Source organism: Cardiobacteriaceae bacterium TAE3-ERU3, from assembly GCA_019218315.1.
In the GTDB taxonomy this organism is placed as follows: domain Bacteria; phylum Pseudomonadota; class Gammaproteobacteria; order Cardiobacteriales; family Cardiobacteriaceae; genus JAHUUI01.
In genome coordinates this window covers 115,343-564,431 of record JAHUUI010000002.1, presented here as the reverse complement: position 1 = coordinate 564,431, position 449,089 = coordinate 115,343, and the positions used below count along the sequence as shown (strand labels likewise).

451 protein-coding genes, 3 tRNA genes, 1 rRNA gene and 1 other RNA gene (1 of these 456 only partly in view) are annotated in these 449,089 nt (G+C 48.0%); 291 read left to right on the top strand and 165 right to left on the bottom strand.

Annotated features, from left to right (window positions below; translation table 11 throughout):
• From rrf to deoD, 3 genes are all read left to right on the top strand, one after another.
• A 5S ribosomal RNA gene (gene rrf / locus KRX19_06210) occupies positions 1 to 106 on the top strand; the annotation flags it as partial.
• Between the two features lie 466 nt (positions 107 to 572).
• Positions 573 to 2,795 carry an NADP-dependent isocitrate dehydrogenase gene (locus KRX19_06205; GenBank protein ID MBV7434619.1) on the top strand — a complete coding sequence of 741 codons (2,223 nt, stop codon included), beginning with the start codon at positions 573 to 575 and terminating at the stop codon, positions 2,793 to 2,795.
• A gap of 72 nt (positions 2,796 to 2,867) precedes the next feature.
• A complete protein-coding gene (gene deoD / locus KRX19_06200; protein MBV7434618.1) occupies positions 2,868 to 3,581 on the top strand; it encodes a purine-nucleoside phosphorylase in 714 nt (237 codons plus the stop codon).
• Between the two features lie 56 nt (positions 3,582 to 3,637).
• On the opposite strand, the gene hisA is transcribed toward deoD, so the two are convergent.
• Complete coding sequence (hisA, locus tag KRX19_06195; protein MBV7434617.1) at positions 3,638 to 4,363, bottom strand: 1-(5-phosphoribosyl)-5-[(5-phosphoribosylamino)methylideneamino]imidazole-4-carboxamide isomerase; 726 nt, start codon at positions 4,361 to 4,363, stop codon at positions 3,638 to 3,640.
• Positions 4,364 to 4,513: 150 nt separating this feature from the next.
• Between hisA and KRX19_06190 the strand changes: the two genes are divergently transcribed.
• Entirely contained in the window at positions 4,514 to 5,767 is a 1,254-nt protein-coding gene (locus KRX19_06190; GenBank protein ID MBV7434616.1) for a DUF819 family protein, read from the top strand.
• On the opposite strand, the gene KRX19_06185 is transcribed toward KRX19_06190, so the two are convergent.
• The 5 genes from KRX19_06185 to hisB are packed head-to-tail and all read right to left on the bottom strand — an operon-like array spanning position 5,764 to position 8,322.
• A complete protein-coding gene (locus KRX19_06185) occupies positions 5,764 to 6,180 on the bottom strand; it encodes a DoxX-like family protein (protein ID MBV7434615.1) in 417 nt (138 codons plus the stop codon). The two genes, KRX19_06190 and KRX19_06185, sit on opposite strands and share 4 nt — an antisense overlap.
• Positions 6,173 to 6,601, bottom strand: a complete 429-nt coding sequence (locus KRX19_06180; GenBank protein MBV7434614.1) for a thiol-disulfide oxidoreductase DCC family protein — start codon at positions 6,599 to 6,601, stop codon at positions 6,173 to 6,175. The genes KRX19_06185 and KRX19_06180 overlap by 8 nt, the downstream gene beginning before the upstream one ends.
• On the bottom strand, positions 6,594 to 7,109 hold the full coding sequence (locus tag KRX19_06175; GenBank protein MBV7434613.1) for a GNAT family N-acetyltransferase: 516 nt from the start codon (positions 7,107 to 7,109) through the stop codon (positions 6,594 to 6,596). Before KRX19_06175 ends, KRX19_06180 begins: the two co-directional genes overlap by 8 nt.
• Positions 7,106 to 7,735: an imidazole glycerol phosphate synthase subunit HisH gene (gene hisH / locus KRX19_06170; GenBank protein ID MBV7434612.1), complete on the bottom strand. Its 630-nt coding sequence runs from the start codon at positions 7,733 to 7,735 to the stop codon at positions 7,106 to 7,108. Before hisH ends, KRX19_06175 begins: the two co-directional genes overlap by 4 nt.
• Entirely contained in the window at positions 7,732 to 8,322 is a 591-nt protein-coding gene (gene hisB, locus KRX19_06165; protein MBV7434611.1) for an imidazoleglycerol-phosphate dehydratase HisB, read from the bottom strand. Before hisB ends, hisH begins: the two co-directional genes overlap by 4 nt.
• Positions 8,323 to 8,459: 137 nt before the next feature.
• Here hisB and bioA point away from each other — a divergent pair, with 137 nt between their 5' ends.
• The 10 genes from bioA (at position 8,460) to rimI (ending at position 18,008) form a co-directional block, all read left to right on the top strand.
• Positions 8,460 to 9,746, top strand: a complete 1,287-nt coding sequence (gene bioA / locus KRX19_06160; GenBank protein ID MBV7434610.1) for an adenosylmethionine--8-amino-7-oxononanoate transaminase — start codon at positions 8,460 to 8,462, stop codon at positions 9,744 to 9,746.
• Positions 9,739 to 10,869, top strand: a complete 1,131-nt coding sequence (locus KRX19_06155; GenBank protein MBV7434609.1) for an aminotransferase class I/II-fold pyridoxal phosphate-dependent enzyme — start codon at positions 9,739 to 9,741, stop codon at positions 10,867 to 10,869. Before bioA ends, KRX19_06155 begins: the two co-directional genes overlap by 8 nt.
• Positions 10,869 to 11,495 carry a DUF452 family protein gene (locus KRX19_06150; GenBank protein ID MBV7434608.1) on the top strand — a complete coding sequence of 209 codons (627 nt, stop codon included), beginning with the start codon at positions 10,869 to 10,871 and terminating at the stop codon, positions 11,493 to 11,495. Before KRX19_06155 ends, KRX19_06150 begins: the two co-directional genes overlap by 1 nt.
• Positions 11,492 to 12,232: a methyltransferase domain-containing protein gene (locus tag KRX19_06145; protein MBV7434607.1), complete on the top strand. Its 741-nt coding sequence runs from the start codon at positions 11,492 to 11,494 to the stop codon at positions 12,230 to 12,232. Before KRX19_06150 ends, KRX19_06145 begins: the two co-directional genes overlap by 4 nt.
• 160 nt (positions 12,233 to 12,392) lie before the next feature.
• Complete coding sequence (locus tag KRX19_06140; protein ID MBV7434606.1) at positions 12,393 to 13,292, top strand: DMT family transporter; 900 nt, start codon at positions 12,393 to 12,395, stop codon at positions 13,290 to 13,292.
• Positions 13,293 to 13,336: 44 nt separating this feature from the next.
• Positions 13,337 to 14,020, top strand: a complete 684-nt coding sequence (gene bioD / locus KRX19_06135) for a dethiobiotin synthase (GenBank protein MBV7434605.1) — start codon at positions 13,337 to 13,339, stop codon at positions 14,018 to 14,020.
• A gap of 19 nt (positions 14,021 to 14,039) precedes the next feature.
• Positions 14,040 to 16,103 (top strand): methionine--tRNA ligase, encoded by a 2,064-nt coding sequence (gene metG, locus KRX19_06130; GenBank protein ID MBV7434604.1) that lies wholly within the window; start codon positions 14,040 to 14,042, stop codon positions 16,101 to 16,103.
• The gene (locus tag KRX19_06125) at positions 16,103 to 16,672 is read left to right on the top strand and encodes a hypothetical protein (protein MBV7434603.1); all 570 of its coding nucleotides are present in this window, start codon (positions 16,103 to 16,105) and stop codon (positions 16,670 to 16,672) included. Before metG ends, KRX19_06125 begins: the two co-directional genes overlap by 1 nt.
• Positions 16,673 to 16,772: 100 nt before the next feature.
• Positions 16,773 to 17,576 (top strand): esterase family protein, encoded by an 804-nt coding sequence (locus tag KRX19_06120; GenBank protein MBV7434602.1) that lies wholly within the window; start codon positions 16,773 to 16,775, stop codon positions 17,574 to 17,576.
• A gap of 6 nt (positions 17,577 to 17,582) precedes the next feature.
• Positions 17,583 to 18,008, top strand: coding sequence for a ribosomal protein S18-alanine N-acetyltransferase (gene rimI / locus KRX19_06115; GenBank protein ID MBV7434601.1), 426 nt, complete (start codon positions 17,583 to 17,585; stop codon positions 18,006 to 18,008).
• A 199-nt stretch (positions 18,009 to 18,207) separates the two neighbouring features.
• On the opposite strand, the gene KRX19_06110 is transcribed toward rimI, so the two are convergent.
• Complete coding sequence (locus KRX19_06110) at positions 18,208 to 19,011, bottom strand: hypothetical protein (protein MBV7434600.1); 804 nt, start codon at positions 19,009 to 19,011, stop codon at positions 18,208 to 18,210.
• Positions 19,012 to 19,463: 452 nt separating this feature from the next.
• Between KRX19_06110 and KRX19_06105 the strand changes: the two genes are divergently transcribed.
• From KRX19_06105 to KRX19_06080, 6 genes are read left to right on the top strand one after another with little or no spacing between them, the layout of a single operon-like run.
• Positions 19,464 to 19,943 (top strand): peroxiredoxin, encoded by a 480-nt coding sequence (locus KRX19_06105; GenBank protein ID MBV7434599.1) that lies wholly within the window; start codon positions 19,464 to 19,466, stop codon positions 19,941 to 19,943.
• Positions 19,940 to 20,761, top strand: coding sequence for a hypothetical protein (locus KRX19_06100; GenBank protein ID MBV7434598.1), 822 nt, complete (start codon positions 19,940 to 19,942; stop codon positions 20,759 to 20,761). Before KRX19_06105 ends, KRX19_06100 begins: the two co-directional genes overlap by 4 nt.
• Before the next feature lie 27 nt (positions 20,762 to 20,788).
• On the top strand, positions 20,789 to 21,847 hold the full coding sequence (locus KRX19_06095) for a homoserine O-succinyltransferase (GenBank protein ID MBV7434597.1): 1,059 nt from the start codon (positions 20,789 to 20,791) through the stop codon (positions 21,845 to 21,847).
• A complete protein-coding gene (gene rarD, locus KRX19_06090; GenBank protein ID MBV7434596.1) occupies positions 21,844 to 22,734 on the top strand; it encodes an EamA family transporter RarD in 891 nt (296 codons plus the stop codon). The genes KRX19_06095 and rarD overlap by 4 nt, the downstream gene beginning before the upstream one ends.
• Complete coding sequence (locus KRX19_06085; GenBank protein MBV7434595.1) at positions 22,721 to 22,936, top strand: hypothetical protein; 216 nt, start codon at positions 22,721 to 22,723, stop codon at positions 22,934 to 22,936. The genes rarD and KRX19_06085 overlap by 14 nt, the downstream gene beginning before the upstream one ends.
• The gene (locus KRX19_06080) at positions 22,896 to 23,357 is read left to right on the top strand and encodes a hypothetical protein (protein ID MBV7434594.1); all 462 of its coding nucleotides are present in this window, start codon (positions 22,896 to 22,898) and stop codon (positions 23,355 to 23,357) included. Before KRX19_06085 ends, KRX19_06080 begins: the two co-directional genes overlap by 41 nt.
• 140 nt (positions 23,358 to 23,497) lie before the next feature.
• On the opposite strand, the gene KRX19_06075 is transcribed toward KRX19_06080, so the two are convergent.
• Positions 23,498 to 24,928, bottom strand: coding sequence for an NAD(P)/FAD-dependent oxidoreductase (locus KRX19_06075; GenBank protein ID MBV7434593.1), 1,431 nt, complete (start codon positions 24,926 to 24,928; stop codon positions 23,498 to 23,500).
• A gap of 264 nt (positions 24,929 to 25,192) precedes the next feature.
• On the opposite strand from KRX19_06075, the gene speA reads away from it, so the two are divergent.
• The 9 genes from speA to KRX19_06030 all read left to right on the top strand — a co-directional run bounded on the left by speA (position 25,193) and on the right by KRX19_06030 (position 34,980).
• Positions 25,193 to 27,097: a biosynthetic arginine decarboxylase gene (gene speA, locus KRX19_06070; protein ID MBV7434592.1), complete on the top strand. Its 1,905-nt coding sequence runs from the start codon at positions 25,193 to 25,195 to the stop codon at positions 27,095 to 27,097.
• A 2-nt stretch (positions 27,098 to 27,099) separates the two neighbouring features.
• On the top strand, positions 27,100 to 27,615 hold the full coding sequence (locus KRX19_06065; protein MBV7434591.1) for an isoprenylcysteine carboxylmethyltransferase family protein: 516 nt from the start codon (positions 27,100 to 27,102) through the stop codon (positions 27,613 to 27,615).
• A 22-nt stretch (positions 27,616 to 27,637) separates the two neighbouring features.
• Entirely contained in the window at positions 27,638 to 28,828 is a 1,191-nt protein-coding gene (locus KRX19_06060; GenBank protein MBV7434590.1) for a saccharopine dehydrogenase family protein, read from the top strand.
• Between the two features lie 172 nt (positions 28,829 to 29,000).
• A complete protein-coding gene (locus KRX19_06055; GenBank protein ID MBV7434589.1) occupies positions 29,001 to 30,095 on the top strand; it encodes an acyltransferase family protein in 1,095 nt (364 codons plus the stop codon).
• Positions 30,096 to 30,210: 115 nt separating this feature from the next.
• Complete coding sequence (gene nspC, locus KRX19_06050) at positions 30,211 to 31,407, top strand: carboxynorspermidine decarboxylase (protein MBV7434588.1); 1,197 nt, start codon at positions 30,211 to 30,213, stop codon at positions 31,405 to 31,407.
• On the top strand, positions 31,404 to 32,177 hold the full coding sequence (locus KRX19_06045) for a metallophosphoesterase family protein (protein ID MBV7434587.1): 774 nt from the start codon (positions 31,404 to 31,406) through the stop codon (positions 32,175 to 32,177). Before nspC ends, KRX19_06045 begins: the two co-directional genes overlap by 4 nt.
• Positions 32,178 to 32,179: 2 nt before the next feature.
• Entirely contained in the window at positions 32,180 to 33,067 is an 888-nt protein-coding gene (gene speB / locus KRX19_06040; protein MBV7434586.1) for an agmatinase, read from the top strand.
• Positions 33,064 to 33,420 (top strand): hypothetical protein, encoded by a 357-nt coding sequence (locus tag KRX19_06035; GenBank protein ID MBV7434585.1) that lies wholly within the window; start codon positions 33,064 to 33,066, stop codon positions 33,418 to 33,420. The genes speB and KRX19_06035 overlap by 4 nt, the downstream gene beginning before the upstream one ends.
• A 192-nt stretch (positions 33,421 to 33,612) precedes the next feature.
• Positions 33,613 to 34,980, top strand: a complete 1,368-nt coding sequence (locus tag KRX19_06030; protein ID MBV7434584.1) for an APC family permease — start codon at positions 33,613 to 33,615, stop codon at positions 34,978 to 34,980.
• A 55-nt stretch (positions 34,981 to 35,035) separates the two neighbouring features.
• On the opposite strand, the gene KRX19_06025 is transcribed toward KRX19_06030, so the two are convergent.
• The 15 genes from KRX19_06025 to KRX19_05955 form a co-directional block, all read right to left on the bottom strand.
• The gene (locus KRX19_06025) at positions 35,036 to 35,290 is read right to left on the bottom strand and encodes a hypothetical protein (protein MBV7434583.1); all 255 of its coding nucleotides are present in this window, start codon (positions 35,288 to 35,290) and stop codon (positions 35,036 to 35,038) included.
• 23 nt (positions 35,291 to 35,313) lie between these two features.
• Positions 35,314 to 35,502 carry a 2-hydroxymuconate tautomerase family protein gene (locus tag KRX19_06020; GenBank protein MBV7434582.1) on the bottom strand — a complete coding sequence of 63 codons (189 nt, stop codon included), beginning with the start codon at positions 35,500 to 35,502 and terminating at the stop codon, positions 35,314 to 35,316.
• Positions 35,503 to 35,544: 42 nt separating this feature from the next.
• Positions 35,545 to 36,555: a RelA/SpoT domain-containing protein gene (locus KRX19_06015; protein MBV7434581.1), complete on the bottom strand. Its 1,011-nt coding sequence runs from the start codon at positions 36,553 to 36,555 to the stop codon at positions 35,545 to 35,547.
• Positions 36,555 to 36,797 (bottom strand): hypothetical protein, encoded by a 243-nt coding sequence (locus KRX19_06010; protein MBV7434580.1) that lies wholly within the window; start codon positions 36,795 to 36,797, stop codon positions 36,555 to 36,557. The genes KRX19_06015 and KRX19_06010 overlap by 1 nt, the downstream gene beginning before the upstream one ends.
• 113 nt (positions 36,798 to 36,910) lie before the next feature.
• Positions 36,911 to 37,621 (bottom strand): nucleoid-associated protein, encoded by a 711-nt coding sequence (locus KRX19_06005; GenBank protein ID MBV7434579.1) that lies wholly within the window; start codon positions 37,619 to 37,621, stop codon positions 36,911 to 36,913.
• Positions 37,622 to 37,741: 120 nt separating this feature from the next.
• On the bottom strand, positions 37,742 to 38,452 hold the full coding sequence (locus tag KRX19_06000; GenBank protein ID MBV7434578.1) for an electron transport complex subunit E: 711 nt from the start codon (positions 38,450 to 38,452) through the stop codon (positions 37,742 to 37,744).
• Positions 38,445 to 39,035, bottom strand: coding sequence for an RnfABCDGE type electron transport complex subunit G (locus KRX19_05995; protein ID MBV7434577.1), 591 nt, complete (start codon positions 39,033 to 39,035; stop codon positions 38,445 to 38,447). Before KRX19_05995 ends, KRX19_06000 begins: the two co-directional genes overlap by 8 nt.
• A complete protein-coding gene (locus KRX19_05990; protein MBV7434576.1) occupies positions 39,032 to 39,970 on the bottom strand; it encodes an RnfABCDGE type electron transport complex subunit D in 939 nt (312 codons plus the stop codon). Before KRX19_05990 ends, KRX19_05995 begins: the two co-directional genes overlap by 4 nt.
• The gene (gene rsxC / locus KRX19_05985) at positions 39,967 to 42,231 is read right to left on the bottom strand and encodes an electron transport complex subunit RsxC (GenBank protein MBV7434575.1); all 2,265 of its coding nucleotides are present in this window, start codon (positions 42,229 to 42,231) and stop codon (positions 39,967 to 39,969) included. The genes KRX19_05990 and rsxC overlap by 4 nt, the downstream gene beginning before the upstream one ends.
• Positions 42,228 to 42,779, bottom strand: a complete 552-nt coding sequence (gene rsxB, locus KRX19_05980; protein ID MBV7434574.1) for an electron transport complex subunit RsxB — start codon at positions 42,777 to 42,779, stop codon at positions 42,228 to 42,230. Before rsxB ends, rsxC begins: the two co-directional genes overlap by 4 nt.
• 5 nt (positions 42,780 to 42,784) lie before the next feature.
• Positions 42,785 to 43,360, bottom strand: coding sequence for an electron transport complex subunit RsxA (rsxA, locus tag KRX19_05975; GenBank protein ID MBV7434573.1), 576 nt, complete (start codon positions 43,358 to 43,360; stop codon positions 42,785 to 42,787).
• 103 nt (positions 43,361 to 43,463) lie between these two features.
• Entirely contained in the window at positions 43,464 to 43,892 is a 429-nt protein-coding gene (locus KRX19_05970) for a GNAT family N-acetyltransferase (protein ID MBV7434572.1), read from the bottom strand.
• 2 nt (positions 43,893 to 43,894) lie between these two features.
• The gene (locus KRX19_05965) at positions 43,895 to 46,213 is read right to left on the bottom strand and encodes a DUF87 domain-containing protein (GenBank protein MBV7434571.1); all 2,319 of its coding nucleotides are present in this window, start codon (positions 46,211 to 46,213) and stop codon (positions 43,895 to 43,897) included.
• Entirely contained in the window at positions 46,210 to 46,875 is a 666-nt protein-coding gene (locus KRX19_05960) for an HAD-IB family phosphatase (protein MBV7434570.1), read from the bottom strand. The genes KRX19_05965 and KRX19_05960 overlap by 4 nt, the downstream gene beginning before the upstream one ends.
• A 3-nt stretch (positions 46,876 to 46,878) precedes the next feature.
• Complete coding sequence (locus KRX19_05955) at positions 46,879 to 47,646, bottom strand: FadR family transcriptional regulator (GenBank protein ID MBV7434569.1); 768 nt, start codon at positions 47,644 to 47,646, stop codon at positions 46,879 to 46,881.
• A 154-nt stretch (positions 47,647 to 47,800) separates the two neighbouring features.
• Between KRX19_05955 and KRX19_05950 the strand changes: the two genes are divergently transcribed.
• The 9 genes from KRX19_05950 (at position 47,801) to KRX19_05910 (ending at position 56,420) form a co-directional block, all read left to right on the top strand.
• A complete protein-coding gene (locus KRX19_05950; GenBank protein ID MBV7434568.1) occupies positions 47,801 to 48,553 on the top strand; it encodes an SDR family oxidoreductase in 753 nt (250 codons plus the stop codon).
• A 27-nt stretch (positions 48,554 to 48,580) separates the two neighbouring features.
• Positions 48,581 to 49,423: a fumarylacetoacetate hydrolase family protein gene (locus KRX19_05945; protein ID MBV7434567.1), complete on the top strand. Its 843-nt coding sequence runs from the start codon at positions 48,581 to 48,583 to the stop codon at positions 49,421 to 49,423.
• Between the two features lies 1 nt (position 49,424).
• Entirely contained in the window at positions 49,425 to 50,711 is a 1,287-nt protein-coding gene (locus KRX19_05940) for an L-fuconate dehydratase (protein ID MBV7434566.1), read from the top strand.
• Entirely contained in the window at positions 50,704 to 51,537 is an 834-nt protein-coding gene (locus KRX19_05935) for an amidohydrolase family protein (GenBank protein ID MBV7434565.1), read from the top strand. Before KRX19_05940 ends, KRX19_05935 begins: the two co-directional genes overlap by 8 nt.
• Positions 51,534 to 52,307, top strand: a complete 774-nt coding sequence (locus tag KRX19_05930; GenBank protein MBV7434564.1) for an SDR family oxidoreductase — start codon at positions 51,534 to 51,536, stop codon at positions 52,305 to 52,307. The genes KRX19_05935 and KRX19_05930 overlap by 4 nt, the downstream gene beginning before the upstream one ends.
• Positions 52,308 to 52,336: 29 nt before the next feature.
• The gene (locus tag KRX19_05925; GenBank protein ID MBV7434563.1) at positions 52,337 to 53,359 is read left to right on the top strand and encodes a sugar ABC transporter substrate-binding protein; all 1,023 of its coding nucleotides are present in this window, start codon (positions 52,337 to 52,339) and stop codon (positions 53,357 to 53,359) included.
• 184 nt (positions 53,360 to 53,543) lie between these two features.
• Positions 53,544 to 55,097 (top strand): sugar ABC transporter ATP-binding protein, encoded by a 1,554-nt coding sequence (locus KRX19_05920; GenBank protein MBV7434562.1) that lies wholly within the window; start codon positions 53,544 to 53,546, stop codon positions 55,095 to 55,097.
• Positions 55,094 to 56,071, top strand: a complete 978-nt coding sequence (locus tag KRX19_05915) for an ABC transporter permease (GenBank protein ID MBV7434561.1) — start codon at positions 55,094 to 55,096, stop codon at positions 56,069 to 56,071. The genes KRX19_05920 and KRX19_05915 overlap by 4 nt, the downstream gene beginning before the upstream one ends.
• Before the next feature lie 13 nt (positions 56,072 to 56,084).
• Entirely contained in the window at positions 56,085 to 56,420 is a 336-nt protein-coding gene (locus tag KRX19_05910; GenBank protein MBV7434560.1) for an L-rhamnose mutarotase, read from the top strand.
• Positions 56,421 to 56,490: 70 nt separating this feature from the next.
• Here KRX19_05910 and KRX19_05905 read toward each other — a convergent pair whose 3' ends face one another.
• The 5 genes from KRX19_05905 to KRX19_05885 form a co-directional block, all read right to left on the bottom strand.
• Positions 56,491 to 56,961 carry an invasion associated locus B family protein gene (locus tag KRX19_05905; protein MBV7434559.1) on the bottom strand — a complete coding sequence of 157 codons (471 nt, stop codon included), beginning with the start codon at positions 56,959 to 56,961 and terminating at the stop codon, positions 56,491 to 56,493.
• A 105-nt stretch (positions 56,962 to 57,066) separates the two neighbouring features.
• A complete protein-coding gene (gene ubiM / locus KRX19_05900; protein ID MBV7434558.1) occupies positions 57,067 to 58,251 on the bottom strand; it encodes a 5-demethoxyubiquinol-8 5-hydroxylase UbiM in 1,185 nt (394 codons plus the stop codon).
• A gap of 101 nt (positions 58,252 to 58,352) precedes the next feature.
• Complete coding sequence (locus KRX19_05895; GenBank protein ID MBV7434557.1) at positions 58,353 to 59,780, bottom strand: GNAT family N-acetyltransferase; 1,428 nt, start codon at positions 59,778 to 59,780, stop codon at positions 58,353 to 58,355.
• Positions 59,755 to 60,825, bottom strand: coding sequence for a chorismate synthase (gene aroC / locus KRX19_05890; GenBank protein ID MBV7434556.1), 1,071 nt, complete (start codon positions 60,823 to 60,825; stop codon positions 59,755 to 59,757). Before aroC ends, KRX19_05895 begins: the two co-directional genes overlap by 26 nt.
• Positions 60,826 to 60,827: 2 nt before the next feature.
• On the bottom strand, positions 60,828 to 61,367 hold the full coding sequence (locus tag KRX19_05885; protein MBV7434555.1) for an adenylate kinase: 540 nt from the start codon (positions 61,365 to 61,367) through the stop codon (positions 60,828 to 60,830).
• Positions 61,368 to 61,553: 186 nt separating this feature from the next.
• Here KRX19_05885 and gcvH point away from each other — a divergent pair, with 186 nt between their 5' ends.
• The 3 genes from gcvH (at position 61,554) to tadA (ending at position 65,476) form a co-directional block, all read left to right on the top strand.
• A complete protein-coding gene (gcvH, locus tag KRX19_05880; GenBank protein ID MBV7434554.1) occupies positions 61,554 to 61,916 on the top strand; it encodes a glycine cleavage system protein GcvH in 363 nt (120 codons plus the stop codon).
• Positions 61,917 to 61,968: 52 nt separating this feature from the next.
• The gene (gene gcvP, locus KRX19_05875) at positions 61,969 to 64,830 is read left to right on the top strand and encodes an aminomethyl-transferring glycine dehydrogenase (GenBank protein ID MBV7434553.1); all 2,862 of its coding nucleotides are present in this window, start codon (positions 61,969 to 61,971) and stop codon (positions 64,828 to 64,830) included.
• Between the two features lie 154 nt (positions 64,831 to 64,984).
• Complete coding sequence (gene tadA / locus KRX19_05870; GenBank protein ID MBV7434552.1) at positions 64,985 to 65,476, top strand: tRNA adenosine(34) deaminase TadA; 492 nt, start codon at positions 64,985 to 64,987, stop codon at positions 65,474 to 65,476.
• 90 nt (positions 65,477 to 65,566) lie between these two features.
• Here the strand turns inward: tadA and xth are convergent, their stop codons facing one another.
• The gene (gene xth / locus KRX19_05865; GenBank protein ID MBV7434551.1) at positions 65,567 to 66,337 is read right to left on the bottom strand and encodes an exodeoxyribonuclease III; all 771 of its coding nucleotides are present in this window, start codon (positions 66,335 to 66,337) and stop codon (positions 65,567 to 65,569) included.
• A gap of 73 nt (positions 66,338 to 66,410) precedes the next feature.
• Here xth and KRX19_05860 point away from each other — a divergent pair, with 73 nt between their 5' ends.
• From KRX19_05860 to KRX19_05795, 14 genes are all read left to right on the top strand, one after another.
• Positions 66,411 to 67,136: a 16S rRNA (uracil(1498)-N(3))-methyltransferase gene (locus tag KRX19_05860; GenBank protein MBV7434550.1), complete on the top strand. Its 726-nt coding sequence runs from the start codon at positions 66,411 to 66,413 to the stop codon at positions 67,134 to 67,136.
• A complete protein-coding gene (locus KRX19_05855) occupies positions 67,133 to 68,896 on the top strand; it encodes a hypothetical protein (protein MBV7434549.1) in 1,764 nt (587 codons plus the stop codon). The genes KRX19_05860 and KRX19_05855 overlap by 4 nt, the downstream gene beginning before the upstream one ends.
• A gap of 148 nt (positions 68,897 to 69,044) precedes the next feature.
• Positions 69,045 to 70,472, top strand: coding sequence for a sigma-54 dependent transcriptional regulator (locus KRX19_05850; GenBank protein MBV7434548.1), 1,428 nt, complete (start codon positions 69,045 to 69,047; stop codon positions 70,470 to 70,472).
• A 101-nt stretch (positions 70,473 to 70,573) separates the two neighbouring features.
• On the top strand, positions 70,574 to 71,569 hold the full coding sequence (gene murB, locus KRX19_05845) for a UDP-N-acetylmuramate dehydrogenase (protein MBV7434547.1): 996 nt from the start codon (positions 70,574 to 70,576) through the stop codon (positions 71,567 to 71,569).
• Positions 71,562 to 72,212 (top strand): HAD family phosphatase, encoded by a 651-nt coding sequence (locus KRX19_05840; GenBank protein MBV7434546.1) that lies wholly within the window; start codon positions 71,562 to 71,564, stop codon positions 72,210 to 72,212. Before murB ends, KRX19_05840 begins: the two co-directional genes overlap by 8 nt.
• Positions 72,209 to 72,580 (top strand): DUF971 domain-containing protein, encoded by a 372-nt coding sequence (locus tag KRX19_05835; protein ID MBV7434545.1) that lies wholly within the window; start codon positions 72,209 to 72,211, stop codon positions 72,578 to 72,580. Before KRX19_05840 ends, KRX19_05835 begins: the two co-directional genes overlap by 4 nt.
• Complete coding sequence (gene ubiE / locus KRX19_05830; GenBank protein MBV7434544.1) at positions 72,581 to 73,345, top strand: bifunctional demethylmenaquinone methyltransferase/2-methoxy-6-polyprenyl-1,4-benzoquinol methylase UbiE; 765 nt, start codon at positions 72,581 to 72,583, stop codon at positions 73,343 to 73,345.
• Between the two features lie 3 nt (positions 73,346 to 73,348).
• Positions 73,349 to 73,951, top strand: a complete 603-nt coding sequence (locus KRX19_05825) for an SCP2 sterol-binding domain-containing protein (protein MBV7434543.1) — start codon at positions 73,349 to 73,351, stop codon at positions 73,949 to 73,951.
• Between the two features lie 3 nt (positions 73,952 to 73,954).
• Complete coding sequence (gene ubiB, locus KRX19_05820) at positions 73,955 to 75,565, top strand: ubiquinone biosynthesis regulatory protein kinase UbiB (GenBank protein ID MBV7434542.1); 1,611 nt, start codon at positions 73,955 to 73,957, stop codon at positions 75,563 to 75,565.
• Positions 75,562 to 76,692 carry a PatB family C-S lyase gene (locus tag KRX19_05815; GenBank protein MBV7434541.1) on the top strand — a complete coding sequence of 377 codons (1,131 nt, stop codon included), beginning with the start codon at positions 75,562 to 75,564 and terminating at the stop codon, positions 76,690 to 76,692. The genes ubiB and KRX19_05815 overlap by 4 nt, the downstream gene beginning before the upstream one ends.
• Positions 76,685 to 77,596 carry an ABC transporter ATP-binding protein gene (locus tag KRX19_05810; GenBank protein MBV7434540.1) on the top strand — a complete coding sequence of 304 codons (912 nt, stop codon included), beginning with the start codon at positions 76,685 to 76,687 and terminating at the stop codon, positions 77,594 to 77,596. The genes KRX19_05815 and KRX19_05810 overlap by 8 nt, the downstream gene beginning before the upstream one ends.
• A 103-nt stretch (positions 77,597 to 77,699) precedes the next feature.
• Complete coding sequence (locus KRX19_05805) at positions 77,700 to 77,990, top strand: RNA-binding protein (protein ID MBV7434539.1); 291 nt, start codon at positions 77,700 to 77,702, stop codon at positions 77,988 to 77,990.
• 797 nt (positions 77,991 to 78,787) lie between these two features.
• Positions 78,788 to 80,989, top strand: coding sequence for a hypothetical protein (locus KRX19_05800; protein MBV7434538.1), 2,202 nt, complete (start codon positions 78,788 to 78,790; stop codon positions 80,987 to 80,989).
• Between the two features lie 32 nt (positions 80,990 to 81,021).
• Positions 81,022 to 81,273: an ABC transporter permease subunit gene (locus KRX19_05795; protein ID MBV7434537.1), complete on the top strand. Its 252-nt coding sequence runs from the start codon at positions 81,022 to 81,024 to the stop codon at positions 81,271 to 81,273.
• 182 nt (positions 81,274 to 81,455) lie between these two features.
• On the opposite strand, the gene KRX19_05790 is transcribed toward KRX19_05795, so the two are convergent.
• A complete protein-coding gene (locus KRX19_05790) occupies positions 81,456 to 81,650 on the bottom strand; it encodes a hypothetical protein (protein MBV7434536.1) in 195 nt (64 codons plus the stop codon).
• A 308-nt stretch (positions 81,651 to 81,958) separates the two neighbouring features.
• Here KRX19_05790 and KRX19_05785 point away from each other — a divergent pair, with 308 nt between their 5' ends.
• Positions 81,959 to 82,969 carry a site-specific integrase gene (locus tag KRX19_05785; protein MBV7434535.1) on the top strand — a complete coding sequence of 337 codons (1,011 nt, stop codon included), beginning with the start codon at positions 81,959 to 81,961 and terminating at the stop codon, positions 82,967 to 82,969.
• Positions 82,970 to 82,974: 5 nt separating this feature from the next.
• Here KRX19_05785 and KRX19_05780 read toward each other — a convergent pair whose 3' ends face one another.
• From KRX19_05780 to KRX19_05715, 14 genes are all read right to left on the bottom strand, one after another.
• A complete protein-coding gene (locus tag KRX19_05780; protein MBV7434534.1) occupies positions 82,975 to 83,253 on the bottom strand; it encodes a hypothetical protein in 279 nt (92 codons plus the stop codon).
• A 207-nt stretch (positions 83,254 to 83,460) separates the two neighbouring features.
• Complete coding sequence (gene ssb, locus KRX19_05775; protein MBV7434533.1) at positions 83,461 to 83,940, bottom strand: single-stranded DNA-binding protein; 480 nt, start codon at positions 83,938 to 83,940, stop codon at positions 83,461 to 83,463.
• Positions 83,937 to 84,197 (bottom strand): hypothetical protein, encoded by a 261-nt coding sequence (locus KRX19_05770; GenBank protein MBV7434532.1) that lies wholly within the window; start codon positions 84,195 to 84,197, stop codon positions 83,937 to 83,939. Before KRX19_05770 ends, ssb (KRX19_05775) begins: the two co-directional genes overlap by 4 nt.
• Before the next feature lie 170 nt (positions 84,198 to 84,367).
• Entirely contained in the window at positions 84,368 to 84,622 is a 255-nt protein-coding gene (locus tag KRX19_05765; GenBank protein ID MBV7434531.1) for a hypothetical protein, read from the bottom strand.
• A complete protein-coding gene (locus KRX19_05760) occupies positions 84,619 to 85,245 on the bottom strand; it encodes a YqaJ viral recombinase family protein (GenBank protein ID MBV7434530.1) in 627 nt (208 codons plus the stop codon). The genes KRX19_05765 and KRX19_05760 overlap by 4 nt, the downstream gene beginning before the upstream one ends.
• Complete coding sequence (locus KRX19_05755) at positions 85,242 to 86,225, bottom strand: recombinase RecT (protein MBV7434529.1); 984 nt, start codon at positions 86,223 to 86,225, stop codon at positions 85,242 to 85,244. Before KRX19_05755 ends, KRX19_05760 begins: the two co-directional genes overlap by 4 nt.
• Positions 86,226 to 86,227: 2 nt before the next feature.
• Complete coding sequence (locus tag KRX19_05750; protein MBV7434528.1) at positions 86,228 to 87,193, bottom strand: hypothetical protein; 966 nt, start codon at positions 87,191 to 87,193, stop codon at positions 86,228 to 86,230.
• The gene (locus tag KRX19_05745; GenBank protein MBV7434527.1) at positions 87,190 to 87,381 is read right to left on the bottom strand and encodes a hypothetical protein; all 192 of its coding nucleotides are present in this window, start codon (positions 87,379 to 87,381) and stop codon (positions 87,190 to 87,192) included. Before KRX19_05745 ends, KRX19_05750 begins: the two co-directional genes overlap by 4 nt.
• Positions 87,378 to 87,692 carry a hypothetical protein gene (locus tag KRX19_05740; protein ID MBV7434526.1) on the bottom strand — a complete coding sequence of 105 codons (315 nt, stop codon included), beginning with the start codon at positions 87,690 to 87,692 and terminating at the stop codon, positions 87,378 to 87,380. Before KRX19_05740 ends, KRX19_05745 begins: the two co-directional genes overlap by 4 nt.
• Positions 87,689 to 87,895 (bottom strand): hypothetical protein, encoded by a 207-nt coding sequence (locus KRX19_05735; protein MBV7434525.1) that lies wholly within the window; start codon positions 87,893 to 87,895, stop codon positions 87,689 to 87,691. Before KRX19_05735 ends, KRX19_05740 begins: the two co-directional genes overlap by 4 nt.
• A complete protein-coding gene (locus tag KRX19_05730) occupies positions 87,892 to 88,281 on the bottom strand; it encodes a hypothetical protein (GenBank protein MBV7434524.1) in 390 nt (129 codons plus the stop codon). The genes KRX19_05735 and KRX19_05730 overlap by 4 nt, the downstream gene beginning before the upstream one ends.
• A gap of 265 nt (positions 88,282 to 88,546) precedes the next feature.
• Entirely contained in the window at positions 88,547 to 89,110 is a 564-nt protein-coding gene (locus tag KRX19_05725) for a hypothetical protein (protein ID MBV7434523.1), read from the bottom strand.
• The gene (locus tag KRX19_05720; protein ID MBV7434522.1) at positions 89,100 to 89,570 is read right to left on the bottom strand and encodes a DUF4065 domain-containing protein; all 471 of its coding nucleotides are present in this window, start codon (positions 89,568 to 89,570) and stop codon (positions 89,100 to 89,102) included. The genes KRX19_05725 and KRX19_05720 overlap by 11 nt, the downstream gene beginning before the upstream one ends.
• 161 nt (positions 89,571 to 89,731) lie before the next feature.
• On the bottom strand, positions 89,732 to 90,337 hold the full coding sequence (locus KRX19_05715) for a helix-turn-helix domain-containing protein (protein ID MBV7434521.1): 606 nt from the start codon (positions 90,335 to 90,337) through the stop codon (positions 89,732 to 89,734).
• Between the two features lie 121 nt (positions 90,338 to 90,458).
• Between KRX19_05715 and KRX19_05710 the strand changes: the two genes are divergently transcribed.
• Genes KRX19_05710 through KRX19_05665 form a run of 10 tightly spaced genes read left to right on the top strand, consistent with a single transcriptional unit; the run spans position 90,459 to position 95,034 of the window.
• The gene (locus tag KRX19_05710; GenBank protein ID MBV7434520.1) at positions 90,459 to 90,671 is read left to right on the top strand and encodes a Cro/Cl family transcriptional regulator; all 213 of its coding nucleotides are present in this window, start codon (positions 90,459 to 90,461) and stop codon (positions 90,669 to 90,671) included.
• Positions 90,664 to 91,236, top strand: coding sequence for a hypothetical protein (locus KRX19_05705; protein MBV7434519.1), 573 nt, complete (start codon positions 90,664 to 90,666; stop codon positions 91,234 to 91,236). Before KRX19_05710 ends, KRX19_05705 begins: the two co-directional genes overlap by 8 nt.
• A 13-nt stretch (positions 91,237 to 91,249) precedes the next feature.
• Positions 91,250 to 91,528 (top strand): hypothetical protein, encoded by a 279-nt coding sequence (locus KRX19_05700; protein ID MBV7434518.1) that lies wholly within the window; start codon positions 91,250 to 91,252, stop codon positions 91,526 to 91,528.
• Entirely contained in the window at positions 91,525 to 91,815 is a 291-nt protein-coding gene (locus KRX19_05695; GenBank protein ID MBV7434517.1) for a hypothetical protein, read from the top strand. Before KRX19_05700 ends, KRX19_05695 begins: the two co-directional genes overlap by 4 nt.
• On the top strand, positions 91,812 to 92,237 hold the full coding sequence (locus KRX19_05690; protein ID MBV7434516.1) for an HNH endonuclease: 426 nt from the start codon (positions 91,812 to 91,814) through the stop codon (positions 92,235 to 92,237). Before KRX19_05695 ends, KRX19_05690 begins: the two co-directional genes overlap by 4 nt.
• Complete coding sequence (locus KRX19_05685; protein MBV7434515.1) at positions 92,234 to 93,163, top strand: hypothetical protein; 930 nt, start codon at positions 92,234 to 92,236, stop codon at positions 93,161 to 93,163. Before KRX19_05690 ends, KRX19_05685 begins: the two co-directional genes overlap by 4 nt.
• Positions 93,129 to 93,701, top strand: coding sequence for a hypothetical protein (locus KRX19_05680; protein ID MBV7434514.1), 573 nt, complete (start codon positions 93,129 to 93,131; stop codon positions 93,699 to 93,701). Before KRX19_05685 ends, KRX19_05680 begins: the two co-directional genes overlap by 35 nt.
• Positions 93,698 to 94,165, top strand: a complete 468-nt coding sequence (locus KRX19_05675; GenBank protein MBV7434513.1) for a hypothetical protein — start codon at positions 93,698 to 93,700, stop codon at positions 94,163 to 94,165. The genes KRX19_05680 and KRX19_05675 overlap by 4 nt, the downstream gene beginning before the upstream one ends.
• Complete coding sequence (locus tag KRX19_05670) at positions 94,162 to 94,617, top strand: hypothetical protein (protein MBV7434512.1); 456 nt, start codon at positions 94,162 to 94,164, stop codon at positions 94,615 to 94,617. Before KRX19_05675 ends, KRX19_05670 begins: the two co-directional genes overlap by 4 nt.
• Before the next feature lie 3 nt (positions 94,618 to 94,620).
• The gene (locus KRX19_05665) at positions 94,621 to 95,034 is read left to right on the top strand and encodes a recombination protein NinG (GenBank protein ID MBV7434511.1); all 414 of its coding nucleotides are present in this window, start codon (positions 94,621 to 94,623) and stop codon (positions 95,032 to 95,034) included.
• Positions 95,035 to 95,036: 2 nt separating this feature from the next.
• Here the strand turns inward: KRX19_05665 and KRX19_05660 are convergent, their stop codons facing one another.
• Entirely contained in the window at positions 95,037 to 95,330 is a 294-nt protein-coding gene (locus tag KRX19_05660) for a putative addiction module antidote protein (GenBank protein ID MBV7434510.1), read from the bottom strand.
• Positions 95,331 to 95,333: 3 nt separating this feature from the next.
• On the bottom strand, positions 95,334 to 95,651 hold the full coding sequence (locus KRX19_05655; protein MBV7434509.1) for a type II toxin-antitoxin system RelE/ParE family toxin: 318 nt from the start codon (positions 95,649 to 95,651) through the stop codon (positions 95,334 to 95,336).
• A gap of 52 nt (positions 95,652 to 95,703) precedes the next feature.
• Here KRX19_05655 and KRX19_05650 point away from each other — a divergent pair, with 52 nt between their 5' ends.
• The 23 genes from KRX19_05650 to KRX19_05540 all read left to right on the top strand — a co-directional run bounded on the left by KRX19_05650 (position 95,704) and on the right by KRX19_05540 (position 109,748).
• Complete coding sequence (locus KRX19_05650; protein MBV7434508.1) at positions 95,704 to 96,060, top strand: hypothetical protein; 357 nt, start codon at positions 95,704 to 95,706, stop codon at positions 96,058 to 96,060.
• 110 nt (positions 96,061 to 96,170) lie between these two features.
• A tRNA-Met gene (locus tag KRX19_05645) sits at positions 96,171 to 96,247 on the top strand.
• A 117-nt stretch (positions 96,248 to 96,364) separates the two neighbouring features.
• On the top strand, positions 96,365 to 96,820 hold the full coding sequence (locus tag KRX19_05640; GenBank protein ID MBV7434507.1) for a DUF4065 domain-containing protein: 456 nt from the start codon (positions 96,365 to 96,367) through the stop codon (positions 96,818 to 96,820).
• Positions 96,813 to 97,196, top strand: coding sequence for a hypothetical protein (locus tag KRX19_05635; GenBank protein MBV7434506.1), 384 nt, complete (start codon positions 96,813 to 96,815; stop codon positions 97,194 to 97,196). The genes KRX19_05640 and KRX19_05635 overlap by 8 nt, the downstream gene beginning before the upstream one ends.
• 303 nt (positions 97,197 to 97,499) lie before the next feature.
• The gene (locus KRX19_05630; protein ID MBV7434505.1) at positions 97,500 to 98,231 is read left to right on the top strand and encodes a KilA-N domain-containing protein; all 732 of its coding nucleotides are present in this window, start codon (positions 97,500 to 97,502) and stop codon (positions 98,229 to 98,231) included.
• Positions 98,232 to 98,338: 107 nt separating this feature from the next.
• Positions 98,339 to 99,106, top strand: a complete 768-nt coding sequence (locus KRX19_05625) for a glycoside hydrolase family 108 protein (GenBank protein MBV7434504.1) — start codon at positions 98,339 to 98,341, stop codon at positions 99,104 to 99,106.
• The gene (locus KRX19_05620) at positions 99,099 to 99,362 is read left to right on the top strand and encodes a hypothetical protein (GenBank protein MBV7434503.1); all 264 of its coding nucleotides are present in this window, start codon (positions 99,099 to 99,101) and stop codon (positions 99,360 to 99,362) included. The genes KRX19_05625 and KRX19_05620 overlap by 8 nt, the downstream gene beginning before the upstream one ends.
• 212 nt (positions 99,363 to 99,574) lie before the next feature.
• Positions 99,575 to 99,892, top strand: coding sequence for a hypothetical protein (locus KRX19_05615; GenBank protein ID MBV7434502.1), 318 nt, complete (start codon positions 99,575 to 99,577; stop codon positions 99,890 to 99,892).
• Between the two features lie 27 nt (positions 99,893 to 99,919).
• Positions 99,920 to 100,444, top strand: a complete 525-nt coding sequence (locus KRX19_05610) for a terminase small subunit (GenBank protein ID MBV7434501.1) — start codon at positions 99,920 to 99,922, stop codon at positions 100,442 to 100,444.
• Between the two features lie 16 nt (positions 100,445 to 100,460).
• Positions 100,461 to 101,699: a terminase large subunit gene (locus tag KRX19_05605; protein MBV7434500.1), complete on the top strand. Its 1,239-nt coding sequence runs from the start codon at positions 100,461 to 100,463 to the stop codon at positions 101,697 to 101,699.
• Complete coding sequence (locus KRX19_05600; GenBank protein ID MBV7434499.1) at positions 101,696 to 103,033, top strand: DUF4055 domain-containing protein; 1,338 nt, start codon at positions 101,696 to 101,698, stop codon at positions 103,031 to 103,033. The genes KRX19_05605 and KRX19_05600 overlap by 4 nt, the downstream gene beginning before the upstream one ends.
• Complete coding sequence (locus KRX19_05595; GenBank protein MBV7434498.1) at positions 103,014 to 103,997, top strand: phage head morphogenesis protein; 984 nt, start codon at positions 103,014 to 103,016, stop codon at positions 103,995 to 103,997. Before KRX19_05600 ends, KRX19_05595 begins: the two co-directional genes overlap by 20 nt.
• Positions 103,998 to 104,092: 95 nt before the next feature.
• Complete coding sequence (locus KRX19_05590) at positions 104,093 to 104,872, top strand: hypothetical protein (GenBank protein MBV7434497.1); 780 nt, start codon at positions 104,093 to 104,095, stop codon at positions 104,870 to 104,872.
• A gap of 9 nt (positions 104,873 to 104,881) precedes the next feature.
• Positions 104,882 to 105,850, top strand: coding sequence for a hypothetical protein (locus KRX19_05585; GenBank protein ID MBV7434496.1), 969 nt, complete (start codon positions 104,882 to 104,884; stop codon positions 105,848 to 105,850).
• Between the two features lie 8 nt (positions 105,851 to 105,858).
• Positions 105,859 to 106,113: a hypothetical protein gene (locus tag KRX19_05580; protein ID MBV7434495.1), complete on the top strand. Its 255-nt coding sequence runs from the start codon at positions 105,859 to 105,861 to the stop codon at positions 106,111 to 106,113.
• The gene (locus KRX19_05575) at positions 106,110 to 106,517 is read left to right on the top strand and encodes a hypothetical protein (GenBank protein ID MBV7434494.1); all 408 of its coding nucleotides are present in this window, start codon (positions 106,110 to 106,112) and stop codon (positions 106,515 to 106,517) included. The genes KRX19_05580 and KRX19_05575 overlap by 4 nt, the downstream gene beginning before the upstream one ends.
• Positions 106,514 to 106,894 carry a hypothetical protein gene (locus KRX19_05570; protein ID MBV7434493.1) on the top strand — a complete coding sequence of 127 codons (381 nt, stop codon included), beginning with the start codon at positions 106,514 to 106,516 and terminating at the stop codon, positions 106,892 to 106,894. The genes KRX19_05575 and KRX19_05570 overlap by 4 nt, the downstream gene beginning before the upstream one ends.
• Positions 106,891 to 107,259 (top strand): HK97 gp10 family phage protein, encoded by a 369-nt coding sequence (locus KRX19_05565; GenBank protein MBV7434492.1) that lies wholly within the window; start codon positions 106,891 to 106,893, stop codon positions 107,257 to 107,259. Before KRX19_05570 ends, KRX19_05565 begins: the two co-directional genes overlap by 4 nt.
• The gene (locus KRX19_05560; protein ID MBV7434491.1) at positions 107,238 to 107,618 is read left to right on the top strand and encodes a DUF4128 domain-containing protein; all 381 of its coding nucleotides are present in this window, start codon (positions 107,238 to 107,240) and stop codon (positions 107,616 to 107,618) included. Before KRX19_05565 ends, KRX19_05560 begins: the two co-directional genes overlap by 22 nt.
• Before the next feature lie 2 nt (positions 107,619 to 107,620).
• Positions 107,621 to 108,073, top strand: a complete 453-nt coding sequence (locus tag KRX19_05555; GenBank protein MBV7434490.1) for a hypothetical protein — start codon at positions 107,621 to 107,623, stop codon at positions 108,071 to 108,073.
• 9 nt (positions 108,074 to 108,082) lie between these two features.
• Complete coding sequence (locus KRX19_05550) at positions 108,083 to 108,490, top strand: hypothetical protein (GenBank protein ID MBV7434489.1); 408 nt, start codon at positions 108,083 to 108,085, stop codon at positions 108,488 to 108,490.
• Positions 108,491 to 108,639: 149 nt separating this feature from the next.
• Positions 108,640 to 108,852, top strand: a complete 213-nt coding sequence (locus KRX19_05545; GenBank protein MBV7434488.1) for a hypothetical protein — start codon at positions 108,640 to 108,642, stop codon at positions 108,850 to 108,852.
• Between the two features lie 62 nt (positions 108,853 to 108,914).
• A complete protein-coding gene (locus KRX19_05540) occupies positions 108,915 to 109,748 on the top strand; it encodes a KilA-N domain-containing protein (GenBank protein ID MBV7434487.1) in 834 nt (277 codons plus the stop codon).
• A gap of 4 nt (positions 109,749 to 109,752) precedes the next feature.
• Here the strand turns inward: KRX19_05540 and KRX19_05535 are convergent, their stop codons facing one another.
• From KRX19_05535 to KRX19_05525, 3 genes are all read right to left on the bottom strand, one after another.
• Positions 109,753 to 109,941 (bottom strand): hypothetical protein, encoded by a 189-nt coding sequence (locus tag KRX19_05535; GenBank protein ID MBV7434486.1) that lies wholly within the window; start codon positions 109,939 to 109,941, stop codon positions 109,753 to 109,755.
• 100 nt (positions 109,942 to 110,041) lie between these two features.
• Positions 110,042 to 110,470 (bottom strand): type II toxin-antitoxin system HicB family antitoxin, encoded by a 429-nt coding sequence (locus KRX19_05530; GenBank protein MBV7434485.1) that lies wholly within the window; start codon positions 110,468 to 110,470, stop codon positions 110,042 to 110,044.
• Between the two features lie 35 nt (positions 110,471 to 110,505).
• Positions 110,506 to 110,688 (bottom strand): type II toxin-antitoxin system HicA family toxin, encoded by a 183-nt coding sequence (locus tag KRX19_05525; GenBank protein MBV7434484.1) that lies wholly within the window; start codon positions 110,686 to 110,688, stop codon positions 110,506 to 110,508.
• 113 nt (positions 110,689 to 110,801) lie between these two features.
• Here KRX19_05525 and KRX19_05520 point away from each other — a divergent pair, with 113 nt between their 5' ends.
• From KRX19_05520 to KRX19_05500, 5 genes are all read left to right on the top strand, one after another.
• Positions 110,802 to 110,939, top strand: a complete 138-nt coding sequence (locus tag KRX19_05520) for a hypothetical protein (GenBank protein ID MBV7434483.1) — start codon at positions 110,802 to 110,804, stop codon at positions 110,937 to 110,939.
• Between the two features lie 23 nt (positions 110,940 to 110,962).
• The gene (locus KRX19_05515) at positions 110,963 to 111,433 is read left to right on the top strand and encodes a thermonuclease family protein (protein MBV7434482.1); all 471 of its coding nucleotides are present in this window, start codon (positions 110,963 to 110,965) and stop codon (positions 111,431 to 111,433) included.
• Between the two features lie 95 nt (positions 111,434 to 111,528).
• Complete coding sequence (locus tag KRX19_05510) at positions 111,529 to 111,789, top strand: hypothetical protein (protein ID MBV7434481.1); 261 nt, start codon at positions 111,529 to 111,531, stop codon at positions 111,787 to 111,789.
• A gap of 18 nt (positions 111,790 to 111,807) precedes the next feature.
• Entirely contained in the window at positions 111,808 to 112,674 is an 867-nt protein-coding gene (locus KRX19_05505; protein ID MBV7434480.1) for a hypothetical protein, read from the top strand.
• Between the two features lie 102 nt (positions 112,675 to 112,776).
• Positions 112,777 to 113,355: a hypothetical protein gene (locus tag KRX19_05500; GenBank protein MBV7434479.1), complete on the top strand. Its 579-nt coding sequence runs from the start codon at positions 112,777 to 112,779 to the stop codon at positions 113,353 to 113,355.
• A 66-nt stretch (positions 113,356 to 113,421) separates the two neighbouring features.
• Here the strand turns inward: KRX19_05500 and KRX19_05495 are convergent, their stop codons facing one another.
• On the bottom strand, positions 113,422 to 114,060 hold the full coding sequence (locus tag KRX19_05495; GenBank protein ID MBV7434478.1) for a LexA family transcriptional regulator: 639 nt from the start codon (positions 114,058 to 114,060) through the stop codon (positions 113,422 to 113,424).
• A 120-nt stretch (positions 114,061 to 114,180) separates the two neighbouring features.
• Between KRX19_05495 and KRX19_05490 the strand changes: the two genes are divergently transcribed.
• The gene (locus tag KRX19_05490; protein ID MBV7434477.1) at positions 114,181 to 114,351 is read left to right on the top strand and encodes a ribbon-helix-helix domain-containing protein; all 171 of its coding nucleotides are present in this window, start codon (positions 114,181 to 114,183) and stop codon (positions 114,349 to 114,351) included.
• Positions 114,352 to 114,421: 70 nt separating this feature from the next.
• Positions 114,422 to 115,339, top strand: coding sequence for a phage antirepressor N-terminal domain-containing protein (locus tag KRX19_05485; GenBank protein ID MBV7434476.1), 918 nt, complete (start codon positions 114,422 to 114,424; stop codon positions 115,337 to 115,339).
• Positions 115,340 to 115,402: 63 nt separating this feature from the next.
• Here the strand turns inward: KRX19_05485 and KRX19_05480 are convergent, their stop codons facing one another.
• Positions 115,403 to 116,038: a helix-turn-helix domain-containing protein gene (locus KRX19_05480; GenBank protein ID MBV7434475.1), complete on the bottom strand. Its 636-nt coding sequence runs from the start codon at positions 116,036 to 116,038 to the stop codon at positions 115,403 to 115,405.
• A 112-nt stretch (positions 116,039 to 116,150) separates the two neighbouring features.
• Between KRX19_05480 and KRX19_05475 the strand changes: the two genes are divergently transcribed.
• From KRX19_05475 to KRX19_05405, 15 genes are all read left to right on the top strand, one after another.
• Positions 116,151 to 116,321, top strand: a complete 171-nt coding sequence (locus tag KRX19_05475; GenBank protein ID MBV7434474.1) for a hypothetical protein — start codon at positions 116,151 to 116,153, stop codon at positions 116,319 to 116,321.
• Positions 116,302 to 117,141 carry a phage regulatory protein/antirepressor Ant gene (locus KRX19_05470; protein MBV7434473.1) on the top strand — a complete coding sequence of 280 codons (840 nt, stop codon included), beginning with the start codon at positions 116,302 to 116,304 and terminating at the stop codon, positions 117,139 to 117,141. Before KRX19_05475 ends, KRX19_05470 begins: the two co-directional genes overlap by 20 nt.
• Complete coding sequence (locus KRX19_05465) at positions 117,138 to 117,392, top strand: hypothetical protein (protein MBV7434472.1); 255 nt, start codon at positions 117,138 to 117,140, stop codon at positions 117,390 to 117,392. The genes KRX19_05470 and KRX19_05465 overlap by 4 nt, the downstream gene beginning before the upstream one ends.
• A 115-nt stretch (positions 117,393 to 117,507) precedes the next feature.
• A complete protein-coding gene (locus KRX19_05460) occupies positions 117,508 to 118,506 on the top strand; it encodes a transferrin-binding protein-like solute binding protein (GenBank protein ID MBV7434471.1) in 999 nt (332 codons plus the stop codon).
• A 98-nt stretch (positions 118,507 to 118,604) separates the two neighbouring features.
• Positions 118,605 to 121,502: a tape measure protein gene (locus tag KRX19_05455; protein ID MBV7434470.1), complete on the top strand. Its 2,898-nt coding sequence runs from the start codon at positions 118,605 to 118,607 to the stop codon at positions 121,500 to 121,502.
• 156 nt (positions 121,503 to 121,658) lie between these two features.
• Positions 121,659 to 121,844, top strand: a complete 186-nt coding sequence (locus KRX19_05450) for a hypothetical protein (GenBank protein ID MBV7434469.1) — start codon at positions 121,659 to 121,661, stop codon at positions 121,842 to 121,844.
• The gene (locus tag KRX19_05445) at positions 121,841 to 122,287 is read left to right on the top strand and encodes a hypothetical protein (protein MBV7434468.1); all 447 of its coding nucleotides are present in this window, start codon (positions 121,841 to 121,843) and stop codon (positions 122,285 to 122,287) included. The genes KRX19_05450 and KRX19_05445 overlap by 4 nt, the downstream gene beginning before the upstream one ends.
• 70 nt (positions 122,288 to 122,357) lie before the next feature.
• Positions 122,358 to 122,690, top strand: a complete 333-nt coding sequence (locus tag KRX19_05440) for a phage tail protein (GenBank protein ID MBV7434467.1) — start codon at positions 122,358 to 122,360, stop codon at positions 122,688 to 122,690.
• Positions 122,687 to 123,292 (top strand): phage minor tail protein L, encoded by a 606-nt coding sequence (locus KRX19_05435; protein MBV7434466.1) that lies wholly within the window; start codon positions 122,687 to 122,689, stop codon positions 123,290 to 123,292. Before KRX19_05440 ends, KRX19_05435 begins: the two co-directional genes overlap by 4 nt.
• The gene (locus KRX19_05430) at positions 123,292 to 123,978 is read left to right on the top strand and encodes a C40 family peptidase (protein MBV7434465.1); all 687 of its coding nucleotides are present in this window, start codon (positions 123,292 to 123,294) and stop codon (positions 123,976 to 123,978) included. The genes KRX19_05435 and KRX19_05430 overlap by 1 nt, the downstream gene beginning before the upstream one ends.
• The gene (locus KRX19_05425) at positions 123,978 to 124,700 is read left to right on the top strand and encodes a tail assembly protein (GenBank protein MBV7434464.1); all 723 of its coding nucleotides are present in this window, start codon (positions 123,978 to 123,980) and stop codon (positions 124,698 to 124,700) included. Before KRX19_05430 ends, KRX19_05425 begins: the two co-directional genes overlap by 1 nt.
• 2 nt (positions 124,701 to 124,702) lie before the next feature.
• Positions 124,703 to 128,047, top strand: coding sequence for a DUF1983 domain-containing protein (locus KRX19_05420; protein ID MBV7434463.1), 3,345 nt, complete (start codon positions 124,703 to 124,705; stop codon positions 128,045 to 128,047).
• 34 nt (positions 128,048 to 128,081) lie between these two features.
• Complete coding sequence (locus KRX19_05415; protein ID MBV7434462.1) at positions 128,082 to 128,408, top strand: hypothetical protein; 327 nt, start codon at positions 128,082 to 128,084, stop codon at positions 128,406 to 128,408.
• A 2-nt stretch (positions 128,409 to 128,410) separates the two neighbouring features.
• Positions 128,411 to 129,634 carry a tail fiber protein gene (locus KRX19_05410; GenBank protein ID MBV7434461.1) on the top strand — a complete coding sequence of 408 codons (1,224 nt, stop codon included), beginning with the start codon at positions 128,411 to 128,413 and terminating at the stop codon, positions 129,632 to 129,634.
• A gap of 9 nt (positions 129,635 to 129,643) precedes the next feature.
• Positions 129,644 to 130,354 carry a tail fiber assembly protein gene (locus KRX19_05405; GenBank protein MBV7434460.1) on the top strand — a complete coding sequence of 237 codons (711 nt, stop codon included), beginning with the start codon at positions 129,644 to 129,646 and terminating at the stop codon, positions 130,352 to 130,354.
• Between the two features lie 590 nt (positions 130,355 to 130,944).
• Here KRX19_05405 and KRX19_05400 read toward each other — a convergent pair.
• Positions 130,945 to 131,021, bottom strand: a tRNA-Arg gene (locus KRX19_05400).
• A gap of 57 nt (positions 131,022 to 131,078) precedes the next feature.
• Positions 131,079 to 131,774: a tellurite resistance TerB family protein gene (locus KRX19_05395; GenBank protein MBV7434459.1), complete on the bottom strand. Its 696-nt coding sequence runs from the start codon at positions 131,772 to 131,774 to the stop codon at positions 131,079 to 131,081.
• 82 nt (positions 131,775 to 131,856) lie between these two features.
• Here KRX19_05395 and KRX19_05390 point away from each other — a divergent pair, with 82 nt between their 5' ends.
• On the top strand, positions 131,857 to 132,363 hold the full coding sequence (locus KRX19_05390; protein ID MBV7434458.1) for a TIGR02281 family clan AA aspartic protease: 507 nt from the start codon (positions 131,857 to 131,859) through the stop codon (positions 132,361 to 132,363).
• A 58-nt stretch (positions 132,364 to 132,421) separates the two neighbouring features.
• On the opposite strand, the gene KRX19_05385 is transcribed toward KRX19_05390, so the two are convergent.
• On the bottom strand, positions 132,422 to 133,942 hold the full coding sequence (locus tag KRX19_05385) for an alanine:cation symporter family protein (protein ID MBV7434457.1): 1,521 nt from the start codon (positions 133,940 to 133,942) through the stop codon (positions 132,422 to 132,424).
• Between the two features lie 183 nt (positions 133,943 to 134,125).
• Between KRX19_05385 and KRX19_05380 the strand changes: the two genes are divergently transcribed.
• The 4 genes from KRX19_05380 to KRX19_05365 all read left to right on the top strand — a co-directional run bounded on the left by KRX19_05380 (position 134,126) and on the right by KRX19_05365 (position 137,448).
• Positions 134,126 to 135,094 (top strand): ABC transporter substrate-binding protein, encoded by a 969-nt coding sequence (locus tag KRX19_05380; GenBank protein MBV7434456.1) that lies wholly within the window; start codon positions 134,126 to 134,128, stop codon positions 135,092 to 135,094.
• Positions 135,095 to 135,184: 90 nt separating this feature from the next.
• A complete protein-coding gene (locus tag KRX19_05375) occupies positions 135,185 to 136,075 on the top strand; it encodes an ABC transporter permease (GenBank protein MBV7434455.1) in 891 nt (296 codons plus the stop codon).
• Between the two features lie 7 nt (positions 136,076 to 136,082).
• The gene (locus KRX19_05370) at positions 136,083 to 136,877 is read left to right on the top strand and encodes an ABC transporter ATP-binding protein (GenBank protein ID MBV7434454.1); all 795 of its coding nucleotides are present in this window, start codon (positions 136,083 to 136,085) and stop codon (positions 136,875 to 136,877) included.
• A gap of 19 nt (positions 136,878 to 136,896) precedes the next feature.
• Positions 136,897 to 137,448 (top strand): hypothetical protein, encoded by a 552-nt coding sequence (locus tag KRX19_05365; protein ID MBV7434453.1) that lies wholly within the window; start codon positions 136,897 to 136,899, stop codon positions 137,446 to 137,448.
• A 31-nt stretch (positions 137,449 to 137,479) separates the two neighbouring features.
• Here KRX19_05365 and KRX19_05360 read toward each other — a convergent pair whose 3' ends face one another.
• Complete coding sequence (locus KRX19_05360; protein MBV7434452.1) at positions 137,480 to 138,538, bottom strand: nitronate monooxygenase; 1,059 nt, start codon at positions 138,536 to 138,538, stop codon at positions 137,480 to 137,482.
• 72 nt (positions 138,539 to 138,610) lie between these two features.
• Here KRX19_05360 and ribF point away from each other — a divergent pair, with 72 nt between their 5' ends.
• The 5 genes from ribF to KRX19_05335 all read left to right on the top strand — a co-directional run bounded on the left by ribF (position 138,611) and on the right by KRX19_05335 (position 144,379).
• Positions 138,611 to 139,552, top strand: coding sequence for a riboflavin biosynthesis protein RibF (gene ribF, locus KRX19_05355; GenBank protein ID MBV7434451.1), 942 nt, complete (start codon positions 138,611 to 138,613; stop codon positions 139,550 to 139,552).
• Between the two features lie 15 nt (positions 139,553 to 139,567).
• Positions 139,568 to 142,342, top strand: a complete 2,775-nt coding sequence (gene ileS, locus KRX19_05350; protein MBV7434450.1) for an isoleucine--tRNA ligase — start codon at positions 139,568 to 139,570, stop codon at positions 142,340 to 142,342.
• A 166-nt stretch (positions 142,343 to 142,508) separates the two neighbouring features.
• On the top strand, positions 142,509 to 142,958 hold the full coding sequence (locus tag KRX19_05345; GenBank protein ID MBV7434449.1) for a GyrI-like domain-containing protein: 450 nt from the start codon (positions 142,509 to 142,511) through the stop codon (positions 142,956 to 142,958).
• A gap of 15 nt (positions 142,959 to 142,973) precedes the next feature.
• Positions 142,974 to 143,441: a signal peptidase II gene (gene lspA, locus KRX19_05340; GenBank protein MBV7434448.1), complete on the top strand. Its 468-nt coding sequence runs from the start codon at positions 142,974 to 142,976 to the stop codon at positions 143,439 to 143,441.
• A 2-nt stretch (positions 143,442 to 143,443) separates the two neighbouring features.
• Positions 143,444 to 144,379, top strand: coding sequence for an asparaginase (locus tag KRX19_05335; protein MBV7434447.1), 936 nt, complete (start codon positions 143,444 to 143,446; stop codon positions 144,377 to 144,379).
• Here the strand turns inward: KRX19_05335 and KRX19_05330 are convergent.
• The 4 genes from KRX19_05330 to KRX19_05315 all read right to left on the bottom strand — a co-directional run bounded on the left by KRX19_05330 (position 144,366) and on the right by KRX19_05315 (position 150,186).
• Positions 144,366 to 146,213, bottom strand: coding sequence for a M48 family metalloprotease (locus KRX19_05330; GenBank protein MBV7434446.1), 1,848 nt, complete (start codon positions 146,211 to 146,213; stop codon positions 144,366 to 144,368). The two genes, KRX19_05335 and KRX19_05330, sit on opposite strands and share 14 nt — an antisense overlap.
• Positions 146,214 to 146,225: 12 nt before the next feature.
• Positions 146,226 to 146,816 (bottom strand): LemA family protein, encoded by a 591-nt coding sequence (locus tag KRX19_05325; protein ID MBV7434445.1) that lies wholly within the window; start codon positions 146,814 to 146,816, stop codon positions 146,226 to 146,228.
• Positions 146,817 to 146,975: 159 nt separating this feature from the next.
• Complete coding sequence (locus tag KRX19_05320; GenBank protein MBV7434444.1) at positions 146,976 to 148,379, bottom strand: S41 family peptidase; 1,404 nt, start codon at positions 148,377 to 148,379, stop codon at positions 146,976 to 146,978.
• 298 nt (positions 148,380 to 148,677) lie between these two features.
• Entirely contained in the window at positions 148,678 to 150,186 is a 1,509-nt protein-coding gene (locus tag KRX19_05315) for an OmpP1/FadL family transporter (protein ID MBV7434443.1), read from the bottom strand.
• A gap of 462 nt (positions 150,187 to 150,648) precedes the next feature.
• Here KRX19_05315 and aceE point away from each other — a divergent pair, with 462 nt between their 5' ends.
• Positions 150,649 to 153,309: a pyruvate dehydrogenase (acetyl-transferring), homodimeric type gene (gene aceE, locus KRX19_05310; GenBank protein ID MBV7434442.1), complete on the top strand. Its 2,661-nt coding sequence runs from the start codon at positions 150,649 to 150,651 to the stop codon at positions 153,307 to 153,309.
• Positions 153,310 to 153,333: 24 nt separating this feature from the next.
• On the top strand, positions 153,334 to 154,953 hold the full coding sequence (gene aceF, locus KRX19_05305) for a dihydrolipoyllysine-residue acetyltransferase (GenBank protein MBV7434441.1): 1,620 nt from the start codon (positions 153,334 to 153,336) through the stop codon (positions 154,951 to 154,953).
• Positions 154,954 to 155,102: 149 nt separating this feature from the next.
• Here the strand turns inward: aceF and ppsA are convergent, their stop codons facing one another.
• On the bottom strand, positions 155,103 to 157,475 hold the full coding sequence (ppsA, locus tag KRX19_05300) for a phosphoenolpyruvate synthase (GenBank protein ID MBV7434440.1): 2,373 nt from the start codon (positions 157,473 to 157,475) through the stop codon (positions 155,103 to 155,105).
• 667 nt (positions 157,476 to 158,142) lie between these two features.
• Between ppsA and surE the strand changes: the two genes are divergently transcribed.
• From surE to KRX19_05280, 4 genes are read left to right on the top strand one after another with little or no spacing between them, the layout of a single operon-like run.
• Positions 158,143 to 158,892 carry a 5'/3'-nucleotidase SurE gene (gene surE, locus KRX19_05295; GenBank protein ID MBV7434439.1) on the top strand — a complete coding sequence of 250 codons (750 nt, stop codon included), beginning with the start codon at positions 158,143 to 158,145 and terminating at the stop codon, positions 158,890 to 158,892.
• 5 nt (positions 158,893 to 158,897) lie between these two features.
• Positions 158,898 to 159,617 carry a peptidoglycan DD-metalloendopeptidase family protein gene (locus KRX19_05290; GenBank protein ID MBV7434438.1) on the top strand — a complete coding sequence of 240 codons (720 nt, stop codon included), beginning with the start codon at positions 158,898 to 158,900 and terminating at the stop codon, positions 159,615 to 159,617.
• A gap of 9 nt (positions 159,618 to 159,626) precedes the next feature.
• On the top strand, positions 159,627 to 160,238 hold the full coding sequence (locus KRX19_05285) for an NUDIX domain-containing protein (protein ID MBV7434437.1): 612 nt from the start codon (positions 159,627 to 159,629) through the stop codon (positions 160,236 to 160,238).
• 12 nt (positions 160,239 to 160,250) lie between these two features.
• Positions 160,251 to 161,798: a hypothetical protein gene (locus KRX19_05280; protein MBV7434436.1), complete on the top strand. Its 1,548-nt coding sequence runs from the start codon at positions 160,251 to 160,253 to the stop codon at positions 161,796 to 161,798.
• Positions 161,799 to 161,874: 76 nt separating this feature from the next.
• Here KRX19_05280 and KRX19_05275 read toward each other — a convergent pair whose 3' ends face one another.
• A complete protein-coding gene (locus KRX19_05275; protein ID MBV7434435.1) occupies positions 161,875 to 162,033 on the bottom strand; it encodes a YqaE/Pmp3 family membrane protein in 159 nt (52 codons plus the stop codon).
• Between the two features lie 303 nt (positions 162,034 to 162,336).
• Between KRX19_05275 and ffs the strand changes: the two genes are divergently transcribed.
• From ffs to KRX19_05250, 5 genes are all read left to right on the top strand, one after another.
• An RNA gene (ffs, locus tag KRX19_05270) (signal recognition particle sRNA small type) lies at positions 162,337 to 162,433 on the top strand.
• 140 nt (positions 162,434 to 162,573) lie between these two features.
• Complete coding sequence (gene dnaX / locus KRX19_05265) at positions 162,574 to 164,748, top strand: DNA polymerase III subunit gamma/tau (GenBank protein MBV7434434.1); 2,175 nt, start codon at positions 162,574 to 162,576, stop codon at positions 164,746 to 164,748.
• 2 nt (positions 164,749 to 164,750) lie between these two features.
• On the top strand, positions 164,751 to 165,077 hold the full coding sequence (locus tag KRX19_05260; GenBank protein MBV7434433.1) for a YbaB/EbfC family nucleoid-associated protein: 327 nt from the start codon (positions 164,751 to 164,753) through the stop codon (positions 165,075 to 165,077).
• Positions 165,078 to 165,088: 11 nt separating this feature from the next.
• Positions 165,089 to 165,694, top strand: coding sequence for a recombination mediator RecR (gene recR, locus KRX19_05255; GenBank protein ID MBV7434432.1), 606 nt, complete (start codon positions 165,089 to 165,091; stop codon positions 165,692 to 165,694).
• Positions 165,695 to 165,697: 3 nt separating this feature from the next.
• Positions 165,698 to 166,699 carry a bifunctional nicotinamide-nucleotide adenylyltransferase/Nudix hydroxylase gene (locus tag KRX19_05250; GenBank protein ID MBV7434431.1) on the top strand — a complete coding sequence of 334 codons (1,002 nt, stop codon included), beginning with the start codon at positions 165,698 to 165,700 and terminating at the stop codon, positions 166,697 to 166,699.
• A 111-nt stretch (positions 166,700 to 166,810) separates the two neighbouring features.
• Here KRX19_05250 and KRX19_05245 read toward each other — a convergent pair whose 3' ends face one another.
• The 16 genes from KRX19_05245 to KRX19_05170 form a co-directional block, all read right to left on the bottom strand.
• Positions 166,811 to 168,262 (bottom strand): peptide MFS transporter, encoded by a 1,452-nt coding sequence (locus KRX19_05245; protein MBV7434430.1) that lies wholly within the window; start codon positions 168,260 to 168,262, stop codon positions 166,811 to 166,813.
• Between the two features lie 58 nt (positions 168,263 to 168,320).
• Positions 168,321 to 169,340, bottom strand: coding sequence for a potassium channel family protein (locus KRX19_05240; GenBank protein ID MBV7434429.1), 1,020 nt, complete (start codon positions 169,338 to 169,340; stop codon positions 168,321 to 168,323).
• Positions 169,341 to 169,674: 334 nt separating this feature from the next.
• On the bottom strand, positions 169,675 to 170,196 hold the full coding sequence (locus KRX19_05235; protein ID MBV7434428.1) for a GNAT family N-acetyltransferase: 522 nt from the start codon (positions 170,194 to 170,196) through the stop codon (positions 169,675 to 169,677).
• A gap of 171 nt (positions 170,197 to 170,367) precedes the next feature.
• Positions 170,368 to 173,700, bottom strand: coding sequence for a transcription-repair coupling factor (gene mfd / locus KRX19_05230; GenBank protein MBV7434427.1), 3,333 nt, complete (start codon positions 173,698 to 173,700; stop codon positions 170,368 to 170,370).
• A 71-nt stretch (positions 173,701 to 173,771) separates the two neighbouring features.
• Positions 173,772 to 175,151, bottom strand: a complete 1,380-nt coding sequence (gene rpoN, locus KRX19_05225) for an RNA polymerase factor sigma-54 (GenBank protein ID MBV7434426.1) — start codon at positions 175,149 to 175,151, stop codon at positions 173,772 to 173,774.
• Between the two features lie 15 nt (positions 175,152 to 175,166).
• Positions 175,167 to 175,895: an LPS export ABC transporter ATP-binding protein gene (gene lptB, locus KRX19_05220; protein MBV7434425.1), complete on the bottom strand. Its 729-nt coding sequence runs from the start codon at positions 175,893 to 175,895 to the stop codon at positions 175,167 to 175,169.
• Positions 175,892 to 176,362 carry a lipopolysaccharide transport periplasmic protein LptA gene (gene lptA / locus KRX19_05215; protein ID MBV7434424.1) on the bottom strand — a complete coding sequence of 157 codons (471 nt, stop codon included), beginning with the start codon at positions 176,360 to 176,362 and terminating at the stop codon, positions 175,892 to 175,894. Before lptA ends, lptB begins: the two co-directional genes overlap by 4 nt.
• Positions 176,337 to 176,897, bottom strand: a complete 561-nt coding sequence (lptC, locus tag KRX19_05210; protein MBV7434423.1) for an LPS export ABC transporter periplasmic protein LptC — start codon at positions 176,895 to 176,897, stop codon at positions 176,337 to 176,339. The genes lptA and lptC overlap by 26 nt, the downstream gene beginning before the upstream one ends.
• Positions 176,897 to 177,868, bottom strand: a complete 972-nt coding sequence (locus tag KRX19_05205) for a KpsF/GutQ family sugar-phosphate isomerase (protein ID MBV7434422.1) — start codon at positions 177,866 to 177,868, stop codon at positions 176,897 to 176,899. Before KRX19_05205 ends, lptC begins: the two co-directional genes overlap by 1 nt.
• Entirely contained in the window at positions 177,865 to 178,560 is a 696-nt protein-coding gene (locus KRX19_05200) for an SDR family NAD(P)-dependent oxidoreductase (protein MBV7434421.1), read from the bottom strand. Before KRX19_05200 ends, KRX19_05205 begins: the two co-directional genes overlap by 4 nt.
• A 2-nt stretch (positions 178,561 to 178,562) precedes the next feature.
• The gene (locus KRX19_05195) at positions 178,563 to 179,228 is read right to left on the bottom strand and encodes an HAD-IA family hydrolase (protein ID MBV7434420.1); all 666 of its coding nucleotides are present in this window, start codon (positions 179,226 to 179,228) and stop codon (positions 178,563 to 178,565) included.
• 26 nt (positions 179,229 to 179,254) lie between these two features.
• The gene (gene ubiG, locus KRX19_05190; GenBank protein MBV7434419.1) at positions 179,255 to 179,944 is read right to left on the bottom strand and encodes a bifunctional 2-polyprenyl-6-hydroxyphenol methylase/3-demethylubiquinol 3-O-methyltransferase UbiG; all 690 of its coding nucleotides are present in this window, start codon (positions 179,942 to 179,944) and stop codon (positions 179,255 to 179,257) included.
• Positions 179,945 to 179,994: 50 nt separating this feature from the next.
• Positions 179,995 to 180,432, bottom strand: coding sequence for a protoporphyrinogen oxidase HemJ (gene hemJ / locus KRX19_05185; GenBank protein ID MBV7434418.1), 438 nt, complete (start codon positions 180,430 to 180,432; stop codon positions 179,995 to 179,997).
• Between the two features lie 349 nt (positions 180,433 to 180,781).
• Positions 180,782 to 182,143: a UDP-glucose/GDP-mannose dehydrogenase family protein gene (locus tag KRX19_05180; GenBank protein MBV7434417.1), complete on the bottom strand. Its 1,362-nt coding sequence runs from the start codon at positions 182,141 to 182,143 to the stop codon at positions 180,782 to 180,784.
• A 61-nt stretch (positions 182,144 to 182,204) separates the two neighbouring features.
• Positions 182,205 to 183,230, bottom strand: a complete 1,026-nt coding sequence (locus KRX19_05175) for a glycosyltransferase family 1 protein (GenBank protein MBV7434416.1) — start codon at positions 183,228 to 183,230, stop codon at positions 182,205 to 182,207.
• Positions 183,227 to 184,003, bottom strand: a complete 777-nt coding sequence (locus KRX19_05170; protein MBV7434415.1) for a UDP-2,3-diacylglucosamine diphosphatase — start codon at positions 184,001 to 184,003, stop codon at positions 183,227 to 183,229. Before KRX19_05170 ends, KRX19_05175 begins: the two co-directional genes overlap by 4 nt.
• Positions 184,004 to 184,097: 94 nt before the next feature.
• Between KRX19_05170 and KRX19_05165 the strand changes: the two genes are divergently transcribed.
• The 12 genes from KRX19_05165 to ssb (KRX19_05110) all read left to right on the top strand — a co-directional run bounded on the left by KRX19_05165 (position 184,098) and on the right by ssb (KRX19_05110) (position 194,951).
• A complete protein-coding gene (locus KRX19_05165; GenBank protein MBV7434414.1) occupies positions 184,098 to 184,583 on the top strand; it encodes a transcriptional repressor in 486 nt (161 codons plus the stop codon).
• Complete coding sequence (locus tag KRX19_05160) at positions 184,564 to 185,262, top strand: YggS family pyridoxal phosphate-dependent enzyme (protein ID MBV7434413.1); 699 nt, start codon at positions 184,564 to 184,566, stop codon at positions 185,260 to 185,262. The genes KRX19_05165 and KRX19_05160 overlap by 20 nt, the downstream gene beginning before the upstream one ends.
• Positions 185,263 to 185,364: 102 nt before the next feature.
• A protein-coding gene (gene prfB, locus KRX19_05155; GenBank protein MBV7434412.1) for a peptide chain release factor 2 occupies positions 185,365 to 186,466 on the top strand; the annotation gives its coding sequence in 2 pieces (ribosomal slippage) (positions 185,365 to 185,436 and positions 185,438 to 186,466; 1,101 coding nt in all).
• Positions 186,467 to 186,587: 121 nt separating this feature from the next.
• Positions 186,588 to 188,093, top strand: coding sequence for a lysine--tRNA ligase (gene lysS, locus KRX19_05150; GenBank protein MBV7434411.1), 1,506 nt, complete (start codon positions 186,588 to 186,590; stop codon positions 188,091 to 188,093).
• A gap of 303 nt (positions 188,094 to 188,396) precedes the next feature.
• On the top strand, positions 188,397 to 189,314 hold the full coding sequence (locus tag KRX19_05145) for a L,D-transpeptidase family protein (GenBank protein MBV7434410.1): 918 nt from the start codon (positions 188,397 to 188,399) through the stop codon (positions 189,312 to 189,314).
• Positions 189,315 to 189,613: 299 nt separating this feature from the next.
• Positions 189,614 to 189,922, top strand: coding sequence for an H-NS histone family protein (locus tag KRX19_05140; protein ID MBV7434409.1), 309 nt, complete (start codon positions 189,614 to 189,616; stop codon positions 189,920 to 189,922).
• A gap of 39 nt (positions 189,923 to 189,961) precedes the next feature.
• Positions 189,962 to 190,375: an HIT family protein gene (locus tag KRX19_05135; GenBank protein ID MBV7434408.1), complete on the top strand. Its 414-nt coding sequence runs from the start codon at positions 189,962 to 189,964 to the stop codon at positions 190,373 to 190,375.
• Positions 190,368 to 191,408: an N-acetyl-gamma-glutamyl-phosphate reductase gene (argC, locus tag KRX19_05130; GenBank protein MBV7434407.1), complete on the top strand. Its 1,041-nt coding sequence runs from the start codon at positions 190,368 to 190,370 to the stop codon at positions 191,406 to 191,408. Before KRX19_05135 ends, argC begins: the two co-directional genes overlap by 8 nt.
• Before the next feature lie 219 nt (positions 191,409 to 191,627).
• A complete protein-coding gene (gene folD / locus KRX19_05125) occupies positions 191,628 to 192,497 on the top strand; it encodes a bifunctional methylenetetrahydrofolate dehydrogenase/methenyltetrahydrofolate cyclohydrolase FolD (GenBank protein MBV7434406.1) in 870 nt (289 codons plus the stop codon).
• Between the two features lie 95 nt (positions 192,498 to 192,592).
• Positions 192,593 to 193,120: a flavodoxin gene (locus KRX19_05120; GenBank protein ID MBV7434405.1), complete on the top strand. Its 528-nt coding sequence runs from the start codon at positions 192,593 to 192,595 to the stop codon at positions 193,118 to 193,120.
• A gap of 103 nt (positions 193,121 to 193,223) precedes the next feature.
• Positions 193,224 to 194,363, top strand: coding sequence for an MFS transporter (locus KRX19_05115; protein MBV7434404.1), 1,140 nt, complete (start codon positions 193,224 to 193,226; stop codon positions 194,361 to 194,363).
• A gap of 21 nt (positions 194,364 to 194,384) precedes the next feature.
• Entirely contained in the window at positions 194,385 to 194,951 is a 567-nt protein-coding gene (gene ssb, locus KRX19_05110; protein MBV7434403.1) for a single-stranded DNA-binding protein, read from the top strand.
• A 218-nt stretch (positions 194,952 to 195,169) separates the two neighbouring features.
• Here ssb (KRX19_05110) and KRX19_05105 read toward each other — a convergent pair whose 3' ends face one another.
• The gene (locus KRX19_05105; GenBank protein ID MBV7434402.1) at positions 195,170 to 196,021 is read right to left on the bottom strand and encodes a LysR family transcriptional regulator; all 852 of its coding nucleotides are present in this window, start codon (positions 196,019 to 196,021) and stop codon (positions 195,170 to 195,172) included.
• Between the two features lie 76 nt (positions 196,022 to 196,097).
• Between KRX19_05105 and KRX19_05100 the strand changes: the two genes are divergently transcribed.
• The 6 genes from KRX19_05100 to KRX19_05075 all read left to right on the top strand — a co-directional run bounded on the left by KRX19_05100 (position 196,098) and on the right by KRX19_05075 (position 200,656).
• Positions 196,098 to 196,703: a LysE family transporter gene (locus KRX19_05100; GenBank protein ID MBV7434401.1), complete on the top strand. Its 606-nt coding sequence runs from the start codon at positions 196,098 to 196,100 to the stop codon at positions 196,701 to 196,703.
• Positions 196,704 to 196,785: 82 nt separating this feature from the next.
• The gene (locus KRX19_05095; protein MBV7434400.1) at positions 196,786 to 197,346 is read left to right on the top strand and encodes a TetR/AcrR family transcriptional regulator; all 561 of its coding nucleotides are present in this window, start codon (positions 196,786 to 196,788) and stop codon (positions 197,344 to 197,346) included.
• Between the two features lie 20 nt (positions 197,347 to 197,366).
• Positions 197,367 to 197,990 carry a LysE/ArgO family amino acid transporter gene (locus KRX19_05090; protein MBV7434399.1) on the top strand — a complete coding sequence of 208 codons (624 nt, stop codon included), beginning with the start codon at positions 197,367 to 197,369 and terminating at the stop codon, positions 197,988 to 197,990.
• A gap of 33 nt (positions 197,991 to 198,023) precedes the next feature.
• Positions 198,024 to 198,893 (top strand): DMT family transporter, encoded by an 870-nt coding sequence (locus KRX19_05085; protein ID MBV7434398.1) that lies wholly within the window; start codon positions 198,024 to 198,026, stop codon positions 198,891 to 198,893.
• Between the two features lie 10 nt (positions 198,894 to 198,903).
• Entirely contained in the window at positions 198,904 to 199,821 is a 918-nt protein-coding gene (locus KRX19_05080) for a D-2-hydroxyacid dehydrogenase (GenBank protein MBV7434397.1), read from the top strand.
• A 34-nt stretch (positions 199,822 to 199,855) separates the two neighbouring features.
• On the top strand, positions 199,856 to 200,656 hold the full coding sequence (locus KRX19_05075) for an MOSC domain-containing protein (GenBank protein ID MBV7434396.1): 801 nt from the start codon (positions 199,856 to 199,858) through the stop codon (positions 200,654 to 200,656).
• 132 nt (positions 200,657 to 200,788) lie between these two features.
• Here the strand turns inward: KRX19_05075 and KRX19_05070 are convergent, their stop codons facing one another.
• Both KRX19_05070 and KRX19_05065 read right to left on the bottom strand, forming a co-directional pair.
• On the bottom strand, positions 200,789 to 205,525 hold the full coding sequence (locus tag KRX19_05070; protein ID MBV7434395.1) for a hypothetical protein: 4,737 nt from the start codon (positions 205,523 to 205,525) through the stop codon (positions 200,789 to 200,791).
• 238 nt (positions 205,526 to 205,763) lie between these two features.
• Positions 205,764 to 206,888, bottom strand: coding sequence for a Fic family protein (locus KRX19_05065; GenBank protein MBV7434394.1), 1,125 nt, complete (start codon positions 206,886 to 206,888; stop codon positions 205,764 to 205,766).
• 727 nt (positions 206,889 to 207,615) lie between these two features.
• Between KRX19_05065 and KRX19_05060 the strand changes: the two genes are divergently transcribed.
• The 4 genes from KRX19_05060 to KRX19_05045 all read left to right on the top strand — a co-directional run bounded on the left by KRX19_05060 (position 207,616) and on the right by KRX19_05045 (position 211,705).
• Positions 207,616 to 207,888: a DUF1778 domain-containing protein gene (locus KRX19_05060; GenBank protein ID MBV7434393.1), complete on the top strand. Its 273-nt coding sequence runs from the start codon at positions 207,616 to 207,618 to the stop codon at positions 207,886 to 207,888.
• Positions 207,885 to 208,361, top strand: coding sequence for a GNAT family N-acetyltransferase (locus KRX19_05055; protein ID MBV7434392.1), 477 nt, complete (start codon positions 207,885 to 207,887; stop codon positions 208,359 to 208,361). Before KRX19_05060 ends, KRX19_05055 begins: the two co-directional genes overlap by 4 nt.
• Before the next feature lie 143 nt (positions 208,362 to 208,504).
• The gene (locus tag KRX19_05050; GenBank protein MBV7434391.1) at positions 208,505 to 210,622 is read left to right on the top strand and encodes an ATP-binding protein; all 2,118 of its coding nucleotides are present in this window, start codon (positions 208,505 to 208,507) and stop codon (positions 210,620 to 210,622) included.
• Between the two features lie 3 nt (positions 210,623 to 210,625).
• Complete coding sequence (locus tag KRX19_05045) at positions 210,626 to 211,705, top strand: DNA cytosine methyltransferase (protein ID MBV7434390.1); 1,080 nt, start codon at positions 210,626 to 210,628, stop codon at positions 211,703 to 211,705.
• A gap of 407 nt (positions 211,706 to 212,112) precedes the next feature.
• Here KRX19_05045 and KRX19_05040 read toward each other — a convergent pair whose 3' ends face one another.
• Both KRX19_05040 and KRX19_05035 read right to left on the bottom strand, forming a co-directional pair.
• Positions 212,113 to 212,883, bottom strand: a complete 771-nt coding sequence (locus KRX19_05040; GenBank protein MBV7434389.1) for a sulfite exporter TauE/SafE family protein — start codon at positions 212,881 to 212,883, stop codon at positions 212,113 to 212,115.
• A gap of 117 nt (positions 212,884 to 213,000) precedes the next feature.
• Positions 213,001 to 213,372, bottom strand: coding sequence for a YraN family protein (locus KRX19_05035; GenBank protein ID MBV7434388.1), 372 nt, complete (start codon positions 213,370 to 213,372; stop codon positions 213,001 to 213,003).
• Between KRX19_05035 and rsmI the strand changes: the two genes are divergently transcribed.
• From rsmI to KRX19_05020, 3 genes are all read left to right on the top strand, one after another.
• Positions 213,349 to 214,221, top strand: a complete 873-nt coding sequence (gene rsmI, locus KRX19_05030; protein MBV7434387.1) for a 16S rRNA (cytidine(1402)-2'-O)-methyltransferase — start codon at positions 213,349 to 213,351, stop codon at positions 214,219 to 214,221. The two genes, KRX19_05035 and rsmI, sit on opposite strands and share 24 nt — an antisense overlap.
• A 142-nt stretch (positions 214,222 to 214,363) precedes the next feature.
• Entirely contained in the window at positions 214,364 to 214,975 is a 612-nt protein-coding gene (gene gmk / locus KRX19_05025) for a guanylate kinase (GenBank protein ID MBV7434386.1), read from the top strand.
• 71 nt (positions 214,976 to 215,046) lie between these two features.
• Positions 215,047 to 216,534 carry an inorganic phosphate transporter gene (locus tag KRX19_05020; protein MBV7434385.1) on the top strand — a complete coding sequence of 496 codons (1,488 nt, stop codon included), beginning with the start codon at positions 215,047 to 215,049 and terminating at the stop codon, positions 216,532 to 216,534.
• A 60-nt stretch (positions 216,535 to 216,594) separates the two neighbouring features.
• Here KRX19_05020 and ppk1 read toward each other — a convergent pair whose 3' ends face one another.
• The 5 genes from ppk1 to folB form a co-directional block, all read right to left on the bottom strand.
• Positions 216,595 to 218,757 carry a polyphosphate kinase 1 gene (ppk1, locus tag KRX19_05015; protein MBV7434384.1) on the bottom strand — a complete coding sequence of 721 codons (2,163 nt, stop codon included), beginning with the start codon at positions 218,755 to 218,757 and terminating at the stop codon, positions 216,595 to 216,597.
• 76 nt (positions 218,758 to 218,833) lie between these two features.
• Entirely contained in the window at positions 218,834 to 219,556 is a 723-nt protein-coding gene (gene dnaQ / locus KRX19_05010; GenBank protein ID MBV7434383.1) for a DNA polymerase III subunit epsilon, read from the bottom strand.
• 64 nt (positions 219,557 to 219,620) lie between these two features.
• Positions 219,621 to 221,405, bottom strand: a complete 1,785-nt coding sequence (gene aspS / locus KRX19_05005) for an aspartate--tRNA ligase (protein ID MBV7434382.1) — start codon at positions 221,403 to 221,405, stop codon at positions 219,621 to 219,623.
• A 2-nt stretch (positions 221,406 to 221,407) separates the two neighbouring features.
• Entirely contained in the window at positions 221,408 to 221,680 is a 273-nt protein-coding gene (locus KRX19_05000; GenBank protein ID MBV7434381.1) for a hypothetical protein, read from the bottom strand.
• A gap of 63 nt (positions 221,681 to 221,743) precedes the next feature.
• Positions 221,744 to 222,112, bottom strand: coding sequence for a dihydroneopterin aldolase (gene folB / locus KRX19_04995; GenBank protein MBV7434380.1), 369 nt, complete (start codon positions 222,110 to 222,112; stop codon positions 221,744 to 221,746).
• Between the two features lie 198 nt (positions 222,113 to 222,310).
• Here folB and plsY point away from each other — a divergent pair, with 198 nt between their 5' ends.
• Genes plsY through KRX19_04975 form a run of 4 tightly spaced genes read left to right on the top strand, consistent with a single transcriptional unit; the run spans position 222,311 to position 225,607 of the window.
• Positions 222,311 to 222,913 (top strand): glycerol-3-phosphate 1-O-acyltransferase PlsY, encoded by a 603-nt coding sequence (gene plsY / locus KRX19_04990; GenBank protein ID MBV7434379.1) that lies wholly within the window; start codon positions 222,311 to 222,313, stop codon positions 222,911 to 222,913.
• A complete protein-coding gene (gene lpxK / locus KRX19_04985) occupies positions 222,913 to 223,953 on the top strand; it encodes a tetraacyldisaccharide 4'-kinase (protein ID MBV7434378.1) in 1,041 nt (346 codons plus the stop codon). Before plsY ends, lpxK begins: the two co-directional genes overlap by 1 nt.
• Positions 223,950 to 224,657, top strand: a complete 708-nt coding sequence (locus tag KRX19_04980; protein ID MBV7434377.1) for a hypothetical protein — start codon at positions 223,950 to 223,952, stop codon at positions 224,655 to 224,657. The genes lpxK and KRX19_04980 overlap by 4 nt, the downstream gene beginning before the upstream one ends.
• A 2-nt stretch (positions 224,658 to 224,659) precedes the next feature.
• Entirely contained in the window at positions 224,660 to 225,607 is a 948-nt protein-coding gene (locus KRX19_04975; GenBank protein ID MBV7434376.1) for a MoxR family ATPase, read from the top strand.
• Between the two features lie 67 nt (positions 225,608 to 225,674).
• On the opposite strand, the gene KRX19_04970 is transcribed toward KRX19_04975, so the two are convergent.
• The 4 genes from KRX19_04970 to argA all read right to left on the bottom strand — a co-directional run bounded on the left by KRX19_04970 (position 225,675) and on the right by argA (position 229,068).
• A complete protein-coding gene (locus KRX19_04970) occupies positions 225,675 to 226,514 on the bottom strand; it encodes a neutral zinc metallopeptidase (GenBank protein ID MBV7434375.1) in 840 nt (279 codons plus the stop codon).
• A 175-nt stretch (positions 226,515 to 226,689) separates the two neighbouring features.
• Positions 226,690 to 227,313 carry a glutathione S-transferase gene (locus KRX19_04965; GenBank protein MBV7434374.1) on the bottom strand — a complete coding sequence of 208 codons (624 nt, stop codon included), beginning with the start codon at positions 227,311 to 227,313 and terminating at the stop codon, positions 226,690 to 226,692.
• Between the two features lie 79 nt (positions 227,314 to 227,392).
• Positions 227,393 to 227,773, bottom strand: a complete 381-nt coding sequence (locus tag KRX19_04960; protein ID MBV7434373.1) for a hypothetical protein — start codon at positions 227,771 to 227,773, stop codon at positions 227,393 to 227,395.
• Positions 227,773 to 229,068, bottom strand: a complete 1,296-nt coding sequence (argA, locus tag KRX19_04955) for an amino-acid N-acetyltransferase (GenBank protein ID MBV7434372.1) — start codon at positions 229,066 to 229,068, stop codon at positions 227,773 to 227,775. Before argA ends, KRX19_04960 begins: the two co-directional genes overlap by 1 nt.
• A gap of 224 nt (positions 229,069 to 229,292) precedes the next feature.
• Here argA and KRX19_04950 point away from each other — a divergent pair, with 224 nt between their 5' ends.
• From KRX19_04950 to KRX19_04940, 3 genes are read left to right on the top strand one after another with little or no spacing between them, the layout of a single operon-like run.
• On the top strand, positions 229,293 to 229,880 hold the full coding sequence (locus KRX19_04950) for a Maf family protein (protein ID MBV7434371.1): 588 nt from the start codon (positions 229,293 to 229,295) through the stop codon (positions 229,878 to 229,880).
• A 3-nt stretch (positions 229,881 to 229,883) separates the two neighbouring features.
• Positions 229,884 to 231,338: an Rne/Rng family ribonuclease gene (locus KRX19_04945; GenBank protein ID MBV7434370.1), complete on the top strand. Its 1,455-nt coding sequence runs from the start codon at positions 229,884 to 229,886 to the stop codon at positions 231,336 to 231,338.
• Positions 231,339 to 231,384: 46 nt separating this feature from the next.
• Positions 231,385 to 232,461 carry a hypothetical protein gene (locus KRX19_04940; GenBank protein MBV7434369.1) on the top strand — a complete coding sequence of 359 codons (1,077 nt, stop codon included), beginning with the start codon at positions 231,385 to 231,387 and terminating at the stop codon, positions 232,459 to 232,461.
• Between the two features lie 262 nt (positions 232,462 to 232,723).
• Here KRX19_04940 and era read toward each other — a convergent pair whose 3' ends face one another.
• The 4 genes from era to lepA are packed head-to-tail and all read right to left on the bottom strand — an operon-like array spanning position 232,724 to position 237,103.
• Positions 232,724 to 233,632, bottom strand: a complete 909-nt coding sequence (gene era, locus KRX19_04935; protein ID MBV7434368.1) for a GTPase Era — start codon at positions 233,630 to 233,632, stop codon at positions 232,724 to 232,726.
• Positions 233,629 to 234,306: a ribonuclease III gene (rnc, locus tag KRX19_04930; protein MBV7434367.1), complete on the bottom strand. Its 678-nt coding sequence runs from the start codon at positions 234,304 to 234,306 to the stop codon at positions 233,629 to 233,631. The genes era and rnc overlap by 4 nt, the downstream gene beginning before the upstream one ends.
• A 4-nt stretch (positions 234,307 to 234,310) precedes the next feature.
• Entirely contained in the window at positions 234,311 to 235,291 is a 981-nt protein-coding gene (lepB, locus tag KRX19_04925) for a signal peptidase I (protein MBV7434366.1), read from the bottom strand.
• Between the two features lie 12 nt (positions 235,292 to 235,303).
• Positions 235,304 to 237,103 carry a translation elongation factor 4 gene (lepA, locus tag KRX19_04920; GenBank protein ID MBV7434365.1) on the bottom strand — a complete coding sequence of 600 codons (1,800 nt, stop codon included), beginning with the start codon at positions 237,101 to 237,103 and terminating at the stop codon, positions 235,304 to 235,306.
• Positions 237,104 to 237,280: 177 nt separating this feature from the next.
• Here lepA and KRX19_04915 point away from each other — a divergent pair, with 177 nt between their 5' ends.
• Complete coding sequence (locus KRX19_04915) at positions 237,281 to 238,048, top strand: YrhK family protein (protein MBV7434364.1); 768 nt, start codon at positions 237,281 to 237,283, stop codon at positions 238,046 to 238,048.
• Here the strand turns inward: KRX19_04915 and KRX19_04910 are convergent.
• The 4 genes from KRX19_04910 to KRX19_04895 are packed head-to-tail and all read right to left on the bottom strand — an operon-like array spanning position 238,016 to position 242,860.
• Positions 238,016 to 239,146: an ABC transporter permease gene (locus KRX19_04910; GenBank protein MBV7434363.1), complete on the bottom strand. Its 1,131-nt coding sequence runs from the start codon at positions 239,144 to 239,146 to the stop codon at positions 238,016 to 238,018. The two genes, KRX19_04915 and KRX19_04910, sit on opposite strands and share 33 nt — an antisense overlap.
• Positions 239,146 to 240,354 carry an ABC transporter permease gene (locus KRX19_04905; GenBank protein ID MBV7434362.1) on the bottom strand — a complete coding sequence of 403 codons (1,209 nt, stop codon included), beginning with the start codon at positions 240,352 to 240,354 and terminating at the stop codon, positions 239,146 to 239,148. Before KRX19_04905 ends, KRX19_04910 begins: the two co-directional genes overlap by 1 nt.
• The gene (locus tag KRX19_04900) at positions 240,351 to 241,334 is read right to left on the bottom strand and encodes an efflux RND transporter periplasmic adaptor subunit (GenBank protein ID MBV7434361.1); all 984 of its coding nucleotides are present in this window, start codon (positions 241,332 to 241,334) and stop codon (positions 240,351 to 240,353) included. Before KRX19_04900 ends, KRX19_04905 begins: the two co-directional genes overlap by 4 nt.
• A complete protein-coding gene (locus KRX19_04895) occupies positions 241,331 to 242,860 on the bottom strand; it encodes a TolC family protein (GenBank protein ID MBV7434360.1) in 1,530 nt (509 codons plus the stop codon). The genes KRX19_04900 and KRX19_04895 overlap by 4 nt, the downstream gene beginning before the upstream one ends.
• 290 nt (positions 242,861 to 243,150) lie before the next feature.
• On the opposite strand from KRX19_04895, the gene KRX19_04890 reads away from it, so the two are divergent.
• Positions 243,151 to 243,822, top strand: a complete 672-nt coding sequence (locus tag KRX19_04890) for an AzlC family ABC transporter permease (protein ID MBV7434359.1) — start codon at positions 243,151 to 243,153, stop codon at positions 243,820 to 243,822.
• Entirely contained in the window at positions 243,815 to 244,156 is a 342-nt protein-coding gene (locus KRX19_04885) for an AzlD domain-containing protein (GenBank protein ID MBV7434358.1), read from the top strand. Before KRX19_04890 ends, KRX19_04885 begins: the two co-directional genes overlap by 8 nt.
• 12 nt (positions 244,157 to 244,168) lie before the next feature.
• Here the strand turns inward: KRX19_04885 and KRX19_04880 are convergent, their stop codons facing one another.
• From KRX19_04880 to carA, 10 genes are all read right to left on the bottom strand, one after another.
• Positions 244,169 to 244,939, bottom strand: a complete 771-nt coding sequence (locus tag KRX19_04880; GenBank protein MBV7434357.1) for a hypothetical protein — start codon at positions 244,937 to 244,939, stop codon at positions 244,169 to 244,171.
• 62 nt (positions 244,940 to 245,001) lie between these two features.
• The gene (locus KRX19_04875) at positions 245,002 to 245,256 is read right to left on the bottom strand and encodes a GlsB/YeaQ/YmgE family stress response membrane protein (protein MBV7434356.1); all 255 of its coding nucleotides are present in this window, start codon (positions 245,254 to 245,256) and stop codon (positions 245,002 to 245,004) included.
• Positions 245,257 to 245,331: 75 nt separating this feature from the next.
• On the bottom strand, positions 245,332 to 246,306 hold the full coding sequence (gene miaA / locus KRX19_04870) for a tRNA (adenosine(37)-N6)-dimethylallyltransferase MiaA (protein ID MBV7434355.1): 975 nt from the start codon (positions 246,304 to 246,306) through the stop codon (positions 245,332 to 245,334).
• A complete protein-coding gene (mutL, locus tag KRX19_04865) occupies positions 246,303 to 248,174 on the bottom strand; it encodes a DNA mismatch repair endonuclease MutL (protein MBV7434354.1) in 1,872 nt (623 codons plus the stop codon). The genes miaA and mutL overlap by 4 nt, the downstream gene beginning before the upstream one ends.
• Positions 248,175 to 248,321: 147 nt before the next feature.
• Entirely contained in the window at positions 248,322 to 249,458 is a 1,137-nt protein-coding gene (gene bamC, locus KRX19_04860) for an outer membrane protein assembly factor BamC (GenBank protein MBV7434353.1), read from the bottom strand.
• 51 nt (positions 249,459 to 249,509) lie between these two features.
• The gene (gene dapA, locus KRX19_04855; GenBank protein MBV7434352.1) at positions 249,510 to 250,400 is read right to left on the bottom strand and encodes a 4-hydroxy-tetrahydrodipicolinate synthase; all 891 of its coding nucleotides are present in this window, start codon (positions 250,398 to 250,400) and stop codon (positions 249,510 to 249,512) included.
• A gap of 141 nt (positions 250,401 to 250,541) precedes the next feature.
• A complete protein-coding gene (gene greA / locus KRX19_04850) occupies positions 250,542 to 251,024 on the bottom strand; it encodes a transcription elongation factor GreA (GenBank protein ID MBV7434351.1) in 483 nt (160 codons plus the stop codon).
• A 140-nt stretch (positions 251,025 to 251,164) separates the two neighbouring features.
• The gene (carB, locus tag KRX19_04845) at positions 251,165 to 254,368 is read right to left on the bottom strand and encodes a carbamoyl-phosphate synthase large subunit (protein MBV7434350.1); all 3,204 of its coding nucleotides are present in this window, start codon (positions 254,366 to 254,368) and stop codon (positions 251,165 to 251,167) included.
• A gap of 50 nt (positions 254,369 to 254,418) precedes the next feature.
• On the bottom strand, positions 254,419 to 255,060 hold the full coding sequence (gene leuE / locus KRX19_04840) for a leucine efflux protein LeuE (GenBank protein ID MBV7434349.1): 642 nt from the start codon (positions 255,058 to 255,060) through the stop codon (positions 254,419 to 254,421).
• Positions 255,061 to 255,067: 7 nt separating this feature from the next.
• Complete coding sequence (carA, locus tag KRX19_04835) at positions 255,068 to 256,201, bottom strand: glutamine-hydrolyzing carbamoyl-phosphate synthase small subunit (protein MBV7434348.1); 1,134 nt, start codon at positions 256,199 to 256,201, stop codon at positions 255,068 to 255,070.
• A 235-nt stretch (positions 256,202 to 256,436) separates the two neighbouring features.
• Between carA and nhaC the strand changes: the two genes are divergently transcribed.
• Entirely contained in the window at positions 256,437 to 257,957 is a 1,521-nt protein-coding gene (gene nhaC / locus KRX19_04830) for a Na+/H+ antiporter NhaC (GenBank protein ID MBV7434347.1), read from the top strand.
• Positions 257,950 to 258,408: a universal stress protein gene (locus tag KRX19_04825; GenBank protein ID MBV7434346.1), complete on the top strand. Its 459-nt coding sequence runs from the start codon at positions 257,950 to 257,952 to the stop codon at positions 258,406 to 258,408. The genes nhaC and KRX19_04825 overlap by 8 nt, the downstream gene beginning before the upstream one ends.
• 44 nt (positions 258,409 to 258,452) lie before the next feature.
• On the opposite strand, the gene KRX19_04820 is transcribed toward KRX19_04825, so the two are convergent.
• The 8 genes from KRX19_04820 to KRX19_04785 form a co-directional block, all read right to left on the bottom strand.
• Complete coding sequence (locus KRX19_04820) at positions 258,453 to 258,788, bottom strand: GlpM family protein (protein MBV7434345.1); 336 nt, start codon at positions 258,786 to 258,788, stop codon at positions 258,453 to 258,455.
• 163 nt (positions 258,789 to 258,951) lie between these two features.
• Positions 258,952 to 259,623: an energy-coupling factor ABC transporter permease gene (locus tag KRX19_04815; protein MBV7434344.1), complete on the bottom strand. Its 672-nt coding sequence runs from the start codon at positions 259,621 to 259,623 to the stop codon at positions 258,952 to 258,954.
• A 19-nt stretch (positions 259,624 to 259,642) separates the two neighbouring features.
• Positions 259,643 to 259,798, bottom strand: a complete 156-nt coding sequence (locus tag KRX19_04810; GenBank protein MBV7434343.1) for a hypothetical protein — start codon at positions 259,796 to 259,798, stop codon at positions 259,643 to 259,645.
• A gap of 94 nt (positions 259,799 to 259,892) precedes the next feature.
• On the bottom strand, positions 259,893 to 260,387 hold the full coding sequence (locus tag KRX19_04805; protein MBV7434342.1) for a YbhB/YbcL family Raf kinase inhibitor-like protein: 495 nt from the start codon (positions 260,385 to 260,387) through the stop codon (positions 259,893 to 259,895).
• Between the two features lie 12 nt (positions 260,388 to 260,399).
• Positions 260,400 to 261,143 carry an amino acid ABC transporter ATP-binding protein gene (locus tag KRX19_04800; GenBank protein ID MBV7434341.1) on the bottom strand — a complete coding sequence of 248 codons (744 nt, stop codon included), beginning with the start codon at positions 261,141 to 261,143 and terminating at the stop codon, positions 260,400 to 260,402.
• A complete protein-coding gene (locus tag KRX19_04795) occupies positions 261,140 to 262,243 on the bottom strand; it encodes an amino acid ABC transporter permease (protein ID MBV7434340.1) in 1,104 nt (367 codons plus the stop codon). Before KRX19_04795 ends, KRX19_04800 begins: the two co-directional genes overlap by 4 nt.
• The gene (locus tag KRX19_04790) at positions 262,240 to 263,409 is read right to left on the bottom strand and encodes an ABC transporter permease subunit (GenBank protein ID MBV7434339.1); all 1,170 of its coding nucleotides are present in this window, start codon (positions 263,407 to 263,409) and stop codon (positions 262,240 to 262,242) included. The genes KRX19_04795 and KRX19_04790 overlap by 4 nt, the downstream gene beginning before the upstream one ends.
• A gap of 105 nt (positions 263,410 to 263,514) precedes the next feature.
• On the bottom strand, positions 263,515 to 264,438 hold the full coding sequence (locus KRX19_04785; GenBank protein MBV7434338.1) for a DegV family protein: 924 nt from the start codon (positions 264,436 to 264,438) through the stop codon (positions 263,515 to 263,517).
• Between the two features lie 524 nt (positions 264,439 to 264,962).
• Here KRX19_04785 and KRX19_04780 point away from each other — a divergent pair.
• The 16 genes from KRX19_04780 to KRX19_04705 all read left to right on the top strand — a co-directional run bounded on the left by KRX19_04780 (position 264,963) and on the right by KRX19_04705 (position 284,029).
• Positions 264,963 to 266,504, top strand: a complete 1,542-nt coding sequence (locus KRX19_04780; protein MBV7434337.1) for a class I SAM-dependent methyltransferase — start codon at positions 264,963 to 264,965, stop codon at positions 266,502 to 266,504.
• Between the two features lie 224 nt (positions 266,505 to 266,728).
• Complete coding sequence (locus KRX19_04775; protein ID MBV7434336.1) at positions 266,729 to 268,669, top strand: ATP-binding cassette domain-containing protein; 1,941 nt, start codon at positions 266,729 to 266,731, stop codon at positions 268,667 to 268,669.
• 122 nt (positions 268,670 to 268,791) lie between these two features.
• On the top strand, positions 268,792 to 270,495 hold the full coding sequence (locus KRX19_04770) for an L-lactate permease (GenBank protein ID MBV7434335.1): 1,704 nt from the start codon (positions 268,792 to 268,794) through the stop codon (positions 270,493 to 270,495).
• Between the two features lie 34 nt (positions 270,496 to 270,529).
• The gene (locus KRX19_04765) at positions 270,530 to 271,105 is read left to right on the top strand and encodes a pseudouridine synthase (GenBank protein ID MBV7434334.1); all 576 of its coding nucleotides are present in this window, start codon (positions 270,530 to 270,532) and stop codon (positions 271,103 to 271,105) included.
• Position 271,106: 1 nt separating this feature from the next.
• Positions 271,107 to 272,144 carry an anthranilate phosphoribosyltransferase gene (trpD, locus tag KRX19_04760; protein ID MBV7434333.1) on the top strand — a complete coding sequence of 346 codons (1,038 nt, stop codon included), beginning with the start codon at positions 271,107 to 271,109 and terminating at the stop codon, positions 272,142 to 272,144.
• Positions 272,141 to 272,938, top strand: a complete 798-nt coding sequence (gene trpC, locus KRX19_04755) for an indole-3-glycerol phosphate synthase TrpC (GenBank protein ID MBV7434332.1) — start codon at positions 272,141 to 272,143, stop codon at positions 272,936 to 272,938. The genes trpD and trpC overlap by 4 nt, the downstream gene beginning before the upstream one ends.
• 2 nt (positions 272,939 to 272,940) lie before the next feature.
• A complete protein-coding gene (upp, locus tag KRX19_04750) occupies positions 272,941 to 273,570 on the top strand; it encodes a uracil phosphoribosyltransferase (protein ID MBV7434331.1) in 630 nt (209 codons plus the stop codon).
• Positions 273,557 to 274,264, top strand: coding sequence for a DUF3108 domain-containing protein (locus KRX19_04745; GenBank protein MBV7434330.1), 708 nt, complete (start codon positions 273,557 to 273,559; stop codon positions 274,262 to 274,264). Before upp ends, KRX19_04745 begins: the two co-directional genes overlap by 14 nt.
• Entirely contained in the window at positions 274,264 to 275,181 is a 918-nt protein-coding gene (locus KRX19_04740; GenBank protein ID MBV7434329.1) for a hypothetical protein, read from the top strand. The genes KRX19_04745 and KRX19_04740 overlap by 1 nt, the downstream gene beginning before the upstream one ends.
• A gap of 374 nt (positions 275,182 to 275,555) precedes the next feature.
• The gene (locus KRX19_04735) at positions 275,556 to 276,605 is read left to right on the top strand and encodes a hypothetical protein (protein ID MBV7434328.1); all 1,050 of its coding nucleotides are present in this window, start codon (positions 275,556 to 275,558) and stop codon (positions 276,603 to 276,605) included.
• Entirely contained in the window at positions 276,605 to 277,579 is a 975-nt protein-coding gene (locus tag KRX19_04730) for a KamA family radical SAM protein (protein MBV7434327.1), read from the top strand. Before KRX19_04735 ends, KRX19_04730 begins: the two co-directional genes overlap by 1 nt.
• 85 nt (positions 277,580 to 277,664) lie before the next feature.
• Positions 277,665 to 278,993, top strand: a complete 1,329-nt coding sequence (locus tag KRX19_04725; GenBank protein ID MBV7434326.1) for a homoserine dehydrogenase — start codon at positions 277,665 to 277,667, stop codon at positions 278,991 to 278,993.
• Between the two features lie 20 nt (positions 278,994 to 279,013).
• Complete coding sequence (gene recJ / locus KRX19_04720) at positions 279,014 to 280,699, top strand: single-stranded-DNA-specific exonuclease RecJ (GenBank protein MBV7434325.1); 1,686 nt, start codon at positions 279,014 to 279,016, stop codon at positions 280,697 to 280,699.
• 94 nt (positions 280,700 to 280,793) lie between these two features.
• On the top strand, positions 280,794 to 282,581 hold the full coding sequence (locus KRX19_04715) for an SLC13 family permease (protein ID MBV7434324.1): 1,788 nt from the start codon (positions 280,794 to 280,796) through the stop codon (positions 282,579 to 282,581).
• 14 nt (positions 282,582 to 282,595) lie between these two features.
• The gene (locus KRX19_04710; GenBank protein MBV7434323.1) at positions 282,596 to 282,982 is read left to right on the top strand and encodes an MAPEG family protein; all 387 of its coding nucleotides are present in this window, start codon (positions 282,596 to 282,598) and stop codon (positions 282,980 to 282,982) included.
• 75 nt (positions 282,983 to 283,057) lie between these two features.
• The gene (locus KRX19_04705) at positions 283,058 to 284,029 is read left to right on the top strand and encodes a polyprenyl synthetase family protein (protein ID MBV7434322.1); all 972 of its coding nucleotides are present in this window, start codon (positions 283,058 to 283,060) and stop codon (positions 284,027 to 284,029) included.
• A gap of 76 nt (positions 284,030 to 284,105) precedes the next feature.
• On the opposite strand, the gene KRX19_04700 is transcribed toward KRX19_04705, so the two are convergent.
• Positions 284,106 to 284,182, bottom strand: a tRNA-Pro gene (locus KRX19_04700).
• 63 nt (positions 284,183 to 284,245) lie between these two features.
• Here KRX19_04700 and pgeF point away from each other — a divergent pair.
• The 3 genes from pgeF to KRX19_04685 are packed head-to-tail and all read left to right on the top strand — an operon-like array spanning position 284,246 to position 286,686.
• Positions 284,246 to 284,995: a peptidoglycan editing factor PgeF gene (gene pgeF, locus KRX19_04695; GenBank protein MBV7434321.1), complete on the top strand. Its 750-nt coding sequence runs from the start codon at positions 284,246 to 284,248 to the stop codon at positions 284,993 to 284,995.
• Between the two features lie 11 nt (positions 284,996 to 285,006).
• On the top strand, positions 285,007 to 286,230 hold the full coding sequence (gene serA / locus KRX19_04690) for a phosphoglycerate dehydrogenase (GenBank protein ID MBV7434320.1): 1,224 nt from the start codon (positions 285,007 to 285,009) through the stop codon (positions 286,228 to 286,230).
• Between the two features lie 33 nt (positions 286,231 to 286,263).
• Complete coding sequence (locus KRX19_04685; GenBank protein ID MBV7434319.1) at positions 286,264 to 286,686, top strand: histidine phosphatase family protein; 423 nt, start codon at positions 286,264 to 286,266, stop codon at positions 286,684 to 286,686.
• A gap of 67 nt (positions 286,687 to 286,753) precedes the next feature.
• On the opposite strand, the gene ilvA is transcribed toward KRX19_04685, so the two are convergent.
• Positions 286,754 to 288,277, bottom strand: a complete 1,524-nt coding sequence (ilvA, locus tag KRX19_04680) for a threonine ammonia-lyase, biosynthetic (protein ID MBV7434318.1) — start codon at positions 288,275 to 288,277, stop codon at positions 286,754 to 286,756.
• 23 nt (positions 288,278 to 288,300) lie between these two features.
• Between ilvA and rpiA the strand changes: the two genes are divergently transcribed.
• From rpiA to KRX19_04610, 14 genes are all read left to right on the top strand, one after another.
• On the top strand, positions 288,301 to 288,957 hold the full coding sequence (gene rpiA / locus KRX19_04675; protein MBV7434317.1) for a ribose-5-phosphate isomerase RpiA: 657 nt from the start codon (positions 288,301 to 288,303) through the stop codon (positions 288,955 to 288,957).
• 24 nt (positions 288,958 to 288,981) lie between these two features.
• A complete protein-coding gene (gene argF / locus KRX19_04670; protein MBV7434316.1) occupies positions 288,982 to 290,013 on the top strand; it encodes an ornithine carbamoyltransferase in 1,032 nt (343 codons plus the stop codon).
• Between the two features lie 31 nt (positions 290,014 to 290,044).
• Positions 290,045 to 290,962: an L-lactate dehydrogenase gene (locus KRX19_04665; GenBank protein MBV7434315.1), complete on the top strand. Its 918-nt coding sequence runs from the start codon at positions 290,045 to 290,047 to the stop codon at positions 290,960 to 290,962.
• Between the two features lie 247 nt (positions 290,963 to 291,209).
• Entirely contained in the window at positions 291,210 to 293,501 is a 2,292-nt protein-coding gene (bamA, locus tag KRX19_04660; protein ID MBV7434314.1) for an outer membrane protein assembly factor BamA, read from the top strand.
• Complete coding sequence (locus tag KRX19_04655; protein ID MBV7434313.1) at positions 293,501 to 294,193, top strand: OmpH family outer membrane protein; 693 nt, start codon at positions 293,501 to 293,503, stop codon at positions 294,191 to 294,193. The genes bamA and KRX19_04655 overlap by 1 nt, the downstream gene beginning before the upstream one ends.
• Positions 294,183 to 295,154: a UDP-3-O-(3-hydroxymyristoyl)glucosamine N-acyltransferase gene (gene lpxD, locus KRX19_04650; GenBank protein ID MBV7434312.1), complete on the top strand. Its 972-nt coding sequence runs from the start codon at positions 294,183 to 294,185 to the stop codon at positions 295,152 to 295,154. Before KRX19_04655 ends, lpxD begins: the two co-directional genes overlap by 11 nt.
• 17 nt (positions 295,155 to 295,171) lie before the next feature.
• Positions 295,172 to 295,636: a 3-hydroxyacyl-ACP dehydratase FabZ gene (fabZ, locus tag KRX19_04645; protein ID MBV7434311.1), complete on the top strand. Its 465-nt coding sequence runs from the start codon at positions 295,172 to 295,174 to the stop codon at positions 295,634 to 295,636.
• Complete coding sequence (gene lpxA / locus KRX19_04640; GenBank protein ID MBV7434310.1) at positions 295,636 to 296,409, top strand: acyl-ACP--UDP-N-acetylglucosamine O-acyltransferase; 774 nt, start codon at positions 295,636 to 295,638, stop codon at positions 296,407 to 296,409. The genes fabZ and lpxA overlap by 1 nt, the downstream gene beginning before the upstream one ends.
• 11 nt (positions 296,410 to 296,420) lie before the next feature.
• Positions 296,421 to 297,560 carry a lipid-A-disaccharide synthase gene (gene lpxB / locus KRX19_04635; protein ID MBV7434309.1) on the top strand — a complete coding sequence of 380 codons (1,140 nt, stop codon included), beginning with the start codon at positions 296,421 to 296,423 and terminating at the stop codon, positions 297,558 to 297,560.
• Positions 297,557 to 298,132 (top strand): ribonuclease HII, encoded by a 576-nt coding sequence (gene rnhB, locus KRX19_04630; GenBank protein MBV7434308.1) that lies wholly within the window; start codon positions 297,557 to 297,559, stop codon positions 298,130 to 298,132. Before lpxB ends, rnhB begins: the two co-directional genes overlap by 4 nt.
• Positions 298,129 to 301,674, top strand: a complete 3,546-nt coding sequence (gene dnaE, locus KRX19_04625; protein ID MBV7434307.1) for a DNA polymerase III subunit alpha — start codon at positions 298,129 to 298,131, stop codon at positions 301,672 to 301,674. Before rnhB ends, dnaE begins: the two co-directional genes overlap by 4 nt.
• 54 nt (positions 301,675 to 301,728) lie before the next feature.
• Entirely contained in the window at positions 301,729 to 303,321 is a 1,593-nt protein-coding gene (msrAB, locus tag KRX19_04620; GenBank protein ID MBV7434306.1) for a bifunctional peptide-methionine (S)-S-oxide reductase MsrA/peptide-methionine (R)-S-oxide reductase MsrB, read from the top strand.
• A 228-nt stretch (positions 303,322 to 303,549) separates the two neighbouring features.
• Positions 303,550 to 304,482, top strand: a complete 933-nt coding sequence (locus KRX19_04615; GenBank protein ID MBV7434305.1) for a hypothetical protein — start codon at positions 303,550 to 303,552, stop codon at positions 304,480 to 304,482.
• A 150-nt stretch (positions 304,483 to 304,632) separates the two neighbouring features.
• Positions 304,633 to 305,274, top strand: a complete 642-nt coding sequence (locus tag KRX19_04610; protein MBV7434304.1) for a DUF1851 domain-containing protein — start codon at positions 304,633 to 304,635, stop codon at positions 305,272 to 305,274.
• 258 nt (positions 305,275 to 305,532) lie between these two features.
• Here KRX19_04610 and dcd read toward each other — a convergent pair whose 3' ends face one another.
• From dcd to hemB, 4 genes are all read right to left on the bottom strand, one after another.
• Entirely contained in the window at positions 305,533 to 306,102 is a 570-nt protein-coding gene (dcd, locus tag KRX19_04605; protein MBV7434303.1) for a dCTP deaminase, read from the bottom strand.
• A gap of 179 nt (positions 306,103 to 306,281) precedes the next feature.
• Positions 306,282 to 307,340: an iron-sulfur cluster carrier protein ApbC gene (gene apbC / locus KRX19_04600; GenBank protein MBV7434302.1), complete on the bottom strand. Its 1,059-nt coding sequence runs from the start codon at positions 307,338 to 307,340 to the stop codon at positions 306,282 to 306,284.
• On the bottom strand, positions 307,330 to 308,178 hold the full coding sequence (gene aroE / locus KRX19_04595; protein ID MBV7434301.1) for a shikimate dehydrogenase: 849 nt from the start codon (positions 308,176 to 308,178) through the stop codon (positions 307,330 to 307,332). Before aroE ends, apbC begins: the two co-directional genes overlap by 11 nt.
• The gene (hemB, locus tag KRX19_04590; GenBank protein MBV7434300.1) at positions 308,175 to 309,182 is read right to left on the bottom strand and encodes a porphobilinogen synthase; all 1,008 of its coding nucleotides are present in this window, start codon (positions 309,180 to 309,182) and stop codon (positions 308,175 to 308,177) included. The genes aroE and hemB overlap by 4 nt, the downstream gene beginning before the upstream one ends.
• Before the next feature lie 158 nt (positions 309,183 to 309,340).
• Between hemB and KRX19_04585 the strand changes: the two genes are divergently transcribed.
• The 10 genes from KRX19_04585 to KRX19_04540 all read left to right on the top strand — a co-directional run bounded on the left by KRX19_04585 (position 309,341) and on the right by KRX19_04540 (position 318,173).
• Positions 309,341 to 309,949: a thiol:disulfide interchange protein DsbA/DsbL gene (locus KRX19_04585; protein ID MBV7434299.1), complete on the top strand. Its 609-nt coding sequence runs from the start codon at positions 309,341 to 309,343 to the stop codon at positions 309,947 to 309,949.
• A gap of 133 nt (positions 309,950 to 310,082) precedes the next feature.
• Positions 310,083 to 310,511: a nucleoside-diphosphate kinase gene (gene ndk, locus KRX19_04580; GenBank protein MBV7434298.1), complete on the top strand. Its 429-nt coding sequence runs from the start codon at positions 310,083 to 310,085 to the stop codon at positions 310,509 to 310,511.
• Entirely contained in the window at positions 310,511 to 311,620 is a 1,110-nt protein-coding gene (gene rlmN / locus KRX19_04575) for a 23S rRNA (adenine(2503)-C(2))-methyltransferase RlmN (GenBank protein MBV7434297.1), read from the top strand. The genes ndk and rlmN overlap by 1 nt, the downstream gene beginning before the upstream one ends.
• Positions 311,617 to 312,345 (top strand): tetratricopeptide repeat protein, encoded by a 729-nt coding sequence (locus KRX19_04570; GenBank protein ID MBV7434296.1) that lies wholly within the window; start codon positions 311,617 to 311,619, stop codon positions 312,343 to 312,345. The genes rlmN and KRX19_04570 overlap by 4 nt, the downstream gene beginning before the upstream one ends.
• 3 nt (positions 312,346 to 312,348) lie before the next feature.
• Entirely contained in the window at positions 312,349 to 313,326 is a 978-nt protein-coding gene (locus tag KRX19_04565; GenBank protein ID MBV7434295.1) for a DUF4115 domain-containing protein, read from the top strand.
• Positions 313,319 to 314,590: a histidine--tRNA ligase gene (hisS, locus tag KRX19_04560; GenBank protein MBV7434294.1), complete on the top strand. Its 1,272-nt coding sequence runs from the start codon at positions 313,319 to 313,321 to the stop codon at positions 314,588 to 314,590. Before KRX19_04565 ends, hisS begins: the two co-directional genes overlap by 8 nt.
• A complete protein-coding gene (locus KRX19_04555; GenBank protein ID MBV7434293.1) occupies positions 314,583 to 315,215 on the top strand; it encodes a tetratricopeptide repeat protein in 633 nt (210 codons plus the stop codon). The genes hisS and KRX19_04555 overlap by 8 nt, the downstream gene beginning before the upstream one ends.
• A 1-nt stretch (position 315,216) precedes the next feature.
• Positions 315,217 to 316,374, top strand: coding sequence for an outer membrane protein assembly factor BamB (gene bamB / locus KRX19_04550; GenBank protein ID MBV7434292.1), 1,158 nt, complete (start codon positions 315,217 to 315,219; stop codon positions 316,372 to 316,374).
• 74 nt (positions 316,375 to 316,448) lie between these two features.
• Positions 316,449 to 317,813, top strand: coding sequence for a ribosome biogenesis GTPase Der (der, locus tag KRX19_04545; protein ID MBV7434291.1), 1,365 nt, complete (start codon positions 316,449 to 316,451; stop codon positions 317,811 to 317,813).
• Positions 317,814 to 317,819: 6 nt separating this feature from the next.
• Positions 317,820 to 318,173: a BolA family transcriptional regulator gene (locus KRX19_04540; protein ID MBV7434290.1), complete on the top strand. Its 354-nt coding sequence runs from the start codon at positions 317,820 to 317,822 to the stop codon at positions 318,171 to 318,173.
• 96 nt (positions 318,174 to 318,269) lie between these two features.
• Here the strand turns inward: KRX19_04540 and KRX19_04535 are convergent, their stop codons facing one another.
• From KRX19_04535 to KRX19_04510, 6 genes are all read right to left on the bottom strand, one after another.
• Positions 318,270 to 318,863, bottom strand: coding sequence for a PqiC family protein (locus KRX19_04535; protein ID MBV7434289.1), 594 nt, complete (start codon positions 318,861 to 318,863; stop codon positions 318,270 to 318,272).
• Positions 318,864 to 318,865: 2 nt separating this feature from the next.
• Positions 318,866 to 320,515, bottom strand: a complete 1,650-nt coding sequence (locus KRX19_04530) for an MCE family protein (GenBank protein ID MBV7434288.1) — start codon at positions 320,513 to 320,515, stop codon at positions 318,866 to 318,868.
• Positions 320,497 to 321,132, bottom strand: a complete 636-nt coding sequence (locus KRX19_04525) for a paraquat-inducible protein A (protein ID MBV7434287.1) — start codon at positions 321,130 to 321,132, stop codon at positions 320,497 to 320,499. Before KRX19_04525 ends, KRX19_04530 begins: the two co-directional genes overlap by 19 nt.
• Complete coding sequence (locus KRX19_04520; protein MBV7434286.1) at positions 321,107 to 321,718, bottom strand: paraquat-inducible protein A; 612 nt, start codon at positions 321,716 to 321,718, stop codon at positions 321,107 to 321,109. The genes KRX19_04525 and KRX19_04520 overlap by 26 nt, the downstream gene beginning before the upstream one ends.
• Positions 321,719 to 321,769: 51 nt before the next feature.
• Positions 321,770 to 322,432, bottom strand: a complete 663-nt coding sequence (locus tag KRX19_04515) for a Bax inhibitor-1/YccA family protein (GenBank protein MBV7434285.1) — start codon at positions 322,430 to 322,432, stop codon at positions 321,770 to 321,772.
• A gap of 128 nt (positions 322,433 to 322,560) precedes the next feature.
• Positions 322,561 to 323,079 (bottom strand): adenine phosphoribosyltransferase, encoded by a 519-nt coding sequence (locus tag KRX19_04510; protein ID MBV7434284.1) that lies wholly within the window; start codon positions 323,077 to 323,079, stop codon positions 322,561 to 322,563.
• Positions 323,080 to 323,270: 191 nt separating this feature from the next.
• Here KRX19_04510 and KRX19_04505 point away from each other — a divergent pair, with 191 nt between their 5' ends.
• Together KRX19_04505 and KRX19_04500 are read left to right on the top strand one after the other, a co-directional pair.
• Positions 323,271 to 323,723 (top strand): DUF1249 domain-containing protein, encoded by a 453-nt coding sequence (locus tag KRX19_04505; protein ID MBV7434283.1) that lies wholly within the window; start codon positions 323,271 to 323,273, stop codon positions 323,721 to 323,723.
• Entirely contained in the window at positions 323,720 to 324,205 is a 486-nt protein-coding gene (locus KRX19_04500; GenBank protein ID MBV7434282.1) for a paraquat-inducible protein A, read from the top strand. Before KRX19_04505 ends, KRX19_04500 begins: the two co-directional genes overlap by 4 nt.
• On the opposite strand, the gene KRX19_04495 is transcribed toward KRX19_04500, so the two are convergent.
• The gene (locus tag KRX19_04495; protein MBV7434281.1) at positions 324,206 to 325,006 is read right to left on the bottom strand and encodes a ferritin-like domain-containing protein; all 801 of its coding nucleotides are present in this window, start codon (positions 325,004 to 325,006) and stop codon (positions 324,206 to 324,208) included. It lies immediately after the preceding gene.
• Positions 325,007 to 325,213: 207 nt separating this feature from the next.
• Between KRX19_04495 and KRX19_04490 the strand changes: the two genes are divergently transcribed.
• From KRX19_04490 to KRX19_04470, 5 genes are all read left to right on the top strand, one after another.
• Positions 325,214 to 325,990, top strand: coding sequence for a methyltransferase domain-containing protein (locus KRX19_04490; protein ID MBV7434280.1), 777 nt, complete (start codon positions 325,214 to 325,216; stop codon positions 325,988 to 325,990).
• Between the two features lie 108 nt (positions 325,991 to 326,098).
• A complete protein-coding gene (gene ilvB / locus KRX19_04485; protein ID MBV7434279.1) occupies positions 326,099 to 327,853 on the top strand; it encodes a biosynthetic-type acetolactate synthase large subunit in 1,755 nt (584 codons plus the stop codon).
• Entirely contained in the window at positions 327,850 to 328,356 is a 507-nt protein-coding gene (ilvN, locus tag KRX19_04480; protein ID MBV7434278.1) for an acetolactate synthase small subunit, read from the top strand. The genes ilvB and ilvN overlap by 4 nt, the downstream gene beginning before the upstream one ends.
• A 49-nt stretch (positions 328,357 to 328,405) precedes the next feature.
• Positions 328,406 to 329,419, top strand: a complete 1,014-nt coding sequence (gene ilvC / locus KRX19_04475; protein ID MBV7434277.1) for a ketol-acid reductoisomerase — start codon at positions 328,406 to 328,408, stop codon at positions 329,417 to 329,419.
• A complete protein-coding gene (locus tag KRX19_04470) occupies positions 329,419 to 329,982 on the top strand; it encodes a DUF2799 domain-containing protein (GenBank protein ID MBV7434276.1) in 564 nt (187 codons plus the stop codon). The genes ilvC and KRX19_04470 overlap by 1 nt, the downstream gene beginning before the upstream one ends.
• Positions 329,983 to 330,175: 193 nt before the next feature.
• Here KRX19_04470 and KRX19_04465 read toward each other — a convergent pair whose 3' ends face one another.
• A complete protein-coding gene (locus KRX19_04465; protein ID MBV7434275.1) occupies positions 330,176 to 331,534 on the bottom strand; it encodes a DEAD/DEAH box helicase in 1,359 nt (452 codons plus the stop codon).
• A gap of 168 nt (positions 331,535 to 331,702) precedes the next feature.
• On the opposite strand from KRX19_04465, the gene KRX19_04460 reads away from it, so the two are divergent.
• From KRX19_04460 to KRX19_04380, 17 genes are all read left to right on the top strand, one after another.
• Positions 331,703 to 331,933, top strand: a complete 231-nt coding sequence (locus tag KRX19_04460) for a YgdI/YgdR family lipoprotein (GenBank protein MBV7434274.1) — start codon at positions 331,703 to 331,705, stop codon at positions 331,931 to 331,933.
• Between the two features lie 31 nt (positions 331,934 to 331,964).
• On the top strand, positions 331,965 to 332,813 hold the full coding sequence (gene metF / locus KRX19_04455; GenBank protein MBV7434273.1) for a methylenetetrahydrofolate reductase [NAD(P)H]: 849 nt from the start codon (positions 331,965 to 331,967) through the stop codon (positions 332,811 to 332,813).
• A gap of 41 nt (positions 332,814 to 332,854) precedes the next feature.
• Positions 332,855 to 334,390 (top strand): murein biosynthesis integral membrane protein MurJ, encoded by a 1,536-nt coding sequence (murJ, locus tag KRX19_04450; GenBank protein ID MBV7434272.1) that lies wholly within the window; start codon positions 332,855 to 332,857, stop codon positions 334,388 to 334,390.
• Positions 334,391 to 334,441: 51 nt separating this feature from the next.
• A complete protein-coding gene (locus KRX19_04445) occupies positions 334,442 to 336,382 on the top strand; it encodes an autotransporter assembly complex protein TamA (protein ID MBV7434271.1) in 1,941 nt (646 codons plus the stop codon).
• A gap of 3 nt (positions 336,383 to 336,385) precedes the next feature.
• Positions 336,386 to 342,517 carry a translocation/assembly module TamB domain-containing protein gene (locus KRX19_04440; GenBank protein ID MBV7434270.1) on the top strand — a complete coding sequence of 2,044 codons (6,132 nt, stop codon included), beginning with the start codon at positions 336,386 to 336,388 and terminating at the stop codon, positions 342,515 to 342,517.
• A 79-nt stretch (positions 342,518 to 342,596) separates the two neighbouring features.
• Positions 342,597 to 343,049 carry an EVE domain-containing protein gene (locus KRX19_04435; protein ID MBV7434269.1) on the top strand — a complete coding sequence of 151 codons (453 nt, stop codon included), beginning with the start codon at positions 342,597 to 342,599 and terminating at the stop codon, positions 343,047 to 343,049.
• Positions 343,042 to 343,842, top strand: a complete 801-nt coding sequence (locus KRX19_04430) for an ATP-binding cassette domain-containing protein (protein MBV7434268.1) — start codon at positions 343,042 to 343,044, stop codon at positions 343,840 to 343,842. The genes KRX19_04435 and KRX19_04430 overlap by 8 nt, the downstream gene beginning before the upstream one ends.
• Positions 343,839 to 344,624, top strand: coding sequence for a lipid asymmetry maintenance ABC transporter permease subunit MlaE (gene mlaE, locus KRX19_04425; GenBank protein ID MBV7434267.1), 786 nt, complete (start codon positions 343,839 to 343,841; stop codon positions 344,622 to 344,624). Before KRX19_04430 ends, mlaE begins: the two co-directional genes overlap by 4 nt.
• Position 344,625: 1 nt before the next feature.
• Positions 344,626 to 345,087: an outer membrane lipid asymmetry maintenance protein MlaD gene (gene mlaD, locus KRX19_04420; GenBank protein ID MBV7434266.1), complete on the top strand. Its 462-nt coding sequence runs from the start codon at positions 344,626 to 344,628 to the stop codon at positions 345,085 to 345,087.
• 60 nt (positions 345,088 to 345,147) lie between these two features.
• On the top strand, positions 345,148 to 345,756 hold the full coding sequence (locus KRX19_04415; protein ID MBV7434265.1) for an ABC transporter substrate-binding protein: 609 nt from the start codon (positions 345,148 to 345,150) through the stop codon (positions 345,754 to 345,756).
• Entirely contained in the window at positions 345,749 to 346,051 is a 303-nt protein-coding gene (locus tag KRX19_04410) for an STAS domain-containing protein (protein ID MBV7434264.1), read from the top strand. Before KRX19_04415 ends, KRX19_04410 begins: the two co-directional genes overlap by 8 nt.
• Positions 346,036 to 346,257, top strand: coding sequence for a BolA/IbaG family iron-sulfur metabolism protein (locus KRX19_04405; GenBank protein ID MBV7434263.1), 222 nt, complete (start codon positions 346,036 to 346,038; stop codon positions 346,255 to 346,257). The genes KRX19_04410 and KRX19_04405 overlap by 16 nt, the downstream gene beginning before the upstream one ends.
• A gap of 2 nt (positions 346,258 to 346,259) precedes the next feature.
• Positions 346,260 to 347,519: a UDP-N-acetylglucosamine 1-carboxyvinyltransferase gene (gene murA / locus KRX19_04400; GenBank protein MBV7434262.1), complete on the top strand. Its 1,260-nt coding sequence runs from the start codon at positions 346,260 to 346,262 to the stop codon at positions 347,517 to 347,519.
• Positions 347,497 to 348,165 (top strand): ATP phosphoribosyltransferase, encoded by a 669-nt coding sequence (hisG, locus tag KRX19_04395; protein MBV7434261.1) that lies wholly within the window; start codon positions 347,497 to 347,499, stop codon positions 348,163 to 348,165. Before murA ends, hisG begins: the two co-directional genes overlap by 23 nt.
• Before the next feature lie 25 nt (positions 348,166 to 348,190).
• Positions 348,191 to 349,486, top strand: a complete 1,296-nt coding sequence (gene hisD, locus KRX19_04390; GenBank protein ID MBV7434260.1) for a histidinol dehydrogenase — start codon at positions 348,191 to 348,193, stop codon at positions 349,484 to 349,486.
• A gap of 2 nt (positions 349,487 to 349,488) precedes the next feature.
• The gene (hisC, locus tag KRX19_04385) at positions 349,489 to 350,562 is read left to right on the top strand and encodes a histidinol-phosphate transaminase (GenBank protein MBV7434259.1); all 1,074 of its coding nucleotides are present in this window, start codon (positions 349,489 to 349,491) and stop codon (positions 350,560 to 350,562) included.
• Between the two features lie 2 nt (positions 350,563 to 350,564).
• Positions 350,565 to 351,314 (top strand): Nif3-like dinuclear metal center hexameric protein, encoded by a 750-nt coding sequence (locus tag KRX19_04380; protein MBV7434258.1) that lies wholly within the window; start codon positions 350,565 to 350,567, stop codon positions 351,312 to 351,314.
• Positions 351,315 to 351,459: 145 nt separating this feature from the next.
• Here the strand turns inward: KRX19_04380 and fur are convergent, their stop codons facing one another.
• The 4 genes from fur to KRX19_04360 all read right to left on the bottom strand — a co-directional run bounded on the left by fur (position 351,460) and on the right by KRX19_04360 (position 354,728).
• On the bottom strand, positions 351,460 to 351,888 hold the full coding sequence (gene fur, locus KRX19_04375) for a ferric iron uptake transcriptional regulator (protein MBV7434257.1): 429 nt from the start codon (positions 351,886 to 351,888) through the stop codon (positions 351,460 to 351,462).
• Positions 351,889 to 351,949: 61 nt separating this feature from the next.
• Positions 351,950 to 352,828 carry an RNA polymerase sigma factor RpoH gene (gene rpoH, locus KRX19_04370; GenBank protein ID MBV7434256.1) on the bottom strand — a complete coding sequence of 293 codons (879 nt, stop codon included), beginning with the start codon at positions 352,826 to 352,828 and terminating at the stop codon, positions 351,950 to 351,952.
• A 16-nt stretch (positions 352,829 to 352,844) separates the two neighbouring features.
• Positions 352,845 to 353,873, bottom strand: a complete 1,029-nt coding sequence (gene ftsY, locus KRX19_04365; protein MBV7434255.1) for a signal recognition particle-docking protein FtsY — start codon at positions 353,871 to 353,873, stop codon at positions 352,845 to 352,847.
• 78 nt (positions 353,874 to 353,951) lie between these two features.
• The gene (locus KRX19_04360; GenBank protein ID MBV7434254.1) at positions 353,952 to 354,728 is read right to left on the bottom strand and encodes a hypothetical protein; all 777 of its coding nucleotides are present in this window, start codon (positions 354,726 to 354,728) and stop codon (positions 353,952 to 353,954) included.
• Positions 354,729 to 354,809: 81 nt separating this feature from the next.
• Between KRX19_04360 and KRX19_04355 the strand changes: the two genes are divergently transcribed.
• From KRX19_04355 to KRX19_04330, 6 genes are all read left to right on the top strand, one after another.
• Positions 354,810 to 355,187 (top strand): DUF423 domain-containing protein, encoded by a 378-nt coding sequence (locus KRX19_04355; GenBank protein ID MBV7434253.1) that lies wholly within the window; start codon positions 354,810 to 354,812, stop codon positions 355,185 to 355,187.
• Positions 355,171 to 355,878: an NAD-dependent protein deacylase gene (gene cobB / locus KRX19_04350; protein ID MBV7434252.1), complete on the top strand. Its 708-nt coding sequence runs from the start codon at positions 355,171 to 355,173 to the stop codon at positions 355,876 to 355,878. Before KRX19_04355 ends, cobB begins: the two co-directional genes overlap by 17 nt.
• Before the next feature lie 66 nt (positions 355,879 to 355,944).
• Positions 355,945 to 358,044 carry a carboxy terminal-processing peptidase gene (locus KRX19_04345; protein ID MBV7434251.1) on the top strand — a complete coding sequence of 700 codons (2,100 nt, stop codon included), beginning with the start codon at positions 355,945 to 355,947 and terminating at the stop codon, positions 358,042 to 358,044.
• Between the two features lie 17 nt (positions 358,045 to 358,061).
• Entirely contained in the window at positions 358,062 to 360,047 is a 1,986-nt protein-coding gene (tkt, locus tag KRX19_04340) for a transketolase (protein ID MBV7434250.1), read from the top strand.
• A gap of 34 nt (positions 360,048 to 360,081) precedes the next feature.
• On the top strand, positions 360,082 to 361,101 hold the full coding sequence (gene gap, locus KRX19_04335) for a type I glyceraldehyde-3-phosphate dehydrogenase (GenBank protein ID MBV7434249.1): 1,020 nt from the start codon (positions 360,082 to 360,084) through the stop codon (positions 361,099 to 361,101).
• A gap of 154 nt (positions 361,102 to 361,255) precedes the next feature.
• Entirely contained in the window at positions 361,256 to 362,416 is a 1,161-nt protein-coding gene (locus KRX19_04330; protein MBV7434248.1) for a phosphoglycerate kinase, read from the top strand.
• Positions 362,417 to 362,424: 8 nt separating this feature from the next.
• Here the strand turns inward: KRX19_04330 and KRX19_04325 are convergent, their stop codons facing one another.
• Positions 362,425 to 362,925, bottom strand: a complete 501-nt coding sequence (locus KRX19_04325; GenBank protein ID MBV7434247.1) for a Smr/MutS family protein — start codon at positions 362,923 to 362,925, stop codon at positions 362,425 to 362,427.
• Positions 362,926 to 363,075: 150 nt separating this feature from the next.
• Between KRX19_04325 and dapB the strand changes: the two genes are divergently transcribed.
• The 20 genes from dapB (at position 363,076) to KRX19_04225 (ending at position 385,380) form a co-directional block, all read left to right on the top strand.
• Positions 363,076 to 363,873 (top strand): 4-hydroxy-tetrahydrodipicolinate reductase, encoded by a 798-nt coding sequence (gene dapB, locus KRX19_04320; GenBank protein MBV7434246.1) that lies wholly within the window; start codon positions 363,076 to 363,078, stop codon positions 363,871 to 363,873.
• A 205-nt stretch (positions 363,874 to 364,078) separates the two neighbouring features.
• Positions 364,079 to 364,381 (top strand): LapA family protein, encoded by a 303-nt coding sequence (locus tag KRX19_04315; protein ID MBV7434245.1) that lies wholly within the window; start codon positions 364,079 to 364,081, stop codon positions 364,379 to 364,381.
• A complete protein-coding gene (locus tag KRX19_04310) occupies positions 364,381 to 365,520 on the top strand; it encodes a tetratricopeptide repeat protein (GenBank protein MBV7434244.1) in 1,140 nt (379 codons plus the stop codon). Before KRX19_04315 ends, KRX19_04310 begins: the two co-directional genes overlap by 1 nt.
• 18 nt (positions 365,521 to 365,538) lie before the next feature.
• Positions 365,539 to 366,249, top strand: a complete 711-nt coding sequence (gene pyrF / locus KRX19_04305) for an orotidine-5'-phosphate decarboxylase (GenBank protein MBV7434243.1) — start codon at positions 365,539 to 365,541, stop codon at positions 366,247 to 366,249.
• Positions 366,249 to 366,992, top strand: a complete 744-nt coding sequence (gene pssA, locus KRX19_04300) for a CDP-diacylglycerol--serine O-phosphatidyltransferase (GenBank protein MBV7434242.1) — start codon at positions 366,249 to 366,251, stop codon at positions 366,990 to 366,992. The genes pyrF and pssA overlap by 1 nt, the downstream gene beginning before the upstream one ends.
• Positions 366,993 to 367,004: 12 nt before the next feature.
• A complete protein-coding gene (locus tag KRX19_04295) occupies positions 367,005 to 367,745 on the top strand; it encodes a hypothetical protein (protein MBV7434241.1) in 741 nt (246 codons plus the stop codon).
• Positions 367,735 to 368,409, top strand: a complete 675-nt coding sequence (locus tag KRX19_04290) for a TIGR04211 family SH3 domain-containing protein (GenBank protein MBV7434240.1) — start codon at positions 367,735 to 367,737, stop codon at positions 368,407 to 368,409. The genes KRX19_04295 and KRX19_04290 overlap by 11 nt, the downstream gene beginning before the upstream one ends.
• A gap of 10 nt (positions 368,410 to 368,419) precedes the next feature.
• A complete protein-coding gene (locus KRX19_04285) occupies positions 368,420 to 369,475 on the top strand; it encodes a class I fructose-bisphosphate aldolase (protein ID MBV7434239.1) in 1,056 nt (351 codons plus the stop codon).
• Positions 369,476 to 369,627: 152 nt separating this feature from the next.
• A complete protein-coding gene (gene lgt, locus KRX19_04280; GenBank protein ID MBV7434238.1) occupies positions 369,628 to 370,422 on the top strand; it encodes a prolipoprotein diacylglyceryl transferase in 795 nt (264 codons plus the stop codon).
• A complete protein-coding gene (locus KRX19_04275; GenBank protein ID MBV7434237.1) occupies positions 370,406 to 371,182 on the top strand; it encodes a thymidylate synthase in 777 nt (258 codons plus the stop codon). The genes lgt and KRX19_04275 overlap by 17 nt, the downstream gene beginning before the upstream one ends.
• An 11-nt stretch (positions 371,183 to 371,193) precedes the next feature.
• Entirely contained in the window at positions 371,194 to 373,626 is a 2,433-nt protein-coding gene (gene mrcB / locus KRX19_04270) for a penicillin-binding protein 1B (GenBank protein MBV7434236.1), read from the top strand.
• Positions 373,627 to 373,683: 57 nt separating this feature from the next.
• Complete coding sequence (locus KRX19_04265) at positions 373,684 to 374,598, top strand: tetratricopeptide repeat protein (protein MBV7434235.1); 915 nt, start codon at positions 373,684 to 373,686, stop codon at positions 374,596 to 374,598.
• On the top strand, positions 374,599 to 376,584 hold the full coding sequence (locus tag KRX19_04260) for an ATP-dependent DNA helicase (protein MBV7434234.1): 1,986 nt from the start codon (positions 374,599 to 374,601) through the stop codon (positions 376,582 to 376,584).
• Entirely contained in the window at positions 376,562 to 377,236 is a 675-nt protein-coding gene (tsaB, locus tag KRX19_04255) for a tRNA (adenosine(37)-N6)-threonylcarbamoyltransferase complex dimerization subunit type 1 TsaB (GenBank protein MBV7434233.1), read from the top strand. Before KRX19_04260 ends, tsaB begins: the two co-directional genes overlap by 23 nt.
• Positions 377,233 to 377,637 (top strand): acyl-CoA thioesterase, encoded by a 405-nt coding sequence (locus KRX19_04250; protein ID MBV7434232.1) that lies wholly within the window; start codon positions 377,233 to 377,235, stop codon positions 377,635 to 377,637. The genes tsaB and KRX19_04250 overlap by 4 nt, the downstream gene beginning before the upstream one ends.
• Positions 377,627 to 379,141: a GTPase domain-containing protein gene (locus KRX19_04245; protein MBV7434231.1), complete on the top strand. Its 1,515-nt coding sequence runs from the start codon at positions 377,627 to 377,629 to the stop codon at positions 379,139 to 379,141. Before KRX19_04250 ends, KRX19_04245 begins: the two co-directional genes overlap by 11 nt.
• Positions 379,068 to 380,399 (top strand): DUF697 domain-containing protein, encoded by a 1,332-nt coding sequence (locus KRX19_04240; GenBank protein ID MBV7434230.1) that lies wholly within the window; start codon positions 379,068 to 379,070, stop codon positions 380,397 to 380,399. The genes KRX19_04245 and KRX19_04240 overlap by 74 nt, the downstream gene beginning before the upstream one ends.
• A 471-nt stretch (positions 380,400 to 380,870) precedes the next feature.
• Entirely contained in the window at positions 380,871 to 382,295 is a 1,425-nt protein-coding gene (gene tldD, locus KRX19_04235; protein ID MBV7434229.1) for a metalloprotease TldD, read from the top strand.
• A complete protein-coding gene (locus KRX19_04230; protein MBV7434228.1) occupies positions 382,292 to 383,641 on the top strand; it encodes a hypothetical protein in 1,350 nt (449 codons plus the stop codon). The genes tldD and KRX19_04230 overlap by 4 nt, the downstream gene beginning before the upstream one ends.
• A 542-nt stretch (positions 383,642 to 384,183) precedes the next feature.
• Positions 384,184 to 385,380, top strand: a complete 1,197-nt coding sequence (locus tag KRX19_04225) for an MFS transporter (GenBank protein MBV7434227.1) — start codon at positions 384,184 to 384,186, stop codon at positions 385,378 to 385,380.
• On the opposite strand, the gene KRX19_04220 is transcribed toward KRX19_04225, so the two are convergent.
• From KRX19_04220 to KRX19_04200, 5 genes are all read right to left on the bottom strand, one after another.
• Positions 385,334 to 385,798, bottom strand: coding sequence for a DUF2269 domain-containing protein (locus KRX19_04220; GenBank protein ID MBV7434226.1), 465 nt, complete (start codon positions 385,796 to 385,798; stop codon positions 385,334 to 385,336). The genes KRX19_04225 and KRX19_04220 overlap by 47 nt on opposite strands.
• Positions 385,795 to 386,151 carry a DoxX-like family protein gene (locus KRX19_04215; protein ID MBV7434225.1) on the bottom strand — a complete coding sequence of 119 codons (357 nt, stop codon included), beginning with the start codon at positions 386,149 to 386,151 and terminating at the stop codon, positions 385,795 to 385,797. The genes KRX19_04220 and KRX19_04215 overlap by 4 nt, the downstream gene beginning before the upstream one ends.
• Positions 386,148 to 386,987 (bottom strand): NAD-dependent epimerase/dehydratase family protein, encoded by an 840-nt coding sequence (locus KRX19_04210; GenBank protein MBV7434224.1) that lies wholly within the window; start codon positions 386,985 to 386,987, stop codon positions 386,148 to 386,150. Before KRX19_04210 ends, KRX19_04215 begins: the two co-directional genes overlap by 4 nt.
• Complete coding sequence (locus tag KRX19_04205) at positions 386,984 to 387,379, bottom strand: hypothetical protein (GenBank protein MBV7434223.1); 396 nt, start codon at positions 387,377 to 387,379, stop codon at positions 386,984 to 386,986. Before KRX19_04205 ends, KRX19_04210 begins: the two co-directional genes overlap by 4 nt.
• 219 nt (positions 387,380 to 387,598) lie before the next feature.
• Positions 387,599 to 388,117 (bottom strand): MarR family transcriptional regulator, encoded by a 519-nt coding sequence (locus KRX19_04200; protein ID MBV7434222.1) that lies wholly within the window; start codon positions 388,115 to 388,117, stop codon positions 387,599 to 387,601.
• 126 nt (positions 388,118 to 388,243) lie between these two features.
• On the opposite strand from KRX19_04200, the gene ggt reads away from it, so the two are divergent.
• Both ggt and uvrB read left to right on the top strand, forming a co-directional pair.
• A complete protein-coding gene (gene ggt, locus KRX19_04195) occupies positions 388,244 to 390,001 on the top strand; it encodes a gamma-glutamyltransferase (protein MBV7434221.1) in 1,758 nt (585 codons plus the stop codon).
• A gap of 128 nt (positions 390,002 to 390,129) precedes the next feature.
• Positions 390,130 to 392,130 carry an excinuclease ABC subunit UvrB gene (gene uvrB / locus KRX19_04190; protein MBV7434220.1) on the top strand — a complete coding sequence of 667 codons (2,001 nt, stop codon included), beginning with the start codon at positions 390,130 to 390,132 and terminating at the stop codon, positions 392,128 to 392,130.
• 20 nt (positions 392,131 to 392,150) lie between these two features.
• On the opposite strand, the gene soxR is transcribed toward uvrB, so the two are convergent.
• Positions 392,151 to 392,585 (bottom strand): redox-sensitive transcriptional activator SoxR, encoded by a 435-nt coding sequence (gene soxR / locus KRX19_04185; protein ID MBV7434219.1) that lies wholly within the window; start codon positions 392,583 to 392,585, stop codon positions 392,151 to 392,153.
• A gap of 88 nt (positions 392,586 to 392,673) precedes the next feature.
• Between soxR and KRX19_04180 the strand changes: the two genes are divergently transcribed.
• The 7 genes from KRX19_04180 to KRX19_04150 all read left to right on the top strand — a co-directional run bounded on the left by KRX19_04180 (position 392,674) and on the right by KRX19_04150 (position 399,390).
• Positions 392,674 to 393,819 (top strand): MFS transporter, encoded by a 1,146-nt coding sequence (locus tag KRX19_04180; protein ID MBV7434218.1) that lies wholly within the window; start codon positions 392,674 to 392,676, stop codon positions 393,817 to 393,819.
• Positions 393,820 to 393,888: 69 nt separating this feature from the next.
• Positions 393,889 to 394,479 carry a CDP-alcohol phosphatidyltransferase family protein gene (locus tag KRX19_04175; GenBank protein MBV7434217.1) on the top strand — a complete coding sequence of 197 codons (591 nt, stop codon included), beginning with the start codon at positions 393,889 to 393,891 and terminating at the stop codon, positions 394,477 to 394,479.
• 149 nt (positions 394,480 to 394,628) lie between these two features.
• Positions 394,629 to 395,240 (top strand): 1-acyl-sn-glycerol-3-phosphate acyltransferase, encoded by a 612-nt coding sequence (locus KRX19_04170; GenBank protein MBV7434216.1) that lies wholly within the window; start codon positions 394,629 to 394,631, stop codon positions 395,238 to 395,240.
• Positions 395,237 to 396,163, top strand: a complete 927-nt coding sequence (locus tag KRX19_04165; GenBank protein MBV7434215.1) for a phosphatidate cytidylyltransferase — start codon at positions 395,237 to 395,239, stop codon at positions 396,161 to 396,163. Before KRX19_04170 ends, KRX19_04165 begins: the two co-directional genes overlap by 4 nt.
• Positions 396,164 to 396,180: 17 nt before the next feature.
• Positions 396,181 to 396,726 carry a DJ-1/PfpI family protein gene (locus tag KRX19_04160; GenBank protein ID MBV7434214.1) on the top strand — a complete coding sequence of 182 codons (546 nt, stop codon included), beginning with the start codon at positions 396,181 to 396,183 and terminating at the stop codon, positions 396,724 to 396,726.
• Between the two features lie 184 nt (positions 396,727 to 396,910).
• Positions 396,911 to 397,573, top strand: a complete 663-nt coding sequence (locus KRX19_04155; GenBank protein MBV7434213.1) for a hypothetical protein — start codon at positions 396,911 to 396,913, stop codon at positions 397,571 to 397,573.
• Positions 397,570 to 399,390, top strand: coding sequence for an SLC13 family permease (locus tag KRX19_04150; protein MBV7434212.1), 1,821 nt, complete (start codon positions 397,570 to 397,572; stop codon positions 399,388 to 399,390). Before KRX19_04155 ends, KRX19_04150 begins: the two co-directional genes overlap by 4 nt.
• Before the next feature lie 37 nt (positions 399,391 to 399,427).
• Here KRX19_04150 and KRX19_04145 read toward each other — a convergent pair whose 3' ends face one another.
• Positions 399,428 to 400,090, bottom strand: a complete 663-nt coding sequence (locus KRX19_04145) for a methyltransferase domain-containing protein (GenBank protein ID MBV7434211.1) — start codon at positions 400,088 to 400,090, stop codon at positions 399,428 to 399,430.
• A gap of 81 nt (positions 400,091 to 400,171) precedes the next feature.
• On the opposite strand from KRX19_04145, the gene KRX19_04140 reads away from it, so the two are divergent.
• From KRX19_04140 to rlmB, 11 genes are all read left to right on the top strand, one after another.
• On the top strand, positions 400,172 to 401,557 hold the full coding sequence (locus KRX19_04140) for an MmgE/PrpD family protein (protein MBV7434210.1): 1,386 nt from the start codon (positions 400,172 to 400,174) through the stop codon (positions 401,555 to 401,557).
• Positions 401,558 to 401,567: 10 nt separating this feature from the next.
• Complete coding sequence (locus tag KRX19_04135) at positions 401,568 to 402,416, top strand: phosphosulfolactate synthase (protein MBV7434209.1); 849 nt, start codon at positions 401,568 to 401,570, stop codon at positions 402,414 to 402,416.
• Positions 402,417 to 402,930: 514 nt separating this feature from the next.
• The gene (hfq, locus tag KRX19_04130) at positions 402,931 to 403,227 is read left to right on the top strand and encodes an RNA chaperone Hfq (protein MBV7434208.1); all 297 of its coding nucleotides are present in this window, start codon (positions 402,931 to 402,933) and stop codon (positions 403,225 to 403,227) included.
• Positions 403,228 to 403,287: 60 nt separating this feature from the next.
• Positions 403,288 to 404,595: a GTPase HflX gene (gene hflX / locus KRX19_04125; protein MBV7434207.1), complete on the top strand. Its 1,308-nt coding sequence runs from the start codon at positions 403,288 to 403,290 to the stop codon at positions 404,593 to 404,595.
• Positions 404,596 to 404,604: 9 nt separating this feature from the next.
• Entirely contained in the window at positions 404,605 to 405,945 is a 1,341-nt protein-coding gene (gene hflK / locus KRX19_04120; protein MBV7434206.1) for an FtsH protease activity modulator HflK, read from the top strand.
• A gap of 15 nt (positions 405,946 to 405,960) precedes the next feature.
• A complete protein-coding gene (locus KRX19_04115) occupies positions 405,961 to 407,148 on the top strand; it encodes a protease modulator HflC (protein MBV7434205.1) in 1,188 nt (395 codons plus the stop codon).
• Positions 407,148 to 407,351: a DUF2065 domain-containing protein gene (locus KRX19_04110; protein ID MBV7434204.1), complete on the top strand. Its 204-nt coding sequence runs from the start codon at positions 407,148 to 407,150 to the stop codon at positions 407,349 to 407,351. The genes KRX19_04115 and KRX19_04110 overlap by 1 nt, the downstream gene beginning before the upstream one ends.
• Positions 407,351 to 408,457, top strand: coding sequence for an ATP phosphoribosyltransferase regulatory subunit (locus KRX19_04105; protein ID MBV7434203.1), 1,107 nt, complete (start codon positions 407,351 to 407,353; stop codon positions 408,455 to 408,457). Before KRX19_04110 ends, KRX19_04105 begins: the two co-directional genes overlap by 1 nt.
• Positions 408,454 to 409,746 (top strand): adenylosuccinate synthase, encoded by a 1,293-nt coding sequence (locus KRX19_04100; GenBank protein ID MBV7434202.1) that lies wholly within the window; start codon positions 408,454 to 408,456, stop codon positions 409,744 to 409,746. Before KRX19_04105 ends, KRX19_04100 begins: the two co-directional genes overlap by 4 nt.
• A gap of 48 nt (positions 409,747 to 409,794) precedes the next feature.
• The gene (gene rnr, locus KRX19_04095; protein ID MBV7434201.1) at positions 409,795 to 412,224 is read left to right on the top strand and encodes a ribonuclease R; all 2,430 of its coding nucleotides are present in this window, start codon (positions 409,795 to 409,797) and stop codon (positions 412,222 to 412,224) included.
• The gene (rlmB, locus tag KRX19_04090; GenBank protein MBV7434200.1) at positions 412,221 to 412,949 is read left to right on the top strand and encodes a 23S rRNA (guanosine(2251)-2'-O)-methyltransferase RlmB; all 729 of its coding nucleotides are present in this window, start codon (positions 412,221 to 412,223) and stop codon (positions 412,947 to 412,949) included. The genes rnr and rlmB overlap by 4 nt, the downstream gene beginning before the upstream one ends.
• A 128-nt stretch (positions 412,950 to 413,077) precedes the next feature.
• Here rlmB and KRX19_04085 read toward each other — a convergent pair whose 3' ends face one another.
• The 4 genes from KRX19_04085 to KRX19_04070 all read right to left on the bottom strand — a co-directional run bounded on the left by KRX19_04085 (position 413,078) and on the right by KRX19_04070 (position 416,015).
• Complete coding sequence (locus tag KRX19_04085; protein ID MBV7434199.1) at positions 413,078 to 413,317, bottom strand: GNAT family N-acetyltransferase; 240 nt, start codon at positions 413,315 to 413,317, stop codon at positions 413,078 to 413,080.
• Complete coding sequence (locus KRX19_04080) at positions 413,229 to 413,534, bottom strand: hypothetical protein (GenBank protein MBV7434198.1); 306 nt, start codon at positions 413,532 to 413,534, stop codon at positions 413,229 to 413,231. The genes KRX19_04085 and KRX19_04080 overlap by 89 nt, the downstream gene beginning before the upstream one ends.
• Before the next feature lie 23 nt (positions 413,535 to 413,557).
• Positions 413,558 to 414,046 carry a copper resistance protein NlpE N-terminal domain-containing protein gene (locus KRX19_04075; GenBank protein MBV7434197.1) on the bottom strand — a complete coding sequence of 163 codons (489 nt, stop codon included), beginning with the start codon at positions 414,044 to 414,046 and terminating at the stop codon, positions 413,558 to 413,560.
• A gap of 199 nt (positions 414,047 to 414,245) precedes the next feature.
• Complete coding sequence (locus KRX19_04070) at positions 414,246 to 416,015, bottom strand: SulP family inorganic anion transporter (protein MBV7434196.1); 1,770 nt, start codon at positions 416,013 to 416,015, stop codon at positions 414,246 to 414,248.
• A 194-nt stretch (positions 416,016 to 416,209) separates the two neighbouring features.
• On the opposite strand from KRX19_04070, the gene hrpA reads away from it, so the two are divergent.
• The 4 genes from hrpA (at position 416,210) to KRX19_04050 (ending at position 423,087) form a co-directional block, all read left to right on the top strand.
• Positions 416,210 to 420,082, top strand: coding sequence for an ATP-dependent RNA helicase HrpA (hrpA, locus tag KRX19_04065; protein MBV7434195.1), 3,873 nt, complete (start codon positions 416,210 to 416,212; stop codon positions 420,080 to 420,082).
• Positions 420,083 to 420,086: 4 nt separating this feature from the next.
• On the top strand, positions 420,087 to 421,616 hold the full coding sequence (locus KRX19_04060; protein MBV7434194.1) for an AAA family ATPase: 1,530 nt from the start codon (positions 420,087 to 420,089) through the stop codon (positions 421,614 to 421,616).
• Between the two features lie 25 nt (positions 421,617 to 421,641).
• Entirely contained in the window at positions 421,642 to 422,532 is an 891-nt protein-coding gene (locus KRX19_04055; protein MBV7434193.1) for a zinc finger-like domain-containing protein, read from the top strand.
• Between the two features lie 240 nt (positions 422,533 to 422,772).
• Entirely contained in the window at positions 422,773 to 423,087 is a 315-nt protein-coding gene (locus KRX19_04050) for a hypothetical protein (protein MBV7434192.1), read from the top strand.
• A 154-nt stretch (positions 423,088 to 423,241) separates the two neighbouring features.
• Here the strand turns inward: KRX19_04050 and KRX19_04045 are convergent, their stop codons facing one another.
• The 17 genes from KRX19_04045 to KRX19_03965 form a co-directional block, all read right to left on the bottom strand.
• The gene (locus KRX19_04045) at positions 423,242 to 423,838 is read right to left on the bottom strand and encodes a YigZ family protein (protein MBV7434191.1); all 597 of its coding nucleotides are present in this window, start codon (positions 423,836 to 423,838) and stop codon (positions 423,242 to 423,244) included.
• Between the two features lie 30 nt (positions 423,839 to 423,868).
• The gene (locus KRX19_04040; GenBank protein ID MBV7434190.1) at positions 423,869 to 424,537 is read right to left on the bottom strand and encodes a carbonic anhydrase; all 669 of its coding nucleotides are present in this window, start codon (positions 424,535 to 424,537) and stop codon (positions 423,869 to 423,871) included.
• Positions 424,538 to 424,539: 2 nt separating this feature from the next.
• A complete protein-coding gene (locus tag KRX19_04035; GenBank protein ID MBV7434189.1) occupies positions 424,540 to 426,066 on the bottom strand; it encodes a tripartite tricarboxylate transporter permease in 1,527 nt (508 codons plus the stop codon).
• On the bottom strand, positions 426,063 to 426,530 hold the full coding sequence (locus tag KRX19_04030; GenBank protein ID MBV7434188.1) for a tripartite tricarboxylate transporter TctB family protein: 468 nt from the start codon (positions 426,528 to 426,530) through the stop codon (positions 426,063 to 426,065). Before KRX19_04030 ends, KRX19_04035 begins: the two co-directional genes overlap by 4 nt.
• Before the next feature lie 90 nt (positions 426,531 to 426,620).
• Complete coding sequence (locus KRX19_04025; protein ID MBV7434187.1) at positions 426,621 to 427,598, bottom strand: hypothetical protein; 978 nt, start codon at positions 427,596 to 427,598, stop codon at positions 426,621 to 426,623.
• A gap of 72 nt (positions 427,599 to 427,670) precedes the next feature.
• Positions 427,671 to 428,924: a phosphoribosylamine--glycine ligase gene (gene purD / locus KRX19_04020; GenBank protein ID MBV7434186.1), complete on the bottom strand. Its 1,254-nt coding sequence runs from the start codon at positions 428,922 to 428,924 to the stop codon at positions 427,671 to 427,673.
• Complete coding sequence (gene purN, locus KRX19_04015; GenBank protein MBV7434185.1) at positions 428,921 to 429,529, bottom strand: phosphoribosylglycinamide formyltransferase; 609 nt, start codon at positions 429,527 to 429,529, stop codon at positions 428,921 to 428,923. Before purN ends, purD begins: the two co-directional genes overlap by 4 nt.
• A 383-nt stretch (positions 429,530 to 429,912) precedes the next feature.
• The gene (gene dauA, locus KRX19_04010; GenBank protein MBV7434184.1) at positions 429,913 to 431,643 is read right to left on the bottom strand and encodes a C4-dicarboxylic acid transporter DauA; all 1,731 of its coding nucleotides are present in this window, start codon (positions 431,641 to 431,643) and stop codon (positions 429,913 to 429,915) included.
• 97 nt (positions 431,644 to 431,740) lie between these two features.
• Positions 431,741 to 432,292 carry a GNAT family N-acetyltransferase gene (locus KRX19_04005; protein MBV7434183.1) on the bottom strand — a complete coding sequence of 184 codons (552 nt, stop codon included), beginning with the start codon at positions 432,290 to 432,292 and terminating at the stop codon, positions 431,741 to 431,743.
• A gap of 214 nt (positions 432,293 to 432,506) precedes the next feature.
• Positions 432,507 to 434,054, bottom strand: coding sequence for an AbgT family transporter (locus KRX19_04000; GenBank protein ID MBV7434182.1), 1,548 nt, complete (start codon positions 434,052 to 434,054; stop codon positions 432,507 to 432,509).
• A gap of 429 nt (positions 434,055 to 434,483) precedes the next feature.
• Complete coding sequence (gene purM / locus KRX19_03995) at positions 434,484 to 435,482, bottom strand: phosphoribosylformylglycinamidine cyclo-ligase (GenBank protein MBV7434181.1); 999 nt, start codon at positions 435,480 to 435,482, stop codon at positions 434,484 to 434,486.
• Entirely contained in the window at positions 435,479 to 436,204 is a 726-nt protein-coding gene (locus KRX19_03990; protein ID MBV7434180.1) for a phosphoribosylaminoimidazolesuccinocarboxamide synthase, read from the bottom strand. The genes purM and KRX19_03990 overlap by 4 nt, the downstream gene beginning before the upstream one ends.
• Positions 436,205 to 436,225: 21 nt before the next feature.
• Positions 436,226 to 437,194, bottom strand: coding sequence for a calcium/sodium antiporter (locus KRX19_03985; GenBank protein ID MBV7434179.1), 969 nt, complete (start codon positions 437,192 to 437,194; stop codon positions 436,226 to 436,228).
• Positions 437,195 to 437,197: 3 nt separating this feature from the next.
• Entirely contained in the window at positions 437,198 to 437,446 is a 249-nt protein-coding gene (locus KRX19_03980) for a hypothetical protein (GenBank protein MBV7434178.1), read from the bottom strand.
• 29 nt (positions 437,447 to 437,475) lie between these two features.
• A complete protein-coding gene (locus KRX19_03975; protein MBV7434177.1) occupies positions 437,476 to 441,189 on the bottom strand; it encodes a phosphoribosylformylglycinamidine synthase in 3,714 nt (1,237 codons plus the stop codon).
• 331 nt (positions 441,190 to 441,520) lie between these two features.
• A complete protein-coding gene (locus tag KRX19_03970; protein MBV7434176.1) occupies positions 441,521 to 441,994 on the bottom strand; it encodes a SoxR reducing system RseC family protein in 474 nt (157 codons plus the stop codon).
• A complete protein-coding gene (locus KRX19_03965) occupies positions 441,978 to 442,304 on the bottom strand; it encodes a hypothetical protein (protein ID MBV7434175.1) in 327 nt (108 codons plus the stop codon). Before KRX19_03965 ends, KRX19_03970 begins: the two co-directional genes overlap by 17 nt.
• A 192-nt stretch (positions 442,305 to 442,496) precedes the next feature.
• Here KRX19_03965 and wrbA point away from each other — a divergent pair, with 192 nt between their 5' ends.
• The 4 genes from wrbA (at position 442,497) to KRX19_03945 (ending at position 447,628) form a co-directional block, all read left to right on the top strand.
• Entirely contained in the window at positions 442,497 to 443,084 is a 588-nt protein-coding gene (gene wrbA, locus KRX19_03960) for an NAD(P)H:quinone oxidoreductase (protein ID MBV7434174.1), read from the top strand.
• Positions 443,085 to 443,165: 81 nt separating this feature from the next.
• Positions 443,166 to 444,149, top strand: coding sequence for an efflux RND transporter periplasmic adaptor subunit (locus KRX19_03955; GenBank protein MBV7434173.1), 984 nt, complete (start codon positions 443,166 to 443,168; stop codon positions 444,147 to 444,149).
• 3 nt (positions 444,150 to 444,152) lie between these two features.
• Complete coding sequence (locus KRX19_03950; GenBank protein MBV7434172.1) at positions 444,153 to 447,236, top strand: efflux RND transporter permease subunit; 3,084 nt, start codon at positions 444,153 to 444,155, stop codon at positions 447,234 to 447,236.
• Positions 447,237 to 447,253: 17 nt separating this feature from the next.
• Complete coding sequence (locus KRX19_03945; protein ID MBV7434171.1) at positions 447,254 to 447,628, top strand: ABC transporter; 375 nt, start codon at positions 447,254 to 447,256, stop codon at positions 447,626 to 447,628.
• Here the strand turns inward: KRX19_03945 and KRX19_03940 are convergent.
• Positions 447,608 to 448,129, bottom strand: a complete 522-nt coding sequence (locus KRX19_03940) for a protein disulfide oxidoreductase (protein MBV7434170.1) — start codon at positions 448,127 to 448,129, stop codon at positions 447,608 to 447,610. The two genes, KRX19_03945 and KRX19_03940, sit on opposite strands and share 21 nt — an antisense overlap.
• A gap of 232 nt (positions 448,130 to 448,361) precedes the next feature.
• Between KRX19_03940 and smc the strand changes: the two genes are divergently transcribed.
• Positions 448,362 to 449,089: the 5' portion of a chromosome segregation protein SMC gene (gene smc, locus KRX19_03935; protein MBV7434169.1), read on the top strand. It continues 2,659 nt past the right edge of the window; 728 of the gene's 3,387 nt are visible here — the first part of the coding sequence; it begins with the start codon at positions 448,362 to 448,364; its stop codon lies beyond the right edge, outside the window.

The window sequence follows — 449,089 nt, the reverse complement described above, 5'->3', positions numbered from 1 at the left end:
ATAGAACTGTGGTCCCACCTGATCCCATGCCGAACTCAGAAGTGAAACGCAGTATCGCCGATGGTAGTGTGGGGTCTCCCCATGTGAGAGTAGGTCACCGTCAGGGCTTTACACAGCCCCTTAGCTAGCGCTAAGGGGCTTTTTTAGAATGACCGAAAAGCTCAAAAATAACGCCTCTCCCTTAATCTTCTTAAACGACTTGCTAGATACCTTAAACCGTGATCGAAGCAAGCTTGGTTTCCCTCTACGTTTACGTGTAGCAGGTTCAAGCCAGACATACATACCCAAACACTTTTGGGATTCCCTGTATGACATCGTTTGCTCTACCAGACTATGCAGGCTTCGCTAATACCCTAGATGAAAGTTAAAATGCCTTGCTATAGATTGTGAGTTTTATATATGGCAAGTGAATCAGATTCTTGTATCCAGTGTAATAGTGAATATTGGCCTCACCTCTAGGCTTGTACTTTACAAGCTAGTATCGCGCTTAGAGATACGCTAAGCATGATGTATTGTTTGGTTATGGTATCATTAGCGCTGTAAAGCTTTTTGTATCTATATAAAGGAATCTTATGAGTCAACCAACCATTATCTATACCCATACTGATGAAGCACCAGCACTTGCTACAGGTTCTTTGCTACCTGTGGTGAAGGCATTTGTGTCAACAGCAGGCATTAATGTAGAGACCAGTGATATTTCATTAGCTGGGCGTATTTTGGCCAGCTTCCCAGATTACTTGCAGGAAGATCAGCGTCAAGAGGATGCGTTAGCGGCACTGGGGAAATTGGTTAAAGAGCCTCAAGCGAATATTATTAAACTGCCTAATATCAGCGCGTCTATGCCGCAATTAAAAGCTGCGATCAAAGAACTTCAAGATAAAGGTTATGCACTGCCAGACTATCCAGATAGTCCAAAGAGTGATGAAGAGAAAGATATTCGTACGCGCTACGATAAAATCAAGGGTAGTGCGGTTAATCCGGTTTTGCGTGAAGGTAACTCTGACCGTCGTGCGCCAAAAGCGGTTAAAAACTTTGCTAAAAAATATCCGCATAGTATGGGGGGTTGGTCTAAAGACTCAAAATCTCACGTTGCTACGATGAGCAGCGGTGATTTCTTTCATAATGAACAATCACTGACTCTTGATCATGCCACTGATATCAAAATTGAATTTGTGGGTAATGATGGATCAGTTACTGTGCTGAAAGACTCTTTCCCTATCCTTGAGGGAGAAGTGATCGATGGTACAGTGATGAGTAAAAAAGCACTGGTGGCTTTTTTAGCTGAGCAGATCGCCGATGCTAAAGCGCAGGATGTTTTGTTTTCGTTGCACATGAAGGCGACGATGATGAAAGTATCTGACCCAATTATCTTTGGCCATGCTGTCAAAGTTTTCTTCAAGGATGTGTTTGACAAACACGCTGATGCAATCAAAGAAGCTGGTATTGACGTCAATAACGGTTTTGGCAATCTTGTAAATAATCTTGATAAGCTTCCTGCAGATGTACGAAGTGATGTGGAAGCAGCTATTAAGGAAGCATTTGCTAATAACCCAGAGCTGGCTATGGTCGATTCAGACAATGGTATTACTAATCTACATGTACCAAGCGACGTCATTATCGATGCCTCTATGCCGGCAATGATTCGGGCATCAGGTCAAATGTGGGGACCTGATGGCAAGCAGAAAGACACTAAAGCTGTTATTCCTGACAGCAGCTATGCAGGTGTTTATGCTGAAACTATCGCATTCTGTAAGGAGCACGGTGCATTTGATCCGACCACAATGGGCACCGTGCCTAACGTTGGCCTGATGGCACAAAAAGCTGAAGAATACGGCTCGCACGACAAAACCTTTGAAATCCCTGCTGATGGCCAAGTACGTGTTGTCGATGCAGACGGCAACGTATTGATGAAGCACAGCGTTGAAGCAGGTGATATCTGGCGTATGTGCCAGGCAAAAGACGCACCAATCAAGGACTGGGTCGAGCTGGCTGTAACTCGCGCACGCCTGAGTGATACACCGGCTGTATTCTGGCTCGACAAAAACCGTGCTCATGATGCAGAGCTGATCAAAAAAGTAGAGCGCTACCTCAAAGATCTCGATACTGATGGTCTTGAATTACACATTATGGCGCCTGAGGAGGCGACACGCTTCACACTCAAGCGTGTCAAAGAGGGTAAGGATACCATTTCTGTGACTGGTAACGTTCTGCGTGATTACCTGACGGATTTGTTCCCAATTCTTGAGCTGGGTACAAGTGCGAAAATGCTTTCTATTGTGCCATTGATGAATGGTGGCGGTTTATTTGAGACTGGAGCAGGTGGTTCTGCACCAAAGCATGTGCAGCAATTCCTTAAGGAAAACCACTTACGTTGGGATTCACTTGGTGAATTCCTCGCATTAGCTGTGTCACTTGAGCACACTGCACAAAAGACCGGTAATGAAAAAGCGCAAGTACTTGCTGATGCACTTGATAAGGCAACTGAAAAATTATTGCTCAATGGCAAATCACCATCGCGTAAAGTCAATGAGCTTGATAACCGTGGAAGCCATTTCTACCTTACGTTGTACTGGGCTGAAGAACTTGCAGCGCAAGATAAAGATGCTGAATTGAAAGAGAAGTTTGCTTCTTTAGCGCAAACGTTGTCTGAAAATGAAGATCAGATTGTTTCTGAGCTGAACGGCGTACAAGGTAAGCCAGTTGATATTGACGGTTACTACGCTGCAGATGCTGAGAAAGCTGCTCAAGCAATGCGACCAAGCAAGACGTTTAACGAGGCATTAGCAAGCTTGTAATTTTTGTGGTTATATCCGCTCGATCTATCGGGCGGATGTACAAATCTCGATTGAAAGGACTGGAGAAAATACATGACCCCACATATTAATGCTCCCGATGGTGCATTTGCAGAAACGGTATTGATGCCTGGTGATCCGTTGCGTGCGAAATACATTGCCGAAACTTACCTTGAAAACGTTGAGCAAGTCACTGATGTGCGCAATATGTTCGGCTTTACCGGCACATATAAAGGCAAAAAAATCTCGGTGATGGGGCACGGCATGGGGATCCCATCATGCTCGATTTACGCCAAGGAACTGATCACAGAATACGGTGTGAAAAATATCATTCGCGTTGGTTCTTGCGGTGCTGTGCTGGATGATGTCAATGTGCGTGATATTGTTATCGGTATGGGGGCTTCAACAGATTCGGGCGTTAACCGTATCCGCTTCCGCGGACATGATTTTGCGGCAATTGCTGATTTTGAGCTGACCCGTGCACTGGTTGATGCAGCTGAAGCTCACGGTAAAAAAGCACGCGTTGGTAACCTGTTCTCTGCAGATTTGTTCTACACGCCAGACTTTGACATGTTCGAAGTGATGAAGAAGTACAATATTCTTGGTGTAGAGATGGAAGCGGCGGGGATTTATGGTGTTGCAGCTGAATTTGGTGTAAGAGCAGCGGCAATTTGTACTGTTTCTGACCATATTCTCAAAGGTGAAGCCACAACGGCTGAAGAGCGCCAAACCACATTCAACGATATGATGATTATTGCTCTGGAAGCTGCTCACGCTTTTAGTAATTAATCAGTTGATAGAAAGATAGATATGAAGCCGGATGCCATCATCCGGCTTTTTCTTATTTAGATGCCAGCAGATTCGTATGCTTCGCGTAAGGTAAATGCACCGTCGTAAATAGCACGGCCGACGATGGTGCCATAAATAGCCGGCTGTGCATCACGTAGGGCGATGATGTCATCAAGTGAGGCGACACCACCGGAAGCGATGACCGGAATATCAGTCGCTGCGGCAAGCTCGGCTGTTTGTGCGACGTTAACGCCGCCCATCATGCCGTCCTTGCTGATGTCGGTGTAGATAATTGCGGCAATGGTGTCGGCGCTGAAACGGCGGGCAAGATCAGTAGCCTTGACACTTGAAACTTCTGCCCAGCCATCAGTAGCGACCATGCCATCTTTCGCATCAATACCAAGAATGATTTTTTTCGGGTATTTTGCGGCAAGTTCAGCAACGTACTCCGGATCAGACACCGCTTTTGAGCCAATGATGCAATAATCCACACCTAAATCCCAGTAGTGTTTGGCTGTTGCTTCATCGCGAATTCCACCGCCAATTTGTAGTGGAATATCGGGGAAGCGTTTGGCAATGGCGCTGACGACATCTGCATTTTGCGGGCTACCGGCAAATGCGCCATTGAGATCGACGAGATGCAGGCGAGTTGCTCCTTGCTCAATCCAGTGTGCCGCCATATCTACAGGGTTATCCGAAAATACAGTGGCATCTTCCATACGACCTTGCTTGAGGCGGACGCATTGACCGTCTTTGAGGTCTATAGCGGGGATGGGCAGCATAATCAATCCTAAAAAGGATCATCATAACCAACAATGTGTCATATACAAAAGGGATTGCATTTATCTTATGTTTGCAACATGATTGTCAGAATATTGGTTGTGGGTATTGCTTCATATGAATGAAGCAATTTTTCCTTTGTTTATAGTCTAATGGAGGGAACGATGGAATCAGGTCAAGCATTGATTACCAATGATGGGCTGGTATTTGGCGTGATCATGGCGCTGCTCGGCTTTATTTTTTATACGTCAGCAAAAAAAGAGGGCTTCTGGGCAAAGTTCTATCATCATGTGCCGGCGTTATTGCTGTGCTATTTTTTACCCGGTTTGTTATCTACGACAGGTATTTTAAGTACGGATAGTGGTGATCATATCTACTACATTGCTTCGCGCTACCTTCTACCAGCCAGCCTTGTGCTGCTCACGCTGAGTATTGATTTACAAAAAATTCTCGGGCTGGGCTGGAAAGCATTGGCGATGTTTTTTACCGCAACCATCGGTATTATGCTGGGTGGGCCATTTGCGATCTGGTTATTTCATGTTATTGCGCCAGAGTGGGTTGCCGGTGAAGTGTGGAAAGGACTGGCGACATTGGCGGGTAGCTGGATTGGTGGAGGCGCAAATATGGCCTCAATGAAAGAGTTGCATCAGGTTAATGACACGCTGTTTGGTACGATGGCTGTGGTTGATGTGATTGTCGCTGAGTTTTGGTTGATTACACTATTATTTCTTGCCAAAAAATCCGATGCAATCGACCGCTGGCTTAAGGCTGATACACGCAGTATTGATGAATTAAAGCAGACAGTCGAGCGCTATCAGCGTGAAAATGAGCGAATCCCATCACTTAATGACATTATGATTATTCTTGGTATTGCCTTTGCTGTGGTTGGTTTGGGTCATCTGGCCGGGGATCATATTGGTGGCTACTTTGCGCAATTCCCATGGGCGCAAGAATACAGTTTATCTAGCGGATTCCTATGGTTGGTACTGACGGCAACAGTTGGCGGGATTGCCTTGTCGTTTACGCCTCTGCGGGATTACGAGCATGGTGGCGCATCAAAAATTGGTTCAGCATTCATTTACATCCTCGTGGCAGCTATTGGTATGCACATGGATCTGACCAAAATATTCTCACATTGGCAGTTGGTCTTGGTCGGCTTTGTATGGATCTTATTCCACATCACGCTGCTATTTATTGTTGCCAAGCTGATTCGCGCGCCGCTGTTCTTCCTTGCAGTTGGTTCAAAAGCCAATATAGGTGGTGCTGCATCCGCACCAGTCGTTGCTGCAGCATTCCATCCTTCACTTGCTTCGGTTGGTGTATTACTGGCCATTCTCGGCTATGCGGTAGGTACAATTGGTGCTTATCTGACTGGCGAAATGATGCGGCTGGTAGTGGGCGGCTAATATTTGTTTGGTTCTTGATCAGCCCCGAGTTTATCGGGGCTTTTTTGTGTCAGACAGACGATATAACACAATGCTAATGCGGCAAGATTGGTGCTGAGGGGATTGAATGCTGCGCCGAGTAATGCGGGGGTAAATAATGCGCAGTAGGTGAGTAATACGACGAGAGTTGCTGCGGAAAAATAGACCGGCCATAACCAACGACGATAAAGCAGCAACGCGCCAATGGTTAGCTCGGCAATACCGGCAATCAGCATAACAGTGCGGGCATCAAACGGTAGTGGGAACGGGCTGGCGGCGATCATTTGATGTTCGAGTGCGTCAGTGAGTAGGATTTTGGGTACCAATCCGTGCCAGATGAATACAAAGGCAAGGGTGAGGCGTGCTGTCCAGTGGATGCGGTTTTGCTTATTCATGATCGAGGAAGCGCTTTTGGTGATCGGGAGTGGGCAGCATACAGCTGTCGTACTTGCCGAATAAATGGTAGCGGTTCAGTGCGATGCGGTCGTAAAGCCAATCGCGAATAGGGCGCGGTACGATGTAGGCGGCACACAGGATGTGGTATGGCCAGCCGAGGCCGTGCATGACTTGCAGGAAAGCGTCGCTTTTGTCGTAGCAACGGTCGCTTTGAGCAAGAAGCATGGTGGTGACGTCTTCACTGTCGTAACCAAAGTGCTTGAGAATGGCTTTGCCTTGGGGTGATTGAATACTGCACAGGCGAAAGCGATGCTGCTTATCGTGTTTGATGATGAAGCGGCTCCATGCATTGCATAATTTGCACACGCCATCAAAAATGATGATTTGCTCGCCGTTGGCTATGTGCGGTGCGTTATTCATCGTGTGTGGGCTTTAGGATGTAGTAAACGAGGCTGGGCTCGAGTGGTGGAACGTCGTCAAGCGTATTGCAGCAAGTCATACCATTTTTCTCAAGAACGCGAATGGATGCTTTGTGTTGCGGACGAACCAATGCGTATACTGCGGTGGCTTGTTGCTCTTGAAATGCAAATGTAATCGCGCGGTTGGCTAATTCGCTAGCGTAACCATTGCCCCAGTAGTCAGGGTCAAAGCGATAGCCGAGGTTGAGGTGGCGAGTGCTTCCGTAGTTGCGATACGAGATGCCACCGAAACCAATGGCGTGATGTAGCTGGTCGGGCAGGGTTACTGTCCAGATACCAAATTGTTCTTGTTGCCAGTGGGCGAGAATGTCGGCAAAAATAATTCGCGCGTCGTCATAGGACATTGCGCCGTGCGGATTAAAGGTATTGGTTGCCGGATCACTATTGATAGCGTAATAACGTGCAAAATCGTCTTCCATTGGGCGGCGAAGTTGCAGGCGATTACTCATGGTTGCCATTGCACAAAATTGGCGAGAAAGCGCAGTCCGTTATCGGCGGATTTTTCAGGGTGTGCTTGTAATCCGGCAATGTTGTCACGGGCGATGGCGGCCGGGAAGGTGACGCCGTAGTCGGTAGTGCCGATGGTGTCGGGGTTGTCGCTCAAGTGGTAACTGTGTACGTAGTAGAAGTGGCTGTTATCGGCGATGCAATCCCAAAGCGGATGCGCACGGGTTTGCTTGATGGTATTCCAGCCCATATGCGGGATTTTGATGGTTTCGCCTTGGTCGATTAGGTCGGGCGTGAAGCGTACGACATTGCCATCGAATAACCCAAGTCCATCGACACCGCCATTTTCTTCGCTGTGGCGCATCATGAGCTGTGGGCCGATGCAGATGCCGAGAAAGGGTTTTTCGCGTGCGGCTTGCAACAGTGGCTCAATGAGGTCGAGTTTGCGTAGTTCCGCCATGCAGGCTGCGATGGCGCCTTGCCCGGGCAATAATATGCGGTCTGCGGCTGCAATGGTTTGGCGATCGGTAGCAAGGGTGATGGTTGCGTCTGGGGCAACGTGAGCAAGCGCTTTACACACGCTGTGTAAGTTGCCCATGCCATAGTCAATCACGGCAATACGGTTCATAGGCAGCCCTTGGTTGAAGGCATTTGTCCGGCAGCACGTTCGTCGATGGCACATGCCATACGCAGGGCACGGCCAAAAGCCTTGAATATGGTTTCGATGATGTGATGATTATTGATGCCGCGGATGTTGTCGATGTGGATGGTAGCTTGCGCGTGGTTGGCGAAGCCCTGAAAAAATTCAAAGAAGGTTTCGGTATCAACGTCGCCGATTTTGTCGCGGGTGAATTTGGCGTAAAAATGCAGACCGGGGCGGCCGGAAAAGTCGATAACAACGCGTGATAAGGCTTCGTCGAGTGGCACGTAGCTGTGCCCGTAACGAGTCAGTCCGCGTTTATCACCAAGTGCTTCTTTCAGTGCCTGACCAAGTGCGATACCGACATCTTCGACAGTGTGGTGGCAGTCAACGTGCAGGTCGCCATCGCATTTGATGTCGAGGTCGAACAGCCCGTGGCGAGCAATCTGGTCGAGCATGTGGTCGAAAAAACCGACGCCACTCTCTAGGTTGGCTTTGCCGGTGCCGTCGAGATTGATGCTGACGTCAATTTTGGTTTCGTTGGTGTGGCGCGATACGCTGGCTTGTCGGGTCATGATGATTTTTGTCTGCAAAAGAAATGATTATAACCGCGTGCCTTGATGATATTCAAAATGATGGTTCATGATTGTTCATTAAGGGGCTGAGCAAGGGCTGTTTTTGGCGTTAGAATAGGCGATTTTTTGAGGTAGGCATGGCTTCGGCAATCCAGCAATTTGACAGCGAACACATTTGGCATCCCTATGCGTCTGCACATGGCGGCGTGACGCCGTATGTGGTCAGCGATGCCGAAGGGGTGTATTTGACCCTTGAAGACGGACGTAAGCTGATTGACGGTATGTCGAGCTGGTGGTGCGTGATTCACGGCTACAAGCATCCCGTGCTTAATGCCGCGATTCAAGAACAATGCGAATGCTTCGCGCATGTGATGTTCGGCGGCTTGACCCACGAACCTGCGGTGCAATTGGCGCGTGATTTACTCGACGTTGTGCCGCAAGGATTGGCGCGGGTGTTTTTCTGCGATTCGGGATCGGTGTCGGTCGAAGTGGCGATGAAGATGGCGCTGCAATACCAGCAGGCGCGTGGCGAAACGCAGCGCGTACAGTTTGCCACGGTACTTGGCGGCTATCACGGTGATACTTGGCATCCGATGTCGGTGTGCGACCCTCATACCGGTATGCACAGCCTGTATCAAGGGCGCTTGGCGGCGCAGCACTTTTTGCCGCGTCCGCAATCGCGCTTCGATGGTGAATTGTGCGCGGATGATGTTAAGGCTTTGGACGGTTTTTTTGCCGCACATGGCGATGAAGTGGCGGCGTTTATCATCGAGCCGATTGTGCAGGGCGCGGGCGGGATGTGGTTTTACCATCCCGATTATTTGCGCCATCTCGCCGAACGTTGTCGTAAGCATGGCATATTGCTGATTGCCGACGAGATTGCCACCGGTTTTGGCCGTACCGGTGAGTGGTTTGCGATCAATCACGCGGTAATCACGCCCGATATTATGTGCATTGGCAAGGCATTGACTGGCGGTTACGTCAGCTTTGCCGCGACTTTATGCACCGATGCCGTTGCTGATACGATCAGTGCCGCCGAGCCGGGCGTGATGATGCACGGTCCGACTTTTATGGGTAATCCGCTTGCCTGTGCGGTGGCAAGTGCGTCGCTTGGTTTATTGCGCAATGAAGCGTGGCGCGAGCAGGTGGCGGCGATTGCGGCGCATTTGCAGGCGGCATTGTCGCCACTCAAGGATTGGGACGCGGTGGCAGACGTGCGGGTGCTGGGTGCGATTGGCGTGGTCGAATTGCACGAGGCGGTGGACATGGCGGTGATAACACCGATGTTTGTCGAGGCAGGCGTGTGGGTGCGACCATTTGGCAAGCTAGTGTATCTGATGCCGCCATTTGTGATTTCGGCTGCTGAATTGCAGCAATTGAGCGATGCACTGGTTGCGGTACTCAAGGCGTATTGCGATGTATAAGATGATGCAAAATACGCTGGACGCTTTGCAGCAGTCCGGTCAATTACGCACTTTGCCCGAGGCGGTACAGGGGCTGGACTTGTGCAGCAATGATTATCTCGGTATCGCGCGGGATACGGCGCGTTATAGTGCTTTTGTGCAGCGTTGGCTGGACGAGGAGAGTGCGGCATCGTCGGCGAGTGCGTCGCGCCTGCTCGGTGGGGCAGCGCAGGCGGCAGCGCTGGTTGAAGAGACTGCGGCGCGGGTATTTTCCCGTCCTGCGCTGTATTTGAACAGCGGCTATCACGCCAATATCGGTTTGTTGCCCATCCTCGCGGGCAAGGGAGATTTGATTGTCGCGGATAAGGACATTCACGCCAGCTTGATTGATGGCGCACGTTTGTCGGCGGCGCGACTGCTGCGCTATCCGCATCAGGATTTGCAGGCGTTGCACAAGCTGTTGGCGCGCCATCGCGGTGAATACCGCCATGTGTGGCTGGTCAGTGAAAGCGTGTTTAGTATGGACGGCAGCGTGAGCGATTTGCCAGCCTTGCTTGCGTTGAAAGAAGAATTCGCTGCACACCTATATATAGATGAAGCGCATGCGGTGGGTATTTTTGGCGATGGCTTGGGCATCGCGCACGAGCAGGGCGTGGCGCAAGACGTGGACGTGCTGGTGATGCCGTGTGCCAAGGCGCTGGCATCTTATGGTGCGCTGGTGTTGCTCGACGAGGTTACCCGCCGTTATGTGGTTAACCACTGTCGCAGCCTGATTTTTGCCAGTGCGTTGCCGCCGATGGTCGCCGCGTGGACGGCGCAGATATTGGCATTGTTGCCGGAGTTCGCCGCAGCGCGGCAGCGCCTGTTTGCCAATACGCTTGCCATGCAGGGTGCGTTGGGAATAAGCACGACAACAGCGCGTCCGGCGCCGATTGTGCCGCTGGTGATTGGCGACAACGCGCGCACCATGCAGCTTGCTGCTGCACTGCGTGATGACGGCATTGCAGTGGGTGCGGTGCGCTATCCGACTGTACCCAAAGGCATGGCGCAGCTGCGCTTGTGCGTCAATGCTGATTTGACTGCTGACAACATTGCCCGCGTCGGCGAGCGCATTGCCGTGCAGCGACGGGCATTGGGGGCGTGATGACGGCGGTTTTACTGTTTAACGGCTGGGGCATGGACGAGCATGCCGTGGCTCACCTCGACGATGGGCGCGAAGTGGTGGTAATTGCGCCGCAAGCCGTGCCGTCGGATTTGGCAGCGCAGTGGCAGGGGCGTGACGTGGCGGTGGTTGCGTGGTCGATGGGCGTGTGGGCGGCAAATCGCTGGCTGTGTGCGCATGACGTTCAGGTATCGCAAAGCATTGCCATCAACGGCACACCGTTTGGTATTGACGACCAGCGCGGTATCCCTTGCGCACTGTTTGCGAAAACAGCCGCCAATCTGAATGAGGTAACGCGACGCAAGTTTTACCAGCGCGTGTTTACACAGCTCGGCGCAGTGCAGGATGATTACGACCATTTTCTGCCGCATAGTGAAGTCGTCGTGCAACAGCAGGCATTAGAGGACTTACTCGCGCAAAGTGGTGCGGTCGATGCGGTTTATCCGTGGCAACACGCATGGATTGCGCGTGGCGACCGCATTTTTTCGCCTGACAATCAGCGGGCAGGCTGGGCAGGCAGCGATACCACACTGCATGTTGTCGATGGTGCGCATCATTTATTGCGCCAGTGGTCGAGTTGGCAGGCACTTTTTGACGATTGCCGATGAATAGTGAAGCTATCGGTGCAGGCTTTGCTCGTTCGCGTGCTGCCTATCACGCCCATGCTCACCATCAGCGCGAACTCGCTGTGCAGTTGGCGGCAAACGCAGTACAGTGGGTCTCTGCGCCGGTGTCGTCTGCGCTGGAAATTGGCTGTGGCACAGGCTTTCTCACCGAAGCACTGCGCCGCCACTGGCGGCAAGCACCGATTGCTGATTACTGGCTCAATGATTTGGTGCTTGCCGATAACCTGCAACCACCGGCGCAGCGCGTCCATTACTTACAGGGCGACATCAGCAGCGTGACATTGCCCGATGACGTGCAACTGTTATTGAGCAGCTCTGCATTGCAGTGGGTCGCCGATTTGCCTGCTTTGCTGCACCGTCTGCGTGTGCATTTGGCAACGGATGCGCTGGTCGTGGTCAGCCTTTATTGCGGCGAACATTACCGCGAACTGCGCGATACCCTCGGTATCGGGCTGCCATATTGGCAAGTGGATGATTTACGCGCTTTGTTCAGCGAGCATTTCACCTACTTGTGGCAGCGCGAAGTGCGCGAGCTATATCATTTCACCACCCCGCATGCGGTACTCAAGCACATTCGCTTGAGTGGAGTCGGGCATTTGCGTGAGCAGGTCACTTTCAACGCCTTGCGCCAATTTACCAACCGCTATCAGGCACTACACGACGGTCGCGGTTATCCGCTCACTTATCACGCATACCAATTTATTGGCAGGCTGCGCTGATATCTGCTGAATGATTTCAGTTTCCTACAGTAAATTCGCTTTCAATAGTGAGATGCGTTTTTATCTTGAATTTCTACTTGTGGTCATTGAAAATTGCCAAGTCACTTTCACGATAGCGATGACGGTATTTTTTGTGGTTTATATTGGCTGGTTGATTTAGATGAATCAAGAAGATCATTTGGGGATGATTCTGCGCGTCGGCGCGACATTGCTGTTTACCTTAATGGTGGTCTGTATTAAGTACACGACCGTAGAATTTCCTGTTTCTCAGGTGGTGTTTTTCCGCAGTTTCTTTGCTTTGATTCCACTGCTTGTATTTGTCTTTCTTTGTAAAGAGTTTAAGACGGTATTGAAGCCTCAAAAGCCTTTTTCTGTGGCGATGATGTGTGCCATGGCGTGTATGGCAACTTTTACTTCTTTTTTGTCTTTGCGCTATATCAACATTGCAGAATCGACCATCATTGGCTATCTGACGCCCATCATGACTGCTGTGTTGGCAATCTTTATTCTCAAAGAAGCAGTCAATAGGGTTCGCTGGATATCTATCATATTGGGATTTGTCGGTATATTGATTTTGATTATTCCGGGCATAGATAGAGTTAATCTGGATGGCTTGTATCTCTACGGTATTGGCTTGGCCGTCGTTACAGCAATTTTGACAGCCGGCTCAAAAATTCAGGCGAAATTTCTGAGCAGTAACGAGAGTGCAGCAACCATGGCGCTCTATTTTGCGCTGACGTGTAGTGCGTTTGCTGCTTTCATTGGGTTTATGGAGGGGTGGTTGATCGCAAGCATACAGCAGATATGTTTGTTGGTTGGTGCAGGTATTTTGGGTGGTACGGCGCATATCATGATGTATTCGGCTTTTAAGTATAGTGATGCCTCCAAGCTGGCTGGATTGGAGTTTCTCGGCTTGCCATTTTCGATCATTGCGGATTTTGTCTTCTTTAACATTATTCCTGATGGTGTATTTTATTTTTCAGCGGCACTGATTCTTTCTTCATCCATTTATTTGGCTGTTTTTGATCGCCATCCGCAAAAGAAGCATGTGCAATCATAATGACTATTTGCGCCTAGCGTGGATTTGAGACAGGTAACAAGATAATGCAACGATATTTTATTAGCGGTATTGGTACGGATATTGGCAAAACCTACGTAACCACGCAGCTATTGCGCCGTTTGTGCGCGCAAGGGATTCGTGCGACGTCGTTTAAGCTGGTACAGACGGGCATGAATGGCGGTATCGCACCAGATATTATCGCGCACCGCGAGGGCAGTGGGCAGGCAATAACAGCGCTTGATGAAGAAGGCATGAGTTGCGGTGCAGCATTTCCCTATCCCGCTTCGCCGCATTTGGCGGCGGCATTGGTCGGGCAGGCCGTGGACGGCGAGGTATTGCGCCAGCGCTTTGATGATTTTTGCCAGCGCAGTGGTGCGGATGTGGTTTTGTGCGAGGGTGCGGGCGGTATTTTTGTGCCGCTGGCTGAAACCATGCTCACCGCTGATTGGGTCGCGGCGCAGGGTTTGCCGCTGGTGCTGGTGTGCAATGCGATGCTTGGCAGTATTCACCACACGATTGCCACGCTGGAAGCATTGGCTGCGCGCTCAATGTTGCCCGAATTGTTAATTTATAATCCTTATCCACAAGGTGAGCCGTTGATTATGCGTGATAGTGAGCGTTTTTTACGCGATTACGTGGTGCGGGTTTATCCGCAAGTGGCGTTTTGGGCGCTGGACGACAGCGCGGCGTTACCGCCCGCATTTTGCTACAATAGCTCGTTTCTTTAAGCAGCCGGATTTAGAACAGATGACAACAACAAAACAGCGCCGCATTTTGGTGACCAGTGCGCTGCCGTACGCTAATGGTCCGATTCACTTGGGGCACATGGTCGAGTATATCCAGACCGATATTTGGGTGCGCTTCCAGCAGTTGCGTGGCAATGAATGTCACTACGTTTGCGCCGATGATGCGCATGGCACGCCGATTATGTTACGTGCGGAAAAAGAGGGCATTACGCCACAGCAATTGATCGACAAAAGCAAGGAAGAGCATAAAGCCGATTTTGAGGGCTTTCTCGTCAATCATCACCAGTATCACAGCACGCACAGCGACGAGAACCGCTACTACACCAGCGAGTTCTATAAGACGCTATCAGAAAAAGGGCACATCATCTCCAAGACCATCAGCCAGTCATATGATGAAGAAAAGCAGATGTTCTTGCCTGACCGCTTCATCAAAGGCACTTGCCCGAAGTGTAGTGCTAAAGATCAATATGGCGATAACTGCGAGAAATGCGGTGCGACTTATGACCCGACTGACCTGCTTGAGCCGTATTCGGTGCTCTCTGGCAATACGCCGGTCGAGCGCGATACCGAGCATTATTTCTTTGATTTGCCCAAGTTCGAGGGCTATTTACAAGAGTGGCTGAACAATCCTGAAGTCAAGCTGCAAACCTCGATGCGCAACAAAATCGGCGAATGGTTCGAGAGTGGGCTCAAGCCGTGGGACATCAGCCGCGATGCGCCGTATTGGGGCTTTGAAATTCCCGATAAACCGGGTAAGTTCTTCTACGTATGGCTTGATGCACCGGTGGGTTACATCGGTAGCTTCAAGGCACTGAGCGAGCGCGAAGGGTTAAAGGTCGAAGATTTTTGGGCAGCGGATAGCGATGCCGAACTCTATCATTTCATCGGCAAGGACATCGCCTATTTCCACATGCTGTTCTGGCCGGCAATGCTCGAAGCAGCAGGCTATCGCAGCCCAACCGGTGTGTTCTGCCACGGTTTCTTGACTGTCAACGGCGAGAAAATGAGTAAATCACGCGGCACGTTCATCCAAGCGCGTACTTACTTGCGTCATTTGCGCCCTGAATACCTGCGCTACTACTTTGCAGCAAAATTAAGTGCGCGCGTTGAAGACATCGACTTGAGCATGGAAGACTTCCGCAACCGTGTGAACAGTGATTTGGTTGGTAAATTGGTCAACCTCGCCAGCCGTTGTGCGCCGTTTATCGTCAAGCACTTTGACGGCAAACTCGCGGATAGCTTGCCTGATGATACATTGTTCAAGCAGTTTGCCGCTAAGGCTGACACCATTGCTGATTACTACGAGCAGCGCGAATACGCGCATGCAATGCGTGAAATTATGCAGCTGGCCGATGCCGCCAATGAGTACATCGACGCGGAAAAGCCGTGGGTGAAAGTCAAGGAAGAGGCAAGCAAAGCAGAAGTGCAGGGTATTGCCACGGTTGGCTTGAATGCATTCCGTCAGTTGATTGCTTATCTCAAGCCAGTATTGCCACAAGTAGCCGCTGATGCGGAAGCGTTCCTGCAAATCGAGCCACTGACTTGGGGTGATATCCAGCAGCCATTGCTCGCCCAGCAAATTGGCAAATTCAAACCGCTGATGCAGCGTATTGAAGAAAAGCATACTGATGCGATCATTGAAGACAGTAAAGAAGACTTGGAAGCAGAGAAAAAAATGAATCAGAAAACAGAAAACAAAGCAGAAGAAGCAAAGAAAGAAGAAAGCAAAGACGACACACAATGGATCACCATTGACGACTTCGCCAAGCTCGACTTGCGTATTGCCAAGGTGCTGTCGTGCGAGCACGTCGAAGGTGCGGACAAGCTGCTTAAATTCAAGCTCGACGTTGGCGAACTCGGTGAGCGCCAAGTCTTCTCGGGTATCAAAAAATTCCATAGCCCTGAAGAGCTTGATGGTCAGCTGGTCGTTTATATCGCCAACCTCACGCCGCGTAAAATGCGCTTTGGTATGAGTGAAGGCATGATCTTGTCTGCCAGTGATAACGACACCCTGCAAATCCTGCTGCAAGGCGGCCGTGCCAAAGCGGGTATGAAAATCAGCTAATGCAGAAAACAGTAGAGGCAGTTGCCCAACCGGTGCTCAATGAGCGTTGGTGGTGGCGTTGGCGCTGGGTACTGCTTCTACTGTTATTGGTGCTTTTTTGGCTGTCGTCAGAGCTGTTTCCGGATTTGCCTTTGCGGGAAGGCACTGTCGCGCTGTACAGAGTATTGGCTGGCGGTGTGGCTGTCTTCTTGATTGGGATATGGGCTGTACGCAGCGCTTATCGGAAAACCAAGCACAGCAGCAATAAAATAGGCTGTATTTTTTCCTTGCTGGGCTGGGTGTTGGCAATCAAGATATTTTCTATTGGTGGATTTGTTCTGTTTGCAATGGCCTCAAATCTATCCGCTGGCAAAGCTTCTGTGCGTACTATCGAATACAGTATCGAAGGGCATGAAATTGTTATTGGCTGTTCGGGTAAGGGCTTTGATGTCAATCAAAGTACACTGGAAAAACTCGAAGCAGAGCAGCCCTCGGCTCTTGAAGTCACTTATTGGCAGCCGAATATTGTTGAATCAGTACAGTTTCTGAGCCAAGCAGAAGCTGGGCAAATCATTATGCCGTGTCATTAGATGCATCGTAATCGTTGACCACGTGCAACCGTGGCAATATTTTGATCAAAAGTACTCGTTGAGGTGCATTTCGCGCCTCATAAATCAGGAGGTAATTTTTATGACGCACCATATTGAACTACTCGATAAACACGTCAGCTTTGAAGGCGAGCAGCGCTTTTACCGCGACTACGCTGAGCCGCTTGAGCGCGATGTGGAATTGGCGATATATGTGCCGACTGCGGCGCTTGAAGAGCAGTATTGCCCGGTGGTTTATTTCTTGCCGGATTTGCACGACAGTGCCCGCTCGACGTCTAATCAAAGCGATTATCAGCGCTATGCTAACCGCTATGAAACCATCCTCGTTATTCCTGATCTATTTGGCGACTACGAAGGTGATACACATACAAAACTGCAGCGTTACCACGCTGAGCGTGCGCAGATCCATGAATACATTCTTAAAAACTTGCCTGCGGTGATAGAACACCATTTCCGAGCTTATGAAATCCGCAGCATCATGGGCTTTGGCTTTGGTGGTACGTTAGCGATGAACCTGGCGCTTGCCCATCCGGAAGCGTTTCGTGGTGTGTCGGCGATGGCGCCTTGGCTCGGCTTTTATCACTCACCTTGGTATCGCGATAATCTCGCTGATCTCAATTTCGAGCCTGATATTGATCCGCTCAATTGGTTTGAAGAAAACAACGACAAAGACATTTTGCCACTGTGGATTGATCAGGGCATGGATGATGATTTGCTCGGTCGTCTAATTCATATTGATACCTTCGAGCAATCCGTCACTGAGCACAAAGACAATGAAAAAGTATGGATCAATCAGCGGCCTCGCTATGACCACACGTTCTACTTTGTGCACTCGCACATTCGTGAGCACTTTGTGTTCCATAACGAGCACCACGACGACGAATAGCCCTCTGTGTCTGCTTTGAGCATCCGCCCGGCCATGCCAAATGAGCTGGGCGATATTGTAGCCATTGCGCAAGCTGCTGACGTCTATCAGCCGAGTGAAATGGATCTCGAGCAAACTGATGTTGTATGCCTTGCGGGTAAGGTCGTGGCATTTGCCACTTGGCAGGCCGTGTGTGATGAAGCGACTTTACTCAGTATTGCCGTTGATGAAGATCATCGTGGGCAAAGTATTGGCAAATCGTTGCTTGAATACGCTGAGCAGCGGCTGGTAAAGCAGGGGATTAAAAAGATATTTCTTGAAGTTCGCGCCAGTAATCATGCAGCGCAGCAGCTTTATCAGGGCTTTCACTATCAGGTGATTGCTGAGCGCAAAGATTATTACCCAACGGCTGAAGGGCGTGAAGCAGCGGTCATTATGAGTAAGCAGCTGTAGCCCTATACTGAAGCGCTACAAGACTTTGTTTTTTCTTGTAGCGCTTGGGTTATGGCATTTTTCTTGTTTATTTTTACCTTACATTGACGGCGATGCTAACTTAACAGAAGATTTTTCTGTCTTGTCATCATCAAGAATATCGCTATTCTTTGTGTTTGTAAAAATGCTATTAACTACATTTTTTGCAAACAAACCTTCGTCATTTACTATCTGGAGTGTTGAACTTTATTTCTGGAGGGAAACCTACCGCTGGAAAAAGTTCATCTATTTCTTCCATAGACATTCCTGGTGGAGAATTGCTTTCAATTTCTTGTCTCAGTTGTTGCTGAAAGTTGTCAGCTCTATCACGAAGGATTCTATTTTGTTTTTCAAGCTCTTCCAGCTGTCTTTTGAGAGCAGAAATTTGAGCATCCTTCGCCGCCATTTCAGCCGAATTGTCAGCAACTGGGCTTGAAGTTTCCATGGATGCTTTCTCAGCAACATCCATGATTTCTCCAAGACGACCTGTCAACAAAAGTTCCTTTTCTGCTTGACCTTTCCTTGTGCCGAGTCTTTCAGCGAAAGGAGCAAAAACACTGTTATTCATTTCATGCCAGTATTGTTCTGCGCAACTGGAATAAAATATTTCTTTAGACGATAAATCATCACCTTTATCAATGGATTTTTTAACTAAATCCGCAAAAATAGGATTGCCTTTATTTTCATTCTGGATATCTGCAAAAGACACAGGTTGCTTTCCATTTAATGCACGTTCTGCATTAATGAAGCTCATTAACATGTGGATATTTTCAAATCGTAAATTAGATATATGCACTTCATTGTTGTAAGCGTGATAATACTCGTCTCGTTCTGCAACAAGCGCATCTCTTTGAGACTTCATGTTCTTATATTTAGCGACAAGACCATTCCACTCTTGAACGGTCACTTTAGGTCTTGAAGCAGGCCATCTAGGATTTAACGTACTATATGTAAATGCCGCCATCATGCCATCAGTTGCGCTCATCAGTCACCTCTCCGTATTCATTTCCATATACCATGCTAAGTCTATCATATGATCATGTTAAATATATGTTTATTTGCCCAAATTTAGATGATGTAGACTAAGATTAATAGAAGGGGTTGGATTAGCCTTAAATCTCTGACTCTGGCTGATGGTTCGCCTTTGAAGAGGTGAACTGGTTGTAGTCGCCTCCATCAGTAATGATGCCTTACTTTCAAACTCCCTTTCTTTTTCATAACATTGGTTCTAATGAACAGTTTTCATCATTAGTAGCAATAGCTTTTTGATGGCGAATGGAAAATGAGAACAGAACTTTCTAAGTAATGGCATCTATACGTTACCTACCGTGATTATTCAGTGATAGGCCATTTGGGGCGTGATAGGGCGCGTGTATTATCTTGCTTGGCAGTTGGTGAGCCTTTGATGCAAAATATCCTTTTTGACTAGGAAAGACTATGGCTGAAGCGGTTGATTGGTCTGCATTGGCAGGTAAGCAGTGGCAGAGTACGGGTGGTGACGTCGGTGCTGAGGATTTGCAGTCGCAATGGACGGTGCTTTATTTTTATCCCAAGGATGCAACGCCGGGCTGCACTACTGAAGGCTGCGATTTTACTGCGTCATTCCCGGATTTTGACGCTCTCGGTGCGCAAATTTTCGGCGTGTCACGCGATAGCCTAACCTCTCATGAGCGCTTTAAGGAAAAGCAGGGCTTTTCGTTTGAATTGATCAGCGACCCTGATGAGACGTTGTGCCGCGCATTTGATGTGATCAAAGAAAAAAATATGTTTGGTAAAAAAGGCTTTGGCATTGAGCGCAGTACGTTTTTGATCAGCCCACAGGGCGAAGTAGTCAAAGCGTGGCGTAAGGTTAAGGTTGATGGCCACGTCGAGGAAGTCAAAGCCGCATTGGCACAAGCGGTAGAGCAAAACAGATGAAACGACGTGCAATTACTTTGCTTGGTACGTCCGGCGTAGGCAAGACTACTTTGGGTGAACGTTTGATTGCTGGTGGCTGGTATCACTATTCTGGCGATTATCGTATTGCGACCCATTATATGGATGAGGCTTTAGAGGACTGGCTGGAACAGATTGCTGCGCAGCAACCTCAGTTGAAAAGCTTGCTCAGTGATGATGCAGTCCGCATTGCGCCACATGTGAGCATTGATAATTTACGCGCGCTATCAGCGTATATCGGTAAGCTGGGTAAAGATGGCTATGATTATGAGACGTTTTGCCAGCGCCAGCGCCAGTTTGCCGTGGCTGAAAAAGCAGCGATGTATGATTTTATTGCGTTTCGTGCACGCGCTGAGCGGCGCTATGGTGCGACTGCTTTTATCAATGATGCAGGCGGTAGCTTATGCGAATATCTCGACGATGCTCCGCTGATGGATTACTTGCTTGAGCACACTTTGCCGGTTTATATCCGTGCAGATGCCGAGCTTGAAGCTGAATTACTTGACCGCGCGATGCGCTACCCCAAGCCTATTTGCTATGACCCACAGTTTTTGGACGATATGATTGCCAGCTTCGCCCAAGAAAGCGGCATTGCTCATGCAGATGATTTTCCTGCGGATGAATTTATCCGCTATGTGATGCCGCGTATGATGGTACATCGCGACGAACGTGCGATGGAAATCGTTGCACGTGGAGGCGTGGTGCTTGCGGCTAAAGATGTCTGGCAGGTTCGAGACAGTAAAGATTTTGATGTATTGCTGGCCGCTGCGTACCGTGAGCAGCACAGCGCACGAACATAATATAGAGATTCTTCAAGAGGTTTAATCATGCCATTAGTAGCCCATCGCAAGCTGGATTCCTTGGCGCGGATTCGCGCAGAGGGTCAAGAAGTGCTCGATGTTGAGCGTGCACTCAAGCAGGATATTCGTGAATTGCACATCGGGCTGCTCAACATCATGCCGGATGGTGCATTACACGCCACTGAGCGACAATTTTTGCGCTTAATTGGCAACTGTAACCGCATCGCGCAGTTCTATGTGCATATATTCACTGTCCCCGGTGTGCCGCGCAGTGAAGAAACTCAGGCTTATATTGATGCTCATTATGAGCGCTTTGAAGACGTTGCGGCGGAAGGGCTTGATGCACTGATCGTGACGGGGACCAACCCTGTGCACGATGATTTTGGTGATGAGCCATTTTGGCCGTATGCGCGCGAAGTCTTTGAATGGGCTGAGGAGAATGTCTGTTCGGTGATGTGTTCGTGCCTTGCTTCACATGCGGCATTTCAGTATTTTTACGGGCTCAGGCGCGAAAAATTACCGGAAAAGCTGTTTGGGGTTTATCAGCATCGCGTGCTGGATCGTAAGCATCCGCTGCTTGCCAACATCAACACCCGCTTTGATATGCCGCATTCACGGCGCAATAACGTCTCGCAAGCAGCGCTTGAGTCTTGCGATGTGCCGGTTTTGGTCGCAAGTGAAGAGGCAGGCGCAGCGCTGTCGACTTCGGTGGACGGATTTAAGCGCATTTATTTGCAAGGTCATCCCGAGTACGACGAATTGAGTTTGCTCAAGGAGTATTGCCGCGATTTGACTACGTATTTTGAAGGCCAGCGAGAGGATTTGCCTAAGCCACCGGCGAATTATTTTTCACCGCGAGGCTTGGAAATTCTCGACGAGTTTTTAAATGATGCCAATAATGACATGCGCGATTTTCCACATGATGAATTGGCTAAAGAGATAGACATCACTTGGCGTGATACAGCCAAAGCAATTTTTGCCAACTGGCTGGGGTTGGTCTATCAGCTTACCCACCGAGACCGCGATAAGCAGTTTATGGAAGGGGTTGATCCACTTGATCCGCTTGGCTTGAGGAAAAGCACTTGAATCAGATGCGCGCCTATTTGGCGCTATGGGGCTGCTTTCTGATCTGGGGATTATTCCCGATCTACTTCAGCTATATGCGCCCATTGCGTGCAGATGAATTTTTGTTTGCCCGCGGTGTGACGTCTGTATTGTGCCTGATGGTCTACTTTACCTGGAAAGGGCGCTGGCATGTTGTCCTGCGCGATGTGCTGAACCGGGGCATGATGATACGCTGCATGTGTACAGCGGTATTTCTCGCCATCAATTGGTTTACCTATATCTGGGCTGTGCAAAATGACCAGACGTTGCAAGCGAGCTTTGGCTACTTCATCACGCCAATTATTAATGTACTGTTTGGTTTGTTGCTGTTTGAGGAGCGCTTGGGGCGGCTGCAATGGGCGGCGATTATTTGCGCATTTGCTGGGGTTGCGTGGCAGCTGATTGCTATTGGTGTCGTGCCATGGGCATCGCTTGGTATTGCTTTTGCGTGGGGAATTTACGGAGGGTTGCGTAAGAAATTCCGTATTGCGCCGGTTGCCGGGTTATTTAACGAATTATTGGTGATTTTGCCATTCGTACTGATTGGTTGGGGCTGGTTGTACCTGACAGGCGAGGGCTTTGATTACCGTGGTCATGAGGGGCTGTTGATTGGTATGTTGATGTCCGGTGTGGCTACTGTTGTGCCGTTACTATTATTTCTTTACGCCGTCAGCGATTTGCCGATGACCACAGTAGGCATTACCCAATACATTACGCCAAGTATCCAGTTTTGCATTGCCGTCTTTCTCTTTCAAGAGCCATTTGATAACCAGCGCCTGATCAGTTTTATTTTGATCTGGATAGGCCTTGGCTTATATAGTATGCATCTGATTTATGCCGATAAGGACAAAAAACATGTACAAAATTAGCTTTGTTGCCATTTTGGCCGCAGTCATTGCAGGATGTAGTGCCGGTACGCACAATACATCGAAGGGTATTTGCCGCGATATACAGGTTTGCCAAGGAGAACAGTGCAAGACGAAAACTGACCATATGACGCAGAATAACTGCGATATGGTTGGAGGCAGCTTTGAGCCCGTTAACCATAAAAGTGGCTGGTTTAACTTTTAATATGACTGCGCGTCCGATTAAGAAATACGCCAATCGCCGCCTCTATGATAGCCGCGACAGCCGTTATGTCTGTACCAGCGATATTTATGACATGCTCACTGCAGGTGAAGTCGTCACCATTACCGACGCGCGTAGCGGTAATGATATTACTCGGCCTGTATTGCTCAATATCCTCGCTGAAGCGGAGCTCGATGGGAAAAAACCCATTTTGAGCCAGCAAATGCTCAGTCAGTTACTCAGCTATAACGATGATGTGCTCGCCGGGTTTCTTGGAAACTATCTAGAGCAGTGTTTGGATGTATTTATCCGCAATGAAGATGTACTCCATGCGAGTATGCAGAACTTCGATCGCCCCAGCCCATATGAATTAATTGAGCAGATGGTCAATGCTCAGCAAGATGTATTCAATCAGTTTGCATGATTGGTATGTATTGAGTGATTTTGCAAATATACGCTGAAGCATGTTCAGCTCTCTTTTTCTTGCTATGTGGTGTGGCAAATATTGAGAAACCAAAAAAGCGGTTATAAAGTAACCGCTTTTTTGGTTGAGTGTGGCGTATTTTATGAGGTTGGAGGTTGGTTTTGCCCCTCTTTTTCATCGGTAGAGGAAAGGTTTTCTACTGATGGGGTGGCTGTATTGTTATCCGGCTTCGTTTGCGTAACGCCCGAGGATGATGAAGCAGCTGCTTCGCTCTCCCCATCGCTATTTGCTTTTGGTGCTTGAGGTGGTAGCGCTGATGGCGTGAAACTCATGCGGAAGGACTGGTTGCCGGTTAGAAATGAAATCATCCAATCCCAAGTGGTTGCAATGCGGTTTTTTGCGGTGTTGAGTTTCCAGACGTGTACCACAGCCCAAGCAGCCCATGCGATAAAGCCTTCCATGTGTTTACTGGTATCAGCGACGGCTTTGCCTCGGCCGATCATTGCCATGTTACCGTGGTTTTTAAACACAAATGGTGCAGCGTTATTTTTATCGCTTTTCTTGAGCAGGTCGGCAAGGTAGGCACCTTGTTCGTTGGCAACCTGCCCAAGCTGAGGGTGTCCTTTGGGGTAGTTGCTGTCGCTGGTGCACATAGCGTAGTCACCGATGACGTAGATATCTTCGTAGTCAGGCAGGCGCAGCTGTGAATTGACGTTAAGGCGGTTGCCATGCGCGTAGTCTTCATCTTTAAAGCCGTCGAGTTTGTGGCAAGTGACGCCTGCCGTCCAGATCAAGGTTTTGGCGGCGATGGTTTCGCCGCTGGCGAGGGTGACTGTCTCACCATCATAGTCTTTAACGATTTTATTGAACATGAGTTCAATACCGTAGTTTTCCATTTCCTTTTGCGCGTACGCTTGCGATTGTTCAGAGAATGGCTTGAGCAGTACCGGATCACCGGTAATCATGAGGATTTTGGCACCACTTTTGCTCAGCTCAGGGTATTCCTTGTTAAAGGCGTTACGTGCAACGTCGCCAAGGACGCCCGCAAGCTCAACGCCACTCGGACCACCACCGGCAATCACGATAGTAAGGTAAGGCGCACGTTCTTCAGCAGGTAGGCGTGCGGCGATGTCCATTTGTTTTAGCAGGCAGTTACGGATTGCCAGGGCATCGGTGAGTTTTTTCATCGGCAGGCTGTGTTTTTCGATGTTGGCATTGCCGAAGTAGTTCACTTCTGCTCCAGTGGCAATGACCAGTTCATCGTAGCTCAGTTCGCCATTGTCGAGTGTGATGGTTTTAGCGGCTGGGTTGACGCCGGTAAGCGTTCCTTGGCGGTAGCGGACGTGATCATTACCGGCAATGAATTTTCGCAGTGGATAACTGATGTCAGATGGCGGTAAAAAACCACCTGCCACTTGGTAAATCAATGGTGGGAAAAAGTTGTAGTCGTTGCGGTCAATGAGGGTAATTTGGCGCGATGTATCGTGCATTAAATCCTTGAGGCAGCGGATGCCGCCAAATCCTGCACCAACAATAACCGTATGACGCTTTCCATTCGTCTTGCTATCCATAAATCACTCCTGTAAGTGGTTTGCAAAGCAGCTATCGGCGCTAAGATACAGATGGTGAGCTTTATAGTGCTGGCCTCTCTATGTGAGGTCAAAGATCAAATTGTTTACCCATCTTGCCGATACTTCTATGATAACGCGAAATTAACCTACTGTTTAGTGGTGTTTTCACTTGTCAATCAGTCATAAGCCGCTTACACTTTGCGCTGAAATTGTACAGCCTGAGCTGTACAAGCAAACCGGTTTTATCATGAGGTATGCAATACATTGAATCACGCTGACTGGTCCATCAAGGACGCCGATGAACTTTACCGCGTTAGCGGTTGGGGCGCGGGCTATTTCCATATCGACCACAATGGCAATCTTGCGGTGAAAGTACCGCAGCGCGACAATTTGTCCGTGCCGTTGACCGATTTGATCGAAGGTATGGAAACGCGCGGCAAGACCATGCCCGTGCTGCTGCGCGTGCAGAATTTGCTCGAAAACCAGATTCGCCTGATTAACGAAGGCTTTGCCAAAGCGATTGAGGAAACAAATTACCGCGGTGTGTATCGCGGTGTATTCCCGATCAAGGTTAACCAGCAGGCGCAAGTGGTCGAAGACATCGTCCGCTTTGGTGCGCCGTATCAGCACGGCCTTGAAGCCGGTTCGAAAGCGGAGCTGATGATCGCACTGTCGATGCTTAAAGAGCCGGGTCCGCTGATCGTCTGCAATGGCTATAAAGACCGCGAATTTGTCGATCTTGGGCTGGGCATGCTCAAGCTGGGCTTTAAGGTCGTATTCGTAATTGAAACGCCATCCGAGTTGCCGATAATCGTCGAAAGCTCGCAAGCGATGGGCATTCGCCCGTTGATTGGCGTGCGTACCAAGCTGTTTTCACACGTTTCCGGGCATTGGAACTCAACCAGCGGCGACCGCTCGATGTTTGGCTTGAATGCCAGCCAGTTGGTCGGTGTGATTGACGGGCTGAAAGAAGCAGGCATGCTCGATTGCCTGCAATTTTTGCATTATCACCTCGGCTCGCAAATTCCCAATATCCGCGACATCCGTACCGGGGTGCGTGAAGCGTGCCGCTATTACGTCGAGCTGGTCGAAGAAGGCGCGCCGATGCAATACCTCGACCTTGGCGGTGGCTTGGCAGTTGATTACGACGGCAGCCGTTCCAGCGCGATCCACAGCCGCAACTACGGCCTCGAAGAGTATTGCGTTGACGTGGTCGAAACTATCCAGTCGGTGCTCGATGAAAAGGGCATTGAACACCCGACCATCGTCACCGAATCAGGGCGCTCGACCGTTGCCTATTCCAGCACATTGCTGTTCAACATCCTCGATGTCACCGGCTTCAATGATGCAACCCTGCCGCCGGTGCGCGAAGACGAACCGAACAAAATGCTGCGCAATTTGCACTACAGCTACAACATGCTCAGCGAGAAAACTGCGCAAGAATGCTTTAACGATGCGGTGTATTTCCGAGATGAAGCGCGCGATGCATTTATGCGCGGCATGCTGGATTTGCGTACGCGCTCGGAAGTTGAGCAGCTGTTTATGGTGATCATGGCTGAAGTCAATAAAATTGCGATCAAGAACCCTGATGCGTTGTCCGAGCCGGAAGTGCTGAAAACCATGTTGTCCGATATTTACTACGGTAATTTCAGCGTCTTCCAATCGTTGCCGGATGCGTGGGCAATTGATCAGGTCTTCCCGGTTGTGCCACTGCACCGACTCAATGAAAAGCCGACCCGCAATACCATCATTGCTGATATGACTTGCGATAGCGACGGCAAAATTGACCGCTTCCCTGAGCAAGGTGAAATGTCGCGCGTGCTGCCGCTGCATCCGCTCAAAGACGACGAAGAATACTACCTCGGTGCGTTTCTCGTCGGCGCGTATCAGGAAACGCTTGGTGATTTGCACAACTTGCTCGGCGATACCCACGTCGTCTCGGTGTATATCAACGAAGATGGCAGCTTTGATTACGTCAATGAAGTAGAAGGTGATTCCGTGGCAGATGTACTCAGCTACGTCGAGTATCAGCCGCAAAATCTGCTCGCCCAGTTCCGCCAAACCGCTGAACGTGCAGTACGTAATGGCACGATCAATGCCGCTGAGCGCCAGCGCTTGGTTGCTGCTTTTGAAGCAGGCTTGCGCGGCTATACTTATTACGAACAATAGGTATGAGCAAGGTGCGGCAGTGGGGTGCTTATGCTTTAGGTATCAGTATTTTTTTGATTCTGATACCTTTGTTGATGTTTTATATATCGACAATATTCCCTGCCGCATTAAGCGCAAAACCAATCTGGCCAGAGATATTTTCGCTGCTCTTTTTTGTCCCGGGTATATGGCTAATGCTGCTGGCTAATCTGCACATGCACCGTATCGGCAAAGGCAATCCAGTTGATGGATTTAATATTGCCGTCGGGCAGCGAACTCAGCGATTGATGACTAGCGGCGTATATAATATCTGCCGTAATCCCATGTTACTTGGCACATTTTTATTTTATATGGGTATTGCGCTGGTCTTGAATAAATGGTCAGCATTTTCCATTCCTATATTGTTTATTTTATATATGCGTTGGCATGTACAAAAATTTGAAGAACCGCGTTTACTGCGTGATTTTGGTCAAGCATATCGTGAGTATCAGGAGCAAGTGCCCATGTTGTTTCCTGATCTAAAAAATTTAGTAAAGTAATCCAAACCAAGAGGAAAAACCTATGGCACATGTATTAATTATTGGCGCAGGCGGCGTATCGAACGTTGTTGTGCACAAATGTGCAGAAGCATCTGACACATTCGATAAAATCACCCTTGCCAGCCGTACCTTGAAAAAGTGCAACGACATCGCAACAGCGGTCAAGCAAAAATACGGCGTAGAAGTAAAAACCCATGAAATTGACGCGGATAACGTCGGTGCGATGATCCAGTTGATCGAAAAGATCAAGCCGGATTTGGTCATGAATATTGCCTTGCCGTATCAGGACTTGCATATCATGGATGCGTGCTTGGCAACCGGCGTTGATTACCTCGATACAGCTAACTATGAGCCACCGGAAGAAGCCAAGTTTGAATACAAGTGGCAGTGGGCGTACCAAGACCGCTTCAAGGAAAAGGGCATTATGGCGCTGCTTGGTAGCGGCTTTGACCCGGGCGTGACCAACGTCTTCACCGCCTACATCAAAAAGCACCTGCTCGATGAAATCCACGAGCTCGACATCATCGATGCCAATGCCGGTGACCACGGCTTGCCATTTGCGACCAACTTCAACCCTGAAATCAACATCCGCGAAGTGACTGCGGATGCCAAGCATTGGGAAAATGGCGAGTGGGTGACGACACCAGCACTGACCAACAAGCAGAGCTTTGACTTCCCCGCCGGTATTGGTGAGAAGAACATCTACATGATGTACCACGAAGAGCTGGAATCATTGGTCAAGCACTTCCCGGAAATCAAAAAAGCCCGCTTCTGGATGACGTTTTCTGATAATTACCTCAATCACCTCAAGGTATTGGAAAACGTTGGCATGACAGGTATCGAGCCGGTGATGTACGAAGGCAAGGAAATTATTCCAATCCAGTTCCTCAAGGCCGTATTGCCTGATCCAGCATCGCTTGGCCCACGCACCAAAGGCAAGACTTGCATTGGATGCGTCGCCAAAGGTATCAAGGACGGCAAGGAAAAGACGGTCTACGTCTATAACACTTGTGACCACGAGGCTTGCTACAAGGAAGTTGGTTCACAAGCGATTTCCTATACCACCGGTGTACCGGCTATGGTCGGCGCAAAAATGATGCTTGAGGGCATCTGGAAAGGCGAGGGCGTATTTAACATGGAACAGTTTGACCCTGATCCATTCCTCGAAGTGCTGGGTAAATACGGCTTGCCGTGGCACAGCACTGAGCTGTAAGCAACTGCTCAACGTTCGATCAAAGGCGGCATTTATGCCGCCTTTTTTGTGATGATAATCGTTTCTAGATGAACGTCTTGTGAGGTTGCAATGGCGTATACAGGCTGCTTATTTAGCTTATAATACGCCGCTTTTGGATGGGGAATGGACGTGTTGATTTACAGCGGTGCATATGAATAATCCGCCTTACCGCTATTACCATGGCTTGGATATGCTGCGTGCCGGACTGATGCTGATTGGCGTGTTTTGGCACGCGGTATCCGTGCTTTCACCAGCCGGCAATTTTGTTTATGCAAGCGAAATTCACCAGAGCAAAGTGCTTTATGGCTTAGTCTATCCCGAGCATATCTTCCGCATGGAAGCGTTTTTCCTCGTCTCCGGCTTTTTGTCGCAGATGGTGCTGGTGCGTAAAGGCAAAGCCGCCTTTTGGCAAGCACGCTGGAAGCGCGTTGCATTGCCACTGCTGCTCGGTTGCCTCGGCGTTAATTTCCTCTTGCAGCTATTTGGCAGCCAGTTTATGGGCTACAAATGGGCAAATTACGATCTGTGGCGCTGGGTGATGCATGGCTGGTTTTTGATCACGCTGTTTATGTGTGCCTTGGTCGACTTGGCTTTGCCAAAGCACACGGCCGCGCGCACCGGCAAGCTCGGTTTGGCTTTTGTCGCGATCATTGGTTGGTTGGGCTATATTGCTCTGATCACATGGAATGCGCGCAGCTGGCATCTCGGCGGCAATATCGCCACACTGTATAACTTTACTGTTCTCGCCACTGTGCAATATTTCCCATTTTATTTTGCTGGTGCGTGGCTATATCACCATCAATCGTTGCTCGATCGTATTCGCCCCCGTACTTTGTGGATCATTGCAGCAGTGATGCTTGTGACCGCGACGATCAACTACCTCGGGGCGATGAAAATATACAAGCTGTTTGCCACGGGCACACAATGGGATTTTGTGCTTTATCGTGCCAATGCGATGCTCGCAGCCGGATCGATTGCCTTTTTGCTGTTCTGGTTTTTCTACCGTATCCAGCAGGGTGGCTCAGCAGTGGTACGCTATTTGATGACTTCGGCGATTGTCATTTATCTCGTGCATCATCCGCTGGTGATTATTTTCGGCTGGGCGTTTGACCATCCTGCGTTGAGTAACCTCAGTTATTACCTGCTGTTGGTCGGGGTGACGATCGCCGCGTCTTATGTGTTGTACGAGATTATTCGCCGGGTTAATTGGTTGCGCATTGCCTTCGGGCTCAAGCCACAGCGCTGATGGCTTCTATCGTTGGCGGGTTAGAGCAGCCACGCGCGCGCCACTATGCAAAGTACGATAAAAGTACGGCAAGGCAATGTAACAGGCATGAATTCTCACACTGATTAACTATATAATGCAGCCACTTTTCCAATCAAAACCAACCACCATGTACGATACATTTTCTACTTTCGATACCATGCGCGTACCGACGCCGTGCTACGTCATCAATACTGCATTGCTCGAGCGCAATTTGCAGCTGCTCAACCGTGTGCAAGAAGAAAGCGGCGCAAAAGTATTACTCGCACTCAAGGGCTTTGCCATGTACCACTACGCGCCTCTGATCAGCCGTTATTTATCCGGTGTCTGCGCCAGTGGTTTGCACGAAGCCTTGCTTGGCCGCCAGTATTTTGACGGCGAAGTGCATACCTTTTCAGCGGCGTTTCCGCCGTCTGATATTGAGGAAGTGTTGTCGCTCTCCGATCACGTTATCTTCAATTCATTCAATCAATGGCAGCGTTACCAGCCACAAATAGAAGCGGCAAAAGCACTCAAGCCGCATCTGGAGTTTGGCCTGCGCATCAACCCGCAGCAATCCGAAGGCACAGTCGAGATTTACGACCCCAGCGCACCGGGCTCGCGCCTCGGTATTATCCGTGACGACTTTGACGGGCAATCACTTGAAGGTATCAGTGGCCTGCATTTCCACAATCTCTGCGAGCAGGATATTGAGCCGCTTAAGCGGACCCTTGACCGCGTTGAGCGCGACTTTGGTGAGTTCTTGCCGCAAATGAAATGGGTTAACTTTGGCGGTGGTCACCACGTCACCCGCGAAGATTATCAGGTTGATGAACTGATTGAGTTGATCAAGGCATTCCGTGAGCGCTGGGACGTGGACGTCATCATCGAGCCGGGTGAGGCAATTGCCATCGGCACCGGCGTCTACATTACCGAAGTACTTGATACCAAATACAACGCGATGGATATTGCCATTATCGATGGCTCTTGCACCGCGCACTTGCCCGACGTACTGGAAATGCCGTACCGCCCTGAGTTGCTTGACGCAGGCTTGCCCGAAGTTAAAGCCTACACTTATCGCATTGGCGGGCTGACTTGCCTTGCCGGAGACGTGATTGGCGATTTTAGCTTCGATGCACCGCTGGAAATCGGGCAGCGCTTGATGTTTATGGACATGGCGCACTACACCATGGTCAAAACCAATACCTTCAACGGGGTTAAATTACCTGCGATCGTTGCATGGGATAGTCGCGACGACAGCCTTAGCGTGGTGCGTGAATTTGGCTATGAAGACTTCAAAACGCGCCTGTCGTGAAGATAGCAATCCACAGCGACCTGCATACCGAAGTCAGCCTCTGTACGCTCGATGGCCTCGATGAGGCCGATTTGCTGGTGCTCGCTGGCGATATTGGCGATAAATACACCTTGCCGATTTTCCTTGAGCGTATGCGCCGTGACGCACCGGACTTACCGACCCTGTATGTGATGGGTAACCATGAGTTTTACCATCACGAATACTTTGAGGCTAAAGAGACGTATCGTGACATTTGCGCGGCGTACGACGTGCGCATGCTCGATAATGAAGCTGTGTTGTTTAATGACGTGCTGATTGCCGGCACAGTTTTATGGTCGGATTTTTGCTTGGCAGGTGATCAGGCAGCCTCGATGGCATGGGCGCAGCGCGTCTTGCCCGATTTCAAATACATCGCCTATCGTGATGCCATCTTTACCGCGGATGATATGCTCGCCGAGCATCAGGTCGCGGTGCAATTTTTGCAGGAAACTCTGCAACGCGAAGCCGCACATAAATTGGTTATCAGTCATTTTTTGCCCAGCCGCAAAGTGGTCGCACCCAAACATGCCAAAATAGCCGATGATCTCATCCGTTCGGCGTATTGGACGAGCGATTTACCTGATCTTTATCACCTTGCCGATACGTGGATTTATGGGCACAGCCATGAAAACGTCCTCACCTCAGACAAAGGTTGCCGCTTTATTAGCAATCAGCGCGGCTACAGCCGCAAAATGAATGGCCATGAAAAAAATGGCTACCAACGCAATTTTATTTTTAATTTAGAGAGTTAAGCATGAGCAATATTTTTCTCGGTTCTGAAATCGAACAACCCAAAGAAGACGAAGCACTGTTTCACATCGTGCCTGTGCCATACGAGCATTCAGTAAGCTACGGCGGCGGCACTGCCCAAGGGCCTGAGGCGATTATCGTCGCTTCTGATCAGCTGGAAACCACTGATGGCATCAGCGAACCGTGTAATGAAGGCATTTATACCCATCCGGCGATTGATTGCAGCGGTGATGCGGAAACCGTCATGCAGCGCATCCGTGAAGTGAATGCACGCATTGCCAAGCGCGGGCAAATTCCGGTTGTACTCGGCGGCGAGCATACCGTCAGCTACGGCGCAGTAATGGGCGTTGCCGATGCCTATCCTGATGAGCCACTTGGGGTAATTCAGTTCGACGCACACGCTGACTTGCGCGACAGCTACGAAGGCAGCAAATGGAGCCACGCCAGCGTCATGAAGCGCTTGGTCGATGAAGGCATGCACCTGTTCCAGCTGGGCGTGCGTGCGATGAGCGTTGCCGAGCAGGGCGTGCGCGATGAACACAAAGACCGCATCCACTGGCTCGATGCGCGCGAGATTTGTCGCCAAAACCCACAGCACAGCTTTACTTTGCCGGAAAACTTCCCCAAGAAAATCTACATCACTGTCGATATTGATGGTCTCGACGGTGCAATCATGCCCGCAACCGGTACACCAGTCCCCGGCGGTCTGACCTTTTGGCAAATGGTTGATCTAATCGAATCCGCAGCGGGTCAGCGTGAAGTGGTCGGCATCGATGTAGTTGAATTTGCGCCGATTGACGGACTGCACGTCTATGACTACACCAGCGCTGAAGTGACCTACAAAATGATGGGCAGCGTTGCGCGTAATCGTAAAAATAAGGAATCATCATGAAATTCATCTTGGCTTTAGGTGTTGCACTCGGTCTTTCGGCTTGCGTTGCCGGCGGGCAAAGCAGCAACAGCATCAATATCGGCGGCAATCTCGATTTGATTGACGAGAATCATGCCGAAATCAACAGGGACGGCGTGAGCTACGTGCTCGATAGCTATATCGTTCCGTTCCAAAGACCGTACTACATCACGGTTAAGCGTACTGATGGCGCGGTACTGACGCTGCAAGAAGCGGAAAGCATTGCAGTAGAATACATCGCTCCGCGTGGCTGTACTTCTCCACTGGAAAGAAGAGCAGACCTGGATCAGCACAATCAAGATCAGACTGAATGGATGATTGGCATCTCTTGCTGATGTTCATGCGGGTAGCGGTCGGTACTGTTAGTCAGGCGAACTAACGAAATGGCAAGCAGTGCCGACACCATGTTGCGGCGCTGACGTATAGTGGTCAGTGGCGTAATATGTCGTGCGCTATGTCAATCATACGTTAGAGTTATATGATCCAGTAGGCTATTATTGCTGAAATAAACCAAAAAACGGAACATCATGAGTAAGGGAAATATCACTTTTAATCAGGCAATCGCGATCAGTATCGGCTCGATCATCGGCTGGGGCGCGTATGTATTGCCCGGCAACCTGTTTTTGACCAAAGGCGGGTTTTACAGCTCGGTGGCCGGCTTGGCAGTGGGGTCATTTTGTGTGTACGTCATTGCGATGGCCTATATTTTCTTGCTCAAAAGAACACCAGAAAATCAATCTGGCGGTGTGTTTTGGGTGCAGAAATATCTCAACAGCCGACACGCTTTTGTTTACGGCTGGGGTGTGGCGCTGGCGTATCTTTCAATTATTTCCCTGAATTTGTCCGCGGTCGTATTGCTGCTGCGTTTCTTATTGCCAGATGGTGTGCAAGCTTTTGTTTACCTCTATTCAATCGCCGGTTGGGATGTTTATTTAAGCGATATTTTATCTTGCGTCTTGATCCTCGGCGTGTTCGGCATTGCCAACTATCGTGGCATTGAAATTGGCGCAAAAATTCAGCTACTTATTTCAACGGTGATGATCGCATCGGTTCTACTTATTTTTGCTGGATCAGTCACAGATGCAGTTGGTTCAGATCAGCCGTTATTCCCTGATTTGGCAGAAGTAGATACGGTCTGGACGTGGGCATGGGTGCCGATTCTGGCGGTGATGCCGTGGGCGTATGTCGGCTTTGAAACGACGCCGCAACTCTCACGCGATATTGCCAACTCCCGCACGCGCACGCAATACATCATCACCATTTCGATGTTTTTTGGCTTTGTTTTTTACCTATTGGTCGATTACGTCACCGCGCTGAATATGCAGTTTGATTACGGCGCTGTGATGGCCAGCGACTGGGCAACCGGCGAAGGCATCGAGCAGGCAATGGGGAACTTCGGCATGGTCGTCCTCGCGGTTGCCATGCTGATGTCGATTCTCAGCGGTATCAATGGCTTCATGCTTGCAACTTATAAACTGCTCGAATCAATGATTCGCGAAGATTTACTCGCATTTGGCGACAGCGTCGGCAGGCAGGCACGCCATAAAAGAATTATTTTGCTGATTTGCGCGGTGTGTATCACCACACCGTGGTTAGGGCGCAATTATCTGCTTGAGATCGTCAATATGGCGTCGCTGTGGATTTCGTTCGGTTATCTGTATGTGGTGTGGATTGCATTCAGCGAGCAGCGCAAAGAGGGCAAAGTGTCGCTGATGATGCTGCTCGCGCTGGTTATTGCCGTATTGTTCCTATTGTTGCTCCTGTTGCCATTCTCACCAGCAGCACTCTCCGGCGATGCCTACATCATGCTGGTGGTCTTTATCGCACTTGGTGCCGTCTTTTTCTACCGTAAATTCATCAGCAAAAATGCCAAGCACTTTGTTGATGATGAATAGAGAGTATTGGCGTCAGCTCAGCTATATTGGCTGAGCTGCTTTTTGTTTGGCGGCGCTATGAATGCAGCAGCATTGAGCCGCCAAATCCTGCGCCTAGTAGCAGTAACCCGATTGATAGCATCCACAGGGCATGCGTTTGTTTGCGATACCATGCGATGAATGGTGCGGGGAGAAAGAGTAAGCAAAGTATGGCGTCCAGCCATTGCTTGCGAAACAGGCGGCTGAACGTCACGATTAGCCAGCCAGCAGTGACGGCTGCGACACCAATTAGCGCCATCATGACGCACAGTGCATTAAGTGTCTCATTCATGGTTTGTATCGCAGCCAGCGGGCTTATTTCTTATCGAGGCGCAATTCTCCGCCTTGGGCAAAGTTTTCCGGCTTCATTTCGTCAATTGAAATCCATATCGCACTTTCAGGTACGCCGATGCTCTCAGCAATCGCTTTGGTCACGGCTTTGGTCATGGCGCGCTTTTGCTCGACTGTGCGGCCTTCGATGATTTTGATGTTGACGACTGGCATGGGATGCTCCTGTTTTCTATGAGAATAAATATGTGTTTGATTTTAGGTGGAAGGCCATGTTGGTGTAATTCCCAAGTCACTGTATATCTTTTGAAGAATTTCAATGTCTAGTGGCCAATGCTTAGGTAGTAAATTACGAAATTTTTTTGCTAAAAAATATATTAATATAATAAAAGAATGTCTAAATTCTATTAAGTCATTTTGCCTGTTTTTAATTTTATTAATTACATAAATATAATTGGGATCTTCAAGAAAGATCGAAAACTCACCTATTGATGATTTTTTCAATAGTTTATTGAGTTCGTTAAGTAAGTAAACTGAACTTTTTGTATCATCAATGAGATTTATATCGCCAAAATATTTTTTTGATTCAGTATTAATAGCGTCTTCCCAAGCATTTATATCAGCTGTTGCACTATCTAATAATTCCTTTGCATTACATAATAAATCATCTGTTGTTTCCATTAGAGCCATGCTTTTTGCAAATGCTCTATGAACCTCAGGTGAAGCCGCTATATTGCCCTTATAAATAGTATCATGGGCAAGCTCAGCGTAAGCATGTTGTAATAGGGTTCTTAATTGAACCTCACAAGGCGTCCCCTTTTTTATTATGGTATCTTGATATTCGATATCACTGGATGCATAAACAATATAGTGTATAGACTGGTAATCAAATAATCTTGGATCATTTTCTTTCCATTCATCAAATTCTTTATCTTTTGACCATGTCCAGTGATCTGATTTCTCAACTATTTCACTTAGTAATTTGAGTTGATATGTGAGTGCTACTACAAATCGAATTCCTGCTTTGTCTGTGATTTCTTTATATGGATCCTTATATTTATTTCGTTTTCTAATAAATGCTTTTGTTACTAAAGAGTCTACTTGTTTAATTCTTTTTGATGGTGATATCTTGACGCATTCATGATATAACTCTCTTTTTTTTAATGTATGCAGTATTTCATTATCAATTTTATGTAATACAAAGTCTGCCCATGCTGTATACATAGGTAACTCTCGTTCATAAAGTTTGATAAAATCTGCGCGTTTCACTATTCTTGCTCAGTCAATTTGCCTTTGATTTTTAAGGTAGTAAATTCGCTATTTACATCAATAATTTGAACGACTTCTTTAAATGTGTCTGCTGGTGCCGTTAGCTTAACACTAGAAGAAAAGTTCATTTTTCTTTGTCTTAATTTTCCTTTTATTAAAGAGTTATTCTTAGCTATTGCATTAGTTGGAAAGTTCTTACTTTCCATATAAGAAGCGTAGCTGTCTCTTAACTCTTCATTCATGAATTGTTGGGCAAAACTACCAAACTGGATAGTGTTGCTTTGGTCAGTTTTTAGATATGTATGTAATGCCTGTTGTAGATCTACCTTACTTTCAGTTGATATATCAGAATCATTTATAAATTTTTTAGTATATTCAAAAAGTCTCGTGTTCGTTGTTCAGCATTTTCGGGAATTGTGAGTCCTAAGAAGCTGGAATAGAAATACCTTGCCGCTTTTCTATCATCATTTGCTTGGATATTACTGTCAAAAACATAAGCTTCAAAGTCCTCACTGCTTCTAGGACTGCTGTTGCTACTCTCTTTATTAATCTCAACAAAGACACCTACCTTGTAAAGCTTAGCTTGAGGTGTAAGTATTAGATTTTCCAAATAATCCATGATTACTTTGTCTTCGACTTCTCTCCCTATAAAGCCAGCCTGCTGTTCAGCTTTTATAATAAACAAACATCGATTATTAGCAGCACTAGCAGTTCCATCAATAATAACTAAAGTTCCACCAGGCCAGCGTTTACTTGTGTGGGCTGTAGTATGTAGTTCTGCTATTTCTACTGAGTTCTTTATAAAATTTGAGTCATTGTCCGATAAGAGTCTAGTAGCACAATGGAAACAGCTTGTTTCACCACTTTGCGCTATATCCATTTGTAAACTATGTGAGCCATTACCAAGAACACTACTGATACGTTGTTGTAGCTTATCAAGCCCGTCCTTGGATAGCTGTGTTAAAGCGTTACTGGCAAATGGATCAACACGACCCTCATCGTTAGGCTTGTAAACATTATGCAGAATTATTCTATGGAAATTAAGATTGTCAAAAGTAAAGTTCATCTAAATGCTACTCCTATACTTAATTGATTTTCATAAGTTAAAAATCATATTAGAACTATAACTAAAAATTGATGCAGTAGTATCTTTATACAAAAACAGTCATCTAGTTTGGTCAGTGTACTACAGCGATGTGACTTGTTCTTGCTCAATGGCAGCAGGGGTTTTGGTATAGGGATTAGCGTGGCGAAGTTTGCGTTGCCCAAGGTGGTGATCGATGGCGTTCTTTGCCGCAATCAGCAGGCCATAGCCGATAAAAGCACCGGCGGGCAATGCGGTGAGGATAATGCCGTTTTGGGTATGCAGGACGGTGATAGTCAGATCAATGCCCTCACCAAATAAACGGTCGGCACCGGCAAATAACGTACCTTGCGCCAGTACTTCACGCATCATGCCGAGCAGTAGCAATACCCACAAAAAGCCAAACCCCATAAATAATCCATCAATTGCCGCGAGTGGTACGGGATTTTTCACCGCGTAGGCTTCGGCGCGGGCGATGATGGCGCAGTTGGTGACAATCAGAGCGAGGTAAATACCAAGTGATTGGTAAAGCGGGTAGGCAAAAGCCTGAATGACGGTTTCAGCGACGGTTACCGCTGAGGCAATCAGCAGAACAAAGACGGGAATACGGATTTCAGGGCGCACCCATTGCCGCGTTGCGGCAACCAATACGTTGGACAGCAGCAAGACGAATAGCGTTGCCACGCCCAGCCCGAGGGCATTAATGGCATTATTCGACACTGCGAGCAGCGGACACAAGCCGAGAATCTGCACCAAAGCAGGGTTGTTGGTCCATAAGCCATTATTAATGAGCTTGCGTGTTTCACTACTCATGTTGCGTTGCCTCATCTGCGTGCTTGGCCCATGCCTGTAATACTGCGCCAACCAGCTCGGTCACTGCGCGCGGGGTGATGGTGGCGCCGGTAAATGCGTCAAAATCGCCGCCGTCTTTTTTGACTGCAAAGCGCGTATCTCCGAGTTTTTTGCCGGCAAAGCCGAGTATCCACGGTGAAATGCGTGCTTCGATTTTATCACCAAGGCCGGGGGTTTCCTTGTGGCTCAATATGCGCACGCCGAGTAGCGTGTGGTTGTCAGGCGCAATACCGATCAGTGCTATGATGTCGCCACTGTAGCCTTTGCCGGTGGTCGCTTCGATAAAGTGCTCGCCATTTTGCCCTTGGTAGTAAGTCATCGCTTGCCCATCGAGCGTAATCGGCGTGGCGGTGTCAAGCAAAGCAGTTGTGATGTCAGCCGGGGTAATGGCGCGGAAGTTGGCGAGCAGCGCTGCGTGCTGCTGGGCGAGGATGTTCGGGCGCACCAGCCAGTACACGGCACTGACGCTGATCAAACAGGCGCAGGCAAATGCACCGAGAATCAGCGCAGGTTTACGAATGTTGGAAGGTATGAACAATTTCATTTATAACGCGGTTGGGTGAGCGGGTCGATGAGCGGGACGCAGGCGTTGGCGAGTAGGGTAGCAAAGGCAAAGCCGTCCGGGAAGTTGCCGAGGCTGGCAATACACACGCTTAATGCGCCAATCAATGCACCATACATCCAGCGGCCACGGTTTGTCGTCGCGGCAGTTACCGGATCAGTGGCGATAAAGCACGCGCCAAAAATTACGGCGCTGTTGAATAGATACGCTTGTGGCGCGAGATAGGCGCTGCTGTCGTTGAGCCAAAAGATGGTCGATGTGATGGCGGCTGCAATGATGACAGAAATGGTTAGCCGCCAGTCGAGATAGCGGTTAAGCGCCAGCCACGCTGCGCCAATCAGCCATGCCGCATTAACGAGCATCGTTGGCGTATGCCACGCTGCGAGTGAGCCGACGTCGCCGCTATCGATACGCTGCATGCGCGCGGCATCGAGAATGGTTGCTCCGGTTGTGGCGTCATATTCTTGCCACAGGGTTTGCAGCCCTAGCCACTCGCTGCTTTGCTGGCTCATCAGAGCGGGAAAACTGATCAGCAGAAAAGCATAGCCGACCATCGCCGGATTAAAGATATTCATGCCAAGCCCGCCGTAAAGCTGCTTGGCAAATACAATCGCAAAAAAGACACCGGCTGCGACCAGCCACAGCGGCGCATTGACTGGCATGCTGATTGCCAGCAACAAGCCGGTCAGGATCGCGCTGCCATCGCTGATTCGGGTTAGCCAATCACGGCGACGGCGCAACAGCAAAATGGCTGCCTCACTGATCACTGCAGTCAGTGCCGCAATAGAGAGTTGCCCGATCCAGCGCGTACCGTCAAACAAACACAATAAAATCACCCCAGGCAATAAGGCGAGAATAACTTGCCACATGATGCGCTGGGTGGACGGGGCAACGTGGATGTACGGGGCACTGTTCATGAATCATTTTTCCGTTGTTGGCGAGCGGCACGGCGCTCAGCCGCTTTGGCTTTAGCAGCGGCGAGTTTCTGCTCACGCTCGCTATTGTCGTCAGTTGTAGGCTGTTCTGCAATTGGCTTTTGAGCTGAGTCTTGGGCTTGCTCAGGCTCGGCTTTCTGTTGACGAGCGGCACGGCGTTCGGCCGCTCTGGCTTTAGCGGCGGCGAGTTTTTGCTCGCGTTCGCTATTGTCGTCTGTTGTGGGCTGCTCCTGAATAACATCTTGGGAAGAATCAGGTTCATCCTGTTTTTGTTGTTTGTGGGCGGCACGGCGTGCTGCTGCACGTGCTTTGGCAGCTTCAATCGCTTGTTTGCGTGGGTCGCTATCAGGATTGGCGTGCGCGGTGGGGTTAAATCCACTTGGCTTGCCAATTTGTGCCGCTGGTGTGCTGTTTTCTTTTCCATTACTGTGTGCAGCGCGGCGCTCAGCGGCTTTGGCTTTTGCGGCAGCAAGTTTGTCCTCGCGGCTTTGTTCGCTTGGTGTAGCGCTGTCTTGCTCATTATTTTGGGCTTTGCCTGCTTTACGTACAGCCGCACGTGCTTTGGCGGCTTCTATCGCTTGTTTGCGTGGGTCGCTAGCACTGTTGTCGTGTGCAGTGGGATTAAAGCTGCTTGGTTGTCCGGTTTGTGCCGCCGGGCTGGTATTCGCTTCCTGTGCACGCGCAGCGCGGCGTTCGGCGGCGCGGGCTTTTGCTGCTTCGATAGCACTTTGCTTGTCATCTTTGCTGTCAGCTGGTGCAGGTTTGGCGGCTTGTGCTGCTTGCAGGCGGGCGCGCTTTGCCGCCATACGTGCTTCGCGTTCCGCTTTTTCGCGCTCAAGGCGGGCTTGACGCGCTTCATGGCGCTCGCGGGCTCGTTCGGCAAGCGCTTGTTGCTGGCGGGTATGGCGGATGTCGGCTTTGCTGTGGCGGTAGTATTGCACCAATGGAATGTTGGACGGGCAAACGCTGGCGCAGATGCCACATTCGATGCAGTCAAACAAGCGGTATTGCTCGAGGCGCTTGTGTTCGCTGTTGCGGCTATACCAGTAGAGTTGCTGTGGCAAGAGCTCCATTGGGCAGGCATCCGAGCAGCGTGCGCAGCGAATGCAGTTTTGCTCGACTTCCCGTGGTGTGGCGGGTAAAAGCAGGACGCAGTTGGTGGTTTTTTTCAGCCCCGCGCTGCGCTCGCTGAGTTCGTGCCCCATCATTGGCCCGCCAATAATCAGGCGTGCGTCATCTTGTGCACCGCCGGCGTGGGTGATGAGTTCGCTAATTGGTGTGCCGATGCGCACACGCAGCACTTGCGGCTTGGCAACCGCTTCGCCGGTAACGCTGACGTAGCGCTCGATCAATGGCTGACCGAGCACAACCGCATCGTGGATAGCTTTCATGGTTGCGCTGTTGTGGCAGATGAGGCCGTAATCGGCGGCATGCTGGTCGGGCGGAACGCGGATACCGAGTAGCAGTTCAAACAGTTGCCGCGAGTTGCCGGAAGGGTAGCGCACCGGCACGACTTCGACGCGAATGCGCTCGTCACCACTGGCTTCAGCGGCGGCTTTGAGTGCGGCGATGGCTTCGGGTTTGTCGTCTTCGATGCCGAACAGGATGTGCTCGGCTTCAAGTATGTGGGCGCTGATTTGTGCGCCTTTGATGACCTCGGCGGCGCATTCGCGGATTTGTAGGTCGTCGCAGGTGATATACGGCTCGCATTCGGCGGCGTTGACCACAAGCGTATTGGTGGCGTGGCCAAGCTTGCGTGCGGTGGGAAAGCCCGCGCCGCCCATACCGGCGATGCCGCATTGATAGATGCGTTCGAGCAATACATCGCGCTGTTCGTCTTGCCAGTTGCTCAGGTCGGGCAGCTCAGGGGCGGGCGCGTCATGACCGTCGCAGTCAATAACGATACATTGTGCGGGCAGGTTGGATGGATGCACGTCGGCGTGTTCCATAATCGCGCTGACCGTGCCAGAAGTCGGCGCATGTCGCGGGACGGATGCGTGGCTACTCGGGATACTGATGATTTGTCCGCGCTGCACTTTATCACCGACTTTTACTTGCGGAATCTGCATTTCACCATCGCGCTGACGCAGCGAGACATAAAGCTGCGCCGGAATCGGCATGGCGCTGCTGGGCTGCTGCGTGGATTGGCTTTTGTGCGCCGGAACGTGCAGCCCGCCGTGGAAACCACGTTGGCCGATCGGGTTGGCAGTGCCAAGATTTTTGATCCAGTCGAGCAGCTTCATGGCGCACTGTCCGGTTCGGGTTTGGGCGGTATCCAGTCGCGACTGATCAGCGGGCGTGGCTGCATGATGATGCAGTCAACCGGGCACGGCTCGACGCATAATTCGCAGCCGGTGCATTCGTCGCTGATGACGGTGTGCATTTTCTGATTGGTACCGAGAATGGCGTCGACCGGGCAGGCTTTGATGCACTTGGTGCAGCCGATGCACCAGTCCTCGACGATGTAGGCAACTTGCGGCGGCTTTTCCTCGCCGTGTTCGGCGTCGAGTGGCTTGGGTTCGACACCAAGCAGATCGGCGAGCTTTTCCACACCTTCCTGTCCGCCGGGCGGGCATTGGTTGATGTCGGCTTCACCGTCGGCGATTGCTTTGGCGTAGGGTTTGCAACCGGGAAAGCCGCATTGGCCGCACTGGGTTTGCGGTAGTACTGCGTCGATTTTCTCGACCAGCGGATCTTCATCGGTTTTGAATTTTTTGGCGAAATAGCCAAGTAGCGCACCGCACAGCACCATGAGCACAATCAGGGCAATGAGCCCTGCGATGACCCACATTGCGGTCATACCCAACCGCCAAAGCCCATAAACGCGATCGCCATGATGCCGGCGGTAATCAGTGCGATCGGGCTGCCTTTAAACGGGCGTGGAATGTCGGCGGCTTCGAGGCGCTCGCGCATTGCGGCAAAAAGCACTAGAACGAGTGTAAAACCAAGTGCGGCGCCGAGGCCGTAAACGGCTGATTCAAGCAGGTTGTGGCGGGTGCTGCTGTTGAGCAAGGCAACGCCGAGTACGGCGCAGTTGGTGGTAATCAGCGGCAGATAGACGCCGAGCACCCGGTGCAAAAGCGGGCTGGTTTTGGCAATGAATAATTCGGTCAGCCCGACCAGTACGGCAATCGCAACGATAAAGCTGATTGTGCGCAGGTATTCGATGCCGTAAGGGATGAGCAGGTAGGTATCAATTAAATAGGCGCTGACCGAGGCGAGCGTCAGCACAAAGGCAGTGGCAAAGCCCATGCCAAGCGCGGTATCCATTTTGCGCGACACGCCCATAAACGGGCACAGCCCGAGAAACTGGCTGAGCACGAAATTATTGACCAATACGGTCGCGAAAATGATGGTGAAATAGTGTTGCATGGTGCTTTTCGGGCAGTGCGCCCTGCCTCTGGACTGCCTGCCCGTTTGGTTTTGTAAAAATTGAGGGGTATTTTACCGCAAGCGAGGTTGTTTTTCAGCGCTGTTATTCGATGAGATCTTTACCGTAGTAGTCGATATAGTCATGCTGTTGCCAGCCATGCGCTGCCCAAAACGCTTTGCCGCTATGGTTATCATTGAAAATCATCAGGCGCATTCTTGTTATACCACGCTCTTTCAAGGCATTTTCACAGGCATTGAGCATGCGGGTGGCGATGCCACGGCGTTGATGACTGGCGGCAATCGCTGCGTGGTAAATGGTGCCGCGGCGGCCGTCGCAACCGCACAGCACGATACCAACCAACTCATCGCCATCCATAGCAACAAAGTTGATGCCGGGATTGAAGGCGAGAAAGTTGGTCAGTGCTTCGGGTGTATCGTCAACGGGGTGCATACCCATATTGGGCGTGCTTGCCCATAGCTCAAGTGCGGCAGGGATGTCATTGGGGCGGCATTCGCGGATGGTTATCGTCATCTTTACTCCGGTCGATACAGTACGGCGAGTTCATCAATCTGGATGTCGCGGCTGGTGGCGCTGATGCTGCGTGTGGTGAGCGCGATGCTCTGCGTGTCGTAAGTGGTGCGCAGGTCGTCGAGTTCTTTTTCCAATGCGGCTTCGAGGTCGGCGACTTGTTGCTCGATGAGTGCGAGCTTGGCTTCAGCGGCGGCGACGTCCTGACGCTCTTTACCGATACGTGATGCACGGCGTAGAGCAGTACTGGTGTTACGGCGGTTACTGCGACCAGTGAATGCACCGAGCAGTGCACCGCCAATGCTGATGCCTGCGTCTATCCAGCTTTGTGTGCTTTGGCTTTTTTGCGTGGCGAGCTGATTTTCGGCGGTGAGTAATTGCTTTTCAAGCGTGGCTTGCTTGCGTGCGTAGCGCTCGCGGATGGCGTCCATGTCCGCATCGCGTGCTTCACGGGCGATGGGCATGAGGCGATTGCGGAAGCTGGCTTCGTCTTCGCCGGGTTCGCTGTAGGTTTTGAGGTCTGCAGCGTAGTAGAGTTCGAGGGTGTGTTGCTGGCGCAGATAGGTTTTAAGGGCTTTTTCTGTCTCTTGCCAGGTTTTTTTATAGCTTAGCTGGACGGCTGCAGGGTCATGTATGGCTGGGCGATTAGGCGCTTGGTTGAGTTGGCCAAGATTAAGGTTGAGTGGTAGTGATTGGCTCCAGTCGGGTTCGTGGCTGTGTGCGTCGGTGGCGAGCAGCAAGCTTTGTTCGTGCTGTGTATTGCTGGTGCGATCCTTGAAATACAGGGTAGCGCGAGCCAAAAGCCACGGGCGGTAGTGGACGGCTGCAAGTGGCATGCTGGTTAGCGGTGCATAGTAGTGGCCGATACCATCGGGCAGGATGGGAAGGCTGTCGTTGCTGTTTGGTGTTTCGGCAGTGCTAGCAGCCGGGTTGTTTTCGCTGTCTTCAGGTTTGAGCAGTGCGAGGCGGGCTTTGTCGAGCGGGCCAGCGAGGTAGCTCATTGCCCAGCGGGTATGGAACAGGCAGGGGACGTTTTCGTGTACGTTGTGCAGCAGGAAGGTGCGCTTGCCGAGTTGGTTGAGTGCGGCGTCGAGGTCTTCACTGCTAAATGCCCCGGGGCTGGCGGCGAGCAGGCCGTCACGCAGGCGGGCGCGGTCTTGCGCGGTTTGCAGGCGGCCGACGAACCATGTTCCGGCGTTGGATAGCGCTTTGTAGTCAAGGTCGATGGGGTTTTGCGTCGATAAGACGAGACCTAAGCCGTACGCACGGGCCTGCTTAAGCAGGGTGAGCAAGAGTTGCTTACTCGGTGGGTTGGCAGTTGGCGGCAGGTAGCCAAAGATTTCATCCATATAGAGAATGGCACGCAGGGTGCCGGTGCCGCTTTGCTGGCGCATCCACGAGATGAGGTTGGATAGCAGCAGGGTGACGAAAAACATGCGTTCGTCTTCGCTAAGGTGTGCGATGTTAAGTACCGCGGTTTGCGGGCGCTGCTGTGCGTCGAAGAGCAGGTTTTGGCTGTCTAGCGGTGCGCCTTGCGTCCAAGCGCTGAATGAGGGCGAAGCGAGCAGGCTGTTGAAGCTGGTTGCGAGGCTTTTGCGGGTTTTGTCGCTGATCACGTCGTCGAGTGGCATAACGCCAAGCTCTTTGAACGGCGGGCGCAGGATGGCTTTAATCAGGTCAGCGAGGCTTAGGGTTTGCCCTTTGTCCCAGTGGTGACGCAGGATTTGGGTGAGGAAAATGTGGATGGGGTCGAGCGAATCGCTTTTATCTCCGGTGAGTGCGAGTAGTGCCGAAGCACAAGCATCAAGGGTTTCTCCGTAGGCTTCGCTGTCGCCGCGCAGTGTGGCATCGGGCGGCGCGAGGTCAGCGAGTAATGAGAGCGGCACACCGTTGTTGCTGCCGGGGGTATAGATGGTGACGGGGCTGGCGTCTTTGAGCGCTTGCATGCGTGCGGGGCTTTGTCCGCTTTCGGTGATGCCTTTACGCCATGTTTGTGCAATTTGTGTAGCCCATTCATCGGTGCTTAGTCCTTGTTGAGCGAGGGTTGCGGGGTCAGCCCACGGTTTGAAGTCTTCGGGGCGTAATTCGGGGAAGTTGAGCGCGAGGTTGCCCATATCACCTTTGGGGTCGATGGCAATCACCGGAATGCCATCGAGCGCAGCTTCTTCGAGCAGACAGATGCCAAGGCCGGTTTTGCCCGAGCCGGTCATCCCGACGATTACGGCGTGGGTGGTGAGGTCTTTGGCGTCGTAGTTGATGGCGAGTTCGGGTAGGTCGATGTCGCTGCCGAGGTAAAATTGGCCGATTTTTTCCTGTATGTTCATGATGCTACTCCGAGGATGGGCAGGAGGCCGCGTAAGTCTTGTTCACGATAAAAGAGGGTGGCGGTTTGTTCGACGTTGGCGCGGCTGATGACGCCGCCGTAGCCAATCACGGCATCGACGCCACCGAGTGCTGCGACGTCACTGGCGCCGTCGCCAATCAGTACTGTGTGGCTTAGATTGTGGCGTGCTTTCCATGCAGCGGCAATCTCATGTTTGCCGTCAGCAGTGGTCAAAGGTGATGGCTTGACGGCGCGGTAGTTGCCGTCGTCGTCAAAGTCGAGTTCGACGGCGTGGACGTCGTCTGCGGCAATGCCGAGCCGTGAAGCGAGTGGCAGGATGGCATCGCGCAGTCCACCGCTGATGATCCCAGCTTTAATACCACGCGATTGCAGTGCGGCGATGGTTTCCGCGGCACCTGTGGTGATGGTGTCGAGGTATTGCTGCGCGATGGCGGTGATGTCGTCGCGGTGCGGGTGGATGATGTCGAGGCGTTTGCTATACACGGCTTCAAGTGGCACTTCGCCATTCATGGCGCGATCAGTGAAGGCGGCAATTTCAGCGCGGCAATTGGCGTGAGCGGCAAGCTCGTCGATTCCTTCAATGGTCGAGAGGGTTGAGTCGCAGTCAAAAAGGACGCCGTCTGGCTGGAAATCAAGTTTCATTATTTAGGTTCCTTGTATCGCTTTATCTTGAGCCTTATTCGGGGCTTTATCTGTATTTTTGTTCTGCGCATTCATGAACATGGTCATGACGTTGTGCAGGTGTTCGTGCATGGCGTGGCGTGCGGCGTCGCTGTCGCGTGCTTCGAGGGCAATGAGAACGGCAAGATGCTCTTGCTGTGAGCGCATCGGCATGTCTTCAGGCGTGTAGAGCCGCTGTAGGGTGGTAAACAGTTTGCCATATTTGTGCCCAAGCAATTCACGCATGAAATAGGCGTAGGCATCGTTGCCGCTGGCTTCGGCGATGCGGATGTGAAACAGGCGGTCGCCGATATGAGTGGTTGAGCCTTGGAGGTTGTCCTGCACGTTCATCAAATAGGCTTCTTTGATTGCGCGTAGCTGGGCTTTATCCATCGACTTGGCCGCGAGTGCCGCTGATTCCGGCTCAATCAGTAGCCGTGCTTGCAAGAGCGAAAAAGGCGAAATTTCTTCTTGCGAATTGTCGAGGTAAGGGCTGATTTCGGGGTCAAGTGGCCAGTCAAGGCTAAGCGATGCGTTACTGTCGTCGGCAATGACGTAGACACCGCTACCAAGCTTGACCTGCACCCAGCCTGACACTTCAAGCGCAATGATTGCCTCACGCACAGATGTTCTGCTGACGCCAAGCTGCTTGGCGAGGTCTCGCTCGCTGGGGAGTGGTGCGCCGATGGGGTAGTCACCTTGCCTGATGCGCTGCTGAATGGTGTGAACGATGGTTTTATAGATGCGCTGCATATTTATATTTATAGGAAATGTTTACAGGTATTTTAACGGAAATAAGGGCATGGTGGATATGTGAATTGGTTTGAATGAAAGCTATTGTACTGACCAATTATTTTGGGTATGATTTTAACCATGGGATAGTTATTAAACAGACAGGTTAATTATTATGAACATCGATTTGCACGGAAAGATATGTGTGGTGACTGCAGCAGGTCAGGGGATTGGACGTTCGTCAGCACTGGCGTTTGCCGAAGCAGGTGCGGAAGTCATTGCGACTGATATTAACCAGCAGGCATTGAATGAATTGCAGCACGAGCGTATTCGCACTGCGGTGCTAGACGTTACTGACAGCGCTGCGATCCGTGATTTCTTTGCCGGCCTCGATGGCGTGGATGTGTTGTTCAACTGCGCAGGCTGGGTTCCGGCCGGTACGATTGAAGATTGCAGCCGTGAAGACCTCGATAAGGCATGGCTGATTAACGTGTCGTCGATGTTTGAAACCATTCAGGCGGTGTTGCCGTCAATGCTGTCGCGCGGTAGCGGCTCAATTATCAATATGTCCTCAGCCGCTTCGAGTATCAAGGGCGTACCGAACCGCTTCGCTTATAGCGTGACCAAGGCAGCGGTAATTGGTCTGACCAAATCTATAGCTGCTGATTACGTGACCAAGGGCATCCGCTGCAATGCGATCTGCCCGGGTACGGTTGAAACCCCGTCGCTTGGCCAGCGCATCGAGACCCAGGCTGCCGAAAGTGGCCGTAGCGTTGAAGATGTGTACGCTGATTTTGTCGCACGCCAGCCAATGGGGCGCGTTGGTAAGGCTGAAGAAATTGCTGCACTGGCAACCTATCTTGCCAGTGACGCTTCCGGCTTTACCACCGGTACTTGTCAGGTGATTGATGGCGGCTGGTCTAACTAAATACAACATCATTAAGGAGTACAAGCAATGAAATTACTGCGTTATGGCAATAAAGGACAGGAAAAGCCGGGTTTACTTGATGATGACGGCAAAATTCGCGATTTATCAGCGGTAGTTGAAGATATTGACGGCGCAACGCTGGCGAACAAACTCGGTGAGTTACAAAAGCTGGATGTAAGTTCATTGCCGGTCGTTGATGGTGAGCCGCGCCTTGGTGCGTGCGTTGGTAAGGTTGGCAAGTTTATTTGTATCGGCCTCAACTATTCAGACCACGCCGCAGAAACCGGCGCAGATATTCCTGAAGAACCGGTGATTTTTAACAAGTGGACCAGTGCAATCAGCGGCCCGAATGACGACATCATCATTCCGCGCGATTCAAAAAAGACTGATTGGGAAGTCGAGCTCGGCGTGGTGATCGGCAAAGGCGGTAGCTACATTGACGAAGCTGATGCACTTGATCACGTTGCAGGCTATTGCGTGATTAACGATGTATCCGAACGCGAATTCCAAATTGAGCGCGGCGGCACTTGGGATAAAGGCAAGGGCTGCGACAGCTTTGGTCCGATTGGCCCGTGGCTGGTGACCAAAGATGAAGTTACTGATCCACAGAAATTGAGCATGTGGCTGGAAGTCGATGGCAAGCGCTATCAGGACGGCAGCACCGAAACGATGATTTTCAGCGTCGCGCATGTTGTTAGCTACTTGAGCCGCTTCATGAGCTTGCAACCCGGGGATGTAATTTCTACCGGTACACCGCCAGGCGTTGGTTTAGGGCAAAAGCCGCCTGTTTATCTGCGTGCCGGTCAGGTCGTCCGCCTTGGCATCGAAGGCTTGGGCGAGCAGCAGCAAAACGTCACCGAGGCGAAATAACATGAGTATTACGATTACTGATTTGGAAGTCTTGGACGTCCGCTTCCCGACCTCGCAAAGCCTCGACGGTTCGGATGCGATGAACCCCGATCCGGATTATTCCGCCGCTTACGTCATCCTGAAAACCGATGGTGAACACGAAGGCCACGGCCTGACCTTCACCATCGGGCGCGGCAACGACATTTGCTGCGTGGCGATTGAAGCGATGCGCCATTTGGTCGTCGGGCTGAATCTCGATGAAGTGCGCAGCAATCCTGCGCTGTTCTGGCGCAAGCTCACCGATGACAGCCAACTGCGCTGGATTGGCCCGGACAAAGGTGCGATGCACTTGGCAACCGGTGCCGTGGTCAACGCGGTATGGGATTTGTGGGCGAAGGTTGAGGGCAAGCCGGTATGGCGTCTGGTCGCAGATATGTCGCCGGATCAGTTACTCGATTGCATTGATTTCCGCTACCTCACCGACTGCGTGACCCGTGAAGAAGCACACGAGTTATTGCACAAGTGGAGCGAGGGCAAGGCTGAGCGTATCGAGCGCCTGCTTGCCGAAGGCTACCCGTGCTATACGACTTCGGCCGGCTGGCTCGGCTACAGCGATGAAAAGCTGGCGCGCCTGTGTCAGGAAGCAGTTGATGCCGGTTTCTCGCACATCAAGCTCAAAGTTGGCCGCGATCTGGAAGACGATATCCGCCGCCTGCGCATTGCGCGTGAAGTGATTGGCCCGGATCGTCAGTTGATGATCGATGCCAACCAGATTTGGGAACGCGAGCAGGCGATTGAATGGGTCAAGCAGCTTGCCTTTGCCAAGCCGTGGTTTATCGAAGAACCGACCTCGCCTGATGACGTTGAAGCTCACCGCGCTATTCGTCAGGCAGTTGCGCCGGTGCAAGTTGCAACCGGTGAAATGTGCCAAAACCGCATTATGTTCAAGCAGTTTATCATGCGCGAAGCGATTGATGTGGTGCAGATTGACGCTTGCCGTATCGGCGGCGTGAATGAAGTGCTGGCGGTATTGCTGATGGCAGCGAAATACGGCCTCAAAGTATGCCCGCATGCGGGCGGCGTGGGCTTGTGCGAATACGTACAGCATTTGTCGATGATTGATTACCTGTGCTTCTCGGGCGAGAAGGAAGGGCGCGTGACCGAATACGTTGATCACCTGCACGAGCATTTCTTTGATCCGTGCGTGATTGAAAATGCCGCGTACATGCCGCCAAAGGCAGCCGGTTTTTCAATCGAGATGAAGCCGGAGTCATTGCAACAGTACCGCTTCAGGGGGCTGAATGATTGATAGCCACGTTCATTTCTGGCACTACGACGCATCGGCGTATCCGTGGATAGCGCCGGAAATGGATGCGTTGCGCCGCGACCGTTTGCCTGCCGATATGGACATGCAGCGTCACGGTATCAGCGGCTGCATTGCGGTGCAGGCACGTTGCGATGAAGCAGAAAATGCCTTTCTGCTTGATTTGGCAACGCAGCACGATGCGGTGTTGGCAGTGGTCGGTTGGCTCGATTTCTGTGCCGCAGATATTGACGACCGTTTGGAAAGCCACGCGCATTTGCAAGCACTGTGCGGCTATCGCCATATCGTGCAGGACGAACCCGATCCGAGCCTGTTTTTGGCACGACCGGACTTCAATCGCGGTATTAAGCGCTTGCAGCAGCGCGGTATCACATACGACGTATTGGTGCAGCAAAAAGACCTCGATGCGGCGCTGCAATTTTGTGCCAGGCACGATAAGGCGCAGTTGGTGGTTGACCATCTCGCCAAGCCGGTCTTCGGTGATCGCGAGCAGCGCAAGCATTGGCAGCGGGCAATGAAGGAACTGGCGGCGATGGAACACGTCGCAGTCAAGCTGTCGGGTATCTTACTCGAAGCAGGTAAAGGCGCCGGTTTGGACGAGGTATCGCCGTATTGGTCGGATGCGCTGGAATGGTTTGGCACGGGGCGTTGCCTGTGGGGTTCGGATTGGCCGGTGAGTTTGCTCGGCCATGAATACAGCGAGCTGCTTGATGTGTGGCAGCAATTTGCGGCACAGTTGAGTGCGGCAGAGCGCATGGATGCCGAAGAAGGCACAGCGCGGCGCGTTTATCGCTTGGAGGAAAACGTATGAATCTGGATTTGAAAGATAAGGTATTTGTTGTCACCGGCGGCGGCTCGGGCATTGGCGCAGCGATTACCGCATTATTGCTCGAAGAGGGCGCAAAGGTTGCGATTACTGCACGTTCACCGCTGAGCGATGAAAACCGCGCGTTGTTCGATAGCAAAGGTGATTACGCGGTATTCACGACCGAACTGACCGACGAAGCGGCGTGCAAACAAAGTATTGATGAGATCAAGGCCAAATACGGTCGCATTGACGGGTTGGTTAATAACGCCGGGGTCAATGACAACGTTGGCTTGGATGCGGGCGTGGACGCATTCCGCGCATCGCTGGAAAAGAACCTCGTGCATTACTACACCATGATGCATTACTGCTTGCCCGAGATTGAGCAGCACGGCGGTAGCGTGGTTAATATCGGCTCGAAAACCGCGTGGACGGGGCAAGGTGAAACCAGTGGTTACGCCGCAGCCAATGGCGGGCGTATGGGGCTGACCCGTGAATGGGCGGCTGCGCTGCACGATCGCGGTGTGCGCGTCAATGCCGTGATTCCCGCCGAAGTCATGACGCCGCTCTACGAAAAATGGATTTCCAGCTTTGACGACAGTGAAGCAAAGCTCAAAACCATCACCCAGAAAATTCCGCTCGGACACCGCATGACCACTAGCGAGGAAATCGCTGCGACGGTGGTGTTCTTGCTCTCACCGCGCGCTGCGCATACCACGGGGCAATGTTTGTTTGTCGATGGTGGTTACACCCATCTCGACCGTGCATTGACCTGATTTTTGATTTTTCAACCGAGGAGAGACACATGAAACACACCAAGCAATTACTCGCACTGGCTGTTGGCTTTGCCGCAATGGGTTCTGCTGTGGCAGAAGAGATCACGGTCGGCTTCGATCAGCCACGCAACGACAGCGACTTCTGGACGGCATTCAGCCAGTACGCACCGGGCAAAGCAGAAGCAGCTGGCGTCAAGCTGTTCAATACGTCATCAAATAACGATGCACAAAAAATGATCGCCAACACCCAGCAAATGCTGCAATCAAACGTACAGGCGATCGTGCTTGCACCACAAGATACCGCAGCAGCAAAGAGCGCACTCGATCAGGCTGAAAAAGCGGGCGTACCAGTCGTTGCGGTTGATACCCGTCCTGATGCCGGTAACGTCTATATGGTCGTCCGTGCGGACAACAAGGCTTACGGCCGTAACGCTTGCATCGTGATTGGTGAAAAGCTCGGCGGCAAAGGTCGCGCGGTTGAGTTTCAGGGCGCACTGAACTCGATTAACGGTCGTGACCGCTCTGAAGCATTTGCCGAGTGCATGTCTTCAAATTATCCAGACATCGAAGTGATCGAAGTCCCAACCAACTGGAAAGCTGAGCCTGCAATCGCTGGCCTGCAAACAGCGTTGGCTGGTGGAGATGTGAACGGTATTTATATGCAGGCCGGTGGCGTTTACCTTGAGCCAACTTTGGCATTCCTGCGCCAGAAAGACCTGCTCAAGCCAGCCGGTGAAGAAGGCCACATCGTGATCGTGTCTAACGACGGCATCAACAGTGAGCTGAAAGCGATCCAGCGCGGCGATATTGACGCGACTGTCTCTCAGCCGGCTGATGGCTATGCAGAGTGGGCGCTGTACTATGCGAAAGCCGCCGCAAATGGTGAAACTTTTGCTGAAGGCGAAACTGACCACGGCTCAACCATCGTGTCACCACGCGAAGGCTTGCTTGAAGACCAAATTCTCGCACCAGTCGTCACCGCTGATGGCGCCACAATCGGCGAGTTGGAAACCGTTGCTGCTGACAGCGATACGCTGTGGGGCAATAACTAAGATAGTTAAACCTGTTTGGTGTGCAGACTGGCATTGCCTGCACATCAACCGGATTAACTGTTCTGATCGGGGCGGTTTCGCTGCCCCTTGATTAAATTAAACCGAGGGTTTCGCGCAAAAAGCATCTTGATCAATGTGTTTTTTGCGCGGAATCAACAAGGATAATCAAGACCGTGGAGGGCGAGTGAACGAAATCAAAACAGCCGAAACGCCACTGGTAGAAGTGCGCAACGTGACCAAGCGCTATGGTCGTACCGTGGCACTCAATGATGTGGGCATTAAAATCACTGCAGGCCGTACCCATGCACTGGTCGGACGTAATGGTGCCGGCAAATCGACGCTGGTATCGATCATGACCGGTTTGCAGCCGCCTGACAGTGGCGAAGTATTCTTTAACGGGCAACCGGCGCCAGCACCAGGCGATCTGGCCGCGTGGCGACAGCACGTCGCCTGCGTGTATCAGTATTCGACGATCATGCGCAATATGAGTGTGGCGGAAAACCTGCTCATGAACCGTCAGGATCTCGGTAAGAAATTCATCGACTGGGGCGCACTGCACCGCAAAGCACAAGATATTCTCGACGAATGGAATATTCCGGTAGACGTGCGTATGGAAGCCGGATTGCTCGACGTGGAAAATCGCCAGCTGGTTGAAATTGCGCGCTCGCTCAGCTTTGGCGCACGTTTCATCATTCTCGATGAGCCAACTGCGATGCTCGATGGCAAAGCTATTCTGCGCCTGTTTGACCGCATGCAGGCGCTGCAAAAGCAGGGCGTGACATTTATGTTCATCTCGCATCACCTTTCGGAAGTCTATGACGTGTGTCAGGACGTCACCGTGTACCGCGATGCCAAGCACATCCTTACCGCACCGGTCGAAGAACTCGATCAGCGCGCGATGATTGAAGCGATGACCGGCGAGCGCTACGTCGACAAGCAATACGAAACGCGCCAGCTTTCTGACGAAACCACACTCGACATCCGCAACCTCTCGCACCAGTACCGCTTCAAGGATATTTCCTTGCGTATCCGCAAGGGTGAAATGGTCGGGCTGGCTGGCTCTGGTGGGTGCGGTAAAGTTGGGCTGGCAGAAACGATTGTTGGTTTGCAGCCATCTACGGGCGGTGAAATTCGCCTCAATGGTGAGACTTATGCCGGTCATAACGTCCGTGCCGCACTCGATGCCGGCATTGGCTTCGTGCCGCAAGACCGTCACCACGAAGGCTTTGTGCCGGATATGAGCATTGCCGAAAACGCGAGTATGGCGATGTGGCCAAAGCTCGGCAAAGGCGGCTTGCTCAATCGCAGCCGGATCAGCGGCCTCGCCAAGGATTGGATTGCCAAGCTCGACGTCAAGACTTACGGCCCTGATCAACCAGTAATCGGCTTGTCCGGCGGCAATCAGCAGAAAGTGGTGCAGGCGCGTGCGATGGCAAATCACCCCGATTTATTGGTGATGATTTCGCCGACCGCCGGTGTGGACATCAAAAGTAAAGAAACGCTGCTCGACTGCGTGCAGCAAACCAGTGAAACAGAGCAAACCTCTGTTCTGATTGTATCCGATGAACTTGACGACCTGCGCGGCTGTGACCGCGTGCTGGTCATGTATCACGGTGCAATCACCCATGAATTCCCCTTGGGATGGCAGGACGAAGACCTGATTGCAGCGATGGAAGGGCTGTATGAAGGGGACGGATATCGCTATCAATATCAGGTTAAACAGGAGGCATCAATATGAGTCAAAAACAGGTAATTCACTGGGCAAGTCTGCGCGATTTCGTCCTGATTCCCCCCATCTTGCTGATCATGTTGATCGGTTACCTCACAACCGACAATTTCATGACTTGGGGTATCCTCAAGATTCCAATCGAGCAATCGACACAAATTGGTATTCTGGTACTAGCGGAAGCGATGGTGCTGATTATCGGGCGCATGGATTTGTCGCTTGAATCAACATTTGGCCTCGCACCGGCAGCAGCAGTGTGGATGACAGTCGGCGCAACCATGACTTCCACTGGCGGCTTCTTGCCCGATGCACTGGCATTACCAGCGGGTATTCTCGTTGGTGCGACAGTTGGCTTGCTCAATGCACTGCTCATCGTCAAATTCCGCTTGAACGGTTTTATCGTCACCCTCGGTATGCTCACCGCATTGCGTGGTCTGCAAACCTTTATCACCGGCGGTTCGAGCCTCTACCAATTGCCCGAGCAATTTCAGACATTGGCAGGCTTCGGCTTCCTCGGTATGTCGCTGAGCTTCTGGGTATTCGTATTTACCGGCATCATTTTGATTCTGTTCATGCGCTATATGCGTGCCGGTCGCTCACTGTATGCGATTGGCGGCAATGCTGATGCGGCGCGTGCAGCGGGTATCCGCGTTAATCTGCTGGTGACCGGTGTCCTGGTCTTTGCCAGTGTACTCGCGGCGATTGCCGGTATTCTCTACACCACGCAATACGCTTCGGTTGGTCAGGCGCAAGGTTCGGGCTATATCTTCACCGTCTTCGCTGCATGTGTTATTGGCGGGGTATCACTGAACGGTGGCCGTGGCTCGATCTTCGGCGCACTGACCGGTATCTTGCTGCTCAAGTTTATTGACCAGCTGCTGCGTTCACTGCAAGTACCCGGCACAGTGATTGAGCTGATCACCGGTACATTTATCCTCGTAGCGCTGATCATCTCGCGTATCGCCTCGGGTAAACCACAAGACTAAGTAGGAGTAAGCCATGCAATACATACTCTTTCTTGACCTGAAAGATGACCCAAAGCTGATTGAGGCTTACGAAGCGCATCATCGCAACGTGTGGCCGGAAGTGATTGCCCACATTCGCGACTGCGGCATTGAAGAGATGAAAATCTACCGCCGCGGTAATCGCCTCGTGATGCTGATGGAGGTGAACGACCAGTTCACCTTCGCGGCAATGGATGAAAAGCTCGCCGAGCGCCCGAAAATACAGGAATGGGAAGAGCTGATGAGTACATTCCAGCAGCCATTGCCGGAAGCACTCGACGGCGAAAAATGGCTACCGGCCGAGCTGATTTTTGACTTGGCTGATGCATAGGTATTTAAGAAGTATATGACCATAAAAAACCCGGCTTAAAGCCGGGTTTTTTGCATCTTAATTAAAGCGATTACAGTGCATTGATTGCAGCAGTAACGCCTTTAAGTGAAAAGCCCATGGTTTGTTGCTTATCACCAACAAAAGCTGCTACCTGTAGTGCGCCACCAGCCTTGATTTTTGCGACTGAATCCGGGTCGAGTGGTACTGCTGCATTACAGCCACCATCAGTACAGAAATCATAAGGAACGACGCCAAGTTCTTTGCCGTCGATGGCAAATGCCATACCAGCGCGCAAGTTAACGCCAAGTGGTACAGTCACGAACAGGGTTGGAGCGTTGTCTGCTTCAGGTACTTTACGGATGAGGATTTGCCCGACTGGCTGGCCTTTGTCGTTATCTACAGTTTGTACGACGCCGCATTCATTTCCTTGGCATGTGCCTTCCCAATCGCCAAATTTTTGGCCGTCAGAAACTTTGGCTGAGGCTGAGAGGCTGATTGCAGCCAAGCTGGCAATTGTAAGCGCCTTTAATGTTGTTTTCATGGTTTCTCCTGATTGAAAACGTAAAAATGATAGTGGCTCTTATTCTAGCAATTTTAATGGTGATGCTAAAGAAAAGTAGATGAACGCTTTGCCACGATCATGTGCCTAGCCGGTAAGTTGGCGGGTAATGAGCGTTTTGAGTGGAGGTAGGCGGTTTGAGACGCGCAAGATACCGTCGCGGAGAAATCTTGCGGGGCGCGTCTCACGGGTAAACAGTTTTACGATGGCGTTGGTGCCGTGGTAGAGCAAGCGGGTGTTTTTCATGTGCTCGAGGTTATAGCGGCGTAGCATTTCAGCGCTGCCGATGTCTTTGCCTTGGCCGGCTTGGCGCAGGATAAGGCGTGAAAGAATCGCTTGGCTTTGTAGGCCGAGGTTGAAGCCGTGCGCGGTTACTGGGTGCATACCACAGGCTGCGTCTCCAATCAGTGCGCAGCGTGGTGAGAAAAAGCGGCGTGCGTGTACGCCCATCAGCGGGTAGTCATGAATGGTACTGGCGAGCTTCATATTGCCAAAGCGGTGGCTGACTTGCTCAGTGACGAAATTGGCGAGTTGCTCATCATTCATGGCTTTGAGTTCGCCAACGCGGCTGCTGTCGATGGTGATGACGCAGTTGGTCATGTGGTCGGTGAGTGGTAGCAGGGCGAGAGTCGAGCCGTAGAAGAAGCACTCAAAAGCGGTGTGGTCATTGCTGATGGTGTGTTCAAGGCGGAACACCATGACGGTACGGCCGAAGTCGTGCATGTCAGTTGGAATACCCATGGCGCGGCGTATGAATGAAAAGCGGCTGTCTGCAGCGACGATCAATTCGGCACTGAGTTCCGTGCCATCATCAAGCGTAATTGTGGCTTGCTCAGCGCCACCATTGGCATCAGTGACGCGGCGATTGAGATACCAAGTCAGGTTGTCTTGCTGTTGGCAAGCTTCGTAGGCACCTTTGCGAATTAAGTGATTCGATACCAAATAGCCAAGCGTTTCGATTGGCTCTTTGCTGGTATTGGTTGCTGGGAGCGGGAAGTGCAGCTGATACGGGGAATCACCGTTAACGACAGATGCTTCGCGTAGATTATAGATTTCATCTTCAGGAAAGTGCTGCCAAATATCGAGTGCTTGCAAGGTGTCTTTTGAGGGATGGGTGAGTGCGATTTCGCGGCCATCAAAAGGTGGGTTGGCGAGTGTCTCCGCATCGTGATTGTCAATCACCGCGATATTGAGGCCACTTTTTGCCATTGAGCGGCAAAAGCTCAAGCCAGCCGGGCCAGCGCCGACAACGATGAGGTCGTATTGCGTCATGATGTATCTCCTGAGATATATACGCAAAATTTTAGCATGTTTCGGCGGGTGACGCGGTTTCCGATCATGCATTAGCGCCAAGCATTTGTTTGCTCTGTTGTTCAGCAGCGAATATTGAGGCTGGTTGGGCCTTGTTGATGGCTGCGGTGCTTATTGGCACGGTATATTTCGCTAAAGCCTTGTGACGACCAGAAAGCGGCGAGCTCATTATTGTGTGCGTAACTGACGCCGAGTGTGTGAGGGAGTGATTGGCTAGCAGTTTGAATCAGTGCGGCGGCGATACCTTGGCGACGTATGGCTGGGTGGGTGGCGATACGCTGGATACGCGCCAGAGTGTGCTCGGCATAATCAGGGTGCTGTGTGTGGCGCAGTAGTTGCTGCATCAGCAGGCGGCCCTGTGGTCGGCGCTCACCACTGATGATTGGTTGGATCAGCTCACTTGGTAGTGGTGTTTCCAAAACAATATGCAAAACACCGATGACCAATTGGCTGGACTTGGCGATCCACAGATACTGATCGGGCAAGTCAAGCAATCGCTTGAGGTCAGCAGGTGTATTGCGGTAGTGCGCTCGCCATAACAGGGCGATGATTTGCCGCAGTAGTGGTTCGCTGTGCATTAACTGGCTGCGTTTGACCGCTTCAATGGTGATTTCCTCGGCGGTGATGTGTTCAGCAATAGGCTGATGTAATAAAAATGCTGCCTCGGTAAACTGTTCGAGAGGGTCAAAGGCGCTGTAGCGGTGTGCTTCGCTTAGCTCATGGATTGTAATATGGCGCTGCGGCAGACATTGCAGGCGCAGGCGTTGGCCGTGGCCTTCATAGCCGTCGGTAGTGGCTGCGAGGCTGTGCTGTGGATATAAATCAAGCAATGCGTTTAATTGTGCAATGGGAATGGCGCTGGCTTCATCAATAATTAGGTAGTCCGCGTCAGGATGGCGGTAAAGTGCGTCATCGGGCGGCAAAAAAGTGAATGGTGTGTGTTGTGCGGCTGCTGTCAATGCACGGATGTTGTCGCGGTATGGCGCAATGACCAATATGTTTGTTATGCCTTGGCTATGTAGCCAGTGAATTTTTTGCCCCAGCCATGTTGATTTACCGCGTCCTCGACGGCCAATGATGGCTTGTGGTGCGAGGGTAAATTTAGGTGGTGGGCTATGGTCGGTATATTCCCAGCCTGAAGTTTTGGCGCTAATCAGATGGCGTAAACGCTGATTGAAATTTTGTTTGCAAGTCAGTGGGTCGCGGCCATAATCAAGCGCGCGGATGTGGTCGGGATCGCCGTTGGGGTAGTCTTCTGGTAAATGCAGTAGAACGTCGCCACCTGCTTCGATGGTGCCGAGCATGGCGGCAAAAGCGTTGGGGTGTAGCCCGTCGCTGGCGTCCCAGTAGAGCTGCTGGTGGCTGCGCCCGAGATGGCGGCGGTAGTCCTTGATAAGGAGGTCACGACCAAAGACGCTGCTGATGGGGAGATCAGCAGCAGTGATCAGGTGGATGTGTCGTGAATTAGCCGATGCGTCCGTTTTGTCCACGTTGGCGCAGGTAGTGGTCGGCAAGGGTCAGCGCAGCCATGGCTTCGACGATTGGGCAAGCACGCAGGGCGACGCAAGGATCGTGGCGACCTTTGGTGACGAGCTCGACATCCTGACCGTGAATATCGGTGGTTTGACCTGGAACGAGAATGCTGGAAGTGGGCTTGAAGGCAATTTTTGCCGTGATTGGTTGTCCACTACTGATGCCGCCGAGAATACCGCCGGCATGGTTGCTCAAAAAGCCGGCATCGGTGCGGCGTTCGTCGCGGTGCTCACTGCCTCTTTGAGTGATGACGTCAAAGCCGTCGCCAATCGCCACGCCTTTGACCGCGTTGATGCTCATCAGTGCCTTGGCAAGCTCAGCATCAAGGCGGTCAAATACGGGTTCACCAAGGCCGACGGGTACGTTTTCCGCAACGAGTGTTATCTCAGCGCCGATCGAGTCACCGGATTTACGGATGTCGTACAGATAGCGCTCAAGTGTGGGTACTTGTTCTGCGTTGGGGCATTGGAATGGGTTTTCTTGCACCTGCGCCCAATCTTCAAAGTGCAGCTTGTGTTCGCCAATTTGTGAGACGTAGCTGCGAATACGCACGCCCGTAAGTTGGTCGAGAACAGCTTTGGCAATTGCACCACCGGCAACGCGGATTGCGGTTTCACGCGCAGATGAACGTCCACCGCCGCGATAGTCGCGAATGCCGTATTTGTGTTGGTAGGTGAAGTCGGCATGGCCGGGGCGAAATTGATCTTTGATTTTGCCGTAGTCCTGCGAGCGTTGATCGTTGTTGCGGATCAGCAGGCCAATTGGCGTACCGGTGGTTTGGCCTTCAAAGACGCCGGAAAGAATTTCCACGCAATCACTTTCCTGACGCGGTGTGACGTGGCGCGAGGTGCCGGGCTTGCGCCGATCAAGCTCGCGCTGCACCATTTCAGTATCCAGCCTGATACCCGATGGGCATCCGTCCAGCGTACCGCCGATTGCTACGCCGTGGCTTTCGCCAAAGGTGGAAAGGATCAGGTTTTGCCCAAAGCTGTTGCCGCTCATATTTAGCCGTCGATGGCTTGCTTGATGCGTGCGGTGATGTCGGCGAGTTCGCCAGTGCCATCAACCGAATGCAGCTTGCCTTGCTTTTGGTAGTACTCGATTAGTGGCTTGGTTTGCTTGCTGAATACTTCAAGGCGGTTGCGGATGGTTTCTTCGTTGTCGTCGCTGCGGCCGCGCTCAAGCATGCGTGAGACGATTTCTTCGTCTGCTACTTGCAGCTCAATGACGTGGTCAATTTGTTCGCCGCGTTCTTCGAGCAGCTTATCAAGTGCTTCAGCTTGAGCGATGGTGCGTGGGAAGCCGTCAAACAGCCCACCTTGCTCACCGAGGCGCTTTTCGATCATACCGATGACGATGTCGTCGCTGACCAGCTGACCTGCATCCATGATTTGCTTTGCCGCTTTGCCGAGTTCGCTTTGCTGGGCAATTTCGCTGCGCAACATGTCGCCAGTGGCGAGGTGTTGGAGGTTGTAGCCTTCGATCAAACGAGCTGATTGTGTGCCTTTGCCGGAGCCGGGTGCCCCAAGTATGATGATATTCATGGTATTCCTTGTTTAACGACAAAATAACGGAGAAGGGTATCATGCCAGCGACAGGTGAACAATATGAGCAACGATATACATGCCTGCGTGAGTATTATTTATGTATGAAAATAACACTGGCGTAAAGAGCTTTGTTAAAATGGGTCACTGGATAATATTAATCAATGGCTATCTTCAGGAGTCGCAATGAAAAAGTTTACGCAAGACCACGAATGGATTGAAGTGATTGATGGCGTGGGTACAGTGGGCATCACTGACCATGCGCAATCAGAGCTTGGTGATATTGTTTTTGTCGAATTGCCGGAAGTTGGTGCTGAAGTCAGTACTGGCGATGAAGCAGCAGTGATTGAGTCAGTTAAAGCGGCCGGTGAAGTGAAAAGCCCGGTCAGTGGTGAAGTGGTCGAAGTTAATGAAGCGTTGGTCGATGCGCCAGCCGGTGTTAATGATGATCCAGAAGGCAACGGTTGGGTATATAAGATCCGCCTGAGCGATGAAGCTGAGCTCGATGAGCTGATGGACGAAGACGCTTATCAGGATTTCATTAGCTGATTGTCTGTTTAGTATGTTTTGAGCCGCACTAGTCCCAATTCCAGCATCCGGAATGGGCAGTGCGGCTTTTTATTTGGAGAGGTATTTCATGAGTACGAATTTTGCGCGCCGCCATATCGGCCCTTCATCAGAGTCACGCCAGAAAATGCTGGATAGCTTGGGCTTTACTTCATTAGACGAGTTTGTCGATGCGGTGATACCGAGTGATATTCGCCGCGACCAAGGCATGTCGATCGGTGAAGGCTTGAGCGAGACCGAGGCACTGGCGCGCTTGCGTGCGATGGCGGAAAAGAACAAGGTTTACCGTTCGCTGATCGGTCGTGGTTATTACGATTGCCATGTGCCGAATGTGATCGCGCGCAACGTACTTGAAAACCCTGCGTGGTACACCGCTTATACGCCATATCAGCCGGAAATCTCTCAAGGGCGCCTGGAAGCATTGCTCAATTTCCAGACCATGGTCAGTGACCTCACCGGCATGGAAATTGCCAACGCATCCTTGCTCGATGAGGCAACTGCGGCAGCTGAAGCGATGCTGCTTGCCCAGCGCGTGAGCAAGGCTAAAAACAATACCTTTATCGTCGATTGCCGCGTGCACCCACAGACGTTGGCGGTAATCAAGACGCGCGCTAAATTGCTCGATATTGAAGTGGTCGTGCGCGATTGTCGTGAAGCATTGGATGGTGAATATTTTGGTGTACTGGTGCAATATCCGGATACCGAAGGCGCCCTTGATGACTGGAAAGCATTGAGCGAAACTGTACACGCGCAAAAAGCCGCGCTGTGTGTGGCGAGTGACTTGCTTGCCCTGACGTTGCTCACGCCGCCAGGCGAGTGGGGCGCGGATATCGTCATCGGCAACTCGCAGCGCTTTGGTGTGCCACTTGGCTTTGGCGGTCCACATGCGGCATTCATGGCAACGCGTGAAGCATTCAAGCGCAGTATGCCTGGGCGTTTGGTCGGTGTATCGGTCGATAGTCATGGTAAGCCAGCTTATCGCTTGGCCTTGCAAACCCGCGAGCAACACATTCGCCGTGAAAAAGCGACCAGTAACGTCTGTACCGCGCAAGCATTACTGGCAGTGATGGCTGGCTGTTATGCGGTGTACCACGGACCAGAAGGGTTGCGCAGCATTGCGCGCCGTGTGCATGACTTGACCGCATCCCTTGCGGCAAGCCTTGCTTCGGCTGGTATTGAGCCATTGCATCAGCAATTCTTTGATACGCTGACCTTGCGCTTTGCTGACAAGACAGCAGCAGATCAGGTCGTTGCCCGTGCTGTGGCGCAGGGCTATAACCTGTGCCGTGTCGATGAACAGACAATTTCCCTGTCATTGGATGAGCGCAGTAATCAAGCGGAAGTTGCCGAATTACTGGCGATCATCACCGGTAAGGATGGTCTGCAAACAGAAGAAGGTGATTGCACGTGGCCGGAAGCACTGAAACGCAGCAGCGATTTTCTCACTCACCCGGTATTCCACGCGCACCGCAGCGAAACCGAAATGATGCGCTATCTGCGCCGACTTGCCGATTTTGACCTTGCGCTTGATCGCACCATGATTCCGCTGGGTTCTTGCACCATGAAGCTCAATGCTGCCAGTGAAATGGTGCCATTGTCATGGCCGGAATTCAGCAATATTCATCCGTTCGCGCCAGCTGATCAGACTACTGGTTACCGCGAGATGTTCGCCGACCTTGAGGCGATGCTCGCCGACGCAACCGGTTATGCCGCAGTATCACTACAGCCCAATTCGGGCGCGAGTGGCGAGTATGCCGGTTTGCTGGCGATTCTCGCCTATCACAAAAGTCGTGGCGACGAGCAGCGCAATGTGTGCCTGATTCCGTCGTCTGCGCATGGTACCAATCCGGCTTCGGCAGCGATGGCGGGCATGAAAGTGGTGATTGTCGCTTGCGATCAGCACGGCAACGTCGATATGGATGATCTGGTCAAGAAAGTCGATCAGCACCGCGATGCGCTGGCAGCGATCATGATTACTTATCCGTCAACGCACGGTGTATTCGAACATCACGTACGCAAAGTGTGCGAAGTGGTGCACGAAGCAGGCGGGCAGGTCTATCTTGACGGCGCCAACCTCAATGCCATGGTTGGCTTGTGTGCGCCGGGGCAGTTTGGTTCGGACGTATCGCACCTCAACTTGCACAAGACCTTCGCCATTCCGCATGGCGGCGGCGGCCCAGGTGTCGGCCCGATCGGTGTTGGTGCACATTTGGCAGAATTTTTGCCATCGCATGAGCTGGTCGATATGGGCGATATGAATGGGGCGCAAGTCAGTGCTGCACCGTGGGGCAGTGCACTGGTCACAACCATTTCATGGATGTATATGCGCATGATGGGTGCTGATGGTTTGCGTGACGCGTCATCGATGGCGCTGCTCAATGCCAATTACATTGCCAAGCGCCTCAGTGAAGCGTACCAAGTGCTGTATACCGACAAAGATGGCCACGTTGCACACGAATGTATTCTCGATGTGCGTCCGTTTAAGGATGACGTTGGTATTTCGGTCGACGACATCGCCAAGCGCCTGATGGATTTTGGTTTCCACGCGCCGACCATGTCGTTCCCGGTACCCGGTACGCTGATGATCGAGCCGACCGAAAGTGAATCGCTGAGTGAGCTTGAGCGCTTCTGCACGGCGATGCTGACCATCCGCGAGGAAATTCGCAAGGTCGCTGATGGCGAGTGGACGCTTGAAGACAATCCGCTGGTTAATGCACCGCATACGCTCGCTGATCTCACCAGTGACTGGCAGCGCGGTTACGATCGCCAGACCGCTATTTTCCCGGTTGAAGGCATGAATCCGGCAAAATACTTCACGCCGGTTAACCGCATCGATAATGCCTATGGCGACCGTAATCTGATATGCAGTTGCCCGCCAATCGAAAATTATCAATAACCGAAAGTCTGAATGGACTACCATTTCATGGCTCTGTTATGCGATGGTAGCCGCTTCTGTCAAGTGGATTTTTTACTGCGCAACTTTTGCGCAGTTTGTTTTTTCCTGTCAGAACAAATAGCAAGCTGTCTTTCCCCAAAGTTTTCCACACCAAATGAGGATAACCTTTACCTTGAAACAACTGTACGATGATGAATACTGGATGCGTCAGGCTTTGGCACAGGCTGAGGCCGCTGCGGCAATGGGTGAGGTGCCGATTGGCGCGGTAGCGGTACACGATGGCGTATTGGTTGCTGCGGCGCATAATCGCACAATTACCGACCATGATCCGTCTGCACACGCGGAAGTAATGACCTTGCGCCGCCTAGGGCAAGCGTTAGGTAATCACCGCATGAATGGCGTGCGTGTTTATGTAACCTTGGAGCCGTGTGTGATGTGCATTGGGGCGCTGGTTCAGGCACGCGTGGCGAGTATCGTCTTTGGTGCTTATGATCAGCGTGCGGGTGCTTGCGGTAGCGCCTTTGATCTCGCACGTGCACCACAGCACAATCATCATTTTGACGAAATAAAAGGCGGCGTACTCGAAGAGCCGTGCCGCCAATTGTTACAAGACTTCTTCCGTGCGCGCAGGCGCAAGGCCAAGTAATATAGTGGGACTCCAGAAAAACGGTTACAGCACATATTTTTTATTTTTTGGTTACCCTGTGACCGTTTTTCTGGAATTGGACTGTAAGGCTTAAGCGCTGACCGTCACCCACGCTGGTGCGTGATCAGATGGGCGTTCTTGCTTACGTGGTTCGATGTGGATTCCGGCATCCTTGACGCTGAGTGCGTTACTGGTCAGAGTCAGATCAATGCGCAGGCCGAGGTTGCGGCGCAATCCGCCCATGCGGTAATCCCACCAGCTGAAGGTTTGTTGCTCGGGATATTGGCCGCGGAAGGCGTCCGTGAAGCCGAGCGCGAGTAGCTTTTCCAGTGCGCTGCGCTCTGGTTCGGAGCAGAGAATTTTGCCCGCCCATGCTTCGGGGTCGTGAACGTCGAGATCAGCAGGGGCGATGTTGAAGTCGCCGATGATGACCAGTTTATCGTGGTCTTTGAGGATCTGTTCTGCATAGTCGTGCAGCTGTTCGAGCCAGCCGAGTTTATAAAGGTACTTTTCGTCACCAACTTTTTTGCCGTTGGGCACATAGAGATTGAGGATGCGTACGCCGTCAATTGTGCCGGCAATGGCGCGTGCTTGTGGGTCTTCGATACCTGGAAAGCCACAGACGACATTTTCGAGTGGTTGTTTGCTGATTAGTGCAACACCGTTATAAGTCTTTTGGCCGTAGGCGACGATGTGCCATCCTGCGTCGATGAAATCCTGTGTGCGTACTGCGTCAGTGGTTTGCTTGAGTTCTTGCAAGCCGAGGACATCGGGCTGGTATTCTTCAAGATAGGCGAGGACTTGTTCTTGGCGAACGTTGAGTGAATTGACGTTCCAGCTGGTGATGGTGAGGTCTTTCATGGCGTTTATTCTGGTTCGGGTTAAAATGCCGCTATTCTAATCGCCGTCAGGGTGTAATACAAAAGGAGTGGCTGTGCGTACAATCAGAATTTATACCTCACAGGATTTATCACCCGGGCAATCGGTTTTGCTCGATGAAGACGCACATCGCCATGTGGTGAAGGTGTTGCGTATGCGTGAGGGTGACGGGTTGGCGCTGTTTAATGGTGACGGCAGTGAATACGATGCGCAGATTATTCGTGCGGATAAAAAAAACCTTGAAGTAGAGATTCTTAAAGCGCAGGCGGTCGAGCGCGAGTCTGAGCTCAATGTGACCCTGTGCGTCGCTTTGCTCAAGGGTGAGGCGATGGATTTTGCGGTGCAGAAGTCGGTCGAGCTGGGCGTGAAGCGTATTGTGCCGTTTGATTGCGCACGTGCCGAGCGGCGCTTGAGTGGCGAACGGGCAGCAAAAAGAATGCAGCACTGGCAAAAGATTATTATCTCGGCAGCACAACAATGCGGCCGTACACACTTGCCGGAGCTGGTTGAGCCGCAAGATTTTATCGATGTACTCAATGAGCAAGCTGACCTGAGGTTGCTGCTTAGCCCGCATCACGATCAATTACGCACGCTGCCACCGCGCCCTGATTCGGTGGCGTTGCTGATTGGCCCGGAAGGGGGCTTTGAAGGGCAGGAAGTGGATGCGGCAATTGCTGCCGGCTGGCAAGCTTTGCAACTCGGGCCGCGAATATTGCGTGCTGATACAGCAGTGGTGACGGCGCTTGCCGTGATGCAGGCACAATATGGAGATTTACTGTGACGCATACGCTAGAACAACGTCTACGCCGCTTGTCAGTTTATCAGCCTGACGATATCGACGATATTGTTCATGCGGAAAGTAACTTCTATCGCAATCGTGTTGCAGTATTAATCAACTTCGTGCGCTTAATGGGGTTGGCGATATTTCTGTTTGTTGTATTCCCTCTTAATAAAGATGGGAATATTACAGTTGTACAGCAGGTTGCGACTAGTAATGGTCGATACATCTTTTTGGTTGCAGTCTATCTTATTGCGATGATTGTGATGTTGTACTTGTTGGCTTACCACAGGCGCCATTCATGGCTACTGATCGTCAATGCATTTGTCGATGCCGTTTTACTTTTTACGATTATCATTTCAGTACAGATACAGCAAGGTATGGATCCTTTGCCAGTTTTGTTTATGGTATCAGTGATGGCATCTGTATTAACGCTTAATGCTGTTCAAAGTATGTTATTTGGTGTGTTTTGCGCCGTACCAGTGATTATTTTTATTAGCTTTTATAATATGGAGCTGCAGACTAATCTTTTGTCTTTGCTAAAAAATGAGGGTGTGTACGATGGAATGTGGAGTTTGTTTCATGGGTTCTCCTCAGATGACATTAGCCATACCTTGACCATTGCCACTCTATTTAGTAGCGCGATTGTTTTGCTTGGCTATTTTTCTGCTAAAGCACAAGAAAATACAATTCGTGCGCGTATCAATCAGTATTTCGTTAATAATCTATACAAACTCAATGAATCGATTATTGAGGAGATGGGTAGTGGTTTAATGGTGGTTAATTCTAATGGGCTGGTTGTAAGCTTGAATCGAAAAGCGCGTGAAATGCTTGCATTGGATGATTTGACAGGCTCTTCTCTGTTACTTTCTGCGTTATCTCCAGCAATTAGCCGCCGTTTTCAAAAATGGTTGCATTTACAGGTCGATGAATATGAAATAGTGGAGTTAATATCAGGAAATTACAGCTTGAGTTTCATCTCGCTTGATCAGTCTCCTGATTCAGAATTAACACTGCTAATGATGGAAAACGTTGAGGTACATTATGAGCGTGTGCGTGAGACTCGCCTTGCTTCACTTGGCCGCCTGAGTGCAGGTATCGCTCATGAAATTCGCAATCCGCTCAGTGCAATTCAGCAAGCAGGACAATTGCTCGCTGAACATGCTAGCGGTGATACGTTGGCCAGTCGTCTGACAGAAAAAATTGAGCGTAATGGGCGAAGAATTAACGGCATTATCAGTGAGGTGATGCGCTTGTTTGACAATCAACCGCGTACGCCAGAGTTGTTTCCGCTCAATCCTTTTATAGAGCGGGTTCGTATGGAGGCTGAAGATTACAGTGAATTGGCGAATGTGGGTATCAGCCTTGATCTCGCCGCAACCAAAAACAGTGCGGTGATGTTTTCACCGGATGCGATGCGCGAAATCATCAGTAATCTTTTACTCAACGCACGCAAGCATAATCCTAATATTTTGTTGGCATTGCATCTCTCGACAAAAATCAGTGAGGATAAGCAAAGCATCTATCTCGATATCAGTGATAATGGCTGTGGTATTAGCGAAGAAGAGCGTGATAAAGTTTTTGAGCCTTTTTATTCCTTGCGTAATAGCACTGGGTTGGGCCTCTATTTGGTGCGTGAAATGTGTAATGCCAATCATGCGAGAATCATTTTGGTTAATCGTGGGCTGGGAGCATGCTTTCGCATCATTATGCGCAACTATCCGCTGACGACTGTACCTCTAATGAATAGGCTAGATACTTAATCTGGATGGTTAAATCTCCAGTAAGAGAAGTGATTTGCTGCTAAATATTCTGTCACTTGTTACACTGTAGTATGTATTTGGACATACAGCATGATTGTCGTCTAATTGTGATGATGGTCTCTCAAATTGTGCAAGGAAAGGCATATTTATGAGTGAAAGTATAAAAGCACTGATTATTGATGATGAACGTGATATTTGTGACTTGATTGAGATGAGTCTGCTCAACCAGCGGATTTTCTGCGATAGTGCATACAGCGTTCGTCAGGCATTGTCTAAGCTTAAGACCTGTGCTTACAGTTTTGTAATTTGTGATTTGAAATTGCCAGACGGCGATGGAATGGATGTCCTGCGCCATATACAAAAGCATTATCCAGAGTTGCCCGTGTGCATGATTACAGCACATGGCAGCATGGAGACGGCTATCGAAGCACTGCGCCTTGGTGCTTTTGATTTCATCAATAAGCCTTTGGAATTACAGCCGCTGCGCAATATGTGCACTGCTGCATTGAAGCTGGTCAATCAGGATGCGGATTTGCCTCCAGTAGTAGGTAAGGTACGAACCAAACAAGCTGAGACCAGTCAAATTCAGCTGATTGGGCAATCTGCAGCTATAGAAAATATTCGGAAGATGGCGGAGAAGGTATCTCGCTCCCAAGCACCGGTATATATCTATGGTGAGTCTGGAACAGGTAAAGAAGTTGTTGCTCGTCTTATTCACGATTTAAGCCCTCGTCACGACGGGAAATTTATCGCTGTAAACTGCGGCGCATTACCGGAAAATTTGGTAGAAAGTGAGTTTTTTGGCTATAAAAAAGGTGCATTTACCGGAGCTGATCGTGATCAGGATGGTTTATTCGTTGCGGCAAATGGCGGAACGCTGTTTCTCGATGAAATCGCTGATTTGCCTTTGGCGATGCAAGTAAAATTATTGCGAGTCATTCAGGAGCGTGCAGTACGCCCAGTCGGTGCATCGGAAGAGCAGAAAGTCGATGTGCGGATTGTTTCTGCATCACATAAAGACCTAAAACAAGCAGTAGCAGATGGGCTTTTTCGTGAAGATTTATTTTATCGCCTCAATGTCATTCAGCTGAGTATCCCACCTCTGCGTAAACGTAGTGAGGATATTCCACTATTGGTTGATTATTTGCTCGATCGATTATGCAGCAGGCATGGTTATGAAAAAATGACTATTGAAGACGGGGTGTATGCGAAGTTGAGTCAGCATCCGTTTAAAGGCAATGTCCGTGAGTTGGAAAATATGCTCGAGCGCGGTATCGCTTTTGCTGAAAATAACAAGATTGGCTGTGAAGACTTGTTTTTGGGCATACATGAGCCACATGATCAGCCAGAGACGCATTCTGATGAGCAGATAGTTAATGCACAAGAAAGTGGAGAACAAGAGGTGGAACAAAGTATTTTGCCAGCCGACCTTGAAACCCATTTGGCGCAAGTTGAACGCAAATTATTGCTTGATGCACTGAAAAGCTGTGATGGCAATAAAACTCAAGCAGCAGAACGCTTGGGCATTACCTTCCGCGCGATGCGCTATAAATTACAAAAGCTGGGTATTGACTGAATTTTATTGTGCGCTAAGGTAGCGGGCTATTGGCCTCAGTTGTAGGATTGGATATCCCAGTCTTTGCTATTGAGCAGTAATGAATTATAAGAGTTGTGCCAATGCAAATATTGAATAATGTGGATCTGGCTGCGTGGCATACATTGCGTGCGCAAGCACAAGCCAAACAACTGACTATCATAGAGACACCGGATGAACTGGCCGATACTGCACCTGAAAGCTTTGTGCTTGGTGGCGGCAGTAACGTTATTTTCGTTGGAGAAGTCGCGCGACCTATTGTGCATTTACGCCTGTTTGGGCGCGAAGTGATTGCCGAAGATGCGCAGCATGTTTATTTTTACGCAGCTGGCGGTGAAACTTGGCACGATGTAGTACGTGAATGTGCTGTATCTGGATGGTATGGGCTGGAAAACCTTGCTTTGATTCCCGGTACCGTTGGTGCCGCGCCGGTGCAAAATATCGGCGCGTATGGCGTTGAGGTGGCGCAGGTGATTGAGCGCGTCCATGTTTATGATCGCAAGCAGCACGAAGAGCGTACATTCACAGCTGATGATTGTGCTTTTGCTTATCGCCAAAGTCACTTTAAAGGCGCGTGGCGTGATCGCTATATCATTACCGGTGTGACGTTCCGCCTGGCAAAGAAAAGTAAGGCTATACTTGGTTACCCTGATCTGGCCGCTGTTTTGAATGATGATGCCGATCCAGAAGCCGTTTATAAAGCAGTCTGTGGTATCCGCCGTCGTAAGCTACCTGATCCGGCGCAGCTGCCCAACGCCGGCAGCTTTTTCCACAATCCTATTGTAAGTAGTGCCCAAGCTGAAGAACTTAAAGCGCGTTATCCTGTTTTGCCGGTTTATGCGCATGGCAGTGATGCGGCCAAAATTTCAGCGGGTTGGTGTATTGAGCAGTGCGGCTTTAAGGGGCTTTATCATGGCGCTGTTGGTATGTACGAAGGCCATGCTTTGGTGCTGGTCAATAAGGGCGGTACGGGTAAAGAAATTCTCACCTATGCAGCTGAAGTGCAGGCTGCAGTCAAAGCGAAGTTTGGCGTTGCGCTGCATATAGAACCGATTATTATTGGAGAAAATCATGACTGATATACAGGCTGTAGCTTTTGATAAGGATGGCACCTTATTCGATTCTGAGCGTCTTTATGCTGAGTCGTTGGTGATTACTTGCGACAAACTTGGTTATACCGTCACCGAAAAACAGCGCGAACAGTTTTTTGGCCTTGCCGCTGCTGATACCTTTGCATTGCTGGCCGAAGTGATTGGCCCTGCATTTGACCGTGACAAGATGATCACTATGTGGTTAAACCAGCGCGATAAGCTTATTGAAGAGCAAGGTGTGGCGATGATGCCTGGTGCAGAAAAAATGCTGCGTTATTGCCATGAGCAGGGCTATCCGATCGCATTGGTTACCTCTGACGACCACGATGGTGTATTACACGATTTTGGCCATGCAGATGAGGATTTATTTGGGCTGTTTTCAGTGGTGATTACGGTTGATAACGTCTCAAAGCCCAAACCTGATCCTGAGCCGTATTTACGTGCTGCGGCGTATCTTGGCGTAGCGCCGCAGAATATGCTGGTGGTTGAAGACTCAATCCATGGTGCTGAAGCGGCTTTGGCGGCTGGATGCCCATTGGCGATTTATCCATCAACACCGTTGCCAGACCATATTAGTAAAAAAGCGATTAAAATTTTGCAGCGTATCGATGATATCGAGGAATTTTTATGAGTACACAAGTACCTGACGAGTTGCGCTTGAGCAAAAACGGTGAAACTTTGGTTGCCGTCTTTGCTGGTGAGCTATTCCCGATGTCGGCCGAGTACCTGCGCGTGTGTTCGCCATCAGCGGAAGTACGCGGTCATGGCGGCGACTGGCAGACGATTGGCGGCAAGAAACAGGTAGTGATCCGTGATATTATGCCGGTCGGTCAATATGCGGTACGTTTGGTGTTCAGCGATGGGCACGATAGTGGCATTTACACTTGGGAAGTGTTGCATGATCTGGCGCATAACCAACAAACGTATTGGCATCAGTATTTACAGGCATTGCAAGCAAAAGGCAGTGCCCGGGACAATTCACCCTCAGAGGGGCATTAAATGAACGATAAAACCCATTTTGGCTACCAAACCATCGACGAAAAAGAAAAAAATGCACGCGTTGGGGCGGTTTTTGATTCTGTTGCCGGCAAGTACGATGTAATGAACGATGTGATGTCGTTTGGTGTGCATCGTTTATGGAAAGATTGGTATGTGTGGCAAACCGATGTCAAACCCGGTGAAACGGTGCTTGATCTTGCTGCTGGGACAGGCGACATCAGTATGCGGCTTGGTAAGAAAATGCGTGGCCGGGGGCATGGTGCGGATATTGAAGGCCAGTTGATTGTATCGGACATCAATGCGGAGATGCTCAGCCGTGGCCGTGAGCGCCTGATCAATAAAGGCTTTCATCACAACGTATCTTTCGTCCTCGCCAATGCCGAAGAATTACCCTTTGCCGATGACAGTATTGATTTGATTACCATGGCATTTGGTTTGCGCAATGTAACCCACCAAGATAAAGCATTAGCTGAAATGCATCGCGTACTCAAGCCGGGCGGCCGTGTGCTGGTGCTTGAGTTTTCACGCCCTCGTTCGCAGGCTGTTGGAAAGGCGTATGACTGGTATTCGTTTACTTTCTTGCCCAAAATGGGTGAGTGGATTGCCAAGGATAGCGACAGCTATCAGTATCTTGCCGAGTCCATCCGTATGCATCCTGATCAGGAAACTCTTGAAGGTATGTTCTACGACGCAGGCTTTATGCGCGCGACGTTCCAGAATATGAGCAACGGTATTGTCGCTATTCATAAGGCGGTAAAGGCCTGAGTTATGATCGATAAAATATTTGATGGCAGCTTGCTTGAAGCTTTGCTCAATCATGCTTTACAGTTTGATCCTGCCGCGCAGGAAAAACTTGCACCACTGGAAGGAAAAACCATTTCTGTAGCGCTTGATATGCGCGAGCAGCCTTGGGTATTACGCGTCAGTGGTGGCCGCTTTGTCTTTGAAGACGAGGCTTTGAGCAGCAATTGTGACGTGCGTTTACGTGGGACGATTGGTGGTTTTATGCGTCTATTTGATCAAAGTGGGCGCAGCCACGGAGTCAATGAAAAGCTTTATATTGAAGGCGATTTGCACAGCGCGCAACAGTTTCAGCGGGTCATGGCATCGCTCTCACCGGATTTTGATACGGTGCTGAAAAATCGCTTTGGCGAGCGCTTGGGCGGGATGCTTTCGGGTGCAATACAGCAACTTCGTAGTCAAGGTGAAAGTGCCAAGGCGGGAATTGAGTCACGCTTGCAAGCGTATTTTCAGGGTGAAGATGGCCAGTGTGCGACGCGTGAGCAATCCAATGCCCTACAGCAGCGCCTGAGTACGTTGCGTATGACGTTGGATCGATTGGATGCGCGAGTAAAGCGCTTGGAGTCTTGATTCATGTGGCGTTCTATCAGGCGTGTTTACGCAATTGTCACCGTATTGATCCGTTATCGCTTGGATGATTATTTGCCACGGCAGGGTATTTTCCGCTTTGTGCGTTGGGGTGTTTATTTGCATCCAGCCTATTATCGACGCGACGACATTGAGCGTTCTCTGGGGGAAAGACTGCGCTTGACGCTGGAAAGTCTTGGGCCAATTTTCGTTAAGCTTGGGCAGACACTTTCAACTCGTCCGGATTTGTTGCCGCCCGATGTTGTGATTGAACTGAGTCGTTTGCAAGACCGGGTTCCTCCATTCCCCGGTGATCAAGCACGAGTGATTGTAGAAGCGGCTCTGAATGAACCAATTGACACTATATTCAGCTCATTTGACGATCAAGCACTTGCCTCTGCTTCAGTGGCACAAGTTCATGCTGCTACATTACACAGTGGTGAGGATGTTGTGGTTAAAGTACTGCGTCCTGGTATTGAGCGTTTGGTTGCCAAGGATATTGGCTTGATGTACACCATTGCGCGACTTGCAGCCCGGACTCGGGATGGCAAGCGCCTACGCCCGGTAGAAGTGGTTCAAGAATTTGAAAATACCATTGCTAATGAGCTTGACCTAACTTATGAAGCAGCCAATGCCAGCCAGTTACGGGTAAATTTCAAGGATTCACCGTTGCTTTATGTGCCGGAAATTTACTGGCCGTATACACGCAGTCAAGTGATGGTGATGGAGCGTATCTATGCGGTCAATATTGCCGATGAAGCTACAATTAAAGCTGCAGATACCAACATGAAAGAGCTTGCTGAGCGTGGCGTGGAAATCTTTTTCACCCAAGTATTTCGCGACAGTTTTTTCCATGCAGATATGCACCCGGGTAATATTTTTGTTGACTTAAATGATCCCGATAAGCCGCAATATTGCGCCATTGATTTTGGCATTATGGGCTCATTAACTCCAGAAGATCAGCACTATCTTGCAGAAAACTTTTTAGCCTTTTTTAACCGTGATTATCGTCGTGTTGCAGAGCTGCACGTTGAATCCGGCTGGGTTCCGTCTACAACTAGAGTGACGGATTTTGAAGCAGCTATTCGTAAAGTATCCGAGCCAATCTTTGGTAAGCCGATTAAAGACATTTCGTTTGGAGTCTTTTTGCTTAGCCTGTTTCAAACGGCACGCCGCTTTGACATGGAAATACAGCCACAGCTGGTTTTACTACAAAAAACATTTTTCAACGTCGAGGGGTTGGGGCGGCGCCTCTATCCTGAACTCGATTTATGGACTACGGCTAAACCAGTACTTGAAGATTGGATGAAAGATCAAGTCGGGCCAAAAGCGATGCTCAAGCGTATGCGCTACAACGCCCACGATTACGCTAAGACACTGCCACAATTACCGCTGCTCACCGCTGATGCCATGCGTGCAGTGATTGACAGCAACCGCAACCATATTGCTCAGCGTAATTATCCACGTCAGCAATGGGGTATGCTCAGTGGTTCCGTATTATTGGCCAGTAGCACAGCGTTGGCGCTGTGGCGTGATCATTACCATTGGTGGCAATGGCTATTACTGATTGCACTTACCGTGCTGGGTATGCGATTGATATTCAAGAGGGAAAAATGATTAGATCGGTAGAACGAAAAGGCTCGGATTCAGTTAAATGGCAAAAATATGACGGTCAGGATGTTATTCCGCTGTGGATTGCCGACACAGATTTTGCCACTGATGATGGCATTCTCGATGCAATTCGTGCGCGTCTTGATCATGGCGTGCTTGGTTATGGGCACTTAACTGCTGATTTTAAGCAAGCAGTTATCGGGCATTTGCAGCAGCAATACGGCTGGGCTGTTGAGCCTGAATGGATTTGCCCAATTCCCGGTGTCGTACCAGGGCTGAATATTGCTCGAGCTGTTACCCTTGCACATGGTAAATCGGCCGCGGTGACTCTTTCTCCAACGTATCCTCATTTGCGCAAAAATCCACCGGTACTCAATTTTAAGCAACAATTTGCTGAAGCAATTGATGCTGATGGCGAGTGGAAGATAGATTTTTCGGCACTAGAGAATGCAGCTGATGACGAGACAGGATTATTGCTGTTTTGTCACCCTCATAACCCATTGGGCAAAGCGTACAGTCAAGAAGAGTTGCGCAAATTTGCTCAATTGGCCAAAGATAACGACTGGATTGTCTGTAGTGATGAAATTCATTGTGATCTCATTCTTGATGGCAGTCGTCATCAGCCATTTGCGATGCTTGATGATGATACATTGGCGCGCACAATTACCCTGATGGCACCGAGTAAAACCTACAATATTGCTGGCTTATCCTGTGCTTTTGCGATCATTGCCAATGATCAACTGCGCCAAGAATTTTGTACGCAATGTGCCGGATTGAATGGTGATGTGAATATTTTGGGCATGGTGGCTGCAACTGCGGCATTTAATCAAGGTGAAGCATGGCGTCAGGAAATGATTGCCACTTTAGCCAATAATGCAGAGCTGGTCTATCAGCGCATCAATGCGATGCCGTATTTGCGGATGAAGCCTATGCAGGCAACTTTCCTTGCATGGATTGATGCACGCGATTTGCCGGTTGAACACCCGCAGCGATTCTTTGAGCAAGCCGGCGTAGGTCTTGCTGATGGTGCTGATTACGGCTGGCCAGGTTATGTTCGCCTCAATTTTGGCTGTGACGCCAAGCTACTTGATCAGGCGCTTGAAAGAATGGAGCAGGCATTGGCTGATGTCTGAAGTAGCGCTGGAAATCCGCGGACTACGTAAAACCTACCGTGGAGGATTTGAAGCCGTTAAAAATATTGATTTGACCGTCAAGCAGGGCGATTTCTATGCCTTGCTTGGCCCTAATGGTGCCGGAAAATCTACTACGATTAGTATGATTACCTCATTGACGCGCAAAACCAGCGGTACAATCCGTATCTTTGAGCACGACATTGATGAGGATTTTTCTGCCGCAAAAAGCTGTATTGGCTTAGTGCCACAAGAATTCAACCTGAATGTATTTGAGCGTTGTATCGATGTGGTGCGAAATCAAGCAGGATTTTATAATTTGCCCAGTCATGAGGCGAAAGAGCGCGCGGAATTGTATTTAGAGCAGCTTGGCCTTGCCGATAAGCGAGAAGAACAGACGCGCAATCTTTCTGGCGGCATGAAAAGACGGCTGATGATTGCGCGGGCCATGGCTCATGAACCCAAGTTATTGATTCTTGACGAACCAACGGCGGGAGTCGATATTGAAATTCGTAGATCAATGTGGCACTTTTTGGAAAAGATCAACGACGAAGGCACAAGTATCATATTGACCACGCATTATTTAGAAGAGGCTGAGCAGCTTTGCCGCAGAATTGGCGTCATCAATCATGGCGAGATTGTATATGAAGGCGAAATGCGTAGTTTACTTGCTGGATTGGAGCAAGAAACATTCATTTTCGATATTAATATAATAAGTAATGCAATTGAACCAATAGCAGGGTATACTGTGAAGCAAGTTGATGCTGCTACTTTGGAAGTGAGCATAGCAAAAGGGCAAAGCCTGAACAGTTTGTTTAGTGAGTTAGACAAGCAGGGCATTGAAGTTCTTTCTATGCGTAATAAAGTAAATCGTTTGGAAGAACTTTTTATGCAACTTGTTGAGTAGAGTTATTTAGAATTTGCCAATAGGCAAGTTGCTGTCGTGGATCATGCGTTTTGGTTACGAGAGTATAGTTTAGTATGTAAACGCATGTTTTTGGAGAATGACCATGGTCAATATTTACGTCGGCAACCTCGCCTACAGTACCACTGAAGCGCAGTTGCGCGACATCTTTGCCGAGCATGGCGAAGTAGCCCGTGCCAGCATCGTCACTGATCGTGATACTGGCCGCTCAAAGGGTTTTGGATTTGTTGAAATGCCAGAAAAAGACGCAGCCAATAAAGCAATCGAAGCTTGCAATGGCCTCGAGCTTGGTGGCCGTTCACTACGTGTTAATGAAGCTCGTCCTCGTGAAGAGCGTCCTGCGCGTAGCCAAGGCGGCTACAACAATCGCTACTAAGTTTTAGCGACTGTAAAAAAGCCCGACGTGCTCAGCACGACGGGCTTTTTTTATGCTTGATACCAATAAAGTGCTAGTGTAAAAACTATTTTATTTGGTTTTGTGGATAAATAGGGCGTTGCTATCCGTATGAACAAATGACGTGTTAGATAATTTTGCCAAATAGAGCCAATGACCTTCAGGTAAATGATCTGTGTATATCTGATTCATCCATAGCGTGTATTTACCTTAAAAGTTTTTGAGCAAATGTTAAGTTCAATACATTCCACAGGTGCAATATCAGGTCTTTTTTCTTACAATGGCTCCTTTGTTTTTATCCAGGCGAATCTATGCCCGTTTCAGATCATCAAAATTGGCTCCACCATCTGCGTCGTGGTATCACGGACTTATGGTTTATATTGTCGGTTGTTATTGCCATTGCACTGCTTGTCATTTTATTAGACTACCATTCAAGCGATCCTGGTTGGAGCGCGTCCGGTGCGGGTGAAACTCAGCATATGCTGGGTACGGCTGGTGCTTATGTGGCTGATACGTTGTTGTCCTTATTTGGCTATACTGCTTATCTGATTCCTGTCGGGTTATTTATGATGGGTTGGCAAAGTGTCCGCCGTGCGCATCTAGATGCTGAGCTCATGGCGTGGAAATGCTTTAGCCTGTTGGTGTCTTTGACCGCATTGTGTGGTATTTTCTCTTTGCATTGGCCGGTAGTGATTAATTCTTTAGCATTGACTGGTGGTGGCATGTTGGGGCAAAAGCTGAGTGTTGAATTGCTCAACTTATGGCCATTACGTGTTGTCATGGCTATTTATGGTTTATTTTTGCTCTTAGGCTTAACGATTTTGCTTGAGATTCGCTGGCTGACGATTTTTGAGCGGATTGGGAAATTTGTTTTACGTCTGTTTACTGGCATTGGCGGGCTCTTTGATCGAGCTGATAAGCACTCTGTACCTGATACTGCAACAGCTGCTGCGCGCAGAGAGGAAATTAAAGACCGCGTTGATGTTGATATGAGCGAGGCAGCAGCGATCCCGCTTAACTGGCATGATTATAAAGAGCGTGACGATGATTTGCATGGTCCTTTCTCTGATATAGCAGATTCAGAGCGTGAGGAAATTCCAGCGTCAGAGCCGGATTGGTTTTTACAATCAGCCTCAGAAGATGATGGGCCCAAATTCCATTTTGATGGGCTTGATGAAGGCGAGGGCGATAATGACAGCCGTGATGAGAAATTGACGGCAATGCCATGGGCGCATAGTGATGATCAAGGCAGTGAAGATGAGAGCGTTGAAACGACGTTGCCTTGGGTATCTGATCACCAAGAGTTAGATGATGAGCGTGAGTATCTTGGTAATGAGCTGAGTGCTGAAGAGCCGTCGTTGACTCAATCTTTGCCTGAAAATGCTGAGCAAGTAGAAAAGCCACAATTGAAAGTGAATATGGCCGCAGCATCATCAGTAGAGCGCAAGAACGATAATCAAACCTTCAATGAAGATTATACTTTACCAGGGTTTGACTTACTTACACCTGCGCCTGTGCGGCATCAGGAATACAGTGAAGATGAACTGGAAGCAATGAAGCAGAATGTTGAGGAAGCATTGCGTAATTATCGCCTCGATGTTCATGTAGTTAATGTTGCAGTCGGCCCGGTCGTCACCAGATTGGAGTTGGATTTGGCACCTGGGATAAAAGTCAGCCAAGTATCTAATCTCGATAAAGATATAGCGCGTTCATTGGCGGTACCTAGTGTTAGAGTCGTGGAAGTGATTCCTGGCAAACCATATATTGGTTTGGAAATTCCCAATAAGAAGCGCGATATAGTGCATTTGCGCGGTATCTTGGAGTCAACGGCTTATCGTGCTCAAACCTCCCCTTTGACGCTAGTTCTGGGGGGCGATATTGCAGGGCAGCCTGTCGTTGCTAATCTCGGTAAAATGCCTCATCTACTGGTTGCAGGTACGACGGGCTCGGGTAAGTCTGTTGGGATTAATGTGATGCTGACCAGCATGCTTTATAAAGCACGACCTGATGAGCTGAAATTGATCTTGATTGACCCAAAGATGCTGGAAATGTCGATGTATGAAGATATTCCGCATTTATTGACACCCGTCGTCACAGACATGAACGATGCGGAGAATGCATTGCGTTGGGCAGTGGCGGAAATGGAGCGCAGGTATCAACTGATGGCTGCCATGAAAGTGCGTAGTATTGATGGGTTTAACCGCTTGATTAAAGAGAAACTCAGCGCTGGTGAGCGTGTTGATGATCCTTTATGGCGTGCAGAAGACCACCTTGGTATTGCACACCAGCCACCTCAGCTTGAGCCACTACCTTATATCGTTATCGTGATTGACGAGCTTGCGGATATGATGATGGCTGTGGGTAAGAAGGTCGAAGAACTGATTGCGCGTATTGCACAGAAAGCCCGTGCAGCAGGTATCCATTTGATTTTGGCAACTCAACGTCCATCCGTTGATGTTATAACGGGGTTGATTAAAGCTAACGTACCAACGCGGATATCTTTCCAGGTTTCCTCCAAGATTGATTCACGCACGATTATCGATCAGCAGGGCGCTGAGGCACTTTTGGGGCATGGTGATATGTTGTTTGTACCGCCAGGTAGTGCTGCGCCACAACGTGTTCATGGTGCTTATATTGATGATCAGGAAGTAGATCGTGTGACCAGCTTTGTGAAGTCACAGGGTGAACCTAATTATGAAAGTGCAATTGTGAGCCCTGTTGCACCACAAGACATGGGCGCCTTCGGTGCTAATGAGAAAAGCGATGATCCTGAACAGGACCCGCTTTACGATGAAGCCGTTGCTATGGTTATTGAGCATGGAAAAGCATCCATTTCATGGTTGCAGCGCCGTTTAAGTATTGGGTACAACCGCTCAGCACGACTCATTGAAGCTATGGAGCAGGCGGGTATTGTATCTCCTCCTGATCGTGGTGCTAGAAAAGTATTAGTAGCAAAGCCAGAAAACCATAATGACTTTTAATACAAGCTGGGCAGCAATTGTGGCGAGTAGAAATGCCGCTGGCGTTTCCGGTCATGCTTGCCGGAATCCGCACCTCGGTGCTGATCAACATCGGCACGGCAACGATTGGCTCAACCGTCGGTGCGCAAACCCTCGGCACGCCAATCATCGCCGGACTGGTCAACAGTAATCCCGCCTACGTCATTCAGGGCGCAGCAATCGTCGCATTGCTGGCAATGTTTACCGACAGCTTGTTTGATCTTGCCGAGCGTAAAGTCAGTGCCTATAAATATGCTGATCGGTAAAGAGCTACGTAGGTAAATTGCTTACTGTGCTGGTAAGCAATTTATAGTAGATTTTCAGCAAAACGGGTATAGAAGTCCAGAATAGAGTATCAATCTATTTTGAATTTCTATACCCATTTTTATAGGCGCTATATCTCTAAACCCGCGCTAAATATTATGTGTATTTTGTGCGGGGTAATAAATTAATTACCGTATTCTTTTCTTAAAAATGCCCAGAATTTTTCATTCAGCGTGCCGCTGTCTTTTGCTTTTTGCAGCAGCTTGCCTTCTTCTGAATCAGGGCTTTTCTTGGCGTAGAAACGCACGGCTTTTTTCTGATAGCGGGCGCTCGCTGCGCGCTGTGCTTTGGTTGTTTGTTTAGTTTTGTTGTCAGTCATTTTGTGTGCCTGTTTGGGTGCGGATTCGCGTGTGAATAGTAGCTTGTATGAAATTGGTATATTTCAGGATGTGATTGCTTGACCCAAACGGTTATGAATTGAGCAAGAAAATAAACGCATATTTGAATTTGGCGTGGAGAAAAAAATGCCTTGCCAGTAAGCAAGGCATTGGTATTTTGGCCCGCCCGAAGTGTGTCTAGTGTACAGCAGTAGTGCAGATGACGTATTAAAAAACCGTTTTCAGTGGGCATTCAGTGGGTATTGGTTTAGTATTGCGTCTAACCACACTGCACCAAATTTGCACCACAATGGCATCATATACAAAGGTCGGAAAACGTTGGCGTTGCCAAGTTCGGCGTAAGGGGCATAAATCCCGATCAAAGTACTTTAACACAAAACGCGAAGCAGAAATCTGGGCGCGGTCTATTGAAGCGCAGATTGAAGATGGCGATGAGGCCTTAATGCGCGAGTTGGATAAGCTCCCTTTTTATGCTCTCATCCGTCGTTACATGCGAGAAGTCAGCCCGACAAAGAAGAGTGGAGGACGAGAAAAGAAGTTCTTTGAGCGCACAATGCGTGATTACCCTGAGTTCGTGAGTAAAACTGTTACCGAGGTTTCTCGATACGATGTTGCCCGATGGAGGGACGACAGGTTAAAAACTGTCACAGGCTCGACAGTAAACCGAGAGTGGGCATATTTGTCCGCCGTTATGACTTATGCAATGAGATATTGGGCATTGCCGATTAAAGTTAATCCGTTTACCCAACTAGCTAGGCCGCCGAAGGGCAAGGCTCGTAACCAAAGAATCACAGATGACGATATCGATCGGATCATTACAGCTATGGGATATGCGAGAGGGCAATCGCCAGTTCTGGTAAAACATTATGTTGCATGGGCGGTTTTGTTCGCAGTCGAAACAGCGATGCGAGCAAGTGAAATCTGCAAGCTTGAGTGGGACGATATTAGAACTACGAGTAACGGGCGACAGATGGCTACGTTGCGTGACACAAAAAATGGTGATGATCGGCAAGTACCGTTTTCAAAAGCTGCGCGAGAATTGTGGGCGTTGTTGCCGGATGGCGATAGACCAGTGCCGATAACAGGAAGTGAGATTGATGCAAACTATCGCAAATACCGACCTGATGATTTGTCGCATATTCGTTTCCACGACACACGGCACGAGGCATTGAGTAGACTGGCTAAAATCATTCCTAACCCGATGGACTTGGCTAAAATCAGTGGACATCGTGACGTTAATATTCTGCACAATGTCTACTATGCACCGGATGATGAGCACCTTGCATCATTGGTAGATTGACGCCGCTAGTTAAGCGGCGCAAGGTCAGCTTCGGCAAAATCTTTGAGTACACTTTGTGGGTCAGGCTGTACATATTCGCCTTGGGTCATAAACCATTGGTGAACGAGTGGGCGGTAAAATAACCACGCCTTGCAGTTCTTTACTCGCGGCGGGTAATCTTCTGGTGACCGTCTGATTTTATCTAGCAGGGTAGATTCTGACAGATTCAGCATATTCGCTAATTCCTCCGCTGTCATCACGCCCATTTCGATGGGAATGGTGTAGATTGGTGGTGTTACTTTCATTGCTTCACTCTCCTAAAATTCTGTAGTGCCGCGTATCGTGCGGCAAACGGCTGTTTCAGGTTATTGGAGGAACTACCAAACCCAACAGCTGCGAGTAGTTGTATGTAACTTTTTGGACTTAACTAATCCATTAGCGGGGGCGCAATATGTAACTTGTGTGCCGATGTCGTGGTCATTGTTAAATTGTTCGATGTTCATAGTGGCATCCTAGAATGGGATGCTGTCATCATCGAAGCTTTCTTCCTGCTTCTGTGGCGGCTGTCGCTGATGCCCGCCTTTCTCTTGTGCGTAGCTGTTATTACTTGCACGAGGAGGTGGGGCGCTTTGCTGCTGGCTTCCGTCACTGTCTCCACGGCTGTCTAGCATCTGCATATCGTTGGCTATGATCTCGGTGCTGTACTTCTCAATGCCCTGATTGTCAGTCCATTTACGTGTTTGCAAGCGTCCTTCAATGTAAAGCTTGCTTCCTTTACGGCAATACTGACCGATGATTTCAGCCAATTTGCCGAACGCTACTACCCGGTGCCACTCCGTCTTTTCGCGCTTTTCGCCAGTTTGCTTATCATCCCAACGCTCGGACGTCGCCAGCGACAGATTAGCTACCTGATCGCCACTCGGCATTGATCGCATGTCAGGATCAGCGCCCAAATTGCCGATCAAAATAACTTTGTTTATGCCTTTACTCATTTCATTTCCTCTTTGTAGATGTATCTATTTAATTCAACATCGGCGAATCCCTGATATTTAGTATTAGTCAGAGCACTCTCACGAGGAGGTACGAATTTAACCAGCGCTTTAACTATCTGTTCGAATTGATCGCCGCCAATGCCAAACGTCTCACATAGCAATTCCTCGACGTCCTCGCCTAATTTGGCTTTTGCTTCAAACTCTGCGTCGGATAAACCGCAAGCACGCCATGCCAACTCTTCAATTTCAAAATTCATCATTTACTCCTTGTTTTCGGTTTCGACCATTTTCGCGGCGTCACGAAAATGGGTTGTGTGTAGTGGGCAGTCACCATTTACCCAGTAATTACCGTCCGGCTTTTGACCCCGGCAGTTATCTAACACAGGACAAGTGCAACCATTTTTGACTGCTGCGTCACTGCCTGGCTTCATGCCGCCTCCAGCTTCTCAAATTCGCGTGATAGTACAGGCCATGCTGTATCCAATATCTTTAACTGGTTACACTTTGACGCGATCATTCTCAGATTTTTAAAATGCGGCCCGTGTTTAATCCGGTCAGCACCAGCCAGCGCAATGTCACGGATCGCTTTTTTAGTCTCAGCCGGACTCAGCGAAAAATATCGGCACAGCTCAGCGATTAAAAAACAGTCGAGATATGCTTCTGCGATAGTTGTACGGTTCATGCTGCCTCCAATGCTGCCTTATGCGCTTCGAGCGTCTTACTAAACGCGCGGATACTCTGATCCATGATCTTTATCAGCTTTTCATCACGCTGCACTGTCACGATCAATATCGGCTGTGGCGTGTACTCTGGGCAAAATGAAACAAAATCCCATGTTTTATAGCCGGATACCCACATGTTGCCTTGCACCTGCAAAACGTAAGCCGTAGGCAGGGTGCCAGCCCAGCAATATTGAATATGCGTCTTCATCAGCGGGCATTTGATCTCTAACCCACGCTTCAGCGCAGGGATTAAACCGTCTGGCGATGCCATCACTGTTCTGTGTTCGTCAAGGTAAACGCCGCCAACTTCCACAACATCATTACCTGTTGTCAGCTCGTATCGTGCGCGGGCTTGATCTTCCAGTTCGTTGCCGCGTTCCATATCTGCTGATTTGTAGCTGTCTTGTGCGATATGTGTCGCGTGTTCAGCCAGCAACTCAGCGAGGTATCCTTGCGATTGTCCGCTTGGCTTGCCTGTTGATGTCACGATGCGGTTAAACTGGCTGGCGGTTGGAATCCCAAGGCGAGCATTACGCCACTCCTCTGAACCCTGTTCGCAGTTGAGTAAAATTAGGTCTTTCATAGCTCTATCTCACCGTTTTGCTCGGCTTCTTTCTTAGCCAGCGCAGCGTTCAAATGTTTGATGGCATCATCTGCATCTCTGGCGCTGATACTCTCAATTTCTGCAGCTCCATAGGATTGGCACACAACGTCAACACTGCGGCCTAGCTGGTGTGACAATTGCTTGATCTCAGCCACCTGATCGGCTGTAGCAACTTCGACTGTCTGCGCATCAATCACATCATTGTCTGAGTAATCAAACTTGTTACCGTCTATGTCACGGACTACTGCTTGGTCTAATTCGACAGCCTTCTGCATTTCAATAGACAGAGGTGCGTACTTAGACAGTAATAATTTAAGGACAGTTTTAAGCGCCATCGCTTCAAAATTAGTAGTCCATACGCCAAAATCAGAGTTGTATGTTTTGCTATATTTCTCAGCATGCGCCCGGACTTCCTTATCGCTCATGTATGAAGTGGCTTCAAAACCGTTGAGCAGCTTAAAATACGCAACGTAGCCGATAGGTGCGTCCTCAACTCCACTCTTATTTGACCAGTCAAATTCATAACCTGTTAATGGGTTCTCGGTGACTAATTGACCTTCATAAACGGGCGCAGACGCGATTGTTTTAAACTGACCACTGCGTTGAGCAAGCTGGATGAACCCCTTATAGCCAAGCTGGAATTGCGCCTCAGTTACCCATTGTTCTTGCTGTCGTCCATGTTCATCTTTCCATTTCTTCTTATTGTTGTAGGGAACGATGTAGGCAAAGCCTAGATTGTTATTCAGTGGAAGATTAAGAGTGGCCGCCATCACGGCTGCACTTATCACGGTTTTAGCATCAGCCGCTTTGAGTTGCTTGTTGTTATTTACTATTTGTAGCACACTTGCAACAAAGCTTGCTTCATTCTTGCCGACGACTCTTGAAATTCGTGCTTTAATCTTGTCGTCAGTTTCAAACATTTTATTTAGCTGTTTGATGGTATCTACTTGTGTACCCATAATTATTCCCCTTTCTTCCAAGTGACACGGACATCGCTATGATGTTGCTTGACGATTTCAGCGATCTTTTTCGCTGTTTCAATGTCGCAAATCGCAGTAATCTTTAACGTTCCCATCTCTCCGACATCAATGTCGGGAACATCCTGTGCATCCGCTTGTGGTGTAGGTTCTTCACGTTTCACCGGTTCTTCTTTCGGTTGTTCCGGTGCGGTCTTTTGTTGCGCTTTTTTGGCTTCCTGACGTGCTGCCAGTTCAGCCTCTGCTTTTGCTTTAGCCTCAGCTTCAATACGTGCTTTCTCATCAGCAATACGCTGCTCTTCGTCAGCTATGCGTTGAGCGACTACAGCAGCAATGTCTTCATTGCCAGCGACTAAAGTATCTAGGTCGCGGAATAAATACGCTTTGTCTTCTGGTATCTGCTTGTAACGGTCTTTCAAGCGACCGATTTCTTGCGATAACTCAGCAGCGATATTGGTCGCTTCGGTATTAACGCCTTTTTCAATACCGTCGATGCTGCGCTTGTTTTTTGCAGCTTCTTCGATGCGCTTAACTAAATCAGCCATCGGCGTAGTAATGGCGAGCATTGGGCGAATCTCTTTAACCAGTCCGTACGCTGCTTGTACTTTCTTTACAGCTTCGTTGATGATGTCTTGCTTGCGGCGTTCTTTCTCACTCTTGACCAGCTTTTCTAATGCCAGTCGTGTAGTACGGAATTGCTCAGCAATCGCTTTAGCTGATGCGATAATTTTTTCAACATCGGCATTACCGTTAACAACTTCTTCAATCGTAGTGCGTGTTTTGCTTTCAAGCTCTTTCAGGTCTTTGCAGTCCTGCTCGGCTTGGGCAAAGTCTTCATCCGTCTGCAATTCTGTGTTGATATCTGCGAGATACTTTTCAGCTTGTGCGCGGAACGGCTCAATATTTGTGTCCGCGATTTCAGTGTGAACTCTGATAATTAGGTCTTTCATGCTGCGTTCCCCATTCGTTCCAATGCTTTTCTGAGCGCTATCCCTGATCGGCGCCGTGTAAATTCCTGCAGCTCTTTCAGCTGCTTCAATTCAGCCTCTTTGTCAGCTACTTCTTGATCTGTGTGAGCGCGAATGTCATCCCACCATGTGCTTGAAAAAAGAGGCGCCCAACCTTGGAATTGCTTCATTGCTGATCCTCCGGTGTATAAACCTTTGTCACAGTGATAGTGCCGCAGATATAACCGTCATCAGCGGGGATTGTGATCTTGTATCCGTTATGGATTAGCACATCGCGATCTATAGCTCTTTTAAGACCTTCTGATTGCGAGATTTCTTCGTTTAGCATCATTATTAAAAGAGGGTCGTGAGTGTTACCTTTACCCGATATCTTTTTCTCTAGCTTAGAGATAGTCTGAGATACACGATCCCTTTCATCTCTAAGTCGGGCTATGGTGCTGCCGATTTCAACAATCTCGTTTAATGCTTCTGTGATGTTCATTGCTGCTCTCCTGCGTTAACTCTGTCGAAATACGCCTCACAGGCGTCTTGGTCGCCTTGCCCGCACCAGTTATCTAGTTCTGCAAGGGTAGGGCGAGGTGCTGTGTCTGCTTCGTGTACTGCTGCGTTTAAGCTCATGTTTGCCAATCCAAGGGCGGCAGCGGCTAGTAATGCCGCTGTGAGTGTTGCTTTTAGTGCTTTCATGCTGCGACCTCCTCAACTGCTTCAACGCTGGCAGGCTGATCGTCAATCTCGGCTTCAAGCCACTGGTCAACTAGAGTGAGAAAGTCGATAAGCTCGTCGCTCTCATGATCTGTAGGTATGCTGATACTGAAATCTTTAGCGTCTGTACTACTAAATTCAGCGTCAGATATGAAATGAGCAGTAGTGCCTTCAAACACTACGCCGCGCCATTCGTCTGGCGAATCAAAACATTCGCGTCCGCTTTGATTGCCTAATGACCAGTCGAAGCTGTCCTCGTGCCATGTGATCGTTCTATATACAGAGACCGAATCGCAGCTTTCCTCAATTTCGAGGTTTTCTGCGCATAAATCGCGCTCTAGCAGTTCTTTTGTGATTTTGTGTCCCATCGCTGTGTCCTGTGTTAGCGTATGGGGTAAGTTTAGCTATCTAAACACTATAGGTCAATAGTTCTAAACCATATTTGTTTAATTATCTAAACTTATTTTTGTATGGTATTGAATTTCAGACACAAAAAAACCGCCATCTGGCGGTGTTGTGCTGATATTTGTGGCTATTACATAGCGTCAAATTGTGTTGTGGCTCTTATTTGAGTGAATATGAGACGCAAAAAAAACCGCCTCAGTGGGCGGTTATGGCTATATTGAGTGGGGGTTATTTCTTTTCTTCTTTTGTGTTCTTTGAGTTGGGAAATAACCAGCGAGCAGCTATAGCAAATAGACCTAGAACAGTTGCTGTAGTAGTGGTTAGTAACACAATTAAAACATTATCACTGAGTTTGAACCAAGTAAGCCAACCAAAATCTAATGCATGAAAAATAATGAGAATAGCATTAAAAAATAGCCAGGTTTCAATCAACCGACTTAGTTTGTGAATATATTTTTTTCTTAATTTATGATTGTCTTTGCGTTCTTTCAAAGCTTGTAGCTCTTTAGCTAGCTTTCGCGCAGTTTTCCCTGTATGAAATAATTCTCTGCGGTTCTTATCTAGTTCTTTTTGGAATTCATCGTAAGCATCGTTCTTACCAAAAACGTCCGCTTCTTTGATGTTATTGTGAGTAAATAATCCTTTTTGTGTTTTGCTATTATGTGAGCTAGCACTATTTATCTTTTTTAATGCTTCCCTATCGTGCTCTAAAACAGTACGAAGCCTTTGAAGCGTATTATCAAATGAAGCTTCATCAGCCTTTTTATTAGAGTTACTTGATTCACTCGACATCAATTAAATCTTTTAATTCATTTTTATAGTAGGACTTTATTAAGCTCGTTGGTATCGTGCTAAATTTTTCCCTATTCCAAACAATGTCCCAAGGGGTATCGGGAAGATGAGTTAGGTTTGAAAGTTCGCCTCCGCTACAATCGCCATAACCAGAATAAATAACGTCTATCAATGAAGTAGTATAACTTTGATTTTCCTCTTTGAGTGGGAATGTAGGTAGCGCTTCTTTATCTCTAATTGGCTCACCCCCAAATCTTTTCAATCTAGTATATAGGTATGGGATGACGGGGCCGTATGGCCATGCTTTTATTTCCTGTCTAAAAATAGGTTCACCTGATATAGCTAGACTATATCCTTGAGCCAAAAAGCAAAGTTTTTGCACCTGTAAATGCGTTAATGGTTTGTTGTTCTCAATGCCGAGGCGAATGAACGCGTCGGCAATCTGTAATACTGAATGCATTTTTCGCCTCCTGTGTTGTGTAAATGTTTATACAATCTTAGAACAAATATCACTCTAAGTCATTAAAGAAAAGATAACGCATGAACGCTCGTGATAACGCATGAGGCAGTCTAAGCACGTTTATTTTACGGCAGGTTGCGCCATCACCTGCGACGTAAACACTACAGCCTCTTCGTCATTTCTTCTGCTGTTGCTAGCACGCGGAAGGGTTTAGTGATGATCGGGTATCGTGGGTTTAGCGGTTCTAAAAAGACTTGCTCCCCATCTCTGACGAATTTTTTAAATGTAGTCTCATCCGCGCCATTTACTTTAGCCAACACAAGTTGACCAGTTTCAGGCTCTTTTTTTGATGCGTTGAAAATCACAATGCTGCCGTCGGGGATGTGCTTTGGGTCGGCAGGGTTTTCCATACTCGTGCCGTTTATCCGTAGTGCAAAGCGGTATCCATTTTGGACGAATGTACTGTCTATATATTCTTCAACTTCATATGATTCTAGTTCACGTACATGTTGGAATTCCCCAGCTGTGGCAAATCCAATGACAGGGATACGGCTTTTAAGTTCCGGCCCATCTTCCACGTTACTCAATGATGGGTCTGCGCCTTCACCGTTAATAAGCCAGTTGTAGTCACACTGCAATATTTCAGCGAGTTTCCCAGCGTATTGTGCGCTTGGCGCAACTTCCCCTGAGCGCCATTGGCTAATTGCGCCTTTAGATGCGCCTGTAGCCCGCATGACGTCCACGGATTTTAGATTTAGAGCAGCCATGCGCTCTTTGATTCGGGTTGATATGTTCATAGTTAAGTAATCTAAACTATTTTTGGTTTAGTGTTATTGACTTTATCTCGTTTAGAAGTCTAAACTAGCGTTACCTAAATTGAGGTGACACATGTACAAGCAAGACGTTATTTCTTATTTCGGCAGCCAAGTAGCTGTCGCCGATGCTTTAGGTATCGGGAAAGCAGGGGTTTCACTCTGGGGGGAGGTCGTTCCCGAATTGCGTGCAATGCAATTAGAACGCCTGACCGACGGCAAACTTCGTTATGACGCATCCATCTACACCTCTCAAAAAAACAATACGGAGAGTGTAGCCAATGCCTAACGCCAATGTAATGCGGCACAGTCCGCAGCTATCACGCCCAAAGCTGATAGAGCAGCATATCAGCGCATATCTGCGCGAGACCGGAACATCACAACAAAGCTTTGCTGCAAACGTAGTCGAGCAATATCACGCGACAGTACCAGAAGCACAGCGCTGTATCGAATTTAGCACTCGCGATGACGTTTTTGAGCGCACCAAGCGTGATGCCGAGAAAGTCATGCGGTATTTGGACGGTGGTTCATGCCGTTTGCCAGTCGAGATTGAAGACGCTCTGATTTTGGCATTACCGGATGACCGTAGATGCGCGCTGTTGTACGCGCTGAATCAGCGGCTTGGCTGCATTACGGTCGGTATAGGGCAAGCCAGTAATGACGCAATCACGCCGGAAACAGTGATGAAGGAAATCGGCGAGGGATTAATTGCCATGTCTGGCAGTGACGTTAACGCACAGATTAAAGAGCTTCGAGAAGCGGCCGCCGCAGCAAATGCGATGGCTGACGACTTGGAAAATAAAAAAGCCGCTGTAGGGCAGCGGCTTCAACACGCGCATGGAAACGCGCGATAGGACAGGAGTGATTATGACACAAGAAACGAAATTCGGTCAATGGCTGAGCACAAGCGAACAGATACCTGAATGCGACATGTATTTGAATTTTGTGGTCGGGAGCAAAGTTTATTGCGGATTCTATGACAGCGAAAGCGAGCGATTTATTGCAGCAAATGGTTGGAATGGCTACGGCGAATTAACAGGCGATGTTTATGAGATTGATGTTGTTGTGTGCTGGATGCCAGCGCCTAACCCACCTTGGATTGCTGAGGGATGGATTGACCCTGAATCGTACGGAGGCACGGCATGATGACAGAACAGCAGCACAGCGCCGTTGTGCGGCGTATCAACGCACATCGTGAGTGCCACGGCGTTTACCCATCCCACGAAACAATATTGCGCTGGATGCTCGAAACAGGCGCAGAGATCACATATCGCGATGCGCTGGAATATGGGCTTGGCTCGACATTCCGCAGCCGTTTAAGTGACCTGCGGCATCAGCTAGATATTGAGAGCAGAGAAGTAATTGTGCCAACGCGCTACGGGCGTCCTGCGACTGTCCATGCCCACAGGTTGGCGCGAGGAGGTGTGCAGTGAATGACCTTGATCGCTATGCCGACGCTATAGAGAAAGAGCGTCAGGCTCAAGAGGACTTTGACCGGTTAGCTCTAGAAGCTATCCGATCTGCCAAGGCTATTCAACATTGGGGTGATGGTCATGGCGGCCATTTAATGGTTCGATTTGGGAATATTTTAGCCGCTGAAATGGGGCTTAGTTATACCCCACCTGAGCCAGAGAAAAGATACAAAAAGCGAGCGATTGGGCAAAGCAAACGAATGAAGGTTTTTGAGCGTGATGAATTTGCTTGTAAGCATTGTGGCATCAGAAAAGACCTAACTATTGACCACATCATTCCTGAAAGCAAAGGCGGTTCAAATGACATAGACAACCTCCAGACCTTGTGCCGTAGCTGTAACAGCATTAAAGGCACGAAGATGCCAGAGGGGGTAGGGGAATGAGCTTCTTTCAAATGCTCAAAACTGTAGGGCGTCCGATTGGCTATTATCCGAAGTTGGCAAAGCCTTTGGGTGGCGCTAATGCAGTCATTCTATTCAGCCATTTCATGTACTGGGAAGGCAAGGTTGACCGTGAGCTGGGTATCTATAAATCAGCCGCTGAAATCGAGAAAGAAACAGGACTGACAGTTCAAGAACAGCGTACAGCACGCAAGAAATTGCGTGAAAGAGGCTTGTTAGTCGAAACAGAGCGCCGGATTGAACACCGTATCTACTTCAAGCTAAACGAACAGGCGGCAGAAGACCTGCTGTCTGAGTTCGTTTTCGGTGCAACAGCCGCGAAATGCAATCCCAACAGCCCCGAACTGCAAAATCAACATTCGGGGAGTTCAGATTCAACAGCCGACGAACTGCAAAATCAACATTCGTATAAGGAACAGAAATCTACCAGTAATTCACTTCAGGAAGTTACTTCAGGAAGTGAGAGCGCCCCCCCGCCCGCGCCAAAATCCACTGCGCAGAAACAAAAGCGCAAGCAATCACCGGAAGACCAGTTTGTCGCATTCCTGATCAGCGAAGGCGTTGACGAGCAAGTAGCCCGTGATTGGTGGCAATGCCGAGCTGGCAAGCCAATGACCAAAACAGCTTGGCAGAGACATTGCCGAGAGGCGGGTAATGCCGGAATAACACCAGCGGCAGCAGCGCAGTTTGCTGCCGAGATGCAACACCGAGGCTTCCATGCCGAAGCATACCAGCGAGAACATCAGAATTTTGGAGTAAGCAATGCAGTCAGCAGCAACAATCGCGGCACAGGTCGCAAACTCTCAGCACCAGAACAAGTCGATCAAGCCAATGCAGAAACATGGGCAAAGCTCGATGCAGCAGGGTTCTGGGATGAAGCTGAAGGACAATCGCAAGCGTCTGGCTGAGTTGCTGGCGCATGTTTGGAAAACACTGGCACAGCGCCACGGGCATCTGTTCACAGCCAATTTTGGCACACAGTGGGAGAGCAACACCGAGTGGCAACGCGCTATTGGTGAACTGACCGAAGCGCAGTTATTTGCTGGCATGAAAGCGGTACAGCGTGGCGAATTGCAGCCATTGACGCTCGATAAGCTGCTGGAGTTGTGTGGCGAGGCTACAGGCAACGGCGTAGCGAGCAAAGACGACATCCGTCAAAACATATTCCGCTGGCGCAGTATCGAGCGTGAGCAGAAATTACCTGAGGCACTGTGGATGATCCGCTACAGCAAGGCGCAGTGGGAATGGATGCTACACGACAACCAGCGCGGCCAACGCGAATTTAATCGCTGCTATCGAGCATTGCAGGCGCATTTGGATGCTGGTGGTGAGTTGCCAGAACTGCCAAAAGAGACGCTGAAAATCGAATCAAAGCCGTTGCCGAAAGACGAGTTACTGGACGGCTTAGACGCAATCCTCGCAAGCATGAAAGGAGGCGCAGCATGACACCCGCAGAGTTTGCAGAGCGTTTGATTAAAAAGTACGGCAGTAAAAAAGCTGTGTACAAGGAAATAGGCATCAGCCCGACGACAACAGCTCGCTGGTTACACGGTGGATCACTGCACAAATCTGGCGGCAGCAATGTCAGCGACGAAAAGATGCAGGCTGCATTTGATGCGCTCAAATTGTCAGATGCCGATATTAAATCACTCAATGAGTACGTAGCACCTGCGCGGCCAGTATCTAAGCAGGATAAGCCGCGAGCAATGCCACGGAAAATCAAACCTCGCATATTTATCCCAAAAGGCACTACTCATACGCTTGATGAAGAGCCGATTAAGCTGGTGCGCCGCGATAACGCATGGTTCGGTTTTGAATGGATTGGCGGAGATTGGCGGCGAAGTTATCACGTAGAAAACAACATGCGCAACGCTGTATCTGTCATGACAGGTCGGAGGTTTGCGGTATGAGTGATTACTACATCCGCAATAACGACGTATTGCAAAACATGCTGGGCAATATCCGCGAGATACAGAGCAAAGGCGGTATACCAAAAGTAACAGTCAAAAATGAGCGCGAGAGCCGAAGCGATCAGCAGAACAACACAATGCAAATGTGGTTTGGAGATATTGCTAGAAGCACTGGAAATGATCGGGTGTATGAGGCTGGGCGGTGCAAATTGCGTTATTTCCTGCCAGTGATGAAAGGGTGTACCAACGCCAAAAATGCCGTGGAAATTATCGAGATGTTACTTGATAGCCGTGGGTATGAATACACCTGCACAGTGCTTGGTACCAGTGGTGTGAAAAGTACACGGTTGCTCAGTATTCGCGAGTTCACAGAGGCACTCGAAGCCATGCGCATGGGTGAGGCTGAACATTACCTGCGTGATCCAGCGCAGTGCGGCATTGAGTGGAGGTAGTGTATGAAAACATCACCAGCTGATGCTGCATTCTCAAAGTGCATACGCGAGAGAGCTAATTGGACATGCGAACGATGCGGCAAACAGTACCCAGAAAACAGCGCAGGTTTGCATTGCTCGCACAATTTCAGCCGCAGACACAGAATAACACGCTGGCACGCTGATAATGCGCTGGCTCTGTGTTTCTCATGCCATCAGTGGTTCGGTGGCAATCCGTACGAAGCAGGGCGATGGCTTGAATCGGTAATTGGTGAGGCGCGGCTTGAGATGCTTGTCGATATGAAGAACGCCAAGCACAAAGTGCCGAAAGCCGAGGAAAAGGAAATAGCAGCTCACTATCGCGCACAGCTCAAGGAAATGCAGGCTAAACGGCGGCAGGGCGAGACAGGATATTTAGAGTTTGAGAGTTGGCAATGACTTTAGATGATAGCTTTATCAGCCGGTGCAACAGTCAACTTCAAGCCCAAGGCACTAATTACTTTGGCTATGGTTTCATAGCGGGGACTTGCGTCTGCACGCAGGGCACGATACAGCGCTTCACGGGTAACGCCGGAGGCTTTGGCAATCTCTGTCATACCGCGTGCTTTGGCAATATCACCCAGTGCAGCGGTGAGCAGGGCGGGGTTGTTTTCTTCAAGGATGGCTTGCAAATATCCTGCAATGTCTTCCTCTGTTTCAAGGTAATCACTAACGTCAAATGGTGTTGTTTTCATATTTCACTCCTCGTTATTCAATTCTTTCATCAACTCGCGGGCTTTCTTGATATCCCGATCCTGTGTGTCTTTGTTACCCCCTACCAGCAACAGAATGACTTGTTCATTTTGTACTGTGTAGTAAACGCGGTAACCCTTTCCGTGGCGAATTCGCAGTTCACTTACACCGTCACTGATCGGTTTGTGGTCGCCAAAATGTCCGAGTACCTCAATCATACGCAGGCGTTTCAGCACAATGCTGTGCGCCTGTCTGTCGCGCAATTTTCGCAGCCATTTGGCGAAAATTTCTGTCTGGGTGATTTCGTATTTCATGCTAAATATTGTAATCAATCGGTTACACATAAGCAAGCTATATTTTTACAGGGGCGAGGCAATGAGTAACTACGCAATAGAACATCATTTACTGCGCTGGCGGCGCTGGAATCAGGTTGATACTGGCAAACCTGATGAGCCTGTGTGCTTGATCGGGAAAATGATCAAAGTGCCTGCTGATCCGGACAGCTACGACCCTTTGAGTGACGATGAAGCCGAGGAAGTGAATACTGCACTGCAAGCGCTAAAGATAAGGTATCCAAAAGCACACGAGGCTATTTTAGTACGCTATCAGAAGGGTATTTTTGATGATAAATACGCGGCTAGAGAGTGTGGTTGTAGTAAGGCTGCTTTACAGAATAGACGGATGCAGGGACATTCGTTTTTGGATGGTGCAATTTTTGCAGTAACAAATTGATTAATTTCGGTAAAGGTGAAAATTTTCCTTGCCAGCCTAGGCGGAAACTGCTACTATTTAGTCAAGCTGGAAGAAGTGACAGAAAACACGCTTCCGGCATTTTTATTTGATGCGGGATAGAGCAGCCCGGTAGCTCGTCAGGCTCATAACCTGAAGGTCGTTGGTTCAAATCCGGCTCCCGCTTCCACGATATATATTTTCTTCACCTTTTGCCGATTCCCGTAATTCTAATGGTAGAATATCAGCCAATTAGTAGGCTTTGTTGACTATGTTTTTGATATTTAAAGGCTAAGGAGGATTGAATATGTATGACGTATTATACGTTGCCGATGCGATCCTCAAGATCGCAAAAGCACAAGAAAAATCACTCACCCCTATGCAATTGGTGAAGTTAACCTATATTGCAGATGGGTGGAGTATGGCTTTGCGTGGTAAGCCGCTATTCAATAATCGAATAGAAGCATGGAAATATGGTCCAGTAATCCCTGATATATATCACGCCACTAAAGTATTTGGGCGTAATCCTATACCATTAGATGTTATAGGTGACGCAAATGATATTGATGTTACTCCTGATGATAGGGAATTCTTAGAAGCTGTTTATAACCAATACAAAGGGTTAGATGGTGTAGCATTGTCGTATAGAACTCATAAAGCAGGTACACCTTGGACTAAGGTTTATGTTCCAGGGGTAAGCCATATAGAAATACCAAAAGAGTTGATTGCACAGCATTATCGGGAGCTTGCGGGTAATGACTGATAAGGGGAAGTCTTCGAAGCAGCACTATGAAGAAGTCATTAGCCAAAGTAATGACAACAAAAAAGCTGCATTTCGATGGTTGATGTCAAAACCTAGGAAAGAAGATAAAAATTGGCTAAGCTTAGATGAGATTAGAGAAAATAATGATAAACGATGGCTAAAAACATATGGGTGTATGCTTGTCATTATAACTGTGGTTTTTACCTTTTTATTTTTAGCTGCCCTTTTTGTTTGGTCTTGGCACTACATTGCGCCCAAGTCACTGACATGGCTATGCCCCTCGCAGCTCAGCAAAATTCAGTCAGTCTTATTTAGTGGTGGTATGGGGGCAATCATTTCTGGGATTATTCGAGAGCAACTAGGTAAGACAAAATAGACCAGCGCAAATTAACGAATTCAATACGACCACCGCCTCTTTCAAAGCCGTTGCAATCGCAGCGGCTTTTTTGTATGCTGACTTTACTACTAAAACATAAGCGGTCGTCCGCACCCGTCAGCAATGCGGTTTTTTTGTGTCTGTGTGTCCTATCGTTGTGTGACGCAAAAAACAGTTTCTATGGCGGGTTGATAGGCGGAAATAAAACACCTTCGGGAAATACCGCCAGCCGTCTTATGTCGGTAGTTGAGGCCCGCCACCCTATTATGTGGCGATACTAAACTAAAACATAAGGAGTCAGTCATGGCTAAACTATCCATTCTCGATACCAACATTCGTTGCATCGACGGTCTTTACTCTCTCAACGACCTGCACAAAGCAGCAGGCGGTGAAGTAAAGCACAAGCCAGCGTTCTTTCTGAGAAATGAACAAACCCAAGCATTAATCGCCGAAATTGATAATGAAATCAATAAAGGTGCAAATCTGCAACTTTCCGAATCTATCAAAATAGTACGCGGAGTAAACGGTGGCACATACGCCTGTAAAGAGATCGTAGTAGCCTATGGTGCTTGGATTGATGCGATTGTGCATCTTGCCGTCATTCGAGCATTTCTTGCCACGGTCGCACCGTCACCATACATCAACGATGAACAGCTGGTTCACATCAAGCAGGGCGTTCGCGAAATGGTGTATCGGACAGGTAAACACTGGCAAGCGGTCTATCATGAGCTGTTCGCCTATGTTCAAGCGGCATCGGTGCGAGAGATTAGAAAAGAGCGCTATTCGGATGCTTGCCGCTTTCTGAATATCAGCGAGCAAACACGCGGTTTGCAAGAGCGCCATTTACAGCCTGTAGACGAATTGCCACCGCCACATGTTGTGATGGTGCCGATTGATACTCGCAAGGATGGCGAGCATGTCATCATCGTTAAAGATGGACTGGTCGGGAAATATAAGCAGCAGCTGATTTCAGAAGCAGATGATTTTAATAAACCGTGGGGAACGTTAATGAGAGCACGCTTCGCTGCACGGTAGAGAACATATTTAGTCAAGCCTCGACAGTAGTCGGGGCTTTTTCGTTTCCGGCGGTCATGGCGTTTGTGAAAGTTTCACTGTGGCCGCCGCACTAATTGGAGTATCACATGGCAAAACACACATATGAGCAGGTGATGCGGTGGGTTGCCGTGTCCGAAGGCGGGTTCAGCAATCACAAGGCAGATCCGGGCGGTGCAACAAACTACGGCATCACACAGGCAACGTATGACGCATGGCGCAAGGCCGAAGGGCAATCAACCCGGAGTGTGAGAGAAATCACGCAAACCGAGGTCGCTCGCATCTACAAAACAAACTACGCAGACATGATCAGGTATGACGCATTGCCAGCAGGTGTGGACTATGCCGTGTTGGATTTTGCTATTAACTCAGGCGTAAGCCGTGCGGTTAAGTTTGTGCAGCGGATTGTCGGGGTGCAGGATGACGGCATCATGGGTAGCAAGACACTGGCGGCTATCGGGCAATTCTCACCACGACTGCTGATCGATGCGCTATGCGATAGTCGACTGGAATATATGCAGTCGCTAAAAACGTGGGGTACGTTCGGGAAAGGCTGGGAGCGGCGTGTCGCAAGTGTAAAAAAGCATGCTCGTATGCTTGATGATCCTGCGCTACCAAATTCGTTTATACCGGAGCCAAACAAAGAACAGCCAGCCAAAGCACATGGCGATGAAAAGCTATCTCACACGATTAACGACACACTGAAAAACCCTACAGCAATGGGCGCAGTAGTTGCGCAGGCTGGCGGATTGCTCACGGCGTTATCAGGGAACAGCCCAATCCACTGGGCGCTTGCTAGTCTGATACTGATCGGCGGGCTAGCGCTAATCGTCAAGCTGGTACGCCGCCATGATTGATAGATTAAAAACAATTGGCGCGTATCTGGTCACGTTACTGCTGACAATCGCCACATTAGGCGGCTATGCGTATCACCAGCGGCAACGTGCAGAGCGGGTCGAACGCGAGAACGAAAAGTTGATGATCGAGAATCAGGGAAACATTGAACACATACAGCGCACGAATGACGCGCAAACTGAGAACGCTAAACGACAGGAACGAATAGAGCAGGATTTGAGAGATGGTAAGAGAGATCGTTTTGAAAGCGGTTGGTAGATGGCTTGTTGTGTTATTTGCGTTAGCACTACTGACTGGCTGCACTACTACACGGTATGAGCACGTGCAGTATCCGTGTCCGCCACGTCCTGTATTACCGACTATCAGTGCGTCAGAACTAGAGACATTGAGTGACGAAGCATACGCATCATTAGTGCGCAGAGATGCTGCATTGATCAGCTATGCGCGACTGCTGGAGGTGAACTGTGAACATGCCGAAAACTGAGAACAGGATGAGCATTGGCAACTGGATCACAATAGCTGTTGCGGTATTCGGGTTTATCGTTAGCGGTGTCGCTAATTACTACGCTGGGGAGAATGACCGCGCGTTGATCAGACAGCAAATGGACATTATGCAGGCTGAATACAGAGCGATGATACTGCGCGAAGAAAACGAGCGGAAAGCAGCAGATGCGCGCATTGAGCAGTACAACAATGCACAAATGCAAATGTTTCGCTCAGACATGCGAGATATGAGTGCCAAAGTTGACAAAATTTACGACATCGTCGCTGGTGTTAAAGGGCGATAATTAAATATAGGAAAAGAGGTACAAGAAGTGTCACGATTGACCGAAAAACAACGGCGCTTCGTGGCAGAGTATCTGATTGATTTAAATGCCACGCAGGCAGCATTAAGAGCTGGTTATAGTAAAAAAAGTGCCTACTCAATAGGGCAAGAGAACCTGAAGAAACCTGAAATCCAAAATGCGATTTCAGAGGCACAAGAAAAGAGAAATAGCCGCATAAATATCGATGCGGACTATGTGTTAAACCGCCTTATAGAAGTAGATCAGCTGGATATTGCCGACTTGCTGGACGATAACAATAACCTACTACCAATCAAGCAGTGGCCAAAGGCATGGCGAACCAGTATTTCAGGCTTTGATGTGCATGAGATTGGCAATAGCGAAGAGTTGGCAACCATCGTTAAGAAGATCAAGTTCCCGGACAAGGTGAAAAACCTTGAGTTACTTGGTAAGCACGTTGGCGTACAGGCTTGGGGTGACAAGGCCATCAACCAAGATGAAACCTTAGAGCCAATCCGCTTTGTGATTGAGGACGCACGTGCCGACCCTGAATAGACCGCAAGGCGAATTCATGCAGATGCCGCATAAATTCAAGGCTTTTATTAGCGGGTTTGGAGGTGGTAAAACATGGGTAGGTTGCACAGGAATAATTGCTCACGCCGAGGTATATCCGAGCATCAATGCGGGGTATTTTGCCCCGACTTATGCACATATTCGAGACATCTTTTATCCGACAATGGAAGAGGTGGCTGAGAGCTGCGGTTATATCGCTGAAACCATGTACGCCAACAGGGAAGTAAAACTATGGCGTGGCGGAAAAGTTCGGTGTTTGGTGAAGTGCCGATCAATGGATAAGCCTGGCAGTATTATCGGCTTCAAGATTGGTCATGCGTTGATTGATGAAATCGACGTGATGGATAAGAAGAAGGCCACGATTGCTTGGCGAAAGATCATTGCTCGTATGCGTTACAAGCGTGAAGGGCTGCGTAACGGCATTGACGTAACGACCACACCCGAAGGTTTTAACTTCGTTTACGAACAGTTTGTCAAAGCGCCACGGAATAACCCAAGGCTGGCGAGTATGTATGGATTGCTACAAGCATCCACATATGACAATGCCAAGAACCTGCCCGAAGACTACATATCAACACTTAAGGAGAGCTACCCGCCGCAACTAATTGAGGCTTACCTCAACGGGCAATTCGTCAACTTGGAAAGCGGGTCAGTTTGGAACTGCTTTGATCGCAAGCTGAATGACACGGACGCTGAAATGAGAAAAGGTGAGCCGTTGCATGTCGGGATGGACTTTAACGTCCTGAAAATGGCGGCGGTGATTTACGTGATCCGTGATGGTTTGCCTTATGCAGTAGATGAATTAACGGGCGTGAGAGACACGCCAACTATGGCGCAGATGCTCAAGGAACGATACGGCGAAGACCACGCAATCACAATTTACCCTGATGCCAGTGGCCAGAACACAAGCTCAAAAGAAGCGAGTAAGTCGGATTTAAGCATCCTGCGAGAGCATAGATTCAGATTACGGGTAGATTTGACGAACCCAAGCATCAAAGACCGGGTGAACGCAACTAATGCCATGCTTTGCAATGGACTAGGTGAACGCCGCTTGTTTGTGAACACCAAGCGTTGCCCTGAGTTTACAGCAGGGCTTGAACAACAGATTTATGACAAGAACGGGATGCCGGACAAGTCTGTGGGTGTTGACCACGTAACCGATGCCGGCACTTATCCAATTGTGAAGCTTTACCCAATAGTGAAACCAACAGCGACCCAAACAGGATTCAGATTATGACAGACGTCAGCAGCAAAAGTAGCGTAGTGAGTGAAATGCACACACGTAATGCGGTAATTGAAACATTGCTTGGCGGTACCGAAGCCATGCGCGAAGCGGGGCAGACGTATCTGCCTAAGTGGCCACTTGAGAACGACGATGCCTATAAAGCTAGGGTAAACGTATCGACACTTTACCCAGCGCTGAAAGAAACTGTTGCCAGTATGGTTGGCCGTGTTTTTTACAGCGATATGAGCCCTAAAGGTATTCCAGATGGTATTGATTTACAGGACATTGATGCTGTCGGCAATAAGCTAGAGATATTTTGCGCTGATTGGTTTCGTGATGCGCTTGCATATGGCGTTAGCTACTGCGTTGTTGATTACCAGCGCGGTGATGGCGTCGAGACAATGGCCGATGCTAAAGCACTTGGTTTACGTCCGCATGCGATCCATGTGCCTGTGTCGAGTGTGCTTGGGTGGCGAAGTCAACGCATCAACGGCAACGAGGTTTGTACCCAATTCCGCTACATTGAGAGCGTAGTTGAGGACGAAGGGGAATTTGGCGAAAAAACCACACAGCAGGTTATCGTGTTAGAGCCTGGCATTCGTAAGATTTACCGAAAGGGTGACCAAGGCTATGCGCTGCACGACGAGGTTACAACTTCGATTGATGTCGTACCTGTTGTTGCGCTTTACACCGAGCGATCAGGGTTCTTTACAGGCCGTCCGCCATTGTTAGAGCTGGCTCATCTGAACGTCAAACATTGGCAGAGTCAAAGCGATCAAGACAACATCCTGCACTGTGCGCGTGTGCCTATGTTGGCGCGTTTTGGTGTGGAAGACAGCGAAAAACTACAAATCGGCGGCTCAACAATCGATATGCCGAGTGGTACAGATATTCGTTACATTGAGCACACTGGCGCAAGTATCGGCGCAGGTGCGGAATCACTTAAAAAGCTGGAAGAAGACATGCGCACAGCTGGTGCTAAGCTGCTGGTCAAATCGAGCAATAGCTTTACCGATAGCCAAGCCAAAGACGAACAGACACGCGAAGTATCAACGCTGAAAAGCTACGCGAACCGTTTGGAAGATGCCGTTGGCCAAATGCTGTACCTGTTCGCGCTGTGGCTGGGCAAAAAAGAAGGCGGCACCGTCGAAATATCCGGCAATATGGATATTGACTACAACCCATCAGTAACCATGCAAATGCTGCGAGACATGTACACCGATGGCATTATTAGTGCCGAGACAGTATTCAACGAAGCCAAGAAACGAGAAATCATTGGCAGTGATGTCGAATGGGAAGCCGAACAAGCCAAAATGGATGGCATGAATGCAGAATTTGATTCATAAACTGCTCGACCATCGCATCGAATTAATGCGCCATGACGCGCATTTAAGGCGTGAGGTTGACCGTAGGCTATCCAAAGGGCTAAAACACGCGCTAGGGCTTATTCTGGCCGGATATGTCGAGAATATGAGCCGCCGAGCTATGCGGAAGCTGGTCAATGAGATAGACAGAGCGATCACCGCTGCTTATATCGAGGCCCACACGACAACAGAGACAGCAATGACCGCACTGTTGGCGGCTGAAATACCGATGCTACACAGCATCTACCTGAAAAATGGTATTGAGTTGGGCATGCCAAAGCTGGCTGACCTCGCGCATGAATTGCCGCTGATTAATGGTGCTGGTCTTGATGACTGGTGGACGAAGCAAAGCCGCGACACCGTATTCAAATTCCAGCGCACAGTCAGACAGGGTATGGCTGATGGTTTGTTGCACCGACAGATCAGTAAAATATTGGCTGATGAGATCAAACTCGCCCGACGCCATGCGGATACGCTTGTAATTACGGCGACCGCTGGCGTATCAAGCAGAGCGAGTGAGATTTTACGCGACAACAATCGCGACATATTGCAAGGTGAGCAGCATTTATCGACGCTAGACAGCCGCACAAGCGACATTTGCCGCGCCCGTGACAATCTGCTTTGGGATATGGATAAAAAGCCCGTAGGCCACGATATACCCTATCAGCGGCCGCCATTACATCCGCGCTGCCGCAGCGTGATGCTACTTGTGACAAGACACCGTAAGGCAATGATGGAACACGGAACACGAGCAAGTGCCGATGGCTTAGTACCAGCCAAGACAACCTATGAAGATTGGCTGAAAAGCAAGAGTGTTGCCGAACAGGACGACATCCTTGGCAAAGGCAAAGCCGCCCTATGGCGTGATGGCAAGATCACCATGCGTGACATGCTCGACCAGACAGGGCGCCCATTGACGTTGGAAGAGTTGAAAGCGAGATACTAGACAAACCGAATACACCAGCTTAACCGCTGGTTTTTTATTGCCCGCTATATGCGGGTTTTTTAATGCCCAAAGGGCGTGATACTCAAGGAGTAAACATGAATATGAAATATCGCAACATGATCCGCAAATACTACGCACCAGTTGGCGGTGAGGGTGATAGCGGTGGAGAAGGCGGCGGCTCAGGTGAAGCCGAAAAGGGTGATAGTGATAAGACCTATACCCAAGCCGAGCTGGACGAAATCGTTTCAGGCTTGAAGAGCAAAAATGGCGAGCTTATCAACAAGCAAAAAGAAGCCAAGAAAGCGGCACAAGAAGCACAGGAACACTTGAAACAGTTTGAGGGTATCGACCCTGACACTGTGAAATCAATTATCAAGCGTTTCTCCGACGATGAGGAAGCAGAGTTAATCAAGGCTGGCAAAGTTGATGAAGTGCTGAACAAGCGCACAGAGCGCATGCAGCAGGCGCACGAAAAGGAAGTAGCCAAGTACAAGGCTGAGCTTGAGAAAGCAAATAAGCGAGCCGAGAAATTTACCGACCGCGTACTGGCTGACGAAATCCGGGCAGCAGGTAGCGAGACAGGAATTCACAAATCTGCGTATGACGACGCAATTTATCGCGCCAAGGGTGCATTTGAAGTGAACGAAGACGGTGAAATCGTCGCAAAAGAAGGGGTGCTTGATTCAAGCGGCAAACCATTAACGCCAAAGGCTTGGTTTGAGGACATGAAAGAGAAAGCACCACATTGGTTCCCTGCACCGCAAGGCGGCGGCTTGGGTAATAACGCCGGAGGGCGTGTATCTAAAGGTAATCCTGGCGGCACAAAAGAAGAGCGCGAGGCTTACTACAAAGCGAAATTCAATTTACAAGATTAAGGAGGCCACATGGCACTTTCAGAAATGCAGGTATTTAACCAATACATCATGCCTGCGACTATCGAAACTTTGGGTCAGATGATCCAAAAGTTTAACGCATCGTCTAATGGTGCAATCCGTCTGACCACAGAGGGATTTACAGGGGATTTCTTGCAGGAATCATTTTTTGCATCACTTGCAAGCGCACAGCGCCGCGTTGATCGTTACGAATCAAATGATGCAGCAACAACCACCAACCTTAAAGAACTGAAGCGGACCAGCGTCAAAGTTGCTGGTGGTATCGGGCCAGTCGTGTATGAGCCATCACAGATGACTTGGCTACGTCGCCCAACGGCACAGGGGATTGAGGTTGCATCACGCACCTTCGCCAGCTTGATGTTAAAAGATCAACTCAATACGTCTATTGCGGCACTTGTTGCGGCTATCTCTAATCAGGCGGACGCCACTAATGACGTATCCGGCACTGCTGGGCTGTCTTATGGCGCGATGAACGGCGCACATGCCAAATTTGGCGATATGAGTTCTGTGTTGGTTGCGGATGTTATGAGTGGCGCGACCTATCACAAGCTTATTGCCCACAACCTTGCCAACGCTAATCAGTTGTTCTTGGCTGGCAATGTTCGTGTCGTGGATATTCTCGGCAAAGTGGCCATCGTCACTGATGCGCCTGCGCTGTATGAAGCTGGATCACCAAACAAGGGCAAAGTCCTGTCATTGGCTGATTCTGCAGCTATCGTCTCAGATGGTGGTGATGTTGTATCGAACATCGAAACCGTGAACGGCAAGAAGCGTATTGAAACCTCATTACAGGTTGATTACAGCTACGGTCTGGGGTTGAAAGGCTACACATGGGATGAAGCGAGCGGCGGCAAATCACCAAGCGATGCCGAACTGGCTACTGGCGCGAACTGGGATAAAGTCGCAACGTCTATAAAAGACACTGCTGGCGTTATCACTATTGCCGATGCGGATAAGTAGGGGGCGATATGAAAAAGGAAGATGTGATTTACGAGCCGCATCCAGTCACACCTGAACGGAAAGCAGAGCTGCGCAAGCAAGGGTATCGGATCATCGATGCCCGCTTTAAACCTGACGATTGGGAAGAGCCAAAATCAGAAGATCAAGGCCAAAAAGACGTTGCAAAGATGACGGTTGACGAGCTTAAAACCCTGCTTGATGAGCGCGGTATTGAGTATCCGTCAGACGCCAAGAAGGCTTATTTGCAGGAGTTGGCGCAGTGATTAACGCCTATGTCGAAACAGCAGAAGCTGATGCTTATCATGAAGCGCGCCCAAGCCATGAACAATGGCAAGCGCTGGATGAAAAGGCTAAAAAGCGAGCGCTGGTGGCGGCATCTGATTATCTCGATGTCAATTATCCGCTTAAAGACGGGTTGAATGACCGCATGAGGAATGGCGAGGCTGTCCCCAGTGCGGTTGTCCGCGCTGTATGTGAGTTGGCGCTACATGCTGGCGAGCTGACAGCCGATAAGACAGCGGATAAGGCAAGTGTCAGCGTTGGCGAAATCAGCGTCTCATACCGCGAATTAAGCGGCATAGACGCAAAGCGGTTTAGTTACGTTGCCAAGATGCTTGATGGCTTGATTGAAAAGCAACGCGGATCAGCAAGGCTGGTGCGCGGATGAGTTTTTATCAGGAAATGCAGGACGCCGGCGCCGAGCTGATTGCAGAGTTTGGGCAGCCCGTGACGATTAAGCGCAAGGCTATTAGTGGCTACAACCCACATTTGGGCGCGGTGACGACAAGCACAACCGAAACACAGCAAGGCATCGCTGTTTTGTCTGACATGAAACTTGTCGGTTCTGGACAAGCTTATGCCGATGGATCGTTGGTAGAGATAGGCGACAAAAGCATCACGCTATCAGCAAAGGGGCTGACTTTTGTGCCAACTACAGGCGACACCATCAGTGATGTTAATGGCGCAGTGTGGAAAATCATCAACGTCAAAGAAACCAATCCAGCAGGTACGCCAGTTGTTTACAACCTTGCGGGGCGGCGATGAGCTTTGCGAGCGATGTTGAAAAATGGGTGAGCAAGGTTAATAAGGCTTTGGACGCAACCATGCGCGAGACGGTCATTGAAGCGCATAACGGGGTCAAAGCGCATACGCCAGTAGACACGGGCGAACTGCGACAGTCGTGGGGAATTTCTGACAACGATCCGAGATGGGGTAAAGCCGTCTCAATTTGGACGGACAAGGAATATGCGCCTGTTGTCGAATATGGGCTTTATCCCGGTGTCGGGGCTAAAACGACCAAGGTAGGAAGCGGCATATTTTCGGTGCAAGCACCACAAGGCATGGTTCGCATCACAGCCAAAGAGATGAAATCAGTCGCGGAGAAAATATGGTCACAGCACGCACCATAAGGGCTGCACTAGAGGGGATTATTTACGATTTTGGGCTATCCAAGGGGTTGCCTGTCGTATTTGAAAACCTTGATACACCAGTGCAGGAATCAACCTATCTAACAACACACTTGATACCAGCTAAAACCACGTTTGACACGTTCACGGGGGATAAACAGCACGGTATTTTCCAAATCAATCTATACACACCACAAAGGCAAAGCGTTGTCGAAGCCGATGAATTGGCTGACGAGATCATTGCTTTGTATCCGGTGGGCAAACTTAAGCATATCACCATCGAACAGCCGACTTGTCGGAATCAAGGGCTATACGTCAACGGATGGTATGCGATCACGATTACAGTTAATTACAGGAGCTAAACATGGCTGGAAGTGAATATTTGCTGTCCAAAGGGACAAGCATTGAAATGAGCAAAGCCGAAGTGACAGACATGTCCTCAGGCGAAAGCGGTGCAGATTTCCAAAGTCTGGACACGCTGACCAAATCAATCTCATGGTCAGGTATTGAATCAGACGAAATCGACGTTACGACGCTCGCATCAGCTGATTTTAAAGAGTTCGCCGTGGGGATGAAAGACCCCGGCAACCTCACTATTGCAGGTCATTATGTGCCGAAGAGCGAGGCATACAAAGAGATCATCAAGGCGAACAAAGATGGGCTGCGCCGTATGTTCCGCATTACCTTCCCCGATGGGGCGAAATTCAAAGTCTTGGGAACTGTGCGGTCACGATCATTTGAAGTCAGCGTTGCCGATGTTATGAGCGGCAGCCTAACTATTCGCCTGTCAGGTACACCAACAGAAAGCGATTCATAAGGAGTAACAATGGATATTTCAAAACTTAACGAACTCAATGCAGCAGAAAACGGCATTACCCATGAGTTTGAACTCACTCACCCAGTAAACGGCAAGGGCATTGGCATCAAGTTGAAGCTGATCAGTCGTGAAGCAGATGCACCACGCAATCTCGGCATCCGGCTTGCGGACAAAATGCGAGTAGCTGAGGCAAAAGCTCAACGTACAGGCAAAGCGGGTGTTAGCTTTGCTGAAATCGAACAGCAGGGCATCGACCTATTAGCAGCCTGTGTTGTTGGCTGGGAAGGTGTCGAAGAAAAGGGCAAGCCCGTTGAATTTAGTACGGCAGCGGTCAAAGAGCATTTGCTTGGCATTAACTGGGTGCGCGAACAGATCAACGCTCAGCTGGACGAACAGGCAAATTTTATTGCAGCGTAATCGAAGAAGCCCTTGAGCAATCAAGGGCGCTTCTCAAATTACGCAAAGTTGGAAAAGACGGACAATCTCGCTGGCAATTAATCACCGAGATTTACGAGCAGACAGGTGTTGAAGCCCCTGAATTACTCAATCCGCCTGAAATCCCGCCAATGCTTGAAAAAGAGTGGCAATGGTTCGAGGAAATCAGCCGAGGACGTGATTGTTCAATGGGGCTTACCTCGCTTAAATGGTCAGAAATGAATGCTTACTTCCGATTACGCGGGATAACCCCTCAACAATGGCAGATTGATTTGATCATGGCGTTCGACAGCATTTGGGTCGATGTCATGGGCGACGATACGCAAGAGATCAGTATCTTCTAACTAAACAAACAAAATCACACTAAACCGCCGTAACAGGCGGTTTTTTATTGTCTGGAGTAAACATGGCAAAGATAATCAAGTTTGAATACCAAAATCAGCCACAGAGTTTTAATCTTGATGGCTGGTTTAATGCGACCGAGGCGGCTGCGCGATTTGGCAAACGTCCTGTTGAGTGGATGAATCAGCGAGATACAGTTGAGTATCTTGCTGCCTTATACGAGCAGATGGGCGGTAAAAGTGACTTTCTGCAACAGTTTAAGGAAATCAGTATATTAGATGGGTCTTCGGCTAGTTCGAGAGCCAAGCTACTCCGTTTGGCTAAGAAAACAGGTTTGGTTTATGCAAAGTCAGGACCGTCAGAAGTAGGCGGTGGGACTTGGTTCCATCCAAAGCTGGCAGTTGCGTTTGCACGTTGGCTGGATATTAAATTTGCCGTTTGGTGCGATATGCAAATAGACGCCATCATCCGCAACGGCTTGCAGATGAACAGCTTCTCGCACCTCATCCCGTTGCTATTGCGTCCTGATGTTGCTGAGTGGGAATTACGCTTCCACGACGAGTATTACCACGCATTGGCGCGTATTACTGGTACGAAGTACACCGGACACAGCGGCGGCACTCCTGCAATCTACGGTAATCTGACAGACAAGTGGGTTTATGGCTGCATCCTGCCGAAAGAAGTATATGCTGAACTAAAAGCCCGCAAACACCAATCAGAGAAAATGCACCAATGGCTTACCGATGGCGGCAAGGCTGAACTGGATAAGCAAATCCAGCGCGTCACTGACATTGCCGCATCATCATCAAGCCTGCAAGATTTTGAATCACGCATGAATACGGTCATGCGAAAGAGTGGACAGCTGAGCATCGTTTATACGAGTGGATTAGCTGTATGATCCTTTACTTCTTGTCTAATGCTTCAGCGTAGAAATGCAGTGCGTCAGCTACTATGGTCGCCTGGGGCTTCCCAAGTTGCTCAGCAAGGCGCTCAAGAAGGGCTATATCATCGAGAGACATTTTTAACCCTTTGACCTTAACGCCTCGCTTTTCGTCGCTTTTTTGTTGAATTTCAGTACGTGTTTTCGCCATATTGCATTTTCTTAGTCTGATCCCCTGACCTATGGGGTTAATCTGGGTGGGCAGCTGAGCATCGTACTAAGTAGTGTTAGCTGACCGCAATTTAGTTATGTTATACGGATAATTCGCGTTGTGCTGCAACGGTCAAGAAGTGGCTGCGGCTCTTGTATTCACCTGTACTACCTACCTTTTGGTCAATCCGCTTTAACAGGTAGTCTGGGACGGTGATATTTACGCGCTGATGTTTGCCAAGATAATCGCTTATATCCACGTCGATTAACAACCAAGTATCACAATACTGGTAATCGTCTTGCTTCTGATAGACGGCAAAACCTTCATCCACAATGGATACAGTATCAACGCCGCTTTCAGACATATCCGCAAGCACCATTGAAATCACATCCTTCACCATAGCAGGGATATCATTAAGCGTATCAGCAGCACTAATGCAACCGTAGTTGTCACGGCAAAGCGCTGGCACGACTAAACCGTAGGCTTCATTTTCATTTTTAGGCATTTCAACGCCAACACTGAATAACATAATGCACTCCATTGATTGTTATAGGTGGGCGGGGATTAGATCCCCGCCGCTTTTCGGATCGACCTCAAAGTGCCGATTGGTAGGTCTTTTTTAGGGTGCGGTACTGTGAACCGCTTTTTGGTAATTGGTGAGAACCATATTTGGTGATCGCCTTTACCGTGCCTAACAAAGCTACAACCAGCCGCTTTGAGTTCCGAGATTAGGTCAGATGAGCTCATGTAGCCTCCTTTGTCCTAACCTAGGGTGATTATACACACCATACACACTTTAGGCAAGTAAAAGATGCGCATCGTGTGTATTATTCATGCCGAAACATACATAGGGCTTGACCATGAATGAGCAACCAGCAGAACAATTTAATTATGACCTTGAGCGCATAAAAGAGCGTGTCGAAGGTGAGTTTGTTGAAATGCCAGATTGTACCCTCACTGATAGAGAATCATTTATAAAATGGCTTGAGGAACAGTAAATATTTTCTGCTATCCTGACAGCATGAAGTATCTACTCATCTTATCCGTTCTACTGGCGACCACAGCGTCAGCCTATGAGCTAGCTGGCAAAGTCGTTTACGTCACAGACGGCGACACGATAACGCTGCTGGTTGACCGTGAACAGCACAAAATCAGATTACTGGGCATTGATGCGCCGGAACGAAAGCAGCCGTACGGAAGTAAGTCTACTGCGATGCTGTCAGCGATGATCAAAGGCAAACAAATTACCGCTGATTGCACCAAGAAAGACAGGTACAAGCGTGATCTTTGCACACTGTATCTTGATGGGTTGGATATTAACAGCAAAATGGTTAGGCTTGGCGGTGCTTGGGTATATCGCAAATACTACAAAAGCGGGCCATACTATGCACTAGAAGCCGAGGCTCAAGCAGCAAAGCGAGGACTTTGGCACACATCAGAGTATCAGGATATAGCGCCGTGGGGATGGCGGAAGCAGAGGCGAAATAAGTAAAAATAACTTGGAAAAGTGTTTTCAGGTAGATAAGATACCTTATATTGTTGGGCTTTCGAAAGTAGGGAAACCTACAAAAATGTGAGGATCTAAAAATGGGGAATAGCGCTGCTTTTTTGATATTGCCAATAGTTTTTGCGGTATTTTCGCTTGCACCAATGGCAATGGCATATGGGAAAAGTATGATTCATAAATCTAAAAAATCGGATGCTTCCGTGGCTGAGAACAAGAGTGCTAGCAACAATAATAATCCAATCATTATTGAAGATGATGGTTCGACTATTAAATTAAACCTAAAAAACAAAGATGTTCAGCAGAGCATCCTTGAACAACTATCATCTTTAAGAGATAAGTAAGGTAAGCCACTAGCCCCTATGTCTGCATTTTTTTCTGGTCTTTTATTACTTTATATTTTAGCGATTGGTTATCACTACGTTAGTTCATCGCCAATCCAAAAAATGACCCTTAAGAAAGGGACTAACCAAGAAATTTATGCATTGATAGTCATGCATGGCATGAGACTCACGTATAAAGGTTTTCGTAAGTCACTACAGGTCTTCTTTTTTATATTAACGGTTTCTCTTTTCCTCCTGTGGGCTTACAAAACTGTTGAGCTTTTTTTAATATCTAGAGAGTACGAGATATTAGTTGCACCCAACGTATCAAATGTAAATTACATTTCAAGTAAGATTCAGGTTTTTTTGAGTGCTCTAGGCGTTAAAAATGCCCCATCATTTATGCTAAAAATTATATTTGTGCAATTTTGCATTGATGTATGCTTTCGTACGGCTTCGATTTGCAGGGAGCAGATAGACGAAGAGAAGGTTATTAGCAATGACTATAAATTATTATTCAAAGAAGTAAGTGAGAGAGCAGATAGTCTGCTGCTTTTTCTTTTGGAAAGTATAGATAAAAAGAAACTGGTTAAAGTTTCTTTGGTGTCAGGAAGATTCTATATAGGGATGGTTGGAATTAAAAAATTATCTCGTCTTGATCTGGCATATATTTCAATAATCCCGTTTAAGAGTGGTTATCGGCGCGAAGACCAAACCCTATCATTCAATGGCAACTTCATAAGTTTATATGAAAAAAATGGTATTTTGGAATGGGACGAAGGGGAACCCCAAATTAAAGATGACGAGAAATTAGAAGAATTTCAGTATGTTCTACCAATCAAAGATATTCAAAGTCTTTCATATTTTGATAACGACATTCACAACCACATTATCAAGACATCTTAAAGTTGAATAAATAATTTAAACGAAAACCCTGCTCCGGCAGGGTTTTTTATTGCTCATCAATAATGCTATGCTGGTCATTACTCATAATTTTGGCCTATGATCATGAAGAAAATATTGTTAGTTGTTGGATTCCTTGTGATGGCTGGTTGTAACAGCGTGCCGCCTTTGAATTTCAACCCCAATGAAGAAGACATACAAGTTGAAAAGACGCAAAGGCTGGATGCTTCGTTGAAGACAATTACAGTATCAACTGCAAAACGCGATGAGCAGCTGGGTAAGATTGATGTTGGAATTGCTGGGAATGTAAATGATGGGTCGTTGAAAGGTGAATTTAAATCGGCTTTAGAAGAAGCCTCGATTAGATCACGGTTATTTAGCGATATGAGTGATAGAGGAGTAAGCATTTTCGCAAAGATAATGAAGCTCCAAACCCCTCAATTTGGCTCTAACAACTTCCCAACTGATGTTATTGTTCGATACGAAATCATGGACAGAACTACTGATGAAATTATCTATGACCAACAAATAAAATCTCACGGTGAAGTCCCGTTTGGATATTCCATGATAGGTGGGCGCAGGTACATTGAGGCGCGGAATATTGCGATGCGCAGGAATATTGTTAACTTCATTAACGATTTAAAGAGCAGAGGCCTGAAGCCATCTGCAAAACAGGCTCAGTAATAGCCTTTATTGTATATTTTGTTTATTCGAAGCCGCTTGCTTGTCAGGCGGCTTTTTTGTGTGCGGTCAAAATGTTTTGATGCTAAATCGGCCTAGAGCTTTGCCAATAACCTTCATTTCTTTAGCTTCTTCTTTAGTGATGATCATGTCTGTGAAGATATCGCCTGCATCGCTCTTAATGACATATCCACCTTGCGGTCTTATATGAATTCGTTTCAAAAAAACTATATCGCCAGCGAAGTTTTGGAATAAATAAATAGCAAGATCGTCTTTAATTGTGGTTTCAGAAAGGTCAATGATGACATCATCACCATGATCAATAGTAGGCGACATGGAGCCACTTTGCTGATGGAAAAGTGCAAGGTTATTTGGCCGACCAAAATATTTCCTGATTAGGGTTTCTGGGAAAGGTGTGTGTTCGTTGCTGATCTGACCCGAATCAGATATATGAGGGAGAGCAATATATTGGTTCTTTAAGTCATTTACATCTGTGAAGTCAAAGTCAGTTAGCAATTCCTCGGAGTGTATATGTAATACTTTAGCAATCCGATCAAGATCATCTTTATCAATCGTGTTAGTTTTGCCAGACTCAAGTTTACTTACCCATTGTGGCGTTCGCCCAACAGCTTTTGCTAAGTCAGTTTGTGTTAGGCCAGCCTCAAGTCGTTTAGATTGAAGGCGATACCAAATAATATTTTTCCGCATATTGTTTATATTCAATAAGTTGTATTATACAACGATGTTAAACGTTGTAATACGTTGTAAGAACTGTTTTAATAAACCTGCTCATAAAGAGCAAGTCGGAATAACCAAAGGAGTAACATTATGCGACACCTTAATGATCGAATCCTAGTGACAATGCCATCGGAAGTAAAGAATTGGTTAGTCGAGTACAGCGAAAAGCACGACCGACCGCTTACTTACGTCGTCCGTAAGGCCATTGAAGCATTTATTAATCAGGAGGAAGCGAGTGACAAGAATCCAATCACCCAGTAACAAAAAAGGCCACAGCAGTTTGGCGACCCTGTGACCTTTAACAATCCCAACTCTAAAATAAGGAATCGTTATGACTAATTATAGCATCCAAACCGTAGATTTCCACGGTCAACCACTTTTAACCATTGAACAAGATGGCACTCATTACACCGCTATGAAGCCAATTTGTGACAATATAGGGCTACAGTGGGACGCTCAATTTCGCCGTATCAAGCGTGATGAGGTATTGAGCGAAGGTATTGCCATCATGGCAATACCTTCTGGCGGAGGTGAGCAAAAAATGCTTTGCTTACCAATCGAATACTTGAATGGCTGGTTATTTGGCATTGACGTAAAACGTGTTAAAGCTGAAATTCGCGAAACCCTGATTATGTATAAGCGCGAATGTTACCAAGCACTGTATAACTACTGGCACAAAGGACAAGCAACAAACCCTCGGTTTGAGTACAGCGTGAATCCAAGTGACACCCTGACACTTGAACAAGGTGATGCACTACGTGACATGCTTCGAGAAACTGCTGAAAAGTTGCCAAAGGCGTCACAGGGTAAATTTATGGTACAGGGCTGGTCGAAGCTTAAAGCACATTTTGGAGTTAAGTATCGAGATATTCCACAGTCAGAATATGCTGAGGCACTTTCAATCATCAGCCGCCATTCTGTAGAGGCATTACATGGTGAACTTTTACCACGCCAAGAGAACCAATACACTGCTGAGAAAGCGAGAGAGTTGCGAGTTAACGGCATTTACCTGCTAGACAGTGGATTTGCGCAGTACAAGGAACAAAGCGGACAAATACGCAAGGCTTGGGATATGGCCGCTGATATGTCCATCATGGCTGAGCGGATTATGAGGCTACTCGGAACAGCAACGCACAATGGCGCTCGCGTTTACACCGCACTATCAGAAGCGCAGTTCAAACTGTGCCATAACGACGAAGAGCGTAGAGAAGGGCGAGAGAAAGCAGCTGAATGGTTTGCCTCTCGGTAAAGACAACAGATTTTAACCAAGCCTCGACGAAAGTCGGGGCTTTTTTGTAAGTAACAAAGCCCCCTATAGCATGCCAATAAGCGATACAGCAGTGGCTATTATCGTAAAGTCATCTGTGATTATCGGATAGCGTGGGTTGAGCGGCTCTAGGTATCTGTTTGTACCTTCGATAACAAGTTTCTTGAAAGTTGCCTCATCGAGCTTATCGAGCTTAGCTAAAACCAGTTGGCCTGAATCAGGGTTTTTGTTAGCGGCGTTAAATATTACGTAGCTACCACTCGGTATATGGTGGGGGTCGGCAGGATTTTCCATGCTTGTTCCTTCAGAAACCAGCGCAAAACATTGGTCTTTGTAGTCATAGACTGTAGGGAACCAGCGTGTATTTTCATCTAGGTCTAGGTCATTAATGCTTGTAAACGATGCTGCTTGTTCCATCGTGATTAGTGGGGCGAAAGAAAAAAATTGTTTCTCTTTCATCCCGCTGCCAGTAAGAAGCCATTGCTGTGTAACGCCAAGGGCATCTGCTATTTCGATTATGTAGCGAGAGTTTTCAACTTTGTCTTTTTCAATAGTATTTAGTGCGGTGTGCGACATGCCGACCTTTTCAGAAAGATCACGAAGCGACATATTTAATTCAAGTCGGCGCTGTTTTATACGTTGACCTAGGCTCTCATGGGGGCGTGTATCGTTGAGGCTCATAAAAATTCCTGTAAAGACTATTTACATATAAAATAATATTTGTAATACTTGTAGTACAAAATCTAGTAGTTAATAGACTTTGTTTTAAAAATTCTACCACACGGAGCCTACTATGGAACAAAAACAGGTTAACTCATCATTCTTGATCGACAAAGATTTGAAAGTTTTTTTGAAAATTCATTCAGCAAAGAACGGGAAGTCCATGTCTTACTATATAAATAAGATGCTTAGAGAGTTTGCCGAAGCCGAAAAGGAGGCTGATAATGGGAAAGCAATCGCATAGAAACGAAAAAGGCCGCGGAGTCGCCAAACTTGCCGCAGCCTCATTAGAACCATATAGCAAAGGAACTAACATGAAAGATGATAGCAAACTTACGGTGAATATTCCATTAATCAGCATTGTTAATGATGAGCCTACTACAACCTCGTTGGCAATTGCTGAAGGTACAGAGGTTCAACATAAAAATGTGATGGAACTCACACGGAAATATTTAGAGGATTTACAGCTTTTTGGAACTTTGGCGTTTGAAACGCGGAAGTCCGGAGGGCGTCCAACAGAATACGCGATTCTGAATGAGCCGCAATCAACTTTACTTATTACCTATCTGAAGAATACCGAGATAGTTCGTAAATTCAAAATGTCATTGGTTAAGGCATTTTTTGAAGCACGTGAACAACTTCGTCATCGTTTCGATCCAGCACAGATGTCTCGTAGTGAGATTCTTAGGATAGCGCTTGATGCCGAGGAAGAAAAACAGAAGTTGGCGGCTCAAATAGAGCTTGATAAACCAAAAGTTCAGTTCGCCGAGCGCCATGCTCGCGCTGATGGTTGGTTCTGCCTTCGTGATGCGGCTAAGCAGGCTGGATTGCCCCCTAAAAGGTTTAATTTGCTGCTTCATGAACACGGATATATTTATCGCTCACCTAGTGCTGGTGTTTGGTTGCCGTATTCGTCTGCTACCCAAAAAGGTTTACTGGATGTCAAATCGACAACAATTGCGAGACCCGACGGAACAGAAAAAGTAACTCAGCAGTGCATGGTTACAGCCAAAGGATTGCAATACTTCCAGAACAAGTTTGCAACCGAGGAGGCGCCAGTATGAATATCATCGACACCCTCCCATATCTAGCCGTGGTTTTCCTTCCAGTGCCACCAACACCGGAGGCGCTGGAAGCTGGTGCTAGCTGCTTTGTGAAGCGCTTGGTCGGTGAGTACTACGATGCAAGTACAGCTGATGAAAAAGCGTATAAAGCCGCTGTCGAACATGGTGCAGACGGCTATAGCGTGGTTTTCCCATCACTTGATGATGACTATAAAGCACTGAGAGAGAAACTTAAGCCACTCGTAGCGTGAAGTAACAACAGGATTTTAACCAAGCCTCGACGAAAGTCGGGGCTTTTTTGTGGACTTTACTGAGGAACTGGACTAGCATTAACCGAATTTAATAGCGAACTCAACGGAGTATATAATGCAGATTAAACAAGCGATTCTTTCAGCGTTCATAATTATGGGCGTAAGCGCATGTGGCGGTAGTAGTGGTGGCAATCAGGTAACAGCGGGTCAAACCAAGCCCGCTACTGTCAAGCCAGCTGATCCAGTCAAGCCAGCTGATCCAGTCAAGCCCGCCGGACCTACGGAGCATGAATTTGGACTGACACCAAAAGATATTGAACTAGCAAAAAGTACATCAAAGGATATTCAAGTATCATCACAAAATCAGATGAAAGGAATTTTGGCAGGAATACCTTTGGCAAGTCTGCAAAGCGGCAAAGTAGAAGATTTACGCTACGAGAAAATTAATGATATAGGCAAAATGCATGTCGGGACCTCATTAGGCCCAATTATTGTTCCAATTGGAAATGGTAATTCAGGCATCAATATCGTCGAGAATTATAATGCCGCTGATGCATCATATCGCTACTTCATGGTAAGCGATGATAGCTATAAATCAGTTCAATTTGCGCATGCACTAAATACAAGCCCGAACCAGATTGTAGGAAGCTTCTTCCGAGGCAGTACTACTCCAGAAAATATGATGCCTACTGCTGGTAAAGCATCTTATGTTGGACAGACAATTGTTGCCATGGGTTCGGATTATTCTAAAGCGCCTATGATAGGTGCTGTAAAAGCGGATGCAGATTTTGGGGATAAAACACTAGGGTTCAATATAGATATTCCCGGTAAATTTAATGCTTCCCTCGATGCTAAAATCATTGGTAGTGTATTCGCTGGTGTAGATGGAAATAAAGAAATTCAAGGCATATTCGCGGGTGATAATGCTAGTGAGCTAACAGGCCAATATTTGGATTCTGATAAGAAAGTCCATGCTGTGTATGGGGCAAAGAAAATTATCCAACCAACAGATGATCTTAATGTTCAGGACCCGAAGAAATTAGTTGATGATATGAATAAAGAGTTATTGGAAAGCGATTTAGGTAAAAAGCTAATTGACCAACTTTTAAACTAATTGTGTTGGTTTTCAAAGTTGTAATTAAGCCGCCTTCGGGCGGTTTTTTATTGCCCGCTATATGCGGGTTTTTTTATGCCTTAAATTAAGGAGAGAAAATGGAAACGGCTACGCTGAGAATGTTGGTTGATAGCACCGGTAGCGAAGTGGCCGCTCGCAACCTTAACCGAATGAGTGAGGCGAGTAACAGAGCTGAACACAATGTTAATCGGCTAGGGCGCGAATCGGTACAGGTCAGTGAGCAGTTGCGAAGGCTGGCAAATATAATGAAATTGGTTGCTGGTAGCTATATTGCAAATGAAATCTTGCGCATGGCCGATACGATGAAGCAGGCAGAAGCGCAGATAAAGCTTGTCACGAAAGCTACGGATGACTACCGCAAAATCATGAATGACGTAATGCAGGTAGCTAACCGTACATATTCAAGCTTTGACAGTATGACCAGCTTATATACCCGTACCAGTCGTGCTATGAGCCATTATGGGAAGTCGGCCGAAGAAGTCCTCAAATTTACTGAATCAGTAGCAAATGCGATGCGTATTGGTCGTGCATCTACATCTGAGCAGGCCGCGGCAATGATGCAGTTATCACAGGCACTGGCATCAGGGCGTTTACAAGGGGATGAATTCCGTTCACTCATGGAAACTGCGCCAATACTGATGGAACAATTAGCCAAAAGCTTAGGGCTAACTACTCATCAGTTAAGGGTTCTGGCCAGTGAAGGCAAACTTACTACTCAGACCATTTACAAAGCTATTCACGGTAGTGCTGCTGAACTTGCAGAAATGGCCAGTAAAATACCACCTTCGTTCGGTGAAGCCATGCAGGTGCTATTTAATAATCTCACGGTGCTTGTTGGCGAGCTGGATAAAGCGACTGGGTTCACTGATTCATTATCAATTTCCATTGTATGGTTAGGCAATCACCTCAAGGATATTGCCTTTGTTTCAGGCGCTGCAGCCATTGGCTGGCTCACTGGCATGATAGGGACAATAGGAGGGGCAACAGGTGCAGTTGGCCTGTTATCAGGTGCATTCGCCACACTCACCAATGTCATGCGCACTAATCCATTTGGTCTTGTGCTGGTTTCTGTAGCTACGCTGATTGCCTATCTTGGTGAAACAGGTGATGCGCTCTACCTACTTGGAAGCATTGCATCGAGTGTAGCTGCTGGCTTTGCTGCTGTTTGGTACGACGCAGCGATGGTGTTCAATGAACTGTGGAGTACGGCCAAAACAGTATTCTCCAACATTGAAAAGAATGCTCAAAGCAGTGCTTCTAATTCAGGAAGTAGCTTTAGTGATTTCTTCGAGAGTACAGGGGGAGGCTTTTGGGGTGTTATAGAAACAGCTGCAACTGTATTTGATATGCTGGCCGCAGTTACAAGAACAACCTACAGCTACATGTTTAGCCTTATCGAGGGTTTTGGCAAGTCTGTTGGGAATGTATGGAACAACATCAAAGTATCCATTCTTGAAAGCGTCAAAGGGTTTTTAGATGGAATCATAAATGGACTTAATCAGCTACCTGATTGGATGCTGCCGGATGGGGGGATAGGTCCGGTCAATATTTCAACGGGTACACGTGTTGAAGACGCTTTTAAACCCTTTAATGATGTGTCATTCGATAAAGTCATGGAGGATGCCTTCCTGCTACAGTCAAGCGAAGGTATGGCTGCTGCTGTACGCCGTTTGAAAGAAGAGCAAGAGCAGCTGAAAAAAGCCAAAAAAGAAGCTACTGGAGGACGTAGTAATAATCATGGTGATCTAATTGAGGATATTGGTGGGAGAAGCAAAACTGGCAAGAGTGCAGCAGAAAGAGCACTGCAAGACTTTCACCGTCAACTATCTTCAATGGTTCAGGAGGCAATGCAGCTAAGTGATACTATCGAGCAAATGCAGATGAACAACGGTCTTGTATCTGCTTTCCATCAAGTCACTGACTTGCAGATTGAGATGGCTGCTAATGCTGAGAAGTACAAGAACTACACCCAAGAGCAGACTAATGCCTTGCTTGAGCAAGCCGGGGTGCTCGATAGATTGGCTGAAAAGAAAGCGGTTATGGAATTCGCTACAGAGCATAAGCAGCGCTTGGATGACATGCGCTTTGAGATTGAGCTAATCGGCAAAACAGCAGAAGAGATTGACCGCCTGCGCTTCATCCGCGAGTTAAACCTCGATGCACAACGCAGAATGGCTGGTGCATCAGAAGAGGGGAAAGCAGCGATTGAAGCGGAGATTGATGCGCTGGCTGGTTTGCGAGATGAACTTGAGCGACAACGGGCTGCGCGTGAAGCCGCTATTAATGCAGATTGGTTGGGTGGCGTTGAATCAGGTGTCAGGCAGGCTTATGAGCAGTTTGGGTCGCTGAATAAACTGATGGAAAGCGGCACTGTACGCGCACTAAATACCGTGGGTGATGCTTTCGGTGATTTTGCAACGAAAGGCAAAATGGATGTTCGCAGCATGACAATATCCATTCTTGAGGACTTTGCCCGCATGTTTGCCAAGATAGCTGTAATGAAAGCTGCTGCTGGTCTTTTAGGCAGCTTTGGGGGCAGTGCTGCAGGTAGCTTTGCCGGTATTAGTGCTGGTGCTTCCGGTTATGCTGGTATGAGCACAATGCCAACGTTTGCCAACGGTGGCGCATTTAGTAACGGCGTAGAGTTTTTTGCAAATGGCGGCATAGTTGACCAGCCAACATTGTTCGGCATGTCCGGCGGTCGCAAAGGCGTCATGGGTGAAGCAGGCGCAGAAGCGATCATGCCACTGTCACGAGGTCGAGATGGCAAGCTGGGCGTTAAATTCGACGGCAACGGGGGTCAGCAGGTCATCATCAATCAAACCACTATCATCAATGCCGACGGTAGCAGTGAATCAGACGCAGACGGCGCGCAGCAGGTAGCAACGGCGGTCAAAATGATTGTCTCGGATGAATTACAGCGAGAAATGCGCCCGGGCGGCAAGCTGAACGAAGCAATTAAGAGGATTAAATGAAGATGTCATATCTGAAACATCGGTTTCAAAATTTACGCTTTTCGCAAATCGTCATGTAAAATACGTTGAACAACTGAGCACATCCGCTTATCGTTTGTATACATAAGAGAGCGCTATAGCTTGTATTACAACAGTAAAAGGCCTAAGGAGTTAACCATGGAATTTGTTTATCTACCTAAGAAAAAAGAAAAGGTCTCTGCTAGAAGACTGTTAAGTGAAGACCTCCAAAACAACAAAAACGTCAAATCTGTAAGGTTTAACCCACCAGTTGTTGGTAAAAAAGGGTTTGGAAGTTTCGAGGTTGAATATAAGAACCCAGTGCTGAGGAAAGTACTTGCATGAGCAATGACAATGATCTGAATCCAAACGACCCAGAACAGAGGGAGATATTCCAACAGTTTCTAGAATCGCAAATGCGAGAAATGGAAGTAAAGCAAGCAGAGCTAGAGAATGAAAAGCAGCTTGCTGTCCTTCAGGAAGAGACAGCGCGCGAGAAAATTAAAAGCGATACGCATATAGCAGAGACATCTATTGCGGCTCAGCTAGAGTATGAAAAAGAAAAGATGAAGACTGTAAGAGAGATGCAGTCCACAGAAAAAGGGGTTTGGGTTTTACTTATAGCAGCTAGCGTAATAATTATTTGCGTTGCATTGTTTACGGATAATGCCAAAGAAGCTTTTCAGTTTCTTACCTATGGAGTTAGTGCAATTGCAGGATATTTTGCAGGTGTCGCAAAAACAAAGTCTGGACAAACCATTAAAGAATCAGAGAAGACGGACGAATAGACTAAAAAACAAATTTTATTAAAAAAGCCGCTAAAAAGCGGCTTTTTTAATGCCTGAAATAAGGAGAATCATGGACACATTTAACTGGAAAGTAGACCTCGCAGGCGCAGGGCGAAAATCTGCGAAAGCAGCACGCGTGGTCAAATTTGGCGACGGCTACGAACAGCGCCAAGCGGATGGCATAGCACCACCGCTGAAAACGTGGTCAGTAACAAAGACGGCAAAGAAAGCCGAAGCTGACGAAATAGAAGCTTTTTTGCTGCGCCATACTGTCACACCATTTTACTGGCAACCGGACGATGTGGACGGTAAATATGTACTCGATGAAGGCGGCGTTCAGCGCTCATTCCTCGGCGCTGGGTGGTGCAGGCTGTCATGGACGGCTCGCGAGGTAAGAGCATGAGAAACGTACAACATCCCGAGACGCTGGCCGATCTATCGCAAGATGCGCTCATTACCCTGTTTGACATCGACCTGACAAAAGTCAACGGCGGCATCACGTATTTTTGCGACAAATTGAACGAGCGCAACGAGCCGATGATTTGGAAAGAGCAGGTTTATACGCCTTACCCGATCATTGCGCGAGGGTTTGAGGTTAGAGGTGATGGGCCATCAGGACGGCCAACACTCACAGTATCAAACCTGCTGGGTTGGGTTACTGGCGCAGTAGCGGCGTATGACGGCATTGTCGGCTGTAAAGTCACTCGCCGTCAGGTGCAAGCACGTTACCTCGACCCGATGAACTTTATCACCGAATCTAATCCTGATCATGATCCGCTAGCTGAGTTTGTAGACCGCTGGACGATCAACCGATTAACGTCACTGAACAAAAACAGCGCCACATTTGAACTAGCATCACCGAGTGAGACAGATAACGCGGTATTACCAGCGCGGCCAGTGCTTGCCAATGTGCGCCCATCGTTGCAAGAGTTGAAGCAGAAGTACGGCAAGACGGCGGTTTTACCGTATCGCGGCTTCCCCTCTGTCAATAAACGAGGTAGCTAATGACACCAGTTGAACACGCGAAAGCATGCCAGCCCGCCGAAAGTGCGGGCTTTTTTGTGGGTGATGAATACGTGCCTTGCACCAATGTTGCTGATGACCCTGTAAACAACTTCAGGATTGCGCCGAGCGAGTGGCGGCCTGATGCGGATGCGATTGTCCACAGCCATCCTGACGGCTACCCGTGGCTATCGACAGCAGACAGAGTACAACAGCACCGCACAGGGCTTGATTGGTACCTAGTCGTCGGTGATGAGTTAAAGCATTTTCGCTATGCGCCTTTGTTACGCGGACGTCAGTTTGATTATGGTCGTTTCGACTGCTACACGATTGTCCGCGATGCGTACATGCTGTGCGGCATTGAGCTGATCGACTACCAGCGCAAAGGGATGCGTGAGGAAATTGCCGACAATGCTTTTGTTGTCAGTATGCCGAAAACAGGATTTTATGAGGTCGAGGACGGCATCCAGCCCGGCGATGTTGTGCTGAGCAATGTTGCAGGGGTAGCAAACCACGCCGGAGTTTATTTGGGCGACGAGCGAATTTTGCACCATCCGGCGCGTCAGCTGTCACGAGTCGAGCAGTTGGGCGGCTTTTGGCACAAATCAATCCACAGTATTTGGCGACACGAGCAATGGGATAAAAGCATGATCGAGGCGATCGAGAACGACGTGAAGGAGATTATTTAATGGCAACCGTGGTTTTTTACGGAGATTTACGCGAGCGTTACGGCTCGCGTTTTGATTTGTGTGTTGAGACAGCGGGCGAGGCAATCCGCGCACTGTATATGCAGATCGACGGGCTAAAGCAGCACTTAATCAAAGGCGCGTATTTTGTGCGCGTGGCCAAGAACAACGTCACAGAGAGTAATGCAGAGGATCGATTGCACGGCAAACTCAATGATGATGACGTTATACATGTTGTGCCTGAGGCCGCTGGTGGGGGGAGATTTGGGCAGATTATCGCAGGTGCCGTATTAATAGTCGCCGGCTATCTCGTGACTGGCTTATCGTACGGCTGGGCTGCCCCCGTTGGTGGTGCAATGATTAATCTAGGTATAGGTTTAATCGCTGGCGGTGTCGCGCAATTGCTGATAAAACCGCCATCGTACGACACCAAACAGGGTAGCGACAGCAGCAAATCATCCTCGTTTACCAACCTCGACAACATTAGCCCGCAGGGCGCACATGTACCCGTGGCATACGGTTATTTGGAGGTCGGAAGTGTCGTCGTGTCTCAATCAATCGAATCATACGATCTCAAAGAGCAAGCGGAAAAGCCGACGGGTGGATACAGTTATACGCGGCAATATTTCGCGCCGACACCAGTTGATGGCTCGCATGTGCCGGACTACAGCGATGATGATGTACGTGCGCATAATTATAAATTAGTAGTGGCAGAGGAAGAATAATTATGGGTAGCAAGGGTAAAAGTGGCGGTCAGCGTACACCGAGCGTAGCGCCGATCAGTTTAGAATCTGCGCAGCGGCTCAAAATTGTTGATTTGATCTGTGAAGGCGTCAAAGATTTAGAACATCCGATCAGCGCTAAAGATGTCTTTTTAGACGGCACACCCCTGCAAAATCAAGATGGCACGTACAACTTCGAGGGCGTGGAAATATACGGATTACCCGGCACACCTGATCAAGATTATCTGCCTGATTTTGAGACGTCAGATACAGTAATACGTGTCGGCACTGAGGTCAAACAATCACAGCCCGTCACGCGTACGATCACAGACCCCAACATCGACCGCATACGCATCACGTTAGGGTTGGGAGGTCTAGAAAGTGTCACTGATGACGGGGACACGGTAGGACGCACAGTAGATCTTGCTGTTACAGCGACAAAAGGCGCGCAAAAAATCACTAAAGAGGTGCAGATCAGTGGGCGCACAAATGGCGCGTATCATCGTGATGTTGTTTTAACAGAGTTACCCACTGCGCCATTTAATCTCACGGTTAGCCGTGCAACGCCGGACAGCGACGACAACCGGATCAGAGACAAAACCCACTGGGTGAGCTATGTTGAAAGCATCGATGCAAAATTAAACTACCCTGACAGCGTTGTTGTCGGGCTAAAAATTGATAGTAAGTTATTTGGTGGCCGCGTACCACGGCGCACTTATCGCAGCCACTGGACAACCGTCGAAGTGCCAAGCAACTACAACCCTGATACGCGCGATTATGACGGCGTGTGGGACGGTAAATTTAAGCGCGCGTGGAGTAATAACCCGGCGTGGATTTATCGTGATCTTGTGCTTAATGATCGCTACGGACTGGCGCGTTTTAGAGATGACGTCACCGTTGATAAGTGGTCGCTGTACGCTATTGCTAAATACTGCGATCAGTTAGTAGACGATGGCAACGGCGGGCACGAGCCGCGCTTTGTGTGCAATGCGTATCTGACACAGCCGCGCGATGCGTATGACGTGTTGTCAGACCTCGCATCTTGCTTTAGAGGGATAACCTTTTTTGACGGATTGCAGCAAGTCGCAGTGCAAGACACGCCACGTGATCCGGTAGCAATCTACACTAACGCGAATGTGGTTGAAGGATTGTTTGAGTACTCGGGCGTCGGCTACAAAGACATCGTGACTGCGTGTATCGTCAAATTTGCCGATGAAAAAAACAGCTATTTAACTGACAGCGTACAATATCAGGATGATGCGGCAATAGAGCGTTTTGGCTACAACGTCAAAACCATGACCGGATTTGGCGTCACGTCACGCGGGCAAGCGCAGCGAGTGGCGAAGTGGTACGTTGAAACGTCACTGCGCGAGCGCGAATCTGTGCAGTTTTCGGTAGGTCGCGAGGGCATCAAACACCTGCCTTACGACATTATCCGTATCGCGGATAACGACTATGCAGGTACGCAGCTCGGTGCGCGTGTTGTGTCCGTGTCTGGCACTCGCGTCACACTCGATAGAGAGATAGACACTACAGCCGAGCGTATGCACTATCTCGACAACAACGGTAAAGAGCGTTATCGCAGCATCAATAGTGTGGATGGCGCTAAATTGACGTTGAGTAGTGCGCCGACTGATCTTAACGAGCTTGGTGTGGTCAGTATCTCATTAGCCGAAACCGCGCCACGGTTGTTTAGAGCGATCGGCATCACAGAAAACGACGACGGCACGTACACGATCAGCGCAGTCACGCATGACGCGCAGAAAGAAGCTGTTGTTGATGCGGGAGCACACAGACAAGAGGACATCGCGGCGACGCGCCACGGTAAACCGCAGGTATACAGCGGAAGGATTGAGCGGGACGGGCAGACGCTGACGCTACGCTGGGAGGCCATTGGCTCAGGTGGTGTAGTCGATTACGTCGTCAAAATCTATCGCGACGGTGAACTGTACAAAACGATTGTCACGGATGAGACGAGCATAGAACTGACGGGGTTGCCACTTGGCGACTACCGCGCAGAAATACGCGCTCGCGACGTCAACGGAGGCATGAGTGACGCTATCGAGCAGGCATGGTCGCTCAACTACAACATCACAGCATTGCGTGCTGTAGGCAAGGTATTCTCTATTGAGCTGCGCTGGCAGCCGCCTGCAAATATCGTTACTGACGCGTGGATCGAGCTGTGGTACAGCGAGACTAACGAGATCACAGACGCACAACGGCTCGCGCGTTTGCCGTATCCATCATCGCAATACACGATGTCTAACGTCAGTATTGAGGAGGAGTGGTATATCTGGGCGAGGATGGTCGATGCAGCGGGCAATGTGGGAGAGTGGACGCAATCAGTACACGCACAGCCGAGCCAAGATCCTGCACCAATACTGGCGCAGATCAACGGGTCAATAACATCAAGCGTGCTCTCTCAAGAGCTAATACAGCAACTCAATGACAGCACCACAGATGATCGGCTAGACAGTACGTACACAGTCAAAGTTGCTGATGTTCAGGGCGACCGCAAAGCGATAGCGGGCATCGCGCTTGGCGCATCGGCGGCCAACAACACAGTTGAGAGCACCGTGCTGGTCATGGCGGACAAATTTGGCGTTGTTAAAAACGAGAACGACGGCGGCGTAACGCCAATGTTTGCGGTCGTTGATAACAAAGTGGCTGTCAATGGCGATCTGATCGCTGATGGCTCAATACTCGGGCAGCACATAGCGGCCAATCAAACGATTAAAGCGCCGTACATAAAGGGTGGCACACTTACCACGGGTGATAATTTTAGCGTTAACAGCGCCGGACAGTTGACGGCTAAAAATGCCAATATCACAGGCCACATCACGGCAAACTCGGGGTTGTTCAAGGGTCGTATTGAAGCGACTGACGGCTATTTCGGCGGCAGAGTGTGGGTTAATAAACTAGAGGGCAACATCACGGACTTGCGCCAGTTTACGAAGATGTGGCCGCGACAACAGATACACGAATGGGTAGATGCGTCGAATAATGTCAATTGGCACAGAGTGCGTGTCTATCGACTAGAGATAGAGCCGCAAAACTATAGCCGCATCATTATATTTTTAGGCAAATATGGCGTACATGAGCGCAGCAGATCGTTCCGCGCCAATTATCTCGACCGAGGTCGGTCAAGCCCGTACATCTCATTGCTAGGGACGGGGGGCTACGGTCAGTTCGATGAGTTTCCACGGCCCGTTGTAGAAACGCTGCCAGCAAATACGGGGCGTACGTATTTCCTCACGATGGATACGCCGCAAAATGACTCGGCGAGTTATGACGCACTGCGAGATGAAACACCGGACATCGATGTGTTAGCGCTGATATTCAACAAGTAACGCCCGCATTAGCGGGCTTTTTTATGGAGCAAGTATGGATCATAAGAGCATTAATTTATACCGCGGAGACGACACGCAGATACAGTTTGTCATACACGGTGACATCGTACTAACGGGCGCTCAGCTCGACATGCACATCAAAGCAAACGACAGCGACGATGTCATAGAGCTATCAACGACAAGTGGCACGATCACGATTGACGATGCAACGACATGCACTGCGACAATCGCACACGCAGTAACTAAAGATAAACAGTGGCGCAACGGTCTGTATGACCTGCAAATGACCAAAGACGGCAAAATCACAACGCTGGTGCGCGGCTCGGTTAGTTTGCAACACGACATCACAATCACGGAGTAATTATGCAAACCATACACGTTAATTTAGACGGCACGTCACTAACGCCGCTGCGCATTGACACATGCGCAACTGATCAGCATATCGAGTTTGCGATTAAAAGCGTGACTGATGATGATCTAAACACGTTGCCACTTGGGTTTTACGCGCAACACAACTCAGGTGATGCGACTAAAGCACGGCATTATCCTGTCAAACGTGCGGGCGGCTTGATCTCATTTGGCGACAGCAAATCACAAATATATCTCGATCACGACCACAGGCTGTGGGTACGCGCAAAGGGCGGCATCGGCTGGCAAGATTGGACGAGAGTAAACGGTGCGGGAGCTGACGGATATGTATTTACGCCGCACGTTAGCCCGGATGGAGAGCTGACGTGGACTAACACGGGAGACGCCGAAAACCCTGATCCGGTTAACATACGTGGACCCGTTGGCCCACAAGGACCGCAAGGACTACAGGGGCAACGCGGACCACAAGGCCAAAAAGGAGATACAGGCGACGTTGGACCACAGGGGCAAAAAGGCGATCGCGGGCTGAGAGGTGAAAAAGGTGAAAAGGGAGAGCAGGGCGAACGAGGCGAAAAGGGTGAACAAGGTGAGCCGGGACCACGGGGGCAAAAGGGCGATACGGGTGACGTAGGTCCTCCCGGACCTCCGGGCGACGCAGCATCAATACCGTTGTCGTCATCGGTCAGTAGTAACAGTACATCGACGGCCGCTAACTCTCGTGCTGTAAAAATTGCGTACGACAAAGCAGCATCAGCAGCCCCGCCCGGAACTATCATGTTTTTTGCAGCAAGCAGCGCACCACAGGGGTGGCTTAAAGCAAATGGCGCAGAGGTGTCTATGGCGGCATATGCAGATTTATATAATGCAATCGGTACTAAATTTGGGTACGCAACTGGTGCTCGGTTTAGATTGCCAGATCTGCGCGGTGAGTTTATACGAGGGTGGTCCGACGGGAAAAACGTTGACGTTGGTCGTGAGTTAGGGTCTGCTCAGGACGACGCGATGCGTAATATCAAATGGTCTGTCGGTGGTGTGGGAGTAATTGGCAATTGGGTGTCCGGAGATATAAAAACAACATATTTTACAGATTCTGGGATGTCAAACGTGCAGCCGGGAACGCGATCAGATATTAATTTTGATCTCTCTAAAACAGGCATGCCAACCGCATTTGAAATACGACCGCGCAACGTGGCACTTTTAGCCTGCATCAAATATTAGGAGTGATCTATGCAAACTAAAACAGTCTGTCAGCTAGACAGCAACAAATATTTTGTGAGTACAACAATCGCAGACAAAGACCCGCTTGATGCGGGTTTTTTAATACCTGCTGGCTGTATCGATACAGCACCGCCAGAACAGCGAGAAAACAAAGTTGCACAATGGGACAGTGAGAAGTGGCACTACGTGTCAGACTATCGCGGGCAGACAGTCTATAGCACTGATGATGGCCGAGAGATTGCTATTACAGAGATCGGCGAATTACCGGATAACACGACAACTGAGCCACGTCCCACGCAATATCATAGCTGGCAGGGTGGTGCATGGACGCTCACTGATGATGCTATAGAGCAGCAGCTATCAGATGCCAAGACGGCAAAACTAATCGCAGTGGCACAATCGGCACAGCGGTTTATCGCAACTGTTACGCGATCAGAAACGGTGCCGGAATTTGAGCGTTTGACGTGGCCAGCGCAGGCGCGAGAGGCCGAGCTGTGGGCGGCTGATAATAGCGTTGAAACACCGACACTGGCGGCTATTGCAAACCAGCGGGGCGTTGATCTCGATGTGCTGCGTGAAAAAGCGCTGCAAAAAGCGCGAGCTTATCAGACTCTAGTAGCGACAATCGCGGGGCAACGCCAGAGGATCGAAGATCAGATCAACGCTGCACAGACAGTCGCAGACGTGGACGCAATAGATATCAATTTTACGGTGTCATGATCTACGTTGCGCTTTATCACTACAGAGAGCCGCTTTCACGAGCGGCTTTTTTACGCCGCGCGATACATGAGATCACATGTTTTCTAACTCGATCTCGTTACTCGCATGCTGAGTTAGCTATTAGAGACGGCGCCGAGTTTATTTGTTACTCAGCATCAGGACGTGATGGCGGTGTCAGACGTAAACGTATGCCATTGCCGCCTGAGCGCTGGTATTTAGTACGCGTTAATGCAGATGTGGCACAGATACGGCGGTTTTATGACATGCACCGAGGTGCTAAATATGATTGGCTCGGATCACTCAGAGCAGTAGTACCGTGGATGCGGCAATCGCATGACCGCTGGTACTGTAGCGAGTACGTAGCGGTAGCACTGGGGTTATCTGATGATGTTGGACGCAGTCCGCAGTCATTGTATGAGTGGTTAGAGTAGGGTTACTTTGTCTTTCATGGCGTGTTACTCCGCATGATTTCATAGACATTATAGATAGGGTTGGCACAGGTGCGTTCGAACCGATTGCACCAAATTTGCACCAAATTTATTCTATGCAATAAAAAAGCCCTGAATATACAGGGCTTTAATATTTTGTGCTGGCCCGCCCGAAGGGATTCGAACCCCTGACCTTTGCCTCCGGAGGGCAACGCTCTATCCAGCTGAGCTACGGGCGGAAGGCGCGCATCTTAGCACATTGAGTGTATGCGCGGAAAGATTATTGTGAAGGATGGTTAGAAACCGGCTTGCTCTTCGAGCTTGCTAACTAACTGATCATCGAGGCCAAGCGCATTGGAGAGTTCGTGCAGGAAGACGATTTCTTTACGATCCAGGTCCCCACAGACGATACGCGCAGCAAGGTAGCTTTCAGCGGCGAGTGCATGATCATCGCCAATTTTGCTGGCGAGTTGGGCTGGCGTTTGTGGGTTGCGCAGTTGCTCTTCGAGCCACACTTTGGCTTCGTGATCGCTGTGGTCAACTTCATTCAAGATGGCTTGTTGTTCTTGCTGTTCAACGCGGCCATCAGCACAGGCAGCGGCGATCATGGTTTGCAGGATGACTTGCGAATCCTGCTCTTGCTGTATGGCCGGGCGTTCGTGGGTGGGTTGGAGGCTGGCAGCGTTAGTTGGCTGATTGCTGCTATTTTGCTTTTGCCATGATTGATAGGCTTTATAGGCCAGTGTGCCAATGGCAGCCATTGAGCCGAGTTTAACGACATTTTTTGATATGCCGCGGCCGCTTTTAGTACCGAGCAATAAGCTAAGCAGGCCAGCCGTAGCTGCGCCGCCACCGAAGCTGTTTAGAAAGTCAAAGTTATTACTGCTTTTACTGGCGTTCTGGTTGTGGGTATTTGGGTTATTTCCGACTTTGTCCTGAAGCATTTTTTGTCCAGTGGACAAAACATTGTTGAGTAGACTGTTGAGGTTCATGATTTCTCCTTTGGATACAAAATATCTTTTTCTATAAATGAATCGCTAGAATAGTACCATAACCGCTTTTTGGGTGATTAAGATGAGCAACGGTACATCCCGGTTTGGAACAGGCTTTGCACTTTTGACGCTCTTGCTCATGGGAATATTGTTTTATTTTTATGTGAGCGGTTATTTCGAAAAGGGGCGCAATCCTAACCAGCGTGTAGAAGTACTTAATGATGGTGACCGCTCATTGGTGCTCAAGCAATCTTATGACGGACATTATCGAGTGAGTGGCTTGATTAATGGTCACCCGGTGGTGTTTTTCATTGATACGGGTTCAAGCGACATTGCTTTAAATGAGGAGCTAGCTAATGAAATTGGCTTGCGTAAAGGCCATCAAGGAAAAGCTTATACAGCTAATGGCGTTACAGAGCAGTGGTCAACTGTAATTGATGAAATCAATATTGGCGGGTTGGTAATGGATGATGTTCGGGCTTCAATTTTGCCTAATATGGATGATGAAGTTCTTTTGGGAATGGACTATTTACGCCATTTTCATTGGCGGCAAGAACAAGGCGAGTTGGTTTTAACACCAATTCAATAGATATAAATAAGCCCCGGTTCATGTGCTGAACCGGGGCCTTGCTGTTATGGCCTAACCGTTATGAGCGGTTGTTGCGATTCCAGCGATCTTCCCAGAAGTCGGCATTTTTAATACCAAGCTTTTGTGGGTTGAAAGTGAAGTGCTTCACGCCAGCCTTTTTCTGTGCTTCGTAGTCTTTCAGCGCAGTCATGGTTGGCTTGGCGAGGAAGAATATACCGATAATACCGATGATGTTCAGCCATGCCATGGCGCCTACGCCAATATCACCAATTGCCCATATATAGCCAGAATTGTTTACTGCTCCGTATGCAACGGCAAACATAATAACCAGTTTGACGATCAGTAACGCCGGGCCTTCCATGCCAACTTTTTGGCTGAGGTAGGCAACGTTTACTTCTGCAATGTAGTAGTAAGCAAGAATGGTGGTAAATGCGAAGAAGAATATTGCGATCGCAACAAAGATTTCGCCCATGCCACCATAAACATTGGTCAGTGCCATTTGTGTAAATGCAGGAGAGTTGATGACAGCATTTGGATCAACGTTTTGGACCAAGAATTGACCATCAGCCAACGAACCTTGAATGTTGTACTGACCAGTCATGAGGATCATCAGCGCTGTAGCTGTACAGACAAATAGGGTATCGACATAGACAGAGAATGCCTGAACCAGCCCTTGCTGGGTTGGGTGCTCTACTTCTGCTGCACCTGCTGCGTGTGGTCCGGTACCTTGACCTGCTTCGTTAGAATAAACGCCGCGCTTGACGCCCCAGCCAATCGCAGCACCAAAGCCTGCTTGTGCTGTAAAGGCATCGCTGAAGATCATGCTGAATATGCCCGGTACACGGTCAATATTGAGGAATACGATAATCAAAGCGAGGATGATGTAGCCCAAAGCCATAAATGGCACAACGATTTGTGCAAAATGCGCAATGCGCTTGATGCCACCAAAGATGATGAAGCCTAAAACGAGGAGGATTACGGCAACGGCAATTAGGGTATTGACGCCAACTTCACCAGCGATTGAAGTTTGAACCATTTCACCTGTACCAAATACATTGGTCACAGCAGTGGCAACGCCGTTTGCTTGAACACCTGGTAAGAAGAGGCCACAAGCGACGATGGCTGAAATAGCAAATATTACGCCGTAGAACGTCCAGAATGGACCACGCAAGCAGCGCTCAAAATAATACGCTGGCCCACCGCGATATTGGCCGGTTTCAGAGTCAACGATCTTATACATTTGGGCGAGTGTAGATTCGACATAGGCTGTACTTGCGCCAAGGAAGGCAACGACCCACATCCAGAAGATCGCACCTGGGCCGCCAAAGCCGATAGCTGCTGCGACACCAGCGATATTCCCCATACCGACACGACCGGAAAGAGATACGGCTAGCGCCTGAAAAGATGAAATACCTTCTTGTGATCCGTGATCTTTGAACAACAAACGCCACATTTCACCAAAATGACGGATTTGGCAAAAGCGGGTCAGAATTGAAAAGAATAACCCCGCACCGAGGCAGAGATATACTAGAGCAGGGCTCCAGATAATCCCATTTAAGCTGTCGATAAAGCTTTCCATAACATCCTCAAAATTTTATAGTTGAAAGAAGCGAGTTTTGTCTGCTGAACTAATAAGCAGATACAACAATATAGCATAAAATATTTAACAAACCGCAACTTTTGTGTCATCTTTATTGTCTGCTTCACTGCGCTGAAAACTGTGCTAGTATTTTATCTTCACTATATTAACGGAGAGCAAATAATGACATCGTTGGGTAAAAAAATGGTTCTCGCAGCTGCTGTGGCATTAGGCCTCGGTACTGCTGTTGCGGCTGATCAACCGGTTGTGGCTATCACGCAAATTGTCGCGCACCCTGCATTGGACGCAGTACACAAGGGCGTTGTCGATGAATTAACCGATCAGGGTTATGTCGATGGTAAAAATATTGCCTATATGCATGAGAGTGCCCAAGGTGATACCGGTATTGCGGCACAGATTGCGAAGAAATTTGCTGGTGATAATCCAGATGTCATCGTAGCGATTGCTACGCCATCAGCGCAGTCAGTTGCGGCAGCTGTCCGTGGCATTCCGGTGGTATTTTCAGCCGTCACTGATCCGGTTGAAGCCAAGCTGGTTAAAGACCTCGACAAGCCGGGTAAGAACATCACTGGCGTTACGGATGCGATTGCACTCGACAAGCAGGTTGAGATGATTCAGCAAATCGTACCGGATGCGAAAAAAATCGGTACGGTTTATAACCCCGGTGAAGCCAATTCAGTGGCGACAAACGAAAAGATCAAAGCCTTCTTTGAAGGCAAAGATCTGGAGCTGATCGAAGCCCCTGCGACTAAGTCGTCCGAGGTATTGGCAGCGGCTCGCTCACTAGTCGGTAAGGCAGACGTCATTTATATTACGCTTGATAACACTGTGGTTAGTGCGCTCGAAGGCGTAGTACAAGTTGGTGAGCAAAATGATATTCCTGTTTTTGCAGCTGATACCGGTTCGGTTGAACGTGGTGTGGTCGCAGCTTTGGGCTTCGACTACTACGATGTTGGCCGCGAAACAGGCAAGCAAGTTGTAGAGATTCTTAAAGGTAAGAATCCGGGTGATATCCCAGTTGGCCAACTTGAACAGTTGAATTTATTTATCAATCCGGGCGCGGCTGAGAAAATGGGTATTACTATCCCTCAGGAAGTGATTGATAGTGCGGCAGAAGTTATCGGCCAATAAAAATTTGTTAATAAGTTTGTTAACATAGTCGGTCAGGGCGCTTTGGCGTCCTGGCCTTTTCTTATTTTTAAATGGATAAACCTCATGTTGTTGAGTGAAATTGCGTTCTATGGCGCAGTAGAGACTGGTTTTATTTATGGATTAGTCGCTTTTGGTATTTATCTGTCTTTTCGCGTACTGGATTTTCCGGATTTGACCGTTGATGGGAGTTTCCCGTTGGGTGCAGCCGTTGCAGCGGTATGTATTATGAATGGCTGGAATCCGTGGCTGGCGACCTTTATGGCGATTTTTGCTGGTATGGCTGCGGGCGCGGTGACAGCGTTTTTGAATGTTAAGCTCGGCATTCTTAATCTGCTTGCTTCTATCTTGGTTATGACGGCGCTCTATTCTGTGAACTTGCGTATCATGGGGCGGCCTAACGTGGCGCTACTCGGTGAAGATACTATTTTGACTGCATGGGAAAATAATCTTTCGCTGCCGTATTTCGTAGTTCCTGTGTTGTTGTTTGCCATGGTTGCGTTGGTGGCATTTCTTGCTATGTGGTGGTTCATGAAATCGGAAACCGGCTTAGCTATGCGTGCGACTGGAGCAAATCCAAGTATGGCACGAGCGCAAGGTATCGCAACAGGGTTTATGATCATCCTCGGTATTGCGATTGCCAATGGCCTCGTTGCATTAGCTGGTGCATTGTTTGCTCAAAGTCAGGGATCTGCGGATGTGACGATGGGGGTTGGTGTGATCGTTATTGGCTTGGCATCACTGATTGGTGGTGAAGCAATGGTGATGCCAAAGACGGTTGTTCGTGCGTTAATTGGCTGTATTGTTGGTGCGATTATTTACCGCTTAGCCATTGCTTTGGCGCTCAATGCTGATTTTATTGGATTGGAAGCGCAAGACCTGAATCTGATTACAGCTGCATTGGTAACGCTGGCAATTGTTCTGCCCAATATGCGCAATAAGCTGCGCTTGAAAATTCGCTGAGGTTGCTATGATTGATGCAAAAAATTTAGTTAAAACCTTTAATCGCGGTACGCCGCTGGAAAACCCTGTCTTACGCGGTTTGTCATTGCATTTGGATCAGGGTGAGTTCGTCAGCGTGATTGGATCAAATGGCGCTGGTAAATCAACTTTGCTCAATAGCCTGGCTGGTGAAATCATCGTCGATGAAGGTACGATCGAAATTGACGGTGAAGACCTAACCAAATTACCGACTCATAAGCGCGCCAGTAAGGTTTCGCGGGTATTTCAAGATCCTCTAGCCGGCACTTGTGCGAACCTTACGATTGAAGAAAATCTTGCTTTGGCTTTTAAGCGTGGTGAAAAACGCTTCTTGTCGCCAGCAGTTAAACGCAGCTATCTGAGCCGCTTTAAAGAGAGTCTTTCACAATTGGACTTGGGGTTGGAAAATCGCCTGCATGACCGTATGGGGCTTTTATCCGGCGGTCAGCGTCAAGCAGTGAGCCTGCTGATGTCGAGCTTGCGTCCTTCAAGTATTTTACTGCTTGATGAGCATACTGCAGCCCTCGACCCCAAAACTGCCGCATTTGTGCTTAAGTTGACCCAAGAGATTATTGCTGAGCGCAATATGACGACGCTGATGGTTACGCATAGCATGCGCCAGGCACTTGATATTGGTACGCGGACAATCATGCTACATCAGGGGCAGGTAGTATTTGATATTGGTGGCGAGCAGCGCAAAGGTTTGGAAGTTGCAGATTTGCTGCGCTTATTTGAGCGCCAGCGTGGTGAGGAAGTGACGGATGATGCGTTGCTTCTTGGCTAAGTTTGAATAAGGGGGCAATATGCCGGCACTTTTGGTTAAGCTATTCTTGCTTTTGAGCCTTGCTGGTTGCGCCAAGGATTCGTTGGATACTGCGCGAGCCCTCAAAAAGCTAATACCAAGTAAGCCCGCGGTGCAGGTTGTCAAAGAAACAGCATCTCCTGATTTAGCCAGTGCGATTGCCAGTGCGGAGCCATCAGGGAAGAAAGTCCTACATACTATTGGCAATATGATGGCAGCTGAAGAGGTAATTGTTGGTGCTTGCTGGGATTACCTCAATGAGGCCTTTAACCGCGCAGGCTATCCAAGTCACCGTCGGGATATTATTTTTAAAGGCACTTATGAACATGGACCATATGCCGATAATAATCTGATTAAGCCCGGTGACTGGTTATATTACGTCAATCACAGCTACCACGACATTCAGCACAGCGGTCTGTTTATCGGCTGGACAAACAGAGCAAAAAATAAAGCGCTAATTTTTAGCTATGCAGGAGAAGGGCGCAAGAATCCAGCGCGAATGCGGGTTTACCATATTGATCAGGTGTACCAGATCATGCGCGCCAAGAACTAATTGGCTTTGAGTTTTTTATCCAGCCCTTGATTCATGCAGAATTAAGGGCTTTTTTGTATTCATTAACCAGCGTGATGAGCAGTTCGCCTGCAGGCATCTCGCGGCAACGCGCTGCACCTTGTCCCGCCCAGTTTGGTGAATAGTCGTGGTTATTGTGCGCACTGGCAATGCCGTGTAGTTGTTTGGCTGCGTCGTAGGTGATCGGGTAATCAGGAATGGTTGGTGTGTTGTCGTCAATGTGTTGTTGGAAGGTACCGCGGATGCCGCGTGCAGCACGGCCGGAAATGCTGCGCGTCAAGGCGGTGTGCTGTGCAGCAGGGCTGTTTAATGCCGCACGATGCGCAGCACTGGTCGCCGCTTCGGGGCAAAGTAAAAAAGCAGTGCCGAGTTGTGCGCCAGCAGCGCCGAGATTTATCACGGCAGCGATATCACGACCGTCCATTAAGCCGCCTGCGGCAATAACTGGTAAATCAAGATTTGTGGTGAGGTCGCACAGCAGTGGATGCAGGGCGATTTCTTCATCATGTGCGGCATCAAAATGACCGCGATGACCGCCCGCTTCCACGCCTTGCGCGATAAGCACATCGATACCTGCTTGTGCTGCATGTTTGCCTTCGTCGAGACTGGTGACGCTGACCATCACGATACCGCCGTAATTGTGCACCAGTTCGATGAGGTCTGAAGGTGGCAAGCCGAAATGGGTGCTGACTACTGGTGGGCGGTGGGTGGCAATCAGTTCTAGCATGGCTGGATTATTTGCCAATGGTAGGTAAAGTTCTTCTAGGGCAGCGGGTGGTTGTTGCCCAAATTGTGCAAAGTGCGGCGCAAGATGCGCAAGCCATGCTTGTTCGCATTGCGGATCACGCTTCGGTGTTTGATGGCAAAAGAAGTTGAGGTTATAGGGTTTGTCAGTCAGTGCCTTGAGCTCGCGGATAGCATGGTCAGCCGTAGTGGCAGTGCTTGCGCCAAGTCCAAGTGAACCGAGGCCGCCAGTGTTGCATATTGCGGCGGCGAGTTGTGGTGTGGCCACACCTGCCATTGGTGCTTGTATAATCGGGTATTGCAGTGCTGGGATGATATTGCTCAGCATAGTGACCTCATCTGTTTATGGTACTGGTGCACGGGTCAGTATATAATGTCGCGTTTTGATTTTTCAGGGTTCATGATGCAGATTCACCGACGCAGTCCGCGTGTGCCTTTGCCGTCGCCGCCTGCGGTAGCGATTGGCAATTTCGACGGCGTACACCGCGGCCATCAGGCGGTGATTGCTGAATTGCGCGCGTTTGCCGCCAATGAAGGGCTGACGCCGATGCTAATGAGCTTCTTTCCCCATCCACGCGCAGTGGTGACAGGTACGCCGCCGCCGTTAATTTCTACTATGCGTGACCGTGCGCATTGGTTAGCGTATTACGGTATTGAACATTGGGCGCTACTGTCGTTTACTAAACAACTGCGCCAATGCGATCCACGTGATTTTGTGCGTGATTATTTGGTGCGTGGTTTGGGCGTCAAGCGCTTGCTGGTCGGCGATGATTTTCGCTTCGGCTATCGCGGTGCCGGCGATTTCGCTTTACTTGAGGCAATGGCAGGTGAATGCGGCTATACGGTCAGTGCGATGGACAGCGTGCGCGACGCGGACGGTACGCGCATTTCCAGCTCAGCGATTCGCGCAGCTGTGGATACTCATGATTTGCAGCGTGCACGCGATTTGCTTGGGCATGGCTTGACCTTGACCGGCCGCGTACAGCACGGCGATAAGCGTGGCCGTGAGATGACCACGCCGACCGCCAATATCCATGTTCCCGAGCAATGGTGTTTACCCAACGGGGTGTATGTGGTAAAAATATGCGTTTTGCCTGATACGACAAGCGTTTGGGGGGTGGCAAACCTCGGCGTTGCGCCGACTTTCGACGGCAGGCAGCGCAAGCTGGAAGTGCATGCTTTTGAGGCATTAGGTGATGTGTATGGGCAGATGTTGCGCGTGGACGTACAGTCGTTTATCCGCAGCGAGCGCCGCTTTGCTGACCGCAGCGCATTGCAACAACAGATTCAACAAGATATTCACGACGCGCGTGCATTTATCGCCGCCGCCGAATCGTATTAACCAAATGGAATAATTATGGCCGACTACAAAGACACGCTAAACCTACCGCAAACCGAATTTCCGATGCGAGGCAATCTGCCACAGCGCGAGCCTGAGATGCTTAAATTCTGGCAGGACAAGGATATTTACCGTAAGCAGCGTGCGCAATTTGCCGACAAACCACGCTTTATGCTGCACGACGGCCCTCCATACGCCAACGGCGTGATTCATGTTGGCCACGCGATGAACAAAATCCTCAAAGACATCATCACCAAGTCACGTCATCAGCTTGGCTACGATAGTCCTTATGTGCCGGGTTGGGATTGCCACGGTCTGCCTATTGAGCAGAAAGTCGAGCAGAAAATTGGCAAGCCGGGGCCGAAAGTTACTGCAGCCGAATTTCGTAAAGCGTGTCGTGAATTTGCTGAAAGTCAGGTTGAGCTGCAAAAGGCTGAGTTTATCCGCCTTGGCGTGTTTGGCTATTGGGACAAACCTTACATCACAGCTGCTCCTGAAACCGAAGCCGGTATCGTGCGCGGCTTGGCCGAAATCGTCAAGCGCAACCATGTGGTCAATGGCTTTAAGCCGATTAACTGGTGTCTGGATTGCGGCTCGTCGCTGGCCGAAGCTGAAGTTGAGTATCAGGATAAAACCTCTATCTCGATTGATGTACGCTTTCCAGTGCGTGACGTTGCTGATCTCAAGCAGCGTTTTAATTACGATGGCGAGCTTGATGCAGCTGATGTCGTCATTTGGACGACTACCCCGTGGACCTTGCCAGCGAACGTCGCGGTCAGCGTACATCCTGAATTTACCTACGTCCTTGCGCAAACATCAGCTGGTGTGCTGATTGTCGCTGAGGATATGCTCGAAGGGCTGGCGAAGCACTGGGAACTCGATGGTGAACCAACAATCCTGGCCAAAGCCGATGGTAAGGCACTTGAGCTGCTCAAGCTTGCACATCCATTTGTCGATGAGCGCGTTGTGCCCGTGCTTAACGGTGAGCACGTCACTCTTGAACAGGGTACTGGCTGTGTTCATACCGCACCTGCACACGGCGTGGAAGACTATGATGTCTGTCGCCAATACGGACTGGATTTAATTAATATTGTGCTTGGTAATGGTTGCTACAGCGACGATACGCCGTATTTTGCCGGTCAGCACGTGTTCAAGGCCAATGACGCTGTGGTTGACTTGCTACGCGAGCGCGGTCGTTTGCTGCAAGGCAGCAAGTTTACCCACAGCTATCCACACTGCTGGCGCCACAAATCACCGACTATTTTCCGCGCCACTACCCAGTGGTTTGTGAGTATGGATAAAGAAGGCTTACGCGATGCTGCCTTGAAAGGGCTGGAAAACGTCGAGTTCACGCCTGCATGGGGACGCGCACGCTTGACCAACATGATTGCCGGTCGCCCTGATTGGTGTATCTCGCGTCAGCGTTATTGGGGCGTACCGCTGTGCTTTGTCGTACACAAAGAAACCGGCGAACTGCACCCTGATATTGTCGCAATTATGGAAAAAGCAGCTGATGCGATTGAAAAAGATGGCATCGAAGCTTGGTTTACTTTGCCACTCGAAGAGCTGATTCCAGCTGCTGACGTCGAGCATTACGACAAACTCAACGATGTACTCGATGTGTGGTTTGACTCGGGCATCACCCATTACTCGGTGCTGCGCCAGCGCGAGGAACTTTCTTACCCGGCTGATTTGTACCTCGAAGGCTCGGATCAACACCGCGGTTGGTTCCACTCATCACTGCTGACTGGCAGCGCAATTGACGGCCAACCGCCATACAAAGGATTGCTCACACACGGCTTCACCGTTGATGAAAACGGGCGCAAGATGAGTAAATCCCTTGGCAACGTGGTTGACCCTCAATCGGTTATCAAGCAAATGGGTGCAGACGTATTGCGCCTATGGGTTGCTTCGGCGGATTACAGTGCGGAAGTGAACCTGTCCAACAACATTCTCAAGCAGCGCGCCGATGCCTACCGCCGTATCCGCAATACTTGCCGCTTCCTGCTTGCCAACCTGCACGACTTTGACCCAAGCAAGCACATGGTCGCCAAGGCCGACATGGTTGCGCTGGACCGCTACGCTGTCGCGCGCGCACAGCAAGTACAGGCGAAGCTGGTTGAAGACTACGAGCGTTATGAGTTCCACCACATTTACCAGCTGTTGTTCAACTTCTGCTCGGTTGACATGGGTGGTTTCTATCTCGACGTCATCAAGGACCGCCAATACACCATCGCCACTGACAACGTCGCACGACGCTCGGCACAAACCGCGATTTACCATATCCTTGAAGCAATGGTGCGTTGGCTCGCACCAATTCTCAGCTTCACGGCTGAAGAAATCTGGCAGCACATGCCGGGTGATCGCGCTGAATCTGTCTTCCTCAGTGAGTTCTACACTGGTCTGTTTGACTTGCAGGATGATGACTTCGACGGTGAATTCTGGCAGCTGCTGATGGCTTGGCGTGAAAAGGTCAACCACGAGTTGGAGAAAGCGCGTAAAGACGGCATCATTGGCGGTTCGCTAGAAGCCGACATTACTGTCACTTTGCCGGAAAATGAATTGGCACAATTGTCGCGCCTCGGCGACGAACTGCGCTTTGCCTTTATCGTATCGAGTGTCAAACTTGAAGCCGGCGAGCCGGGCGTACAAGTGGCGAAAAGTAGCGCGGAAAAATGCGAACGCTGCTGGCATCTCGTCCCATCCGTTGGTCAGAACAGCGAACACCCAACCTTGTGCGCGCGTTGTATTGACAATGTGAGTGGGGCTGGAGAAGTCCGTCATTACGTTTAAGTAGCGAAATCCTTTCGATCTCATACCGCGTTACGCTGTCTCACCGTACTGACTGTACTGCTTTCGACAGTAAGGGTACCCACAGCAAAATGCACTAGCATTTTTTGTGGGAACCCAAGTATTGTATGAAACCGAAAGGATACCTGTTCATTGAGGAAGTGAAAAAATGTTTAACATCGTCGAGCAACCTGCAATCAATGTCAGTGGTATCGCGGTGCGCACCAACAACCGCAGTGAAATGCAGTCAGAAGGTGGGAAACTCGGCGGTTTATGGCAGCAGTTTTACCAGCATTTTGCTGCGCAACTGCCAGCAGCTAGCGGGGTTTATGGTGTGTACAGCGATTACGCATCAGATGAACACGGAGACTTTACCGTCATCGCTGCACTTGCCGGTGTTGCGCTGAATGATGACGACGCAGTTGATCTGACACTACCCGCAGGTAAATATCTCAAATTCTCGCAGCAGGGCGACATGCCGCAAGCTGTCGTCGTTTGTTGGCAAGCAGTTTGGGCATATTTTTCTGCTGAAGATTGCCCACATACCCGCAGCTTCACTACCGATTACGAACACTATATTTCTGCTAACCAAGTTGATATTTATATCGCTGTAGCATAAACAACGGAGAATCTTATGCGCATAGCCGCTTTTATCGTCGCCGCCCTTTGGCTGATTGCTGATTACTTTAGCAAACAGTGGGCGCTTGATGCCTTGTCCACACAAAGCATCTACGTCAATGAATACATGAATTTTGCGCTGGCGTTTAATCGCGGCGCGGCATTCAGCTTCCTCGCAGATCATGACGGCTGGCAGCGTTGGCTGTTTACCGGCCTGGCGGTTGTGGTTAGCCTGTGGCTTGCTTATGCCATTCTCACTGAACCGCGTCGCTGGTTGCCGCTGCTCGGCTACGGTTCAATCATGGGCGGCGCAATTGGCAATGCTTATGACCGCCTTGCTTACGGGCATGTTGTCGATTTCATCCAGTGGCACTACAAAGGCTGGTACTGGCCGACCTTTAATGTCGCTGATGTCGGCATCACCATCGGCGTGATATTACTGATTGCTGGCTGGTTATTCAGTAAGCCGTCACGCGAGCCATAGACGTGACGCAGATACTTGTTATATACACTGGCGGCACCATTGGTATGGTGCCGTCTTCACGTGGGCTGATTCCTGATGCGAATTTTCCGCAATGTCTGCGCAGTGCGTTACAGCAACCCGATTTGGCAATTACCGCTATTTCACCGCTAATTGATAGCTCATCCGCTACGCCGGACAACTGGCAGACCATCGCTGATGCGATTACCGCTGCGCAACGCGATTACGATGGCTTCGTCGTCCTGCATGGTACAGACACTCTGGCTTATACCGCTGCTGCGATTACTTTGATGCTACAGGGCTTGGGAAAGCCGGTCATCATCACAGGCAGCCAATACCCGCTTGGCGAAGAAGGTAGCGATGCAAGCAATAATGTACGCGGCGCATTAACCGCTGCGCAGATGCAAGAAGGCGGGGTGAGTGTCTTTTTCCACAATGTATTATTGCGTGGTGATGCAGTGCGCAAAGTCCATGCTCAAGCCTTTGCCGCATTCACCAGTGGTGACGCAGCACCTTTGGCGCATTGGCTGAATGGCGAGCTGCAATGGCACAGCCAACCCACCATTAGCAATAAAACCAGTGCGTATTTGCAAGGCAATTGGCGTGGCTTTCAGCGTGGCGCAGTGGCAATGCTTTACGTCTATCCTGATATGCCGGAAAGTGCCTTTCTGCCTGTCCTCACTGATCCGGAGATTAAGGGCGTGGTGTTGTGCAGCTTCGGCAGTGGTAACTTGCCTGAACGTGATGACTTGCACAGCGCGATCCGCAATGCCGTTGCGCGTGGCGTACGCATCATCAACACTACGCAATGCCTCGGCGGTGAAGTCCGGCAAGATACTTACGCCGCCGGAGCTGGTGCACTTGGCGTCGAAAATGGCGCAGCGCTTACACCAGAAATGGTATTTGTAACATTGCATTACGCATTGGCTATGAGTGTTTAAGTGCGTGCTTTAGGGTAAATAGCAGATAGAACTCAGCCATAGATAATAGCCTTTGTGCATTTTTCCATTGCGTTAGGGTCGCACAGATCTGTTGGCAATAGACGGGTTTGCTGTTGCGCAAGAGGGCGAGATTTTTTAATCCTGCGCGCATTTCATCAGCTGAAAATGTCGGAGAGGTATAAGGCTCAGGTTCACTGGGCAATGCTGTGGTAAACAAATGATGATAAGTCGTAGCGGCATCAATGGTATCAATGTCACTATCTTGATTGGCCTCGTGTAATGCCGCGAGCCATGTGGTGAAGTACTGTAGTGCGGTGGCTGTTTCCTCATTGCTGCTGGTGCTTTTCTGTGGACTGAGTGTGGTGGCAAACAGGGCATATAAGCACCATTCGTAGAGGTTGAATGCACCGTCAAGTTTGATCAGTTGCTTAATGGTGGTATGTAGCTCTATCAGTTCTGAGCGTGAAGCTTCAATTGCCTGATGCAAATAGTGGAGAAATAGGGCCAGGTGGCTGAGTGGTTGAGCCTCGCTGAGTTGCTGTAAGTAGCGTTCGCAAAGCATAGCCTCACTGTCTTCGATGAGATTATTAAGCTTGAGTTCAAATAGTGTGTTGTCGCTGTGATAGACGAAAAAAGACAGAATGGCATAGCGCAGATGCTCTGAGTCTGGAGCTGGTAGAGGTTTGTCACTGAGTGTACTTTCTCGTTCTATAGTTAGGACCGGGAATATTACAGCAGCGGTAAATAGTTGTTTGTTTTGTTCTGTGGGGTTATCCAAAGGACCTTGCTTGATATTCTGTTGCATTTGGTAGCGTAGGTCATCGAGTTCCTGCTGGCTTGCAGCGCAGCCGTAGCGGCGGATGCGATCTTTTAGCGGTGGATGGGTCGCAAAGTTAAATTGCGCAGTATGGTAGTTGATGAATAGAAAATGCTGCTGGGATGGCGGGGGATTGGTGTGTTTACTGAATTTATCTTCAAGCGCGAGAACTTTTTTCAAAGCAGAGACCAGTGCGCTGCTGTGGCGTGTGAATTGTACAGCGCTAGCATCAGCCATCCATTCACGTTCACGCGAAAATTGTGCTTGCATCCAGCGTCCGTAGAGCAGCATGGCGAAGCCAAACCAGCCGATGATTTCCCCAAGTACATTGAGAATTAGATTGTAATCACCTGCTTCACCAATACGCCAAAAAGCTTCTGGTGCACTGTGAACGCGGTCATCCCTGTTGCTACGCCATTCGGTCAATAGAAAATAGCCATGCAGCATAGCGCTCAGGCGACTGTAGAGCATGACATCTTCATTGGCTATGTGCCCGGTTTCATGTGCGATGAGTGCCTGTAGTTCGTCGCGGTCAAGCCATTGCAGAGCACCTTGTGATACAGCTATGGCTGTTTTGCCTTGTGCGTCTGCCATTGCTAAAGCATTGATGCTCATGTCCTTGCGCAAGATATAGGCATCAGGTGGGTGAATGCCCGCAGCAATGGCCATTTCTTCGATGACGTTGAGGTATTGCCTATCCCGCTCACGGTTAATTTTGCCGACGGGTTTAGCGCCGAGTGTGTTCATTTTTTCCTGTAAGCTTTTTTGCCTGAAATGGCTACGGGCTTCGAGATAACCGTAAAGTACGGTTAGAGGTGCAAGCGAGGCGAGCAGAAGCGCTGTTATTAAAGGCTTGTAGCCGATTGTATCGAACCAAAAAAAGCGGCTGAGGAAATAGATTAAAGCGACGTAAATGGCAAAGCTGATCGCGACGCCACCCCAAAAAAACAGGCTCATTCGTCGGCTTGCTTTGCGTGCCTTGCGGTGATGAACCTGAAACAGGGTAGAACTTGCCATAATGGGATGTTTTTAGCTGAAATCGATTTTGATCGCCTCACGTTTGTTCTTCATGTTTTCTATTTCCAGCCATTCATGGCTCTTGAAGCCGAACAACCCTGCAATGACGTTACTGGGAAAGGATTGTGTGCTGTTGTTGTACTGTTTGACATTGTCGTTGTAATGCTGGCGAGCAAATGCGATGCGGTTTTCTGTGCTGGAGATTTCTTCCTGCAATTCTCGCATTTGCTGGTCTGCTTTGAGTTCAGGATAGCTTTCAAAGGTTGCGTAAAGCGTACCAAGGCTCTTGCCTAGCGCTCCTTCAGCAGCTGAAAGTTTGCCAATATCAGGCAGCCCACCAGAGCCCGCTGTATTTTTTAATGCCGAGACAGCTTGATTGCGTGCCTGTGTAACTTGAGTGAGCGTATCTTGCTCGTGAGCCATGTAGCGTTTGGCAACCTCAACAAGATTGGGGATAAGATCGTGCCGCCGTGTGAGCTGGATGTCTATTTGTGCAAAAGCATTTTTAATGTCGTTACGTTCGCGTATCAGTGTGTTATAGATACCGACTGCAACAAGTATGAGCAGAATGATTAGTAACAAAACAATAAGAAAAGCCCACATTTTTGCCATCCAATTGGTAGTTTATACAGGTAAATCATAGCATTTTTAAGTAACAAGAATGTATCATTATTCCAACTTTCAATAAGTTAAATGGTTTGGTCGGTAGGCTTATTGTTTACACCCATCAGCAGTTTGAATTAGCTACTGATGGGAGGTCTTTTAGCGGGAAATAATCATGGTATTAAGTATATTAAGGGCTTCGTAGAGCATGAAGTCTGATGTAGCTAAAGAGGCAATATTTTTATCTACAGTATTCTTACGATTGATTTGCTGTTCATTTTTTAGATGGTTGGGTAGGTTTGCTTCACTGGTCACATTGCTTTCTTTGACAATATTGGCTTCGATACTTGTCAGCTGGATATCAGGAGTGATACCTCGAGCCTGAATAAGATTATTCTTGGGTGTGTAATATTTCGCCGTAGTGAGCTTGATTGCTCCACCATCGTATAAAGGTATCAAGGTCTGTACACTGCCTTTACCGAATGTCTTTTGCCCAACGACTAACCCTCGGCGGTTCTCTTGTAGTGCTGCAGCGAGAATTTCAGCACTTGATGCGCTGCCACGGTTGACCATGACGACGATTGGCGCATTGTCAAGAATATCGCCTTCTTCGGCGCTGTAGCGTTGTTGCTCCATTTTCTCACGGTCACGTACCGAGAGGATGTCACCATCATTTAAGAAAAGATCAGCGCTACTGACGGCGCTAAGTAGATAGCCTCCCGGGTTGTTACGCAGGTCGAGGATGATACCTTTTAAGGTTTCTTTCTCTTGCAATTGGGTTATTGTGTCGCGTAGAGAATCGGTAGTGTCTTCTTGAAATTGGCTGATACGCAGTTGAACCACGCCAGGTGCCAGCCAATTTGCTGTGACACTGTTGGTTTGAATAATTTCACGGGTGAGGTTCATATTAATGACTTCATCACCACGCAATACACCCAATGCTATTTCAGTTTCAGGTTGCCCTTCGAGCATGGTAATTGCTTCTTGTAAGGTGATGTCCTGAACGGATTGCTGGTTGATGCTCGAAATGATGTCGCCACTTAACAATCCAGCCCGCTCAGCTGGGCTGCCAGGAATAGCTGAGATGACTTCAATGGCACCATTTTGAAAATCGAGTACGACGCCTATGCCTGCATATTCACCGTCTGTCTGCTCTTTAAAAGCCTGATATTCTTCTTCATTAAAATAAACAGAGTGTGGGTCCAGCCGACCAATCATGCCGCGAATAGCATTTTCTATCAAGACTTCGTTGCTGGCCTCTTCAATATAGTTTCTCTTGATGCTGTCAAATACATCGACGAAACGGCGTAAAGCATCGTAAGGAACTGCATCATTTTCCGGTGTGCTATCTTCCAAAGAAGTCAGGATTAATCGCTCATCTTCTTCACTGTCTAGTTCAGCCACTCCTTGTGGGAGTTCAGGTGGCGTCACTTCTTCTGCACTGGAGCTGTCGCTAGCTATCGCTGGTTCACTAAAGACGACGTTATCGGGCGCAAGTGGCCCCGAAGTTTGGGCAAAAACCAGTGTAGAAAAACAGGCTATAAATATGACAATTCGGTTCAAGATGATACCCATATTAATGGTAAAGGCGAAGGATAACATAAATACTAGAGGCTGATTGCGAGCATACTTTGTCGTAATTTATGCCTGTGGTGATTGATTGGGAGATAGGGTTTGTGTAGTGGTTAGAAGTGAAGTGTAAAGGCTGAGCTGGTGTACTTTTGGCTGTGTATTAGGCAGCTTTCTATATACAAGCATCGCTGATGCTATGCGGTAGATGGAAGCTTTGTTGTGACTAAAAAAGCACTTCCATGAAGTATGGAGAACCGTACGCCACGAGGGCGTACGGTAGTTTAGTTGTTTAGAAACGATAAGTGTATTGCAGGCCGAGGAAATGAGCATTGCTCTTGTAGTCTGCAGAAGCATTTGTACGGTCAGATACGCAGTTGATCGCACCCGGGCCGGCTTTAACTTTACCGCCACAGTAGCCAGTACTATCAACCTTGGCATCTTTGATGTGGATATAAGTGTAGGCAAAGTCGAGTGTTTGATTGTCATCGATGTCGTATTTAGCACCGAGAGAGAGCAGTAGTCGGTCATTGTCAGGCATGGTTGAAAGGCGATCTTCCGCACTGCGTACCGGAGATTGGTCATAGCCAATACCACCGCGTAATTGCCATTGATCATTCAACTGATAAGCACCACCGACGCTGACTTTATAGGTATCACGCCAGTTCGGCTTGAGCATGGTCGCGTTAGCCATGGTTCTGCCGCCGATTTGTGCATTAGGTACAGTCTTGGTATTTTCGTAATTGATATTGAGGTTATTGAATCGAGAATGACGTGTCCAGGTGACATCACCAAATAAGTCAACTTGTGGGCTGACTTTGAACATGCCATGTAGCGAGAGAGACTCTGGGGTAACAATCTTGACGGAAGCATTTTCCTCAGGTTTGTAGCCAGCATCATTCTGTACCATTTGAGTAATTGTAGCACCTGCTGGCAATGCACCATGTGGTGTTGGGATAAGTGTAGGATTACTAAATGTAGTACCTACTGGTGTCCATTTAGCCGTTCCTTTCAAAGTATGCTCGACTTTTGAACGATAGCTAAGGCCAATACGGGCATTGTCGTTAATATCCCACATCCAGCCTAGGCTATAACCAAAGCCCCAATCATTTCCTTCTATATCGACATTGATATCGCTGGCTCCACTAGGAGCAAGGGCTTGAGCCATAGCTGGGGGAACATGATGAGCTTGAAGTGCCCCTTGGATGGAAGGACCAAAATCAACTGTTTTACCAAGGCTTGCATTCATGTATTGGGCAAACACACCACCACCGATGCTATGGCCATTTTGGAAATCGTAAGCAATAGTTGGGTGAATATTGAAGGTTTTCATCTCGGTTTTCTTGACGCTGTAGCGCATGATGGATTTATCATCATATTCAGTGCCAGCACCAAAAGGTACGTAGACGCCAAGGCCTGCTGTCAGCTGAGGTGAGAACTGGTAGCTGGCGTAGAGGTGAGGTACAAAAATTGCAGATTTTGTGATTGAGCCTGAGCTCTCTCCTTTAATAGGTAGGCCTTGGCCTTTAGGGTTAAAGTATCCACCTTGTGCATTGCTATATTTGACACTAGGAAATGCAGTAATCAGGTTGCCTGTGATTTGTGTACCGCTCAATTTGCTAAGACCGGCTGGATTGTAAAAAATGGTTGCCGGGCTTGCTGCTTCGGCTGATGAGGCATTAGATGTCGCCTGAACGCTGACGCTTTGTGTGCCAAAATGATAGCCTGATGCCCAGGCAGATTGTGCAGCGATTGCTGTAATAATAATGGCTGAAAGAGTGCTAATGCGAAGGTGGTTCATATTCGTTCCTTATGTAGCTGCTATGATAAATTGTGGTGAGATTTTAGCTGGTATCTATAATTACTAGCAAGTATTTTTTGTAAAAATGAGACAAATTGTGCTCATTTTGTTTCAATTTTTATACACTCTACAATGTGCTAACGCTAATCCGTCGCTTAGTAGGGATGTTTGTTTTAGCATTAGTTATTTCGCTTTATAAGTTGATTATTTAAATCAATATGCTGTTATAGATTAAATTCAGTGCAGTGTTTTTTATCTTGCTGAATTTTCATTGGTTCTATAAAACGATGGATTTCATATGTCGTTGAATATGATTCATTCAGTTGTTTTTAGTCGTTAGTAGACCCCTTAATACCCTTTGGCATTGGCGTGTGGGTACGTTTTCTATGGGGCGTTTCGTGGTACAATTGGCCGGAGAAATGTAAATGGCTTCATGCCACACCCTGAATGGAGAGGACCGTTATGGCCACTGAAAAAAACCAAGATATTGATCCGCAAGAAACCAAAGAATGGTTAGCAGCGCTTGAGAGCGTTTTGCAAGCGGACGGAAATGAACGCGCACACTATATTCTCGAATCCCTGATTGAGCGTGCAAGTTTGGCTGGAATGGATTTACCATATAGTGCAAATACACCATATGTAAATACGATTCCACTTTCAAATCAGCCACCTTATCCGGGTGATACAGCCCTAGAACACAAAATTCGTGCTTACATTCGCTGGAATGCTTTGGCAATGGTGGTTAAAGCAGGCAAAACAACCAACGTTGGCGGGCATATTGCAAGTTTTGCTTCTGCAGCGACTTTGTATGAAGTCGGGCAGAACCACTTTTGGCGTGGTCATGAAGGCGACAATGGTGGAGACTTGATCTTCTTCCAAGGCCACTCAGCGCCGGGCTTTTATGCACGTGCCTATCTTGAAGGCCGCTTGACCGAAGAACAGCTAGATAATTTCCGTCAAGAAGCTGGTGGTAAAGGTTTATCATCTTATCCACATCCATGGTTGATGCCTGATTTCTGGCAGTTCCCAACCGTATCTATGGGTCTTGGCCCACTGATGGCAATTTATCAGGCACGTTTCATGCGTTATTTGCAAAGCCGTGGTCTGATCGAAAAGAATGACCGTAAAGTCTGGGCATTCTGTGGTGATGGCGAGATGGATGAACCAGAATCTCGCGGTGCAATTGGCCTGGCCGGTCGCGAAAACCTCAATAACCTTGTATTTGTTATCAACTGTAATTTGCAACGTCTTGATGGCCCAGTTCGTGGTAACGGTAAAATCGTTCAAGAATTGGAGTCTGAGTTCCGTGGTGCTGGCTGGAATGTGATCAAAGTCCTGTGGGGCAACCGTTGGGATGCTCTATTGGCGCGTGACACTGAAGGTCTACTGCGTAAGCGCATGATGGAAGTGCTTGACGGTGACTATCAGACCTTTAAATCCAAAGATGGCGCATATGTACGCGAATTTTTCTTCAATACACCTGAATTGAAGAAGATGGTTGCCGATATGTCCGATCAGGATATTTGGGAACTCAACCGCGGTGGTCACGATCCAGCGAAGATTTATGCTGCATACAAAGCTGCAATGGAAAGCAATAAACCGACTTTGATTCTTGCCAAGACCATCAAGGGCTACGGCATGGGTGGTACTGCCGAAGCACAAAACATTGCCCACCAAGCGAAGAAGATGGACATGGATCAGCTCAAGCGCTTCCGTGACCGTTTCCAGTTGCCGCTGAGTGACGAGCAAGTTGAAAAAGCCGAGTACCTCAAGCTGGAAAAAGACTCAAAAGCTTACGAGTACATGATGGAGCGCCGTAAAGAGTTGGAAGGATTTGTTCCATCTCGCCGTAGTAAATCTGCTTCGTTACCAGTGCCCAATCTTGAAGCATTCAGCGCTGTAACTGGTGCGACTAAAGAAGGTCGTGAAATTTCAACGACTATGGCATTTGTACGTATTCTGACTACTTTGCTGAAAGACAAGACGCTTGGTAAGCACATTGTGCCAATCGTACCTGATGAATCACGTACCTTCGGTATGGAAGGCATGTTCCGCCAGTACGGTATTTGGAATCCGCATGGTCAGCAATATACCCCTGCTGATGCTGAGCAGCTGATGTTCTATAAAGAAATGGAAGATGGTCAGATTCTGCAAGAAGGCATCAACGAAGCAGGTGGTATGAGTGATTGGATTGCAGCCGGTACTTCTTATTCAGTACACGGCGTACCAATGGTGCCATTCTTCATTTACTACTCAATGTTTGGCTTTCAGCGCTTCGGCGATTTGGCGTGGGCTGCTGGCGACCAGCGTGCACGCGGCTTCTTGCTTGGTGGTACAGCAGGTCGTACGACATTGAATGGAGAAGGTTTGCAGCACGAAGATGGCCACAGCCATATTTATGCGGCGACTGTACCAAATTGTGTACCCTATGACCCAACCTTTGCTTATGAAGTTGCGGTTATTATTCGTGATGGTTTGCGCCGTATGTATCAGGAGCAGGAAGATGTGTATTACTACATTACATTGCTCAATGAAAACTATGCGATGCCTGCAATGCCGGAAGGCTGTGAAGAAGGTATTCTCAAAGGTCTTTACCGCTTGCATAGCCATGAAGGCAAGAAGGGCCATGTCCAGCTGATGGGTTCTGGTTCTATCCTGATGGAAGTCATTGAAGGCGCGAAATTGCTTGAGCAGGATTGGGGTGTTGGTTCAGACGTCTGGAGTGCACCGTCATTCACATTACTGGCTCGCGATGGCCTGGAAACTGAACGCCACAACCGCCTGCATCCTGAAGGTGAGCAGAAGAAATCTTTCCTTGCAGAGCAGCTGGAAGGTACAGAAGGTCCAGTTATTGCTTCTACTGACTATGTACGCAACTTCGTTGAGCAAGTACGTGCATACTTGCCAGAAGAGCGCGATATGATTGTACTCGGTACTGATGGTTATGGTCGCTCTGATACTCGTGAAGCATTGCGCTCATTCTTCGAAGTTGATCGTTATCATGTTGTGGTCGCAGCTCTTGATGCATTGGCGAAAGAAGGCAAAATCAAGCCGAGTACTGTTGCCGAAGCCATTGCCAAATACGGCATTGATGCGGATGCAGTTTCTCCAACCAAACGCTAATCGGCCAAGAGAGGACAAGAAATTATGAGTATTCAAATTCGTGTACCCGATATTGGCGACTTTGATGCGGTAGACGTTATCGAAGTACTGATCAATGAAGGGGATGAAATCCAGGCCGAGCAATCGGTCCTGGTATTGGAATCCGATAAAGCTTCAATGGAAGTGCCTGCTGAGCAGGGTGGTAAAGTGACCAAGGTGTTGGTCAAAGTCGGTGATCAGGTCAAAGAAGGTGATGTGATTGCTGAGTTGGAAGCTGCAGAAGGCGCTGCTGATTCAGCCGATAATAGTAATGAGGCTGCTGTTGAGCAGCAGCCAGAAGCATCTTCACAGGAAGAAAGCACTGGTGGTGAAACCCAGCCGCTGACTGTTCCAGATATTGGTGATTTTGACGCAGTTGACGTGATCGAAGTCAACGTCGAAGTCGGTGACCAAGTGGAAGCTGAGCAGGGTATTATTACGCTTGAGTCTGATAAGGCTTCTATGGAAGTTCCTTCACCATCTAAAGGTGAAATCGTCTCACTCAGCGTAAAAGTTGGTGACAAGGTTGCAACCGGTGATGTGATTGGTGAAATCCGCGTTGGTGGCGGAGCTAAGCAGGCTCAGCCAGCAGCCAAAGCTGAAAAAGTTGCGGAAAAACCAGCTGAAAAGCAGGAAGCGAAAGCAGAAAGCAAACCAGCCGAGTCTAAGCAACAGCAAGCACCTGCAAGCCAAAAGATCGACGAAGAGTCATTTAGTAAAGCACATGCCAGCCCGTCAGTGCGTCGTTTCGCGCGTGAGCTTGGTGCAGATCTTGGTAAGGTAAAAGGTAGTGGTCGTAAAGGCCGTATCCTTGAAGATGACGTTAAAGCGTTCATCAAGCAAGCCTTGGCAAGCGGTGGTGCTAGTGCCAACGCTGCCACCCAAGGTAGCGGTATTCCACCAATTCCTGCTGTCGATTTCAGTAAGTTTGGTGAAGTTGAAGAGCAGAAGTTGTCGCGTATCAATATTCTGACTGGTGAAGCGATGACGCGTTGCTGGTTGAATATTCCGCACGTTACCCAGCATGATCTTGCTGACATCACAGAACTGGAAGCATTCCGCAAGTCGCTTAAAGCCGAAGCTGAAAAGCGCGGAGTTCGTGTCACTATGTTGGCATTCTTGATGAAAGCATTGGCTAAAGCATTACAAGAGCTGCCGCGCTTTAATTCTTCATTGTCACCGGACAAAAAATCTCTGATCCTGAAGAAATATATCCATATCGGTATTGCAGTTGATACGCCAAATGGCTTGGTTGTACCAGTTATCCGTGATGTGGATAAGAAAGGCATTTACGAGTTGTCAGAAGATTTGATGGCAATGAGTAAAAAGGCGCGTGATGGTAAGCTTAGTCCATCTGACATGCAGGGCGCGTCTATGACTATTTCCAGCCTTGGCGGTATCGGTGGAACTTACTTCACACCAATCGTCAATGCGCCGGAAGTTGCTATTCTTGGTGTATCTCGTTCAAGCATGCAGCCAGTCTGGAATGGTAAAGAATTTGAGCCACGCCTGATGTTGCCGATGTCTTTGTCTTACGACCACCGCGTCATTGACGGGGCTCTTGCAGCACGCATGACGGTACTGCTGGGTCAATTGCTCAGTGATATGAAGCGTAGCTTGTTGTAAATAAGCTATAGCGTCAAAAACCCGGCTTCGGCCGGGTTTTTTGTGCGTTTTAGATCCTGCAAAACAGTAATCAAAGTGGTCTAAATAAGCTAATGCTTTATTTGGACTGCCATATCTGCTTTGCAGTACTCACTACAATTAAGCTAGGTCTATTTTGTTTGGCTGGCAAGGTATAGCCATGTTGGTACAACAGAATCTGGGTTGAGTGATACTGTGCTGATGCCTTGCTCTTTAAGCCAATGTGCTAGCTCAGGATGGTCGGAAGGACCTTGTCCACAAATACCGATGTACTTATTGTGCTTGCGGCATGCGGTAATTGCCATCGACATCATGGCTTTGACGGCGGGGTTTCGCTCATCGAATAAATGTGAGATAAGGCCGCTATCACGATCAAGCCCAAGTGAAAGTTGGGTCATGTCGTTGGAACCGATTGAAAAGCCGTCAAAGTGTTCGAGGAAATCTTCAGCGAGTACAGCATTGGATGGCAGCTCACACATCATAATCAGCTTGAGTCCATTTTTACCACGCTCGAGTCCGTTGTCACGCAAGATCTCGATGACTTGTGCCGCTTCATCAGGAGTGCGGACAAAAGGAATCATTAGCTGCACATTGGTGAAGCCCATTTCTTCACGTACTTTTCGCATTGCTTGACACTCAAGATCAAAGCAGGCGCGGAAATCAGCCGATGTATAGCGTGATGCGCCGCGCCAGCCAAGCATTGGATTTTCTTCGTCTGGTTCGTAGGCTTCGCCACCAATGAGGTTGGCGTATTCATTGGACTTAAAGTCAGACATACGCACGATGATGGGCTTATCGGCAAAGGCGCAAGCGATGGTAGCAACTCCCTCAGCAATACGGTCGACGTAGAAGCTGACGGGATCTGGGTAGGCTGCAGTCAGTTCACTGATTTCACTTTTGAGGTCGTTATCAAGGCTGTCAAAGTCGAGTAGGGCGCGCGGGTGAATACCGATCATGCGGTTAATGATGAACTCAAGGCGAGCAAGGCCAACACCTGCATTGGGTAGTTGTGCAAAGTCGAAGGCACGATCAGGGTTGCCGACATTCATCATGATTTTGAAGCCGATATCGGGCAAGCTGTCGAGCTCGCGCTGCTCATGACTGTAGTCTAGCGTGCCTTCGTAGATGTAGCCAGTGTCACCTTCAGCACAAGATACAGTGACTTGCGCACCATCTTGTAGCGTTTTAGTAGCATCACCGCAGCCAACTACTGCAGCCACACCGAGTTCACGGGCAATGATTGCAGCGTGACAAGTACGCCCACCACGATTGGTAACGATAGCAGCCGCACGCTTCATCACTGGTTCCCAGTCGGGGTCAGTCATGTCTGATACGAGAATATCACCGGGTTTAACACTGTCCATGTCATCCAAGCCTTTGACAATACGCACAGTACCAGTGGCAATGCGGCTGCCAATTGCGCGACCACTGCAAAGTGCATTGCCACTTTCGTTAAGCAGGTAGCGCTCGACAACATTGCTGTTCTCGCGGCTTTTGACAGTTTCAGGGCGTGCTTGCAAAATATAAAGTTTACCGTCTAGGCCATCTTTGCCCCACTCAATATCCATGGGGCAACCATAATGTTTTTCGATGATAATAGCTTGACGGGCGAGAAATTCGAGATCTTCATCATTGAGTGCGTAGCGCAAAGTGTCCTGATAGGGAACTGGCTCGATGGCAACTGTTTTATCACTTTCGCCAGTAGCGTAAACCATGCGTTCAGCTTTACTGCCGAGTGAACGACGTACGACGGCTGGGCGGTTTGCTTCGAGGGTGGCTTTATGTACATAGTATTCATCAGGATTCACTGCACCTTGAACGACCATTTCACCCAAGCCATATGAGGCTGTGATGAGGATGACATCGCGGAAGCCTGATTCGGTATCTAAGGTGAACATGACGCCGCTAGATGCTTTATCTGAACGCACCATGCGCTGTATGCCAGCGGATAATGCAACGTCATCGTGGGCAAAGCCTTGGTGAACGCGGTAAGAAATGGCACGGTCATTGTACAGCGAGGCGAAGACTTCTTTTACTGCTTGCAGGATGTTATCGATGCCGCTGACATTGAGCATAGTTTCTTGCTGTCCGGCAAAGGACGCATCAGGCAAATCTTCAGCTGTTGCTGAAGAGCGAACGGCAAATGAAACGCCATTGCCTGAGTTTGCGACAAAGTCAGCGTGATGCTGGCGAATTTCCTTCTCAAGCTGCTCGGGGAAAGGCGCGTCGATAATCCATTTACGAATGGTTTTGCCTGCATCTGTCAAAGCGCTAATGTTATCTACGTCAAGTGCACTCAGGCGCTCATTAATTTTTTCACGTAAGTTGCTGGTATCCAAAAAAGCCCAAAATGCTTCCGCTGTCGTGGCGAATCCATCAGGAACCTGTACACCAAGTTCAGTGAGATGACTGATCATTTCACCAAGAGAAGCATTTTTGCCACCAACAGAATCTACATCATGTCGGCTGAGTTGTGAAAAAGGAAGTACCAGCGCCATCGTCATACCTCGTTTGAATTTTAAAACGTTAAATTAATCCTACTGTAAATAGCATCTAATGAAAACCATTACTTTTATATGGGAAGTTTGCGTGTAAAAAACTGCTTGGAAAATATTGATTGGTTATTTAATTTCTGTAGATTAACTCAATTAAGGCTGATCAGTGCTAACGTTGGATGACAGCAAACACTGAGCCTGTATTACTTAATATAACTAGGGATTAAGCTTTTATTGAGTGCCTTGATATGCAAATTGGCTGATCATTTGCATCTACATCGCAGCTAAATAAAAAGTGCCAAGCCCGTAAACTGTTTGGATCGACTAATTCTATAGCGGTTGCAATAAAGTGAGATCAAGGGCAGTAGAGAATATTATGGCTGTGTAGTGGTCGATAGTTATTTACTGATTTATTGGTTCTGAACTTTTTGCTATGAAGATTGCCTATTAGGTGGCTTTGAGTTGCCGTTTGGTAAAGCAAGATAGGCACATCTACTTTATACGGATATATGTGGCTATGCATAAGTGTTATGATATAACACTTTATAATATGCGCTCGATGAAATAGCCGAAAAAGTGAGCTTAGAATAAAGCCCTTGAAGCTAATGTGATATTCATTGTGTATTGGTGTGGGCTTGCGCTAAACTGGCTAACGTTTTTCTTTGCGAGAAAGGGTATGTTTTTATTATTGTCCAACGATGATGGTTATCTTTCCGAAGGCCTACGCCTGATGGCCAAGGCGCTGGAAAAAGAGGTTGAGCGTTTGGTGGTAATGGCTCCAGATCGCGATTGTAGTGGTGCGAGCCATTCCCTGACACTACGTCGTCCACTGACCGTAACTCGCCATGATGAGGTTATTCACAGTGTTGATGGGACGCCATCAGATTGTGTGAACCTTGCCCTAAGTGGTTATTTTGATGAACAACCACAGATGGTGATTTCTGGCATCAATCGTGGCGCTAATCTTGGTGATGATGTGATGTACTCTGGTACGGTGGCTGCTGCATTTGAAGGGCGGCATCTCGGTTTACCCGCAATTGCTGTTTCTTGCGATTCCCATCATCCAGAGCACTTTGCTGATGCTGTTATGGTTGTCGTTGATTTGTTCCGCCATTTGCGTGCCCACCCGCTTCCAGCAAATACACTGCTCAATGTTAATATCCCTGACTTGCCATACTCCGAAATCAAAGGTTTTCGCACTACAACTTTAGGTTCTCGTAGTAAAGCTGGTGCGTTAATTGAAACGAAAGATCCTCGCGGACGTAAAATGTATTGGATTGGCCCACCTGGCGAAGTAAATGATGAAGGTGAAGAAACAGATTTTCATGCAGTTACAAACGGTTACGTATCGATTACACCGTTACAATTTGATTTAACCCGCCATCGTCAGTTAGATGATGTTCGTGGATGGTTGGAGGATATATGAGCCATATGGCAATAAAAAAGCATACCCGCAAGCAAAGCACAACTCTGTATCATGCTGCTATAGCCACATTGGCGCTGTTTAGTTTTGCCTGCTCTTCAGGGGGATCAAAAGCCTACCAATTGCATGGTGAGCGAGGTGCTCTGGCAGCAAAAGGAAGCTATACCATCAAGCGTGGTGATACTTTGTTTGGTATAGCTTGGCGGCACGGTCTTGATTTGCAGGAATTGGCGCGCTGGAATGGGATTGATAATCCGAACCGGATTTTGGCGGGAAGTAAGCTGCGCTTGGAGCCGCCAACTGGCGTTGCACGTAAGCGCGTAGTAGCGCCAAAAGTCACTAAAGCTGGTTTGTCAGATTGGCAGTGGCCTGTTCGTGGTCAAGTATCTCGTGAATTTGATGCAAATAAGCCAGGCCATCAGGGCATGAAAATTAGCGGCAGTATGGGGCAGCCTATTTATGCTGCGAGTAGTGGTACAGTTGCTTATAGTGGTACAGGGCTTTCCGGCTTTGGTCGCATGGTTATTATTAATCATGGTAATAACACACTTTCAGCTTATGGCTATTTACAGCAAGCGATGGTTAATGAGCACCAGAAAGTACAAAAAGGCCAACAGATTGCCACAATGGGGATTAGCCCACAAAATACGCCGTCACTGCATTTTGAAACGAGAAAACAGGGTAAACCGGTTAATCCATATGGTTTTATCGGTACAGTGCCACGCTGAGGAATGACGATGCAATATCAGTTCAAGGTGCTTAAAGAAGAGGATGTCTACCGCGGCTTTTTCAAACTGCGCCGCTATGAGGTGGATTTTGAACTGTTTCGTGGTGGGTGCAGTGGTCCGGTTATGCGTGAGTGCTCGGCGACCAGTGGGTTTGTTGTGGTGGCGCTACCCTATGATCCGGTAAAAGAAGAATTCTTGTTGATAGAGCAGTTTCGCATTGGTGCGATGGTTGCAGGGCATCATCCATGGCAGCTTGAGGCTGTAGCCGGCTTTATGGATAAGCCAGGGGAAACACCGGATGAATGTATTCAGCGTGAATTAGAAGAAGAAGTTGGCTTGCGTGCTGAGGCATTGGAGTATGTGGAAACCTATTTTGGTAGCCCCGGAGGTAGTGCGGGCCAGACTCACTTTTATTTTGCCCGAGTTGATACTGATGCCGCGGCACGTTATACAGGTCTGCTAGAGGAAGGCGAGGATATTCTTGTTCATCGTGTTCCCTATGACACAGCTTTGAGTTGGCTGCTGAATGGTGAGATTAAAAATGCCACCTTGATTTTAGCCTTGCAGGCATTTTTATTGCGTAAAACACTGTCTACGCATCTTGAAAAATGGATTAAATAAAGAGGAAACCACATGTCATTTAAATTCTCGCCACTAAGTCTTTCAACACTTTTTGTACTACATATATGTACTGGTGCAGCTGTCGCACAAAATAGCCAACAAAAGTGTGATGAGCAGGCGATGAGCGAATTACTGCGTGTGGATGAAGCGAGTAACCTTGATCGCTTTAGCCAAGCTTGTGGAGATAGCGTTGCTGATCCACGGGGCTTTACTTTATATGATCGTGCAAGGCTTGCCGGCAGCACGAATATAGCCAATGCGCTCAGTAAGGAAAATCGTTACAACGAAGGCAGCTACAGCCCGGCGATGGGTAAGCTAATCCAGACTGGATTGCGTTTTTTAAATTTTGATGCAGGTATTATTGATGGTGATTTGGGTGATCGCAGCCTGGCCGCCATACAGCGCTATCAAAAAAAATATGGTTTTAGTGAAGATGGAAAATTGCATAACGATTGGTTGGCCGATTTCTATCGCCGTGTGATCAAGAAAACGCAGCAGGAATTGACGGATCTTGGATTTGATGCAGGTGGGGCAGATGGCATTATCGGGCCAAATACCATCACTGCTTTGCAGGCATTCCGTCAAGAGCGGCAGTTACCTGTTGCCGATTATCGCCAAATTGATGGTCAGCTGCTTTATCAGTTGATGATGATGGAGCATGAAAAGAACAAAAAAGAATTAGCCAAACGCGATGCGGAGCGTGCTGCACGCCGCGCTGCACAAGAAGCTGCGCGACGTAAGGAAATTGCGCGAGCACGCGAAGAGGCGCAGCGTAGAGCGGAAGCTGAGCGTCGTGCAGCAGAAGCTGCTGCGATTGCAGCGGAGCAACAGCGTGAAGCTGAAGAAAGAAGATTGAAACTGCTCGACATTGCTGCAGAAAAGAATCAGGCAGAAGAACGCCTGGCTGCAGAACAACGCGCTCAGGCACTGGCCTTGAAGCAGCAACAAGTGCAGGCTCAGCAAGCAGCAGAAGCACAGGCACGTGCGCAGCAAGAAAGTGCACAGCGTGCGGCTGAGGAAGCGCGTCAGCAACAACAAGCTCAAGCTGCACGTCAGCAAGCATTAGTTGAGGCACAGGCCAAAGCCGAAGCCGAACGAGCTAAAGCAGCAGCGGAGCAAGCGAGGATTGCACAAGAAAAAGCAGCTGCTGAGCGTGCCGCAGCTGAGCAAAAGGCCAGAGAGGAACAAGCACGCCAAGCAGCCTTGGCTGCTAAAGCTGCGGAAGAGCAAGCTGCACGTGAAGCTGCAGCATCTGCAAAAGCTGCAGAGCAGGCGCGTAGGGAAGCACAGAAGGCACTTCGCGCAGCGAAGAATGACCAGCCTGTTGAGCTTAGCCAGGATATGGTTCGTGCTACATCAGTGCAAGGCGCAGTACCTACAGGAAAAGGATTCAGCGAATTAAAAGGGATATTGCAATTTAGCAGCCCAACGACGTGTACTGTAGCTGGGCAGCCGATTGAGTCAAGCTGGTGTGAGTCTTATCATCCTAGTGGAAATGGTAAGCAGTGTACCGTGGTTATGAGTAAGTCAGGGTTAGTACTCAGTTTCTTATGTGACTAATTACGTGGTTTATTTGTTATCCCAAATGAAAAAGACCGGCAATGAGCCGGTCTTTTTACTGCTTCGCGCAAACTTATTAGCGTTTGGCGATGATGTAAACTGCATGGACGATCCCAGGAATATAGCCGAGCAGCGTCAGTAGGAGGTTAATCCAAAAGTCCTTGCCAAGGCCGACTTGCAAGAAAACGCCCAATGGTGGAATAAAAATAGCGATAATAATACGTAAAAGATCCATGTTTTCTCCTAAATATCAATGTAATGTATGGTTTGTACTGTATTTGTTGACTGTTTTTTGTCAAAGTTTGTACAACCAATTTATGCTACTGGAAAAGTATATTCAGCCAGCAAATTGGGGGCAAAAGCATACAGGAAACAAAGAGATCCTAAAAGTTACAGACTCCCCATATACTTCGGCGTTATTCTTAACTGAAAGGTAATGCAAAGGGTTAATTGGCAATAGAAAGTTATCTTGTGGCTACGGCAAAGGCACAACCCATTTGACACTATCGTGAATTGCTCTATAATTCGCCTCTGGTCTGCATTGGCGCTTCGCGACGGTGCGCCGCGAACCCCGCCAGGTCCGGAAGGAAGCAACGGTAGCGGTTTAACTGGGCGCCGAAGAATGCTGGTGCAGGCCTCTCTTTTCAGGATAGAATTTGTCCCAATAGTGGATAGTCATCTACCAGCCATGCAGCGCGTGTTTGTTCAAGTTCGTTGAGCGAAACCAAGTTAGCTGCTGCGAATCAGCAAAGGCTGCCAAACCCAAGTTGAGAGTATGTATCAAGTATTAGCACGCAAGTGGCGGCCGAAAAATTTTCATGAACTGGTTGGTCAGCAGCATGTTACGCAGGCATTGACCTATGCACTTGATCACGACCGTATCCACCACGCATATCTGTTTACCGGTACCCGAGGTGTCGGCAAAACAACTATTGCACGCATTTTTGCTAAATCCCTAAATTGCTTGACTAATGGCGTCAGTGCTGAGCCTTGCGGTGAGTGCGAACATTGTCGTGAGATTGATCAAGGCCGCTTTCCCGATTTAATTGAGGTGGATGCAGCGTCGAGAACCGGCGTTGATGATACTCGTGAGCTGCTTGATAACGTCCCTTATGCACCGGTTAAAGGGCGCTATAAAGTTTATCTGATTGATGAAGTGCACATGTTTTCACGCAGCAGCTTTAATGCACTGCTTAAAACGCTGGAAGAGCCACCTAAACACGTCAAATTTATTCTCGCGACGACAGATCCGCAAAAAATGCCTGCTACGGTGCTGTCTCGTTGCTTACAATTTCATTTAAAAAACATGACCAGTGCGCAGATCGTTGCGCATTTGCAGGCAATTCTTGACCACGACAATATTGAGTATGAGCAAGACGGATTAAAACTGCTTGCAGAGGCTGGCTCAGGCAGTATGCGTGATAGTTTGAGCTTGCTCGACCAAGCCATTGCATATGGGCGAGGAGCTATCAGCAGTAAAGACGTCGCACAATTGCTTGGTGCAGTACCTGCACAGCAACTTCGAGCCATCATGGGTACTTTGGCTGATGCAGACGCACCAGCTTTACGTGGCGTACTGCATACGCTTGATGAGTTTGCTCCTGACTATCAAGATTTACTCAAGCGCTTGCTTTATCAGCTGCAGGAAGTGACGATCGCGCAGCTCGATGCGGAACGTTTTAGTGGAGAAATTGATGATGAGATCAAACTACTAGCAGAGCGGCTGCCCGTGGAGCTGGTGCAGCTGTGGTATCAGATTGCAACTGATGGCTGGCAAAGCCTTGCTTACCAGCCTGATGTACGCTTGGCTGTGGAAATGATCTTACTGCGCATGATTGCTTTGCGCCCACTTTTACCGACAGCTGATCCGGCAACGTTGCGTGAGATTCCTCCTGTTGCACCTGCTTCACCGGGCAAGCAGGTAGAGACGCTTGATGATCTTGAGGCGATGCTTAAAGAAAAAGATAGCGACGAAGCAAGCTCGGCAGAAAAAAAAACAGATGAATTACAACCGGTAGTGCACAACGCTGTGCAGAGTGGCAATGAGGTTAATCAAGTACAAGCCGCAGCACCGCCAATTTCAGATGATGAATTGCCACCTCCGTGGGTTAGTGCGCCAAATTATGGCGATACTGAGGTGTCCCATGAGCCTGAGCCATCTACAAGCTTTGATCATGGCGAAGAAAATGAGGCTGATAGCGAGCCTGTCAAAGCAATAGATAGTGACAACGCGATGGAAACCAAGTCGCCAGTGGTCACAACGAATCTTACCAAGCAGCAAGATGCTGATCGTTCTGCGGTGAGTAATTTTGTGCCCAATGACGAGAACGTAGCGCCAGAAGAAATGGCTTCAGCAAAAGTAGAAAATGCTTCGCCTGATGAGAATATTGAGCCAGTACCTGAGCAGGTGCAAGCTCAAGAAGAACCAACAGAATATTCGTCAGTAAAGAGTGAGAGAGATCACGCTGTACTCAGTGACGCAGAACCTGAAGCGAATAGCAATAATCAGCGCATTGAGGAAGTAAGTATCGGGCTGGATGACTGTGCGAAAGATCCTTATGCTTGGGCACAGCTGACGACAATATTGGATTTGCCAGGTGCAGCCGGCGTCATTGCAGAGCATAGCGTGGTGCTTGGTTGGCATCCACCGCAGTTAACCCTTGGTTTGGCTGATGGTGCGATGATGCTTGCCGGTGAAGATGAGACTATTGCGTTGCTGTCAGAGTCATTAACAGCTTATACACAGGCTAAATGTGAGGTGGTTTGTGTGGCGGATGCAGCGCACGAAACGCCGGCCATATTACAAGAGCAAGCGATTATAGATGAGCGCAACCGCGCAGAAGCAGCTATGCACGCTCATCCCGTCGTTAAAGATTTACAGAGGCGCCTGGGGGCTGTGATTGTTCCGGGCAGTATCGTTTCCCTTAAACCAAAATATAACAGGAGCTAAATATGCTGAAAGGTGGATTGGGCAGTATGATGAAAAAAGCCCAGGAAATGCAGGAAAACATGCAGCGTATGCAGGAAGAGCTGGGTAACAAGACCGTTGAGGGGCAGTCTGGTGCTGGTGCGGTTGTGGTGACCATGAATGGTCATTTCGGCTGTGAACGCGTGGCGCTTAGTGATGAGTTGATGACTGAAGATAAAGATATGGTTGAAGCACTGATCGCAGCTGCAATCAGTGATGCTGCGAAAAAAGCTCAAGAAATGACTCAGCGTGAAATGGCTGGTTTGACCGAAGGCCTGAATTTACCACCTGGCTTTAAAATGCCATTTTAAGCAGGATTAGCATGAGTTTTTCCGCTTCCTTTGATCATTTGGTTGAGGCGCTGACCTGCTTGCCGGGTGTAGGTGCTAAAACCGCACAGCGTATGGCCTTACAGCTATTGCTTAAGAAACAAGATAAAGCACAGACATTGGCAAAAGCGATCAGTCATGCACTGGAGACAGCAACGCGCTGTAAGCACTGCCGTAATCTGAGTGATGCAGAAGTGTGTCTGATTTGCGCTAACCCACGTCGTGATCAGGGTGTGTTATGTGTCGTAGAAGCGCCAGATGATGTATTAGCGATAGAGCAATCAACAGATTATCGTGGTTTGTATTTTGTGTTGATGGGGCACATTGCACCACTAGATGGTATTGGCCCTGAAGCGCTGGGTATGGATATTCTTGATCGCCGCTTGGGCGAAGGTGAGATCACTGAATTGGTGCTTGCGACCAACAGCACCATGGAAGGTGAGACAACTGCTTACTTCTTGGCCGAACTTGCGGCTAAGCACAATGTTCCCGCTACCCGGCTCGCCAGTGGTGTTCCGATGGGTGGTGAGCTTTCCTACATCGACAAAGGTACATTGTCGTTGGCATTCAATACTCGCCAGCGCTATGTGAATGATTGATCCATGAGCGATAAACCCTACGACTACTTGGTCTTTATTGGCCGCTTTCAGCCATTTCACCGTGCACATCAAGGTGTGGTCGAGCAGGCATTGGCACGTGCTGATCGTGTCATTTTGCTGCTCGGTTCAGCCAATAGCCCGCGTACAGTATCGAATCCGTGGACGGTTGCTGAGCGTGAAGCGATGATCCGCAGCATCTATGATGCACAAACCAATGCGCGCATTATCGTGCGCGGTATTGAAGATTATCCTTATGACGACGACGCGTGGCAGCGCAATGCTGTCGAGACGGTTGCCGAAATCACGGGCAGTGATGCCAAAGTGGGGTTGATTGGGCACATGAAAGATAGCTCGTCTTATTATCTTGAGCTGTTTCCGAACTGGGGCATGGTGCCGGTTGATAATATTGATCACATCAGTGCCACTGACGTACGTAACGCCTATTTTAGCTTGCCGGAAGGTGAGCGCTTTGATTACCCGGATTTGCATGAGAATGTAGCAGCTGCACTACGTGATTTTCGTTTTTCAGATGAATATTGTCGTTTGCGGCAGGAATATGAGCATTTGCAGGCTTGGAAAGCACAGTGGTCAGTCGCTCCGTATCCTCCGGTCTTCGTTACGGTTGATGCTTGTGTTTTGTGCGCTGGGCACGTTTTGTTGGTGCAGCGTAAAGGTCCGTTAGGTGCCGGGCTGTGGGCATTGCCCGGTGGCTTTATTGAACAAGATGAGACGCTTGCTGTAGCTGCATTGCGAGAGTTGCGTGAGGAGACGGGGTTGTCTTGTGCAGAAGGAGAGATCGACTTGGTTGAAGTCTTCGCTAAGCCTGATCGCAGTGCGCGAGGGCGCACCATTACCCATGTCCACCGTATTGTGCTTGGGCGTGAAACGCTGCCCGATGTTCATGCGGCTGATGATGCTGCAGATGCTAAATGGATCGCATTAGGTGAACTTGATCCGCAATTTTGCTTTGAAGATCATTACAGTATTATTCGCCAGCTCTCATAAGTTGAGCGTGAAATAAAAACCCCACAAATAGCAATATTTGTGGGGGTTTTGCTGGGTGATATAGCCGGAAAATGGTTATGCTGTGGCCATTTTTCGGCATAGAGCAAGGTTTTATTGCACGCCTTGCATCATGCGCTTGATCCATGGTGTGCAAAGCAGCAAGATAATACCGAGTACGATACAGCTTGCACCGAGGCTGACAAAGTAGCGCACTTCATTGCCGGGCTGATAGTAGCCGGCGAATATCCCGGCAAAAATCGTACCGAGAGAGAGTGATAGGAAGAAAAGCGCCAGCATTTGTGTACGAAATGCTTTTGGTGCGAGCTTGGTGGTTACGGATAACCCGATTGGGCTGATCAGTAGCTCAGCCCAGGTAAACAGCAAAATAATCCCGATAAAAGCCAATAACGGGGTTTTCTCTAGCGTATTAAGCGGAATAAATGCGAGAAAAGCGAGGCCAATTAGCATCAAAGCCAAGGAAAATTTGACTGGTGTTGATGGCTGCTTTTTGCCCATTTTCGTCCACATTGCGGCAAAAAGACCGGCAAATAGGATGATGAAAACCGGGTTGATGGATTGTGCCCATGAAGCAGGCATTTCCCAGCCAAGCAAGCTGCGATTGAGTTTTTCATCCGCATAAACCGCGATGAAGGTAAACTGCTGCTGGAACAGCGCCCAGAATGCAACGGATGCGATAAACAGTGGTATAAATGCATAGACTCGGCTGCGCTCTGTGCTACTGACTTCTTTTGAGCGCAAAATAACAATGAAATAGATAATAATGGCCGCTATTACGGCATAGGAAATACTGTCTGCAAGGTTTGCCGGGGTGATGATGCCACCAATGAATAATGCTGCAACTATGGCAATGCAGGCCAAGAAACCAATTGCGTAATGGATTAGAACTTTGCCATGCAGTGGATCGGCAACTTCGTTCGCTTCGGCTGGGATGTTTTTGCGGCCAATGAAATAGATACCGAGGCCTAATGCCATACCAACTGCAGCCGCGCCAAAGCCGTAGTGAAAGCCCATTCGGGTTTGTAGTAAGCCAGTGAGCAGTGGACCAGCCAATGCACCGATATTGATCGACATATAGAAAATGGAAAATCCTGCATCGCGTTTTGGATCTCCCTCAGCGTAGAGCGTACCGACGATTGAAGAGGCGTTGGCTTTCAGCCCGCCTGAGCCGACTGCGACTAGTATCAGACCTATAGTCAAGCCAAGCCCACCATTGAGGATGGCTAATGCAATATGGCCGGCCATGATCATGGTTGCTGAATAAAACAGCACACGTTCGCTACCGAGAACCCGGTCAGCAAGCCATGCGCCAAGAATGGTGCATAAATAGACGCTACCACCATAAGCACCAACAAGGCTGACTGCAACGCTGCGATCCATACCCAGGCCGCCTTGGGTTGCGCTGTAGTACATGTAATAAGCAAGAATGGCCTGCATGCCGTAGTAGGAAAAGCGCTCCCACATTTCGAGGCTAAATAGTGTGCCAAGCGCACGTGGGTGCCCCATAAATGTTTTTTGCTGTTGAACAGGTTGAGGATGGCTCATTAAGTCTCCTAATTATGTATGGGTAAAAATATATGGATCATGCAAATACGGTATTCAATTAATACTGATCAGTTGGGGGCTCTTTTTCTTCAATGCTGATTTCTAGTTGCTGCCCGCAATTTGGGCAATAATTATAAGATACGGGTGTACGCTGCGCCGTTTCCTCGCGTGCTTCCTCTTCTTTTTCGAGTTGCAGTTCGCGCAAAACCTCTTCTTTGATTTCGGCTGCGTGTTCGCTGGAAATACCCAATTCTTTGCGTAGGCGGCGAAACTGTGAGTTCTCATTGAGGTCTATTTCACCATCGAGCAGCATTTTACGGAAAGTTTGCTCGATTTTTTGGCGTCGACTACGCAGCTCATCAGCAAGACCGGAAGCGAGGATGCCGGCGGGTAGTGCGGCCATGCCGATGCCCAGAATCGTAATAATTGCACCGATGACTTTCCCCGCAGCCGTGACGGGCACTACATCCCCATACCCGACTGTGGTGAGAGAGACCACCGCCCACCACATCGACTCATAGATCGTGCCGAATACGTCAGGCTGTGCACGGTGTTCGGCAACGTACATGCTGCTTGCCGAGATAATAATGACGACGATCAAAATCAACAATACGGCTTTGAAAGCATTTTTTTCACGACGCAGAACGCCGAGCAAAATACGCAGTGCTGCAAAATAGCGCGCCAATTTGAGCAGACGCAAAAGCCGTAGCAAGCGCAGGAAGCGCAAGTCAAACGGGAAGAAGAAATACAGCATTGCGGGCAAAATGGCGAGTAAGTCGATAATCGAGTCTAGCGAGATAAACCACTTACTACGCGCTTTCCATGGTTTGTAATATGGATATTTTTCTGGGATCGACCAAATACGCGCAAGGTATTCAATGCTGAATACGATTAATGAAAAAGTCTCGAAGCCGTCGAAGTAATAGCGATAAGCGAGGTAAATATTACGATTTGACTCAATGATCACCGCAATTACGTTGAGCACAATCAGCGTGATTAGAAACCAATCCAGTGGGGTTGGTTTTGTATGGTTTTCACTTTCAAGCTGTTGGTAAACTTTGTTGCGTAAAGTAGCCATTAGGTTATCCGGTGCACTGCTTTGATCGGGATGCGCAATATAACGGAAATGTATGATTATGCCTATGCTTTGATGGCTTTTATTGCGAAATTGCTTTGCCGTATCATGTAGTAATCAAAGGAAATGCTGAATGTTGTTAATGAAGGTAAGGCTTGGACAATATTGATTGAAGCGGTGCAAATGCCCGAATGTTTATGCCTGATGGCGGGGTAGAGATGATCAATATGGCCGTCAGAAGGAGTGATCGCTTAAGCGATAAAATAGCCGTCTCTTCGAACTATTTCGATATAGAAGGCTGGTCGGTTAGTTATCCAGGTAGTTACTCAGGAACTTTTCAAGAACCAATGAGTTTGTAGTAAATGCTTGTTCCTGCGAGGTCGCCTGATGCGCTTAAGGCAAACTTTGGAATGACGCCTGCTTTTATGAAGCCATGCTTTTGATATAGCTGCTCGGAAACATCACCTTCTCTGGTATCCAGTACCAAGAGTTTCAAGTTGAGGGTCAGGGCAAAAGACTCGACTGTTTCCAGTAAGTTCAAAGCAATGCCGCATCGCCGTGCAGCGGGCGATACCATTAGTTTTTCTATTTCCGCGCGGTGCAACCCGTTTGACTTCCCGCAGCAGCGCAACAATACACAGCCCGCCAAATTGCCATCGATAAAAGCAAGATGTAAAAATGTATTCCCTTCTTTGATGCTTTCTTTTGTCATTTGCCAGTATTGCGCCGCTTCACTTTCTTTGAGTGGAGGTAAAAAACCAAGCGATGCACCGCGATCAACGCAATCAATAAGCAATGTACTTAGATCACCGATATAAGCATCCATGTCGGATGCAGTAATATTTTTTATATCCACCATGCCTCTCCCCACTTATGGCTAACTTCCCAAAATGTACAGGAATAACAAAAATATAAAAGACAATACCTTATTTTTTATCGGCCGCGATATTTTTCGGATGCCCTGCCATATATGTATTTATCTTGCCAAGCAATATGGTCGGTATATTGGCTGCAAAAGTCGGTAATGGGTTCATTGAGCTGGCTCGATGTGGTCGAGGAACTGCTCAAGTTGTGTAAATTGCTCGCTGATGTGTCCGTCACGAATTTCGCCATTGTTGCCTGTGCGGATGGTGAGTGCAGTGGGGCCGTTCATGCGGTAAGTGGCAGGGTCTTGCTGCATCAGGCTGAATAATGACTCGCTGTTGATGTTCGGGGTCGGGGTGAAGGTGAGCTTGATACTTTCTTCACCGATGTCGATGGCGCTGATGCCGAGTTTGTCCGCGCGCAGTTTGAGGTGGGCGCGGGTGATGAGGTTTTTCGCTGCTTGTGGCAGTTTGCCGAAGCGGTCGACCAGTTCGACGGTGAGTTCATCGATGGCGTCGTGGTTCTGGCATTGGCTGAGGCGCTGATAAAAGACGAGACGGATTTGCGGGTCATAAACGTAGTTATCGGGCAGCAGCGCGCTTTCGTGCAGTTCGATGTCGATGCGGTTGTGCGCTTCGTTGTCGGGATCGAAGGTTTCACCGGCTTTGAGTGCGCTAACGCTGCGTTCGAGCAGGTCGAGGTAGTAACTCATGCCGATTTGCTGGATTTGTCCGCTTTGTTCGTCGCCGAGCAGCTCACCAGCACCGCGAATTTCGAGGTCCTGACTAGCGAGCAGGAAGCCGGCACCGAGGCTGTCCAGCGTGGTGAAGGCTTCGAGGCGGCGCTGTGCGTCTTTGGTCAGCGTACTCCAGCTCGGCGTGAACAGATACGCATAGGCTTGGTGGTGACTGCGCCCGACACGACCGCGCAATTGGTGCAGTTGCGCGAGGCCGAGTTTGTCGGCACGGTTGATGATGATGGTGTTGGCGTTGGGGATGTCGATGCCGGATTCGATGATGGTGGTAGCGATGAGGATGTCGTAGTGGCGATTGTAGAAATCCTGCATGATGTGCTCGAGTTCGCTTTCGCGCATTTGTCCGTGCGCCATGCCGATGCGCGCTTCGGGCAAGAGTTCTTGCAGGTTGCGCGCGAGGCGTTCGATGCTGGCGATGTCGTTGTGCAGGAAGAATATTTGTCCGCCACGGCGCATTTCGCGTTCGCAGGCTTCTTCGATCACCGCTGCGTCGTAGTCGCTGACGATGGTTTGCACCGATTGGCGTCCGGCGGGCGGGGTGGCGATGATCGAGAGGTCGCGCAGGCCGGATAGGGCAAGGTTGAGTGTGCGCGGGATAGGCGTAGCGGTGAGGGTAAGCAGGTTGACGTTGGCGCGCAGGCTTTTGAGCTTTTCCTTGTGGCGTACGCCAAAGCGCTGCTCTTCGTCGATGATGACGAGGCCGAGGTTGTTAAATGCGACGTCTTTTTGCAGCAGGCGATGGGTGCCGATGATGATGTCGGTTTTGCCTGCTGCGAGGCGTTCGAGGCTGGCTTTTTGTTCGGCGGCGCTGTTGAAGCGCGAGACAGCGTCGATGATGACCGGATAGTCGGCGCAGCGGTCGAGGAAGTTTAGATAATGCTGGTTGGCGAGCAGGGTGGTCGGTGCGATCAGCGCGACTTGCTGGCCGCCAAGTACAGTGGCGTAGGCGGCGCGCAGGGCGACTTCGGTTTTGCCAAAGCCAACGTCACCGCAGACGATGCGATCCATTGGCCGTGCGCGTTCGAGGTCGGCAAGGACAGCGTCGATGGCGTGTTGCTGGTCAGGGGTTTCATCAAAGCGGAAGTCGTCGGCAAAGGTTTGCATCGCGTTGTGGTCGATGGTCAACGGTGTGCCTTGGGTTGCTTCGCGCTGCGCGTAGATGGCGAGCAGTTCGCTGGCGGTATCGCGTACTTTTTGGCTGATTTTCTTTTTGCTGCTTTGCCACTGTTTGCCGCCGATGTCGTGCAGTGGGGCGTTGTCGGGGTCTGTGCCGCTGTAGCGGGTAATGAGATCGAGGTCGGTGACGGGCACAAACAGCTTGCTGCCTTTGGCGTACTCGATAGTCATCAATTCTTCTCCGCCCGGCTCAAGGCTTTCGAGGCCGCGATAGCGCCCGACACCGTAGTTGGTATGCACGACTGGTGCGCCGATGGTGAGGTCTTGCAGCGATTGGATGATACTCGCCGGGTCTTGTTGCGCTTTTTGCCGGTAGTTGGGTGCGACGGGGATGGCGTGCAGGTCGGCTTCACTGAGGTGCAGGGTGTCGCCGTCGCGGAAGCTGTAATGCACCGGTGAGATGAACAGATTCAAGCCTTTATTTGCTTGCCAGTGTTCGGGCAGTTGTAGATCGGAATGGGCTTTGAATAGCTTTTCGTACCAGTATTCACGGCTACCGTTGCTGGGCAAGTGTAGATTGCTGTCGGGATGTTGCGCGATGTGCGCTTGCCATTGCTGCTCGCGCTGCTGGCGGTTGCCGCTGAAGTCGATACTGACCGCATTTTTCGGATAGGTGTGCGCTTCGAGTTTGGCGAGTTGCCTTTGTACGGTTTCAGGATCAAGCCACAGTTTTTCCGGTGGCAACAGACTGCGTTCACGGAGCGGATTGGTACGCTCGAAGCGCTTGTGGCAATAAGCAGCGTGTTTGCTCAGGGCTTCACTGACACCATCACCGAGAATCAGGCGGGTGTGTTTGGGCAGGTAGTCAAACAGGGTGGCGGTGTCGTCAAAAAACAGTGGCAGATAGTATTCGAGGCCTTGCGGGGTGCGGCCGTCGCTGATTTGCTTATAGATACCGTGATTGACGATGTGTTCACCGATAACTTGCCGTGCATTTTGGCGGAAGCAGACGCGACCTGTGTCAGAGAGGTCGAGTTCACGGCTGGGTAATATACTGATGTGATTTAGTTTGCTCAGCGTGGTCTGGGTTTCGAGGTCAAAGGTACGGATGGTGTCGATTTCGTTGTCGAACCATTCGAGGCGGATCGGCGCTTTCGCACCCATTGGGAATAAATCGACTAGGCTGCCACGCGCAGCATATTCGCCTTTGTCGGCAATCAGGGTGGTTTTTTGGTAGCCCGCTTGTACGAGGCGCATGATGAATGCATCGCGGTCGAGCTGGTCACCGACTTTGAGGTGAATACCGAAGGTGTCGAGGTGGGTTTGCGGGCAGAGGCGCTGGCGCAGGGTACTGGCTGCGGTGACGACGACCGCGTGCTTGCGCGTCGGCAGTTCGGCTAGGACGCGCAGGCGCTCGGAGATTAAGTCGGGGTGCGGGGTGTATTGGTCGTAGGGCAGGGTTTCCCAGTCAGAGAACCAGTAGAGGTCATCGGGTTGGTCGAGCCAGAACTGCAAATTGCGGTAGTAATATTCTGCCCAACGCGTGTCGGGCGCGACAATCAGGTGGACGTGTTTGCCGGAAAGGTGTTGATGAAGATTGTAGGGTAGGTGTTTGCGATTATCTGACATGAATAGCAGCTGATATGTTTAAGTGTGTTTGTTTAATATGGCGATGTAGTGAAAACAAAACAAGTGGCCTCTTACCGCTCGCGGCGGCCTGGTGCGGCTGGAATACCTAGTGATTCGCGGTACTTTGCGACGGTTCGGCGTGCGAGCTGATGGCCTTCTTCGGCGAGCATGTCGCAGATTTTCTGGTCGCTGAGTGGTTTCTTTTTATTTTCACTTTCGATGAGGCCACTGATGATGGCTTTGATGGCTTTGACAGAAGCTTCTTCACCGTCTTCGCTGCTGCTGACGGCGTGCGAGAAAAATTCGCGCAGCTCGTATACGCCGCGCTTGCATTGCAGGTATTTACCATTGACGGCGCGGGCGACGGTAGATTCGTGGACATCGAGCATTTCTGCGACTTGCGCACGTGTCAGTGGGCGCATGGCGATATCGCCTTGCTGGAAAAAATCTTGCTGGGTGGCGACGATAATACTGGCGACACGGCGGATAGTATCTTCGCGTTTCTCCAGCGCACCAATGAACCATTTTGCTTCGCTGAGTTGCGCGCGAAGAAGGGTTTTTTCCTGTTCGTTATTGGGTTGGACGGCTGCATAGGCGCTGTTGATTGAAAGTGCAGGCAGGTGGGTGTCGAACCGGGCGATATAGCTGATGCCTCCACGTTCGTGCACGATGACTTCCGGCTCGATGTATTCACGGATGGGCGCTTCGTAGTTATCAGCCGGATATGGGTGTAATGAGCGCAGTAATGCGAGTGCACCTTGGAATTCTTCATCGCACAGGTCAAGCTGCTTTTGCACGCGTTCACTGTCTTTGCTGAGAAACGCAAAATGGCGACGCATGATGCGCTTCAGGGTCGAGAGATAGTTGGTATCGGCTGGAAGGGCTGCGATTTGCAGATTGAGTGCTTCTTCGAGGTCGCGGGCGCCAATGCCGCTTGGCTGGCACTGTTGTAGTGCTGTAACGGCTGCTTGATAAGTATTTTTATCTATATTGTAGTCACTTTTAGCACTGGCTTCGTCAAGCGTGAGGTAGCCGCGCTCATCGAGTAAGTAGGCAAGCGCGAGCGCAGCACTCATGGTGGTTTCATCAAGTGGCATGAGCAGGATTTGCTCGGCGATAAAGGTGTGTAGCTCGACGCTATTGGCTGTGTAGGTTTCGGGTGCTGTATATTCGCTGTTGTTATTGCTGCTTGTTGGCCAGTCGTGGTTGCAATCCGCCCACAGTTCGCTGTCGTCGTAGTCGAGCTCGTATTCTTCACTGTCGTTATGCTCTGTAGTGGTTTCACTATCAAACTCACTTTCACTACTAAGCATAAAGTTTTGGCTGAGCATTTGGCGTACTTCCAGTGCCAAATCCAGCTGATTCATATTGAGCAAAGTAATTGCTTGCTGCAGCTGCGGGGTGAGCGTCAGCTGCTGGCTTTGTTTGAGCTGTAAAATTTGCCTCGGCATACGCCTGGATTTCCGCTAGTGAATGGTGAAGTCTTCACCGAGATAGACACGCCGTGCTTCGTCATTATTGACGATATCGGTCGGACTACCGGCGGCGATGACGCGGCCTTCACTGAGAATATAGGCATGGTCGCAACTTTTCAGGGTTTCACGGACGTTGTGGTCGGTGATCAGTACGCCTATATTGCGGTCGGTGAGGTGGGTGATGATGTTACGGATATCTGCGACGGCAATCGGATCGACACCAGCAAAGGGTTCGTCGAGCAAAATAAAGCGGGGGTCACAGGCAAGTGCACGTGCTATTTCTGTGCGGCGTCGTTCGCCACCCGATAGGCTGATGCCAAGGGTATCGGCAAGATGTGTGATGCTCAGTTCGCTGAGTAGCTGGTCAGTGCGTTCGAGGCGTTCTTTTTTGCTGCGCTTGCCTGTCAGTTCAAGAATGGCAAGGATATTGTCGCGCACGCTGAGTTTGCGAAATACGGAAGCTTCTTGTGGTAGGTAAGATAGGCCAAGGCGTGCACGTTGGTGAATAGGTAGTGTGGTGATTTCCTTGTTGTCGAGGGTGATTTGCCCCGCATCAGGTTTAATCAGGCCGATCATCATGTAGAAGGTTGTCGTTTTGCCGGCACCATTTGGTCCGAGTAGGCCGACGACTTGCGCAGCATCGACGCTTAGCGATGCTTCGTTGACAACAGTGCGCGATTTATAGCGCTTGATCAGCCCTTCGGCGGTTAGTGTGGTCATGAGCTTGCAGGTAAAAATGACATTTTGACGCGTTTGCCGGTGACCGTTTCGTTATTGAGGTTATAAGAAAGTGTGTCGCCATGGGTGTCATTTTGAGCTTGCTTGACGTAGGCATCACCTTCAATGTCAACGACGCCGGCTGGTACGTTGTATTTCATGTATTTACCGCGACCGTCCACAGCTGGTTCATTGGCAGGGACGTAGTGGAAAGTAGCTAGGCTTCCCCATGATTCAACGCTGGTAATTTTACCTTCCTTGGTATGGATGACGACCTTATCCCCAGTGAGCTTCATGTCGCCTTGAGTAATGACGACGTTACCGGTATAAGTGGCAACGCCAGTTGCGCCATCATACTCGCCTTGGTCGGCAATCAAGTCGACAGGCAGATCACTCGCCTGTGCGTTGGCCAGTTGTGCGCTCAAGCAGAGAATGATTGGCCGGCTAAGGCTGAGAAGAGGTCGTTTCATAATGCGTCCTTATATTTTGTTTCAGTATAAGCGAATTTTTATTGAGCTGCCACAGCGCGCCCGTCGCGGTTGTACGGCTATCCTGACTGGTAAATATAAGCGGGTCGTGGGTAATCATGTTGCTTGTTTGTGGGTGATAGATCAGGCTGTTTGTGGTGAGCTGATCAACCAAGCGATCATGCATATATCTTTTGACGACGACATCATCACTAAGCTCGACACTATCTTTCATATCATTGATAAAGCCCTGCTCGGCTGTTGCCGTGTAGTGGGTATCCGCACTTTCCTGATGGGTGAGCTCAGGGCGGGTAAAATGGGTGCCACTGCCGTTATCGTGGTGCTCGGCGTACTCAGCATGCAGACTACTGGCCCGCTGGCCATTTTCAGCATAGATATAGGTGGTGTTGTCGGTCAAGGTGAGCAAAGGCACATAATCATTTTGCACGGAGACCGGTGGTGGGCTGTTTTGTGCCCACCACCAATACATGCAGAGAATTGCAAGCATACTCCAGCCAATGATATGGCGTACTTTCATTACGCCACTCCAGCGCGTAAAAGGTCGTGAATATGTAAGATGCCGCAGATCTGGTTGTGTGCATCTGTGACCGGTAGCGTGGTTATTTTGCGTTGTTCCATCAGCTGCAATGCCTCTGCGGCGAGTGTATCCGCGGTCGTAGTTTTGGGGGCACGGGTCATGACTTCGGCAATATCGTGGCTCAGAGCATTGGGCTGCTGCTCAAGGCTGCGGCGCAGATCACCATCGGTATAAATACCGAGCAAAGTGTTGTTATCAGCAATTAAAGTCGCGCCCAGCCCTTTGCTGGTGATGGCGAATAATGCTTCGTTGACGCTCGCCTGAGCATTGACCACGGGAATATCATCGCCACTGCGCATGACGTCACTCACTCGCGTGATCAGGCGGCGACCCAGTCGGCCAAACGGGTGAGAGCGGGCAAAATCCTGTGAGGAAAAGTCTCGTGCGGTGATGAGTGCGACAGCGAGCGCGTCGCCAAGTGCAAGGGTGGCCGTTGAGCTCGACGTGGGGGCAAGGCCAAGTGGGCAGGCTTCGCGCTCAATACGCAAGTGCAAATGAATATCTGCTTGCTTCGCCATTGATGAATTAGGGTTGCCTGTGATGGTGATGACTTTGACGCCCATTTGCTGGACGATGGGCATCATGGTCATGATTTCATCACTTTCACCGGAATACGACAGCGCGAGCAAAGTATCGCGTGCTGTAATCATGCCAAGATCGCCGTGTCCGGCCTCCGCAGGATGGACGAAAAATGCCGGTGTACCGGTACTGGCAAATGTAGCGGCTATTTTGCTGCCAATATGGCCGGATTTACCCATGCCGGCGACGATCAAATGCCCTTTGGTATTAAGGATGATGTCGCAGGCCGCAGCGAATGATTCATCAATGCTGTTGAGCTGGGCAAGGATGCTATCGGCTTCGGTTTTAAGCACATTTTTGGCAGCGTCAAGCCATGTCTGATGGTGGTTCATGGGCTGATGATCTCCTGTTGCTCAGGAGTATTGGTGAGTGCCTGATCATAAAGACTGACGATTTCATCAGGCTGTCGCCAATGTGGTTCTCCATTGGGGAAAATGGCGCGGCTCATGTTGGTATCAACCCAGTGTGGGTCAACGCGGCTGATGGTGATTTCAGGGTAAGCGCTGCGTTCATGAATAAGGGTTTCAATCATCGCTTCCAGTCCTGCCTGAGCAACGCCATAGCTGTGCCAATAGGCTTCTTGCTCACGGTGGCGCTGATGTAGAGTGAAAATCAGGTGTGGGTTATGTCCTTGGCGCAGCAAGCCAATACACGCTTGAGTCAGCCAGAATGGCGCAGTGAGGTTGACTTGTAATCCTTTGAGCCAGCGCTCAGGGTCGCAGTGCATCAGTGGCCGCAGGTTGCCGCAATGAGCAGCGAGATGGACGAGTGCATCAAGCCGCCCGTAGTCGGTTTCAATCATATTCGCCAAGGTATCGTACTGGCGTTGATCTGCAGCCCAAAGATCAAACGGAATGAGGGTGTGGTCACCACGTAGTTCGTCGTCGAGTGCTTGCAGCCCCATGCTGTCAGAATCGAGCAGTAAAAGGTGCTTGCTGTGGTCTTGATCCCAATGGTGAGCAAGGGTTTTACCGATACCGCCACAGGCGCCGCTGATGAGGATAATTTGTTCTTGTTTGCTCATGTTTATGGCCACAGTATGTTGTTCAGTTCGCTAGGGCTTTCAACCACAGCATCTGCGCCCCAATCGTAAGCAGATTCACCAGCAGGTACAAAACCGTAAGCCGCAGCGACGGTTGCCATGCCTGCATTGCGTCCGGCAATGATGTCGGTTGAGTTGTCGCCGATAAAAACGCATTTTTTCGGATCGTGGCCAGTTTGCTCGCAAGCATGTAACAGTGGTTTAGCTGAAGGTTTACTTTCTTCGACGGTATCACCACAGATGAGTAGCGCGATGCGCTGGTCAATGCCGAGTTGCTTGACCAACGGGATGGTGAAATATTCAATTTTGTTGGTGACAACACCCCACGGTGTACCTTCCTGCTCGAGGCGCTCAACGATAGCTTCAATACCGTCGAACCACACACTTTTGCTGCTCAGGTCATTGATGTAATGCTCGCTGTAGACTTCGTGTAATTCTTCTATCTTGGGATCGTCTTTGTCGCATCCGATGGCGCGGGCAAGCACACCGCGTGAGCCAAAGTTGATATTACGGCGCAGGAATTCATCTTCAGGTACGGAATAGTCGAAGCTGGTCAGCGCTGCTTTTATCGCAGGGATGATGTTGTCCGAGGTGTTGAACAGGGTACCGTCGAGGTCAAACCAGACAGCCTCATAATGACATTTGGACATGTTTTTCTCCAGTTTCAAACAAGAATTTAGGCGACTTTCTGCGCAACGAGGAAATAGTTGACGTCGAGATTACGGCTGAGGTGGGCACTTTTGATCAGCGGGTGATAGTCCATGCCGTAAAGTCCGCTAACTTTTAATCCGGCGTGTTCAATCATATTGCTTAGCTCAGCTGGGGTGATGAACCAGTTGTGGTCGTGGGTACCGCGCGGGACGAGGCGGGTGAGATACTCGGCTGCGACAATCGCGGCGAGATAAGATTTTTTGGTGCGGTTCAGGGTTGAGAAAAAGGCATAGCCGTTGGGCTTGAGTAAGGCGGCAATGTCTTTAATGACCGCTGCGGGATCGACGACATGCTCGAGCATTTCCATGCAGGTGATGTGTTGCCAAGTTTGCCCTTCTTTGGCGAGTTGCGTGCTGTCACATTGACGATAGGTGACGTTGACTTGCTCCTCGGCTGCGTGTTCGCGTGCAGCGTCAAGTACGCTGGGGCTGAGATCAATGCCGGTCACTTGTGCACCGCGCTTGGCCATTGCCTCACTGAGTACGCCGCCGCCACAGCCAATGTCGAGGATTTGCGCACCTTGCAGGTTAACGTAGCGCTCGATCAGCTTGAGACGAGTCGGGTTGATTTCGTGCAGGGTACGGTAAGGGCCTTTTTTATCCCAAAAAGCATGACCGTGCTGATTAAAAGATGAAATCGCGGCTTGTTGCGACATGGATGGCTCCGCTGACGTAAAACCGCGATTTTAACATGTTCGGCCGGTCTTCAGAATGGTTTGAAAATGGCGAGTAAGGTAATCACAATTAAGAATACAGCTGGCACTTCGTTAAACCAGCGATAAAACTTATGGCTGTGTTTGTTCTCACCACGGGCAAACGCCTTGTTGAGGCGGCCACAATAAATGTAGTAGCCGATGAGGATGGCAACCAGTGTCAGCTTGGTGTGTAGCCAGCCGGATTTGCTGAATGCAGCCCAGGCGCCGGACCACAGTAATAGTCCACCACTGATCAACATTAGCCCCATGGCAATATGGCCGAGGATGTAGAGCTTGCGCTCCATGACCACAAAGCGAGCAGTAGCTTGCGTTTCGCCGTTGGCTTGCGCCATGGCGTGGTAGACATAAATGCGCGGGAGGTAAAAGAGCGCGGCAAACCAGCAGACCATAAAAATAAGGTGTAGTGCTTTCCAGAGTAGGTACGTCATGATGATCACTTTGTTGATTAGTTCTATTTTATAGCCAAACACCTTCAAACTTCATACAGCGTTGTATTGTCTTGCCGAGCCCCTTGGAAAAATTGCAAACAACTTTCCAAGGGAATTCGCCGTACTAGTTGTACTGTTTGCGCCAATGCGGGCATCCACAAAAAAATACGTCAGTATTTTGTCGTGGGATCCCGTGCCTTGTATGAAATTTAAAACCGTTCAGCTGTAGGGATTGCGTCAGTTATTTAAAAAGTATCGGCAAAGGTTAGACTTTTGCCGATATGGTTCTGCGCAACGGCGATCATTATATCAATAATATAAAAAATCAGTGTAGATTGCCGTGTGACACTTAAGTATGGTGCTGTATGGTAGAAAGTGAGCTTCCTCGCCCGATACCGAAATATTGCAAGTCGTATCTGCTCAGAAGAGCTGGATCGTAAAGGTTACGCCCATCAAAAATGACGCGGTCGCGCAGCTGTTCGGCGAGGAGAATAAAGTCGGGGCTTTGGAATGCACGCCAGTCAGTGACGATACACAGTGCATCGCAGTGCTCAAGTGCGGCATTTTGCGTGAGGGCGAATTGCAGTAGATATGCCGCAGGATGCTCAGCGTAATGGCGCTTGAGCGCAGCAATGGCTTGTGGGTCGTAGAGGCTGATTTTTGTACCGCATTTGAGTAAATGGTCAATCAGGTCCAGTGCGGGGGATTCGCGGATGTCATCCGTATTGGCTTTGAATGCACCACCCCAAATGGCGATGTGCTTATTACTGAGTTCGTCGCCGTAATACTGGTCGAGCATGTCGGTCAGGCGTTGCTTTTGCCGCTCGTTGACAGTAGTAATGGCTTGCAATAATGGCGTGTCGAGTTGCGCGCTTTTTGCCGTGTGTTGCAGGGCGCGTAAGTCCTTGGGAAAACACGAGCCGCCAAAGCCACAACCAGCATAGAGAAAGTCGTAGCCAATGCGAGGATCAGCGCCAATACCTTGGCGGACGCGTTCAATATCTGCACCGAGAATATCGGCAATACGCGCGATTTCGTTAATGAAGCTGATGCGGGCAGCGAGCATGGCATTAGCAGCATACTTGGTCAGCTCGGCTGAGGTGGTATCCATCACCATGATGCGGTCGCGGTTGCGATTAAATGGGGCATAGAGTGTGCGCATAATTGCAGTGGCGTGTTCGTCGTCGCTACCAATGATGATACGGTCTGGGCGCATAAAGTCGGCTATGGCTGCGCCTTCTTTGAGAAACTCCGGGTTGCTGATGACGGTGAAATCAGCGTGCTGGTTGTGTGCTTGCTGGGCGTCACTGATGATGCGCCAGATTCTGGCAACAGTGCCAACCGGTGCGGTGGATTTGTTAACGATGACAGCTGGGTGGTGCAAATATTCACCAATGGTCGCAGCGACGGCATCAATAGCGCGCATGTCAGTGTCGCCGCTGGCCGCAGTTGGTGTACCGACGGCGATAAATTGCACTTCCCCATGTTTGACGGTTTCATGAAGATTACTGCTGAAACGCAGGCGACCTTGCTCGATATTGCGTGCGACGATTTCTTGTAAGCCCGGCTCGTAAATGGGCATGATGGCGCGGTTGAGTTGTGCTACTCGCTCTGCGTTGATATCCGCTGCGAGGACGTTATTGCCGCTGTCGGCAAATAAGGCAGCGCTAACCAGACCGACATAACCGCATCCATATACACTGATTCGCATGGCTTAACCTCTTGTTGCTGTTGATGGTCGAAGTTTAGTTAGCGAATATTGCGACAATAATTCACAGCGCTTGAAAAGGCTCTAGCAACTCAAAAAAGCGCTGCGTGGTGTGTTGCCAAGTGTATGCGGCTGCATAATCTGCGCACGCGTTACGGTCGCAATCGAGTGCGGCAATGCAAGCTTGGCGTAGGTCAGCGTCAAGAATGCCAGTACGTGGATCGGTAACAACGTCGAGTGGCCCTGCAACAGGAAATGCTGCGACGGGTGTGCCGCAAGCCATTGCTTCCAGCAATACCAGTCCGAAGGTATCGGTCTTGCTCGGAAAGACAAATACATCTGCTGCGCGGTAATACGGCGGTAATTCTTTCTGTGCGCGTGCGCCGAGAAAATGCACATCAGGGTAAGCAGCTTGCAATGTGGGTAGGGCAGGGCCGTCGCCAATCACCCATTTACTGCCCGGCAAATCAAGGCGTAGAAATGCCTCGAGGTTTTTTTCCGGTGCGACACGGCCAATACACATAAATACCGGGCGCATTTCTTCACAGCCAGTCATGTGCGGACGCAAGATGTCGCGAAATCCGGGCTGAAAGCGATTACCATCGACGCCTCGCCCCCAAACAGCTGTATGGCGAATGCCCTGTTCTGCCAAAGCGTCAGCAATGCTGCGCGTCGGCACCATGACTCGCTGTGCAGGGCGATGAAAACGGCGCATCATGGCGTAAGACCATTGCAATGGAATACGCCAGCGTAGATGAACGTACTCTGGAAAACGGGTGTGATAAGCCGTTGTAAAAGGCAGTTTGTGCTTGAGGCAATAGCGCCGTGCCGCCCAGCCAAGTGTGCCTTCGGTGGCAATATGAATGGCACTTGGCTTAAACGTATCGAGCAAAGATGCTATTTTTTTGCCGGGGTTGATGGCAAGGCGAATTTCCGGATAGCTTGGGCAGGGTATGGTGCGGAATTGCTCCGGCGTAACCATGAGTACCTTATGCCCGCCGTCGATGAGTGCTTTACGGGTTTCGGTCAGAGTCCGGACGACGCCGTTGATTTGTGGATGCCAAGCGTCACTGATGATGACAATATTCATGCTTTGGCTTTGCGCTGAATTGGGTTTTCCATGTAGCTGGCGACGACGTCAGCCCAGTAGATGATTTCCATACGACCATCTTGATGCTCGACCAATGCAGTGATACTTTCAACCCAGTCACCACAGTTATAGTATTCGACCCCGTCAATAGTGCGCATTTCAGCGTGGTGAATATGGCCACACACAACCCCATCAAAGCCACGTTTTTTTGCCTCTCCGGCAATCAACCGCTCAAACTCGGTGATGAAGTTGACGGCATTTTTGACTTTGTATTTGAGGTATTGCGACAGCGACCAATACGGCTTGCCAAAGCGGCGACGGATTTTGTTGAGCAAGGCGTTGAGCCCCAGTGCGCATTGATAGAGGGTATCGCCAAGATGTGCGAGCCATTTTGCGTATTGCATCACGCCGTCAAATTCATCGCCGTGCATGATCAGCAGGCGACGGCCGTCAGCTGTGGTATGTTCGCTTTGCTGATGAATTTCAACGCCGCCAAAGTTGAGGTTGACGTATTGCCGTGCGGCTTCGTCGTGGTTGCCGGGCACGTAAATAACGCGCGTACCTTTGCGCGCTTTACGCAACAGTTTCTGGATCACATCATTGTGCTCCTGGTGCCAGTACCAGTGCTTTTTAAGTTGCCAGCCGTCGACGATATCTCCAACCAAAAATAATGTGTCGCTTTCGGTATTGCGCAAAAAATCCAGCAGCAGATGCGATTGTGCGCTGCGCGTGCCGAGATGACAGTCGGAAATCCAAATCGTACGGTAATGCATAGTGACCTCCTGAGTTGACCCGTGTAGCCACCATAAGCATTTGATGTTACCGTTTTATGACGCATTTTAATTTGGTCGTGGTAGAATTTCCCCTATGAATAAAACTCAAAAAACACAACGAGACAATGCTGCGATTTTGGCCGCTGCCGAGCGCCATTGCATGCGTTCGGGTGCACGCCTGACGCCAACTCGCCGTCAAGTGCTGGAGCTGATTCTGGGCTATCCGGATGTGGTCAAAGCATATGACTTGCTCAATGATCTGCAGCGTCTGCGCGGTAATGCGGCGCCGCCTACTGTGTATCGTGCACTTGATTTTTTGGTCGAGGTTGGCATTTTGCACCGTGCCGAGTCGCTCAACGGCTTCGTATTTTGTGATCATTTTGCTAACGAGCACACCAGCGTGATTCTCAACTGTACCGAGTGCGGCCACACTGAAGAGTTGCCTGCAGATGAGCCAGTTGGGATGCTGTTGCAGTACTGCCATCAGCGCGGTTTTGACGTCAGCCCCGAGCCGTTTGTGCTCAGTGGGCGTTGCCAAAAATGTCGGGGAGCTTGTGAATATGAATGCCATTGCCCGTAATGTCGCGCAAGTATTGAGCGAGATTGAGGCTGCTTGTACACAAGCAGGGCGTGACCCCAGTGAAGTGCGCTTGATGCTGGTGACCAAAACCAAGCCTGCTGAGATGATCCGCGAAGCACTTGCCACCGGGCAAACCTTGATTGGCGAAAATAAAGTGCAAGAAATTAACGCCAAATACGATGCACTGGCTGATATCACGCATGAAACTCATATGATCGGACATCTACAAACCAACAAGGTCAAAGATGTGATTGGGCTGGCGAGCTGTATTCAATCGTTAGACCGAATCAAGCTTGCGCACAAACTCCAAGATCGTTTGGAATTCGAAGACCGCACTATTAACGCTTTAATTCAGGTCAATACTTCTGGTGAAGCATCCAAATTTGGTGTGGCACCGGAGGATGCTTTGAGCTTGATTGAAGAAACGCTTTCCTGCGATCGTATCCACATTCGCGGATTAATGACGATCGGTGCAAATACTGATGATGAAGCGCAGATTCGTGCTTGTTTTCGTTTACTGCGCCAAATTCAGCAGCAAGCCCGGCAGCACTTTGGTGATAAAAGCGACTTCGCTGAACTGTCGATGGGTATGAGTGGTGATATGGCATTGGCAATCGCTGAAGGCTCAACGATGGTGCGGGTAGGAAGCGCCATATTTGGCGCACGCGATTACAGCTAACCAAATTTGCGATTAACGTTGGTATTGCCAAAGTATTAGCCAGCCGCTACATTTTCTACGCGAAATTTCTTATAATAGCGGGCTTTTGCCCGGACGGGATTTATGGAATTAAACAGCACTTACGAGCGTATTGATGACCTGCTTAAGCGCGAAGCGGCGCTTAGGGGGTATCTTTGACTACGACTTAAAATCCGAGCGCCTCGATGAGGTTAATCGTGAACTCGAACAGCCATCTGTATGGGATGATCCTGATTTTGCAGCCAAGCTTAACCAAGAACGCCTGAGCCTTGAGGGTGTTGTTAACGGGCTTGATACCCTCAAGCAAGGATTGGGCGACAGCCGCGAGTTGATCGAGCTGGCTGAGATGGAAGATGACGAAGAAACCGTCGAAGCTGCATTAAAAGACGTGGCACGCTTTGAAAAGCAGATCGAAGATTATGAATTCCGCCGTATGTTTTCCGGTGAGCTCGATATCAATAATGCCTTCCTTGATATTCAGGCTGGATCAGGTGGTACGGAAGCGCAAGATTGGGCTTCAATGCTGCTGCGTATGTATCTGCGCTGGGGTGAGGCTAAAGGCTTTAAGACTGAGCTGATCGAAGAGTCGCCGGGAGAAGTCGCGGGTATCAAGTCTGCAACTATTCAATTCACCGGTGAATATGCATTCGGTTGGTTGCGTACTGAAATTGGTGTGCACCGTCTGGTGCGCAAGTCACCATTTGATAGTGGTAACCGTCGTCATACCTCTTTTGCTGCTGTGTTCGTGTCACCAGAAATTGATGACAATGTTGATATTGAAATCAATCCGGCTGATCTGCGGATCGACGTTTATCGTGCATCCGGCGCAGGTGGTCAGCACGTTAACCGTACTGAGTCTGCGGTACGTATTACGCATAACCCGACGGGTATCGTTGTGCAATCGCAAAACAGCCGATCACAGCACCAAAACAAAGATACCTGTATGAAGCAGCTGCGCGCCAAGCTTTATGAGCTTGAGATGCAAAAGCGCAGTGCCGAGAGTCAGGCTCTTGAGGATACCAAGTCCGACATTGGCTGGGGTAGTCAAATCCGTTCGTATGTTCTTGATTCGCAGCGGATTAAAGATTTGCGTACGGGTTATGAAACCAGCAATACTCAGGCTGTACTTGATGGCGACCTTGATCCGTTTATTCAGGAAAGTCTCAAGCAGGGCGTTGAGGTATAAGATTTGCTTTATTAAGTTGCTTAATTGATACAAAGCAATGATAGACAGACATAACTTTCGCCGGCAAAAATTTATATTGGTAGAAAACTAACCGACATACCGGCAAATTAAAGGAACAATGATGAGTGAACAAAATTCTCCACAACTTGATGAAAATAAGCTGATCGCTGAGCGCCGTCAGAAGCTCAACACCATTCGTGAAACTCAGGCCGTGGCATTTCCGAATCATACCCGCCCAACACATAATGCTGCCGATGTTCATCAGCAATATGGTGAGGTTGAAGACGCTGAAGCACTTGAGGCGGCCGGTGAATTTTTACTTGCCGGACGCATGATGGGTAAGCGCGTCATGGGTAAGGCAAGTTTCGCGCAAATTCAGGATGGTAGCGGTGAGCGTATGCAAGCATATATTGCCCGTGATGATCTGCCTGAAGGCGTGTATGCGCAGTTTAAAAAGTGGGACGTTGGCGACATTATCAGCATTAAAGGCAAGCTGTTTCGCACCCGTACTGGTGAATTGACCGTTCATGCCAGCGAGATTGAATTGCTGACTAAATCACTGCGTCCGTTACCAGAAAAATTCCACGGCTTATCTGATCAGGAAACGCGCTATCGTCAGAGATATGTTGATCTGATCATGAATAAAGAAAGCCGCGACGTGTTTAAAACCCGCGTGCAGGTATTGCGTCATATCCGTCATTTCTTTGAAGACCACAACTTCATGGAAGTAGAGACACCAATGATGCACCCAATCCCGGGTGGCGCAACTGCGAAGCCATTTGCTACGCACCACAACGCGTTGGATATGCCGCTATTCCTGCGTATTGCCCCAGAGTTATATTTGAAGCGACTGGTGGTTGGTGGTTTTGAACGCGTGTTTGAAATCAACCGTAGCTTCCGCAATGAAGGCGTATCAACCCGTCACAACCCTGAATTCACCATGCTTGAGTTTTACCAGGCATACGCGGATTACAATGACTTGATGGATTTGACGGAAGTTCTGTTGCGTGGTTTGAGCGAAAGCGTACTGGGTAGCAGTAAACTGACTTATCAAGGTCAAGATATTGATTTTTCGCAGCCATTTGATCGCTTGACCATGACTGATGCCATTGCAAAATATGCGCCACAGCATGCTGATGTTGTCAATGATGCAGCGGCACTGTCGGCTTTGCTCAATAGCGAGTACAAGCAAAAGACCAGCGCAGATGATGCCCTCGGTAATTTGCAAACCATGCTCTTTGAAGAAGCAGTTGAGCACTTACTGATTCAGCCAACCTTTATCACGGCGTATCCATGGGAAGTCTCGCCACTGTCTCGCCGTAATGATGAAAACCCGGCGCTAACTGACCGCTTTGAGCTATTTATTGGTGGCCGTGAAATGGCCAATGGCTTCTCGGAGTTAAATGATGCCGAAGATCAAGCTGAGCGTTTCCGCGCGCAAGTTGCTGCGAAAGATGCAGGGGATGATGAAGCAATGCACTACGATGCTGACTACATTCGTGCACTGGAATACGGTATGCCTCCGACAGCTGGTGAAGGTATCGGGATTGACCGTCTGGTCATGCTGTTGACGGATAGCCCGTCAATTCGCGACGTTCTGCTGTTCCCGCATATGCGACCTGAATAATAAATACTACCGTTAAGTATAAACTTGAGCCTCCGGTAATTACCGGAGGCTTTTTGCTGCATATTGTCCGTAATCATTGAATACCTGAATATTTAGACGCTTGATATAATTTCTTCGCTATTTTCGGAGTAAAGATCTTTTACTTGGCTTCGTAATAAGTGATGGCTTTGAACGAGCGTAATGTAAAAGCGATTTGGCAACTATTGCTTAGTATGATTTCTGACTTTTCATTATGACAAAAGAAGATGCTGGTGCTATATAATGCTCCGTTTCTATTTCCGTCTAAGATTACAGGAAAAATTTATGCATTTTTGGCACAAGATTTTGACAATTGCAGGTCTGGCAGCAGTAAGTGGTGCTGCGTTGGCCGAGAAAGTGACGTTACCACCACCCGGGGTCAATGTTGTCGGTAAAGTGCGTGTTGTCGAAGCACGAGATGCCGATACGCTACCGGATATTGGTCGGGAATTCGGTATTGGGTTTGAAGCAATGGAGCGTGCTAATCCTGGTGTTGATGTTTGGTATCCTGGTGCCGGTACGCAAGTATTGATTCCGTCGCGCTATATTTTGCCTGATGCCCCGCGAAAAGGTATTGTGCTTAATCTGCCGGAAATGCGCCTGTATTACTACCCGGAAAATGAACCGGTAGTCTATGTTTATGCCGTCGGGATCGGGCGTGAAGATTGGGATACACCTTTGGGTATTCAGCACGTTATTGAGAAACGTGCCAACCCTACATGGACGCCGCCAGCTTCTATTCGTGCTGAGCACGCCGCACAAGGCGACCCTCTACCAGCCGTAGTTGAAGCTGGGCCGAATAATCCACTAGGTCTGTTTGCCATGCGTTTGTCTAACCCAAGCTATCTGTTGCATGGTACGAATAAGCCATGGGGGGTCGGCATGCGCGTATCGCATGGTTGTGTACGGCTTTATCCTGAGGGCATTGAAGAACTGTTTAAGTTGGTGCCAAAAGGTGTTCAGGTCAATATCATTAATCAACCGATGAAAGTCGGCTGGTTTGGCGATAGTGTGTATCTTGAGTATCACCCACCACTTGAAGAGTACAACGTCAGCCCACAGGAAGCATTGCAGCAAGCACAACAAAGTGTACGTGAGCAGGTGCAAGGCAAGGGATATAGTGTTGCAGATGAGCTAATTCGCACTGTGGTTGAAGAAGCCAGCGGTATGCCTGTTGAAGTCGCCACACAAGCCGGAATTTGATACCGTAACCTGTTGTAAAAGAAACTGGGTAAATTGTGTATTCAGGCTTTTCAATTTATAAGATACAAATATACTTGATTTAATAGCATTAAATATAAAAGGATAGATTGCTTCAATCTATCCTTTTATATTTATGCATTGGTTAAGTCGGTATTTGGAGAAGCTTGCATTTCTTGATTACAGCGGTTGTCAAAAATAATATGTCATTATTTAAATATTCCAGATAACTTACTTTATGATTAGTGCGGTATTATAATAAATACGATTTTTACAAAAACAACTTTGGAGACTAACTAAGTATGCAAAATCTTTACGAAAAAATAGAATCACTGTCTTTTGATGAATTTGAAGCGCTGCTGCGTTTTATCGATAAAACAAGAAAAGAACGTGCCAAAGCAATTTTGGCTGAAGCGCAAAAGCAAGCCGCCAGACTGACTCAAGAAGTTGATATTGCAGGAAGTAAAAAGGGTACTAAGCCAGCTAAGCCTGCAAAATATCGCGATCCTCAAGACCCGAATAACACTTGGAGTGGATATGGTCGTCAGCCTGATTGGATGAAAGACCATATTGCAAATGGTGGAGATAAAGAAGATTTACTGATCGGATAATTCATATCCAGCTTCAATTATTAGGTAACTTGAGGGGGAATAATGGCTACCGTATTTGATAAACTACTTTCTGGTGAGTTACCCAGTGCTAAAGTCTATGAAGATGAGCGTATTTATGTGTTTATGGATGCTTTTCCGCAATCCAAAGGCCATACGTTAATCATTCCCAAAAAAGCCAGTCCTGATATCTATGATGTAGATCCTGAAGATTTATCAGCAATTATGCTGTTTAGTCAGCGATTAGCTAATGCACTGCGTAAAGCTTTAAATCCGGATGGAATTAAAGTAATGCAGTTTAATGGGGCGGCGGCTGGGCAAACAGTTGCTCATTACCACATGCATTTGATTCCAGTATGGGAAGGTGAGCAGCTCGGTAGCCATGGTGATAAGTCTGTGGCTATGGAGCAGCTGAAAGAGACTGCCAAATTGATTCAGGATGCTTTGAATGGCTAATCCAATCAAAGTAGGTATCGTCGGCGCCAGTGGCTACACTGGCGCTGAGTTATTGCGCTTAATCAGCGCCCATCCACAAGCAGAAATTATTGGCGTCACTTCGCGGCAGTATGCTGGGCAACCAGTCTCATCGGTTTTTGAGCATTTATACGATGTGTGTGCACTAGAATTTAGTGCACCAGAACAGACGGATTTAACTGCTTGTGACGTCGTATTTTTTGCGACACCGCATGGTGTGTGTATGCGAGAAGCACCAGCATTGATTGATGCTGGTGTCCGTGTGATTGATTTTTCTGGTGATTTCCGCTTAAAAGACGCTGCTGTTTTTACGCAATGGTATGGCATTGAGCACACAGCACAAGATTTGCTCAAAGAAGCTGTTTATGGCTTGCCGGAGTTGTATCGTGAGGAGATTAAATCTGCGAGATTGATTGCCAACCCGGGCTGTTATCCAACTGCTGTGCAGCTTGGCTTTAAACCACTGCTTGAAGCTGGCTTGGTTCGCGGTGATCAATTGATTGCTGATGTTAAGTCCGGTATTTCAGGCGCAGGGCGTGGCGCAAAAGTAGATAACCTTTTTGCCGAAATGGAAGGTAATTTTAAAGCCTATGCGGCGTCTGGTCACCGCCATCAGCCAGAAATAGAGCAAGGTTTGTCGGATATTGCTGGTCAGGAGGTGTATTGCACATTCGTACCGCATTTATTGCCGATGATTCGCGGTATTGAAGCGACGCTTTATGCACCTTTGGCTGATGTTGAGGCTGATATTTACGAATGCTTCAAAGCCGCTTATGCAGATGAGCCATTTGTGCGTGTGCTTGACTCAGGTGCCCATCCGCAAACGCGCCATGTGCGCGGCACGAATTGCGTACAGATTGGCGTGCACCGTTCGGTCGATCAGCGTACTGCAATTATATCTGTGGTTGAGGATAACTTGATCAAAGGCGCAGCTGGGCAAGCCGTACAGTCAATGAACTTGATGTTTGGTTGTGATGAGACGGCTGGCTTGCTGGAAGTTGCGCACCTGCCTTAATCGGCAAGTGTGGTGATTAAGGCATAAGCGTGTCTGAACAACCAAGGCTTTCACTATGAAAAAGCAGTTCGTATCACGTGACTTTTGACTCAATATACAGAACAAAAATAACGGCTGTTACGATACAATCTTATCGTTATGGCTTGATGTGATGCCTAGATATGGTGATAAGCTTCTAAGCTATGGCATCGGGAATTCGTTTTGCACTGGAGAAGGTGGATGAGCGCTGAAATCATTGATGGTAAGGCATTTGCTGAAAAAATTCGTAATCAGGTAACTCAGGACACGGCCGACTGGCATGCTAAAACTGGTAAAAAGCCAGGGTTGGCTGTAGTACTGGTCGGTGATGATCCTGCGAGTGAAGTCTATGTCGCAAGTAAAGGCAAGCAGGCCAAAGCGGCCGGGTTTCACAGTGAAGAACACCGCTTGCCAGCATCAACGGATCAGACGACTTTAATGGCCAAAATCAAATCGCTCAACGCTGATCCAGCCATTCATGGCATTCTTGTTCAGTTGCCATTACCAAATCACCTTGATAGCGATGCCGTATTGAATGCTATTAATCCAGAGAAAGACGTCGATGGATTTCATCCGGTCAATATTGGTAGGCTGTGGAGTGGTCAAGATGCTTCTGTACCGTGTACACCACTTGGTTGTTCGCTGCTACTGGAAGATCGCATTGGAGATTTGTCTGGCAAAAAAGCCATCGTTATCGGGCGCTCGAATATCGTTGGTAAGCCAATGGCGGCATTATTACTCAAAGCCAATGCAACTGTGACAATAGCTCATTCACGTAGTGATAATCTGCCGGCTTTATGCCGTGAGGCCGATATCGTTGTTGCTGCGGTTGGCAAGCCGGAAATGGTTAAGGCTGAATGGATCAAGCCTGGTGCAGTGGTGCTTGATGTCGGGATTAATCGCATCGGAAGTGATGGCAATAAGCGCAAGTTGGTTGGCGATGTGGATTTTGCATCTGTGAAGGATGTGGCTGGGGCTATTACACCTGTTCCTGGTGGTATTGGGCCGATGACAATCGCTTGCTTGCTACGCAATACGTTACACTGTGCAAAACGGATTGATGGCGAATAAATTATCTTTTTTATATAATAAAAAATACGTCTTAACTTTTGGTGATTGTTTGAATAACATCATCAATGAATAAATTGTGAATTTAGGAGTTTGGTATGAGTGAAGAAATCGGGCTGTTCTACGGCAGCACAACAGGGATGACTGAAGATGTCGCTTTTCAAATTGAAAAGATAGCAAAGGAGCAACACGGCATCACGCTCACACCAATCAATATCATTGACCTAGATGACCCTAACGATATGTTCCTCTATAAAAAGCTGATGCTGGGTATGCCGACTTGGAACTATGGGGAATACCAAGATGACTGGGAAATGGTTGTGGATCAAATTGCCAGTGCGGACTTGCACGGATGTGTGATTGCCATGTTTGGTCTTGGCGACCAGATTGGTTATCCTGAGTACTTCCTTGATGCTATGGGTATGCTTGCCGAACAACTCGCGGCTCAAGGCGCGACGTTTATTGGTGAATGGCCGGCTGATGATTACAAGTTCGAATCATCAAAAGCACTACAAAAAAATGGCACATTTATTGGTCTTGGTATTGATGAAGACAGTGAGCCTGAGAAAACCACAGCTCGCCTTGAGGCTTGGCTGAAAGAAGTCTTGCCGCAGTTAAGCGCTTAGTATCTGTTCTTAGCCGCCGTTGGCGGCTTTATTTATTATTTTAGCTTGGGTCGCCGCAACAGAACTGACTGTATTGCCGCGACCGTAAGACACCGGAGGGTGTATGGCGCAAATATTATGGCGTAGGGCAGCTGGATTGTTAGCAAGCATTTATGTGTTGCGGATGCTTGGCATGTTTATGATCTTTCCAGTTTTTAGCCTGTATGCTCTGCAACTGAAAGATGCGACCCCAGAGTTGGTTGGCTTGGCTTTGGGTATTTACGGCCTCAGCCAAGGCATTCTGCAAATTCCTTACGGTAAATTATCAGACCGTTTTGGCCGTCGGCCATTGATGGCAATAGGTTTGCTATTGTTTGTTATTGGTAGTGCTATTGCGGCAGTATCGGATTCGATAGGCTGGATGATTGCTGGTCGTGCCATACAGGGCATGGGCGCTATCTCGGCCGTTACGCTTGCTTATGCGACTGACGTTGTGCCGATTGAAAAGCGCGGTACCGTCATGGCAATTATCGGCGGCAGTATTGGTATGGCATTTGTGCTTTCATTAATCATTGGGCCGGTGATTGCCAAGTGGATTGGGGTTAGTGGATTATTCTGGCTGATTGCGGCCATGGCTGGTATAGGCTTGGGATCCATTGTGTTGCTTCCTGCGACCAATGCTGAGAATCGCGTTGGCGCGGTAGAAGGTGAAATCAATCGTGCGGCATTATGGCAAGCGAGCTTTGCCGTATTTATTCTGCATGGCATTTTATCTGCAACATTCCTGGTTTTGCCCGTAATGCTGGTCAACGCCGGCTTGGCAAAAGAAGCGCACTGGTGGCTATATCTACCGGCAAACTTGATTGCGTTGGCATTTATTCGTTATCGCGTCTCGCCGCATCCTCTGAATTTCGCCGTGAGCTTTATTTTGCTCTCTGTCGGCTTGGGCTTGCTTGCGTGCGATTTGCCAATATGGGGTGCTGGCGTTGCTATTACGGTATATTTCATCGCTTTTTATCGCTTGGAAACAGGCTTGCCACACTGGGTAGCCAATATTGCAGACCCGGAATCACGGGGGCAGGCGATGGGTATTTATTCTACGGCACAATTTGCCGGTAGCTTTGTTGGTGCAGTTGCGGCTGGCGCTTTGTGGGCAAAAATGGATTCTGGCAGCGCGGTATTGATCGCATTACTGGTGGCATCCGGTGTTGCCGGGATGATTTTGCTGTTAATCGGAAAAAAAGATACACTGGCGCGCCAATAGCTCAGACAATTTCAGGAGAAAATTATGGCGCGTGGTATTAACAAAGTGATCCTCATTGGCAACTTGGGTGCCGATCCGGATATGCGCTCACTGCCAAGCGGAGATCAAGTCGCTAATCTATCTTTGGCGACTTCAGAAGGTTGGAATGACAGACAGTCTGGTGAAAAGCGCGAAAAAACTGAATGGCACCGTGTTGTGGCATTTGGAAAATTGGCCGAGATTATTGGTCAGTATTGCCGCAAGGGCAGCAAGCTCTATATCGAAGGGCGCCTTCAGACCCGTAAGTGGACCGACAATCAGGGTATCGAAAAATACAGTACAGAAATTATTGCTAACGATATGCAGATGCTAGATTCTCGCGGTGGTGATGGCGGCGGTTATGATAATAACTACGGTGGCGGCTACGATGATGGGCAGTCTTCTGGTTATGGTCAAGGTCAGCCAAGAAATAACCGTTCAGGTGGCGGCAGAGCGCCTGCGCCAAGCAAAAGCTACGATAGCCCTGTACCACCGAAGCAGAAGCAGCAGAGTTACGGTCCGGAAGATAACATTGACTCAGGGTTTGATGACGACAGTATTCCATTCTGACGTTTACCTAAGACAATATTGTAAAGTTTAACTCTTAAGGCCTGATCAATTGATCAGGCTTTTTTATGGCTGTGCTGCTCAATATTTATTCTGTGTACGTTGAAGGACGGCTTTCTCAATGAAGCGAAGAATTGGTGGTATCGAAAGACCATCTGGTCTGCAAAATTATTGCCGCATATTCGTGATGAAATTGTCTATCTATGCTGTGCCAATGTGCTTTAATTCATTTGCTGTCTGAGCCAGTTGAGAAATAGCTGCTTTTTTTGGTTTTGTGCGAATGGTGTGGCTGAGAGCAGGTAGTACGCCGAGCCGTCTGCACAAAATCCTTGTGGACATTTGAGGATACCTTTGCTGATTTCATCTGCAACCATGTACTGCGAAGCGATGGCGATGCCCTGCCCGGCAATGGCCGCCTGGATGGTCAGGTAGAAGTGTTCAAAAAAGATGTCTTCACTTGGATAGTCATCATCAGGATGCTGCTTTGTCCACTGCTGCCAAGCGTCAATACGTGAATGGGTGTGCAGGCGGTGAGGTTGATAGGGCGGCGGTGCATGTACTGCACCGACCCGTTCGGGCGCAATATATTCGGCGTGCAGCGTCGGTGGCCATGTGAAATCGTTGCGACGAATGGCGACGTCGATATTTTGGCGTTGAAAATCCACTGCGCCGCCTGCGGTGAGTATGGCGACATTAAAGCCGTAATCTTTGGGAAATGTGGTGATACGCGGGATGAGCCATTTCATTGCCAAGGTCGTTTCGCAGGATACCGTGAGGTCTTGCCGGTGTTTGTGTGTCAATGTGTCGAGTGTGGTGGTCAGTTCGGCAAACATGCGTTGGCATGATTGGTAAAGCAGAAGCCCGTCGGACGATAGGCGGCGGTTTCTGCCGTCTTGGACGAATAGCGCTACGCCGAGCGCAGCTTCAAGCTGCTTGATTTGTTTGCTGACAGCGCTGTGCGTGACGCAAAGCATATCAGCGGCGGCAGTAAAGCTGCCACAGTAACCCGCAGCGTAGAAAAATTTGAGTGCTTTGAGCGGTATGTTTTTAACCTGTTCCAAAATGGCACGCATTCACGGAAATAAATTCGTTTTTATTGTGGCACATTACGGTCGATAATTGGTAACTGGAGAGTGTTTAAGGAACATTATGCAGGAATTATTGGCAGTAGCGGCGATTACGGTACTCGCAGTGATTAGCCCCGGTGGCGATTTCGCGATGGTGACCCGCAATAGCTATTTGTACGGCAGGCGTGCCGGGCTATGGACGGCTGCTGGAATTGCCATTGCGGTGTGGATTCATGTTGCTTATACGCTGCTTGGCGTGAGTGTGTTGTTGGTCACTTTTCCTGCTTTGTTCCACATGGTGCGCATGCTGGGTGCGGCGTATCTGGTTTATATCGGCTACCAGACCATGCGCCATCGCAAAATCAGTGTCGATATGCACGGTGGGGTAGCAGCGCTGAGCGATAAAGCAGCGTTCAAAAACGGCTTTATGACCAATGCGCTCAATCCGAAAACAACGCTGTTTGTGCTGAGTACGTTCACGCAAATTGTCAAACCCACGACACCAATGTGGATACAGATTGGCTATGGTGGCTTTATGTCACTGGCGCATTTGCTATGGTTTGGGATTGTTGCGGTGGCGCTGTCTGCACCACGGCTGCGCAATAAATTGCTGGCAAAGCAGGTGGTGGTCAATCGCGTAATTGGTGCGATTCTGATTGTATTGGGGCTGCTGCTATTGGTGCTGTGAGAGATTGCGACATTTTTTGATAGCCAGAGCATACAGAATAGTATTATGATACAGTTCTGTTTCGTTATTTTTTGGCGAGCTTATGAAAAATTCGGGCAAAAAAATTCTCGATACCGCCGAGCGGCTTTTTTACCGCGACGGATTTGGACATGTTGGCGTGGATACAATTCGCGATGAGTCAGGCTGCGCGAAAACGACGATGTATCACCATTTTGGCAGTAAGGAAAAGCTGATTCATGAAGTACTGAAATACCGTGACGAGAGATTACGCACGTCGCTGCAGGCATTTATTGGTGATGAGGTGTGCGGTCGTGAGGCGGTGTATAAAGTATTTGACTGGTTTCATCAGCGGTTCATCGCGCAAGACTTTAACGGCTGCTTGTTTGTGCGCGCGGCGGCGGAATTGGACGATGAGGCAAAAAGTATTGCCATCGTGCATAAGCGTGCAGTGACGGATTTTATTTGTGCCAAATTACAGCCCGATGCCAATGCGCGGGTGATTAGTGAGCAGTTAGTCGTGTTGCTTGAAGGTATGGTCAATATTTACACGATATACGAGGCTGATACAGAGCTTTGCGAGCGTTATATGGCAAGCAGCAAGGAGACGGCAAAGCTGATTCTCGATGCGCAGTTGGGGCGCTGAACTTATTACATGAGGGCAACATGATACACGCACTGATTAATGGTTTTCTATTTGGCTTTTCCCTGATTTTGGCGATTGGTGCGCAGAATGTGATGGTCTTGCGCCAGGGCTTACTGATGCAGCATGTGTTTATTGTCTGTCTGCTGTGTGCGCTGTCTGATGCGCTTCTGATTCAGGTCGGGGTGTTCGGAATGGCGACGATTGCTAAATATGCACCAGCGGTTGCCAGCGTGATGACGTGGCTCGGTGCAGCATTTTTATTCGCATACGGGGTGCTGCGCTGGAAAGCGGCATTTAGCGGCAGCAGTGCGTTGAATCTCGATGTTAACCAGCAGCCGTCTCGTAAGCGCGTCATCCTAACAGCGTTAGCACTGACGTGGCTCAATCCGCACGTTTATCTCGATACCGTATTGCTGCTCGGTACGGTTGCCAATGATTTTGCTCCTTATCGTGCACAGTTTGCCATTGGCGCAACCACGGCATCGTTCGTGTTTTTCTTCACCCTTGGTTATGGTGCGCGTTTGCTGCGCCCGGCACTGAGCAAACCGCGTACTTGGCAGGTGCTGGAATTTGCCATCGGTCTATTTATGTTCTATCTCGCGGCGCAGTTGCTGCTCAGTCAGCCGCATACACCAAGTGGTTAAGTGCAAATATTGTATTGTTTTAAGGGTTAAGCCATGCGCTACATTTTAGCCAGCATACTGTGTGCGACATTTTGGGCAAGTACCGGCATTTTTATCAAATTGCTTGGTGGCTTGGGTGTCAACGGGATTTTGTTTTCACGCTTTTTGTTTCCGGGCATGCTTGCGCTGCTGTTGGTGTGGATTGTGCGTCCGTCGCGTCATCCTTTGCGCGGCGGCATTCGTATTGGATTGGCGTTGCTGATGGTGTTTTACTATATTTGCGCGACTTATGCATTCTACCTGGCGCCAGTAGCCGTGGTTACGCTGTTGGTCTCAACCGCGCCACTGTTCACTCTCATTATTCGCCGCCTGTACGGCAAAGCAATTCTGCGCCAAGAGTTACTTGGCTTCGCGCTGGCGTTTATTGGCTTGGCAGCGTTTTTCTTGCAAAAAGCCGGCTTGCCACAGTCAATCGGGCAAGGGTTTTGGATTGGCTCGGCGTTAGGGTTGTTCGTGGCATTGTTGCGTGCAGTGTATTCCTCTTTATTGCGCGGCTATCAGCAGCGCGGCGTGAAAATCTCATCGATGGTTAGCAATGCAGAAATTTTGTTGCTCGGTACAGCCATAGTTGCGCCACTGGTGTGGTTTGATGGGCATGACATCACGTGGTCGTGGTCAATGCTGTGGCCATTATTTGGCTTGGTGGTGCCGGGGACGTTTTTACCCAATCTACTCAATAGCTTTGCCTCTTCACATCTCGACGCCACATTACACAACATCATCGGTATGGCGACACCGCTAATTGCCAGTGTGATGGCGTGGCTGTGGCTTGGTGAAACGCAAACTCTCGGTATGGTGATTGCTATGCTGGTGGCAGTAACAGGGATCGCTCTCGTTGTGGTTAAGCCACGCGTTAGATCGTAGGAGTCTTATTATGGAACACACACTTCGTCTCATAACCAGAAATAACGCCGCCTATCGTGAGGTGCTGCGTGAACATGACTTGCCAAATCTCACCATCCTTGATGAGGACAGCACCGATAAAGCAAGTATTTGGTTGGCAGAACCGGCTCGTGCCGCAGAAATACTTGCCGATGACGACACACCTCAGTGGATTCAGTCAGTATTTGCCGGAGTTGAGCCGTTAATCGCACACGACAATCATGACTATCAGCTTACCAGCCTCAAAGAAGTATTTGGCCCGATGATCAGTGAATACGCATTCAGCCACTTGCTCGCCATTTATCAGCAGCATCGCGGCTATCGTGGGCAACAGGCTGAGAAGCAGTGGCAGCGTTTACCGTATTGCAGCTTGGCAGGCAAACGTTTGCTGGTGTTAGGTACGGGCAATATTGGCTGTTATTTGGCGAAAACGGGGCACTTTTTCCACATGCAGACCGCAGGCGTGAACCGCAGTGGTGAACATCCGACGGAATTTGATGAAGTATATGCGCTTGACGCACTTGGCGAAGCTTTGGCGCAAGCAGACGTGGTGATTTGTGCGTTACCGGCAACGCCCGGAACAGATGGCTTGCTCAATGGCGACATGCTGGCACGCCTCAAGCCTGACGCAGTACTGATCAATATCGGACGCGGCAATATTATTGATGAAGAGGTATTACACCAGTGGCTACTTGCGCATCCTGATGCACAGGCGATATTAGACGTATTCCAAACCGAACCTTTGCCGGACACAAGCCCCCTATGGGGCTGCGCGAACGTAACGATTACGCCGCATATGGCCGGAGAAAGTATGCCCGATAAAGTGGCCGAACAATTTGCCGCCAATTATCGCCGCTTTATCGCCGGTGAACCGTTACATGGTCTAGTAGATTTTGCAGCTGGCTATTAGACATAAAAACAACCATCAACCGAAGAGGTATCTCATGAGCGCAATACTGCAAAGTACTCACTATTATCCGGTCAAGTCGCTGGGCGGCAATCAGGTCAATAGGGCGGATATTCATCCTGAAGGTATGGCCAATGATCGCCGTTGGCTGATTACGGATATAAATGGTCGCTTTATTACTGCACGGCATTACCCGCACATGTTGCTGTGGCAGGCAACGATGGATGGGCAACACAACCTCACGCTGACCGCACCCAATGGTGATTGCAAGTCGGTTGTGGTTGAAGCTTGTGCTAAACACCATGAGGTAACTGTGTGGCGAGATACATTTACCGCGCACACCGCACCGGATGAGGTGAATCAATGGCTGAGTGAGCACTTTGATACGCCGTGCCTATTGCACTATCTCGGTGAAAACAGCCATCGACCACTGAAAAACCACGCCAGTAACCTGACCTTTGCCGATAATGCCCCTTATTTACTAACCACGACAGCATCACTCGCGGCACTTAATCAAGAGCTTGAAAAGCCAGTAACGATGACCCATTTCCGGCCAAATCTGGTTATTGATGGTGATCTTGAGCCGTGGATTGAAGAACAGTGGCGCGACGTCCGTATCGGCGACGTGCAATTTGAGTTCCTCAAATACTGTACTCGCTGCGTGATGATTAACATTGATCCTATCAGTGGCGAAAAATCCGCCGAGCATCAGCCGCTTAAAACCGTTCAGCGCCTACAACGCGAACGACCTTCCGGCAGTGACCCCGTGTTTGGTATTCACCTGATCGCCAAGAACCGTGGCACAATTCATCAGGGCAGCGCGATCAGCTTTAAATGATATAGCCAAACACATCAATTGCAGACATATTGAGTATAAAAATGAAGCCTGAGTATTCTAGTAAAGGACTATGTGGCAAGGGGTATTCACATCGTAGCTTCACGCCAATTTTGAGCAGAGCCTCGCTTCAATCTAATCCAACATCCCATCACGCAAGACTTTTTGGTGGCTGATATGAATGTTTGATGCGAAGATATCGTCCCAAACATTCAGGCACTGATTTAAAATATCCTCATCTTCATCATCGACAGCTTCGTCATAGATTCTTTGTAGCACAGACATCATAGAACTGATGTGTGCTCGTTGGCTAAACTCATACTCATCTCTTGCTTTCTCCACTAGCTTACTAAATATGTCAAGCAACTGTGTTTTATACGGATAAATATACGGACGGCTTTTAAGAGAATAGAGAAAATGAGATATGTTTGTCTTTCCATCAATTGATTGTATAAAGTAGTCAACTAACATTTTAGTATTCTGCTTTTTCCAAAAATTTTCACTTTCTATACATTGTTGGACTTCGTTGCTTACATCACTGTCTTTATCATTAAGAATAAGTTGATATGGCTCTAACAGCTTATACTCAAGATGACCATGTTTATCCTCAGTCAAAAATTGCTTTAGCACTTCTGCAAAGCCAATACGGATATATTTGTCCGTTGCTTTTGTCTCTAGCAAAGCAGGGAATAGATCATCGAATAATTCATTAAAATACCATCTGGCAAATATTTGCCGACCCGCCTCTTGCCTTACCTCATCATAATCTGACACAAGCATCTTTTTGACCAGCTGGATATAATCATCCTTATACTGGCTGTCAAATGCGCAATTAAAGAAATGATAGGCTTCATAAGCACAAGTAAAGCGTAGATCCGTATGGCTAATGTCTAAAAACTTTTGTAAGGCAAAGTCTTCATCTGTATTTAGAAAAGGAGTCAACATTCTCACTGAAGTAATTTGCACCGCAGGGTGTGGGTCAGAGATGGCATCATCTATCAACTGCTTATGCCTGATGGCAAAATCAGTATTTTCCCAAAACAAATCTGCTATGCCGTTATATGCAATGCCACGGCATGAGTTGATTGAAGTGTTCATCAGTTCATGAGCTGTTGCTATGCTTGCAGAGTCGCCTTTTTTAGGGTCGTATATTGATAATTTATCAAGTTGTGGATTTGAAGAGGTTTTCGCCATCGTTTTCAGCACAGCCAACAGAGGAGGATGATTGATAACTTCCGTATCTTTGGTGAGCAACCAAGCTAAATAGTTACTATGGGGGTGTTCACCAAAATGGATAATAACTGCATACTGCAATTCTATTGGGCAAGGCTGCCAATCTTCTATATATGGCTCTTGCACATCTTTAGTAGATCTACTCAACCCATTAAAAATATTATCAACATAGTCATGTTCGATATCTTTTGGTAAGGTCAAAGTAAGTCTTGCAAACCGTTTTGGCTGATTGGTGACGGCGGTTAATAGACTACTTGAAAAGCTTTCAATGGTTGATTCTACTATTGTACCTCTTGATATTTGCTTGCCATTAAAGCGCTTAAAGTCATGATCTTTTTTTACTAAAATTTCTCGCCATTTTTTATCTGAAAGAGTGTTAGGCTGAGGTAAAGGTGACCTAACAAACCCACACATTGAGCTTAAACGATAGTAAAAATCCTCATCATTAAAATGCTCAAAGCGTCTGTTCAACACTGCTAGCAATAGTTTGGATTTTTCACTTACTCTGCTTTTGTCCAGTTTAGGGATAATAAAATATTGCAACTCACCCCAATAGCAATCCTTAAAATATCCCTTTCTTTTACGATCAAAAATCCACTGTAATTTTTTAAAACTTTTTGAAAGTCCCGCGTAATAAATTGCATTTTCCAGTTTATAGAATATTTCATCAGAGCAGTAAGGAGAAAACTTTTCAATAACACGGCTTGCCAATAACCATTTAGGCTCTTTATGATGGTTTCCTGATGATAATCTTGATTTAGGGTTATCCAATATCCATTCAATAATTTGATTTGAATAGGATATATCAAAATAAAACATCATATTCAGGATAATATGCTGCATCAATACACTGCGGCTGTGTAAATAGGGCTCTATAAGTTGCCATAGTTCAGCGGCTCTAGATTCGCTAGCCAGCTGTTCACTTGCTTGAGCTATTAAGCCCAAAATAAAAGAAATAAATTTCTCTTTATCCTGAGGATGCTTACCATGATAAAACCATATTTCAGCCAATTTTTTATCATTGTTATTGTTAATAATGGTATAAATTTTTGGTATTAATGATTTAATAACATCTACTGGTAGTTGATGCGCTATACCAAAGAGTTTCTTTGGCTCACTTAGAGTTAATAACTCTAATTTATCGACAAAAGGACTCTCAAACCAATCTACCTCTGTCAATGATGCTATATTTTCATCGAAAGTAAACGCTACCAGTTGTAAGGCACGCTTAGGGTGTTTATTGGCAAGTTTTTCAATATCTATATATTTTGGGAAAATGCCAAATTTAAACAGCTTTTGACGCAGTTCAAAAATGTCATCAGAGTCATGAGTAACATTCAGCCCCAATGCGTGACCGCAGCGCTCATTCCATTCACGAGACCTGCCGATGAAGGGACGTATCTCTTTGGCTACCAATTCTGGGATTGAGCCAGAAGCTGTTGATAGTAACTGGATGGCCTGATTTATCTGCTCTACATCATTATGATTCAACCAAGAGGTGATAAAACCTAACTCAGCAAGCAAACTCACCATGGTGGAATTACCCATGCAGCTGTGTTTGATAAAGTGTTTGGATAAGCAGTCATCTGCAATCAACTCTTGAACCAATTTTTTTACAGGTTGCTTTATTTCTAATATTTCTCTCAAACTATGAAAGGCCAGGTACTTGAGATGAAATCGAATATCTTCACTAAATAGAATTGCTGACAGGCTTCTTGCATAGAACTTCTGTTTGTCTTGCAACAATAGATTTAATGCGTATTTTAAATGCTCGCGTCGGGTTAATGTTTGTGTAGACTTGTCGCCAATTTGAGTCAATAATGCAATTTCAGATTCTATCGCTTTATCATATAGGCTCTTGCCTAATTGATAATCAAACAATGCTTGATGTTGAAAGCTAATTTTATCTTGTTTGTTTTTATGCAAGATACCAGCAGAAACCAAACGTTCAAAAGCTATAGGGTTGGTAATAGTCAACAAAGATTGCGGAATGGCATATTGCATTTGCTGACTGGCTTTGGTGATAAATTCATCAATAATGCTAAGTACATTAGCAAGGTTTACTCCAGATTCTTCTATTACTTTCAATCTATCTTGCCAATACAAATTGATAAGCTCTAACTTGCTGTCGAATCTTGGTGGCTGATCGCTTTTGCCAGTAATTTGCAAATAAAAATTTAGCCATATTGGAATACGAAGGATGTCTTGTTTAGCCGTAGGTAATGATCCGTAATCTTCAACTTGATTGACCATTTCTTTGACTTGCTCGGTTGGCAGTTTATCCAGCGTAATTTGTTTGACTTCTTGAGCACTTGATAGTGTCTCACTTAACTTGTTAATTGATTTTTCTAAGTCATTTATCCAGTTTTTAAGGGCAATATCTTCAGAAAGGTCAAAATCTCGGCAGGCCATCACCAGCTTAAAATCATATATATGAGGTAAGCTAATAATTTGCCTAGCGATTTCTTGGCAAACTTGCAGGGCATTATTAGAGTGATTGGCTGTCCAGCGAATGGCATCCAGTTGGTCTAGTATAATTACCACTCTTTTTGCTTTTGAAGCATTTACTATTGCATAAACGGGTGATTGCCTAAACCCTAGTAACCTGCCAAATTCATCCGCACTGTTTTCTGGACGTTGCCTATCCAATCGAATTGGCACACTGATGCTTCCCTCTGAGCGTATTTTAGAATGTAGCTCGTATAAGAAAGCACTTTTCCCCATACCCGCTTCTGCCTTGATAATGGTTATCGTATTTTCTTTAATAGAATTAAAGCATTCATCTATTTCAGGTCTGGAGATTAATGTTTTATTTAAGAAAAATGGCTGAATGGATTCTGTGAACTTTTGGCAAAGTTCGTCTAAGACGAGAGGGGTTTGAGTATTGTCGATGTCCTTTCTTGCTACAAAACCAGCCTGTTTTAAATCATCAAATAAAACATCTGCAGTAATTTTGGTTCTCAGTTTATTCTGATTGATTGAGTAGCTTTGCAGATATGAAAGAATTGTTTCGGTTTCATCATTTAAAAAAATAAAGTCTGCTTTGTCTTTGAGGTGATTTTTATCCTCACTTGAATTTACGTAACTAACTATTTCAAAGTGTGATAGGAAATTTATAGCTCTTGATATATCTGATGTATTGCTGGTATCTAGCTTTAGTCGTTCACATAATTCTTCAAATAATTTTTTACGCTCTTGATTAGTGTCGATTTGGTGCTGTAGAAAATCTTTAGGGTTACCATTAGTGTTTTTTGCGCTTTTACTTAGATTGGTTAAGGCATTAAAGGATAAAGGGGATATGACTTTAAAGGTGATAGAGTGCTGGCTAGGGCGATTCCGTTCAACCTGAGAGAAGGCTTTTGCTAAAATTCCACTACTATCAAGAGTCGCAAGTGACCAACTGTCTTTACCTTTGTTACTTGCTTTGCATTGATGCAGCTCAACGTCAGTGCTATCCGTAATTTCTCCGCCTGTAAGATGCTCTATGATGACATCCACACCTGCTTCATCATCTCCTAAAGGTTCAACTGTTACAGAGGCTAGCTCCTCATTCAGAAGTCTCAATAGTTGTTTGGCAACCCAATAAGAGTCGTAACTGTTGCCAATTTTGTCTGTAAAGCCACCTCTTTCTAACGCCATCAACTCTCCTTAGTAAACTATGAGCAATACCACTTTAACTTATCCATGCCAGATATTCGAAAATATCATAACTTGATAATAAAAATGGGATTTTTCTCTGTTTTTGAAGTGCCTTTAATTAATCTACTGATATCATTACCAGTTAGGCAAAGAGATTAGCGTGAATAATTGGCCGCCTGAGTCTATTAAGGGCTTAGTAAATCAAAGGCTCAAACTATTAGATTCTATCCTGAGAGCCTCAGGCCCAAATAATCTCGTAGCTGGTACTTCTTCCTGATGCATCAGATTTTTTTAGCAGTCCTTTATCTACCAAGTCATTAATATCTCTTAGCGCTGTATCAGGAGAGCATTTCATCATAGCTGACCATTTCTTGGTTGTGAGCTTGCCATGGAAATCAGTGAGCAGCTTATTGAGCATCCTGGTTTGGCGTTCGTTGAGTGGTTGATGACGGTGTCTCTGCCAAAAAAGTGCTTTGCCCATGATTTTATCTGTAGTCTGCTGTGCTTCAATTAACGCTTGTTCCAAGGTCTCTAAAAACCAGATAAGCCATTCTGTAATATCTGCGTTACCTTTTTGCGTCTGCTCCAGTATTCGGTAGTAGTCATTGCGTTGTTTGAGTATTTGCGCAGATAGGCTATAGAATCGTTGGCTGCTTCCATCACTTTGTGCCAATACTCTTTCGGTAATAGCGCGGGTAAGTCTGCCATTTCCATCATCGAATGGATGCAAGGTTACAAACCACAAGTGAGCGATACCTGCTTTGAGCACCAAATCCAGATTGTTTTGTTGTGCGGCTGGTGTATTCAGCCAATCTAAGAACAGATCGATTTCAGCAGGTAGTCGTTTAGCATCTGGTGCAACGAAATGAATTTTCTCGCGACCATAGCGGCCGGATACAACTTGCATTGGACCTTTACTGTCATCACGAAGTGCGCCAACTCTAATGGTATATAGTTCACTTTTTCCATCAGTAAACAAAGCATGATGCCAGGTAAACAGCTGATCCAAAGTTAGAGGCTCTTGGTAGCGATAAGTTGCATTCAGCATCATCTCGACTACTGCATCAACTTCACGAGTAGAAGTAGCCATTGTTGGTGTATCAATACCCAAGTGGCGTGCGACAGAAGAACGTACTTGTTCCGAATTTAATTGCTCACCTTCAATCTCGGAAGTTTTGACCACTTCAAGTGTGACCGCATCCAGCTGTGCTTCAACATTTAGATCAAATCCCAGTGTAGATAGTTTCCCTAGAAGCTTGCCTTGCAAAAGTCGCACACGGCTAACCAGTGGCAATAGTTTTTCATCAGACCAATGCCACTGTGTCCAGTCATCTCTTTCGTGAATATAGGTTATGTACTTCATGAACACCTCTGAGGTTTGCAGAGATTGTAGCATTATTCACTGCAAATTATGCGGTGAATAAAGTCATTATCACCGCAACTGGTTCAGCAAAGAATTTGAATCTTATGGAGGGTAAAACTACAGACAGGCAAACCTACGGAGAGCCCTTGGTTTGATTATCGTATAATCCATGCATACAACTATTGAACACAGCGAATTCATGCGCACAACTATTGAACACAGCCATCATTTGCATGGATGACAAGACCAATCAAAAATAGTACAGAGGTCACTGCATTTAGTGCCGAATGAAGTCCCGTCACATATTGGGCACAAATTGGTCACGGCATATATTTATGTGAAGGGGATTGAGAAACTAAGCAGTCATATGTCCTAATAGAACTTGTTAATTGTGTAATAAATACAGTATATTAGTATTTGGGCTGCAGCCATATTTTGCGGCTTTTTGATAACTATATTAATTAGGGAAGGAGCCTGACCTCTGTCAACTTCATACAGAGGTCGGCTTTAAATGACCTTAATGTACATAATTTGAGCTAAAAAGATCCCGGAAAAATAGGAATTTTTTAGCTAATTACGGTAAAAATCCATGTGCAATGTAAATTAAAGGCAAAAGTGTATAAAGAGGCATGTTGGAATAATTTTTAGCTCCAATGTCATAGCCATGATATTGCTCTGTGTATATACAATGTAATACAATAAAAAGGATGCATAGGAGGACTAAGTAATGGCTACTTCACCAATTACCATGCGTATCGAACCGCATGTATTAAACCGTATAGACCAAGCTGCAAGAATGAGTGGTAAAAGCCGCTCGGCATTTATGATTGAGCTCGCTTTAGAAAAAGCTGAAGCCATGCTGCCAGATTTGGATCAAACAAAATTTGAACTTAGTAGTGTTGATTATGAGCAGGTGATGCAACTTGTTGAGCAAGAGCCAGATCAGACTAAGCTTAGTAGGTTGTTGGATGCTAATGGCTTACCTTGGGCATCTTCATGATACTCAGTAAGCCACAAACGATCTCAGCTGATCATATTACTGACAACTTCGACTGTGGCTATGACAGCCTTAATGCGTGGCTGCAACATCGAGCACTAAATAACCATAAACGAGGATTCAGTAGGGTATTTGTCAGTGTTGATGAAGACAATATTGTGCAAGGCTATTATGCTCTTGCTGCTGGTGAAATACGCCATGCAGATATTCCAAAAAAATTGCGCCGTAACGCACCAAACCCAATCCCTGTCGTTGTGCTGGGTAGGTTGGCTGTAAATAACGAGGCACAAGGTCGTCAGCTTGGGCGTGGCTTACTACAAGATGCTTACCTGCGGACACTACAAGCGTCGGAATCAATAGCCATATGCGCACTGCTAGTACATGCAATCAATGATGATGCCAAGAAGTTCTATCTACAGTATGGATTTGAAGAATCTCCGATTAATCCACTGACATTACTATTGCCAATAAAGTAATATAGCAAGTATTTGATAATATTTGAAAAATAATACTTGTCGCAAATCATAGCTAGTAAAAATATACAATATAAAAAAATTAGAATAGGGTAGTGTGCCTTAGTTGGAAAAGTAGTTTATAGAGTATCTAAAGGAGAGTAAATATGACAATGGAAGTGGAGTCGGTAAAAAATACGCTTACGATGAAGTATAGCCATAACATCATAGAGCATTTAGGTCTTAGTCTTTATCAAAATAAACCAACTAATGTTATAGCTGAACTAGTCTCCAATTCATATGATGCAGATGCAAAAAATGTGAATATCGAACTTACGAATGAGAAAATTATTATTACTGATGATGGCTTAGGTATGACATTAGAAGAGCTCAGCAATAAGTATTTGGTGATAGGCAAACGTAAGCGACTCCAGAAAGAATTAAATCAAAAAAGCCCTGGTGGTAGGAAGTATATGGGTCGAAAGGGGATAGGTAAACTAGCACCGTTTGGAGTAGCGAATCATATTACGGTAATTACAAAGAGCAAAAATGAAGGGAAAGTGAATTGGTTCAGTATTGACCTGAAGGAAATTTTGTCTCCAGAAGATAGTAGTGAAGTAAATATTGAAAAATATAAACCAAAAGTAATTATAAATAATGAGGACATAGATACCGTCCATAAGACACTTGTAAATAAAGAAGAGATGAATTTTTGGGAAATATTTCAGAATAATGCTCCTGTTTCTGGAACTATGATTATTTTGAGAGAGTTAACACTCAAGCAGAAAATAAATGCTGAAAGATTGAAAGAGTCCATGGGGCGTAGATTCACAGTTACCCTCTTAGAGCCTGACTTTAATGTTTATGTAAACGGTGAAATTGTTTCAGAAGAAGTTGCATTACCGCAATTTGAATATAAATTTCCAGAAGATGGATTTGATCAAGCAACTATAAAAGTTAATGGTGAAGAAAAAGAAGTCAGATTTTGGTGTGGATTTGTTAAAAAAGCAGATTGGCCACAAGACCAGAGTGGTGTTGGTATTTATGCACATGGTAAAATTGCTCAAGACCGTCCTTTTACCTTTGGTATCAAGGGGCTTGAAATTTTTACCCGTTATATGTATGCCGTTATTGAGGCTGACTGGGTGGATGAGTTACCAAATGAGCTTATCTCTACGGATAGGACTAGTATAAATTGGGAAGATGGTGCAACTCAGAATTTTCATGAGTGGGGGCAAAAACAGGTACGTACTTGGGTTAAGAGCTACAGAGAAAAGAAGAAAGCAAAACAAGAATCTGTAATCGGTGAAAAGTTAAATAATCATGCATTACCTCCAATAACGTCTTCAGAAAAAGAACATATAAAGTCAATTGTTAGCAGTATGGGAGATAAAGTGAACCATGATGGTCCGTTACAAGATGAGGTAATTGCCAAGCTGGCTTCAGCATGGTTACATGAACCCGCAAAACAGATGATTCAAAATCTTTGGAATCAATTAAAAGAGAACGACGAAAATAGCATACAGTTTCTAAAGGTAATAGAAAATATCTACGAATATCTTATACCGGAAGCATTATCAGCCTCTTCCATAATGGCACAGAAAATATATGCGCTATCTAAGTTACACCAACTAAGTTTGTCGGGGATTGAGGAACAACTGCAAGTTCTCTTGGAGTATTTCCCATGGATTATCAATTTTGAGTATGACAAATTGGTAGCAAATAAAAGTCTGAAAACTTTAGCTATGGAGGCTATAGATCTTGATTATATCCCTGCCTATGGGGAAACTAAAGAAACTTTAGCAGAGTGGAAAGGGTCAACGAAAACGAGACCTGATTTTTGCTTTTTTAATACGCAAGATCAAAAAGAGTTTCTGGTAGTTGAGCTAAAAAACCCTCAAATACAGCTTAATTCTACTAACTTACTTCAGCTACAGTCTTATATTGCTTGGTTAAAAGGGAAGTTTCCGACTGCCAAGGTCAGAGGGTATTTGATTGGAGTAGGTAGTAAGAATCTTGAAAATACTGATACTGCAATAGCAGTTATGGATTGGACAGAGCTCTGTCTCCACAGTCGTCGTACATATCTAGAACATTTGGCTGCAATGATTGAGGGGGCAAAAGATATAGCAAATCCTCAAAGGATATATAACTTATTTGATCTTGCTGGAGATGAAGCAAAAGAATTGCTGCACAGAGTATCGAGTTCCAATCAAGATTTTAATGATTTTATGACACGAGTTGATAGAGAAATAGCTGCAAAAGCAACCAAGAAAGGGAAGTAGACAGTGGCCTTGAAAGCTGTAGATTTATTTTCAGGCTGTGGAGGTCTTTCAGAGGGACTTAAACAAGCAGGATTTCAGGTAATAGGAGCAGTCGAGAATGATCCTAAGGTTATGAGTACATATCGTCTAAATCATCCAGCTACCTATTTATTTGACTCCGATATTAGAGAAATATCTGGCGATAATATCTTAAAAAAATGTCAATTAGAGAGAGGAGAGCTTGATTTGCTCTCGGGATGTCCACCTTGTCAAGGGTTTTCTTCTTTGACTAAAAAATATAATGACGGTGATGCTAGGAACTCTCTGATAAATGAAGTAGCTAGACTGGTAGAAGAGTTATTACCAAAAACTATTATGATAGAAAATGTCCCAGGTATGAAAAGTAGGGGGAAACTTTTTCTTGATAGCTTTCTGCGCAATCTCGATAGGCTTGGCTATCAGTACTCTTATAGAATCCTGCAAGTTGCTGATTATGGTGTACCGCAAAGCCGAAAACGTTTCGTGTTATTGGCGTCGAGAATAGGAGAAATATCTATTCCAGAATCTACACATAGTAGAGAAGGGAAAGAAAAGCAAAAATGGCGTACAGTTTCCCATGCATTTCGTGGGCTTGATGCTCCCATTTCTTTGTCTTATGCTCAAAATAATGGTGGTGTGCAAAAATACAACTGGAATGTGACTAGAGACATTGAACAAATAAATATTGATAGACTCAAGTATATACCTGAAGGTGGAGATCGCTACTATATACCAGATGAATTAAGACCACCTTGTCACAAGGGTAATAACAGGGGATTTGGTAATGTCTATGGTCGTATGGACTGGGTGCAACCTTCTCCTACGATTACAGGTGGGTGTACAGTACTGAGCAAAGGACGGTTTGGACACCCAACTGAAAATAGAACAATTTCTGTGAGAGAAGCTGCAAGGTTACAAACATTTCCTGATAATTATAAGTTTGACAGTAATTTTATAGATGCGGTCTGCCAAATGATAGGCAATGCTTTACCTGTAGAATTTGCTCGAGTCATTAGTAGTGAAAGTGCTCGTATATGCTTACGTTATTCCATTGAAAATGGATAATTATGATATATAGAGAAATTTTATTAAGGTGGGAGTGATGTATATGAATGATCTGATGTCTAGATTGTTAGATTCTTTCACTTATTTTCCATTTTAATGTCAATGCTACAATACTTAGATATCTCGTTAAAACTTTTAGTAGATGCTACCAAGATTCATAACTAAATAAAATTAAGTACAGAGGTCACTGCATTTAGTGCCGAATGAAGTCCCGTCACATATTGGGCGTAAATTGGTCACGGCATTTATTTTGATGATTGAACTTGAAATACTAAGAAACACAGCTTTCTAATAGAACTTGAGTTATTATTTAATAAATACAGTATATTGTTGTTCTAACTATAGTGATATTTAGAGGTTTTCTAATCACTGTATTTGATTAGGAATAAGCGTGACCTCTGTCAACTTCATACAGCTATAGCCGTTATACCTTGCCAGCCAACCTTGAGTCCGAGTAAGGCGAGAATGAGTAAAATCAACTGGCGGAAGCGGGCTTGTGGCAGATAATGGCGTAGGCGTATGCCGACGATCAATCCGCCAATCGAAAGCAACGTCAGTAGAGCAATCAAACCCCAGTCGTTACTCGACAGTGCCATGATCGGTTCACGTAGTACGATAATCTGAGCTAGCTTGCCAATGAAATAGCACATATTGCCTACTTTGGTAATGGTGTGCTTGTCGTTGCTGGCTGAGAGCAAGTACATCAGCAGAATGGGTGACATGGCATTGGTTGCGCCGCCGATGATGCCAGCAAGCAGCCCTACAGTAATCAAAATCGGCTTTGTATCGGGTAAATAAATGACTTTGCCGAGCATGCTGGTGATGACATAAAAAGTAATCGCGAGTGCGAGAAGCAATAGCAAATAAGCGGAATTAATCCACAGCAGCAATTTTGCACCGAACAGACTACCAATCAAACTCATCAGCGCCAGCAGCCAATACTTCCGCCCATAATCGCGTAAATTTTGCCACACCGTTCGTCCTCCACCGACAAGCCAAGACATCAGGTTCATCACCAGCGCTGGAAATAGCACCAAAATAATGGCATAAGAGAGGGTATGGCTACTGGCGACAGCGGTGGTCGTCACCAAGGGAAAGCCAATACCACTGATACCGTGCAACAGTGCGGCGAAGATAAAAACCAGTAAGATAAACAGGTGTTCGCTGATGAAATTCATAGACGCCTCGGGAGAATTGGCTTGAATGCCGTATTGGTATTTAATCTTACGTTAAATGATAGCCAAGTGATTTTGAATTTCATATAACGTCAGATATCTACAAGTTTAGGCTATTTCTCAGCTAATTACGTTTTGAAGCCATTTGATATTAGGTTTGCCTCGTGTGGGGATAGTGATGCAGACGGCGTCAAAGCGGCATGAGGGTGGCTGTGGATAATGTTGCTGGAGATAGGCTAGGGCGCTGCGCTGCCATTTTTGTTGTTTGCTGTGGTTGATGGATTCGGCTGCGCTGACTTTGGCGTGCTCCTTGCGCGTACGCACTTCGATGAACACGACTACATCACCATCTTGAGCAATGATATCGATTTCGCCGTATCGCGTGTGTACGTTGTTTGCTATGATTTGCAGCCCTTGCTGCTTGAGGTGGCGGGTGGCGAGTTGTTCGCCGTATTGTCCGCGCCTTAGATGGGCGGCGAGTTTGTGAAACATGAGAGGTGGTCTGTGTCCGGAGTGTTATATATTGTTGCGACGCCAATTGGTAATTTGCAGGACATTACTGCGCGTGGGCAGGCCATTTTAGCGCAAGTTGACGCGATTGCTTGTGAAGATACGCGCCATAGCCGTCGCTTACTTGATGCTTACGGCATTGATAAGCCGTTGATTGCGCTACATCAGCACAATGAGCACAGTGCCAGCGAAATGCTGCTTGGCAGGCTGCGCGCGGGTGAGAATATCGCTTTGGTTAGCGATGCGGGTACGCCGCTGATCAGCGATCCGGGGCAGTGGCTGACCCGCGTGGCATTAGAGCAGGAAGTGCCGGTGGTGCCGATCCCCGGCGTGAGCAGCGTTATGACTGCACTATCCGTCAGTGGATTACCGGCGGATCAGTTTGTTTTTGCCGGTTTCATTCCTTCAAAAGCGGGTGAGCGCACGCGCTTTATTGAAACCCACGGCAAGCACCCAATGACGACGGTGTTTTTCGAAACACCGCACCGTATTGCGGCAAGCATTGCGGCGTTGGCTGAGCAACTCGATGGCAGCCGTATGATTGTGTTTGCGCGTGAATTGACCAAACAATTTGAGCAGATCGCAAGGATGCCGCTTGCTGAAGCGGCTGATTGGCTGGCTGCTGACAGCAATCGTTCGCGCGGAGAGTTTGTGCTGTTACTGGAAGGGCAATCAGCAGCGGTCAGCGATGAAGCGCAGTGGCAGCAGATGGCGATTGATTTGGTACATGCCGGCGTGTCTAGCAAAGATTGTGCGGCATTGGTGGCGAAATACACTGGTGCAAAAAAGAAGCTGGTTTACCAATATATTGTTGATACGGAAAAAAGCTAACATTTTTTATGGTATTTGTGTAGTAGAAAATCAAAGTTATTCAAGTGTCTGTTGAGCGTCTTTCATACTGCGGCATGATCTGAGGTCGTATGGGCGTGGATTTCGGGTTAGAATACGGCAAGTTTTTCTTTAGGAAGCAGGCATGAAAGGCCAACTTTGGATTGTTGCGGCCCCCTCTGGCGGCGGGAAAACCTCTTTGATCGCCGAGATGATTCGCAGTGTGGATGACGTTGTTGAATCCGTATCGCATACGACAAGGGCATGTCGCCCGGGTGAAGAGGACGGCGTACATTATCACTTCATCGATCAGGAACAGTTTGATGCGCTGGCTGCTGCTGGCGATTTTCTCGAATATGCGCAAGTATTTCATTACGCCTATGCGACCTCAGGTGCGCAGGTCGATAGCCTGCTCGATGCGGGTAAAGACGTCATTCTGAGTATTGATTGGCAAGGCGCGGAACAAGTGATTAAAAAGCGCCCGGATACCAAAAGTGTTTTCTTGTTGCCTCCTTCGCTCGAAGCGCTGCGCGAACGCCTGACCAAACGCGGACAGGACAATGCTGACGTCGTCGAAAAGCGCATGGCTGAAGCTGAATCGCAAATCAGCCATTTTTCCAGCTTTGACTACATTATCGTCAATGATGATTTTGAGCGTGCAGCGAATGAGCTGCGTTGCTTATTACTGAGTGCTCGCTTGGAGCGTCAGCGTCGAGAGTCCGATTTGCAGCCGTTGCTGAAGCAGCTCGGCCAATAATTTGCTATCCATTTTTACTGACAAAATTTTTTATGATCAAACATCCAATTAGACAAGCTGGCATGGTCTCCATGAACGAGAAGACATTAAATGCCGGGCTGGCGTTGCTATTGATGGCAACAACGGGTTACTTCCTGTACTGGGGCATGCACTACACTGAAATGAACCATGTACTGCTGTTCGTATTGGCAGCAATTTTTGGTTTGTTTATGGCTTTCAATATTGGCGGCAATGACGTTGCCAACTCTTTTGGCACTTCAGTTGGTGCTGGTACGCTGACGATCCCTCAAGCACTGGCCGTAGCAGCGATATTTGAAGTCAGTGGTGCGGTACTTGCAGGCGGTCAGGTGACCACGACAATTCGCAAGGGCATTGTTGACTTATCCGGTATCACGCTTGATCCATTGGCATTCGTATTGATCATGATGGCGGCGCTGGTTTCCGCAGCGCTATGGCTGTTATTCGCAACGCGCAAAGGTTGGCCGGTTTCGACCACGCACTCGATTATCGGCGGAATCGTCGGTGCTTCGATTGCGCTGGCAACCATGTTGCCGGGAGTTGATGCTTTGTCGTTGGTGCAGTGGGATAAAATTGGGCAAATTGCCATCTCATGGGTACTGTCGCCGGTACTTGGTGGCACGATGTCATTTTTGATTTTCCGTCTCATTCGTCGCTACATTCTGATTTACAAGCCGGGCAAGCACGACCACGATGATTATGCGCGGCGAGTCAAAAACATACGCCCGAACTTCCATCAGAACATGAGCCAGCAAATCGTGGTACTGAAAAAGATGCTCAGCGTACGCCCGGAAGAGCGCGATTTTCAAAAAGACAAAAAGCAAAACGAAGCGGCTTTTGCCGCAATGCAGCTGTGGGTGCCGATTTTGGCATCATTTGGCGGCATGATGATTGTTTCCATGCTGTTGTTCAAAGGCATGAAGCATTTGAACTTGGGGCTTGATAACCTGCAAAAAGCCATGCTGATTGTGATGTTTGGTGCCGGTATTTGGATGCTGATTTACGTCTTCATCAAGCGTATGAAGCGTAAAAAATTGCGTCGCCAAGTGTATGTATTGTTCAGCTGGATGCAGGTGTTTACCGCATCGGCATTCGCTTTTAGCCATGGCTCGAATGACATCGCTAATGCAATTGGTCCATTTATCGCGATCCTCGATACGCTTAAGCACGATGCAGTATCGCAGTCTGCACCGGTACCGAGTATGGCATTGATTGCCTTCGGTATCGCTATGGTTGCCGGATTGTGGTTCATCGGCAAAAGCGTTATCGCGACTGTTGGTACGCATCTTGCAGAAATGAACCCCGCCTCGGGCTTTACCGCTGAATTGTCAGCGGCGATCGTGGTCATGCTCGCCTCAAGTCTTGGCCTGCCAGTATCGAGTACGCATATTCTCGTTGGCGCTGTACTTGGTATCGGGCTTGCCAATGCCAATGCCAACTGGCGCTTGATGAAGCCGATTGCAACCGCTTGGGTGGTTACCGTGCCAGCTGCAGCATTGATGGCTGCGTTGGTGTTCTATATCGGCTATCAATTCATTTGATCGCTGAAGCCAGAGACAAAAAAGCCGCCAGTGCAACTGGCGGCTTTTTTATGGTCACTGTTAAAGCAGTGATTTTGTTTTGCGGTGGCGCAGGCGGCTGGCTTCTTTGTAGCGAGCGATGGCTTGCTCCATGAATTGCTGCTGAGCGCCGGGTTTGTTTTTCGGGTTGTTACGGCGGCGATAGCTGCCGTCAGGTTGCATGGTCCAGGCGTTATCGAGGTCGTTGAGCTGGGTGGTGAGGAAGTAGTCGAGTTTCTCACGGATATGCTCGGCTTCGACTGGGGTGATGACTTCAACGCGGCTTTCGAGATTGCGGTGCATGAGGTCGGCAGAGCCGATGTAGTACGCTTCTTCGCCATTGTTGTAGAAGTAGTAGATACGCGCATGCTCCAAAAAGCGCCCAACGATGCTGGTGACGGTGATGTTTTCCGATAAGCCGGGGACACCGGCAATCACGCGGCATGTATCGCGAACCAATAGCTCAATTTTAACCCCGGCTTGAGAGGCTTTATACAGCGCTCTGGCGATATCAATATCCTCAAGTGCATTGGTTTTTAGCCTTATCCAGGCTTTCTTGCCTGCTTTGGCGTGCTCAGCTTCGCGTTCAATAAACGCAAGTAAGCCGGGCTTCATGTGTTTTGGTGCGGGGAGAATTTTATTGTACTCACGGTTTGGTGAGTAGCCAGTGGTGAGATAGTTAAACAGCTCGGTCAGGTCCGCACCAATTTCCGGATCAGATGTGAGCAGACCTAGGTCGCTGTAAAGGCGCGCGGTACCGCTGTGATAGTTACCGGTGCCGATATGTGCGTAGCGGCGCAGCCCATCGTAGTCTTGGCGGATGACGTAGATCAGCTTAGCATGGGTTTTCAACCCAACAATGCCGTAGGTAACGTGAATGCCCGCTTCTTCAAGCTGGTTTGCCCAGCGGATGTTGGCGGATTCATCAAAGCGCGCTTTGACTTCAACCACGACGGTGACTTGCTTGCCGTTGCGTGATGCGTCAATCAGGTAGCCGATAATTTTTGAGTCTGATGAAGTGCGGTAAATGGTCATTTTGATGCCAAGCACTTTCGGGTCGCGGCTGGCATCGCGTACGAAGCGTTCAACAGATGAGTTAAATGACTCGTAGGGTAGTTGAATTAAAAATGGCCCGTTGTTGCGGATAGCGTGGAAGATGTTGTCTTCACCGTGGATACGCTCGTGATCGACAGGATGATAGGAAGGGTCTTTGAGGTCGCTACGGTCAATACTCATCAGCTCCATCAGATCGCGCATGGCGAGCAGGCCATCAATTGCAAATGTGTCTTTGTCTTCTTCGAGATGAAGCTCTGCTGAAAGCATGCCTTTGTGCAGTGCGCTGATGCCGTGCTCATATTGCATGCGTACGATGGGGGCAAGGCGGCGCTCGCGCAGTTCGTCTTCAATCAATTCGAGCAGATCGTCGGCTTTTTCTTCGTCTTTTTCGGTGACGGCGTTACGTGTGACGCGGAATACATCAGTGCTTTCAACGGTCATACCGGGGAAGACGATATCGAGGTTATTAATGATTAAGTCTTCAAGAGTGATGAATTTTTCACCATTCGGATCCTTAATGTTGATAAAGCGCTTACTACCTTGCCCGACCGGTACTTTGACTCGCGCCATTGCACTGCGCTGGGTTTGTGGGTAGTGCATCTTGATCAGGATATTGAGCGACAGGTTGGATACAAATGGGAAGGGGTGCGCCGGGTCCATTGCCTGCGGTGTAATCAGCGGATAGACGTTTGCAATGAAGTATTCTCGTAGCTGCGCTTGCTTGGCCTTGGATAGCTGATGGTATTTGATAATTTCGATGCCTTCTTTGCGCAGCTCGGTTTGCAATTGACGCCAGCTTTTATCCATCTTTTCATTCAAGGCATGAATCGCGCTATAGCATTCGTCGATTTGTTCTTGTGCACTGCGGCCATCGGGGCTGAGCTCATCCATTCTTGCACCAACTTGCTGCTTCAACCCGCCAATCCGCTTCATGAAAAATTCATCGAGGTTGCCGCTGGCAATAGCGATAAATTTGAGCCGCTCAAGCAGAGGGTTTTCTTTGCGTGTGGATTCGTAGAGAACGCGCTCGTTAAAGGCGATCCACGTCAGTTCACGATTGAGGAAAATATCTCTTGGGTTGGCTGCATCGACGTCGATTTTTGCCGGTGCGGAAGTGTTGCCTGTCACTGGCGATGTGTCATTACTCATGATGGCCTTTCTGCATTGAATAAAAAAAGCATTCTAGCAAAGATTTTTTACCGTACTGTTGCATGGTAAAAGGTGATCATGCTTTCGGTTTGATGCTGTCAATAATACGCTGGTTTTCTGCTTGTTCGGCGGCACTGACTCGTACCGATAACCATGCCTGCTCAGCAGTATTGTTGCTGATTTGATTGGTTGCTTGCTGGCGCCTAGAGATGGTATTTGGCGCTTCTTCCATATCGAGCATTAGTGCTGATTGGCCACCAGTCATGCGCAGATAGACTTCTGCAAGCAGCTCGGCATCGAGCAAAGCGCCATGCAGATCGCGGTTGGTGTTGTCTACGTTGTAGCGCTTACACAATGCGTCGAGATTGTTGCGTTGCCCCGGGTGCTCTTTCTTGGCAATTGCCAGTGAATCGACCAGGGTATATCGGTCAGCTAGGGTGTTGCTTTCGCCAAGCAGGCGCAGCTCTTCATCAAAGAAGGTTTGGTCAAAGCGCATGTTGTGCGCGATCAGCTCATCAGCACCATCAAGGTATGCCCACAGCTCGCCAGCAATGTCAGCAAAGCGGGGTTTATCCATCAGGAATTCATCATCAAGGCCGTGAACGCTGATGGCTTCGGGGTCAACTTCACGGTCAGGCTGTAAATAGCAGTGGAAGTGGTTACCGGTCGGCTTACGGTTAATCAGCTCGACACAGCCAATTTCAATAATGCGGTGACCGCTGGCAACGGTTGTTTCGCCGTCGTACGACGCACCTTTATTCATGCCGGTTGTTTCGGTATCGAAGATTATTTGTCGCATTTAAAGCTCCATATGCTTGGTGCTTGTGTCAAAAAAGGCCGCCAAATGGCGGCCTTGAGCGTGCTTATTCGCTGTCGGGTTGGGCAACCTGTCGGCGGCGGATATGCAGTTCGCGCAGCTGTGCTTCGCTGACTTCGGCCGGAGCGTCGGTGAGCAGGCAGTATGCGGTTTGTGTTTTCGGAAACGCCATGACGTCGCGAATGGACTTCGCACCGGCCATGAGCATGATCAGGCGGTCAAGGCCAAAGGCCATACCACCGTGTGGCGGGCAGCCGTACTTGAGTGCGTTAAGCAGGAAGCCAAATTTCTCTTGTGCTTCTTCTGCACCGATGCCGAGGCTCTTGAATACGCGCTGCTGTACGTCCTGATCGTGGATACGGATCGAACCGCCGCCAACTTCCGTACCGTTGAGTACCATGTCGTAAGCGCGTGACAGAACTTCACCCGGCTTGGTGTCGAGGTCGTCGAGGTTGTCGGTGTTTGGCGCAGTGAACGGATGGTGCATTGAGTACCAGCGCTGGGTTTTGTCGTCATATTCGAACATTGGGAAGTCGACGACCCACAGCGGCGCCCATTCGCAAGTGAGCATGTTGAGATCGTGGCCGATTTTAACGCGCAGTGCACCGATGGCATCGTTGACGATGCTGGCTTTGTCTGCACCGAAGAAAATCAGGTCGCCGTCTTTCGCGCCAACGCGCTCGACGATTTTCAGGGCAACGTCAGCGCCAAGGAATTTAACGATCGGTGATTGCAGACCTTCTTCACCTTTGCTGATTTCATTGACCTTGATATAGGCAAGGCCTTTCGCACCGTAGCGACCGACAAACTTGGTGTATTCGTCGATTTCTTTACGCGTGAGCTTGCTGCCTTCCGGGATATTGAGCGCAACCACGCGACCGTCGGCTTGCTTGGCAGGGCCGGCAAATACCTTGAAGTCGCAGTCTTTGACTAGATCATCGACGTCTTGCAGTTCGAGCGGGATACGCAGGTCAGGCTTGTCCGATGCGAAGCGGCGCATGGCGTCGGCGTAAGTCATGCGTGGCAGGGTATCGAACTCAACGTCCATGTGCTCTTTGAACAGATTGCGGATCATCGTTTCCATCAGCTGCATGAGGTCTTCTTCAGCGAGGAATGAAGTCTCGATATCGAGCTGGGTAAATTCTGGCTGGCGGTCAGCACGTAAATCTTCATCGCGGAAGCAACGCACGACTTGATAATAGCGATCAAAGCCGCTCATCATCAGCATTTGCTTGAACAGCTGTGGTGACTGCGGCAGAGCAAAGAATTTGCCTGCGTGGGTGCGCGAAGGCACGAGGTAGTCACGTGCGCCTTCTGGCGTTGCTTTGGTCAGCATTGGGGTTTCAATGTCGAGGAAGCCGTGCTCGTCGAGATAGCGGCGCATGCTTGAGACGACTTTGCTGCGCAGAATCAGGTTTTTCTGCATCTGCTCGCGGCGCAGATCGATGGTGCGGTGCTTGAGGCGCACTTCTTCGGATACGTTGTCCTCATCAAGCTGGAACGGCAGCGCTTCGGATTTAGAAAGGATGGTCAGCTCTTTACCGAGGATTTCGATTTTGCCGCTGCTGATTTCAGTATTTTCCGTACCTTCAGGGCGAGGGCGTACGCGGCCTTCAATTTGCAGGCAGTATTCGTTGCGCACTTGCTCGGCAAGGGCGAAGGCTTCTTTGGTGTCCGGATCGATGACGACCTGAACCAGGCCGCTGCGGTCGCGCAGGTCGATAAAGATGACGCCACCGTGGTCGCGGCGACGGTGTACCCAGCCAGCGATGCGGACGGTTTCGCCGTCGAGTTTTTCAGTGACTTCTGCGCAGTAATGCGTTCTGTACATGGTTATTTCCTTGGTTTGATTCGACGATAGACGTATAGCCCCAGTAGCGCACCGCTGAGGGTGCCGACCAGATGGCTGGTTACGACTACGCGGAAGAGGCCGACCGGGTCTTGCGGGTGCAGCTGCTCCGGCAGGCGGGTGAGGTATTCAGCCCAGCCGAGGTACATGCGCATGATTTCGGGGGCAAACCAGTAGCTCATTGCTGTACCGATTTTGCCGCCAATCCACGCGCCAAGCACGACAGCCAACACCAGCCATAATCCGCGTAACATCATTTCGGGTAAAATCGCACATTATATAACAGTGGCGGCGCAAGACCAATGCGTTGATTGGCTGGGTTAATCTGTTGTGGCTGGACGCTGGCGTTGCATGTGGATGCCGATGTTGCGCGTGTGCGCGACTGCGCCAGGCTTGGTGATTTTTAATTCAATGCTTTTGGCCGGAAAATCGCTGAACAAGCGGTTAATCAACTCTTGCCCAAAGCGCTCAAGTAAGCCGTATTCCGCTTCTGTGGCAAATTCGACGATGGTGTCGGCAATTTCTGCGTAGCTGATGCCGTCGCGCATGTCGTCGCTTTCAGCGGCAGTTGCGAAGTCGGTAGTGAGTGAAACATCGAGAATCAGCTTCTGCTTTTGCACCCGCTCGTGCGGCAGAATGCCGATCAGCGTGGTCACAGCGAGGTCATTGATGAAAATGGTGTCTTGCATGGTTGTTTTTGTCTATTGGAAAGTCAGCGCGCAGATTAGCACGACGATAGAGTTTCATAAACTGGTGTTATAGGCTGAGTAGATAGCCATTGGTGCTATTTTCTCTGAATGATAAGCGGATTATGGATGATCTGGCTGCAAAGGGTTTTGTTTCCTATATAATTCATTGTTTGAATAATAAACATATGGAGCGGGTATATGGGTTTTCTTGCCGGATTGGCTGCGGTGGTGTTTGGATATTTGTGTGGCTCGGTATCCTCTGCGGTGCTGGTGTGTCGTGCGTTTGGTTTGCCTGATCCGCGTACGCAGGGTTCGGGGAATCCGGGTGCGACCAATGTGATGCGCGTTGGTGGCAAGAAGGCGGCAATTTTGACGCTGGTAGGCGATTTGCTCAAAGGCTTGCTGCCGGTGCTGATTCTGCGCTTGATTTGGCCAGAGGATATTATGCTGTGGTTGCTCGCAGGTCTTGCGGCATTTATCGGCCATCTGTGGCCGGTGTTCTTTGGCTTTAAAGGCGGCAAGGGCGTGGCGACGGCGATTGGTGTGCTGCTGGCGTGGAACTGGTTATTGGCTTTGTGTTGCATTGCGATTTGGCTGGGCATTTTCCTGTGGACGCGCGTTTCTTCGCTGTCAGCTTTGATTGCAGCATTTTGTGCGCCGTGGATTGCGTTTGTGATTATTCCTGACAAGCGGATGCCGATTATGGTGCTGGCGATGGTTGCGCTGCTGATTTATCGCCACCGCAACAATATTATGCGCCTGCGTAGCGGTGAAGAATCGGCGTTCAAGCGTAAGGACTGATGGCAGACCAGCCTGATTTTTGGCGACGACGCGGCGCTTTAGCGTGCTTGCTGTGGCCGCTGTCGCAGCTGTTTCGCGCGGTTGCGGGATTGCGCCGTGGGCTTTATCGACGTGGCTGGTTGGCTAGCTATCGTGCGCCAGTGCCGGTAGTTGTGATTGGTAATATCACGGTTGGTGGCAGTGGTAAAACGCCATTGGTGATTGCTTTAGCGCAGTATTTACGCGAGCAAGGTGTGACATGTGCGGTGGTTAGCCGGGGCTACGGTGGTGCGGCACGGACGGCGACAGAAGTCTTGCCGGAGAGCGATGCGGCGGTAGTCGGTGATGAGCCTCTATTGATTCGCCACAGTGCCGCTGTACCGGTATTCGTTGCGCCGAAGCGTGCTGATGCAGTTAAAGCAGTTTTGGCGGCGTACCCGCAAACGCAGCTGGTTTTGTGTGATGATGGTATGCAGCATTACGCATTGCAGCGTGATATGGAGATCGCAGTGCTGGCGGCTGATCTTGGAATTGGAAATGGCTGGCTGTTGCCCGCAGGTCCGTTGCGTGAACCAAAATCGCGCTTAAGCAGTGTTGATGCAGTGGTTATCACGGGGCGTGATGCAGCAGCATTTGAGGCGCTGGATGGCAAGACGTATATTGCGATTTCTCGCAGCTCTGGTGTGCGTAGATTACATGATGGTGAAAGGCTGTCGTGGAAAGCGTTGGTAGATAAGCAGCCGCTTTTCTTGTTGACGGCAATTGCGCGCCCACAGCGGGTAGTGGATATGTTACAAGCAAATGGAATGACCATTGCCGATACGTGCTTTTTTGCCGACCATGCAGCGCTGGATGATGAGGCGGTTAGCGCTGCGACTGCGTTTACGCAAGATGGTTGGCTGTTGATGACGGGCAAGGATGCGGTGAAAACGGCGGCGTGGCCGGCAGCGTTACGCGAAAGAATTTTGGTTTTGGATTATCAGCTTGAGTTACCACAAGCTTTGCTGGCTTCGGTGGCGGCGCTGGTAGAACATTTTGACGGTCATAAGGAGATGTCATGAGTTTATTTATTGCGCACCGAGGGTTGTCGGCATTGGCGCCGGAAAATACTGCAGCCGCGTTTGATTTGGCGTGGGCACATGATTGCGATGGGATCGAGCTCGATGTTCAGGTCACTCGCGATGGACAAGTAGTCGTGCATCACGATGCAGATTTAAAGCGTACTGCCAAGCTTGAGTGCGCTATTGCTGATGAAGAGTACGCCGCATTGCGTGAGCACGACATCGGCAGCCATTTTGATACGAAATTTGCCGATCAACGTATGTCATTACTCGATGAAGTATTGACTGCGATGCCAGCGGATAAGCTGATTCAGGTCGAGGTTAAGCCGGAAGTAACGCGCGTCGATGAAGTGATTGCAGTACTGCGCGAAGCGCGACAGGACGCGAAAATCTACGTGATGAGCTTTGACCCTGAGCAGCTCAGTAAATTGCATGCCGGGCTACCGAATTTGCCGACATTGTGGATTGTCGATGAAGACGATGCACGCGACGTAAAGGCATTGTGTGAGCGCGCGCTGGAGGCCGGGTTTACGGGCATTGATGTGCATCAGGCGGTGATTGATGCGGCGTATGTTGAACGGGTTCACGAGGCCGGGCTGTTACTTGGCTGCTGGACGGTCAATGACCCGGCGCGAATGCGTGAATTGGCCGGTTGGGGCGTGGATATGATCGCCAGTGACTGTGCACACTTGGCCAAGGCGTAGGTATGAATGAAACGAATTTGCTTGATAAGGCATTGATTCAGCGCTTGCAGCAGGCATTTGTGCAGCTGAGCAGCGTGGTGGTTGGTAAAAAAGAAGCAATCCGTATGAGCTTGACTTGCTTGTTGGCACGTGGTCATTTGCTGATTGAAGATTTGCCCGGCTCAGGCAAAACCACGTTGGCTAAAGCTTTTGCCGCGACGCTGGGGCTGGACTATCGTCGCATCCAATTTACAGCTGATTTATTGCCGGCCGATGTGGTTGGCTTTTCAGCATTGCATCCGCAGACGCATGAGTTGCGCTTTCATCCCGGACCAGTGTTTACGCAGTTATTGCTTGCTGATGAAATCAATCGTGCATCGCCAAAAAGCCAGTCGGCACTGCTCGAAGCGATGGAAGAGCGACAGGTGACGCTTGAGCATGAGACGCACAAATTGCCGGTGCCATTTTTCGTTATTGCGACGCAAAATCCACGTGAGCACGCCGGCACGTATGCATTGCCGGAAGCTCAGCTCGACCGCTTTCTGATGCGCTTGAGCCTCGGCTATCCTGAAGCAAAGCAGGAAGTGGCGATTTTGCGTGGTCGGGCGCGAAACGACATGATCTCAGAATTGTCGCCGCTGCTTTCTGAGCAGGATTTACTCACATTACAAAAAGCTGCAGGGCAGGTGATCGTTTCTGAGGCATTGGCGCAGTACGTGCAAAAACTGCTCGCTCATACTCGTGATCATGATGGCTTTCGCCAAGGCCTCTCAACCCGTGCGGGGTTGGCACTGATCCGTTGTGGGCAAGCTTACGCATTGCTTAGTGGCAGTAGTGCAGTATTGCCGAAGCATATTCAGGCTGTTTTTGCACCGGTGGCTTGGCACCGCCTGAAAACCACCGCGCAAGATGATATAGCACATGCAAGGATGATTGACGGCGTACTCGATGCTGTTCCGGTACCGTTATAATCTAGGGTGTAGTTAGCAGAAAAGGGGCATTTTGCCCCTTTTCTCGTCTTTGCGCATATCAGCTGAATTAATTGAATGTATTGCAGGCATCAACACTGCCGCGCTCAATGCCACGCGTGAGCCATTTTCGGCGTTGAGCGGCACTGCCATGGGTGAATTGCTCTGGATGAACATGGCGACCAGCATCGGCAAGAATATGGTCGTCACCGACGGCGGAGGCCGCTTCAAGTCCTTCATTAAGGTCACCTGCTTCAAGGCGGATGTTGCTGACTTGCTCGAGGTCATGCGCCCAAATGCCTGCGTAGCAATCTGCTTGCAGCTCAATGGCGACGGAGATCTGATTCGCTGCAGCTTTGTCGCGGCCGCGCATCGCCTCATGTGCCTTTGGTAGAGTGCCAAGCAGGTTTTGTACGTGATGACCAACTTCATGGGCGATCACATAGGCAAAGGCAAAGTCACCAGAGCCACCAAGGCGCTTTAATTCGTTGATAAAACTGGGCGGCACATAGACGTTGTGATCGCCCGGACAGTAAAATGGCCCGGTTGCTTCACTGGTGACGCCACAGGCTGATTGTACGTTACCATCAAAAATGACCAATGATGCGGGTTGATAGCGTTGCCCAGACTGTTCGAAACGACGTTGCCATACATCCTGATTTGAGGCGAAGATTACGCTCATGAATTGAGCAGTTTCGTCGTTTTTGTCTGGCTGTGTGCCGCTTGTTGAACCGCTGCTGATGATGCTGCTACCACCATCGACGACAGCCATCATGGTGCGTGGATCAATACCGAAATACCAGCCAGCCAAAATGATTAAAATACCGACAAAGCCAATACCACCAGCTTTGACGCCACGACCGCGTCGATCGGATACGCGGTTACTTCTTCTGCCACCTTTCCACTGCATGGTGACCTCCTTTGTTGTTCAAAATACCCGGCTGTGTATGCAATTTAGTGCACAGCTGTGGATGAAAAATGCTAAAAATGGCTATGAGCCTGACTAGCTGCGTTTGAGAAGTTGCATAGTTTACGGTTCATCCATGGTCTATAACCTTAATTAGAGTTAATGAAGGTGGGTGGGTCTATGAAACGTTTGTCCATTTCTGCATGGCAGGTAAGCTGAACATGCGAGTGCTATAGCTGAACGCTGCTGGCTCAAGATGGTTTAAAAGTTGATAACTGTGAAGGCGGCCGACAACGGGTGCAAAGAAAGCATCGACAGCACTAAAGGCGTTACCTGCAAGGAATGAGCCATCGAAGCATTGTAGTCCTTCGCACCACAACTCGTTGATTCGTTCGATGTCCTGGCGCAGTTCTTCGTTGACAGGCGGTGATTCAGTCACATCAAGACGGTAACTGCATTGCTCGCGCAAGGCTGCAAAGCTACTGTGCATTTCAGCAGCGGCGCAACGCGCCCATGTGCGCGCCTTGTCATCTTGCGGCCAGACACCTTGATGGCGTTCAGCGAAGTATTCGGTGATAGCGAGGCTGTCCCAAACTACGGTATCGGCATCGATGAGGACGGGAATGCGTGCATTGGGTGAAAACCGGCGCCATTGAGCTCTTTGTTGTTCCAGATTGCTTTGGAAATCATGGGAGATTTCCTCAAACGGTGTATCCAGCTGGCGCATGAGTAGCCAAATGCGAAACGACCAGCTTGAGCTATGGGTGTTATCACTGCGGCTGCCGACGTGTAACTGATACATTTTATGTTTCCTTTTCAAGGATTTATAGTGTGTATTGTGGTCTAAATGAGGCAGTGAAACAGGCAAACAAGGTTGTTTTTTATGTGACTGTATCCTTGGGCGCTACGATAGCGTAGTGAGCTTGGTTACGGGCGTGGATGAGTGATGTGGCAGCGACGAGTATAAGGAAAAGTACGGGAATGAAGAGCAGGATTTGCTGGATGACAGAAAGGTCGCCACGGTAGGGATAAATATGGGTGACAAAGACGAGGATAATGTTGATGATCGCAAGCGTGAGCCAGCCTTTGTGCCAGCCGGTGAGTTGCAGGGCGCTGTTGCAGTGCGGGCAGTGTTGGGCGGGGGCGGGTGTGATGCCGTACCACGGTAATTTGCCGTGATACGGTTGTTTGACCAGCTGTTGTGGTTTGAGTGGCTGCTGGCAGGCGGGGCAAGGTAGCGCTTTGATGGTGAGTAGTGCCATTAGAGTATTTTAAGGTAGGGGCGGGAATTGCGCTGGTAGTTATAAGTTTGGCGTTTCCCGACGGGTAGCTCCTCTATGCCAATCAGAGCGAAGCCTCGTTCTTCAAACCATTGGGCGGTTTGGGTGGTGAGGATGAATAACTTTTCGATCCCGCGCTTTTGCGCTTCTTGTTCAAGAGCTTCAAGCAGGTGGTCAGCACGGTTGTTTTTGCGGTAGTCCGGGTGGACGACAACGCAGGCAAGCTCTGCACTTGCTTCTTCCGGATAGGGGTAGAGTGCGGCGCAGCCAATGATGGTGTGGTCGCGCTCAAGGACGTAAAAATGCTCGATTTCCATTTCCAAATGTTCGCGCGAGCGCTTGACGAGTACGCCTTGTGCTTCCAGTGGGCGAATGAGGTCGAGCAGGCCGCCGATGTCGTCGATGGTGGCTTGGCGCAAGTTGTCGTAGTGATCCGTGGTGACCATGATGCCGTCGCCATCCCGGGTAAAGAGTTCAAGCAGCAAGGCTTCGGGGTTGTCCCGTTCGATAAGATGGACGCGCCGTACGCCGGCCTCGCAGGCTTTGGCCGCAGCGTGTAGGCGCTGGCGTAGCCATGGTTGCTGTGGGTCGTCATAAATATTGGCTTGCGCCGGCGTGAGCTGACGTGATTGTCCGCTGCGGGTATAGGCATTGATGGCGTCGGTAACGTAGATGAGCTTATCAGTCTTCAAAGTAACGGCGACATGCGCAGCAACTTCTTCTGCGTTGAGGTTATAGAGTTCTCCAGTGGGTGAGTAACCCAAAGGGGAAAGTAAGACGATATTACCGAGATTAAGCTGCTGACGAATGGCTTCATGGTCAATGCGGCGAATAATGCCAGCAAGGCCGAAGTCGTGGCCATCTTGTACGCCGACAGGTTTGGCGGTGAGAAAATTGCCACTGGCAACGCGTACAGATGCACCTTGCATGGGTGAGTTGACCATGCTCATGGATAGAGCCGCTTCAATGCGTAGGCGTAAGCTACCAACGGCATCGAGTATATACGGCATCATGTCGCGAGTGGTGATGCGTTTGTCGGCAAAAATGGTCGAAGAAATACCAGCCCGTTCGAGATGAGCATCAATTTGCTGGCGCGCACCATGGACGAGGACGAGGTTGATGTTGAGGCTATGGAGCAGAGCGCAGTCGTGAAGCAGCTTTTTCAGGTGTGGGTGTGCGAGATCGCCGTCAAAAGCGATGACGAAGGTCTTTTTGCGGTGTGCGTGGATGTAGGGTGCTGCTTGGCGAAAAAAAGGTAAAAAAGATTGGCTGGTCATGCGGCTGTCCCGTGCGTATTGTCTGTATTGGTGCATGATAAGTTAAGTCTTGCCGATCTGTCACTTCGCCTGTTGTATAAATTCTATACGCTGCGCTGTCTGTGGTGGGTATTCTCAGCTTGCTATTACATACTGATGGTAACGGACATTGGCGAAGGTCTTTTTGTGCTTTATGGCCATAGCTTGCATAATAAAAAAGAATTTTTGTGGTAAAGGTCGTTTTCATGAACTTGATTCTCGCTTCTGCATCTCCACGCCGTCGTGATTTACTTGCGATGCTTGGTTTGTCTGCACGACAAATTGCCGCAGATGTTGATGAATCATTGCCACTCGGCACGTCGCTTAGCGATGGAGTTAAGCTGTTGGCCGAACGTAAAGCGCTTACTGTGGCGCAATTGCATCCACATGCAGTGGTGCTTGCAGCTGATACATTGGTCGCGCTGGATGGCCGGTTATTCGGCAAGCCACAAACAGCGGATGATGCGCGGGAAATGTTGCGCACGCTTGCCGGCACACAACACGAAGTTGCGACTGGGTTTTGCATATGCCAGGGTGAGCGAGTAGTGGTGGATGTTGTCGTCTCACGAGTGAGGATGGTGCCATTTGATGAGGCATTGATTGATGCCTATATCGCCAGCGGAGAACCGTTTGGTAAGGCCGGTGCGTACGCAGTACAGGGTAAGGGTGCGGTATTGGTGGCGCATATAGAGGGTGATTTTTTTAACGTGGTCGGTTTGCCGCTTTCAAGCGTGGCAAAGGCGCTGCGTAGCTTCGGTGACAATGAATTTTTACAGGCTTTTGCAGGAACATAAACTATGGAACGGTATAACACCGAGATTTTAATCAACCATACTAGCTATGAAACGCGGGTAGCGATTACCGAGGCTGGCGTATTGCAAGACGTCATGGTTGAGCGTGAGCGCCGCCGTGGTATCGTCGGCAATGTCTATAAAGGTAAGGTGCAACGTGTCTTGCCCGGTATGGATGCTGCATTTATTGATATCGGGTTGGAGCGTACCGGGTTTTTGCACTTGAAAAACGTGGTGCGGCGTGGTGACAAGATGCCAGAGCGGATCAATGATGTGCTGCGTGAAGGGCAATCCATTTTGGTACAGGTGCTCAAAGATCCGATTGGCACCAAAGGTGCGCGCCTGACGACGGAGATTTCAATTCCATCGCGCTTTCTCGTCTTCTTGCCTAATGCTGATGATATTGGTGTGTCGATCAAAATTGCCTCTGAAGCACAGCGCCAATCTTTGCGCGAGTTGATGGTCGGCTTCCATCAAGGGCGGCAGGGTGGCTTCATCGTGCGTACTGCTATTGAATCGGCAGATATTTGGGCGATGCGTGCAGATATGCAGTATTTGCAGCGCTTATGGGAATCTATCTTACATGCGCAGCGCTTGGCGAAGCCCGGAACCCTGATTTATCGTGATTTACCATTGTATTTGAAAGTGCTTCGTGACTACGTTTCACCAGAGGTTGGGCGAGTCGTGGTTGATGATGCACTTGCTTATGAAGAAATGGCTGTGTTCGCCGGCAACTTTTTGGTTGAGATGGCGGATCGCTTGCAATTCTATCAGGGGGATCGCGATTTATTTGATCGCTTTGGCGTCGAAGAAGAAATCAGCCAGTCACTCAAGCGCCATGTGCCACTCAAGTCCGGCGGTTATCTGATTATTGACCAAACTGAGGCCATGACGACGATTGACGTCAATACTGGCGGTTACGTCGGTAAATTATCGCAGGACGATACCATTTATCGAACGAACCTTGAGGCAGCACGCGCCATTGCACGCCAGCTGCGCTTGCGTAATCTTGGCGGGATCATCATGCTTGATTTTATCGATATGGTAAAGCCGGAGCATCAGCAGGGGGTTAAAGATGCGCTGCTTGACGCACTGGCAGGTGATAAAAGCAAATACACCATCAGCCCGATTTCACCACTCGGCATCATCGAGATGACGCGCAAGCGCACGCGTGAGAGCCTGCGTCAGGTGATGTGCGAAACTTGCCCATCATGTGAAGGGCGTGGTTATGTGAAAAGTACGGAAACGATTGTTTATGAAGTATTCCGCGATCTGATGCGTGAAGCGCGGGAATATAAACCACAGATTCTGACCGTTATTGCGGCGCCGGAAGTGATCGACTTTATCCGTGAAGAAGAATCCTTGACGTTTTCAGACTTGCAGATTTTGCTCAAAACTCCAGTACGGCTACAAAGTGATCCAACTTATGCACCAGGTCATTTTGACATTGCGTTGAGTTGAGGGAATCTTTGTGAGAGAACCCATACCATGCCCACGATGCGAGCGAATGAAGTATTTTGAAGGGCTTTGCTATAGCTGTGATCGTATGGCCAAAAAGGTGAGTTATGAGGCAATGGGCGATGAAGAAAGGGCATGCGCAGTTAAAAATGTAGCTGAAGCAATCCGTCAGGGGCGAGATATAAATGATACCGGCTTTATGCAGCTGCTCGCGTATTGTGATATTGATACACGGTCAATTGCCGATGCAGCTGTAGAAGCTTTGTGCGATCCGGCTTTATTTCGTAAGGCTTGCTATTATCCGTATGCTATTTATAAGGATGCGTCGCCAGAAGTGCGAGAGTGGCTGATTGCACAATTGCTTGATCCTGAATGCAAAAATGCTAATGAAATTTTGTGTTACCTTGCAGAAATTGGTGATGAACGAGTGCGTACAGTCTTTTATCAGCTAGAGCACAATCCTTTACCGTGGCGGCAGAGTTTGTATGTTGATCCCTCCGTTTATGCGCAAGGCGGCGGTTGGACGTTCGACGAAAACGGTAAAAAAATCGAACTGAATTATCCTGTGTGTTATGCCATTGAACCACAGGAAACGGCTGATAGCGCATTGACTGTGTGTGAAAAAATTGCTGGTGAGTGTAGCGTATGCAGTAGTCAGTTGGTCAATATTTTGGTATTGGATGGCCGGGACGAACGCTTGGCTTTTCTTGGCATTGATGGCCAAATAAAGCTACCGTTATGCCCACTGTGCGCGAGCATGAGTGATAAAACAGTGATTCGCTATCAAGTGGATGGTGCAGGTTCGTTTGAAGTGGTTAACCCTTTCGGTGATCAAGGTGGTTTTCTTGATGAAGATATCGCGCTGTTGACGAATAACAAACTCGGCTTATCCGCTAAACCTAAGCCGCTTTATTATGCATACGGCTTTGATGAATTGTCGATTATCGGTGGGCGGCCAGACTGGGTTCAGGACTGGCAATATGAACAGTGCCCGGATTGTGGCAAATACATGCGCATGATGGCCATGCTGTCTTGGGCGCAGCTTCAAGAATATGGAGAGGGGAATTTGTATATCGAAGTGTGTACGGATTGTTCAGTGGCCGTGGCCTTCCATCAGCAGACTTAAACTCTTTTAACGCCGTTAGCTATATACTATAGGCTGATGGCAAAAGATATAACCTATTGATTTTTAATTTATTTTTAATGGTTTGGTGAGGCGTTGACATTTTTTCTACGCCTCGCTATTGGATGGTGTTAATGGTTTGATATGGCATATTCAGATCAAACCGTGGTGCTATACCGTCAAAATTATTTTAGTGGCTAGAAATTCGGATCAATAAGTCACACAGGGCAAATTAATATCTATTTGTGAAGAGGGAACGGGGCTGTTATTCCCCGTTGCCATAACCCATACTTTGGATGATTTGATCGTCATCACGCCAGTTTTCACGAACTTTAACCCATGTGCGCAGCATAACTTTCTTTTCAAGCATTTTTTCCAGATCTTCTCTTGCACGCTGACCGATCAGCTTGAGGGTTTTGCCGCCTTTGCCGATGACCATGCCTTTTTGGCTATTGCGCTCGACCAAAATTGTTGCGTCAATTTGCGCTAATGTTTCCTCGTCGTTGTAGCGTTCGATGATCACGCCGAGCTCATAGGGTAACTCTTGATGTAAATAGCGGAAGCACTTTTCACGAATGGTCTCAGCCGCCATAAAGCGCATACCGGCAGTGGTGATTTGGTCTTCCGGGAATAGCCATTCTTGTATCGGGAGATATTGGCTGAGGGTCTTTTCCAATGCATCAATGTTGGTATCGTGCTGTGCTGAAATTGGTACGATTTCTTGCCAGTCGCCGTGCCCGTGGATGGCTTGTAGTGCTTCGAGTAAGTGGCCTTTGTCTTTACAACGGTCAATTTTATTGAGGACGTGCAAGCGTGGCATATTCAGTTCGCTGATGCTTTGTGCAATATGCGTGTCTTCATCCGTCCAACGCCCAAATTCACTGACGTGGATGATGACGTCAACATATTCCATGCTTTGCCATGCGGCGCGGTTCATTTGGCGGTTAATCGCAGTTTTACGTTCTTGGTGAATGCCAGGGGTATCGACGAATACCATCTGCGTATCGCCAACTGAGTGGATGCCGAGTAAGGCATGGCGGGTGGTTTGTGGTTTATTTGAGGTGATGGCAATTTTTTGCCCGATCAGATGGTTGATCAGGGTAGATTTGCCGACATTTGGGCGACCGACAACGGCAATATAGCCGGAGCGGGTAGATTCTGTGGTGTTGGTCATGCTTTTCCTTGGTAGCGTTCTAGCAGCATTTCTGCGGCTTTTTGTTCGGCTTTTTTACGGCTGCCGCCGCTGGCTGTTATGGTGTAATGCTGGCTGCTGACGGTGATGTCAAATTCACGGGCATGCTCAGGGCCGCGCTCAGCGCTGACCTCATAGTCAGGCAGGGGCAGGCCGCGGCCTTGCAGATATTCTTGCAGGCGAGTTTTGGCATCCTTGAGATCTTCTGCTTCAGGAAGTTGTGCCAGTACGTCTGAGAAGATATTTAAGGTAAATTTGGTGCATTGAGCAAAATCGCTGTCGAGATAGACTGCGGCGATGATGGCTTCAATGGCATCGGCGAGGGTTGAGTCTCGGCGCTTACCGCCACTTTTTCGCTCACCGGGGCCGAGCAACAATGCATCGCCAACCTCAAGAGACTTTGCTAGCGCCGCGAGTTGATTGCGGTTAACGATGCTGGCACGGATGCGAGTCAGGTCACCTTCAGGTGCATCAGGTTTTAATGTATAGAGCTCAGCGCTGATGATTGTTTCAAGCAGTGCATCGCCAAGAAACTCAAGTCGTTCGTTATGCTCGGGGCTATGGCTGCGGTGGGTGAGCGCTTGCCTGAGCAGGTTGATATTGTGAAATTGGTAAGGCAGGCGCTTTGCTAGCGCCAGCCATGGTTGCTTGCTCATACGATTATTCAATACTGTTGCCAATGCGATCGCAGTTGCCTTTGCCGAGTACGCAGTCGCTGTTCATCCAAATGAACAAGGCTTTACCAACGATGTTCTTTTCCGGAACAAAGCCCCATGCAGTTGGGGATGCCGGGTTGTCGTCATTCCACATGCGCCCATCACGTGAGTTATCACGGTTATCACCCATGACGAAGTATTCTCCCTCAGGAACGGTAAAGCTGCCTTTGGCGCGGTTACGCATCGCGCTGTTGTGCGCAAATTGAACGAGGTGTGGGTGGCCTTCAAGATCTTCACGGTACCAATCATAAAGCCCTTTTTCTTCTACTGGAGTGAGCTTTTGCTGTTCGCCATTGATGACCAACATGCCCTGATTGAAGCTGATTTCGTCTCCCGGCAGGCCTATCACGCGCTTGATGTAGTTCAAATTAGGGTTGTTGGGGTAACGGAATACCATGACGTCTCCGCGCTTCACTTTGCCTGTCTCAATAATTTTGGTGTGAAAGACCGGTAGGCGGACACCATAATCGTATTTGCTGGTGAGAATAAAGTCCCCAGCTTGCAGGTTTGGTTCCATGGAAGCCGATGGAATTTTAAATGGCTCATAAAGGAATGAGCGTACAAACCAGACGATAAACAGTATCCAGAACAGGCCGCTGAAAAATTCGATGAATTTTTCCTGCCCGTAGCATGGGCGCTTGAGCCAATAAAGTTCGTTGCCGGCAAGAGGCTGTTGCAGCTCGAGCTTGCGCATGATGTGCTCAGCGAGTGCCATGTGCTTTTTCTTCAAGCCACTTTTGGTCACGGCATGAATGCGCTCGGCATAGTCATGGCGGTCAGTCGCATCTTCACGCTGTTGCTTGAAGCGTTTGTAGAGACGGTTGCGCTCTTTGCGATAAGTGAAGCCGTCAATAATGTAGAACACAAGGCAGATAATGACTGCGAGAGTGAGGATGAGCTCAAAATGTTCCATAAAGGCTTGCATGATTATTCCTGATTAATTGCTGTTGTTGTCAACTTTAAGTACGGCGAGGAAAGCTTCCTGCGGAATTTCCACGCTACCAACTTGCTTCATGCGCTTTTTACCTGCTTTCTGCTTCTCGAGCAACTTACGCTTCCGTGAGACGTCACCACCATAACATTTGGCAAGAACGTTTTTACGCATGGCTTTGACCGTTGAACGCGCGACGATACTGCTGCCGATAGCGGCCTGAATGGCCACTTCAAACATCTGCCGCGGGATGAGCTCTTTCATGCGCTCGACCAGTTCTCGGCCGCGAGATTGTGCGTGCTCTTTGTGTACGATAATTGACAACGAATCGACTTTGTCTCCATTGATCAGTACATCAAGGCAAACCAGCTTGGCCGGTTCGAAGCGTTGGAATTCGTAGTCGAAGGATGCAAAGCCACGGCTGACTGATTTGAGGCGGTCGAAAAAGTCGAGTACGACTTCACTCATCGGCATTTCAAATTTGAGCTGGACTTGCCCCCCAGCGTATTGCATGTCTTTCTGCGTACCGCGTTTTTCAATGCACAACCCCATAACGGCGCCGAGATAATCTTGTGGCACGAGAATATTGGCAACGATGATTGGTTCGCGAATTTCGGCAATTTGGTTGGTCGGCGGCAATTTGCTCGGGTTATCGATAGAAATGACTTCGCCGTCTGTGGTTTCAACTTGATAAATAACGGTTGGGGCAGTGGTGATCAGGTCGAGATCATACTCGCGCTCAAGGCGCTCCTGGATGATTTCCATGTGCAGCATGCCGAGGAAGCCGCAGCGGAAGCCAAAGCCAAGTGCTTGCGAGGTTTCTGGCTCGTAGAACAGCGATGCATCGTTGAGGCAGAGTTTCGACAGTGCTTCGCGTAGATTTTCGTAGTCGTCGGACTCGACAGGGAATAAGCCGGCAAAGACGCGCGGCTGTACCTGACGGAAGCCGGGTAGGCGCTCTGCGGTTGGGTTGGCTGCATCAGTTAGCGTATCGCCTACCGGAGCACCGTTGATCTCTTTGATTCCGGCGATAATAAAGCCGACTTCACCAGCATGTAGTGCATCGCGCTCAAGTGGCTTGGGTGTAAAAATACCGACTTTGGTGATGAGATGGTCATCGCCTGTACTCATAACGCGCATTTTTTGTCGGGTTTTGAGTGCGCCGTCGAATACACGTACCAGCGATACAACGCCGACATACGGGTCAAACCACGAGTCGATAATTAGGGCTTTGGCCGGAGCATCAGGATCACCTTGTGGTGGTGGAATTTTTTCAATCAGCTGCTCAAGTAGTTCCTCGACGCCAATACCGGTTTTCGCACTGACTTGCAGGGTTTCTTCGGTATCAAGGCCGATGATGTCTTCTATCTCTTCCATCACGCGTAGCGGTTCGGCGGAAGGTAGATCAATTTTGTTCAGCACTGGCAGCACTTCGAGGTTTTGCTCGATGGCGGTATAGCAGTTAGCAACCGACTGCGCCTCTACACCTTGTGCCGCATCGACGACCAATAGCGCACCTTCACAAGCATACAGTGAGCGCGAGACTTCATAGGAAAAGTCGACGTGGCCGGGGGTGTCGATAAAATTGAGTTGGTAAGTTTCACCGTCTTTCGCTTTGTAGTTTAGCGAAACAGATTGCGCTTTAATGGTAATGCCGCGCTCGCGCTCAATATCCATCGAGTCGAGTACCTGCGCGGACATTTCACGCTCGCTCAAGCCACCACAGACCTGTATGAAGCGGTCAGAGAGGGTGGATTTGCCGTGGTCAATGTGGGCGATGATGGAAAAGTTGCGGATGTGCTGCATATATCGGTCTGCGCTGAAATTAAAAGGGCGACAGTATAACAAAATCGGGCCATGTTCGCTTTTGTAAAGTAGTAGTTTACGTTAAGTCATTTTCCGGGGTGATTGGATAGGGTAAGTCAGGTTGTTCTGCTGATTCGTTTATACTGTTTGATTATTGTTTGTTTTCAGGTCTCATCCATGCCTCATCTGGTTACTGCTCGCCCACGTTTGTTCCATCCTGTGCACAATGAACGCTGGTTCATCATCAATGCGTTTATGTATAAGTTTGGTGGCGTCGTGTTTGTGATTGGCAGTGTTTTGTTTTTACCTTATTTTTCAGCGTATGTTACGACAGCTGATTATTTGTTTTTCATTGGCTCGCTGTGCTATTTGCTGGTGACGGGGCATGACTTGCGAGAAACTCGCCATTACTGGCAGGTGCACCCAACGCGTACTAATGCGATGCGTATCGAACTTTTGGCCGTATGGTGCTATTTTTTCGGCAGTATCTTGTTTACTATCGGCAGCCTGTGCTTTTTGCCGCAGCTAAACCTCGAAAATGTGGGGGCGTGGTTGTTTATCATTGGTTCACTGTTATTTATCGTTGGCGCATGTGCCAATTTTATGCAGCTGATCCAAGCACCGGATGCGCTCTATATTCAGTTATACAATTTTACGTTGGTGACGTTCATCGTCGGGTCGGTGCTGTTTTTATTTATGACTGTGCCGTATTTGCAAAGCTATGATGCGGCTGATACGGGAAGCGCGTATAACCTCGCTGCAACCGGGTTTATTATTGGCAGCATATTATTTCTACTAGGCGGCATATTTATTTACTTGCGTTATATCAAAGAGGGGCAGCTCACCCAGCATGCGCCACTAAGCAGTATGGAGCGACAGTTCATTGCTGCGGTAAAAGCTGAGTTACCCACGTCAATCGTGGCGGCCCACTCTGATAAGCAGTAGATAGGCGCACAAGCCAAGTATAGCGAGGCCGAGTAAGTAATGAAGGTTGTCGTGAATAGTTGCGTTCATTTGATTGAAGTGGATACCGGCTTGAATTGCGGCCGTTGATGGGGTTAGCCAACGGGCGTATTGCAAAAATTCCGGCATGGCATTGAGTGGCCAGGAATAGCCACTGACAAAAAATAATGGCAATGAGCTAAAGGTGAGTATTTGCAGGGCGCGCTCACGCACTTTGAACCACAGCCCGAATAAGCAGCCCAATGCCGCGGTTGTGGTCGAGAACAAGACAATCAGGATAAGGTTGCCGAGTGGATTGCCGCCGCGGGCAAAGTCTTGGATGACGAATACCCAGCCGGTATAGAAGACGGCCATAATCATGTTAATGCTCGCCAAGGCGAGAACGCGCCCGGCCCAGACGGTGGCCGTGGCTGCAACGCGACGTTGTTCGGTTAAGGTGCCGATAAACAGCGCCGCGCCGATGAGTAGGGTTTGCTGTAAGATCAGCCATGAAACAGCGGGCACAATATAATTGCCGTAGCCTTCATTGGGATTATACAACGGATTGATTACCAAGGGGACCGGGTCACGGATAAATGTGGCTTGTTCTCCACCGATGCCTTGGGCGGCTAATCGCTTGAGCTCAATACCAGCAGATACAGTACGCACAGCGCCGAGCATACCGGTTAGTGCGGATTTCCCGAGCAGTAAATAAGCACCGTTCACTTGCCCCGGCAAAATGACTTGGTTGCCAAGAAAGACGTCACTTTGCAGCCTTTCAGGGATGGTGAGATAGCCTTCAATTTTGCGCTGTACGAGGTCGTGGTAAGCGGAGCGTGTATCAGGGTATTGCTTGAGTACGAGATTGGGGCTGGCTTCGGCAAAGCGGATAATTTGCCGAGCAAGATCACTGCGATCATTATCGATAATACCGATGGTACTCTGGCGCACAATTTGCGGTGAATAAGGCCACGGATAATAAAAGCCGTAAATAATTGGCGCAACGATCAGCATTAGTACCACGGCTTTGTCGCGTAGCATCATACCCAAGGTAACAAAATAGCTCTTAAGCAAGCCTTGGTTAGCAATGTTATGTGCCATTACCGGCCTCCCCAGCGCTGCGGATTGAGCAAAGCACGGTAGGCGAAGCCATTAGCCACCAACAGCAAAATGATGTTTGCAACAGCCATTCCGGTCACAATTGGCAGCACCATTTGCCACGATACTTTCATGTCCACCAGCATAACCTGTACGTGGAGGTAGTGGGTGAGGGGAAGTATATTGGCAATGATTTGTGCGCCATCAGGCATGAGGTGCAAGGGGAAAGTCATGCCGCTGAAGGCATAGGATGGTGCTGTGATGATTGCGGTGGCTGATAGACCCATCCGCAAGGAAATAGGTACAGCGGTTAAAAATACGCCCAACCACAGCGAGATGGATATGAGGCAAATATAGGCAATGAAGCACATCCACCATGATGACGGATTGATGGCGTGATAGTAGGTGATCAGCGATAAAAAAATCGCGCCCCATAGGGTGTGGCAGAAAAACGTCCAGAACATTTTGCCGTGCATAAAGGAAATCATGCCAATATAACTGCGTCGTGTGCCGAATTCTCGCTTCAAACTACCGCGGTAGCGGGTACGCAAAGTTTTGTCGCGCAGTTCTCGCCCCATACTATAAGCACCAGCGATAGTGGCGAGGACGTGTAATAGGGCTGGAATTAACGTTGCAGCGATAAAAGATTGATAGTTGGTGGTGATATTAAATCCAAATGGCGCATCAACGACCAACGGGCGAATATTGGCCATGATTTTTTCTGGTGGCTCGCCGAGTGCCAAGCGCACCTTCTGCTCAACACCGGCAGAAAATGTACCTACGGCAGTGCGTACATCGCGTTGAATGATGCCGGAGTGAGTGCCGTATTGCGCGTTGACCATCAGATTGACTGGTGTAGAACGGCTGCTTTTAATGTTGCGGCTGAAATCGTTTGGAATGGTGACGACTGCATATACTGTACCGGCCTGGATGGCATTTTTTGCTTCCAGAGTACTCAGTGGTGCCATGGTAACGGCAATGCCGCGCGAAGCGTCGAGCATACGGATTAACGTCCGTGATTCAGTGCTGCGATCTTGATCAACTACAGCAATTGGAATGTTTTCCGGTTGCGCCGCTGCAAAAATCCACCACAGCATGAAAATAGAAATCAGTGGTAGCCAAACCAGTACTGCTTGATCCCAGCGGCTGCGCACCAAATAACGCCATTCAAGGCGGGCGCTGCGCTGAAATGTTTGAAACCAGCCGCTCAAGCGCCCTCCGGCAGGCCGACCAATACACTCATACCCGGGCGCATACCTTCAATGGGCTGGTCTGGACGTGCTTTGACTTCAAAAGTACGCATGTCGTAGCCTTCATTGTTGCGCGTAGGGCGCCAAATGGCGAAGTCCGGTAATACCGAGCTGGTGAATACGGTGAAATCGACTTCACGATTTTGCAGTGCCGGGATGCGCCCGGTAAAGGTGCTGTTCAAAGCGAAATGGCGGATATAGTCTTCGCGAATGTTGAGTACCAGCCATTGGTCATTCAAGTCAACGACGCTGATCACTGGGACACCTTGCGGCATGAGCTGGCCAGGATTGGGGATGACGTTAGCAACTTCACCCGCTATTGGGCTTTTTAAGCGGCTTTCATCGCGAGCAATTTCAGCCTGAGAGACTTGCGCCGCAACCGATTGGGCCTGGGATTCTGCGGCTTCGATGTCTTCAGGTCTGGCGCCAGCGCGTGCCATGTCATATTGTGCTTTGGCGGCTTCACGTTGTTCTATGGCATTGCGGTATTGTGCGTAGGTTTCGTCACGCTTCTGCTTGCTTAACAAGCCTTCGTTAGCGAGCTTACTGACGCGCTGCCATGATTCTTCGGCAAAATTGGCACCAGCTTTGGCGCGCTCATATTGCGATTTGGCCATCTCTATTTCTTGAGGACGGGCACCTTTGCGCGCTTTGTTAGCGACTGCTTCTGCAGCTTCATAGCCTGCTTTGGCTTGCTCGACTTTGGCATCTATTTCCGGCACGTCCATATCCATAATCAGTGTGCCGACATCTATGTGGTCACCTTCCTGTACATAAATATTGGCCACACGACCGGGAACTTTTGCGCCAATGTCGGTGGTGCGCGCTTCAAGCTGGCCTTGAAAAACGATTGGCTGAGGTGCGGTTGCTTTCATATAACCGAATACAGCGATAGCTACCAGAGCCATGAGCAGTACGGCGGCAAAAAGTTTTTTGATCATAAGGTTGCCTCATCAATATGTACATCAGCGTTCACCTGATAATCAATGAACGTTTCGGGAATACCTGCACTTTCGAGCAGTTGCGATAGTGCCAAGACATAGTCATATGCAGCTTGGGCACGCTCAGTGCGAACACGCGCGAGATTGGTGTCGGCATCAATGGCGTCCAGTGCTGTCGCAAGGCCTTCGGCAAAACTGCGCGAAGCCAGTCGGGTTTGCTCACGAGCGAGCGCCATTTGCGCATCGTAAGAGGCAAAGCGGGCAAGTGCATCTTGTACGCTAAGCCAGTTTTTTTCGACCAATAGTTGGATGTCTGACTGTGCTTGTTCACGAACAGCTTGGACTTGATCAAGCTGAATATTTGCTGCTTTGATCATTTTGCTGCGATCGACACCGCTAAATAGTGTATAGCGAACGTTTACGCCGATCAGCCAATTGGCATCGTGTGCTTTTATGTCGTGACGACCCAGAACATTAATGGTTGGTTTAAATGCGGCTTCGCTGAAGGTGCGCATTGCTTCAACCTGTTGCTCTTTGGCATCAATTTTGGCAAATCCCGGGAAGTGCTCAAGTGCTTGCTGTTGATACCAGTCGAGAGGCTTGAGGGCATTGGTATTGACGAACAAAGCCGTTGCAGGGTGTGCCATATTTGCACCGACCAATCGGGCTAGGCCGGCAGTGGCAAGCTTGGATTTGTTTTCTGCTGCTTCGAGATTGTCTTTTGCTTCGGCGAGTTTGGCGCTGGCTTCAAGGCGTTCATTGCGTGCAATTAAGCCTTCATCCAAAAAGCGCTGCGCCATGTGATCGTGCTTGGCGATGGTACTTACCGCTTGGGCGCGGACGGATTCAGCCAAAATAGCCAGCTGAGTGCCGAAGTAACGTTCGACCAATGTACTGTAGAGCGTATCTTCGGTTGTGCGTAGCGTACTTTGTGCTTCACTGGCGCGTGCACCCACAAAATCTTTTACGGCGCCTAGGCGACCACCAGAGTAGGCCGGCCAAATAACGCTCAGTGCGGCATTGGTGTAATTGTCTTTTTTATGTAGGTGAATGCTGTCTGGCAAGATATTGCCTGCATTACTGAAATCTGGTGGCGGTGGTAGGCCGGGAATCGGGGGAAGTTGCCCGAGTACGCCATCTATTTGTGCGCCAAGAGCATCAATGCGCTGTTGTACTTTTTCTGTGCTGATATCAGCGTGAATACTGTAACGTGCTGCTGTGCCGCTGATGGATAACCATGGCAAATTAATGCCTTCTATAGCTTCGCGCTGTAGCGCCTTTGCGGCAACATCTGCTTGATCGGCGCGCAGCTTTGCGGAGTTATTCCGGGTGCGCTGAAGTGCATCGGCAAAGTTCATTGCTGAAGGATGAATCTCTGTCGGTGGTTTGGCAATATTAACCTTGGGTATGGCCTCAGCTACATTCTGCTGTGGCGATGTACTTTGCTGCGACAAGCAGCCGCTTAGTGCTAAAGCGCATAGATAAAGCGCTGTGAGGCGCGACACTGATTTGAGTTGGTGGTTCATCTGGCTGCGGCTCGGGGTTAATCAAACTAACGTTTTATTGTACCAAGTTACAGGGATTTTGTCCTAATATATCTAGAAGGATACTTTCTCTGCAAGAGTGAAAGTTTTTTGTTTGATTATTTATCAATATGATTTTATTTGTATATTTTTTAATAGTACCGTGGTGAGACGACAAAATAATCATTTTATGAGCATAAAAATTTTAAATCATGGCGGCATGTTTTGCTTTACTTGGTAGGAAGGAAAAGTTATTGTCTGCGCCAAGATGACTTTTCTCATAAGGCGTACGTATGATGAACATGCCATGGCGGCGTGCTTTTGCTTTGTCTTTACCAGTGATGATGGGCTATGTCCCTTTGGGTATGGCTTTTGCCGTTCTGTGGGTACAGCAAGATTTGCCTTGGGCGTACGGGCTTTTGGCTAGCGTTGTTCTTTATGCCGGTGCAATGCAGTTTCTCATTGTCGGGCTCTTTGCTGCCGGTGCAGATTGGGGAGCTATTGCTTTGGCTACGCTAGCCGTCAATGTGCGTCATATTTTCTATGGTTTATCCTATCCCGTCGCTGCTTTGCGTGGGCATCCGTTTGGGCGATTTTACGCAATGTTTTCTCTGACTGATGAAGCGTATTCACTGGTTGCACAGCAGGGTGAAGAGGCTGAAGGTGATTTGTTGATTGCATTACAGATGTTGTGCCAGAGTTATTGGCTTATGGGGACAATACTTGGGCTGGTTTTGGGTATGCTGATTCCGGCTTCCGTGATTGGGTTTGATTTTGCACTTGCTGCGCTATTTGTGGTGCTTGCCCAGTCGCATTTTTATCACCGTGATCGCCGCCTGGCGATGCTGATGGGGTTGGTTGCTATCGTCCTCGCACTGGGATTATTTAATGATCAGGTGCTGTCGATGGCGATTGTCTTTTTCTTAGCCATGCTGATAATTTACCCGAGAAAGCAACATGTCTGATCAGCATATCTACCTACTCGGCGGTATTTTTATTTCTGCTGCGCTCACTTTTGCCTTACGTGCGTTTCCCTTCGCGTTGATGCGGGTTGCTCAGCGTCATGATCGTTTATTTCGCTTTCTCGGGCGAGTGATGCCGCCAGGTATGATGGTTATATTGGCCATTTATGCAGCAGTTTCTCTGCGTTGGTCAGGAGCAGGGCAAGCCGGAGTAAGTATTGTGGCACTGCTGGTCGTTATGGTGCTTGAGCATATTAAGCGTCAACCACTGCTGAGTATTGGTGTTGGCTTGGCCGTTTATATCACCGGGCAAAGCCTTTTAGCCAATGTTTTATAGTGCTTGAGTTGCTCAAGGGTAAGCAGCGAGTTGTGAATATGCGTAGGTGAAGGAGAGTTCACGGCTGATCAGGTTGCCATCAATGATTCTATCAGGGTTGATGGTGTTATTCGCAAATTGAGGTACCGCGGCATGATGGCGCTGTGCCTGCATTCGGTAATAGTCGTGGCGTGAGATATGGTCAGGGTGAACGAGGTTATAAGTTTGCCCTTGTTGTGTATTTTCGGAAAGTACGGCAAGAATAGCGTGGGCAATATCATGGTAATGAATGAGGTTGAGGCGTTGGTCTGGTTGATCACAAGGCTCACCAAGCCACTGTTTGCCCGGGATACGCTCATCACCAATTAAGCCTCCACAGCGCAGAATCGTTGTGCCTGGGTGTCGGCTGCGCAATTCTTGCTCAGCTTGATAAACGATACTATCGGCATCAGGCACACTGCTTTCATCATAGTGGCCGGGCTGTTGTGGATATACACTTGTGGAGCTGATCATGATGCAATGGCCGGTAACGCTGAGTGCTGAAGCTAAATTAGCCATATATTGTGGATAACGTGTGCGTATCCCGGCATTTGGCGGCATAGCAATGAGTGCATGATCGGCTTTATTAATGGCGCTTGGGAGTGCCTGATTCGTCCAGTCGAAGCAGTAGGCTTCGATCGGTAACTGAGCGGCACTGTCTGCATGGCCAGTGGTGCCAATGAGTGCGTAATCTTTTTCTAAGTAGGCAATCAGCTTTTTACCTAGCCAGCCACAGCCGATAATGGCGATCGTTTGTTTGTTCATTGTGTCGGTACTTTGAATAGAAAAAAGCGCCGCTTAGGCGACGCTTTGAGTAAATGCAGTGTTTAGCCTCGCTTGATCAGCCCGATCAAAAATAATAATACAACTGCGCCGACAGTTGCTGTGACGATTGATCCAATATTCAGGCCGGTCGCCTCACCACCGATGCCAGTATAGTTGGCAAGGAAACCACCGATAAAGGCACCAACGATACCAACGACGATGTTGCCAATGGCACCAAAGCCATGACCCTTGACGATTTGGCCAGCTAACCAGCCAGCAATCGCGCCTAAAATCAACCAAATAATAAAGTTAATCATCTGTTTCTCCCAAATTGACTATCTAATTAAATCGTTTAATAATTCCAAACGTTGGCTAGAATAGCGGAATGCAATTTATTTTTTTATTGCCATCGCGTCATCATCAAGCCAGCTCGATATTTGGCTGAGGATGTGTGTGGAAGGTGTCTCAAGCGGATCAAATAAGACCGGCGTAAGGTGCTCACGCAGTCGATTACGCATCCAGGTGATTTGCCGCTTGGCGAGTTGGCGGGTGGCGATAATACCGAGCTCTATCGCCTCATTGCGACTGTGTGCGCCATCGAGGTATGCCCACAATTGGCGGTAGCCGACGGCACGCATGGAAGGGTGCTCAGCGGTTAGGTGTGGCCGGTTACGGAGTTCAGCCACTTCGTCGATAAATCCGGCGTCTATCATGATGTGAAAGCGCTCGGCTATCCGGCGATGTAATGCATCACGTGCTGGCTCAAGGCCAATGCTGAGCGTTGGCCATGAAGGACGAGAGGTACGCTGTTGCTCAAACAGCTCACTGGGTGTTTTTCCTGTTGTTTCAAGTAATTCCGTAAAGCGAATAATACGTTGGCGGTCATTGGGTGTGAGTTTGTCAGCTGCATATTGGTCAATGCTAATGAGGTACTGATAAAGTGGCTCTAGACCATCTTCGGTAATACGCTGCTCAATAGCTGTGCGAATAGCAGGATCTGATGCAGGTAAGTCTGCAAGGCCGCCAAATAGTGCATGATAGTAAAGCATAGTGCCGCCAACCAAGATTGGAAGGCGTTTGTTTTTGTGTGCCAGTTCGATTAGTTGAGTTGCATCATCGGCAAAATTGGCTGCTGAATAGCTCTCTTCAGGCTCTAAGATATCTATCAAAGCATGTGGATAGCGGGCAAGGGTATCCACATCCGGCTTGGCACTGCCTATATTCATATGGCGATAAATTTGTGCAGAATCGACACTGATCAGGTCGCAAGGATATTGATCAGCCAATTGCATGGCGAGGTCTGTCTTGCCAGAAGCGGTTGGGCCAAAAATACAGAGAACTGGCGCTCGGTCAGTTTGTACTATCATTGGCCACGCATGAATAATTTATCGAGTTGATCCATGCTGAGGGTTGTCCAGGTTGGGCGACCATGGTTGCATTGCCCGGCTGAAGGGGTGCGCTCAATATCACGCAGTAGTTGGTTCATTTCGTTAATACTGAGTTGATCGTTAGCGCGAACGGCACGGTGGCAGGCCATGGAAGAAAGAATCTCGTCTTCCATGCGTGAAATGGCTGTTGTGGAAGGGTATTCACGCAACTCATCGAGTACGAGTTGCAAAATATCTGCAGCAGCAATACGGCGCAGAATGGCTGGAACGCTGTTGAGCTCAATATGGGTATCGCTCAGGCGATAATCGAAGCCCAGTTTGCTCAGCCAGCTTTGGTGGGTGAGCAGAACATCGTGATCTGCATCGGTGAGAGGAAAGCACTGTGGCATCAATAAACGCTGTGCAGCTGGTTCTTGAGCACGCAGTTGAGCTTTAAACCTCTCGTAAACAATACGCTCATGTGCTGCGTGCATATCAACTAGCACAATACCTTGAGTATTTTGTGCGAGGATGAATACACCGTGGATCTGTGCCAGTGCATAGCCAAGCGGGTGTTCGTTCTCTGCTGCGCTATCGGCTCGTCCAGTCGGTTGTGAGTAGGGCTGAGGCTCTCTGTGCTGATGGTCAAAGCTGCTGGCCCATTGGTAATAACGCTGACTTTCATTCAGGCTGCCAGCTGATGAACTGCTCTGCGGTGGTCCGCTGCTAAAACTAAACGGGGTTTGTCGTGTGGCTGGTGAGCTAGTTATAGGAGAAGCAGTCTGTCGCGGCATTTGCTGCTGTAGCGATGGTTGTTGCTGCTGTATTGGCTGATCATTGAGTACTGGTTTTTCAACGCCTTGTAATGCATTGTGTGGTCTGTGACCGCGAAGAGCATGATTGAGCGTTGAGTAGATAAAGTCATGGGTCATGCGCGCTTCGCGGAAGCGAACTTCGTGTTTGGCCGGGTGTGCATTGACGTCGACCAAAGTCGGGTCGAGCTCAAGGTGCAGGACAAAAATAGGATGCCTGTTGTTGTAAAGTACATCTTTATAGGCTTGGCGGATAGCATGAACGATGACTTTGTCACGAATCATGCGCCCGTTGATAAAAAAGTGCTGTTTGTCAGTCTGTGTGTGGCTGTAAGTTGGAAGGCCAACCCAGCCCCACATGCGTAACTCATTGGTGCTGGCATCAATGGGAACAGACTGCTCAAGCATCTCTTCACCCATCACTGAGCTAAGGCGTTCTGCTGCACTGTCGCCTTGGTAAGTAGCCATCGTACGGCCACCATCACGGAGAACAAAAGTACAATTATTGCTGCTCAATGCCAGCTTTTGAATCAACTGCTGAATGTGAAAGCGCTCGGTACGTTCACTTTTAAGGAATTTCTTTCGTGCCGGTGTATTGTAAAACAGGTCACGGATCTCGACCGTAGTGCCTTGTGGATGAGCAGCTGGGCTGATATCCATACTGAGATGTGGTGTAATTTGCCATGCGTGCTCGCTGTTTATTGCACGGCTGGTCAATGTGGTTTTTGAGACCGAGGCAATACTTGGCAGTGCTTCACCTCGAAAGCCCATCGTTCGAACTTGCTCAAGGTCATCGAAGCTGGCAATTTTACTTGTTGCGTGGGTTGCAAAAGCGAGAGGAAGATCGTCTTTTTCGATGCCTGAACCGTTGTCGCGTACGCGGATCAGCTTGCCACCACCATCTTCAATATCAATTTCGATATGTGTTGCGCCAGCGTCAAGTGCGTTTTCAACGATTTCTTTCACAACTGATGAAGGCCGCTCAATGACTTCACCAGCTGCGATTTGGTTGATCAGTTCGTTGGGCAGTTGTCGAATTCGGCGAGGTTGGTTCATATTGGAAATTGATTGGGTTGTATCTGTTGACGTATTAATTTACGGATATTTTAGATGCTTAGTCTTGCACGTGTTATCACGAGCTTTGCAATGTAAATGCCACCTGTAGGAGATACAGGTGGCGAGATTTTACTTGGATTTAGGCTATTACATTGTGGCGTAAATTGCCTCGAGGATTTGCGTTGCCTGAGCAGGTGATGCATTGCTGCCATCAGCATTTTGTACTAATGCAATGCTGTGATCACCTTGATCTGCTAAGCGGACAAGGTAGATCGGCTGGTTGTCATAGTTTGTTGCTTGGTTGCTATTGCCCCATAGCTTATCCCAAAGGCCGGGGTCAGCCTGAGCTTGAGATTGAGGCTGATATTGGACGCGGTAGGCACCGTTATTAAAATCAGCATCCTGAATGGCAAAACTTGCATTGTCCAAGCCAACAGCTAAAGCACGCCATGCTTGATCGTAGCTGCCATTGAAAATCAATGCGCTGTTGCCATTTTGCAATTGACCAAGCTCAACAAAGCGAGTTGCACCGGTTTGCTGGATTTGGTCATTACTGACCTGATCTTGGCGGCGCAGTTCGTTGGCAATGTAGATAGCCAAACGACGCGTCATTTCCAGCTGTAATTCAGGGTTGTCATTGTCAGTGATTTGCCACGTGTAGCCAGCAATTTCTTTTTTGCTCATACCCTCGTATTCTGCTTTTTCGACACTTTGTGTATAGACAAGGGTAACCACCGTTTGTCCAACATCATTGCGCGCGAAGCGAATACGGTAGCGGTCACGCTCGCCAGTATCAGAAACAAAGCCGAGGAGGCTGTCTAGTAGTCCACCTAAGCCGGTTGATGGCAGATCAGCTTGATTTAGCAGCCAATCTGTTTCCATGATACCTATTGATGGCTCTTCTACCGCGAGACGGATACCATTTTGGTTCCAGTAGCGCTTAACCGCACGCCAGACAACTTCAGCAGGTGCATTGATGACGATATAAGGCAGCTGTCCATTTTGCTCAATAACATCAACGCCTTCAAGTGGTGGCAATACTTCAATCATGCCGCGTTGATTACGCTGAACACGCTCTTCAGTATATGCATTGTAATTGGCAATGGCTGATGGATTGAGATCAGGGATGTTGTACTGGCTGTCGATAGTTGCGCCGAGTAAGTCCGGCGGGACTTCTAAAGAGTTTTCCAAACTACTGGTTCGATAATCCGGGCGCCGGTCGGGAATAATTTCACTGAGATTGCCGCCAGAGCCACACGCTGTTAAGCCGAGGGCTATAGTCATAGCCATGCCGAATTTAATATGTTTTTGCACGCTGGATTTCCTCTAGTGTGTTTATTTGATACCCGCAGCATTGAGCGCGGTCTGAACGGTTTGCTGCAGTGAGTCTTCTAGTTCGACTAACGGCAGGCGGATGCCATTGTCTATCTTGCCCATGTGCATTAATGCCCACTTGGCTGGAATAGGGTTGGCTTCACAAAATAATGCGTTGTGTAGCTGCTGGAGGCTTTTATCTGCCTCAAGGCAAGCATCTTTATTGCCTTGTAGGCCTGCTGTGATCATTTCATGCATCAAGCGAGGCGCAATATTGGCGGTAACCGATACGACGCCATCAATAAGCCCATCGCATAGCGCTTGAGCAGCAAGACCGTCTTCGCCAGATAGAATGACAAATTGACCATCACTTCGTTCTTCCCCGAGCTCGAGATTGAGCTCTTTGAGGCGCTCATAGGTACTTGCTTCCTTGATCCCAATAATATTACTGATTTTGCTCAGTGCGGATACGGTTTCAGGAAGAATATCACTACAGGTTCGCCCAGGCACATTGTAGAGCAATAACGGTAAAGGCACTGCTCGGGCGATTTGCTCGAAATGCGCATACAGACCACGCTGTGGAGGTTTGTTGTAGTAAGGCGCAACTTGTAGCGTTCCATCTACACCGCTTTGGTATGCAGATAGGGATAACTCTATGGCTTCACGGGTCGAGTTTGCCCCAGCGCCTGCGATAACGGGAATTCGTTTGTTCACGATTTCTACGGTGAAGCGTGTTACTGCTTTGTGCTCATCGTAGGTGAGCGTTGCTGATTCACCAGTCGTACCAACCGATACAATGGCATCAGTGCCTTCGCTGAGATGCCATTCGATCAGCTTTTCCAAACGCTGCCAGTCTATTGCGCCGTCGCTGAGCATTGGTGTAACCAATGCGACCATTGAACCTTGGAACATACCTATCCTTATAATCCTTCAAGCTGACCATGTTATGCGTTTTGCCGGGGCAAAATCAAGTTTCACCATAGCTTTTAACCGTGATCACAAAAAGTTAGCACTGAGTAATCAGTGAGATTTGGTCAGTGCAAACACGGAGTATCATGCGCGGTAATGTACGGCGAGTATTTCCAAAGTTTTATTGCCACCGGGTACGGTTACATCGACAGTTTCGCCTTCTTCTTTACCCATTAATGCACGTGCGATTGGCGAAGTATTAGACAGTAGGCCTTTTTTGATGTTTGCTTCGTCTTCGCCAACAATCTTGTAAGTCATTTCTTCTTCGCTGTCTACATCCATCAGTTCGACAGTTGTTCCGAAGACAACTTTACCATTTTGTGGCAGGGTAGTTACGTCGATAACGTGAGCATTGCCAAGTTTGTATTCGATTTCCTGAATTCGACCTTCGATAAAACCTTGTTCTTCACGTGCTGCGTGATATTCAGCATTTTCTTTGAGATCACCGTGCTCACGTGCGTCAGAAATGGCATTGATGACGCGAGGGCGATCTTCGCCTTTGAGTTTTTCGAGTTCTGCACGAAGTGCATCTGAACCAGCTTTAGTCATTGGAATTTTTTGAGCCATGATTACCTCAATGGTATTGTGGGTTTGATTTGATGCGTGGCAATTTTGTTACTTGCCATCGCAAAGCCATAAATAAGAAAGAAGCCTTGCCGGACAAGCAAGGCTTCCTGATGCTGCGTATTATAACGCAAAAACGATGCTTAGCTATCTGCTAAGGATTGAAGGCTGCGGACTTTTTCTTCTTTATCGTCGTAGGCAAGGGCATGTGCAGTGGCAATACCGCCTGCAATAGTGGTCATGTAGAACACTTTGTGCATCAATGCTTGGCGGCGAATCGAGAACGAGTCAGCAATGGACTGTTTGCCCGCAGTGGTGTTGATGATCATGTCAATTTCGCCATTAATGATGTGATCGACGATGTGTGGCCGCCCTTCAGCAACTTTATTGACACGCTCGCAGTTAATACCGGCTGATTGTAATGTAGCTGCTGTGCCAGCAGTAGCGACTATGCTATAGCCAGCATTGATCAATGCACGACACATATCAATGGCTTTGCCTTTGTCTTCGTCCTTGACTGAGACAAATACACGGCTACCCGCTTGTGGCAGTTTTTCACCCGCGCCACGGATGGCTTTGTGGAAGGCTTCGGCAAAGGTCTCACCCAAGCCCATAACTTCACCGGTTGATTTCATTTCAGGGCCGAGAATTGGGTCGACGTTCTGGAACTTGGCGAATGGGAATACCGCCTCTTTAACTGCGAATAGCTCAGGAACGATGTCACCTGCAATACCTTGCTCAGCGAGGCTGAAACCAGCCATACAGCGTGCGGCAATTTTTGCCAGCGGACGACCGGTCGCTTTCGAGACAAATGGCACGGTACGCGACGCACGTGGGTTGACCTCCAGGATGTAGATGGTTTCGCCTTTGACCGCAAATTGTGCATTCATCAAGCCAACCACGCCGAGTGCTTTCGCCATCGCGCGTGCCTGTTCGGCAATCTGGTCAGTGATGTTGCGGCTCAGGCGATATGGTGGCAATGAACAGGCTGAGTCGCCTGAATGCACACCAGCTTCTTCAATATGCTCCATGATGCCGCCGATGATGACTTGTTCGCCGTCGCAAATTACGTCGATATCGACTTCAATTGCATCGTTGAGGAAGCGGTCGAGCAAGATGGGCGCATCAGGTGAGACGATGACTGCTTCGTCCATATAAGTAGCGAGGTCGGTATCGTTGTAAACAATATCCATGGCACGGCCACCAAGCACATACGACGGACGCACGACTAGCGGATAACCGATTTCAGCGGCTTTTTGCAACGCTGCTTCGGTGGTGCTGGCGATGCGGTTTGGCGGTTGCAGCAAGTCGAGCTCGTTGAGCAATGCCTGGAAGCGCTCGCGGTCTTCGGCACGGTCGATGGCATCAGGTGGCGTGCCGATGATTTTCACGCCTTCGGCTTCGAGGGCACGCGCGAGTTTGAGTGGAGTTTGTCCGCCATACTGCACAATCACGCCATCAGGCTGTTCGATGCGTACAATTTCGAGCACATCTTCAAGGGTCAGTGGCTCGAAATAGAGGCGGTCAGCGGTATCAAAGTCGGTAGAAACCGTTTCGGGGTTGCAGTTGACCATGATAGTTTCAATATCGTTTTCTTTCAGCGCCAGTGCGGCGTGGACGCAGCAGTAGTCAAATTCAATGCCTTGACCAATGCGGTTAGGACCACCGCCAAGAATCATCACTTTGCGTTTGTCGGTCGGCTCGGCTTCACAGTACGGCTCATAAGTGGAATAGAGATAGGCTGTAGCGCTGGCAAATTCGGCGGCACAAGAATCGACGCGCTTGTATACCGCATGAATGTCGTGGCGTTCACGCAGGGCGCGTACCTCGCTTTCCTTGCAGCCACAGCACTTGGCAATAAATGCGTCGCTAAAGCCGGCGCGTTTGTATGCGAGCAGGGCTGATGGATTGTCGAGTACATTCAGACCTTGTTCGCGCAATGGCTGTTCCATATCAACCAACTCGGCAATTTGTGCGAGGAACCACGGGTCGATTGCGCTGGCTTGGTAAGCTTGCTCAATACTCCAGCCTTGGCGCAAGGCTTCAGCGACATAGAAAATGCGCGATGGCGTTGGTGTTGTGACCGCTTCGGCGAGGTTTTCGACTGCTTTGGGCTGGTCAAGTCCAGTGTAGCCGTTTTCCAGTCCGCGCAGTGCTTTGTTCAGAGACTCTTTGAAGGTACGGCCAATAGCCATCACTTCGCCGACCGAGCGCATTTGCGTGTTGAGGTTCTGATTACTTTGCTTGAATTTGACGAAGTCAAAGCGTGGAATTTTGGTCACAACATAGTCAATGCTTGGCTCAAATGATGCAGGAGTCACGCCGCCGGTGATGTCGTTTTTCAGTTCATCGAGGGTGTAACCGACCGCGAGACGGGCTGCGACCGAGGCAATCGGGAAGCCGGTCGCTTTTGAAGCCAGCGCAGATGAGCGCGACACACGCGGGTTCATCTCGATAACAATCACGCGCCCATCTTTGGGATTGATGGAAAATTGCACGTTTGAACCGCCGGTTTCAACGCCAATTTTGCGTAGAATCGCAATAGACGCGTCGCGCAGGTTTTGGTATTCCTTATCGGTCAGGGTTTGCGCAGGAGCAACGGTGATCGAGTCACCAGTGTGTACGCCCATCGGGTCAAAGTTTTCGATTGCGCAGACAATAATCGCGTTGTCCGCCTTGTCGCGCACCACTTCCATTTCAAATTCTTTCCAACCGAGCAGCGATTCTTCGAGTAGTACTTCGTTGGTCGGTGATAAATCCAGCCCGTGTGCGGTAATTTCTTCAAATTCGTCGCGGTTGTAAGCAATGCCGCCGCCTGAACCGCCAAGGGTATATGACGGACGAATAATGACCGGAAAGCCGAGCTCTGCCTGTGCTTCTCGCGCTTCTTCCATCGAGTGGACGGCAAATGATTTGGCACTGCCGAGGCCGATTTCATCCATCGCTTTTTTGAACAGGTCGCGGTCTTCAGCGGTTTCAATTGCTTTAATCGACGCACCAATTAGCTCAACGTTGTATTTTTCGAGAACACCGTGTTTGTCGAGATCGAGGGCGCAATTCAGTGCGGTTTGCCCGCCCATGGTCGGCAATATGGCATCAGGGCGTTCTTTGGCGATGATCTTTTCTACAGTCTGCCACTGAATAGGCTCGATATAGGTCGCGTCAGCCATTTCGGGATCGGTCATGATCGTCGCTGGATTCGAGTTGACGAGGATGACGCGGTAACCCTCATTACGCAGCGCTTTGCACGCCTGTGCGCCGGAATAGTCGAATTCACACGCTTGCCCGATGATGATCGGGCCTGCGCCAATGATGAGAATGGATTTTAGGTCGGTACGTTTTGGCATGATGATATCCGGTCAATAATGGTTGAATACAAAAAATCTTGGGTTGCTGGTCATGTTTGCAGGTTCGTTTGCCATAGCCGCACAGCAAAACCGATGAACAATACGCCAATCGCAGCTATAGTTGCTGCGCCTGCTCGATAATGTTGGCGGAAGTGCTGCGCGAGGCGTGAACCGCCAAAAATCAAAATACTGAGGTAGGTCAGGCTACAAATTTGCAGTATGACTGCGAGAATAAGAAAGCTCAGTAGTGGGTATGGATAGTCGGGATCGACGAACTGTACGAAAAATGATAAGAAAAATAAAATCGCTTTTGGATTGGTTAGGCTCAAGGTCAAAGCTTTGCTAAATACGCGTTGTGGACGTGTGATAGGCTTGGCTTTGGTCGGCTTTTGCCCCCAAAGCTGCTTTGCTGAGAGCAAAAGTTTGAGCCCAAGAAAAGCGAGGTACAGCGCACCAGCCAAGCGCAATAGATCAAACCACTGCGGATTGGCTTTTAAAAATGTTGCTGCGCCCAAAGCTGTTGCCAGCATCAATAGCCCGTCGCCAATAAAAATTGCAGCGGCTACCCGGTAGCCGGCAGCGACGCCGTATTGACCTGCAACTGCGAGACAGAATAGAGAATTCGGCCCCGGTAGCAGGACTATGGCAATAGTACCAAGTAGGTAGGTGACAGGGTCAATGATGCCAAACATATCCGTGTTATTGCTGCGCGTTCATCGCATCAATAAAGCGTCCGAACAGTAACTCGGCATCACGTGGGCCGGGGCTTGCTTCAGGATGGCCTTGGAATGCAAAGATCGGTGCATCAGTATAGGCAAGCCCTTGTAATGTGCCATCGAACAGTGAACGGTGGGTAGCTTTAACGTTGGCTGGTAATGATGCTTCGTCAACGGCAAAGCCGTGGTTCTGCGAGGTAATCATTACAGCACCGGTTTCCAGATCCTGCACGGGATGGTTGGCACCGTGGTGGCCATGCTTCATTTTCACCGTCTTGCCGCCGCAAGCGAGGCCGAGCAACTGATGCCCGAGGCAAATGCCAAATAGCGGGATTTTGCGCTCGATAAATACACGGATGGCTTCAATTACATCAGTCAGTGGCTCAGGATCTCCCGGTCCATTGGACAGAAAAATGCCATCCGGGTTGAGTGCAAGCGCTTCTTCTGCACTGGTATTGGCTGGAACGAGTGTGACTTTGCAGCCGTGCTCGGCGAGTAGGCGCAGGATATTGGTTTTGATACCGAAGTCGTAAGCGACAACGTGGAATTTTGGGCTTTGCAATTGGCCGTAAGTGTTGCTGTCGAGTGACCAGATGGTTTCACCGCGCCAGTCTTGCTTGGTATCAATGGTGACTTTTTGTGCGAGGTCGAGACCTGTCATGGACGGTTGCGCTTGGGCCGCGGCAATTGCGGCTTGTTCGTCAATATTGTCGCCAGTCATCAGGCAGGCATTTTGCGCACCGTGGGTACGCAGGTGACGAGTTAATTCACGGGTATCAATATCGCAAATACCGACAATATTGTGCTCTGTGAGGTAGTCTGGTAAAGATTGCTCGCTGCGCCATGAACTGTAGAGCAGTGGCACATCACGTACAACGAGACCGGCGGCATGTATTTGGTCGGATTCGACATCAAGTTGGTTAACGCCAGTATTGCCGATGTGTGGATAAGTGAGGGTAACAATTTGCCCATTGTAAGATGGGTCTGTAAGAATTTCTTGATAGCCAGTCATCGCGGTATTAAATACCAACTCGCCGCAGCACTGACCGTCTGCGCCGATGGATCTGCCATAAAATACGCGGCCATCTGCCAACGCCAATATTGCTGCTTTGCGCACTTTTTTCTCCGATTAGCTAGTCAAACCCATCTATTATAGCGTTTGAGCATCGTTTAGACCAGAAAATAGCCATGCTATTTTTAAGATAATAGCGGTTATTTACTTTAAGCATTGTTTGTTAATTCCTGTATTGTCATCTATAATTCAAATCGCGATTGTGTATTAATTTAGGGTAATGATGCTCTGCTTTGCTGCCAAGCGCTGATAAAAGATATAAATAAAAGGACTCATTCTTATGAAAGATATAGAGAAAGATATAGAAGTCGGCAGCGAAAATACTATCCGACCGTCAATTATTATTTCATTGATTCCAATTGTATTTCTGATTGTTATGATGACGTTTAACGTCATCGTTTTTGGGGACAATGCAACATATGGTCCGAATCAGTTTGCACTGATCTTGTCGGCAGTTATTGCCGGGATTATCGGGGTGTTTAAACTCGGCGTGCACTACAGCAAAATTGAACTATCAGCAATTGATTCTATCGGTATGTCGTTGCAGGCGATGCTGATTTTGTTGGTCGTAGGTGCATTAATTTCGAGCTGGATTATGTCAGGCGTTGTACCACTGTTGATCTACTATGGCTTGATGGTGATTAATCCGACAATTTTTCTCTTTGCCGCTTGTGTGATTAGCTGTGTGGTTTCTCTGGCGACTGGCAGCAGCTGGTCAACGGCTGGGACTATTGGTGTGGCTTTGATTGCAATTGGCGATACACTTGGCATACCGCTGGGCATGGCAGCTGGCGCAGTAATTTCCGGTGCTTATTTCGGGGACAAAATGTCGCCACTTTCTGAAACGACTAACCTTGCACCAGCTATGGTTGGCACAGATTTGTTTACCCATATTCGCCACATGGTGTATAGCTCGGGTCCGGCAATTGTTCTTGCTTTGCTGATGTTCTTGGTGCTGGGTTTCTTTTACCGCGGCGACGCGCTGGACAACAACCAGATTGATACGGTGATGGAGTTGATCCGCACCAACTTTAATACGACGCCTTTGTTGTTGATTGTGCCCGTTTTGACCATTGTCTTGGTTGCACGCAAGATTCCACCGCTGCCATCGCTATTGTTCGGTGTGGTTCTTGGGGTGGTGTTTGCGTTTGTCTTCCAGCAAGACTTACTTGCCCACTTAACTGACAATGGAAGCATGAGTAAAGTTTATGAGTTTGTGATGACCTCTCTTGCTGATGGCTTTGTGATCGAAACGGGTAATCAGGTGATTGATGATTTGTTCAGCCGTGGCGGCATGGCTGGGATGCTCAATACAATTTGGCTGATTTTCTGCGCCATGGTGTTTGGTGGGACGCTTGAAGCAACTGGTATGCTGCAACGCCTTGCAGATGCCATTTTAAGCTTGGTTCACAGTACAGGTACATTGGTTGGGGCTACGGTGGCGACTTGTTTGTTCACCAATGTTACCGCTTCAGATCAGTATATTTCGATTGTTGTTCCAGCGCGGATGTTCAAGGCTGCGTACGCAAAAGCGAGATTGATGCCGAAGAACCTTTCTCGTGCCGTTGAAGATTCCGGCACGGTGACTTCAGTATTAGTGCCATGGAATACCTGTGGTGCATTTTTCGCCGGTGTACTGGGTGTGCCAACTTTGGCTTATGCACCATTCGCATTCTTTAATATTCTTAGCCCGATTGTGTCGATATTCCTCGGTGCTACTGGCTGGACGATGGAAAAAATGAAGGAAGAAGCACAGATTAAGGCGCAAGCCGCCAAAGTAGGAGAGCAAAATCATGCCTAATTCATCCCATATGGGCAAGACGATTATTTTATTACCGGTGGACTTATCTGATCCGGTGCGTGAAGAGCGCTCGGTTCAAGAAGCGATACGCCAAGCCGAAGCCTTTAATGGCGAAATACATTTAATTGCCGTTGTGCCTGAATTTTCGGGTTATTTGTTTAAATCATTGTACGATGATAGTGTTGGGAAGCAGGCTGAGGTGTGTGTTCGAGATCGGCTAGAGACGTTCTGCGCAGATTATATGCCTCAATCTGTGCCACATACCCTACATATAGGCCATGGCACAGTGTATAAAGCAATTTTGGATACAGCTGAGCGGATTGCGGCAGACTTGATTGTGATGTCGGCGAGTAGGCCAGAACTTGCTGATTATTTGCTCGGTCCGAATACAGCAAAGGTTGTGCGCCATTCGCGGCGTTCGGTGCTGGTGGTGCGCAATGAGTTTTGCTAAGGGCAAATGATCAATCTGGAAAAAGCGCCAGTATGGCGCTTTTTTTATACGTATCGCTGCCACAAGTAGATCAAGATTGCAGCAAATATGCACCAAATCAAGGATGATGCGAATAAATTGATCCATAGAGGCAGGCGCGTGGTGAAGCAATAAACGCTGATCAGGTAGGCGGCGTAAGGCACCAAAGCACAAAGGCCAAAGAGAGCTGTAGCCTGTAAGTCACTTGGGCTGCGCTGGCTGCCGACCAAATAATGGCTGATTAGTGCAAAAGTCGGAAATAGCGGTACTAGCCCGGCGAGATAAAACAAACGACTCTGACTGAATAACTGAATTACAACTACGGCTGCGGCGCCGAGTAGTGCTTTGAGAAAAAGTGCCACGTTTTTTCCTTAACTATTATAGCCAACCCTGATTGCGCAGGAAGGGAAGTAGTGTATCAGTAAATTAAGTAAGCATACCCTTTAGAGAAGTAGATTATGTGGTCTTAATTGATTTTAGATTGAGTAACACTAAGGCGGTAATCACAACATATCAGAATCTGCATCAAGGATGCTTTCCAAAATAGCTGTCAGGATTAAACGCACTGATTAAGCGAGGGTGAAAGGCTACCATTGAACTGATAAAGACACCATTAATGAAGCCTTCGGGGTAAATAGCGATTAATGTAAAGCGTAGATATTTTTCCCATAGCAACGTCCAATCATAGACACCAAGTACGTGGAGCAAAAATGCCGAAGTTGCCAGTGCGGCAGCAAGTGATAATGCGCCTCCAAAAAAGCCGGCACCAATGGTGAATACAAAAGGATTGTGCGGTAACAAGCGTTGTAAAAGGCGGCAAAACCAGAAGCTTATAGCAACAGGGATGATTACTTGACATAACCCATTGATGCCGAGAGCAATGATGGCTTCATAGCCGGTTAGGACCAAAAGGCATTGGCTGATGGCGCCGGCCAGCAATGCAAGTCGCCAGCCCATCATTAAGGTTGCTGCGGTCAAGCCAATTAGATGAATACCAAGACCGGGCTTGACGCCTGTACGCATCATTGCCAATAAGCTAAGGCCGATACAGGTGGCAAAAAAGATATGTACGGTAAATGGATATTCGCGCACGATATGCCAGCGCACGGTAAATGCCGCGTAAATGGTTAGTGCCAGCCATAATAGGCCAATTATGGCGAGTATCGTATTGCTGGCAAGTGCTGGATCAAAATTCATCAATGGTTGCCGATAGTCGTTACCTGAGGTTCGAGAGGTGTGTGCAAATAGTATTCGATTTCTTCGGGGTGTTAATGCCTATGGCATGTAAGCCTTCCTCCATTTTGTTGCCAACATTGTTGGGTAAGCCGGTCAGTTTGCTGGTGAGGTCGTGATTGGCTTTTTCAGGTTTCATGGTGGCTCCAGTTGAAGATGAGGATTTTGCACAGTGTAAACAATTTGGGCCACCAGATGGCAGCCCATTTAAAACGACCAACTGCAAGGCACTATTAACAGCTGTAATGAGCTGTCAATGTTGCTTTGGCAAGGGTGTTACCCAGAACGTTGAATCCGGCAAAAGCGGTTGTGGCGTTTTCTGGAAGGTCAAGCTGCTCTACGCTCAGTGCATAGACGGTAAAAATATAGCGATGCGGCTTATCACCTTCTGGTGGAAATGCGCCGACAAAACCTTTTTGTGCGATATCGTTGTTCATCGAACGGGCGCCAGAAGGGAGTTGTGGCTGATCAGGATTGCCTGCGCCGACAGGTAGAGAAGTGGTATTCGCAGGTAAGTTAATGACGTACCAGTGCCAGAAGCCTGAACCAGTAGGAGCATCAGGGTCGTAACACGATATAGCAAAGCTCTTGGTGCCTTCTGGGGCATTATGCCAATGCAATTCTGGTGAAGTATTGTCACCTTTGTAACCCCAGTCGTTAAAGACGTGGGTGTTAGGTAAGGTTTCACCTTCTTTAATGGTTGGGCTGGTGAGGGTAAATTTGCTCATGGTTTGTCCTCTCTATTGATGCAGCAGTTGACTCAGAAATGCTTGCGCACGAGGGTGCTGCGGGTTGGTGAAGAAAGTTTCGGGATCAGCAGTTTCCATGATCTCGCCTTTGTCCATGAATATAATACGATCAGCAACAGTGCGAGCAAAGCCCATTTCGTGGGTAACGCAGAGCATGGTGATGTCGCTGTGCTCTGCGAGCTCGACCATGACATCAAGTACTTCTTTGATCATTTCCGGATCCAGCGCTGATGTGGGTTCGTCAAATAGCAATATATCGCAGTCCATACATAGTGCGCGGGCAATGGCGACGCGTTGTTGCTGTCCACCGGAGAGCTGACCGGGGTATTTTTCAGCTTGCTCACCTATACCGACCCGTTCCAGAATTTGTCGTGCTTTTGCTTCAGTATCTCGCTTAGGCTGTTTGTTGACCCATTGTGGGCCGAGGGTAAGGTTGTCGAGTACAGTTAGATGCGGAAAGAGATTGAATTGCTGGAAAACCATACCAACTTTACGGCGTAAGTTACGGGTTTGCTTCGCCGATCCATCAAGTACTTCGCCATCGACGCTAATGCTGCCTTCTTGCCATGTCTCAAGTAGGTTGATACAGCGAATCAGGGTCGACTTGCCCGAGCCAGATGGCCCGGCAATGACGACTCGCTCACCGCGTGCAACGTCAAGATTGATGTCTTTGAGGGCGTGGAAGTCGCCGTACCACTTATTGAGGTGTTCTATGTGTATGACGGGTTCGCTCATCGCGTACGCTCCGGTGCAAAATAGCGTTCTAATTTATAGCTGGTTTGGCTCATGCTGTAACAGAGCAAGAAGTAAATAATACCGGTGAAGACGTAACCTTCAATGCTATAGCCGAGCCAATCAGGGTCTTGTGAGGCTGAATGGACGATGCCGAGGAAGTCGTATAGCCCGATGATGGAGACTAGCGTGGTGTCTTTAAGCAGGCCGACGTAGGTATTGGTGATTGCCGGGATCACAGCACGCAAGGCTTGTGGCAGAATGATCAGGCGCATTTTTGTGAAATAACTTAGGCCAATGCTGTCGGCCGCTTCGTATTGACCACGATCAACTGCCGCCAGCCCTCCACGCACAACTTCAGCCATATAGGCTGAGGCAAATAATGCTACACCAATCAGTGCGCGTAATAACGCATCGACTGTCGTGCCCGGAGGAAGGAATAAAGGCAGCATGACTGAAGCCATAAATAGTACCGTAATCAGCGGTACGCCACGCCAAAACTCAATAAAAATAGTACATGCACCATAAATAATTGGCAGGCGTGAGCGGCGACCAAGTGCAAGTAAGATACCGAGCGGTAAGGAGAAAAGAATACCGGCCGAAGAGACGACCAGAGTCAGCATCATCCCGCCCCATAGTTTGGTCGGCACAGTGCTTAAGCCAAACACTCCGCCTTTGAGTAGTGTCCAGGAAATAATTGGCATCAAAAACAGCGTGGCAAGAATGGCATAAAAACGCGCTGCACCACGCAAAAAATAGATCGTCAGAACTGTAATTGGGAGTAGCCCGAGAAAGACGAGATTTACGCGCCAGCGTTCGCCATTGGGGTAGTAGCCATAAATAAATTGCTCCCAGCGGTTGGCAATGAATACCCAGCATGCGCCGCCTGACGTGCAGGCACTACGGTCGTCGCCGATGAAATCGGCGTTGAGAATTATCCAGTTAAGGAGCGGGGGTAGCAGTCGGTAAATTATATACAGCGAAATGATGGTCAGAGCTGTGTTGAGTGGGGATGAAAACAGGTTTTGTCTCAGCCATGCAATGATGCCTCGCTGAGTGAGTGGTGGTGTTCGGTCGGGTAGATACTCGAATTTTACGCTCATCGGGTCACCAACTGGATACGGCGGTTATACAAATTCATGAACAGCGCAATGGTTAAACTGATGAACAGATAAACAGCCATGGTCATGGTGATGATTTCAATGGCACGGCCAGTTTGATTAAGTGCTGTGCCGGTGAATACCGATACAAGGTCGGGATAAGCAATTGCGGTTGCTAGTGAAGAGTTCTTGACGATGTTCAAATATTGGTTGGTTAGCGGTGGGATGATGACGCGCAGTGCTTGCGGCAAGATTACCAGCTGCATGGCGCGGGCGTTGCCAAGGCCAATTGATGCAGCAGCTTCATATTGCCCTTTAGCGACTGATTGAATACCGCCACGTACGTATTCTGCAATATAAGCAGCGCTGTATAAAGTTAATGCCAGCCATAGTGCAGCAAGCTCAGGTAAAATCAAGAAACCACCGCGGTAGTTGAAGCCTTTAAGCTCTGGTCGGACGAAATCATCGGCACCTGCAAAACCAAACCATAAGGCGAATGGCGTGATCAGTAGCAGAACAATCCAAGGCCATACCAATGTTGTTTTACCAGTGCGAATTTGCTTACGCCGTGCGTAGCGGATCAATAAAATGGCTGTGATCATTGCCGCAGTCAAAATGAGTAGGCAGAGCTGGGTTAGAGTGCTGTCCGTAGGCTTCGCGGCATAAAGGCCACGATTGGTTAGCGCCAGCAAGCAGCCTGCACCATCCTGACAGCCCCAGATAGCCTCACTGGTTCGTGGTGGGGGGAGGGCAGGCAGAATGGCGAAGTACCAGAAAAACAACTGGAGCAACAGCGGTACGTTGCGAAATGCTTCGACGAATACAGCGGCAATTTTGCGCAGTAGCCAATTTGGCGAAATACGCATCACACCAGCAACTACGCCAATAATAGTTGCAGTAATGACGGTTAATCCGGATACCAATAACGTATTGAGTAAGCCGACCCAGAAGACGCGGAGATAAGAATCGCGGGCTGAGTAATCAATCAGCGATTGGCTGACGGGAAAGTTTGCCGGATCATCAAGAAAACCGAAGCTGATACCTTGGCCAAGGCGTGCAAGGTTACCGGAGACGTTGTGGTAAATCCATGCACCAAACAGCACAATGGTTGTCGCGACGACAATTTGTGCCAGCTGAAAGCGCAGTGGAATACGGTCAATGTGCCGCATGAACTAGAATCTATCGTTATTAATAAGCATCGGCATATTAAAGCATGGCTATTAGGCTAAGCACAATGCCAATGAGGATCGTGCTTATAGCAAAATGGAATGTAGTTATACCGCTTCGGCTAAAGACCGCTGCTCTGCGCGATAGAGTTGGCTTAGGCACTCTGGCAGTGCATATACACGTACTGCGAGAAAATCAATGCCGAACAGACTGGCGACTACAGGCGTGATAGGGAGTACAGAAATATGTTCACCACCCAATTTTTCTTCCATGGTTTCAGCAAACCAACGACTTGCCGGATGATTGACTGGGCAAATAACGTAGCCATTGTATGGGCAGTTGCCAATATACTTCTTAATCTGATCGACAAAGCCATCGAGCAGTGCTTCATAACTATTAAAACTGGCTATTTTTTCTGGTGTACGGAGAGATGGGACTTTGACGAGAGGATGACGTCCAGAAAGGGATGGGAAGAAAGATTTCTTGAACTCAGAGGTGAATATATTGTCCGGGACGCTATCAAGCTCAAAGGTTGTACACAGTAAAATGCTGTTTTGTTCTATCTCTTTCAGCTTATTGATTACGTAAGAGCTGGTTTTACCTTGCTTGAATAGTTCATCTGCTTTTAGTGCCAAAAGCCCACAGCCAAATCCAAGCGTTTCAGAAGAGTAGAAGTTGAATTTAGCTCTTTGTTCAGGTGTTAGTAGTTCAAGAGCTTGGTTGAAGTTGTCTTTAGAGCTTTTATGTTCGGAAGCGACAATGAAATATTCTTCGTAATTTTGCTCAAGTAGCTCAAGCAAGTCTGTATAGATCATCTGTGCTGTAGGTGGGGTAAAGTGAACTTTTGCGTCAGGATGCTTTTCAATTTCGGCCCGTAGCTGCATGGGGCATATTTCTTCGACATCGGTTGCTACTTTATTGAGTCTCTGACCGTTGATTGACACTGTGCCGAAGATAACATGTACATCATGTTCGTACTCACAATAGTTGAGCCCTGCAGATGATGTTGTAATTATAATGTGTTTGTTCATGGTATGTCGCTGAGTGTGGTGTGAATGTCAGATGGAAAAGTGATATTGAAAGTTACTAAAATCTGGCGAACGGGAAAGCATAGTGAATGTTTACAGATTTGCAATATTTGCAGTTTTTTATTAATTAATTATGTTTTTATATCAATGAACTAATGGTTATTAATTATATGTAACACTCTAAATAGCCAAAACGAAGCATTTGTTATATATAGGTATTGTTGGTGAATTTGTGTATTTTTAGTGAAGTTATGAGTATTGAGAAGTTTTTTGGAAAATTAGTGCGTATGTTTGACTCCTGATGGAGAAGGTTCTGAGCTGTATTTGGAGGAAGATAAATACTGGGTATTCAGTATCTGTCGTTTTGCTTCTATAGCTGGCTTCATCTTTAAAAATATAAGTAGTCGTAGGTATAAATACCAGTTCAGTTATGAATATATTGGTTTATTTGTTTTACTTTTGTATCCTGTGCGGCTAAATAGTATGTGCATTATTTTATGAATAGATTTGGGTTTTAAGGAATCGACATGTCACAGAGCATTCAGGCAACACGGATCTTGCCACAAGCACATCCCGATCATTTACGAGCGTTGGTGAGCTTGTTTGGCTTTGCTGCGGCTCCTGTGGAAACGGCTCGCATACTGGATTTGGGTTGTGGGGATGGTAGTCATTTATTGGCGCTCGCGACGTATTTACCCGATGCACGCTTAGTGGGTATAGATAAAGATGCTATAGCGATTGAGTGTGCGCAACAGATAGCAAAGGCCGCTGGCTTTACTAATTTGCGCTTTATGTGTGGTGATATTGAAGCGCTGAGTTTAAAGGCCGGTGTATTTGACTACGTGATTTGTCATGATGTATTCAGCCATGTAAATCAAAATATTCGCCACATCATCTTGAAGCAGATTGCGCATGTGTTAACCCCAACTGGTGTGGCATTAGTTAGCTATGATGCCTATCCGGGCTGGAAAAAGATCGAGTGGTGGCGAGACTGTATTTTGGCTTATCTCGCTAAGGCTGAAAGTGCGACTATTAATGAAATTGCAGAGTATATTGCGTTTACATTAATGAATTTGCCGGAACATCTCGCGTGGAGTGCTGCACTACGAGAAGTCGGTGAAGAGATACTTAGTTGTGATCCAGCGCAATCAATTATAAAAATGATGAATAATGATCACAGCGCATTCACACTGCCAGATTTTATACAGTTGGCTGAGCAACATCATTTGGTCTATGCGGGGGATGTGCGCTATCAGGATATTCTTAATCCTCCTTTACAAGAGTATGATCGAATAAAAATGCTTAACCATTTTTCGGGTAATCCTATCTCACGCCAGTATTACTTCGATTATCTGTATGATCAGTCTCAGCATCAAACTCTGTTAATCAAACGCCAGCAAACAGCTTTAATTGATCCTGGGTATGGTATAACACTAGATACTTTACTCAAATTGTACATTCAGGGGAATTTTCAGCCTCCAGTGTATGGTGGCAAAAATTGGCGATCACATACTAATAAAAGTGTAGAAATTGCTGATACGCCGTACATTCGTCCAATTTTCGAGCGACTTAATCAGGTTGGTAATGGTACGGTTCAAGTACTAGAGTTACTTCAATTACTGCCACAGGAGCAGCATGAATCTGCCGTGCGTATCATTGTTGATCTAATCAGTACACGTGCAGTAAATATTCGTGCTTCGCAGCTTTGCATCAGCTCACAGAGCAGAGAAATGCCGAAACTACGCCCACGTTTGCGTAGATTAATTAAAGCAACGATGCAAAATGAGCATGTGAATGCTTTGGCAAGTCCGTGGCTTAGACCATTAGAACTTGATGATGCCATGGCATGGCTAACGACGAAAATGACTGGGCAGTACAGCATTGATGTCTTGGCTAAAAGCCTTGCCAAAGCTTGCAGTATGGGAAAATTCAGTGACGCAACTCTTGCGGCAATTGCTGGAGAGAGTAGTTCTGCACCTGATTGGCAGGCTATAGCGCAGGTCAAAACAGAAAAATTAGTGAATTGGCTGGCATCACAAGGACTCCTAGAGCCAGAAAGTAGTGTGTAGCCTCATATACACTGTTGTATTTGATGTTTTATTTCCTACTATCGCGTAAGTGAATGTCAATCCATGGGTGAAATATATACTAGGGCGTATTTATTTAGTTTAATTACGAAATCCAAAATTGAGGTTTTATCAATAGATTCTGAATTGTCTGAATGCCATTAGGCCGTTTAACGCTATACTAGCGCCTTAAAATTGAGTTGATGTTTTGAAAGGATAGGCTGTTTATGAGTTTACTGGTTGCACAAGATCTGTCTTTGGCATTTGGATTACGTCCATTGCTTGATCACGTGTCATTTTCGGTAGAAAAGGGTGAGCGAATTGCATTGCTCGGGCGCAATGGAGAAGGCAAGTCCACCTTGCTGAATGTCTTACGTGGTGCGCAGTTGCCAGATGATGGTACTTTGCAATTTAGTGGCGATGTGCAAGTGGCGTATTTGCCACAAGACCCTCCAGCTGGAGATGGGCGTAGCGTCAGAGAAGTTGTTTCAGATGGCTTGGCTGAGACGGCAAAAGTCATGGAGCGCTATCAGGCGCTGATGGATAACTTTGACGCAGCTAATGCCACAGAAATGGAGCAACTTGAAGCACAAATTAATGCATTGGATGGCTGGCAACTCGATAGCCGTATTGATGCTATTCTTGAGCGATTTGAGCTTAATGGTGCAACCCCCATGGCTGATTTATCTGGTGGTTGGCGCCGTCGTGTATGGTTGGCGAGGGTGTTGGTCAGTCGTCCGGATGTTTTACTGCTTGATGAGCCGACTAACCATCTGGATTTGGCTGCTATTGCATGGTTAGAACAGACGGTTAAGCAGTTTTCCGGTGCTGTGATTTACGTCACGCACGATCGTGCTTTTATGGAGAACACAGCAACACGAATTTGGCATCTTGACCGCGGCAGACTGACTGATGTGGTCGGTAATTATCAACGCTTTTTGCGTACACGCGAAGAAATGCTACATGCTGAAGCAGAGGCTAACGCCCGTTTTGATAAAAAACTTGCTGAAGAAGAAGCATGGATCAGACAGGGTATCAAAGCACGACGTACGCGTAATGAAGGACGAGTCCGTGCTTTACAAGCCATGCGTGCGGAGAGCGCGGAGCGTATCAAACAACAGGGAAGCGCAACCCTGCGCGTGGATAGTGGTGAGCGATCCGGTAAGCAGGTTATCGTTGCAGAAAATGTCTCGTTTGCTCATGAAGGGCAAGCGAATTTAATTCATAATTTTAATGACATTATTAGCCGTGGCGAAAAGATTGGTCTCATCGGTGCTAATGGTGTGGGTAAAACCACGTTACTAAATGTTTTGCTCGGTAAATTGCAACCGCAGCAGGGTCACATCAAGCATGGTACAAAATTGCAGGTGGCTTACTTTGATCAGTTACGTGCAACGCTTAATCCAGATGAGACATTACGCGACAGTTTAGGGCAAGGCAAAGACTATGTAGAGATTAACGGTCAGCGCAAGCACATCGCTGCTTATCTACAAGATTTCCTGTTCCCGCCTGCGCGCTGGCGTACACCGGTGTCAGCATTGTCTGGTGGTGAGCGGGCTCGCCTACTGCTGGCCCGCCTTTTTGCTCAGCCAGCAAATGTTCTTATTCTGGATGAGCCAACCAATGACTTGGATATAGAAACGCTAGAGTTATTGGAAGAAGTGTTGGATAGCTATACTGGGACAGTATTGTTGGTTAGCCACGACCGGAGATTCCTGGATGAGGTTGTGACTCGCTCATGGGTCTTTAATCAAGCTAAAAACTGTATTGAGCAAGTACCAGGTGGCTTTGAAGATTGGTTGCGTCAAGGGGGCGATATTGCACAACTTGGCGCTGAGAAAAATGGTTCAGCAGAAGAGAAAGTTGATAGTGGTAACGAGTCGAACGCTGTTGAACCTCAAAAACAGCCTCAGCAGACAACTAATAAAGAACAGAAAAAAGCAGTTAAGCTTAGCTACAAATTACAGCGTGAGCTCGATGCTATTCCCGATCAAATGGCGAAAACGGAAGCCGAAATAGAGCGACTGACCCAGAAAATCAATGATCCTGAGTTCTATACTCGGGATAATGATGAGCAGTCGCGAACCTACGCAGCTTTAGAGCTGGCGCAGAATGATCTCGAAGAGTTGGTGCAGCGTTGGATTGCTTTGGAAGAAGGGGATGTATAAGTTTTTTGAAAAAATAGTTTTACATTAACTAAACGAGATTGACTATTTTTACAATAAAGCTTGCCAATGAAGTCTAAATTTTATTTAATGTGCACTCTTTTAAATATTAAGTAGGGGATATAATGTCTCAAGGTATGCTGGCGCTGTTAGCGTTTTCACCGCTTCTCATTACAGGTATTTTGCTGATTGGCTTCCGCTTGCCAGCAAAAATTGTCATGCCCGTAGTGTTCGTAATCACTGCTTTAATTGCAGGATTGGTTTGGCAAATGGAATGGTTGCGTGTCGCAGCTTCTACGCTTCAAGGTCTCATCATTACAGCAGGTGTGTTGTGGATCATCTTCGGCGCTATTTTGCTGCTCAATACACTCAAAGAATCAGGCGCTATTGCAGTTATCCGTAATGGATTTGTCGATATCAGCCCGGATCGCCGAGTGCAGATGATCTTGGTCGTCTGGTTATTTGGTTGTTTTATCGAAGGTGCGGCTGGTTATGGTGCGCCTGCAGCTGTCGTTTCACCTTTGCTTGTAGCCATCGGCTTCCCGGCAATGGCCGCAGTCATGATTGGCATGATGGTGCAATCAACACCAGTATCATTTGGTGCAGTAGGTACGCCAATTTTGATCGGTGTAGATAAAGGTCTGGATAAAACTCTTCTCGAGCCTATTGCTCAGTCACAAGGTGTAGATTGGACGCAGGTTCTGCACTTTGTTGGTAAAGAAGTATCTTTAATGCATGCCTTTATTGGTATTTTAATGCCACTATTCATGGTTGTGATGACAACCCGTTTCTTCGGTCGTAATAAATCATGGGCTGAAGGTCTGGCTATTGCACCATTTGCGATTTTTGCCGGATTGGCATTTACCGTTCCTTACGCACTGACCGGTTGGTTCCTGGGCCCTGAATTCCCTTCATTGCTTGGTGCTATGGTTGGTATGCTGATCGTTGTGCCAGCCGCTAAAGCAGGTTTTCTGATCCCGAAAAAGACTTGGGATTTTGCTCCAGCTGATGAATGGCCTGCAGATTGGATGGGTAAGCTTGAAGTCAGTGTCCAGGATCTTTCTACTAACCGTAAAATTCCAATGTGGTCAGCATGGTTACCGTATGTATTAATGGCGGGCTTGCTGGTTGTTTCGCGTGTATTCCCGGAAGTGAAATCGTGGTTCCTTGCAATCAACTTCAAATTCCCCGATCTGCTTGGCGTTGAAGGTGTTAGTTCAAGCTTTGCGCCGTTGTATTTGCCGGGTGGTATCATGGTCATTGCCGTGTTATTTGCCATTGTATTGCACCGCATGAGTGGTCGTATGGTATCCCGTGCTTTCAGTGATTCGAGTAAAGTTTTGTTTGGTGCCGGGTTTGTTTTGATGTTTACCATTCCGATGGTTCGTATCATGATTAATTCAGGTGTAAATATGGCCGATCTAGCCAGTATGCCTGTCACAATGGCTAGTGCAGTGGCCAGCACTTTTGGTGAAATTTATCCGGTCTTTGCTGGTGCGATTGGCGCAATGGGTGCATTTATTGCTGGTTCTAATACCGTATCAAACATGATGCTCGCTCAATTCCAGTTTGGTGTTGGTGAGAACATTGGTGTTTCACCGCTGTTTATTGTTTCATTGCAAGCCGTCGGTGCCGCAGCAGGTAATATGATTGCCATCCACAACGTGGTTGCAGCATCAGCTACTGTTGGCCTGGTTGGTCGTGAAGGCCAGACGTTACGCCGTACAATCATTCCAACGATTTATTATGTTTCCGCATTAGGATTAATTGGATGGATAGCACTGCATTTCTTCAATGTTCCAGGACTGGTGAATTGGTCAGCCAACTGATGTATTTAGTATCTACTAACAGATGGTGCCGCCGATGAAGCGGCGCCATTTTTTTTATCCTGCTCCAGGGCGAAAATTACTTGTTTTGAACAAGCCATATGGCGTTTTATGTCAATTCAGTGATGGCGATGGCCGTGCTACATTAAAAGATTATGTCGATATAGCTGGTGTCTATCCCGCTGGTCGTCTTGATCGTGATAGTGAAGGGTTGGTCGTACTTACAGATGATGGCAAATTGCAAGCGCGTATTGCTGATCCAAAGTTCAAGCTGGAAAAAACATATTATGTTGAAGTTGAGCGCGAGCCGGAAGAGGCTGCTCTAGAGCAACTTCGCCAAGGTGTCCGCTTGAAGGACGGGATGACTGCACCTGCAAAAGTTAGCCGAATTGACATACCTGATTTATGGCCACGAGATCCACCTGTCCGTTTTCGTAAAAATGTACCTACTGCATGGATATCTATATCAATCCGGGAAGGTCGCAATCGTCAAGTAAGAAGAATGACGGCCGCAATTGGCTATCCAACGTTGCGCTTGGTGCGCGTTAAGGTTGGCAGTGTAGCGGTAGGTGGATTATCATTAGGCGAATATCGCTTCATTGACAGGATTTAGTATGAAAGAAGCTCTTGGCTTACTTGCCGCAAAAAAAGATTTACCTGCACCGCTAATGCGTGACGTTGTGACAAAAATGATGGGTGGAGATGCCGATCCTGCAGCTATCGGTGGTTTATTGATGGGTTTGGCGTTAAAAGGTGAAACTGTCTCAGAGGTTTCAGCAGCTGCAGAAGTAATGCGCTCTTTAGCCAAAGAAATTCAAATTGATACCGGTGATGATGTATTGGTCGATCCAGTTGGTACTGGGGGAGATGGTGCTAATCTATTTAATGTCTCAACAGCCAGCGCACTTCTTGCGGCTGCTGGAGGCGTCAAGATTGCCAAACATGGCAATATTGCAGCAAGCAGCTCGTCAGGAAGTGCCGATGTTCTGCGTGAGGCTGGATTGGTTCTTGATCTGACACCTCAGCAGGTAGCGCAATGTGTACAAGAAGTTGGCTTTGGTTTTATGTTTGCACAGGCTTATCATCAAGCAATGCGCCACGTTGTTCCTGTGCGTCGGGCATTAGGGGTTCGTACTATTTATAATGTCCTTGGTCCGTTGGCTAACCCCGCAGGGGTTAGACACCAAGTGTTGGGTGTATTTTCCAAAGAATGGGTGCGCCCAATGGCTGAGGTGAGCAAGTCTCTAGGGTCAAAACGGATTTTGGTGGTTCATGCAGATAATGGGCTTGATGAGTTTAGTGTGACCCACAATAATTACGTTGCAGAACTACACGAAGATGGCAGCATCAGTGAATATGAAGTCTCACCTAAGGCTTTTGGTATGAACCATGTAAGCCATGAAGAGCTGCAGGTTTCCAGTGCCGCTGAAAGTTTGAAATTGATAAAATCAATTTTTGGTGGCGGTGGTCCAAAGGTTGGTCGTGATATGATCGCACTTAATACGGCCGCCATTTTTTATGTTGCAGGGAAATCTAAAGACCTGTCTGACGGTATCCAAAAAGCCATGATATTACTTGATAACGGCAGTGCGCTTAAAACGCTGGATAAGATTGTAGCAATGAGCCAGCGCCTCGCAGAGGAGAACCAATGAACAACATTTTGCAGGAAATTGTAGCGCACAAGCGCACAGAAGTTGCCGCTAGACAAAAGCAGCACCTGATGCGCAGTCAAATTGATGCTATCTCGCAGTTCAATGATTTGCCTAGAGGGTTTATCCAAGTGCTGCAACAGAAGGTTGTAAATAAAGAGCCGGCTGTGATTGCTGAGGTAAAACGAGCCTCCCCGAGCCAAGGCATTATTGCCCATGATTTTGATCCGGTATGCGCAGCGCAAAGCTATGCTACTCATGGTGCGACATGCCTGTCGGTATTGACTGATGAGCAATACTTTCAAGGTCATGATGAGTACTTGCGTCAAGTAAGGGCTGCGGTTGATCTGCCAGTTTTACGTAAAGAATTTATTGTTGATGAATACCAAATTGCAGAATCTCGACTACTTGGTGCAGATGCAATTCTATTGATCGTAGCTGTGCTTGATGATGTTGTATTACGTGATTTTACGCTGATGGCACACGATCTTGGGATGGACGTATTGGTGGAAGTTCACGATGAGCATGAGTTTGAGCGGGCATTAAAGCTACCGGTTGGAGCAATTGGTGTTAATAACCGCGATTTGCGAGATTTTAGTGTGAATTTGCAGACCAGTATCGATTTAGTTGGTCGTTTGCCGGAAGGGCAGTTCTTGATCAGTGAAAGTGGTATTGCGACGCGACAAGATATCGAGCTACTACAAGATGCTGGTATTTATAGTTATTTAATAGGTGGAAGCTTGATGGTGCATGCTGAGCCTGGGCAGGCACTTGCAAAATTATTAAAAGGAGAATAAGAATGGATAATGTTTTTGAAATCTCACACCCATTGGTTCAGCACAAACTGACGACTTTGCGCAAAAAGAACACTACAACCATGGAGTTTCGCGCTGTAGCCAGTGAGATCGGCTTGTTGCTAGGCTACGAGGCAACGCGTGATTTGCCATTGAAAGACAGCGAAATAGAAACACCTCTTGAAAAGATGCAGGCAAAAGAGTTATATGGCAAAAAGACTTGCATTATAAGTATATTGCGTGCCGGGAATGGCTTGTTGGATGGGGTGTTGAAGCTGTTGCCTGCGGCTAAAGTTGGCTATGTTGGTATGGAGCGTGATGAAGAAACACACCGTCCGCGCGCCTATTACTGCAAGCTGCCCAAAGCCATGGATGAGCGCATTACACTGGTCGTCGATCCTATGCTGGCTACAGGTTTTTCGGCGATAGAGAGTATTCATAAAGTTAAAGAATTGGGGGCAAAGGATATTCGCTTTATCTGTATTCTTGCAGCTCCCGAAGGAATCGCTGCACTGCGTGAAGCTCATCCAGATGTACCTATATATACTGCCTCCGTGGATCGTGAGCTCGATGAGAAAGCTTATATTCGTCCAGGCTTGGGAGATGCTGGGGACAGACTATATGGCACACTTTAAATACCGAAGGTATATCGCTGCGGTTTTTTTCTTACTAGCTGTATGTAGAAGCTATAGTCTGGAAAGTTATCAGGCAACTTATCAAGTTTCTGTTCGAGGGGTTAGTGCTGGTGTAGTGCGCCATGATGCTATTTTTACTGACCTGACTTATCGTGTTGATACAGTGGCAACACCTTCGCTAGCAGCAAAGATGCTTGGTTTTGATGTAATTACAGAGTCGAGCAAAGGACTGCTTGATCATGGTCGCGTTATTCCACAGCGTTATCAGCGCAGTATGGAAGGAGATGCTGATTTTCGCCTCGTTTATGATTATCACCCAAAAGTTCATGAGATTGAAGCACAAATAGGTAATAGCCAGCAAGTTTTGAAGTACGATGAAGGTATTCAGCCGCTTGATGTTTTGTCATTGGTGGTTCAAACGCTGATCGACGATGAACAGCATAAAATTGCGGCCAAGTACACGATGATTAGTGACGATAAGATCCGGACTTATACGGTGGAAAAATTGCCCAATGAAACATGGCAGACGAAGTCAGGTGGTAATATCAATATTCGGGTTTTCCGCCAAATTAGTGGTGACCGACAGACGAAAATTTATTTTGCCGATAACCCTTTACGATTGGTTCAATTGACACAAATAAAAGGGGATCAAGCGCGCTTTAGCCTAAAACTTATGGACTACCGCGTTATCTGATGAAAGTTTTATTGGTTAGTACTGCGGAGCAATCTGATAGCTTTAATCACTTTATCACAGCCTTCCGTAATAAAATTGGAACATGTGAGTATTTGTGCCTTTCTGAAAAGCAGGCTAATAAGGAAGATAAGCAGCTTTTTACCCAGTACTACAAAAGCATGGCTTTTGACCGTTTTGTCGCCTCTTATCATTCCCGGCAATCCCTTGAAAGATTATTGCCCCTTTTTTCCGGGCTTGAGCAGCAAAGTTTATTGAGTTTGCAAACTGAAGATGATGCGCAGCGTACAATAGTCGCAAAATATGCTCGCATAAATCCTTGGCTGCGCTGGGCTGGGAGTGATAAAAAATCATTTGAATATTACAAAGATATCGGAATTGATGCTTATATAATGCCGCCACTTAGTCGTGGTATTTATGCGCAGAAAAAATTCCGGTCTGTTGGTCGCTTTTGTTGTCATGTTCTTGGTGACAAACATGATCTATATATGGCGTCATTGCCTGAAACATTACCATACTGTCCTTATTCTTCAGCAGATGGTGATGTGCTTAGCTATATTCACAATGAAGTTAAAGTAGGCGATATTTTACTGATCACTGCGCCGCAGTATTTTGAAAGGCAGCTTGTCGCCGAAGCAGTGGCAAATGGTGCAGCAGTAGTGGTTCCAAACAATCAACTATTGCTTGATAACACTGATGGATTTTTGCGTCGTTCCTGTATTACGATTGATCATCCAGCGGAGTTAACCCTACTGTTCGAGCAAATTCGCGATGATGATAATCAAGAGTTGGTAAAGCAGATTTCAATGCAAGCGTACTTTTGTTCCTCGGAGGCTGTTGCGAGCCAATTCGCTCGGTTGGTGGGTATTCCAGGTCGTGAGCGTAGTGCATATATGAGTCACTGGTCACAATGGCTATAAATAATCAGCTTATGAATAGCAAGCGATATTTCTTTAGCTTTTTGCCGAAGTATATCTATTGGAATGGTGCGATCTTTTTAATATCATTTTTAACGGGATATTTTGTCTGGTATAACCATGGCCTGACGTTTTCTATTGAGGGCTTGCGTAGTCTTTGGTATTTGTCTGGTGATAAGTATTCACCTACTCTGTCAGCTGCGCTAGGGATGCTAACGGTGAATATGGTCAGCACGCTTTATATCTGGTTATTTTGCCGCATAGGCTTGCTCATTGGATTGGGGCGGACGACTGTCTTTTTACTTTTCTTACTCTTCAACTTTAATCCGGAATACAACAGTGTGCGATTGAGCCTGGATCTTTTGCAAGGTGTTATCTTGCTCTGGATTTTGAGTATGTGGTTCTTTTTACGCAACTACCGAGAGCATTTTTATCGTGCATTTTTTTTGTGGGCATTTTTCTTACTTTTAGCGGCGACAATAGAGCCATCGGTGTGGCTGTGGATACTTGGGTTTCCATTGTGCTTTGTATTTTGGCCTGGCTCAGGACGGTTGGTGAGACGAATTTTTGAGCGGCTTCAATTTATCGCTGCCTTTTATTTATTGTGTGGGTTGCTGATTTGGCTAGTACCACTTTTCCACCAAAATATCGTTTTGGCGGTCGATGCATTAGCAGGGCGCTTGGATGAAGCAACTTCGGCTATGTCTGTGTTTATCAGTAGTGATCGCAGCTTTAACCTTGCCGGATACGATGCTTTTTTGATTGCATGGGTGTTGGTTATTATTAATGCAGCAAAAAACTTTGGCTTGATCATTTTAGGGATCGTATTTCTTGCTTTGATCAAGCGGCCTTCAGCGGTATTGCCTGGTCGTGTTTGGTTATTTTTTGCTTTCAGCCTTGGTTATGCAACGCTTATCGGCGCACTTTCTTTGCTTTACCTTGGTCGGCTACAGTCAGATTTACTGTACGTTCCTGTCACAATGCTAGTATTGTGGATGTGTGCGTCTGCAGTCTTTTATCTCTACCAGCGCTGGCGGACGCAACGTATGGCGGCGCAAAATAGATTGGTACTCTTTTGGCTGATGGTTGCTTATGCTATTGCCAGCATGATTCAGTTCGGACCTTCCGCTGATTATTTACGTGATGGCGGTGTCTGGGCGTATGATCATCGTGATGGAAAGGTTTTTTCCAATAATTATCAGGCACTTTTTTTCGCTGGTGAAGATCCATTTCCTCAAAATAACCCTTATTTTATCGACCTTCTCGATATTAAGCGCTTACCGTCATCCTTTGACCGAGATGCATTGCTGCTTTATGAAGTAGGCCGGCGTACACAGACACCAGAAGCTCTGGCTCATTTTGAGCAACGAGCAGTGTTTCAAAATCGCCGTGGTGATCGTCTTTTTGTATTGGCATTGCCAGAATAATGAGCGGTTCACAATTGATGCCATGGACGGACGAACAGCTGGCCGTCCTTGATCACTATCAATATGCTGTAACGCCGGCAATGCTCTCACAAATGCACACAACTGAACCAGAGCATGATCCCATTGCGGCACAATTTGTGCCAGATGCGCGTGAGCTGTCTATTCTGCCAGCTGAATTAAATGATCCCATTGGTGATGAGCGACATTCGCCAGTAGCTGGTTTGGTTCATCGCTACGATAATCGCGTTCTGTGGTTAATGGCGCCCACTTGTGCCGTTTATTGTCGCTTTTGTTTTCGCAAGGAGCACATTGGGCGGAATGGTAGGGCACTCACAGCAGCCGAGCGTGATGCTGCTTTGGCCTATATTGCAGCCAACCAGCAGGTTGAGGAAGTCATATTAAGTGGTGGTGATCCGCTCAATATGAGTGCGGCACAGCTGCCGAAGTTCATCACCCCCCTCAATGGCTATAGCCATATTCGCCGCTTGCGTATTCACACACGTATCCCGGTTGTTGCGCCAGAAAAAATAGATGCGCGACTGCTGAGCCTACTGAGCCAGCAAAAGCAAAGAGTATGTGTTGTGCTACACATTAACCACGCCAATGAATTGAGCGGAAAGGCAATAGAAGCCATTGCTGCATTGCGCAATATCGGCGTATTGCTGTTTTCACAAACGGTACTGCTGCGTGGTGTCAACGACAGTGTGGTGGCTCTGGCTGATCTATGTAATGCTTTGCTCGATGCCGGTGTTAGTCCGTATTACCTCCATCACCTTGACTTGGCGCGTGGTAGTAATCATTTTCGCCTAACGCTTGCCGAAGGACTCGCTATTCATCAAGCTTTACGTGCACGTTTATCCGGTATTGCATTGCCGGCCTATATCGTTGAAATCCCCGGTGGAGGGGGTAAAGTGCCTGTTGCGGACTTGAGTGTTGAGCAACGTGACTATTTAAAGCAATGTGGTATTGATTGATACGCTGATTGTGAGTCCGTGAGTGTATGCTGATATTGCATTGTGATTTTGTGTGTTTATTGGGCTATACTTCTCGCTTGTTTTAATTAAAGACAGGTGCAATGTGAAAGAAGTTGCGATTGGCGTGATTGGCTACGGAACAGTTGGTAAAGGCGTTATCGAGGTACTGGCAAAAAATGCAGCTGAAATTGAGCGGCGCTGTGGTTATCGCTTGCACGTGACGCAGGTCGCACGACGTTCATGGGCTGGTGAGGATACCACTACATTGCCATTTATCTGTACGACTGACAGCATGGCACTTGCGACCGATCCCAAGATTGACATTGTGCTGGAATTGGCTGGTGGTGAAGATGCGGCCAAGTCTTTAATTGAAGCCGCACTTGATCATGGCAAGCATGTCGTTACCGCAAATAAGGCTTTGATTGCCAAGCATGGGCAGGCGCTTTTTGCCAAATCACGTGAGCAGGGGCTGGAGTTGGCTTATGAAGCCGCAGTAGCTGGTGGAATTCCGATTATTAAGGTTCTGCGTGAGGGCATGAGCGGTAATGAGATCAGCGAAGTTGCAGGCATAATCAATGGCACTGGCAACTTTATTCTTAGTGAGATGACGCAAAAAGGGCGCAATTTTGCTGATGTGCTTGCCGAAGCCCAAAAGCTTGGTTATGCGGAAGCTGATCCGACTTATGACGTTGAAGGTATTGACGCAGCGCATAAAATCACCATCTTGGCGTCAATTGCATTTGGTATTCCGTTGCAATTTGATAAGACGTATGTGGAAGGCATCACCAATGTGACGCCACTCGATATCGATATTGCCGATGAGCTGGGTTATGCCATCAAGCACCTTGGTTTGGCTGTGCGGCGTGAGGATGGTGTGGAAATTCGCGTCCATCCGACTTTAATTCCCAAGCATGCCCTTCTTTCGAGTGTTAACGGGGTAATGAATGCGGTGCAGGTCAAAGGGAATGCGATTGGCAACAGCCTGCATTACGGTCCGGGCGCCGGTAAATTGCCGACAGCTTCAGCTGTCGTGGCGGATCTGATCGACGTAGTTCGTGAGCTAAACCTTGATCAGAGCGATCGTTTGGCAGAATTTGGGTTCAATACCGTATTTGAAGAGAACGAATTGCCGGTATTGCCGTCTGATGATTTCGTCAGTGCGTATTATTTGTCGCTACTGGTCGAAGACCGAAGTGGGGTGGTTGCCGATATTACACGTATTTTGGCTAATCACGGTATTTCTATCCGCTCAATGATACAAAAGAGTGCCTTGCGTGAAGCGAACCATGTACCACTGATTTTCCTCACTGAAAAGATCGAAGAACGTCGCTTCAATGCTGCTTTGGCGGAAATAGCCAAGCTGGATTGTATGCGTGGTGAAATCAAGCGCTTGCGCGTTGAAGACATCGAGTAATTACTGCTTTCATGTCTTCTGTGATTCGTGAACGCCCCGCGCAGTTCGATCCTGCGCGGCTGCCGGCTGACTGGCACCCTTTGGTCAAGCGTATCTATGCAGCGCGGCTGGCTAGCCCTGATGAATATGACAAACGATTGGCCTCTCTGGCGGCACCACACGATATGGCTGATTTGGATCAAGCTGTGGCGCGTATCCGTCAGGCACTAGACAATCAGCAGCGTATTTTGATTTTTGGTGATTATGACGTAGATGGCGCTTGCTCCACGGCATTAATGGTGCGCGTTTTGCGCCGCCTTGGTGGCAGGGTCGACTGGTTTATACCCGATCGTAAGGCGCATGGTTATGGGCTGAGTGTTGCTGGATTGAATGCGCTGCCAAGCTTGCCAGACTTGTTGATTACAGTTGATAACGGTATTCAGAGTTTTGAAGCAGCCGAATGGTTGGCCGCACACGAGGTGGATTTAATCATTACCGATCACCATTTACCGGGCGAAGCTTTCCCCGTCGCATGCGCAGTGGTTAACCCTCAGCGTGAGGATTGTGGCTTTGGTGAGCGTAGTCTATGTGGCGCAGGCGTCGCACTTTATGTTCTGTTTGCGTTGCGTCGTAGCCTTGTTAATGATGGTCAGTGGCCCGATGGACTGAATTTGACCGATTATTTTGATTTAGTCGCTTTAGCGACAATTGCTGATCTGGTGCCGCTGTCGCGCAATAACCGCATACTGGTTCACTATGGTTTACAGCGCCTTCGTTCGCGTCAAGGTAATCCCGGGTTACTTGCTCTTGCCGCAGTTGCCAATGTACAAGCCGCGCACCTAACGGCTCAAGATATTGCCTTTGCTATCGCACCACGCCTGAATGCAGCCGGTCGCCTTGGTGATATGCGCGATGGGGTCGCACTTTTACTCAGTGATGACTGGCAGACAGCGCATGATTTTGCCGCTGATTTTGATGCGCTTAATCGAGCGCGTAAGACGCTTGAAAATGACATCTTGCACGATGCACTCTCTATGGTCGATACGACCCGTGCAATTGCCAGTGCGTATCGACCTGATTGGCATGAGGGCGTGATTGGTATCGTGGCTGGCCGCCTCAAAGCGCAGCTGAATCGCCCGGCATTGATTGCAACTTTAAGTGAAGATGGCGCATGGATTAAAGCATCAATGCGCTCAGTTGCGGGGATCAACGTCAAAGCATTGCTTGACGAAGCAGCGACGATCCTGCCGGCCGGTACATTAAAGCATGGTGGGCATGCGATGGCGGCGGGGTTCAGTGTGCAACCAGATGCTTATCCTGCTTTGCTGCTGGCGCTAGAAAAAGCCTATAGCAATCAGGTGACGGCCATACCACAGCAATTTCACTACATTGATGGAGAGCTGGCACCAGATTTGCTCAATGTTCAGTGGGCAAATTATCTCGAGCATCTGGAGCCTTGGGGTCAACAGCTCCCTGCACCGACGTTCTGTAATGTTTTTGATATCATCAATTGCCGCTGTCTTGGCGCTAATCATAGCCGCCTAACACTTCGTGAGCCGGGTAGTGGGCGTGTTCTTCAAGCTATGTGGTTCTTCCATAATGTGGATTACGCACCTGGTACTCGAGTGCGTGCTGTCTATGCTTTACAAGTTAGCCGTTTTCATGGGGATGAGCGGCTCAATTTGCTGATTGAAGAAATTGAAATCGCTAATGGTTCGCCGTACTGAGCAGTACAGGGGATAAATTGTACATGGAAAAAATATCGTTGCTCGGTCATACTGTTTGCCATTATTTTATTCACCGCCGTATGAACCACTACTTATGACGATAGATCAAATTATTGTTTTCCTGATTATTGGCACAACACTGGTGTTGTTTGTCTGGGATCGCTGGCGCTATGATCTTGTCGCATTAATGGCGTTGCTCGCTTGTGCGTTGACTGGCGTCGTCCCTGCAAATGAAGTCTTTTCCGGCTTTGGACATCCAGCTGTTATCACCGTAGCTGCAGTCCTGATACTCAGCTTTGCTGCGACCAATGCAGGGGTGGTTGATGTACTGGCTCGTTTACTGACCAAGGTTGGTGACAACCTGTTAGTACAGATATTTACGCTAACATCCCTGGTCGCAGTGTGTTCTGCATTTATGAATAACGTTGGCGCTTTGGCACTAATTATGCCAGTTGCAATTTGGTTGGCGCGTAAGTCAGACCGTTCACCAAGTTTGCTGTTGATGCCGATTGCATTCGGGTCACTGCTCGGCGGAATGCAGACCATGATTGGCACACCACCAAACATCATTATTGCCGGATACATGCGTCAAGCGACGGGTGAGTCGTTCTCAATGTTTGATTTTTCACCTGTTGGGGTTGCAGCAACACTCGCCGGTATCGTATTCATTACCTTGATCGGCTGGCGCTTGATTCCGGTACGTGCCGAGGTGAGCAAAGATGAAGATTTATTTGCTATCGATAGCTATTTGACTGAGGTCATATTGCCTGAAGGTTGTGATTTCGCCGGGCGGACATTGCATGATTTGATCTCTGCGATTGAAGATGAAGCGGATATTAGCGTTGTCGCTTTGGTGCGGAGCAATAAGCGCAGACCATTACCCTCGACGTTTGAAGTATTGCACAACGGCGATATTTTAATGATTGAGGCTAGCTCGGATAGCCTTAAAATCTTGTTGGACAAAACTGGCCTGGCTTTGACTGAGCACGTACCTCACGAAGAGGAAGATGGCGAGCGCAATAAGCGCAATGTCAAAATGGCTGAAGTGATTATTACCCCTGGCTCAATGTTGATCGGCAGTTCCTTGACGCGCCTAAGCGTGCGTGAGGCATTCGGCATCAACGTTTTGGCTGTGGCACGGCGAGGTCAGCGCTTGCGCCAACGCCTGTCACGCATCCGCTTTATGCAAGGTGATATTCTCTTGATTCAGGGGCGAGCACATCGCCTGCCCGGCACCATCAAGGAGCTTGGCTGTTTGCCGCTTGCCTCGCGCAGTATCAGCATTGGCAAGCCCAAGAAAGTGGCATTGACCAGCATGATATTCTTTGGTGCATTGGGTTTGATTACTTTTGGAATTTTACCCGCTGAAGTAGCTTTGGTTGGCGCCGCACTGTTAATGGTCTTGGCCGGTATTATTCATCCGGGTGAAATTTATAAAAACGTCGATATGAGCGTGATTGTCCTGCTCGCGGCGATGATCCCTGTTGGTGGAGCGTTGCAAAGCAGTGGTGGATCTGAGCTGATTGCCAACGCAATATTGTCGATTGCCGCTGATATGAGCCCGGCAATGATGCTGATTGTTTTGATGTCGACCATTATGGTCCTGACCAATATCATCAATAACGCTGCAGCGGTAATTCTTGCTGCGCCAATTGCGCTCAAGCTTGCAGAAGGGATGGATTACTCGCCTGAACCATTGCTGATGGCCGTTGCCGTGGCTTCTTCATCAGCTTTCCTGACGCCTATAGGGCATCAGTCCAATACGTTGGTTATGTCTCCGGGAGGCTACCAGTTCGGTGATTATTGGCGTATGGGATTGCCATTGTCTATTTTGGTTTTGGTCGTGACGATTCCAGTCATTTTGTGGTGTTTCCCCGTTTAAAGTGAGGACGTAAGGTGATCTTTGCAAATTGGTGTGTGTTGATAGCGATGTTTCTTCCTTGGCTTTGTGCCGTTTACGGAAAATACAAAGGTGGCGGCCTAACGATGAAAGCCAACCACGATCCGCGAGGCTTTTTTGCTCGTGCTGAAGGCGTTGTGGCGAGGGCTAATGCCGCACAGCAGAATAGCTATGAGATTTTCGCACCTTTTGCTTTTGTGGTGCTACTGGCGCAATTTAGCGGTAATGCTTCATTGGGAACAACCAATCTTTTTGCCGGATTGTTTTTGCTTAGTCGCTTTGTGTATATTTTGTGCTATATCAAAGATCTGGCTATGCTGCGCTCGACAGTTTGGGGCTTTGGCATGGTCTGTATTTTGATCCTGTTCTTTTCAGCACTATAAATCATTATTCACTGTGCTGCGTATGTGGCATTGATCGGTTACAATACTGGGCTTTGTGGTCAATCAGGAGGCACGATGACGAGTGAGGCCGATATCCGGGCGTTGGTCGCGGATAAGTTGGAAGCGGCAGAGGCGCTGATGCGTCGTGAAATGTATTCGGAAGTACCGCTTGCCGAGCTGGTCATGGCCTATGCAATTGGCAACGGTGGGAAACGTTTCCGACCTGTACTGACCTTGCTTGCTAGTGGTTTGTGTCAATACGAGGGTGAGGACGATATTCTCGCAGCTGCCTTTATTGAATTTATCCATAATGCCACTTTGCTGCATGATGATGTCGTCGATGAATCTGAGCTGCGCCGAGGTCAGGAAGCTGCAAATATTGCTTTTGGCAATGCGGCCAGTGTATTGGTTGGCGATTTTCTCTATACGCGGGCTTTTCAATTGATGGTGCGCACTGGAGAGTTTGCTATTTTGGAAACAATGGCTGATGCAACAAATCAGATTGCAGCCGGAGAGGTGATGCAGCTGAGTAACGTTCATGATCCAGATGTTGATGAAGAGCGCTATTACCGCGTTATTGAGTTAAAGACTGCCGTCTTGTTCGCAGCAGCATGCCGAGTGGCGGCGCAGCTTGCTAAAGTTGGTGATGATATGGTCGAGGCCTTGGCAGAATACGGGCGCAAGCTTGGCATGGCGTTTCAGATTATGGATGACATCCTTGACTACACTGGCGATGCTGAGACGATTGGCAAGTCATTGGGTGATGATTTGGCTGAAGGTAAACCAACGTTGCCGATTATTCGTGCCATGAGCCAACTCGATGATGCAGGTAGAGCAAGAATGCGTGAAATTATTGAGCAGGGTGATCGCGAGGCGATAGATGAAGTAATCACTTTGATCGGCAAAACAGATGCGCTTGATTATACTAAGCAAGCCGCGCAAAAACTCGCAGACGATGCGGTAACCGCACTTTCTCCATTTGCTGATAGCGAATATAAGACAGCATTGATTTCATTGTGTGGTCAGGCGACGCGAAGAACAGCGTAGAAGTGGGATGAAAGTCGCCATGAAACTGGCTAAATATAGAAATGGGATTAACAGTCGAGAGGCGAAGAGTGGAAAATGGTCGGGGAGACAGGATTTGAACCTGCGACCCCTTGCACCCCATGCAAGTGCGCTACCAGGCTGCGCTACACCCCGAACCAAGGCGGCGCATTATATATCAAGCGTCGCTAAAAAACCAACCCTGATCGAAGCGCTAATATGAATGATTTATACACACAAGCAAACTGGCCATTGTCACTGCTCAGCGGTACTACCCGTACAGATCATCCACACGCTGATAATGGTTTCAATTTGGCGCGCCATATTTCTTGTGATCGCATGGTTGTGGAGGCCAATCGCCAAGCGTGGTTAGCCATTCTCGATATTGAAAATGTGACGCCGATGTGGCTGACGCAGACGCACTCTGCAACAGTAGTTGATCAAGAAACCTATCAGCCAGGCATTGAAGCAGATGCTGTGATCAGTCGAGATCCAGCTTTTATGCCGGTAGTGTTAACAGCGGACTGCGTTCCTATCCTGCTTACGAATGCAGAAGGGAGTGAGGTCGCTGCAATCCATGCTGGTTGGCAAGGGCTTTATCAAGGGATTATCGGCGCAACTATTGAGCAAATGCACAGCTCGGCAGAGACACTTTACGCATGGATTGGGCCGTGTATCCGGCAGGCGAGTTATGAAGTTGATGATGCTTTTCGCGACCGCTTTATCGCGCTTGATAGCAAATACAGTGCTTTTTTCAGTGCAGGAAAAGTAGGGCATTGGCAAGCTGATATTGCCGCTATTGCCGGTGCGCAGCTAAGCGCATCGGGTATTGATAGCGCGCGTATTTTTGATGCTGGTATTTGTACATTTGCAGATGCCGGTTATTTTTCCCATCGCCGCGACGGTGCATTATCTGGCCGTATTGCAAGTTTTATCCGCCCGCAGAGGGCTAACGATTTATCACATTGAGGAATGTCAGTATGAATAACAAAGCCGTGCATATCACCTTGCTTGAAAACATCCATGAAAATGCCGTGACGGCACTCAAGCAAGCCGGGTTTAGCCAAGTTGAGCTGCTTGACACGGCACTTGATGGTGATGCGTTAGATAAACAACTCGAGAAGACAGACGTCATCGGTATTCGTTCGCGTACACAGCTGACTCGTGAAGTGTTGGAAAAAGCACCTCACTTAAAGGCGATTGGTTGCTTTTGTATCGGCACCAATCAAGTGGATGTGGATGCGGCGCAAGAACTCGGCATCCCAGTATTTAATGCACCGTATTCCAATACTCGTTCGGTAGCTGAGTTAGTTATTTGTGAAATTATTGCTTTATTGCGCGGGCTGCCGAGTAAAAGCGCGGCGGTGCATAACGGCACCTGGCCGAAGCAGGCACGTGGTGCATTTGAGGCGCGTGGGAAAACGCTGGGTATTGTTGGCTATGGCAATATCGGTACTCAGGTATCAGTATTGGCAGAAAGCATGGGTATGAAGGTTATTTTTTACGATGTATTGACCAAATTGCCTCTGGGTAATGCTGAAGCTGCATCGAGCATGGATGACTTGCTGCAACGCTCGGACGTTGTGTCTCTCCACGTGCCACAACTCCCAAGCACCAAAAACATCATTAAGTCACGCGAGCTTTACTTGATGAAAAAAGGTGCAATACTGATTAATGCTGCGCGTGGGCATTGTGTGGAAATTGACGACCTCGCTGAGGCAATTTCTTCAGGCCATCTTGGCGGCGCTGCGATAGATGTATTCCCTACTGAGCCAAAAAGTAATGATGAACCGCTAGATAGTCCATTACGTGGCCTAGATAATGTCATTCTGACGCCACATATTGGTGGTTCTACCGTTGAAGCACAGGCCAATATCGGGCTTGAAGTGGCTGAGAAATTTGCCCAGTTTCTCGACAACGGTTATACAGTTAGTGCAGTAAATTTCCCGGAAATTGCGTTGCCACGTCAGGTAGGGACGCTGCGTATTCTGCATATTCACAAAAACCGCCCAGGCGTACTCTCGGCAATTAACCGCTTGTTTGCCGAACACGATATCAACATTTCTGCGCAGAGTTTGATCACCAAAGGTGAAATTGGGTATTTGGTAATGGATGTGAATCAAAATGATGCGGCCGTCGCATTGGAGCAAATTAAGAGTATCGAAGGAACAATCCGCGCACGCTTACTCTATCAGGCACATTAAGGCGGTACTTGTTCAATTTTGCAGGAGAAGTAAATGTACGAATGGATTTTGTGGCGCCATGCGGAAGCCGGCTTTGCCCGTAGTGATCTTGAGCGGCCTCTGACTGACTGTGGACAGCAGCAAGCGGCGGATTCTGCTGCATGGATCAAAGATCAAGGCATCAAATTTCCAGCATACTGCTCACAAGCGACACGTGCCCAGCAAACTGTCGCATACTACGATGAGCATGCGACAGTATTAGATGGCTTAAACCCGGGCTGCGGATTTTCCTGTGTGCGCGAAACGCTACAACAGCTGGAAGGGCAAGATGCTGTGATTGTCGGCCATTTACCGTGGATACATGGCATCACGAGTGAATTGCTTGGTAAAAATATATCCGCGCATGATTACAGCAGTGTGTGCTGGCTGCAGAATGACAATGGCATTTGGACGCTCAAAGCTCAGTACCGTTTTTAGCCATTCAAATAAGCTAAAAATAAAAATGGCGGAAATCCCGCCATTTTTTATACGTTTCTTTTGTGCCTTAGGTTGGCTGTAAAAAGCGACGATATGCAGGGTTTTGCGTTTCTTCGCTGTACTCATAGCCTATACGTTCAAGGTGCTGTTCGAGTAAGTTAGGGTCATCGGCTTGGATGCCACATAAGACACGGCCGTAATCTGAGCCATGATTGCGGTAGTGGAATAGGCTGATGTTGAAATCGTCGCCAAGAGTACGCAAAAAATGCAGTAATGCGCCGGGTCGTTCGGGGAAGCCGAAGCGAAACAAGTATTCATTGTTAATACCAGCCGCCGCACCACCGATCATATAGCGCAGATGCAGTTTGGCGAGTTCGTTATCAGTCAGGTTCTCGGTGGTGTAGCCGTGTTCGTTGAGCTTGTTCATGACTTCGTCGAGTTGCTTTTGTCCGCCGCTTAGCTGGATGCCGACAAAGATTTGCGCTTGCTGGTTGTCTTGGTAGCGGTAGTTGAATTCAGTGACGGCAAGGTCGCCAATCAGTTCGCAGAATTTGAGGAATGTACCAGGGCGCTCTGGAATCGTGACGGCAAATAGCCCTTCACGGCGCTCGCCAATTTCTGCACGCTCAGCAACGTAGCGCAGGCGATCGAAATTGACATTGGCACCAGATACGATGCTGATCAGGGTTTGGTTCTTGTTGGTTTGCTGTGCCGCCCATTTTTTGAGCCCGGCAGTGGCGAGTGCACCGGATGGCTCTGCAACGGCGCGTGTATCGTCGAAGAGGTCCTTCATTGCAGCGCAGATTTCATCAGTGCTGACGGTGATGAAATCATCAACCAATTCTTTGATGATGGCGTAAGTGTGTTCACCGGGCTGCTTGACTGCGACGCCATCTGCAAAGATGCCAACGTGATCGAGCGTGGTGCGTTTGCCGTGGCGTACGGCTTCGGTCATGGAAGCTGCATCATCCGGTTCTACGCCTATTAGCTTGATATCGGGGCGTAATGCTTTGACCAGTAGAGCAACACCGGCCATGAGTCCACCACCACCGATTGGGGCAAAGATAGCGTTAATCGGGCGAGGGTGTTGGCGCAGAATTTCTAGACCTATGGTGCCTTGGCCGGCAATTGTATCTGGATCATCGAAAGGATGGATATAGGTTAAGCCATGTTCTAATTGCAATGCTTGTGCGTGCTTAGATGCTTCATCATAAAAATCACCATGCAACACGACATTAACCCATTCTCCGCCAAGGCGCCGTACGGCATCAACTTTGATTGCCGGCGTCGTGCCGGGCATGACGATGGTTGCATTAATGCCAAGTTTGCTGGCAGACAGTGCGACACCTTGGGCATGGTTTCCGGCTGAGGAGCAAATGACGCCGCGTTCACGCTCTTCTTGACTCAAGCGATACATTTTGTTGTACGCACCGCGGCATTTAAAGGAAAAAACCGGCTGTAGATCTTCACGTTTGCACAAGACAGTATGGCCTAATCTGGCTGATAGGCGTGGCAAGGTGTCAAGTTGGCTTTCGATGGCGATGTCGTAGACAGGCGCGGTGAGGATTTTCTCGATATACTGTTGTGTCATGTTGAATTTAACCGGAGTAAAACGTGAATCAGGACGTATTAAAGCAAAAAGCAGCAGAGAAAGCACTGGAATATGTTGAAGATGGTATGACTTTGGGGGTAGGTAGTGGTTCTACAGTACTGAAATTCGTCGAAGCGTTGGGCAAAAGTGGTTTACAGTTCAAGGATATTGCTTCCTCTTCTGAAGGAACAACCGAGGCGCTCAAAGCAGCCGGATATCAGGTGCGTGATTTAAATGCCTGTGACGAAATTGATGTTTACGTCGATGGCTGCGATGAAATTGATCCGAACAAATATATGATTAAAGGTGGTGGCGCGGCATTAACGCGTGAAAAAATTGTCGCCGCCGCTTCCAAAAAATTTGTTTGTATTGCTGATGCATCAAAAGCAGTGGACGTTTTGGGTGTATTTCCATTGCCCGTGGAAGTTATTCCTATGGCGCGTAGCTATGTCGGGCGTCAGTTGCTCGCATTAGGTGGGGAGCCACGTTGGCGTGAAGGTGTGGTGACTGATAATGGTAATTGGATTATCGATGTACATCATCTGCGCATCAGTGATCCGTATACACTTGAAGAAACAATCAATAATATCCCTGGTGTGGTGACTAATGGCGTATTTGCACGTCAGGCTGCAGATGTCGTTATTCTCGCTCAACCTTCCGGCGAAATAGAAGTTCGTTAAAGGCATATAAACAGGCACATCATCATGAATCATTGGTATCAAAAATCGTTACTTCGTTTGGTTGAGCATTCACGCGATGACGTGATTGCACTGCTTGATCTTGCCGCTAAATTGAAAGCGGATAATAAAGCTGGGCAGGAAACAGCTTATTTGAACAAGAAAAAGATTGTGTTGATTTTCGAAAAGAGCTCGACCCGTACCCGGTGCGCATTTGAATCAGCCAGTTTTGATCAGGGGGCTCAGTGTACTTATCTTGGCCCCGGTCGCTCTCAACTGGGTGATAAAGAAAGTGTCGCCGATACAGCGAAAGTATTGGGGCGTTTTTATGATGCCATTCAGTATCGTGGTTTTGCTCAGCGCACTGTTGATGAGTTGGCTGAGCATGCAGGCGTTCCAGTCTACAATGGTTTAACAGATGATTTTCATCCAACGCAAATGCTGGCTGATTTACTAACTATGCGTGAGCATTGCAACAAGGATTTCCATGATATGCGCTTTGCCTATTTAGGGGATGCGCGCAACAACATGGGTAATTCACTGCTCCTTACGGGGGCTTTGATGGGAATGGATGTCCGCATTGCTGCGCCTAAAGCATTGCAACCTGATGCAGCTGTAGTCAAAAAGGCTCACGAGTTGGCCGAAGAGAGCAGGGCACGCATTCTGATTACGGATCGTGCCATTTCGGCGGTTCAGGATTGCGATTTTATTCACACTGACACTTGGCTTTCGATGGGGGAAGACAAGGCATCTTGGGGGAAGCGTGTAGAATTGTTAATGCCTTATCGTGTTAATGTGGAATTAATGGTTTTATGTGGAAATCGTGATGTTAAGTTCATGCACTGCCTCCCTGCTTTCCATGACCGTAACACCCCGACAGGAGAGCTTTTCTTTCAAGAACATGGCTTGAATGGTATTGAAGTTGCAAGAGAAGTCTTCAATAGTAGCCATTCTCTTGTCTTTGATCAGGCCGAAAATCGGATGCACACAATTAAAGCTTTAATGGTTGCAACTTTGTGCGAAAAAGTGCAAAATTGTGAAACAGACAAAAGTTTATGAATTGTGTTATTAATTCGGAAAGGAGTTTGTCATGGTAGATGTTGGTGTAATTGGTGCGGGATTTGTCGGCGCAGCATCAGCTAATGCAATTGCGTTGAGCAATGCCTGTAGCGAATTGGTACTCTTGGATAAGAATCATGATCGCGCTGTTGCAGAAGCGGCAGATATTGCCCATGGTGCGGCAATCGCAGGTTCAACTCGTGTGCGTGCTGGTGATTATGAAGACCTCAAGGGCGCTAAAGTCATTGTTATTGCCGCTGGTGTTAATCAAAAACCGGGTGAATCTAGGCTTGATCTCCTTGCTCGTAATAGCGCTATTTTTGGTGAGATTGTTCCGGAAGTTGCTAAATATGCCCCTGATGCTGTTGTGGTTATTGCGACAAACCCGGTTGACATCATGACTGATGTAACACGCAGTTTGCATCCTAATCCTGAGCTTGTTTTAGGTACTGGTACATTGCTTGATACAGCGCGTTTCCGTGGTTTGATTTCACAAGCAAGCAACGTCAGTGCGCGCTATATTCATGCAACAGTGCTTGGTGAGCATGGTGACTCCTCAGTGCTTTGCTGGGACAGTGCTCGTGTTGCCGGGCTAACTTTGGATACATTTATGCTCCAAAGTGGTGCTGAGTGGTCAGAAGCTCGCCGTAGCGAAATTGAAGAGAAAGTACGAGGTGCTGCAGCTAAGATTATTGCTGGCAAGCAGGCGACTTATTACGGTATCGGCGCATCGGTAATGAAGATTGTTTCCGGTATTTTGGGTGACCGCCGCGGTATTTATACCTTAAGTACGCCGAGTGATTATGGTGTGTGCCTGTCTTTACCTTGTGTATTGGGTAAAAATGGTATTATTCAGGTGCTTAAGCCGAATCTTTCAGCTAAAGAACAGGAAGGGCTGGAAAAGAGCGCTGCAGTATTGAAAGAAACTCGCGACAGCATGAAAGATTGATTTTGTGCGTATTTACACCTAAACCGCCTGATGAATACTTCGGGCGGTTTTTTTGTGTTCTTAAAATGCCACTTGTATAAATAGTGCGATAGGTAGAGTGCTTTTTGGCACTAGAGCATAACACTTAGGAAGGTATGCGCCGAGAGAAGTACTTTTTACCTGTTTATTGTTCGCTATTGCGCGCATTTCCATTGGCAGAGATGAGCAGCATTTGCTAAGATGCTGCTTTATTTTTTCAGGATTTGATATGGGCAACAAGCTTCAAAAGCATCTGCTGGCTGGCGCTGTATCCGTCGCCTTATCTTCTGCTGCTTACGCAGAGGCATTTCGTATCGCCGATGTGCGTGTAGAAGGGTTACAACGGGTTTCCGCTGGTACTGTGTTTTCGTATTTGCCGGTACAGCCGGGAGAGTCCTTTGATCTAGATGACTCGATTACCGCTATACAGTCTGTATACAACTCAGGTTTGTTTTCAGATGTGAAGCTTGCTCGTGATGGTCAGACGCTGGTCGTTCTGGTCAAGGAGTTTCCAACCATTGCCGAGATCAATATTGAGGGCAACAAGGCATTAAAGACCAGTGATCTGAAACAGTCATTCGCTGAGATTGGCTTTGCAGAAGGCCAGAGCTTCAATCCTGCTTTGGTGAATCAGCTGACTAACGAGATGGCACAGCAATATCAGGCGCGCAGTAAATATAATGTTGAAATTACCCCGACTGTTCGCAATTTGCCACGCAATCGTGTTGCGATTGACCTGAATATTTCCGAAGGTCGCTCTACGCGCATCAAGCAGATCGATATTGTCGGGAATAAGATCTACAGCGATGATCAATTGATTGAGTTGTTCGATACGACAACATGGCGCTGGAATTCATTCTTTACCAGTTCTGATCAATATAATGAACAACGTATAGCTAAAGATCTTGAACGTCTGGAAGATTTCTACCTAAACAATGGGTTTATCAATTTCCGGGTTAAATCTTCAGAAGTGGCTGTTACGCCTGATCGGAAGGATCTTTATTGGACGGTAACTGTAGATGAAGGGTTACCTTATACCATTACCAATTACACTATTAGTGGTAAGACAATTGTGCCGCTTTCTGAGCTTGATCAATTGGTCAGCTTTTCGACCCCTTCACGTTATAACCGAAGCCTCGTTCAGCAAACTGCAAGTGCGTTGAAGCAGCGGTTGGCTGATGAAGGCTATGCACAGGCGAATATTGAGATTGAACCCCAAGTTGATCCTTTGACTCAAGAAGTTAGCCTCAATTTTGTCGTTGTGCCCGGTGAAATTACTTATGTCCGTGAGATCAATTTCACAGGTAACGATAAGACTTATGATCGAGTACTTCGCCGTGAGATGCGTCAGCAGGAAGCGAGTACGTTTTCAGCTTCAGATATACAGCGTTCAGAAGAGCGGTTACGGCGTTTACCTCAGGTAGCGACGCTGAAGCAAAATATCATTCCTGTACCTGGTGAAGATGGTCTGGTTGATCTCAATTATGAAATTACAGAGCAGAGTACCAGCTTCATTCAAGGCGGTGTTGGTTACGGTGAGGGTAGCGGAGCATTGTTCAACCTTGAGTATGGTGACAATAACTTCTTTGGTACTGGTAACCGTTTGAGCCTTGGTTTTGGCAAAAGTAAATCAACAGAGAAATACAGTTTCTCATTTACCGATCCCTATTTTACGGCTGATGGTATTTCGGCAACATATAACTTATCTTATGCAAGCTATGATTTTGCTCAGGAAGACTTATCAAATTGGGCTTCTGATGACCGTAATGCAACGGTAACTTTTGGTTATCCCCTCAGTGAGTATCAAAATATCTACTTTGGCGGTGGTTACCGTGGTCTCGATATTACACTGGGTAATAATGTTGCAAAAGAAATCCGCGATACCATCGATAGGGACGGGAAAAAGTACCACGAAGGCGTACTGACTCTTTCTTGGGCAAGAGATACGCTCGATGATGATTACATGCCGACTCAAGGTACGTATAACCGTATCAGTGCAGAAGTAACAGCGCCTGGTAGTACAGCAACGTACTATAAGACAGCACTTCAAAATAATACGTACTTTAATTTTGGTGAAAACTCGATGGTTGTAGGCCTCCGTGGGCAGGTTTCCTATGGAGATGGCTATGGCAAGACAGATGATTTACCGTTTTTCCGTCATTACTACGCAGGTGGTATCTCAACTGTACGTGGCTATCAGTATGGCTCAATCGGGCCTAAATACAGCAACGGTGATAATGCAGGTGGTGATTTCCGCGTAAATGGTGGTGCTGAGCTCTACTTCCCTGTTGGCTTCGGAAAGCGGGATGCAAGTTATCGTGTAGGTGGGTTTGTCGATTTTGGCAGCGTATATAGCTCAGTTAGCGATTTTGATGCGAGCGATTTCCGTTATTCTGCTGGTGTCGCATTACAGTGGCGTTCACCACTTGGGCCTCTCAAGCTTAGCTGGGCAAAACCGATCAACAAGAAAGATGGCGATCAGACAGAGTCGTTCCAGTTCACGATTGGTACGAGTTTCTAATGAGCTTGAGACGAAGTTTTCTGCTGATACTACTTGGTAGCATATTTAGTGCCCAAGCTAATGCACAGGAGCAGCAGGAAGCCCATGAAGAGACAGTACAACCTACAGATGTAGAATCTACTAATGCAAGTTGGCTAAGTGAACAAACTACTCTGGATGATGAGCAAACTGTCTCTGCAGCGCAAGCTGATATTGTTGGTCGTCAACTGCAAGGAGAACTACACAAGGCCAATGGTGATTCACTTCAATTAGGGTTTGTTAATTTACGCCGTGTGATGGCTTCCATTCCACAGCTTGCAATTTTACGAGCTCGCTTGGATAGCGAGTTCGCGCAACAAAAGGCTGAGCTTGATAGGCAGTCTGATGAAATACAGGCGTTTGAAACCCAGCTTGCTGATATGCCACGCGGGGATGAATATTCCGAGCTTGAAAAGCAGGTAATTGCCAAGCGCCGTACATTTGCGCGGATCAATGCTTCTTTTCGTGATGCGTACAGCGTACGGCGCAATGAAGAACTGGCAACGCTACAGCAGCAAGTTGTTGATGAAATCGTTAATTTGGCCAAAGAACATGGCTATGACGTTATTCTCAATGATACTGGCGTGATTTACGTCAGTGCAGAAGCTGATTTGACATCGATTGTGATTGAGCGCCTGCAACAGGAAGTAAGGCAGAAACAAAATGACAATTAAACTTGATGATATTGCCAAACAGATTGGCGCAAAGCTCATTGGTGATGGAGCATTAGTGATCAATGGCGCTGGGACAATAGATGATGGTCATATAGGTGAGATCGGCTTTTTGGCAGAATCACGCTATGCTAAATACGCTACTGACACAAAGTTAAGTGCTTTGCTTGTTGCAGAGGAAGTTGATACACCAGCAGCACAGCTGGTTGTGAAAGATGTGAAGACGGCATGGAAAAAAGTTGCGCAGTGCTTTGAGTCGTCGGCTCAATCCATAGGCATTCATTCCAATGCATATATCGCTGATGGCGTTAAAATTGGTGAAGATGTATCTATCGCAGCAGGTGCCGTCATAGAAGCAGGTGTTAGCATAGGTGACCGCTGCGTTATTGGGGCAAATGTTGTCATCGAAAGTGGTGTTACAGTTGGTGCTGATGGCTATATTGCAGCTGGAGCTCGCTTGTTGCGCAAGACAGTTATCGGTGAACGTGCTTTTATTGATTGTGGCGCTGTAATCGGCTCACGCGGCTTTGGCTATGCACATACTGGTAGCCGTTGGGAAGCTGTTGCACAACTTGGTGGTGTGCGTATCGGAGACGATGTTGATATCGGTGCGAATACAACCATTGACTGTGGTGCAATTCGCGATACCGTCCTTGAAGATGGCGTCAAACTCGACAATCTGATTCAGGTCGGCCATAACGTGCATATTGGTGCACATACGATTATTGCCGGTAATTGTGTGATTGCAGGCTCTGTGCGTTTTGGTAAACACTGCGTTGTTGGCGGGGCAAGCGTCTTTGCCGGACATATTCAAATTTGTGATGGCGCGCAGTTCACAGGGCACTCCTCAGTAAGTAAATCCATTACCAAACCCGGATTATATTGCTCAGCTTTGACGGTTATGCCGCACCGCCAATGGGCACGCTTTGTCGGAAAATTAAAATTATTTGGAAAAGAAAAATGACTACAACCAACGATTCTATGATGGATATTGAAGAAATTTGCCGCTATTTGCCGCATCGTTATCCATTTCTGCTGATTGACCGCATCATTGAGGTAGAAGCGGGAAGCCATATCAAGGCGCTAAAAAACGTTACCATGAATGAGCCGTACTTTCAGGGGCACTTTCCTAAGAAGCCGGTTATGCCAGGTGTACTGGTGATTGAAGCGATGGCACAAGCCGCCGGAATCCTCGGCGTTAAATCCGGTAAAAAAGAAATGGGCTTACCTGATGAACCGGAAGAAGACGGTATTTATTTCTTTGTTGGCATTGATAAGGCGCGTTTCCGTAAAACAGTTGTTCCTGGTGATCAATTGATTTTAAACGTTGCACTCAAAGGTTCACGCCGTGGTATTTGGACGTTTGATGCTAAAGCAACAGTGGATGATAAAGTGGTGTGTAATGCAGAAATTATGTGTACTGCGGCAGGTAAGGGCGGTGCGTGATGATTCACCCCAGCGCAATTATCGACCCAAAGGCTGAGCTTGCTGATGATGTCTCTGTAGGTGCGTATAGTGTGATCGGTGCCGACGTGCGCATCGACAGTGGCACAAAAATTGGCCCACACGTGGTGATTGAAGGGCCAACGACGATTGGTAAACACAATACTATTTATCAATATGCATCGCTTGGTGCCGCACCACAAGATAAAAAATATGCAGGTGAAGAAACATGGTTGCATATTGGTGATCACAATACCATTCGTGAGTTTTGTACTTTTAATCGTGGAACGGTTCAGGATGGTGGTACAACGGTTGTCGGGTCGAATAACTGGATCATGGCCTATGTTCACATTGCTCATGACTGTGTGATTGGCAATCATACTATTTTTGCCAACAATGCTTCACTTGCAGGACATGTGCATATAGATGATTATGTTGTTCTGGGTGGCTATGCTTTGGTTTATCAATTTGTTCATATCGGTCGCCTTGCTATTTGTGCGTTTTCTTCAGGTGTGAAGCAGAATGTACCGCCGTATGCGATGGTTGCCGGGATGCCGGCTAAAGCTGCGGGATTAAATCTCGAAGGTATGAAGCGTCAAGGATTTGAATCGAGTGAAGTCAATGCGATCAAAGCCGCGCACAAACTTATTTATCGTGACGGACTGTTGCTCAAAGACGCGCGTTTGGCTGTCAATGAGCTGGCAAAGGAAGCGCCAGTGGTGCAGTGCATTGCTGATTTTATCGCTGAGACCGGAAAACGCGGCTTGATCCGCTAAATCAGAACGTAATAGTGCAGACACCACGCCATATCGCAATTATCGCCGGTGAACAGTCTGGTGATCGGCTAGGAGCGCCTTTAATGGAGGCCCTGCGTGAGCTGTGGCCGAGTGTGCGTTTTACAGGTATCGGCGGTGCTATGATGCAGAATGCAGGCTTACAGAGCCTTGCCGACATTAACCGCCTTTCGGTGATGGGTTTGGTTGAAGTCTTAAAGCATTTGCCCGATTTATTGCGTCTGAAAAGTGATTTATTGGAATACTGGCATGATGATCCGCCCGATTTATTTATAGGCGTTGATGCGCCGGACTTTAATTTGCGCATCGCACAGCATATGCGTGGTCGTGGGGTGACGACGGTGCATTATGTTAGTCCGTCATTGTGGGCGTGGAAAGAAAAGCGCATTGAAAAAATCAAAGTGGCGGTTGATTTGGTGCTGTGTTTATTCCCATTCGAGACTGCTGTTTATCAGCGTAACCATGTGCGTGCGGTATGCGTTGGCCATACCTTACGCGACCGTATTGCGCCGATGGAAAAAGCTGTAGCCGAAGGGCAGCTTGGTTTGCCTGCGACATTACGCCTGGGCATTTTCCCCGGTTCACGCAGTGGTGAAATCAATCGTCTTTTACCAGTTTATTTATGTGCTTTTGCCGAGTTGCGGCAACAATTGCCCGAGCTACACGGGGTCGTTTCTTGCGTATTGCCTGAATTTTTACCGACCATTACCGAACAGTGTGCAGGATATGAAGGTATCAGTATTAGCGATGCGCCGAGTAATCTCTTGATGAGTGCTTGTGATGCACTGTTATTGACCAGCGGTACAATTACCCTTGAAGCAGCATTGCTTGAGCGACCGATGGTCGTTGCGTATCGCGTACAATGGCTGACGGCACAAATTGCCAAGCGAATGCTTAAAATAGATCGCTTTTCGTTGCCGAACTTGCTTGCTGGACGTGATGTGGTGCGTGAATGTATTCAGGATGAATGCAATAGCCAAGAGTTAGCATCAGCGCTGCTTCCTTTATTGGCTGATCCCGTCAGCCATGCAGCACAGCGTACTGAGCTGGCTGCGGTTGCAGCGCAGCTGCCTGATAATGTCTCAGCGCGAGCTGCGGCTGCCATTGCCGCATTGTGTGGTGGTGCGCTGTGATTGCTGGTGTTGATGAAGCGGGGCGTGGTGCACTGATCGGTAATGTTGTCGCAGCAGCGGTGATTTTGCCTGCAGATTATGATTTACCGGGCCTTACTGACAGTAAAAAGCTTACCGCACGTCGGCGCGAGCAATTATTTAGTGCTATTTGCGCTCAGGCCGTGGCGTGGCGTTGGGCACAAGCATCAGCGCAAGAGATTGATCAGTTCAATATTCACCATGCCACTTTATTGGCAATGAAACGGGCAGTTTTGGCATTGCACTGTACGCCAAGTGAAGTATTGGTCGACGGTAAATTTGTGCCACAAATCAACATACCGGCGCGCGCTGTTGTTGGTGGTGACCGAGACGTCCCCGCGATTGCAGCAGCTTCGATCATTGCCAAAGTGGTGCGTGATCGGCAAATGGCATTGCTTGACGCAATTTACCCACACTATGGCTTGCTTGCACATAAAGGCTACCCAACAAAAGGGCACATTACAGCAATGCAGGCGCATGGTATTTGTGCGCTGCATCGGCTAAGCTATGCGCCCGTTAAAATGATTGCTGCCCAGCCAACGCTTGAACTATGACCACTTCTGCTGACTTTATCCACTTGCACTTACACAGCGAATTTTCGTTGAGTGACAGCATCTTGCGTATTGCGCAAATCACCAAACTTGCTCAAGCCGAAAATGCTTCTGCAATTGCGCTGACTGACCGCAATAATCTTTACGCGGCCATTAAATTCTACAAAAAGGCTCGCGCAGCCGGCATCAAGCCGATTATTGGTTGTGATTTATCACTTCGTGATGAAGATGGCAGCATTGTGCAGATGGTACTGCTTGCGCAAAATCACCGTGGTTTTGTGCACTTGTGCGAATTGGTTAGCTATGCTTATCAAGAAGACCAGGCGCAAGGGCAAGTGGCTGTGAATATGTCGCGCTTGACGCAAGAACAATGCGAAGGGTTAATTGCTCTGAGTGGTGCGATGGATGGTGATATTGCCGCGCTGATCAGCAAGGGTGATGAGGTTGCAGCTGAGGCGCGCTTGCATCATTGGCAATCCGTATTTGGTGAGAATTATTATCTGCAAGTTGCCCGCCTTGGCAAGCCCGGCGAGCAGGCTTATATGAATGCATGTCAGCGCCTTGGCAACAAACTGGGTATTGCTGCAGTCGCGACCAATTTGGCCTGTTTTTCAAGCAGTGAGGACTATGACGTCCATGAAGCGCGGGTGTGTATCAGTAGCGGTTATCAGGTTGAAGATACGCGTAGGCCACACAACTACACCGAGCAAAACTACTTTACCAGCTGCGCGGATATGCGCGAAACCTTTGCGGATGCTCCGACTTTGCTTGCAAACAGTGTGGCAATTGCTGAGCGCTGTAATCTTGAGCTGACACTGGGTAAAAACGTACTGCCCGATTTCCCGATTCCACCGGGGCAGACGATTGAGGAGTACTTGCACGAAGAGTCCCACCGTGGGCTTGAGTTGCGCCTTGAGCAATTATTTGCCGATCAAGCTGAGCGTGATGCGGCGAGGCCTATTTATCAAAAGCGCCTCGATATTGAATTGGGTGTTATCTGCGACATGGGTTTCCCTGGCTACTTCCTGATTGTTGCCGACTTTATCCAATGGGCAAAAGATCACGATATTCCAGTTGGCCCGGGGCGTGGCTCCGGTGCTGGTTCTCTAGTTGCCTACGCGCTAAAGATCACTGACCTTGATCCTCTTGAGTATGACCTGCTCTTTGAGCGCTTCCTTAACCCTGAGCGTGTTTCGATGCCGGATTTCGACGTCGATTTCTGTATGGAAAAGCGCGATGCCGTTATTGATTACGTCGCGCAGAAATACGGTCGTGAAAAAGTGTCGCAGATTGCAACACACGGTACGATGGCTGCGAAAGCGGTGGTGCGTGATGTTGGTCGTGTGTTGGGGATGTCGTATCCGGTAGTGGACGGCATTGCCAAGTTGATTCCTACCGTACTCGGCGTGACCTTGCCAGATGCGCTTGGCCGTACCGCGAAAAGTCAGGAAAAGCCGGATATGGTTTCGCCCGGGTTGATCGAGCAGTACGAGAACAATGAAGAAACCCGTGCATTGCTCGATATTGCACTGAAGCTTGAAGGCTTGGCGCGTAACGTTGGTAAGCACGCCGGTGGTGTGGTTATTGCACCGAGTAAAATCAGTGATTACTCTGCAGTTTATACCGAACACGCCGGCGGCAATATCAGCTCGCAGTTTGATAAAGACGACATTGAAGCAGCCGGATTGGTCAAGTTCGACTTCCTTGGCTTGCGTACCCTAACGGTTATTGATTGGGCGGTGGCGTTCGTCAATACCAGCCGTGCGCGCGAAGGGCAGCCACCGCTCGACATTATTAGCCTACCGCTGGATGACCCGAAGGCGTTTGCCTTGCTCAAGTCGTGCAAGACGACAGCCGTCTTCCAGCTTGAATCGCGCGGTATGAAAGAGCTGATTCGCAAGCTGCAACCGGATACCTTTGAAGACATCATCGCATTGGTGGCACTGTTCCGACCCGGACCTCTGCAATCAGGCATGGTGGATGACTTCATCAACCGTAAGCACGGGCTGGCTAAAGTCGTTTATCCACACCCAGCGCTAGAGCCGATCCTCGATACCACATACGGAGTTATGGTGTATCAGGAGCAGGTTATGCAGGTTGCGCAGACGCTCGCTAGCTATAGCCTCGGTGAAGCGGATATGCTGCGCCGTGCGATGGGTAAGAAAAAAGCGGAAGTTATGGATGAGCAGCGCGGTATCTTCGTTGCACGTGCCGTTGAAAGTGGCGTACTACAACAGACTGCGACCGAAATTTTTGACTTGATGGCGAAATTTGCCGAGTACGGATTTAATAAGTCCCACTCAGCGGCCTATGCCTTGCTTGCCTATCAGACGGCATGGCTAAAAGCACATTATCCGGCTGAGCTGATGGCAGCAGTTTTGACCTCGGAAATGGACTCGACTGATAAGATCGTGATGATGATCGATGAGTGCCAAGAGATGGGCATTGAAGTATTACCGCCATGTATCAACCGTTCTCAGTATGCATTTTCGGTTAGTGAACAAGGCGAAATTATCTATGGTTTGGGTGCAGTCAAGGGCGTTGGTCAAGCAGCGGTTAATGTGCTGCTTGATGAACGCAAGGCGGGTGGCGAATTTAAATCCTTGCTTGATCTGTGTCAGCGAATAGACCTCAAAAAGCTCAATAAAAAAACCCTTGAAACACTTGTCCGCTGTGGCGCATTTGATTTTATCGAGCCTAATCGCGGTGGATTGTTCGCTGCTATTCCGCAGGCGATTAAGCTGGCTGAGCAGCATCATAAGAATCAAAAGCACCACCAAAAAGACATGTTTGGCTTGTTTACTGACGGTGGTGATGAGTCAGCAACCAGTATTCTCGATATATCCAAAGATGCAGCATGGGAAAGCCGTGAGCAGCTGGAGTATGAAAAGGAAGCGCTGGGCTTGTTCTTGAGTGATCACCCAATTAACGCTGTGCGGGGCGTCTTGCAAGATATTTGCAGCTATCAACTCGGCGATCTCGCTGAAGATATTGAGCAATGGGTTAAGCCACACCGTCGTGGCGATGGTATCTCATTGCGGCTGGGTGGCTTGGTGACTGAGGCGCGTAAAATGACCAGTAAAAAGGGTCACCCAATGGCTTTTATTACCCTTGATGATCGCTCAGGGCGAAGAGAAATATCCGTATTTGGTGATTTAGCAAATGAGGCAGATCATCTATTGCAGCAAGATGCAGTGCTCATCATTGATGCCAAGGCAGAATTTGCTCATTTCAAAGATGAATGGCGCATAACTGCGCAAAAAATCTGGACAATCGAAGAAGCGCAGTATGCGCTACTGAGCAAGATCGTGATTGATTGTGATCACAGTGCTGGTGTATGGGAAGCATTTTGTAGTCTGCTTGAAGCTAACCAGGTTGAAGACCAAGAGCAGCCGGGTGCTGGGTTGACGCTCAACTTTGCAGCACGAGATGTTGAGGCGCAAGCAGAGTTGCGCATACCCGGGCGCTTTGATTTTGATGAAGTGCGCTTGAGGCAGCTGCAAGATTGGTTTGGGCATGACCGGATTATTTGTAAGTATTCATGAAAAATAAAATGAATACTGTGATAACCTCATGTTTTTCTAATGACTGGAACCACCATGCGTAAAATAATCACCATAGCATGCGCCGTACTGTGTTGTGCAGCACTGGCTTTTGCCGTATCTAGCGGTAATTCAGGTTTGTTGCCGGGTAATGTTGGCAAGGAACTACGTGCATTGCCATCCGCACCGAATGCAGCGCAAGATAATCTGTTTGACAACAGCAAGCCGACGCTTGTTAAATTCTGGGCGAGCTGGTGCCCATTGTGCCTTGCAACTTTGGCTGAAACTGAAGAATGGCGTAAAGATCCGGCTTTTGCAGATGTAAATATCGTCAGCGTTGCTTCCCCAGGCTATCTCAGTGAAAAAAATAACAGCGACTTTATCGAATGGTACAGCGGTTTGTCTTATCCTGACTTACCCGTTTTGCTCAATGATGGTGGTGAGCTGACACGCCAGATTGGCGTCGCTGTCTATCCGAGTTGGGCGTTGGTCGGTACTAATGGCAAGCTGGTCAAGTTGCACAAAGGCAACCTCACCAAAGAACAAGCATTGATGCTGGTTAATAACCCGGATCAATCACTTGCCGCAGCTAAATCTTTTTATCAACCTAAATCTGATCAACAAGAGGCAAAAGTAATGAATGCCAAGAAAATCTATCTTGCAGGCGGCTGTTTTTGGGGGCTTGAGGCATATTTCGAGCGTATTCCCGGCGTTATAGACGCTGTTTCCGGCTACGCCAATGGCCATACTGAAGACCCAACTTATCAGCAAGTTGTACGCAATAATACCGGTCATGCGGAAACCGTCGAAGTGACTTATGACGCCGACCGCATCAGCCTTGAAGACATCCTGCAATATTACTTCCGCGTCGTCGATCCGACCACGCTTAATCGTCAGGGCAACGATCACGGTACCCAATACCGCACTGGTGTGTTTTACACTGATCCAGCCGAAGCGGATATCGTCGCTGCTGCGCTGAAAGCAGAGCAGGAAAAATACAGCAAGCCGTTGGTCGTTGAAAATGAACCACTCACTGCTTTCTACAAAGCTGAAGAGTACCATCAGGACTATCTTGCCAAGAACCCGAACGGCTATTGCCACATCGATGTATCAAAAGCAGATATTCCGTTGGAAAATTCAACCACATCAGCCCAACCGGTATCTGCGGAAGAAATCACAGTTGATGCTAGCCGCTACAGCAAGCCAGATGCAGAAACGATTCGTCAGCGCTTGGGAGCATTGTCCTACGATGTGACGCAGAAAAATGCTACTGAGCGTGCATTCAGTCATGAATACGATCACCTGTTCGAGCCGGGTATTTATGTTGATATCGTTAGTGGTGAGCCACTGTTCAGTTCGGCTGACAAGTATGATTCTGGCTGCGGTTGGCCAAGTTTTACTCGCCCGATCGTCGATGAAGTTGTTACCGAGCACGATGACAACGCATTTAACATGCACCGCGTGGAAGTGCGTAGCCGTGTGGCCGATGCGCACCTTGGTCACGTATTCAATGATGGACCGCAAGACAAAGGCGGGTTGCGTTATTGCATCAATGGTGCAAGCTTGCGCTTCGTACCATTGGCGCAAATGGATGAGCAAGGCTATGGTCATTTGAAAGCAGCCGTGCTTCGCGGCGATGCCGTTAACTAAGCTCACTATTCTGATTTGATAAAAGCCTCTGTAGCTTGTTGTTACAGGGGCTTTTCTGATTTTATTTTCAATAAAATACGGAAAACGTAAGCAAAATATAAAATAAGGAACCCCCTTTAATGTGTTGTGCCTGTGTCGCAGATATTCATACTATAGAGAGTACGCGTATCTTGCTAAAAAAATAGGCATAACTTATTATTTTAATAATATTAATGTATAGAGAAGATAATGATGAGAGTATTGCAGTGGCTGGCACGACATAGCCCGATATTGATGTTGGTTTTTTGTGGATTGGGCTTTGCATTACCGGATATTGCTGCGCAGCTATTGCCTGTATTGCCCTATATCCTGTTTTTTCTGATGTTCTTTACCTTGCTTGGCATCAATCAGCGTCAACTGGTCAGGCGTTTGGTTGCCGGGCATGTGTGGGGATTTGCCGTTGTGCATACCATCGTCATGTGCGTGGTATTTACCGGCATCGCATGGGTGCTTGGCGCTCGCGATGATTTGTTGCTCGCGATCGCTGCGATCACCGCGACTGCACCGCTATTTGCGACTGGTGCACTGGTTAAGTCGGTCGGCTATGATGCATTGCAGGCGATGGCAAATACCATTGCCGCAACATTGCTGATGCCGCTGGTTCTATTGGTCGTGCTGTGGCTGTTTCGTGGTGACGGTGCGAGCATTGATCTCGCGCTTTACGTGCGTCGCCTGCTGATTTATATCGTCGGGCCAATGCTACTCGCGACCTTGGCGCGCCATTACATCAATGAGCATATTCTTGAGCGCATATATCCACCCGTCTCACAATTGACTGTGGTGCTGGTGTTTGCTTTCCCCTTCGGCTTGACTGCGGCATTCCGCCAGACTTTTAACCATGATAGCGGCTTCGCCAGTTTGCTACTGGCAATTGCCATGTGCTTAAGCATAGGTGCATTTGCTGCTGGTTATCTGCTTTACCGCCGTGGTGGTGATGCTGAAGCCTTTCCGGCAGCAATTGCCAGCGGCAGCCGCAACGTATTACTCACCTACACCATTGCCGGCCCATTCCTCGGCAGCATCTATTTACCGCTGATCGGCGCATTACAATTACCGATGTATATGATGCCGCTCATTACCCGTGCGATGGTCAAATACCGCCGTAAACACAAAACCTCTTGATCTTGGTAGAGTGTACTGCGCATAACAAGGTATCATTTTGTTGTTTATTGGTTTTGCGCGCCTTATGGCAATCAGCCTATAAAAATAGGAAAACAAGAGAGAGTCCAATATGAATCGAGACGTAACAGAACTGGATATAGCCAAGCTTGAATGGTTATTACACAAGCGGGGCAACCAACTTCCTCTATGCCGGTCAGTCAGGAAACCATCGACAAATGGACAGGTATTTTACCCAACCGCCTGCTGTATTTTTGGCGGGAACTGGGTTGGTGCAGTTTCCGTAATGGTCTGCTGTGGCTGGTTAACCCTGACGATTATGATGCCATGGTCGAGACATGGTTCGAAGGCTGTAGATGCGCTGAACTGGATACCTTCCACTGCTATGCACGTACTGCTTTCGGTGAGTTACTGCTCTATGGTCAGCACAGCCGACAATTCATTGACGTCATGCCCCAGCAGCAATCACTATGGGCAGACGAGAAAAAAATTCTCAAGCGACAAAGCGAAGAGGATGCTGATATTTCCGTTGGTACCAGATTATGTGGCGATGACGAGCGATACGACTTTAGAAATTATGATGGGAAACCATTATTTCTTCAAGCATTGGCAAAACTTGGTGAGCTAAAACCAGATGAAATGTATGCCTTTGAACCATTTTTGGTCACGTTGCCTGATGAAAAAATAACTGTCGATTCTCTTGCCAAAGTCCGTATGGACGTTCAGCTTGATATTCTGCGCCAGTTTGGCGGGCAACCGCAGTTAATGAACGAATTATTTCCGAGCATTTCTTGAATGGGAAGGCAGTTATATTGAGAACACTGGTAAACGGCTGAAATTCATACAAAGATACATTGATTTATAGTTTGATTTCAGAAAAAATGGTCATAGAGTAACTAAAATAAAAAAAAGCAATAACAATGTCTTACGTTATGTGTGTAACCGTTTTCTGGAGACTTTTTATGCTGCACAGCCAGAAGAATCTCATAAAAATACGGCCGTATTTTATGAGATTCCGCATTTTATCTGAAATATAAAATCGCCTGGTTTACGTTATGTCCGCGGTAGGGTGACGCCACGCTGGCCTTGATACTTGCCTGCACGGTCTTTGTAAGAGGTTTCGCATGCTTCGTCTGATTGCAGGAACAGCATTTGCGCGACGCCTTCGTTGGCGTATATTTTGGCCGGTAGGGTTGTGGTGTTGGAAAATTCTAGGGTGACGTGGCCTTCCCATTCCGGCTCAAGCGGAGTGACGTTAACGATAATGCCGCAACGCGCATAGGTCGATTTACCCAAGCAGATGGTCAGAACGTCGCGTGGGATGCGGAAGTATTCGACGGTACGAGCGAGGGCAAATGAGTTAGGTGGGATGATGCAGACGTCGCTTTCGATATCAACAAAGCCGCTTGGGTCAAATGCTTTTGGGTCAACGATGGCTGAATTGATGTTGGTAAATACTTTAAATTCAGGCGCACAACGTACGTCGTAGCCATAGCTGGAAGTGCCGTAAGAAACGATGCGTTCGCCACTTTCTGTTCGGCTGATTAGCTGTGGCGCAAATGGTTCAATCATGCCGTGTTGTTCAGCCATTTCACGGATCCAGCGGTCGTTTTTAATGCTCATAAGTATTCGGTTGCTATTGCGGTTAATCAAGGTCGGACAGGATATAGCGAATTACTTTCAAAATCCATACGCTGTTGGCGTGGGATCATATCAGTTGCAGCTGAGCGCCTATAAACTTCATGTACGGTAGAGAGATGAATCAAGGCACTTGGCTGCGTGTCGATTTTATGATGTTTGTTTTACTCAACGACAATTTTTGGAAAAGCTTGGGTGAAGCTTTTACGTTTCTCGGCAAGTATAGCGGTGAGGCGAGTGGCGATTTGGCGCAAGATATGTGCACTATCGCTTTCTTCTTCAGCGCTGATGATTGGATTGCCGCTGTCTGAGAGTGCGCGAATTTGCCCGTTGAGTGGCAGTTGCCCAAGTAGCTTGATGCCATATTCTTCGGCAAGTACTGCGCCACCGCCTTGGCCGAAGATCGGATCTTCGTGGCCGCAATTCGGGCAGCAGTAGTAGCTCATGTTTTCGACCAGCCCTAGCGTTGGGATGGATACTTTATCAAACATGGTTTTGGCTTTTTTCGCGTCGATTAGGGCAATGTCCTGCGGGGTGGTGATGATCACTGCACCACTAACTGGAATTTGCTGTGCGAGGGTGAGTTGTGCATCACCGGTTCCTGGAGGAAGATCAATAATGAGGTAGTCCAGATCATCCCAGTGCGTTTCTTTGAGTAGCTGTGATAGCGTTTGAGTAACAATGGGTCCGCGCCAAATCATGGCGGTATCTTCTTCAATGAGATCCGCTATGGAGATGGTTTGCAGTCCGTGGCGGATGACGGGTTCCATGGTTTTGCCATCAGTGGTTTCGGGGCGCTGTGCACCACCAAGCATTTTCGCCTGACTGGGGCCGTAAATATCAGCGTCGAGTAGGCCAACACGTGCACCTTGCTGAAGTAGTGCAATGGCAAGATTGACGCTAAGAGTAGACTTGCCGACACCACCTTTTCCTGATGCGACAGCGATGATGTTCTTTACCCCGGGCATGGGCTTGAGCCCTGCTTGTACGCGATGCGGAATGATGTGCTGCTCTATATTGACGGTATTGAGTTCAGCGTGATGTTCAGCAGCCAGTTCTTGCATGGCCGCTCGGTAGCGCGCTCGTTCACGCAGGCATGGGAAGCGGGTAGAAAGCATGAGAACGCCGCGATTGTAGGCTACGCCGCCATCATGGGCGAAGGGTTTGCAATCAAGCTGGTCGTCATGCCATTGGCGTACGGCATTGATAAAACTAGTAGGCATATGGCGGTTTCTCTTCTGTTTCAGGATAAGGCGGACGAATGCCAAACCAGCGCTCGAAGCTGAGGCGCGCTTGCTCTATGAGCATACTGCGGCCGTCCAGAATGCCGTTTGCATGGTCTTGCTGCCTTGCCCATTGCAAAAATGGGGTATCTTTGCCGTATACCATGTCGTAGCAGGTGGTGGTGTAAGGCTCAAAGATACCCTGTGGCAAAATCAGCGTGCTGTCATCAAGCCCAGTTGATGTGGCATTGATGATGAGATCGTAGGCATCCTCGACGATAGCATCAAGCGGCATGGCTCGACTCACGGTACCTAATGGATTGCGGCAACTCGGGATTCTACTGTATGGATGGCGGTCAAGAATGGCTTCGGCTTTACTGACGGTACGGTTGGCTATGTCGACACAGTCGGCACCAGCCTGGTGCAAAGGGCCGTATACGCCTTGTGCTGCGCCACCTGCACCAATAATGAGGACACGATCCTTAGACAAGGAAATACCGTAAGAGCGCAGGGCATTGACGAGACCGCGCCCATCTGTGTTATCAGCCCAAAGCTTGCCATCGTCAAGCCATAGCGTATTGGCCGCGCCGGCAAGTTGAGCATTCTCTGTGGCGTAGTCAGCAAGCTCAAGGGCTGCAACTTTAAATGGCACGGTGACGTTCATACCTTTACCACCTTCGGCGAAGAATTGTTGCACCGTGTCGGCAAAGGTATCAGCCTCACCAAGGATACGGTCGTAGCGCAAGGCAATACCGGTCGCTTGTGCAAAGGCAGCGTGGATGGCCGGTGATTGGCTGTGCGCTATCGGGTTGCCAATGACGGCACAGCGATGGGTCATGGCTGGCGTAACCACTCAGCAGCTTCTTTGGCAAAGTAGGTGAGAATGATATCTGCACCGGCGCGTTTACAGGAAAGCAGAGATTCGATGATGATTTGTTCACGATTGAGCCAGCCTTGCTCAAATGCTGCGCAGAGCATGGCGTATTCGCCGCTGACTTGATAAACCGCCGTTGGGACGGCAAAGGTGTCTTTAACGCGGCGCACGATATCGAGATATGGCATGCCGGGCTTGATCATGACGATGTCCGCCCCTTCGCTAATATCGAGAGCAACTTCATGCAGCGCTTCGTCGCTATTTGCTGGGTCCATCTGATAGTTGCGCTTATCAGCTTTGCCGAGGTTGCTCGCTGAGCCAACTGCATCGCGGAATGGACCATAAAAGCTGCTTGCGTACTTGGCACTATAGGCAACGATGCGCACGTTAGGGAAGCCATTTTCTTCTAGCGCTTGGCGCACCGCACCGATGCGACCATCCATCATGTCAGAAGGAGCAACCATATCAGCGCCAGCCCGTGCGTGTGAGAGTGCTTGCTTGACTAATGTTTCGACGGTGACATCATTGAGAATGTAGCCATTATCGTCAACGATGCCATCTTGCCCATGGCTAGTGTAAGGATCAAGTGCGACGTCAGTCATAATCCCCATGTTGGGATATTGCTTTTTGATTGCCTTGATTGCACGAGGAATGAGGCTGTTATCGTCATAAGCCGCAGCGGCGTCCAGTGATTTGAATTCTTGCTCTATGACAGGGAATGGTGCGATACAGCGGATGCCAATTGCCAGCAGCTCGCCAATTTCTTCAAGGAGGAGGTCAAGGCTGAGGCGGTTGACACCGGGCATTGATGGGACGGGAATACGCTGATTTTCACCTTCACAGATGAATACGGGCAGGATGAAGTCATCGGGGGTTAGGCTTGTTTCGCGAACCAGACGGCGCGAAAAGTCATCTACACGAAGACGGCGCTTTCGGGTGGCTGGGAATTGGGTGTGTAGGGGATACATGTGGCCTCCTTTGATTCCTGCAAAAAATTGATTTTACCATGTACCTTGGGTATAGAGGTTACGCTTTAGGCTACACAGTTAACGAATGGCAAGCGCACAATTGCATTCTCGATCCTATATAATCTCTTTCGATCAATAAACAAAGCAAGGATAGAGTGATGAAGAAATCTGTATTATTGGCTGGCATTTTAGCGGGGTTGATGACTACCAGTGCATTTGCCCAATTCAAATATATTGAAGGCCGAGACTATTTGCCGCTTGCTACAGAAATCGAAAAAGTAGAAGAACCTACAATCGTAGAGTTCTTTTGGTACGGTTGCCCGCATTGCTACGATATGCACGGACCGCTTGAAGCGTGGGTAGAAAATGATAAATCCGAGAAGGTCGCATTTGAAACTGTCCCGGCTATGCCTAGTGCGCGCTGGGAAATTGGCGGCCATCTCTATTATGCAGCCAAAGCGTTAGATCTTGATATTGATGATGCCGTATTCGAGCAAGTACATAAGCAGCACAATAACGGCATTATTCTTGATGAAGACAAGGCTAAGTCTTTTTTGGTGAGCCAAGGCGTGGATAAGGAAAAAGTAGAAAAAGCCTGGAAATCTTTTGGTGTTAAGCAAGAGATTGCACGCGCGAAAAAACTTTTCCAAGATTCAGGTTTAAGTGGCGTGCCATCGTTTGTCATCAATGGTACTTATGAAGTACCGTTCCAAGGTGATTACGAGAGCTTTTTCCCGAAACTCGAAGAGCTTGCACAAAGCAAGTAAACGTAGCAGTGGTGTTCATCTGTGTGAAGGAAATTTCTAACAGGGTGGATGCTGCATAAGCTATTGCCGAATTGACGGGCGGTTATGTTAATATACCGCCTGTTTTTCTTTTAAATAAATACATGGAGTCTACATGACCACTGAACGTACCCTTTCTATTATCAAGCCTGATGCTGTTGCAAAAAACGTTATTGGCGAAATTTACAGCCGTTTTGAGCAAGCAGGCCTGCGCATCGTTGCAGCTAAAATGAAGCAACTCACCCGCGAAGATGCAGAAGGTTTCTACGCAGTACATAAAGAACGTCCTTTTTTCAACGACCTCGTTGAGTTTATGATTTCTGGCCCTGTCATGATTCAGGTACTCGAAGGTGAAGGCGCGATCGCTAAAAACCGCGAAGTCATGGGCGCTACCAATCCTAAAGAAGCAGCTCCAGGCACTATCCGTGCAGATTTCGCTGACAGCATTGATGCTAATGCCGTTCACGGCTCTGACGCACCTGAAACTGCACGCCAGGAAATTGCTTATTTCTTTGAGCAAAACGAGCTTTGTGACCGTAAGTAATGCGCTCGAAATCTGATAAAACCAATCTTTTTGACCTCGATCGTGAGGCGTTGACAGCATGGTTCGCCGAGCTTGGCGAAAAGCCGTTTCGTGCGCGGCAGGTTATGAAATGGCTTTATCATGAGCGCGTATTGGATTTTTCTGAAATGACTGATCTCAGTAAAGCTTTGCGTGCAAAGCTTGCTGAGGTTGCAGAATGTCGTTTGCCAGAAATTCTGACAGATAAGACCGCAAGCGATGGCACCCGCAAATGGGTGTTTCGCTTTCCGTGCGGGAACAGTATTGAAACAGTATTTATTCCTGAAGATGATCGCGGTACTTTGTGTATTTCTTCACAGGCCGGCTGTGCATTAGCCTGCCCATTTTGCTCAACGGCGCATGCCGGGTTTAACCGCAATTTATCCTCTGGTGAAATACTCGTCCAGGTTTGGATGGCTAAAAACCTGCTTGGCTGCGGCAATGATGGCAAGCGTATCGTAACCAACGTTGTCCTGATGGGGATGGGTGAACCGCTGGTTAACTTCAATAATGTTTTGCCAGCTACCCGAATCATGATGGATGACTGGGGCTTTGGCTTGTCAAAGCGCCGCGTTACCTTAAGTACTTCTGGTGTTGTGCCCGCGATTGAAAAGTTGAAGGAAGTAACCGATTTAAGTCTGGCCGTATCGCTTCATGCGCCTAATGATGAGTTGCGCAATGAAATTGTGCCTATTAATCAGCGCTATGGATTAGATGCCTTACTCAAGGCGTGCCATGAGTATGTTACGCATAATAATCAGCATGGTGGCGTGACTTGGGAATATGTCATGCTGCGTGGGGTAAATGACCATTTAGATCATGCCAAGCAATTGGCAGCCTTACTCAAAGATATACCCGGAAAAATCAATTTGATTCCATTTAACCCTTTTCCAGGCAGCCGCTATGAGTGTTCGAAGCGCAGTGATATTTTGGCGTTTCAACGCTATCTAACTAATGCTGGTTATATTGCGACAATTCGCAAAACCCGCGGTGAGGATATTGATGCTGCGTGTGGGCAGCTCGTCGGGCAGGTTAATGACCGTAGTCGACGTGAGCGAAAACTTTCTCGTCAGCCAGTGGGGATGGCATGAAAAAGAACTACCTATATATTGTCGGAATAGTTGCATTACTTTCAGGTTGTGCCTCGACAAATAGCGGGTCAAAGGTAAAACCCGATTATGAAAGAGCTTATCAGGATTATCTTTCCCTCGGTGCGCAGTATTTACAAATGGGGCGTTATGACCTTGCTGAACCAAAACTGAAGCGTGCCATAGAAATTGACTCTGAACCAGCAGAAGCATGGAACGTACTTGCTGTACTCTATGAAGAAAAGGGTGATATTGCAGCTGGATATCAAGTCTATGAAAAATTGACGACTAGCCACCCGGACTACGCTCTTGGTTTTATAAATTTTGCGACATTCTTGTGCAAGTTCAACCGTGATCCAGAGCGACAGGCTCTCTATCAACGAATGCGAGGCAAGGATCAAGCTTTTGCAACCTTATCTTATATTGCAGAGGGCAATTGTGCACAAGAGCGGGGTAATAATGCTGGCGCTGTTTCTGCGTATGAACAAGCATTGAGTTATGATCGCTATGCAGCTGGCGCTTTACTACCGCTCGCTGAAATTGCATTGAATCAAGGAGATGCAAATACAGCGCAGCAGTATTTACGAGTTGTTCATACTTATGTCGGATATAGTCCAGAAAGTATTATGTTGGGTATTCAAGCTGCCCAAATGCTCGGAGATGAGCGAGAAATTCAGAACTTGCAGCGAATGCTGCGAGCCAATAGTGCCATTTCATCTGGAAATTAAAAGATGAGTCAACAATCAGTATCAAATAATCAGTCAGCCGGTGTCGGCGGAATTTTACGTGAAGCGCGCGAGGCGAAAGGTATGAGTATTGCCTCAGCTGCAATGCATACCAATTTGCGTAAAGACATCATTGAAAAGCTCGAGAACAACCAATTTGGTGAGATTGGCGCACCAGTGTTCACCAGAGGCTATCTCAATATCTATGCCAGATTTTTAGAAGTTGATGAAGACTTGGTCGCTAGAGAGTTTTCTGCAGTTGCACAGCCACGAGCTGAGCAGTCTCTGCGCATCAATTCTGCAAATATTGAAAGCCAAGGAAAGCCCTATAAGCGTTCGATGGCTCGTGGTTGGATCAGCTTACTGCTGGTGTTATTAATTGGTGGTGGTGTTATTGCTCAGTTACTTGATGACGATTCTTGGTTGCTACAGCAAATCCGCGGCACCTTCACTGAAACGGTATCAACAGAGGTTGTCGAGCAGATTGAACAACCAGAAGCTGATGTGCAAGAGCCTGAATTTACGGTGGAAGTAGAAAATACTCAGCTTCAGTCCGATATTCCATCCCTAACCTCGGTTGAAGGGGTAGCTTTGGAAAGTGATACAACTCAAGATATGAATGGCACTGAGGGATTGGCGCTTTCTTCTCTGGACGGAGATCTAGCAGCAAATGATCAAACTTCGCTAGATACAGAGGCGCAAGATTCTGCAGCTGCTGCACAGAAAGAGATGGGAAAGGCAACACTGAAGACCAGTGAGGAAAACTGGATCGAAATTCGCGGTGGTGACGGCAAAGTTATTTCATCACAAATTTATTCTGCTGGTTCAGAGATTGAGCTTACAGCTGAGGCCGGACCATATCGCTTAAATATTGGTCGTCCTACTGCGATTACGCTGACGATTAATGGTGAGAATAAACCTCTAGCTGATTACCGCAATAAAGGCCAGACCCGATTGTTTAATTTGAGTATTCCGAATGAGTAAAATAGAGCCTATTCAATCTTTGCGCGGTATGCGTAATATCCTACCGCCGGAGTCAAGTAAACTATTTATCCTCAAGCAGATTATCGCAGAAACATTACAGCAGTTTGGCTATCAGCCTTGGGAAATACCGGTACTGGAAAAAACGGCTTTGTTCAAGCGCAGTATCGGGGAAGAGACTGATGTAGTCAGTAAGGAAATGTATACTTTCAATGACCGCAATGATGAAAGTATTACGTTGCGCCCTGAAGCGACTGCGGGCGTCGTTCGGACAATGATCGAAGAAGGCTTGTTACAGCAACCACAGCGCCTGTATGTTGAAGGCCCCATGTTTCGTTATGAACGGCCACAAAAAGGTCGTTATAGACAATTTACTCAGATCAGCGTCGAAGCCTTTGGTTTTGATGATCCCGCGCTCGATGCTGAATTGATTTTTATTGGCGCCAAATTATTTGAGCGCCTAGGCTTTTTGGATCAAGTTCAGCTTGAATACAATACTATTGGCACTTTGGAAGAGCGACGCGAGTACCAAAAAGCACTAGTGATTTATTTGCGTCAACATATCGAAAGCTTGGATGAAGATAGCGTGCGCCGCCTAGAGACCAATCCTCTGCGTATACTCGATAGCAAAAATCCTCAAGTACAAAAAGTTTTGGATGATGCTCCAGTGTTAGATGATTTTCTTGGTGAAGCAAGCCAAGAGCATTTCTCTCGTGTTTGTGCGTTACTTGATGAGTTGGGCATTGCCTACCAGCGCAATAAACGCTTAGTTCGTGGCCTTGATTATTACAATCACAGTGTATTTGAGTGGACTACAGATGCTCTTGGAGCTCAGGGCACGATTTGTGCTGGTGGTCGATATGATGCCTTGGTGGAGCAATTAGGTGGTAAGCCAACACCAGCCGCGGGCTTTGCGTTTGGTATTGATCGCATCTTATTACTTGCAGAACAACAAGGGCAGATTAAGCCAGAATCTGTTTTGGCATATGGTATTGCGCTGGGTGTAGAGCAACAAGCGCCCATGATGGATTTATGTGCAAGGTTGCGGCAGCAATTGAACATGAAAGTAGTCTTCCACCCACAAAATCAGTCCATGAAAGCGCAAATGAAAAAAGCCGATCAATCAGGTGCAATTTTTGCAATGATAATGGGCGATGGCGAGCGTGCTGAGGGCGTAGTGACATTAAAAAACCTACGTACTGGTGAGCAAACCCAACACAGCGAAGCGGGCTTGGTCGAGGTATTACAAGGAGTAGAGAATGATTGACCGTACAGATGAAGAAACAGGGGAGTTGGTCAGAGCGTGGTTACAGCGTTATGGGCTAGCGATCATCGGCGGCATTGTCCTGGCAATTGTTGTGATTGCAGGATACGAATGGTGGAAGAATAAACAACAGCATATTGCTGGCGAAGTATCTGCTCAAGTAATTGCGTTGAACGAAGCAGTGGCTGCTGATGAGCTGGATAAGGCTGAGGCAACCTATGCAAAAATCGAAGATGGAAATCTTAAGCCTCTTGCTTCACTGTTGATGGCGGCTGCGTATAGCAATGACAATCAGCTGGATAAAGCACAAAATTATTATGATTTGGCTGCAAAAAGTGATGATGCGCTAGTTTCTCAGACGGCAAACTGGCAATTGGCACAAATACATATCACCAAGCAAGACTACAGTGCTGCAAAGCAAACATTGCAGGCACTCAAAGGCAGTGCATACGAACGTCAAATTCCGTTGTTAAATGCAGTTATCGCGCAGAACCAAGGAGAGCAACAAGCAGCTTTGGATGCGTATAAGCAAGCTTTGCGTGATAATCCGGATGAGTCAGGGTTTATTCAAGCTCAAGTCGCAGCACTAGAAGGTGAACTTGCCGTTAATACTGAGAAGGAGAAATAATATGCGTATTTCCGTTTTACCATTGATGGTGTGCGCAGCACTAATGAGTGCTTGTTCACCTGCCAATTTCTTCCTCGGTGAAGACAATAGACCAGCTGCAAAGCCTTTGCCTGCAATAGATGCGAGTCTTCAAACAGCTGTGCTTTGGTCAGATAGCCTTGGTGAGGGTGGTGATACAGCTTCACTTGCACTTGCTCCAGATGGTAGCGCTGATACGGTTTATGCGATCAGTGCTGATGGCATTTTGGCAGCATATGATTTACGCAGTGGGAGCAAAAAGTTTAGCCGCGATTTGGATCTAGAAATTACAGCTGGTGTTCGCTATGGTAATGGGCAGCTTTTTGCTGCTACACGCAATGGAGAATTACTGGCACTCAATAGCAGCGATGGCAGTATTACGTGGCGTACAAATGTAGGCGGTGCTGTTTTGGCGCGTCCTGCATTGGCTGGGGATATGGTGATTGTGCGTACTGGTGAAGGCAGTATTTATGCTTATAGCACTACAGATGGCACCCAGCGTTGGCAGTATAGAATCGGTGAGCCACAACTCAGCGTTAGGGGTTATGCTGAACCGGTTGTGGGCGGTGGTGTGGTGATTATCACGACTGACAGCGGTCGACTTATTGTTCTTGATCAGGCATCTGGCTTCCCTGTCGCAGAGCAGCGCGTAGCGGTTGGTGAAGGATATAATGATATACAGCGCTTGGTAGATATCGATGCAACACCAAAAATCAATCAAGGAATTATGTTTGGTTCAGCCTATCAGGCCAATACATTTGCTGTAGATCTGCAAAGTGGTCAGGTAGTTTGGTCTCAACCTCAAGTGTCCACTGCAGATGATTTTGCAATGTCCCCGGATGCGCTTTTTTTGCACGATGGTATCGATCATATCTATGCCATAAATCAGCGTGATGGTGATATCCGTTGGCATAATGACCAACTAGAAGGCCGTTATCTTTCCCCTATGGTAGCGATCCCTGGGCGAGTTGGTAGCGTCGATGGTGAAGGCTACCTTCATTGGCTCAATATCAACAATGGAAATTTGATTGGCCAAACGCGTATTGGCGATACCAATGCGCTTGGCGCCCCTTACATTGGCCAAAGCGCTATTGTTTGGCAACTTGCTGATGGCGACGTCGTTGCTGTACAGCCACAATAAAATGAATGAGTAATATGACAGAATCCATAGATGGGACCGATCAGGCGATTGGCTGGGAAAGAAAAGAACCTCAGATGCGTTTGCCTCTGATTGCTTTGGTTGGTCGACCTAATGTCGGTAAATCAACACTTTTTAACGCGCTGACGAGAACGAGAGATTCAATCGTCAGTGATATGCCGGGGCTGACTCGCGATAGAAATTATGGCAGCGCCGTTTTAAATGACCGCCAGTGCCGCATCGTTGATACAGGTGGGTTGTTGCGTGATGAAGAGGCTGAAATCGATTATCGTGTGGACAGTCAGGCAAGAGCGGCTGTGGAAGAAGCAGATGTTGTTGTCTTGGTGCTTGATGGTCGAGATGGGCTAAATGCCGTTGATGATCAAATTGTTCAGGAATTACGTAAAATTCGCAAGCCACTGATCGTTGCGGTGAACAAAACAGATTTCGCAGATCCTGATGTTGTTATGGCTGATTTTTATACGCTAGGCTTTGGTGACATGGTTGCCATAGCAGCTGAACATCGTCGTGGATTGCGCAAATTGAGTGAGCTTATTACGGCGAAGCTTGATGAACTCGGTGAGGATCATTTTTTGACTGATGATGAGTTCCATACTGAGAGCTCATCTGAAGACGGAATTGCGCTTGCAGTAGTCGGGCGACCGAACGCAGGGAAGTCTACGTTACTTAATCGCTTGATTGGTGAAGATCGCCTTGTTGCTAGCCCCGTCGCAGGGACAACGAGGGATGCTATTTCGATAGCTTATACAGATCAAGATGGTGAAACGTTTACACTCATAGATACAGCCGGTATTCGTCGCCGTGCGAGAGTGCAGGATAAGGTTGAGAAGTTTAGTGTTGTTAAGACGCTTGATGCGATAGAGCGTGCTAATGTGGTTTTGCTGTTACTTGATGCACATGAAGGCGTGACTGATCAGGATGCTCATTTACTTGGTGAAATCGTTAAGCGTGGTCGAGCATTGGTGATTGCAATCAATAAATGGGATCACCTAAGTGAGCATGATCGTGAGCAGGTAAAAATTCAATTTGAACGCAAGCTGCGCTTTGTCGATTATGCCAAGGTATTTTTTATCTCGGCTCTTCATGGAAGTAATATTCGCCAACTGCTGCCAGCTGTAAAGTCCGCTTATCATGCAGCTATGACGGAATTATCAACCAATAAACTGAGTGAGGCACTCAAGCTGGCTTATAAGCGCCATCAACCGCCATTGGTTAATGGCTATCCGATTAAGTTGCAATATGCGCATCAGGGCGGGCGTAACCCACCTCATATCATTATTCATGGTTCGCGAACTACCAATGTTCCATCGACTTATGAACAATATCTGAGTAAATTTTTCCGCAAACATTTTAAGCTTGACGGTACACCTGTGCGTATCAGCTTTAGGGATAAGCATAACCCTTACGATAACAAAGGCTGACGAGATATGGGTGAGCATAATGTGAGTCAGCTTGGAGTCGTAGCGCAAGAAATTAAGTCTGCATTGGCCGATTTATCAGCCCAATATTTTGACCTGGAAAACGAGTCAAAAAATCACGCAGGTTATTATCCGGGGAAAGAAAGTCACTTCAAAATTGTTATCGTAAGTGAAGATTTCGCCGGTAAGCGCCGCGTCGCACGGCATCAAATGATCTATAGTCGCGTCAGTGCGCTACTTACTGTTTCGGGCGGAGAGATCCATGCGTTGGCACTGCACGCATATACCCCAGATGAATGGCAAGATATTCAGAATGCACCAGACAGTCCACAATGTGCTGGTCGGCGCTTGGAAAATATCTGATTGGAGCGAGTCGTTTCTTTGCTCTAAGTTAACAGATGAGAAAAAGAGGGCTATTTTGTTACGTCAAAATAGCCCTCAATTCATTTTAAATAATGCTTACTTTAGCGTATCGCTAATTGCTGTGGTTAAATCAGCTGTAGCTTGCTGATATCCGCGCATGAGTGCATCGATGCTGTCATCTTGTAGCGGATAGTCTCGGTTGAATTCATACCCAGGTGGTGTTTGTTGATTTTTACCAGGCTGGGTTATTTGCCAATTTGAGCGAATGAGTAGTTTATTATCATCTCTGCTGGCTACAAAATCATTGATTTGTACATCAATAATACGTTCAGGCCTGATATTGTTGGCAAGCGGGAAGGCGAGAATACGTGGGTTTGCTGTGATATTTTTCAGTCGCTCGACAAAAATATTGCGCAGGTTTTCTGAAAGAGGTTCAGCCCATTGTTGTCCTTCGACATGGACAACTTGACTACTGCCTTTGAGGTAGACAATATCTTGATCGTCCAAATACCCTGGTAGGCTTAGGTTGCGTAAAGCAATAATTGGCTGCTCACTATTCGATGGTAACACCATTGAGTTATCTGAGGGTAAAGCACGCAACGTATGATAGGTAATTGTTTCGCTGGCACAGCCACTGAGGATAGCTGATACCCCCAGTATAAGGCTCATCAAAGGTAATTTATGTTTCATTATTAGTCTCCAAAAATGAGGGCATTGGGCTTATTGTCTAGCTTGGTCGCTACACTGTTCACTGAATCTGCAGTTTTTCTCAGGGCTGACAAGGTTTCTTGCAATGTATAGTACAGTGAAGAGTTAGGGCTGAAGCCATATAATGTGTCTTCGAACTGGGTAATAACATTCTCAAGTTTGTTATTGAGTGTATGCAAGGTTTTAGTGGCATTTTGAGTTACGCCACGGACACTCTTCATTGTCTGGTTAAACTCTTCAAGTGATTTAACGATATCAGTACCAAGGCGATCCATATTTGGTGCATTTAGAATGGAGTTTGCACCAGCAAGGACATTCTTGCCTTCGCCGAGCACTTCACTTACTTCGTCAGCAATACGGTCTAGCGGTAGTTTTTTGACTTTGTCAATAATCTCACCAACACCATCAGCAATACGGCTGATTCCGGTACTGCGTGACGGCATAACCAAATAAGGACTGTAGCGGTCTTCGGTCAGAGAGCCTGGATCATCAGGGTACATGGATAGCTTGATGAACTTACTGCCAGTAATAAGGCTATCCGTTTCCATAGATGCACGCAGACCATTACTGACTAAGTCGGCAAACAAATTATCTTCGCCTTCCTGCTTGTTTACACGGTCAATACGTTGTGGCTCAACTTCAACCAACACTGGTAGAACTGCTTTTTGTGTCTTCTCATCGTACAAGAGACGAATGTCGATAACCTGACCAATACGAATACCGTTAAATTCGACTGGTGCGTTGTTGTTCAGGCCGCGAATACTGTCGTCGAAGTACAATACATAGTATTGTTTTTCGAATGATGGCGGCTGTACCGTAGCACTTTCAGATGCATATAAAGTAAATACTTTTTCGCTGATTGATGAAGAGCGTTTGGTATCAAAAGTTGTCGGAGTGGTAAACGTAATACCACCTAGCAATAAAGATTCGATTGATTCCATTTGCAAATTTGCACCATTGGTACTCACATCAAGTGAGACACCACTAACATTCCAAAATTTGGTGCTGGTATTGATCAGCTTGTCGTATGGAGCACGAACAAATGCATTGATAAACAAGCGATCGGCATTGGCCTGGTAATTGATTTCGGTGATTTGACCAACTTTAAGCCCACGATAATAAACGGGGCTTCCTATATTCAGCCCTGCACTTGAAGCTGACTGCAAATGAACCAGCTGTCCATCTTCAGATAGAGGTATTGCAGGTGCTTGTTGCAGGCCTTCAAAATGGCGCCGGCTGACTTTGCTGCTACCCGGATCAAGGGCAATATAACTCCCCGATATCAGTGTTGAAAGCCCACTGACTCCAGCTGCGGTAATTTGTGGCTTAACAACCCAAAACTTGGAGTCTTCGTTGAGAAGGGGCGTTGCGTTGGCGATCATTTGTGCTTCGACAATGACGTGGCTTAAATCTTCAGAAAAACCAACGCCAGTAACGACACCAATATCTAGATCTTTATAGCGGATTCTGGTTTTATTGGCAACGATGCCTTCGCCGGTACGAAAATCCAAAGTAATCGTGGCACCGGTATTTCGAACGTGCTGATATGCGAGCCATAACCCAATGCCCAGTGCAATTATTGGAATGATCCAAAGAAAGGTGATGCGTCTTTTTTTTATGATTGGTTCTTGCATGAATAGTCTCGGTATTTATCCCATAAAATTCTAATATCAAATTGTTCCGTGGCGAACATCGTTGCGACAACTACCGCCGCAAAGGCAAAGATACCAGCACCGGGCGTAATGCTGGCCAAATTATTTTGCACTAACGCACCAAGCAGCGCCACAACAAAAACGTCAATCATTGACCAACGGCCCACAAAGTGGATGAAGCGGTAAAGCTTGGTTTGTATGACAGGCGGACGTTTTGGCGCTGGGTGGGTTAATAAATAAAGCAATACAGCTATTTTAAAAAATGGCGTAAAGATGCTGGCTACAAATATAATACTGGCTACTGCGTAAGACCCATGGTGCCATAAAAACAAAATACTACTCATGATGGTATCTACTTGAACCGGTTGACCGATGGTTCTTGTATAAGTGATCGGTAGCAGGTTGGCCGGGAAAAAAAGAATGATGGATGTGATGAGAAACATCCACGATTTCTGTAGCGACTTTGGTTTTCTGCTGTGCAAGTGGCTGTGGCAACGTGGGCACAGTGTAATATCTTTCTTAACAACTGCACCGCATTCGAGGCAGTTACAAAAGCCGTATTCACGGCAGGTATCAGGCTCGTTCTTCAGTGTAGGCATGAGTAACCGCATCGGCAAGGTCAAAGTAATAGTTCGCTAAAATGGAGCACCCCATCAGTGCTGAAAAGGCCCAAAATCCGTAATCAAAATGTATGTCAGCCATTTGCATGACTTTAACGATCATAACCAATACACCTACCAAATATACCTCGAGCATATTCCAGGGAGAAAGGTGGGTCATTAGGTGCAGAAAACGCCGTGTCAAAGATATGGCAATATTAAAGCGGAAACTCAGTACCACCCAAACTACGCCAAGCAAGTACCACAGTGGCGTAATGATGATCAGAAAAAATACCAAAATGCCGAGTATGTCTAATCGGTTATTAAACAGAGAATCAATGCTCGATGCGATTGTGATCGTAGTTTGTTGACCCGCAAGTTCGATTGTAATAAACGGATAAGCATTCGCAATGACAAATAAAATAACGCCGGTTAATGCGAAAATAAATGCGCGCCGAAAGTCTGCTGCGCCACGATCAATAGTCGTGTGACAGACTGAACATACTAAAGATTCATTGGGTTGAAGATGTTTCTTATCGTATATGGTATCGCAGTAGGGGCAGGCAATACGGTTGTGAATAATCATATGTGAAACCGGACGATACAAAGGTATCGCCCGGCAAAGCTCAAGTATAAATTAATCGTTGCTGAACGCGCCAATCAGATTTAGCAGGCTCAGGAAGATATTGAAAATATTCATGAATAAGCCAAGAGTGGCAACGATGTAATTGGTTTCATAGCCATGAACGATATTGCTTGTGTCATACAGGACGTAACCTGCAAAGATTAGCAAGAATGCGCCAGATACAACCAACGACAATGCAGTCATGCCAAAGACCATTGCACCAATACCGGCCAATAAGGCAACCATGACACCGACGAACAAGAAGCCACCGAGGAAGGTGAAGTTCTTACCTGTGGTCAGTACATAGGCTGAAAGGCCAAAAAACATAATGCCGGTGCCGACCAATGCTTTGACGACCACGCTACCAGCACCAGCAGCAAAATACATGCTGAGGATATTAGAGACGTAGAGGCCTAAGAAGCCGGTTAAAGCAAAGAGTAGGACGATGCCAACACCGCTGTTGCGGTTGGCATTGATACCCATAGAAAGGCCAATCAGTGCAATCATAGCGACAAACCAAGGGATTTGACCAATGCCCATAGCCATGCCAATGTAGGCACAAACAGCACTAAACAGGACATTCATCCCCAAAAGTACGTAAGTTTGGCGTAGTACCTTGTTTCTCGCGAGAATACCTTCTGATGAAACATGCTCAATAGTTTGATTGTGTTGCATGGATGTTTTCTCCTAAATGATCCATTTATTAACTGGCATCGATTTTAGACGCAAAAGCGCTAACAAGTAAAGCTATGTTCTCGTAAGGTTACAAAAAATTGTAATTAAGCGCTTGTAAATGATTACCGTCAGTCACGAATCAGGCTGAGTACCGGTATGTTGTTGAGTTTCTTACGACCATTCAATTCGAGGATCTCAAGTAAAAAGGCTGCGCCGATTACTTTGCCACCTAATGATTCTAATAACTGAATGCAGGCACTCATGGTTCCACCTGTAGCCAGGACGTCATCTACCATCATTATCCGCATACCTGGTTTGATATCCTCGGCATGTACTTCCAAAGTGTCTTGGCCATATTCAAGATCATAGTTAAATGTCGCGGTTTTGCGAGGTAGCTTGCCGGGTTTGCGCAGAGGAATAAAGCCAATGCCGAGTCTTTGCGCAAGGGCAGAAGCAAAAATAAAGCCTCGTGCCTCTGGGCAAGCGAGAACATCTGGCAGCAAGTCTTCTCGCTCACAAAATAGCGCCATCTCCTCTATAGCCGCACGAAAGCCTTCGCCGTTTGCAAGCAATGGTGTGATGTCTTTAAAAGTGATGCCTGGTTTTGGGTAGTTAGGGATGTCGATTACGAGATCTTGCCAATCCATGATTGAAGTATCCTGTGCAAAATAAAATAAAGGCGGCAGTTTATCCTGAATGCCGCTTAGTTTCATCTGCTAAGTAAATTTTTGCATCAATCTTATCTGGAAAAGAGCGCCGGTAGCAGTGTAGTAATGGGTAAACTGCTTGAATTATTTTGAGCAGATCACCATTATAAGGCAACGTTTTTGGAGGTTTAATGCGACATCGTCGATTTATGCGTGATAACCCGTCGTTACTCGCGCTTTATGAAAATAACTACATGCTATTTCGCCTTTTGCTGCCGCATTTGCCTCAGCAAGAGGGGTGGTATGTACTGGAATCTGAAGGGCGTAGACCTGCTTATTTGCACCGTGTGAGCTTGCATCCATATACCAGTGAGTGGCTGTTGGCCCATCATTTTCCACATCACGCTGGGCGACTTTTAGCCCCGGATCATCAAATCCGTGTTTATCACGATGCTCGTTTGGTTGAAGCACGGATTGATACTCAGTCAGTCCCTGTTACGCAGCAGCGTCAGGCCAAAGTTACGCGCAATCGGGCACTCGGTGAGTGGCTTGATTATTGCTATCGTCATGGTTATCGATTGAATGTCAACGTTGCGCCTGATGATTTGCCGGACGGTCTTCCAGCAGTTGGGGTATTGGCATGAGTGGACCAAGAAAAAAATGGCGTATTCTGATGCTGCTTGTCATTTTTAGCGGTCTGCTGACTTTGGGTGCTGGATTGATCATTCCGATGATGACCGTTAAAAAGCTGATTCTGGTACAAAATACGTTTAGTGTTCTTTCCGGAATTGGTGCCTTGCTGGCTGATAAAACATTTGGGTTGGGGGTAATTCTACTCGCATTCAGCGTACTTTTCCCGATTGCAAAATTGCTGGGCATGGCAGCGTATATTTTTTATTACCCGTCTATTCCTAATGCTCTGGTCCATTGGCAAAAGTGGTTGGGTAAGCTGGCTAAGTTCTCGATGCTCGATGTTTTTGTCGTGGCATTGATGTTGATGATTCTTAAGCTTGGTGTGTTGGTTGAAGTTGAAATTCACGCAGGTATTTATTGGTTTACAGTATCTGTCGTCATCTCGATGATTGCAGGTATTCTGATCGAAAATGATATAGAGGCGCGCCTGTAATTACTGTGCGATATCTTCGAGCATGGCCATTTCCAAATCATCAAATCCGGCTTGTAGGCGCGCTTCGATATTAAATGGACCCCTTACTTTGGCTTTTAAGTAATTGCTGAGCAAATCACTAAACGTTTCTCTATAGTTCAAGCCACGCTCGGCGCAGCAGTATTTGAACCACTTTGAACCAATTGCGACGTGCCCATGCTCGTCACGATAAATGATATCGAGCAGCTGTGCACTTCGCTCTTCTCCGTGTTCGCGTAATTTTTTTTGTATACCGGGTGTGACATCCAGCCCTCTTGCTTCCATGACTCGCGGCACCAAAGCCATACGCACCATTACGTCATGTTCTGTCTCAGTACACGCTTGCCATAAGCCATCATGTGCCGGGAATGCGCCATAGTAACTGCCGAGCATCTCCAAGCGCTCACTGATGAGGGTGAAGTGATAGGCTTCCTCTTTTGCAACCAACAGCCAGTCTGCATAGAAGTCTTCTGGCATGTCCTGGAAACGATAGGCAGCATCAAGTGCGAGATTAATGGCGTTAAATTCAATGTGTGCGATGGCGTGAAGCATAGCGCAAATTCCAGTTTTGCTACCGAGGCGTCTTCTGGGGACGTCCTTGGGCTCGACCAAAATTGGGTGTTCTGGTCGGCCTGGTGCCGTCAGTGATACTACTTCGCTAGGTGATCTTGCATAAAGCCCATCTTTATAGCCTTGGTAAAGTGCATAGACTTGTTTGATTTTATTGTTAGTGTCGTTGTCTGTAAGTGCTTTATAGATAGCTGGATAAAGTTGGTTACACATAGCAGTTGAAAGGAGGATCGTAATTAGAGAGCGCTAGGGTAACATTTTTACGGCTCTTGGTGATCGTATTACTGATTACTGAGAATCTGGCTTCATCTATATTGACTATTTGAACATCGCTCGTATTTGTAAGCTATGATCAATAACGGTACATGCCAAGCGGTATCTCGCCAAGATTTGGTATAAAATCATGCGTTGTTGTTTACAATGGCGGCCTTGATGAATCGTTTTGACCAAATTGGTGATCATTTTATTAAAAACATACACAAACGGGCTAAAGGGGTAATTCGTCTAGCCGTACTGCAAAGAGATCTTGCAGAGCTTGTTGAGCAGAAAACAGAGCTACATATCCTCGATGCAGGTGGTGGCGCCGGTCAAATGGCCATGTGGTTTTTAGCTCAAGGATGTCGTGTCACACTTATTGATCAATCCAAGCTACTGTTGAAGCAGGCTTGGGAAGCTGCATGTGCGTGTGGGGTTGAAGATCGTTTGACTATTATCCACGGTGATTTGGCTGATGAGAATAGCTATCCAAAAGGCATGAAATATGATGGTGTTTGTTGCCATGCGGTATTGGAATGGGTAGCAGATTTTGAGCCGATCTTGAATCAGATATTGGTACGCTTGTCCTGTGGCGGCTTTTTTTCTTTGATGTATTACAACCGTAGCGCGTTGAACTTCATTCATCATATATATGGTAATTTTGAATATGTTGATCAGGGCCTGATTAATCGTAATGCAGCAAAACTCACACCTTCATCACCAAGGACACGACAGGAAGTGGATCAATTACTTGAAGGCAGGTATCTGTCCCGCTATTCACTGACTGGGGTGCGGTGTTTTTACGACTATATGAAGCCTAGGGATCGTGCTAGAAACAGTGAAAAAGAGCTGATAATACGAGAGTTAGGAATGTCGACAGAGAAGGAATATTTGCCTATCGCGCGATATATTCATGATTTAAGAATATTATCTATACCATAAGCCCTTTGTAATTGTTGTAATAAAAAATTATTTCTGTCTAAGGGTTGACCGTTTTCCAAACTGACAGTAATGTTGATGTCTTTCGATTCTCCGCAGAGAAAATACATTATGGCGACGAGAAAACATCGGCTTAACGGCGCAGAAATCATCATTGAGGCTCTTAAAGCAGAAGGTACTGAATTTGTCTTCGGTTATCCTGGTGGAGCTGTTCTACATATTTACGACGCATTATATAAGCAAGAAGATATTGTGCATGTCCTTGCACGCCATGAACAGGGTGCATTGCACGCTGCTGATGGCTATGCACGCGCAACAGGAAAAGTTGGCGTAGCACTGGTCACTTCGGGGCCGGGCTTGACCAATGCGGTAACCGGCATTGCTACGGCACATGCCGATTCAATCCCTATGGTTGTATTCTCCGGGCAGGTGCCATCTTCCTTGATTGGTAACGATGCATTTCAGGAAGTGGATGCTGTAGGGATAACTCGCCCGTGCGTTAAGCACAGCTATTTGGTTAAGGACGTCAATCAATTGGCGGATACAATCAAAAAAGCATTTTACATAGCAAGTAGTGGTCGTCCTGGTCCTGTTTTAATTGATATCCCTAAAGATGTCAGTGCGCAAGAAGCACCATTCCATTATGACGATGCACCAGTTCATATTCCGTCTTACCAGCCAACGGTAGAAGGGCACATCGGGCAAATCAAGAAAGCATTGAAAATGCTGAAAAAGGCAAAGCGACCGATGCTGTATTCAGGTGGTGGCGTCGTAATCGACAATGCCAGCGAGGAAATGACGCTGCTCGCACGCCGGTTGAATATGCCAGTAACCAATACTTTGATGGGGCTTGGCGCATATCCGGCTAATGACCGTCAATTTGTCGGTATGCTGGGCATGCATGGTACTTTTGAAGCCAATATGGCTATGCACCATTGTGATGTACTGTTTGCCGTAGGCGCGCGTTTTGATGATCGTGTTACTGGAAATTTGGAAAAGTTTTGCCCTAAAGCAAAAATTATTCATATAGATATTGATCCTTCTTCTATTGCTAAAAACGTCAAAGTAGATATTCCAATAGTTGGTTCAGTGAAGTCGGTCATGCAAGAAATGGTCCGTCTCACAGCTGATGATACCTTTGACAGTACACGGATCGAGCCGTGGTGGAAGCAAATTGAAGAGTGGCGCAAGGTTGATAGCCTGGGCTTTGATGAGTCGGGAGATCGTATTAAACCTCAGCGAGTTATTAAGACACTTTATGAGATCACTGGTGGTAATGCGATCGTGACCTCAGATGTGGGGCAGCATCAAATGTGGGCGGCACAATATTTTGGATTCCACGAGCCGCGTAGGTGGATCAACTCTGGTGGCCTTGGCACGATGGGCTTCGGTTATCCGGCGGCAATTGGTGCGAAACTCGGCCGCCCGGATGAAGATGTTTATTGTATTACGGGTGAAGGTAGCATTCAGATGATGCTGCAAGAAATGACGACCGCTCGTCAATACAACGTCCCAACCAAGATTATTTGCCTGAATAATGGCTATCTCGGTATGGTGCGCCAGTGGCAGGAGTTTTTCTATGATAAGCGTTATTCGATGAGTTATATGGATTCGCTGCCAGACTTTATTAAATTGGCTGAGGCTTATGGCCACAGTGGCGTACGTATTGAAAAGCCAGAAGAGCTTGAGAGTAAGCTGCGTGAAGTTGTGGCAATGAAAGACAAGACGGTGTTTGTCGATATTCTCACTGACCCAAGTGAAAACGTTTATCCAATGATTCCGTCTGGCGGTGGCCAAGCAGATATGCTGTTGGCCGGGCGCGATAAGATGAAATCGGTATTTAGCGAAGGGATGGTGTTGGTATGATGACACGCAGACATGTTGTATCGGTATTGATGGCTAATGAGGCTGGGTCATTGTCACGCGTTGTTGGTTTATTCTCTGCGCGTGGTTTTAACATCGATAGCCTCAACGTTGCTCCGACACAAACACCTTCTGTATCTCGCTTGACGTTAGTTACCTTCTGCGATGATCAGTTAATTGAGCAAATCAACAAACAGCTTAATAAGCTGGTTGATGTGATCAAACTGGTTGAGATCGAAGAGCATGAGCTGATTGACCGCGAGATGATGATGGTCAAGATTATTGCTGATGCTGAGTCGCGTGGTAATTACATGCAGCTGGCTGATACTTTCCGCGCTAAAGTAGTTGATATTTGCCCAACGAACCTCGTGGTTGAGTTAACAGGGTCGCCACGTAAGCTTGATGCGTTTATTGCGATGATAGAACCTGAAAATATCCGTGAATTGGCCCGCACAGGCCTGACCGGTGTCGCCGTGACTGGCTCTGGTAAGTGCTTAGAGCTCTGATTTACACCTTATTTATTGAATTTAATTTACTGATACTTTTGGAGAAAATATGAAAGTTTTTTATGATCATGATGCAGATATGTCTGTATTGCAGGGTAAGAAAGTAGCTATTATCGGCTACGGCTCTCAGGGTCACGCTCATGCGAATAACCTGAATGACTCAGGTGTCGACGTCACAGTTGGGTTGCGCAAAGGTGGCGCAAGCTGGAAAAAAGCTGAAAATGCTGGCTTGACCGTCAAAGAAGTTAATGAAGCGGTTAAAGATGCAGATGTTGTCATGATTTTGTTGCCAGATGAGTCTATTGCAGAAGTCTATCAGCAGATTGAAGCTGATATTAAAGAAGGCGCTGCTTTAGCTTTTGCTCACGGCTTTAACGTGCATTATGGCCAGGTTAAGCCACGTGCTGATTTGGATGTAATCATGGTAGCTCCTAAAGCACCTGGTCATACAGTACGCTCGACCTATCAAGGTGGCGGTGGTGTCCCGCATCTGATCGCCATCGATCAGGACCAAAGTGGTAAGGCTCGCGATGTGGCTATGGCATATGCTGTCGCCAATGGTGGTGGCAAAGCGGGTATCATCGAAACCAGCTTTAAAGAGGAAACTGAAACTGACTTATTCGGTGAGCAAGCAGTTCTTTGCGGTGGTACAGTTGAGTTAATCAAAGCAGGCTTTGAAACACTCGTTGAAGCTGGCTATGCACCGGAAATGGCTTATTTTGAATGCTTGCACGAACTCAAGCTGATTGTTGATTTGATTTATGAGGGCGGTATTGCCAACATGAACTACTCAATCTCAAATAATGCTGAGTTTGGTGAGTACGTTACTGGCCCGCGTGTTATTAACGAAGAAAGTAAATGGGCAATGCGTGAGTGTCTGGAAAATATTCAAAATGGTGAGTACGCCAAGCAGTTTATTTCAGAGTACAAGGTTGGAGCGCCTGGTATGACTTCACGCCGTCGCTTGAATAGTGAGCATCAAATCGAAGTCGTCGGTGCTAAGCTGCGCGATATGATGCCTTGGATTAAAGCAAACCGCTTGGTTGACCAAGAAAAGAACTAATGAAACTGCGTATCTCATTGCGTAATATCATGCGATACACCGTACCTATGTGCGGTGTATTTTTTTATGGCTGTGCCACCTTGAGTGAAAAAGATTGTCACTTGGGCCGATGGTATGACATTGGGTTTCGTGATGGATCACGTGGTTATTCAATCTCGCGCTTAGCGGATCATCGTGATGCTTGTATAGAGTATGCGATTGAACCCAACCAAGAAATTTGGAAGCAAGGTTGGATGGAAGGTTTGCAGCACTACTGTCGTGCTGAAAATGCTTATGAGGTAGGGCGGACTGGCGAGCATTTTAATATGGCTGTTTGTTCTAATCAAAATGAGTTAGAAGTCGCATATCAAGATGGACTGCGCATTTATGAGACTGCTCTTGAAATAAGCGAATTGAAGCAAGAGCGTGCGGAGTTGGTGAAAAATGCTAAAGAAACGCTGCAGAGCAGACAATTTGAAAGTGATCGTGAACTGCTGCTTTATCGTGAGCAACTCTATTTTAGGCTGCGCCAGATAGACCGTGAATTGCGTTTGCTGCGTTGGGATCAGTTACTTACAGATTAATTAGCAGTTCTTGGTAAGCGGATCTGTAAGTTTGCCGCGCATAAAAGCGGCTTTCGCGTGGCTGCGCTGTGTTGGAACTATCTCTACTTTCGGTTGAGTACGGAGTGATTGGAGGGTGGGAATAACAAAAAGCTGCTTCGTTTAGAAGCAGCTTTTTGCTAGGGTACTACGTTCAATCTATAAAGGTAATACTTTAACGATTACCGTGGTTGTCCTGGTTTTGACGATTGTTGCGGCGAGGTGTACGCTTGCGGTTGTCAGTTCGAGTATTATTGCTTCGTCCGTTACCATTGCGTCGGTTGCCACGATTTCCTGCTTGTTCTCGACGCTGGCGCTGCTCACTCTTTAATGCTGCGAGCGCCTCGTCACTAGGAGGAATTACGTCAGCAAGTAATTCATCGTTAATATTTTCGACGGGGATTTTATTGTCAATGTAATGCTCAATTTCGGGCAATGAATAAACATATTCTTCACAAGCAAAGCTGACAGCTTTACCACTGGCGCCGGCTCGAGCAGTTCGGCCTATACGGTGAACATAGTCTTCAGCCGCTTGTGGTAAGTCATAGTTGAATACATGGCTAACGTCGGGAATATGTAAGCCACGTGCAGCAACATCAGTTGCTACGACAATATTTGTTTTACCACTTTGAAAATCCTTGATGACTTGTTCGCGTTTTTTCTGTGCTATATCGCCGGATAAAGCTGCATTAGGGTAGCCATTGGCTTCTAGGACGACACTCAATCGCTCAAGGTCACGCTTGGTGTTAAGAAATACAATACTGCGGCTAGGTTGTTCCTGTGCCAAAATTCCGAGTAGCAATGGTGTTTTTTCATGCTTGGCTGTGTGGTAAAGCACTTGTGTGACGTTATCAGCGGTTGGCTGATCGCTTTCAATGCTGATCGTTTCAGGTGCGTTGAAATATTCGTAGGCCAGCTCTTGAACTTTTTGTGCCATGGTTGCACTGAACAGAAGGTTTAAGCGTTCTTGTGCAGGAGGCATTTGCTTGAGTAAGTAGCGGATGTCGTCGATAAAGCCAAGATCAAACATTCTATCTGCTTCGTCGAGTACACAGACTTCTATGTTTTTAAGGCGAAAAACCTTTTGCTTGTATAGATCAATGATACGGCCTGGGGTGCCGATAACGATATCTATATTGGCTGCTTTAAATAGGTTTTTTTGATGCTCAATATTGGTGCCACCGTAAACTGCCAAACTTTTTAAGCCTGTGTAGCGGCCGAGTAAATCAGCATCTTTTTTAATTTGAATTGCCAGCTCACGAGTCGGGGCCAAGACTATTGCCCAAGGTCCTTTTGCTTTAGGATGAACAGGGTTGACCATCAGGTATTGCAGCATGGCGATGAGAAATGCTGCCGTTTTACCGGTGCCGGTCTGGGCCAGCCCCATGACGTCATGGCCTTCCAATGTTAATGGTAACGTTTTGGCCTGAATAGGGGTGGCATGAGTTAACTTGGCATCTTGCAAAGCTTCTTGAATGGCATCGTGTAGCGCGAAGTCTTTAAATGCCACCTTGGTTATATGATTTTCCGGCATAGGGTAGTTTGGGTAACTTAGTGTAATGTAATGAAACTATAATTATATACCAACTGAAAAGGAATTACATGTATGAGTGGCGGGCATTTTAATGTTAACTAACGTCTTGCTAATCACGGGAAATGTTATAATGCATCGGCTATATAGTTTTTAGAGGTGCTGTGCGTAATGAAAAAAAGGATCACGTTGTTTTTTGCTGTGATGGTGCTAGCTGGTTGTAGTGTTTTGAATAGTCATTCTCTCTATGAGGTACGTTTGACCAGTGGTGAACGCCTTTACGCGGATAGTAAGCCTGAATTAAAAGATGATTCATACGAATTCCATGATGTAAATGATCAAAAATATATTATTAACCGCGCTTCTGTGCTCTACATTGAGCCATCGGAATTTAGCCGTTGAATTTAGTGCGCATTGGATGTGGAGATAATTGATGAGTCATGTTAGGCCGCCGGTACGCGTTAGTTGTGAGTTTTTCCCGCCAGCCACAGAAGAGGGTGCTCAAAAACTTACTGAAGTTCGTGCTGCACTGAGGTTCTTGAATTGTGAGTATTATTCGGTAACTTATGGTGCAGGTGGAAGTACTCGTGAACGTACACTCGCAACGGTAGAGCGCATCTTAAAAGAAGGTGATGTGCCCGTTATGCCACATCTGACTTGTGTCGCAGCCCAAAAAAAAGATGTAGTCGATATTCTCGATTTATACCAGAGTTGGGGCGTTGATCGAATTATGGCTCTTCGTGGTGATATGCCTTCCGGCATGTATCAGGCTGGAGATTTGCTAAATGCCCGTGAACTGGTTGCACTTGTGCGTGAGCGCTGGGGGCAGTCTGTTCATGTTTACGTGGCGGCGTACCCTGAAATTCATCCACGTTCTAAAACGCCTGAGCAAGATTTACTTCATTTTCGTGAAAAGGTTAATGCGGGTGCTAATGAGGCTGTCACACAATATTTTTATAATGTTGATGCGTTTTTACGCTTCCGTGATGATGCGCAGCGCTTAGGCGTTAATATTCCAATTGTACCAGGTATTATGCCAATCACTAATTACACACAATTATCGCGATTCTCTGATATGTGTGGTGCACAGATACCGCGGTGGATACGTAAGCGGCTAGAAGCTTATCAAAATGATCTTTCTGCATTGAGAGACTTTGGGGCAGATGTCGTCAGTGAACTGTGTGCGCGGTTGATAGATGAAGATGTTCCTGCGCTGCATTTTTATAGCATGAACAGACCTGACGCTGTTACTGCGATCGCTCACAACCTCGGCTGGCACTAATATTTTGCTTTTCTTAAAACATTCAGGGCAGGAGATGTCCTGTGGCTAAATCACTTTGGCGTTCATCCGCTGCAATTGCGGTTATGACGATGCTGTCGCGCGTACTTGGTTTGTTGCGTGACATTTTATTGGCCCGTTATTTTGATGTCGGTATAACAGATCCTTTCTTTGCGGCGTTGCGTATCCCAAATACATTGCGGCGCTTTTTTGCAGAGGGTGGTTTTGCGAATGCTTTTGTACCGGTATTTTCCGAAACCAAAGCGCGTCATCCTGATGAATTGAAGGATTTGCTGCGCCATACATCGGGTACGTTACTCGGTATCCTGATGGTGATTACCGTTCTTGGTGTTGCCTTTGCGGGTGTGATTGTTTCTGTGGTGGCCTACGGTATGGTCGATAAACCGCTACAGTTTGCACTGACGACCGATATGCTGCGTATCATGTTTCCTTACATCATGTTGATCTCACTGACGGCGATGGCTGGAGGCGTACTAAATACTTTTCATCACTTTGCAGTACCGGCATTTACGCCCGTCCTGCTTAACGTTGCGATAATCGTTGCCTGTCTTTGGCCTTATGCTGGCGGTAATGGGGAAATTCCACCTTTAGCCTTGGCTTGGGCGGTGCTGTTTGGTGGCTTATCACAGCTGTTAATTCAACTTCCTTTTTTATGGAAGCTGGGATTGTTGGTTCGCCCGAAATGGGGCTGGAAGCACAGTGGTGTGCGGCGTATTTTGAAACTCATGATCCCGACTTTATTTGGTTCATCAGTTGGGCAGCTAACAGTATTAATCAATACTTTTCTCGCGTCGATGTTGGTGACGGGCAGTATTTCATGGCTTTATTATTCAGATCGAATGGTAGAACTACCAATTGCATTGATTGGTGTGGCGCTGGGAACGGTAATTTTGCCTCGCTTGAGTACCATGCGCAGCGTTGAAGATGAGGCGCGTTATGTCGCGACGCTGGATTGGTCACTACGTTGGGGGGTGCTTGTTGGTAGTGCAGCAGCCACGGGGCTATGCGTGCTTGCGCCAACGATTTTGCTCTCGCTATTTCATGGTGGCGAGTTCAAATTATATGATGTGGAAATGTCTACATTGAGCTTGCGGGCCTATGCATTTGGTGCGTTCTTTTGGATCGTTGTCAAAGTTCTTGCGCCAGCTTTTTATGCGCGGCAAGATACGCGTTCACCGGTCAAGGCCGGTATTACGGCAATGATCGTTAATATCATTCTTGCCTTAATCTTGAGCCAATATTGGGCGCATGTTGGGCTTGCCGCAGCGAGTGCTATTTCCGCTGCAGTGAATGTAACTCTGCTGCTAATTATGCTGCGTAGCCGAGGCGTTTATTTGATGCCACGCTCATGGCGTTTTTTCATCCAGGTGTTTGCGAGCAATGCTGCTATGGGTATGGTTCTGTGGTACTTACAGGATGATTGGCATTTGTGGTTGGAGCACAGCCGTTGGTGGCAGATTGGCCACTTAGTTTTATTAATTGGTTGTGGTATTTTAAGCTATTTTATGGCTTTGTGGATGCTGGGTGTACGCCGCCGACAATTGGTGATGAGGGGATAGAGTGAAAGCAAAGACAATATTTAATTATCGAAATCGGGGTTTGGAATCAAAATGACGAAACACAATACTGCTCTATATTTATCGTTATTCCCTGTTTTTGTGGTTGGATGTGGTGGGCAATTGCCAAATTTATCCTCGCAAGACGCACAGCCAGATACAGCTGCAGCCGCAAGCCAGTCCTCGCAAAATGTTGAGCGAATTGAGCTAAAAAAAGGTAATCCTTTGGAAAATCTTCAGTTTGCGGAAGATGATCAGAGTAATACAGGTGGAGATGTTGGTAGTCATAAGACAGTAGAAGAAAATGATGTCTTGGACGGAAAAACAGTTTCTGATATAAAAATAAGTGGTATTGAAAACGAAGAACAGCTCAATAATGCGCGGGTGTTTTTGACGCTAGAAAAACTCAAAGATAAAGAGGTCGATCGCCCTAATTACGTTGCTTACCTGATTGAAAATGGGCAAAAAGAAATTGCCACATCCCAGCAACCATTTGGGTATTACAACGTCGATGTTTCAGTTGAAAAACATTTCGAGGGCAATAACCTGATTGTTTCTTATGATGTTCGCCTTAATGATCCTGTTCATATTGATAAGGTTTCTGTGAAGCTTGAAGGTCAAGCCATGGGCGATGCCAAGTTTGCTGAGCTGTTGCAAGATAATCCACTGAAATCGGGTGATCAGTTAAACCACCTAATCTATGAGCGCTATAAATCTCGCTTTGAGGCACTGGCTGGAGCGCGCGGTTATTTTGAATCCCAGTTTGAGCGTAGTGTCGTTTACGTTAACCCTGAAACCAATAAAGCTGATATTGAATTGGTGTATGACAGTGGCCCGCGTTATCGCTTTGGTGATGTGGATTTTAGCGAAGTACCGTTAGATGAGGATTTGTTAGAGCGTTTTGTTGGTTTTAAAGCCGGTGAACCGTATATTTCAAGAGACGTTGCTGTTTTGCAGCAAGATTTGCAAGGTAGTGGCTACTTTCAGCAAGTCTTGGTTGGCAATAAACCTGATACAGCGACAAAGACGGTGCCTGTCGAAGCAAAGCTAACCATGAATAAGAACAAGCGCTATGTGTTTGGCATTGGCTATTCGACTGATGAAGGTGTGCGCGGTAAGTTCGATTTTGATTGGCGCTGGGTGAACAGTCGTGGCCATACTTTTAGCAGCAAAACCTTCGTCTCGCAAAGGAAGTACAGCTTCGACAATATTTACCGCATACCGGCTGAAAACCCGACCACTGATTATTATTATTTTAGACTTGGTGCGAGCCGTGAGGAAGATAAATATAAAACGACGCGTGCTTTTGCCGAAGGCGGTTATAACTTTGTTGTGGACAATTGGTCGCACCGTTATGCCTTGGTTAGTGCAATAGAAGATTTTACGATTGGTTCTGATCACGCAAAGGTTTTGCTGACTTATCCTCAAGCTCGAGTTATTTACAGCTCGAATACAAACCGAATTAACCCCAAGTCAGGCTACCAAATTGGTATCGGTGGGCGCGGAGCGGTAAAAGGCGCTTTATCTGATGTCTCTTTCGCACAAGCGGATTTGCAGCTACGTGCGCTGTATCCATTTAATGATAAAAATGCAGTGTCAGCACGTGCTGACTTGGGCGCAACGTGGACGGACAACTTTAGCCAGTTGCCGCCGAGTCTGCGTTATTTTGCTGGTGGGGATAGGTCGATACGAGGCTATGGCTACGAACAAATCGGCCCGCGTGATAGTGGTGGCAGTAATATAGGTGGTAAATATAAAGCGACTGTTGGCTTGGAGTACCAGTATTACTTTAAGCCGGACTGGGCTGCTGCGGTATTTGTTGACGCCGGTGATGCCTTTACCCACAAATTTGACACCAAAGTTGGCGCTGGTGTTGGTGTGCGCTGGAGCTCGCCGGTTGGCCCGATCTCCATTGATATTGCTCATGGGTTAAATGAGCCAAATAGTAAGAAAGTCCGTTTTCACATTAATGTCGGTACTGAACTGGATCTCTGATTTATGAAAAACACTGTTGGTTTTTTACTCAAGTCAATCAAATGGCTGCTGTTGACTTTACTGTTGATCGTCTTATTGCTGGTTGCATTATTGGCATATTTTACCGCGACTGAGACTGGCTACCGGCAATTGCCTCGAGTCATCAGTGCGTTAAGCCCTTACAAAATTAGCTATTCATCGCTGGAAGGGCACTTGTGGACGCGCCAATCATGGCGAGATTTTTCGCTACAGGGTCCTGGGGTTGATGCTCACGCTGATGCGCTGATTATTGATAATGACAGCGGCTTTTCACCCGCAAGAGTTGCATTTTCGCAAGTGCTCCTTTCAGGGGCAGATATTGATCTGCAGGAAAGTACTCAGCCTGATGATACATCTGGTGGTATACCGAAGCATTTGCCACAAATTGATTTGCCGTTTGATGTCGTGCTTGACGAAGTACGCCTTGATGATGTCGCTGTATCACAGAGTGGCACGAGTATTATCAAGATTGACCACGCCGAGCTCAATGCACGCTACCAGCATGGTCATCTTACCAGTGCGGTGATGATGCGTAGTGATTTGGCCGATGCGCAATTGGATGTGGATTTAACAACTTTGGAAGATTATCCGCTCAAGCTTGATGCGGAAGCTACCGTGCACAACCTTGCTGAGCCTCAGAAGCTCAAGATCGATGCTTCAGGGAGCGTGTTGAAGCCAGCCATGAATATTGCGGCAACGGGTTATGCAGAGCTTGATGCGACAGTTGCTGGCCTCGTGGAACTCGATAAGCAGCAGCTGGATTTAAAGGTTGACTGGCAGCAGCTGGCGGTGGCTGAGAGCATCACCAGTGAAGAAGGGTATTTACGTGCAGCTGGCCCCTTCGAGCAGCTTGCCATAAGTGCAGATGCCCAATTGGCCGGGCAAGACATTCCTGCAACCAGTATTAATGGTGGTGCGGAAGTATCAGCCAATGGTGCGAAAGATATCCATCTTGATATTGGGACGCTTAACGGCACGGTGGCGTTTATTGGTGAGGTTTCTTTCGCCCCCGTTATCAGCTGGCAAGGAAGTTTAACCGCTAGAGATATTGATGGTAGCGCTTACCAAAAAGATCTGGATCTGACTCTTAATGCCGATGTCGTCACAGAAGGTGAGTTAAGCAGTAAGGATCAGCATGCTTTGCTCACGATCAATACATTGCAAGGTAGTTGGCAAGGCTACCCGCTCAATGGCGACGGTACCCTGCGATATGCAAATGGAAGGGTGAATGCCCAAGGTTTCCACCTCAATATTGCTGAAAATACCATTACTGCGACTGGCGAGCTTGGTGAAAGTAACAGTGCCTTAAATGTAATTCTTGATGCTGCGCATTTGGATAACTTGACTCCGGCTGTGGATGGCAATGTCAATGCTCACTTCCTGTTGAGTGGTGATATAAGTAATCTTGATATTGATGGAGCGCTGAAGTGGCGTGATCTTTCCTATACCAATGATAGCGGTGAGCAATTGTTGCGTCATTCTAATGGGGATTTGGATATTTCAGGTCAGCCCAGTGCATTAAATTTATTGGTCAGTACTGAAGCCAGCGGTCGTGATTTCCCACCTACTCAAGTTGAAGGGAAAGCGGTCGCATCTGTTGAGCGAATCAGGGATATTGACTTGCAGCTTGTCAGTGGTGAAGGTCGTGCCCATGTGACTGGTGCAGTTGCATTGAAGCCAGATCTTGCCTGGGATGTCAATGTCGTCAGTGAGCAATTCGATCCGGGTCGTTTTGTATCAGATTATCCAGGTAGTATTAATGCCAATATTGATAGCAGCGGTGTCATCGCAAGTGATGGAAAAATTGCGGTCAGTGCCACTATTAATGAGCTTGTTGGTACGTTACTCAATTTACCCCTTACTGGTAATGGTGCTGTTCATTACGATGAAAATAGCATTCGTGCAGATAACTTACTGCTCAATATTGCGGGCAATCGGGTTAATGCAAACGGTGAGCTTAACGACAGCGATGGTCAGTTGTTATTAGATATTGATGCCGCCCAGCTGGCAACATTGGTACCTGAAATGACGGGTGCTGTAAGTGGTAAAGCCACTTTAAGTGGCGTGATTGATGATCCTAATATCAATGCAGATTTGCAGTGGCAAAACCTGAGTTATACAGAAAGTGAGAGCAAGACCGTATTATTTGAGTCTGAGCAAGGAACTCTACAAGCGAAAGGTAATTTAGAAGGGCTGAATGTTGTCACTGATTTGACTGCATCTGGCCGTGATTTTCCTCAAAGTCACTTGGGTGGCCGTGCAGATGTGAGCCAGACTGAAATCAGTAATATGGACTTGCAGCTTACAAGCGGCGAAGGTACAGCACATGTGACCGGAGTGGTCACACTTAAGCCCGATATTGCTTGGGACGTCAATGTTGAGAGTCAAAATTTTGATCCAGGCCGTTTTGCGTCAGACTACCCGGGTAATATTAATGCCAATATTGCCAGTAATGGCGTGATCACAAGTGACCGAAAAATTGCAGCTTATGCGACGATTCACGAGCTTAACGGTACGCTGTTAAACCAACCACTCAAAGGCAATGGGGATATCCGCTTCGATAAAGATGGCATACGTGCAGATAATTTGCTGCTCAATATTGCCGGAAACCGAATCAGTGCCAATGGAGAACTCAATGAAAGTGGTGGTGAACTTGCGCTAGATATTGATGCTAATCAGCTTGGTGCTTTAGTGCCGGGTGTTGCTGGTGCCGTGAGTGGTAAAGCAACGCTTACTGGTGCCATTGATGACCCCACTATCGACACTGACATACAGTGGCAAAACCTGAGCTACACAGATACGCAAGTGGATGCTGTTTTGTTTGATTCACCACTAGGTAGGCTGCAAGCAGAAGGCAATCTTGATGGGCTCAATGTGCAAACTGAGTTGACGGCATCTGGGCGAGATTTTCCACAAAGCAGCCTAAAAGGGCGTGCTCATGTTAATCAAGAGCAGGTCAGTGATATTGATTTGCAGCTTGTTAGTGGTAAAGGTACCGCTCACGTTACTGGTAGTGTGGCTATTCAGCCAGACGTAAGTTGGGATATTAAGATTGATAGCAAAGATTTTGATCCAAGCCGTTTTGTGCCGGACTATCCTGGAAATATCAATGCCAATATCGCCAGCAGCGGTACAATCTCAAGCGACGGTGATATAGCCGCTGATATGACCATCAATGAGCTGGGTGGCTCATTGCTTGATTACCCTCTCGAAGGTAATGGCGCAGTACATTACGATAGCAGCGGTATTCGCGCAGAGAATTTACGACTCAATATCGCCAATAACCGGATTAATGCTAACGGTGTGCTCGATCAAAGTGGAGGAGAGTTGGCGCTTGATATTGATGCTGGTCAGTTAGGGGCTTTGGTGCCAGGGATCAGTGGTGCGGTGAAAGGCCATGCCAGCTTGACTGGTGCAGTTAATGATCCGAATATCGACGCAGATTTGCAGTGGCAAAACTTACGCTATAAAGATCCCGATAGCAATGCGGTACTATTTGACTCTGCTCAAGGTGGATTACAGGCAAAAGGTAATATCGACGGGTTAGATGTCCAAACTGATTTAATCGCCTCAGGCCGTGACTTTCCGCAAAGTCGCTTAAGTGGCGGTGCGAGAGTCAACCCCAAGCGGGTTAATGATATTGATCTTGTTTTGCAGCAGGGTGATGGGCGTGCCAGACTTACGGGAAGTGCTGATTTACAGCCTGAAATCAGTTGGTCTATTGATCTAAAGACGGAAAATTTCAATCCGGGCGCCTTTGTTGACGGCTATGAAGGTAAGGTTAACGCAGATATTGCCAGTGAAGGGAAGATTTCAAAATCCGGTAAGCTCAATGCTAACGCAGAAATAAAATCCATCAGCGGCACGTTGAATGGTGAGCCTCTGAGGGGACAAGGTAGTGTCATCTTGGAAAATGGTTCAGTCAGTATGCAGGGCATGGAGGTTGGCCTGGGGGAGAATAAATTTGCTGTCAGCGGTGGTGTCGCCGATGGCAAATTTGATATGAAGTTCAACATTGAAGGGCGTAATTTGTCATCCCTGTACAAGCCACTTGGTGGTACTTTCGATGCTGTTGGTTCAATCAAAGGTAACGCTGAACAGCCTGAAGTGGATATAACTGCTTCAGCAAAAAATATTGCGTATCAGGATTACCGTATCAGTAGCGCTGATGTTCGCTTAGATAGCGCGTTGCGTACAGGTGGTGCGTTGAACAATACCATTAATCTTTCGGGCGTATCGCTGGCTGGTCAGCAATGGCAGTCTATCGCCCTGAATACAGAGGGCAAGTTTGATCAACACACTATAAAATTCTTAACCAATGGTGGGGAATTCAATCTTGATTTGGCTGCACAAGGCGGGCTAAAAGCACTTGATAGTTGGGTTGGGAAAATTACTCAGCTTAATGCAACCGGAGATGGCTTGAATTGGCACTTGCAGCAAGCGAGTGCTCTGGCGGTATCACCCAAAAGTCAAAAACTGGACGATTTTTGCCTCGTGGATGGGATATCGGGTTTGTGTGTTGATGTAGCGCATGATCAGCAAACCGCAATTACTTATCGAATTGACAAATTATCGCCGCAAAGCTTTGCAGCATTTATACCTGACATGATCCGCACAACAATCACTGCACAGGGGAAAGGGGATGTACGCATTGCGGCTAATGGGCAGATGAGCGGGCAAGCTGATATCACCTTTACACCCGGGAATATTGTTATTGCTCCTGAGGATTCTGCTCCAGTCACCTTGGACCTGACCAAAGGAAACATTATTGCCGCATTTAAGGGACAGCAGGCAAATATAGCGTCAGACATTGCATTTGCTGATGCTGGTGAACTTAGCCTCCGTACCCGGATCAGTGACTTTTCTGCGCCCAAGCTAGATGGGCAACTTGCAGTAAATATTCCAGATATCGGTGAATTCCGCTATCTCGTACCAATGGTTAGTGACATGCGTGGCAGCATTAATGGTGATTTACGTTTTTCAGGAGCTGCGTCTAATCCTGCTGTAGGTGGGCAAATCGAGCTTGCTGGCGGCTATATTGTTATTCCTGAATATGCAACAGAGCTGAGTGATATTCGCTTGCAGCTTTCAGCGGCACGCACAGGCAAAATTGATATCAATGGTCAAGTAGGCACGCCACGTGGCGCCCTCGATATCAATGGCGCTCTGGCTTTAGCGCCTGTACGCCTTGATCTTAATCTTGATGGCCAGAATATGTTGATCGCCGATGCGGAAAATATGCGCGTTGTCGTGACGCCAAGTTTCGATGTCAAAATAGATCCGGATCAGGGCATCAATGTTGATGGGAAAGTGATCATTCCAGAGGCACGTGTATCAATACCTGATACTTCAGGTGGTGTGAGTGTCTCGAAAGATGTAGTGATTGTCGGCAAGGACGACAAATCTACCCAGGAAAAAATCAAGAACGCGCAGACACCCTTTAATGCAAGTATTGCTGTCGAGCTGGGCGATCAAGTTTACTTCAACAACAGCGACGTCAATTTGCGCTTAATTGGTGGTATTACGGTATTTATGCGTCCGAATCGTCCTATCACAGCAGAAGGTACGATTTCAGTCGCTAGTGGTATCTACGAACTTTATGGGCAAGAGCTCGATATCAAGCGCGGGCGAGTAACCTTTTCTGGTGGCAATATAGCTAACCCTACAGTAGAAGTACTGGCATTGCGTGAGATTGCAGATGTTCAAGCTGGTGCACAGATTAATGGCGATGTTGAGCATTTACACCTAACCCTGACTTCAAACCCGGCAATGCCTGATTCGGCAATTCTCTCTTATTTATTGTTTGGGCGTGCGCCTGATTCAGGCACGGATACAGATGCATTGCTCCAAACCGCTGCGAGCTATACGCTAGGCGGCGTCTTCCCGGATAATCTTGCGCAGGAAACAGGGCTTGATGTTTTAGATATTGGCGTAACCGGCATGAAAGCAGGTAAGTACCTTGGTGATGACCTGTATGTTGGTATGCAGTCTAATTTCTTTACTGCACTGACGGAATTTATTGCTCGTTATCAATTCAGTGATCGTCTCAAAGCCGAAGCAACGGCAAGTGGGCAAGATAATGCAATTGACTTTATTTACGAATTTGAAAGCAATTAAATGACTTGGGTGCGGTGTGCTATCATGCCGCACTTTTGTCACGAAATTTGAGGATTGTACAGTGCCTGCTTACTGGCTAATGAAATCAGAGCCGGATGAATTTTCATTCGATGATCTAGTAGCATGTGGTGAGCAGGGCGAAGGCTGGAGTGGTGTGCGTAACTATCAGGCGCGTAATTTTATGCGCGATATGGTTGTGGGTGATCAAGTGTTTTTCTATCACTCTTCAACACCTAAGCCAGGTATCGCGGGGATTGCTGAAGTGATTCGGGCTGCGTACCCGGATCCTAGCCAGTTTGATACCAAATCTCACTATTTTGATGCGCGTAGCAGCGAGGAGTCACCAAGGTGGTGGCAGGTTGATGTTCGTAGCGTTCGCTACCTGCCTAACTTCGTAGCTTTAAAAAACATGCGTGAAGAACCAAGTTTGGCTGGCATGGCGTTGCTTCAAAAAGGCAATCGACTATCAGTAATGCCAGTGACGCCGCAACAATGGGCTCACATTTTAAAACTCGGAGGCGTAAATGACTGATGCAATAGCAAGCTTGCGCGGCATGACTTTTCGCCGTGGCAAACGGATCATCTTTGATAACATTGATGTGGATTTTCCGGCTGGTGAAGTCATTGCAGTGATGGGGCCGAGTGGCACCGGTAAAACCACTTTGATGAAAATCATTACCGGGCAATTAAAGGTTGATTGCGGTGAAGTGACAACTCTTGGAAAACGCTTAAACGGCATGGGCAAGCGGCAGCTGATGGCACTACGCAGTGATATGAGTATGTTGTTCCAAAGTGGAGCGTTATTTAGCGATATGACGGTTGGGGCAAATGTGGCTTTTCCGTTGCGCGAAAAAACGAAATTGAGCGATGAATTGATAGATATCATCGTTGATATGAAGTTGCAGCGTGTAGGGCTACTCGGTGCGAGGGATTTGATGCCATCAGAATTATCTGGTGGAATGGCCCGACGTGCGGCATTGGCGCGTGCTATTGTGCGTGATCCAAAGCTGATGATTTATGATGAGCCGTTTACCGGGCAAGACCCAATTTCACTCGGTGTGCTTGCGCGATTAGTGCGTGATCTAAATGATAGCCTTGGCATGACCAGTATCGTGGTGTCCCATGATATTGCGGAGGCTTCTCGTATTGCGGATCGGATCATCTTGATTGCAGGTGGGCGCGTGGTCGCCAATGATTGCCCCGACGCACTGTATGCATCTGACGACCCACTGGTTCATCAGTTCATGCACGCTGAAAGTGATGGGCCCGTGCCATATCATTATCCTGGTATGTCTTATTCAGATACTTTGCTGGGGGTGAAATGATCATGCAATGGTTAGCTCGCTTTGGTGATCGATGTATTGAGGTCGTTAGCGGTATTGGCAGCTTTACTTTGTTTTTGTTGCGCCTTATTGCGGGGACGAGTGAGTTGTGGCGCAAGCCGATTCAGGCAATTCGCGCACTTTTTTCAGCTGGTGTGCTGTCATTACCGATCATTATTGTTGCCGGCTTTTTTGTTGGAATGGTTCTCGCATTTCAGGGGTATACCATTTTTGTGCGCTTTGGGGCTGAAGAATCATTGAGTTTAATGGTTTCGCTATCTTTGATGCGCGAGCTTGGTGCTGTTGTCAGTGCGCTATTGTTTGCCGGCCGAGCGGGATCAGCATTTACCGCTGAAATCAGCTTGATGAAAACCACTGAACAGCTTGCGGCAATGGAGATGATGGGTATTGATCCCGTCCGTCAAGTTGGTGTACCGCGTTTTTGGGGTGCTTTACTGGCGATGCCTCTATTGGCGATGTTGTTTGTCGGAGTTGCGATTTGTGGAGCTTATGTCGTCGGGGTAATTAATCTCGGGGTTGATGCCGGTATATTCTGGTCGCAGATGCAAAATGGGGTTAACCTTTATAATGACCTGATTGAAGGCTTGGTTATAAAAAGTTTTATTTTCGGTATCGTGATATCTGCCATTGCGGTTTATCAGGGTTTTGCTTCATCTCCTACCGTACGCGGTATGGGGGTTGCAACGACGAAAACAGTTGTTCTTGGTTCACTAGCGGTACTGGGGTTGGATTTCATCCTTACTGCGTTTATGTTTGGAGGTTAGTATGCAAGATAATCGCTTTGTCAGCGTTGCGGTGGGGTTGTTCGTTATTCTCGCGCTTGCGGCAACTGCATTTCTGGGGCTGCGTACGACAGACATGGGAGGCTTTCATGCATCGAGTACTTATACAGTTTACGGTATGTTTACAGATGTTAGTGGCCTGAATAAAAATGCCTCTGTAACGTCAGCTGGTGTCCAGATCGGAAAGGTTAAATCTATCACGCTTGACCCAGCAAGCATGCAGGCACGTGTAGACCTCGAGATATCCATTGAATACAACAATTTTGGTAATGACAGCAGTGCAGAAGTACTGACAGCTGGTTTACTTGGGGAAAAATACATCGGGATTACTGAGGGGGGCGGCATTGCCACACTCGAAGATGGTGATCAGATTGCATATACTGGCTCTTCAATGGTCATTGAACGCCTGATTCAGCAGTTCGTCAGTGATATCTCGACGAAATAGTAACTGACACGGCATTTATTTTTTAATGATAATGATGGTTTAACCAACGAGGAAAAAAGGATGAAAAGAATACTGATGGCTGTAGCAGCCTTTGTGGGTTTTTCTCTTACCGCACATGCCGAACCAAATCCGGCCGGTGCAGAAGCATTGGTTGAGCAGCAGGCAGCTGTTTTGCTTGATGAGGTAAATAGCAAACCCGAGCTGTATCGCAACGACCGTGCTGCACTCAATAAATTGATTGACAATGAAATTTTGCCGTATCTCGATTTCAAAATCATGTCGCGTATTGTCCTTGGCCGCTACTGGAACCAAGCAACGCCAGCTCAGCAGGATGCTTTTGTCGATGCATTTCGCAGTATGTTAATCCGCCTGTATTCTGACAGCTGGAAGCAATACGACACCAATGCTACGTTCAAAATTCTTGGTAACTCTGGTATTGATAAGTACAACCGGACGGATGTCCGCATGCAAGTTACTCCTCGAGGCAAAAAACCGGCGATTATTGTATTCAGCTTGCACGAACAAAATGGGCAATGGAAAATCTATGATGCCAGCTTTGAAAACGTATCTATTCTGCTCAGTTACCGCAATAGCTTTGCCAGTGATATAGAGCGCGTTGGTATTGATGGGCTGATTGAGAAAGTGCGCGGTATGGATGGCAATGAGTAATGTTTTTGATGATTGGCAGGGCACGACACTGTGCCTGCCAGCCAGTTTTTGCCTAGCTGATTGTGAGGGCTTGAGTAGCCGCCAGATTAGCTTTCCGGCTGATTCTGTCACTATTGATGCACATAAAGTAGAGAAAGCAGACAGTATTGGTATAGCAGCTTTGGTTTTGCTGATTCGCAAAGCACGTGAGCAAGAAATAGAACTGCAATGGGTGAATATTGGTGAACATTTGCGTAAGATGTTGGCCGTTTATGAATTGGATAATGGAGCGTTTCTCTCATGCAGGAACAACTAATAAAAACACGAATTGAGGATATTTTGCCTGATGCCGAAGTTGAATTGAGTAGCCCGGACGGGGTGCACTATTCAGCTACGGTCAGATCATCAGGATTTGCTGGGATGAAGCGCCTGGAGCAGCACCGCATGGTCATGAATGCTTTAAAAGACGTTATCAGCAGCAATGAAGTACACGCACTGGCACTAAAAACGGAGACCAAATAAGCATGGAGCAGCTCAAAATTATCGGCGGTAATACGCTCGAAGGTGAAGTTAGCATCAGTGGGGCAAAAAATGCCGTATTACCTATTTTAGCCGCTACACTGCTGGTTAATGGCGAAACGCAGATTGATAACGTTCCAAACTTGCGTGATGTTCGTACATTGCTCGATGTATTGCGTGCCATGGGTGCGAAGGTTGAATTTAAAGATGGCAGCGTCAGTATTGATGCAAGCGTTATTGACCAGCCTGTTGCGCCTTATGAGCTGGTCAAGACCATGCGTGCGAGTGTTTTGGTATTAGGCCCACTATTGGCACGCTTTGGTGAGGCCAAAGTTTCATTGCCTGGCGGTTGTGCGATTGGCGCACGGCCTGTTGATCAGCACATCAAAGGTATGGAAGCCATGGGTGCTGAAATTGACGTCCGTGAAGGCTATATCTATGCCAAAGCAGCAAAGCTGAAAGCTACGCGTTTTGTGATGGATGTTGTCACAGTTACGGGCACTGAAAACCTGATGATGGCTGCCGTATTGGCTGAAGGGACCGTGGTGCTTGAAAATGCCGCTCGTGAACCTGAGGTCAGCGATTTGGCGCATTGCCTTAATGCGATGGGTGCGAATATTAGTGGTATTGGTACGTCAACGCTGGTTATTGAAGGTGTACGTGAGTTGCATGGTTGCCGCTATGCCACCTTACCTGACCGTATTGAGACGGGCACGCACTTGATTGCGGCTGCAGCAACTGGTGGGCGTATTATTGCGCGTAATACTTCACCATCGTTGCTTGAGGCTGTGCTGGAAAAGCTTGAAGCTGCTGGATCCTTGATTGAACGTGGTAAAGATTATATTGCGATTGATCAGCGTAATCGCCCGCTAAAAGCAGTCAGTATTCGTACTGCACCATTTCCTGCGTTCCCAACTGACATGCAAGCACAGTTTATGGCACTTAACTGCTTGGCTGATGGCAGTGCAAGCATGGTTGAAACCATCTTTGAAAACCGCTTTATGCATGTCCCGGAGTTGGCACGTATGGGCGCAGATATTTTTATTGACGGACACAATGCGACAACCCATGGCCCGGCCAAACTGATTGGTGCCCCAGTCATGGCAACTGACTTACGCGCCTCAGCGAGCCTTGTTATTGCTGGTTTGGCTGCTGAAGGCGTGACAATCGTTGACCGTATTTACCACCTTGATCGTGGTTATGACGGTATTGAAGGCAAGCTCAATGCGTTGGGAGCGAACATTGAACGCATTCGCAGCAACTAAACGTAACGATGGTATCGTAATTGCGCTGTCGAAAGGGCGCATACTGAAGGATACTTTGCCGCTGTTAAAAGCAGCGGGTATTGAACCGGAGGCAGACTTTTTCGACAGTCGAAAGTTGATTTTTTCGACCAATCATGACGATGTGCAGCTTTTAGTGGTACGTCCATCTGATGCGCCGACATACGTCGAATATGGTGCAGCAGATTTTGGCATTGCAGGTAAGGATGTACTGCTTGAAGCAGCAATGCAAAATATCTACGAAATGATTGATCTGCGTATTGCCAAATGCCGTCTGATGGTGGCTGCTAAAGCTGATGCGCCACCTTTGCCGCATCAGCATATCAGGGTCGCAAGTAAATACGTCAATTCGGCTAAAGCGCATTTTGCCGCACAGGGGCGGCAGGCAAATGTAATCAAGCTTTATGGTGCGATGGAGCTTGCGCCTTTGGTGGGGCTCGCTGATTGTATTATCGATTTGGTTGATACGGGTAATACGCTCAAAGCCAATGGGTTGGTTCCTATAGAGCATGTTCGTGATATCAGCGCACGCCTTATCGTTAATAAAGCCGCATTCAAACTCAAGCAGGCACGATTACTGCCTCTACTCAATGCTATTGAGCAGGCAGTGAAAAATAGTGCTAGCTAAGCACGTTTAAATAACTGGAATTATCATGAAATTACACCGCATAGACGCCACGCAAGCTGATTTTTATGCGCCGCTCAATGCACGCTTGGCGCTTGAGCTCTCTACTCAGGCGCATGTGCGACAAACTGTTGCCAAGATTATAGATGATGTGCGTTCGCGTGGTGATGAGGCACTGTTGCATTACAGCCGCACGCTTGATGCTACTGATGCAGATAGTGTGGCGGCGTTGCGTGTACCCGCTGAGAAACTCGAACTTTGTTGGAGCGAGTTGGGTGATGAAGCGCGTTATGCCTTAGAAGTGGCGCATGAGCGAATTCGTGCTTATGGTGAAGCACAAAAGTTGACTTCATGGTCCTATCAGGATGAAGACGGCAGCACGTTAGGACAGCAAATACAGCCCCTCGACAGTGCCGGTATTTACGTACCTGGTGGTAAAGCATCATATCCATCGTCAGTGCTTATGAATGCTGTTCCGGCTAAAGTTGCCGGTGTGGCACGAGTGGTTATGGTTGTTCCAGCGCCTGGCGGTGAGATGAACCCATGGGTACTTGGTGCTGCGCATCTTAGTGGTGTCGATGAAGTGTGGCAACTGGGTGGGGCGCATGCAGTTGCAGCACTTGCTTACGGTACGCAAACTATAGCTCCGGTTGATAAGATCACCGGGCCCGGGAATCAATACGTTGCAGAAGCCAAGCGTGCCGTTTTTGGCAAAGTCGGGATTGATATGATTGCCGGGCCATCGGAAGTTGTCGTATTTGCTGATGACAGCGCTGATCCTCGCTGGATTGTGGCCGACTTATTTGCACAAGCTGAGCATGATGAAATGGCTCAGTCAATTTTGGTTACCAACAGTAGGCATCTGGCCGAAGCGGTTGATTCATTACTTGAGGAAATGCTAAGCGAACAGCCTCGCGCCAAGATTATTCGTACTTCGCTGCTTGATCGTGGCGCTACTGTATTGGTCAAGAATATAGAGCAGGGTGTTGAAGTCGTCAATCACATTGCACCTGAGCATCTTGAGTTAATGCTTGCTGATGCGGCGATGATTGTGCCGCAAATTCGCCATGCGGGCGCTATTTTTGTCGGAACGCGCTCCAATGAAGTATTTGGTGATTATTGTGCCGGGCCAAATCACGTATTGCCAACTTCAGGTACAGCGCGTTTTGCATCTCCGCTGGGCGTATATGATTTCCAAAAACGCAGTAGTGTTATGGCGTTGTCTGAGGCCGCATCACTGGCTTTATCACCGGTTGCAGCCTGTCTTGCAGACGCCGAAGGGCTACATGCGCACGCTTTATCTGCCCGCTTGAGAGGTGAATGATCATGAGTGCTAAAGATTGGGTTACGCCAGCTGTTGCCGCCATGCATGCCTATCCGGTGGCGCAGTTACCACAAAACGCACTGCGTTTAAGTGATATGGAGTGCCCACAGGATATTGACCCAACATTGCGTCAGGCATGGTTGGAGCGGCTTGATAAAGTGGCAATGAACCGTTACCCACGTCCCGGCGATGATCAAATCGATGCGCATTTGCGCCGTCTGTTTGATGTTCCAGATGCTTGCCCTTTGATTTATGGCAATGGTTCTGATGAGTTGATTCAAATTATTTTGATGGCAGTCGCTCAGCCAGGCAGAACTGTACTTGCTCCAGCACCAACCTTCGTAATGTATCAAGTATGTGCGGAAATGCTGGGTATGAACTATGTCGGTGTCCCATTATCTACACCTGATTTTGCTTTGAACGAACAAGCAATGCTTAAAGCGATAGTAGAGCATCAGCCTGCGGTAATTTTTCTTGCTGATCCTAATAACCCAACTGGGAACGCCCTCGATAGTGATGCAGTACGTAATATCATTGAGGCTGCCCCTGGGCTAGTTGTCCTTGATGAGGCCTATGGTGCGTATGCATCTCACTCAAATGCGACCATGGCGCAAGCATACGACAATGTTGTCGTTATCCGTACACTGTCCAAAATTGGCTATGCCGGCTTGCGTTTTGGTTATGCCTTTGGTGCAGACGACTGGATAGATGCTTTTGCTAAGGTAAAGCCACCATACAACATCAATGTACTGACTCTTGCCAGTGTTGATTTTGCATTGGAGCACGACGATTTCATTCGCGCCCAAACAGCAATGATTTGCCGCGAACGTACGCGAATGCTCAGTGCATATCAAATGTTGGAAGGGATAGAAGTCTGGCCATCAGCAGCAAATTTTCTGCTGCTTCGTATAGCGAATGCGGCAAAGATTTATGCAGCACTGATTGAGCAAAATATTTGGGTCAAAAAACTCGATGGGGTTCATCCATTATTACGTGATTGCTTACGCGTCACGATCAGTAATGCCGAGGATAATGACCGCTGCTTTGCCGCAATTAAAATGTTCCTTGAGGCTTGATTATGCAACGTGTCGAATTACTCAATTATCTGAATGATTATTTGAAGTGCAGCAAGTTTAAGGACTTTACCGTCAACGGAATGCAGGTAGAAGGTAAGGCTGAGATTAAGAAAATTGTGACTGCTGTCACAGCATCAGCGGCAGCTGTTGATTATGCCTGTACAGTAGGTGCTGATGCATTACTAGTGCATCATGGATATTTTTGGAAAGGTGAACCGCAGCAGATCACAGGTATGAAGCAACGCCGTGTTGCAGCTTTACTCAGCAAGCAAGTTAATTTGCTCGCTTATCATATTCCACTTGATCAACATCCAAAGCTTGGAAATAATATTTTATTTGCCAACCATTTTGACTGTCAGCGCGTATGGCAATCTGATGATGAGCCTTTGATTTGGCACGCTGAAATTACTCCACTGGAACCTTCACAAATTGCGAATATTTTGCGTTGCGAACTGCCAAGTGAAACAGTATTTCTCATTGAAGCTGATGTGCAACAGTCCGTCACTCGTATTGCATGGTGCACTGGTGCAGCACATGATTTTCTGATTCAAGCCAAAGATGAAGGTGCGCAATTGTTTATTAGTGGTGAGTATGCCGAGCGTACATATCATGAGGCAAAAGAGAGTGGTTGTGCGTTTATCGCTTGTGGTCACCATGCAAGCGAACGTGCAGGTATCCGAGCCTTGGGTGAGCATTTGGCGCAGGATTTTGATTTAGAAGTTTCTTTTTTTGATGAGCCTAATCCGTTTTAGTTGGCTTTAAGAAGGGCGGAAAAGTTTACAAGTATAAAAAATATACTGCTTGGTTTGTATGGCTTTAGTTTTGAAAATAATTGCGCATATAAAAAAGCCACTTGAATTAAAGTGGCTTTTCTTTTGCAGAGGTTATCTCGGGTGGTTAGTCTTCGTCTTCTGCATCTTCACCTTGGTAAACACCGTAAAGAATTAGGCTATGATCTTCTAGTGTGTAGCCGTATTTCTCAGCAATTTCTCTCTGACGTTGTGCAATGACTTCATCGTAGAATTCTACGACTTTACCACTTTTAACGCAGATAAGATGGTTATGGTGGTCGCCACTGTCAATTTCAAAAACACTGTGGTTACCTTCAAAATTATGGCGCTTGAGAATACCGGCTTGCTCAAACTGAGTCAGAACGCGATAAACCGTAGCAAGCCCAATTTCTTCATCAGCTTTAAGCAGAATTTTATAGACGTCTTCTGCACTGAGGTGGACATCGTTGTCCGTAGTTTCGCGTTCCATGATTTCCAGAATTTTCATTCTTGGACCCGTCACTTTCAATCCCGCTTTTTTTATTTGCTGGCTCATTTGTTTTGTCCTCAAAGTTAAACTTTTACTATTATAGTATGCCCGTGTTGACCTGCAACGCTTATTGTTTCAGGGTACTGGCACCTAACTGCGCTTTAAGTGTTTGCATCGCCTGTTGCTCAATTTGGCGTATGCGCTCAGCTGAAACGTCGTAGCGTTCAGCCAAAGTTTGTAATGTGGCTTTTTTACCATCGCTGAGCCAGCGAGAGCTGACGATATCTCTACTGCGATCATCCAGCTGCTCAAGCGCGTTAGCCAATTCACTGGTGATTAGCGCCGAGCTTTCAGCTAGTTCATTTTCTTCAGCAGGATCCATGCGATCATCACTCAGCCATGCAGAAGGGGAAAATGGATTTTCTTCGTCATCATCACTTGGTTCGTAGGCGATGTCTTGACCTTGTAAGCGGCTTTCCATTTCGAAGACGTCTTTGCTTGATACATTGAGTTCATTGGCAATTTTTTCCGCTTCGTCCTGATTCAGCCAAGTGAGGCCTTTTTTCATGCTGCGCAAGTTAAAAAACAGTTTACGCTGGGCTTTGGTCGTGGCAATTTTAACCATTCGCCAGTTGCGGATGACATATTCATGTATTTCGGACTTAATCCAATGTACGGCAAAAGAAACCAGACGCACACCATGGTCTGGTTCGAAACGCTTGACTGCTTTCATCAGGCCAATGTTGCCTTCTTGAATAAGATCAGCAAGTGGTAAGCCGTAGCCGCTAAAGCCGCGTGCAATATGCACCACAAATTTTAAATGGTGCATGATTAGGGTTTGCGCTGCTTCAATACGGTTTTCTGTTTGTAATTCGTAAGCCAGTCGCTTTTCTTCCTGCGCGTCAAGGACAGGAATTTGCCTGACTCGGGCAATATACTGGTCAATATCTGTACTGGGAATTAACCATTTCCCGGCAGGGTTGGCTGGTAAATTGGTTTTGCTCATGGTTTTCCCCTAAATATCAATCTTTGTATAATAAAGCATCGACAAAGGCATTTGCGTTAAATACTCGTAAATCAGCTGCTTTTTCCCCAACGCCTATATAGCGGATGGGTAATTCCAGTTCATGTGTAACGGCAAAGAGGATTCCACCCTTTGCTGTGCCATCAAGTTTGGTGATGGCTAATCCGGTTAAATCCATGGCTTGATGAAAGTGCATCGCTTGGCGCAGTGCGTTCTGGCCGTTTCCGGCGTCAAGTACCAGCATGGTTTCATGAGGGGCTTGTGGGTCAAGTTTGTGTAAGACGCGCTTAATCTTTTTTAGTTCGTCCATCAGGTGGTCTTGGGTGTGGAGACGGCCGGCAGTATCGATGATCAGCACGTCAATGTTTCGTGCTTGTGCTGATTGTAAAGCGTCATAGGCCACAGAAGCGGGGTCAGCGCCATGCCCCTGAGCGATGACAGGAACTTCGTTGCGCTCTCCCCATTCTTTCAGTTGCTCAACAGCAGCGGCGCGGAAGGTATCGCCGGCTGCGAGCATAACTTTTTTGCCTTCAGCTTTAAATTGGTGTGCAAGCTTTCCGATAGTCGTCGTTTTTCCCGCACCATTGATGCCTGTCATTAGGATAACGAATGGTTTGGCTAAGGCTGTTTGCAACGGTTGTTCATAAGGAGTAAGGCGGTCAGCCATATGTAGCGCCAGTGCACTTTGCACAGCTTCAAGGTCACCAAGTTCTTTACGGTCAATACGCTTGGTTAGATCATCAATGAGGATTTTGGTGGTTTCCAAACCGACATCGGCACTCAATAACTGCATTTCCAAATCATCGACCGTATCAGGGTCAAGTGTTTTTTTTCCGAGAAATAAATCGCCAAATCCGCTGCGGGTTTTACTTAGCCCTTGTTTTAGGCGTTGGAAATAGCCGGATTTACTGTCACTATCAGCAGAAACTTCGGCTGGTAGCTGTTCAGTTTGTGCAACAGTTTGATTTTCTTGCTGCTGCACCGTATCGGTGTCTTTCTTGCGCTTCTTAAGCCATTTAAATGCCATGATTATCCATTCCCAGTAAAACCGCGCACAGTATAAGCGAAAAGCGGTTTGTGCCCAATAGAGTCGAGACGATTGCTATTAGTTGGTGGATTGTAGTTGCTTGAGTGCGGCTTGATGTAGCGCAGAAGTTGCTGCGGCAATTACCTCACCATCGCTTTCTGCTGTGAGCGGATTGCCCGACCAATCAGTAATCATACCGCCAGCTTGTTCGACAATCAGTAAAAGCGGTAGGAAGTCGTGTGGTTTGAGATCCGCTTCAACAACCAAGTCAATCCATCCGGCTGCGAGCATGGCATAAAGGTAGCCATCACCATTAAAGCGATCAAGTGCTACGTTCTTGGCGAGCTGTTGTCTCTTTTGCCATTGCTGCTGGGTAAACATGCCGGGATCGGTGCTTTGTAGTTTGGCGTTGTTCAAAGTGTCTATACTGGAGACAGAGATGCTTTGGCCATTTAATGTCGTAGGCCGATCTTTTATCGCAACAAAGCGTTCTCCGAGTGCAGGCATGTCTATAACGCTGAGTACTGGTTGCTGATGGTGTAGCAAGGCAATCAAAGTTGCATAGGTTGGAAACCCGCTGATAAAACTACGGGTTCCATCAATAGGATCAATGACCCATTGCCATTCGCCACCTCCACTCAATCCAAACTCTTCCCCAATAATGGCGTGATTCGGGTATTTTTTTAGTATCTGCTTGCGTAGCATGGCTTCTGTGTTTTGGTCAGCAATGGTAACTGGCGACGCATCTTTTTTTTGCATCACATCGATACTTTGGCGAAAATGATTAAGTGTAATCTTCGCAGCTTCATCGCAAAGTAAGTGGACGAAGGGCAGTAATTCAGCAGGATTCGGCATATCAGACTCAATGATTGACTATCTGTGATGAATTATAGGGATCTTTAGTCGGTAATACGATACAAAAAACGAGGAAAAAACATGCAAAATCGGCATTGGTTGTTAATTGGCGCATTAAGTGGCTTGACGTGGGTTTCTATTGGCGCTGCGATGGGGCATGGCGTCCTTCACGGTGAATCACTAATTTATTTCGAAAAGGCCCAGCGTTACCATATTGTTCATACAATTGCGCTTTTATGGTTGAGTGGTTGGGCTGTTTTGCCGTGGTGGCGAGTTGTTGCCGGGTTGTGGTGCTTGGGCGTGGCGCTGTTTAGTGGAGCGTTATATTGCATGGCTATTTATGGTTGGGGGCTGAATTATATTGTCCCGATTGGTGGCGTCGCTATTTTGCTTGGCTGGGCATGTCTTGTAGTAGCTATATGGCGATGGAAAGGCGCGAATGATGTGCGACGCGGTTAAAAATATTGTTGTTTTAACTGGTGCTGGTATTTCAGCTGAATCCGGCTTGGCAACATTCCGCTCTAGTGACGGGTTATGGGAAAACCACCGGGTCGAAGACGTTGCTACACCCGAGGGATACATGCGTGATCCTCAATTGGTACATAATTTTTACAATGCACGCCGTCGACAGTTATTTGACCCGTCCGTGCAGCCAAATGCAGCACACTTGGCGCTGACCAAGTTGCAAAACGCGTCGCATGTTTCTTTAACTTTGATTACACAGAACGTTGATAACCTGCATGAACGCGCTGGCGCGACAACATTACATATGCATGGCGAGTTGCTTAAAATGTATTGCAGTTCCTGCGATAGTGTTTTTGATTGGCGGGAGGATTGTAGCCCTGATGTCGCGTGCCCAAAATGTGGCGCTTTGAGGGCATTACGGCCTGATATTGTTTGGTTCGGCGAAATTCCATATTTCCTTGATCAAGCGTCAGAAGCTTTGCAACATGCGGATATTTTTGCAGCCATTGGTACTTCTGGCGTTGTTTATCCAGCTGCGGGATTTGCCCAATTGGCGAAAGAAGCAGGGGCGCTTTGTGTTGAGATTAACCTTGCACCATCAGGCAGCGCGGCAAGATTTGATCAAGGTTATTACGGTAAGGCTGGCGTTCAGGTTCCGCGCTGGGTAGAAGCTGTGCTAGCATAGGCGCCTCTTCAACTGCGGTGATACTTGATGCGAATACAATGGCTGGCCTTGATGGCCGTGATCTCAATGGGCGTGAATCTTTTGCAGGCACAGGCAGTTACTGCATCTGATCCAGATTCATCTACTGAGTTTGCCCCCTTGAGCGTCAGTGAGAAATATGAAAAAGCCTTTTTGCTGTCGCTTAAATTGCTGCAAGAGCACCATTATCAAGATGCTCAGTTAGAAGGATTGTCTGCTGATGTTTTTGATGATTATCTCAATGCGCTAGATCCTGCTCATACCTATTTTTTGCAGAGTGATATTGAAGAATTTTCTGCAAATCGCGATCACTTTCTGACCCCAATTAATACGCAGCGTATTCGCACTGCATTTGATATGTTTGAGCGTTATCGGAAAAGAGCAGACGCCATGAATCAATGGACGCTGCGGCGCCTGGAGCAGCCGTTTGATCTCAATACGGATAAAGAAGTCTATATTCCTCCTTTCCATCAAGAAAATAATCGTGAATGGCCTAAAACACTAGAAGATGCGACGGCTTATCAAGAAGAGCGCTTGACCGACCAAATCATTCGCCAAATTCTCTCGGATAAAAGTGAAGAAGAAGCGGTTGAGACGTTGACCAAGCGTTATAAAAGTGCGAATAAACGCCTTGGTCAAACAACCAGTGATGATGTTTTCGATATTTTTTTAAATGTCATCACTACGCGTTTTGATCCGCATACAAATTATCTTTCTCCACGCGTCAGTGAAGATTTTGATATCAATATGCGCCTTTCGTTGGAAGGTATTGGCGCGGTACTGAGCGTTGACGACGAAAAGGTAACTATTCGTGAGCTGACTCCGGGTGGTCCAGCTGCAAAAAGTGGGAAGTTACATATTCGTGACCAGATCATCGGCGTTGCACAGGGTGAAGATGGTGAGATGGTCGATATTGTTGGCTGGAGACTTGATAAGGCGGTGAAGCTCATTCGCGGAAAAAAAGGAAGCTTCGTTCGCTTGCTGATTGAACCGGTTAAAAGTTCTGGTGGTGCAAAAGAGGTTATTATTAAGCGCGAAGAAATCAAGCTTGAAGACCAAGGTGCGCAAGCTTATGTTGAAGAAGTCGAAGAGCAGGGCATTAAAAAGCGTATTGGCGTGATCCGTTTACCATCTTTTTATATGGACTTTAATGCCGCCCAGCTCGGCAAAAAGGATTTCCGCAGTACCAGTAAAGATGTTGAGCGATTGTTATTGGAACTACAAGATAATGGGGTTGACGGTATCATTGTCGATCTGCGTGGTAATGGTGGCGGTTCACTCTACGAAGCGGTACAGACTGTTGGATTGTTTATCGATCAAGGGCCAGTGGTGTCGGTATCCAATACCGATGGGAGTGTTCGTGAAGAAGTTGATGAAACACCGGGCGCTGTTTATGAAGGGCCATTAGCTGTCATGATTGACCACTACTCTGCTTCTGCTTCTGAAATTTTTGCTGCAGCCATACAGGATTATCAGCGTGGGATTGTTATCGGTAGTAATACTTTTGGTAAAGGCACCGTTCAGACGATGATTGATCTCAATCGTTTTGTCTCTAAAAATAGTACTGCATTGGGTAAGCTCAAATTCACCATCGCAATGTTCCATCGCGTTAATGGGGACAGTACGCAGTTGAAAGGTGTTGCGCCAGATATTGCAATGCCAGAAGGGCTTGGTTTGGATGTCGTTGGTGAGCAGTCTGAAAAGCATGCGATGAAATGGAAGCATGTCCGCCCAAGTGAGTTTACTCCGGCCGGCAATATTACCCCTGAAGTATTAGCTGAGGTTGAGGAACGCCATGTCAAGCGTATGGCTAATGATCCTGCGCTGTCGCGTTATCAGGAGTATGTACGTAAGGTAACCGCTGAGAACGATAAGTCAATGTGGTCTCTCAATCTTGAGAAGAGACAGCAAGAGTATCAGGATTGGGAGCGTTATAGTGATGCCTACGAAGCGGCTCAGCGCGACAGTGTGCCAAGCTTGGAGGCTGACGCTAAACGCAAAAGTGATATTGAAAAGCGCAATGAATATGCTAAAGACGAGAATGACAAAGAGCAGTTCGTTCCCGATGTGGCGCTTTATGAAGCATTGAACATTTTTTATGATTTTCTGGTGATGCTGCAAGCGCATGCAACACCTAAAGCAGCTTGATTATTGTGGAGAAAAATATGACTGAACATCAGTTAATGGCAGGGGCTGTTCGTGCCTTGAGTATGGACGCGGTACAGCAGGCAAATTCAGGTCACCCGGGTGCGCCAATGGGTATGGCGGATATGGCAACGGTTTTGTGGCAAAAGCACATCCGTGTAAACCCTAAAGACCCGAAGTGGCATAATCGAGACCGTTTTGTGCTGTCCAATGGGCACGCTTCCATGCTGCAGTACAGCTTGCTGCATCTGGCTGGCTTTGATCTTTCTTTGGATGAAATCAAGCAATTCCGCCAGTTGCACAGCAAGACACCTGGTCACCCAGAAGTTGATGAAACTCCGGGTGTAGAAACGACCACGGGACCATTAGGTCAGGGTATTGCAAATGCCGTTGGTATGGCTTTGGCTGAGCAACATTTAGCGGCACAGTTCAACCGTGATCAGCATAAGATTGTCGATCACTACACTTACTGCTTTGTTGGTGATGGCTGCTTGATGGAAGGTGTTTCGCATGAAGCTTGTTCATTTGCCGGCACATTGGGCTTGGGCAAACTGATTGTTCTTTACGATGCAAACGGTATTTCAATCGATGGTGAAATTGAGCCTTGGTATAGTGAAGATGTCGCCAAGCGCTTTGAAGCATACGGATGGCAGGTCATTGATTCAGTTGATGGGCATGATGCTGATTCAATTGATCAAGCGATCAACAATGCAAAGCAAGAACAAAACCGTCCGTCATTGATTATTTGTAAGACAGTGATTGGTTTTGGTTCTCCAAATTTGGCAGGCACTGCAAAAAGCCATGGCGCACCACTTGGTGATGAAGAAATCAGTAAAGTTAAATCAGCACTTGAATTGCCGGAAGGCAAATTTAGTGTTCCTGAGGGTGCTTATGAAGTTGCTGATCTACGTGAAAGAGGCGAAAATTGGCAGAAAGAATGGCAAGCATCATTTGATGCTTATGCTAAAGCTTATCCAGAATTAGCCGAGCGCTATCAAGAAACCATTGAAGGCAAGCTTTCTGATCAGCTTGATCAAGCTGTCAAGCAGGCATTGAAAGACAAGCAAGCCGCTGGCGCAAAAGTAGCAACGCGCAAAGCTTCAGAGCAAGCATTAGAAGTCATTGCACCTTTTGTGCCGGGCCTATTAGGTGGATCAGCAGATTTGAGTGGTTCTAATAACACGTCGCACAAGCACAGTGCAGCAATCAAACCACGTGATTTTGCGGGCAACTACATCCATTACGGTGTACGTGAATTTGCCATGGCCGCGATGATGAACGGTATGAGTTTGCATGGTGGTATTCGCCCATATGGTGGAACATTCCTCGTTTTCTCCGACTATATGCGTAATGCCATGCGCTTATCAGCATTGATGAAGCAACCGGTAGTTTACGTTTTAACCCACGATTCTATCGGTCTGGGCGAAGATGGCCCGACTCACCAACCAATTGAGCACGTTTCATCACTGCGTTTAATGCCAAATATGTATGTATGGCGGCCTTGTGATGACGTTGAAACTTTGGCTGCATGGCATGCATCTATCAAGAGTGATATGCCAAGTTCACTTGCATTGTCGCGCCAAGGCTTACCGTCACAGGCACGTGACGAAGCACAAATTGATGCCATTTATCGTGGTGGTTATGTTTTGAGTACCGATGAACAGCCTGACGCGGTATTAATTGCTACAGGATCTGAAGTGGCTCTTGCTGCTGATGCTGCAGATGCACTGCGTAAGAAGGGTAAAAAAATCCGTGTCGTATCAGTGCCATGCTACGATTTGTTTATGAAACAAGATGCACAATATCGCCGTGAAGTACTCGGTGGTGATGTACCTAAGTTGGCGATTGAAGCAGGTGTCAGCGCGCTGTGGCAAGGCTTAGTTGGCGAGCGTGGTGCGGTTATTGGTATTGATTGCTTTGGCGCATCAGCACCAGCTGAAGAGTTGTTTAAAGAGTATGGATTTACTGTCGAGAATGTCATAGCCAAGACGCTCGATTTGTTATAATATCATTTTGGTGATAACTAAAGAGGAAGGAAGTATGGCTGTAAAAATTGGAATTAACGGTTTTGGACGTATCGGTCGCTGTGTTCTGCGCGCTATTTATGAGCGTGGACTGGAGTCTGAATTTGAAGTAGTAGCTATCAACAGCTTGGATGACGGCGAGACTCGTCTGCACCTGCTGAAATATGATTCAACTCATGGACGCTTCAACCACGATTGCAGCTTAAATGGCGACGATATCGTGATTGATGGCCATAGCATCAAAACATTTAGCGAAAGAAATCCTGCTGATATTCCTTGGGGCGAGCTTGGTGTAGAGCTGGTACTTGAATGTACTGGTATCTTCAACAGCAAAGCCAAGAGCATGGCGCACATCGAAGGTGGCGCGAAGAAAGTACTGCTTTCTGCACCAGGTGCTAATGATGTTGACGCAACTATCGTTTATGGTGTTAACGAAGACACGCTTACTGGCGATATGCAAGTCGTATCAAACGCATCATGCACAACAAACTGCCTTGCGCCTTTGGCCAAAGTTCTGCATGAGAAAATTGGTATTGAAAGTGGTTTGGTAACCACTGTTCACGCTTACACTAACGATCAGCGTATCCTTGATACGCCACACAGTGACTTGCGCCGTGCGCGCGCTGCTGCGATGTCAATGATCCCAACCAAAACTGGTGCTGCAAAAGCTGTAGGTTTGGTATTACCTGAATTGAATGGCCGCCTGGATGGTATGGCTATTCGTGTACCAACCAACAACGTTTCACTGGTAGACCTTACTTTCACTGCTGAGAAAGACGTCACTCGTGAAGAGATTAACCGCATCCTGAAGAAAGCAGCAAACAGTGATGATTCACTTGCTGAAGTGCTTGATTTCAGTGAAGAGCCATTGGTTTCAATCGATTACAACCATTGCCCAGCTTCTTCAACTGTTGATGCGGCTGAAACTCGCGTTATTGGTGACCGTTTGGTCAAAGTACTGTCTTGGTACGACAATGAGTGGGGCTTCTCAAACCGCATGCTTGATACTGCCAAAGCGTTTATCAACGCTAAGTAACAAGCAAAGCATAAAGGCCGGCATATGCCGGCCTTTTTTCTCATTGGATAGTTGAATCGGGGAAGTGATTTCAGTGCCTATCAGATACTCTGTTCGGCACAGGGAACGCTTCTCTGATTAAGCCAATTTTGAAGCAATTCATACAGGAGAAGACATGAAAACACTTTCTGATGTTGATCTTTCTGGTAAGCGTGTATTGATGCGCCTGGATCTAAATGTGCCCATTAAAGACGGTGAGATTACCAGTGATGTGCGCATCCAGGCAGCTTTGCCAACCATCAATAAAGCCCTTGATGCTGGTGCCGCAGTCTTAATCATGGCACATCTAGGTCGCCCAACTGAAGGGGAATACGATGAAGCATTTACCCTTAAACCTGTTGCCGAGCATCTCGGTAAATTACTGGGGCAAAACGTTAAGTTAATCAAAGATTATCTTGAACAAGCACCAGAAGTAGCAGCTGGTGAGGTCGTGTTGCTTGAAAACGTCCGCTTCAATAAGGGCGAGAAAAAAGACGATGAAGCACTGGCGAAAAAATACGCTGCTTTATGTGATGTATTCGTCAGTGATGGCTTTGGTGTTGTCCATCGCGCTCAGGCATCAACTCATGGCGTGGCGAAGTTTGCACCTGAAGCTTGTGCTGGATTGCTGGTGGAAAAAGAAGTTAAAACTCTCGAACGACTCCTCCATAATCCTGATCGTCCTATGGTTGCCGTTGTCGGTGGGTCCAAAGTTTCTTCTAAATTGATGGTTTTAAAAACGCTACTTGAAAAAGTGGATGTTTTGATTCCGGGTGGTGGTATTACCAATACACTGCTTGCTGCTCAGGGGCATTCGGTTGGCGCATCACTTTATGAGCCAGATTTGCTCAATGAAGCCAAAGCGATGCTGGAGCAGGCGCAAAAAAATGGTGTGAATTTGTTGTTGCCGACGGATGTTGTCGTCGCAAAGTCATTCAGTGAAGACAGCGAATACCGCACGTGTAGTGTTGATGACGTTGGCGATGATGAGCTTATTCTCGATGTCGGCGAAGAAAGTGCCAAGCGCTATGCTGAGACGGTTGCAGAAGCAAAAACCATTGTTTGGAATGGTCCTGTTGGGGTGTTTGAAATGGCTCCATTTGCAGCTGGTACAAAGGCACTGGGTGAGGCGATTGCAGCAAGCAGCGGATTTAGCTTCGCTGGTGGTGGCGATACCATCGCTGCAATCAGTGAGTTTGGCCTTGAAGACAGAATCGATTACGTCTCGACAGGCGGTGGTTCAATGCTCGAATATCTGGAAGGTAAAACTTTGCCAGGTGTTGCGATCCTGGACTAACGCGTTAATTAAGCCGTTTGTGGCTGTAATGCAATGATGACGGCGCCACTGGCGCCGTCACTGTCATGAACTGAAGCAATTGCCGCAATAGCGGGATGGTTGAGTAACAGTTCGATGACTGCATGTTTTAATGGCGCACGATCGTATTGAGGGCTGCGGCTTCCTTTTCCATGGACAACATGCCAGCAGGTCAAGCGTCGATTGCGGCGCATATCAATCAAATCTCGTAAGTAATTGACGCCCTCACTGACGTACATACCGTGAAGATCGATATACTCGCTGCAATGAGCCCGACCTTGGCACATTTGATGGAATAGCAAAGCACTGATACGGTCAAAATTATGGCTGAGTTGTATGTTTTCGCGGTAGCGAATTTCTTCGCGATGGCGCATACGGCGCTTGATTTTGCGTAGCGGCTGGCGGCCAAATGATGGCGCAATATCAGGTTTTTTAATGGGCTTTACGTGGCCGATCAAGCTGGAAAAATCAGAGTCTGTTTTTTTACTCATTTTTGTTCAGTTTTGTCATGATACTGTTTATGATACCAGTAGGGTTCTCTATATGCCGAACCGTATTAATGAGCGGCAATATTGAAATTTGATCACAAGGGATTATTGGTCCAGCAAGGGAAAAGAAAGATAGATATGTCAGAACAAAATCTGAAATGCGGTATTCACAATATCAACGGAAAAATGGGGTTGGTGATTGCTCAATTGGCTGCTGAGCATTCAGCACTAGCAATAGCAGCAGGATTTGTTCGTCGTGACCATGAATGGGCGGGGCAAAAAATTACGGATGTCTGTAAAGTGGATGCCGGGAATGTCCGTGCAACAAGCAATCTTGAATCATTTTGCGCTTCAAGTGATGTCGTGATTGATTTTACGCGCCCAGAAGCAACGTTGGAACTACTCCCAGTGTGCCGTAAGTTGCGTAAGCCTTTGGTTATTGGCACGACAGGTTTTTCGGATAAGGCAAAAAAGTGGATAGAAGAAGCCGCTCAAGATATTCCAATTATTCTTGCAGCTAATACCAGTGTAGGGGTTAATGTTCTGATTGAGATTAGCCGCCAGGTCGCAAAAGTGCTAGATAAATCCCAGTGGCATGCTGATATTTTGGAACTGCATCATCAGCATAAAGTCGATGCCCCTTCTGGTACTGCGCTTCGCTTGGGTGAGGCAATTGCACAAGCACAGGGAGATGACCTCGCTGAACGAAAAGTTTATCCATACCATCATCGTCGTGGCGGGGAGGATATTGGCTTTGCAGTGATACGTGCAGGCGAAATCATCGGTGAGCATACCGTCTATTTTACCAGTGCAGATGAGCGAATAGAGTTGACCCATCGGGCCAATGATCGTCGTATTTTTGCACGAGGTGCGTTACAGGCGGCGATGTGGCTATCTGGTAAACCAGCTGGCCTGTACTCCATGGCCGATGTGCTTGGCTTTAATGATTAATAGGTAAAACATGGTTTATCTATTTTATGTAGTCTTAAGGTTGCTTACTGTTTGGTAGCTTAGGATATTCAGCGACAAGATTTTACAAAATAGACGGCGGTAGGGTATCTGCTATTGAAAAAGAAGCAGTTTCTGTTTTGCCCGACGGGCTGTTAGAATTCATGGCAAAATAGATATAAGTATCACCAACTAAAAGGGAAAGATTATGAAATTGCTTGGCTATATTATTGTTATTGCATTAGGCATTGTTTTCGCATTGATGGGTCTGTTTAACAGCAATGATGTGGCATTTAACTACTTGTTTGGTGAGCGTGATTTGCCACTGGTTGTTGTCATGGTGTTGAGCTTCCTATGTGGTGCATTGTTTACCCTGCTCGTGTTTGGTGTAAAAGTGCTGTTTTGGCGTGGCCGTGCCAAAAAACTACAAGCTCAGCTGGATCGTGAACACCGCGAAGCACATCACGAAGCGGTTAAATCACAGTACGAGGCTGAATCGGCTGTATCATAATGGCCGAGTGGCTGGTTATTTTTTTATTACCATTTGCTGCGTGGAGTGGATGGTGGGTGGCTATGCGCCGAGAGGCGCGCCTGTTGCGTCATGATCGGTCTCGAGCAGCCTATTTTGATGGATTAAGCTATTTGCTCAATGATCAGACGGATAAAGCGGTAGAAATTTTCGTCGCTATTGCCGAATTCGATCATCAAACTATTGAGAATCAGCTCACCTTAGGCAGGTTATTTCGCCGGCGTGGAGAGGTGGATCGTGCATTGCACCTTCATAAGCAATTAGAGCAGCAGGCAGATCCGGGGTCATTGCAAAAGTACGATATTCTTTTTGAACTTGGCGAAGATTATCGCTATGCAGGTATGTTTGCCCAAGCTCAGGACATATTTGAATCACTGATGGATACGCGCCCTCAGCAGAGGGTGATGGAAGTGCTGCTCGGGTTGTATGAGCGTACAGGGAATTGGCAGCAAGCTCGGGAATTGGCCGAGCGTTGGCAATCAAGTGGCTATGGTGATCAATCAGCAGCTTTGGCCAATTACGACTGTGAGCAAGCAGTTGAAGCCCGCGCAAAAGGGAATGCTGAAGCTGCACTAAGATTGCTTAAGGCTGCTTTACAACGTGATGCTGGTTGCGTTCGATCCAATGTCTTGTTGGGAAAGTATTTTTTAGAAGATGGGCAATATGTTCAAGCACTTCACGCATTGCAGTCAATTGCCCAGCAATCAGAAGTCCATTTACCAGATGCTTTACCGATGATGACGAAAGCTTATCAGGCGCTTGATCGTGAGGAAGAGTATCGCGAGTGGCTGTGCGAACTGGGCAATAATAGTAATAAGGCGCGGTTGATCATCGCTATTGCTGATGCGCTAAAAAGCATTGAGCGTACCGATGCAGCGGTGGCGGTGTTGTCCAAAGCTCTGGAACGAACAGATAGTCCACTTTTGATTTGGGCTTGTTTGCAGTTCGGCGTCGATATAGCTGTACGCGGAAAAGAGATAATGGCCGCAATTAAGCCGCAAACTGTATATCAGTGCCAGGTTTGTGGATTTCGCCAGCAGCATCAGTGCTGGCACTGTCCAGCTTGTTTTGAGTGGAGCAGTTTTACAGCCGCACTTGAATTGAAAGTCGAACAACGATGAGAATTAACAGGAACAACTATGTTGCCCAAGAATATTATTGTTGCGCTTGACGTAGCTGATTATGAAGCTGCTATGCGCCTCGCAGAAAAGCTTCCTCCGGAACTTTGTCGGGTCAAAGTGGGGAAATCCCTTTTTACACGCTGCGGCCCGAAAGTCATCCGAGCCTTACACGATAGTGGCCACGATGTTTTTCTGGATCTAAAATTTCACGATATTCCCAATACAGTTGCCGAAGCTGTAGAAGCAGCTGCAGATTTGGGTGTTTGGATGGTGAATGTGCACGCACAAGGTGGATCGGCTATGCTGCAAGCAGCCAAGCGAGCATTAGCAGGGAAGGCTAAGCCACCACTCTTGATTGCGGTGACAATTTTGACCAGTATGGATGCTGAGTCGTGGCAATCATTGGGCAACAGTAGAAGTATCGCCGAACAGGTGGAGTTTCTCACTGCATTGACCGCCGAAGCTGGGCTTGATGGTGTGGTCTGCTCTGCGCTTGAAGCAGGGCAAGTTAAGTCAGCTCATGGTGAGGGCTTTCTTACAGTGACCCCAGGAATACGTCCATCGTGGGCGGCGCGAGATGATCAGGCGCGCATTGTTACGCCAGCACAGGCTTGCATACAAGGTAGTGATTATCTTGTGATTGGAAGGCCTGTCAGTAAAGCTGATGATCCTTATGCTGCTCTGGTACGCATCATCGATGAACTCACAACCAACTCAGAGGTCAAATAATGAAGAATTACAAGACTATTTACTTACTACCAAATCTTGTTACTACAGCTGCGTTATTTTGTGGGTTTTACGCAATACTCGCAGCATTAAATGGCCGTTTTAGCCATGCGGCAGCATTAATTTTTATTGCCATGATTTTTGATGGATTTGATGGCCGTGTTGCACGCTGGACCAAAAGTGAATCTGCTTTTGGCGTGCAGTATGACTCACTCTCAGATCTAATTTCTTTCGGTGTTGCTCCTGCGATATTGATGTATCAGTGGGCACTTTTTGGGTCAATTCATGATCCGGTTTTGCCTTCAAAGCTAGGGTCGATGGCTGCTTTTGTTTATGCAGCTTGTGCTGCCTTGCGATTAGCGAGATTCAATACGCAGGTAGAGCAGGTCGATAAAGCATTTTTCGTTGGCTTGCCTAGCCCTTCTGCTGCGGCAGTTGTTGCATCATTTGTATGGGTAGGTGAGCGCTATAGTTTGGACTGGATGCATTACCCGCTCTTGGCTGTGATCCTTGTTGTCCTGGTGGGAGTGTCAATGGTCAGTAATATCAAGTTTTATAGTTTCAAAACAGTAAAGCTGGAAGGGCGTATTCCTTTTTCTAAAGCTGTTCTCCCGATCGTACTAATTGCCTTGCTGTTTTTAGAGCCTTCTTTGGTTCTTTTTGTATTCTTTACTTTGTATGCATTGCACGGGCCAGTATGGAGCTTATTCAGGTTGCGTCGTAAAAGATCGAAGCGTGGATATTGATCAAGGCTGTAGATGAAAGCTCATCAGTTGAAGAGAGAAAATGTATCTCCGAGGCAACTTGCGCATGCCATGCTCGGTTTGCGCTATTGGCTGCCGCGTGGTGAGAATAGGTTTTCTACAGATGCTGAGCAAGTATTGTCCGGCAGCCAGCAGACGATTGCTGCGTCAAGTAAGCCCGCAGCTGTTCTGCCGCAAAGTCGTCAATATGCAGACGTAGCAGATACCCCTCAAAAAGAGCGCGCTACAGCTCATGCGCAGATATCGGCAGAAAAGATTACGCTTGCTTCGGGCGTGGAGCTTACTGGCCATGGCACGATGGTTTATGATCAAGCAGTAAGCTATGCGTGGTTTTTTCCATTACCATGGCGGCAAAATCAGAGTTGGAATCATTGGCGAGATGAATCTGAAATGCAGTTACTGGAAAATGCATGCGCCTCAGCCGGTTTGGATGATTGTTTGATGCTACTGCATTTATATCAAGCGCAAAAATTTGAGTTTTTAAGTCTTCCCGAAAAAGAAGTCTCACCACTTAATGTAGCGCTACCAAGTTCAATAAAAGAGATAATTACCTTTTCTGGCCTGACTTGGCTCAATCTTACAGGGCAGAGTCAATCTGAGGATAGCGTCATGATTGATTGGCATGGGCGTGAAGTTCGAGTAAGATGCTTACCGCATCCATACTGTTGCTTGATTGAGCCTAACAGGAAAAGAGCACTTTGGCAGGGATTGATAAAGTTAAAATATGAAACGTGAACTGATTTGCGCAACAATTGCGCTGGCATGTTTTTTCTCAGCACAGGGTTTTGCTGAGCAGGCATGGATTACCGATGATTTACGCACAGGGGTACAAAGTGGACCCACTCGCAATGCAGGCTTTAGCGGTACTTTAGTTGCTGGTAGCCCGGTTGAACGCATAGAAGAAAGTGCTGATGGTGAATACACACGCATTCGTAGTGCTGACGTCGAAGGTTGGGTACTGACGCGTAATCTCACAGATCAGCCAAGTATAAGATCTCAGTTTGAACAACAGCGCCAATCTCTACAGGCAACCCGTGAAACACTCGATAATATTCAAAATAGTGGTGAGCAAGCCTCGGAAGAGAATCTGCGTCTACGCGAGGAACTAAACGCAGCCAAAGAACAAGCACAACGTAGTAGAGATGAGCTGCTCAGTCTGCAGCGTGCATCAGAAAATGTTGTGCAGATAGATTCACTTAACCGTGAATTGCAGGACAAGGTAGTAAGCCTTGAGCAGGCGAACTTGCAGCTTACTCAGCAAAATACCCGACTCTCCGAGCAGGGCCGCCATCGTCAAATGATTATTGGTGGTGCTTTGGTGTTGGGAGGTATGGTGACCTTTTGGCTGCTCAGTTTGCTGGGTAGTGCTCGTCGCCGTTCGACATTCAATGATTTTTAAGGAGAATCAAATGTCTAAATCAGTTGAAGAATATTTGGGTAATGAAGCGGAATCTTTATTGAGCTATACATGCACAAAAGTCCGTAAAGACGATCTATATCTGCCAGGCAGTGACTATATCGATCGTGTTTTCAGTGACACAGACCGTTCTCCGGCAGTATTGCGATCTTTCCAGCAGCTGCTAGATCATGGCCGTCTTGGCGGTACTGGCTACGTATCAATCCTGCCGGTAGACCAAGGTATTGAGCACTCTGCAGGCGCATCTTTTGCTGCAAATCCACGTTATTTTGATCCAAAAAATATTGTTGAGCTAGCTATTGAAGGCGGTTGTAATGCTGTTGCTTCAACTGCTGGTGTGCTCGCAAGTGTTTCACGTAAATACGCACACAAAATCCCATTCATGGTTAAGCTTAACCACAATGAAACATTGACCACTCCAGGTCTGCACGATCAAGACATGTTTGCAACCGTTGATCAGGCTTTTGATATGGGTGCAATTGCAGTTGGTGCAACTGTGTATTTTGGTGCAGAAAATTCACGCCATCAGATCCAAGAAGTAGCTGATGCTTTTGCACGTGCACACGAACTTGGCATGGTTACTGTATTGTGGGCTTATACTCGCAACCCGGCATTCAAGCATAATGGTGTGGACTATCACACTGCTGATGATCTTACTGGTCAAGCCAACCATCTCGCGGTGACAATTGGTGCAGATATCGTTAAGCAGAAGCAGGCCACACTGAGCGGTGGTTTCCGTGACATCGGATTTGGCTACACTGATGATCGTGTTTATACCGAATTGTCAGGCGATCATCCAATCGATATGACGCGCTACCAGTTGGTTAACTGCTATATGGGGCGTTTCGGCTTGATTAACTCAGGCGGTGCAGCCGGTGGTAAAGATGACCTGGCCGAATCTGTACGTACAGCCGTTATTAATAAGCGTGCTGGTGGTATGGGGCTAATTCTTGGTCGTAAGTGCTTCAAGAAGCCATTTGATGAAGGTGTGAACTTGCTTCATGCAGTCCAGGACGTTTATCTCGACGAAAAAGTCACCATTGCTTAATGTAATGGATTTCCCGACACTGTGTATTGCAGTGTCGGGTTTTATCGTATACTCACGCATTTTTTAACACACCTTGTAGGTGTCTCTGGTGATTAACTCAATCTATCTGCCCAGCTCCTACAGCCTTTGTTTCAACGTAATTTTTTCATAATATGATTCTCCACCCTAATTTCAGCCCTTATATTTTTGAACTGGGACCAGTTAAACCAACTTGGTACGGTTTAATGTACGTGCTTGGTTTTTTATTAGCCATTGTATTGGCTAAAAGTCGAGCTGGAAGACAAAGCAATGCTACTTGGCAGCAAGAAGGCTGTATAGATTCTTTGGCAACTTATGCCATGCTCGGGGTTATTCTCGGCGGACGAATTGGGTACGTACTTTTTTACGGTACGCAGTACTGGGCGCAAGATTGGCTCTATCCACTCAAAATTTGGGAAGGTGGAATGTCTTTTCACGGTGGCTTGCTTGGCGTCATGCTGGCTTGTCTCCTATTTGGTAAAAAATATCACCTACGTTTTTTCGAAGTAACGGACTTCATTGCACCATTGGTGCCTTTGGGTCTGTTTTTTGGTCGCATTGGTAACTTTATAAATAGCGAGTTGTGGGGCAAGGTGACAGATGTGCCGTGGGGTGTCGTATTCCCTAATGGCGGTCCTGAGCCACGCCATCCTTCCCAGCTCTATGAAGCAGCACTCGAAGGCTTGGTTCTTTTCGCAATCTTATGGATTTATTCGTCCCGCAATAGGGCTTTGGGCAGAGTATCTGGTCTATTTTTACTCTGGTATGGCATTTTCCGTAGCTTTGTTGAGTTTTTCCGCGTGCCGGATGCTCATATTTCCTATATTGCCTTTGATTGGCTGACAGAAGGGCAATTGCTTTCATTGCCAATGATTATTTTTGGTTTGTACTTATTCTTTAGACCGGTGACTCGTGAAAAGCTATCTTGATTTACTAGATGATATCCTTAATAAAGGTCATGCAAAAAATGACCGAACCGGCACGGGAACATTGTCGGTATTTGGGCGTCAACTCCGTTTTGATTTAAGTGAATCATTTCCACTTTTGACCACCAAGCGCGTTCATTTTAAATCCGTTGTGCACGAACTGCTGTGGTTTCTCAGCGGTGATACCAATATCTCTTACCTTAAAGAACACGGCGTCAGAATTTGGGATGAATGGGCTGATGAACAAGGCAATTTAGGCCCCATTTATGGTAAGCAATGGCGTGACTGGGATGGACACGATCAGATTAAAGATGTACTAGAGCAGATCCGCAATAACCCTGATTCACGACGAATGATCGTCAGTGCGTGGAACGTTGGTGAAATTGAGCAAATGGCGCTTGCACCGTGTCACACGTTGTTTCAATTTTATGTTGCTGATGGCAAGTTGTCTTGCCAGTTGTACCAGCGTTCAGCAGATGTATTTCTCGGGGTACCATTCAATATCGCAAGTTATGCCTTGCTAACAATGATGATGGCTCAGCAAGCAGATTTATTACCCGGTGAGTTCGTCTGGACTGGTGGGGACGTCCATCTCTACCAAAACCACCTCAGTCAGGCGAAGACTCAATTGGCTAGAACACCTTTGCCTCTGCCACAAATAAAACTCGATAAAGCTGATTCTATAGATACTTACTGCTTTGATGATATTCATCTGCAAAACTATCAGCATCATCCCGCCATTCCTGCACCAGTTGCCGTTTAGAAGGAGTCAATGTGCTCAAACTGATTCGTAATACATTCTATTTGCTCGTTGCCATCTGCTTATTTGGCTTAGTCGTCGCAGTATTTTATGCGGTCCACCTTGATCGGCAGTACAAACTATCTGACGAAGACCTCGGTGGTGCATTATGGTCAATGCCGGCACGGGTATACGCGCGGCCACTTGAGCTATATCGAGGTGCTGATGTCAATTCGGAAGATCTGACTCGAGAGCTTGAAATGCTTGAGTATCGTAAAGTCAGTGAGCCTGTCGCACCCGGAACATACGCGGTTCAGGAAAACAAAGTTACATTCTACGTACTGCCGTTTATCTTTTGGGATGGGCCACGCATTGCGCGTAAAATCGAAGTTACTTTTGAGGGCGGGAAAGTAGCCTCATTGATGAACCTGACTACTCTGGAACCAGAAGTCATTGAAAAGCTCAATCCACTTAAAATTGCATCAATCTATCCGAAGCATAATGAAGACCGGATTTTGGTCAACCTCGACGAAGTACCACCAGTTCTGATCGACGGTTTGATTGCTCTAGAAGACCAGAATTTCTGGCGGCATCCGGGTATTGATCCTAAGGGGATCGTTCGCTCTATTTACATTACTTTTATTAAGAAAAGTGGTTATCAAGGGGCAAGTACATTAACCCAGCAGTTCATTAAAAACCATTATTTGACCAACGAACCAACACTGAGCCGTAAAATTAAAGAAATGCTGATGGCTTTAGCGTTGGAGACACACGCTACCAAAGAAGATATTCTCGAAGGCTATCTAAATGAAATTTATTTGGCTCAAGATGGCAGTAGAGCGATCCACGGCTTTGGTCTCGCTAGCGAGTATTTCTTTGATAAGAAACTCAATGAACTTAATTTACATCAAATTGCCACCTTGCTTGCGTTGGTGCGCGAACCAGGGCTTGCAGATCCGCGCTTACATTCTGAATATGCATTTAAGCGCCGTAATTTGATCCTTGATGTATTGGTCGAAAGGGGATTAATTAGTGAGCAAGATGCAGAGTTGGCGAAGTCTTTACCACTGGATGTAGTAAAAGTTGAGCGAACTCGTGAGCGCTTACGTTATCCAGCATTTGTTGAAATGGTCTTTAAACAACTGTATCAGCACTACAGTCAGGAAGATTTAACCGAAGAAGGGCTGAATATCTTTACAACCTTGGATCCACTTGCTCAAGAAGATGCGCAAAATGGCATTACCGAAGGCTTACCGGTGCTTGAGAAAAATAAAGGTCTTAAATCTAATTTCTTGCAAAGCGCAGCTGTAGTCGTAAACAGTACCAATGGAGAGATATTGGCACTGGTTGGTTCGCGAAACCCTGGCGAACAAGGCTTTAACCGTGCATTGTCTGCAAAGCGGCAAATTGGATCATTGATCAAACCGATGATTTACCTCAGTGCATTGGAATGGCCTCAGCTCTATACTTTGGCTACGAAGCTCGATGATAGCCCTATGTCTTATAATATGGGCGGGGAAATTTGGTCTCCAAAAAATTATGACCACCGTAATCACGGTGAAGTATTACTCATCGATTCATTAGTTAAGTCATACAATATTCCAACAGCCAGATTGGCGTTGGCATTGGGTATGGATGATGTGATTGGTACGATGAAGCGCTTGGGTGCGCGTGATGATTTGCCTACCTATCCTTCTGTCTCGCTTGGTGCTGTTCAAATGACTCCTTTGGAAGTCGCACAAATTTATGAAACATTTGCAAATGGCGGGTACTACACGCCTTTGCGCACAATCCGAGAGATTACAACTAAAGATGGCAGCATTATTGAGCGTTTCCCATTGAGCAATACGAAAGCTATCGAGCCTGGTCCGTACTATTTAATTAATACTGCGATGCAGGAAATTCCGCGCCGTGGTACTGCTCGTGCTGCATACGAAAAAATTCCTGAAAATATGAATATTGCTGGTAAAACAGGTACCACCGATAGTTATCGCGATAGCTGGTTTGCTGGATATACAGGAAATATTCTATCCGTGGTTTGGGTCGGTAATGATCAGAACAAATCAACCAAATTAAGTGGTGGCAATGGAGCCCTGCGTATTTGGGCGGACATCATGAAAAAGTTGCCACTTAAGCCGCTTAATGTGACGAAGCCATCCGGTATCGTTGATTACACGATTGACAAGCAAACAGGTCAGCTTGCCGGCAGTCAGTGCCCCGCAAGCCGAACGTTGACACTTCCCTTTATTAACGGATCTCAACCTACTACTTATACGAGCTGCATTAATTTAGATACTCGCTATACAAATCCAAATGAAGAGAATCTGTATTATGAAATGCAGTCTGCGCCTATCTTTGAAGGAGGATATGGTGGTTGGACGCCTGCACCAAGCTATGATGGTGGTAACAATAATCAAAATAATGGCAGTACGAATAATGGTAATACAAATGGCTGGTTTGGCAATTAGTTCATATAACGTTAGAATGTTGTGCACTTTACTCAACTCAAGTTGGAGAACCCACGAATGAAAAAACTATGGCCTAGCGTAGCATGCAGTGCTGTCTTGTTAAGCGGTTGCATGTATGGCAGCGCTACCGCCCCGATTACAGCGCTGAATTCCAATCACTATCAGCCAAGTCGTGCACCAGTAGGGCAAATCCATATGACTCGAGGTCAGGCTGTAGCACCGACCCCGGCCCGTGTTGCACAACCAGTGGCACCACAGCAGCCAGTACGAGTTGCGCCGCAGCAGCCTCAGCAAAGTATAGAAGTAGCGGCACAATCGCCGTATAGCCAGCCAGCGACCGTGCAAGCAGCTTCGGCACAACCCAATGATGATGGCTGGTCAGTTGCACCACAAGTGACTCAGGATAATGCAAGTGCTGAGCAGGTCAATAATGCTCAGGGTCAGCAGCTGAATCAGCAAAACAGCAATCAGGCTCAGCCGGTCCGCCCAGTGGAAACACGGCCAACCAATACAAATATAGCTGCTAATACGGCTACACCCGCCCCTGTTACCAATAGTAATGATGCTACAAATGATAGCCAAGCTGCTAACCAAAGCCAGCAAGTGGCTAGTGCTACTCCACCGCAACGGCCAGCAGCACCAGCGGAAGGTGAGACACCTGTAAAGGCTTTAATTAAAAAAGCACATGCTGCACTTAATAAAGATGATCGAGATGGCGCAGTAGCGTATCTTGAAAATGCACAGCGCATTGCGCCACAGGATGCTAGAATCCTCTATGATATAGCCAATATTCGCTATCACCAAGGTCGTTACAAGGATGCCGAGACTTTTGCAGGTCGAGCCGTGCAAGTCGGTGGTGATAATAATATAATGAAGAAGAGTTGGGCGCTGGTTGCTAATGCTCGCAAGTCGCTTGGAGATAACCAAGGCGCAATTGCAGCAGCAGAAAAAGCGGCATCACTTGGCAATTAATTGAGTAAAGCCACTACCGCTCTTTTTTCAGAGAGTGGGGCGCTTGCCAGCGCCGTACAAGGCTATCAACTTCGCCCCGGTCAGCAACAGCTTGCCGGGGCGATTGCTGATAATCTAGAGCAAGGCGGTGTTTTGGTCGCTGAAGCAGGAACTGGTATCGGCAAGACTTTCGCCTATCTTTTACCAGCGCTTGCAAGTGGGCAGAAAGTGCTGGTTTCGACTGCTACCAAAAATCTGCAAGAGCAAATTTTCCAGCATGATTTACCGTTGGCGCGTAAAGTGCTAACCAGCACAGCTAAAGCAGCCTTGCTCAAAGGGCGGCGTAATTATTTCTGCCATTATCATTTCAGCCAGCTTGAGCAAAGCGATCCTGCTGACCTCAAAGAAAAGCAATACCGTGCTGCTATCGGAAAATTTGCTGAACGAACCCGTGATGGTGATTTGGTTGGATTAGAAGGTGTACCAGAGGATTCTCCAATTCTTGATATGGTAACCAGCACCGCTGATAACTGTCTTGGCCGTGACTGTGATTTTTTTGAGGAATGCTTCGTCCAACAGGCGCGACAAAAGGCTAAGGAAGCAGATATTGTCGTCGTCAATCATCACTTGCTACTCGCTGATTTTGCGCTGAAAAGCGAAGGTTTTGCAGAAATTTTGCCTGATATTGACGCATTTGTTATCGATGAAGCGCACCATCTGCCTAATACAGCCGTCCAGTTTCTCGGCAAGCGTCTGTCGTTTCGTCAGCTCGCTATTTGGCACAAAGATGCCGAAGAGGCTGTGCTCAGTGAAGCGCCTGATGCTGTTGAAGCACGCAACTCTGTCAAAGCACTATACAAAGCGGCACAAGATACGCTGCTCAGCGTCAATCGCCATGGGGAAGCACGCTTTGATGGCGCAGCACTTGATGAACTTAGAGATTTTTGGGCGTCACTATTCAAGCTTGAAGAAGCTTTGCACGCAGCACAAAAAGCGCTTGGCGTACAGCAATCACGTGGTAAGCTGCTTGCTAACGTCAGTGGGCGGCTTGATGAAATGGCAGATACGCTCGCTGCATTCATTGCGCGAAAAGAAAAGCAGCAAGTAGCCGAGGCTAAAGAGGTGGGAGAAGAGCCTGCAGTTAATGCAGTTGCTGAAGCCCGCTGGCTTGATACTCAGTCACGTGGTTTCATGCTGTGCATTGCGCCAGTCAATGCAGCAGGGCGCTTTGCCAGCTGGATACGGCAGAGTGAGGCAAGCTGGGCATTTCTTTCAGCGACTCTCGCGGTTGGTGGGCAGTTCACCCACTTCATCCGTGAGCTTGGCTTACCGTCGGACGTACCAACCCTGCAACTTGATAGCCCGTTTGACTACCGTATGCAGGCGGTCCTTTATCATCCCGCCAATATGCCGCAACCTAATGCGCGGGATTATACCGAAGCAGTCATAGATGCAGCGTTGCCGCTGCTTAAACGCAGCCGTGGTCGAGCATTTTTGCTCTTTACTAGCTATCGTGCTTTGTACGTTGCCGAGCGTCAACTCAAAGACAGTGGTTTTAATTTGTTTGTGCAGGGTAAAGCACCGAAAGGCAAGCTGCTTGCCGATTTTCGCCGTGCTGAACGCGCAGTTTTGCTTGGTACATCGAGTTTCTGGGAAGGTGTGGATGTGCGTGGTGAAGCGCTAGTTTGTGTGGTGATAGACAAATTACCTTTTGCTGTGCCCAATGATCCGCTCACTCGTGCACGCCATCAATTGCTCGAAGAAAAGGGGCTGTCACCATTTATGCACGATAGCCTACCGCAAGCTGTGATTACCCTTAAGCAGGGCGTCGGTCGCCTGATCCGCGACAGCCGCGATTATGGCGTGCTGATGATTGCTGATCCACGCTTAAGCAGCAAAGGTTACGGTAAAGTATTTCTTGACAGCCTGCCACGCATGACACGAACCAGCCAATTTGCTATTGTAGAACGCTTTTTTAATTACCATGAACGCCATGATGCCCGATGAAAATGCGACTTTGCTCGCCATAGACACAGCGACCCCATCTTGCTCGATTGCTCTGCGCCATAAAGGCGTGCGCGAGCAGCAGATTGAGCATGATGAGCGCAAGCATACCCAAGTGGTTTTGCCGCTTACTGACACTTTGCTCAAGGCTGCCGACCTGACCATGAACGATATTAGTGGAATTGTCGTCAGTGCTGGTCCTGGTGCCTTCACCGGTTTGCGCGTTGGCGCAGCTGTGGCGATGGGTATGGGCTGTGCGCAGGACATACCCTTGCTTGGCATATCGAGCCTTGCCTTGCTTGCCGCCAGTGCAGCCCGCCAGCACGGCAACGGCCGCGTACTCGCCTTGCTCGACGCACGAATGAATCAGGTTTATGCTGGTTTTTACCACTGTATTGACGGCAAAATTAGCGCACTCGGTGATGATTGCCTCTGTGCGCCGGAAGACATCCCCGCTGACTGGCTTAGTAGTGCGGACTATCTCGCCGGGCCGGGTTGCGTTTATCCGTTTATACAGCAATTAGGCAAACCCTTGCAGCCAGACGCTTTGCCCGAAGCAGTCGATGCATTTGACCTGCTTGACCACGGAACCTGGCAACCAGCTTGGGATGGCGTTACCCTGCGTTACTTACGCGATGAGGTCGTACAATCATGAATACTTTTGCTACCACGCTTGCCGTCCGAGTCGGCGACATCAACTACGGTGGCCACCTCGGCCACGATCGCCTAATCACCTTATTGCATCAGGCGCGCTGCGACTTCCTTTGTGCGCTCGGCTTTAGCGAACTCGACTGCGGTGGCGCAGCATTGATTATGCGCCATCTCGAAGTTGATTACCTTGCCGAAGCCTTTCTTGGTGACGAACTGACCTTTAACGTCTGGGTAGGAGCGCTGAAAGGCACACGCTTTACCTTGCATTACCGCGTCAGCAAAGGCGAGAAAACTGTTGCTACAGCCGGTACCTTGATGGTCTGCTTTGACTATCAGGAACGCAAGGTCTGTGCGGTACCGGACGCGACAGTGGCCAAACTCAAGGAGCAGCAACATGGCGGATAATAAATCGGCAACAGACGCGGTAGGGCTGTTGCGTAAAGTCTTTATTCTGCTCACGGTACTGATAGTTCTTGCCGTCTTATTGCTGATTTTCCAGTTTACCGACGTTGCGTTCCGCGTTTGGGATCGTCTGCAAAATACACCGAGTGGCTTCCTTGCTGTATATGGTATCGGCGTCATAGTGATTGCAGCGCTCGGTGTTGGGTTGGTATACCGCATCTGGACGGTCGGCAGGCGTAAGCCGCTTGAGAAAAAAGCCAAGCGCGAACCGCTACGCATTGAAGATGTACAAGCAAAGCTCGACAAAGCGCAGGCGCAGGGCGTTGATGTTTCTGCAGTACAAGCCGATCTTACACAAGCCGCCAGTGACGACCCACCCGCAACGCTTGAAGTGGCACTCTTCGGCAAAATCAGCACCGGCAAAAGCTCGTTGATTCAGACCATCCTGCCTGACGCGCGTATCGATACCTCGATTATTGGTGGTTCTACCACGCGTATCGAGCGTTACCACTATGACGCTGGCGACGGTCTCGGGTTAACCCTCTACGACATGCCCGGCACCAATCAAGCGGAAGTACTGCCAAGCCTTGAGGAAGACGTCTTAAACGCCACGCGTCGCGTCCATCTCGTTGTTTATGTTCTCGATCAGGACGTCACCGCCTCGGACAATCAAGCGATTGCCCGGCTCGACGAATTTGGCAAACCCTTGATTGTCGCACTGAACAAAACCGGCCGCTACGAGCCGCACGAAATCGATAAACTGACCAGCCGTATCAAAGAGCGTCTGCCCGAGGGGGTGACCTTCGTCACCACCGATAGCGCGCACGAACAGCATGTCACCATCCGCCGCAAAGATGGCACGAGCAGCATTGAGCCGCGTATGGTCGGCGGCGACATTCACGCCTTGCTCGAAGCGTTTGACCGCCTCGGCAGCCGCCGTGCAGAACTCGCCGAACGCCAGCGCGGGGCGTTATTGCACCTCGCCGACGAATCACTTGGCAAGCGGGTTAGCGTGTATCGTCGCGAACGCGGTGAAGCGATGGTCAAGGCTTATGCGCGCAAGGCGATGCTCGGCGGTGTGGCTGCGGTCGGTCCCGGTACTGACATCCTGATTCAGGGCTACCTCGGCGTCGACATGATGAAATCCCTGACCAAACTCTATGACGTACCGGTTAAGGACGTCGACTTGCAAATGCTGGTCGAATCGGCGAGCGGCAAAGTCAAATCACAACTCACCGTCATACTCGCGCTAGCGGGCAACGTCTGTAAAGCCTTCCCCGGGCTCGGCACCGTACTTGGCGGCGCATCGCACGCCGTTGCCTACGGCCTGATATTTGAAAGTCTCGGCCGCGCCGCGCTGACCACGCTGGAATCGAACAGCGAACAATTCAGTACCGGCGCCATCATGCAGCATTTTGAGGAGCAGCTACACCATGATCTGGAACAAAGGGCGAAAAAACTCGTCCGCATCGCCATCGCAGGAAAACAAGGCAACGACGCACCTTGATCAGGCGCGTGATTCGCTTACCGCGCTGCTCAACGATAAGCGTCTGCCGAACGAAGCCAAAGCACGACTGAACGAAGATTATCGCCAGTTGCAGCGCCTGCTCGACAAAATCGAGCAGGGGCACGTTTACGTTGCCGCCTTCGGGCGGGTTAGCGTCGGTAAATCGGCGCTGCTCAATGCACTGGCTGGGCGCGAAGTATTTGCTACTAGCGTCTTGCACGGCGAAACCAAGCACAGTGCGCAAACTTTATGGCAGGAATACGACAGTGGCGGCGTTTATCTGCTTGACACGCCCGGTATTGACGAAGTGGATGGCGTTGAACGCGCCGAAATCGCCCGTCATGTCGCGCAGCAGGCAGATGTGATTGTCTTTGTCGTTGATGGTGATATGACCAATATTGAATATCAGGCATTGTTTGAACTCAACACCCCGTCGCAACCGATGCTTCTGGTGCTCAACAAGGCCGATCGCATTGGCGAAGCCGAAACCGAACGCCTGCTTGAGCATTTGCGTCGCCGCGTTGACGGATTGATTCCTGCTAATCTCGTTCTCCCTGCGAGTGCCGAACCCGACGCGGTACTTGAACTCGTCGAGCAGGAAGACGGCAGCCTCAAGGAAGTACGCGTGCGTCCCGAACCGGATGTTGATGTGGTGCGTGCGGCGCTGTGGAAATTGCTCGAAGCTGACGGCAAAAGTTATGCCGCGCTTAATGCCAGCGTCTTTGCTGATAATCTATCAGCAAAAGTTGGGCGTGAAATCATTGCCGCCAAGCAGGCAGTTGCAGAGCGTATCATTCGTCAGTACGCACTTGGCAAGGCGCTGGGTGTTGCGGTCAACCCAATACCACTGGTTGATTTGCTCGCCATAGCGGCCGATGCGTCGATGGTCGTGCATTTGTCGAAAATCTACGGCATCCCGATGACCCGCCACGAAGCGGGCGAACTCATTCGTACCATCAGCGTGCAAATGGGCTTATTGATGGGCACGGTGTACGGCGTGCATGCCTTGTCATCAGTACTCAAAGGACTGACCGGCGGATTATCAACCATCCTCACCGCAGGCGCTCAAGCTGGTATCGCATTTTACGGTAGTTATGTGGTTGGTAAAGCCGCAGAGCGTTACTTTGCACAAGGTGCATCGTGGGGTGATGCTGGTGCTAAGCAGGTAATTAAAAACATCATGGCTGATCTTGATAAAGAAGAACTGATGGAAGAAGCCAAATCCTCGGTTAAGGATTATTTCCGTAAAAAAAGCTGAGGAAAACGTCAGATGCTGGTGTGTGTTATCTAACTTTCGTAAGCTGGGATCGTTATTTAACCTTACTTATATCACTGAAATTATAATTATTTTCAACGTGAATACGCTTTCTTGTGTGAAATTTAAAATTGCTCGGTTGCCGTGTAAATAAGCCGTGGAATATATATTGAATAAGTGATAATTTCCATATTAGACAGCTCTATTAAGCTGTCTATTACTTGCTGATTTTGCAAATGCCTATTTTTGTCATTTAGGTTTTTCTCCCTATGCTACGGCCTAAGTCTCATACAATCCATAATGATCATAGGAATACCTTATATTCTTATCTTATTGTTGCTTTAAACTTTAAATTAATCGGTATGAATTTTGCTTTACAACGGGCTTTCTGATTACCTAACGTAAGTTGTAAATGGTTTTAGTAGAAGTCATCTTAAAAAAATAATATAGGCAATACACCAAAGGACGTACTGAATGAGCAAAACATGGCTTGAAGACACGGCATTGTCGTTAGATGATGTTGTGGCTGGACTGCGTGCGCTGCATTTTCGCGGTATTGATGATGGCGATATTTTCATCCAACGCGAGCGTAGCGAATCGTGGGCGCTGAGCGAGGGGAAGGTTAAGCACGCCGATTATAGTGCCTCGTCAGGATTGGGCGTGCGCGCTATTTGTGGTGAACAAACCGGCTTTGCCTACGCTGACGGCTTGGGCAGTGCCTTGCTCGACGATGCTTGTCGTGCAGCGCGAGCGATTGCCCGCCACGGTCAGGATAGCGGTGTTTCAGTCACGCCACAGCCACTTGCCGTCAACGCCCGTTATGCAGATGTTGACCCACTTGCTGGATTGGCAGCGGATGAAAAAGTGCACCTGCTGCAATATGCAGATCAGTACGCACGCAGTCTTGATGCTGGCGTGGTTGACGTTAGCACTTCTCTTTCGGGTAGTTTTGAAGAAATGCTGGTTATGCGCCTTGATGGGCATTTTGCGACCGACATCCGTCCACTGGTACGCTTTAACGTCAGCGTGGTTATTGAGCGCAACGGTCAGCGCGAAAGTGGTTACAGTGGCGGCGGTGGGCGCAATAGCTACGGCGCATTATTTGATGAAGCAGCAATTCGTGCCTACGTTGAAGACGCGGTGCGCCAGGCACAAATCAACCACGAAGCGATTGCCGCACCGGCAGGGCAAATGCCGGTCGTACTCGGCAACGGTTGGCCGGGCATCCTGCTGCATGAAGCAGTCGGGCACGGGCTAGAGGGCGATTTCAACCGCAAAGGCACATCCGTATTCAGCGGTAAAATCGGCGAACAAGTCTGCTCACCACTGTGTACCGTCATCGACGACGGCACCTTGCAAGGGCGGCGCGGTTCGCTGTCGGTTGACGACGAAGGAACACCGAGTGGTCACAATGTGCTGATTGAGAACGGCATCCTGCGTGGCTATATGCAAGACCGCCTCAACGCACGCTTGATGCGTACTGCGCCAACCGGCAATGGTCGCCGTGAAAATTATGCTTATCTGCCGATGCCGCGCATGACCAATACTTACCTTGCAGCAGGTCAGCACAGCCGAGAGGAAATGATTGCCAGCGTCAAACGCGGCATCTACGCCGAACAATTTGGCGGCGGACAGGTTGACATCACCAATGGACAATTCGTCTTTGCCGCGACACAAGCGTATCTCATCGAAAACGGCAAAGTAACTGTGCCAATCAAAGGCGCAACCCTGATTGGCAACGGACTCGCTGCGATGCAGGCAATTTCGATGGTCGGCAACGACCTTGAGTTTGACAGTGGCGTCGGCGTGTGTGGCAAACAGGGGCAAAGCGTACCGGTCGGCGTCGGCCAGCCCAGCGTCAAAATTGAAGAACTCACCGTCGGAGGTACTGCACTATGAAACTCACCGACACCCAAGCACTCTACGACAGCGCCGCTTACGCCCTTGAGCAAGCACGCTCAGGTGGTGCAGATGAAGCTAAAGTCGTCATCAGCGAAAGCAGCGGCCTTGAAGTCGATTGGCGCGACGGTAAACTTGAAACCCTGACTCGCGAACGCGACCTCAATCTCTCGCTGAGTGTGATGCGTAACGGTAGCGAAGGCTCGATACACATCAGCGACCGCAGTCCGCAAGCGATTGCCGCGGCGGTCAGTGCCGCACTCGACATTGCACACTACACAGAAGCTGATCCCGACCTGCGCCTGCCCGAATGTGAACAATACGCCACTATCAGTGATGACGAACTCGCCGCCCTTGAGCGCTACGACCCGCAGCTTGAGCAGTGGCACAGCGACATCTTGTGCGAACACGCAGCCACTTGCGAAGCCGCTGCGCGGGAAGACGCGCGCATCGTCAACAGCAACGGCGCATCGGCGGGGCACAGTATTGCGCAAACCGTTTACCTGACCAGTAATGGTTTCAGCCTTGATCATCGCGGCAGCCGTTGTGGTGTATCGGTCAGCGTCATTGCCGGTAACGACAACGGCCAGCAAAGCGATTACGCACACGCCAGCGCACGCCATGCCACTGACCTTGAAGATGCAAGTAGTATTGGCAAACGCGCTGCTGAACGCGCTATCGCTGCGCTTGATCCGCAAAGTATTAGCAGCGGCAGTTATCCTGTTTTGTTCCGTCATGACGTAGCAGCCTCGCTGATTGGGCATTTGCTCGGCGCACTTGGCGGCCGTGCGCAATATCGCGGCTTGAGTTATCTGCATCAAGCGCTTGGTGAACAAGTTTTGCCCGAATGGTTAAGCATTGACGAACAGCCGTATTTGCCGCGAGCGATGAGCAGTAGTCCGTGTGATAGCGACGGCTTACCCGCAGCGAACAGTGCCATCATTGAAGACGGGCGTATCGCACGCTACCTGCTCTCGCTGTACAGCGCACGCCGTCTTAATTTGCCACCAACCGGGAATGGCGGCGGAGCGCGTAACGTACGTTTGCTTGCCGAGGGTGACAACGTCCGCAGTTTCCCCGAACTGATTGCTGGCATTGAGCGTGGTGTGCTTATTACCAGCCTGATGGGGCAGGGTGTCAACCAGCTCACCGGAGATTACTCGCGTGGCGCAAGTGGGTTGTGGATTGAAAACGGTAAAATTGCCCATGCAGTTGAAGGCATCACCATAGCAGCCAACCTGCGTGATATGTTGGGTAACGTCCGCGCCATCGGCGACGACATTGACCATAACGGCAGAATCCACGCACCGAGTATCTTGCTCGACAGTATGACTGTTGCGCAGTAGACAGAGTGTTTGTCCGCTCTGTTATAGAGAGCCCCAGAAAAAACAGTCACGCACATAAAAATAAGCGATTATTCTTTTTGGTTACCCTGTGGCTGTTTTTTTGGAATTAACTTGTATGTTGGCGACCCTAGAAATGGATGCACAACTGTTTATTATGAAAATATAAACTACATCAGAGCACTCCCGTGGGAACTAAGCTTTTGCGATATTTTATTGCTCAACTTTTGAGCAGTAATGAAAAAATTAGTGTAATCATGGCTTCAGGCAGTTATCCAAAGGTTATCCACACAACTATCCATAGCTGTAGTGGAAAGTGCAGTTTGTCGGCAGTTTTTTACCGCAAAAAATGATTTTTAAGCCTTTGTAAAAGGAAATTTGATAGCTGCTCAAATTTTGAGCAGTGGTGAAAATTTAAGCTCAATCATAGCGTCAGAAAGTTATCCAAATGTTATCCACACAGCTATCCATAATTTCTGTGCAAGACTTTTATTGGTAACATTCGCGCGGTAGAATTGCCTGCTTTGCAGAATTCGGAGAACAGATTGAACGCTGCTTCACCCGCTACGATTCGTCACCCATCATGGGTGATTTTATTTTTGGCGCTCGGTGCATTTGCCATCGGCGTGACCGAGTTTGCGACGATGACGCTTTTGCCGCAAATTGCCAATGATTTCAATATCGACGAGCCGACAGCCGGACATTTGATCAGTGCCTATGCGCTTGGTGTGGTGTTCGGTGCACCGGTGTTGGCGTTGTGTGCGTCTAACTGGGCGCGGCGCAGGGCGCTGGTTGTGATGCTGTGCGTTTTTGTCCTCACCCATGTTGGCTGTCTGTTTGCCGGTAGTTATCAAAGTTTGTTGGTACTGCGTTTTCTGTCCGGTTTGCCGCATGGCGCATTTCTCGGTATCGGTGCGTTGTTTGCTGGCGGGCTGATGGGCAAGGCAAACCGTGGCAAGGCTGTGGCGCGAGTGATGATGGGTTTGACGATTGCCACGGTGATTGGTGCGCCACTGACTAATTGGCTGGGGCAGGCATTGAATTGGCGGGTATGCCTTGGCGTGGCGGCGTTGGTTGCATTTTTGGCGATGATTGGCTTGTTGACCAGTGTGCCGTCAACGTACCGCCAAGCGCGTAGCGAGGCACGGCATGAACTCGGTGCGCTAAAAAATATCCATATTTGGCTGACGCTTGCCTGCGGGGCGATTGGCTTTGGCGGTATGTTCGCGGTATATACCTATCTTGCGTCGCTGCTCGAAACGGTTAGCGGGCTGGACGCAGAATACTTGCCGCTGGTGTTCTGCTGTATGGGTATTGGTATGACGCTGGGCAATCTGATTCTTGGCTATTTTGCCGACAAAAGCGTACCGAAAAGTGTGACCGGTGTGCTGATTTGGAGCATCTGCTGGCTGGCGAGTTTTCCTCTGATCAGTGCCAATGCGTGGCTGGTTGCGTTGTGGGTGCTGATGATTGGCATTGGCGGCGGTTTTGGTACAGCGCTGCAAGTGCGCCTGATGGATGTTGCTGGTGAAGCACAAACCATGGCCGCGGCACTCAATCACAGTGCATTCAATATGGCTAATGCGCTTGGTCCTTTTCTTGCCGGTCTGGCGATTGATGCCGGATTCGGTTTTCCGTCGATCGGCTATGTCGGTGCGGCATTGGCGGGCTGTGGTTTACTGGTTTGGTTGGTCGCTATGGCTTTGTCACCATCAGAAAATAGACCACAATCATCGCAATAAATGCCGGATAGCCGAGCCATTCCCAATAGCGTTGGTAAAGGCGGTAATTGGAGGGTAGCGGGGTATTGTGCGCGCTGGCGTCTGTGGCAAGGTCGCGCATCCGCACTTGTAGCCACAGCACCGGCAGCCAACACAGTCCGGCAAAGGCGTAAAGCGCGAATGTGGCAAGCAACCATGTGCTGTCCCAACGCCAACCGGCAAGGTGCATTAGCCATAAGCCGGATAGTGGCTGGAAAATCCCCGCCGGTGTGGTCAGCCACAAATCGGCTTTGACGACCCATTTGGCAACCATTGCCTGCGTGGGCACGCTACCGCTACGGTTAATCCAGAACAAATAAAACGCCGAGCCAAAGCCGGTACCGACCAGCACGCTGGCGGAAATGATGTGCAGGGATTTGACGACGAGATAGGTATTCATGATTGTTCCTCTGAATGATTGGCTAAATAAAGCATCAGTGCAATCAGTGGCAGGTTCTTGATCGCTGCACCAAGCGGATCGAGCCACGCCTGTGGTAAAAACAGGGTGATGATGGCGGTATAGGCGATGACGGTGCCCGCCTGTGCATACCACATTAAGCGGCTTGGCTTGAGCAGCGTCCACAGCGCAAAGATGCAATCGATTGCCGAAGCGGTGACTAACAGCGGCAAGCGCCATGCTTCGCTGATACCGACTGTGGCCAGCAATTGCAATGATGCGGCTGTGGCAGTGAGCAACGGTTGCAAACCGCTGTACAGCCACATCACGGCAATGCTGATATTGAGCAGTTTCATAAGCGAAAATCGGGTGCAGCGAGTGGTGCTTTACCAAGTAGTTGCGTGAACGGCTGCACGTCTGCACTCGAACCTTGGCGCAACAAAGTCATGCTGTCGGGGCTGATAAAGCCCTTGCTCGGTACGCGCAATCCACGTGCTGCTATCTTGACCAGCAAGTCAGGCGCTTGATGGACACGCAACGGCGGTTTGCCGTGAATTTGTTCGCGCAGGATATTGAGGTATTCGGCAAGGCTGTGGCGGGTTTTGCCGACCATATTCACCACATTGTCGCTACCGTCATTTTGTAACAATCGGCATAGTCCTTCGGCAACATCATCAACGTGAACCGGCTGTAGGGTAAAGTTGCCGCGTTCGGGTAAGCACAGGCGGGGCAGTCGTGCAAGGCGTAAAAAAGCACGGGTACTGTTGCCGCCGCGACCAAACACGACTGATGGGCGCGCTATTTTTACCTTGAAGCCATCATCGGCCAAACGCAGCAGCGCTGCATCACCGTGCCCCTTGCAGCCGACAAATGCGACCGGTGAATCACTGTCCGCGCCCAGTGCCGATAACTGAATCCACTGTGCCACACCGGCTTCTTTGGCGTGTCCAGCAAATTGCAGCGGAGCGTGATGGTGAATCGTTTCGAGCAAATCCGTACGATGGTGCATGATGCCGACGGTATTGACTACCGCGTCCTGACCTTGCATCAGGGCTTTTAGTTTTGCGAGATCAGGGTGAATAAAATCGAGTTCACCATGGCGTGGTGCGGTGACCTGATGGCCGTCTGCCAATAATCTGGCTTTTACGGCATGGCCGATAAAGCCACTGCCGCCGAGTAGTAAAATATTCATGATTGTTCCTCTGTAGGTTTATTGTCAATGACCGGCATCATTTGTTGCTGATTGAGGACAATTTGCCGGCGTACCATAAAAGCGAGGGTCAAAATCAGCGCGATACCGCCGAATAGTGACCAGCGCAGGGCAAAAAGCAGACTGCTAGCAAAATAGACGTCGCTTAGGGTCGGGGTGAGAAACAGCACCACAAACAGCGGAATGAATAGCGTCAACGCTAGATAAATCCGTTCCCAAAACAAACTGGCAACCGACTTGGCTTCCTCATTCTGCTCATGGCAAAGCAGGGCAATTACACGGCGCAACGCACCGGCAAACAGCGTCCAGCACGCGAAGCTGAGCAACAGTGGCACGGTAACCACAACGGCAAGGGTAGAGAGTGTCATCATCATAAATCACCACCTATTTTTTTATTTCTGTAAAGAGTGAAATTAATAGTTAAAAGAAAAGGTCCATTGACCACATTTACCGCTGGTTGGTTTTAGTTGTGTTAAATATGATGAAGAGAACAAACTAATCAGCGGATGAGACTAGATTATGATTTTCTTTTATTTCTGTCAATAGAGAAATTAAAGGATGATGCATAAGACTAATGACATTAGCCGCAATAGTTACTTCAATAATTTTTTGATGCTACTGCCGAGTTTAAGCAGCTTTTGCATGGTGCTGTTCGATAACTTGAGCATTTGTTCTGTCCATGCGGTGAGGGTTGCGAGAAGGTCGTGGGTTTCGCGGATGCGCTTGCGCGCGGTATCGTTTTCAAGCTCGAACTCGGGGCTTGCCATCAGCTCGCGCAAAAAGCGCTCGGTCGGCTCGATTTCGCGGCGCTGGCGTTCTTCCACGATGACGCGGAACAGCGCCCACACGTCGCCTGATGTGGTGAAATAATCTCGGCGGTCGCCGATTTGATGCACAACTTGCACTAGGCGCATTTCGCGTAGCTCCTTGAGGCTGTTGCTGACGTTCGAGCGCGCAATGCCAAGTGTTTCGGTGATTTCCTCGGCGTGCATGGGGCGCGCAACGATATAGAGCAGAGCGTGGATTTGCGCCACACTGCGGTTTACACCCCAGCGTGAGCCCATCTCACCCCAGTGCAGGACGAATTGTTCGCTAACGGTATTGAGTTTCATCAGCGCAGGGTATGGTTTTTTGTTTTTTCTGTCAATAGAGAAATATAGGCTATTTGTAATTATGTGATAGCTATAATAGACGTGTAATATATTTAATCCTTTTATCTATGACGAAATGGAGACCAGATGAAGTTATTCCACATTACACTACTGGGCGCGAGTATTGCCTATGCAACTTCTACTCAGGCGCTGGTGCAAACGCAACAGACAGCGCAGCAACCTGCTCATGAAACTGCGGCTATTTTTTCAGAGGATGCAGTACACCATCCTTTGTGGGCAAAAAATGGTATGGTCGCGACACAAGAAGCGATTGCTTCGCAGGTTGGCCTGGATATTCTTAAACAAGGTGGTAATGCGGTTGATGCCGGTGTCGCGGTTGGTTTTGCCTTGGCCGTTACGCTACCACGCGCAGGTAATATTGGCGGTGGTGGATTTATGGTCATCCATGATGCAAAGACGGGTAAAAATATTGCCTTGGATTACCGCGAAAAAGCACCATTGAAAGCATTTCGTGATATGTACCTTGATGAGAATGGTGATGCGGTTAAAGAGCGTTCGCGCTTTCATGGACTGGCGGTTGGTGTTCCAGGCACAGTTGCCGGCCTGACCAAGGCACTTGAAGATTACGGCACGATGTCGTTGCCGGAAGTGATGGCTCCGGCTATTAAGCTGGCTGAAGAGGGCATAGAGGTTACCCCAGGCTTGTATAACTCGCTGGAAGGGCTGCAAGACCGCCTGAAGCAGTGGCCGAGTACAGAGGCCGTTTTCTTTAAGCCCGATGGCTCGCTGTATGAAGTCGGTGAGGTGTTTAAGCAGCCGGAATTGGCGCACTCGCTAAAACTGATTGCCGAGCAGGGTGCAAAAGGTTTTTACGAGGGCGAAACAGCTGAAAAAATTGTCGCAGCAGTCAATGCTGCTGATGGGGCGATGTCGCTCGAAGACCTCAAGGGCTATGAAGCAAAGGTACGTGAGCCGGTAACTGGTGATTATCGTGGTTATGAAGTCGTATCCATGCCACCACCATCATCTGGAGGTGCGCACATTATCCAGATCCTCAATATTATGGAAGGATTTCCGCTCAAAGAGTACGGCGCAAATAGCGCACAAACAATTCACTTGATGGCTGAGGCGATGCAGCTTGCTTACGCTGATCGTGCCGAGTACCTTGGCGATGCGGACTTCGTTGATGTGCCGGTCAAAGGTATCATCAGCAAGGATTACGCTGATGAGTTACGCAAGACGATAGATCCGGACAAGGCACGCCCAGCTAGTGAAATCAAAGCAGGTAATCCGGTGCCATATGAAAGCAATGAAACTACGCATTACTCAATTGTGGACAAAGACGGCAATGCAGTTTCCAATACCTATACGCTGAACTTCTCTTATGGAACAGGGCTGGTTGCCGATGGCACCGGTATTTTGCTCAACAACGAGATGGATGATTTTTCGGCCAAAGCCGGTGTGCCTAATGCCTATGGCTTGATCGGTGGTGATGCCAATGCCATTGAGCCGGAAAAGCGCCCACTTTCTTCAATGAGCCCGACCATTGTGCTCAAAGATGGCCAGCCATTTATCGTTACCGGTAGCCCGGGTGGTAGCCGTATCATTACCACAGTTCTGCAGATTATCTCTAACGTGATTGATCACGACATGAATATTGCCGAAGCAACGCATGCGCCGCGTGTTCATGATCAGTGGACGCCTGATGAAATCCGCGTAGAAAGTTCACTTAACCCTGACACTGTACGTTTGCTCGAAGAAAAAGGACATACCGTGTCGCGTAAACCGGCAATGGGTTCTACCCAGTCAATCATGGTTACGCCAGAGGGGTTATACGGCTCGTCTGATCCTCGCCGTGTCGACTCTGCCGTGGTTGGTTATTAATTTATCGCCAATCAAGCATAAAGCCGCCACATACTTCTGTGGCGGCTTTTTTATATCCGGTACTTCGTACTTGATAATGATAGCACCCGCCCCAATATCGGGTACGTGAGTGCAATAAGGTGAATGCGATGAGTGAAGGACGTTTTGAGCTGGTGTCAGATTATCAGCCGTCAGGTGATCAGCCGAAGGCGATAGAGAGTTTGCTGGAAGGTCTGGAGGACGGGCTAGCCAAGCAAACCTTGCTTGGAGTGACTGGCTCAGGGAAAACCTACACCATGGCAAACATCATCGCACGAGCGCAACGTCCGGCGCTGATTATGGCGCCAAACAAAACGCTTGCGGCGCAGCTTTATGGTGAAATGCGTGAATTTTTCCCGCATAACGCAGTGGAATACTTCGTTTCCTACTATGATTATTACCAACCGGAAGCGTATGTGCCGGCATCCGATACCTTCATCGAGAAAGATGCCTCAATTAACGAGCACATCGAGCAGATGCGCCTCTCAGCAACCAAAGCCATTCTCGAACGCCGCGACACGATTATCGTCGCCAGTGTATCGTCGATTTATGGTCTCGGAGACCCTAAGCTGTATATGAAGATGGTGCTGCACATTAATCGCGGCACGAAAATTGACCAGCGGGCAATGCTTGCCCGACTCGCGGAATTGCAATACACACGCAACGATCATCAGCTGCTACGTGGTACATTCCGCGTACGCGGGGACGTGATTGACATCATGCCCGCTGAATCAGACTGGTATGCGCTGCGGGTTGAATTATTTGACGACGAAGTTGAATCTATCCGCTATTTTGATCCGCTGACTGGCGAGTTGCTTGATCCGATTCCACGCGTGACGATTTATCCGAAAACGCACTATGCGACACCACGCGGCACAATCGTTGAAGCAGCGGAGTCGATTAAAGATGAACTGCGTGAACGCTTGGCGGCACTCAATGCACAAAATAAACTGGTCGAGGCACAGCGCCTACAACAACGCACCCAGTTCGACCTCGAAATGATGCTTGAACTCGGCTATTGCTCGGGTATCGAGAACTACTCACGTTATTTATCAGGCCGCGCACCGGGCGAGCCACCACCAACCCTGCACGACTACTTGCCGCCAGATACCATTCTGATGCTCGACGAGAGCCACGTCACCGTGCCGCAAATCAACGGTATGTATCGCGGTGACCGCTCGCGCAAGGAAACACTGGTCGATTACGGTTTCCGTTTGCCGTCCGCACTGGATAACCGTCCGTTGCAATTCGAGGAATTTGAAGCCATTGCACCGCAGACGATTTATATTTCCGCCACACCGGGGGATTTTGAAGTCGAGCAGTCGGGGCAAATTGTCGAGCAAGTGGTGCGCCCAACTGGCTTGCTCGATCCTGAAGTAGAAATTCGGCCGGTTGGGCGACAGGTTGAGGACGTGCTTGGCGAAATTCATCTGCGCGCAGCAAAAGATGAACGGGTACTGATTACCACGCTGACCAAGAAAATGTCCGAAGACCTTACCGATTACCTAATGGAACACGGCGTACGCGTACGCTATATCCACTCGGACATCAATACCGTCGAGCGTATGGAAATTATTCGTGACTTGCGCTTGGGTGAGTTCGATGTGTTGGTCGGCATTAACCTGCTGCGCGAAGGGCTCGATATGCCGGAAGTATCATTGGTCGCTATTTTTGATGCCGATAAAGAAGGCTTCCTGCGCGGTGAACGGGCTCTGATCCAGACTATTGGCCGTGCTGCGCGTAACGTCAATGGTAAAGCAATTCTCTACGCGGATAAAATCACCAAATCGATGCAGAAAGCAATGGATGAAACCGCACGCCGTCGTGAAAAGCAGATTGCCTATAACCTTGAGCGTGGGATTACCCCGGCAACCATCCGCAAAAAAGTCAATGATGTGATGGAAGGTGCACACGTTGCTGTCAAAGCGAAAAAAGCGCACAAAGAAAAGCAGGGTGGGGCAAACGCTATGCTGACACCGGCCGAAGCAGACAAGCGTATCAAGCAGCTGGAAAAAGATATGCTCCAGCACGCGCAAAATCTTGAGTTCGAACAAGCCGCTGCGCTGCGTGATGAAATTCGCCAGCTACAGGAAATGGCGTTTATTCAATGAGCGTGAATATGCCAAATGGATTATGGTTCTAGCATATTGTGATGCGCGCTATTATGCGCTGCACGATCATTAGGGTTATATATTTGGCATTTTTCTAACGATAAGCACCCGCATTGGATACAACTGGTCAGCTTATCACGCATGGCTTCTAGCCTTCTGATTCGTTCGTTGAGCAGGGTGGTCCAACTTTGAGAAATGGCAGCCCAGTCTGCACTTGTCGGGGTGCGGTCTTCCGGCAATTGATCTAGCGTCGCTTTAATTTCAGCGAGTGAGATGCCGACGCGCTGCCCAGCTTGAATAAATGCGATCCTACGCGCCATATCACGTCGATAGCGGCGTTGATTCCCGGCAGTACGCAAGGCAAACAACAATCCTTTCTTCTCGTAAAAATGCAGTGTCGGCACACTGACTCCGGTGCGCTCGGCGAGGCTTTTTGGTGTCCAGTATTGTTCCATATGAGCATGATAGTGGAAATAGCGCTTGACCTAAAGTTAAGTTAAGGTTTTATGCTTGGTAACGGTTTTTCGTTATCGAGGATGCGTCATGTTTACAAGATCCCAGCAAATCCCGCTATTTATCATCAGCTTTTCGGTAGGGCACATCGCTATATCCATGTGCATGATTTTAAGTGTATGGCAATTTATCAGCGCATATTCTGCTTCGGCTTTTACTACAGTTACATTAGCCAGCTTGCTGCTGAATACGCTGATTGCAGCCAAATACAGTTATCTGCTCGATAGATATCATCGCAAACAGATCATCATTTGGCTCAATATTGCGATGATGCTACTGGTTGCTTTGGCCATAGTAGTGAGCAAAGTATGGTTATCCGCAATACTGATGTTTGCTTGCAAGCTTTACTTTACGGTGTATTTTAACTTGCGTAGTGCAGTTGCCCAAACCATGGTTCATGTGCGCTTTCAGCGTATAAATGCAGCGCTAGAAATAACAGATCAAGTAGCTGCATTATTATCCGCTGCATTGATTACATGGTACTTTTCAGCCTATGGATTGGTTTTTTTACTTTGTACGGCATTGGTATTGCTGATGGTGTCGGTAGTTTTGATCTGCTTTTTGACCATTCATGAGGTAAACCTCAAGCATAAGCCTCGCAAAAAGCCGGATTACATTAGCTTTCGGTGGTGGTTAGATAAAAAGGTTACCTGGATGGTATTGCTCGCTATGCTACCCAATATTTTGGTGCTGCAGTCCTACGCAATTAATCCAGTCATGATCTACGACGTCTTGGGAGAATCGCCCAAGGTATTTGCGCAAATCAATATTATTCACAGTATAGGTGCGATGGTGGGCAGCCTATTGGCATTGGCTTATGGGAATAACAAAAAAGTGATTATTTGGTGTGTATATGGTGGGCTAATTGGCGCAATTGGATTGGCTATTTATCCATCTACTTTGGCATTTTTTATCGTGATGGGGTTATTTGGTGCTTATAACAGCGCCAGTCATGTGGCTTATGGAAGCTTGGTTATGTCCTGTATCGCAAACTGCGATATTGGTAGTTACTACGGCTTGCGCTCAAGTATTGTATTGTCTATTCAATTTTTGACGTTAGGAGTGCTCACTCTTTTGTTGCTTATCATGCCTGCTAAATTCTCTGTTTGGTTGTATCCACTGTCGTTTCTGTTCTTGCCTGTGTTTGCACTTGGCTGTGGTCGCGTTCGTGGGTGATGACATATTGCCGCTTGCCTTGGCCATATGCGCAGTATATAAAGTGGATAAATTATTCAGGAATGCACCATGAGCATTTATGCATTAAAACCACGCTTTCAGGCTGTACTACGGCCAATGGTTCTACAGCTATGCCGGCTTGGGGTGCGCGCAAACCAAGTAACATTGGTTGCGATGATAGGCTCTTGCTTGCTAGGTGCACTACTGGCATTGAAGGTTACAGAGCCAGTATGGTTTTGGCTTGTACCATTATGGATGTTTGTGCGCATGGCTTTGAATGCAATTGACGGTATGCTCGCGCGTGAGCATGATCAGCAGTCAGTATTGGGTGCGTATTTGAACGAACTTGGTGATATGGTTTCTGATGCTGCGCTCTTCTTGCCATTTGCTCTGATTCCAAACATATGTGGCATGTTGGTGGTCTTGGTGGTGATGCTGGCTTTGGTCAGTGAGGCGGCCGGTATCTTGGGTCAAGTTTATGGTAACGGGCGTCACTATGATGGGCCAATGGGCAAAAGTGATCGTGCTGTGGCGCTTGGCGTCGCAGCTGTGATTTACGCCATTTGGCCAAAAATTGCATGGCCTCTGAATGTGATTATGGCTGTTGTAATAGTTTTGCTGCTCTTGACGATTGTGCGCCGCATTCATCGCGCAATATAAAGATATACAAGGATGTGATACATGACTATAAGAAACGAGATGGATAAGATCGACCAAAAGATTGGCGCTTATGATCGTAATTGGCTTGAAAAGCATCAACAGCAGATTAGGAATGATGGTGCTGCCTCGATATCACTGGCGGTGTGGTTATGATGGCACAATTAATGCGTACCGCGCTGTATCTGCTGGTGATATTGGTGACAGGTGTTCGTAGTCAGGGCAAAATATCAGCCAATATATGGCGCAGACCAACGGTATTTTATGCCAATCATCAGAGTCATGGCGATTTCCTGCTGATTTGGGCGGCGTTGCCGGTATTTATGCGCCACCACGTTCGACCGGTTGCAGCCGGTGATTATTGGTTAAAAACACTGATTCGGCGGTTTTTGGCTTTGAAGGTATTCAACATGGTGCTGATTAATCGCGGTGATGATCCAAAGCAGGCTCTCTCTATCATGTCCACAGCGCTACAACAGGGTGATAGCCTGATTATCTTTCCCGAAGGGACGCGCAATAGTAGTGATGAGCTGCTGCCATTTAAAAGTGGGTTGTTTTATTTATACCGCGAGCAACCAAATGTGGATCTGCTTCCGGTATGGATTGAAAATATTCAGGACGTTTTGCCCAAAGGGCGTTATTTGCCGGTCCCAATGCTATGTAGCGTATATTTTGGCACGCCTTATGAACCGGATGATATGAGTAAGTCGGTATTTCTTGAGCAGGCGCGAGAAAAACTGATTGAAACGGGAGAAGAAGAATGAATAAACAATGGATTTTAATTGCGCTGATAGTGGTTGTCTTGATTGTCGCTTCAACGGTCAGTAATGTACTGATTCAGCGCCACGGTCGTACGCAGACGCTGGATAATCTGGTCCAGCGCGTCAATGCGTGGTGGATGATGATTGCTGTGCTGATATTGGCGTTTCTGTCTGGGCGAATGGGTACGGTTATTTTGTTTATGCTGGTGTCATTTGTCGCATTACGCGAGTTTTTGACCCTTATTTACCGATCTAAAGCAGATTATTACGTTTTGGTCGGGGTATATTACCTGATCTTGCCGCTGCAATACTGGTTTATCTATGATGCGTGGTACGGTATGTACACCATTTTTATCCCAGTGTACGGATTTTTGCTGATGCCCATTGTTGCTTCATTGGCTGGTGATACTGGCCAGTTTTTGATGCGCTCAGCCAAAATTCAGTGGGCATTGATGATTAGTGTATTTTGCATTTCACACGTTCCTGCGTTGCTCGATTTGAAATTCGAAGGCTATCGCGCAACGATTGGATTGCTGATTTTCTTGTTGGTTGTGGTGCAGGGTAGTGACGTATTGCAATATATCGTTGGTAAGCTGTGGGGTAAGCGCAAGATTGCACCTCGCTTGTCGCCTTCAAAAACGGTTGCCGGTACCTTCGGCGGTATTGCCGCCGCAACTTTATTGGCAGCAGCGCTGTGGTGGATTACGCCATTTTCTCCTGTAGAGGCCGGATTGCTGGGCTTATTGATTGCCATCATGGGGTTTCTTGGCGGGTTGGTGATGTCGTCAATCAAGCGTGATATTGGCGTGAAAGACTGGGGTAGCATGATTCCCGGCCATGGCGGTATGCTTGATAGAATTGACTCATTGTGCTTCGCAGCGCCAGTCTTTTTTCATGTGGTGCGTTATTTTTGGCGTGCCGGTTAAGTTAAGAGGTACACATTATGGCTAATGTATTGTTGTGTTTGATTGATGGTTTTGAAGAAATTGAAGCATTGGCGACGGTTGATATTCTGCGTCGCGGTGAAGTGGATGTGCAAACGGTGTCTTTGACTGGCAAGCGTGAAGTTACCGGTTCGCACAACATTGTTGTCCATGCAGATGTATTGTTTGATGAGGCTGATTTTGCAGCTGCTAATGTCGTGATTATCCCGGGCGGTACACCTGATTTTGACAAGCATGAAGGTTTGAAAGCACAGCTACTAGAGTTTGATAAAGCAAGTAAAACGATTGCCGCAATTTGTGCTGCACCGATGGTACCGGGCGGTTTGGGTTTACTTGAAGGTAAAAAGGCAACCTGTTATCCGGGCTTTGAAAAATACTTGAAAGGCGCGCAACTGCAAGATGGTGCAGCCGTGGTCGTTGATGGCAATATCATTACCGGTCGCGGCCCCGGCTTGGCTCTTGATTTTGCCTTACAAGTACTGGAAAGCATCGAGGGTGAGGTCAAGCGCAATGAAGTTGCAAAAGGGCTGTTACTCGCCCACTAATTGCTAATTAGGCGATGCTTCCCACAAAACGGATATCAGGCTTTTCTGGTATCCGTTTTGTTTAAGGTGATGTGCAAGATTATTTTTGCGCCCAAGTATTTGTCATGGTTGCTTTGCATTTGCTCTTTTGAATATCATTCTCTGATCATGTGGTATCCACATACAGATAAAGAAAGAGAGCGTTATGCGACGTATTTTATGGCGGATATGGGCAAGCTGTGTGATTTTGCTTGTAGTGCTGATGGTGTTGTTTTATTTCAGTATTCAAAGTAAAACGGTGGTGATGCCTTTTGTCGATCAAGCAAGCCAATCTATTGGTTTCTTTCGGCCACTCCCCGGGGATTCAACGGCTATAGATGTTAGTGTCGAAGATTCCGATTCACTACAACGCTGGTTAACTCAAAACCAGATTTATACCAACTCCTGTAAGCGCTACAGCATTGATTGTGTTGAGGTGAATGGCTTTCCGTTCACTGTTGCACTGTCTGGCGAGGATGGGCATCAGCAGATCCTGTATCCTTATTTAAGCCCTTATAGCGATGATAGCATGGTCACGTTTCATTTACAGCCTGAACGTGCTGCGCAAGCACTGACGATAGAAATGCCTTATTCAGCCGGTTGGTCGCAGTGGCAATTATCGTTACTCGATGTTGAGGAAAGCATTGCGCAGGGTGAAGCGAAAGTGAAGATATTGCCACCGCTGAGGTTATATTCATCAAGTCGCATGGATCCAAATTATCAATGGCTGAGCTGGATGTTTTTATGGCCGTTGTGGCTGTCCCTGTTGGTCATGTGGGCTGCAATTATGGAATTGGTTTTTTGGTTGCGTAAACGGAGAATGCAATGACAGCGCAGATTGTGTTTGTTTATGTTTTATTGGCGCTGACGATAGGTGCTTTTATCATTGATCGCTGGCGCATGGATATGGTCGCGTTGATGGTGGTGATTGTATTGGCGCTATCGGGCATTATCACACCGGGTGAGGCTGTAGCTGGCTTTGGCAATACAATTGTGGTGATGATAGCTGCACTATTCGTCGTCGGTGAAGGGATTTTTCGTACCGGTGTTGCAGGGTTTATCGGGCAGTTCTTATTGAAAATTGGTGGCCGTAGTGAGTTGCGCTTGCTGATGGTCTTGCTGCCGATGGTTTCCCTGCTTTCGACCAGTATCAGCTCGACCGGTACAGTTGCGCTATTGATTCCGATCGTGATGACCATGGCGCGTAAAGCCAGCTTGCACCCTTCACGTCTGCTCTTGCCAGTAGCACTGATTACATTGGTTGCGGGTATGACAACTTTGATCGGGACACCACCAAACATCATCGTGAGTGGCGCGCTACGAGAAGCTGGCCATGCTGGCTTTACCTTCTTTGAGTTTATGCCGGTAGGCGGCATCATTTTACTGGTGTGCCTTATTTTAATGCTGAGTGTTGGGCGGATGCTGTTGCCCAAGAGAGCGCCAGTGGCGGCTGATTCAGAGCGTGCATCACTTGAAGACTTCGCACGACGCTATGAGATAGACGGATATTTACATAAATTGCGTATTGGTGCTGATAGCCCGGTGATTGGGAAAACGGTGACTGCATTGCAATGGCGCCGTGGATTTAATGTGACGCTGTTTGCGATTCGCCGCAAAGGTGATTCACCCAATACGCTGGTGCCGGTAATGCTTAATACAGAAATTGCACCAGATGATACATTGTGGATTTATGGGCACAGTGAGGATGTCGCGCAGCTGTGCGCATCAATGCATCTTTATCGTGCACAATTTACAGCTTATGAGGAACGCCGCGTTCAGCGTGCTTTTGGCTATGCAGAGATTATGATTCCACCAGACAGTGCATTGGTCGGTGCAACGCTGGAACAAGCTGCTTTTAGACGGCGCTACGGGCTGAACCTGATCGCCATGCGCCGCCATAAAGAGCTGGTAACAATGCAGTACAGTGAAACAACGTTACAGACTGGCGATACATTGCTGCTTGCGGGTGCTTGGACGCATATCAGCCGCCTCGGCACTGAGCGCGATATTGTCGTACTGCAAACACCAGTTGAGCTTGACGATATTGCACCACATCCAGATAAGGCATGGCGGGCGGTACTCATTTTGCTGAGTATGATCGGCGTAATGGCGTTTGGTTTGTTACCAAACGTGACTGTGGTGCTGGTTGCTGCGATGTTGATGATTATGTCTGGTTGCGTCACCGTCAAGGAGAGTTATCAGTCGCTCAATGAAACGAGCCTTGTTTTATTGGCTGGAATGTTGCCACTCGCCACTGCAATGGAAAAAAGCGGCGCTTTACAGCTTTTGGTTGATTCATTATTGAGTGGATTTAGCGATATTTCACCGCTTGGGTTATGCACGCTATTGTTTGTACTGACGGCTGTGCTTAGCCAGTTTATGTCCAACACTGCAACCACGGTATTGCTTGCGCCGGTCGCGATGTCGATGTGTCAGGTGCTTGAAATCGCACCTGAGCCTGTGATGATGACGGTGGCCATTGCTGCATCATCAGCATTCGCGACACCGATTGCCTCACCAGTTAACAGCCTTATCGTCGCACCTGGTCAATACCGCTTTGTCGATTTCGTCAAAATTGGCGCACCATTGCAAGTAGTGATTATGTTATTGGCGCTGTGGTTGGTGCCGATATTCTTCCCGTTTTGATGCAACAGACCCTGTTAATTAAAACAGGGTGCTGTGATTAGGCGGCGCAAATTGCGGTAACGATGTGATAGGTTCTTTCAGCCCAGCTACCATCAAAACGCAAAACATCCTCACTGTGTGATGTAACGGCTATATCATCAAAGCCAGAAGATTCCATCGCAGCCTGTAACTCTTGTGGCTGATAGAGGTTCAGTCCATTGAGTTCGATTGGAGCAGATTGCAGCGTAGCTTTATCTTTAAAAGCAATGGCGATTCGGCCGCCGGGTTTAAGTACTCGTGCGTATTCATCGGTAATAGCAGCCAAATCATCAAAGAAGTAAATCAGATTGACGGCAAGCAAGGCATCAAAGGTGTTATCTGCAAAGGGAAGGGTATGCTGCCGTGCCTTCCCTTCGACGAATTTGCAATCAAGCGCTTTTAACGTTTCGTTTTCTGCACAATGCGCATGCAAGGTATGTGAATGGTCGATGCCTGTATAGCGAATTCCCGGGTGGCGGCGGTGTAGCTCGGCGATATGGTCGCCACCACCTTGCCCAACCTCGAGAATTAGGTCATCTTCTTGTAAATTCAGTGTATTAGCGGATTTGTAGGTCATGGAGGCATTGCTTTGGTGCATGAGTACAGCCAGTTTCAGTCCCATTTGGCCTTCTGGGCGTGCGTAATCACCGGATGTGAAGGATGAGGTATTGAACGGGGGCATAGGGCGCTCCAATAATTTAATTGATAAGTATTATCATTTAGATTATAGTTGCAATCCCGAAGTCAGTCAACAGGAGCTAATATGCAACAACAAGCAGCCCATCTCACTGAAGTACAGCAACTCGCAGAGTTCGTCGTCAAGTCAGATTCAGCCACGATGTCTGCTGAGGCGCGTGAAGAATTACTTAAGCGCATTTTAGACAGTATTGGCGTCGGTATTGGCGCACTCGATGGAGAGCCAATTCGCCATTTACGCACCCATATTGAAGATTTTGGTGGAAACCCTTTGGCAACCATGATTGGAGGCGGCAAAACTTCTCCTGATCGTGCTGCGCTGTATAACGGTGCTTTGACGCGTTATCTCGATTTTATGGATTCTTATTTGGCCAAAGGTGAGACTTGCCACCAAAGCGATAACCTCGGCGCAGTACTTGCAGCTGGTGAGTATGCAGATTTAGACGGCAAGGGTTTGCTTACTGCAATGGCTGTCGCTTATCAGGTGCAAGGTCGCTTGTGCGATGAAGCACCGGTTCGTGCCAAAGGCTTTGACCATACTGTGCAGGGTGCTTATGCCAGTGCCGCAGGTGTTGCCAAGGCACTTGGGCTTGATGCAGATAAAACTGCTAATGCTATTGCTATTTCAGGAACGTGTAACAACGCATTACGTGTAACCAGAACCGGTGCTCTCTCACATTGGAAAGGTTTGGCTTATCCAAATACCGGTTTTATCGGTACGCATTCTGCCTTCCTCGCAATGCGTGGCATTACCGGTCCTGAAGCTGTCTTTGAAGGTAACAAAGGCCTCAAAGATGCCATCACTGGCGACTTCAGCATTGATTGGAGCAAAGAAGACCTCGAAAACGTGCGTAAGTCGATCATAAAAAAATACAACGCTGAAATCCATTCTCAGTCTTCTATTGAAGGTGCATTGGAATTACAAGCCGAGCACGGCTTCAAAGCATCTGACATCGACAAAATTGAAATCGATATTTTTGATGTTGCTTTCCACATTATCGGTGGTGGCGAAGAAGGCGATAAGACCATTATTCGTACCAAAGAAGAAGCAGATCACTCATTGCAGTACATGGTTGGCGTGGCGCTGATCGATGGTAACGTTTTGCCCGCACAATACGAGCAAGATCGCATCCTGCGTGATGATATTCAGGATTTGCTCAAGCGCTTTGTCGTTAAACCAAAGCAAGAATATACCGATCGCTTCCCGCAGGAAGTCTGCACAGACATCACCATCCATCTGAAAAATGGCCAGTCTTACAGCATCACTAAGACCGACTATGAAGGTTTTAACACCCGTCCGATGAGTTGGGAAACGGTGATCAATAAGTTTAATGGCCTTGCTGAGCCGTTTACCAGCAATAGCGTACGTGAGCGCATCATCAGTGCTGTTCGTGAGCTGGAATCGCTAAGCGTCCGCGAATTGATGGGTATTTTGAGTAACTTAAAAGGTTGAGGAGTAATTTATGAGTAAAAAAGAGCAATCCAAGGTATGGCAAGAACGTTCTTTCCTATATGTACCAATGAATGGCCGTGATCCAAAACCACGCAAGAAGTCGATTACTGAAATCCGTGGTCCATATTATGCGATGGTCACCCCAACTTATACCAAAGAGTTACTCGAAGGTATGGGGGAGCATGTTGATGGATTCAAATTTGCTGGTGGTTCATTCTCGTTGATGCCGGCAGATTATGTGAAGAAGCTCAATGATATTTGCCATGACCATGATGTGTATGTATCAACCGGTGGCTGGATCGAAAATCTGCTCGTGCGTGCACCACACCATATTGATGACTACATTGCAGAGTGCAAAAAGCTCGGCTTTGACATGATTGAACTCTCGACAGGGTTTATTCAGCTCCCAGTGCCAGATCTACTCCGTTTGATTGATAAAGTACACAAAGCAGGATTGAAAGCTAAGCCAGAAATTGGTATCCAGTTTGGTGCTGGCGGTGATTCGTCAAAAGCAGAACTTGAGGCTGAGGGTACGCGCGACCCGCAGATTTTGATTGATACTGCAAATGCCTGTCTGGAAGCGGGTGCGTCAATCATCATGATTGAATCCGAAGGTATTACAGAAAATGCTGATCCTTGGCGTACTGACGTTGCGGCAAAAATCATGAACAAAGTCGGTATGGAAAACGTAATGTTTGAAGCTGCTGACCCGCAGGTTTTTGACTGGTATATCAAAAACTATGGTATCGACGTTAATATGTTTATCGACCACAGCCAGATCGTACAGCTTGAATGCTTGCGCCGCGGTATTTGGGGTATGAAGAGTACCTTTGGCCGTATTACTTCATATCGTGATTGATCGGTAGTGGTGAGTAACCTTTCTCCTCATAAGTGAGAAAACAACTTGCCAAATGAGCCTACGAAATATATCTATATCTTCGTAGGCTCTATTATTTTTTAATCTGTAATGCATCTCTTTTCATGGCTGAAATTCTTGTTAACTGACAAATTGCTAGCCATTTTTGCCTGTGATGACATTGACAGATGTGTTCAATTAATAGACTTGCCAATGGATTAGTCATTCATTTAAATGACGTTATATCCTTAGCAGAGGCGCCAGACTCCTGATAAGCGAGGGGAAGATTTAAAAAAATGTAAACGAATTGTCATTGACAATTTGGTGGTTAAATTCTGCTAAATAAAGGTATCTATTCGTTGATTTTGCTTGATTATCACAATGGATAAAGCAACGAAGTTTTTTGTATTAATTAGTTCACACAAAAGTTTAGCTGAGTAGCGTTTCATGCTAGGATAAGCCGCTTTGATGTAGTAATGGTTCTACATCAATTAATAAAACTTGGAGTAGAAAAATAATGAGTAAATCACAGTCGCTGCAAGACCCGTATCTAAATGCATTGCGCAAAGAACGCGTACCGGTGTCAGTATACTTAGTCAATGGTATTAAGCTGCAGGGACAAATTGAGTCTTTTGACGCTTTCGTTGTACTGCTGCGCAATAATATTTCACAAATGGTATACAAGCATGCGATTTCTACAATCGTTCCTTCACGCAATGTTCGTATTGGTGATGAGGGCGAGGAAGAAGATCATAGCGAGCAGCCAGCTAATGTGACCCATAAATCAGCACCTTCGACTGATCCATTTTATTGATCTCTATCTCATTGATAACTTTATTACAGATCAAGCCCTGTAGGGCACTGGAGCTGAGCATTGTTTGAGCGTCCACAGAGTGGTGAGCGTGCAGCACTGATTCAGGTTGATATTGGGCGTACAACAGATCCAGCTGTGCGTGAAGAATTTCACCTACTGGCTGATTCGGCTGGCGCTGAAGCAGTTTGGACCAAAGACTACGTCCGTGGTGAAGTTGAACCACGCTACTATATTGGTAGTGGTCAGGCTGAAGAAATTGCCGAGGCCGTTGCAGCCAATGATATTCAGTTGGTCATTTTTAACGCGCCATTATCTCCTTCACAAGAGCGTAATTTGGAAAAGCGCTTTAATGCACGTGTGCTCGACCGTAGCGGATTGGTTCTGGATATTTTTGCTCAACGTGCACGCAGTCATGAGGGTAAGCTGCAAGTTGAGCTTGCACAATTGCGCCATTTATCAACTAGACTGGTTCGTGGTTGGACGCACTTAGAGCGACAAAAAGGCGGTATTGGCTTGCGTGGCCCAGGGGAAACTCAGCTAGAAACGGACCGGCGGTTACTTGCCGTTCGGATCAAGCAGCTGCAGCGCCGCCTTGATCGTGTACACAAACAACGTGAGGAAAATCGCAAAGGCCGCAGCCGGCGAGATATTCCAACCGTAGCCTTGGCAGGCTATACCAACTCAGGAAAATCAACGCTGTTTAATGCGCTGACTGATGCCACTGTGTATGCCAAAAACCAACTATTCGCGACACTCGACCCGACGTGGAGAAAGTTGTCTCACGATGGCCCACAGACGATTCTTTTGGCTGATACGGTTGGTTTTATCAGTGATTTGCCGCATGAGTTGGTTGAGGCATTTAAATCAACTTTGGAAGAAACAGCTTATGCGGATCTTCTCTTGCACGTGATTGACGTCAGTGATGCGGACCATATTGACCGCGAAGCTGTGGTTGAATCTGTGCTGGAGGATATCGGTGCAAAAGATGTTCCTGTCGTACGTGTGTATAACAAAATTGACCTCCGTGAAGATATCTCAGCTCGAATCAAAACAGATGAGCAGGGGGCTGTGGAGGCTGTATTTTGTTCGGCGCGTACAGGAGAAGGGCTGGACATGCTGCGCGAGGCGATTGTCGCGCATTTCCGCAGTAGTCAAGTCAGTGGGTGGCTGCATCTCGGCCCTGCAGATGGAGGCATACGTGCCGCACTCTATGACGCCCAAGCGGTCAGCGAAGAGCTGATCGAAGAAGATGGAAGCCAGTGGCTGAATATTATTTTGGCTGAAAAACGTTTTCATCAACTGCAATCTCAGTATAATCGGGCGCTGTCATTGTGCCCACAACGACCTGAAGCGTATCAAGCAACCTAAAGGCAACCAATGTTTAATGTGTTACTTGCGAGCCAATGGCTCGCCAATCGATCAGGCCGGTTATCACCACTGGCCATGGCCTCTCAAGATCCTTGGGGTGAGCGGCCAGAAAACGGTAAACCAAGCGATAAACCCAAAGCTAGTGGCAGTGATGGTCCTCCAGATCTCGATGAACTCTTTGCCAAGCTGATTAAGCGTAAGCCCAATTCGGGCGGCAATAAAGGCGGTAATAGTAATGGCGGTATGCCAAGCCTACCTCCGGTTTCGGCCAAAATGGTCGTCCTGATCATTGCCGCAGCTGTTGTTGCGTGGCTTGCAACTGGCATTTATACGGTACAAGAACGTGAAAATGGCGTTGAGACGGTTTTAGGCCGTTATACCGATACCACCAAAGCTGGTTTGAACTGGAATTGGCCTATGCCGATCGGCTCTGTGGAGAAAGTAGACGTCACTTCTATCTCTACCATGCGCGTGGGTGAGTTTAAAACCCAAAAGGGTTCAATCAGTACTTCCAGCCAGCGTAATGGACAGATGCTGACCAGCGATGAGAATATCGTCGAAATCGGTGCAGCGGTACAATACCGTATTGGCAATGCCAAAAATTTCCTATTCCAGGCTGAGCAGCCGGTTGATATATTGGAAGATATCGTCATCAGTGCGATCCGTGAAGTTGTCGGTGCCAACTCTGTAGATGAAATTTTGCGTGACCGACGTAATGAGTGGCCACAACAGGCAAAAAACATCATTATTGATACGCTGAAGCAATATGACCTTGGCTTTGAAATCATTGCGTTTGAGCTTCAGGATGCGCGTGCGCCGGCTGAAGTACAGGATGCATTTGAAGATGCAGTCAGAGCGCGTGAAGATGAAGAGCGTCTGCGCTTGCAAGCAGAAGCGTTTGCTCGCGAACGTCTGCCGGTCGCACGTGGTCGCGCAGCTGAAATGGTTGAACAAGCGCAAGCTTATCAAGTCAATATCCTGGCTGATGCGAATGCTGCTGTATCACGCTTTGACAACTTGCTCAGCGCTTATGAGCTCGATAGAGAAGTTATGCGTCAGCGCTTGTATCTCGATACGATGATTGATGTCTACAGCAATACGCCTAAAGTCTTGCTTGATGCGGGCGATAGCCAACCGATCATTAATCTAGGTAATTTGCAAAACGGAAATGATCCTGCGCTTAAGGCAGTGGCCAGTGACAGGTCTTCTGAGCAGCAGACCCAGAGTGACAGTAATTTTGACTCTGGCATGAGAAGTGCTGCACCAGAAGCATCTTCGTCTACCCGTAGCAGCAGTAACGGTAATGCAAGTAATGATCTGCGTAGCCGTGCTCGCCCGACCCGCAATTAAACAAAGGCCGAAACGATGAATACGAAAGTTAAAATCATCATCGCTGCGGTAATCGTGGCGCTGATCATCCTGATCAATTCACTGTATGTGGTCAATGAACGCCAAGTTGCCGCAGTGACGCAGTTCCAACGTCTGATCAAAACAGACGAGACGGCGGGCCTGAAGATGAAAGTTCCTTTCATTCAGGATGTCGAATATTTTGATGCGCGTATGCAGCGTCTTGATGTCGACCCCGAGTTGTTTTTAACCAATGAAAAGAAGTACCTGATCGTTGATTACTTTGTTATTTGGCGGATTGGCAATGTGCGCCAATTCTATACCAGCGTACAAGGTAATCTGGATCGTGCTTCGAATTTGCTTGACCAGCTGGTCAAAGACGGATTACGTAGTGAATTTGTTCTGCGTTCGGTCAAAGAAGTAATCTCTGAGGATCGTGGCTCAATCATGAACAGCGTTACCGCATCTCTTCAGGAAGACGCCAAGCGCTATGGTGTAGATATCATTGGCGTACGCCTCAAGCGTGTTGATTTTTCTGATGATATTCGTGATCGCGTCTTTGACCGGATGCGCGCTGAACGTGAGCGCGTGTCGAAGAGCCTTCGTGCTCAAGGCCGTGAAAAATCAGCAGTTATTCGTGCAGCAGCTGAGCGTGAAGCCGAAGGTATTCTTGCAGTTGCGCGTGAGCAGTCTCAAATCATGCGTGGTGAAGCAGATGCAACTGCGGCCAAACTCTTTGCTGAGCACTATGGTAAAGATCTTGAGTTCTACCAACTGTGGCGTAGTATGCAGGGTTATCGTGCTGGTATGACCGGTGATAATGCTACATTACTGATCAGTCCGGACAGTCAGTTCTGGCAGTACTTCCACGGCAGCGGTGAAGCCGCTAGTTCGGAAGAGCAGAGCAGTGGGAATACAGAAAAGCAATCAGAAGCAGCATCAAATGATGCTGCTGAAGAAAGTAGCAATAAGCAAAACAATGGCGTTTCGCTTGCAAAAGCAGCGGCCGAAGCAGGGCAATCTGTAGAGGAAGTCATTGCAGCTGCACAACCAGAAGCACCTGAAGATGCAGGCATCGGTGAGGCGCATGGTATTACTGACAATAGTGATTCCCCTGCACAGGCAGCCAGCAGTGAAAATCGTCCTCTTGAGGAAGTGATTGCTGAACCGCTTGAGGGTGGCGACCGCGCCACTCTTGACCAATAATTGTCATGAGTGCATGGTTACTGGCAATGGTCATCGTACTTTTTTTTGAAGGTGCGATGATCGGCATTGCTCCAGATACCTGGAAGCGATCAATGAGACAATTGACCGAGATGCCTTCTGCGACATTGCGTAAAATTGGTCTGACCATGGCAGCAGTAGCAGTTGCTATATTGTTATTCGGTATGACGTTGGGGCAAAGTTGATGGCTAGCAAACACTGGTTATTACCAGAAGATGTGATTGAGTTATTGCCTAAGGAAGCAGCGCACGTCGAAGTATTACGGCGGCAGATTATTGATCAGCTTGCTTCTTGGGGTTATCAGTTAGTGATGCCACCATTGGTCGAATATCTTGATTCACTGCTTGCTGGAAGTGGTGATGATCTTGATATACAGACCAGCAAGGTAACAGATCACCTGAGTGGTCGGCTGATGGGCGTTCGTGCTGATATGACACCGCAAATAGCGCGTATAGATGCGCACCGCTTACCGACTAGTGGCGAAAGCCGCTATGGTTATTGTGGTGAGGTATTGCGCAATCGCAGCGAAAGTACTGAGCCTCGGCGCAATCCATTGATTGCGGGTGCAGAGTTATTTGGTGTTAGTGGCGTTAGTGGTGATGTTGAAATCATCGCATTGTTGCTCTCCATTCTCGAGAGTTTGAATATCACAAATAGTGTGGTTGATCTTGGCCATGCAGGTATTTTTAGTGGGTTGGTATCGCGTGAAAATCTCAGTGTAGCTGATCGTCATTTACTGGCGGATATTTTTGCTGGTAAAAAACGCCCAGACCTTGCTGGATGGCAAGCCGATTCCGGGCTGAGTGATCAATTGATTGAGGATGTCCAGCATTTGATTGATGCACATGGGCAACGTGATCCTTTGCAAGTATTAGAAAGCCGATTTGCCGGCATCAATGCGGAATTTGATCGTGCTATAGCTGATTTAGAACGATCAAAGGCTTTGCTTGCGGCATTTTATCCGGAACAGGCATTTACGGTAGACCTTGGCACAGTCGGCAGTTATGGTTATCATTCCGGGTTGGTTTTTGCTTGCTACGCGGCCGGTCATTATGGAACAATCGCACGTGGCGGCCGATATGACGGTATCGGAGCAGCCTATGGACGTGCGCGTCCTGCAACGGGCTTTAGTGCTGATTTGCTAACATTGGCGCAACTGTCAAATAACGGTTTGGCTACGACAAATATTTCAGCAAGTAATTTTCCTGTAGATGCCGCGGCATTTGCAGCAATTCAGGCGCAACGCGCGGCTGGTGAGTGTATTCACTTTGAGCATGAGGAAGACTTATGAGTACCAATTTGGTGGTCATCGGCTCACAATGGGGCGATGAAGGTAAAGGCAAAGTGGTAGATCTGCTGACGGAATCAGCAGGCGCTGTTGTGCGTTTTCAGGGTGGGCATAATGCCGGCCATACGTTAGTCATTGACGGTAAAAAAACCGTTTTGCATCTAATTCCATCAGGCATTTTGCATGAAGGTGTGAAGAGCTATGTTGGTAATGGTGTCGTGCTGTGTTTGCGCGCAATGATGAAAGAAATGCAAGAGCTGATTGATGCTGGTGTGCCGGTCAAAGAGCGCTTGCATCTTTCACCCGCATGCGCATTGATTCTGCCCAGTCATATCGCCTTGGACCAAGTGCGTGAGACTGCGCGAGGTGAAGCAAAAATTGGTACTACAGGTCGCGGAATTGGGCCTGCTTATGAAGATAAAGTTGCACGTCGTGGCTTACGTCTTGACGATCTTTGTGATGCGCAAAATTTCCGACGTAAAGTGGCTGAGCTGATTGCATATCACAATGTGCTGCTCACGCAATACTACAACGCAGAAGCCATTGATGCCGATGCAGTAGCAGATGAGTGGCTCGGCTATGCGGACACAGTTTTGCCTTTAATTGACGACGTCAGTGTGCGTATCGAAGAACACCGTAAGAAGGGTGAGCACATTATCTTTGAAGGCGCTCAAGGTGCAATGCTTGATATTGATCACGGCACGTATCCGTTCGTTACTTCTTCGAGCACTTCAGCGGGTGGTGCGGCAAGTGGGTCTGGCATTGGTCCACGCGATCTTGATTATATCCTCGGTATCACCAAGGCTTATACAACCCGTGTTGGTAGTGGGCCTTTCCCCACCGAGCTACATGATGATATTGGCGCTCATCTTGCTAAAGTTGGTCATGAGTTTGGCGCAACTACCGGCAGAGCACGCCGCTGCGGGTGGATAGATTTACCAGCTTTACGCCGTGCAATTCTGAACTCCAGCATGGATGGTTTGTGCATTACCAAATTAGATGTAATGGACGAACTTGCCGAAATCAATATTTGTGTGGCTTACGAACTTGATGGTGAGCGACTCGAGATCGCACCACTTGGTGCGGATAAACTTGAGCGTTGCAAACCTATCTACGAAAGTATGCCAGGATGGCAACAAAGTACCATCGGTCATGATCAGTACAATCAGTTACCCGAAGCTGCACAAAGCTATTTGGATAAACTAAGCGAATGGCTTGATACACCAATCGTCATGGTCTCTACGGGGGCCGAACGTAGGCATACGATCATCAAAGATCAGCTACTTATTTAATCGTAAAAGGCCGCCTTGCGCGGCCTTTTATTGTATGGAGAAATATATATGATAAAAAAAATAAACAACTGGCAGGCGCAAGATCCTTACCATGCCAGAGAACAGCAGAAATATGGCAAATACCCTTTGCCTAGCCGCGAATTCATCCTGCAATGGATGTCAGAATACGGCAAACTTTTAACCACAACTCAGATAGTGGATGCTTTTGATTTAGATGAAGAGCAGGGTGAACACCTGACTCATCGGCTTAAAGCAATGATTTCATCAGGTCAGCTGACGCGTAACCGCCAAGGGCGCATTGGTATTACTAAAAAAATGGATCTATTGACCGGACATGTTATTGCCCACCCTGAAGGCTATGGTTTCTTTAGCCCAGAAGGTGATGAGCCGGATGGCTTTATTCCACCAAAATACATGCAGGAATTAATGCATGGTGACAAAATTGTAGCGCGAGTTAAGTTTGTTGATCAAAAAGGGCGTAAGGATTATGCGCCGGTTGAAATTCTTCAACGTGCGCAAAAACGTGTGGTCGGTAAGCTACAACGTCGTCAAGGATTGTGGTTTGTCGTACCTGAAAACCGCCGCCTGACTAATACAGTGATTGTCGCCCCTGATGCTCTGAGTGGCGCTAAAGAAGGTGAAATTGTCGTTGCTAATATTCTTGAATACCCAAGCCGGGGGCAGCAAAGTGCCGTTGGTGAAGTAGTTGAAGTGTTGGGTAGTGAATTAGCAGCAGGTCTGGAAGTTGCCATTGCAATTGAAAACCACAATATTCCGAGTGAGTTCCCCGAAGATGCGATTGCCCAGAGTGAAGCCTTACCTGAGCAGTTGACCGAGAGTGACTATGAAGGGCGGATGGATTTGCGCCACTTGCCCATGGTAACTATTGATGGCATTACCGCACGTGATTTTGACGATGCTGTCTACGCTGAAAAGCGTGGCGAAAACTACCGTTTATATGTCGCTATTGCGGACGTATCACACTACGTTGAGCCGGATTCACCACTCGATAAGGAAGCCTATAACCGCGCAACCTCTGTTTATTTTCCAGACAGAGTAATTCCGATGTTGCCAGAGAAACTATCTAACGGCCTATGTTCGCTCAATCCTAACGTCGACCGCTTGGTTATGGTCTGTGAGATGACGATTGGCCCGGATGGTAGCGTCCGTCGTTCAAAATTTCATGAAGCTGTTATCCATTCTCATGAGCGCTTCACCTATGAAACGGTTGAGAAAATACTCTTTGAACGAGATGAGGACTTGCGGCGCAGCTTTGCCAAATTACTCGAACCTCTTGAAAATCTTAAAGCTGTGTATGATCTGCTACTTGCAGCACGCAAAGCACGGCATACTATCGAGTTTAACTTTAAAGAAGCAGAATTCCACTATGATAGCGAAGGCAAGATCGAATCGATCAGTGCGCGTGAACGACTTGAAGCACATAAGTTGATTGAAGAGTGCATGATTATCGCCAACGTCACGGCTGCAAAATTCTTGCAAAAGCACAATATGCCGGCGCTGTATCGTGTACACGACGATCCGAGTGAAGAGCGCTTGGCTAAACTGCTCGAGTTTATCGGCAAGATTGGCTTGGTCTGGCGCGGTGATGCAGCAGATAAAATTGAACCAAAACATTTCTCATGGTTGCTTGATAAAGCTGGCGAACGAGATGACCGCCACTTACTGGAAAAAATGGTTTTGCGTTCGATGGCTCAGGCTGTGTATAGCCCAGAAAACCGTGGTCACTTTGGCTTGGCGCTGGAAAATTACGCACACTTTACTTCTCCGATTCGCCGCTACCCTGATGTGCTTGTGCACCGTGCTATTCGCCACATTTTGCGGGGTGGGAAACGTAAAAATTACCGCTATTCACCTGAAGCGATGGCTGAAATGGGTAAGCATTGTTCGATGGCCGAGCGGCGCGCTGATGATGCGACTCGCGATGCAATGGATTTCCTCAAGTGCGAGTTCATGAGCCATCATATTGGTGAAACTTTTGAAGGACAAATTGCCAATATCACCAGCTTTGGTTTCTTTGTCACGCTGGAAAAATTCTTCATCGATGGTTTAGTGCATATTTCAACCTTGACCAGCGATTATTATCACTATGATAGCGACACAGTCACCTTGACCGGCGAGCGCAGTGGTCGTGTGTTCCATATGATGGATAAAGTTGTTATCCAAGTTGCTAAAGTTGATATGGAAGACAAGAAAATTGACTTCGAATTGATTGAGCATGAAGGGCGCTCTGCTGCTGCTAATGCAGCAAAAGGGAGGTCTGGTAAAGCTGTGGCTAAGGGCAAAGTAAAAGCAGGTAGTAAAAAAGCAAAGCCTGCTGTAAAAGCCAATGACAAAACCCGACGTAAACCGGCTGCAAAACGCAAAAGTAATGCCGATAGCAGTACGGGAAAAGCAACAAAAGCGACTAAATCAAAAGGGCGCAAGCGTTCGTCGCGTAGTAAGAAATGTGACTCATGAGTAAACGTGAACACTGGCTGGGTGGCATTAATGCCGTCAGCCAAGCAATAGAAGAAGGGCGTGTGCACGAATTGTTGATTGCAGAGCACAAGCAATCCAAGCGTATTGCAGCATTATGCGACGTTGCTAAAGCACAAGGCACCCAGATTAAGCAAGTTGCTGGTTATGAGATTGATATGCTGCTTCCAGGTGTACGCCACCAAGGCGTTGCTGCACTATGTGATGTAGGCCATGAGGCTAGCTGTTGGCAAGATGCCATTGCTGGCAGCAATAAACCATTGATTCTTGTTCTCGATAGTATTCAAGATCCCCACAATTTAGGCGCCTGCTTACGCAGTGCTGCAGCTGCAGGTGTTGATGCTGTTCTTATTCCGAGTAGTCGTGCCGTCGACGTCAATGCTACTGTCAGTAAAGTGGCTTGTGGTGGTGCCGAAATTGTACCTGTATTCAAAGTAGCTAATTTGCGCCGTGAAATTGAAGCCATGCAAGCACAAGGGATTTGGGTTGTCGGTGGTGCTGGTGAAGCTGCTCAGCCGCTGTATGATATCGATCTCAATTTACCACTAGCTATTGTCGTTGGTAATGAGGGTGATGGTATTCACTTTGGCATCCGTGAGCAGTGCGACTATTTAGCCGCGATTCCGATTGATGAGCGCATGGAAAGCCTCAATGTATCGGTGGCTTGCGGTGTCATGCTATTTGAGGCGAGGCGCCAGCGCTTGTAGTATCTGAGAATTAGAAGGCAAATTTCATTTGGGTATCTGGATGGAATTGCCCAATTATATTGTATTTGTAGAGATTTTACTGATCAGTAGCTGAGTTACCTCAGCTTAACTCAGTACAAGAAGTAGGCTTACTCGCTTTTGTGAGACCAACGCATATCAACATGCTCAATATTATCCTCCAAATATGGCTTAGATATCCTTTTGAAGCCATGCTGAGTATAAAAATTTTGCAAATAATATTGAGCACCAATATCAATGTCATACTCTGGCCACAATTGATTACACAGAAGCTTGGCTTTCGTAATCAATTGATGGCCGGCCAATACTGGGATTGCGGTAACTAACGCCGGGTGCCAATACTCGAGCATACGCAATCAATTGATTGTCTTTGCATCCTAAAAGGTGTCGGGTTTCTGCCAGGTAGTCTTTCCCATCAAGCTCTGGATAAGCACACTGTTGCTCTACTACAAAGATGTCTGTACGCAAACGAAGTAATGAATATAGCTGCATGTTATCCAGTGCAGCAAACATATAATGTTGCCAATGTATATTTTCTTGCTTTGGCTTATCGCCGTTTGTCGCCATACAATTTCTGAGTAGTTAATTTATTAGATCGTCGGTGGTGGAATAGGTACAGCACCAGTTTTATCAAGCTCTACAGGAGCTGGCTTCATTTCTGCGGTAGCTGGCTGTTGATAAAGGGAAAGAGAGTCACGGTTGACCCTAATGTGGTTTATGCTTGTTGGAAGGGGCTCTTCCGCTATAAGACTCAGCTCACTGCCACCTTGATGCCAACTAACACGACCTTCATTGATTTTGTCTTTAATATCAATGCCCATTTTTCTCGTTCTCAGCGTGAAGCGATTGTCAGGGTAAAGAACAATCATGGTGGCTATGCCATCACAGGCTCCAGCACAAGGTAACATGCCCTGATATGTACCTGGCCAATTTACATTTGCGCGTGCATTCTCAACCAATGATTGCTCGATTTCAGTATGGTCTTTGTTACCCGTTGAAGAACATCCAGCTGCTATCAAGGTAATAATAGCTGCAAGAGCAAGTATTTTAGGGGCATGTTTATTTGTTCGTAATTTCATGTTCTTACCTAAGCCTTTAAAGCATTCTCATTGAATTTGTGACAGCACATAACAAGTACAGTGCTGGTTTTACAGTCGCAAAGATGTGGCATGTTAAAATTTACCATCGAATAGTGCAAGTCTGGGCTGCACATTTAAAATCTCATAACTTTGCGATAATCTTTGGATTTATGGTCGTGTGACGATCGCTGGATACCAATCAGAGCTTATTGAAATCCTTAAATAGTATCTTCATGTACTGGCGGTAGTTATCAATCTCCAGTGACTTACAGATTTCACGAAATGCAATATAGGTACTTTCATAAATGTGATATTTACCACCAAGGGCGCGCCAATAAGGACTTTTGCGCAATTTCCGTCGCACATGGGGCTTGAGGCCGATGACGTACAGATCTCCACCACGTTTACGTAGCTTGTTACGTTCATTAACCAGCATTTCGATACCGGCAATATCGATAATATTGACGCCTTCAGCCAATATTACGACATGCAACCATCTTTGCCCTTCATTGAGCTCAGCCAAACGATTTTGCACATGATCAACAGCACCAAAAAATAATGAACCATTAACTCGCAATACAGTAATTGGTGCAGACTTATAAGTATTCTCTTCGTCAGCAGTGTCCTTTTGTGTATAAACTGCAGAGAAATCAACTTGTGTAACCAAAGGGTGTGATGTTTTTTGTAGGTACAAGATCAGCGACAAAATGACACCAGCGTAGATAGCAAACTCAAGATTGAGTAATAGGGTAGAGAAAAACGTCACAATAATGATGCTCAGCTCATTTCTACTGGTTTTAGCGATTAAAAATATATGCTTAAAGTCAAATAAGTTATAGCCAGCCAAAATAATGGCTCCGGCCATGGCTGGCAAAGGTAAAAACCTTGTTACCTCAGGAATAAATATCAAGACTAAAGCCACTATCGTCGCAGTAACCAATAGCGCTATCGGCGTTTTAGCGCCGCTATCATAATTGATTGCACTGCGGCTAAATGACCCAGACCCGACGTAACAGGAAAAACAGCTACCAATCGTATTGGCTAATCCTTGGCCAAAAAATTCCTGATTACCATCAATGCGTTGATGTGAACGAACTGCAATAGATCGTGCTATTGATACGGCCTCGATGAGCCCAAGTAAGGCGAGGGCGAAAGCAGAGGGTAAAAGCTCTGAGATGGTGTGAAAGTTAAGCGTCGGAAAAACCATTTGCGGCATTGCTGAAGGGAGTGCACCAAGCATAGCCACACCTGTTTTCTCGCCACCCATTAGATAGCAAGTTATCACGCCAGCTAAAATACCTAATAGCATATGAGGATAAGTGCGCTTAATCCGCTTGACCAAAACTGCTACGACCATGGTGATTAAAGCAATAATGATACTTTGGTAGTGAAAAACTGATATTTTTTCAATAATTATCGGAAATTTTTCAAAAAAACTGAGTCCGCGTGGAATATTTATTCCCAATAGCGTAGGCAGTTGGCTAGCCATGATCAAGGTACCTGCGCCTGCAGTAAAGCCTATAATGACAGTATGTGAAATAAAATTGACCAATCCACCAAGCCGGAAAATTCCAAATGCCAGCTGAATTATTCCAACAATAAACATCAAGGTCAGTGCAAGGCCTATATATTGCGGACTGCCAACTACAGCATAAGTTCCTAAAATACTTGGGATAACAATGGATAATGCAACAGTTGGACCTGTAACCATATGCCAGGAAGAGCCAAAAAAACCAGCAATAAGCTGGACAACGATAGCACTGTATAAACCAAATTCAGGCGGTAAACCTGCAATCAAGGCAAAGGCAATCCCTTGAGGCAAGACCATAACAGCGCCGGTTAATCCAGCCCAAAAATCAGCTTGTAAATTTGTCGGGTTAACGCGTCTAATCCATGTCCGCATAGGAAACAAAGAACTGGCTGTCCTGCCAAAATAAGTAAACAATCCGTGTTGAATGGTCTTGAGCATAGTTGCTTATCGTTGTATGAGGAAAGTAATCATGTAAATATTATAACCAAGAGAAAATAGTTTGCGTTTTTTTTGCTTATTTTCATTATTTATAGATCTAGCAGCAGTAAAGAGTATTCACTACAACACATCTTTTGGTTCGCAGAATAGTTATTCTGGGTGCACCATCTTTATGGCTTCAATCATCTTGTATAATGCGCGCCATGAAAAAAGACCTTACCCAAGTACTGAGTAAAGACCGCTTTGGTCTTTACCGATTGCAACAAAATATCCTCCAGCGCAGCAAGCGAGGGCAGCCCGTTGACCATATGCAGGAAAAGCTTGATCGCCTATACGATGCTTCCCATCAAGCCTATGAACAGCGCCTGGCTGGCTTGCCTAAGCCCGCACTGAGTGCCGACTTGCCCGTTCTTGACGCGCAAAAAGAGCTGAAAAAAGCGATTGCTGAAAATCAGGTTGTGATTGTCAGTGGTGAAACTGGCTCTGGTAAAACGACCCAGTTGCCGCAGCTGTGTCTCGATTTGGGTTTAGGTGCGCGTGGTCTAATCGGGCACACCCAGCCGCGCCGTATCGCCGCACGCAGTGTTGCTGACCGTATCGCCGAAGAGCTGCAAGTGCCGATTGGTGGCGCAGTTGGCTATCAAGTGCGCTTTGACGAAAAAAACAGCGATGATACCGTTATCAAACTGATGACCGACGGTATGCTGCTTGCCGAAACCCTATCCGACAAATTCCTCTCGCGCTACGAAGTCATCATTGTCGACGAAGCGCACGAACGCAGCCTCAATATCGACTTCCTGCTCGGCTATCTGCACCAGCTGCTCGCCAAGCGTCCAGACCTCAAGCTCATCATCACTTCGGCGACTATCGACGCAGAAAAATTCGCCAAGCATTTTGGCAATGCACCACAAATTAACGTGTCAGGGCGTACGTACCCGGTTGAAATTCGCTATCAGCCGCCGGAAGAGGACGACGATATTAATGACGCTATCGTACGTGCGGTTGAAGACCTCGACCACGAAAGCCGTGGCGACATTCTCATCTTCCTGCCTACCGAGCGTGACATCCGCGAAGCCGCCGACACCCTGAGCAAAGCCAAATTGCGCGATACTGATGTGTTGCCATTATTCGGCCGCCTGTCACTCGCAGACCAACAAGCAGTATTCCATCCCAAAGCCAAGCGCCGCATTGTGCTCGCGACCAACGTCGCTGAAACCTCGCTGACTGTACCGCGCATCAAATACGTCATCGATACAGGCACTGCGCGCATTAGCCGCTATTCACTGCGAACTAAAACCCAGCGCCTGCCGATTGAAGCCATCTCGCAAGCCAGCGCCAACCAACGCGCCGGACGTTGCGGCCGTACCAGCTCGGGCATCTGCGTACGCCTGTACAGTGAAGAAGACTTCAAGCAGCGCCCCGAATTTACTGAACCGGAAATCCTGCGCACTAACCTTGCTGCTGTCATCCTGCAAATGCTCACCCTCAAGCTCGGAGAAGTCGCAGATTTTCCCTTTGTCGACAGCCCCGACCAGCGCCAGATTAACGACGGCTACCGCCTGTTATTTGAATTAACCGCCGTCGATGAAAATAACCGCTTAACTCGCTTGGGTAGAGACATGGCGCAAATGCCGATTGATCCGCGCTTTGCCCGTATCGCTTTTGTCGCCGACAAAAGCGGCTGCTTGCGTGAAGCCTTAATCGTCCTAGCCGCTTTGTCCATCCAAGACCCACGCGAACGCCCATTTGGCAAAGAACAACACGCCGACCAAATGCAGCGTGAGTTTGCCGACAAAAACAGTGACTTTCAAAGCTTGCTCAACCTTTATGCCGCTTACGACCAACAGCGCCGCGACACCTCGAACAGCCAAGCGCGTAAATGGGCGAAGCAGCATTTCCTCAATCCGCAACGGATGCGCGAATGGCGTGAATTGGTGCGCCAGCTTGAACGCGAATGTAAGCAACAGGGTATGAAGCTCAACCCGTGGCCGAGCAAAAAAGATGCGCCGCTTGACGAAAACCGCGAACCGCTTCACCGCGCCTTGCTCGCTGGCTTCCTCGACCAAGTCGGCTTATGGGACGAACAAAATCAGGATTACACCGGCCCGCGCAACCGCAAGTTCCTCATTTTCCCCGGTTCCGTGCTCAATAAGAAAAAGCCGCAGGCGGTGATGGCGGCGAGCATTGTTGATATTAATCGTACCTTTGCCCGTACCTGTGCGCCCATCGTTCTCGTTGACCTCGAACAACTGACCAAACATCTGGTCAAGTACAGCTACAGCGAGCCGCATTGGTCGAAAAAATCCGGTAACGTCATGGCGACGCAAAGCGTCCTGCTTTATGGCTTGCCGATTGTCGCCGGGCGCAAAGTCCCGTTTGCTAAACAAGACGCGGCACTCGCGCATGAAATCTTTGTACAAGAAGCGCTGGTTAGCGGCGAAATCAACAGCAAAGTCCGCGCCATCACGGATAACCGTAAGTTGCTCGCCGAACTCGAAATTCTTGAAGACAAAACGCGCAGCCGTGGCATCCTCGTCGATGAACAAACCATGGCTGAATTCTACTTTGAGCGCTTGCCGGAAAGCGTCCATTCCGCTGTTACCCTAGAACAATGGGTCAAAAAGCACGGCGAAGACCGCTTGCGCATGCGCGAAAGCGACCTGCTACTCGAAGACGCCGACCTCGACCACAAAGACTACCCCGAAACCTTGCATATCCGTGGGCATAACCTCAAACTTGAATACGCCTTTGACCCTGGCGGTCATGCCGATGGCGTTACCGCGCTGATACCGCTGACCGCACTCAACACCTTTAATGCGCAAGACTTTGAGCGCCTCGTTCCTGCCATGCTCGAAGAAAAAATCGAAGCAATTCTGCGCCGTTTGCCCAAAGTATGGCGGCGACAGCTTGTGCCGATTCCTGACTTTGCCCGTGCTATCCACGAGCGCCTGCTTGACGGCGACCAAGACCAGCCCTTGCTCGCTGCTATTCGTGAACACATCGCGCAAATGAAAGGGCTCAACATCCCGGAAGATGCTTTTGACCTCGATAAAATCGACGACCATCAGCGCATGAATTTCCGCATCATCGATGCAAAAAAGCGCGGTGTTGCCGAAGGGCGCGATCTCGCTGCTTTGCAAGCAGAGCACGGTGAACACGCCGCCGAGCAATTCCAGAAACGCAGCAACAGCAAACTCAGCGGCACCGATGAACCCGTCAGCGACTGGACGTGGGATAAGCTGCCCGAACAAGAGCGCATGAAAGGCGGTATCATCGGCTATCCTGCACTGACCGTTGAAGACGAAAAAATCTATTTGCGTTTACACGACGATGCCGACCGTGCCGCACGCTTGCACCGCGAAGGTGTTATTCAGTTACTCGCTGAAAAACTGCACGGCAAAATCAAGTACCTGAAAAAGAACCTTAGCGGCTACACCGAAATGAGCCTGCATTACCGCAAAGTAAGTAACAATATCCATCTGTTCGAGGACATCATGCTCGCCCTGATTGAGCGCGTCTGCTTGCACGGCGAAACCCCGCGCAGCCAAAAAGCCTTTGATGTCGCACTCGCAGCAGGGGAACAACACCTCGTCAGCAGCGCCAACGAACTCGGCAAACAACTCGCCGAGATTCTCAAAACCTACAGCCGCATCAATGAGCGCCTACGCAGCGTCAAGCACAAAAGTGCCAAAGCCGACATCAGCCGTCAACTCGGCCGCCTTATCTTCCCCGGCTTCATCCGCCAAACACCGGCCAAACGTATCCCCGACCTCGCACGCTACCTCAAAGCCATCGACAAACGCCTCGACAAACTCGACCGCGAACCGCTCAAAGACATGCAACGACAAAAAGACATCAGCGAATGGGACGACAAACTCGAACAGTGGTTGAAAAATCTCAACATCAGTAAACCACTAGAGCGTGCCAATGATGCACAAAAACAAATGCAACTGCTTGAATACTTCTATATGCTGGAAGAATACCGCGTGCAGGTATTTGCGCAAGAGGTTGGCGTGAGGGGAAAGGTTTCAATGAACTATTTATCTAATTATTATATTAAAGAGTGAATTTATGGAGATAAGAATAGTCGACTATTTTGATGAAAAAACAAACCCAAAAAATATTGCATTCTTAATAAAAGACAATTGGGATGATTTTGGTTTTAAAACAAAATTTTACTTAGTTATCTATGATGAAAAAGGAAAAGTACACAATATAGGGAGCTTAAAAATAGGATTTAAAGGGCAAGCAATTGATACTCATGAAAAATTTATTAAAAATACTGATATTAGTAGTAAGTTGAATGGAGATTTTTTTTCAGTAGGGGGGGATTCTGATTACTATAAAAATATAGTTAAATTACCGAATCCTATAAAAAATTATTTTTTAATGAAGGTTAGAGATATAGTCTACTGTGAAAATATAATAGAAGAAATAATTGATGAAAATGTTTTTTCTACTTCTCTTTTGCGCTTCACTAGTCTATCAACGATCAAGGGACAGTTTAAAAGAATAATTGATGGAAAAGCTGAATTAACAGATTATAATTTTTCTTTTTTAAGAAGAGAATTAAAAGATTTTTCAGATATTGATCTTGAATTTAGTGTTAAGGCAAATTCGATTCCAAGTACCAATATTCATGCAATTATTGGGAGAAATGGAATTGGCAAAACCAGTATTCTAAATAATATGGTAAAATCTATTGTTAATAAAGAATATAATAATAATGTAAGCTTCTATGAAAATTATTATAATATTTTGGGACGTGATTTATATCCGATAAGTACAGACTATTTTAGTAGATTAGTTACAGTATCATTTAGTGCTTTTGATACTTTTATTCCACCAGAAAATCAACCAGATCCAGCTAAAGGTACATGTTATTTCTATATAGGATTAAAAGATAATAAAAAAAATGGTGAATTAAAGACTACTGAAGAATTAAGGGAAGAGTTTTATAAAGCGCTAGATATTTGTATAAATAGCAAAAAAGACAAATGGTTGAAGGCTGTTAATTTATTAGAATCTGACTCTAATTTTAAGGAAATAAATATTTCTGAATTAGGATATATTAATAAAGAATTTTTAGAAGATATTGCTATTAGAAAATTAAATAGAATGAGTTCAGGTCATGTAATAGTCTTATTAACCATTACACATCTTATAGCAAATTTAGAGGAAAAAACTTTAGTTTTGATAGATGAACCTGAAAGTCATTTACATCCACCACTATTGTCAGCCTTTATTAGAACTTTATCTAGCATGTTACTTGATTATAACGGAATAGCTATCATAGCTACTCATTCACCTGTTGTCCTTCAAGAAGTACCAAAATCCTGTGTATGGAAATTAACTAGATCTGGTTCTGTAATGAAAACATCACGACCTGAAATAGAAACTTTTGGTGAAAATGTCGGTGTCTTAACTAGGGATGTTTTTGGATTAGAAGTAGAAAAGTCAGGATTTTATAATTTATTAGAAAAATCAGTTACAGATGGCAGTAGTTTTCATGAAATTATACGAAAATATAATGACCAACTTGGTTTAGAAGCTAAATTTATTTTAAATACTTTAATTCAAAAAAGAGATAGTGATTCTTGAGATGAAGTTTTTAAGTAAACTTGAAATGAGTAATAATGATCTAATTGAAATTTTATTAAGTACGATAAAATCAAATAATATACTTATTGATAATTTAAGTGCTGCAAAAGAAAATTTGCTAATTGATTTTGATGATTATGAAGAAAAAGGTAAGAATATGGAACTTTTTCAGATTAATTTTAATCCTAATAAGTATGCAATAAAAAGAGAGGATTTTAATAATTTATATACTCAATATCTAAAAAAATCTGGTATATACGATGAAATAAAATCTAATGCTGAAAGTTGTTTGTACTGTCTAATAAGTAGTATAGATTCATTAGATCACTATTTGCCAAAAAGTATTTTTCCACAATTTTCTATATTGCCAATTAACTTAGTTCCTTCTTGTACAGAGTGCAATAGCAAGCTAAAAAGAGATAATTTTTTCAATATTAAGGAAGATCAATTAATACATCCGTATTTAGATAAATCATATTATTTTGAAGAAAAATGGATATACTGCTCTTTTAATTTGACTGATGACTATCCTATTTTTAATTTTTACGTTAACTGTCCAGATGATTGGGATCAAGCTGATAAAAAAAGAGTAGTAAAACATTTTAATTTCTTTAATCTTTCTAAAAGATATTCAGTTAATGCAGTAAAAGAATATGTGAATATCTTAAGTGTGCAGTCAAAAAGTACACCAGATTTAAATGTATTGTGTAATTATATATTAAAACCCATAGCTGACAATGAACTGATTTCAATAAATTCTTGGCGAAGATCTATGTATCAAGCAATTTATAATCATTTTAATAAGATTAGGTTGAATGAAATCGATTCTACTTGCTCTAATTGTAAAGGTAATGGTTCTTTTGGCGATGAAAGATGTGACAAATGTGATGGAGTTGGTAGTAATTGGATCAAATAGTCAAGCAGAGCAATAGTATCTCTGTCTTGTGACTATCCATAGCTGCTACTTAGCAAAGTCTAGCAAGCGTGAACGAGTAGGCTACTTGACTCATTGCTTAGCACAAATGCAGCATTGTTAGTTAAATCGTAGGTGAAGGACAATTGATGTTGTCCATTGTCTTGCGGTAAATATAATATTTTTTCTGATAACCAATATCTGGAAAATTACTTTTAGTCTTTGTTAACTATTGGAGAAATAATGTCAGGAAAATTCAGAACATCGTGGTTTTGTGCCAATGTGCTTCGCTACACGGAAACAGAAGGCGGTATGCTCAGTAAAAAGGAAGTTGAGTACCATGACCCAAAATCAGTTGATTTAGATGAGTTCGCGCAATGCTTGTCTGATGCATATGAGGAAATGGACGCCGCTGGTTACGACGTGATTAACGTGGTTCCGGTGGCGATGGGTTCGGCAGAGCCAAGCGTGGCAAGCCGTGGTGAATACCTTGGTGACGTTGGTTATTCGCTGACCCGTGCGGCCGTTGTAGTTGGGAAGCGCAAAGCGTCTTCTTAGGTAGCTAAACACTTTATGAGCTTTATTCGGGTTGATTTATTTTGCTGTGTCCACTGAAAACTTATGTAATTTCTTGGTGGAACTCATGTCTATACTGAATATATAATGAAATGATCAAGCCTATTTCACTAGAGGTTGTCATCTTATTCGTCGCTCAATCTTTCAGCTTTATTTCTGTGCGATCGAAGCCTGTGATGATTTGTTCGTAGTCGTCTTTACGGCACTCAAGGGTATATGTGCAGGTCATGTCCATAATCTGCTCAACGATGTGCATGTCCCATTGATCGACGCTTTGCATCAAGGTATTTACTTCCGGGTACGGTAGGGTAACGGTAAATTGCGTTTTCGGCACTATCCGTACCCGCTTTGCCAGCTTCAAGGCTTCTTCGGTTGATTGCTTGTACGCGCGTACCAAGCCGGGCGCGCCGAGTAACGTACCTCCAAAATAACGCACGACAACGACCAGTGTGTTGCTCACTTCAAAGGATTGCAGTTGGTTGTAAATTGGCAAGCCTGCAGTGCCGGACGGTTCGCCGTCATCATTGGCGCGGTATTCCTCACCATCAGCGCCGAGGCGATAGGCGTAGCAATGATGGCGTGCTTTGTGGTGCTCGGCTTTAAGCGCATCAACATGTGCATCAATTTCTTCGATTGAAGATACAGGATAGGCATAGGCAATAAACTTGCTACCCTTAATGGTGATTTCAGCTTCTGTTGGTTCGGTTATTCGGTAACAGTATTGATCGGTCATTGGATTGTGTTTGGATTCAATGCATATAAGTTATTCGGATGATTCTGCGTCTTCTGTTGCTTGGGTTACTTTGAGGCGGTAAATCTGATCAAGGCTGTTGTTGCTGTCGACGGACACATCAAGATCAACCAAGCGGCCATTGTGCACGCCGTAAATTAGGCCATGCACGTAGAGCTTTTGTCCTTTTGCCCATGCGCGCTGTACGGCATTGGATTTGCATACGTTGCGCACTTGTTTGATGACGTTTAGCTCACAGAGGCGGTTGATTTCTTGCTGCGCAGTCATGAGGTGAAATTCACCAGTATACTCAGTGTAAGTGTCTTTGATTTCGCGTAGCCAGTTATTGAGCATGCCAAAATCTTGCATTGAGAGCGCTGCTTTGATTGCGCCGCAATCGTAGTGCCCACCGACGATGATGTCTTGTACGCCAAGTTGTTCGACGGCAAATTGGATGACGCTTTGGCAGTTGATGTCCATTGAATGAACGAGGTTGCCTATATTACGGTGAACGAATACTTCACCGGGTAATAACCCCATCACTTCGTTGGCGGGGATGCGGCTATCCGAGCAGCCAATCCACAAATATTGTGGTGCTTGCTGGGCGCTTAGTTTTTCGAAGATACCGGGGTTATCCTGGGCGAATTTCTTCGCCCAGATTTCATTGCTGCTTAACAGTGCCTCAATGTGTTGTTTTTTTATGCTCAATCGCTGAAGTCCTTGTTCGCTGTTGCTTGCTTCATTTTACCACGCAACAGTGGCCCAACAACGACTGGCAAGATCAATACAGCAATGGTAACGACCCACAAGCCAATAGCCAGAGGGCTGTGCCACAACACCATCCAGTTTCCATCAGAAAGCACTAATGAGTGGCGTAATGCTGTTTCTAACTCAGGGCCGAGCAGCATGCCGAGGATGATAGGCACGACAGGTACATCGAGCTTGCGCATGATGTAGCCAAATACGCCAAAGCCGATCATCAGGTAAATATCAACCAAATTGTGGCTGATTGAGTAGATCCCGAGTATGGCAACCAGTGTGACTAGTGGCATTAAGTAGCGTGGTGGAATGCTGAGAATTTTGACGAAAAATCCGATCATCGGCACGTTAAGGATCAGTAGCATGATGTTGCCGATAAAGAGGGCGGCAATGATCGTCCATACCAATTCGGCATTTTGTTGGAACAACATTGGGCCGGGGGTGATGTTAAGCGAGACGAGCATCGCAAGTAGAACGGCTGTGGTACCGCTACCAGGAATACCAAGCGTCAGCATTGGTACTAAGGCACCATTTGCAGCGGCGTTGTTGCCGGCCTCGGGCGCGGCAACACCACATGGGTCACCTGTGCCAAAGCGGCCTTTGTCGCCAAGGATGCGCTTCTCAAGCGTATAGCTGATGAAGCTACCAAGTGATGCACCAGCGCCGGGTAATACACCAGCGATAAAGCCAAGTGTAGAGCCACGCAAGGAAGTAGGCAAAATGTTGGTGAAATCACGCCATGAAAAGCGCATTTTATTCATTTTAACCATAGACTTGTTATTGACGTCGTGCGACTCAATAAAAATCAGCAGTTCGCTGATGGCGAACATACCAACCAAGACGATAATGAAATCTATGCCTTCATAAAGTTCCAGAATATCGAAAGTGTAGCGTGGGATGCCTGTGTTGGCATCAATCCCAACAGTTGCAATCATCAAGCCGAGTGCTGTGGCAATTAATGTCTTGATTGGGTTTTGGCTGGTGATGCCACCTAGGGCGGCAAATGCCAGTACGTACAATCCGACGTATTCAGCGGGGCCGAATTTCAATGCCGCTTTGGCGAGCAGAGGCGCGAGTAACACCAAGCCAATGGTAGCGAGGAAGCTGCCGATGAATGAGGCTATTGCAGATAGAGTTAGTGCCTCTGCAGCCTTACCTTGCTTGGCCATTGGGTAGCCATCAAGCGTGGTCATCAATGCAGGTTCATCACCGGGTATATTGAGCAATATGCTCGATATGCGCCCGCCGTACATCGCGCCAGCGTACACAGAGGTGAGTAGAATCAGTGATTCTTGAGGACTCAAGCCAAGGCTGAATACCAGCGGAATTAGTATTGCGACGCCATTTGCCGGGCCTAAGCCGGGCAATGCACCGATCAGTGTGCCGAGTATGCAGCCTAGTAAGGCAAAGAGCAGGGTTTCCCAGCCAAGCGCATTGGCGAAACCATCCATCAATAAGCTGAAGCTGTTCATAAGATACCCCCTAGCCATCCAGCAGGTAAAGAAAGGTCAAGTCCGTAGTTGAATAGCATGAATAAGCCGATGCTGTAGCAAAATCCGATAATCAGTGCTTTGATCGGCTTAGCTCCCATGCGCCAGCTGATGAAGAATGAAAATAAGCTAGCTGAGATAATAAAGCCAGCAACTTCAAGAAGTAGCGCGAAGGCAATCAAAGCAATGAGTACCAAAACGATATCTAGCCAAGTACGAGCATCCGGCCAGCGTTGCCCAGCTTGTGGCTTGATCAATAATGCCAACCCGGCAAGGCCGAGGACGACACTTAAAATCGTTGGGAATGCTTCAGGGCCGATAGTTTCAGCCATGCCGAAGGGTTCTTCAAATTGCTGCGCACCATAGCCATAGGCTATAGCAAGCAGCACCATAGCCAACCCGAGCAAACGGTCGGCAAGGGTATGCTGATTACTTTGCGTGTTCATTATGCTTCTCTTTTTAGTAAGGGCAATACGGGAAAAGGCGCACCCCCATAGCTCAATGCTAAAAGGGTACGCCCGTTGGGTAAGTGTTACTTATTTGATGATGCCGAGGTCTTTTGAGATTGTCTCAATATCATTGATTTGCTGCATGACGTATTGCTCGAATTCAGCACCAGTCTTGGTGAAAGGCATTAAGCCATTTTGATGCATGACTTCGTGCCAAGCATCTGTGCCGCTCAATTCATCAAGCGTCTTAACCCACCAGTCGTAAGTGCTTTGCTCGACTTTGCCAGGCAAGTAAAAACCGCGCCAGTTAGGTGCAATGAAGTCGATGCCTTGTTCTTTGGCTGTAGAAATTTCGTTAAATGGCTCAGGCAAGCGGTCTTCTGAAAATACTGCGAGTACTTTGATATCACCTGAATCCATAAAGCCTTTTACTTCTGATACATCGCCAGTAAAGGCATCAACGTGCCCACCAACGACTTGAATCAAAGCGTCTCCACCATTGTTAAATGACAGGTATGGGATTCTCTTGTAGTCATTGATGCCTGCAGCTTTTGCAGCTAAAAGTACTTTAAGGTGATCCCAACCGCCATTACTACTTGCACCGGCAAATTTAACAGCGCCAGTATTTGATTGAACAGCTTTGAATAACTCTTCAAGGGTGTTGTACTGCGAGTCTTTGCCGACGGCGATAATGCCGTAGTCAGCGCCAAGTGAACCCGCCCAACGAACATCATCAGCACTCATACCGCGAAACTGACCTTGGGCAAGGCGAGTAGTGGTAGCCGTTGAAGCTGCAACGAACAGTGAGTTATCACTATCACGCTTTGAGATTACATGCGCAAATGCAACGCCACCGCCGGCCCCGGCCATATTGACGGTTTGGATGTTGTTATTCACATAACCTTCTTCGCGCAGAAGCTTGCTGACGCTACGGCAAGTAAAATCCCAACCGCCACCTGGATCTGCTGGGGCAATACATTCTTTGATTTCCGGTGCGCTATCGGCCGCAAATGCAAAAGCAGTGCTGGTGGCTGCAAGTACGCCAAGTATCCATTTATTCTTCATTGCGAAGCTCCTTATTATTTAGATTGGATATATATTAAAGGAGCGTTATTTTCAGTGTCGGGTGTTGTTATGTCAAGCGCCAATGTCCTTACGATAGGTCATGTCCTTAAACTGAATATGTTTTATTGCACTGTATGCTTCATTGCGCGCACCTTCCAGAGTGTCATCTATACCCACAATGTTGAGAACGCGCCCGCCGCTGGTAATGTATTCCTGATAATGTTGCTTGGCACCGGCAATAAAGATTTGGGCGAAGAAACGGGCTTGCTCGATATGCTCAATGGTGTAGCCTGTTTTATATTCACCCGGATAGCCGCCGGACGCAGCGACGACGCATACCGCGTGCTTATCCTGCCATTGTAATTCGACCTGGTCGAGCTTGCGTTCAATTGCCGCCATAACAGGATCAACCAATGGTGTTTCGAGCAATGGGAGTACTGCTTGTGTTTCAGGGTCCCCCATACGCATATTGTATTCGAGCAAGAATACACCGCGGTCATTGATCATCAGACCAAAGAAAATAACGCCGGCAAAATCCATACCTTCGGCTTGAATGCCTTTAAGAGTTGGTTCAAGGATATCCTGCTCAAAGGCTTGCCAATGTGCATCAGTCATTGCCGGATGAGGGCAAACGACCCCCATGCCACCAGTATTTTCGCCAGTGTTGTTCTCACCAATAGTTTTGTGATCCTTGGCTGATTTCATTGTCAGGATGGTTTTGCAGTCGGTAAAGCTGAGGATAGACGCCTCAAAGCCTTCAAGAAACTCTTCGATAACGACTTCATTGCCGGCGTCGCCAAAGCGCTTATCGAGCATGATGTCATTAAGTGCAGCTGAGGCTTCTGCTTTATCTTGGCAAATAATGACGCCTTTACCTGCCGCCAGACCACTCGCTTTGATCACGATCGGGTAGGTAATTTCGTCTAAATAAGCGCTTGCTTGTTGATGATCATCAAAGCGTTGGTAAGCAGCTGTCTTGACGCCATATTTCTGCATGAAGTCTTTGGCGAATACTTTGCTTCCTTCGAGCTGTGCAGCTTGCTTGTTAGGCCCAAATATGGTCAGCCCAGCTTCATTGAAACGATCAACAATGCCTTCGACCAGTAGGGCTTCTGAGCCGACAAATGTGAGGTCTATGTCGCGATCTTTGGCGAAGGACAATAGGCTGTCAACGTCGGTTTGTGGGATGTTTTGCGCATGTTCGAGCTCTTCAATACCGCCATTACCCGGTGCGACGTATATCATGCCGATGCGGGTATCTTGTGCAAGTTTCCATGCGATGGCGTGTTCACGGCCACCACTGCCAATGATGAGGACGTTGATCATGCGAAATCCTTATTGATTTGAGTTTTTTGGGGAAGGGCGTGGCAAAGCTCTGCAACGACTTTGCAGAGCAGGGGGTGTTCTTCTTTTTGGATGCGCTTTTGTAGTGATTCAGGGGTGTCATCCGTATGCACTGGTACTTCACTTTGGGCGATAACTTTGCCGGTATCAATACCACTATCAACGTAATGCACACTACAGCCGCTAATTGATTCACCGGCATCGAGTACCGCTTTATGGACGTGCAATCCATACATACCAGCACCACCAAATTTAGGCAGCAGTGAGGGGTGTAAATTTATGATGCGGCCTGGCCATTGCTCAATGACCGCAGTTGGTACGACGCTTAAAAAGCCTGCGAGCACAATCAAATCAGTCTCTGAAGGAATCATGCGCAGTAGTGTATCTGTGAAGGAGGCTTGATCAAGCTTGCGGTCTACTCTGATAAAAGGAATATGGCGTGATACAGCGTGCTGTTGTCCGCTGCATTCGCGGTCAGCTATGACGGCGCAAACCTGCCCGTCTATTTTATTTTGGTCTATAGCATCTAACAGTGCTTTGAGATTAGAGCCGCTGCCTGAAATCATTACGGTGATATTGGCGCTCATGAGCATCCTGAGGAAATTAATAGCACCTGCATTATAACCAAATTAGCAGATCAAACCAGTAGCTTAAAGATAATCATCAAGGTTGTTTGAATAAGTTGACTGATTGGCACTTGAATTAGTTGATTATTGGTTTAAAAGCAGGGTGGGTGATTTACTTGCTCACAATATAAATACCACTAAGTGGAAATGCTTAATGAGTATTTTTTAGTTATATGCTTTATTCAGCTATTTTCTAATGTAAACGAGGTGTTTTTATATCAAAGTCATGGTGGTGTCTAATCACCTAAAATAAAGCACTTGCTGGGTAGTAATGTGGTCGGGCGAGATCAAAGTCGTAGTACAGAATGCGCGCCCACTGTAATTGCCTTTTCATAAGCGTGTACTTAAGGTTGGTTGCCATATGTTCTAATTTGTTCGAGCGCTGCGGCTAGGGTTGGCGTATAGCTGCTGACGCCGGGTACAGGCTGGATGCCGGCACGGGCAAGGGTTTTGAGTGGCTGAAATTGCAGGTCGGCAATGATGACTTGTTTACCATGGTGTTGGCAATGGTCGATCAGGCGCGTGAGTACCATCAATCCACCTTCGTCAATAATACTCACGCCATCCATATATAGAATGATCCCCTCATGCTGCTGGAATGCGGTGGTGATTGCTTCATGGAAGCGGTCTGCAGCAGCAAAAAATAGAGGACCATTGATTTTATATACGGCCCAGCCTTGCGGTAATGGATGCTCAATCAAGCGGGGGTGCTCACTGATATCGCTGATTTTGGTCATTGCAGCAACTTGTTGCACAAACATTAGTGCAGCAAGTAATACACCTGCTGTAATGGCTACGACCATATCGACGAATACAGTTAAGCCTAGGCAAGTAAAGAAGACGAGTATATCCGGTAGTGGCGCTGTTTTGAGCAGGTGCAGAGCTTTGGGTGCTTCGCTCATGCCCCATGCAACCATCAGCAGCAGTGCTGCCATGGATGCCATCGGTAACCACGCCAGAGCCGGGGCAAGTACCATAATCGCGGCAAACACCAACAGCGCATGAACGGTAGCAGCAATGGGCGAGGTTGCACCGGCTCGCACGTTAGCCGCTGAGCGCGCAATGGCAGCAGTTGCGGTAATACCACCAAAAAATGGCACAACCAGATTACCGATGCCTTGACCAAGTAGTTCGCTATTGGCGCTGTGGCGGGTATTGGTCATACCATCGAGTACCACCGCACAGAGCAATGACTCAATTGCACCAAGCATGGCTATGGCGAATGCAGCAGGAAGCAGATTGCCGATCATTGTCCATGAGAAAGTCAGGCCATCGCCATGTGCCCATGGCCAGGTAATATTCGGTAAAACTGGTGGAATGCCATTGCCACTGGTTCCATCAGCGAGCAGATAATGGAAACGACTGCCAATGGTATCAACAGGATGCCCACTTTGATTGAGCAGCATCGCAACGATGACGCCGACCAAAACGGCAGGTAAATGCCCGGTAAGTGGCAGGCGACCTTTAACATGTGGCCAGATCAACATGGTAGCCAGTGTGGCACTGGCAACTAACAGACTTGGCCAGTGAGTTTGCCCAAGGTGACCAAGCAGGGTGCCGAGTTTAGGCAGAAAGTGCTCGGGCAGCTCAGTGATATCAAGGCCAAAGAAATCATTGATTTGCAGTACAGCAATAACGATTGCAATACCGCCAGTAAAGCCGAGCGTGACTGAGTGTGGTATATATTCAATCAAGCGACCAAGGCGGAGTATTGCCATCAGAATCAGTATGATGCCGGCCATGCTGGTTGCAACAAGTAAGCCGGATAAGCCATATTCATTGGTAATAGGAAGGAGGATGACGACAAATGCAGCAGTGGGGCCGGAAATGCTGTAGCGGCTGCCGCCCGTCAGGGCAATAATCAAGCCAGCAATGGCAGCAGTATAAAGCCCGTATTGCGGTGCGACACCGCTGGCAATGGCCAGCGCCATGGAAAGGGGAATGGCGATGATGCCGACGGTAATCCCAGCGAGGCAGTCAGCGAGCAGACGCTTACCATTGTAGCGTTCAGTTATGCAGGCTTGGCGCAGTGCGTAACCGATGCGCAAAGAACGAAGCGGGTGCTGGCTGGTCATGGTTCATCACCGTACAAAAGTGTTTATTATATCGTGTGTTTAAAAGCTTATTTACTACTTTTGTCATGGCGGCCGAGTAAATAATTGAGCTGGGTTTTTACGGTTGGCATTCATTATCGAGAATGGAGAAGACGACGGTATCGCGATAGCTGCCGTCAGGCATTTTCATGTGGCGGCGCAGGATACCATCCTGTTTTGCACCCAGACGGGCAATTGCATTGCGTGAACGCTGATTGATCCAATGGGTTCGAAATTCGACCGCGACGCATTGTAGCGTTTCGAAGGCGTGTTGCAGTAGCAGCAATTTGCAAGAGGTATTGACTGCGCTGCGCTGTACGGATTGTGCGTACCATGTATAGCCGAGTAGCAGGCGCTGGCTTTTGTCGTCAAAATCGTAGAAGCGCGTGGTGCCAACAATTTGACCATTGCGTTTATCGATGACGACAAATGGTAGTGCGGTGCCGTGTTGCTGTGTGGTTAGTGCGTGGTTGATATAGGTGGCTATGGTTTCCCGACTTGGGACGCTGGTGTACCAGATGTTCCACAGTTGACCATCGCTGGCAGCGTCAAGCAACGCATTAGCGTGTTTATGGCGCAGTGGCGAGAGGATCACGTGCTCGTTTTGCAGGGTGATTTCTTCCAGATACATGTGCTGTCCGAAGGTGGGAAAAGCGTGTGATTATGCCTAACATACCGCAAAGTTCATATAGCTAATCAGATAATTAAAATCAAAACTGCATTATTTTTTATATGCGGCATAAATTGTGCGGAAATTCATACTTGCATGGCCGGAAATTTTTTCTTTAACGAAAAGAAAAGCCCCGCCAGATTTTTGCGGGGCTTGTGATTGATTGAGCGTAATTCTAAGGGGTATAGAACGTTGCAGAGCCAGGGCCAACCGGCAAGCCGAACACGAATACCCAAAGGTAGAATAATGCACTCCAGCCGACGATAAAGGCAATTGAGTACGGCAGCATCATTGCCATCAGCGTACCAATCCCTGTATCGCGCTTGTATTTGACGGCGACAGCCATAATCAGGCCAAAGTAGCTCATCATCGGGGTGATGATGTTGGTTGTGGAATCCCCTATACGGTAAGCAGCCTGAATGACTTCCGGAGCGTAGCCGGTGAGCATCAACATGGGTACAAAGATTGGCGCAGTAACCGCCCATTGTGCGGATGCCGAACCAAGCATGAGGTTGATAAAGCCACAAATCAGGATAAAGCCAATTAATAGTACCGGGCCAGTGAGTCCAATATCGTTGAGGAACGTTGCTCCCTTGACGGCAACTACTGAACCAAGATTCGTCCAGCCGAAGAAGGCGACAAATTGCGCTGCAAAAAAGACCAATACAATATAAAGGCCAAGTGTACTCATGGCATTGGCCATGGCATCAACGACATCACGGTCATTTTTCATCGTACCGACGGTTTTGCCATAAATGAAACCCGGTATCGCGAAGAAGATAAAGATAAAGACGACGATGCCACGCAAGAATGGTGAGCGAGCGATTTCGCCGGTTTCCTGATTACGCAGAACGCCATTTTCGGGAATAATGGTGAGTGCGAGTATGCCAAGAAAGACAAGAATAGAAATTCCTGCAAGCTTTAACCCCCGCTTTTCTTCGGCAGTGAGTGGGTTCATGGAAGGGTTGGTTTCGTCAAGGTCGTCAGAGGCGTCTGTTTCCTGCCATTTTCCCAGTTTGGGTTCGACAATTTTTTCAGTGATTAAGTAGCCAAGTAGGGTGATGAGGAATGTTGAGACAATCATGAAATACCAGTTGGCTTCAGCACCGACGACGTATTCGGGATCAATTAACCGCGCAGCTTCCTGAGTGATACCTGAGAGCAATGGGTCAACTGTGCCGAGTAACAAGTTTGCACTATAGCCACCTGATACACCGGCAAATGCAGCAGCAAGACCAGCAAGCGGATGACGCCCTAAAGCATGGAAGATAATTGCTGACATTGGAATCAGGACAACGTAACCAAGCTCAGATGCTGTATTGGACATAATGCCGGCAAAGACGATAACTGCAGTGACCATCTTGCGTGGTGCGCTAAGTACCAGTCCGCGTAAGGCTGCAGAAATCAGCCCGGCACGTTCAGCGATACCGACGCCAAGCAAGGCGACGAGCACCGTGCCGAGGGGGACAAAATTAGTGAAATTAGTGACGAGATTTTCAACTATACGACGTAACCCTTCGCCGCTCATCAGGCTGACGACGGTTATCATGCCATCGGGAGCTCGGCCACGAGCACCCTCAGGACGCGGATCGACTACGCTGACGTCAAAATAGGCGCAAATACCTGAGACGACGATAATCAATGCACAGAAGATAGCAAATAGGGTAACAGGATGGGGAAGAAGATTGCCGAGCCATTCGACGCCGTTGAGGAAACGGGTCATGCGCCCCGGCCGGGTATTGTTTACGGTGCTAGACGATTGTTGTTTTTGCATCGCGAGTTTCTCTTATATTAAGGTTGAGTGAAAAACAGCGAAGTATAATGAATAAAGCACCATTTCTATTTAACATTATCGTTATTTTAATTTTTCGTTGGTTTTTTGGTAATCTTTTTGGTGGCTTTATCAAGGCCGTTTCTAGCTCCATAAGTACATACACGGAGCACTAGGCGTAAATAAATAAAGTGCTGACAATGTGTTATTTATGGGGATTGAGTGTGCGATAAGAATTAAGGGGAAGATAAAATAGGCTGCCGATCATTAACTGATTGGCAGCCTGATATTTGCTTTGCCTATGTTAGTTACATCTCACATAGTAAAAGCGGCTAAACCATATGCATCATCTAAGGTGCATGTGATAGATAGTTTTTGCGCTTAGTCGAGCTGCAAAGGTGTATCACCATTTTGCATGTTGCCAATGATGCGCGCGTCTTCACCGTGTCCTTGCAGTGTAGTGATGATGCTCTCAGCTTCATTTTCCGGTGCGATAATAACGAAACCAATGCCCATATTGAACGTACCAAAGCATTCGTCTTTACTGACGTGCTGCTGGATGCGTCCCATTAGTGGCAATTCCGGCAATGTAGCAGTATCGATATGAGCGCATAGCTTCTCGCCATAGGCTCGTGGCAGGTTTTCCGGCAAACCACCACCTGTAATATGAGCAAGACCGTGCACACGGTGCTTGGCCAGCACATCGAGTACGGATTTGACATAAATACGGGTCGGTGTCAGTAAAGTCTTACCGACGCTTTTACCGTCAATTTGTTCATTGAGGTCAGTGAAAATTTTACGCAGTAGTGAGTAACCATTGCTGTGATAGCCGCTTGAAGCCAAGCCGATGATAGCATCACCGGCCTGAACGCGACTGCCGTCAATCAGATCAGCTTTTTCAACGACACCGACTGCAAATCCGGCGATGTCGTATTCGCCTGGATCGTAGAAGCCCGGCATTTCCGCTGTTTCACCACCAATGAGTGCAGCGCTGGATTGCTGACAGCCGTCAGCGATACCTTTGACGATATCGGCCGCAACTTCAGGCTCAAGCTTGCCACAAGCGAGATAGTCAAGGAAGTATTGTGGTGCTGCGCCGTGGCAGAGAATATCGTTGACGCACATGGCAACTGCGTCGATGCCGATGGTGTCGTAACGTTCCAGCGCAAAAGCGATTTTGAGCTTGGTGCCAACGCCATCAGTACCCGATACGAGTATTGGGTGCGTATAGCCTGAAAGGTCATAAAACGCGCCAAATGCACCAATTTGCCCAAGGACACGAGAATTGTGTGTGGCTTGAGCAAAGCCTTTGATGCGCTTGACCGTGTCGTAGCCAGCTTCTTTGTCTACACCACTGGCTTTGTAGTCAATTTGGCTCATGCGTTGTCCTTGCTCCATTTTTCAAGTCGTGCGAGAACGTCACGGTAGGCATCTGTCAGGCCTCCAAGATCTCGGCGGAAGCGGTCTTTATCAAGCTTTTCTTGAGTTTCTTCATCCCATAGGCGGCAAGTATCAGGGGAGATCTCATCAGCGAGAATAATATTGCCATCTTTGTCTTTGCCAAACTCAATTTTAAAGTCGACAAGGGTTATGCCACAATCGACAAAAAGATTATCGAGGGCTTGGTTGATCTCATCAGTAAGTTCATAAATGCGATCAAGATCTTCATAAGACGCAGCACCGAGAGCAACGGCGTGGTCGTCATTAATCAGTGGGTCGCCGAGTTCATCTTTTTTATAGCACAGCTCATAAATAACGTTTGGTGGAATAGAGCCTTCTTCAATGCCGAGGCGCTTGGCCATTGAGCCGGCAATACGGTTACGCACGATCACTTCAAGCGGAATAATCTCAACTTTTTCGCAAAGCTGCTCTCGTTCGTTAAGTGTTTCGTGGTAATGAGTCGGTACACCTGCTTTGTTCAGTACGCCATAGATAAGCGTAGTGATACGGTTGTTAAGTACGCCTTTGTCAGCGATGACGTCGTGCTTTTCGCCATTGCCAGCGGTGGCATCGTCGTTGTAGTGGATGATGACGCGGTTTGGGTCATCTGTTGCATAAACTGCTTTGGCTTTGCCAGTGTATAGCAGGTCTTTTTTTTCCATGACGTACTCCTAAAATGTGTATCAGGTCGAGGTGGGCAGGATGGTATAAATCAGGTAGCCATTGTAGGCGATGAAGGCAAAAAGCAATAGGGCACCTTCGTAGCGGTTAATGCGTCCGCCGCGTTGGTAGAGCTTGATACCCATAAGCATGAGTGCGATAGTCATCCCAGCCATGACCGGGATATCGCGCGATAAAACTTCCGGAGATACACTCATCGGTTTGATGGTACCGGCGATACCAACTACAGCGAGAGTGTTGAACAAGTTTGAGCCAATGACGTTTCCCATAACGATATCTGGTTGGTTTTTGCGCATCGCTGCTATCGCTGAAGCAAGCTCGGGTAGAGATGTGCCGACAGCGAAGATGGTTAGCCCAATCAGCAGCTCATCTACGCCAAAATGGCGCGCTATTTCAGCCGCACCCCAAACCATGATGCGTGATGAAATCATTAATACGATAAGCCCAACAAGCGTCCATAGCCATGCGGCTGTGATGGTCATATTAGGTATATCTTCTTCCTCAATAGGGAGTTCTTCCGGGTGCTTCATGCCTTGGTAAATTGTCCATCCCATAAGTAGGACAAATAAAACCAGCAAGACGATAGACTCTGTTCGGGTGATAACCAGGTCTTGCAGCTGCCAGGCTGCAATGCCCGTAACCAGTAAAAGTAATGGAAATTCGCGACGCATGAGGCTGCTCTGCATAGCGATAGGGCTAATTAAAGCCGCGATGCCTATAATTAGGCCAATGTTGGCAATATTCGAACCATAAGCATTCCCAAGAGCAAGGTTTGGCGTTCCTTGCCATGCAGAAAATGCAGAGACGACGATCTCCGGTGCAGACGTACCGAAGCCAATAATAACGATACCGACCAATAAAGGCGGCATACCGTAGTGTTTTGCAATGGTAGCGGCACCATCAATAAAGCGGTCTGCGCTCCAAATCAGAAAACACAGACCGCCAAGTACCGCAATGAGCGGAAGTATCATATTTTAGCCAAGACCATATAATGCCATTAAGACTTTAGAAGATTGCTGGCTGGTGATGTCCCCATTGATCACATGATCTTCGAGTTTACGGCCAAATTCAGAGTTGCCTTTGTCCTTCCCGCCAGCAATATTCATGCGGCTACGACGTTCGGCAATGCCAGCTTCGGAGCGGTCAATACCTTCAAAGTTGTTTGCTTGATTCTCAGAGATGAGCTGATCAAGTACTTCCTGTGCTTTTGCTTCATTACTCATAAATTTCTCCATAAATCTTAAGGTTATCCTTAGGTGAATGCGCGTACACCCGCAAGGAAAATATCCTGCCCCCGGAAATTGGGGTAGTTTTGTTGTCCGTGCTGCTGGTGGCGTTCACTGTGCCCCATCTTACCGAATATCTTCCCACAAGTACTAGTAATTCCCTCGATGGCTAGCGATGAGCCATTGGGATTGTATAACGGCGACATACTGGCTTGGCCGTTATAATCGACATACTGAGTAGCGATTTGCCCATTATCAATAAGCTGTTGCAATAACTCATCACTCGCAGTAAAGCGCCCCTCACCGTGTGAGAAGGCAACGTCGTGCTGTTCACCAATGGTAAAGTCTTGAAGCCAAGGGCTGTGATTATTGGCAACGGCTGTGGTTGCAACACGCGCTATATGTCGGCCGATGCGGTTGTGGGTCAAAGTAGGGTCACCAGCTTGTGGGCTGGCAATTTTTCCATAAGGCAGTAATCCGGACTTAACCAGTGCTTGGAAGCCGTTGCAAATGCCAAGGATAAGCCCATCGCGCTCCAGCAAGGATTCTACAGCCTCAGCAACAGATGGGTTGGATAATACTGCAACGATAAATTTGCCTGAACCATCCGGCTCATCACCTGCACTAAAGCCACCGCTTAAAGCGAGAATTTGGCTGTTGTTGATGTTATCGACCAGCTGTTTTATAGAGGCGCTGATGTCGCTGTGGTTGCGGTTTCGGATTACCGTTTCCTGAATAACGCCACCGGCACGGCGAAATGCTCGTGCGGTATCGAGCTCACTATTCGTTCCCGGGAATACGGGAATGCAGATGCGTGGCTGTGCAGTTTTTGCTGGATTGAAGGTAATACGTTGCGCATTGGTCGCCAAATCAATCATTTCATCTGGCGTATCTTCATAAAGTGGGTAAACCTCAGCAAGAACATCGGCGGAAATCTGGTGCAATGCATCAATCTCGGCAGTGTAGCCATTAATGCGCAGCTCTTGTTCGGCAATGGTATAGCCAATGTTGTGCAAGTTCTCGGCAATACCCAAGCCACCTTTGGCACTGATTAAGTAACCACCGTATTCTGCTGTAAATAGATCATTTAATTGCTCTATTTCAACGCCAATGTTATTGCCTAAGCTGCTTTCGTAAATTGCCTGAATAATGCCACCATGGCGAATACTGCGGATACTTTGCACATTGCCCTCAGCAATCGCTTGATGCAAGAAAGCGTTATTTTTGCAGAAAGTTGCGAAGTCCGGGAGTTGCTGTTCATTTTGTGGGCAACGCAGCCAGTAAAGCTGATGTCCTGCATCCTTGAATTCAGGACTGACTACGTGGTGCGTATCGACAGTACCGACGGCGAAAGCGATCAATGTTGGTGGAACATGCAGCTCGTTAAAGCTACCACTCATTGAGTCCTTGCCGCCAATAGCAGCGCGTTCCAAGGCATTGAGCGCATGATGTGCGCCAAGTAAGGCACTGTATGGTAAGCCCCAGTTATCAGGGCACTCACCAAGGCGACGGAAATATTCTTGCAGGGAGTAATGTGCTCGTTGAGCATTACCACCACACGCGACCAAACGTGCCGTTGCCTCAACGACTGCATAGACGCCACCATGATATGGGCTCCATGCGCTCAGGTCGGGATCAAATCCGTAGGCGAGAATTGAAGCTGTATTTGTATGTCCTTCGGTGGGCAGAGCATAGACGGATGCTTCTGCAGGGGCGCGCTGAGTTTTTCCACCATATGGTAATAACACACCAGCTGCACCAACGCTGTGGTCAAAGCGGTCGCCAAGGCCTCGCTGATCAGCATACTTGAGCGAAGCCAGCTGCTCATTAAGTGCAGTACGCCAATCATCCGTTGGTTGTGGGGTGTTGAGAGGGCTGGCTGAGAAATCTGGATTGTGTAAATTGACACCAGACTGTGTGCTCGGTGCGCCGGCTGTATCGAGAAACTCGCGGTCAAGCGAGACAATTGTTTCACCTTGGAAAACGATCGTCAGGGTGTTGTCATCAGTCACAGTCGCGACGTGGCTGGCTGTGAGGTTTTCCTCGGCTGCAAGACGCTGCATGACTGCAACGTCATCAGCATCAACGACTACTGCCATGCGCTCTTGGGACTCAGAAATGGCTAGCTCAGTTCCTGACAAGCCTTGGTATTTAACTGGTACATTGTCCAAGTTAATATGTAAACCATCGGCGAGTTCACCAATGGCAACAGCAACACCACCTGCACCAAAATCGTTACAACGTTTGATCCGTTTGGCAAAATCAGGGTGGCGGAATAAGCGCTGTAATTTACGCTCCTCTGGTGGGTTACCTTTTTGCACTTCAGCAGCACTTTCAGTCAATGATTCGCCGTGCTGCGCGCGTGATGAACCGGTAGCACCGCCGCAACCATCACGACCTGTTGCTCCACCGAGTAATAATACGACATCACCAGCTGTTGGTTCTTCACGGCGGACGTGCTCGGCTGGTACCGCAGCAACCACAGCCCCGACTTCCATATGCTTCGCTTTGTAACCCGGGTGATAAACTTCGACGATTTGCCCGGTCGCCAAGCCAATTTGATTACCGTAAGACGATGAGCCGGCAGCTGCACCTTCAGCAATAGTGATTTGCGGCAATTTTCCTTCAAGGGTATCAGTTACTGCTTCACGAGGGTCTGCTGAGCCTGAAAGACGCATAGCTTGATAGACGAAAGCACGGCCGGATAAGGGGTCGCGAATCGCACCACCGATACAGGTTGCCGCGCCGCCAAAAGGCTCAATTTCAGTTGGGTGGTTATGGGTTTCATTTTTGAATTGCAACAGCCATTTTTTGCTTTCTCCATCCTCATCGACATTGATGAAAACAGAGCAAGCATTCACTTCAGCAGAAAACTCAACATCATCGATTTTCCCAACTTGGCGCAGATATTTGGCATCAATAGTAGCCAGATCCATCAGTGTATCGCTGCGTGTAGCAGCTTTTTCACCGTAAACGCTTTGGCGCATATTCTGATAGTGATTGAGCTCTTGTGCTAAAAACTGGCCAAAGTTGCTTTGTGGTGGATTTACCTCCTCAATAGCGGTGGTAAAGGTGGTGTGGCGGCAGTGATCTGACCAGTAGGTATCGAGCACACGGATTTCTGTTTCACTCGGAACGCGGCCTTGCTCACGGAAATACTTTTGTACCAAAGCAAGGTCGGCTTGTGTCATGGCAAGGCCGTGGGCTTCGTGCCATTCATTTAATGCTGACTTGTCGAGGTCGTTAAAGCCTTCGTAGCGTGGCACAGGATCCGGATTACCTGCTTCAGGTAGGCGCATGTCGCTGAGGTCTTTTTCGCGGCTTTCTATCGGATTAATGAAGTGGTCTTTAAGGCGTTGTTGCTCTTCGGCACTGAATGTTCCTTCAAAAATATAAGCAGTCGCTGCTGTAACGACTGTATCGTTAAATTCTTCATCAATCAGACGCAGGCATTGCTCGGCTGAGTCAGCACGCTGATCAAATTGACCTGGAAGGGGCTCGACAACGAAGCAAAAATCACCAGCTGGTAATTCATTAATAACCTCATCACTGACAGGGTCGGCAAAAACTTTGCTGATGGCAGTGTCGAGTAATGATTCAGGACAGTTGTGGACGTCATAAATAACCACGCTACGCACAGCATTAAGCTCGGGAAGGCTGAGCTGCTGGCTTAAACGGGATGCAAGAGCAGTGAGGTGGGTAAATTCAGCGCGTTTGGCAATAAACAGACGATGCGGCATGACTAATCCAGTCCAGTTAGAAAATACGTAATTTTACACCAAGCAAACGATTAATGTGGAGATTGGGTGGTGAAACAAAAAAGGGCAGCATCACTGCTGCCCTGATATCTTTCAAGAACGATCAAAATCGGTAGATAAAGCCGATTGAAGCTACTGAGAAAAATTTGAAGTCATTAGTATCGTTTGAATATTAATTTTATCATTACTTTTAAGTTAATTATCAATACTCTATTTTTATAGGGCGATGTTAAAGCTGTAATTTTTTTGATATTTGCTTTATCACCAGCGGTAATAAGCTTTACTATGCTCAACTTAGGTATAAATAGATCAACTAAAGATTATTCCTTTTTGAATAGCCAAAGGGGTAAATTTTAGGTGATGAGGCTTGGTCAACAGACAGGTAGAGTTTTTTGTGCAAGATACTGCTGCTATAACGGTGGCTGATAAAGAAAGTGATAACCATAGCCAAGAGTGCACCCATAAGCTGCAATCCTTCCGAAATTGCTTGGCTGAGCCATAGAGTAGTGATGAAACTCAGTAAGGGTATAGCATAAGTAAAGAAACTGAGTTTATTGAGAGTATCGGTGGCAATGCTCAGTGTGGCGCTATCGCCTTCAGCCATGGGGGGCGTGGTTTGAGGGAGTTTGAGAGCATGGCGGTTGCGAAATAAGCCTCGAAACCACGGCATACTGCCACAACCTTGGCCAGCTTCGCAGCGAGCGCAATTTTTTTGCTCATCAACTGGTATTACACTGACTGTTAATGCGTCCGCACTAACGATAAGAACATTAATTTTTTGCGCCATGATGTAGTTCGCGAAGTAAGTTTTGGCTATAAAGTAACGCTTTGTGTGCTGCTTGGGATGCAGCGACTTGATCACCATCGTGAAGCAAAGCTTCTGCTCGGCTAATTTCTGATTGTGCTTCTTTCAAAACGTCACACGCGCAAGGTGACGCAGCAGCACTATCCTCACAGCGACAATTGGCCATTTGCATTGCGGCTTGGGTTACAGCAGAGCGCGCATCACTGATTTCCTGAAATGTAGAGGCCGGCGTCGCGCAACCTAATAGCACTAATGCGGACAATAATGCGGTAAAATATGCAGCTGCTTTCATGATGGCTCTCTGTATTGAAATATTTAATGAAATGTTCTTGGGCGTTATTTATACCTGCATTAGGTACATTTTACAAAATCTTGTGTAAAACCTGCGCAAAAGAGCAAGTCAGTAAAAAACAGCAAAAAATAATAAAAAGAACTTTTTTAGGCCTAATCGGGAAATAATACGGGTTTAGTGGGAGAAAGGGTAGTGATAACAGTTTTAGTACTTTATTATTCGGAAGGTGGTGCAACTGAGGCCTTGGCTCAGGAAGTCGCACTGGGCGTTGAGTCAGTTTCCGGTGTTGAAGCGCGCTTGCGCACGGTGCCCGCTATTCGCGCGGCCCGACAAGACGATCCTGATCAGGTGCCGGACAGTGGTGCGTTGTATGTGACACCAGAAGATATACAGCAGTGTGATGGTTTAGCACTTGGCAGCCCAATTCACTTTGGGCAAATGGCATCACCGCTGCAGCATTTTTTCGAGGAAAATATTGGCTTGTGGCTATCGGGAGCGTTGATGAACAAGCCCGCAGCGGTATTTGCCAGTGGCGGCAGTATGCACGGTGGGCAGGAATCCATGTTGCTGGGCATGATGGTGCCGTTATTGCATCACGGCGCATTGATCTGCGGTATTCCTTATAGTGAGGCAGCGCTGAATACGACCGAAGGCGGCGGCTCACCTTATGGTGCAAGCCGGGTTGGGATGAGCAATGATGTGCTTCAGGTCGAGCGTGATCTGGCGCGCGCTCAAGGGGCTCGGGTTGCACGCTGGGCATTGCAGCGCCCCAAATTATGATTTTATGTTAGAGAGTGCTTTATGCGTTTTTTGCTAGTTTTGTTGAGTTTGATATTTTGTGTCGCACAGGCGCAGACCGCTTTGACAGTCAGCATTGTGCAGCCACAATTCAGTCCGGTCGAAAAGTCTGTAACGGCAAGTGGTTACCTTGAGCCACGCGATGAAGCGGTGGTCAATGCCCGTTTGAATGGCACAACGCTGGAAGAAATCCACGCAGAGCTTGGCGACTGGGTTGAGAAGGGGCAAGTTTTAGCCCGCTTTGATGATGCACTGATTCAAAACGACATCACCAGTGCCAAAGCACAATTAACGCAGGCACAAGTCGGGCTAAAGCAGGCGCGAGATAATGCCAAACGTGCCAATAAGCTGCTTAAAGCAGATGCGATGAGCCGCATTGAAGGGGAGCGCTACATCAGTGCTGAACAGGACGCACAAGCAAACGTCAATGCCGCACAAGCGCAGCTTGATTCCAGCCGTTTACAGCTCGGCTATAGCGAAGTTAAAGCGCCAGTCAGCGGTATCATCAGTGATAAACAGGCAGTGCTGGGCGCGACGGCCAATGTCGGCATGCCCCTGTTCCGCATCATTGCCAATGGAGTTCTCACGTGGCGTGCGCAAGTCTCGCTCGATAACATTGGTCAAATTAATGAAGGCTGTGTTGCTCAGGTAAGCTTGCCCGGCGGCGAACAAGTCGAAGGCAAAGTGTATAACATCGCGCCAACCATTAACCAGCAGAGCAGAGAAGTCACTGTATTCGTCAGCTTACAGCGCAACCCGGCGTTGCGTGCTGGTATGCTGGTGTCAGGAGAGTTTTTGCTCGGTGCTAACGAACAAATGTTGATTCCGGCCAATACCATTCAACCTAATGACGGACGCAATTACGTGTGGTTAGTCGATAGCAACGATACCGCGCATCGGCAGCAAGTTGAATTGGGGCGGCGTGTTGGGTCTATGGTTGAAGTCCACGATGGCTTAACGCCTGAAAGCCGCATTGTTGCACGAGGCGGCGGTTTTCTTACCGATGGTGATCATGTACGTGTGGTCGCCAATCCAGAAGAGCAGTAATTCATGAATTTTTCCGCGTTCTCCATCCGAAATCCGGTTTTTGCCATCATGGCATTTGTGCTGCTGACCTTTGGCGGCATCATCAGCTTTGAGCGCATGAAGGTACAGCAGTTCCCGGATATGGATTTTCCTGTTGTCGTTACCACGATCGTTATGCCCGGGGCATCGCCTGAACAGCTAGAAAATGATGTAGCCAAAAAAATCGAGGATAAAATCAGCGGTATTGAAGGTGGGAAGAAAATTCTTACCACTATTCAAAGCGGTGTTACCACTGTAGTACAGGAATTCCGTCTTGGTAAAGACATTCAGGAAGCGCTAGATGACGTACGTTCAGCTGTTGGCGAGATTCGTGGCAACTTGCCAGCTGCTGCTGAAGAACCTGTTATCTCGAAAATTGGCACTACCGGATTGCCAATCGTTACTTATACGATCAGTAATGATGCTATGGATCAAGAAGCACTTTCCTGGTTTGTTGATGACTATATCTCGAAACTGTTATCCGGGCTGGAAGGTGTCGGCAGTGTTGGGCGCGTTGGTGGGGTGGATCGCGAAGTCCACGTAGATGTCGATCCACTCGCGTTAAAAGCTTATGGTGGCACGGTTGCTGGTGTATCTGATCAACTGCGTGCCATCCAGCAGGACGCACCCGGCGGCGAAGCCAGCGTGGGTGACAACAAGCAATCTATCCGCGCACTTGGCGCGATCAAGCAAGCGAGCCAATTGCCAGATATGCAAATTCCGCTTGGCAACGGCAACATACTGCGTTTGGGGCAGATGGCAAACATCAAAGATACTTATGCCGAGCCAACATCCATTGCGCTGCTAAATGGGAAGCCAGTGGTTGCTTTTGAAATCACCCGTAGCCGTGGTGCAAGTGAGGTCGAAGTCGCTGGGCGGGTACAACAAGCACTTGATCAGCTGGTTGCAGATCGACCTGCATTCAAAATTGAAAAGGTTTACGACCTTGCCAAACCAGTAGGCGATGACTACCATGCCTCGCTACAAATGCTGATTGAAGGTGCGATACTCGCGGTCATCGTGGTATTTGCCTTCCTGCGCAATCTACGCGCGACAATCATCGCCGCTGTAGCATTGCCGCTGTCGGTCATCCCGACTTTTGCCGGTATGTATTTGCTCGATTTCAGCCTGAATATTATTTCCCTGCTCGCGCTGTCGTTGGTAATCGGTATTCTCGTCGATGATGCGATTGTTGAAATAGAGAACATTATTCGCCATTTACGCATGGGTAAAACGCCGTACCAAGCGGCAATGGAAGCAGCCGATGAAATAGGGCTCGCAGTTGTGGCGACGACCTTTACCTTGATCGCCGTATTTTTGCCAACCGCATTTATGACCGGCGTTGTCGGGCAGTTTTTCAAGCAATTCGGGTGGACGGCTTCCATTGCCATTTTTGTATCGCTGTTGGTTGCGCGCCTGCTCACACCGATGATGTGCGCCTACCTGATCAAGCCGGAAAAAAAGCACCCACAAAAGCGTAGCCGCATGATGGACGGCTATCTACGGATCGTACATTACGCGCTCAGCTGGCGATGGCTGACGCTCATTATCGTGGTGGCGATGTTTACAGGTTCATTGTTCCTCACCCGCTACTTGCCAGCCGGATTTTTGCCACCTGATGATTTTTCACAGACACGGGTAAAAATCGAACTTGCACCGGGTGCAACAATTGAAGAAACCAGTGAAGTCGCGCGTTGGACGCGTGAAACCATAGAAGACTTACCTTCAATTGAAAATATTTATACCTCGATAGGGCACCTTCAAGGTGGAATTGATCCCGCACAAGGTGGGCATGGTAGTGTGCGTCAGGCAGCGCTTAACATTGAGTTAATTCCACGTGGTGAACGCCCGGTGAAAACCGAGATTGAGCAGCAGATCCGTGAACGGTTGGCAGATATACCTGGTGCACGCTTCAAAGTTGGCTTGAGCAACGGCGGTGAAGGCGGCTATAAAGTTTCGATTTACGGCGATAACTATGCGCAGCTGCGTGAGAGTGCGCATAAAATAATGCGCGAAATCCGTGATATACCCGGCGTTGCGACTGTTACCAGCAATGAAGGCATTGCCAGCCAAGAGCTGCAAGTCATCCCCAATGAGCTGGCAATGGCTGAAAATGGCGTCAGTACCGAAGCGATTGCACACGCTATTCGCGTTGCAACTGCGGGTGAGTATTCACAGCGTTTACCCAAGCTGAACCTTAACACCCGTCAAATTCCTATCCTTGTGCGCTTGCCCAAAGAAGCACGAGGTGATCTGGCAATATTGGAAAACCTCAACGTACAAAGCAGCACTGGTCAGCCAGTTCGCCTTGGCGATGTAGCCAGCTTGCAATTCGGATCTGCGCCCTCTGGCATTAGCCGCCTTGACCGCTCGCGCGAAATTACCATCACCGCCGATACTGCAGACGGGCAAATTGGCGAACTGGTCAAGCAAGTCAAGGCATTGCCTGCCATGCAAAGCTTACCGCCAGGTGTGCATGCAGCAGACCAAGGGCAAGCGGATGATATGAAAGAACTCTTTGAAGGCTTTGCAACCGCAATGGGCATCGGTGTTATATCTATTTACGGCGTTTTGGTATTGCTGTTCCGGCGCTGGTTACAGCCATTTACCATCCTCATGGCGCTGCCACTGTCACTTGGCGGAGCATTTGTCGGGTTGATGCTCGCACATGCCGGGCTATCCATGCCGTCGCTGATCGGCCTGATCATGCTGATGGGGATTGCGACCAAAAACTCAATCTTGTTGGTTGATTATGCGATCATTGCCGAAAAGAGCGGCAAATCACGCTACGATGCATTGATTGACGCCTGTCGTAAGCGCGCACGCCCAATCATCATGACCACCATCGCCATGGGTGCCGGGATGGTGCCGCTGATTCTGGGCTGGGGCGGGGCTGACCCGACTTTCCGCCAGCCAATGGCAATCGCTGTATTCGGTGGGCTGATCACATCGACCTTGCTCAGCTTGATCGTTATACCGACGTTCTATACCTTTATGGACGACATTGCACGGCTGTTCAAGCGCCTGTTTGGTAGCCGTGAAGCTAAACCTAGCGAACACACCGCATAAAAGAAAAAGGAAACATCATGTCACGGCAAAAAGCGGGTTATCTCGCTACCATTATTTCCCTGTTTACCTTGATTGCCAGCTACGCAACGCTTATCTGGCTGTATCGCACCGGCAATATCATGCAAATGCTTACTGGTGCATTACTGACCCTTGCGCCACTGCTGCTCTTTGCCCATCGCGCCATCAGGGCTGAGCGTCGCGCCTTTGCTGCACTTGCGTTGCTTGCGCCGGTCTACTTGTTGATTGGCGGCATCATTTGGCTGTGGGATTATCCGCTGATTGGTGCATGGCTGAGTTTTTGGGCTATTGTGCTCGAAGTCGGCACGATTGTGCACAACTACAAAAAGCGCGATAAGAGCAAGAAACGCCGCTCATCCACGCAAGGAAGCTAACCACAGGCGTAATTTTAGACCGTATTTGCTTGTCCAGCCGCTGGTTGCAATACTGATGCGTTTATTGTGAACAATAGCTATCGTCGGTGTAGCGACTACTGCGAATGCCGCGCTGATTTGCCCATCAGGATCATTAACCACCGGGAAATCCCAGCCGTGCTCACTAAGATACGCCTGTACGTCGCTTTCACTGCCTGATTGCATGGCAATTGTCACCACAGGGTAGCCTTCATTGTGTAATGCGTCTATTGTCGGCGAAGTATAGCGGCAATAAATGCACCAGTTGCCCCAAAAATAAAGAATGGTAGGCGGCGTTTGTGGTGAAAAATCAATTTGTTTGCCGTCTATTGTGGTAAGCGTCGCCTCGCTCAATCCACGCCCATCCGGCGTACGGTATATATCCAGTACCACGATCACTGCGATGACCACTACAGCATAAATACTCCAGCTGCGTATATAGCGCCACATATGTATTCGCTTTCGCTCAGATTGATCTTTCATATTTATTGTCGATAAGGGTTTAAAAGCGCGCATTATGCGCAATAAATGGTGAATCATGGCATTATTGTGAAAACTTCATGACATATAGTCACGATCAATGTCGCTATGGTTTATTCATGGTTCAAGCACCATCACACACAAAAAATTCTGTCAAAAAGGTATAATCTCCACCTTTGACATAAATATATAACTTGATGTTCAACCTCCTCACCGCAGGCGAGTAAGCAAGACCGTGCGCCTGACAGCCATCCATCTTAGCGGCTTCAAGTCGTTTGCCGATAAAACCGTCTTTCCCGTCGATGCGCCGTTAACCGGTATCCTCGGGCCAAACGGTTGTGGCAAATCCAATATCATCGACGCAGTACGCTGGGTACTGGGCGAGAGTGCTGCCAAACAGTTGCGTGGGCAGGCGATGAGTGATGTGATTTTTGCCGGTTGTGCGTCACGGCGGGCTGGAAGGCAAGCATCAGTCGAGCTGCATTTTGACAATAGCGAAGGCAAGGCGGGTGGTGCATTTGCCGATTATGCTGAATTGGTGATTCGCCGTGAAGTCGAACACGACGGGCAGTCGCGTTATCTGATTAACAAAAAACGCTGCCGACGCAAGGATATCGTCGAATTGTTGCAGGGCAGCGGCGTTGGTGCGCGCAGTTATGCGGTGATCGAGCAGGGCATGATTAGCCGAGTGATTGATGCCAAGCCGGAAGACTTACGCAGCTTTATCGAAGAAGCAGCGGGCATTGCCGTTTATCAAAACCGACGCAAGGACAGCGAGCGGCGCATGGCGCAAGTCAATGAGCATTTAAGCCGCCACGATGACCGACTGTACGATCTCGAACAGCAACGCGAACGCCTTGCTGCCGAAGCAGACAATGCCAAGCGCCATCGAGAATTGCAGCGCAGCTTGAGTGATGTGCGTCATCGTTTGGACAGTTGGCGCTTACATCGCACCGGACTGAC

What these genes read in the sequence shown, in the direction of transcription:
- KRX19_06205 (MBV7434619.1), top strand. Translation starts at nt 573, where the DNA reads ATGAGTCAACCAACCATTATCTATACCCATACTGATGAAGCACCAGCA.
- deoD (MBV7434618.1), top strand. Translation starts at nt 2,868, where the DNA reads ATGACCCCACATATTAATGCTCCCGATGGTGCATTTGCAGAAACGGTA.
- hisA (MBV7434617.1), bottom strand. Translation starts at nt 4,363, where the DNA reads ATGCTGCCCATCCCCGCTATAGACCTCAAAGACGGTCAATGCGTCCGC.
- KRX19_06190 (MBV7434616.1), top strand. Translation starts at nt 4,514, where the DNA reads ATGGAGGGAACGATGGAATCAGGTCAAGCATTGATTACCAATGATGGG.
- KRX19_06185 (MBV7434615.1), bottom strand. Translation starts at nt 6,180, where the DNA reads ATGAATAAGCAAAACCGCATCCACTGGACAGCACGCCTCACCCTTGCC.
- KRX19_06180 (MBV7434614.1), bottom strand. Translation starts at nt 6,601, where the DNA reads ATGAATAACGCACCGCACATAGCCAACGGCGAGCAAATCATCATTTTT.
- KRX19_06175 (MBV7434613.1), bottom strand. Translation starts at nt 7,109, where the DNA reads ATGAGTAATCGCCTGCAACTTCGCCGCCCAATGGAAGACGATTTTGCA.
- hisH (MBV7434612.1), bottom strand. Translation starts at nt 7,735, where the DNA reads ATGAACCGTATTGCCGTGATTGACTATGGCATGGGCAACTTACACAGC.
- hisB (MBV7434611.1), bottom strand. Translation starts at nt 8,322, where the DNA reads ATGACCCGACAAGCCAGCGTATCGCGCCACACCAACGAAACCAAAATT.
- bioA (MBV7434610.1), top strand. Translation starts at nt 8,460, where the DNA reads ATGGCTTCGGCAATCCAGCAATTTGACAGCGAACACATTTGGCATCCC.
- KRX19_06155 (MBV7434609.1), top strand. Translation starts at nt 9,739, where the DNA reads ATGTATAAGATGATGCAAAATACGCTGGACGCTTTGCAGCAGTCCGGT.
- KRX19_06150 (MBV7434608.1), top strand. Translation starts at nt 10,869, where the DNA reads ATGACGGCGGTTTTACTGTTTAACGGCTGGGGCATGGACGAGCATGCC.
- KRX19_06145 (MBV7434607.1), top strand. Translation starts at nt 11,492, where the DNA reads ATGAATAGTGAAGCTATCGGTGCAGGCTTTGCTCGTTCGCGTGCTGCC.
- KRX19_06140 (MBV7434606.1), top strand. Translation starts at nt 12,393, where the DNA reads ATGAATCAAGAAGATCATTTGGGGATGATTCTGCGCGTCGGCGCGACA.
- bioD (MBV7434605.1), top strand. Translation starts at nt 13,337, where the DNA reads ATGCAACGATATTTTATTAGCGGTATTGGTACGGATATTGGCAAAACC.
- metG (MBV7434604.1), top strand. Translation starts at nt 14,040, where the DNA reads ATGACAACAACAAAACAGCGCCGCATTTTGGTGACCAGTGCGCTGCCG.
- KRX19_06125 (MBV7434603.1), top strand. Translation starts at nt 16,103, where the DNA reads ATGCAGAAAACAGTAGAGGCAGTTGCCCAACCGGTGCTCAATGAGCGT.
- KRX19_06120 (MBV7434602.1), top strand. Translation starts at nt 16,773, where the DNA reads ATGACGCACCATATTGAACTACTCGATAAACACGTCAGCTTTGAAGGC.
- KRX19_06110 (MBV7434600.1), bottom strand. Translation starts at nt 19,011, where the DNA reads ATGAGCGCAACTGATGGCATGATGGCGGCATTTACATATAGTACGTTA.
- KRX19_06105 (MBV7434599.1), top strand. Translation starts at nt 19,464, where the DNA reads ATGGCTGAAGCGGTTGATTGGTCTGCATTGGCAGGTAAGCAGTGGCAG.
- KRX19_06100 (MBV7434598.1), top strand. Translation starts at nt 19,940, where the DNA reads ATGAAACGACGTGCAATTACTTTGCTTGGTACGTCCGGCGTAGGCAAG.
- KRX19_06095 (MBV7434597.1), top strand. Translation starts at nt 20,789, where the DNA reads ATGCCATTAGTAGCCCATCGCAAGCTGGATTCCTTGGCGCGGATTCGC.
- KRX19_06085 (MBV7434595.1), top strand. Translation starts at nt 22,721, where the DNA reads ATGTACAAAATTAGCTTTGTTGCCATTTTGGCCGCAGTCATTGCAGGA.
- KRX19_06075 (MBV7434593.1), bottom strand. Translation starts at nt 24,928, where the DNA reads ATGGATAGCAAGACGAATGGAAAGCGTCATACGGTTATTGTTGGTGCA.
- KRX19_06065 (MBV7434591.1), top strand. Translation starts at nt 27,100, where the DNA reads ATGAGCAAGGTGCGGCAGTGGGGTGCTTATGCTTTAGGTATCAGTATT.
- KRX19_06060 (MBV7434590.1), top strand. Translation starts at nt 27,638, where the DNA reads ATGGCACATGTATTAATTATTGGCGCAGGCGGCGTATCGAACGTTGTT.
- KRX19_06055 (MBV7434589.1), top strand. Translation starts at nt 29,001, where the DNA reads ATGAATAATCCGCCTTACCGCTATTACCATGGCTTGGATATGCTGCGT.
- nspC (MBV7434588.1), top strand. Translation starts at nt 30,211, where the DNA reads ATGCAGCCACTTTTCCAATCAAAACCAACCACCATGTACGATACATTT.
- speB (MBV7434586.1), top strand. Translation starts at nt 32,180, where the DNA reads ATGAGCAATATTTTTCTCGGTTCTGAAATCGAACAACCCAAAGAAGAC.
- KRX19_06035 (MBV7434585.1), top strand. Translation starts at nt 33,064, where the DNA reads ATGAAATTCATCTTGGCTTTAGGTGTTGCACTCGGTCTTTCGGCTTGC.
- KRX19_06030 (MBV7434584.1), top strand. Translation starts at nt 33,613, where the DNA reads ATGAGTAAGGGAAATATCACTTTTAATCAGGCAATCGCGATCAGTATC.
- KRX19_06025 (MBV7434583.1), bottom strand. Translation starts at nt 35,290, where the DNA reads ATGAATGAGACACTTAATGCACTGTGCGTCATGATGGCGCTAATTGGT.
- KRX19_06020 (MBV7434582.1), bottom strand. Translation starts at nt 35,502, where the DNA reads ATGCCAGTCGTCAACATCAAAATCATCGAAGGCCGCACAGTCGAGCAA.
- KRX19_06010 (MBV7434580.1), bottom strand. Translation starts at nt 36,797, where the DNA reads ATGAATGAAGAGTTAAGAGACAGCTACGCTTCTTATATGGAAAGTAAG.
- KRX19_06005 (MBV7434579.1), bottom strand. Translation starts at nt 37,621, where the DNA reads ATGAACTTTACTTTTGACAATCTTAATTTCCATAGAATAATTCTGCAT.
- KRX19_06000 (MBV7434578.1), bottom strand. Translation starts at nt 38,452, where the DNA reads ATGAGTAGTGAAACACGCAAGCTCATTAATAATGGCTTATGGACCAAC.
- KRX19_05995 (MBV7434577.1), bottom strand. Translation starts at nt 39,035, where the DNA reads ATGAAATTGTTCATACCTTCCAACATTCGTAAACCTGCGCTGATTCTC.
- KRX19_05990 (MBV7434576.1), bottom strand. Translation starts at nt 39,970, where the DNA reads ATGAACAGTGCCCCGTACATCCACGTTGCCCCGTCCACCCAGCGCATC.
- rsxC (MBV7434575.1), bottom strand. Translation starts at nt 42,231, where the DNA reads ATGAAGCTGCTCGACTGGATCAAAAATCTTGGCACTGCCAACCCGATC.
- rsxB (MBV7434574.1), bottom strand. Translation starts at nt 42,779, where the DNA reads ATGTGGGTCATCGCAGGGCTCATTGCCCTGATTGTGCTCATGGTGCTG.
- rsxA (MBV7434573.1), bottom strand. Translation starts at nt 43,360, where the DNA reads ATGCAACACTATTTCACCATCATTTTCGCGACCGTATTGGTCAATAAT.
- KRX19_05970 (MBV7434572.1), bottom strand. Translation starts at nt 43,892, where the DNA reads ATGACGATAACCATCCGCGAATGCCGCCCCAATGACATCCCTGCCGCA.
- KRX19_05965 (MBV7434571.1), bottom strand. Translation starts at nt 46,213, where the DNA reads ATGAACATACAGGAAAAAATCGGCCAATTTTACCTCGGCAGCGACATC.
- KRX19_05960 (MBV7434570.1), bottom strand. Translation starts at nt 46,875, where the DNA reads ATGAAACTTGATTTCCAGCCAGACGGCGTCCTTTTTGACTGCGACTCA.
- KRX19_05955 (MBV7434569.1), bottom strand. Translation starts at nt 47,646, where the DNA reads ATGCAGCGCATCTATAAAACCATCGTTCACACCATTCAGCAGCGCATC.
- KRX19_05950 (MBV7434568.1), top strand. Translation starts at nt 47,801, where the DNA reads ATGAACATCGATTTGCACGGAAAGATATGTGTGGTGACTGCAGCAGGT.
- KRX19_05945 (MBV7434567.1), top strand. Translation starts at nt 48,581, where the DNA reads ATGAAATTACTGCGTTATGGCAATAAAGGACAGGAAAAGCCGGGTTTA.
- KRX19_05940 (MBV7434566.1), top strand. Translation starts at nt 49,425, where the DNA reads ATGAGTATTACGATTACTGATTTGGAAGTCTTGGACGTCCGCTTCCCG.
- KRX19_05935 (MBV7434565.1), top strand. Translation starts at nt 50,704, where the DNA reads ATGATTGATAGCCACGTTCATTTCTGGCACTACGACGCATCGGCGTAT.
- KRX19_05930 (MBV7434564.1), top strand. Translation starts at nt 51,534, where the DNA reads ATGAATCTGGATTTGAAAGATAAGGTATTTGTTGTCACCGGCGGCGGC.
- KRX19_05925 (MBV7434563.1), top strand. Translation starts at nt 52,337, where the DNA reads ATGAAACACACCAAGCAATTACTCGCACTGGCTGTTGGCTTTGCCGCA.
- KRX19_05915 (MBV7434561.1), top strand. Translation starts at nt 55,094, where the DNA reads ATGAGTCAAAAACAGGTAATTCACTGGGCAAGTCTGCGCGATTTCGTC.
- KRX19_05910 (MBV7434560.1), top strand. Translation starts at nt 56,085, where the DNA reads ATGCAATACATACTCTTTCTTGACCTGAAAGATGACCCAAAGCTGATT.
- KRX19_05905 (MBV7434559.1), bottom strand. Translation starts at nt 56,961, where the DNA reads ATGAAAACAACATTAAAGGCGCTTACAATTGCCAGCTTGGCTGCAATC.
- ubiM (MBV7434558.1), bottom strand. Translation starts at nt 58,251, where the DNA reads ATGACGCAATACGACCTCATCGTTGTCGGCGCTGGCCCGGCTGGCTTG.
- aroC (MBV7434556.1), bottom strand. Translation starts at nt 60,825, where the DNA reads ATGAGCGGCAACAGCTTTGGGCAAAACCTGATCCTTTCCACCTTTGGC.
- KRX19_05885 (MBV7434555.1), bottom strand. Translation starts at nt 61,367, where the DNA reads ATGAATATCATCATACTTGGGGCACCCGGCTCCGGCAAAGGCACACAA.
- gcvH (MBV7434554.1), top strand. Translation starts at nt 61,554, where the DNA reads ATGAAAAAGTTTACGCAAGACCACGAATGGATTGAAGTGATTGATGGC.
- gcvP (MBV7434553.1), top strand. Translation starts at nt 61,969, where the DNA reads ATGGGCAGTGCGGCTTTTTATTTGGAGAGGTATTTCATGAGTACGAAT.
- tadA (MBV7434552.1), top strand. Translation starts at nt 64,985, where the DNA reads ATGAGGATAACCTTTACCTTGAAACAACTGTACGATGATGAATACTGG.
- xth (MBV7434551.1), bottom strand. Translation starts at nt 66,337, where the DNA reads ATGAAAGACCTCACCATCACCAGCTGGAACGTCAATTCACTCAACGTT.
- KRX19_05850 (MBV7434548.1), top strand. Translation starts at nt 69,045, where the DNA reads ATGAGTGAAAGTATAAAAGCACTGATTATTGATGATGAACGTGATATT.
- murB (MBV7434547.1), top strand. Translation starts at nt 70,574, where the DNA reads ATGCAAATATTGAATAATGTGGATCTGGCTGCGTGGCATACATTGCGT.
- KRX19_05840 (MBV7434546.1), top strand. Translation starts at nt 71,562, where the DNA reads ATGACTGATATACAGGCTGTAGCTTTTGATAAGGATGGCACCTTATTC.
- KRX19_05835 (MBV7434545.1), top strand. Translation starts at nt 72,209, where the DNA reads ATGAGTACACAAGTACCTGACGAGTTGCGCTTGAGCAAAAACGGTGAA.
- ubiE (MBV7434544.1), top strand. Translation starts at nt 72,581, where the DNA reads ATGAACGATAAAACCCATTTTGGCTACCAAACCATCGACGAAAAAGAA.
- KRX19_05825 (MBV7434543.1), top strand. Translation starts at nt 73,349, where the DNA reads ATGATCGATAAAATATTTGATGGCAGCTTGCTTGAAGCTTTGCTCAAT.
- ubiB (MBV7434542.1), top strand. Translation starts at nt 73,955, where the DNA reads ATGTGGCGTTCTATCAGGCGTGTTTACGCAATTGTCACCGTATTGATC.
- KRX19_05815 (MBV7434541.1), top strand. Translation starts at nt 75,562, where the DNA reads ATGATTAGATCGGTAGAACGAAAAGGCTCGGATTCAGTTAAATGGCAA.
- KRX19_05810 (MBV7434540.1), top strand. Translation starts at nt 76,685, where the DNA reads ATGTCTGAAGTAGCGCTGGAAATCCGCGGACTACGTAAAACCTACCGT.
- KRX19_05805 (MBV7434539.1), top strand. Translation starts at nt 77,700, where the DNA reads ATGGTCAATATTTACGTCGGCAACCTCGCCTACAGTACCACTGAAGCG.
- KRX19_05800 (MBV7434538.1), top strand. Translation starts at nt 78,788, where the DNA reads ATGGCTATTTATGGTTTATTTTTGCTCTTAGGCTTAACGATTTTGCTT.
- KRX19_05795 (MBV7434537.1), top strand. Translation starts at nt 81,022, where the DNA reads ATGCCGCTGGCGTTTCCGGTCATGCTTGCCGGAATCCGCACCTCGGTG.
- KRX19_05790 (MBV7434536.1), bottom strand. Translation starts at nt 81,650, where the DNA reads ATGACTGACAACAAAACTAAACAAACAACCAAAGCACAGCGCGCAGCG.
- KRX19_05785 (MBV7434535.1), top strand. Translation starts at nt 81,959, where the DNA reads ATGGCATCATATACAAAGGTCGGAAAACGTTGGCGTTGCCAAGTTCGG.
- KRX19_05780 (MBV7434534.1), bottom strand. Translation starts at nt 83,253, where the DNA reads ATGAAAGTAACACCACCAATCTACACCATTCCCATCGAAATGGGCGTG.
- ssb (MBV7434533.1), bottom strand. Translation starts at nt 83,940, where the DNA reads ATGAGTAAAGGCATAAACAAAGTTATTTTGATCGGCAATTTGGGCGCT.
- KRX19_05770 (MBV7434532.1), bottom strand. Translation starts at nt 84,197, where the DNA reads ATGAATTTTGAAATTGAAGAGTTGGCATGGCGTGCTTGCGGTTTATCC.
- KRX19_05765 (MBV7434531.1), bottom strand. Translation starts at nt 84,622, where the DNA reads ATGAACCGTACAACTATCGCAGAAGCATATCTCGACTGTTTTTTAATC.
- KRX19_05760 (MBV7434530.1), bottom strand. Translation starts at nt 85,245, where the DNA reads ATGAAAGACCTAATTTTACTCAACTGCGAACAGGGTTCAGAGGAGTGG.
- KRX19_05755 (MBV7434529.1), bottom strand. Translation starts at nt 86,225, where the DNA reads ATGGGTACACAAGTAGATACCATCAAACAGCTAAATAAAATGTTTGAA.
- KRX19_05750 (MBV7434528.1), bottom strand. Translation starts at nt 87,193, where the DNA reads ATGAAAGACCTAATTATCAGAGTTCACACTGAAATCGCGGACACAAAT.
- KRX19_05745 (MBV7434527.1), bottom strand. Translation starts at nt 87,381, where the DNA reads ATGAAGCAATTCCAAGGTTGGGCGCCTCTTTTTTCAAGCACATGGTGG.
- KRX19_05740 (MBV7434526.1), bottom strand. Translation starts at nt 87,692, where the DNA reads ATGAACATCACAGAAGCATTAAACGAGATTGTTGAAATCGGCAGCACC.
- KRX19_05735 (MBV7434525.1), bottom strand. Translation starts at nt 87,895, where the DNA reads ATGAAAGCACTAAAAGCAACACTCACAGCGGCATTACTAGCCGCTGCC.
- KRX19_05730 (MBV7434524.1), bottom strand. Translation starts at nt 88,281, where the DNA reads ATGGGACACAAAATCACAAAAGAACTGCTAGAGCGCGATTTATGCGCA.
- KRX19_05725 (MBV7434523.1), bottom strand. Translation starts at nt 89,110, where the DNA reads ATGTCGAGTGAATCAAGTAACTCTAATAAAAAGGCTGATGAAGCTTCA.
- KRX19_05720 (MBV7434522.1), bottom strand. Translation starts at nt 89,570, where the DNA reads ATGCATTCAGTATTACAGATTGCCGACGCGTTCATTCGCCTCGGCATT.
- KRX19_05715 (MBV7434521.1), bottom strand. Translation starts at nt 90,337, where the DNA reads ATGGCTGCTCTAAATCTAAAATCCGTGGACGTCATGCGGGCTACAGGC.
- KRX19_05710 (MBV7434520.1), top strand. Translation starts at nt 90,459, where the DNA reads ATGTACAAGCAAGACGTTATTTCTTATTTCGGCAGCCAAGTAGCTGTC.
- KRX19_05705 (MBV7434519.1), top strand. Translation starts at nt 90,664, where the DNA reads ATGCCTAACGCCAATGTAATGCGGCACAGTCCGCAGCTATCACGCCCA.
- KRX19_05700 (MBV7434518.1), top strand. Translation starts at nt 91,250, where the DNA reads ATGACACAAGAAACGAAATTCGGTCAATGGCTGAGCACAAGCGAACAG.
- KRX19_05695 (MBV7434517.1), top strand. Translation starts at nt 91,525, where the DNA reads ATGATGACAGAACAGCAGCACAGCGCCGTTGTGCGGCGTATCAACGCA.
- KRX19_05685 (MBV7434515.1), top strand. Translation starts at nt 92,234, where the DNA reads ATGAGCTTCTTTCAAATGCTCAAAACTGTAGGGCGTCCGATTGGCTAT.
- KRX19_05680 (MBV7434514.1), top strand. Translation starts at nt 93,129, where the DNA reads ATGAAGCTGAAGGACAATCGCAAGCGTCTGGCTGAGTTGCTGGCGCAT.
- KRX19_05675 (MBV7434513.1), top strand. Translation starts at nt 93,698, where the DNA reads ATGACACCCGCAGAGTTTGCAGAGCGTTTGATTAAAAAGTACGGCAGT.
- KRX19_05670 (MBV7434512.1), top strand. Translation starts at nt 94,162, where the DNA reads ATGAGTGATTACTACATCCGCAATAACGACGTATTGCAAAACATGCTG.
- KRX19_05665 (MBV7434511.1), top strand. Translation starts at nt 94,621, where the DNA reads ATGAAAACATCACCAGCTGATGCTGCATTCTCAAAGTGCATACGCGAG.
- KRX19_05660 (MBV7434510.1), bottom strand. Translation starts at nt 95,330, where the DNA reads ATGAAAACAACACCATTTGACGTTAGTGATTACCTTGAAACAGAGGAA.
- KRX19_05650 (MBV7434508.1), top strand. Translation starts at nt 95,704, where the DNA reads ATGAGTAACTACGCAATAGAACATCATTTACTGCGCTGGCGGCGCTGG.
- KRX19_05640 (MBV7434507.1), top strand. Translation starts at nt 96,365, where the DNA reads ATGTATGACGTATTATACGTTGCCGATGCGATCCTCAAGATCGCAAAA.
- KRX19_05635 (MBV7434506.1), top strand. Translation starts at nt 96,813, where the DNA reads ATGACTGATAAGGGGAAGTCTTCGAAGCAGCACTATGAAGAAGTCATT.
- KRX19_05630 (MBV7434505.1), top strand. Translation starts at nt 97,500, where the DNA reads ATGGCTAAACTATCCATTCTCGATACCAACATTCGTTGCATCGACGGT.
- KRX19_05625 (MBV7434504.1), top strand. Translation starts at nt 98,339, where the DNA reads ATGGCAAAACACACATATGAGCAGGTGATGCGGTGGGTTGCCGTGTCC.
- KRX19_05620 (MBV7434503.1), top strand. Translation starts at nt 99,099, where the DNA reads ATGATTGATAGATTAAAAACAATTGGCGCGTATCTGGTCACGTTACTG.
- KRX19_05615 (MBV7434502.1), top strand. Translation starts at nt 99,575, where the DNA reads ATGCCGAAAACTGAGAACAGGATGAGCATTGGCAACTGGATCACAATA.
- KRX19_05605 (MBV7434500.1), top strand. Translation starts at nt 100,461, where the DNA reads ATGCAGATGCCGCATAAATTCAAGGCTTTTATTAGCGGGTTTGGAGGT.
- KRX19_05600 (MBV7434499.1), top strand. Translation starts at nt 101,696, where the DNA reads ATGACAGACGTCAGCAGCAAAAGTAGCGTAGTGAGTGAAATGCACACA.
- KRX19_05595 (MBV7434498.1), top strand. Translation starts at nt 103,014, where the DNA reads ATGCAGAATTTGATTCATAAACTGCTCGACCATCGCATCGAATTAATG.
- KRX19_05590 (MBV7434497.1), top strand. Translation starts at nt 104,093, where the DNA reads ATGAATATGAAATATCGCAACATGATCCGCAAATACTACGCACCAGTT.
- KRX19_05585 (MBV7434496.1), top strand. Translation starts at nt 104,882, where the DNA reads ATGGCACTTTCAGAAATGCAGGTATTTAACCAATACATCATGCCTGCG.
- KRX19_05580 (MBV7434495.1), top strand. Translation starts at nt 105,859, where the DNA reads ATGAAAAAGGAAGATGTGATTTACGAGCCGCATCCAGTCACACCTGAA.
- KRX19_05570 (MBV7434493.1), top strand. Translation starts at nt 106,514, where the DNA reads ATGAGTTTTTATCAGGAAATGCAGGACGCCGGCGCCGAGCTGATTGCA.
- KRX19_05565 (MBV7434492.1), top strand. Translation starts at nt 106,891, where the DNA reads ATGAGCTTTGCGAGCGATGTTGAAAAATGGGTGAGCAAGGTTAATAAG.
- KRX19_05560 (MBV7434491.1), top strand. Translation starts at nt 107,238, where the DNA reads ATGGTCACAGCACGCACCATAAGGGCTGCACTAGAGGGGATTATTTAC.
- KRX19_05555 (MBV7434490.1), top strand. Translation starts at nt 107,621, where the DNA reads ATGGCTGGAAGTGAATATTTGCTGTCCAAAGGGACAAGCATTGAAATG.
- KRX19_05550 (MBV7434489.1), top strand. Translation starts at nt 108,083, where the DNA reads ATGGATATTTCAAAACTTAACGAACTCAATGCAGCAGAAAACGGCATT.
- KRX19_05545 (MBV7434488.1), top strand. Translation starts at nt 108,640, where the DNA reads ATGCTTGAAAAAGAGTGGCAATGGTTCGAGGAAATCAGCCGAGGACGT.
- KRX19_05540 (MBV7434487.1), top strand. Translation starts at nt 108,915, where the DNA reads ATGGCAAAGATAATCAAGTTTGAATACCAAAATCAGCCACAGAGTTTT.
- KRX19_05535 (MBV7434486.1), bottom strand. Translation starts at nt 109,941, where the DNA reads ATGGCGAAAACACGTACTGAAATTCAACAAAAAAGCGACGAAAAGCGA.
- KRX19_05530 (MBV7434485.1), bottom strand. Translation starts at nt 110,470, where the DNA reads ATGTTATTCAGTGTTGGCGTTGAAATGCCTAAAAATGAAAATGAAGCC.
- KRX19_05525 (MBV7434484.1), bottom strand. Translation starts at nt 110,688, where the DNA reads ATGAGCTCATCTGACCTAATCTCGGAACTCAAAGCGGCTGGTTGTAGC.
- KRX19_05520 (MBV7434483.1), top strand. Translation starts at nt 110,802, where the DNA reads ATGAATGAGCAACCAGCAGAACAATTTAATTATGACCTTGAGCGCATA.
- KRX19_05515 (MBV7434482.1), top strand. Translation starts at nt 110,963, where the DNA reads ATGAAGTATCTACTCATCTTATCCGTTCTACTGGCGACCACAGCGTCA.
- KRX19_05510 (MBV7434481.1), top strand. Translation starts at nt 111,529, where the DNA reads ATGGGGAATAGCGCTGCTTTTTTGATATTGCCAATAGTTTTTGCGGTA.
- KRX19_05505 (MBV7434480.1), top strand. Translation starts at nt 111,808, where the DNA reads ATGTCTGCATTTTTTTCTGGTCTTTTATTACTTTATATTTTAGCGATT.
- KRX19_05500 (MBV7434479.1), top strand. Translation starts at nt 112,777, where the DNA reads ATGAAGAAAATATTGTTAGTTGTTGGATTCCTTGTGATGGCTGGTTGT.
- KRX19_05495 (MBV7434478.1), bottom strand. Translation starts at nt 114,060, where the DNA reads ATGCGGAAAAATATTATTTGGTATCGCCTTCAATCTAAACGACTTGAG.
- KRX19_05490 (MBV7434477.1), top strand. Translation starts at nt 114,181, where the DNA reads ATGCGACACCTTAATGATCGAATCCTAGTGACAATGCCATCGGAAGTA.
- KRX19_05485 (MBV7434476.1), top strand. Translation starts at nt 114,422, where the DNA reads ATGACTAATTATAGCATCCAAACCGTAGATTTCCACGGTCAACCACTT.
- KRX19_05480 (MBV7434475.1), bottom strand. Translation starts at nt 116,038, where the DNA reads ATGAGCCTCAACGATACACGCCCCCATGAGAGCCTAGGTCAACGTATA.
- KRX19_05475 (MBV7434474.1), top strand. Translation starts at nt 116,151, where the DNA reads ATGGAACAAAAACAGGTTAACTCATCATTCTTGATCGACAAAGATTTG.
- KRX19_05470 (MBV7434473.1), top strand. Translation starts at nt 116,302, where the DNA reads ATGGGAAAGCAATCGCATAGAAACGAAAAAGGCCGCGGAGTCGCCAAA.
- KRX19_05465 (MBV7434472.1), top strand. Translation starts at nt 117,138, where the DNA reads ATGAATATCATCGACACCCTCCCATATCTAGCCGTGGTTTTCCTTCCA.
- KRX19_05460 (MBV7434471.1), top strand. Translation starts at nt 117,508, where the DNA reads ATGCAGATTAAACAAGCGATTCTTTCAGCGTTCATAATTATGGGCGTA.
- KRX19_05455 (MBV7434470.1), top strand. Translation starts at nt 118,605, where the DNA reads ATGGAAACGGCTACGCTGAGAATGTTGGTTGATAGCACCGGTAGCGAA.
- KRX19_05450 (MBV7434469.1), top strand. Translation starts at nt 121,659, where the DNA reads ATGGAATTTGTTTATCTACCTAAGAAAAAAGAAAAGGTCTCTGCTAGA.
- KRX19_05445 (MBV7434468.1), top strand. Translation starts at nt 121,841, where the DNA reads ATGAGCAATGACAATGATCTGAATCCAAACGACCCAGAACAGAGGGAG.
- KRX19_05440 (MBV7434467.1), top strand. Translation starts at nt 122,358, where the DNA reads ATGGACACATTTAACTGGAAAGTAGACCTCGCAGGCGCAGGGCGAAAA.
- KRX19_05435 (MBV7434466.1), top strand. Translation starts at nt 122,687, where the DNA reads ATGAGAAACGTACAACATCCCGAGACGCTGGCCGATCTATCGCAAGAT.
- KRX19_05430 (MBV7434465.1), top strand. Translation starts at nt 123,292, where the DNA reads ATGACACCAGTTGAACACGCGAAAGCATGCCAGCCCGCCGAAAGTGCG.
- KRX19_05425 (MBV7434464.1), top strand. Translation starts at nt 123,978, where the DNA reads ATGGCAACCGTGGTTTTTTACGGAGATTTACGCGAGCGTTACGGCTCG.
- KRX19_05420 (MBV7434463.1), top strand. Translation starts at nt 124,703, where the DNA reads ATGGGTAGCAAGGGTAAAAGTGGCGGTCAGCGTACACCGAGCGTAGCG.
- KRX19_05415 (MBV7434462.1), top strand. Translation starts at nt 128,082, where the DNA reads ATGGATCATAAGAGCATTAATTTATACCGCGGAGACGACACGCAGATA.
- KRX19_05410 (MBV7434461.1), top strand. Translation starts at nt 128,411, where the DNA reads ATGCAAACCATACACGTTAATTTAGACGGCACGTCACTAACGCCGCTG.
- KRX19_05405 (MBV7434460.1), top strand. Translation starts at nt 129,644, where the DNA reads ATGCAAACTAAAACAGTCTGTCAGCTAGACAGCAACAAATATTTTGTG.
- KRX19_05395 (MBV7434459.1), bottom strand. Translation starts at nt 131,774, where the DNA reads ATGAACCTCAACAGTCTACTCAACAATGTTTTGTCCACTGGACAAAAA.
- KRX19_05390 (MBV7434458.1), top strand. Translation starts at nt 131,857, where the DNA reads ATGAGCAACGGTACATCCCGGTTTGGAACAGGCTTTGCACTTTTGACG.
- KRX19_05385 (MBV7434457.1), bottom strand. Translation starts at nt 133,942, where the DNA reads ATGGAAAGCTTTATCGACAGCTTAAATGGGATTATCTGGAGCCCTGCT.
- KRX19_05380 (MBV7434456.1), top strand. Translation starts at nt 134,126, where the DNA reads ATGACATCGTTGGGTAAAAAAATGGTTCTCGCAGCTGCTGTGGCATTA.
- KRX19_05370 (MBV7434454.1), top strand. Translation starts at nt 136,083, where the DNA reads ATGATTGATGCAAAAAATTTAGTTAAAACCTTTAATCGCGGTACGCCG.
- KRX19_05365 (MBV7434453.1), top strand. Translation starts at nt 136,897, where the DNA reads ATGCCGGCACTTTTGGTTAAGCTATTCTTGCTTTTGAGCCTTGCTGGT.
- KRX19_05360 (MBV7434452.1), bottom strand. Translation starts at nt 138,538, where the DNA reads ATGCTGAGCAATATCATCCCAGCACTGCAATACCCGATTATACAAGCA.
- ribF (MBV7434451.1), top strand. Translation starts at nt 138,611, where the DNA reads ATGATGCAGATTCACCGACGCAGTCCGCGTGTGCCTTTGCCGTCGCCG.
- ileS (MBV7434450.1), top strand. Translation starts at nt 139,568, where the DNA reads ATGGCCGACTACAAAGACACGCTAAACCTACCGCAAACCGAATTTCCG.
- KRX19_05345 (MBV7434449.1), top strand. Translation starts at nt 142,509, where the DNA reads ATGTTTAACATCGTCGAGCAACCTGCAATCAATGTCAGTGGTATCGCG.
- lspA (MBV7434448.1), top strand. Translation starts at nt 142,974, where the DNA reads ATGCGCATAGCCGCTTTTATCGTCGCCGCCCTTTGGCTGATTGCTGAT.
- KRX19_05330 (MBV7434446.1), bottom strand. Translation starts at nt 146,213, where the DNA reads ATGGCAAGTTCTACCCTGTTTCAGGTTCATCACCGCAAGGCACGCAAA.
- KRX19_05325 (MBV7434445.1), bottom strand. Translation starts at nt 146,816, where the DNA reads ATGTGGGCTTTTCTTATTGTTTTGTTACTAATCATTCTGCTCATACTT.
- KRX19_05315 (MBV7434443.1), bottom strand. Translation starts at nt 150,186, where the DNA reads ATGAACCACCTTCGCATTAGCACTCTTTCAGCCATTATTATTACAGCA.
- aceE (MBV7434442.1), top strand. Translation starts at nt 150,649, where the DNA reads ATGGCCACTGAAAAAAACCAAGATATTGATCCGCAAGAAACCAAAGAA.
- aceF (MBV7434441.1), top strand. Translation starts at nt 153,334, where the DNA reads ATGAGTATTCAAATTCGTGTACCCGATATTGGCGACTTTGATGCGGTA.
- ppsA (MBV7434440.1), bottom strand. Translation starts at nt 157,475, where the DNA reads ATGACGATGGCGCTGGTACTTCCTTTTTCACAACTCAGCCGACATGAT.
- surE (MBV7434439.1), top strand. Translation starts at nt 158,143, where the DNA reads ATGTTTTTATTATTGTCCAACGATGATGGTTATCTTTCCGAAGGCCTA.
- KRX19_05290 (MBV7434438.1), top strand. Translation starts at nt 158,898, where the DNA reads ATGGCAATAAAAAAGCATACCCGCAAGCAAAGCACAACTCTGTATCAT.
- KRX19_05285 (MBV7434437.1), top strand. Translation starts at nt 159,627, where the DNA reads ATGCAATATCAGTTCAAGGTGCTTAAAGAAGAGGATGTCTACCGCGGC.
- KRX19_05280 (MBV7434436.1), top strand. Translation starts at nt 160,251, where the DNA reads ATGTCATTTAAATTCTCGCCACTAAGTCTTTCAACACTTTTTGTACTA.
- KRX19_05275 (MBV7434435.1), bottom strand. Translation starts at nt 162,033, where the DNA reads ATGGATCTTTTACGTATTATTATCGCTATTTTTATTCCACCATTGGGC.
- dnaX (MBV7434434.1), top strand. Translation starts at nt 162,574, where the DNA reads ATGTATCAAGTATTAGCACGCAAGTGGCGGCCGAAAAATTTTCATGAA.
- KRX19_05260 (MBV7434433.1), top strand. Translation starts at nt 164,751, where the DNA reads ATGCTGAAAGGTGGATTGGGCAGTATGATGAAAAAAGCCCAGGAAATG.
- recR (MBV7434432.1), top strand. Translation starts at nt 165,089, where the DNA reads ATGAGTTTTTCCGCTTCCTTTGATCATTTGGTTGAGGCGCTGACCTGC.
- KRX19_05250 (MBV7434431.1), top strand. Translation starts at nt 165,698, where the DNA reads ATGAGCGATAAACCCTACGACTACTTGGTCTTTATTGGCCGCTTTCAG.
- KRX19_05245 (MBV7434430.1), bottom strand. Translation starts at nt 168,262, where the DNA reads ATGAGCCATCCTCAACCTGTTCAACAGCAAAAAACATTTATGGGGCAC.
- KRX19_05240 (MBV7434429.1), bottom strand. Translation starts at nt 169,340, where the DNA reads ATGGCTACTTTACGCAACAAAGTTTACCAACAGCTTGAAAGTGAAAAC.
- KRX19_05235 (MBV7434428.1), bottom strand. Translation starts at nt 170,196, where the DNA reads ATGGTGGATATAAAAAATATTACTGCATCCGACATGGATGCTTATATC.
- mfd (MBV7434427.1), bottom strand. Translation starts at nt 173,700, where the DNA reads ATGTCAGATAATCGCAAACACCTACCCTACAATCTTCATCAACACCTT.
- rpoN (MBV7434426.1), bottom strand. Translation starts at nt 175,151, where the DNA reads ATGCCGAGGCAAATTTTACAGCTCAAACAAAGCCAGCAGCTGACGCTC.
- lptB (MBV7434425.1), bottom strand. Translation starts at nt 175,895, where the DNA reads ATGACCACACTAACCGCCGAAGGGCTGATCAAGCGCTATAAATCGCGC.
- lptA (MBV7434424.1), bottom strand. Translation starts at nt 176,362, where the DNA reads ATGAAACGACCTCTTCTCAGCCTTAGCCGGCCAATCATTCTCTGCTTG.
- lptC (MBV7434423.1), bottom strand. Translation starts at nt 176,897, where the DNA reads ATGAAAGTACGCCATATCATTGGCTGGAGTATGCTTGCAATTCTCTGC.
- KRX19_05205 (MBV7434422.1), bottom strand. Translation starts at nt 177,868, where the DNA reads ATGAACCACCATCAGACATGGCTTGACGCTGCCAAAAATGTGCTTAAA.
- KRX19_05200 (MBV7434421.1), bottom strand. Translation starts at nt 178,560, where the DNA reads ATGAGCAAACAAGAACAAATTATCCTCATCAGCGGCGCCTGTGGCGGT.
- KRX19_05195 (MBV7434420.1), bottom strand. Translation starts at nt 179,228, where the DNA reads ATGTCCAAATGTCATTATGAGGCTGTCTGGTTTGACCTCGACGGTACC.
- ubiG (MBV7434419.1), bottom strand. Translation starts at nt 179,944, where the DNA reads ATGTCGCAACAAGCCGCGATTTCATCTTTTAATCAGCACGGTCATGCT.
- hemJ (MBV7434418.1), bottom strand. Translation starts at nt 180,432, where the DNA reads ATGACGTACCTACTCTGGAAAGCACTACACCTTATTTTTATGGTCTGC.
- KRX19_05180 (MBV7434417.1), bottom strand. Translation starts at nt 182,143, where the DNA reads ATGCGAATCAGTGTATATGGATGCGGTTATGTCGGTCTGGTTAGCGCT.
- KRX19_05175 (MBV7434416.1), bottom strand. Translation starts at nt 183,230, where the DNA reads ATGAATATTGTCATCATCAGTGACGCTTGGCATCCACAAATCAACGGC.
- KRX19_05170 (MBV7434415.1), bottom strand. Translation starts at nt 184,003, where the DNA reads ATGCATTACCGTACGATTTGGATTTCCGACTGTCATCTCGGCACGCGC.
- KRX19_05165 (MBV7434414.1), top strand. Translation starts at nt 184,098, where the DNA reads ATGAATAAAACTCAAAAAACACAACGAGACAATGCTGCGATTTTGGCC.
- KRX19_05160 (MBV7434413.1), top strand. Translation starts at nt 184,564, where the DNA reads ATGAATGCCATTGCCCGTAATGTCGCGCAAGTATTGAGCGAGATTGAG.
- lysS (MBV7434411.1), top strand. Translation starts at nt 186,588, where the DNA reads ATGAGTGAACAAAATTCTCCACAACTTGATGAAAATAAGCTGATCGCT.
- KRX19_05145 (MBV7434410.1), top strand. Translation starts at nt 188,397, where the DNA reads ATGCATTTTTGGCACAAGATTTTGACAATTGCAGGTCTGGCAGCAGTA.
- KRX19_05140 (MBV7434409.1), top strand. Translation starts at nt 189,614, where the DNA reads ATGCAAAATCTTTACGAAAAAATAGAATCACTGTCTTTTGATGAATTT.
- argC (MBV7434407.1), top strand. Translation starts at nt 190,368, where the DNA reads ATGGCTAATCCAATCAAAGTAGGTATCGTCGGCGCCAGTGGCTACACT.
- folD (MBV7434406.1), top strand. Translation starts at nt 191,628, where the DNA reads ATGAGCGCTGAAATCATTGATGGTAAGGCATTTGCTGAAAAAATTCGT.
- KRX19_05120 (MBV7434405.1), top strand. Translation starts at nt 192,593, where the DNA reads ATGAGTGAAGAAATCGGGCTGTTCTACGGCAGCACAACAGGGATGACT.
- KRX19_05115 (MBV7434404.1), top strand. Translation starts at nt 193,224, where the DNA reads ATGGCGCAAATATTATGGCGTAGGGCAGCTGGATTGTTAGCAAGCATT.
- KRX19_05105 (MBV7434402.1), bottom strand. Translation starts at nt 196,021, where the DNA reads ATGCGTGCCATTTTGGAACAGGTTAAAAACATACCGCTCAAAGCACTC.
- KRX19_05100 (MBV7434401.1), top strand. Translation starts at nt 196,098, where the DNA reads ATGCAGGAATTATTGGCAGTAGCGGCGATTACGGTACTCGCAGTGATT.
- KRX19_05095 (MBV7434400.1), top strand. Translation starts at nt 196,786, where the DNA reads ATGAAAAATTCGGGCAAAAAAATTCTCGATACCGCCGAGCGGCTTTTT.
- KRX19_05090 (MBV7434399.1), top strand. Translation starts at nt 197,367, where the DNA reads ATGATACACGCACTGATTAATGGTTTTCTATTTGGCTTTTCCCTGATT.
- KRX19_05085 (MBV7434398.1), top strand. Translation starts at nt 198,024, where the DNA reads ATGCGCTACATTTTAGCCAGCATACTGTGTGCGACATTTTGGGCAAGT.
- KRX19_05080 (MBV7434397.1), top strand. Translation starts at nt 198,904, where the DNA reads ATGGAACACACACTTCGTCTCATAACCAGAAATAACGCCGCCTATCGT.
- KRX19_05075 (MBV7434396.1), top strand. Translation starts at nt 199,856, where the DNA reads ATGAGCGCAATACTGCAAAGTACTCACTATTATCCGGTCAAGTCGCTG.
- KRX19_05070 (MBV7434395.1), bottom strand. Translation starts at nt 205,525, where the DNA reads ATGGCGTTAGAAAGAGGTGGCTTTACAGACAAAATTGGCAACAGTTAC.
- KRX19_05065 (MBV7434394.1), bottom strand. Translation starts at nt 206,888, where the DNA reads ATGAAGTACATAACCTATATTCACGAAAGAGATGACTGGACACAGTGG.
- KRX19_05060 (MBV7434393.1), top strand. Translation starts at nt 207,616, where the DNA reads ATGGCTACTTCACCAATTACCATGCGTATCGAACCGCATGTATTAAAC.
- KRX19_05055 (MBV7434392.1), top strand. Translation starts at nt 207,885, where the DNA reads ATGATACTCAGTAAGCCACAAACGATCTCAGCTGATCATATTACTGAC.
- KRX19_05050 (MBV7434391.1), top strand. Translation starts at nt 208,505, where the DNA reads ATGACAATGGAAGTGGAGTCGGTAAAAAATACGCTTACGATGAAGTAT.
- KRX19_05040 (MBV7434389.1), bottom strand. Translation starts at nt 212,883, where the DNA reads ATGAATTTCATCAGCGAACACCTGTTTATCTTACTGGTTTTTATCTTC.
- rsmI (MBV7434387.1), top strand. Translation starts at nt 213,349, where the DNA reads ATGGGCGGCGAGTTTGTGAAACATGAGAGGTGGTCTGTGTCCGGAGTG.
- KRX19_05035 (MBV7434388.1), bottom strand. Translation starts at nt 213,372, where the DNA reads ATGTTTCACAAACTCGCCGCCCATCTAAGGCGCGGACAATACGGCGAA.
- gmk (MBV7434386.1), top strand. Translation starts at nt 214,364, where the DNA reads ATGAAAGGCCAACTTTGGATTGTTGCGGCCCCCTCTGGCGGCGGGAAA.
- KRX19_05020 (MBV7434385.1), top strand. Translation starts at nt 215,047, where the DNA reads ATGAACGAGAAGACATTAAATGCCGGGCTGGCGTTGCTATTGATGGCA.
- ppk1 (MBV7434384.1), bottom strand. Translation starts at nt 218,757, where the DNA reads ATGAGTAATGACACATCGCCAGTGACAGGCAACACTTCCGCACCGGCA.
- dnaQ (MBV7434383.1), bottom strand. Translation starts at nt 219,556, where the DNA reads ATGCGACAAATAATCTTCGATACCGAAACAACCGGCATGAATAAAGGT.
- aspS (MBV7434382.1), bottom strand. Translation starts at nt 221,405, where the DNA reads ATGTACAGAACGCATTACTGCGCAGAAGTCACTGAAAAACTCGACGGC.
- KRX19_05000 (MBV7434381.1), bottom strand. Translation starts at nt 221,680, where the DNA reads ATGATGTTACGCGGATTATGGCTGGTGTTGGCTGTCGTGCTTGGCGCG.
- folB (MBV7434380.1), bottom strand. Translation starts at nt 222,112, where the DNA reads ATGCAAGACACCATTTTCATCAATGACCTCGCTGTGACCACGCTGATC.
- plsY (MBV7434379.1), top strand. Translation starts at nt 222,311, where the DNA reads ATGGGTTTTCTTGCCGGATTGGCTGCGGTGGTGTTTGGATATTTGTGT.
- lpxK (MBV7434378.1), top strand. Translation starts at nt 222,913, where the DNA reads ATGGCAGACCAGCCTGATTTTTGGCGACGACGCGGCGCTTTAGCGTGC.
- KRX19_04980 (MBV7434377.1), top strand. Translation starts at nt 223,950, where the DNA reads ATGAGTTTATTTATTGCGCACCGAGGGTTGTCGGCATTGGCGCCGGAA.
- KRX19_04975 (MBV7434376.1), top strand. Translation starts at nt 224,660, where the DNA reads ATGAATGAAACGAATTTGCTTGATAAGGCATTGATTCAGCGCTTGCAG.
- KRX19_04970 (MBV7434375.1), bottom strand. Translation starts at nt 226,514, where the DNA reads ATGCAGTGGAAAGGTGGCAGAAGAAGTAACCGCGTATCCGATCGACGC.
- KRX19_04965 (MBV7434374.1), bottom strand. Translation starts at nt 227,313, where the DNA reads ATGTATCAGTTACACGTCGGCAGCCGCAGTGATAACACCCATAGCTCA.
- KRX19_04960 (MBV7434373.1), bottom strand. Translation starts at nt 227,773, where the DNA reads ATGGCACTACTCACCATCAAAGCGCTACCTTGCCCCGCCTGCCAGCAG.
- argA (MBV7434372.1), bottom strand. Translation starts at nt 229,068, where the DNA reads ATGACCAGCCAATCTTTTTTACCTTTTTTTCGCCAAGCAGCACCCTAC.
- KRX19_04950 (MBV7434371.1), top strand. Translation starts at nt 229,293, where the DNA reads ATGAACTTGATTCTCGCTTCTGCATCTCCACGCCGTCGTGATTTACTT.
- KRX19_04945 (MBV7434370.1), top strand. Translation starts at nt 229,884, where the DNA reads ATGGAACGGTATAACACCGAGATTTTAATCAACCATACTAGCTATGAA.
- KRX19_04940 (MBV7434369.1), top strand. Translation starts at nt 231,385, where the DNA reads ATGAAGTATTTTGAAGGGCTTTGCTATAGCTGTGATCGTATGGCCAAA.
- era (MBV7434368.1), bottom strand. Translation starts at nt 233,632, where the DNA reads ATGACCAACACCACAGAATCTACCCGCTCCGGCTATATTGCCGTTGTC.
- rnc (MBV7434367.1), bottom strand. Translation starts at nt 234,306, where the DNA reads ATGAGCAAGCAACCATGGCTGGCGCTAGCAAAGCGCCTGCCTTACCAA.
- lepB (MBV7434366.1), bottom strand. Translation starts at nt 235,291, where the DNA reads ATGCAAGCCTTTATGGAACATTTTGAGCTCATCCTCACTCTCGCAGTC.
- lepA (MBV7434365.1), bottom strand. Translation starts at nt 237,103, where the DNA reads ATGCAGCACATCCGCAACTTTTCCATCATCGCCCACATTGACCACGGC.
- KRX19_04915 (MBV7434364.1), top strand. Translation starts at nt 237,281, where the DNA reads ATGCCTCATCTGGTTACTGCTCGCCCACGTTTGTTCCATCCTGTGCAC.
- KRX19_04910 (MBV7434363.1), bottom strand. Translation starts at nt 239,146, where the DNA reads ATGGCACATAACATTGCTAACCAAGGCTTGCTTAAGAGCTATTTTGTT.
- KRX19_04900 (MBV7434361.1), bottom strand. Translation starts at nt 241,334, where the DNA reads ATGATCAAAAAACTTTTTGCCGCCGTACTGCTCATGGCTCTGGTAGCT.
- KRX19_04895 (MBV7434360.1), bottom strand. Translation starts at nt 242,860, where the DNA reads ATGAACCACCAACTCAAATCAGTGTCGCGCCTCACAGCGCTTTATCTA.
- KRX19_04890 (MBV7434359.1), top strand. Translation starts at nt 243,151, where the DNA reads ATGATGAACATGCCATGGCGGCGTGCTTTTGCTTTGTCTTTACCAGTG.
- KRX19_04885 (MBV7434358.1), top strand. Translation starts at nt 243,815, where the DNA reads ATGTCTGATCAGCATATCTACCTACTCGGCGGTATTTTTATTTCTGCT.
- KRX19_04880 (MBV7434357.1), bottom strand. Translation starts at nt 244,939, where the DNA reads ATGAACAAACAAACGATCGCCATTATCGGCTGTGGCTGGCTAGGTAAA.
- KRX19_04875 (MBV7434356.1), bottom strand. Translation starts at nt 245,256, where the DNA reads ATGATTAACTTTATTATTTGGTTGATTTTAGGCGCGATTGCTGGCTGG.
- miaA (MBV7434355.1), bottom strand. Translation starts at nt 246,306, where the DNA reads ATGATAGTACAAACTGACCGAGCGCCAGTTCTCTGTATTTTTGGCCCA.
- mutL (MBV7434354.1), bottom strand. Translation starts at nt 248,174, where the DNA reads ATGAACCAACCTCGCCGAATTCGACAACTGCCCAACGAACTGATCAAC.
- bamC (MBV7434353.1), bottom strand. Translation starts at nt 249,458, where the DNA reads ATGACTATAGCCCTCGGCTTAACAGCGTGTGGCTCTGGCGGCAATCTC.
- dapA (MBV7434352.1), bottom strand. Translation starts at nt 250,400, where the DNA reads ATGTTCCAAGGTTCAATGGTCGCATTGGTTACACCAATGCTCAGCGAC.
- greA (MBV7434351.1), bottom strand. Translation starts at nt 251,024, where the DNA reads ATGGCTCAAAAAATTCCAATGACTAAAGCTGGTTCAGATGCACTTCGT.
- carB (MBV7434350.1), bottom strand. Translation starts at nt 254,368, where the DNA reads ATGCCAAAACGTACCGACCTAAAATCCATTCTCATCATTGGCGCAGGC.
- leuE (MBV7434349.1), bottom strand. Translation starts at nt 255,060, where the DNA reads ATGTTTGGCATCATTGACCCTGTCACCTACCTACTTGGTACTATTGCC.
- nhaC (MBV7434347.1), top strand. Translation starts at nt 256,437, where the DNA reads ATGAAAGATATAGAGAAAGATATAGAAGTCGGCAGCGAAAATACTATC.
- KRX19_04825 (MBV7434346.1), top strand. Translation starts at nt 257,950, where the DNA reads ATGCCTAATTCATCCCATATGGGCAAGACGATTATTTTATTACCGGTG.
- KRX19_04815 (MBV7434344.1), bottom strand. Translation starts at nt 259,623, where the DNA reads ATGAATTTTGATCCAGCACTTGCCAGCAATACGATACTCGCCATAATT.
- KRX19_04810 (MBV7434343.1), bottom strand. Translation starts at nt 259,798, where the DNA reads ATGAAACCTGAAAAAGCCAATCACGACCTCACCAGCAAACTGACCGGC.
- KRX19_04805 (MBV7434342.1), bottom strand. Translation starts at nt 260,387, where the DNA reads ATGAGCAAATTTACCCTCACCAGCCCAACCATTAAAGAAGGTGAAACC.
- KRX19_04800 (MBV7434341.1), bottom strand. Translation starts at nt 261,143, where the DNA reads ATGAGCGAACCCGTCATACACATAGAACACCTCAATAAGTGGTACGGC.
- KRX19_04795 (MBV7434340.1), bottom strand. Translation starts at nt 262,243, where the DNA reads ATGAGCGTAAAATTCGAGTATCTACCCGACCGAACACCACCACTCACT.
- KRX19_04790 (MBV7434339.1), bottom strand. Translation starts at nt 263,409, where the DNA reads ATGCGGCACATTGACCGTATTCCACTGCGCTTTCAGCTGGCACAAATT.
- KRX19_04785 (MBV7434338.1), bottom strand. Translation starts at nt 264,438, where the DNA reads ATGAACAAACACATTATAATTACAACATCATCTGCAGGGCTCAACTAT.
- KRX19_04780 (MBV7434337.1), top strand. Translation starts at nt 264,963, where the DNA reads ATGTCACAGAGCATTCAGGCAACACGGATCTTGCCACAAGCACATCCC.
- KRX19_04775 (MBV7434336.1), top strand. Translation starts at nt 266,729, where the DNA reads ATGAGTTTACTGGTTGCACAAGATCTGTCTTTGGCATTTGGATTACGT.
- KRX19_04770 (MBV7434335.1), top strand. Translation starts at nt 268,792, where the DNA reads ATGTCTCAAGGTATGCTGGCGCTGTTAGCGTTTTCACCGCTTCTCATT.
- KRX19_04765 (MBV7434334.1), top strand. Translation starts at nt 270,530, where the DNA reads ATGAAGCGGCGCCATTTTTTTTATCCTGCTCCAGGGCGAAAATTACTT.
- trpD (MBV7434333.1), top strand. Translation starts at nt 271,107, where the DNA reads ATGAAAGAAGCTCTTGGCTTACTTGCCGCAAAAAAAGATTTACCTGCA.
- trpC (MBV7434332.1), top strand. Translation starts at nt 272,141, where the DNA reads ATGAACAACATTTTGCAGGAAATTGTAGCGCACAAGCGCACAGAAGTT.
- upp (MBV7434331.1), top strand. Translation starts at nt 272,941, where the DNA reads ATGGATAATGTTTTTGAAATCTCACACCCATTGGTTCAGCACAAACTG.
- KRX19_04745 (MBV7434330.1), top strand. Translation starts at nt 273,557, where the DNA reads ATGGCACACTTTAAATACCGAAGGTATATCGCTGCGGTTTTTTTCTTA.
- KRX19_04740 (MBV7434329.1), top strand. Translation starts at nt 274,264, where the DNA reads ATGAAAGTTTTATTGGTTAGTACTGCGGAGCAATCTGATAGCTTTAAT.
- KRX19_04730 (MBV7434327.1), top strand. Translation starts at nt 276,605, where the DNA reads ATGAGCGGTTCACAATTGATGCCATGGACGGACGAACAGCTGGCCGTC.
- KRX19_04715 (MBV7434324.1), top strand. Translation starts at nt 280,794, where the DNA reads ATGACGATAGATCAAATTATTGTTTTCCTGATTATTGGCACAACACTG.
- KRX19_04705 (MBV7434322.1), top strand. Translation starts at nt 283,058, where the DNA reads ATGACGAGTGAGGCCGATATCCGGGCGTTGGTCGCGGATAAGTTGGAA.
- pgeF (MBV7434321.1), top strand. Translation starts at nt 284,246, where the DNA reads ATGAATGATTTATACACACAAGCAAACTGGCCATTGTCACTGCTCAGC.
- serA (MBV7434320.1), top strand. Translation starts at nt 285,007, where the DNA reads ATGAATAACAAAGCCGTGCATATCACCTTGCTTGAAAACATCCATGAA.
- KRX19_04685 (MBV7434319.1), top strand. Translation starts at nt 286,264, where the DNA reads ATGTACGAATGGATTTTGTGGCGCCATGCGGAAGCCGGCTTTGCCCGT.
- ilvA (MBV7434318.1), bottom strand. Translation starts at nt 288,277, where the DNA reads ATGACACAACAGTATATCGAGAAAATCCTCACCGCGCCTGTCTACGAC.
- argF (MBV7434316.1), top strand. Translation starts at nt 288,982, where the DNA reads ATGAATCATTGGTATCAAAAATCGTTACTTCGTTTGGTTGAGCATTCA.
- KRX19_04665 (MBV7434315.1), top strand. Translation starts at nt 290,045, where the DNA reads ATGGTAGATGTTGGTGTAATTGGTGCGGGATTTGTCGGCGCAGCATCA.
- bamA (MBV7434314.1), top strand. Translation starts at nt 291,210, where the DNA reads ATGGGCAACAAGCTTCAAAAGCATCTGCTGGCTGGCGCTGTATCCGTC.
- KRX19_04655 (MBV7434313.1), top strand. Translation starts at nt 293,501, where the DNA reads ATGAGCTTGAGACGAAGTTTTCTGCTGATACTACTTGGTAGCATATTT.
- lpxD (MBV7434312.1), top strand. Translation starts at nt 294,183, where the DNA reads ATGACAATTAAACTTGATGATATTGCCAAACAGATTGGCGCAAAGCTC.
- fabZ (MBV7434311.1), top strand. Translation starts at nt 295,172, where the DNA reads ATGATGGATATTGAAGAAATTTGCCGCTATTTGCCGCATCGTTATCCA.
- lpxA (MBV7434310.1), top strand. Translation starts at nt 295,636, where the DNA reads ATGATTCACCCCAGCGCAATTATCGACCCAAAGGCTGAGCTTGCTGAT.
- dnaE (MBV7434307.1), top strand. Translation starts at nt 298,129, where the DNA reads ATGACCACTTCTGCTGACTTTATCCACTTGCACTTACACAGCGAATTT.
- msrAB (MBV7434306.1), top strand. Translation starts at nt 301,729, where the DNA reads ATGCGTAAAATAATCACCATAGCATGCGCCGTACTGTGTTGTGCAGCA.
- KRX19_04615 (MBV7434305.1), top strand. Translation starts at nt 303,550, where the DNA reads ATGATGAGAGTATTGCAGTGGCTGGCACGACATAGCCCGATATTGATG.
- KRX19_04610 (MBV7434304.1), top strand. Translation starts at nt 304,633, where the DNA reads ATGGTTATTACACAAGCGGGGCAACCAACTTCCTCTATGCCGGTCAGT.
- dcd (MBV7434303.1), bottom strand. Translation starts at nt 306,102, where the DNA reads ATGAGCATTAAAAACGACCGCTGGATCCGTGAAATGGCTGAACAACAC.
- apbC (MBV7434302.1), bottom strand. Translation starts at nt 307,340, where the DNA reads ATGCCTACTAGTTTTATCAATGCCGTACGCCAATGGCATGACGACCAG.
- aroE (MBV7434301.1), bottom strand. Translation starts at nt 308,178, where the DNA reads ATGACCCATCGCTGTGCCGTCATTGGCAACCCGATAGCGCACAGCCAA.
- hemB (MBV7434300.1), bottom strand. Translation starts at nt 309,182, where the DNA reads ATGTATCCCCTACACACCCAATTCCCAGCCACCCGAAAGCGCCGTCTT.
- KRX19_04585 (MBV7434299.1), top strand. Translation starts at nt 309,341, where the DNA reads ATGAAGAAATCTGTATTATTGGCTGGCATTTTAGCGGGGTTGATGACT.
- ndk (MBV7434298.1), top strand. Translation starts at nt 310,083, where the DNA reads ATGACCACTGAACGTACCCTTTCTATTATCAAGCCTGATGCTGTTGCA.
- rlmN (MBV7434297.1), top strand. Translation starts at nt 310,511, where the DNA reads ATGCGCTCGAAATCTGATAAAACCAATCTTTTTGACCTCGATCGTGAG.
- KRX19_04570 (MBV7434296.1), top strand. Translation starts at nt 311,617, where the DNA reads ATGAAAAAGAACTACCTATATATTGTCGGAATAGTTGCATTACTTTCA.
- KRX19_04565 (MBV7434295.1), top strand. Translation starts at nt 312,349, where the DNA reads ATGAGTCAACAATCAGTATCAAATAATCAGTCAGCCGGTGTCGGCGGA.
- hisS (MBV7434294.1), top strand. Translation starts at nt 313,319, where the DNA reads ATGAGTAAAATAGAGCCTATTCAATCTTTGCGCGGTATGCGTAATATC.
- KRX19_04555 (MBV7434293.1), top strand. Translation starts at nt 314,583, where the DNA reads ATGATTGACCGTACAGATGAAGAAACAGGGGAGTTGGTCAGAGCGTGG.
- bamB (MBV7434292.1), top strand. Translation starts at nt 315,217, where the DNA reads ATGCGTATTTCCGTTTTACCATTGATGGTGTGCGCAGCACTAATGAGT.
- der (MBV7434291.1), top strand. Translation starts at nt 316,449, where the DNA reads ATGCGTTTGCCTCTGATTGCTTTGGTTGGTCGACCTAATGTCGGTAAA.
- KRX19_04540 (MBV7434290.1), top strand. Translation starts at nt 317,820, where the DNA reads ATGGGTGAGCATAATGTGAGTCAGCTTGGAGTCGTAGCGCAAGAAATT.
- KRX19_04535 (MBV7434289.1), bottom strand. Translation starts at nt 318,863, where the DNA reads ATGAAACATAAATTACCTTTGATGAGCCTTATACTGGGGGTATCAGCT.
- KRX19_04530 (MBV7434288.1), bottom strand. Translation starts at nt 320,515, where the DNA reads ATGCAAGAACCAATCATAAAAAAAAGACGCATCACCTTTCTTTGGATC.
- KRX19_04525 (MBV7434287.1), bottom strand. Translation starts at nt 321,132, where the DNA reads ATGCCTACACTGAAGAACGAGCCTGATACCTGCCGTGAATACGGCTTT.
- KRX19_04520 (MBV7434286.1), bottom strand. Translation starts at nt 321,718, where the DNA reads ATGATTATTCACAACCGTATTGCCTGCCCCTACTGCGATACCATATAC.
- KRX19_04515 (MBV7434285.1), bottom strand. Translation starts at nt 322,432, where the DNA reads ATGCAACACAATCAAACTATTGAGCATGTTTCATCAGAAGGTATTCTC.
- KRX19_04510 (MBV7434284.1), bottom strand. Translation starts at nt 323,079, where the DNA reads ATGGATTGGCAAGATCTCGTAATCGACATCCCTAACTACCCAAAACCA.
- KRX19_04505 (MBV7434283.1), top strand. Translation starts at nt 323,271, where the DNA reads ATGCGACATCGTCGATTTATGCGTGATAACCCGTCGTTACTCGCGCTT.
- KRX19_04500 (MBV7434282.1), top strand. Translation starts at nt 323,720, where the DNA reads ATGAGTGGACCAAGAAAAAAATGGCGTATTCTGATGCTGCTTGTCATT.
- KRX19_04495 (MBV7434281.1), bottom strand. Translation starts at nt 325,006, where the DNA reads ATGTGTAACCAACTTTATCCAGCTATCTATAAAGCACTTACAGACAAC.
- KRX19_04490 (MBV7434280.1), top strand. Translation starts at nt 325,214, where the DNA reads ATGGCGGCCTTGATGAATCGTTTTGACCAAATTGGTGATCATTTTATT.
- ilvB (MBV7434279.1), top strand. Translation starts at nt 326,099, where the DNA reads ATGGCGACGAGAAAACATCGGCTTAACGGCGCAGAAATCATCATTGAG.
- ilvN (MBV7434278.1), top strand. Translation starts at nt 327,850, where the DNA reads ATGATGACACGCAGACATGTTGTATCGGTATTGATGGCTAATGAGGCT.
- ilvC (MBV7434277.1), top strand. Translation starts at nt 328,406, where the DNA reads ATGAAAGTTTTTTATGATCATGATGCAGATATGTCTGTATTGCAGGGT.
- KRX19_04470 (MBV7434276.1), top strand. Translation starts at nt 329,419, where the DNA reads ATGAAACTGCGTATCTCATTGCGTAATATCATGCGATACACCGTACCT.
- KRX19_04465 (MBV7434275.1), bottom strand. Translation starts at nt 331,534, where the DNA reads ATGCCGGAAAATCATATAACCAAGGTGGCATTTAAAGACTTCGCGCTA.
- KRX19_04460 (MBV7434274.1), top strand. Translation starts at nt 331,703, where the DNA reads ATGAAAAAAAGGATCACGTTGTTTTTTGCTGTGATGGTGCTAGCTGGT.
- metF (MBV7434273.1), top strand. Translation starts at nt 331,965, where the DNA reads ATGAGTCATGTTAGGCCGCCGGTACGCGTTAGTTGTGAGTTTTTCCCG.
- KRX19_04445 (MBV7434271.1), top strand. Translation starts at nt 334,442, where the DNA reads ATGACGAAACACAATACTGCTCTATATTTATCGTTATTCCCTGTTTTT.
- KRX19_04440 (MBV7434270.1), top strand. Translation starts at nt 336,386, where the DNA reads ATGAAAAACACTGTTGGTTTTTTACTCAAGTCAATCAAATGGCTGCTG.
- KRX19_04435 (MBV7434269.1), top strand. Translation starts at nt 342,597, where the DNA reads ATGAAATCAGAGCCGGATGAATTTTCATTCGATGATCTAGTAGCATGT.
- KRX19_04430 (MBV7434268.1), top strand. Translation starts at nt 343,042, where the DNA reads ATGACTGATGCAATAGCAAGCTTGCGCGGCATGACTTTTCGCCGTGGC.
- mlaE (MBV7434267.1), top strand. Translation starts at nt 343,839, where the DNA reads ATGATCATGCAATGGTTAGCTCGCTTTGGTGATCGATGTATTGAGGTC.
- mlaD (MBV7434266.1), top strand. Translation starts at nt 344,626, where the DNA reads ATGCAAGATAATCGCTTTGTCAGCGTTGCGGTGGGGTTGTTCGTTATT.
- KRX19_04415 (MBV7434265.1), top strand. Translation starts at nt 345,148, where the DNA reads ATGAAAAGAATACTGATGGCTGTAGCAGCCTTTGTGGGTTTTTCTCTT.
- KRX19_04410 (MBV7434264.1), top strand. Translation starts at nt 345,749, where the DNA reads ATGAGTAATGTTTTTGATGATTGGCAGGGCACGACACTGTGCCTGCCA.
- KRX19_04405 (MBV7434263.1), top strand. Translation starts at nt 346,036, where the DNA reads ATGCAGGAACAACTAATAAAAACACGAATTGAGGATATTTTGCCTGAT.
- murA (MBV7434262.1), top strand. Translation starts at nt 346,260, where the DNA reads ATGGAGCAGCTCAAAATTATCGGCGGTAATACGCTCGAAGGTGAAGTT.
- hisD (MBV7434260.1), top strand. Translation starts at nt 348,191, where the DNA reads ATGAAATTACACCGCATAGACGCCACGCAAGCTGATTTTTATGCGCCG.
- hisC (MBV7434259.1), top strand. Translation starts at nt 349,489, where the DNA reads ATGAGTGCTAAAGATTGGGTTACGCCAGCTGTTGCCGCCATGCATGCC.
- KRX19_04380 (MBV7434258.1), top strand. Translation starts at nt 350,565, where the DNA reads ATGCAACGTGTCGAATTACTCAATTATCTGAATGATTATTTGAAGTGC.
- fur (MBV7434257.1), bottom strand. Translation starts at nt 351,888, where the DNA reads ATGAGCCAGCAAATAAAAAAAGCGGGATTGAAAGTGACGGGTCCAAGA.
- rpoH (MBV7434256.1), bottom strand. Translation starts at nt 352,828, where the DNA reads ATGAGCAAAACCAATTTACCAGCCAACCCTGCCGGGAAATGGTTAATT.
- ftsY (MBV7434255.1), bottom strand. Translation starts at nt 353,873, where the DNA reads ATGGCATTTAAATGGCTTAAGAAGCGCAAGAAAGACACCGATACGGTG.
- KRX19_04360 (MBV7434254.1), bottom strand. Translation starts at nt 354,728, where the DNA reads ATGCCGAATCCTGCTGAATTACTGCCCTTCGTCCACTTACTTTGCGAT.
- KRX19_04355 (MBV7434253.1), top strand. Translation starts at nt 354,810, where the DNA reads ATGCAAAATCGGCATTGGTTGTTAATTGGCGCATTAAGTGGCTTGACG.
- cobB (MBV7434252.1), top strand. Translation starts at nt 355,171, where the DNA reads ATGTGCGACGCGGTTAAAAATATTGTTGTTTTAACTGGTGCTGGTATT.
- KRX19_04345 (MBV7434251.1), top strand. Translation starts at nt 355,945, where the DNA reads ATGGGCGTGAATCTTTTGCAGGCACAGGCAGTTACTGCATCTGATCCA.
- tkt (MBV7434250.1), top strand. Translation starts at nt 358,062, where the DNA reads ATGACTGAACATCAGTTAATGGCAGGGGCTGTTCGTGCCTTGAGTATG.
- gap (MBV7434249.1), top strand. Translation starts at nt 360,082, where the DNA reads ATGGCTGTAAAAATTGGAATTAACGGTTTTGGACGTATCGGTCGCTGT.
- KRX19_04330 (MBV7434248.1), top strand. Translation starts at nt 361,256, where the DNA reads ATGAAAACACTTTCTGATGTTGATCTTTCTGGTAAGCGTGTATTGATG.
- KRX19_04325 (MBV7434247.1), bottom strand. Translation starts at nt 362,925, where the DNA reads ATGAGTAAAAAAACAGACTCTGATTTTTCCAGCTTGATCGGCCACGTA.
- KRX19_04315 (MBV7434245.1), top strand. Translation starts at nt 364,079, where the DNA reads ATGAAATTGCTTGGCTATATTATTGTTATTGCATTAGGCATTGTTTTC.
- KRX19_04310 (MBV7434244.1), top strand. Translation starts at nt 364,381, where the DNA reads ATGGCCGAGTGGCTGGTTATTTTTTTATTACCATTTGCTGCGTGGAGT.
- pyrF (MBV7434243.1), top strand. Translation starts at nt 365,539, where the DNA reads ATGTTGCCCAAGAATATTATTGTTGCGCTTGACGTAGCTGATTATGAA.
- pssA (MBV7434242.1), top strand. Translation starts at nt 366,249, where the DNA reads ATGAAGAATTACAAGACTATTTACTTACTACCAAATCTTGTTACTACA.
- KRX19_04295 (MBV7434241.1), top strand. Translation starts at nt 367,005, where the DNA reads ATGAAAGCTCATCAGTTGAAGAGAGAAAATGTATCTCCGAGGCAACTT.
- KRX19_04290 (MBV7434240.1), top strand. Translation starts at nt 367,735, where the DNA reads ATGAAACGTGAACTGATTTGCGCAACAATTGCGCTGGCATGTTTTTTC.
- KRX19_04285 (MBV7434239.1), top strand. Translation starts at nt 368,420, where the DNA reads ATGTCTAAATCAGTTGAAGAATATTTGGGTAATGAAGCGGAATCTTTA.
- lgt (MBV7434238.1), top strand. Translation starts at nt 369,628, where the DNA reads ATGATTCTCCACCCTAATTTCAGCCCTTATATTTTTGAACTGGGACCA.
- KRX19_04265 (MBV7434235.1), top strand. Translation starts at nt 373,684, where the DNA reads ATGAAAAAACTATGGCCTAGCGTAGCATGCAGTGCTGTCTTGTTAAGC.
- tsaB (MBV7434233.1), top strand. Translation starts at nt 376,562, where the DNA reads ATGAACGCCATGATGCCCGATGAAAATGCGACTTTGCTCGCCATAGAC.
- KRX19_04250 (MBV7434232.1), top strand. Translation starts at nt 377,233, where the DNA reads ATGAATACTTTTGCTACCACGCTTGCCGTCCGAGTCGGCGACATCAAC.
- KRX19_04245 (MBV7434231.1), top strand. Translation starts at nt 377,627, where the DNA reads ATGGCGGATAATAAATCGGCAACAGACGCGGTAGGGCTGTTGCGTAAA.
- KRX19_04240 (MBV7434230.1), top strand. Translation starts at nt 379,068, where the DNA reads ATGATCTGGAACAAAGGGCGAAAAAACTCGTCCGCATCGCCATCGCAG.
- tldD (MBV7434229.1), top strand. Translation starts at nt 380,871, where the DNA reads ATGAGCAAAACATGGCTTGAAGACACGGCATTGTCGTTAGATGATGTT.
- KRX19_04230 (MBV7434228.1), top strand. Translation starts at nt 382,292, where the DNA reads ATGAAACTCACCGACACCCAAGCACTCTACGACAGCGCCGCTTACGCC.
- KRX19_04220 (MBV7434226.1), bottom strand. Translation starts at nt 385,798, where the DNA reads ATGAATACCTATCTCGTCGTCAAATCCCTGCACATCATTTCCGCCAGC.
- KRX19_04215 (MBV7434225.1), bottom strand. Translation starts at nt 386,151, where the DNA reads ATGAAACTGCTCAATATCAGCATTGCCGTGATGTGGCTGTACAGCGGT.
- KRX19_04210 (MBV7434224.1), bottom strand. Translation starts at nt 386,987, where the DNA reads ATGAATATTTTACTACTCGGCGGCAGTGGCTTTATCGGCCATGCCGTA.
- KRX19_04205 (MBV7434223.1), bottom strand. Translation starts at nt 387,379, where the DNA reads ATGATGATGACACTCTCTACCCTTGCCGTTGTGGTTACCGTGCCACTG.
- KRX19_04200 (MBV7434222.1), bottom strand. Translation starts at nt 388,117, where the DNA reads ATGAAACTCAATACCGTTAGCGAACAATTCGTCCTGCACTGGGGTGAG.
- ggt (MBV7434221.1), top strand. Translation starts at nt 388,244, where the DNA reads ATGAAGTTATTCCACATTACACTACTGGGCGCGAGTATTGCCTATGCA.
- uvrB (MBV7434220.1), top strand. Translation starts at nt 390,130, where the DNA reads ATGAGTGAAGGACGTTTTGAGCTGGTGTCAGATTATCAGCCGTCAGGT.
- soxR (MBV7434219.1), bottom strand. Translation starts at nt 392,585, where the DNA reads ATGGAACAATACTGGACACCAAAAAGCCTCGCCGAGCGCACCGGAGTC.
- KRX19_04180 (MBV7434218.1), top strand. Translation starts at nt 392,674, where the DNA reads ATGTTTACAAGATCCCAGCAAATCCCGCTATTTATCATCAGCTTTTCG.
- KRX19_04175 (MBV7434217.1), top strand. Translation starts at nt 393,889, where the DNA reads ATGAGCATTTATGCATTAAAACCACGCTTTCAGGCTGTACTACGGCCA.
- KRX19_04170 (MBV7434216.1), top strand. Translation starts at nt 394,629, where the DNA reads ATGATGGCACAATTAATGCGTACCGCGCTGTATCTGCTGGTGATATTG.
- KRX19_04165 (MBV7434215.1), top strand. Translation starts at nt 395,237, where the DNA reads ATGAATAAACAATGGATTTTAATTGCGCTGATAGTGGTTGTCTTGATT.
- KRX19_04160 (MBV7434214.1), top strand. Translation starts at nt 396,181, where the DNA reads ATGGCTAATGTATTGTTGTGTTTGATTGATGGTTTTGAAGAAATTGAA.
- KRX19_04155 (MBV7434213.1), top strand. Translation starts at nt 396,911, where the DNA reads ATGCGACGTATTTTATGGCGGATATGGGCAAGCTGTGTGATTTTGCTT.
- KRX19_04150 (MBV7434212.1), top strand. Translation starts at nt 397,570, where the DNA reads ATGACAGCGCAGATTGTGTTTGTTTATGTTTTATTGGCGCTGACGATA.
- KRX19_04145 (MBV7434211.1), bottom strand. Translation starts at nt 400,090, where the DNA reads ATGCCCCCGTTCAATACCTCATCCTTCACATCCGGTGATTACGCACGC.
- KRX19_04140 (MBV7434210.1), top strand. Translation starts at nt 400,172, where the DNA reads ATGCAACAACAAGCAGCCCATCTCACTGAAGTACAGCAACTCGCAGAG.
- KRX19_04135 (MBV7434209.1), top strand. Translation starts at nt 401,568, where the DNA reads ATGAGTAAAAAAGAGCAATCCAAGGTATGGCAAGAACGTTCTTTCCTA.
- hfq (MBV7434208.1), top strand. Translation starts at nt 402,931, where the DNA reads ATGAGTAAATCACAGTCGCTGCAAGACCCGTATCTAAATGCATTGCGC.
- hflK (MBV7434206.1), top strand. Translation starts at nt 404,605, where the DNA reads ATGTTTAATGTGTTACTTGCGAGCCAATGGCTCGCCAATCGATCAGGC.
- KRX19_04115 (MBV7434205.1), top strand. Translation starts at nt 405,961, where the DNA reads ATGAATACGAAAGTTAAAATCATCATCGCTGCGGTAATCGTGGCGCTG.
- KRX19_04105 (MBV7434203.1), top strand. Translation starts at nt 407,351, where the DNA reads ATGGCTAGCAAACACTGGTTATTACCAGAAGATGTGATTGAGTTATTG.
- KRX19_04100 (MBV7434202.1), top strand. Translation starts at nt 408,454, where the DNA reads ATGAGTACCAATTTGGTGGTCATCGGCTCACAATGGGGCGATGAAGGT.
- rnr (MBV7434201.1), top strand. Translation starts at nt 409,795, where the DNA reads ATGATAAAAAAAATAAACAACTGGCAGGCGCAAGATCCTTACCATGCC.
- rlmB (MBV7434200.1), top strand. Translation starts at nt 412,221, where the DNA reads ATGAGTAAACGTGAACACTGGCTGGGTGGCATTAATGCCGTCAGCCAA.
- KRX19_04085 (MBV7434199.1), bottom strand. Translation starts at nt 413,317, where the DNA reads ATGCTCGAGTATTGGCACCCGGCGTTAGTTACCGCAATCCCAGTATTG.
- KRX19_04080 (MBV7434198.1), bottom strand. Translation starts at nt 413,534, where the DNA reads ATGGCGACAAACGGCGATAAGCCAAAGCAAGAAAATATACATTGGCAA.
- KRX19_04075 (MBV7434197.1), bottom strand. Translation starts at nt 414,046, where the DNA reads ATGAAATTACGAACAAATAAACATGCCCCTAAAATACTTGCTCTTGCA.
- KRX19_04070 (MBV7434196.1), bottom strand. Translation starts at nt 416,015, where the DNA reads ATGCTCAAGACCATTCAACACGGATTGTTTACTTATTTTGGCAGGACA.
- hrpA (MBV7434195.1), top strand. Translation starts at nt 416,210, where the DNA reads ATGCGCGCCATGAAAAAAGACCTTACCCAAGTACTGAGTAAAGACCGC.
- KRX19_04060 (MBV7434194.1), top strand. Translation starts at nt 420,087, where the DNA reads ATGGAGATAAGAATAGTCGACTATTTTGATGAAAAAACAAACCCAAAA.
- KRX19_04055 (MBV7434193.1), top strand. Translation starts at nt 421,642, where the DNA reads ATGAGTAATAATGATCTAATTGAAATTTTATTAAGTACGATAAAATCA.
- KRX19_04050 (MBV7434192.1), top strand. Translation starts at nt 422,773, where the DNA reads ATGTCAGGAAAATTCAGAACATCGTGGTTTTGTGCCAATGTGCTTCGC.
- KRX19_04045 (MBV7434191.1), bottom strand. Translation starts at nt 423,838, where the DNA reads ATGACCGATCAATACTGTTACCGAATAACCGAACCAACAGAAGCTGAA.
- KRX19_04035 (MBV7434189.1), bottom strand. Translation starts at nt 426,066, where the DNA reads ATGAACAGCTTCAGCTTATTGATGGATGGTTTCGCCAATGCGCTTGGC.
- KRX19_04030 (MBV7434188.1), bottom strand. Translation starts at nt 426,530, where the DNA reads ATGAACACGCAAAGTAATCAGCATACCCTTGCCGACCGTTTGCTCGGG.
- KRX19_04025 (MBV7434187.1), bottom strand. Translation starts at nt 427,598, where the DNA reads ATGAAGAATAAATGGATACTTGGCGTACTTGCAGCCACCAGCACTGCT.
- purD (MBV7434186.1), bottom strand. Translation starts at nt 428,924, where the DNA reads ATGATCAACGTCCTCATCATTGGCAGTGGTGGCCGTGAACACGCCATC.
- purN (MBV7434185.1), bottom strand. Translation starts at nt 429,529, where the DNA reads ATGAGCGCCAATATCACCGTAATGATTTCAGGCAGCGGCTCTAATCTC.
- dauA (MBV7434184.1), bottom strand. Translation starts at nt 431,643, where the DNA reads ATGACCAGCCAGCACCCGCTTCGTTCTTTGCGCATCGGTTACGCACTG.
- KRX19_04005 (MBV7434183.1), bottom strand. Translation starts at nt 432,292, where the DNA reads ATGTATCTGGAAGAAATCACCCTGCAAAACGAGCACGTGATCCTCTCG.
- KRX19_04000 (MBV7434182.1), bottom strand. Translation starts at nt 434,054, where the DNA reads ATGACCCGTTTCCTCAACGGCGTCGAATGGCTCGGCAATCTTCTTCCC.
- purM (MBV7434181.1), bottom strand. Translation starts at nt 435,482, where the DNA reads ATGAGCCAAATTGACTACAAAGCCAGTGGTGTAGACAAAGAAGCTGGC.
- KRX19_03990 (MBV7434180.1), bottom strand. Translation starts at nt 436,204, where the DNA reads ATGGAAAAAAAAGACCTGCTATACACTGGCAAAGCCAAAGCAGTTTAT.
- KRX19_03985 (MBV7434179.1), bottom strand. Translation starts at nt 437,194, where the DNA reads ATGATACTTCCGCTCATTGCGGTACTTGGCGGTCTGTGTTTTCTGATT.
- KRX19_03980 (MBV7434178.1), bottom strand. Translation starts at nt 437,446, where the DNA reads ATGAGTAATGAAGCAAAAGCACAGGAAGTACTTGATCAGCTCATCTCT.
- KRX19_03975 (MBV7434177.1), bottom strand. Translation starts at nt 441,189, where the DNA reads ATGCCGCATCGTCTGTTTATTGCCAAACGCGCTGAATTTACCCACCTC.
- KRX19_03970 (MBV7434176.1), bottom strand. Translation starts at nt 441,994, where the DNA reads ATGGCGCAAAAAATTAATGTTCTTATCGTTAGTGCGGACGCATTAACA.
- KRX19_03965 (MBV7434175.1), bottom strand. Translation starts at nt 442,304, where the DNA reads ATGAAAGCAGCTGCATATTTTACCGCATTATTGTCCGCATTAGTGCTA.
- KRX19_03950 (MBV7434172.1), top strand. Translation starts at nt 444,153, where the DNA reads ATGAATTTTTCCGCGTTCTCCATCCGAAATCCGGTTTTTGCCATCATG.
- KRX19_03945 (MBV7434171.1), top strand. Translation starts at nt 447,254, where the DNA reads ATGTCACGGCAAAAAGCGGGTTATCTCGCTACCATTATTTCCCTGTTT.
- KRX19_03940 (MBV7434170.1), bottom strand. Translation starts at nt 448,129, where the DNA reads ATGAAAGATCAATCTGAGCGAAAGCGAATACATATGTGGCGCTATATA.